Origin of the sequence: Serratia sp. Tan611 (assembly GCF_905188235.1) — a bacterium.
Lineage (GTDB): Bacteria > Pseudomonadota > Gammaproteobacteria > Enterobacterales > Enterobacteriaceae > Serratia_B > Serratia_B rhizosphaerae.
This window is the reverse complement of sequence record NZ_LR994655.1, coordinates 4,240,513-4,693,987: the sequence shown is the minus strand read 5'-3', so window position 1 is coordinate 4,693,987 and position 453,475 is coordinate 4,240,513. Positions and strand designations below refer to the sequence as shown.

The window sequence follows — 453,475 nt, the reverse complement described above, 5'->3', positions numbered from 1 at the left end:
TAAAGGCGAACAGGCGGAGTATACGGTCGAAGCCGGTCGTCGCGTCTGGGTACAGGTGGTGCGCGGTTCCATTACCATTAATGACAACCGGGCAGGCGCCAGCGATGCGCTCGCTATCTGGGATGAAACGGCGCTGTCACTCCACGCCGATGAAGACAGTGAAATTCTGCTGTTTGATTTGCCACCGGTTTAATTTGCTCAGCGTTATCGGGCTCAATCTGACGATTGGGCCCTTTTTACGCCCGTTTGATATCAGCCTGCCGTTTTTTTTGCTAAAATAACCGCCCATTCACGGTTTGTCAGCTCATTGATAATGAAGAAAAAGCGGCCGGTACTTCAAGATGTTGCAGATAGGGTTGGCGTCACCAAGATGACGGTGAGCCGCTATTTGCGCAATCCTGATCAGGTTTCCGCCGCCCTGCGGCAGAAAATCGCGGTCGCGCTGGATGAACTGGGCTACATTCCTAACCGCGCGCCGGATATCCTTTCCAACTCTACCAGCCGCGCTATCGGCGTACTGTTGCCATCGCTGACCAACCAGGTGTTTGCCGAAGTGTTGCGCGGTATTGAAAGCGTGACCGACGCGCACAATTATCAAACCATGCTGGCGCACTATGGTTATCTGCCGGAACGTGAAGAAGAGCGCCTGACCTCGTTGCTCTCGTACAATATTGACGGCCTGATCCTGTCCGAACGCACCCACACCGCCCGTACCCGTAAAATGATTGAGGTTGCCGGCATTCCGGTGGTGGAACTGATGGACTGCGTATCGCCCTGTATTGATATGGCAGTAGGGTTTGATAACCATCAGGCTGCCCGCCAGATGACGCAGCGGATTATCGCCCAGGGTTATCGTCATGTGGTGTACCTTGGTGCGCGTCTTGATGAGCGTACGCTGATTAAGCAGCAAGGCTATGAGCAGGCGATGCGCGAGGCCGGGTTACAGCCATGCAGCATTATGACCAACCGTGCGTCGTCTTACTCCGGCGGTGGTGAAATGCTGCGCCAGGCGCAGCGTGACTACCCGCAAATCGACAGCGTATTTTGCACCAACGATGACCTGGCGATCGGCGCTGCCTTTGAGTGCCAGCGTCAGGGGCTATCCATTCCGCAAGATATGGCAATTGCCGGTTTCCACGGCCATGATATTGGCCAGGTGATGATGCCAAAACTGGCCAGCGTGCTGACGCCGCGTGAAACCATGGGGCAGATCGGCGCGGAGCGGTTACTGGCGCGCCTGCGTGGCGAAACCGTCAGCCCGTCGATGGTTGACGTTGGTTTCACTATTATTCCTGGCGGTAGTATTTAAGCGGTATTGCGTCGTGCCGTTTTTTGATGCCGTACCGATCCTCTCCTTTTTCCTCCCTTGGGTTCAAACGCTGACTATAATTGCTTGCTGGTTGAGATTTGACCGCAGTTAGTTTGACCGCCTTCACAGTTACGGGATGTCATTTCGCCGGTTTGTTGCTTAATTCCAGCGCGACAAAGACAATGTTACCGATAACCTGTTACCAGTAACATTTGGCACCTGGGACCCTTGAGAGCACAAAAATTATGAATAATTCACAACACCACGTTTTCATCCTGATGGGCGTCTCCGGCAGCGGGAAATCTGCCGTAGCAAGCGCCGTAGCGCATGAACTCAATGCCGCCATGCTGGATGGCGATTATCTGCACCCCCGCAGCAACATCAATAAAATGGCCGGCGGTGATGCGCTGAACGATGACGATCGGGCGCCGTGGCTGGCGGCACTGAACGACGCGATTTTTGCCATGCAGCGTACCAATGACGTTGCGCTGCTGGTGTGTTCCGCGCTGAAAAAGCGCTATCGCGATCGCCTGCGCGCAGGCAACAACAACCTGCACTTTATCTATCTGGAAGGTGAAAAAGACGTGATTGAAGCGCGTCTGAAGCAGCGTAAAGGGCATTTCTTCAAGCCGCAGATGCTGGTTTCCCAATTTGAAGCGTTGGAAGTGCCGCAGGCGGATGAGTCCGACGTGCAGGCGATTGACATCGACCAGCCGCTGGATAACGTGGTGGCCGACGTCGTCTCCTATATTCAATCCGTAACGAACCAAGGGTAAAACGATAATGGATACATTAACGCTGGTATTGACCGCCGTAGGTTCGGTACTGCTGCTGTTGTTCCTGGTGATGAAAGCGCGGATGCACGCGTTTATCGCCCTGATGCTGGTGTCGATGGGCGCCGGCCTGTTCTCCGGTATGTCGCTGGAGAAGATCACCGATACCATGCAAAAAGGCATGGGCGGCACGCTGGGCTTCCTGGCGATTGTGGTGGCGCTGGGCGCGATGTTCGGCAAAATTTTGCATGAAACGGGCGCGCTGGATCAGATCGCCGTCAAAATGTTGAAAGGCTTTGGCGAAAAGCGCGCGCACTACGCGCTGGGGATTGCCGGCCTGGTTTGCGCCTTGCCGCTGTTCTTTGATGTGGCGATCGTGCTGCTGATTGGCGTGGCCTTCGCCGTGGCGCGTCGCACCGGCGGTAATCTGGTGAAGCAGGTGATCCCGCTGTTTGCCGGCGTAGCCGCGGCGGCGGCCTTCCTGCTGCCGGGGCCGACCCCGATGCTGCTGGCGTCGCAGATGAATGCAGATTTTGGCTGGATGATCCTGATCGGCCTGGCGGCGGCGATTCCGGGCATGCTGCTGGCCGGCCCGCTGTTCGGTTCGTTTATCAGCAAGCACGTCACGCTGGAACTGCCGAAAGATATCGAAGAGCCAAGTATCGACAAGAGCAAGCTGCCTTCGTTCGGCTTTAGCCTGGCGCTGGTGCTGTTCCCGTTAGTGCTGGTGGGGCTGAAAACCATCGGCGCGCGCTTTACCGAGGAAGGCAGCTCGCTGTATCAGTGGCTGCAGTTTATCGGCCATCCGTTCACCGCGATTCTGATTGCCTGCCTGGTGGCGATTTATGGTCTGGCTATCCGCCGTGGGATGAGCAAAGATAAGGTGATGGAAGTCTGTTCGGCGGCGATCCAGCCGGCGGGGATTATCTTGCTGGTAACCGGCGCAGGCGGCGTATTCAAGCAGGTGCTGGTCGATTCCGGCGTTGGCCCGGCGTTGGGCAACGCGCTGATCGGCGCCGGCCTGCCGATTGCTGTCGCCTGTTTTGTGCTGTCGGCGGCGGTGCGGGTGATTCAGGGTTCGGCGACCGTGGCCTGTCTGACCGCTGTCGGCCTGGTGATGCCGGTGATTGGCGAGCTGGGCTACTCCGGCGCGCAGATGGCGGCGCTGTCGGTATGTATTGCCGGCGGTTCCATCGTACTGAGCCACGTCAACGACTCCGGCTTCTGGCTGTTCGGTAAATTTACCGGCGCCACCGAAGCGCAGACGCTGAAAACCTGGTCGATAATGGAAACCATCCTCGGCACCACCGGTGCGGTGGTGGGGATGATCGCCTTTACGCTGCTGTAATCATTCTGAGCTTATTAAGGCGCCTACGGGCGCCTTTTTTTATCGCGTCCGGCAGCAGCAAGCGCCGCGTGATCCGCCTTTATAAGCAGGATTGCTAACAATTGCGCTGGCATCGAATAAATTCACTTTTCGCCCGCGCTGACATTTTGTAAGGTGTGAGGATAATTGCTCATCAATGACTCAATAAGTCGTATCCTCCAAGGCAGGACAGTTTTATGAAAAACGTTGGTTTAGTCGGTTGGCGCGGTATGGTCGGCTCGGTGCTCATGCAACGCATGACGGAAGAGCGCGATTTCGACGCCATTCGTCCGGTATTCTTCTCCACCTCACAGCACGGTGCGCCTGCGCCGGCTATCGGCGGTCAGCAGCAGGGGACGCTGCAGGACGCCTACGATATTGACGCGCTGAGCGCGCTGGATATCATTATCACCTGTCAGGGCGGCGATTATACCAATGAGGTTTACCCGAAGCTGCGTGCCAGCGGCTGGCAGGGCTACTGGATTGATGCCGCGTCCTCCCTGCGGATGGACGATGAGGCGATCATCATTCTGGATCCGGTTAACCGCGCGGTCATTCAGCAGGGTCTGGATAAAGGCATCAAAACCTTTGTCGGCGGTAACTGCACCGTCAGCCTGATGCTGATGTCGCTGGGCGGCCTGTTCGCCAACGATCTGGTGGAGTGGGCGTCTGTGGCTACCTATCAGGCTGCTTCCGGTGGCGGCGCGCGGCATATGCGCGAACTGCTGACGCAGATGGGCATGCTGCACGCCGATGTGGCGAAAGAGCTGCAGGACCCGGCGTCCGCCATTCTGGATATTGAACGCAAGGTGACCGAGGCGACCCGCTCCGGCAAACTGCCGACCGATAACTTTGGCGTACCGCTGGCCGGCAGCCTGATTCCGTGGATTGACAAGCAGCTTGATAACGGCCAGAGCCGTGAAGAGTGGAAAGGCCAGGCGGAAACCAACAAGATTCTTGCCAGCTCCAGCCTGATTCCGGTCGACGGCCTGTGCGTGCGCGTTGGCGCGCTGCGTTGCCATAGCCAGGCGTTTACCCTGAAGCTGAAAAAAGACGTGTCGCTGCCGGAGATCGAACAGATGCTGGCGACGCACAACGACTGGGTGCGGGTGATCCCGAACGACCGCGAGCTGACCATGCGCGAGCTGACGCCGGCGGCCGTGACCGGCACGCTGAATACGCCGGTCGGGCGTCTGCGCAAGCTGAACATGGGGCCGGAATACCTGTCCGCGTTTACCGTCGGCGATCAGCTGCTGTGGGGCGCCGCAGAGCCGCTGCGCCGTATGCTGCGGATTCTGCTGTAATACGTTAGCGCCCTATTTCATGGCGTAATTATTTAAGCCCGCTAATTAGCGGGCTTTTTTATTTTAGCTGTTTATATTAATCACTCATGTTATTTAAATAAATAAGTCGTTATTTTTTATAGGAAATAATACTACGCCAGTGTTTACATTTTATTCGTCACGGGATTATTATGCCGGCGGAAAGATCATAATGGACGATCGCACAAGGAATGTATCACTATGTCGGCATTACAATTCCCCTGCACTATATTTAAAACCAAAAATATAATGGATGATTATGGTGCATATGATATGCGCTGCGGAGATTTATCCGCAGCGCAATTAAAAACACACTTTCATTTAGGCGATGTCTCCACGCGGGTTAATCCCTATACTCTGACGCAGCTCACGCCGTTTAACCAGCCGCATTCGCGCTTTTATGGCATGCGCGGGCAGGGGACTACGCTCACCCGGCAGGAGTGCGCCAGAATTCTCTTTGATGAATTCCGCCAGTTATCCCGCCTCTTTGCACTCTATGGCCCCTATAAACACCTGATTGAACAGATGATCAGCCATATGCAGCACGGCAACGGCACGCCGTTTAGCAGCCCACATCTGAATACCGCGTTAAAGGAGCAGATTTTGGGGGATAAGGATAAAGAAAATAGTACGCGTTTACTCTTGGAGGATGTGTTTAACCAACATATAAATTGGAGAGATAAATGTTATCCGTTAAAACATAAGAGTGAACTCGGTGGAGCTATCCTTGGTAGTAAACTTCCTAAATTTGATCGGTTTCAGGATAACTTTAATGGTATGGGGATCACTGTACATGATACCTGGTCTACGCATATCACGGTAAAATCACTGCAGGTTGATAGCGAGAGTTACCGCGCACTGGTGCACTATCGGGTACAGGATCATTTTGGTCTGGATGATGACGATATCAGGAAGGTTAAGTTTAACCAGTTTCGTTTCTTCCGTATCTGGTTTGTACTCCAGCGCTACAACCAGTTTGGTTTTCGGCCATTTATGACTAATATGGAAGCAACGATAGAGATTTCGGGGAGACGTAATGAAAAAAGGTAAAAATATTCTGTATGCACTGATATTGATGGGTGCCATACTATCAAGTTATATATTCTGGCTAACATTAAATCCAGTGGAAATTGTTGCTGTTCATCAGAGAGGTAACTATAGTGACGTACTGACGAAAAATTTCCCCTTTACTGATAAAGGGAAAATAAAATGGTGGCTAAAAAATAAAGAAAAAATGAAAGAAAATTATGATATTCCACAGCCTGCATCCTATGGATTTTTCACAATTATCTTTTGGGATTTTGGTGATGGTTATAAAGAAGCAGGGAAATATGACAGAATGTGTTTTGATGATATGAAAGATAAAGCGAACTGCATCGATAAAAACAAGATATTCACTGTTAAAAATGATAGGAACGGTGATGTTATATTTGCCTTTGGCGATGGACGCTACCGTATGGGAAAAGATGGTGAAATCGTTAAGCTCAGGCGTGAATGAAAATTAATGAACGGATCATCAGAGAAGAGATAGGGAAATATTATGAGGGTAAATAGATTATCTCTACCACTGATGTTATTGGCTTTTTTAATGTCAATGTTAGCTTTTTGGTGGAGCCTACGTTCGGTAGAAATTGTTGCTGTTCATCATAAAAATGAATTTAGTGCGGTTTTAGTTCACCATTTCCCCATTACGGATAAAGGTAAAATAGACTGGTGGATAAAAAATAAAGATAGATTAAAGAATGAGTATAAGATACCTAACCCTGCATCAGATGGTTTCTTTTCTATTACCTTTTGGGATTTTGGTGATGGTTATAAAGAAGCTGGAAAGTATGATCGGCGTTGCTTTGACGATATGCCAACCAAGAAAAAATGTATAGAAAAAACAAGGAATTTATTGTGTCAAATGAAAGAAATGGTGATACATCATTTATAACTAATGGTGATGAGTATCACATGAAGAGTAATGGTGACATTATAAAAGTCGGCGTTGATTGATAAAGTAATGAAAAATATTTTTATTGATTGGTTTTATATTCGCGATAAGGTTTATTTCGGGCGGGGTAGTCATTTTATACGCGTTATGATATATGCCGCCATGGCACTTTGTGGTTTTTTTCTTTGGTGCTATCTACAGCCGGTAGAGATTATTGCTATTCACCAGAGGGAGAACTATAGCGATGTGTTGGTGAAAAATTTTCCTTTTACAGATAAAGGAAAAATAAATTGGTGGTTAGATAATAAAAATAACCTAAAAGAAAAATATGGCATCCCTAAACCAGATTCGGATGGATTCTTTACTATTATATTTTGGGACTTTGGTGAGGGTTACAAAGAGGCGGGGAAGTATGACCGAATGTGTTTTGAGGACATGAAGGAAAAATCAAACTGCATAGATAAAAACAAAGAATTAACGGTTGAAAATGACAGGCATCACGATATTTTATTTACTGTAAGTAGTGGTATGTATCGTATGAAAAAGAATGGTGATATTACAAGGTATTATCTTGATTGACTTATATTAAAGTCTAATGGTGGTTTAATTAACAGTACAGCTATGGACAGATTTTTGTGCGCATCTATTTTATTTTTCAGTTATATATTCTGGCGTTCTCTACAACCGGTGGATATCGTTGCCGTTCATCAAAGGAACAATTTCAGCGATGTGCTGGTGAATAATTTCCCCTTTACGGATAAAAGAAAGGTCAATTGGTGGCTGGATAATAAAGATAAATTAAAAGAAAAATATGACATCCCTAACCCCGCTTCCTATGGACTTTTTACTATTGTTATCTGGAAATTTGGTGAGGGTTACAAAGAGGCGGGGAAGTATGACCGAATGTGTTTTGAAGATATGAAAGAAAAGAGAAACTGTATTGATAAAAATGTGTTGTTCATCATTTCTAATGACAGGAATAACGATATGTTATTTGTAGGGGATAATGGAACCTATCGCCTAAACAAAAACGGTGAAATAACCAAACTCAAACGCGAGTCGGATTAATTCACCGTTGATATCAGCGAGACGGCTATTGGCCGCGTATCACAGCCAATCTTGCCCCCGGCCTTTATCGGCTTAGGAAGCCAGCGACAGCGCTTTGGCTTTTGCGCGTTCCGCCAGCCACTCGCTGACGCGCGCCTGTTGCGCTTCGTCCAGCCACATACCGAGCTTGGTACGGCGCCAGATAGCGTCTTTCAGCTCCACCACCCACTCTTTCTCCACCAGGTAGCGCAGCTCCGCCTCGTACAGGCCGTGGCCGAAGTCTTCGCCCAGCTCCGCCAGGCTGTTGGCGCCGGACAGAATCAGTTCGCTGTGGCTGCCGTAGGTACGGGCATAGCGGCGCGCCAGCGCTTCCGGCAACCAGCCGTGTTCACGGCGCAGTTTGGCTGCGTAGCTGTCGCGGTCGCCGCCGATGTCGCCACCCGGCAGGGTGCCGTTCTTGGTCCAGGCCGGGCCGGCTTCCGGATAATAGTGCGCCAGTTTTTCCATCGCGTGTTCTGCCAGCTTGCGATAGGTGGTCAGCTTACCGCCGAAGACCGACAGCAGCGGCGCCTGGCCGTTATCGTCATGCACGTCCAACGTGTAATCACGGGTGATGGCCTGCGGTGAATCGGACTCATCGTCGCACAGCGGACGTACGCCGGAGTAGGTCCAGACGATATCGTCACGGCCGTACTGTTTCTTAAAGTGGTCGTTATACACTTTCAGCAGGTAGTTGATTTCGTTATCGTCAATCTTCACGTCTTTCGGATCGCCGTGATATTCCACATCGGTGGTGCCGATAATCGAGAACTCATCCATCCACGGGATCACAAAGACGATACGGTTGTCTTCGTTCTGCAGAATGTAGGACTGCGGCTGGTTATGCGCCTTCGGCACCACGATATGGCTGCCTTTGATCAGGCGGATGCCATAGGGTGATTTCAGCTTGAGGCCGTCGTCGAAGAAGTTTTTCACCCACGGGCCGGTAGCGTTAACCAGGCCTTTGGCGCGCCAGGTGAAGGTTTTACCGCTGTCGATATCGGTCGCTTCCACCATCCACATGCCGTTCTCACGCCATGCGCGGGTCACTTTGGTGCGGGTACGCACTTCGCCGCCGCGTTCCACCACTTCCTGCGCGTTCAATACCACCAGACGCGCATCGTCGACCCAGCAGTCGGAATATTCGAAACCGCGCTTCAGTTCCGGCTTCAGTACGGATTCTGGGCCAAAACGCAAACTCTTGCTGCCCGGCAGGCTGGTGCGTTTACCCAGGTGATCGTACAGGAACAGGCCGGTACGGATCATCCAGGCCGGACGCAGGTGTGGCTGGTGCGGCAGGCGGAAGCGCATTGGGAAGGCGATATGCGGCGCCAGTTTCAGCAGCACCTCACGTTCAGCCAGCGCTTCGCTCACCAGACGGAATTCATAGTGTTCCAGGTAGCGCAGGCCGCCGTGGATCAGTTTGGAACTGGCGGAAGACGTAGCACAGGCCAAGTCTTGCGCTTCCAGTAGCAGTACGGACAGGCCGCGCCCGGCAGCATCCGCCGCGATGCCGGCACCGTTGATGCCGCCACCGATAACGATCAAGTCTTTGGTTTCCACGTCATCTTCCTCCAGATGTTCGAAATAGCTCTTTTATGTTCGTTTTCGCTCATCATTGTAATCAAAAACCAACAAACAAGCCAAGAGTTAACCAAACAAAAACATTCACGCGTGATAAAGATAACAGTTTAGCGACTATAGACACACAAAGTGAGTGGCTTTTCCCACAGAATAAGGCGCCGGCAAACGGGCGACGGGAGGATAACGGGAGGGCGTTGTTCAGCCCCCTTCCGGGCGGAAGGGGGAATCAGAGCTGAGTGAGGAGACTCAGCACAGTTCCAGCTGTACGTCGTACTGCTCGATGATTTTCATGACGCCGGGCGGCGGCAGCTGGTCGGTAAACAGATAGTCGATCAGATTCATATTGCCCAGGTTGACCATCGCGTTGCGGCCGAACTTGGAGTGGTCGGTAACCAGCATGACGCAGCGCGAGTTTTCAATAATGGCGCGCTTGGTGCGCACTTCATGGTAGTCGAATTCGAGCAGTGAGCCGTCCATATCAATGCCGCTGATGCCGAGGATGCCGTAATCGAGGCGGAACTGTGAGATAAAGTCCAGCGTCGCTTCACCCATAATGCCGCCGTCGCGGGTACGCACTTCGCCGCCGGCCAGGATCAGGCGAAAATCCTCTTTGGCGGTGAGCAGGGTGGCGACGTTCAGGTTGTTGGTGACGACGCGCAGGTTCTTATGGTTCATCAGCGCGTGCGCCACGGCTTCCGGCGTGGTGCCGATATCGATAAACAGAGTGGCGCCGTCCGGGATCTGGCTGGCGACGCGCTGGGCGATGCGGTCTTTTTCCTCTGACCACATCACCTTACGGTCATGGTAGGCGGTGTTCACGGAGCTGGACGGCAGTGCGGCGCCGCCGTGGTGGCGCTGAATTTTATTTTGATCGGCCAGGTCGTTCAGATCGCGGCGAATCGTCTGTGGGCTGACGTCAAAATGCTCCACCAGTTCTTCAGTGCTGACGTAACCTTGCAGACGGACCAGCTCGATAATTGCGTCGTGACGCTGTGTTTGTTTCACGGTAATCCCCTAATACGCCGATATACCCGTCGGGTGAAGTTTGCCGAATTTTTTACCCGTAATCTTTTGATAGGTAAAGGTATAGTGTTATTGAGCGTTATTGTTCGTTGTGCGCGCGATGACGCGTGTCCCAAAATGCCATCAGCAACCCTAACACTAAACCGGCCACGTGTGCCGCGTTGGCGATCGACATTCCTAAAATATCGAAGTAGCCGGCGACCAGCCACAGTACGGAAAATATCATCAGGCCGCGCGGCAGCATCAGCCCGCGCTCCGGCGCCCGTTCGCCGCTGAGCCAGCTGTAGCCCATCAGCGCATAGACTACGCCGGACAGGCCGCCAAACAGCGCCCCGCTGAACAGCGATTGCGCCCAGCCGCTGAAGAAGGCCGACACCACGGCCAGCACAAACAGTTTACCGGCGCCGAGGCGTTTTTCCATCGGCCCGCCGAGGTACCACCACCAGAGCAGGTTAAAGGCGATGTGCAGCAGTGAGAAGTGAAGAAACGCATGGCTGATCCAGCGCCACAGCTGCGTATATTGCTCGCTGTTCTGCGGCCAGGAGAGCCAGTACATCACGCTGTCGTCGCCCACTACCTGCATCAGCACATACACCAGAATACACAGCGCCATCACGCTCAGGGTCAGCGGGCCGGCCTTGCTGCGGATAATCTGCAGGTAGGAGTCGTGCGGATAGTGCAGCTCGGCGGCGGTGCCGCCGGTTTGCCAGCTGGCGGCCTGATAGCGGCGGTTGAGCGGGTCGCGCATAAACTGCTGCAGTTCGTGTTGCACCTGTTCCAGCCGCGGTTCATCCGCCAGCCAGATCTCTGCGCTGTCCTGGCCGTGGCGCAGTTCCAGCGTAATGCCCTGCGTCGCCATATAGTCGACAAACGCCAGTGCCAGGCGGGGATTGGATACGGCGATCACTCTAATCATAAGTAGGGAGTTTCCGTCTTGCGTCGATGCGTTGTGGCCGTTGCAGATACCGGCGATGGCTGATTATAACGTTGAAACCCGATGTCGCAGCACCGACCTGTGGAAAATCGTGCAGGCAGGGGGAAGAACAGGGCGCTGGCGCGCCCTGATGATTATTCGGCGGAGGTTTCCACATCCTGCGGGTATTGACGCAGCCAGGCCTCAAAGCCGCCGTCGATGCTGTACACCGCATCAAAACCCTGATTCAGCAGATACTGCGCAGCGCCGCGGCTGCTGTTGCCGTGGTAGCACATCACCATCACCGGACGATCGAAATCGTTTTGCTGCATAAAGGTTTGCAGCGTGGCGTTGGTGAGATGAAATGCGCCCGGCGTATGCCCGGCGGCGAAACTCTGCGGATCGCGGATATCGACCAACGCCGCGCTGCCGTCTTGCCAGCGGCCGTGCGCCTGCTCAACATTGATCGCTTCAAACTGTTCCATGACTTCCAATTGCCTCGTAATTAGGGGACGCCGGCATTGTAACCAATTCCGCGCGCATAAAGACCAGACTAACACTGCGCCTTTATGCGCCGTATCCCATCATCTGCAGCAGCCGCTGCGCCTGCTGCACCGCTTCCTGCCGGTGGGCGACCCCCAGTTTCTGATACAGATTGCGGATATGCGTTTTGATGGTGGTGGCCGCCACCGCCAGCTCGCCGGCGATTTGGTCGTTGCTGTAACCGGAATAAATCAGCCCGAGCACCTGCCATTCGCGCTGGGTGAGCGGGCTGGTGCGGATAAGCTCAGGCACCTGCGGGTGCGTCAGCAGCTTATCGACGAAATTCTCGTCAAAATGCGCGAATTTATGCCGGTGATGCTGGTTGATATCGCGCAGAATGCGCTGGGCGCGGTGCTGTTCCAGCTCCGGCAGCGTATTGAGCTGGATCAGCTGGCGCAGCTGCTGCGCCATGGCTTCGCCCTCAATCACAAAGTGGCTGATAAAGCCGGTGCGGTTGGCCAGCGTCAGCGCTTCGATCAGGGCGCGCTGGGCGTCGCTTTTACGCTCGGTCTGCCAGTAAAGCTGGTTGCTCAGCAGCAGGTTACGGTTGAGATCGCTGATCAGCCGCAGCCGGCGGGCGTTATCGTTCAGTTCGTCCAGCACCACTTCGGCCTCCTGATAGCGGCCAAGCAGAATCTGCACCCGGGCGATATTGCGCCACTGTCCCTGGGTGAAATGGTTGTCCGCCATGGCGGGCTTTTCGCACTGGCTCAGCCAGCGCGCGGCGGCGGCGGTGTCGCCGGTCATCTGCCAGTGGATGATGCGCGGTTTATCGGCATTGGTCAGCCAGTCGCGGTGATACTGCGCACCGTGCTGCAGGGTTTCGCAGCGCTGCAGATAGGCATGGGCGTTATCCAGATCGCCGCGCGCCAGCGAGCATTTCGCCAGCATGGCAAGGCACTGCAGCTGTTGCTGGGGCTGGTAGTTGGCCAGCACCGTCAGGCCCAGCCGGGCGGTGTCCTCCGCCTCATCCAGCCGCGACCATGACCACAGGATCTGCGCGCGGATGCGCAGCAGAAATTCATGCATCGGCAGCTGTTCCAGATGCTGCTCGCGGATCAGTTCGAACGCTTTATCCTGAGTTTCGTATGCCGCCTGCAGGAACCCCTGGGCGATAAGAATTTCGCTCTGCTGCAGCAGCGCCCACAGCGCGTAGTGATAGGTCTGATGGCGGCGGGCCATCTGCTCGGTCTGCTGCATCATCGGCAGGGCGCGCGTCAGCTCGCCTTTGCAGTGGTGAATCTCGCCGGTGACCGAAGTGGCGACGATGCGGCTGTAGTAACTGGATAGCGGCAGGTGCTTCAGCGCCTGCGTCGCTAACCGTTCCGCTTCTTCCGGCTTGCCGGCGTTGATCGCTACCTGCGCCCGCAGCGCGTCGAATTCGGCACGCAGCGTCGCGTCGACGGCGATCTGCTGCTCGCGCATTGCCTGCTCGGCCCGCTCCAACTGGGTGTTGACCTCAATATAGCGGTGCTGGCTCTGCGCCAGCCAGGCCTGCAGCAACGCCAGTTTGGGGTTCTGGATCAGGCGCTCGTAAGGCAGGGCGTTCAGGCACTCCTCCAGCAGCGCCAGTTCGCTGTGGTGGAACAGCGACCAGGCGTGCTGCAGCAGAATATCGCGCAGCATGCTGATGTCGTTGGCCGCCAGCGCATGGTGAATGGCTTCGGCCGGGTAGCCGAGCGCCAGCCAGCCTTCGGCGGCGGCGCGGTGCAGCCCCGGCAGCTCCAGTGCCAGCTCCCACTGGCAGCGTTGGCGCAGGAAGGAGGCAAACAGCGGGTGGAAGTTAAACCATTCGCCGGTATCGTCCATGCGGTGGATAAACATGCCCTGCCGCTCCAGCTCCTCCAGCCGCTGCTGACCGTTGTCCTCGCCGGTCAGGCGCACAATCAGCGCGTCGTTCATCGAACGCAGCACCGAGCAGCGCAGCAGGAAGGCGCGCGCGCTGGCGTCGACGTGATCCAGCACCTCATCCACCAGATAATCGGCCAGATGGCTGGCGTTCAGCCCGGCCAGTCGTTTCGCCGACTGCTGCGCCGAGGCGCTGGACTGCCGGGCCGACAGGGCAATCAGCTGCAGCGCGGTGGCCCAGCCGGCGACCTCATCGCACAGGCGGCTGCTGTCCTGCTGCGCCAGCGGCGCGGGCAGCCGGCAGTCGAAAAACTGTTTGGCTTCCAGATGGTTAAACGCCAGTTGCTGACTGCCCAGCTCCAGCAGCTGATCGCGCACCCGCAGGTTGGCGATCCCCAGCGGCGGCAGCGTGCGGGACAGCAGAATCAGGGTCAGATTTTCAGGCTGATGGCGCAGGAAAAAGCGCATGGCTTCATGAATGACGTCGTTGGTGATCAGGTGGTAATCATCAATCACCAGATACAGCGGCTGATGCCAGTCCGCCAGTTCGATAAACAGCTGGCCAAACAGCGCGGACAGGCTGGCGTACTGATGCTTTTGGCTGAGTGCCTCGCTTTTGACGCATTGCCCGCCGGTCGCCTGCTGCAGCGCGGCGATCAGGTAGCTGGCGAAGCGCTCCGGCTGGTTATCGCTCTCATCCAGCGAATACCAGCCCAGCTCGCCCTTGGCCGCCGCCCACTGGGCGATCAGGGTGGTTTTCCCGTAGCCGGCCGGGCTGTTGACCAGCGTCAGGCGATAGTTGGCCGCGCCGGCCAGTTTCGCCAGCAGGCGATCGCGTACCACGGTATTTTGCAGCCGTACCGGGCGGCTCAGTTTTGATGGGATCAGCATAGTCGTCCAGATATAAAGCGCGGTTCCTGCCGCCGAAATCTGCCCGCAGGGGTCGTTGAAACGCGTTTTTGCCCGCCGGGATTGGAGAGACGATTAATTATTTTATAGCGCGTAATTAATCACCTTGTTTAACTTCTGCCAACGTTAAGCGTAATGCAACAAGCTTCCGTTTTGGCTTGGCGGGAAGTTGCAGTCGATCACACTTTTTTACATCTCGGCGTCAGCGTTTTTCATCGCGCCCGGTGGCTGGCACAGTGCCGCAGATCACACTTTCAGCTACGCCCCAATCCTCCTCCCCAGCTAATCCCCGGGCGGGAGGATGTTCCGTTTTTCTCCGCCCGGCAGGATAGCCGACATTGACTTACTTATCGGATAGAGAGCCTCCTATGTCACAGCCTACGCTTAAAAAGGACGTTTTTCTGGCGGCACTGACCCGCCAGTGGCAGCACCTCGGACTGCGTTCCGCCCAGCAGATGACGCCGCACCAGTGGTGGCAGGCGGTCAGCGGCGCGCTGGCCGAACAGCTGGCGGCGCAGCCTGCCCCCGTGCGGCAGGACAGCGCGCAGCGCCATGTGAACTATATTTCGATGGAATTTCTGATTGGCCGCCTGACGGCCAATAACCTGATCAATCTGGGCTGGTATGACACGGTGGCGGCGGCGCTGGAGGAGCAGGGGATTCAACTGGCGGACGTGCTGGAGCAGGAAACCGATCCGGCGCTGGGCAACGGCGGGCTGGGGCGGCTGGCCGCCTGTTTCCTCGATTCGATGGCGACGGTGGGACAGCCGGCGACCGGCTACGGGCTGAACTACCAGTACGGGCTGTTCCGCCAGTCGTTCAGCGGCGGGCAACAGCAGGAAGCGCCGGACGACTGGCAGCGCGAGAGTTACCCGTGGTTCCGTCACAATGCCGCGCTGGCGGTGGATGTCGGCATCGGCGGTGAGCTGGAAACCCTGGCGGACGGCCGCGAACTGTGGCGACCGGCGCAGGTGCTGCGCGGCGAAGCCTGGGATCTGCCGGTGGTGGGCTACCGCAACGGCGTCAGCCAGCCGCTGCGCCTGTGGCAGGCCACGCATGCGCAGCCGTTTGATCTGGGCGCGTTTAACGACGGTGACTTCCTGCTGGCGGAGCAACAGGGCGTTGACGCCGCCAGCCTGACCAAGGTGCTGTACCCGAATGATAACCATCAGGCGGGCAAACGCCTGCGCCTGATGCAGCAGTACTTCCAGTGCGCCTGCTCGGTGGCGGATATTCTGCGTAAACACCATCAGGCCGGGCGACGCATTGAAGAGCTGGCGGACTATGAAGTGATTCAGCTCAATGACACCCACCCGACCATCGCCATCCCGGAAATGCTGCGCATTCTGCTGGATGAACACCAGCTGGCCTGGGATGATGCCTGGCGCATCACCAGCCGCACTTTCGCCTATACCAACCATACGCTGATGCCGGAGGCGCTGGAGTGCTGGGATGAAGAGCTGGTGTGCAGCCTGCTGCCGCGCCACTTCTCGATAATCAAACAGATTAACGCCAACTTCCGCCAACGGGTGGAGCAGCAGTGGCCGCAGAACGAGGCGGTATGGGCCAAACTGGCGGTGCACTATGACAAGCAGGTGCGCATGGCCAACCTGTGCGTGGTCAGCGGCTTTGCGGTCAACGGCGTGGCGCAGCTGCATTCGGATCTGGTAGTCAAGGATCTGTTCCCGGAGTATCACCAGCTGTGGCCGCAGAAATTCCATAACGTCACCAACGGCATTACGCCGCGCCGCTGGCTGAAGCAGTGTAATCCGGCGCTGTCGGCGCTGATCGACAGCCGGCTGCAGAGAGAGTGGGCGAGCGATCTCGACGCGCTGCAGGGGCTGGAGCAGTACGCCGACGATGCCTCCTTCCGCCAGCAGTACCGGCAGATAAAGCGCGACAACAAGGTGGCGCTGGCCAACTATGTGCACGGCGTGATGGGGCTGAAACTGGATCCGGACGCGATTTTCGACGTACAGATCAAGCGCCTGCATGAATATAAGCGCCAGCATCTGAACCTGCTGCATATTCTGTCGCTGTATCGCCAGCTGCGCGATAACCCGAACCTGGAAATGGCGCCGCGGGTGTTCCTGTTCGGCGCCAAGGCCGCGCCGGGCTACTACCTGGCGAAGAACATCATCTATGCGATCAATCAGGCGGCGGAGAAGATCAATAACGATCCGCAGGTGAAGGATCGTTTGAAAGTGGCGTTTATCCCGGACTATCGCGTCTCCGTGGCGGAGCTGATGATCCCGGCGGCGGATCTGTCCGAACAGATCTCCACCGCGGGCAAAGAGGCCTCCGGCACCGGCAATATGAAGCTGGCGCTGAATGGCGCGCTGACCATCGGCACGCTGGACGGCGCCAACGTGGAGATTGCCGAGCAGGTTGGCGCGGACAATATCTTTATCTTCGGTAACACCGTGGAACAGGTGAAGGCGTTGCAGGCCGGCGGTTACGATCCGCTGCGTTACCGGCAGCAAGATGCGCAGCTGGATGCGATTCTCACCGAGCTGGAAAGCGGCGCATTGAGTCACGGTGATAAGCAGGCGTTTGAAATGATGCTGCACAGCCTGCAGGCCGGCGGCGATCCTTATCTGGTGCTGGCGGACTTTGCCGACTATTGCCAGGCGCAGCAGCGGGCCGACCGGCTGTATCGCGATACGCAGGCGTGGACGCGCAGCGCCATTCTCAATACGGCGCGCGTCGGTATGTTCAGTTCGGATCGGTCGATTCGCGATTATCAGCAGCGCATCTGGCAAACCCGGCGTTAAGGAGAGTGAATGGATCGTAACAGCATCGACCGGGCGGCGGCGCAGGCGGGCATTATGGCCGACTATGTCAATGCCCACGGCCAGCAGCAGGCCATCACGCCGGAAAGCAAGCGCGCTTTGCTGGCGGCGATGAACAGCAAGGCGGCGTCGGCCGGCGAAGCGCCGCTGCCGCCGGTAAAAGTGTTTTTCCAGCGTCAGCCGATCGTGCTGCCGCTGGCGGGCAGCGGCGAATATGGCTGGGAGCTGATCCGCGAAGACGGCGTCCAGCTGCAGGGGCGCGCCGGCGCTGGCAAGACGTTTACCCTGCCTGCCGGGGAACTGCCGCTCGGCTATCATCAGCTGCGTTTAACGCAGCAACAGCAGAGCTGGCAGTGCCGGTTGATTATCGCCCCCAGACGCTGTTATGAACCGGACGCGCTGCTGACCGGTAAAAAACTGTGGGGCGCCTGTGTGCAGCTGTATACGCTGCGTTCCGACAGCAACTGGGGTATCGGCGATTTCGGCGATCTGCGGCGGATGGTGACGGAGGTGGGCGAGCGCGGCGGCGCGTTCGTCGGGCTGAACCCGATTCATGCCCTCTATCCGGCAGATCCAAACAGCGCCAGCCCGTACAGTCCGTCATCGCGGCGTTGGCTGAACGTGGTGTATATCGACGTCAACGCGGTGGAGGACTTCCAGCTCAGCGCTGCGGCGCAACGCTGGTGGCGTCAGGCGGCGACTCGTAAACAGCTGGCGGCGGCGCGTGACAGCGAATGGGTCGACTATGCGGCGGTGACCACTCTGAAGCTGACGGCGCTGCGGCTGGCCTTCAGCCAGTTCCAGACGCGGGCGGCCGATGACCCACAGCGCCAGGCGCTGCGTCTGTTTGTCGCCGAGGGCGGCGACAGCCTTTATCAGCAGGCGGTGTTCGATGCCCTGCATGCCCACCTGTGCGCACAGGATCCGACGCTGTGGGGCTGGCCGGTGTGGCCGTCGGCGTACCGTCAGAGCAACGGCGAGGCGACGGCGGCGTTTTGCCGCGACAATCAGGAGGAGGTGGCGTTCTACCTGTGGCTGCAGTGGCTGGCCGCGGCGCAGTTTGCCGACTGTTTCGCCTGCTGCCGGCAGCAGCAGATGCCGATCGGCCTGTATCGCGACCTGGCGGTCGGCGTGGCGCAGGGCGGAGCGGAAACCTGGTGCGACCGCGAGCTGTATTGCCTGCAGGCGTCGGTGGGGGCGCCGCCGGATATTCTCGGCCCGCTGGGGCAAAACTGGGGTCTGCCGCCGATGGATCCGCACGTGATGGCGGCGCGCGGCTATCAGCCGTTTATCGACCTGCTGCGCGCCAACATGGCCGACTGCGGCGCGTTGCGCATCGACCACGTCATGGCGCTGCTGCGCCTGTGGTGGATACCCGCTGGCGCCACCGCCGACCAGGGCGCCTATGTCAAATATCCGCTGGACGATTTACTGGCGGTGCTGGCGTTGGAGAGCCAGCGTCAGCGCTGTATGGTGATCGGTGAAGATTTGGGGACGGTGCCGGTGGAAATTGTCGGCAAGCTGCGCGACAGCGGCGTCTATTCCTACAAGGTGCTGTATTTCGAGCGGGACGACGAAAACCGCTTCCGCGCGCCGCAGGCCTATCCGGTGCAGGCGATGGCGACTGTCACCACCCATGATTTACCGACGCTGCGCGGCTACTGGCAGGGCGATGACCTGCGGCTGGGCGCTTCGCTCGGCCTGTACCCGGACGCTGGGGTGCTGGCGGGGCTGTACGCCGACCGCGAACGGGCCAAACAAGGATTGCTGGACGGCTTGCACCACTATGGCTGCGTGCCGCAGAAGGTGGGCGGCAAGGCGGCGCGGCTGGCGATGAGCCCGTTGCTGAACCGGGGGCTGCAGCGCTATGTGGCGGACAGCGCCAGCGCGTTGCTCGGGCTGCAGCCGGAAGACTGGCTGGATATGGCGGCGCCGGTGAATGTGCCGGGCACCAGTACGGAGTATCCTAACTGGCGGCGTAAGCTGTCGCAGACGCTCGAAACGATGTTTGCCGATCGGCGGATTGCGTTGCTGCTGAAAGATGTAGACCGCCGGCGGCGCAACGGTTCGGTGGGGTAGGCAGTCGGCACCATGCCGCCGTGACGGCATGGTGTCCGTGGCGGCACGCTTAGTAGTAAGAGTGCTCGCCGCGCTGGTGTTCGGTCAGATCGCGCACGCCCTTCAGTTCCGGGAACTTCTGCAGCAGCTCTTTTTCGATCCCTTCTTTCAGCGTAACGTCGACCATGGAGCAACCGTTGCAGCCGCCGCCGAACTGCAGAATGGCGAAGCCTTCATCGGTGATCTCCATCAGCGTCACGCGGCCGCCGTGGCCGGCCAGCTGCGGGTTGATTTGCGATTGCAGGACGTACTCGACGCGCTCCAGCAGCGGCGCATCGTCGTCTACTTTACGCATTTTGGCGTTCGGCGCCTTCAGCGTTAACTGCGAGCCCAACTGGTCAGTAACGAAGTCGATTTCGGCGTCTTCCAGAAACGGCGCGCTGATCTCATCAACGTAGGCCGACAGTTTGTCGAACTTCAGTTCGGTGTCCGTCGCTTCTACCGCGTCAGGCGGGCAATAAGACACGCCGCACTCGGCCGTCGGCGTACCCGGATTGATCACGAACACGCGGATCTGGGTGCCTTCCTCTTGATTTGCCAGCAGTTTGGTAAAATGTTCCTGTGCAGCATCTGTTATACGAATCATAGCATTAGCTCAATAGTTGACTTCTATAGTAGGTTATAATACGCCCATTATTCCGGCACTACAATGTGCGGCAAATACACCATATCTGTAATGAGGCGACGCCCTGCGCCTGCAGCAGCGCGGCGATTTCCGCCGCCGTACTGCCGGTGGTTACCACATCATCCAGCAGGACGACGTGCCGCCCGGCCAGATTATCCTCACAGCGAAAGGCGCCGCGCAGATTGCGTTTGCGCTGTCGTGCCGTCAGGCGCTGCTGTGCGGCGGTGGCGCGTATGCGCCGCAGCGCCTGCGGGCGATATTCACAGCCCAGCCAGCGGGCCAGCGGCGCCGCCAACAGTTCGCTCTGATTATAGCCGCGTCGCCAGCGGCGCATTTTCTGTAAGGGTACCGTTAAAATCATCTCGGGTCTGTTCAGATATTGCTCTCGGCGCAGGTGCAGCCAGCGCAGTAGCAACAGCCTGGCCAGCAGCGGCGCCAGCTCCGGACGGCGTTGAAACTTGAGCTGCTTAATCAGTCGGCTCAGCGGGCTGACATAGTCGGCGACGAACACCAGCCGCTGCCAGGGCGGCGTTTTTTGCAGGCAGCGGCCGCAGGGGTAACGGGTGTCGCCGGCAGGCAGGCCGCAGCACGGACAGCAGGGCGGCGGCATGGGCAGCTGGCGCAGGCAGTAGCTGCAGATACCGTGTTGCGCCAGGCGCAAAGGCTGCCGGCATAGCCAACAGCGGCTGCGGATTGTTAGCATAGCGTCCTCCGTGACGAGTCAAACAAGGACAATAACTGATGACAGCGCTGTACTGGCAAACAATGGGTGAAGGCGATCGCGATCTTGTGCTGTTGCACGGCTGGGGGCTGAACGCCGAGGTCTGGGGTTGCGCGCTGACGCGACTGGCGCCGCATTTCCGGCTGCACCTGGTGGATCTGCCCGGCTATGGGCACAGTCAGGGCTTTGGGGCGTTGACGCTGGCGCAGATGGCGGACGTTGTGCTGGCGCAGGCGCCGCAGCAGGCCTGGTGGCTGGGCTGGTCGCTCGGCGGGCTGGTTGCCAGCCAGGTCGCCCTGACGCAGCCGCAGCGGGTCAACGGTCTGATTACCGTGGCGTCGTCGCCGTGTTTCTCCGCCCGCGACGACTGGCCGGGGATTCGTCCCGAAATATTAAGTGGTTTCCAGCATCAGCTGAGCGAGGATTTTCAGCGCACGGTGGAGCGCTTCCTGGCGCTGCAGACGCTGGGTACCGAGAGCGCCCGCCAGGACGCCCGTACGCTGAAATCGGTGGTGCTGAATCAGCCGATGCCGAGCGTGGAGGTATTGAACGGCGGGCTGGATATTCTGCGCACCGCCGATTTGCGCCGTCAGTTGGCCGATGTGCGCTGCCCGCTGCTGCGTATTTACGGTTATCTGGACGGTTTGGTGCCGCGCAAAGTGGCGGCGCTGGTGGATGAGCTGGCACCGGACTCCCGCTCGGTGGTGGTCGCCAAGGCGGCGCATGCGCCGTTTATCTCGCATCCCGATGAGTTTGCCGACCTGATCCTGCGCTTTGTCGGCGACGGCGCACTTTGATCCAGCGCAACGCCCGACTAAAAATATCGGCGATAACTGGCTAAAAAACCAAGCTGTCCGATACTGAATAAGTCAATGTGTTGGCTGCAAATGAAAGCGCTCTGTAGCCGCTCTTTTATATCGGCGCTCAGTCTCTGGGTGAGGGGGAACGTCAGGGAAATGGCGAACCTCCGGGCGTCGCGGCAGCCTGTTGTCACAAGGTGTTTATTTTTGACGACCTGAATAACGTATAAATTATCCATTGAGAGGTAGAGTTATGAAATCATTGAAGATGATCGTTGCTGCTCTGGTTGTGGGTTCCGTGTCTTTCAGCACCATGGCGGCCACGCTGCTGACGCAAGAAGATCTGGATAAGAATCCGGGAAAATACGAGAAGATCGGTACGGTGAGCACCACGGCGGAAACCACTTCGCCGATGGACGCGAAAGAGAAGCTGTCCAAACTGGCCGATGAGAAGGGCGGGCAGTATTACGTGGTGATCGCGGGCCGCGAGCACGGCAAATTCAGCGCCATCGCCGATGTGTATAAAGACAAACAGTAATTGCTGATTAACCGGGGGCGCATGGCCGCGCCCCTGGCTCACGCCTTCAGCCGATAGACCCGCGTCGTACAGGCTTTCCCTTCCGGACAATGTTTGCAGGCGCCGCTCAGACAGCCGCCGTCATCCATAACGCGGCATTCTGCTTTACCCAACGCAATTAAGCGATCGAGCATGGCCTGCACCAGCGGCAACGGCGCGTTCAACTGCCGGCTGAGCTGCTGTGCCTGAGCGCTGCCGCAGATCGCCAGCGCATCGCGCACCTGCAGCAGGCTGGCCATCAGTGACACGCCTTCTGTGAGGATTGGCAGCAGTCGCCGCCCGTTGTGGCGACGCTGCGCAGCCTGACGGTGACGCGGCTGCGGGCTTTACGCAGGCCGAACAGCACCAGCAGGTTGACCACCACCACCGCAGCCAGACAGAGCAGGCTGTACTGAGGATGCTGGCTGAAGGTGGCAATCTGGTAAAACAGCGTCGCCAGCGAATAGGCGATGTTCAGCCCCCACAGAATGGAGAAGGTCATCCAGCCGCGGCTGGATTCGCGGGCGATGGCCCCCATAACCGAGACGCACGGCACGTACAGCAGCACGAAGATCAGGTAGCTGTAGGCGGAAACCGGCGTGCCGAATTTGCTGCTCATGGTGCCCATCGAACTGACGCCCATTTCGCCGTCGCCTTTACTGGCTTCGATCGGGTTGGACAGGACGCTGAGGCTGAAAGTGTCTTTCAGCCCCTGCCAGGTTTCCTGCAGCGCCGCGTGCAGCTCATCCAGCAGGTTGAAGTTTTCGGCATCAAACGCTTCGTGAGTGATGTGTTCAGCGGTGTACAGCGTGTTCAGCGTGCCCACCACCACTTCTTTCGCCATCGCGCCGGTCACCAACCCGACGGTAGCCTGCCAGTTATCGCCGTGCACGCCCATTGGCTGCAGCAGCGGCGTCAGCACTTTGGAGACCGAGGCCAGCGCGGAATCATTGATGCTGTCCACCGGCTTGCCGCTGAAGGAGAAGCTGTTCAGGCCGCCGATAAAAATGCTGGCGATGACGATCACCTTGCCGGCGCGCAGCACGAAGCCTTTCAGCCGTTGCCAGGTTTGCAGCAGCAGGCTTTTCAGGTGCGGCACGTGATACACCGGCAGTTCCATCACAAACGGCGAGGCTTCGCCGCGCATAATGGTGTATTTCAGCACCAGACCGGTCAGGATCGCCACCAGAATGCCCAGCAGATACAGCGAGAACACCACGCCGGCGCCGTGCTGGCCGAAAAAGGCTGCGGCGAACACGGCGAAAATCGCCAGTCGGGCGCCGCAGGACATAAACGGCGCCATCATGATGGTGATCAGCCGTTCGCGCTGCGCATCCAACGTGCGGGTGCCCATAATTGACGGCACGTTGCAGCCAAAGCCGACAATCAGCGGCACAAAGGATTTGCCCGGCAGGCCCAGCGCCTGCATCAGCCGGTCCATCACGAACGCGGCGCGCGCCATGTAGCCTGAATCCTCAAGGAATGACAGGAACAGGTACATCATGCCGATTTGCGGCACCAGCGGCAGCACGGTGTTGATGCCGCCGCCGACGCCCTGCGCCAGGAAGATCGTCAGCCATTCCGGGGCATGCAGGGTATAACCGAGCCATTGAATCCCCTGAATAAACAGGGCGGCCGAGCCAAGATCGAAAATCGGCTGCAACGCGCCGCCGATATTGATGGCCAGCAGGAACATCAGGTACATCACCAGCAGGAAGATCGGTACGCCCAGCCAGCGGTTGAGGATCACGCTATCCAGCATGTCGGTCAGCCGGTTCGGCCGCGCCTGCTGTGCATCGCTGACGCTGTCGCAGATGGCGGCGATGGACTGGTAGCGCGCATCGGCAATCACCAGCGCCGGATCCTCCTGTTGCTGTTGCTCCAGCGACTGTCGGGCCGCCGGCAGCAGCGCGGCGGCGTCGCCCGCCAACTGGTGACTGTAAATATCGCCTTCGAGCATCTGCAACGCCAGCCAGCGGCGCTGCCCGTTCGGCAGCGTCTCGGGCATGGCGGCGCTGAGGGCGTCGACTTCCTGCAGCAGCAGCGGCGGGTAGCTGACCAGCGCGGTGAGCTGGTTGAACTGGTGGTTATCGATGATCTGTTTGAGCACGCCGATGCCGTCGGCCTTGGTGGAAATCATCGGCACCACCGGGCAGCCGAGCCGTGCCGACAGGGCGGCGACATCAATATGGATATGCTGGCTGCGGGCGATATCCAGCATGTTCAGCGCCAGAATGCAGGGGATACCCAGCTCCAGCAGCTGCAGCGTCAGATAAAGATTGCGTTCAAGGTTGGAGGCGTCGACCACGTTGATCAGTAAGTCGGCGTCGCCGCTGAGGATGTAATGGCAGGCAATTTGCTCATCCAGCGAGGTTTGTTCGGAGATGGTGGTCAGTGAATAGGTGCCGGGCAGATCAACCAGCGTGACCCGCGATTGTGGCGTAGTGAACTGACCCTCTTTGCGTTCTACCGTCACCCCTGCCCAGTTGCCGACCCGTTGACGGGCGCCGGTGAGCTGGTTGAACAGCGTGGTTTTCCCTGAATTCGGATTGCCGATTAAACCAATGGTGAGTGTTTTCATCATTATTTTTCATGCCGCATGAGAGTGTCGACGACGGCCCGGCGTTACGGTTGCGCTTCAAGCGCCAGCAGGGCGAGATCTTTTTTACGTAATACCAGGCTGACGCGTCGGGTTTTTATTTCTATCGGGTCACCGAGCGGGGCAACGCGAATCACGTCGAATAATGAACCGGGCAACATGCCGAGCGATAAAAGTTTTTGTCGATAGGCCGGGCTGATTTCAGGCGAAAAACCGGCGATCTTATAAGAGCGTTTGGGCTGTAGATGCATATGACCTGCTTGATTTTTCTGGGCGCGCTGAGCGTTTACGCCAACGCGTCGAGCATTGAATACGGCGGCCGCCGACACCGCTTCAGGTCGCTGCCGATAAGAGATAAACACGTACAAGAATAATAGTGAGAACGATTATCCAATTCAATACGGATAGTGTGGCTATTGGTAACGATTCGTTATCGACTGCATGCGGTATGCCGTTACTTGTATCACCTGGCTGACGGCGCGGCAAATGAGGTAAATGCGTTAAATTTATTAAAAATTCACATCCACTTTTTCTTATTTGAGCGTGGTGTGAACTTGGCGTGAGGATATGATGCTGCTTTGCTACATCGGTGAAATTATCATTAACAGGGCCTGGTGCTGCCAATGGCGTTAACGCATTGTGTTATGGCAGAAATAAGCGCCATGAAAGCGGAATGTTAATGAAAATGTGAATGAGAACGTGTTTGACCGTGCGCATAGGGTGAAGAGAGAGACCGGTAACGGGAGGTAAAAAAATAGCGCCGGAGTTGCGGCAGGTCAAAAAAATGCGGGTTTTATCTAAAACAGGCGGAGCCGGACGGCCCCGCCTGAGACGCTGCGGCGGTTAACGCTTTTTGCCGAACGCCGCCGCCAGCGCATCGCCCATGGCGCTGTTGCTGGCCGGGGCGTTGTTGCGCGCTTTTGGCCGCTGGGCCTGCTGGCGCGATGCGCTATCGCGATCGCGCGCCGGCGCGGAACCGCCGCGTCGCGGCGAACCTTCGCCCGGCTGCTCGTCCAGGCGCATGCTCAGCGCGATGCGCTTACGCTGCAGATCCACTTCCATCACCTTCACCTTGACGATGTCGCCGGCTTTCACCACGGTGTGCGGATCTTCGACGAACTTGTCGGCCAGTGAAGAGATGTGCACCAAACCATCCTGATGGACGCCGATATCGACGAAAGCGCCGAAGTTGGTCACGTTGGTCACCGACCCTTCCAGGATCATGCCCGGCTGCAGGTCGTTCAGCGTTTCCACACCGTCGGCAAAGGTAGCGGTTTTGAACTCAGGGCGCGGGTCGCGGCCCGGTTTTTCCAGCTCCTTCAGGATATCGGTCACGGTCGGCACGCCGAACTGCTCGTCGGTGAAGTCGCTGGCCTTCAGGCCGCGCACCGTGCTCGGGTTGCCCATCAGATCCTGCAGCGCCTGCTGGGTGGCGGCCAGAATACGCTCCACCACCGGGTAGGTTTCCGGGTGCACGGTCGAGGCGTCCAGCGGGTTGTCGCCGTGGTTAATGCGCAGGAAGCCGGCGCACTGTTCAAAGGCCTTCGGCCCCAGGCGGCTGACTTTCAGCAACTGTGCGCGGTTGTTGAAGCGGCCGTTCTCGTCGCGCCAGCTGACGATGTTCTGCGCCATGATGCGCGTCAGACCGGCAACGCGGGTCAGCAGCGGCACCGACGCGGTGTTCAGGTCGACGCCGACGGCGTTTACGCAGTCCTCAACGACGGAGTCCAGCTTTTTCGCCAGCTGGCTTTGGCTGACGTCGTGCTGATATTGACCGACGCCGATGGATTTCGGCTCGATTTTCACCAGCTCCGCCAGCGGATCCTGCAGACGGCGGGCGATGGACACCGCGCCGCGCAGCGACACATCGAGGTTCGGGAATTCCAGCGCCGCCAGCTCCGAGGCGGAGTAGACCGAAGCGCCGGCTTCGCTGACGATCACTTTCTGCGCCTTGACCGCCGGGAACTGCTTTTGCAGCTCGGCAAAGAAGCGCTCGGTTTCACGAGAGGCGGTGCCGTTGCCGATCGCCACCAGTTCGACGTTATGTTTGGTGCACAGCGCGGCGACCGCGGCAGCGGCTTTGGCGGCCTGGCCGGTGTGTGGATAAACGGTATCGGTCGCCACCAGTTTGCCGGTGGCGTCGACCACCGCCACTTTGACCCCGGTGCGCAGGCCCGGATCGAGACCCATGGTGGCGCGCATGCCGGCCGGCGCCGCCATCAGCAGGTCATGCAGGTTGCGGGCAAAGACGTTGATGGCTTCATCTTCGGCGCGCTCGCGCACCGTGCCCATCAGTTCGGTTTCCAGGTGCAGCAGCACCTTGATGCGCCAGGTCCAGTTGACTACCGCCTTGCGCCAGGCGTCCGCCGGCGCGTTGTTCAGCCGCAGATCCAGATGGCTGATGATGATCTGCTCCGCCTGGCTTTCACGCGGCGCTTCGTCGAACTGCGGGTCGGCATTCAGCGACAGCTGCAGAATGCCTTCGTTGCGGCCGCGGAACATTGCCAGCGCGCGGTGCGAAGGCACCTGGGCGATTGGTTCGTGATGGTCGAAGTAGTCGCGGAATTTCGCGCCTTCCTCTTCTTTACCTTCCACTACCTTGGCGACCAGATGGGCGTTCTTCCACAGGTAGTTACGCACTTTGGCCAGCAGCGCGGCGTCTTCAGCGAAGCGTTCCATCAGGATATAGCGTGCGCCGTCCAGCGCCGCTTTCACATCCGCCACGCCTTTGTCGGCGTCGACAAACCGTTCCGCCAACTGTTCCGGCTGCTGTTGCGGATCCTGCCACAGCGTATCGGCCAGCGGCTCCAGACCGGCCTCAATGGCGATCTGGCCGCGGGTGCGGCGTTTCGGTTTGTAGGGCAGGTACAGGTCTTCGAGTTCGGTTTTGCTCAGCGTGGCGTTAATCGCGCCCGCCAGTTCGTCGCTCAGCTTGCCCTGATCGTCAATGGATTTGAGGATGGTCTGGCGGCGATCTTCCAGTTCACGCAGATAACCCAGGCGGGTTTCCAGCTGGCGCAGTTGGGTGTCGTCCAGGCCCCCGGTGACTTCCTTACGATAGCGTGCGATAAACGGCACGGTATTACCTTCATCCAGCAGGCGGATTGCGGAGTCGACTTGCTCCGGACGCGCCTGCAGCTCTGTTGCAATAATGCGGCTCAGTGGCTCATTCATAAGTCTGGTATCTGTTAAGAACGGTGAATAAACAGGGGACAGTTATACGTACTGCCGGTGAAAAATGCCAGCGTGCCTGGCCGGCGCCGCACGGCCGCTGCGCCGGCAGCGCAGGGCGGTGCTGGCGTGAGGCAAGGTTCGGAATAGGCTGAAATTTATTTAACGTATTCAATCTGATTGACGTACCACAGCGCTTCGCCGAGCGGCGTGTTGACGGTAACGGCGTCGCCGACCTCTTTTTTCAGCAGGGCACGTGCCATCGGCGCGTCGATGGAGATGTAATCTTTGCGGCCGAAAATCTCGTCGTAGCCGACGATGCGAAAGCGTTTTAGGTCGCCGTCGTCGTTTTCCACCTCAACCCAGGCGCCGAAGAAGACTTTGCCTTCCTGCTGCGGCGAGTAGTCGACGATTTTCAGCTGTTCCAGGCATTTGGTCAGATAGCGCACCCGGCGGTCGATCTCCCGCAGGCGCTTTTTGTTGTACTGGTAGTCGGCGTTTTCGCTGCGATCGCCGAGGCTGGCCGCCCAGGTGACCTTTTTCGTCACCTCCGGCCGTTCTTCGCGCCACAGGTAATCCAGCTCTTGTTTAAGTTTGTTATAACCTTCGCGGGTTATTAATTGAGTTCTCATCGTTACCCACCTTAATGGAACGGCCATGGGATTTTATCACGCAGATTTTCGCATAACCTGGTGTATGACGGGCATTTTATCGCAATGTGATATGCTGCGCAGCAGCGTGAATAATGACGGGGAACCCTCCGTCCGGGTGACGAAAACAGTTGATAAATAAGCTTTGTAACAATTTCGGCTAGAATATATACCATTAATCGCTGTCCGATATGACAGGGTTTTTTAACAATATTCGCATCAGGCAATACAGCCTTTGGGAGTAATACAATGCAAGAGAATCATAAGATTCTGGTCGTTGATGACGACATGCGTCTGCGTGCGCTATTGGAACGCTATTTAACCGAGCAGGGTTTTCAGGTGCGCAGCGTGGCGAACGCCGAACAAATGGACCGCCTGCTGACGCGGGAGTCGTTCCACCTGATGGTGCTGGACCTGATGCTGCCGGGGGAAGACGGTTTGTCTATCTGCCGCCGCCTGCGTAGTCAGAGCAACCCGATGCCGATCATCATGGTTACCGCCAAGGGTGAAGAAGTGGATCGTATCGTCGGGCTGGAAATCGGCGCCGATGATTACATTCCGAAACCGTTCAACCCGCGCGAACTGCTGGCGCGTATCCGCGCGGTACTGCGCCGCCAGGCCAATGAGCTGCCGGGCGCACCATCGCAGGAAGAGGCGGTGATCGCCTTCGGCAAATTCAAGCTGAACCTCGGCACCCGTGAAATGTTCCGCGAAGACGAGCCGATGCCGCTGACCAGCGGCGAGTTTGCGGTGCTGAAAGCGCTGGTGAGCCACCCGCGCGAGCCGCTGTCGCGCGATAAGTTGATGAACCTGGCGCGCGGCCGCGAATACAGCGCCATGGAGCGCTCGATCGACGTGCAGATCTCTCGCCTGCGCCGTATGGTGGAGGAAGATCCCGCCCATCCTCGCTATATTCAGACCGTTTGGGGCCTGGGCTATGTCTTTGTACCGGACGGCAGTAAGGCATGAGGCGATTGCGCTTTTCACCGCGTAGCTCGTTTGCCCGAACCCTGTTGTTGATCGTCACTTTGCTGTTCGTCAGCCTGGTGACGACCTATCTGGTGGTGCTGAACTTCGCCATCCTTCCCAGCCTGCAGCAGTTTAATAAGGTCCTGGCGTACGAAGTGCGTATGCTGATGACCGATCGGCTGCAGCTGGAAGACGGCACGTTGCTGGAGGTGCCGCCGGCGTTCCGTCGGGAAATCTATCGTGAGCTGGGGATCTCGCTGTATACCAATGCCGCCGCAGAAGAGAGCGGCCTGCGTTGGGCGCAGCACTATGAGTTCCTCAGCCAGCAGATGGCGCGCCAGCTTGGCGGCCCGACCGATGTGCGCGTCGAGGTCAACAAAAATACGCCGGTGGTCTGGCTGAAAACCTGGCTGTCGCCGGATATCTGGGTGCGCGTGCCGCTGACCGAGATTCATCAGGGCGACTTCTCACCGCTGTTCCGCTATACGCTGGCGATTATGCTGCTGGCGATCGGCGGCGCCTGGCTGTTTATCCGTATTCAGAACCGACCGCTGGTGGAGTTGGAACACGCGGCGCTACAGGTCGGCAAAGGCAATATTCCGCCGCCGCTGCGTGAATATGGCGCGTCGGAAGTGCGTTCGGTAACGCGCGCGTTTAACCAGATGACCTCCGGCGTGAAGCAACTGTCGGACGACCGCACCCTGCTGATGGCCGGCGTCAGCCACGATCTGCGCACCCCGCTGACGCGTATCCGCCTGGCGACGGAAATGATGGGCGCTGAGGACGGCTATCTGGCGGAGTCGATCAATAAAGATATCGAAGAATGTAACGACATTATCGAACAGTTTATCGACTACCTGCGCACCGGTCAGGAGATGCAGACGGAGCTGTGCGATCTCAACGCTATTTTGGGTGAGGTGATCGCGGCGGAAAGCGGCTACGAGCGGGAAATTGACGCCAGCCTGGCGCCAGGCGAGCTGATGATGAATGTGCATCCGCTGTCGATCAAGCGAGCGGTGGTCAACATGGTGGTCAACGCGGCGCGTTACGGCAACGGTTGGATCAAGGTCAGCAGCGGCAGCGAGCTGCAGCGCGGCTGGTTCCAGGTGGAAGATGACGGCCCGGGCATCAAACCGGAAGAGCTGAAGCACCTGCTGCAGCCGTTTGTACGCGGCGACAGCGCGCGCAGCACCAGCGGCACCGGTCTGGGCCTGGCGATTGTGCAGCGTATTATCGATGGCCACGCCGGCGCGCTGGAGTTTGGCGTCAGCGAACGCGGCGGTTTGCGGATGCGCGCCTATATTCCGTTACCGATGGCTACCCGCGATGCGCTCAACGGTAATAACGGCCAGCCGAAAGAGAAGGCCTGACCCTCCTGCTGAAGGGCGCCGCCAGGCGCCCTTCAGGATTTACGGCTCATCACATAGTATTCGGCGGCGTCTTCATGCAGGCGCTGCCCCGCCGGCACCTGCCAGGGGTCGATCAGCTTAATGCCGCAGTGGAGAAAACTTTTGCTGTTGCGCGTGGCAAGCGTAGCGCCATGCTGCAGGCAGGTGGCGGCGATCTGCGCATCGGGCATGCTCATCGGCGTGCCCTGCCTTTGGTTACTGTCCATCAGCTCCGCATACTGCATGGCGCATAGGGCATCAAACGGCAAAATCTGCTCATCAAATTTAATCTGAATCGCCTCCGCCAGCCGGAGCCTGAGCGCCCGTTGGCGTTTGCCGTCCGGCATGCCGGTCACGCTGCTGAATAGCTCGGCGACAACGATGGCGCTTAAATACAGCTCACTATTATCTTTTTCGTTCAGCCAGCTGATCACGTTGTAATGCGGATTGGGGCGCAGCGTTTCTGCGATCACGCTGGTGTCGAGAATAATCATGCTTGCTCATCATCATCGAAGGTTGCGCGGCGCGGCGGCACGGCATCGCGCGGCGGGATCGCCAGCTCTACGCCGCCGAATTCGGCAAAATGCTGATGCATCCAGGTACCCAGCCCGTAACGCGCCGGCTTTTTCGTCAGCGCCTGTTTTAAAATCATACGCGCTTCTTCCTCCATGGAGTGACCATTTTTGGCGGCTGAAATGCGCAGCAGCTCTTTGATCTCATCATCGAGATTTCTGACGGTTATGGTAGCCATTGAACCCTCCATTGATGTCAATGATTGCAATGCCGTCATTATCTCACCCGGTTGTTTATTAAACAATGCGGGGGCGTAAAAAAGGCGCGGAAGCCGCGCCTTGAGTGAAGAGCTGAGAGAGGGTTACAACTTTGGACCGGCGCTGACCAGGGCTGCCCCGGCCGGCGTATCGGTGTATTTATCGAAGTTGGTGATAAAGCGTTGCGCCAGATCCTGCGCTTTCTCTTCCCACTGCGCTTCGCTCTGGTAGGTGGCGCGCGGGTCAAGGATCGCGGGGTCGACGCCAGGCAGCGCCGTCGGCACCGCCAGATCGAAGATCGGCAGGGTGATGGTTTCCGCCTGGTCGATTTCGCCGCTGAGAATGGCATCGATAATGCCGCGCGTATCTTTGATTGAGATACGTTTGCCGGTACCGTTCCAGCCGGTGTTCACCAGGTAGGCCTGCGCACCGGCGGCCTGCATGCGTTTAACCAGCACTTCAGCGTATTGCGTCGGGTGCAGCGACAGGAAGGCGGCGCCGAAGCAGGAAGAGAAGGTCGGCGTTGGTTCGGTAATACCGCGCTCGGTGCCTGCCAGTTTGGCGGTAAAGCCGGACAGGAAGTGGTACTGAGTCTGGTCAGCGGTCAGGCGCGAAACCGGCGGCAGCACGCCAAAAGCGTCAGCGGTCAGGAAGATCACCTTGGTGGCGTGGCCGGCCTTGGAAACCGGTTTGACGATGTTCTGGATATGGTAAATCGGGTAGGAAACGCGTGTGTTCTCGGTTTTCGAACCGTCATTGAAATCGATGCTGCCGTCGGCCAGTACGGTGACGTTTTCCAGCAGCGCATCGCGCTTGATGGCGTGGTAAATATCCGGTTCGGCTTCTTCGGAGAGCTTGATGGTTTTGGCGTAGCAGCCGCCTTCGAAGTTGAACACGCCGTCGTCGTCCCAGCCGTGCTCATCGTCGCCGATCAGTTGGCGCTTCGGATCGGTGGACAGCGTGGTCTTACCGGTGCCGGACAGGCCGAAGAACACCGCCACGTCACCCTGTTCGCCGACGTTGGCCGAGCAGTGCATGGAAGCGATGCCCTTCAGCGGCAGCAGGTAGTTCATCATGGAGAACATACCCTTTTTCATTTCGCCGCCGTACCAGGTACCGCCGATCAGCTGCATGCGCTCCGTCAGGTTGAAGGCGACGAAGTTTTCCGAGTTCAGCCCCTGCTGCTGCCAGTTTGGATTGGTGCATTTGGCGCCGTTCATCACCACGAAGTCCGGCTCAAAGTCTGCCAGCTCTTCGTCGCTCGGGCGGATGAACATGTTTTTCACGAAGTGCGCCTGCCAGGCGACCTCGGTGATAAAGCGTACTTTCAGGCGGGAGTCGGCATTGGCGCCGCAAAAGGTATCAACCACGAACAGGCGTTTACCGGAGAGTTGCTGAGTCACCAGCTGCTTCAGCTCGCCCCAGACTTCCGGGCTGAGCGGTTTGTTGTCATTTTTGCCTTTCCCCTGATCGGCCCACCACACGGTATCGCGGGTCACGTCATCGCGGACAATGTATTTGTCCTTCGGGGAACGGCCGGTAAAGATCCCGGTATCGACGGCTACCGCACCCAGGTTGGTCACCACGCCGCGCTCGTAGCCCGTTAAGGAAGGGTCGGTTTCTTCTTTAAACAGGAGGTCATAGCTTGGGTTGTAGACGATCTCGCCGGCGTTGTGGATCCCGTAGGCGGCAAGATCCTGGGGGGTTATACCTTTAGCACACATGTCACTACTCCTTGGTCACAGAATTTCTGCGGCCAATTGTAGGTATTTAATAGTGCGTAACCGCGATAGGTATCAAATATTTAACGTTTTAAACTAAATTTAGTTACGAAGTGAGAGATAGCACACGGAAAAAAGCAAACGTGCAAACGGAAAGGGCTGACGGGGCGCGCTTCGGCCCCGTCAGTATGGGGTGCAACTTAGTGTAACTGGTCGCTTTCGCCGGTGTTACCTGCGTATAGCGCGGCGACGTCCATCGCATCAAACACGTAATGGTTGCCGCAATAGTCGCAGTGCATATCGATGTTGCCGTCCTGCTCCAGCATATCGGCCACCTCATCGGTGGGCAGCGTCAGCAGCGCGTCGGCGCAGCGCTGGCGCGAGCAGGTGCAGCGGAATATGACCGGCTGCGGTTCATACAGCGTCACCTCTTCCTGGTGGTACAGGCGGTACAGCACCTCATTGGCCGGCAGAGTGAACAGCTCTTCGTTCTTGATGGTGGCGGTCAGCTGCACCAGGTGATCGAAGTCGTCAGCGTTTTGTTCGTCCTGCGCCGGCAGAACCTGCAGCAGCATGCCGCCGGCGGCCGGCTGGCCGTCAGCCTCGCCGGTGCGAATAAACAGACGGGTCGGCAGCTGTTCCGACTGGCGGAAATAGTTCTCCAGGCACTCGGCCAGGGTTTCGCCTTCCAGCGCCACTACGCCCTGATAGCGCTCGCCCTCGGCCGGGGTAATGGTAATGACCATCACGCCGTTGCCGATCATCTGCTGCAGCGTGCTGCCGTCGGCGATATCGCCCTGCAGGCGCGCCACACCGCGCATTTCCTGCTGGTTGTTGCCATTGATCACCGCCAGCTTCAGCGGGCCGTCGCCCTGCAGCTGTACGGTAATATCGCCGTCGAATTTCAGGGTTGCCGTCAGCAGGCTGGTTGCCACCAGCATTTCACCCAGCAGCGCCTGCACCGGGGCAGGGTAGTCGTGGTTTTCCAGAATGTGCCGATAGGTGTCGCTGAGGGTAACCAGCTCACCGCGCACCGCGTAGTTCTCGAACAGGTAACGGTGTAATTGGTCATGATTAGACATAGTTTTCTCTCTGTGAGGCGAGGGATTATTCCGACTCGCCAAATTTAAATTTAATCAGGGTGCGCCGTTCCTTCTTGTCCGGACGGCGGTCCGGATGCGGCATGCTCAGGGCGTTCAGCTTGCGTGCCTGCGCCATCTTTTCCCGGTTGGCGATGCTGGCTGCGGTTTCCTCATACATCAGCTGCGCTTCGCCGGCGCCGCGCCGCTGGCCGTTGAGCGCCAGCACGATTACCGTGCGTTCCTCATTTCCCTGACGCAGCTTGATCTCCGCGTTCAGCTCGACGTTCTTGCTGGGCTTGCTGCGCTGGCCGTTATAGTGCACTTTGCCGCCGTCGATCATCTCGCGCGCCAGCGAACGGGTTTTGTAAAACCGTGCGGCCCACAGCCACTTGTCTAAACGGACGGCATCATCGCTCGTCGTTTTTGCTTTCATTTTGGCTCCCGTGCCAGCGCCGGTATCAACTGACGGTAATCGCGCATGGACGGATGACGCTGGAAAGTTTTTTCCGCCATGCTGGAATCCGGATTTTGTACGCCGAGACAATAGCGAATGCCAAACCGGTGCGCGGCGTCCAGAATCGGTTCGCCGTCATCCACGAACAGCGTGCGCTGCGGGTCGAAGCCGATGCGTTGCTGCACCGCCTGCCACAGGCGCTGATCTTCCTTCGGATATCCAAATGTGTGGGTGGAAAGTAATAAATCAAGGTGCCGATCGAGGCCGGTATGCGCAATTTTTACCGCCAGACTGTGCGGGTGCGCATTGGTCAGCAAAATGGCCTGGCGGCCGGAGTCGCGCAGCGCCTGCAGAAACGGCGCGGTATCATCGCGCAGGCGGGCGCGGGAGCCGGCTTCGCTGGTCATGGCGTAAATATCCAGATCCAGTCGCGAGCTCCAGTAATCAAAGCAGTACCAGTTCATGGTGTGCTGTACTGCGGCATACTCGGCGTCAATCATTTGACGGGCCTGCTCAAACGAGATGTCGCGCTGGGCGCTCAGCGCCTGCGGCACCCGCTGCAGCCAAAAGTGGCTGTCGAACTCCAGATCGAGCAGGGTGCCGTCCATGTCCAGCAAAACGGTATCTATATTGCGCCAATCAAATTCAGGAACCATGAATACTCCAGCGGCAGGCCTGGTCGCCCATTGTGAAAACGGTGTTTCCGCCCGTCGTCGTACCGGCGGGAAGGGCGGAGAATATAGGGTTAGGGTAGCATAAGCAGATGACAATACGTGAGAACGGGCCGGCGCCGCCGGCCCGTCAGGACTTAGTCCCTGGAATGCAGTGAGACAGGCGTCAGCTGCGGGTTAAAGCAGCTTTCATAATAGCTCTGAATGTCAGCCAGCCGGCGGCGGTTCATCCGCTGACGCTGGATCAAGCGGAACGTATTGTAACCGAGGCCGAACGTCACTCCGATCAGCAACAGGCTGGTGCCGAGGTAGCGCCACAGCGTGATGATATCCGGCTCGCTGTGCAGCGCGATATGGCGGGTTCCGTTGGCGTCGGTGCTGAGGCTGGTGATAACGCCCTGCGCTTCAAACGGCGTATGCAGCAGAACGCTGGTCATTCGCTTCAGCGCATTCCACTGCTCCAGCGCATTGTCTTCATTCGGCGATGCGGCCGGCTGCAGCGTATGGTTCACCAGCTGTTTGCCTTCATCGCTGGAGATCAGGAAACCGCCCGGCGGCGGGCTGTTCAGCGCCGCTGCCGCCTGACGGGTTTCCTGATACACGAAGGAGGAGGTGGCCGATTTGGTCAGCCGTTCCAGAGATTCGGCACTGACCGGCCGCAGCAGGACGTTGACGCCGTCCAGCGAGCCGGAACGTGCGCGTTTTACCAGGCTGTTCCAGTCTTTGGCGTTGCCAAGGTTCACCAGAGCGTTTTTCAGCCGCACGCAGTCGTTGCTTTCCCCGCACAGGTCACGGGTCTTCAGCACAATATCAGAAAAATCATCCAGCAGAATCATGCCGGATTTTTCGATGGCGCTGGCCAGCTGCGGGTTGATTTTCTGGTCGCTGCCGCTGGGATGCAGCTGGCTGTTGACCGTGGTGAGCAGCGCCGAGGCCTTATCGATAATGTCCGACTCCGGCTGTGGCAGCGGCGCGGCGGTGTTCCAGTAAATGCCCGAGCAGTCGAACGGCATAAAGCCGGCCGCCGAGGCATTGACCGGCGTCGGCGGTACATAGCACATGCCGCTGCCCTGAATTTTCAGGCTGTCGCCGACGTGCAGAGGAATGGTTTCCAGCGCCTGTACGCTGCTGACTTCGGTGCGCTGTGCACCCTGCAGCCAGGCGACGCTCAGTTTCAGCGGCAGGCCCAGCGGGATATAACTCAGCAGTAAAATCAGCACCAGCAGCGAGCTGGCGATCAGCGCGGCGTTCTTCCCCCAGTGCTGCAGCGGGAAGTGCTTCATTTCATCATGCAGCGACAGGTAACGCCCCTGGCGCACCACCTGGCGGTTGAGATAGATATCGACGTCGGTAGGCTTGCCCAGATCTGCGCTGACGAACGACTGCCAGTGCGTGGGATACGCCAGGTCGACGGTGCCGAGCGAGATGTTGCTGATCTGCCCCTGACCGGACTCGCCGAACAGCCCCCAGCGCTTCGGCGTGCCGCGCAGGCAATGAATCTCTTTCAGTTCATGATCGGCCGGGCGGCGGAACAGGTTCCAGCACCCCCAGGCGATCATCAGCACCGCGACGAAAATCATCCACGGCACCACCAGAACGGGGCTGATCAGGCTGAAGAACAGCAGCAGCAGGGCGGCGGAAATAATGCCGGCTTCCTTCAGGCCGCTGGGCCTGCTGAGCATATGTTCTTCCGGCGTTTCCTTACGGATATTCAGCAGCTCGACATGTTCGCTTTCTTCCTTGCGGATGGAAGCGTTGCGCGCCGGTTCGGCGCTGACGACCGGCGGCAGCGGGCGATCGTTGATATGGTCGGTGAGCGAGTGGCCGTTGAGGGAGATCACCAGCGGCAGCGTTTGCGTTTTGATGATTTCCACGTGGTTGTCGGCGCTGATGTACTGTTCCCAGAACGGCGGCAGATGCACCTCTTCGGAGTCCAGATAGTAGCGCCATTTGTTCGGCTCATCGCTGGCGAGGCCGTAACGGGTAATCGCGTGGGTAACCGGGTAGACGTTGTCGCTTTGCGGGGTCAGCGCCAGCTTACTGGCGGACAGGGGCGAGCTGCTGGGCAGCAGTTTATTGCCCAGCCGGTTTTGCTGACCGAGGTAGTGCTCGACTGCTGCTCGCTCTTCCGACGTCAGCTTGCGGTGCGTCGGCTTGAGAAAGGGCAATGAACGGGCCAATACCGGCCGGTTGCGAGCTTTAAACCAAAAATACAGGCCAGCAATTATCAGACAGGCAAGCACTAAGGCTAATATCAACACTATTGTGCTCATGCTATCCCCATATTACGCCATGACTCCCGTCAACCTGATGATAAAGTTGCCTATTATATGCAGTAAATCAGAATGAGGCAGCTGCGGCGCCGGTAAAAATGAAAAAACGCACGGTTAAACAAACCCCAATCCTGCACGATGATAACAAGCGGCGACCACTGCTAATATCGGCATTGTCCTATTTTAACACGATTTATTTGCTGAATTAGCGGAGAAAAAAGGCATCTGCTGGCCGGAGTTGTTAAAAAAAAGTAAATTAGAGGCTGTATGCGTTGCGACCAAGGTTCCCATTAACGCACAATGTGATCAAGATCGACAATGGTCAGCGTCTCATCATGTCGTTAACGGCATGCTGCGCCAATCATTATTCCGGTTACCCTATCCTCGGCACCATACTTGGGAGGCGCAGGGCGGTAACGCATTTTGAGGCAATCATGGATAAACACCTGCAAAAACCTAAAATCCTGAAGGTAGAAACCATCGCACGTTCGCGCTTGTTTAACGTTGAATCTGTCGATCTGGAGTTCAGCAACGGTGTGCGGCGAGTATACGAACGTATGCGGCCTTCCGACCGTGAAGCGGTGATGATTGTGCCGGTAATTGGCGACGACCTGCTGTTGATTCGCGAGTATGCGGTCGGCACGGAATCCTATGAGCTGGGGTTCCCGAAGGGGCTGATCGACCCGGGTGAAGAGGTGCTGGAAGCCGCCAACCGCGAATTGATGGAAGAGGTGGGTTTCGGAGCGGAGCGCTTTGATTTCCTCAGCAAGTTAACCATGGCACCGTCCTATTTCTCCAGCAAGATGAATATCGTGCTGGCACACGATCTGTACCCGCAAAAGCTGGAAGGGGACGAGCCGGAGCCGCTGCCGCAGGTGCGCTGGCCCATTGCCAATATGATGGCGCTGTTGGCGGAACCGGATTTTCGCGAGGCGCGTAACGTCAGCGCGTTGTTCCTGGCCGAGGCCTTCCTGCGCGGCGGCCGTTAAACGGCCGCACGCGATGTTTATCGCCTGACACAGCGCAAATAAAAAGGGCCAGATTTCTCTGGCCCTTGTTTATGGTTAGAACAGTTCGTGGCTTTCGCCGCCGGAATCCATCAGGGTGGTGCCGGCATCGTAGGTCGGGTACTCCGTTGGCTGCGTGCCTTCGATAAAGTACTCGGAACGGCTGCCGGCGCCGCCTTTCGACAGTTTGCCGGTGCTCTTGTCGATAATAACGCTGATAATGCCCTGCGGCGGCGTGGCTTTCTGCTCCGGAATGCCTTCCAGCGCAATCTTCATAAACTCATCCCACGCCGGCTGCGCGCTCTTCGCACCGCCTTCGCCGCCGGAAATCTGGTCCGGAATGGCGCCGGAGGCCGTTGAGCGACCCAGGGTGCGGCGGTGGTCATCAAAGCCGATCCAGACGGTGGTGACCGTATCCGGGCCATAGCCGGAGAACCAGGCGTCTTTCGAGCTGTTGGTGGTGCCGGTTTTGCCGCCGATATCACGACGTTTCAGATCGCGGCCGGCGCGCCAGCCGGTGCCCATCCAGCCCGGTTCGCCGTAGATGTTGCTGTTCAGCGCATCGTGGATCAGGAATGACAGCGGCGTGTTGATCACGTGCGGCGCATACTGCTGATCGCCGTCCTGCAGCACCTGGGCCGGGGTAACCTGCTCCAGCTTCGGCATTGGCACGCCGGCGTTGTTGTTGTCTTCCTGTGAGACCGCCACGTTTTCCACGTTATCGTCCGACAGCACCGCCGAACGGTGGGTGTCGCCGTAAATCACCGGCAGGTTACAGCTGTTGCAGACCACTTTCGGCTTGGCTTCAAAAATGGTGTTGCCGGTTTCATCTTCGATATGCGTGATGAAGTACGGATCCACCAGATAACCGCCGTTCGCCAGCACGGCGTAGCCGCGCACCAACTGCATCGGGGTGAAGGAGGCGGAACCCAGCGCCAGTGACTCTGAATGCACGATGTTTTGCGCCGGGAAGCCGAAACGCTGCAGGTATTCAGCCGCGTAGTCGACGCCCATCGCACGCATGGCGCGCACCATCACCACGTTCTTCGACTGCCCCAGACCCTGACGCAGACGGATTGGACCGACGTAGGTAGGCGGCGAGTTCTTCGGCCGCCATTCGGTGCCGGAGCCGGCATCCCAGCGGGTGACCGGCAGGTCGTTCAGGATCGTGGCCAGCGTTAAGCCTTTATCCATCGCTGCGGTATACAGGAACGGCTTGATATTGGAGCCGACCTGACGCAGCGCCTGGGTGACGCGGTTGAACTTGCTCTGGTTGAAGTCGAAACCGCCGACCAGCGCTTTCACGGCGCCGTCATGCGGATTCAGCGATATCAGCGCGGAGTTGACGTCCGGCACCTGCGACAGCCACCAGGCATCGTTAACCTTACGCACCCAGACCTGCTGGCCAACCTGCACCACATCGGTCACGCGCTTCGGCGTCGGGCCTTGCAGCGTGTCGGATTTGTAAGGGCGCGCCCAGCGCATGCCCGCCATCGGCAGAGCGATGCTGCTGCCGTCCGCCAGCATGGCGGTTGCCTGCTCGGCATTGGCGGCGGTGATCACCGCCGGCGCCAGCGGGCCGTAGTTTGGCAGGCCTTTGAGCGAGGTGGTGATTTGCTTCTGATCCCAGGCAGCTTCGCCGACTTTCCACAGCACATTGGACGGGCCGCGGTAGCCGTGGCGCATATCGTACGCCAGCACGTTGTCGCGTACCGACTGCTGTGCCGCCAGCTGCAGCTTCTTGGTGACGGTGGTATAGACCTTGTAGCCGTCGGTGTAGGCGTTTTCACCGTAACGCTTGATCATCTCCTGGCGCACCATCTCGGCGAGATAGGGGGCGGAGAAGCTGATCTGCGGCGCGTGGTAGTTGGCTACCAGCGGCTCGTTACGCGCTTCGTCGTATTGCGCCTGGTTGATGTAGTGTTCACCCAGCATACGGGCCAGCACCACGTTACGGCGCGCCACGGCGCGATCGTGCGAATAGAGCGGGTTAAAGGTGGACGGCGCCTTCGGCAGGCCGGCGATGGTGGCGATTTCGCTCAGGGTCAGCTGACTGACGTCTTTGCCGAAATAGACCTGCGCCGCGGCGCCGACGCCGTAGGAGCGGTAACCCAGATAAATTTTGTTCAGATACAGCTCAAGAATTTCATCTTTCGTCAGCATCTGCTCAATACGCACCGCCAAAAACGCTTCCTTAATCTTACGCATCAGCGTGCGTTCCGGACTCAGGAAGAAGTTTCTGGCGAGCTGTTGGGTGATGGTACTTGCCCCCTGGGACGCGTGGCCGGAGACCATCGCCACCGACGCGGCGCGGAAGATACCGATCGGGTCAACGCCGTGGTGCTCATAGAACCGGCTGTCCTCGGTGGCGATAAAGGCGCGCACCATCACCGGCGGAATTTGATCCAGTTTGAGCGGAATACGGCGTTTTTCGCCGTATTGGGCGATCAGTTCGCCATCGGCACTGTAAACCTGCATCGGGATTTGCAGTCGGACATCTTTCAGCGTTGCGACGTCGGGCAGCTGTGGCTCGACATATTTGTACAAGCCAAAAACCGAGGCTGCTCCCAGCACGATGCAACATACTGCAAGGATTAGAAAATACTTTACGAACTTCACCTGAGATTTCCCATTTTCATGTCATTTGGGCAGTTTATAAACAACCGCGCGGTAGTATAAAGGTAAGGCTTCGCCATGGATATGTTCTTTTATCATCTCATCTTAAGGAGGCGGGTCAAAATATGTTCCCGAACACATGGAATGTGGGGCTCGACATACAGAGCAACAGCCTGCGTGCAATCGCGGCACAACAGCGTCGCGGCGGTTGGCAGCTGCGGCACTGGTGGCAACAAAACTTGCCGTATGCCGTATTGCGCGACGGTTATCTGGATCAATCCGAAAGTTTAATTCCGCTGTTGCGGCAATGGCGAATCCGCTTGCCGAGACATATTTCCTTACGCATTGCCTTACCTGTGCAACGGGTTTTACAACATGTCATACCGGCGCCGGATGCTCGGCTGCAGGAGCCGGCGCGCGATCGCTATATCACCGCGCAGGGGGCGAAGCAGTTCCCGCTCGACAGCCAGACGCTGGCGCTGGACTACCGTCCGCCGCAGGAACGGGCGGCGCAACTGTTGCTCACCGCCGCCCGCCAGCAGGAACTGCAGATGTGGCTGCGCTGCCTGCAGCAGGCCGATCTCTCACCGCAGGTGGTGGATATCACGCCCTGCGCGTTGTTGGCCATGGGGGAGGCGGCCGGGCTGCCGGCCGATGCCGTTTTGCTGCATCGGCTGGACGATCACTGGCTGTGGGCGGCGCCGCGCAGTGCTGCTTTTGCCTGCGGCGTGCTGCGCGAGTCGGAGATGGACGGTGCCGATCGGGCGTTAGCGGCGGTGTTGGCCGCCAACGCCGGAGCGGAGACGCTGTATTACAGCAGCGTACTGGACGAACCCGCACCGGAGGGGGCACGGCTATGGTCGCCGCTTGACGCTTTCCCTTACCGGCAGGCGCCGCTGCCGGCAAAGCCGGGGGCCTTTGTGCTGGCCGGCGGGCTGGCGCTGCGTCAGGAGGACTGCTGATGTATCAGGTGAATTTATTGCCCTGGCGCCAGCGGGCGCAGCGTCGACGCGCACGCTTCTGGCTACGTTTGCTGACGCTGCAGCTGGCATTGGCGCTGACGATCGCCGCCGTGATGTTGGCAGGCGTGCGCCATCGGCAGCAGCAACAGCGCAGCCTGCTGCAGCAATACACGCAGCAGAACGAGGCGTTGCAGCAGCAGTATCGGCTGATTCAAGCGGCGACGGGGGAACTAACGCGGCTGAGTGAACGCCAGGCGCAGCATCGCCGCAATCAGGCCCATAATCTGCAGTATGCGCGGTTTTTGCCGCAGTTGGCGGCGGCGCTGCCGGCCAGCGTATGGCTGCTCTCGCTGGATACACAGGCGCATACCCTGCGGGTGCGTGGGCTGAGTCAGGGGTATCCGGCATTGGCCCGGCTGACGCACCGTTTGACGACGCAGGCGTTGTTGCCCGGTCATCGGTTGACGGACGTCGCGCAACGTTCGGACGGCCTGTTCTCTTTTACCCTGACGGCGCCCTGGAGGCATGATGAGTAGGCCGTTGCCTGATGGGCTTATCCTTTGGCTGCAACGACCAGGGTGGCAAGTGTTGGCCTGGCAGTGGCTGCTGCTTGGCGTCTTGCTGGCGCTACCCGGCATGTTGCTGATCCGTGGCGAGTGGCGGCAGTCGGCTCGCTTAAGTGATGACGTCCGACAGCAGGCGCAACGCGTGGAGCAGTTGCAGCTGCAGTTGGCATCGCTGCCGTCACTGGCGACGTTGGAGCAACAGATAGCGCAGCAGCGGGAACGGCGGCCGGCCGAACCGGAACTGGCGGAGGTGCTGCAGCGGACCGGCGTCAGGCTGTTGCGTTGGCAGCGGCAGGAACAGCCGGCGCAGCAACGGCTGCGGTTACGCAGCGACTACTTCTCTTTGCTGCAGCTGCTGGAAAGTTTGCCGGGCACGGTGCGCATCAGTCAGTTATCCCTGGAGATGCAGCCGGAAGGATTGAGTGCGGAATGGCTGTTGCAATAAGGCATTGCGGCTGGTTGGCGCTGGCGTTGGTGCCTGCGCTGTGGGCGGCGCAGCCGCGCGATCCTTTCCAACCGCCTGCCGTATCCTGTCCCGGCACCGGCGTGTCGCCCGAACGATGGCGGCTGACGGGCATCATCGGGCAGGCGGATCGCCGTATGGGCTGGGTCATCACGCCGGAAAAGCGCTGGTTGCGGCTGCAGCTCCGGCAAGAGGTGCTGAACGGGCGCTGGCAGGTGACGCATATTGGCGTACAGACGCTGAGGCTGCAGGCCGTGGTGACCGATGCGCTCTGTCCGCCGACAGCCGGCGATGTCACGCTGGTTTTGGGGAGTAATAAGGAAGCAATATGAAAGGATGCAAAAGTTTGGCGGGGCTGCTGTGCGCGTTATCGTTCGCCGTTATGGCGGCACAACAGGATGATGCGCCGGTTTCTCTGACGTTTCATGATGCGCCGATCGTTCTGGTGCTGCAGGCGCTGGCAGATTATCAGCAGCTGAATCTGGTGACGGCGGAGACGGTGAGCGGCACCCTGACGCTGCGGCTGGAAGAGGTGCCGTGGCGGCAGGCGCTGGCGGTGATTTTGCGGATGGGGAAGCTGAACATGACGCTCGACGGCAAGGTGATGACGGTCTTTCCGGCCGAGAAGATGCCGCCGCCGCTGCAGACGCTGACGCAGCGGCTGCATCACGCAGAGGCGGCGGCGATCTCGCAGAGCTTACAGGCGCAGCGCGGCGCGCTGTTGAGCGAGCGCGGCAGTGTCGTGGTGGATCAGCGTACCAACACCCTGATGATTCGCGACGAGGCACCGGCGCTGAAGGTGCTGGCAGACTGGCTGCAGCAGATGGATCGGCCACTGGAGCAGGTGCAGCTGGCGGCGCATATCGTTACTATCGGCAGTGAGGATTTACGCGAGCTGGGCGTCAGTTGGGGGCTGGCGGACGAAGAACTGCCGGCGAAAGCGCTGCGGCTCGACAACTTTAGCGTTGGTTTGCCCCTGGAGCGCAGTGCGATAAGCGCGGGGTTTCACTTGGCGCGCATCAGCGGACGCATCCTGGATCTGGAACTGACGGCGCTGGAACAGGAAAATGCGCTGGAGATTATCGCCAGCCCGCGTCTGGTCACCGCTAACCAGCAGACCGCCAGTATCAAGCAAGGGACGGAAATTCCGTATGAAGTGTCCAGCGGCGCCAGCGGTGCGACGTCGGTTGAATTTAAAGAGGCGGTGCTGGGGATGGAGGTCACGCCGAAGATTTTACCTAACGGCCGTATTGCGTTGCAGTTGCAGATCAGCCAAAACATGCCCGGCCGCGCGATCAAGCAGGGGGAGGGCGAAGCCCTGGCGATCGACAAGCAGGAGATAAAAACGCAGGTCACGGTAAAAAACGGCGAAACCATCGTTTTGGGCGGCATATTCCAGCGGCAAAGCAGCCGCAGCGCCGACAAGGTGCCGGGATTGGGCGATGTACCGCTGCTGGGTTCGCTGTTTAAACGCAGCGGCACACAGTATAAAAAGCGGGAACTGGTGATTTTCATCACGCCAACCCTGGTCAAAGGTTGAGCACTCAGCGGCCTCTCCGACGAAAATTTGCAGAAGTTGATGAGCAGATGCACTTTTTTCTCGCCACAGAGACATCTGAGTTTGACGCTGCGGCCGATTTAGCTTACAAGGGTTACCGAATTGAGCTCCGAGGTTTTTTTGTTAACGCTCAGACGCCGTTAAAAACATATGGTTTCCCTCCCGCGGCGTGGATAGCGATTTATTCGGTTGCCAAACTACCAAGAGTGTTGAGATAATTTTTCGTCTGATCTCGCACTATCGCTCATGAGGTTTCAGTTTAGGTCCCGCCGCTGATTTGATTGGCGGGGCGGGTTATCATTAACGAATTGTCTTAGTAATACCGAAAAACATGGCAGAGAAACGCAATATCTTTCTGGTTGGGCCTATGGGTGCCGGCAAAAGCACTATTGGCCGTCAGTTAGCTCAGCAACTCAATATGGAGTTCTTCGACTCCGATCAAGAAATTGAGCGACGTACCGGAGCTGACGTGGGCTGGGTATTCGACGTGGAAGGCGAAGAAGGTTTCCGCGATCGTGAAGAAAAAGTCATTAATGAACTGACGGAAAAGCAAGGGATTGTGCTGGCGACCGGCGGTGGTTCGGTGAAATCGCGTGAGACGCGTAACCGTCTGTCGGCGCGAGGTGTCGTTGTTTATTTAGAAACCACCATCGAAAAACAGTTGGCTCGTACCCAGCGTGATAAAAAGCGTCCGCTGCTGCAGGTTGATGAGCCGCCGCGTGAGGTGTTGGAGGCGCTGGCAAAGGAACGCAATCCGTTGTACGAAGAAATCGCCGATGTCACTATCCGTACCGACGATCAAAGCGCTAAGGTAGTTGCCAACCAGATTATCAATATGCTGGAAAACAACTGATTGCGTTCCCCGCGCCGCGATGCGGGGAGTAACCACATTGGGGAACTGGGCGCGATATGGAAAGAGTTACCGTAACGCTTGGGGAGCGTAGCTACCCGATTACCATTGCTGCCGGATTGTTTAACGATCCGGCTTCTTTTATGCCGCTGCAGGCGGGCGATCAGGTGATGCTGGTCACTAACCAGACGCTGGCGCCGCTGTATCTGGAACAGGTGCGTAAGGTGCTTGAACAGAGCGGCGTGGTGGTTGATCAGGTGATTCTGCCGGATGGCGAACAGTATAAATCCCTTGCAGTGCTGGAACAGGTGTTCTCGGCGTTGCTGGCCAAGCCCCATGGCCGCGACACCACCCTGGTCGCCCTTGGCGGCGGCGTTATCGGCGACCTGACCGGGTTTGCCGCGGCGTGCTACCAGCGCGGCGTCCGTTTTATTCAGGTGCCGACCACGCTGCTGTCGCAGGTGGACTCCTCCGTTGGCGGGAAAACCGCCGTCAATCATCCGCTCGGTAAAAACATGATCGGCGCGTTCTATCAGCCGGCTTCGGTCGTGGTTGATCTGGACTGTCTGAAGACGTTACCGGCGCGCGAGCTTTCATCCGGTCTGGCGGAAGTGATCAAGTATGGGATTATTCTTGATGCCGATTTCTTCCGTTGGCTGGAAAATAATATCGATGCGTTGGTCGCGCTGGATATGCAGGCGCTGGCATACTGCATTCGTCGCTGCTGCGAACTGAAAGCGCAGGTGGTTGCCGCCGATGAGCGTGAAAGCGGCCTGCGCGCCCTGCTGAATCTGGGCCATACCTACGGCCACGCGATTGAGGCGGAGCTGGGTTACGGCGTCTGGCTGCACGGCGAAGCCGTGGCGGCCGGCATGATGATGGCGGCGCACACTGCACGTCGGCTGGGACAGTTTTCCGAGCAGGATATTGCGCGCGTCAGCAACTTGCTGCAGCGTGCGGGCCTGCCGGTGACCGGGCCGCAGGAAATGGCGCCGGCGGCGTACCTGCCGCATATGATGCGCGACAAGAAGGTGCTGGCCGGTGAACTGCGCCTGGTGCTGCCGACGGCGATCGGCGCAGCGGAGGTTCGCAGCGGCGTAGCGCATGATACGGTATTGGCGTCGATTGAAGATTGCCTGCCGCAGTAAGTGACTTGCGCGCTCTCTGATAAATCGTCGTGTTTTGGCGGTGTTGTCAAAAGAAGAGGGCAATAACAGTGGCTTAGCCGCGGTTTGCATCTATATTATTAATCATGCGAATGGGTTTTGCCCGATTATCATGATTTGGGTTAATCGGCTGTATCGCCGTCGCTTTACCGTGATACGCCCCAGGTGGCTGGTGCTACGCAAGGCGGCCAGCCTGCGGGGTAACAGCCTTTACCTCTCAGTTGGAGGGTTTTAGATGGATGAATTTAAACCGGAAGACGATCTCCGACCCGATAGCAGCGATCGTCCTTCCTCACGGTCGCGTAAAGCGGCCCCCGGCCCGCGTTTAGCCGTTTCACGTCAGCATCTGATGATCGGCATCGGCATCCTGGTGCTGTTGCTGCTGATTATCGGGATCGGCTCTGCGCTGAAAGCGCCGACCAAACACGAATCCGCGCAGCAGCAGGGCAATCAGTCCGGTTCGGCGCGCGACATCAATCTGTCCGGCTCCTCATCGTTGACCACGACGAATAATGGCGTTCCGGGCGGCACCACCGATGCCAATGACGCCAACGGCGTGAATACGACCCAGCCGCAGCAGCCGCAAGAGATCAGCGTACCGCCGATTTCCGGCACGCCGACCGAGGCGCAGCCACAGCCGCAACAGGGCGGCGCGCAGCAACGCGTGGATCTGCCGGGCAATATGAACGATGCACTCTCTGCGCAGCAAGGGCAGGTCGATGCCGCTACGCAAGGCATGACGGGCGGCAATTCAACGCTGCCGACGGCGCCGGCGACGGTGATGGGCGGTTCGAATACGCCGCGTGAAACCACGCGCCCGGTGCAGAGCCATACCGCGCAGCCGCATAAAACGCCGGCGAAGAGCGCCAGCAAGCCGACCGCCTCGACGCATAAATCAAGCAGCAGCAAAGCCTCAGCCTCCTCCGGGAAATCCGCTGCGGTCAGCGGCAGCGGCGGCGCTATCCAGTCTGCCCCGGCCAGCCGCTTCACGCTGCAGCTGAGCAGCGCGTCCCGCTCCGATACCTTGAACGCTTTTGCCAAACAGCAGAAGCTGCCGAACTATTCCGTGTATCAAACCACGCGCAACGGTAAACCGTGGTTCGTACTGGTGAGCGGCGTTTACGCCTCTTCCGGTGAAGCGAAGCGCGCCATTGCGTCGTTGCCGGCGGATGTGCAGGCGAAAAAACCGTGGGTTCGTTCTGTACGTCAGGTACAGCAGGACCAGAAAAAGTAATCTGACAGCTTTCAGGCCGCCCTCCTGCGCCATGCGACGACCTCAGGTCCGAGCCATGGCCAGGCGGCGGCCTGCAGGATGAAGGGTATCAATCATTTTAATTTGTGCGCTGATGTGCTGTCTGAAACAGAGTACAATCCGCCGCTCTGAATTGTATAAGTAGCTAACTGACGGCATGAAGAAAAACCGCGCTTTTTTAAAATGGGCTGGTGGAAAATACCCGCTGGTAGATGAGATTCGTCGTCATCTGCCGGAAGGGGACTGCTTAATCGAGCCCTTCGTAGGTGCGGGGTCGGTGTTCTTGAATACCGATTACGATGCCTATATTCTCGCCGATATCAACAGCGATCTTATCAACCTGTATAATATTGTGAAGCTGCGTACGGATGATTTCGTGCGCGATGCCCGCATTCTGTTCGCCGATGAATTCAATAACTCGGATCAGTTTTACCTGCTGCGCGAAGAGTTTAATACTAGTCAGGACGCGTACCGCCGGGCGTTATTGTTCCTGTATCTGAACCGCCATTGTTACAACGGCCTGTGCCGTTATAACCTGCGCGGCGAATTCAACGTGCCGTTTGGCCGTTACAAAAAGCCTTACTTCCCTGAGGAAGAGCTGTACTGGTTTGCGGAAAAATCGCGCAATGCCACCTTTGTCTGTGAGCATTACCGCGATACCATGCTGAAGGCGACCGCCGGTGCGGTGGTGTATTGCGATCCGCCGTATGCGCCGCTGTCGGCGACGGCGAATTTTACCGCCTATCACACCAACAGCTTCAGCCTGGACGATCAACAGGGGCTGGCGCAGATTGCGCATCAGCTGTCGGTTGAGCATCAGGTGCCGGTATTGATCTCTAACCACGATACCGAACTGACGCGCGACTGGTACCAGCATGCTGCGCTGTATGTGGTGAAAGCCCGCCGCACCATCAGCCGTAATATTCTGGGCCGCAGCAAGGTGAACGAGCTTTTGGCGCTGTATCGCTAAGCCGGAAAGATGCAGGCGCCCGGCGTATCATAACTACCCCTACGTTTGGAGAAGCGGATGAAAAAGAGTTTGATTGCCCCGTCCATTCTGTCGGCAGATTTTGCCCGCCTGGGCGAGGACACGGCGAATGTCTTGGCCGCCGGTGCCGATGTGGTGCATTTTGACGTGATGGATAACCATTACGTACCGAACCTGACCATCGGCCCGATGGTGTGCCAGGCGCTGCGCAACTACGGTATCACCGCGCCGATTGACGTTCATCTGATGGTGAAGCCGGTCGATCGTCTTATTCCGGACTTCGCCAAGGCCGGCGCCAGCTATATCTCTTTCCATCCTGAAGCTTCCGAGCATGTCGATCGCACCATCCAACTGATCAAAGAGCACGGCTGTAAGGCCGGGCTGGTGTTCAACCCGGCTACGCCGCTGAGCTATCTCGACTACGTGATGGATAAGCTTGACGTGATTTTGCTGATGTCGGTCAACCCGGGCTTTGGCGGCCAGTCATTTATCCACGGTACGCTGGATAAGCTGCGTCAGGTGCGCAAGCTGATCGATGACAGCGGCTACGATATCCGTCTGGAAGTGGACGGCGGGGTGAAGGTCGATAATATTGCCGAAATCGCCGCTGCGGGTGCCGATATGTTCGTCGCCGGTTCCGCCATCTTCGGCCAGCCGGACTATCGCACGGTGATCGACGCCATGCGTAGCGAACTGGCGAAAGTCACCCATGGCTGATTTCAACGCCATCCGCGCTCTGGCATTTGACCTGGACGGCACGCTGGTTGACAGTGCGCCGGGCCTGGCCGCGGCGATGGACCAGGCGCTGGCGGAGATGAACCTGCCGCAGCCGGGTATTGAACGGGTCAGCACCTGGATCGGCAACGGCGCCGACGTGCTGGTGCAGCGGGCGCTGCGCTGGGCCGAGGTCGAAGAGACGCCGGAACAGTGCCGACAACTGCGTGAACGTTTCGACCGCTGCTATGCCGACACGGTTGCCGACGGCAGCCGCCTGTTCCCGCAGGTGCGGCAGACGCTGGCGCAGCTGGCGGAGTACGGCATGCCGATGGCGCTGGTGACCAACAAGCCGACGCCGTTTGTCGCGCCGCTGCTGCGTTCGCTGGGGATTGCCGACTACTTTTCGCTGATTATCGGCGGCGATGACGTGATTGAGAAAAAGCCGCATCCGGCGCCGCTGTACCTGGTGCTCGGCAAGCTGGGGCTGCGGGCCGGCGAGCTGTTGTTCGTCGGCGACTCGCGCAATGATATTCAGGCGGCGCAGGCGGCGGGGTGCCTGAGCGTCGGCCTGACGTATGGTTATAACTACGGTGAAGCGATAGCCCTAAGCCATCCCGACCGCGTGTTGGAACGCTTCGCCGATCTGTTGCCCGTTCTTGGGCGGTCATCTTTAGAGAATCAGGAAATTTAAACATGAGTAAGCCCATCGTATTTAGCGGCGCGCAGCCGTCCGGCGAATTGACCATTGGCAACTACATGGGTGCGCTGCGTCAGTGGGTTCATATGCAGGATGATTACGACTGCATCTACTGCATCGTCGACCTGCATGCGATTACCGTACGTCAGGACGCGGCAAAGCTGCGTGAAGCGACGCTGAATACGCTGGCGCTGTATCTGGCCTGCGGCATCGATCCGAACAAAAGCACCATCTTTGTTCAGTCGCACGTACCGGAGCATACGCAGCTGAGCTGGGCGCTGAACTGCTACACCTATTTCGGCGAACTGAGCCGCATGACCCAGTTCAAGGATAAATCCAGCCGCTATGCGGAAAACATCAACGCCGGCCTGTTCGACTATCCGGTGCTGATGGCGGCAGACATTCTGCTGTATCAGACCAACCAGGTGCCGGTAGGCGAAGACCAGAAACAGCACCTGGAGCTGAGCCGCGATGTGGCGTCGCGCTTTAACGCGCTGTATGGCGATATCTTCAAGGTGCCGGAGCCGTTTATCCCGAAATCCGGCGCGCGCGTGATGTCGCTGCAGGAGCCGACCAAGAAGATGTCCAAGTCGGACGATAACCGCAACAACGTTATCGGTCTGCTGGAAGATCCGAAAGCGGTCACCAAAAAAATCAAACGGGCGATGACCGACTCCGATGAGCCGCCGGTCATTCGTTACGACGTGGCCAATAAGGCAGGGGTCTCCAATCTGTTGGATATCCTGTCCGGCGTGACCGGCAAGTCAATTGCCGAGCTGGAAGCCGAGTTCGAAGGCCAGATGTACGGCCACCTGAAAGGCGCGGTTGCCGAGGCGGTGTCCGGCATGCTGGGCGAGCTGCAGGAGCGTTACCACCGTTTCCGCAACGATGAGGCCTATCTGCAGCAGGTGATGCGTGACGGCGCAGCCAAAGCGCGCGCACGTGCACAGGAAACGCTGAATAAAGTCTATGAAGCGATCGGCTTTGTGGCGCACCCGTAAACTCAGGGCGTCAGACAGCAAAAAGGCCGGGCATTTGCCCGGCCTTTGTCATTTTTAACCCGTTGTCAGGCCATTTTCGCCAGCTCCGGCGCGGCTTCGCGGCTGGCGAACCAGTTCAGTTGACTGCGCAGGCTGACGACGCTGCCGACAATAATCAGGCTCGGGCTGGCCGCCTGCTGCGCCAGCGCCGGCAACTGCCGCAGTTCGCCTTCAAGCACTCGCTGACGACGGCTGGTGCCGTTCTCCACCAGTGCTACCGGCGTATCGGCGGCCATACCGTGCGCGATCAGCTGCCTCTGAATCTCTCCCGCCTGCGACAGACCCATATAGAACACCAGCGTCTGCTGGCCGGCGGCCAGCGTGGCCCAGTCGAGATCGCCGTCGCTTTTGGCATGGCCGGTGACCAGACGGACGCTTTGCGCATGGTCGCGGTGGGTCAGGGGAATACCGCTGTAAGCTGAGCAGCCGGAGGCGGCGGTGATGCCCGGCACCACGGAAAACGGAATGCCGCCCGCCGCCAGCGTCTCCAGCTCTTCGCCGCCGCGGCCGAAGATAAACGGGTCGCCGCCTTTCAGACGCACCACGCGTTTACCGCTTTGCGCCTGCTCCAGCAGAATCTGGTTAATCTGCGCCTGCGGCACACAGTGATCGCCGGCGCGCTTGCCGACAAAAATGCGTTCGGCGTCGCGGCGCACCAGCGCCATTACGTCATCAGAAACCAGACGGTCGTAAACCACCACATCGGCCTGCTGTATCTGCTGCAGGCCTTTCAGCGTCAGCAGACCGGCATCGCCCGGCCCGGCGCCCACCAGCACCACTTCACCGCCGGCGTGAGTCTGGCTGGCGAACAGCGCTTCGGTCTGGCTGGTGACCATGGCGTCATCGTTATTGGCCAGCGACTGCGCCAGCCGGTCGTGGGCAAACAGCCGCTCCCAGAAACGACGGCGGTCTTCAGGCCGTGCAAAGCGCTGTTTTACGCGCTGGCGCAGCGTACCGCCCCACTGCGCCAGACGGCCGAGGTGCTGCGGCAGCGTGGCCTCCAGTTTTTCACGCAGCAGACGCGCCAGCACCGGCGCTTTCCCGCCGGACGAAACGGCGACCATGATTGGCGAGCGGTCGATAATCGACGGCATGATAAAGCTGGCGCGTTTAGGATCGTCCACCACGTTGCAAAACACCCGTTGCTGATTGGCGCACTGATACACCAGCGCGTTGACCTCCACCCGGTCGGTGGCGGCAATCACCAGCCACTGTTCCGCCAGCAGTTCGGCACGGAAGTCGCCGCCGATCAGCGTGACCTGTCCCTGTTCGGCCCAGCGCTGAAACTGTTCGTTGAACGTCGGTGCGTTGACCGTCAGCTGTGCGCCGGCATCCAGCAGCAACCGCGCCTTGCGCTCGGCGACGTCACCGCCGCCGACCAGCAGGCAGGCTTTATGTTGCAGTTGGCAGAAAATGGGTAGGTAATCCATCAGCAATTCCTCTGGGCGGGGCCAGGGGCGCCGCGTACGGCGCCCGGGATAAGTCGGTAATTATGCGGTCTGACGTGCGCGCTTGCTATCCCCCTGCGGGCGCTGCGCGCGTGGGGTGGCGTACCAGTAGCCAAGCCCCATCAGAATCATGCCGGAAACCATATTGCCCAGCGTGACCCACAGCAGGTTATGGCCGATGCCGCCGAGCGTATAGGCTTCGCCGTGCTGGCCGAACCAGGAGAGCGCGAACAGCGTCATATTGGCGACCGAGTGCTCGTAGCCGGAAGCGATAAACGCCAGCAGACACCACCAGATGGCGATAAATTTCGCCGCGCCCTCAACGCGCAGCGCCATCCAGATCGCCAGGCAGACCAGCCAGTTGCACAGGATACCCTTGAAGAACAGCACGTCCGCCGGCGCGGTGGTTTTCGCCAGCGCCACGCTGTGCACCAGACTGGTGTCTACCGGCAGCAGGCTGCCGCCGCCATAATAGTACATCAAGGCGACCAGCACCGACCCCAGCAGGTTACCGAGCCAGGTCTGCGGCAGCACCGTCCACATCTGCCCCTGTGAGATGGCGCCGGCTTTGACGCCGAGCGTCAGGAACATGGTGTGGCCGGTAAACAGTTCGGAACCGGCGATAATCACCAGCGTCAGCGCGATGCCGAAGGTGGCGCCCATCACCAGCGGGCGCACGGACGGATCCACCAGATTGCCGAGGGTGAAAATCAGGATGATGCCAAGGCCCACATATGCGCCGGCCATGGCGGAGGCGATCCAAAAGCCGAGCGGGCTCTCCTTCGCCAGTTTGACGATGCGCGCCGCGTTGGCGGCGCATTTGTTGATGGTGTCGGTAAACATAGGCTGTTCCCAGAAGGTTAGAATATTGTTATGCCGCCGCCACCTGCACCACGCCGTCGACCACCCGGCTGGCGAAGTGCGCCACTGAATGTGCCTCATCCTCCATACAGCGGCCGTCGTGCAGGCGGAAACGCTGTTTTTTCAGCGGACTGGCGACCCACAGCTCGCCCTGATGTTCGGCGATCAGGCCGCGCGACAGCACGCTGGCCTGGGCGAAGGGGTCGATATTGCTGATGGCGAACACCTGTTCATCGGCGTAGGGGCGGAAGACCGCCACCTGCTGTTCGCCAATCAGGGCGCAGACGCCGGTGCCGGGCAGGATATCGGCGACGGGACAGACGGTGATCCACGGGCTCATGCGTTGTTCTCCTCGGTTTCCAGTACGGTGACGGGGATGCGCTCGTCCGGACGGGCCGGGCGGTGCTGGTCACGTTCGGCGACCATCTGAACGTTCGGGTCGCGCAGGCTGCTGTTGATAAAGTGGGCGAAGCGCACCTGCAGCTCCGGATGCGCAACGGTTTCGCTCCATTCGCAGACCACCGCGTCGCGCAGGCGCAGAATTTCCGCTTCCAGCTGCGCGTTGATGCCCAGTTTGTCGTCGATAATCACCTGGCGCAGGTAGTCGATGCCGCCTTCCAGGCTTTCCAGCCACAGCGAGGTACGCTGCAGTTTGTCGGCGGTGCGGATGTAGAACATCATAAAGCGGTCCAGATAGCGCACCAGCGTATCGCGGTCGAGGTCGGCCGCCAGCAGGTCGGCGTGGCGCGGCTTCATGCCGCCGTTGCCGCAGACATACAGGTTCCAGCCGTTTTCGGTGGCGATAATGCCGACGTCCTTACCCTGCGCTTCGGCGCATTCGCGGGTACAGCCGGAGACGCCGAACTTCATTTTGTGCGGCGTGCGGATGCCTTTGTAGCGGTTTTCCAGCTCGACGCCGAAGCCGACGCTGTCGCCGACGCCGTAGCGGCACCAGGTGCTGCCGACGCAGGTTTTCGCCATGCGCAGCGCCTTGGCGTAGGCGTGACCGGTTTCGAAGCCGGCGGCGATCAGTTTCTCCCAGATGGCCGGCAGATCGTTTTTCTGCGCGCCGAACATGCCGATACGCTGCGAACCGGTGATCTTGGTGTAGAGGTTGTACTCGCCGGCGATCTCACCGATGGCCCGCAGGCCTTCCGGCGTAATCTCGCCACCGGCGGAGCGCGGGATCACCGAGTAGGTGCCGTCTTTCTGGATGTTGCCGAGGAAGTTGTCGTTGGTATCCTGCAGCGGGGTGTGTTGCGGTTTGAGGACGTACTCATTCCAGCAGGAGGCCAGTAGCGAACCGACGGTCGGCTTGCACACTTCGCAGCCGTAGCCTTTGCCGTATTTCGCCAGCAGCTCATCAAAGGATTTGATGTCTTCAACGCGGATCAGGTGGTACAGCTCCTGGCGCGAGTAGGCGAAGTGTTCGCACAGGTGGTGGTTAACCTCGATGCCCTGTTTGCTGAGCTCGGCGTTCAGCACCTGGGTAATCAGCGGAATACAGCCGCCGCAGCCGGTGCCAGCCTTGGTTTCCGCCTTGATGGCGGCGACGGTATGGCATCCCATGCTTACTGCTTTGATGATATCGCCTTTGCTGACGTCAAAGCAGGAGCAGATTTGTGCGCTTTCCGGCAGGGCGTCCACGCCGATGGCCGGTTTGCTGCCGGCGTGCGCCGGCAGGATCAGGCTGTCCGGGTTCTCCGGCAGTTCGATGCCGTTCAGCGCCAGCTGCAGCAGATTGCCGTAATCGCTGGTGTCGCCGACCAGTACTGCGCCCAGCAGGGTTTTATTATCGGCGCTGACCACCAGGCGTTTATACACCTCTTTGCTTTCGTCCAGATATACGTAGCTGCGGGCGCCTTCTGTGCGGGCGTGTGCATCGCCGATGCCGCCCACGTCCACCCCCAGCAGTTTCAGCTTGGCGCTCATATCCGCGCCGAGGAAGGTGTTGTCGCGCCCCAGCAGATGGTCGGCGGTTACCTGTGCCATTTTGTAGCCCGGTGCCACCAGGCCAAAGGTGCGCTCCTGCCAGGAGGCGCATTCGCCGATGGCGTAGACATCCGGGTCGGACGTCTGGCATTGATCGTTGATCACGATGCCGCCGCGGCGCGCGGTAGCCAGCCCGCACTGGTGCGCCAGCTTGTCCTGTGCGCGGATGCCGGTGGAGAAGACGATAAAGTCGACTTCCAGCTCGCTGCCGTCGGCAAACTGCATGGTTTTACGCGCCTGCTGACCGCCGTTGACGATCTCGCGGGTGTTTTTGCCGGTGTGCACCTGTACACCCATGCGTTCGATCTTGCGGCGCAGTTGATCGCCGCCCATCGGATCGAGCTGTTCGGCCATCAGCACCGGCGCGAATTCGATCACATGGGTTTCGATGCCCAGGCTTTTCAGCGCGCCGGCGGCTTCCAGCCCCAGCAGACCGCCGCCGACTACCGCGCCGCGCTTGCTGCGGCGGGCGCAGGCTTCAATCGCGTTGAGGTCTTCGATGGTGCGGTAAACGAAGCAATCCTGGCTTTCCGCGCCCTTGATGGGGGGGATCCACGGGTAGGAGCCGGTGGCCATGATCAGTTTGTCGTAAAACACCGTGCGGCCGGTGTTGGAGTGAATCACCTTCTCGCTGCGGTTGATGGTAATGGCGCGTTCGCCGACCAGCACCTTGACGCCGGATTTCTCGTAAAAACCTTCGCGTACCAGCGACAGCTCTTCGGCGGTATGGTGGGAAAAGTAGGAAGAAAGGTGTACGCGGTCGTAAGCGATACGCGGTTCTTCGCAAAAAACGGTGATGTCGAACTGGTCGGGGTCTGCCTTTTCCAGCAGATCTTCGATAAAGCGGTGGCCGACCATGCCGTTACCGATGACAGCGAGTTTGACTCTGCTCATGATTGCCTCAAAAATTCTGGTTTCCTGCGCTTACCTTATTCCTCCCGCCGTACGGCTTATTGATGTAAATCAAGTCTACTCCCATATACCTCTAAGGTGTTATATTCCTGATTTTTATCGTTATTTGATAAGTTGCGGTTTTCATTCAACTTTAGCTGAATCGAGCCAGTTTGATGGTTGTCGCACTATTTTTCGCCATTTACGCCATTTTGGCTGATGACTGTTTTTGTCAGCCTGCGCGCGTGCCAGTATGATGAAAAAATCAGCCGGTCAACGGGAGGGGAAGTGTGGCAAAGCAAAGGTTGAAGTTTATCGACAATCTGCGTCTCAGCGGGCATGAAGGACTGTGGCAACTGAGCATCGAACAGGGGCGTATCGCCCATCTGATCCCGCAGCCGGCCGGCCAGGCGTGGCGTAGCGACGCGCTGGATGCCGAGGGCGGCCTGGCGCTGCCGGCGTTTGTCGAGCCGCATATTCATCTGGATACCACCCAGACCGCCGGTCAGCCGGCCTGGAACCAGTCCGGCACGCTGTTTGAGGGGATTGAACGCTGGGCGGAGCGTAAGGCGCTGCTGAGCCACGAGGATGTGAAGCAGCGCGCCTGGCAAACGCTGAAGTGGCAGATCGCCAATGGCATTCAGTACGTGCGTACCCATGTGGACGTGTCGGATCCGTCGCTGACCGCGCTGCGCGCCATGCTGGAGGTGAAGCAGGAGGCGGCGCCCTGGGTGACGCTGCAGATCGTTGCATTTCCGCAGGAGGGCATCCTCTCTTATCCCAATGGTGAAGCCCTGCTGGAGGAGGCGCTGCGCCTGGGGGCCGATGTGGTGGGTGCAATTCCGCACTTTGAATTTACCCGCGAGTACGGCGTAGAGTCGCTGCACAAGGCTTTCGCGCTGGCGCAAAAATATGACCGGCTGGTGGATGTGCACTGCGATGAGATTGATGACGAGCAGTCGCGCTTTGTCGAAACCGTCGCAGCGCTGGCGCTCAAGCTGGAGATGGGCGCGCGGGTGACCGCCAGCCATACTACGGCGATGCATTCCTACAACGGCGCTTATACCTCGCGGCTGTTCCGCCTGTTGAAACTGTCCGGCATCAACTTTGTCGCCAACCCGCTGGTGAATATTCATCTGCAAGGGCGCTTTGACGACTATCCGAAGCGGCGCGGCATCACGCGGGTGAAAGAGATGCTGGCGGCGGATCTCAACGTCTGTTTCGGCCACGACGACGTCTTCGACCCGTGGTATCCGCTCGGCACCGCCAATATGCTGCAGGTATTGCATATGGGTCTGCACGTCTGTCAGCTGATGGGCTACGGCCAGATTAACGACGGCCTGGAACTGATCACCACGCGCAGCGCCCGCACGTTGCAGCTGCAGGATTACGGGCTGGCGGCAGGCAACAGCGCCAACCTGGTGATTCTGCCGGCGGAAAACGGCTTTGACGCGGTGCGGCGCCAGACGCCGGTGCGCTACTCCATTCGTCAGGGAGACGTGATCGCCGCCACCCGGCCGGCGGAAACGACGATTTACCTGGATGATGAGGAGCTGGTCGATTTTCGCCGCTAGGATGCAGGGATAAAAAAGCACCGTCGCCGGTGGCGAACGGTGCTTTTTTTATGGGAGGCAGCGACGGTTAGTGGGTCACGTGGCCGTGGCTGCGGTGCTTGGTGACAAAGCCCAGCAGCAGACACATCACGAATACCGCCAGGTACAGGCCGTTGGCGGTGGTCAGCGCCGCGTGCGCGCCGCCTTTGGCGACAATCGGGCCGGTGACCACGAAGGTCAGCATGGTGCCGATGGTGCCGCAGGTCAGGATGAAGTTCACCAGCTTCGGCGAAGAGACCTTGGTCTGCAGCGAACCGAGGGTAATCAGCGTGGTGTAGATGGCGCTGGAAACAAAGCCCAGGGCCATAATGTAGTAGCCCAGCAGCTGCGGCTCGTCGCTGCTGACGAACATATACATCGCGCCGGTCGCCAGCGCCGCCAGCACGGTGACGATGCGCTGCAGGTCGAAGAAGCGCAGCACAAAGCTGAATACCCACATCCCCACCATGTAGGAGGTCCAGAAATCGCTGACCAGTTTACCGGCCTGGCTAATGTTCATCCCCAGAGATTTGGTGGCGTACTCCGGCACCCACTGGATGAAGCCCAACTGGCCGAGGATGTAGCACAGCGCGGCGATCGACAGGAACAGCACGCCGATACCCCATTTTTCTTTGGCGACCGCTTCGCCGTCGGCATTGCCTTTATTACCCAGCACCGGGAACTCGGAACACAGGGCCAGCACGAAAATTGCCAGATACAGCACGCCGATGCAGGCGTAAACCCAGTACCAGCCGATATGGCGCGCCAGCAGCGTGGCGGCGACGATCGGGAAGATCATCCCGGCCATGCTGAAGAACGAATCGGTAAACAGCAGGCGCGAACCGCGCTGGCGACCGGAATACATATGGGTGATCAGGAAAGTGCCGATCGACATGGTAATGCCGCTCACTATCCCGAGGATAAACATGCAGATGGAGAACAGCGTCAGGGTTTTGCCGACCATCAGGCCAACCACCGCCAGCACCATCAGCAGAAAACCGAACACCAGTTGGCGTTTCAGCGGGATAATTTCCATCAGCCAGGCATTGAGGAAGATCGAAATCAGAATGCCGGCATTCAGGAAGGTAAAGGTGTTGCTCATGCTGGAAACCGGCAGATTAAAGTACTCTGCAATGTTTCCCATCACCATCCCTGTGACGATCACTAAGGCACCGGTCAGCGCATAGGAAAAGAAGCTGATCCATGTAAGCCGGATGCGGTTGTTGTTATTCATTGAATAAGCCCGATTGGTCTGTTGGATTTGAGATGCCGGTGGCGGGATCTGACGTCGCTTGCCAAAAAAGAAAACGGTCCGCTGACCACCTGGGGGCGGATCCTAGCATAGCTATCGGGATATTTTATGATTGCTGACTAATTTTTGATGCAATCAATGAAAACTAATTAATCAATTAGTGATCCGTGTCTAGTTTGGCGATCGAATCGCGCCTGATGATCTGCGGCGCGAAGGTCACGGGCGGCGTTGCAGGATCGATCAGCAGGCGTGCGGCCTGCTGGGCCATCTCCACGATCGGGAAGTGCACGCTGGTCAGCGCCGGACGGACAAACGGCGCGCGTTCGCCGCTGTCGTAACAGACCAGCGAAATATCCTGCGGGACGCGCAGGCGGCGTTCGTTGATCGCCAGCAGAGCGCCGATCGCCATCTCTTCGTTACAACAATAGATGGCGCTGGGCAGCATAGGGCGCTGCAGCAGGCGTTCGGCACACTGATAGCCGCTTTCCAGGTCGTAAGCCCCTTCCAGGCAGCCCAACGGTTCCAGACGCGCTGCACGCATGGCGTCCTCAAAGCCCCGGATGCGCAGCCGGCTGGAGGCGCGCTGGCGCGGCCCGCTGATGCAGGCGATGCGGCGGTGGCCGGCGTCGATCAACTGCTGGGTTGCCAGGCGGCTGGCCTGCGGATGATCGAAGGTGACACAGCGATCCTCCAGCCCCGGCACCAGACGATCGAGCAGCACAAAGCGGCGCTGTTCCGCCGCCAGTTGACGCAGCCGATCGTCGCTCAAGTAGCGGACGTGCAGGATCACCCCGTCGCAGCGCAGGTTGAACAGCCGCTGGATCGCCGCCAGTTCATTGTCGGCGCTGTTACGCCCCTGGGTGACCAGCAGCTGTTTGCCGTGCGACTCCGCCTCGGTCTGCACAAAATCCATCAACGCGCCGAAAAAACCGCCGCGGTATGAGGTGGTCACCAGGCCCAGCGTGTTGCTTTGGCTGGAGGCCAGCGCGCGCGCCGCCGGATTGGGGGTATAGCCCAGCAGGGCGATGGCCCGCTCCACTTTCTCGCGGGTGGGCGCTTTGACATTGCTGTCGCCGTTCACCACGCGCGACACCGTGGCGCGCGATACGCCCGCTTCAGCGGCTACATCTTCCAGTGTCACCATCATGTCCTTCGACCTGCCTCATTGCCGTTTCGTGATTATCAGAGCGTAAACTGCGGTAAGTATGCGCTATTGGCCTGCAGTACGTCTTCCAGCAGCGGCCCGGCAATTTTCGCGCTGGCGACCAGCGGGTTGGTAACCAGCGCCAGCAGCGCGCTGCGGCGATCGCCGTGTACGGCGGCCTCGATGGTCAGGCGCTCATAGGCCTTCACCTGTTGGGTCAGCGCATGCATGGATTCCGGCAACCGGCCGAAAGCCAGCGGATGGGCGCCCTGCGCATCGACGATACAGTTGGTTTCTATCACAGCATCGTCGGCGAGGCCATGAATAGCGCCGCGGTTTGCGGTGTTTACCACTAATTGCGTGCCGAGATCGTTGTGAATTGCCCGGATCAGCTCCAGCGCCACCTGCGAATAGAACGAGCCGCCGCGGAAGCTGAGCTGCTGCGGTTTGCTGTCCAGATGCGGGTCGGCATACAGCTCGAACAGCTCTTTTTCCACCTGCATCACCTGTTCGGCGCGGGTGCCGCGTTCGGCGGCGGCGGCCATCTCTTCCGCCAGCATCTCCTGCGTCTGGTAGAAGTAACGGTGATAAGGGCAGGGGATGGCGCCGACGGCGCGCAGGAACGCCGGCGGCCACGGCTCTTCCTTGATATTGTTCATGGTCAGCATCGCGCCGTCGCACAGCCTGTCGATCACCTCGGCGGTGACGTCCCGGCCGCTGTGCAGCACCTGGTGCACCCAGACCATATGGTTGAGCCCGGCGAAGCGCAGCCGGACAGCGTCAAACGGCGCTTCCAGCATGTTGGCGATCATATGGTGCATGCTGATCGGCACATTGCACAGGCCGATAATTTTCGCCTTGGTGTAGCGGGAGATCGCTTCGGTCACGATGCCGGCCGGGTTGGTGAAGTTGATGATCCAGGCGTCCGGCGCCAGCCGTTCGACCTTGCGCGCGATATCCAGCATCACCGGAATGGTGCGCAGCGCCTTGGCAAAACCGCCGACGCCGGTGGTCTCCTGGCCAATCAGGCGATACTTCAGCCCCAGACGTTCGTCGGCGGCGCGGGCCGGCAGTTGCCCGACCCGCAGCTGCGTCAGGACAAACTGTGCGCCGCGGATGGCGTCGTCCAGTGCAAAATGCACGCTGACCGTGACCCGTTCCAGCCCGTGTCGCGCCAACATACGTTGGGTCAGCGCGGCGATAATCTCGACTTTCTCGCGGCCGGCCTCGACGTCGACCAATGCCAGTTCGCTGACCGGCAGCTCCTCAATGCGTTCAATCAGGCCTTCGACCAGTTCCGGCGTATAGCTGCTGCCGCCGCCGATAATGGCGATTTTCAGGGTATTCATCCGCGCGCCTCCGTTTGTGCCTGCCGGCGATAAAGTTCAATCATGTCGTCTGCCAGATCCTGAATCACCATCGCGTTCATCAGGTGGTCCTGGGCGTGGACAGTGATCAGGTTGATGGCCAGCTTGCCGCAGCCTTCGTCCAGGCCGATCAGCCGGGTTTGAATCTGGTGCGCCTGCGTCACGGCCTGCTTTGATTCGGCCATATGGGCGGCGGAGGCGTCAAAGTCGCCCGTCCGCGCCTGCTGCAACGCCATCAGCGCGCTGCTGCGGGCGCTGCCGGCGAACACCAGCAGTTCCATAATGGTGCTTTCGAAATCCTGACTGACGTCAGTAGCTAATTCACTCACGGTTACGCTCCTGTCGCCGCAGATGCAGCGCGTTCGGCGTCGGCCTGCTGCATTTCCTGCGTGATTAATTGTTTTTCATACACTTTGAAGAACGGCAGCCAGATGGCGAAATCAAGCGCCATCAGCAGCAAGACCAGTACCGCGGCGCGAATATCCCAGGAAGCGGAGAGCAGCGCGCCGAGCGGGGCCGGTGCGGTCCAGGGCGCCATGGCGACCATCTTTTCCACAAAATCCCAGTGCAGGGCGAAATAGGCCAGTACGGCATTGACCATCGGCGCCAGCAGCAGCGGAATAAACAGCGTTGGGTTCATCACCACCGGCGAGCCGAACAGCAGCGGTTCGTTGATGTTGAACACCGAGGGCACCACGCTCAGCCTGCCGATGGTGCGCAGATGGACCGAGCGGCTGCGCAGGTATAACAGCGCCAGCACCAGCGTGGAGCCGGAGCCGCCGATGCAGACATAGAACGACCAGAACGGCGCGGTCAGCGTCTGGGTCGTGGCCGCGCCCTGCGCCACCAGCGCGGCGTTGGCCGCCAGATTGGTCATAAAAATCGGGTTGAGCAGGCCGGTAACGATATTGTCGCCGTGAATACCGGCAAACCACAGCAGGTTGGCGATCAGCACCATCAGCAGAATGGCGGGCAGGGTATCGCCGACGCCGATCAGCGGCTGGAACAGGTGCATAATGGCGGCCGGCAGCAGCAGGTGAAACTCGCTCTGCAGCAGAATGCTGAGCGGATAGACCGTCAGTAAAATGCCGATGACCGGATACAGCAGCTCAAATGAGCGGGCGATGGCGGGCGGCACCTGCTCGGGCAGACGCAGCGTGATGTTGTACTTTTTCAGCAGGCGGATCAGCTCCACCGACCAGATGGCGCAGATCAGCGCGGTGAACACCCCCTGACCCCCGAGAAAATCGAGCGACATTTTGTTATCGGCCTGCGGCGCGGCCGCCAGCAGAAATGCCATCAGCGACAGCAGTCCGGCGGTCAGCGCGTCCAGACCATAGTGCTTGGCCAGGCTGTAGGCGGTGCCGATAGCCACGAACACGCTCATCAGCCCCATGGTCATAAAGAACGGCATGGTGATGGTGTTCCAGTGCGTTTTGGCGAAGCTCAGCCAGGCGCGGCCAAAGCCGGAGGTGGTGTCGGCATCGAACGGCGGATTGGCGACGATCAGCATGATACTGCCGACGATTAAAAACGGCATGGCGCAGATAAAGCCGTCGCGGATGGCAATAATGTGGCGTTGGCTGCCGATACGACCGGCCAGCGGCGCGATGTGGTTTTCCACGACGCGCATCAGAGAAGCGTACAGGCTCATGGGCATCTCCGCCGGTTCAGGCCATCAGGGCGAGGGCGTGATCCAGCACCTTATCGCCGCGCAGCGTGCCGTAATCCATCATGTCGATGACCGCGACGGGCTTGCCGAGCGGCGCGGCGATGCGGCTAAAGCGCGCCAGTTCATATTTCACCTGCGGCCCCAGCAGCACGACGTCGGCATCGGCCAGCGCGCTTTCAAATTCAGCGGCGGGTACGGCGACAATCTCCAGCGTCAGCGCCCGTTTTTCCGTTTCAGCCTGCATCCGTTTGACCAGCATGCTGGTGGACATGCCGGCGGCGCAGCACAGTACGATCTTTTTCATCATTGCTCTCCTGTGGTTTCCCGTATCTGGCGCGCCGCGTCGCTGCCGGCCGGTGGTTTTCCGGGGTGCAGCGTGGGATTGCCGTCGGTTTTTTTTTTTAACGCTCAAATGAGAGCGCTCTCATTTGCTAGCCTAACGGGAGCACAGAAACAAAACGGGAGGCAGGTCGCAAAAAATGCCAAATGGCCGATTGGTACAAATAATGCGTGATCGGCTTTGCAAAAATCTGCATGGCGATCATACTCTTGTCAGGAAAATTCGGGAGTTCGTCTGCAAAAAACGGGGGTTGCCCGGATGAGGCGGCGTTGTTTTGAGAACTTTCCCGCAATAGCGTAAATATAAGTAAATGGCTGGCGCTCACCAGAATGGCTCTTTAGAATCAAGGCGCTTTCCGTTGTTTGTCTCCCAGAGAAAGGACCCGCTCATGTTCAAACGTACCTTAACCACCCTTGTCGCCCTGTGTTCCCTGACGGCAATGGCGCCGGCCGCACTGGCCGCAGGCGAAACCCACGTCATGCTGACCACCTCCGCCGGGAATATCGAGCTGGCGCTGGATGGTCAAAAAGCGCCGGTATCAACGAAAAACTTTGTTGACTACGTGAACAGCGGTTTCTATAACAACACCGTGTTCCACCGCGTGATCCCCGGTTTTATGGTTCAGGGCGGCGGCTTCACGGCGGATATGCAGCAAAAGAGCACCAAAGCGCCGATCAAGAATGAGGCGGATAACGGCCTGCGCAACCTGCGGGGCACCATTTCCATGGCGCGTACTGCCGATAAGGACAGCGCCACCAGCCAGTTCTTCCTGAACGTAGCGGACAACGCCTTCCTGGACCACGGCCAGCGCGACTTTGGCTATGCGGTGTTCGGTAAAGTGGTGAAGGGCATGGAAGTGGTCGACAAGATTTCTCAGGTACCGACCGGCAACGTCGGTCCTTATCAAAATGTACCAAGCAAGCCGATTGTGATTCTGTCGGCGAAGGTGATGCCTTAATCGCCCCGGCCGGCCCCGCACGGGGCCGGTTTCTGTTTGTCGCCCTCTGAAGCCTCGCCTGCATCACTGTTTTCCTGCCCTGCTCATGGTGTAATCAACGCAGATAATCAGACCGGATAGCCGGCGTTTTGATGTTCCTCTCGTTCAGGGTGCGTTGTTGTGATGTACGAATTTGATCAGGTGCTGTTGCTGTTGCAGCAGATGTGCGTCTATCTGGTGATCGCCTATCTGTTGAGTAAAACCCCGCTGTTTATTCCGCTGATGCAGGTCACCATCCGCTTGCCGCACAAGCTGCTGTGTTACGTGATTTTTTCGGTATTCTGCATTATGGGCACCTATTTCGGCCTGCATATTCAGGACTCGATCGCCAACACGCGCGCTATCGGCGCGGTGCTGGGCGGCCTGCTGGGCGGGCCATCGGTCGGGTTTCTGGTCGGGCTGACCGGGGGGATGCATCGCTATACCCTCGGCGGCATGACCGACGTGGCCTGCGCGGTGTCCACCGTGGCAGAAGGCCTGGTCGGCGGGCTGGTGCACAGCCTGGCGCTGCGGCGCGGCCGTCTCGACCTGCTGTTTAATCCGCTGTTTGTCGCCGGCGTCACTCTGGTTGCCGAAATCCTGCAGATGGGCATTATTCTCGCCATCGCCCGTCCGTTTGACGAGGCGCTGCGTCTGGTGGGCTATATCGTGTTGCCGATGCTGGTTGCCAACACCGTGGGCGCGGCGATGTTTATGCAGATCCTGCGCGACCGGCGGGCGATGTTTGAAAAGTACACCAGCGCGTTTTCCTCCAAAGCCCTGAAGCTGGCCGAGCGCACCGAAGGCATTTTGCGTCAGGGGTTCGACCGGGAAAACAGCATGAAGGCGGCGCGGGTGATTTATCAGGAGCTGGGTATCGGCGCGGTGGCGATCACCGATCGCGACAAACTGCTGGCGTTTATCGGCATCGGCGACGATCATCATCTGCCGGGCACGCCGATCTCGTCGGCCCATACCCGCTGCGCCATCGATAATAACGAAGTGGTGTATGCCGACGGCAATGAACTCTCCTACAGCTGTTCGATCAGCGGCAACTGCAAGCTGGGGTCGACGCTGGTCATTCCGCTGCGTGGCGAAAATCAGCGGGTGATCGGCACCATCAAGCTGTATGAGCCGAAAAGCAAGCTGTTCAGCACCATCAACCGCACCCTGGGCGAAGGCATCGCCAGCCTGCTGTCGGCGCAGATTATGGCCGGCCAGTATGAACGGCACAAACAACTGCTGGCACAGTCGGAAATCAAGCTGCTGCATGCGCAGGTAAACCCGCATTTCCTGTTTAACGCGCTAAATACGCTGGTGGCGGTGATTCGCCGCGACGGTGAGCGCGCCTGCGAACTGGTGCAGTATCTGTCGACCTTCTTCCGTAAGAATCTCAAGCGTTCGGATGACGAAGTCAGCCTGGCGGACGAGATCGAACACGTTAACGCCTATCTGCAAATTGAACAGGCGCGCTTTGCCGATCGGCTGGAGATCGTGGTGTCGTTGCCGGACAGCCTGCTGGCGGTGCGTCTGCCGGCGTTTTCCCTGCAGCCGATTGTGGAAAACGCCATCAAGCACGGCACCTCGCAGCTGCTGGGTACCGGGCGCATCACCATTGACGCCCGTAGCGAGGGCGGGCGCCTGTTGCTGCAGGTCACGGACAATGCCGGCCTGTATCAGGAAAAAACGCCGGGCGACGGGCTGGGCATGAGCCTGGTGGACCGGCGTATCCGCGTGCGCTACGGAGAAGAGTATGGCGTGCGGGTCAGCTGTGAACCGGAGGCGTTCACCCGCATTACACTGCATGTTCCACTGGAGGGCGCCGCCTGATGCTGAATATATTAATTGTTGATGATGAGCCGTCGGCACGCGACAACCTGCGTCATCTGCTGGCCGCCGAGCCGGAGGTGTGCATTATCGGCGAATGTGCAAATGCGATTGAGGCCATCAGCCAGATCCATCGGCTGCAGCCGGACGTGGTGTTTTTGGATATCCAGATGCCGCGCATCAGCGGCCTGGAGATGGTCGGCATGCTCGATCCCAACCGGATGCCGCATATTGTATTCCTCACCGCGTACGATGAGTATGCGCTGCAGGCGTTTGAGGAGCACGCCTTTGACTACCTGCTGAAGCCAGCGGAGCCGCAGCGGCTGCAGAAGACCCTGCAGCGTCTGCAGCAGCGTCATACGGCGCAGGATGTTGCCGCGCTGCCGGAAAGCGCCGGCTATTTGAAATATATCCCCTGCGCCGGCCACAGCCGGATTTATCTGCTGCGTTTTGACGAGGTGATCGCCATCCGCTCGCGCGCCAGCGGCGTGTATGTGGTGCGTAACGACGGCATGGAGTGCTTTACCGAACTGACGCTGCGCACGCTGGAGAGCCGCACGCCGCTGGTGCGCTGCCACCGCCAGTATCTGGTGAATCTGGAGCAGGTGCGGGAAATTCGTTTTGAAGAAGGCGGTGCCGCGGAGATGATTATGCCGGTCGGCGATGCGGTGCCGGTCAGCCGCCGCTACCTGAAATCGCTGAAAGAACAGCTGGGGCTGCGCGGCTAAGCGCTTGACGGGCTTCCGTCGCGCTTATAGCTTTATGGCATCACAGGCGCATCTGCGCCGCGTTAGCGTCATCAAAGGAACAGCAAATGAGTGAAGCACGGATTATCGCCAAGGCGATGAAAGACGGTAAACCCGTTCAGGATCTGGCGATTCTGCCCGCCCTGGCCAACCGCCACGGCCTGATTACCGGTGCGACCGGTACCGGTAAGACCGTGACGTTGCAAAAAATGGCCGAACAGTTCTCACGCATCGGCGTGCCGGTGTTTTTATCGGACGTGAAGGGCGACCTGTCGGGGATTGGCACCGAGGCGGTGCCGAATGAAAAACTGCAGGCACGGCTGACGGCGATTGGCGTGACCGACTGGCAGCCGCAGGCCAGCACCATTATCCCGTGGGATATTTACGGCGAGAAGGGGCATCCGATCCGCGCCACGGTGTCCGATCTCGGCCCGCTGCTGCTGGCGCGCCTGCTGGATCTGAACGAGGTGCAAAGCGGCGTGCTGCAGCTGGTGTTTAAAATTGCTGACGACAATGCGCTGCTGCTGCTGGATATGAAAGATCTGCGCGCGATGGTGCAGTACGTCGGCGACAACGCCAAACAGTTCAAAACCCAGTACGGCAATATCTCCAGTGCGTCGGTCGGCGCCATCCAGCGCGGCCTGCTGACGCTGGAGGAGCAGGGCGCCAACCTGTTCTTCGGCGAGCCGATGCTCGACATCAACGATCTGATGAAGACCGATGCCAACGGCCATGGCATGATCAATCTGCTGGCGGCCGATAAGCTGATTAACCAGCCGAAACTCTATTCGGTATTTCTGCTGTGGCTGCTGGCGGAGCTGTTTGAGCAACTGCCGGAAGTGGGCGACCCGGAACAGCCGAAACTGGTGTTCTTCTTTGACGAGGCGCACCTGTTGTTCAACGATGCGCCGCCGGCGCTGCTGACCAAAATTGAGCAGGTGGTGCGCCTGATCCGTTCCAAAGGCGTCGGCGTCTATTTTGTGACGCAAAACCCGCTGGATATTCCGGACAGCGTGCTTGGCCAACTGGGCAACCGCGTTCAGCATGCGCTGCGCGCCTTTACGCCGCGCGACCAGAAGGCGGTGAAGGCCGCGGCGCAGACCATGCGCGCCAACCCGGATTTTGATGCGGAAACGGTGATTGGCGAGCTGGGCGTCGGGGAGGCGCTGGTGTCGTTCCTCGATGAGAAAGGACGGCCCAACGTGGTGGAGCGTGCGATGGTGATCGCGCCGGAGTCCAAAATGGGCATGCTGGGGGCGGAAGGGCTGAACAGCGCCATCAATAAATCGCCGCTGTACGGCCGCTATGAAGAGATGGTGGACCGCGAATCGGCCTATGAGAAGCTGTCGTCCGAAGGCTTCGCCACCGTGGGCGAGGATGCGCAAGCGGTGGATAAAGCCACGCCGCAGGCCGGCCAGCAACAAAGCGGCGGCGGCCTGATGGGCAGCCTGAATGAGCTGCTGTTCGGTTCCACCGGCCCGCGCGGCGGCAAGCGCGACGGCATTGTACAAACCGCCGCCAAGAGCATGGCACGTGATTTGAGCAAGCAGATCCTGCGCGGCGTGCTGGGTTCGATTATGGGCGGCCGTAAAAAGTAATCTTTTCTTCGCGTAATGCATCGGCAACCGCCTTCACCCCGGCGGCTTACTGCGGTAAGCTCCCGGGCTGAGGCGGTTGCCGTCTTGTTGTACCAGGAAATTACTCCCCAAATCATAGGCCGTTGAACCGCCATGCTGCTGCTGATCGATAACTACGACTCTTTTACCTACAACCTTTATCAATACTTTTGCGAGCTTGGCGCCGAGGTGCTGGTAAAGCGCAATGATGAACTGCAACTGGCCGATATTGACAGGCTGGCGCCGCAGCATCTGGTGATCTCCCCCGGCCCCTGCACGCCGAACGAGGCCGGTATTTCGCTGGCGGCCATTACGCATTTTGCCGGTAAGCTGCCGATTCTCGGTGTCTGTCTGGGGCATCAGGCATTGGGGCAGGCATTCGGCGCCGATGTGGTGCGCGCGCGCGAAGTGATGCACGGTAAAACCTCGGCGATTCGCCATACGGACCGCGGCGTCTTTCGCGGGCTGAATAATCCGCTGACGGTAACGCGCTACCATTCGCTGGTGCTGGACGCAGCAACGCTGCCGGACTGTTTTGAGGTTACCGCCTGGAGCGAGCGTGACGGCGTACGCGATGAGATTATGGGGATTCGCCACCGCACGCTGGCGCTGGAAGGGGTGCAGTTCCATCCGGAGAGCATCCTTAGCGAACAGGGGCACGTGCTGCTGAGTAATTTCCTTAAAAGTTAATCGGTTATAAATTTTTCGTCATGATTGGCGATTTTGGTTTGCCCCCAATTGGTTTTTTATGCATATTTTGTGATTATATTGTCACTTTGCTGGCGCTATTAAAAAACCAATCTCTTGAGGTGGAACCCAATAATGACGGAAAAATACGCGGTGAACCGCAGCACGTTCGATAAGGTGATTTTGCCGGTTTATGCACCGGCGCAGTTTGTACCGGTCAAAGGATTGGGCAGCCGCGTGTGGGACAGCGAAGGGAAGGAGTATATCGACTTCTCCGGCGGCATCGCCGTGACCGCGTTGGGCCACTGCCACCCGGCGTTGGTGGCGGCGCTGCAGCAGCAGAGTGAAACCCTGTGGCATACCAGCAATGTGTTCGCCAATGAGCCGGCGCTGCGTCTGGCCAGCAAACTGATTGATGCCACCTTTGCCGATCGGGTCTTTTTCGCCAACTCCGGCGCGGAGGCCAACGAAGCGGCCTTCAAACTGGCGCGCCACTATGCCATTACCCGTCACAGCCCGTACAAAACCAAAATTATCGCCTTCTATAACGCCTTCCACGGGCGGACGCTGTTTACCGTCTCGGTCGGCGGGCAGGCAAAGTATTCTGACGGCTTCGGGCCAAAACCGGCCGATATCGTGCATGTGCCGTACAACGATCTGGCGGCGGTCAAGGCGGTGATGGATGACAGCACTTGCGCGGTAGTGATGGAGCCGATTCAGGGCGAGGGCGGCATTACGCCGGTGGACGCCGAGTTCCTACAGGGCGTGCGCGCGCTGTGCGATAAGCACCAGGCGCTGCTGGTGTTTGATGAGGTGCAGAGCGGCATGGGGCGTACCGGCAAGCTGTTCGCCTATATGCATTACGGCGTGACGCCGGATATTCTGACCACCGCTAAAGCGCTGGGCGGCGGCTTCCCGGTCAGCGCGATGCTAACCAGCGAGGAGATTGCCTCTGCCATGCAGGTCGGCACGCACGGCACCACCTACGGCGGCAACCCGCTGGCCTGCGCGGTGGCCGAGGCGGCGCTGGACGTGATCAACACGCCGCAGGTGCTGGACGGTATCGCGCAGCGTCATGCGCTCTACGTGGCGAAATTGCAGCAACTGGCCGACAAGTACGGTATTTTCAGCGATATTCGCGGTATGGGGCTGTTGATCGGCGCTGAGCTGAGTGCGGCTTACCAGAATAAGGCGCGGGATTTCCTGGCCGCCGCCGCCGCGCATGGCGTGATGATTCTGAACGCCGGGCCTAACGTTATCCGCTTTGCGCCGTCATTGGTGGTAGAGCTGCAGGATATTGAAGAGGGGATGGCGCGTTTTGAACGTGCGGTGCAGGATGTGGTGAATGCGGTATAAGCGGGCTATTGCTCAGTAGGCGTTGTATTACCTGTTGTGGGAACTACGTATGGCCCCGGTCGATGACCGGGGCTGATAACCGGAAGGGGATATGCGTGAAGTTGCCCATCATTCGGTTGATGTTATGACTTGCAGCTTGCCGTTTTTATCTTGCCCGAGACGGAAAGATGCTCTGATTATGCGCGCATCGACGACTTTTCCCTGAGCATTCCGCCGCTCTGTGTTCACGAAGATGCCATAATTGTGCCCGGCCTGAAAGCGATATCCAAACAGGGGGGTACATGCGGTTGATGAGAGGAATATCGGGGGCGTGAAGTGTTTGCGCAGATTTTTTTCGGGCTCCACGGTGCGAATTTCTAACGCTGACATGGATTCGCCATCTGCCACCGGAGCGAGTAGACAAATGTTGTTATTCACAACCTTTATTTCCGCCATCGGTGAAATTTTAGGCCCCGGATCGCCGAGCGTACATCCCGTCAGCAGCATGGCTGGAGCGAGCAAAAATCGATATTTCATATTATCCCCTTCCGGCAAGCGCACGAGAAACCATCTTTTGATATACAAGGAAAATATTTCTGCTGTTGTCCTTACCACGATAGTTCACGATACGGCCCGGTACAGCCTGACGCTGGTATAGCCACATGTTGTAACCGTGTTTACGCCAAAGCCAATAGTCCGCAATGATGCAGGCCTGTTGTTCCATTGCATAATCTTTGAGTTTCTTATTGGCGTGCAGAGTGTATGTGTAGTCGCTGGCCCAGCTAAATAACCCTCTTGTTCTGACCCACATCCCCCGTTGATGCTGCCAGACATGAACCATTTCATGGATATAGAGATGTTTTGATTCTGTTGGCACGGCGATTTCTGAGAAGTCTTCTTCATAAAGATTTTTTCTAAAATACAGTTCACCGTTAGGGGCCATACCGTAATTTTGCGCCTGTAAACCGAAGGGGAGGTAGCTATCGCAATGAACCCATACCCTGTTATAAGCGATAGCTCCGCCGAACATTTCATGAGCGAGGGTAATCTCCCCTTGGGTCAGCAGACGGAGCGTACCTTCTCGTTTCTCTCTGACTTCCTGAAGTCCTTTCATAGGATGCGTCCTTTTTATCCAACCAAGGGATAAATAAGCACTTTTTTTCTTTGCGGTCAATTATTGTTCGACCGAGGGGGCGGTAACGGGAAGCAGGGATGGTTATTGGAGTGATAAGAACGGTGGCATGTAGGGAATAGGGCATAAAAAACGGCGCGAATGCGCCGTTTTCTGATTAATTAACGCGTGCCATAAACAACAATGGTTTTGCCGTGCGCGGAGATCAGGTTTTGATCTTCCAGCATTTTCAGGATACGGCCGACCGTTTCGCGTGAACAACCGACGATTTGACCAATTTCCTGACGCGTGATTTTAATTTGCATACCGTCAGGGTGGGTCATGGCGTCCGGTTGTTTCGCCAGGTTCAGCAGGGTTTGCGCAATGCGGCCGGTAACGTCAAGGAAGGCGAGGTTCCCCACTTTCTCTGAGGTGACCTGCAGGCGGCTGGCCATTTGCGCGGAAAGACGCATCAGAATATCCGGGTTGACCTGGATCAGCTGACGGAATTTCTTATAGGAAATTTCAGCTACTTCACAGGCGGTTTTCGCTCTCACCCAGGCGCTGCGCTCCTGGCCTTCTTCAAATAATCCAAGCTCGCCGATGAAATCCCCCTGGTTGAGATAGGACAGGATCATCTCTTTGCCTTCTTCATCTTTAATCAGCACCGCAACGGAGCCTTTCACGATGTAGTAGAGCGTTTCAGCCTTTTCACCTTGGTGAATCAGCGTACTTTTGGATGGATATTTGTGGATATGGCAATGAGACAGGAACCATTCGAGAGTCGGGTCTGTTTGCGGTTTGCCGAGAACCATTCGCTATTATCCTCTGTTGTAATCGCTGCCTTTGTAACACAGGGATCGGAGCTCCCTGTTAAACGCGTTGATAACCGGTAATGCATGCGGGCTATAAACAGGTTTTGAGGCGTGCCGTAAAATACGCTATTGCCCTAGCATATTAACTTGCCGTCAGTGCTGCAAGCTACATTCTGTTAACATCTCATTTAAGATGCTTTCCTTGGGCAGATCCCTGAAAGTCGGTGTCCAAAAAGAATTATTGCGGTTTGTTTGTAGCATAGAGTGAGGCGAGTGTCTTCTGTTGTCTCGCTTCAGCATGACCGGCATCAGGTTCCGTTGCCAGTTTCAGCGCGAAAGCGTAGTCTGATTTTAAGAAATTAACCGGAGTGAGCAGTATGCAGGCAAGAGTGAAATGGGTGGAAGGATTGACCTTCCTCGGTGAGTCCGCGTCAGGCCATCAGGTGTTAATGGACGGTAGCGCCGGAGAAAAGGCGCCGAGTCCGATGGAGATGGTGCTGATGTCGGTGGGCGGTTGCAGCGCGATCGATGTGGTGTCGATTCTGCAAAAGGGCCGCAATGACGTGCGCGACTGTGAGGTGAAACTCAGCTCGCAGCGGCGGGATGAGCCGCCGCGCACTTTTACCGCGATCAATCTGCACTTTATCGTCAGCGGTAAAGGGCTGAGTGACAAGGTGGTGGAGCGTGCGGTCAACCTGTCCGCTGAAAAGTACTGCTCGGTATCGCTGATGCTGAGCCAGGCGGCAACGGTGACCCACAGTTTCGAAATCCGTGCGGTGGAATAAGTTTACCAGGCGTAGCGCTGACACTGGCCGTGCAGCAAATCCAGCAAACGCCGCCCCGTTACGGTTGGCGGCGATCTCTGCGAATAGAGCACCTGCGGCAGGGTATCAATCGGCTGCGTGACCCGCTGTTCCTGCACGGGCTGTTTTCTGTTTATCGGCAGCGGCAACGACAAGATCGGCGCGACCTATGGGGTGCATAACCCGCGCTTTAAACTGGATGAGGAAGTATTGCAGATCGGTGTGAAGCTCATGTCGGCTTTATCCGGCGCTTGCTGATGGCATAGGCGCCGTTATTCGATCTTTTTCCCTTCCAGCAGGCGCTGCACCAGCGGCGCCATAATCAGCTCCATCGCCAGCCCCATTTTGCCGCCTGGTACCACCAACGTATTGATATGCGAGATAAATGAACCCTGCAGCATCGCCAGCAGATAGGGGAAGTCGATCTGATCCAACCCACGGAAATGAATGACTACAAAACTTTCATCCAGCGAAGGAATAGCTTTGGCGGCGAACGGGTTGGAGGTGTCGACCGTAGGCACCCGCTGGAAGTTGATATGGGTGCGGGAAAACTGCGGCGTGATGTAGTTGATATAGTCTTCCATCGAGCGCACCACCGAATCCATCACCGCTTCGCGCGAATGGCCGCGCTCGCCGGTATCGCGGATTAATTTTTGGATCCACTCCAGGTTAACGATGGGCACCACCCCGACCAGCAGATCGACATGACGCGCCACGTCATGCTGATCGGTCACTACGCCGCCGTGCAGGCCTTCATAGAACAGCACGTCGGTCGGCGACGGCAGCGGTTCCCACGGGGTGAAGGTGCCGGGCACCTGATTGTAGGGCACCGCTTCGTCATAGGTATGCAGGTATTTGCGCGAGCGGCCGCTGCCGTTTTTACCGTATTCGGTAAAGCTTTGTTCCAACAGGCCGAAGTCGTTGGCCTCCGGACCGAAGTAGCTGATATGGCGGCCGAGATCGCGCGCTTTACGGATAGCGGCGTCCATTTCCGGCCGGGTGTAGCGGTGGAAGCTGTCGCCTTCCAGCTGCGCGGCGCGGATATCCAGCTGCTGGAATATTTTGCGGAACGCCACGCTGGTGGTGGTGGTGCCGGCGCCGCTGGAGCCGGTCACCGCGATAACGGGATGTTTGGCGGACATACTTGGGTTACTCCGTAGTAAAAAGCGCGCGTATCAGAGAATAATTTTTAGTGTGGTTGATACGTTTTTGCCAGCGGCAAGCTGCGCGAGTTGGTTTGCAAGATGTCCATTGTTACCTGATTTTTGCCGTCAGTCATAGGGCGCAGACGCGATTACCTCTCCTGATAACCGGCACGCAGCTGCCCGCGCGGCATGATATTGACGGTCTCGTGCAGCTCAGACCACACCAGCACCACCTCGCCGCTTTGCAGCTGGCGGCGCACGTCGGCCACTTTCTGCTCCAGCGAACGTTCATGTTCGCCGTAGTCGGTGCCTTCGCGCAGTACGAAGGCTTCAATCAGGTTATTCAGCGTGTCGCCATCCAGTTCTTTCCAGGGAATAATCACGTTATTTATCCAGATAAGGGGTAAGCCAGGCGGGAATCCGCTGTTCCAGCCACATTTGCGGTTTGTGCAGCGTGCCGCCGACAAAGCCGACGTGGCCGCCGCGCTCGGTCAGCTGATACTCGATGTTGGGCGGCAGAGCGCTCAGATCGGGGATCACCGCGTCGGTCATAAACGGATCGTCTTTGGCGTGGATGATCAGCAGCGGCGTTTGAATCTCGGGCAGCAGCGGCAGCGCGCTGCAGCGCCGATAGTAGTCGGTGGCGTCGCGGAAGCCGTGAATGCGTGCGGTAATGGCGTCGTCAAAGTCGCGCATGCGGCGCAGCCCTTTGAGCTGCGGCAGCTTCAGCGGCAGTGACGCCGGGTCGCGCAGCAGCTTGCGGGTGGCGTTCTGCTTGAGCTGGCCGAGCAGGTAATGCTGATAAACGCGCGAGAACCCCTGTTCCATGCGTAACGAGCAAGGCTCCAGCATCAGCGGCGCGCTGACCACCACGGCGGCGTCCAGCAGGCTCTCCCGCCGCTGCTGCGCCAGATAGCAGGCCAGCATATTGCCGCCGAGGGAAATGCCGACCGCAGCGGTAGGCGCTGCGCCATGGGTATCCCGCAGCCAGCGCAGGAAAAAGCGCGCGTCTTCCGTTTCACCGGAGTGATAAATGCGCTGTTTGCGGTTGGGCACGCCGCTGCAGCCGCGAAAGTGCATCACCACGCCCAGCCAGCCTTTTTCCCGCCAGGCGTGCAGCAGGCCATGGGCGTAGGGGCTGTAGAAGCTGCCTTCCAGGCCGTGGAACAGCACCACCCGGGGCTTATCGCCTGCGCTAGCGGGGTCTTCGCTCCAGGCCAGATCGACGAAATCGCCGTCGGGCAGTTCCAGCCGCTGCCAGTGCGGTTGCAGCAGTACGCGGCGGCGCACCAGCCGCGGCAATAAGGTTTGCAGATGCGGGTTGCCGGCACCGCTCAGGGGACGAAAGGTTTCATGCATAAGGTGAATAAAAATCTTGTTGGCGACTATTGTGTGATCAATAGCGCACTGTTAGCTTCAATGTCATCTGTTAACCATCATACTGCAAAAATCGCGCATGGGTGAGGAGCGCCCGTTTCATGGAATTAAGTTTGTTTCTTTCGCTGCTGGGTTTCCTGTGGGTGGCCGCGATCACCCCTGGCCCGAATAACATGCTGCTCACCACCTCCGGCGCCAATTTTGGCTTTATGCGCTCGCTGTGGCTGATGATTGGCATCATGCTCGGCATGCAGAGCATTTTGCTGCTGGTGGCGTTCGGCGTCGGCAGCCTGATCCTGGTCTACCCTTCATTACACCTTATCCTGAAAATACTCGGCACCGTCTACCTGCTGTGGCTGGCGTGGAAAGTGGCGACCGCCGCTTATGAAAAGCTGGAGACCGATATCGCGCCGCCCAAGCCGGTGCGGCTGTACCAGGGCTGGCTGCTGCAGTTTCTCAACCCTAAAGCCTGGCTGATGGCGCTGGGCGCGGTGGCCAGCTTCAGCCTGGAAGGGGAGCGCTATAACGCGTCGATTCTGGCCATTGCGGTGGGTATTTTTGTGGTGAATATCATTGCCGGCGTCATCTGGCTCGGATTCGGCACCGTTATCGGTCGCCTGCTGCGCAGTAAGAAAGCCTGGGTGATCTTCAACGTTTCCATGGGGTTACTGACGGCGGCCTGTGCGCTGCTGATCTGGCATTAAGGAATAAGCGATGAGCGAAAACTATTTTCACGTTGACGCCTTTACCGGCGCCGGGCTGCGCGGTAACCCGGCGGGGGTGTATCTGTTGAAACAGCCATTGGAGACGGCGCAGCTGCAGGCGATCGCCAATGAGCTGAATCTGCCGGAGACCAGCTTTGTCTGGGACGACGGCGATGTGCTGAGCATCCGCTGGTTTACGCCGCAGCGCGAGGTGGACTTGTGCGGTCACGGCACGCTGGCGGCGGCGCACGTGATGTTTAACGTGGTGAATCCGGGGCTGAACGACGTGCGTTTCCGCTCCGCCAGCGGTGAACTGTACGTCAGACGCGACAGTGAAGACGGCGAACGACTGATTCTGGATTTTCCCAGCCGGGCGCCGCAGCGCATTGCGCCGGTGGAAGCGGTGGCGCAGTTGCTGGGCGTTACGCCACAGGAGAGCTGGCAGGCTACGGCGCTGCTGATGGTGCTGGAGAATGAGGCGCAGGTGAGGGCGTTGCAGCCGGATATCCCGGCGCTGATTGCCGCCGCCGGCCGGGCGGTGATCGTCACCGCGCCGGGTGAGGAGGTGGATTTTGTTTCCCGTTACTTCACGCTGGATGGCGGAGAAGACCCGGTGACCGGCTCCGCCCACTGTACGCTGATGCCGTATTGGGTCGCGCGTCTGGGCCGTCATACGCTGCAGGCCCGGCAGATTTCCGCCCGCGGCGGCGAGCTGTTTTGCCGGCAGCAGGGTGAACGCACCCTGCTCGGCGGCTACGCCCGGATTTTTTTACGCGGGGAAATTACCGGTTGATTATGCACCTTATATCGCCATAAGTAATAAAGAAGTTTTTTTTATTCTTTCATTGCTCGCCAGTGCTCGGATAAAACTGTTGGTAACTGAACAGATGGTTATCAACGGAGCAGATCATGGCGGGCAAACTCTTTTCTCTACGCGGCGCGGCGTTGCTGGCGTTGTCGCTGACGGCGGCCAGCGCACAGGCGGTCGACGTGACCGTCGCCTACCAAACCTCAGCGGAGCCCGCCAAAATAGCGCAGGCGGAAAACAGTTTTGCCAAACAGTCCGGCGCCAAGGTCGACTGGCGTAAGTTTGACAGCGGTTCCGGCGTGCTGCGCGCGCTGGCCTCCGGCGATGTGCAAATCGGTAATATCGGCTCCAGCCCGCTGGCGGTGGCCGCCAGCCAAAAACTGCCGATTGAGGTGTTTCTGATCGCCTCGCAGCTGGGCAGCTCGGAAGCGCTGGTGGTGAAGAACACCATCACGTCGCCTAAAGCTCTGATCGGCAAACGCATTGCGGTGCCGTTTATCTCAACCACCCATTACAGCCTGCTGGCCTCGCTGAAGCACTGGGGCATCAAGCCCGAACAGGTAAAAATCCTCAATCTGCAGCCGCCGGCCATTGCCGCCGCCTGGCAGCGCGGTGATATCGACGGCGCATACGTCTGGGCGCCGGTGGTGAACGAGCTGGCGAAAGAAGGCAAGGTGCTGGCCGATTCGGCGCAGGTGGGCGAGTGGGGCGCGCCGACGCTGGACGTCTGGGTGGTGCGTAAGGATTTCGCCCAGCAGCATCCGGAGGTGGTGACCGCGTTTGCCGCCAGTTCGCTGGCGGCGCAAAAGGCCTACCTGAACGATCCTGCCGCCTGGCTGGGAGATAACAATCACCTCGCTACGCTGGCGCGGCTGAGCGGGGTGCCGGAAGCGCAGGTGCCGGCATTGGTGCAGGGCAACCGCTATCTGCCGGCGGCGGAGCAGGTGAGCCAACTGGGCCAGCCGGTCAGCAAGGCGATTCACGATACCGCGGAGTTCCTGAAACAGCAGGGCAAAATTCCGCAGGTTGATGCGGATTACAGCGCCTATGTCACCGACCGTTTCGTCAAGCAGCTGCAGGCTGCGCCACAGCCGTAAGGGGGAGACATGTTAAACGTCAGCCATTTGTCGGCGGAGTATCAGGGGCGCCCGGCGCTGCGCGATGTGTCGTTCCAGATCGACAGCGGCGAGCTGGTGGTGGTGCTGGGCCCGTCGGGCTGCGGCAAAACGACCTTACTGAATCTGATTGCCGGCTTTATGACGCCGGCGGCGGGCAGCATTACGCTGGACGGGCAGCCGGTCCGCGGCCCCGGCGCCGAGCGCGGCGTGGTGTTCCAGCATGAGGGCCTGCTGCCGTGGCGCAACGTGGCGGATAACGTCGAGTTTGGTCTGCAACTGGCGGGCGTCGGCAAGGCGCAGCGCCGGGCGGTGGCGCAAGATATGCTGCGGCGCGTCGGTCTGGCCGGCTATGAGCAACATTTTATCTGGCAGTTGTCCGGCGGGATGCGTCAGCGTGTAGGCATCGCCCGCGCCCTAGCGGCGGACCCGCGCCTGCTGCTGCTGGATGAGCCGTTCGGCGCGCTGGATGCCTTTACCCGCGAACAGATGCAGGAACTGCTGCTGACCATCTGGCGCGATACCGGCAAACAGGTGTTGCTGATTACGCACGATATTGAAGAGGCGGTTTTTTTAGCCAGCGAGCTGTTGCTGCTGTCGCCGGGGCCGGGACAGGTGGTTGAACGCCTGTCGCTGGATTTCGGCCGCCGCTATGCCGCCGGCGAGGCGTGCCGTTCGATCAAATCGGACCCGGCGTTTATCGCCCGGCGCGAATATGTGCTCGGCAAGGTCTTCCAACAGCGCGAGGCATTGCTATGAGCCTGCACTCCACCTTAAAAGCCACCGCGACGTCGGCATCGCCGCGCCGTTTTACACTGCCGCGCCGCGTCTGGCTCAGCGCTTCAACGCTGCTGGCACTACTGGCGCTGTGGTGGGCGGTGACGGCGCTGGGGCTTATCAGCCCGCTGTTTCTGCCGGCGCCGCAGCAGGTGCTGCGCCAGTTGATCACCATCGCCAGCCCGCAAGGGTTTATGGACGCCACGCTGTGGCAGCATCTGGCCGCCAGTCTGGGGCGCATTCTGCTGGCGTTGTTGGCGGCGGTGCTGATCGGTGTTCCGGTCGGTATTGCGATGGGGCTGAACGATACGGTGCGCGGTATTCTCGACCCGTTGATTGAAATCTACCGTCCGGTGCCGCCGCTGGCCTATTTGCCGCTGATGGTGATTTGGTTCGGCATTGGCGAAACGTCGAAAATCCTGCTGATTTACCTGGCGATTTTCGCCCCGGTCGCGCTATCGACCGTGGCCGGCGTGCGCAGCGTGGCGCAGGTGCGGGTGCGGGCGGCTCGCGCACTGGGCGCCAACCGTTGGCAGGTGCTGCGTTTTGTGGTGCTGCCGAGCGCGTTGCCGGAAATTCTGACCGGCATCCGCATCGGGCTGGGCGTAGGCTGGTCGACGCTGGTGGCGGCGGAGCTGATCGCCGCAACGCGCGGTTTAGGTTTTATGGTGCAATCCGCCGGTGAATTTCTGGCGACCGATGTGGTGCTGGCCGGCATCGGCGTGATTGCGATAATTGCATTCGGCTTAGAGCTGGGACTGCGTGCCCTGCAGCGCCGTCTGACCCCGTGGCATGGAGTACAACAATGAACGAACGTCTGGTGATTACCCCGTTAGGGCCGTATATCGGCGCGCTGGTGGAAAATGTGCAGCTGGCGCGGCCGCTGGGTGACGGACAGTTTGAGCAGCTGTATCACGCGCTGCTGAAACATCAGGTGCTGTTTTTCCGCAATCAGCCGATTACGCCGCTGCAGCAGCGCGATTTGGCGGGACGTTTCGGCGACCTGCATATTCACCCGGTGTATCCGCACGCCAGCGACGTGGAGGAAATTATCGTGCTGGATACCCACGATAATAATCCGCCGGACAACGATAACTGGCACACCGATGTCACCTTTATCGAAAATCCGCCGCTGGGAGCGATCCTGGCGGCGAAAACGCTGCCGGCCACCGGCGGCGATACCCTGTGGGCCAGCGGCATTGCCGCCTATGAGGCGCTGTCGGCACCGTTCAAGCAACTGCTGAGCGGTCTGCAGGCGGAGCACGACTTCACCAAGTCATTCCCGGAATATAAACATCGCGGCAGCGAGGAGGAACACCAGCGCTGGCGACAGGCGGTGCAGAAAAATCCGCCTCTGCTGCATCCGGTGATCCGTACCCACCCGGTAAGCGGCCGGCAGGCGCTGTTCGTCAATGAAGGCTTTACCACGCGGATTGTCGATGTGTCGCCGAAAGAGAGCGAGGCGCTGCTGGGCTTCCTGTTTGCTCATATCACCAAACCGGAGTTCCAGGTGCGCTGGCGCTGGCAGGAAAATGATATTGCCATCTGGGACAACCGCGTGACGCAGCATTACGCCAACGCGGATTATTTGCCGCAGCGCCGTATTATGCACCGGGCGACGATGTTGGGTGATAAGCCGTTTTACCGCGCCTGACGGTTAATCCACCATCAGATTGCGGGAAAAATTGTGCATATCGACCCCCGCCTTTTTACGATACAGGCGCGCCTTGCGCGCGCCTGTCGCCATCATCTTGCCGGTATCCTCAAACATCTCCGCGGCGTCAAAGCGCCGCATCAGGCTCTTGCGCTGTACCGGCTGCGCCAAAATGATTTCCATCACTTCCTGTAATTGCGACAGCGTAAACTCCGCCGGCAGGCAGTAGACCGGCAGCATGGAGTAGGCGGTTTTCTGGCGCAGGCGCTGCAGCGCCGCATCGATAATCGCCAGATGGTCGAACGCCAGCGTCTGTTTACGCAGCGTTGTCAGCGGCAGCCATGCGGCGTCATCCACGTCGGCAATATGGGCCTGGCAGTCGGCGTGGGCGATCAGGGCAAAATAGACCGTGGTCAGGCTCCAGCCGCGCGGGTCGCGCCCAGGGCCGGAAAAGCTCTCCAACTGCGCCAGATACGGCGGGGCGACGCCGGTTTTCTCCATCAGTTTGCGCTGGGCGGTGGCGCCGGTGGAAGCATCGCGCTGCAGATCGATAAAACCGCCCGGCAATCCCCATAATCCCTGATACGGGTGGTTGGCGCGTTTGACCATCAGGACGCACAGCTCTCCCTGATGAACGGTAAACAGCACGCTGTCCACTGTAACAATCGGGGAAGGGAAACGGCTGGCGTCGTAGTGTTGCAGATAGTCGGTTTCCGTGGACATTGCGCGGGGTCTCGCTGAAAGGGTCTTTGGGACACTATAGCGAGCGCGCCGGTGTTCAGCAAGCGGGGCTGTTTCGTTTCTTTTTATTATCAGTTGGTTATATTTTTATCTCTGCGTAGGCGGATTTTTTACTTGCCAATTATTGTCCCTTAGACAATTATATAAATGTCTTACAGACACTAATTGTTGAATCACGGGAGGCGGGCATGCATACAACACTGCAGTTATTTCTGGATGGAGAGGAAGTTCAGGTCATCAGCGGTCAGTTTCCTGATGGCGCCGTGTATGCCCGCTTCGCCGTGCCGGCGGCGGCGGGCGTCGCGCAAATGCGTATCCGGGCCGCCGCGATGCGCAGCATGGATGATTTTATGGCGCTGGCGCAGTTGGTGGATGCGGTGCGTCACCACTACCCCATCCGCGAGAGCCTGCTTGAGCTGCCTTATCTGCCGTTCGCCCGTCAGGATCGCCATATGGGCGCCGGCGACAGCTTTGCGCTGAAGGTGTTCGGCCAACTGCTGAATACGCTGAAGTTTGATCGGGTGACGGTGCTGGACCCGCACAGCGACGTGGCGGCGGCGGCGATTGACCGTTTCCACGCGGTTGCTCAGCAGCACTGTATGCAGCACAGCGCCAGGCTGACGCAGCTGCTGTCGCAGCAGGCTTTACTGCCTATCGCGCCGGACGCCGGGGCGCTGAAAAAAATCCACGCCGTTGCAGAACATTTTGCGCTTAACGAGTACGGCATCATGACCAAACACCGTGACGTGCAGAGCGGCCAACTGACCGGGTTTGCGCTGCTGGCCGGTGACGTGCGCGGCAGAGACGTGCTGATCGTGGACGATTTGTGCGATGCCGGCGGCACCTTCATCGGCGCGGCGCAGGTGCTGCGCCAGCACGGCGCGCGCAGCGTCAGCCTGTACGTCACGCACGGCATCTTTTCCAAAGGCGTTGAGCATCTGCTGGCTCAGGGCATCGACAACATTTATACCACCACCTCATATGCGCCGGCGGATATCGCCGGAGCCCGCGTTGAACTGATTGATATTGCGCGTATCTACGCCCATTAAGGAGAGCATCATGCTGACTAACCCTATTCTGGCGATTGACGGGTATAAAGTCTCCCACCGTGAGCAGTACCCGCAGGGGACGACGCGGGTCTATTCCAACTTTACGCCGCGCAGCGATCGCTTCTTCAGTTCGCCGCTGCCTGACGGGCAACTGGTATTTTTTGGCCTGCAGGGATTCCTGCAGTGGTTTATGGTGGATTTGTTCAACCAGCAGTTTTTCGCCCAGCCGGAAGAGCAGGTGATCGGGGAATATAAAGCGCTGATGGACAGTTACATCGGCCAGGATCGGGTGTCCGTCGAGCATATCCGTGCGCTGCATCGGTTGGGCTATCTGCCGCTGCATATCAAAGGGCTGGATGAAGGCAGCAAGGTCAATATGAAGGTGCCGGTGCTGACCATCACCAACACGCGGGATGAGTTCTTCTGGCTGGTGAACTACCTGGAGACGGTCATTTCCGCAGAGCTGTGGAAGTCCTCCACCAACGCCACCATCGCCCATCACTACCGCAAAATTTGCCAGATGTGGGCGGCGCGCACCTGTGACGATACGGCGCACCTGGATTTCCAGTGCCACGACTTCTCATTCCGCGGTATGTCGGGCATGCATGATGTGGCGCAGGCCGGCGCCGGCCATCTGCTCAGTTTTAAAGGCACCGATAATATCCCGTCCATTCTGTACGCGCAGCGCTACTATCCGACCGCTGCCGACTACTTTGTGGCCGGTAGCATCCCGGCGACCGAGCACAGCGTGATGTGCATGGGGGAGCAGGATGCGGAGATTGAAACCTTCCGCCGCCTGATTGAGGATCTGTATCCGCAGGGGCTGGTGTCCATCGTGTCGGATACCTGGGATTACTGGCGGGTGCTGACCGAATTCACCCGCGAGCTGAAAGCAAAAATCATGGCGCGCGACGGCCGGGTGGTGTTTCGTCCGGACAGCGGCGACCCGGTCGCCATCCTGTGCGGCAGCGGTGCGGATGACGATCGCCGCCCGACGCGCAGCGCGGAAGAAAAAGGCTCGGTGGAAGTGTTGTGGGAGATTTTTGGCGGTACGGTAAACAGTAAGGGTTACAAGGTGCTGGATCCTCACGCCGGGCTGATTTACGGCGACTCCATTACGCTGGATCGCGCGCAAGAAATTCTGCGTCGTCTGGAGGCGAAAGGGTTCGCCAGTTCCAACGTGGTGTTTGGCGTGGGTTCTTTTACCTATCAATACCATACCCGCGACACCTTCGGCTTTGCGATGAAGGCGACCTATGGCGAGGTGCAGGGCGTCGGTCGGCCGATTTTCAAGCAGCCGAAAACCGACGGCGGTTTGAAGCAGTCGGCGCGCGGCCTGCTGCGGGTGATCAGGGATGAGCATGGCGACTACCAACTGCGGGATAACCAAAGCTGGCAGCAGGAGCAGCAGGGGGAACTGAAAACCCGTTTCCTGGACGGTAAGCTGTTCCACCAGGAGTCGTTGGAGCAGATCCGCCAGCGGCTGAGTGCGACGCTGGCGGAGTGATATCACGGCGCTCCCCGCCCGGGCGGGGCAGCGCTTAACTTTCGGTGTCGAACGCCTGGGTCAGCTGCTCCAGCTGTTCCTGCGCCTCCAGCCAGGTCATCTCCGTCTCTTCCAACGCGGATTTGGCCTGGCTTTGCCGTTGCAGGCAGTCGGTCAGTTCGGCCTTGCGGCTGATGTCATACAGCGCGGAATCCGCCAGTTGTTCTTCCACCTGCGCCAGCTCGGCGCCCAGCGTTTCCATTTGCTGTTCCAGTTTGGCGATCTGCTTGCGCAGCGGCTGGGTTTGCGTGCGGAATTCGGCGGCGCGGCGCTTCTGATCCTTACGCGCCTGCGCGCTGTTGCCGCTGTCCTGCTTCGGTGCGGCGTCCTGCTGCGCCTGCTGTTTTTGCAGGTCGCTGAGCCACTGCTGGTAATCCTCCAGATCGCCGGCGAACGGTTCAACCTGGCCGTCGTGCACCAGATACAGATCGTCGGTGGTTGAGCGCAGCAGGTGACGGTCGTGCGATACCACCACCAATGCGCCTTCGAAGTCGATCAGCGCTTCGGTCAGCGCCTGGCGCATATCCAGATCCAGGTGGTTGGTCGGTTCATCGAGCAGCAGCAGGTTAGGGCGCTGCCAGACAATCAGCGCCAGCACCAGGCGGGCCTTTTCCCCGCCGGAGAAACGGCCGGTTGCCTCGCTCACCTTGTCGCCCTGGAAGCCGAAGCCGCCGAGGTAGTCGCGCAGCTGCTGTTCCAGTACGCGTGGCGCAATGCGGCTCAGGTGCTGCAGCGGCGATTCGTCGGCACGCAGGAATTCCAGCTGATGCTGGGCGAAGTAGCCCAGCTTGATGCCTTTCGCCAGGCCAATTTCGCCGCTGAGCGGTGCCAGTTCGTCGGCCAGCAGTTTAATCAGGGTGGATTTCCCGGCGCCGTTGCGCCCCAGCAGGCCGATGCGCGAACCGGGCACCAGATTGAGTTTGATCGACTGCAGGATCACCTTATCGCCATAGCCGGCGCTGACTTTTTCCATCCGCAGCAGCGGGTTGGGCAGGCTTTCCGGCTGGCGGAAGCTGAAGCTGAACGGGTTGTCGACGTGCGCCGGCGCGATCAGCTCCATGCGTTCGAGCATTTTGATACGGCTCTGCGCCTGCTTGGCTTTGGTGGCCTTGGCGCGGAACCGTTCGATATAGCTCTGCAGATGCGCCACCTTTTCCTGCTGCGTCTGGTACAGCGACTGCTGCTGCGCCAGCTTGGTGGCGCGCTGACGTTCGAACGAGGAGTAGTTGCCGGTGTATTCGTTGATGGTCTGCTGTTCGATGTGCAGGATTTTATCGACGATCGGATCGAGGAAGTCGCGGTCGTGAGAAATCAGCACCAGCGTGCCGGGGTAGCTTTTCAGCCAGCGCTCCAGCCAGATGACCGCGTCCAGATCCAGGTGGTTGGTTGGTTCATCGAGCAGCAGCAGGTCGGAACGGCACAGCAGCGCCTGCGCCAGGTTGAGGCGCATGCGCCAGCCGCCGGAGAAAGCGCGCACCGGGCTTTGCAGTTGCTCGTTGGAAAAGCCGAGGCCGTGCAGCAGGCTGGCGGCGCGGGCGCGGATGGTCCAGGCGTCGATGGCGTCCAGCTTGCCGTGCAGCGTGGCGATGGCGTTGCCGTCGTTACGCTCGTTGGCCAGCTGCAAGTCTGCTTCCAACTGGCGGAATTCGCGGTCGCCGTCGATCACATACTCCAGCGCCGGCGTATCCAGCGCCGGCGTTTCCTGGTTCACCCAGGCCAGCGCCCAACTGCCGGGGAAAGTGTAGCTGCCGCCGTCGGCGGAGAGTTCGCCCTTCAGCAGCGACAACAGGGTGGACTTGCCGCAGCCGTTTTTGCCCACCAGGCCCACTTTCTGCCCGGGGTTAACCGTTGCCGTCGCGTTGTCCAGCAAGACGCGGGTGCCGCGTCGGATTTGTAACGATGAGAATACAATCATAAAGCGCCGTTCTCTGTGTAGTCCCTTTACTTCGAATGATTGCCGCGTCGATGCGACTCGAATAATGTAGGAGATATGTTAAATTATCATCAGGGTAACAGACCGCAGCGAGCGTGCTGTTTTAAACTATGCGCAGCATGGTAACGGAAAACCGTTGCTCTGACGACGCTATTGGAGGGGAACGATGTTGCAGCCGGCCAAGGTTTTGCTGCTGTATGCCCATCCGGAATCTCATGACTCGGTGGCTAACCGGGTTTTGCTCAGGCCGGCGCAGCAGATGGATAACGTCACCGTACATGATTTGTATGCGCACTACCCCGACTTCTTTATTGATATTCATCATGAGCAGCAGCTGCTGCGTGAACACCAGATCATTGTTTTCCAACACCCTTTATACACCTACAGTTGCCCGGCGTTGCTGAAGGAGTGGCTGGATCGGGTGCTGTCTCGCGGCTTCGCCAGCGGCGTGGGAGGCAACGCGCTGGCGGGTAAGTACTGGCGCTCGGTGATCACCACCGGTGAACCGGAAGGGGCGTATCGTCTGGGCGGTTACAACCGTTACCCGATCGAAGATATTTTACGTCCCTTCGAGCTGACCGCTGCGATGTGTCATATGCACTGGCTGACGCCGATCGTCGTTTACTGGGCGCGCCGGCAAAAGCCGGAGGTGCTGGCCAGCCATGCTGCCGCCTACGGTGAGTGGCTGCGTAACCCTTTGCCGCAACGGAGGCCCTGATCATGGAAGGTTCCGCATTACTGACTGCCGGGCTGCTGTTTCTGTTCGCCGCGGTGGTAACGGTGCCGATCGCCCGCCGTCTGGGGATTGGCGCGGTGCTGGGCTATCTGATTGCCGGTATCGCCATCGGCCCCTGGGGGCTGGGCTTTATCCGCGACGTCGACGAGATTCTGCACTTCTCTGAGCTGGGCGTGGTATTCCTGATGTTTATCATCGGTCTGGAACTGAACCCGTCCAAACTGTGGGCGCTGCGGCGCTCGATTTTCGGCGTGGGCGCCGGCCAGGTGGCGATCAGCGCCGCCATTTTGGGAGCGCTGCTGTACTTCAGCCACTTCGCCTGGCAGGCGGCGGTGATCGGCGGCATCGGCCTGGCGATGTCTTCAACGGCGATGGCGCTGCAGCTGATGCGTGAAAAGGGCATGAATCGCCATGAAGGCGGCCAGCTGGGGTTTTCGGTGCTGCTGTTCCAGGATATGGCGGTGATCCCGGCGCTGGCGCTGATCCCTATTCTGGCAGGCGGCAGCGGCAGCGACGACTGGGCCAGAATCGCTATCAAGGTGGCGGCGTTCGGCGGGATGCTGCTGGGCGGTCGTTACCTGCTGCGGCCGCTGTTCCGCTATATTGCGGCCTCCGGCGTGCGGGAAATCTTTACCGCCGCCGCCCTGCTGGTGGTGTTGGGGGCGGCGCTGTTCATGGATGCGCTGGGGCTGTCGATGGCGCTCGGCACCTTTATCGCCGGCGTGCTGCTGGCGGAAAGTGAATATCGCCATGAGCTGGAGATCGCCATCGAGCCGTTTAAAGGGCTGCTGCTGGGGCTGTTCTTTATTTCCGTCGGCATGGCGTTGAATATCGGCGTACTCTATACCCATCTGGTTGAGGTGATTGTCGGCGTGCTGCTGCTGGTGGCGGTGAAATACGGCGTGCTGTACGCGCTGGCGCGCATCTTTGGCCTGCGCCGTTCGGTGCGGCTGCAATTTTCCGGCGTGCTGAGCCAGGGCGGCGAATTTGCGTTCGTGCTGTTTTCGGCGGCGGCGACGCAAAAGGTGCTGCAGAGCGACCAGCTGGCGCTGCTGCTGGTGATCGTCACGCTGTCGATGATGACTACGCCGCTGCTGATGCAGGCTATCGACCGCATTTTGGCCCGCCGCTATAACGCCCGTGACGACGTTGAGGAGACGCCGTACGTCGAAGATGATGAACCGCAGGTGATTATCGCCGGATTCGGACGCTTTGGGCAGGTAATCGGCCGCTTGCTGATGGCCAATAAAATGCGGATTACCGTGCTGGAGCGTGATGTCAGCGCCGTTAGCATGCTGCGCCGCTATGGCTACAAAGTGTATTTCGGTGACGCCACCGAGCTGGAGCTGCTGCGCGCCGCCGGCGCGGAGAAGGCGAAATCGATCGTCATCGCCTGCAGCGATCCGGAAGATACCTTGGCGATTGTGCACCTTTGCCAGCAGCACTTTCCTAACCTGTCGATACTGGCACGCGCCCGTGGCCGCGTGGAGGCGCATGAGCTGCTGCAGGCCGGCGTGCAGTATTTCAGCCGCGAGACCTTCTCCAGCGCCCTGGAACTGGGGCGAAAAACGCTGATGACGCTGGGGATGCACCCGCATCAGGCGTTTCGCGCCCAGCAGCACTTCCGCCGGCTGGATATGCGTATGCTGCGCGAATTGATGCCGCCGCATCAGGGGGATGTGACGCAGATTTCCCGCATGAAAGAGGCGCGGCGCGAGCTGGAAGAGCTGTTCCACCGCGAGATGCAAAAAGAGAGCCGCCAGTTTGACGGCTGGGATGAATATGAATAAGTGGGAGCAATAAGCATGTCTGTAACACGTAAGCGTTTTATCGCCGGTGCGGTTTGCCCGAGCTGTAATGCGATGGATACGCTGGCCGTCTGGCGCGAAGATCAGGTTGAGGTGGTGGAGTGCGTGAAGTGCGGCCATCATCAGCGTCAGACGGAACAACAGGTGGAAAAACACGTGCGTCCGCAGGAGCAGGTGATCGGTATTTTCCATCCGGAATAGCGTTGTTTGCCGCGATTTTTTATGCTGAAGGGTACAGCGGAGTAGATTTCCGTTACAATCTACCCGTTAGAGTTGCTGTCGGCCCAGGCTGGCGCAGCTGAAAGTATCCAACGGTAGGAGATATCATGAAAGTAGCAAAAGACTCGGTAGTCAGCCTGGCTTACCAAGTACGTACAGAAGACGGTGTTTTGGTTGATGAGTCTCCGGTGAGTGCACCGCTGGACTATCTGCACGGGCATGGTTCTCTGATTGCAGGTCTGGAAAAAGCGCTCGAAGGCCATGCGGTGGGCGATCGTTTCGACGTTCACGTTGGCGCTAACGAAGCCTACGGCAACTATGATGAAAACCTGGTGCAGCGCGTACCAAAAGACGTTTTCATGGGCGTTGACGAACTGCAGGTTGGCATGCGTTTCCTGGCTGATACCGATCAGGGCCCGGTTCCGGTTGAAATTACCGAAGTGGACGGCGACCACGTGGTGGTTGACGGCAACCACATGCTGGCGGGCCAGAACCTGAACTTCAACGTTGAAGTGGTGGCTATCCGTGAAGCAACGCCGGAAGAACTGGCTCACGGCCACGTTCACGGTGAGCACGATCATCACCACGAGCACGGCGACGGCTGCTGCGGCGGTCACGACCATGGTCACGATCACGCTGAAGAGAAAAAAGGCGGCTGTGGCAACGGCGGTTGCGGCTGCCACTAAGCGCAGCACGCTGCAGGAAAAGGTCGCTTCGGCGGCCTTTTTTTATGCTCCTGCGGCGCAGCGGTTAATAGTGGGGAGGCGGCGTTTCTTCCGATTGCGAGGCGATCATGGAAGGCTGCGCGGCGCGCAGTTTATCGGTGAGCAGATGCAGGTGCTCACGCATTTTCAGCAGCTCCAACTGCTGTTGAACAACCGTCTGGTTCAATTCTTCGATGGTGACTTCCTGAAAAGCCTGACGGCTTTCCAACTCTTCCAGCCGTTGTAACAGGCTTTCATTGCCGGCGTTGTGCATGGCGTGACCTCTGACACTGTTAAATCTTGATTGCTGGCGTTATGGTAACAGCTGCAGCGCGTTTTGCGCTGTGCTATTTACCTGAGGCGGGGGGTAAAAGCGTACATGGCGGGGCGGCTTTATGCCATGGCGCCGCAGCGGGTCAAGAAAAGTCTGATTTATCATGCGGGTAAAAATGAGAGGAAACTTCTCTTTGAATACGAAGTCACACTTTGACTCGATTGGTTACCTGTGCGACTGTCTTGTTTTCTTGCAGCCCGCTATAGTAGCCCGGTTATCTTACTTAATGATTGTTTGGGGCACCGCTTCAGACACTGGAGAAATGGATGAAATCTTTGTTTAAAGTCACGCTTCTGGCAACCACCATGGCTTTTGCTTTGAATGCGACTCAGGCTATGGCCGCCGATGCGGCAAAACCTGCTGATGCCGCCGCGGCGCCAAGCACCGGCAAATTCAAGAACGATGACGAACAAGCGGCTTACGCGCTGGGCGCGTCCCTGGGCCGTTACATGGACAACTCTCTCAAAGAGCAAGAGAAACTGGGTATCAAACTGGATAAAGACCAGCTGATCGCCGGCGTTCAGGACGCTTTCGCCAACAAGAGCAAGCTGAATGACGCGGATATTGAGAAAACCCTGCAGGGCTTTGAAGCGCGCGTGAAGTCTTCCGCTCAGGCGAAGATGGAGCAGGACGCGAAAGAAAACGAAGAGAAAGGCGCGAAATACCGTGACACCTTCGCCAAAGAAAAAGGCGTGAAGAAAACGGAATCCGGCCTGCTGTATCAGGTAGAGAAACCAGGTACCGGCAATGCGCCAAAAGACAGCGACACCGTGGTGGTGAACTACAAGGGCACCCTGATCGACGGTAAAGAGTTTGATAACTCTTACACCCGCGGCGAGCCGCTGTCGTTCCGTCTGGACGGCGTTATCCCTGGCTGGACCGAAGGTCTGAAGCACATCAAGAAGGGCGGTAAAATCAAGCTGGTTATCCCACCGGCGCTGGCTTACGGTAAAACCGGCGTTCCTGGCATCCCGGCTAACTCCACCCTGGTGTTCGACGTTGAGCTGCTGGACGTGAAAGCCACGCCGAAAGCTGACGCCAAAGCAGAAAAACCTGCCGCTGCGGACGCTAAAGCGAAAGCTAAATAAGCGAATCCTGTGCGCCACCGCCGCGATGATGTCGCGGCGGTTTTCGTTTACTTCCCCGCCATCCTTGCCAATCTTGCCACAACTTTATCTTCCTCCTCGGCCTGATCACTTGACGCCTGCCGGGCATGAGCTTAACGTCAATACCACGCGAAAATGAAAGGGTTTGGTTTCGGTCGTGCCGACCGGGATCGGATTCAGACAATTATGTCATGCGTCTGCCCCTTAGGGCGTGTATCTAAAACTGTTTTCGATCAATACGAGCTGTTTTAGCTGCGCCCCCTGGCACAGACGATTTATGAGGGTGGTATCTTCGATGTCTAATTCGCTTTTATCCAGCGAAGCCGGCGAGCTTGATTTGCTCAATGAGCGTCCGTTTAACCAGACGGATTATGAAATCCTGAAATCTTATGAGGCGGTGGTCGATGGTCTGGCGATGCTGATCGGCTCGCACTGCGAGATCGTGCTGCACTCGCTGGAAGATTTGAAATGCTCTGCGGTGCGTATCGCCAACGGTGAGCATACCGGCCGGCAGATTGGTTCGCCGATTACTGATTTGGCGCTGCGTATGCTGCACGATATGGCTGGCGACGACAGCAGCGTGTCCAAGGCCTATTTCACCCGCGCCAAAAGCGGCGTGCTGATGAAATCCGTCACCATCGCCATTCGCAATCGCGAGCAGCGCGTGATCGGCCTGCTGTGCATCAATATGAACCTTGACGTGCCGTTCTCTCAGGTGATGCAAAGCTTTATGCCGCCGGAAACCCAGGAAATCGCCTCGTCGGTGAACTTCGCCTCGTCGGTGGACGATCTGGTGGCGCAGACGCTGGAGTTCACCATTGAAGAGGTGAACGCCGACCGCAACGTGTCAAACAACGTCAAAAACCGGCAGGTGGTATTGAACCTGTACGAGAAGGGGATTTTTGATATCAAGGACGCCATCAACCAGGTGGCTGACCGGCTGAATATCTCCAAACACACCGTGTATTTGTATATCCGCCAGTTTAAAAGCGGCGACCTGCTGGGTAATGAACGGTGATGCTGAATTACTGCCTGTTAGTCACCGGGCCTGCCTACGGTACGCAGCAGGCCAGCAGCGCCTATCAGTTCGCGCTGGCGCTGATTGAGGCCGGACACCGGCTGAACAGCGTGTTTTTCTACCGCGAAGGGGTGCTGAATGCCAACCGGCTGACGTCGCCGGCCAGTGATGAGTTCGATCTGGTGCGCGCCTGGGCCGAGCTGGCGCAGCAGCATAACGTCGTGCTGAACGTCTGCGTGGCGGCGGCGTTGCGCCGTGGCGTTACCGACGAACATGAGGCGCGTGAGCAGGGACTGGCGGCGGCGAATCTGCAGCCTGGCTTTACGCTCAGCGGGCTGGGCGCGCTGGCGGAAGCCGCGCTTGGCTGCGACCGCATGGTACAGTTTTAAGAGATGACGATGAAACGAGTGGCCTTTGTTTTTACCCAGGCCCCGCACGGTAGCGCCTCCGGGCGGGAAGGGCTTGATGCCTTGCTCGCCACGTCGGCGCTGAGCGAAGATCTGGGCGTGTTTTTTATCGGCGACGGCGTGCTGCAGCTGCTGCCGGGCCAGCAGCCGGAAACGGTGCTGGGGCGCAACTACATCGCAACGTTCGGCGTTTTGCCGTTGTATGACGTTGAGCAATGTTATCTGTGTGAGGCGTCGCTGCAGGCGCGCGGTCTGGCACAGGTGGAAAATTGGGTGCTGGAGGCCGAAGTGCTGGCGCCTGAAGCCCTGCGACAAAAACTGGCCGCCTTCGACGTGGTGATGACTTTTTAGGAATGTCCCGATGCTGTTTACCCTGAGCCGTTCCCCTGCGCAGTGCGATCTGCCGACGCTGCTGCGTCAGGCGTCGCCCGGCGATGCGCTGCTGCTGCTGCAGGACGGCGTGCTGGCCGCGCTGGCCGGCGCTCACCTTGATTTACTGCTTGCCGCCCCCATCTCTCTTTATGCGCTGCGCAATGACCTGGAGGCGCGGGGGCTGGGTGGTCATATTTCACACAAAGTCACCGTCATTGACTATAATCACTTCGTTGAATTAACCACAATGCATCGCAGCCAAATGGCGTGGTAATGACGACGATGCTGTATATTTCTTGACACCTCTTCGGGTCGGCAATAAAATTCTGCGTCCTCGTACTTTGCCAATAGTGCATACGAGGGGATTTATCACATGTTTACGAAGCTAGTACGAAGCAAAAACCAGGAGCTTTTTTAATGGCAACAATTAACCAGCTGGTTCGCAAACCACGCTCTGTGAAGGCTGCTAAAAGCAACGTTCCAGCGTTGGAAGCCTGCCCGCAAAAACGTGGCGTATGTACCCGCGTATATACCACCACACCTAAAAAACCAAACTCCGCACTGCGTAAAGTATGCCGTGTGCGTTTGACCAACGGTTTCGAAGTGACTTCCTACATCGGTGGTGAAGGTCACAACTTGCAGGAGCACTCCGTGATCCTGATCCGCGGCGGTCGTGTTAAAGACTTGCCAGGTGTGCGTTACCACACCGTTCGCGGCGCACTTGACTGCTCCGGTGTTAAAGACCGTAAGCAAGCTCGTTCCAAGTACGGCGTGAAGAAGCCAAAGGCTTAATGGTTCTCCGTTAAGTAAGGCCAAACGTTTTAACTTTAATGTCAAAATAAACTCGTAGAGTTTTGGACAATCCTGAATTAACAACGGAGTATTTCCATGCCACGTCGTCGCGTAATCGGCCAACGTAAAATTCTGCCAGATCCTAAGTTCGGATCTGAGCTGCTGGCCAAATTTGTAAATATCCTGATGGTAGACGGTAAAAAATCTACCGCAGAAGCAATCGTCTATACCGCGCTGGAGACCCTGGCTCAGCGTTCTGGTAAAGATCACCTGGAAGCTTTTGAAGTAGCTCTGGACAACGTTCGCCCGACTGTCGAAGTTAAGTCGCGCCGCGTTGGTGGTTCTACTTACCAAGTACCAGTTGAAGTTCGTCCGGTTCGTCGCAATGCTCTGGCAATGCGCTGGATCGTTGATGCTGCTCGTAAACGCGGTGATAAATCCATGGCTCTGCGCCTGGCGAATGAACTGTCTGACGCAGCAGAGAACAAAGGTTCTGCTGTTAAGAAGCGTGAAGACGTTCACCGCATGGCCGAAGCCAACAAGGCGTTCGCGCACTACCGCTGGTAATCACCACGCTGTAGTTATGCTAACCAAGCGGGCGCTTCAAGAGGCTCACCCGCTTGGGTTAACTGAACTTGAACGCCTAAGGCAATAGAGGAATCAAATGGCTCGTACAACACCTATTGCACGCTACCGCAACATCGGTATCAGTGCACACATCGACGCCGGTAAAACCACCACTACCGAACGTATCCTGTTCTACACCGGTGTAAACCATAAACTCGGTGAAGTTCATGACGGCGCTGCCACCATGGACTGGATGGAACAGGAGCAGGAGCGTGGTATTACCATCACTTCTGCAGCGACCACTGCTTTCTGGTCTGGTATGGCCAAGCAGTACGAACCGCACCGCGTAAACATCATCGATACCCCAGGGCACGTTGACTTCACCATCGAAGTAGAACGTTCCATGCGTGTGTTGGATGGCGCAGTGATGGTTTACTGTGCTGTTGGTGGTGTTCAGCCACAGTCTGAAACCGTATGGCGTCAGGCTAACAAATATAAAGTTCCACGTATCGCGTTCGTTAACAAAATGGACCGTATGGGTGCGAACTTCCTGAAAGTTGTTGACCAGATCAAAACTCGTCTGGGCGCAACTCCAGTTCCACTGCAGCTGGCTATCGGTGCTGAAGAAGCATTCACCGGCGTTGTTGACCTGGTGAAAATGAAAGCCATCAACTGGAGCGACGCTGACGCGGGCGTAACCTTCGAATACGAAGATATCCCTGCCGATATGGTCGAACTGGCTAACGAATGGCACCAGAACCTGATCGAATCCGCAGCTGAAGCATCTGAAGAGCTGATGGAAAAATACCTGGGCGGCGACGAGCTGACCGAGGAAGAGATCAAGTCTGCACTGCGTCAGCGCGTGCTGAACAACGAAATCATCCTGGTAACCTGTGGTTCTGCATTTAAGAACAAAGGTGTTCAGGCGATGCTGGATGCGGTGGTCGATTACCTGCCGTCTCCAATCGATGTTCCTGCGATCAACGGTATGCTGGACGACGGTAAAGATACCCCGGCTGAGCGTCACGCTGATGACAACGAGCCGTTTGCTGCTCTGGCGTTCAAAATCGCTACCGACCCGTTCGTGGGTAACCTGACATTCTTCCGCGTTTACTCCGGTGTGGTTAACTCCGGCGATACCGTGCTGAACTCCGTGAAAGCTGCACGTGAGCGTTTCGGCCGTATCGTACAGATGCACTCCAACAAACGTGAAGAGATCAAAGAAGTTCGCGCGGGCGACATCGCCGCGGCTATCGGTCTGAAAGACGTAACTACTGGTGATACCCTGTGTGATCCAGATGCGCCGATCATTCTGGAGCGTATGGAATTCCCTGAGCCGGTAATCTCCATCGCCGTTGAACCGAAAACCAAGTCTGACCAGGAAAAAATGGGTCTGGCTCTGGGCCGTCTGGCTAAAGAAGACCCGTCATTCCGCGTATGGACTGATGAAGAATCTAACCAGACCATCATCGCTGGTATGGGCGAGCTGCACCTCGACATCATCGTTGACCGTATGAAGCGTGAGTTCAACGTTGAAGCGAACGTCGGTAAACCACAGGTTGCTTATCGTGAAGCGATTCGCGCCAAAGTTACCGATATCGAAGGTAAGCACGCCAAGCAGTCTGGTGGTCGTGGTCAGTACGGTCACGTTGTGTTCGACATGTACCCGCTGGAGCCGGGCTCTAACCCGAAAGGTTACGAGTTCATCAACGACATCAAAGGTGGTGTAATTCCGACCGAATACATCCCTGCCGTTGATAAAGGCATCCAGGAGCAGCTGAAAGCTGGTCCGCTGGCTGGTTACCCAGTAGTAGATCTCGGCGTGCGTCTGCACTTCGGTTCTTACCACGACGTTGACTCCTCTGAACTGGCGTTTAAACTGGCCGCTTCCATTGCCTTTAAAGATGGCTTTAAGAAAGCAAGCCCAGTTCTGCTTGAGCCTATCATGAAGGTTGAAGTGGAAACGCCTGAAGAGAACACTGGTGACGTCATCGGTGACCTGAGCCGTCGTCGTGGTATGCTGCGCGGTCAGGAATCTGAAGCAACTGGCGTTAAGATCCACGCTGAAGTACCGCTGTCCGAAATGTTCGGATATGCAACTCAGCTGCGTTCTCTGACCAAAGGTCGTGCATCATACAGCATGGAATTCCTGAAGTATGATGATGCGCCGAACAACGTTGCTCAGGCCGTTATTGAAGCCCGTGGTAAATAAGCCTTAGGGTTAAAACCAAAGTCCCGTGCTCTCTCCTGATGGGGGAGAGCGCTATAGTAAGGAATATAGCCGTGTCTAAAGAAAAATTTGAACGTACAAAACCGCACGTTAACGTTGGTACTATCGGCCACGTTGACCACGGTAAAACTACCCTGACTGCTGCAATCACTACCGTACTGTCTAAAACCTACGGCGGTGCTGCTCGCGCTTTCGACCAGATCGATAACGCGCCAGAAGAAAAAGCTCGTGGTATCACCATCAACACTTCTCACGTTGAGTATGACACCCCGACTCGTCACTACGCGCACGTTGACTGCCCAGGGCACGCCGACTACGTGAAAAACATGATCACCGGTGCAGCGCAGATGGACGGCGCAATCCTGGTAGTAGCAGCGACTGACGGCCCAATGCCTCAGACCCGTGAGCACATCCTGCTGGGTCGCCAGGTAGGCGTACCTTACATCATCGTATTCATGAACAAATGCGACATGGTAGATGATGAAGAGCTGCTGGAACTGGTAGAGATGGAAGTTCGCGAACTGCTGTCTGCTTACGATTTCCCTGGCGACGACCTGCCGGTAATCCGTGGTTCCGCGCTGAAAGCGCTGGAAGGCGAAGCCGAGTGGGAAGCGAAGATTGTTGAGCTGGCAGAAGCGCTGGACAGCTACATCCCAGAGCCAGAGCGTGCTGTAGACAAGCCGTTCCTGCTGCCAATCGAAGACGTCTTCTCCATCTCCGGTCGTGGTACCGTTGTTACCGGTCGTGTAGAGCGCGGTATCATCAAAGTAGGTGAAGAAGTTGAAATCGTTGGTATCAAAGACACCGTTAAGTCTACCTGTACTGGCGTAGAAATGTTCCGCAAACTGCTGGACGAAGGCCGTGCTGGTGAGAACGTAGGTGTTCTGCTGCGTGGTATCAAGCGTGAAGAAATCGAACGTGGTCAGGTACTGGCGAAGCCAGGTTCAATCAAGCCACACACCCAGTTCGAATCTGAAGTGTACATTCTGTCCAAAGACGAAGGCGGCCGTCATACTCCGTTCTTCAAAGGCTACCGTCCACAGTTCTACTTCCGTACAACTGACGTGACCGGTACCATCGAACTGCCAGAAGGCGTAGAGATGGTAATGCCAGGCGACAACGTGAACATGGTAGTAACCCTGATTCACCCAATCGCGATGGACGACGGTCTGCGTTTCGCAATCCGTGAAGGCGGCCGTACCGTAGGCGCGGGTGTTGTTGCTAAAGTTATCGCTTAATCGCTGATAATTTATCAACACAATAAAGAGGGCACTTCGGTGCCCTTTTTTTATACAATTTGTGCAAATCTTAATTGAAATAAAAAGCATTCTTATTTAGACTTACTCAAAGGTTAAGAAGTGAGTCTCCTATGTACGTATGTCTGTGTAATGCCGTGACTGACAAAGCGATTCGTAAAGCGGTACGTCAGCACAACCCCCATACCATGAAGCAGCTGCGAGACCTTGTGCCGATTGGTAGTGATTGCGGGAAATGCATTCGTCAGGCACGCCAGATTATGGTGGAGGAACGCGCAGCCATTATTCATATGCATGAAGTTGCCTAACAGAAGGTAAGGTCATTTTTTGACTCTTGACGCACAGGTTCTACACTTTTAGAACTGGTCAGGAGGAATACCTTATGAAAGGCGATAAAAAGATCATTGCGCATCTCAATAAACTGCTCGGCAACGAGTTGGTTGCCATCAATCAATACTTCCTACACGCCCGCATGTTCAAGAATTGGGGTTTAATGCGCCTCAATGACAAGGAATATCACGAGTCCATCGATGAAATGAAGCACGCCGATCGCTATATCGAGCGTATTCTGTTTCTGGAAGGCATCCCGAATTTACAAGATCTCGGCAAGCTCAATATCGGCGAAGATATTGAGGAGATGCTGCGATCGGACTTGGCCTTGGAACTGGATGGCGCCAAGAATTTGCGTGAGGGTATCGCTTACGCCGACTCCATCCATGACTACGTCAGTCGCGATCTGATGATCGAGATTTTGGCGGATGAAGAAGAACATATCGACTGGCTGGAAACCGAGCTGGACCTTATCCAGCGTCTGGGCATTCAGAATTACGCGCAGGCTCAGGTGCTGGAGCGTAAAGACTGACGTGATTCACCGCTTCTTACTGAACCGCCGGCAGCCTGGTTGCCGGCAGGGCAGGGGAGTCCTCGCCACGTTGTTTCCGCTTATATCAATCCCTGCCTCATGATATGAAAGCGCCGATATTCTGCGCATATTTTCATCTGCGTCTTGCTTTAGCGCCCATTTTGCGTATAATGCGCGGGCTTACCTAATCTTGGTAGCCTGATTTTAGCGAATCAGTCGATCGGCAGCCTTTTGTGCCTTTCGAACAATACTCCCGATATGGGAGTTATATGTTGACGATTACACTCCCCCATCAATCGAAATGGGTGTGAGGAGTAATTATTTACGTTTATAAAATAATTGGAGCTCTGGTCTCATGCAGAACCAAAGAATCCGTATCCGCCTGAAAGCGTTTGATCATCGTCTGATCGATCAATCAACCGCGGAAATCGTCGAGACTGCTAAGCGCACTGGTGCGCAAGTCCGTGGTCCGATCCCGCTGCCGACCCGCAAAGAGCGTTTTACCGTTCTGATCTCTCCGCACGTCAACAAAGATGCGCGCGATCAGTACGAAATCCGTACTCACAAGCGTCTGGTTGACATCGTTGAGCCAACCGAGAAAACCGTTGATGCTCTGATGCGTCTGGATCTGGCTGCCGGTGTAGACGTGCAGATCAGCCTGGGTTAATCAGGTCATTGAGCGATTGAGAGGTTGAAACAATGATTGGTTTAGTCGGTAAAAAAGTGGGCATGACTCGCATCTTCACTGAAGAAGGCGTTTCCATCCCAGTAACCGTAATCGAAATTGAAGCGAACCGCGTAACTCAGGTTAAGAGCCTGGATAACGACGGATACAGTGCCATTCAGGTCACCACCGGTAGCAAAAAAGCGAACCGTGTGACCAAGCCTGAAGCTGGCCATTTCGCTAAAGCTGGCGTTGAAGCTGGCCGTGGTCTGTGGGAATTCCGCCTGGAAGAAGGTCAGGAATACACTGCAGGTCAGGAAATTAGCGTAGAAATCTTCGCTGATGTTAAAAAAGTTGACGTAACCGGTACTTCTAAAGGTAAAGGTTTTGCTGGCACTGTTAAGCGCTGGAACTTCCGTACCCAAGACGCTACCCACGGCAACTCCTTGTCTCACCGCGTTCCGGGTTCTATCGGTCAGAACCAGACTCCGGGCAAAGTGTTCAAAGGCAAGAAAATGGCAGGCCACCTGGGTGACGAACGCGTAACCGTTCAGAGCCTGGACGTAGTACGTGTTGACGCTGAGCGCAACCTGCTGCTGGTAAAAGGTGCTGTTCCGGGTGCAACCGGTGGCAACCTGATCGTTAAACCAGCTGTGAAGGCGTAAGGGGATAGCAATGGAATTAGTATTGAAAGACGCGCAAAGCGCGCTGACTGTTTCCGAAACTACCTTCGGTCGTGATTTCAACGAAGCGCTGGTACACCAGGTTGTTGTTGCTTATGCAGCAGGTGCCCGTCAAGGTACCCGTGCTCAGAAGACCCGTGCTGAAGTGACCGGTTCCGGTAAGAAACCGTGGCGCCAGAAAGGTACTGGCCGTGCGCGTTCAGGTTCTGTTAAGAGCCCGATCTGGCGTTCCGGTGGTGTGACCTTCGCTGCGAAGCCACAAGACCACAGTCAGAAAGTTAACAAAAAGATGTACCGCGGCGCGCTGAAAAGCATCCTGTCCGAACTGGTACGTCAAGATCGTCTGATCGTTGTCGAAAAGTTCTCTGTTGAAGCGCCTAAAACTAAGCTGCTGGCACAGAAACTGAAAGATATGGCCCTGGAAGACGTGCTGATTGTAACCGGCGAAGTCGATGAAAATCTGTTCCTGGCTGCTCGTAACCTGTACAAGGTTGACGTGCGCGATGTAGCAGGTATCGATCCAGTTAGCCTGATCGCCTTCGACAAAGTGGTTATGACTGCTGATGCTGTGAAGCAAGTTGAGGAGATGCTGGCATGATCCGTGAAGAACGTTTGCTGAAAGTGCTGCGTGCACCGCACGTATCTGAGAAAGCATCTGCAGCGATGGAAAAATCAAACACCATCGTACTCAAAGTTGCCAAAGACGCGACCAAAGCAGAAATCAAAGCTGCAGTGCAGAAACTGTTTGAAGTCGAAGTCAAAGACGTGAGCACCCTGGTAGTTAAAGGGAAAGTGAAGCGTCACGGTCAGCGTATCGGTCGTCGTAGCGACTGGAAAAAAGCTTACGTCACCCTGAAAGAAGGCCAGAATCTGGACTTCATCAGCGGCGCAGAGTAAGTCGGAGGAGTAAGAACAATGGCAATTGTTAAATGTAAACCTACATCTCCGGGTCGTCGCCACGTTGTTAAAGTGGTTAACCCTGAGCTGCACAAGGGTAAACCTTATGCCCCGCTGCTGGAAAAACTGAGCAAAAGCGGTGGTCGTAACAACAATGGCCGTATCACCACCCGTCATATCGGTGGTGGCCACAAGCAACACTATCGTCTGGTTGACTTCAAACGCAACAAAGACGGCGTGTCTGCAGTGGTTGAGCGTCTGGAGTACGATCCGAACCGTTCCGCGAACATCGCGCTGGTTCTGTACAAAGACGGCGAACGCCGTTACATCCTGGCGCCGAAAGGCCTGAAAGCTGGTGACCAGATCCAATCTGGTGTTGATGCTGCGATCAAAGTGGGCAACGCCCTGCCAATGCGCAACATCCCAGTTGGTTCAACGGTTCACAACGTAGAAATGAAACCAGGTAAAGGCGGCCAGATGGCGCGTTCTGCCGGTGCCTACGTTCAGATCGTTGCTCGTGATGGTTCCTACGTAACTCTGCGTCTGCGCTCTGGCGAAATGCGTAAAGTTCCTGCAGATTGCCGCGCCACCCTGGGTGAAGTCGGTAACTCAGAACACATGCTGCGCGTCCTGGGTAAAGCAGGTGCTGCACGTTGGCGTGGTGTTCGTCCTACCGTTCGCGGTACGGCGATGAACCCGGTAGATCACCCGCACGGTGGTGGTGAAGGTCGTAACTTTGGTAAGCACCCGGTTTCCCCGTGGGGCGTTCAGACCAAAGGTAAGAAGACCCGTAGCAACAAGCGTACTGATAAGTTCATCGTACGTCGCCGTAGCAAAAAATAATTAGAGGATAAGCCATGCCACGTTCTCTCAAGAAAGGTCCTTTTATTGACCTGCACTTGCTGAAGAAGGTAGAGAAAGCGGTGGAAAGCGGTGACAAGAAGCCTTTGCGCACTTGGTCCCGTCGTTCAACGATCTTTCCTAACATGATCGGTTTGACCATCGCTGTCCATAATGGTCGTCAGCACGTACCAGTATTCGTTTCCGATGAAATGGTCGGTCACAAACTGGGTGAATTCGCGCCGACTCGTACTTATCGCGGCCATGCGGCTGATAAAAAAGCTAAAAAGCGCTAAGGTAGGAGGAAGAGATGGAAACTATCGCTAAACATCGCCACGCTCGTTCTTCTGCTCAGAAGGTTCGCCTTGTTGCTGACCTGATCCGCGGTAAGAAAGTGTCGCAAGCTCTGGAAACTTTGACCTACACCAACAAGAAAGCTGCTGGTCTGGTTAAAAAAGTACTGGAGTCTGCCATTGCTAACGCAGAACACAACGATGGCGCTGACATCGATGATCTGAAAGTTACGAAAATCTTCGTAGATGAAGGCCCAAGCATGAAGCGCATTATGCCGCGTGCGAAAGGTCGTGCAGATCGCATCCTGAAGCGCACCAGCCACATTACTGTGGTTGTGTCCGATCGCTGAGACTCTGGAGACTAGCAATGGGTCAGAAAGTACATCCTAATGGTATTCGCCTGGGTATTGTCAAACCTTGGAACTCTACCTGGTATGCGAATACCAAAGAATTCGCTGACAACCTGGACAGCGACTTTAAAGTTCGCCAATTCCTGACTAAGGAACTGGCTAAAGCGTCCGTATCTCGTATCGTTATCGAGCGTCCGGCTAAAAGCATTCGTGTAACCATTCACACTGCTCGCCCGGGTATCGTTATCGGTAAGAAAGGTGAAGACGTAGAAAAACTGCGCAAGGTCGTAGCGGACATCGCTGGCGTTCCTGCACAGATCAACATCGCCGAAGTCCGTAAACCGGAACTGGACGCTAAATTGGTTGCTGACAGCATCACTTCTCAGCTGGAACGTCGCGTGATGTTCCGTCGTGCTATGAAGCGTGCTGTACAGAACGCAATGCGTCTGGGCGCTAAAGGCATCAAAGTTGAAGTAAGCGGCCGTCTTGGCGGTGCTGAAATCGCACGTACCGAATGGTACCGCGAAGGTCGTGTTCCATTGCACACTCTGCGTGCGGACATCGACTACAACACGTCCGAAGCGCACACCACTTACGGTGTAATTGGCGTTAAGGTATGGATCTTCAAAGGTGAGATCCTGGGTGGTATGGCTGCAGTTGAACAACCGGAACCGGCTGCTCAACCTAAAAAGCAGCAGCGTAAAGGCCGCAAGTAAGGAGAGTCGCTGATGTTACAACCAAAGCGTACAAAATTCCGTAAGGTGCACAAGGGCCGCAACCGTGGTCTGGCGCAAGGTACGGATGTTAGCTTCGGCACTTTCGGTCTGAAAGCTGTTGGCCGTGGCCGTCTGACTGCTCGTCAAATCGAAGCAGCACGTCGTGCAATGACTCGTGCAGTTAAGCGTCAAGGTAAAATCTGGATCCGTGTATTCCCGGACAAACCAATTACCGAGAAGCCGCTGGAAGTCCGTATGGGTAAAGGTAAGGGTAACGTAGAGTACTGGGTTGCTCTGATCCAACCTGGTAAAGTCCTGTACGAGATGGACGGTGTGCCTGAAGAGCTGGCCCGTGAGGCATTCAAGCTGGCAGCAGCGAAACTGCCGATCAAAACCACCTTTGTAACCAAGACGGTGATGTAATGAAAGCACAAGAGCTGCGTGAAAAAAGCGTTGAAGAGCTGAACACTGAGCTGCTCAACCTGCTGCGTGAGCAATTCAACTTGCGCATGCAAGCGGCGAGTGGCCAGCTGCAACAAACTCACCTGTTGAAACAAGTGCGTCGTGATGTCGCACGCGTTAAGACTTTACTGACTGAGAAGGCGGGTGCGTAATGACCGATAAAATCCGTACTCTGCAGGGTCGTGTTGTTAGCGATAAAATGGAGAAATCCATCGTTGTTGCTATCGAACGTTTCGTGAAGCACCCAATCTACGGGAAATTCATCAAGCGTACGACTAAATTGCACGTACATGACGAGAACAACGAATGTGGCGCTGGCGACGTGGTAGAAATCCGCGAATGCCGCCCACTGTCTAAGACTAAGTCCTGGACGTTGGTTCGCGTTGTAGAGAAAGCGATTCTGTAATAGAGTAGCTGGCTCTCACTTGATAAACGGCTCAGAAAATGAGCCGTTTATTTTTTCTACCCATCCTAAGGAAGCGGTGTTATAATGCTGCGCCCTCAGTTATGGGGCTTTTCAACGACCTAAATTTCTTAGGTCTTTAAAGTAGTAGTTGACATTAGCGGAGCACTAAAATGATCCAAGAACAGACTATGCTGAACGTCGCCGATAACTCCGGTGCTCGTCGCGTAATGTGTATCAAGGTTCTAGGTGGCTCGCACCGTCGCTACGCAGGCGTCGGCGATATCATCAAGATTACCATCAAGGAAGCAATTCCACGTGGTAAGGTGAAGAAAGGCGATGTGCTGAAGGCGGTAGTGGTGCGCACCAAGAAGGGTGTACGTCGCCCGGACGGTTCTGTCATTCGCTTCGATGGAAATGCATGCGTTATTTTGAACAATAACAGCGAGCAACCTATCGGTACGCGTATTTTTGGGCCGGTAACTCGTGAACTGCGTAATGAGAAGTTCATGAAAATTATCTCTCTGGCACCAGAAGTACTCTAAGGAGCGAACCATGGCAGCGAAAATCCGTCGTGATGACGAAGTTATCGTGCTTACCGGGAAAGACAAAGGTAAACGCGGTAAAGTAAAAAATGTCCTGTCTGCTGGTAAGGTCATTGTTGAAGGTATCAACCTGGTTAAGAAACACCAGAAGCCGGTTCCGGCTCTGAACCAACCAGGCGGCATCGTTGAAAAAGAAGCTGCAATTCAGGTTTCTAACGTTGCTATCTTCAACGCGGCAACCGGTAAGGCTGACCGTGTAGGCTTTAGATTCGAAGACGGCAAAAAAGTCCGTTTCTTCAAGTCTAACAGCGAAACTATCAAGTAATTTGGAGTAATACGATGGCGAAACTGCATGATTACTACAAAGACGAGGTAGTTAAACAACTGATGTCTCAGTTTAACTACAATTCTGTCATGCAAGTCCCTCGGGTCGAGAAGATCACCCTGAACATGGGTGTTGGTGAAGCGATCGCTGACAAGAAACTGCTGGACAACGCAGCAGCTGACCTGACAGCAATCTCCGGCCAAAAGCCGTTGATCACCAAAGCTCGCAAATCTGTTGCAGGCTTCAAAATCCGTCAGGGCTATCCAATCGGCTGCAAAGTAACTCTGCGTGGCGAACGCATGTGGGAGTTCTTTGAGCGTCTGATTTCCATTGCTGTTCCACGTATCCGTGACTTCCGTGGCCTGTCCGCCAAGTCATTCGATGGCCGTGGCAACTACAGCATGGGTGTGCGTGAGCAAATCATCTTCCCAGAGATCGACTACGATAAAGTCGATCGCGTACGTGGTCTGGATATTACCATCACCACGACTGCGAACTCTGATGATGAAGGCCGCGCACTGTTGGCTGCTTTTAACTTCCCGTTCCGCAAGTAAGGCAGGGTTGACTTATGGCTAAGCAATCAATGAAAGCACGCGAAGTAAAGCGCGTGAAATTAGCTGACAAGTTCTTTGCTAAACGCGCTGAACTGAAAGCTATCATCTCTGATGTGAACGCGTCCGATGAAGATCGTTGGAACGCTGTTCTCAAGCTGCAAACTCTGCCGCGTGATTCCAGCCCGTCTCGTCAGCGTAACCGCTGCCGCCAAACTGGCCGTCCACATGGTTATGTGGGCAAATTCGGGTTGAGCCGTATTAAGCTGCGTGAAGCCGCCATGCGCGGTGAAGTACCAGGCTTGAAAAAGGCTAGCTGGTAATTGTCACCAATTGAATCACGGGAGTAAAGACAGATGAGCATGCAAGATCCGATCGCGGATATGCTGACCCGTATCCGTAACGGTCAAGCCGCGAACAAAGTTGCGGTCACCATGCCTTCCTCCAAGCTGAAAGTGGCAATTGCCAACGTGCTGAAGGAAGAAGGTTTTATTGAAGATTTCAAAATCGAAGGCGACGCCAAGCCTGTTCTGGAACTGGTACTGAAGTACTTCCAGGGCAAAGCTGTGGTAGAAAGCATTCAGCGTATCAGCCGTCCAGGTCTGCGCATCTATAAGAAAAAAGATGAGCTGCCAAAAGTTATGGCCGGTTTGGGTATCGCTGTCGTTTCTACCTCTAAAGGTGTTATGACCGATCGTGCAGCTCGCCAGGCTGGTCTGGGTGGCGAGATTATCTGCTACGTAGCTTAATTCGGGAGGAAAGAATGTCTCGTGTTGCAAAAGCACCCGTCGTCATTCCTGCCGGCGTAGAGGTAAAACTCAACGGTCAGGTTATTTCGATTAAGGGTAAAAACGGCGAGCTGACTCGTACAGTCCACGATGCCGTTATCGTTAAGCAAGAAGAAAACGCACTGACTTTCGCTCCGCGCGAAGGTTTTGCGAACGCTTGGGCCCAGGCGGGCACCACGCGCGCTCTGCTGAACGCAATGGTTATCGGTGTTACCGAAGGCTTCACCAAGAAGCTTCAACTGGTAGGTGTTGGTTATCGCGCAGCGGTTAAAGGCAATGTTATTAACCTGTCATTAGGTTTCTCACATCCGGTTGACCATCAGCTGCCAGCAGGTATTACTGCTGAATGCCCAAGCCAAACTGAAATCGTGCTGAAAGGCGCTGATAAGCAGGTAATTGGCCAGGTTGCTGCAGAGCTGCGTGCCTACCGTCGTCCTGAGCCTTACAAAGGCAAGGGTGTCCGTTACGCCGACGAAGTCGTGCGTACCAAAGAGGCTAAGAAGAAGTAAGGTAACACTATGGATAAGAAATCTGCTCGTATCCGTCGTGCGACCCGCGCACGCCGCAAGCTCAAAGAACTGGGTGCAACTCGCCTGGTGGTACATCGTACCCCGCGTCACATTTACGCACAGGTCATTGCATCAAACGGTTCTGAAGTTCTGGTAGCCGCTTCTACTGTAGAAAAAGCTATCACTGAGCAACTGAAGTATTCCGGTAACAAAGACGCAGCAGCAGCAGTAGGTAAAGCTATCGCTGAGCGCGCGTTGGAAAAAGGCATCAAAGATGTTTCCTTTGACCGTTCCGGTTTCCAATATCATGGTCGAGTCCAGGCACTGGCAGATGCTGCCCGTGAAGCTGGCCTTCAGTTCTAAGGAAGAGGTTTAAGATGGCTCACATCGAAAAACAAGCTGGCGAACTGCAGGAAAAGCTGATCGCGGTAAACCGCGTATCTAAAACCGTAAAAGGTGGCCGTATTTTCAGCTTTACCGCACTGACTGTCGTTGGTGATGGTAACGGTCGCGTTGGTTTTGGCTACGGCAAAGCACGCGAAGTTCCGGCAGCGATCCAGAAAGCGATGGAAAAAGCCCGTCGCAACATGATGAATGTCGCGCTGAACAGCGGCACCCTGCAGCACCCTGTTAAAGGTGTTCACACGGGTTCTCGTGTGTTCATGCAGCCGGCTTCAGAAGGTACCGGTATCATCGCCGGTGGTGCAATGCGCGCCGTTCTGGAAGTCGCAGGGGTACACAACGTATTGGCTAAAGCTTATGGTTCCACCAACCCGATCAACGTGGTTCGTGCAACTATTGATGCTCTGGCAAATATGAAGTCTCCTGAAATGGTCGCTGCCAAGCGTGGTAAATCCGTTGCAGACATTCTGGGGTAATTGACCATGGCTAAGACTATTAAAGTTACACAAATTCGCAGCGCCATTGGCCGTCTGCCGAAGCATAAAGCTACTCTGCTGGGCTTGGGTCTGCGTCGTATTGGTCACACCGTAGAGCGCGAGGATACTCCTGCTGTACGCGGTATGATCAACCTGGTTTCCTACATGGTTAAAGTTGAGGAGTAACAGATGCGTTTAAATACTCTGTCTCCGGCTGAAGGTGCCAAGCATGCGCCGAAGCGTGTAGGTCGTGGTATTGGTTCTGGCCTGGGTAAAACCGGCGGCCGTGGTCACAAAGGTCAGAAGTCTCGTTCTGGCGGTGGCGTACGTCGTGGTTTCGAAGGTGGTCAGATGCCTCTGTACCGTCGTTTGCCGAAATTCGGCTTCACTTCACGCAAAGCGATGATCACGGCAGAAGTACGTCTGTCTGAACTGGCTCTGATTGAAGGCGATGTCATCGACCTGAACACGCTGAAAGCCGCTAACGTTGTTGGTACCCAGATCGAATTCGTGAAAGTTATGCTTTCTGGCGAAATCGCTCGTCCGGTTACCCTGCGTGGTCTGCGTGTCACCAAAGGCGCTCGTGCTGCTATCGAGGCTGCTGGCGGTAAAATTGAGGAATAAGTGAGCTGATGGCTAAGCAACCAGGATTAGATTTTCAAAGTGCTAAAGGTGGGCTCGGCGAGCTGAAGCGCAGACTTTTGTTTGTTATCGGCGCGCTGATTGTCTTCCGTATCGGCTCTTTCATTCCGATTCCTGGTATCGATGCCACTGTGCTTGCCAAATTGCTCGAACAGCAGAGAGGCACTATCATTGAAATGTTTAACATGTTCTCTGGTGGTGCCCTCAGCCGTGCTTCTATCTTTGCGCTGGGGATCATGCCGTATATTTCGGCGTCGATCATTATCCAGCTGTTGACGGTGGTTCATCCGGCGTTGGCAGAAATAAAGAAAGAAGGGGAGGCTGGCCGTCGCAAGATTAGCCAGTATACCCGCTACGGCACGCTGGTATTGGCCATATTCCAGTCGATCGGTATTGCTACCGGTCTACCGAATATGCCTGGTATGCAAGGCCTGGTGATTAATCCAGGCTTTGCGTTCTACTTTACTGCGGTTGTGAGCCTGGTGACCGGGACGATGTTCCTGATGTGGCTGGGTGAGCAGATTACTGAACGCGGTATCGGCAACGGTATCTCGATCATTATCTTCGCGGGTATTGTAGCGGGCTTACCGCCGGCAATTGGTCATACTATCGAGCAAGCCCGGCAAGGCGACCTGCACTTCCTCCTGTTGCTGCTGGTTGCAGTATTGGTGTTTGCAGTGACCTTCTTTGTCGTTTTCATGGAGCGTGGTCAACGTCGTATCGTCGTTAACTATGCGAAGCGTCAACAGGGTCGTCGCGTTTATGCAGCACAGAGTACACACTTACCGTTGAAAGTGAACATGGCGGGTGTTATCCCGGCGATCTTCGCTTCCAGCATTATCCTGTTCCCGGCCACGATTGCATCCTGGTTCGGGGGTGGTACCGGTTGGAACTGGCTGACAACAATTTCGATGTATTTGCAGCCTGGACAGCCGCTTTATGTGTTACTCTATGCGTCTGCAATCATCTTCTTCTGTTTCTTCTACACGGCGTTGGTTTTCAACCCGCGTGAAACAGCAGATAACCTGAAGAAGTCCGGTGCCTTCGTACCAGGAATTCGTCCGGGAGAGCAAACGGCGAAGTACATCGATAAAGTAATGACGCGTTTAACCCTGGTGGGCGCGATGTACATTACTTTCATCTGCCTGATCCCGGAGTTCATGCGTGATGCAATGAAAGTACCATTCTACTTTGGTGGTACCTCGCTACTGATCGTGGTTGTCGTCATCATGGACTTTATGGCTCAAGTGCAAACTCTGATGATGTCAAGTCAGTACGAGTCTGCATTGAAGAAAGCAAACCTGAAAGGCTATAACCGCTAGTCGGGTTTTGTTTGAGAAGTTACGGAGAGTAAAAATGAAAGTTCGTGCTTCCGTCAAGAAATTATGTCGTAACTGCAAAATCGTTAAGCGTAACGGTGTCGTTCGTGTGATTTGCAGCGCCGAGCCGAAGCATAAACAGCGTCAAGGCTGATTATCTCGCATATTTTTCTTGCAAAGTTGGGTTGAGCTGGCTAGATTAGCCAGCCAATCTTTTGTATGTAACTGCAACATTATTTGAGTATCCTGAAAACGGGCTTTTCAGAATGGTGTTGCCGTAAAAATAAGTAGGAGTGCATAGTGGCCCGTATAGCAGGCATTAACATTCCTGATCATAAACATACCGTAATCGCCTTAACGTCGATCTTCGGTATCGGCAAAACCCGCTCACAGGCTATCTGTGCTGCGACTGGTATTGCTGAAAATGTTAAGATCAGTGAGCTGTCTGAAGAGCAGATTGAACAGCTGCGTGAAGCTGTCGCCAAATACACTGTTGAAGGTGATCTGCGCCGTGAAGTTACCCTGAGCATCAAGCGTCTGATGGATCTTGGTACATATCGTGGTTTGCGCCATCGTCGTGGTCTGCCAGTTCGCGGTCAGCGTACTAAGACCAACGCACGTACCCGTAAGGGTCCGCGTAAACCGATCAAGAAATAATCGGGGTGATTGAATAATGGCAAAGGCACCTGTTCGTACACGTAAGCGTGTAAGAAAGCAAGTCTCTGACGGCGTGGCTCATATCCATGCTTCTTTCAACAACACCATCGTTACCATTACTGATCGTCAGGGTAATGCTTTGGGTTGGGCAACTGCCGGTGGTTCCGGTTTCCGTGGTTCTCGTAAGTCCACTCCGTTCGCAGCACAGGTTGCCGCTGAACGTTGTGCAGACGCAGTAAAAGAATACGGTATCAAGAACCTGGAAGTTATGGTTAAAGGACCTGGTCCTGGTCGTGAGTCTACTATCCGCGCTCTGAACGCGGCTGGTTTCCGCATCACTAACATTACTGATGTGACTCCGATCCCTCATAACGGTTGTCGTCCGCCGAAAAAGCGCCGCGTATAACGCAGCTTTTAGGTTTGTTGGAGAAAGAAAATGGCAAGATATTTGGGTCCTAAGCTCAAGCTGAGCCGTCGTGAGGGCACAGACCTGTTCCTTAAGTCTGGCGTTCGCGCGATCGATTCAAAATGCAAAATTGAACAACCGCCTGGTCAGCACGGTGCGCGTAAACCGCGTCTGTCTGATTACGGTGTGCAGTTGCGTGAGAAGCAGAAAGTTCGCCGTATCTACGGTGTTCTGGAGCGTCAATTCCGCAACTATTACAAAGAAGCAGCACGTCTGAAAGGCAACACCGGTGAAAACCTGTTGCAACTGCTGGAAGGTCGTCTGGACAACGTCGTTTACCGCATGGGCTTCGGCGCCACGCGTGCAGAAGCACGTCAGCTGGTTAGCCACAAAGCTATCATGGTAAATGGTCGCGTTGTTAACATCGCTTCTTATCAGGTATCTCCGAATGACGTAGTCAGCATCCGCGAGAAAGCGAAAAAGCAGTCTCGTGTTAAGGCCGCTTTGGAGCTGGCTGAGCAGCGTGAAAAGCCGACTTGGCTGGAAGTTGATGCTGCCAAGATGGAAGGCGTGTTCAAGCGTATGCCTGAACGTACCGATCTGTCTGCGGACATTAACGAACACCTGATCGTCGAGCTTTACTCCAAGTAAAGCTTAGTACCAAAGAGAGGACACAATGCAGGGTTCTGTGACAGAGTTTCTAAAACCGCGCCTGGTAGATATCGAGCAAGTCAGTTCGACGCACGCCAAGGTGACCCTTGAGCCTTTAGAGCGTGGCTTTGGCCATACTCTTGGCAACGCACTGCGCCGTATTCTGCTTTCATCTATGCCGGGTTGCGCGGTGACCGAGGTTGAGATTGATGGTGTACTGCATGAGTACAGCACCAAAGAAGGCGTACAGGAAGACATCCTGGAGATCCTGCTCAACCTGAAAGGGCTGGCGGTGAGAGTTCAAGGCAAAGATGAAGTTATTCTTACCCTGAATAAATCTGGCATTGGCCCTGTGACCGCTGCCGACATTACCCATGATGGTGATGTCGAAATCGTCAAGCCGCAGCACGTTATCTGCCACCTGACCGATGAGAACGCGGCTATCAGCATGCGTATCAAAGTTCAGCGCGGTCGTGGTTATGTGCCGGCTTCTGCCCGAATTCATTCGGAAGAAGATGAGCGCCCAATCGGTCGTCTGTTGGCCGACGCCTGCTACAGCCCTGTAGAGCGTATTGCCTACAATGTTGAAGCTGCGCGTGTAGAACAGCGTACTGACTTGGATAAGCTGGTCATCGAAATGGAAACCAATGGCACGATCGATCCTGAAGAGGCGATCCGCCGTGCGGCAACCATTCTGGCTGAACAACTGGAAGCTTTCGTTGACTTACGTGATGTACGTCAGCCGGAAGTGAAAGAAGAGAAACCAGAATTCGATCCGATCTTGCTGCGCCCTGTTGACGATCTGGAATTGACTGTCCGCTCTGCTAACTGCCTCAAGGCAGAAGCTATCCACTACATCGGTGATCTGGTACAGCGTACCGAGGTTGAGTTGCTGAAAACGCCGAACCTGGGTAAAAAATCTCTTACCGAGATTAAAGACGTGCTGGCCTCACGTGGTCTGTCTCTGGGCATGCGCCTGGAAAACTGGCCGCCGGCAAGCATTGCTGACGAGTAACCGGATCACAGGTTAAGGTTTTACTGAGAAGGATAAGGTCATGCGCCATCGTAAGAGTGGTCGTCAACTGAACCGTAACAGCAGCCACCGCCAGGCTATGTTCCGTAACATGGCCGGCTCTTTGGTTCGTCATGAGATCATCAAGACGACCCTGCCAAAAGCGAAAGAGCTGCGTCGCGTTGTTGAGCCGCTGATTACTCTTGCCAAGACCGACAGCGTAGCTAATCGTCGTCTGGCATTCGCCCGTACTCGTGATAACGAGATCGTGGCAAAACTGTTTAACGAGCTGGGCCCGCGTTTCGCGAGCCGTGCCGGTGGTTACACTCGCATTCTGAAGTGTGGCTTCCGCGCAGGCGACAACGCGCCGATGGCATACATCGAGCTGGTTGATCGTGCTGAGTCTCAAGCAGAAGTAGCAACTGCAGAGTAATCTGTAGAAGCGTAAAAAAACCGGGCTTGCCCGGTTTTTTTACGTCTATCTGCAGCCAATTGTGCTTTCCCCTGTCATATGCCTTAAGATCCCCCGCCCTATCCGCTATGCTAGCGACAGAGATTGCATGCTGAGGAATCATACAATGTGGTTACTCGATGAATGGGCCGAACGCCATATTCGTAACGCACAGGATAGTGGTGAGTTTGAGAATTTGCCGGGCCAAGGTAAGCCGCTGGAGCTCGATGACGACAGTGCGGTGCCGGCCGAATTGCGCTCAGGCTTCCGTCTGTTAAAAAATGCCGGCTATCTGCCACCGGAATTGGAGGCGCGTAAAGAAGCGTTGACCATAGCCGCCTTGCTACAGGAAATTAACAGTGAGCACCCTGACTATATCGCTTTAAATAAACGCATGGCGCTGCTGGAATACCGTCTGCAGCAAGCTGGAATGAGTACCGATTTCCTGCACGGTGAATATCATCAGGTGATTAATGGCAAATTAGGGCCGGAGGAGCGCTAATGTTTAAAATTGGTCAGCTTGCCAAGCTTGCAGGAGTAACGTCGGATACCGTGCGTTATTATGAAAAGCAGGGCATGATGGAGCACAATGTGCGGACCGAAGGGGGTTACCGCCTGTATAGCGAGCAGGATTTACAGCGGCTGCGCTTTATTCGCTATGCCAAGCAACTGGGTTTTACCCTGGAAACCATCGCCGAGCTGTTGTCGATCCGCGTCGATCCAGAACATCACACCTGCCAGGAGTCAAAATCCATTGTTGATGCGCGTTTGCAGGAAGTGGAACAAAAACTGCTGGAGCTGACGCGTATGCGCGAATCCTTACGGCGTTTGAGCGATGCCTGCTGCGGCAGTGCGCATACCAGCACCTACTGTTCGATTCTTGAGGCATTAGAACAGGGGGCCAGCGACGGCAGAGATAAAAAAACAGATCATCACTGCTGAGCATCTGTTATTTTTCCCGATTCGGCGCTATTATCTGCCCGATTTATATCCATAGTAATATCAGGAGAAATACCATGACGAAGTACCGTCACACGAAAGGTAAGATACAAGACAACGCTATTGAAGCGTTATTGCACGATCCTTTATTCCGTCAGCGGGTGGAGAAGAACAGCAAAGGGAAAGGCAGCTATCGGCGTAAAGAAAAACATGGCAAAGGGGCAAACTGGGAGGCCAGTGGTAAGCAATCAAACGATTATTTACCACTGGCCTTCTGGTTTTAAGACGTAAAAAAGCCCTCATCAGCGAGGGCTTTTTGATCTATAACAGACGTGAGCTTAGGCTTTTGGCTGATCTTTAGCTAACAGATCGCGAATTTCCGTCAACAGTTTCTCTTCTGCGCTTGGCGCCGGCGGAGCCGCTGGTTTTTCTTCTTGTTTACGGCGCGCTTTGTTCATTAGCTTAATTGCCAGGAAAATAGCGAATGCCACAATCACAAAGTCAAAGACCGTTTGAATAAAGTTACCGTAGTTCATGATGACCGCCGGGATTTCACCCTGCGCTTCACGTAATACCAAGTGGAACTGTTTGAAATCGACACCGCCGATCAGTAAACCCAGCGGTGGCATGATGATATCGGCAACGAATGACGATACGATCTTACCGAACGCCGCACCAATAATGACACCAACAGCCAGGTCAACAACATTGCCACGCATGGCAAACTCGCGGAACTCTTTCAACATACTCATAGAACACCCCTCGCAAAATTAATAACTCAAGTTTAACAAAGCAACTTCCCTTTGCCACAAATCGCAGAGAAAAGTTTGTATCTTGTCTCTTACGTTTCTTAAACGGCTTAAAAAAGCCTACAGGAAGAATGGACTTGGCTGGAATAAACGCTCGACGTCCGGTACAAATTTCTTATCGGTGATAAACATAATGACGTGGTCACCCTGTTCAATTTTACTATTACCGCTGGCGATAATGACATCGTCACCACGCACGATGGCGCCAATGGTGGTTCCCGGCGGCAATTTAATCTCTTCTACGCTGCGACCGACCACCTTGGAGGTGCTTTCATCTCCGTGTGCAATGGCTTCAATAGCCTCCGCAACGCCGCGGCGCAGCGAGGAAACGCTGACGATATCCGCTTTACGCACGTGGCCCAGCAAGGCGGAAATGGTGGCCTGCTGCGGTGAAATGGCAATATCGATCACGCTGCCTTGTACCAGGTCGACATAGGCGCGACGCTGTATCAGCACCATGACCTTTTTGGCCCCCAGACGCTTGGCCAACATAGCGGACATAATATTCGCTTCGTCGTCGTTGGTAATGGCGATAAATACGTCGACCTGATCGACATGCTCTTCTGCCAGCAGTTCTTGGTCTGATGCGTCGCCATAAAAGACGATGGTATCGTGCAGTTGCTCTGCCAATTCCGCCGCCCGCTGTTGGTTACGTTCGATCAGCTTGACGTTGTAATCCTTTTCCAACTTGGCTGCCAGGCCCGCGCCGACGTTGCCGCCGCCGACGATCATAATACGCTTGTAAGGTTTCTCTAGACGCTGTAGCTCACTCATTACCGCACGAATATGCTGCGATGCTGCGACGAAGAACACCTCGTCACCGGCTTCGATAATTGTCGAACCTTGCGGACGGATAGGGCGGTCCTGACGAAAAATAGCGGCGACGCGCGTATCGATATGCGGCATATGCTCGCGCATGGAGGACAGCGCATTGCCCACCAACGGGCCACCGTAATAGGCTTTTACCGCAGCAATGCTGACTTTGCCCTCGGCAAAATTGACCACCTGCAGCGCGCCGGGGTACTCAATCAGCTTGTAGATATAATCGATAACCAGCTGTTCCGGCGAGATCAAATGATCGATCGGTACCGCTTCCGGCAGGAAGAGCTTCTCCGACTCACGGATATATTCCGAAGCGCGGATACGGGCGATGCGGTTCGGCGTATTAAACAGCGAATAGGCGATCTGGCAGGCCACCATATTGGTTTCATCCGAATTGGTGACGGCAACCAGCATGTCTGCGTCTTCCGCGCCGGCTTCACGTAGCACGCGCGGGTAGGAACCGTGTCCCTGCACGACGCGCAGATCGAATTTGTCCTGCAGCTGGCGCAGGCGGTTCGTATCGGTATCCACCACGGTGATATCGTTATTTTCACCGACCAGGTTTTCCGCCAGTGTCCCGCCAACCTGGCCTGCGCCAAGAATAATTATTTTCATCGTGTTCTCTGCTTCACACAGCAAGGCTGAGGGCGTAATGCTACGCCCGGAGAGTTACATTTTAATCAGCTTAGCGTAAAAGAAGCCATCGCCATCTTCAGGGTGAGGAAGGTTTTGCCGTTCGGTGCCGGCCAGCCGGGCGTCGCCATGGCGCAATAGGAAGGCTTGCAACTGTTGGCTATTCTCTTGCGGTAAAATCGAACAGGTGGCATAAACCATTACGCCGCCTGCTTTAAGGTGTGGCCAGATGGCATCGAGAATTTCCGCCTGCAGGCCGGCCAGTTCGGCAATGTCGCTATCGCGGCGCAGCCATTTGATATCCGGATGACGACGAATCACGCCGGTGGCGGAACAAGGCGCGTCCAGCAGAATTCGGTCAAACTGTTTGTCACCGCACCACTGTTGTGGCGTACGGCCATCGCCCTGTTTCACCTCGGCGTGGCAATGTAAACGTTGCAGGTTTTCTTTTACCCGGCTCAGACGTTGCTCATCAATATCCACGGCCATAACATGAGCCTGTGGGGCCGCTTCAAGGATATGGGTGGTTTTGCCGCCGGGAGCGGCGCACAGATCGAGGATCTGCTCGCCGTCTTGCGGATCCAGCAGATCGACGCAGCCTTGTGCGGATGCATCCTGCACCGTGGCCCAGCCGTCGGCGAATCCCGGTAAGTTGTTTACCGCGCACGGCGTGAGTAAGCGCACTGCGTCGGGGTATTCCTCGTGCGCGACGGCATCAATGCCGGCCTGCGTGAGCAGGTGCAGATAGTCATCACGGCTGTGATGGCGGCGGTTAACCCGCAGCCACATGGGTGGCTTTTGATTATTGGCGTCGACGATCTGCTGCCACTGTTCAGGATAAGCCTGTTGGATACGCTTCAGCAGCCAGCTTGGGTGCAGGTAGCGGCTGTCATGATTCGCCGCGCGTTGCATCAACGCTTCCTGTTGGCGCTGGAACTGACGCAGTACGCCATTGACCAATCCTTTAAGCTGCGGGCGCTTTAGCGCGACTGCGCCATTAACCGTTTCCGCCAGGGCGGCATGGGCCGGGATGCGGGTATACAGCAATTGGTACATGCCGACCATCAGCAGATAGTGCAACGTACGCTGCTTGCCCACCATCGGTTTTGCCATCAGTTGTTGGATACACCATTCAAGCTGCGGCAGCACGCGCAGCGTGCCGAAGCACAGTTCCTGCAGCAGGGCGCGGTCCTTATCGGAAATTTTGTTATTCAGTGCCGGCAGTAGGGTGCTGAGCGATTGCCCCTGATCCAACACCTGGCCGATGGTTTGAGCAGCGATGCTGCGGAGGTTGTAGTTATTTTTCATAGGCTAAAGCTGGATGACATCGGCTTGAGGAAAATAAACGGCCCGGCGCTGTCTGCCGGGCTGTGAAGGTGGTTACAGACGGTTACCTGGCGCAAACCATTCGCGGCGTGAATTTAACAAATCTTGAGCCGACATCGGTTTCTTGCCCGCAGGCTGCAGCTGCGTCAGGCATAAAATACCTTCGGCGGTGGCGACCTGGATACCGTGCTTGTCCGCCTGCAGGATAGTACCGGGTTCCGCATCGCTGTTACCAGCCAGCGCCTGGGCTTGCCATACTTTCACCGGCTGTTCATCAACGGTGAAATAGCTGATCGGCCACGGGTTGAAGGCGCGTACGCAGCGCTCCAGCTGCACGGCGGAAAGGCGCCAGTCCAAACGTGCTTCTTCCTTGCTCAGTTTCTCGGCATAGGTCACCAGCGCTTCGTCCTGAACTTCGCATTGCGCCGTACCGTCCGCCAGCTGCTGCAGCGTGGTCAGCAGCCCTTGCGGGCCAAGCTCGGCCAATTTGTCATACAGGCTGGCGCTGGTATCCGTTGCTTCTATCGGACAGGCAATTTTGTGCATCATATCACCGGTATCCAGACCGACATCCATCTGCATGATGGTCACGCCGGTTTCCCGATCGCCCGCCCACAGCGCACGTTGAATTGGAGCGGCGCCACGCCAGCGCGGCAGCAGTGAGCCATGTACGTTGATACAGCCAAGGCGCGGCATATCCAGCACCGCCTTTGGCAGGATCAGGCCATAAGCCACCACGACCATCACGTCTGCATTAAGATCGGCGACCAGATGCTGGTTCTCTTCCGGACGCAGTGATTTGGGCTGAAACACGGGCAGCTGATGCTGCTGCGCCAGCACTTTCACCGGGCTTGGCGTCAGCTTGTTGCCACGGCCAGCCGGTCGATCGGGTTGGGTGAAGACGCCGACGACCTGATGCCCAGAAGACAACAGCGCGTCGAGGTGACGCGCTGCGAAGTCTGGTGTGCCGGCAAAGATAATCCGTAAAGAATCAGACACGATGTTTCCCTGCTTGGTTAGGCGCGCGCTTGCTGTTTGGCCAGCTTATCCAGTTTTTCCACTTTCTGACGGATACGCTGACGCTTCAGCGGCGACAGATAATCGACAAACAGTTTGCCGATCAGGTGGTCCATCTCGTGCTGAATGCAGATGGCCAGCAGATCGTCGGCTTCCAATTCGAATGCTTTGCCGTTGTAATCCAACGCGCGGATTTTCACCTTCTCGGCACGCGGCACCAGAGCGCGTTGCTCAGGGATGGACAGACAACCTTCTTCGATACCGGTTTCACCGCTCTTTTCCAACAGCTCCGGGTTGATCAGCACCAGGCGCTGATCGCGGGTTTCGGAAACGTCAATGACGATAATACGTTGATGGATGTCCACCTGAGTCGCAGCCAGACCAATGCCTTCCTCTGCGTACATGGTTTCAAACATATCATCCACGATGCGCTGGATATCTGCATTGACTTCTTTTACCGGGGCCGCAACTTTGCGCAGCCGCTCGTCTGGGAAATGTAATACCTGCAAGACTGACATATATCTTTAGATCTGTATCCGAGTAATAAAGGGGGTATAGCTTCTATTCTAGACATTTCCAGCTCCGATTGACAGCATCGTCTACCAATTGCACGGATTGGCGATACCGCCAGGAACAGCGAGGGAATGCGCGATGACGCCTGAAGAAATAGGGTTGAGATTATCTTGGGTGAGTGGGCTGGGCGCATCGCTGGCCAGCGAACTGCAGCAGCAGTTGATTGACGCCGGCGGTGAGCCGTCTCACCATTTACGCTCCTTGGGGCTGAACGCCAGGCAACGTCGGCAGTTCAATCAGGCCGATCCGGCGGCGCTGGCTGCGACCTTGGCCTGGCTGGAGGCGCCGGGCCGCCATATGCTGACCTACGGTTCACCGCATTATCCCCCGCATTTACATGCATTAGTCGATGCGCCATTCCTGCTGCTGGTTGAAGGCTGTCTTGAGGCGCTACAACAGCCACAGATCGCCATGGTCGGCAGCCGGAACGCCAGCCATTACGGCGCACGTTGGGGGCATGAATTCGCCGTGGGCTTGGTTCAGCAGGGCTATGCCGTGATCAGCGGACTGGCCCTGGGTGTGGATGGTATTTGCCATCGCGGCGCGTTGGCCGCGCAGGGTACAACGCTGGCGGTGCTGGGCAGCGGGTTGGCGAACATCTACCCGAGCCGCCACCGTAAGTTGGCTGCGCAGATCGTGGCGCAGGGCGGGGCGCTGATCTCCGAATACCTGGTGACGGCAATACCGTTGCCGGCGCATTTCCCTCGCCGGAACCGTATCATCAGCGGCCTGAGCCTGGGGGTGTTGGTGGTAGAAGCGGCGGTACGCAGCGGTTCGTTGATTACCGCACGCCTGGCGTTGGATCAAGGGCGTGACGTTTTTGCCTTGCCCGGCGCATTAGGCAACCCGATGAGCGCTGGCCCACACTGGCTGATCCAGCAAGGTGCCCACTTGGTGACACAGCCGCAGGAGATTGCACAATTGTTGGGAAGCGGGCTGAACTGGCTGCCCATGGATGAAAAAACAACTATTTCTGCATCAGACGTCGAAGTTGAATTGCCATTTGCTGATGTGTTGGCTAACGTAGGAGATGAGGTGACACCTGTTGACGTCGTCGCTGAACGTGCCGGCCAACCTGTGCCAGAGGTGGTAATGCAATTACTCGAACTGGAGTTAGCAGGATGGATCGCAGCTGTACCCGGCGGCTATGTCCGAATAAGGAGGGCAAGCCATGTTCGACGTACTCATGTACTTATTTGAAACTTATATCCACAATGAACCAGAGATGCGCGTCGATCAGGATAAACTGACGAACGATCTCGCTGAGGCGGGATTTCATCGTGAGGATATCTACAACGCTTTGAATTGGCTTGAAAAACTTGCAGATCTGCAAGAAGGTGAAAATGCGCCGTACTTTATGAGTGCCGATCCGCTCGCCATGCGGTTCTACACGGAAGAAGAAAGTATGCGTCTTGACGCCGGTTGCCGTGGTTTTCTCCTTTTCCTTGAACAGATTCAGGTATTGAACCTCGAAACCCGAGAAATGGTTATCGACCGTGTTATGGCTTTGGATAATACGGAATTCGATCTCGAAGATCTGAAATGGGTCGTGCTGATGGTGCTGTTTAATATCCCCGGATATGAAAGCGCCTACCAGCAGATGGAAGAACTGCTGTTTGAAGTCAACGAAGGTTATCTGCACTGAGCCGATGCCACGCGTATGCCCGTTATACTTCAAGCTGCAGGCTTATCGGCTTTCCTTGGTCATATACGCTCCGTATGTGGCCTGGGATTCGCTTGTGGCCGTCTTCCTGCAACGTGAATTATTTAGGGCATAAAAGAAGTTATGACAAAAGCAGCGATTTTTGCCGCCAGGCAAAATGAACCCTGTCCGGAATGCGGGGCTGAACTGGTGATCCGCAGCGGTCGCCACGGTCCTTTCCTTGGCTGTTCCCAATATCCAGACTGCCAGTATATTCGTCCGCTGAAGGCGCAGGCTGATGGACATATCGTGAAGGTACTAGAGGGGCAAGAGTGCCCGAAGTGCCAGGCGACCCTGGTATTACGACAGGGGCGCTACGGCATGTTTATTGGCTGTAGCCACTATCCTGAATGCGATCACACCGAGGTGATCGATAAACCGGACGAAACCTCTATTACCTGTCCACAATGCGGGCAGGGCAAATTGCTGCAGCGTAAATCACGCTATGGCAAAGTTTTTCACTCTTGCGATCGCTATCCAGAATGCCAGTTTGCTCTTAACAACAAGCCTGTCGCCGGGGAATGCGCCTACTGTCATTATCCGCTACTGATGGAAAAACGTACTGCAAAAGGCCCGCTCCTTTGCTGTGCCAGCAAACTGTGTGGGAAGCCCGTCGCAATCACAGAATAACAACACTATGAGCTCAGAATTCACCGCCATTATTAATGCACTGAACAATCAACAGGTCATCGCCTATCCGACCGAGGCCGTGTTTGGCTTAGGTTGCGATCCCGATAGCGAACAGGCGCTGCATAAGCTGTTGGACTTAAAACAGCGCCCGTGGGAAAAGGGACTGATCCTGATTGCCGCCGATTACCAGCAGCTGTTGCCTTATATCGACGACAGTCGGCTTACGCCATCGCAACGCGAAACGATGTTTGCCAGTTGGCCAGGCCCGGTAACGTGGGTTATCCCGGCCAAACCGACTACGCCGCGTCTGCTTACCGGGCGTTTCGACTCACTGGCGGTGCGCGTCAGCGACCATCCGCTGGTGCAGCAGCTATGCCGCGAGTTTGGTAAACCGCTGGTATCAACCAGCGCCAATCTCAGTGGTCAGCCGCCGTGCCGTCAGGCTGCAGAGGTTCTGCTGCAGTTTGGCGAAGGTTTCCCGGTGCTGCCGGGTAACGTGGGGGGACGTCAGAACCCGTCGGAAATCAGAGATGCGTTGACCGGTGAACAGATCCGGCAGGGCTAAGGGGAAGCAATGGAGCCGTTTGCGGTTTTTGGTAATCCCATCGCGCACAGCAAGTCACCACGCATTCATGCCCTGTTTGCGGAACAAACCGGCATAGAGCATCCCTACGGTACCGTTTTAGCGCCGTTGGATGGTTTTGCGGATAGTCTGCAGACATTTATCGATGCAGGCGGCAGAGGTGCGAACGTTACAGTTCCTTTTAAAGAGCAGGCTTACCGGCTGGCTAATGAGTTGACGGAACGCGCGCAGATGGCCGGGGCGGTTAATACGCTTAAGATTCAGTCAGGTGGTCAGCTGCTGGGCGACAATACCGATGGTATCGGCCTGCTGAGCGATCTGGAGCGCCAGCGCTTGATCAAACCCGGCGATCGTATTTTGCTGGTGGGCGCCGGCGGCGCTGCGCGCGGGGCGATTCTGCCACTCCTGTCTTTTGGCTGCTCGGTGGTGATTACCAACCGTACGTTCAGCCGGGCACAAGAACTGGCACAGGCGTTCCGGCATTTGGGCGAGATCGCGGCGTTGTCGTTGGATCAATGCGATCAGGCCGAGTATGAGCTGGTGATCAATGCAACGGCTTCCGGCCTGGGTGGTGAAGTGCCGGCTCTGCCGGTGAAGGTGCTTGGAGCGCAAACCCGTTGCTATGACATGTTTTATCAACGCGGTCTGACGCCTTTCCTCGACTGGACGAGCCAACAAGGCGTCACGCGATATGCCGATGGTTTAGGCATGCTGGTGGGTCAGGCGGCCCATGCGTTTTTGCTATGGCATGGTGTGATGCCGGAGATTGAGCCGGTGCTGCAGCAGCTTCGCCAGGAAGCTGCCCTGTAATCCAGCCCCCGTTCCCGTTAGAGAGCGGGGGTTATTTCAAATATCTTCCGACAGATAGTCGTTTTTCCAGTCAACGTAGTTATTTGACGAGTAACGCAACCCTTCTAATTCAGCGGGCGTCAATGGGCGTACCTGGCGAGCCGGGCTGCCCATATATAAGTAGCCGCTGGCTAAACGCTTGCCAGGCGCGACCAAACTGCCGGCACCGATCATCACGTCATCTTCTATAATGGCGCCATCCAGCAGGATCGAACCCATCCCGACTAATACGCGGTTGCCGATGGCACAGCCATGCAACATCGCCTTATGTCCGACGGTAACGTCTTCGCCGATCAGCAGCGGGTAGCCTTCGGGGTTATGAGCGGATTTATGGGTGACGTGCAGCACACTGCCATCCTGTATATTGCTGCGGGCGCCAATCTTCACCGCATTCACATCACCGCGAATGGCGACCAGCGGCCAGATACTGACATCATCGGCCAGTTCAACATTGCCGATCACCACGCTGGAAGGATCGATCATCACGCGTTGACCGATTTGCGGAGTGTAATGAAGATAAGAACGAACTGCTTCAGACATGGTAAAGCCTCACGCCGGGATCATATTTACCGGCAATACTAGACGCTGGCGATGGAATTACAACCAATCCCACGCGGCGATCCTGCTAAAAACGGCTCCGATCGCATAAGATCCACACGAAAGGGCGGAAAAGTGCGCAAACGATAAGAAAAGATCAAAAAAGGGGTTGTGCAAAAAACTCGGATCCCTATAATGCGCCTCCATCGACACGGCGCAAGTGATTCACTTCACACAGCGACCGAGACGAAAGAGAAAAAATCCTGAAAAAACGGGTTGACTCTGAAAGAGGAAAGCGTAATATACGCCACCTCGAGTTAGCAAGCGAAAGCGCGTAACTCACTGCTCTTTAACAATTTATCAGACAATCTGTGTGGGCACTCACAAGACGATATCCAGCATCTTCGGATGCAAAAAAATATCAAGTCTTGAAGAGTGACTAACTGAAGTAAAATTCATGCAGTAAATCTTTGAGCAACAGCTATTAACTTAGCGAATCAAGCTTTTAATTGAAGAGTTTGATCATGGCTCAGATTGAACGCTGGCGGCAGGCCTAACACATGCAAGTCGAGCGGCAGCGGAAAGTAGCTTGCTACTTTGCCGGCGAGCGGCGGACGGGTGAGTAATGTCTGGGAAACTGCCCGATGGAGGGGGATAACCACTGGAAACGGTGGCTAATACCGCATAACGTCTTCGGACCAAAGTGGGGGACCTTCGGGCCTCACACCATCGGATGTGCCCAGATGGGATTAGCTAGTAGGTGGGGTAATGGCTCACCTAGGCGACGATCCCTAGCTGGTCTGAGAGGATGACCAGCCACACTGGAACTGAGACACGGTCCAGACTCCTACGGGAGGCAGCAGTGGGGAATATTGCACAATGGGCGCAAGCCTGATGCAGCCATGCCGCGTGTGTGAAGAAGGCCTTCGGGTTGTAAAGCACTTTCAGCGAGGAGGAAGGGTAGTGTCTTAATACGGCATTACATTGACGTTACTCGCAGAAGAAGCACCGGCTAACTCCGTGCCAGCAGCCGCGGTAATACGGAGGGTGCAAGCGTTAATCGGAATTACTGGGCGTAAAGCGCACGCAGGCGGTTTGTTAAGTCAGATGTGAAATCCCCGAGCTTAACTTGGGAACTGCATTTGAAACTGGCAGACTAGAGTCTCGTAGAGGGGGGTAGAATTCCAGGTGTAGCGGTGAAATGCGTAGAGATCTGGAGGAATACCGGTGGCGAAGGCGGCCCCCTGGACGAAGACTGACGCTCAGGTGCGAAAGCGTGGGGAGCAAACAGGATTAGATACCCTGGTAGTCCACGCCGTAAACGATGTCGATTTGGAGGTTGTGCCCTTGAGGCGTGGCTTCCGGAGCTAACGCGTTAAATCGACCGCCTGGGGAGTACGGCCGCAAGGTTAAAACTCAAATGAATTGACGGGGGCCCGCACAAGCGGTGGAGCATGTGGTTTAATTCGATGCAACGCGAAGAACCTTACCTACTCTTGACATCCAGAGAACTTTCCAGAGATGGATTGGTGCCTTCGGGAACTCTGAGACAGGTGCTGCATGGCTGTCGTCAGCTCGTGTTGTGAAATGTTGGGTTAAGTCCCGCAACGAGCGCAACCCTTATCCTTTGTTGCCAGCGGTTCGGCCGGGAACTCAAAGGAGACTGCCAGTGATAAACTGGAGGAAGGTGGGGATGACGTCAAGTCATCATGGCCCTTACGAGTAGGGCTACACACGTGCTACAATGGCGTATACAAAGAGAAGCGAACCTGCGAAGGCAAGCGGACCTCATAAAGTACGTCGTAGTCCGGATTGGAGTCTGCAACTCGACTCCATGAAGTCGGAATCGCTAGTAATCGTAGATCAGAATGCTACGGTGAATACGTTCCCGGGCCTTGTACACACCGCCCGTCACACCATGGGAGTGGGTTGCAAAAGAAGTAGGTAGCTTAACCTTCGGGAGGGCGCTTACCACTTTGTGATTCATGACTGGGGTGAAGTCGTAACAAGGTAACCGTAGGGGAACCTGCGGTTGGATCACCTCCTTACCTAAAGATATCCTGACTGTGCAGTGTCCACACAGATTGTCTGATGAAAAGAACGAGCAAAGCGTCTGCGAAGCCGACATATATCGTGTCCCCTTCGTCTAGAGGCCTAGGACACCGCCCTTTCACGGCGGTAACAGGGGTTCGAATCCCCTAGGGGACGCCACTTGCTGATATCGGGTGAAAGACGGTATCAAACGATATCTCAAAACTGGCTTGCGAGTCATGTTTGAGATATTTGCTCTTTAACAATCTGGAACAAGCTGAAAATTGAAACATGGCAGCTGAAACTTGTCCCCCGTAGACGTTTGGGATGAGGAGTAACCTGTCATAGAGTCTCTCAAATGTAGCAACGCGACGATGTCGGAAGACACCTTCGGGTTGTGAGGTTAAGTGACTAAGCGTACACGGTGGATGCCTAGGCAGTCAGAGGCGATGAAGGGCGTGCTAATCTGCGAAAAGCGTCGGTAAGGTGATATGAACCGTTATAACCGACGATACCCGAATGGGGAAACCCAGTGTGTTTCGACACATTATCATGTCATGAATACATAGTGGCATGAGGCGAACCGGGGGAACTGAAACATCTAAGTACCCCGAGGAAAAGAAATCAACCGAGATTCCCCCAGTAGCGGCGAGCGAACGGGGAAGAGCCCAGAACCTGAATCGGCTTGTGTGTCAGTGGAAGCGTCTGGAAAGTCGCACAGTAAAGGGTGATAGTCCCGTACACGAAGATGCACAGGTCGTGAGTTCGATGAGTAGGGCGGGACACGTGTTATCCTGTCTGAATATGGGGGGACCATCCTCCAAGGCTAAATACTCCTGACTGACCGATAGTGAACCAGTACCGTGAGGGAAAGGCGAAAAGAACCCCGGCGAGGGGAGTGAAATAGAACCTGAAACCGTGTACGTACAAGCAGTGGGAGCACCTTCGTGGTGTGACTGCGTACCTTTTGTATAATGGGTCAGCGACTTATATTTTGTAGCAAGGTTAACCGAATAGGGGAGCCGTAGGGAAACCGAGTCTTAACTGGGCGTCTAGTTGCAAGGTATAGACCCGAAACCCGGTGATCTAGCCATGGGCAGGTTGAAGGTTGGGTAACACTAACTGGAGGACCGAACCGACTAATGTTGAAAAATTAGCGGATGACTTGTGGCTGGGGGTGAAAGGCCAATCAAACCGGGAGATAGCTGGTTCTCCCCGAAAGCTATTTAGGTAGCGCCTCGTGAACTCATCTTCGGGGGTAGAGCACTGTTTCGGCTAGGGGGCCATCCCGGCTTACCAAACCGATGCAAACTCCGAATACCGAAGAATGTTATCACGGGAGACACACGGCGGGTGCTAACGTCCGTCGTGAAGAGGGAAACAACCCAGACCGCCAGCTAAGGTCCCAAAGTCATGGTTAAGTGGGAAACGATGTGGGAAGGCACAGACAGCCAGGATGTTGGCTTAGAAGCAGCCATCATTTAAAGAAAGCGTAATAGCTCACTGGTCGAGTCGGCCTGCGCGGAAGATGTAACGGGGCTAAACCATGCACCGAAGCTGCGGCAGCGACACTTAGGTGTTGTTGGGTAGGGGAGCGTTCTGTAAGCCGTTGAAGGTGTGCTGCGAGGCATGCTGGAGGTATCAGAAGTGCGAATGCTGACATAAGTAACGATAATGCGGGTGAAAAACCCGCACGCCGGAAGACCAAGGGTTCCTGTCCAACGTTAATCGGGGCAGGGTGAGTCGACCCCTAAGGCGAGGCTGAAAAGCGTAGTCGATGGGAAACAGGTTAATATTCCTGTACTTGGTGTTACTGCGAAGGGGGGACGGAGAAGGCTAGGCTAGCCGAGCGACGGTTGTCTCGGTTTAAGCGTGTAGGGGGAGTGACCTGGTAAATCCGGTTACTTGTTAACCCTGAGGCGTGATGACGATGCACTACGGTGCAGAAGTAGTTGATGCCAAGCTTCCAGGAAAAGCCTCTAAGCTCCAGGTAACACGAAATCGTACCCCAAACCGACACAGGTGGTCAGGTAGAGAATACCCAGGCGCTTGAGAGAACTCGGGTGAAGGAACTAGGCAAAATGGTGCCGTAACTTCGGGAGAAGGCACGCTGGCGCGTAGGTGAAGTCCCTCGCGGATGGAGCTGAAGCCAGTCGCAGATACCAGCTGGCTGCAACTGTTTAATAAAAACACAGCACTGTGCAAACACGAAAGTGGACGTATACGGTGTGACGCCTGCCCGGTGCCGGAAGGTTAATTGATGGGGTTATGGGTAACCAGAAGCTCTTGATCGAAGCCCCGGTAAACGGCGGCCGTAACTATAACGGTCCTAAGGTAGCGAAATTCCTTGTCGGGTAAGTTCCGACCTGCACGAATGGCGTAATGATGGCCAGGCTGTCTCCACCCGAGACTCAGTGAAATTGAACTCGCTGTGAAGATGCAGTGTACCCGCGGCAAGACGGAAAGACCCCGTGAACCTTTACTATAGCTTGACACTGAACATTGAGCCTTGATGTGTAGGATAGGTGGGAGGCTTTGAAGTGTGGACGCCAGTCTGCATGGAGCCAACCTTGAAATACCACCCTTTAATGTTTGATGTTCTAACTCGGCCCCCTAATCGGGGGTGAGGACAGTGTCTGGTGGGTAGTTTGACTGGGGCGGTCTCCTCCCAAAGAGTAACGGAGGAGCACGAAGGTTAGCTAATCACGGTCGGACATCGTGAGGTTAGTGCAAAGGCATAAGCTAGCTTGACTGCGAGAGTGACGGCTCGAGCAGGTGCGAAAGCAGGTCTTAGTGATCCGGTGGTTCTGAATGGAAGGGCCATCGCTCAACGGATAAAAGGTACTCCGGGGATAACAGGCTGATACCGCCCAAGAGTTCATATCGACGGCGGTGTTTGGCACCTCGATGTCGGCTCATCACATCCTGGGGCTGAAGTAGGTCCCAAGGGTATGGCTGTTCGCCATTTAAAGTGGTACGCGAGCTGGGTTTAGAACGTCGTGAGACAGTTCGGTCCCTATCTGCCGTGGGCGTTGGAAGATTGAGAGGGGTTGCTCCTAGTACGAGAGGACCGGAGTGAACGCACCACTGGTGTTCGGGTTGTCATGCCAATGGCATTGCCCGGTAGCTAAGTGCGGAAAAGATAAGCGCTGAAAGCATCTAAGCGCGAAACTTGCCTCAAGATGAGTCTTCCCTGGGCCTTTAAGGCCCCTGAAGGAACGTTTAAGACTAAGACGTTGATAGGCTGGGTGTGTAAGTGCAGCGATGCATTGAGCTAACCAGTACTAATGAACCGTGAGGCTTAACCTTACAACACCGAAGGTGTTTTAGAGACGTGATTTGATTTTCAGTGAAGTTCCGAGATTGGATTGACTGGCGACGTGGAAGCGTTGCGGGTTGATTAAAACAGAATTTGCCTGGCGGCAATAGCGCGGTGGTCCCACCTGACCCCATGCCGAACTCAGAAGTGAAACGCCGTAGCGCCGATGGTAGTGTGGGGTCTCCCCATGCGAGAGTAGGACACTGCCAGGCATCAAATTTGTGTGCTGATATGGCTCAGTTGGTAGAGCGCACCCTTGGTAAGGGTGAGGTCCCCAGTTCGACTCTGGGTATCAGCACCACTTTATTCAAAGTGGGTTGAGAAGTTCGGCAGAAAAAGAATTTGCTTGGCGGCAATAGCGCGGTGGTCCCACCTGACCCCATGCCGAACTCAGAAGTGAAACGCCGTAGCGCCGATGGTAGTGTGGGGTCTCCCCATGCGAGAGTAGGACACTGCCAAGCATCAAATAAAACAAAAAGCCCTGTGCTGACGCACAGGGCTTTTTGTTTTGCCCATTATTCAAAGTACGTTTCCTGTCAAATCTACCTCTTGGCGTTCCTAAAAGGGTGATGGTTAATTAAAATTAGCCAATCTGCCTATGTTCACAGGAGTGAACCCATGAAAATACGTCCTCTCTTCACTATCTGCATGCTTCTCTCTGCCACGATTTACGTGCCGTCCGCTGCCGCTGAGTCCGGGCTGTTTTGCCACGGCATGCAAGATGAGCAGCCGCAAGATCGTGCGCAACTGGCTGAAATTACTGCCAAGAGTTATTTCTTCGACTACCGCTATCCGGATGACTGGAACGAGAATCCAAAACTGGAAAACGGCCATCTGCAGCAAGGGCGTAGCTATCTGATTGCCGGCGATCGCCTGGTGGTTGGGCCGGAACAGAGAGGTTACCGTTGCAGTTATTACATTAATGGCAAAGGTACCCAAACAGCTAACTGGTTAAAAGCGGATACGCTGCGGGTACTGCCCGATGTCACCCCGGCCGATTGGCGCGGCGTCTGGGTGAGCAGTGACAGCCACCGCCAACTGAAGATAACAAGTCGGCAGGCGGTGTATCAGTTTATTGGAGGCGGCAGCGATCCTGGCCGTATCAGCACGGTGTTCCCGTTTACCATGCCGGTGAATCAACAAGATGCGCAGTTGATTGCGCCGCAGCCGACAGATGCGCCCTGTGAACTGAAGCTGCATCGTTTAGGAGAATACTTAATCATCACTAATGGCGAGAGCTGCGGTCTGATGAACGCCAACCCGGATGGCGTACTGCGTAAACGCTGATTGTTACCGCAGGAACGCGGCCAGAAATGAAACATTTTCACCTTCCGGCTGAATGCTCGACATTGGATTTAAAAAACGCTATCGTCGGGCATCTAGAAGTCTAAACGTATAAACGGATGTGTGAGGATTAAGTAATGCCGATTCGTGTTCCTGATGAGTTACCTGCGGTCTGTTTCTTGCGTAATGAGAATGTCTTCGTGATGACATCCTCACGGGCAAAAACGCAGGAAATCAGGCCGTTAAAGGTGCTGATCCTTAACCTGATGCCAAAAAAAATAGAGACGGAAAATCAGTTCCTGCGTTTACTGTCCAACTCACCGCTGCAGATTGATATTCAACTGCTGCGTATCGACAGCCGTGAATCTAAGAACACGCCGGCCGAACACCTGAATAACTTCTACTGTAACTTTGAAGATATTCAGCATGACAATTACGATGGTCTGATCGTCACCGGTGCCCCGCTGGGATTAGTCGACTTTTGTGATGTTGCCTATTGGCCGCAGATCGAACGCGTTATCGATTGGGCTAAGGAGCACGTAACCTCCACGCTATTTGTCTGCTGGGCGGTGCAGGCGGCGTTGAATATCCTGTATGGCATCCCGAAGATGACGCTTGAAGAGAAGCTGTCAGGGGTTTATCAACACCAGACGCTGCAGCAGCATGCGTTGCTGACCCGCGGCTTTGATGAAACCTTTCTGGCACCGCATTCACGCTATGCGGATTTCCCGACGGAGATAATCCGTCGATATACTGACCTTGATATCCTGGCTGAATCTGAGCAGGCAGGCGCCTACCTGTTTGCCAGCAAGGACAAGCGTTTGGCCTTTGTTACGGGCCACCCGGAGTACGATGCGCTGACGTTAGCGGGAGAGTATTGTCGTGATTACGATGCCGGCCTCAACCCCACCGTACCGCTCAATTACTTCCCCGATGACAACCCAGATTTACCCCCTAAAGCCTCCTGGCGCAGTCATGGACACCTGCTGTTCTCCAATTGGCTGAACTATTACGTCTACCAGATCACACCGTTTGATCTGCGCCACATGAATCCTACTCTCGAATAGTCATTTTCATTTTTTCCTGGCGGCTGAATCGAGGCCGCCGTCATCCCCTCTCTCTTTTTATTTCTCCTTTCTTTCTATACAACGCCCTGTAACTCCTTTATTTACAGTCAGTTATTCTTCCGTTTTTTAATTATTGGAATTACTTTCCTGTAGCTATTGTTTGTTAAATTTCCGTAATTAACTGATAACAAAAGGTTAAAATATAAATTAAATTAAAAATGGAAATGGTTTTTGATTTTTATTATTTGTTGGTTATTCTTAAAGCATGCAGGGTGAGATCTGACCAGTTTACGGTCGTTTTATCCCTCCTGAACCCGCGCAATATTTGATGAGCAGAGCGCCCCGGCTAGCGGCCATGGGCGGGAAAGATGGGAAGGAGCATGACAATGACGCAACAGACAGTAGGGACGGAGTTAACGTTTACTCAGGGATTGAGTGCGGCAGCCCGACTGATACTGACCGATGGTGCGGTCGAGTTTCTGGCCGAACTGGTCAGCAAGTTCACACCGCAGCGTAATGAATTGCTGGCTGCGCGCGTTGACGTACAGGCAGCGATCGATCGCGGTGGGCTGCCTGGTTTTATTTCGGAAACGGCTTCCATTCGTGAAAGTGACTGGAAAATACGCGGTATCCCTGAGGACCTGCGCGATCGCCGCGTGGAGATCACCGGGCCGGTTGAACGCAAGATGGTGATCAATGCGCTGAACGCCAATGTGAAAGTATTTATGGCGGACTTTGAAGACTCGCTGGCGCCCAGCTGGGACAAGGTGATCGACGGCCAAATCAACCTGCGCGATGCGGTGAACGGCACCATCTCCCATACCAACGAAGCCGGTAAAATTTACCAGTTGAAGCCGGATCCGGCGGTATTGATTGCCCGCGTGCGTGGCCTGCACCTGCCGGAAAAACATGTGCAGTGGCGGGGCGAAGCTATTCCGGGCGGCCTGTTCGATTTTGCGTTGTATTTTTTCCATAACTATCGCCAACTGCTGGAAAATGGCAGCGGCCCCTATTTCTATCTGCCGAAAACTCAGTCGTGGCAGGAGGCGGCCTGGTGGGGCGAGGTGTTCAGCTTTACCGAAGATCGTTTCGACCTGCCGCGGGGCACCATCAAAGCGACCCTGCTGATTGAAACGTTGCCGGCGGTGTTCCAGATGGATGAGATCCTGTATCACCTGCGCGACCATATCGTCGGCCTGAACTGCGGCCGCTGGGATTATATTTTCAGCTATATCAAAACGCTGAAGAATCACGCCGATCGCGTATTGCCGGATCGCCAGTCGGTCACCATGGATAAGCCCTTCCTGAGCGCCTACTCCCGCCTACTGATTAAAACCTGTCACCGGCGCGGTGCCTTTGCCATGGGCGGCATGGCGGCGTTTATACCGAGTAAAGATGCGGAAAAAAATGCCTGGGTGCTGGACAAGGTGCGGGCAGACAAACAGTTGGAGGCGGACAACGGCCATGATGGCACCTGGGTGGCGCATCCGGGGCTGGCCGATACCGTGATGGCGGTGTTTGACCAAGTGCTGGGCGAGCGTCGTAACCAGTTGGAGGTGATGCGGGAACAGGATGCGCCGATTACTGCCGAGCAACTGCTGGAGCCATGCGAGGGCGAACGTACCGAAGCCGGTATGCGCGCCAACATCCGGGTGGCGGTGCAGTACATCGAAGCGTGGATTTCGGGCAACGGCTGCGTACCGATCTACGGACTGATGGAAGATGCCGCCACGGCGGAAATCTCACGTACTTCCATCTGGCAGTGGATCCATCATGAAAAATCTCTCAGCGACGGACAACTGGTCACCAAGGCGCTGTTTCGTCAAATGCTGAACGAAGAGATGTTGGTCATTCGTCAGGAAGTGGGAGAAGCGCGCTTTAACGCCGGCCGGTTCGACGAGGCGGCGCGCCTGATGGAACGCATCACCACGCAAGATGAACTGATCGATTTTCTGACCCTGCCGGGTTATGAGCTCTTGGCCTGAACCATTCCTCACCCTACAACGCAAGGATAACAATTATGACGACTTCTCGTAGCCAACAGATCCAACAGCTGGAACAGGAATGGAAATCCGCACGTTGGGAAGGCATCACCCGCCCGTACAGCGCGGAAGATGTGATCAACCTGCGCGGTTCGGTCAACCCGGTCTGCACGCTGGCGCAAAACGGCGCCGCCAAACTGTGGGAGCTGCTGCACGGCGGCGCGCGTAAAGGCTATGTCAACTGTCTGGGGGCGCTGACCGGCGGGCAGGCGCTGCAGCAGGCCAAAGCCGGCGTGGAAGCCGTATATCTGTCGGGCTGGCAGGTGGCGGCGGATGCCAACACCGCCTCCGCCATGTATCCGGACCAGTCGCTGTACCCGGTTGATTCCGTGCCGGCGGTAGTGGAACGGATTAACAATACGTTCCGACGCGCCGATCAGATCCAGTGGGCGAATAACATTGAGCCGGGCAGCCAGGGCTATGTCGATTACTTCCTGCCGATCGTCGCCGATGCGGAAGCGGGCTTTGGCGGGGTGCTGAACGCCTTTGAGCTGATGAAGGCGATGATAGAGGCCGGCGCCGCCGGCGTGCACTTTGAAGACCAGCTGGCGGCGGTGAAGAAGTGCGGTCATATGGGGGGGAAAGTGCTGGTGCCGACGCAGGAAGCGATTCAGAAGCTGGTAGCGGCGCGGTTGGCGGCTGACGTGCTGGGCGTGCCGACGCTGCTGATTGCCCGCACCGATGCCGATGCGGCCGACCTGCTGACTTCAGACTGTGACCCTTACGACCGCGAGTTCGTGACCGGCGATCGCACCGTGGAAGGTTTCTTCCGCACTCAGGCTGGGATTGAACAGGCGATCAGCCGCGGGCTGGCCTATGCGCCTTATGCCGACCTGGTGTGGTGTGAAACCTCTACGCCGGATCTGGCGGCCGCCAGACGCTTTGCCGAAGCGATCCACGCTAAGTTCCCCGGCAAGCTGCTGGCCTATAACTGCTCGCCGTCGTTCAACTGGAAAAAGAACCTCGACGACCAGACCATTGCCCGCTTCCAGGAGGAACTGTCGGCGATGGGCTACAAATACCAGTTTATTACCCTGGCCGGCATCCACAGCATGTGGTTCAACATGTTCGACCTGGCCCATGCGTACGCGCAGGGCGAGGGCATGAAACACTACGTGGAAAAAGTGCAGCAGCCGGAGTTTGACGCCAGCAGCCGCGGCTATACCTTCGCGTCGCACCAGCAGGAGGTGGGAACCGGCTATTTCGATCGGGTAACCACGGTGATTCAGGGCGGCGCCTCCTCGGTAACCGCGCTGACCGGCTCCACCGAAGAGCAGCAGTTCTAGCCGTTTCGACGTTGGCTTGCGCAGGGCCGGGCGTCAGCCCGGCCCGACAGGCATGGTGGGAGGATCTCGATGGCAGCAAAAATGGAGTTGTTGATCGCGCAGACTATCCTGCAGGGCTTTGATGCGCAGTACGGGCGCTTTCTGGAGGTCACCGCCGGGGCGCAGCAGCGTTTTGAACGTGCAGACTGGCCTGCGGTGCAGCAGGCGATGAAAAAGCGTATCCACCTGTATGACCACCACGTTGGTCTGGTGGTGGAACAGCTGAAATGTATTACCGGCAAGCAAGATTTTGATGCGGACTTTCCCTGTCGGGTCAAAGCGGTATACACCGAACTGCTACCGGAGTATCCGCGCTTTGAGATCGCCGAGAGTTTTTTTAACTCGGTCTACTGCCGGCTGTTTAAGCATCGTGATTTAACGCCGGAAAAGCTGTTTGTCTTCAGCTCGCAGCCGGAACGGCGCTTTCGCGACATTCCCCGTCCGCTGGCGCGCGACGTGGTGCCAAACGGCGATCTGTCCGCCATGCTGCACACCCTGCTGACCGATTTGCCGCTGCGCCTGCCCTGGGAGGATCTGGCGCGTGATATCCGCTATGTCACGGCGGCGCTGCGGCAGGCATTTGCACCGGCGCAGCTGGCCGACGGCACCTTTCAAATCGCCAACGAACTGTTTTATCGCAATAAGGCCGCCTGGCTGGTGGGTAAATTGCGCACCACAGGCGGCGTATTCCCTTTTCTGTTGCCGATTCACCACAGCGAATCCGGCGCGCTGTTTATCGATACCTGCCTGACCAGCAAAGAGGAGGCCAGCATCGTCTTTGGCTTCGCCCGCTCTTATTTTATGGTGTATGCACCGCTGCCGGCGGCGATGGTCGAATGGCTGCGGGAAATCTTACCGGGTAAAACCACCGCCGAATTGTATATGGCGATTGGCTGCCAGAAGCACGGTAAAACCGAATGCTATCGCGAATACCTGACGTTTATGGCCCGCTCGCAGGAGCAATTTATTATTGCGCCGGGGGTGAAGGGCATGGTGATGCTGGTGTTTACCCTGCCGTCGTTCGATCGGGTCTTCAAAGTGATTAAGGACCGTTTTGCGCCGCAGAAAGAGGTGACGCCGGCGCAGGTGATGGCCTGCTACCAACTGGTAAAGGAGCATGACCGGGTCGGGCGGATGGCCGATACTCAGGAGTATGAGAACTTTGTCATCGACAAGGCGCGCATCAGCCCGGAACTGCTGGCGGAATTGCAGCGTGAGGTGCCGGAAAAGCTGGAGGATCTGGGCGACCGCATCATTATCCGCCACCTGTATATGGAGCGTCGCATGACGCCACTGAATCTGTACCTGGAGCAGGCCGACGAGCAGCAGACGCATGACGCGATTGAAGAGTACGGCAACGCCATCAAACAGCTGGCGGCGGCGAATATTTTCCCGGGGGATATGCTGTTTAAAAACTTTGGCGTGACGCGCCACGGGCGGGTGGTGTTCTACGATTACGATGAAATCTGCTATATGACCGAGGTGAACTTCCGCGATATTCCGCCGCCGCGCTATCCGGAAGACGAATTGGCCAGCGAGCCGTGGTACAGCATCGCGCCCAACGACGTGTTCCCCGAGGAGTTTCGCCATTTTCTGTGCAGCGATCCGCGTATCCGCCAGGTTTTCGAGGCGTTGCACGGCGATCTGTTTGAGGCGGAGTATTGGCGGGGCCTGCAGCAGCGTATCCGCCAGGGGCATGTAGAAGACGTCTTCGCCTACCGCAAAAGGCGGCGCTTTAGCCAGCGCGGCGCAGCGCCGCTGTCGGCCACGGCGTAGGGCGCAGTCTGGCTGCGCCCGCTACGATTATGCGTTGGCGCCGGCCACGGCCGCACGCGCCAGCTCGGTAATGCGCCCGTAGTCGCCGTTTTCCAGCGCGTCCGCTGGCACCAGCCAGGAGCCGCCGATGCACAGCACGCTTTTCAGCGCCAGATAGTCGCGATAGTTGTTCGGCGAAATGCCGCCGGTCGGGCAGAAACGCACCTGCGGGAACGGGCCGCCGATCGCCTGCAGGGCCTTCACGCCGCCGTTGGCTTCGGCCGGGAAGAATTTAAACTCGCGCAGGCCGTAATCCATACCCAGCATCAGTTCTGAGACGCTGCTGATGCCCGGAATCAGCGGAATGCTGCCGGCGGTAGCGGCCTGCAGCAGGGAGTCGGTCAGGCCGGGGCTGATGGCGAACTGCGCGCCGGCGTCGGTGACTGCCTGCAACTGCTGGGCGTTAATCACGGTGCCCGCGCCGATAATGGCTTCAGGCACCTCATTGGCGATGGCGCGGATGGCGTCCAGCGCGCAGTCGGTGCGCAGCGTCACTTCCAGCACGCGCACGCCGCCGGCAACCAATGCTTTCGCCAGCGGCACCGCATGCTCCAGTTTATTGATGACGATGACCGGGACGACCGGGCCGGACGTCAGGATCTGCTCAGCGCTTGTTTTCCAGTTATTCATAGACGGTTCCTCTCCAGAATAGACCTCAGGCGGCAGGCGGCTGATGGTTGACGCCCCCAGCCGCACGCCGCTTGCGGTTAAAATGTAATGCAGCAGGCGCCCTGTTCGGCACCGGACAGCTGGCTGCGTAATGCGCCGAACAGCTCGCGGCCGCAGCCGACGTGTTCTGCGCTCAGATCGGGTTGATAAGCCTCGCGCGCCGCCAGTTCGGCCTCATCGACCAGCAGCGTCAGCTCGCCGCTGCGGCCGTTAACGCGGATCATATCGCCGTTGCGCACTTTCGCCAGCGCGCTGCCGGCGTAGGCTTCCGGCGTCACGTGGATGGCGGAAGGCACCTTGCCGGAGGCGCCGGACAGGCGGCCGTCGGTAACCAGCGCTACCTTGAAGCCGCGGTCCATCAGCACGCCCAGCGGCGGCATCAGTTTGTGCAGTTCCGGCATGCCGTTGGCCTGTGGTCCCTGGAAGCGCACCACGACCACGCAATCTTTGTCCAGCTGGCCGGCTTCAAACGCCGGTACGATATCGTGCTGGCTTTCAAACACCACCGCCGGCGCCTCGATAATCTGGTTGTCCGCCGGTACGGCGGAGGTTTTCATCACCGCACGGCCAAGGTTGCCGGACATCACCTTGGTACCGCCGTGGTGTTCAAACGGCTGGGCGATGCTGGCAATCACGCCGGCGTCGAGCGAGCTGTCTGCGCCGTCGCGCCAGGCCAACTGGCCGTTGTCCAGCCACGGCTCTTGGGTATAGCGCTCCAGGCCGAAGCCGGCGACGGTATGCACATCCTGATGCAGCAGGCCATGCTGCAGCAGTTTCCGTACCACCAGCTGTACGCCGCCGGCGGCCTGGAACTGGTTGATGTCCGCCGGGCCGTTCGGGTAAATCCGGCACAGCAGCGGTACCGCTTCCGACAGTTCGGAGAAGTCATCCCAGTTGATGATAATGCCTGCCGCACGGGCCATTGCCACCATATGCATGGTCAGGTTGGTGGAGCCGCCGGTCGCCAGCAGCGAGACGATGCCGTTAACCACCACCTTCTCATCCACCAGGCGCCCGATGGGCAGATAGTTGCCGGCGGTTTCGGTCAGACGCGTCACCTGACGCGCCGCCGCATCGTTCAGCGCGTCGCGCAGCGGGGTGTCCGGATGCACGAAAGAGGCGCCCGGCAGGTGCAGGCCCATCACTTCCATGATCATCTGGTTGGTGTTGGCGGTGCCGTAAAAGGTGCAGGTGCCGATGCTGTGATAAGAGGCCGCTTCGGCTTCCAGCAGCGCCTGACGATCGGCCTTGCCTTCGGCATACAGCTGGCGCACGCGCACTTTTTCTTTATTCGGCAGTCCGCTGGTCATCGGCCCGGCGGGGACGAACAGCGCCGGCAGATGGCCGAAAGAGAGGGCCGACATCACCAGCCCCGGCACGATCTTGTCGCAGATGCCGAGGAACAGCGCGCCGTCGAACATGTTATGCGACAGGCCGACCGCTGCGGACATGGCAATCACATCGCGGCTCATCAGCGACAGCTCCATACCGTCCTGGCCCTGGGTAACGCCGTCGCACATTGCGGGTACGCCGCCGGCCACCTGACCGACCGCGCCCACGGCGTTCAGCGCCTTTTTCAGTCGCTGCGGGTAGTCTTCATAGGGCTGGTGGGCGGACAGCATATCGTTGTAGGCGGTGATAATGGCGATATCGCTGCGCACCATATTCTTCAGCGCGGTTTTATCATCCGGCTGGCAGGCGGCGAAGCCGTGCGCCAGGTTGCCGCAGGCCAGTTGGGAGCGGTGCACAGTTTTACAGCGGGCTGCCTCAATGCGCGCCAGATAGGCGGTGCGGGTCGGTTTGGAGCGTTCAATAATGCGTTGCGTTACACGGGATAGGGTTGAGTTAATCATACCTTCCTCACATTTTTTCGTTATAGGCCCGCCGGATGGCGGGGCCCTCGGATGCGGCTGGTGTCCCAGAGGGGGCGGCATGCCGAGGGCCGTTACTGGTGTTGTTATCGGTGTGTCAAATCAGAACAGGGTGAAGGCGAGCATGCCGACCACCCCGCCGGTGGTGCCGAGGATGGTTTCCATTACCGTCCAGGTTTTCAGCGTTTGCATCTCGTTGGCGCCGGTAAACTTGCCGAACAGCCAGAAACCGGCGTCATTAACGTGGCTCAACACGATAGAGCCGCCGGCGATACAGATGGCCAGTGCCGCCAGCTGGCCGCCGCCGAGTCCCAACTGGCTGGTGATTGGCAGCACCAGGCCGACGGTGGTCAGACAGGCGACCGTTGCCGAACCCTGCAGCACGCGCACCAGCGCGGAAAGGGCGAAGCAGGCGACGGCAATGGGCAGGCCCGCGCCGATCATGGCGTCGCCCAGCGCCGGGCCTACGCCGGAATCCACCAGAATCTGCTTGAAGACGCCGCCGGCGCCGGTCATCAGCAAAATAATCCCGGCCGGCTGTACCGCGGCGGAGCAGATGGCCAGCGTCTGTTCATTGGTCATGCCGCGCGGTTTCGCCAGGCCGTAAATCACGATTAGGCAGGCGATCAGGATGGCGGTGAACGGGTGGCCGATAAACTCCAGCCAGTCGTGCAGCGGCGTGCCCGGCGTCACCAGACGGGCGCCGATGGTTTTCATCCCGACCAGCACCAGCGGGCACAGCACCAGCGCCAGGCTGAAGCCGAAGGAGGGCATGGTGCCCTTCAGTTTGACCGGTTCGGCTTCGTCAGCCGGCATCTGCCAGTTCACAAAGCGGCTGATAAAGCTGCCGTACAGCGGCCCGGCGATTAGCATACCGAGCACCGCCGCCACCAGACCGATGGCGATCATCCAGCCGAAGTCGGCTTTCATCTGGGCGGCCAGCAGCATCGGCACCGGCCCCGGCAGCAGGAAGGACGCGGCGGCGGCCACGCCGGCAAACAGCGGGATAGCCAGTTTGACGATATTGCCGTCGGTGCGGCGCGCCACGGCGAACACAATGCCGATCAGCAGCACGATGGCGACGTCGAAGAACAGCGGCAACGCACACACCAGACCGGCGATGCCCAGCGCATAATGCGCCTTGTTTTCACCAAAGCGTTTCAGCAGGTAGGAGGCAATCTGATCCAGCGCCCCGACCTCATGCAGGATTTTGCCGAACATCGCCCCCAGCGCCACAACGATCGCCAGAAAGCCCAGCGTATCGCCCATGCCTTTTTGCATGGTATCGGCGATGGTGGTCAGCGGCATGCCGGAGAAAATACCGGCGGCAATGGAAACCAACATCAGGGCGACGAAGGCGTGCATGCGCGCCTTCATCACCAGAAACAGCAGCAACAGAACCGAGCCGACGGCGGTACCCACTAATGTCAGGGTACTCACGCGCACGCCTCCTGCGGCATAAAGCTGCGGATATGCTGCAGCGTATCGGCGATCACCGCCTCAAGCGGCTGGTTGATGTCCACGGCCATCACGTCGCTTTCGTCGGCGCCGGGTTGCTCCAGCGCGTCAAACTGTGAGACCAGCATCTGCGGCTTGAAGAAGTGGCCTTTACGCGCGGCCATGCGCGCTTCGATCACCGGGAAATCGCCATGCAGATAGATAAACGACAGGTTGGCGTTGCCGGCGCGCAGGCGGTCACGATAATGCTTTTTCAGCGCCGAACAGACGATGATGGAGACGTTGTTGGTGCGCTGCATGGCGAAGGCGGCGTCGTTGAGCGCGGCCAGCCAGGGGGCGCGGTCGTCATCATTCAGCGCAACGCCTTCGGCCATTTTCGTAATGTTGCTGCGGGGATGCAGGAAATCCCCGTCGAGGAAACCGGCAGACAATTGGCGGGCTGCCGCGGCGGCAACGGCGGATTTCCCGCTGCCGGAAACGCCCATGATGACGTAAATACGGTTTTGATTATTGGTCATGGTGTAGCTCCCAAACCTGAAATTGGCGTTACCGCCTTCTGTTACCGGTAACATGTTATCGGTAACATTTTCGAGGCAAGCTGTATAGGAGGCAAACGGCTTTACCTTTGACGATCGTTAACTGTGATCGGCTTCAAGCTTTTACTTAGCAGGGAAACAATTTGGCAGCTTAATTTTACACATGGTTAACATGTGTACGCCCAGACGGGGAATCAGCAGAAAAGCGCGGAAACCCTCTCCCGGCAGAGAGGGTTGGGGGAATCAGCGGACGCCGCCGTAAGCCAGGCTGATCTCTTTGGCGGCATGGATCACCAGCGCGCCCAGTTCGATCACCCGGTCGTCGGTAATGCGCGACACCGGGCCGGAAATGGAGATGGCGGCAAAGGCTTCGCGGTGCTCGTCGAAAATACAGGCCGCAACGCAGCGCAGCCCCAGCGCGTGCTCTTCATCATCAAAAGAAAAGCCCTGTTTGCGGATCTGCGCCAGCCCTTCCTTCAGGTTATGCGGCGTCAGGGTGCGCGGCGTGTAAGTATGCATACCCTTCTGATGCAGCAATTTGGTGACCTGCTCATCGGCCAGCGCGGCCAGAAATGCTTTGCCGGCGCCGGATGCGTGCATCGGCAGCTTGCCGCCGATTGGCGCCGACATGCGCATCAGCGCGTTGCACTGCACCTGATCGATAATAATCGCCTGATATTCGGCCTTGTCCATCACCGCCAGATTGACGGTTTCGCCGGACTCTTCCATCAGCCGGCGCAGTGTCGGATGCACCATGGCCAGCAGGTTGCGGCTTTGCAGAAAACTGCTGCCGACCACAAAGGCGTGGGAACCGATGGTCCACAGGCCGAGATCGCCGACCTGACGGACAAAGCCCTGCTGCTGCATGGTGGTCAGTAAACGGTGAGTGGTGGAATTGGGCAGGCCGGCCTGCTGCGCCAGATCGGTCAGCGCGACATTGCCTTGTGCTTCGGCAATATATTCCAGCAGTTTCAGGCCGCGGGTCAGCGACTGCACCTGGCCGGTGGTGCTGCCGGTAGCGGGTGCGGCGCTGCGGGGCTTCTTGCCGCGTTTGGCGGGAACGGGTGTCGCCATGGTTACGCTTCCTTTTTCCGTATCATGGAATTTATTTTCGTTTTTTAAGTATGGATTGCAAGCGGCGTTTGCGCTCATCGGATGTGTTAGCGCGCAACCTGAAAAACTCTCAACCAGCGCCCGGCGCTCTGTGGTGGTTTACTGTGCTAGGATGAATCGATTTTCGAGCGATTGGGTGATGGCAATATCTGCCCGACACCTGCCGGCAGGCTGCTGTTTGTCGCCGGAGAAGGTCGGGGAATTAAGGGGTTACAGTGACGAATCGAGTGGAACAACTGCGCCGGCAGCTTGAACAGCGTATTTTGGTGTTGGACGGCGGTATGGGCACCATGATCCAGAGCTATAAGCTGGAAGAACAGGATTACCGCGGCGCGCGCTTTGCCGATTGGCAGAGCGATCTGAAAGGCAATAACGATCTGCTGGTGCTGACCCAGCCGGAAATTATCAGCGCGATCCACCACGGCTACCTGGAAGCGGGCGCGGATATCCTCGAAACCAACACCTTTAACGCCACCCCCATCGCGATGGCCGACTACCATATGGAATCGCTGTCGGCCGAGATCAACCGTGAGGCCGCCCGTCTGGCGCGCCGCTGCGCCGATGAATGGACGGCGCGCACGCCGGACAAGCCGCGCTACGTGGCCGGCGTACTCGGCCCGACCAACCGCACCGCCTCGATCTCGCCGGATGTTAACGACCCGGCGTTCCGCAATATCTCCTTCAACCAGTTGGTGGAAGCGTACCGCGAATCGACCCGCGCGCTGGTGGAGGGAGGCGTCGATCTGATTATGATCGAAACTATCTTCGATACGCTGAACGCCAAAGCCGCCGCGTTTGCGGTGGAAAGCGAGTTTGAGGCGCTGGGCGTCACGCTGCCGATCATGATCTCCGGCACCATTACCGATGCCTCCGGCCGCACCCTGTCCGGGCAGACCACCGAAGCGTTTTACAACTCGCTGCGCCACGTCAGGCCGCTGACCTTCGGCCTTAACTGCGCGCTGGGGCCGGATGAGCTGCGCCAGTATGTGGCGGAGCTGTCGCGCATCTGTGAAGGCTACGTCACCGCACACCCGAACGCCGGCCTGCCCAACGCCTTCGGCGAATACGATCTCGATGCGCAAGAGATGGCGAGCCAGGTGGGCGAGTGGGCGCAGTCTGGTTTTCTGAACATTATCGGCGGCTGCTGCGGTACCACGCCGGAACATATTGCCGCGATGGCCAAAGCGGTTGAGGGCGTGCCGCCGCGTCAGCTGCCGCAGCTGCCGGTGGCCTGCCGCCTGTCTGGCCTGGAGCCGCTGAATATCGACGCCGACACGCTGTTCGTCAACGTGGGCGAGCGCACCAACGTCACCGGTTCGGCCCGTTTCAAGCGGCTGATCAAAGAGGATAAATACGCCGAGGCGCTGGAGGTGGCGCTGCAGCAGGTGGAAAGCGGCGCGCAGATTATCGATATCAATATGGATGAGGGGATGCTCGACGCGGAAGCGGCGATGGTGCGCTTCCTTAACCTGATCGCCGGCGAACCGGATATCGCCCGCGTGCCGATCATGATCGACTCCTCGAAATGGGAGGTGATCGAGAAAGGGCTGCAGTGTATCCAGGGCAAGGGCATCGTTAACTCAATCTCGATGAAAGAAGGGGAAGAGGCCTTTATTCACCACGCCAAACTGGTGCGCCGTTACGGCGCGGCGGTGGTGGTGATGGCATTCGACGAAGTCGGCCAGGCGGACACCCGCGAGCGCAAATTTGACATCTGCCGCCGTGCCTACCAGATCCTGACCGAAAAGGTCGGTTTCCCGCCGGAAGACATCATTTTCGACCCGAATATCTTCGCTGTGGCGACCGGCATCGACGAGCATAACAACTATGCCGTCGACTTTATCGAAGCCTGCGGCGACATCAAAACCCATCTGCCGCACGCGATGATCTCCGGTGGCGTCTCCAACGTTTCATTCTCCTTCCGCGGCAACGATCCGGTGCGCGAAGCGATCCACGCGGTGTTTCTCTACCATGCGATCCGCAACGGCATGGATATGGGCATCGTCAACGCCGGACAGCTGGCGATTTATGACGATCTCTCCGACGAACTGCGCGAGGCGGTTGAGGATGTGATCCTCAACCGGCGCGACGACGGCACCGAGCGGCTGCTGGCGCTGGCGGAAAAATACCGCGGCAGCAAAGATAAAGAGGCCGATATTCAGCAGGCGGAGTGGCGCGGTTGGCCGGTGGTGAAGCGGCTGGAATATGCGCTGGTGAAGGGCATTACCGAATTTATCGAGCAGGATACCGAAGAGGCGCGCCAACAGGCGGAGCGGCCAATCGAAGTGATTGAAGGGCCGCTGATGGCCGGTATGAACGTGGTGGGCGATCTGTTTGGCGAGGGCAAAATGTTCCTGCCGCAGGTGGTGAAGTCGGCGCGCGTGATGAAACAGGCGGTCGCCTATCTTGAACCTTATATTCAGGCCAGCAAGCAGCAGGGCACCACTGCGGGCAAAGTGCTGCTGGCGACGGTGAAGGGCGATGTGCATGACATCGGCAAAAATATCGTCGGCGTGGTGCTGCAGTGCAACAACTACGAGATTATCGACCTCGGCGTGATGGTGCCGACCGACAAGATCCTGAAAACCGCGCGCGAAGAGAACGTCGATATTATTGGTCTCTCCGGCCTGATCACCCCGTCGCTGGATGAGATGGTCAACGTGGCTAAAGAGATGGAGCGCCAGGGCTTTACCCTGCCGCTGCTGATCGGCGGCGCCACCACCTCCAAAGCGCATACCGCGGTGAAGATTGAGCAGAACTACAGCGGGCCGACCACCTATGTGCAGAACGCCTCGCGTACCGTCGGGGTGGTGGCGGCGCTGCTGTCGGCGACGCAGCGCGACGAATTCGTCGCCCGCACGCGCAAAGAGTATGAAACCGTGCGTATTCAGCACGCGCGTAAAAAACCGCGCACGCCGCCGGTCAGCCTGCAGCAGGCACGCGACAACGCTACCCGGCTGGAGTGGGAAAGCTACACGCCGCCGGTGCCGCAGCAACTGGGCGTTTTCCCGGTGCAGGCGGATATCGCCGCCCTACGCCCTTATATCGACTGGACGCCGTTCTTTATGACCTGGTCGCTGGCGGGCAAATACCCGCGTATTCTGCAAGATGAGGTGGTGGGGGACGAGGCCAAACGACTGTTCCATGACGCCAACCAGATGCTCGACGTGCTGGCGGCTTCCGGCAGTCTCAATCCGCGCGGCGTGTACGGCTTGTTCCCGGCCAACCGCGTCGGTGACGACATCGAAATCTACCGCGACGAGCAGCGTGATACGCTGCTGGCGGTCAGCCGTCATCTGCGTCAGCAGACCGAGAAAAGCGACTTTGCCAACTATTGCCTGGCGGACTTTATCGCGCCGAAAAGCAGCGGCAAGGCGGACTACTTCGGCGCGTTTGCCGTCACCGGCGGGCTGGAGGAGGACGCGCTGGCGGCGGCCTACGACGCACAGCACGATGATTACAATAAAATCATGGTGAAGGCGCTGTCGGACCGCCTGGCGGAGGCGTTCGCCGAATATCTGCACGAACAGGTGCGCAAGCTGCACTGGGGCTACGCTGCGGATGAAAGCCTGAGCAACGAAGAGCTGATTCGCGAGAACTATCAGGGGATTCGCCCGGCGCCGGGCTACCCGGCCTGCCCGGAACATACCGAGAAAGCGCAGATCTGGCAGTTGCTGGACGTGGAGCGCCATACCGGCATGCAACTGACCGAATCGTTCGCCATGTGGCCGGGGGCATCGGTCTCCGGCTGGTACTTCAGCCATCCGCAGAGCAAGTATTTCGCGGTGGCGCAAATCCAGCGCGATCAGGTGGAAGACTACGCGGCGCGTAAAGGCATGAGCATCAGCGAGGTAGAGCGCTGGCTGGCGCCGAACCTGGGGTACGACGCTGACTAAGCGTGCCGGGCTATTGCGCGGTGTAGCCGCCGTCAATCACCAGTTCTGTGCCGGTGGCGAATGCCGATTCGTCGCTGGCCAGAAACAACGCCGCGTTGGCGATATCCCGCGCCTCGCCCAGATGGCCGATCGGGTGCAGCGCCGTTAACTGCCGCAGCATTTCCGGGTCATTGCCGATCATCGGCGTATGAATATAACCGGGGTGAATGCTGTTAATGCGGATGCCGTAGCGGCTGCGGGCGGCATGCAGCGCAGCGGACTTGGTCAGCAGGCGCACGCCGCCTTTGGCGGCGTTGTAGGCCGGCAGGTTCGGGTCGCCCACCAGTCCCTCAATCGAGCTGATATTGATAATGCTGCCGCCGTGCGCCTTCATCGCCATAATGCCCTGTCGGGTGCCGAGGAACACGCCGTCCAGATTGACCGCCAGCATCTTTTTCCACTCCCGGTAGGAGGTCTGCTCGATATTTTTGTACAGGCTGATGCCGGCGTTATTGACCAGAATATCCAGGCGCGGCGCCCAGTGGCGCAGCTGTTCGAATACCGTCTGCCACTCCTTCTCGCTGGTGACGTCGTGGGGCAGATAGCGGATTTTCCCGCCGTAGGCGGCAAGCTGCGTCAGCGCCTGCTGCCCGCGACGCGGGGCGATATCGGTGATGATCACCTGCGCCTGCTCTTCCAGAAAGCGTTGGGCGATAGCCAGGCCGATGCCCGATGCGCCGCCGGTGATCAGCGCGGTTTTATTCTCCAGTCTGCTCATCTTTCATCCTTGTTTTTCGTAGCCGTTGCTCTTCATGAGCGCGTCTTTATCCTGCCCGATAGTAAGGGCTTGCCGCCGGCTGCGCCAGCGCAATCGTGCCGCCTGCCGTTGAAGGGCGGTTAATTGATCTGCACGTCGAATCTGTTACATTACGGTAAGTTGCAGCATTTTTTCCGGGCCAGGGAAGCCGGCGCTGAGCGCCTGGCGGATGTGGCCCGTCGCCGTTTTGCTGTCCTGCCTTTTTCACGCCCGGCAGGCAGGATGGCCCAGCTTGCCGGACGTTAAGGGAGCGTTCCTTCCGTGTTGACCCTTCTTCACCTGCTTTCCGCCGTGGCGCTGCTGGTGTGGGGCACCCACATCGTGCGCACCGGAATTATGCGGGTTTACGGCGCCAATCTGCGCCGCATCTTGAGCGACAGCGTGGAGAAAAAACCGCTGGCGTTCGCTTCCGGCATCGGCGTCACCGCGCTGGTGCAGAGCAGCAACGCCACCGCGCTGCTGGTCACTTCCTTTGTCGCCCAGGGGCTGGTGGGGCTGGCGCCTGCGCTGGTGATCATGCTGGGCGCCGACGTCGGCACCGCACTGATGGCGCGGGTGCTGACCTTCGATCTCTCCTGGCTGTCGCCGCTGCTGATTTTCGTCGGCGTCATTTTATTCCTCAGCCGCAAACAGACGCGCGTGGGGCAGGTGGGGCGGGTATTTATCGGCCTTGGCCTGATCGTGCTGGCGCTGGAGCTGATTGTGGCGGCGGCGACGCCGATCACCCAGGCGGCCGGCGTCAAAGTGCTGTTTTCCTCCCTGACCGGCGATGTGATGCTGGACGCGCTGACCGGCGCGCTGTTTGCCATCATCAGCTATTCGAGCCTGGCGGCGGTGCTGCTGACCGCGACGCTGACCGCCTCCGGCGTGATTTCGCTGAAGGTGGCGCTGTGTCTGGTGATCGGCGCCAACCTCGGCAGCGGCCTGCTGGCGAGCATCAACAGCAGCGGGCAGAACGCGGCCGGACGGCGCGTGGCGCTGGGCAGTCTGCTGTTCAAGCTGCTGGGCAGCGCGCTGTTGCTGCCGTTTGTCTCCTATCTCGCGGACTGGATGGCCAGGCTGCCGGTGCAGGGCGAAGAGCTGGTGATCTATTTCCACGTGTTCTACAACCTGATCCGCTGCCTGCTGTTTATTCCGCTGGCCGACCCGATGGCGCGGCTGTGCCGCATGTTGATCGCCGATGCGCCGGAAGAAGACCCGCGCCTGCGTCCGCGCCACCTCGACAGCAGCGCGCTGGATACGCCGTCGCTGGCGCTGGCCAATGCGGCGCGCGAAACGCTGCGCATGGGCGACGTGGTGGAGCATATGCTGATCCTGCAGCACGAAGTGCTGCATGGCAAACTGGGGCAGGACAAAGAGGTGCGCCGGCTGGATGACGATGTCGACGTGCTGTACACCGCGATAAAACTCTACCTGGCGCAAATTCAGAAAGAGGATCTGGGCGAGGAAGACTCGCGCCGCTGGGCGGAGATTATCGAGATGGCGCTGAACCTGGAGCAGGCCGGGGACATCATCGAACGGATGACGGGCGATGTCGCGGCCAAGTCCCACGCGGCGCGGCGTGGGTTCTCGCCGGAGGGGCTGGCGGAGCTGGACGCGCTGCATGAGCGGCTGGTGGCCAACCTGCGCCTGAGCCTGTCGGTGTTCCTGTCGGCGGATCTCACCAGCGCCAAACGCCTGCGCCGTTCCAAACACCGCTTCCGCATTCTGGACCGGCGTTATGCTCACGCGCACGTCGATCGTCTGCACCAACAGAACGTGCAGAGTATTGAGACCAGTTCGTTGCATCTGGGGTTGCTGGGGGATATGAAGCGTCTGAACTCACTGTTCTGCGCGGTGGCGTACAACGTGCTGGATCAGGATGAGCGTGATGATGAGCGCGACTGGGAGGATACGCCGAGAACGCTGTAGCGGCAAAAAAACGGGGCGCACTGGCGCCCCTGCTTGTTATCAACGTGATGCCGGCGTTTGCGCCGGCATTATTTTTTCGCCGGCTTAATCGGCCGCCCGGACCAATAACCCGCCAGCAGCGAGCCGGAGAGGTTGTGCCATACCGAGAACAGCGCGCCCGGCAGGGCGGCCAGCGGCGTAAAGTAGATTTTGCCCAGCGTCGCCGCCAGCCCTGAGTTCTGCATGCCGACCTCAATCGCCAGCGTGCGGCAGGTGGACTCGTCAAAGCCGAACAGTTTGCCGCCCCAGTAGCCGCTCAGCAGGCCGATGGCGTTATGCAGAATCACCGCGATAATCACCACCAGACCGACGGAGGCGATATGGCTTTGGCTGCCGGCCACCACGGCGCTGATGATCGCCAGAATACACACCATCGACAGCGGCGGCAGCAGCGGCTCAAGCCGTTTGACCGCTTTGCCGAACAGATGATGGACAATCAGGCCGAGGCCGATCGGGATCACCACGATCTGCAGAATGCTCAGCAGCATGCCGACGATATCGACGCTGATGTCGGCGTCGACGTACAGGCGCGTCAGCAGCGGCGTGGCGAACACGCCAACCAGGGTGGAAACGGCGGAGATGGTTACCGACAGCGCCACGTCCCCCTTGGCCAGATAGATCATCACGTTGGAGGCGGTGCCGCTGGCGACGCTGCCGACCAGCACCATCCCGGCGGACAGGTCCGGCGGCATATGAAACAGCATCGCCAACAGCCAGGCCGCCAGCGGCATAATCAGATAGTGCAGAAAGATGCCGGCCGCCACCGGGCCGGGGCGTGCCAGCACGCGTTTAAAATCGTCCAGCCGCAGCGTGACGCCCATGGCGAACATAATCAGCATCAGCAACGGGCTGACGTAAGGACTGATGCCGGTAAAGGTGGCGGGCGTGTAGTAGGCGGCGACGGAGAGCAGCACCGCCCACAGCGGGAATAATCGGGTGAAGGTTGCCAACATGATTCGGGTTTTCCTTGGGCCAAATAACGCGGATGGTTGTTGTGTTGTGTTGTGTTGTGTTGTGTTGTGTTGTGTTGTGTTGTGTTGTGTTGTGTTGTGTTGTGTTTTTTTTAGTCAGAATGCGGCAGGCAGGGTTATCAGGCGGTGGGCGCAGCCTGCCGCGCCCACCGCCTGTCAGTATGGCTTATTCGAACAGATTATGGTGCAGGGTGCGTACCACCTGCTCGGCATCGCTGCCCGGCACCAGGAAGCACAGGTTGTAGTTGCTGGCGCCGTAGCAAATCATGCGGATATTGAACGGATCCATCACGCCGAACACCTCTTTGCCGACGCCGCAGGCGCGCGACAGCTTATTGCCGATCAGCGCGATCAGAGCCAGGTCTTCTTCCACTTCCACCCGGCACAGCGAGGAGAGTTCGGTCAGCAGCGCGGTGGTCAGCAGGCTGCTGCCGCTGGAGGTGGAGCCGGTGGTGTCCATGGTCAGCGCGATGCTGACTTCAGAGGTGGTGATCAGATCCACCGAGATATTGTGGCGTGCCAGAATGCTGAACACTTCCGCCAGGAAGCCGCGGGCGTGCAGCATATTCAGGCTGTGCAGCGTCAGCAGCGTTTGTTTGCGGCGCAGCGCCAGCGCGCGGAACAGCGGTGGGTTTTCGGTGGTGTTGCACACCAGCGTGCCGCCGGCGGCCGGATCCTTGCTGGAGCCGACAAATACCGGAATATCGCTGCGCACCGCCGGCAGCAGGGTGGCCGGATGCAGCACTTTGGCGCCGAAGGTGGCCATCTCCGCCGCCTCTTCAAAGGCGATTTTATCGATACGTTTGGCGGCCGGCACCACGCGCGGGTCGGTGGTGTAAATGCCGGGTACGTCGGTCCAGATATCCACCCGGCTGAGGTTCAGCGCTTCGCCCAGCAGCGCGGCGGTATAGTCGCTGCCGCCGCGGCCCAGCGTGGTGGTGCGGCCTTTCGCTTCGCTGCCGATAAAGCCCTGGGTGACCACCAGCGACGTTTGCAGGCGCGGCTGCAGCAGTGTCTGCGCCAGCTCTTTCAGCACCGCGCCGTCCGGCGTCGCCCGGCCGAAGTGGTCATCGGTATGCATCACCTTGCGCACGTCGAACCATTCGGCCTGCGCCTGGCGCTGGCGCAGAATCTCTACAAACAGCAGGGTGGACATCAGTTCGCCGTGGCTGACCAGCTCATCGGTCAGTGCGCTGGAGGTGGCCAGCGCGGCCGCGTCCGACAGCATGGCGATATTTTCCAGCATGCGGTCGATCTCCTCGCGGACGACGGCGGGGTTGTCCAGGCGATCGAGAATGGCGTATTGGATACGGCGGATTTCGTCGAGCTGATAGCTGCGCTGCTCGCTTTCGCTGCCGGCGGCCAGCGCCACCAGCAGATTGGTGACGCCCGCGGAGGCGGAAAGCACCACCAGTCGTACGTCAGGATTACCCAGAACCACGTCGGCGCTGCGGTTCATGGCCTCAAAATCGGCGACGCTGGTGCCGCCGAACTTGGCCACCACGGGGGAAGATTGGGGTGCTGCTTGATTCATGTAAAAAAACCTCGTGTCAGGGATATCGTATCTGACGACTCTATCGCTAATAAGCCTTGGCACGGGGGAGAGCGGTAAACAGGGAGCAGACGTAGGGGTTGCTACGATACACCCAGAAGCGCCCCACCTTGCCGACCGTCCGCCATGGACAGTCCTGGTGACAACCCAGGGGATTCAGCCCCTGTAGCCGACACGCCGCTTAGCCGAATGGGCGGCGTACCTCGGCGTCGCTCCCCCTCCAGTGCCGTCATGGGATAACGGCTCCTCCGACACTGTACCTGGGCGACGCGCCTCTTCTGGCTTGCGCACGGGTGCGCAAGTAGGCTGATAGGAATAGCCGGTTTAACCGCTGCTGTCAACGGCCGGGCGTTGAGGGTTTTTCATCTTGCACCAGCGCAATCAGCGTGCAGGGCATAGTTGGCGTTGAACCCGCGCCGATCGGTTGCAAACTGCCGTCTTCTCGCTGATAAAAAAGCGGGATGACGCCGCGGTTTTTCTCCAGATATTCCGGCCAGCCAAAGTTGTCGTTGAGGCGGGTCACCTTGATGACGGCGCCTTTGGCGATCAGGCTGCTCAGGCGGGCGTAGGTCGCCTCGTGATTGAACAGGATCTCATGGCGGCGGAAGCGGGAACTTTCCGTGCTGTTGGCGCGTCCCTTCAGCGGCGCGCCGGAGCGGATGGCGAACACGTGATCGTCGCCGAAAATATGGCCGAAGTGGTACACCGCCAGCGCGTTTTGGTGGCGGTTGGGCGACAACGCCAGCACCTGGGCGGTGTCGCTCAGATCGAGGGTGTTGTCGGCGTGTTCCGAGTAGGCATGGCCGTAATAGGCGGGAATGCCCTCCATCCGCGCCTGGCGGTAATACTCCCAGCTACTGTCGGTGACCATCACCGGCACGTTCATTTTCATCAGCGCCTGCGCCAGCGTGCGCGCCACGCCGTTGGCGCCGACGATCAGCACGCCGCGCGGTTTCTGCTGCTGTACCCGCAGCCAGCGGGCGATAATGCCGCTGGTCAGGCTTTGCAGCACCACGGTGCCGATAATAATAGCGAACACCACCGTCACCAGCCGGTCTGCGCCAGCATAACCGTTGCGCTGCAGGGTCAGGGCAAACAGCGAACTGACCGCCGCCGCCACGATGCCGCGCGGCGCGATCCAGCACAGCAGCAGGCGGTCGCGCCAGTGCAGGCTGGAGCGCCAGGTTGACAGCGCAATGCACAGCGGGCGGGCGATAAACTGCACCACCAGCAGCAAAACCAACAGCGGCCAGCCCATCTGCCACAGCGCGTTGATATCCAGCCGGGCGGCCAGAATAATAAACAGCGCCGAAATCAGAATCGCCGACAGCTCTTCCTTAAAGGCCAGAATATCGCTGGTGTCCACGTCGCGCATATTGGCCAGCCAAATGCCCATCACCGTCACGGTCAGCAGGCCGGATTCGTCAGCCAGCGCGTTGGACAGGCCAAAGGCGGTGAGCATAATCGCCAGCACCGCCAGGTTCTGCAGATAGCGCGGCAGCCAGACGCGGCGCAGCGCAATGCCCAGCAGGTAGCCGAACAGCGCGCCGGCAATCAGCCCGACGGCGGCGGTGACGCCGAGCGTCCAGAACAGATGGGTATAGGATTCGGCGTTCTGCTGCAGCACGATAAATTCAAACACCAGCAGGGTGAAGATGGCGCCGACCGGATCGATCACAATCCCTTCCCAGCGCAGCACCTGGTTAATCCTGGCGTTCGGCCGCACCACGCGCATCAGCGGGGCGATCACCGTCGGGCCGGTAACCACCGTCACCGCGCCGATCAGCGCTGCCAGTTCCGGCGGAAAGTCCAGCAGCCACCAGCAGGCGACGCCGATGGTCATAAAGGTCGCCAACATGCCGACGGTGACCAGATTGCGCACCACGCCGCCCAGCCCGCGGATCTCCTCCACCCGCAGCGTCAGCGCGCCTTCAAACAGGATGATCGCCACCGACAGCGACACCAGCGGAAACAGCAGATCGCCGAATAGCCCGTCCGGCTGCACCAGATGCACCACCGGGCCTAAAATAATGCCGAACAGCAACAGCGGCAGTATTGCCGGCAGGCGTAATAACCAGGCGAGCCACTGCGCCAGCAGCGAGCTTAAGCCGATAACCACCAACATCAACGGGGCGGAGAGTTCCATGAGAGCGATCCCTTTCAACAACGATATGGTCAACAATGACACAATTTGATGACAACCAGATCGGCCTGATAACAGGCCGTTAGCTCAATTATAGGGAAAAAGCTGAAACGATGCGGCTACGCATTGACAGTTAGCGCCTATCGCAAGAAAAGAGATCATAATCACGCTCTAACAGGCTACAATCGGACAATTACGTCATATTCATTCTCAAGCATAAGAGCGTTGCTATGAAAAATATCAATCCTAGTCAAACCGCTGCTTGGCAAGCCCTGCAGCAACATTTTGAACAAATGAAAGACGTACAGATCGGCGATCTGTTTGCCCAGGATAGCGAGCGTTTCTCCAAGTTCTCCGCCACCTTCGACGACCAGATGCTGGTGGATTACTCCAAAAACCGCATTACCGCGGAGACGCTGACCAAGCTGCAGGCGCTGGCGCAAGAGACGGATTTGCAGGGCGCGATCAAAGCCATGTTCTCCGGCGAAAAAATCAACCGCACCGAAGACCGCGCGGTGCTGCACGTGGCGCTGCGCAACCGCAGCAACACGCCGATTATCGTTGACGGCAAAGACGTGATGCCGGAAGTGAACGCGGTGCTGGCGAAGATGAAGCAGTTCTGCGAACGCGTGATCGGCGGCGCGTGGACCGGCTATACCGGTAAAGCGATCACCGACGTGGTCAACATCGGTATCGGCGGCTCCGACCTGGGCCCTTACATGGTGACCGAGGCGCTGCGCCCGTATAAAAACCACCTGAACATGCACTTTGTCTCCAACGTTGACGGCACCCATATCGCCGAAACGCTGAAGCCGCTGAACCCGGAAACGACCCTGTTCCTGGTGGCCTCCAAAACCTTCACCACTCAGGAAACCATGACCAACGCCCACAGCGCGCGCGATTGGTTCCTGCAGACGGCGGGCGATCGGCAGCACGTGGCCAAACACTTCGCCGCGCTGTCGACCAACGCCAAAGCGGTCGGCGAGTTCGGCATCGACACCGACAACATGTTCGAATTCTGGGACTGGGTCGGCGGCCGTTATTCCCTGTGGTCCGCCATCGGCCTGTCGATTGCGCTGTCCATCGGCTTTGACAACTTCGAACAGCTGCTGAGCGGCGCGCATGCGATGGATAAACACTTCGCGCAGACGCCGGCGGAGCAGAACCTGCCGGTACTGCTGGCGCTGATCGGCATCTGGTACAACAACTTCTTCGGCGCTGAAACCGAAGCCATTCTGCCGTATGACCAGTATATGCACCGTTTTGCCGCGTACTTCCAGCAGGGCAATATGGAATCCAACGGCAAGTATGTCGATCGCAACGGCAATCCGGTGGACTACCAGACCGGCCCAATCATCTGGGGCGAGCCGGGCACCAACGGTCAGCATGCGTTCTACCAGCTGATTCACCAGGGCACCAAACTGGTTCCTTGCGACTTTATCGCGCCGGCGGTCAGCCATAACCCGCTGAGCGACCATCACGCCAAGCTGCTGTCCAACTTCTTCGCCCAGACCGAAGCGCTGGCGTTCGGCAAATCGCTGGAGACCGTTGAGGCGGAATTTGCCGCGCAGGGCAAAAAGCCGGAAGAGGTGCAGCATGTGGCGCCGTTCAAAGTGTTCGAGGGCAACCGTCCGACCAACTCCATCCTGCTGCGTGAGATCACGCCGTTCAGCCTGGGCAGCCTGATTGCGCTGTATGAGCACAAGATCTTCACCCAGGGCGCGATCCTGAATATCTTCACCTTCGACCAATGGGGCGTGGAGCTGGGCAAACAGCTGGCTAACCGCATCCTGCCGGAACTGGCGGGCGGTGAGCAGATCGGCAGCCACGACAGCTCCACCAACGGCCTGATCAACCGCTTTAAAGCGTGGCGCTAAGGCTTGAACCGCGTCCGTGAATAACAAAAAACCCGCCGCGGCGGGTTTTTTTATTGCCGGTTGGCTGCCGGAGTTCAGCGGGACAGGAAGTCGATCACCATGCGGCCTTTGATCTTGCCCTGTTCCATTTCCTGGAAAATGGCGTTGATATCCTCCACCGGACGTTTGGTAACGGTGGGCACCACCTTGCCTTCGGCGGCGAACTGAAACGCCTCTTTTAAATCTTCACGGGTGCCGACCAGCGAACCGACCACCTGAATGCCGTCCAGCACCAGCCGCGGGATATTCAGGCTCATCGACTCCGGCGGCAGGCCGACGGCAACGATGCGGCCACCGGCGCGCATGGCGTCCACCGCCGAGTTGAATGCCGCCTTGGCTACCGCAGTCACTACCGCGGCGTGCGCGCCCTGGACTTTATCCTGGATAATCTGCGCCGCGTCTTCCGTACGGGAGTTAATCACCAAATCGGCGCCCATTTCGCTGGCGAATTTCAGCTGTGCGTCATTGACGTCGATGGCGATCACCTTGGCGTTAAAGACGTTTTTCGCATACTGCAGCGCCAGGTTGCCGAGGCCGCCCAGGCCGTAAATGGCAATCCACTGGCCGGGGGCAATGCCCGATATTTTCACCGCCTTGTAGGTGGTGACGCCGGCGCAGGTGATGCTGCTGGCGGCCGCCGAATCCAGCCCGTCCGGCACTTTTACCGCGTAGTCGGCCACCACGATGCACTCTTCAGCCATCCCGCCGTCCACGCTGTAGCCGGCGTTCTTCACCTCGCGGCACAGGGTTTCGTTGCCGCTGTTACAGTATTCGCAGTGTCCGCAGCCCTGGTAGAACCAGGCGACGCTGGCGCGGTCGCCAACTTTCAGCGAGCTGACGCCGGGGCCGATCGCCTTCACCACGCCGATGCCTTCATGGCCGAGGATGACGCCGGTCTTATCACCGAAATCACCGTTTTTGACGTGCAGATCGGTATGGCAGACGCCGCAGCACTCCATACTGAGCAGCGCTTCGCCGTGTTCCAGCGGGCGCAGCTGTTTATCCACGATGCCGACCGAGTGATCCTGATTAACAACTGCAGCTTTCATTATGAGTCTCCTGAACGATCGCAAACTTAAAAGATAGCGCAGAATCGGCGTGGCGATGGGGGGCTGGGCAAAAGAAAGCGGGGCAAAGAAAAATGCCGGTCGGTGAGGCACCGGCCGGCATGGTAACGAGGATAGGATCAGCGATTACAGATTGATTGGCACTTCCAGGCTGATGCCGGCGCCAACGTCGTCTGCGGTGCTGTTGTTGTTATCGGTGTACCACAGGCTGGTATCGAATTTCACCTGCGAATCGAAGTCGTAGCCCCAACCCAGTTGAATGCCTTTCAGCGTATCCGAGCGCGGGAAGGCCTGGTTGATCGCCATATTACGTGGGTTCACCTTGGCGTATACCATCCGGGTGCTCCAGCGCTGACCGTCGTCCAGCACCAGCTCTACCCGACCGGACAGCATCTGGCCGTCGCCGCCCATCGCGTGGCCCAGCGGGTAACCCTGCTGGTAGTAACCGCCTTTATAGGTGTAGTGATTATACACATAGCCTTCACGATCGCGGTCTGCGCGGGTATCAGCGCCTTCGATATACCAGTTGATGGTGTTCGGGCCCCACTCAGGGTGGCCTTCCAGGCCCAGCAGGTAGGTATTTTTCGACGGCAGCAGGCCAGCTTCATCTTCACCGATCAACTGACCGTACAGGCTGACCGGCAGGCCGATCAACGGCTGCATCTTCAGCTTGAAGTCAAAGCCCGCCAGCTGGTTGCCCGGATCGTTACCCTGGCCGGAGTCATCGTTATCCTTGCCGGTAAAGCCGTCCCAGAACGAGCTCCAGGACTCCGGACGCCCTTGGCCGCCCCATTGCATGATGCGGGATGCGCCCAGTTCGATAAAGTCGGTCGGCATCATGGTGAAACGGCCGCCAATCAGCTTGGTGTGCGGTATGGAGGTATATTGGGAGAGCTGGCCGGCGGTAATCTGGTACTGCCAGCGGCCGATCCAGGAGAGCCATGGGGTTTCAAACGGCGACTGGTCGGCGCGCTGCATCATAAAGCCGGTAACCGGACGCGCGGCGTCAGAGCGGATCAGGCTGCCATCATAGCCCGGGCCCCACCACTGAGAGACTTCACCGAAGGAGATCCACTGGTTCCAGACTTTTAGCGCGCCGTAGGAACCTTGCATATTAAACTTGGAACCGTCGCTGACGCGCTGGTCGCCTTCCACTGAACCTTGCAGGCGCACATCCCAGTATTCGCCGCTGCCGCCGACGCCGACGGTCAGACGATCGTCAGCATACTCATTTTGGCCGAAGCCTTGCGGGGTGCCGGGTTTATCGGTGGAGGCATAGCCGCTGATGCGGATATTGGATTTCAGTTCGCCAACGCGGCGCTGAACGCGGTCAATCACGTTCTTTTCGGTATTGGTGACCGGTTTAGCCTGCGACAGTACGGAGTTAATCTCTTCCTGGCTGAGCGGCCAGGTGGACAGACTGACGTTGATCACGCCGCGATCGGACAGCCAGGCCAGATCGTTGCGCAGATCGTTATCAGGAGTGACCAGACCGCTGGCGTGGCTGGTCAAGGCACAGGTAAACAAGCCTGCGGCGACCAGTCCATTGAGTTTAGCGCGCATAAAAATTTCCTTTCCTGAGTCAGGGAATTGTAGATTTTATGTAAAGTTCTGTGCCCCATAATAGATGACATTTCAATTTGCTACAAATATATCCAATGATGAATGCTTTCTATAAGTTATTGTTATTATGGTGATTATATTGTGTGGTAGCGTTAGCGTGATTTTTAAGATAATACCTATAGTTAGGTGCAGTTCATTCTTTTGAGGTTCGGATTGGAGAGAAACATGGCAAAGACGTCGCGGTCGATAGCAATTGCTAAAGGCTTACAGCGGGTACTGAACGTCGGGCTGCTGCTGCTGGCGGCGATCCTGGTGGTATTCCTGGTGAAGGAAACCATCCATCTGGCGAAGGTGTTATTTATCAATAACGAGGAGTCTTCATCGTATCTGCTGATTGAAGGCATCGTGATCTACTTCCTGTACTTTGAGTTTATTGCTTTGATTGTTAAGTACTTTGAGTCGGGTTACCACTTTCCGCTGCGCTACTTTATCTATATCGGCATTACCGCGATTATCCGGCTGATCATCGTCGATCATAAGAATCCCTTTGATACGCTGATTTACGCCGGGGCGATCATGCTGCTGGTGGCGACGCTGTATCTGGCCAATACCGATCGGCTCAAGCGCGAATAGTGGCCTAAAAAAGGCGTCCCGCCCGGGACGCCAAAGACACAGGCACAGTGTGAAACCCCTCGTGATTTTCTTACATTACCCTTTAACCCCGCCGGCGGTCAGGCCGCCCACCAGCCAGCGCTGCGCCAGCAGGAAGACGGCGGTAATCGGAATGGCCGACAGCACCGCCGCGGCGGCGAAGTCTCCCCACAGATAGTTCTGCGGATTCAGGTATTGCTGCATCCCCACCGCCAGCGTGTAACTGTTCACGTCGCGTAACAACAGTGAGGCGACCGGCACCTCGGTGATGGCGGCGATAAACGACAGAATAAATACCACCGCCAGGATCGGCACCGACAGCGGCAGCAGCACCAGGCGGAAGGCCTGCCACGGCGTGGCGCCGTCCAGCGCCGCCGCTTCCTCCAGCGAATTGTCGATGGTTTCGAAGTAGCCCTTGATGGTCCAGACGTGCAGGGCAATGCCGCCCATATAGGCGAAAATCACCCCGCCGTGGGTATTGAGGCCGATAAACGGCAGGTATTGGCCCAGACGATCAAACAGCGCGTACAGGGCGACCAGCGACAGCACCGCCGGGAACATCTGAAAAATCAGCATGCTTTTCAGCAGGGCGCTTTTACCGCGAAAGCGCAGGCGCGCAAAGGCATAGGCGCAGGTGGTCGACAGCGTGACGATGCCGATGGCGGTGATCGCCGCTACCTTCACCGAATTCCACAGCCACAGCAGCACCGGGAAGGGCGGCGGCGTTACGCTGCCGTCGGCGTGGGTAACGCTCAGGCCCAGCGCCAGCCGCCAGTGGTCGAAGGAGACCTGATCCGGGATCAGACTGCCGGTGGCGAAGTTGCCGGCGCGCAGCGAAATCGCCACCACCATCAGCAGCGGAAACATGATCAGGGCGATAAAGCTCAGCATTGCCAGATGGGTCAGCCACAGACGCAGGCGCTGGGATTTTGGTTGGACCATAGCCATGGGTGTTCTCCCTAATCAAAGTTCATTTTGCTGGCTTTCAGATTCAGAATCGCCAGCGCGCCGACCAGCAGGAAAATCAGCGTGGCGATGGCGGCCGCCAGCCCGAAGTCCTGTCCGCCGCCGCCCTCAAAGGCGATGCGGTAGGTGTAGCTGACCAGCAGATCGGTATAGCCTGCCGGCGTGGTGGTGCCGATCATATCTGGACCGCCGTTGGTCAGCAGTTGGATCAGCACGAAGTTATTAAAGTTAAAGGCAAAACTGGCGATCATCAGCGGCGTCAGCGGCTTGATCAGCAGCGGGAAAGTGATGCGGAAGAAGTTCTGCAGGGGCCCGGCGCCGTCGAGGGCCGAGGCTTCATACAGATCCTCCGGGATCGCTTTGAGCAGGCCCATGCACAGGATCATCATGTAGGGGTAGCCCAGCCAGGTATTGACGATCAGGATCATGCTCTTGGCGGTCAGCGGATCGCTGAACCAGGCCGGCTTAATGCCGAACAGCGCGCTGAGCATCATATTGATTTCGCCGAAGCTTTGGTTGAACAGCCCTTTGAAGATCAGGATGGAAATAAACGACGGCACGGCGTAGGGCAGGATCAGCAGTACGCGGTAGGCGGCTTTGCCCTTCAGCGCTTCCCACTGCACCACGCAGGCCAGCACCATGCCTACCGCGACGGTCAGCACCACCGACAGCAGTGAAAACACCAGCGTCCAGATAAAGATCGAAATAAACGGCTGCTTGATGCCCTCATCCTGCGCCACCCGCAGGAAGTTCTTCCAGCCGCTGACGACGGTATAGCCAGGGCTGAGGGTTTCCTGTCCCCACTGCCCGTCGGCATTCACCGCCTGGTAGAAGCCGGTGTCGTCGTTTGGCCGGTACTGCACCTGAGTCTGGTTATTGGTCAGCGTTTTGCCGTCGTCGGCCAGCGTGTACAGCGGGCCGGTGCCGGAGAACTGGCGCAGCGAGCTCATCCGCAGCACGCCGCCGTCCGGCAGTTGGGCAGACAGTTGACCCAACGCCTGACGGTGCTGGGTAATCACGCGCAAGGTGGCGCGTTCGCCGGCGGGCGCGGCGTCGGAGACGGTCAGCGTCACCTGCTGCGGCGCATTGGCGTTATTCAGGCTGAACGGTGTGGAAAGCAGCGATTCACCGCTGTCGGGGTGCGTCAGCAGCAGCTGCCACTGCCGATCGGCCGTCGGGTAGAGGCCGAAGGTAAAGGTCTTGCCGGTTTGCAACTGACGCTGCATCAGCACCGACTGCGCACGCTCGAAGGTGAGCTGGTTGCTGCTGCTGTAGTTGGTAAAGGCGATGGCGATGGTGCAAATCAGCGGGAACAGGACGAACAGCCCCATGCCGGCCACGCCGGGGTAGACGTAGCGCCAGGCATAAGCGCGGCGGTTGGCGAAAATATACAGGCCGGCGCTGACCAGGATCAGCGTCATGATGGCGAAAAGATATTCCCCCCGTGCATACATCAACACAATCAGATAACAGGTAACCAGACTGAACAGGCCAATCGTCAGCCATTTCAGTCCGTCATGCTGCCACCACTTCGATTTTTGGCGCGTCGGCAAGCCGGCGTGGGCGAATTGCATAGGGTGTTCCCTCTGTCTACGTAACCCGCTCCCCCCTCCCGTGCGGGAAGGGGGAGGGCCGGGCTTATTTATTGATGCGGGTCTGGGCGTCTTTCAGCGCGGCGTCCACCGTCTGGCGGCCGCTGATGGTGTTGAGTACGGCGCTGCGCATCGCATACCAGAACGCGCTCATCTGCGGAATATTCGGCATGATTTCGCCGTGTTGCGAGTTCTGCATAGTGGCAGCGATCTTTTCATCCTGCGCCAGCTGCTGCTGGAAGGACTTCAGCGCTACCGCGCCCAGCGGCTTGTCTTTGTTGACATCCGCCAGCCCTTGGTCGGTCAGCAGGTAGTTTTCCAGGAACTCGGTCGCCAGTTCTTTATTCGGGCTGGCGGCGTTAATACCGGCGGTCAGTACGCCGACGAACGCTTTCGACGGCTTGCCTTTGAAGGTTGGCAGCACTGCGACGCCGTAGTTGATTTTGCTCTGGTCGATATTGCCCCAGGCCCATGGCCCGTTGATGGTCATCGCGGTCTGCCCTTTGTTAAAGGCGGCTTCGGCGATCGAATAATCGGTGTCGGCGTTGATATGCTTATTTTTCACCAGATCGACGATAAACTGCAGGCCGGCGCGTGAACCGGCGTTATCGACGCCGACGTCTTTCACGTCGTAGCTGCCGTTGGCCTGCTTAAAGGCGTAGCCGCCGTCGGCGGCGATGATTGGCCAGGTGAAGTAGGGCTCCTGCAGGTTCCACATGATGGCACTTTTGCCTTTGGCGCGCAGCTGCTTATCCAGCGCCGGGATCTCTTCCCAGGTTTTCGGCGGCTGTTTGATCAGATCCTTGTTATAAATCAGCGACAGCGCCTCTACGGCAATCGGGTAGCCGATCAGTTTGCCGTCGTAGCGCACCGCATCCCAGGTGAACGGGAAAATCTTGTCCTGCAGCGCTTTGGACGGGTGGATCTCCGCCAGCAGGCCGGACTGCGCGTAGCCGCCGAAGCGGTCGTGCGCCCAGAAGATAATGTCCGGGCCGTCGCCGGTTGCGGCTACCTGCGGATATTTCTCTTCCAGTTTATCGGGGTGCTCGACGGTCACCTTGATGCCGGTGTCCTGCTCAAATTTTTTGCCGACCTCGGCCAGGCCGTTATAGCCTTTATCGCCGTTGATCCAGATGACCAGCTTGCCTTCTTCGATTTTGGCAAAGGCCGAGGATGAAAGCGCCAACGTCGTCAGCGCCGACAGCACCAGCGTGCGGGCGGCGGTAGTCATAGTACGAGTCATAGTCCAATCCTTCTGTGGGCACTGCGGTAAGTTGGCAAATAGTGGGCCACAACCGGCGTGCCGCTCATCCTCCTATGCTCTACGCCCCATCGCTGAGTTATGTGATCCAGTTAACACTCCGTTCCATTCTGTGGCCTTCGGCACAAAAAATGCCGGCCGTTTTTGCCAAACGGATCACAGATTTGTCTGACGTGCGTCGCCGCTCCTCCCCGCGCTGCTTTCCTCATCCTCCCGTCTCCTCCCCCATGAAAAATCCGGCTGCGGATGATTACCCGCGGCGGCGATTCGCCCACCATCGGCCCATGACTTTGATTACCCGGGAGCATCCCGCAGAGCGCGGGGTTGGACGGAGAGCGCTTCGTCCCTTTCACCCGGCACTGTAACTGCGAAAGCAGGGGAGTTACGCATGGCTAGCGTCACACTGCGCAGCGTTTATAAGGCCTTTGGCGAGGCCGTGATTTCCAGGGACGTCAACCTGACCATCGACGACGGCGAATTTGTGGTGTTTGTCGGGCCGTCGGGCTGCGGTAAATCGACGCTGCTGCGCATGATTGCCGGGCTGGAGGACATTACCTCCGGCGATCTGTTGATCGGCGAGCGGCGGATGAACGAGGTGCCGCCGTCGGAGCGCGGCATCGGCATGGTGTTTCAGTCTTACGCGCTGTATCCCCACCTGTCGGTGGCCGACAACATGTCGTTCGGCCTGAAGCTGTCCGGCGCCAGCAAAGCGCAGATTGGCCAGCGGGTAAACCAGGTATCAGAAGTGCTGCAGCTGGCGCATCTGCTGGACCGGCGGCCGAAGGCGCTGTCCGGGGGGCAGCGTCAGCGGGTGGCGATTGGCCGCACGCTGGTGGCGGAGCCGGAGGTATTCCTGCTTGATGAGCCGCTGTCCAACCTCGACGCCGCGCTGCGGGTGCAGATGCGCATTGAGATCTCCCGTCTGCACAAGCGCCTGCGGCGCACCATGATTTACGTCACCCACGATCAGGTCGAGGCGATGACGCTGGCGGACAAAATCGTGGTGCTGGATGCCGGGCGCGTGGCGCAGGTCGGCAGGCCGCTGGAGCTATATCACTACCCGGCCAACCGCTTCGTCGCCGGTTTTATCGGTTCGCCGAAGATGAATTTTCTGCCGGTGAAGGTAACGGCGGTAGAGCCGCAGCAGGTGCAGGTTGAACTGCCCAACCGGCAGTGGGTCTGGCTGCCGGTGGACGGCGAGCGGGTGGAGGTCGGCGCCAATATGTCGCTCGGCATTCGCCCGGAACACCTGCTGCCGAGCGGCGAGAGCGATGTGCAGCTCAGCGGCGAGGTACAGGTGGTGGAGCAGCTTGGCCACGAAACGCAGATTCATATCCAAATCCCGGCAATTCGTCAGAACCTGGTTTACCGCCAGAACGACGTGGTGCTGGTAGAAGAAGGCGCCACATTCGCCATCGGCTTGCCGTTACAGCGCTGCCACCTGTTCCGTGAAGACGGAACCGCCTGCCAGCGCCGCTATCGCGAGCCGGGCGTTTAAAGCGCCACGCACCCCGGCCTGTTCCGCGCGTGGTCGCTGCGGGCGCGCCGTGGGGAACGGTCTGTATAACAGGAGAATAATGATGACTACTCTGCGCAAACTTCCTCTGGCGTTGGCAGTCGCCGCCGGCGTGCTGACCACGCAGGCGATGGCGGTCGATTTTAAAGGCTATGCCCGTTCCGGCATCGGCTGGAGCGGCAGCGGCGGGGAGCAGCAATGCTTCCAGGCCACCGGCGCCGGCAGTAAATACCGTCTCGGCAACGAGTGTGAAACCTACGCCGAGCTGAAGCTGGGCCAGGAAGTGTGGAAAGACGGTGATAAAAGCTTCTACTTCGACACCAATCTGGCCTACTCGGTATCGCAGCGCAGCGACTGGGAAGACACCACGCCGGGCTTTCGTGAAGTGAACGTGCAGGGTAAAAACCTGATCGAATGGCTGCCTGGCTCCACCCTGTGGGCCGGTAAGCGTTTCTATCAGCGTCACGATGTTCATATGATCGACTTCTACTACTGGGATATCTCCGGCCCGGGCGCCGGTCTGGAAAATGTCGATCTGGGCTTTGGCAAACTGTCGATGGCGGTGACCCGCAACGGCGAATCCGGCGGCTCTTACGGCTATCTGTACAACGAGTGGGACGAGCGTCCGACGGTCAACGATGTGTTTGACGTGCGGCTGGCCGGGCTGGAAACCAACCCCGGCGGTACGCTGGAGTTAGGGGTGGACTACGGCCGCGCCAACGTGCAGGACGGTTACCACCTGGCGGACGGCGCGTCGAAGGACGGCTGGATGTTTACCGCCGAGCATACCCAGAGCATCCTGAACGGCTACAACAAGTTCGTCATGCAGTACGCGTCGGACGCCATGAGCTCGCAGAACAACGGCCGCAACGAAGGCTCCTCGGTCAACAATAACGGCAATATGTTCCGCGTGCTGGATCACGGCGCCATCGACTTTAATGACAAGTGGGCGCTGATGTATGTGGCGATGTATCAGGATGTCGACCGCGATAATGACAACGGCAGCACCTGGTACACCGTGGGCGTACGCCCGATGTACAAATGGACGCCGATTATGAGCACCCTGCTGGAAGCGGGCTACGACAACGTGAAATCCCAGCGCACCGGTGACCGCAACAGCCAGTACAAAATCACCCTGGCGCAGCAGTGGCAGGCAGGCGACAGCATCTGGTCGCGTCCGGCGATCCGTCTGTTCGCCACCTACGCCAAGTGGGATGAAAAATGGGGCTACGCCACCGACGATTCCGGCGCGGCCTACGCTTCCGGCACCGCCTACCGCGACAGCAGCGCGCACACCTTCAGCCGTGGCGACGATGATGAAGTCACCTTCGGCGCGCAGATGGAAATCTGGTGGTAACGACCGCACGCAGGGAAGGGGCCGGTGCCTCTTTCCCTCTCTGATTACCGGCGGCGCGGCGCTTGCCTGCCGACCGCCGGAAGGTATGGGGATATAACAATGAACAAAACTCTGTTGTCGTTTTATCTGTCCGCTGCGCTGGCCGTCAGCCTGTCGCCGGCCGCCAATGCCGCGACGCCAGCCGATGTCGCCGTTGCGCCGGCCATCAGCGCCGCCGCGCTGCAAAACCTGCCCTGGCAGCCGCTGGTGCCGCCGGTGAAACAGGACGTGACGCTGAACGACGCCAGCCCGCAGATTCGTCAGGGCGATATTCAGGGCGCGGTAGCGGCGTATACGCTGCCGGCCGACCGTGGCTCACTGGAGATCACCCTGAGCAGCATCGCCAGGGATAATGCGCTGTATGCGCCGAGCGTACTGGTGCTGGATGAGCAGCGGCGCCCGGCGGCCTACTATCCCAGCAGCTATTTTCCGTACCAGCCGCCGGGCGTGATGTCGGCAGACCGGCTGGAGGGCACCATGAAGCTGACGCCGGCGCTGGGGCAAAAGCAGATTTACCTGCTGGTGTACACCACGCGGCAGGATCTGGCTAAAACCACACGGCTGACCAATCCGGCGAAAGCCTATGCGCGCGGCGTCGGCAACGCGGTGCCGGATATTCCCGATCCCATTGCCCGCCACGCCGGCGGCGGCCTGCTGAAGCTGAAGGTCAGCGCCGAGCAGGGCAGCGGCAATATCATGATCGGCATGCTGCCTGCGGCGTCGAGCACGCCGCCGGTCACGGTCGGTGCCACGGCGCAGCCGGCCAGGGCGACGGCGTCCGCACCGGCGGAACCGATGCTGAATGACACCGAAAGCTACTTCAATAACGGCATCAGACAGGCGGTGAAGGCGGGAGATATCGACAAAGCGCTGAAGCTGATGAATGAAGCGGAAAAATTGGGTTCCACCACTGCGCGTAACACCTTTATCAGCAGTGTGAAAGGCAAGGGGTAATCCCCACGCTGCCGATGCTGGCTCGATGATTGGTGCGCTATGGCGCACCTTTTTTCGTTTGGCGGCCGTGCTTTTTCCTGCCGGCGGGATACCACGAATCATTCTGCCGCTTTTAATTTTCTGCGTTACAATGGCCGCCTGTTAACCGTTTGTAGTGTCGATGATGTACGTTGTTGACGTATGTTGCCGACCGTTGGAGTAGAACAATGCCAGGCAATAGCGAATCCATTTTGCCCCCGCTGGAATGGCTCACCGAGCAGCATTCTCCCGTGCCCGCCGCGATCAATGACTGGCTGATGGAGCTGGGATCGATGACGCAGCGCTTCGAGAAACACTGTCGCTGCGTGCGGGTTGAGCCGCAGCGCGAGGGCTTTGTCAGCCGCGAGGAGCTGGGAGAAGAGGCGGAACATCTGCCGGACAGCCCGCGTTACTGGCTGCGCGAAATCGTCCTGCTGGGTGACGACCGGCCCTGGCTGCTTGGCAGAACGGTGATCCCGCTGGAAACGCTGACCGGCCCCGATCAGGCGCTGGTTGATTTGGGCACCGTGCCGCTGGGGCGTTACCTGTTCAGCAGCGATGCGCTGACCCGCGACTATATTTTGGTCGGCAGGCAGGATCGGTTGTGGGCGCGGCGTTCCCGCCTGCGGCTGGCGGGCAAACCGCTGTTGCTGACCGAACTGTTTTTACCTGACGCACCGCTGTATGAAGCGGACGGCAGCGAACCGGCCTAAGGGGGAACGAGATCTTGGAAGGAAGCATTAGCCAAAGTAAATGGCGGGCCTATTGCCACCTGATGCGCATTGATAAACCGATCGGCACGCTGCTGCTGCTGTGGCCGACGCTGTGGGCGCTGTGGCTGGCGGGCGAGGGCGTACCGTCGTTCCCCATTTTGCTGGTATTTGTACTGGGCGTATTTTTAATGCGCGCGGCGGGCTGCGTGGTGAATGATTTTGCCGATCGCGCCTTTGACGGACACGTGAAACGCACTGCCAACCGTCCGCTGCCCAGCGGCCGGGTTACGGAGAAAGAAGCGAAAATTTTGTTTGTGGTGCTGGTGCTGATCTCCTTCGCGCTGGTGCTGACGCTCAATACCATGACTATCGCCCTGTCGCTGGCCGGGTTGGCGCTGGCGTGGATCTATCCGTTTATGAAGCGGGTGACCAATCTGCCGCAGCTGGTGCTGGGCGCAGCCTTCGGCTGGGGCATCCCGATGGCCTATGCTGCGGTGAGCGAATCGCTGCCGCTGAGCTGCTGGCTGTTGCTGCTGGCGAATATCTGCTGGACGGTGGCTTACGATACGCTGTACGCGATGGTGGACCGCGACGACGATCTGAAGATCGGCGTGAAATCCACCGCGGTGCTGTTCGGCCGTTTCGACAAACTGATTGTCGGCCTGCTGCAGTTCGCTACGCTGCTGCTGCTGTTGTGGATTGGTTACCTGTCGCAGCTGGGCGGAGCGTTTTACTGGTCGCTGCTGCTGGCGGGCGCGCTGTTTATTCATCAGCAACAGCAGATCGCCGGCCGCGACCGTGACGCCTGTTTCCGCGCTTTCCTGCACAACAACTACGTCGGGCTGGTGGTGTTTATCGGCGTGGTGCTGAGCTTTATCTGACGATACTGACGCCATGCGCTGATAAAAAAAGGCACCCGATTGATGGGTGCCTTTTTCGTTATGGCCGCGTCGGTTTATTCGGCGCTCTTGGCGTCCGTTTCGGCCGGCAGCGCTTCAGGTTCCGGCGGCGTGCTGACGCTTTCAATCGTCAGTTTGATCTCCGGGGTGATCAGGTCGCTCAGCATGGTGTAAACCTCCATGGTGTGCTCACGGATCGCATCGCCGATATCGTTGATGTAGCCTTCTTCGCGCAGCGTCGCCACCAGGGTGGAGAACACCGCCTTATCGAAGAACTCCGGCGCGTTGATGCCGTGCAGCACCGATAGACGCTGAGCCATAATGCGGCTCTCTTTTTCCAGCGCGCCGCGGTTGATGCTCGGGTTGGCGCTGAGGATCGACATGGTGATGGCGTAGCGCTGCAGCGTTTCACGCACGCCGGCCGCCAGCAGCTGCAGCGGACGGATGCGCGCGGCGTTGAGCGACAGCTCGTCGCCGTTGACGCAAATCAGCGACTGACGCGCCATTTCGTCGGTCAGCGTTTGCAGCACTTCCGGCAGCTGTTCCTTATCGTAATGCAGGAACAGTTCGGCCTTCAGCATCGGATAAATCAGGCCGATCTGGCGCAGCAGTTCGGCGCGCGAGACGTGGCGGTGATGCATCACAATGCTGGCGATCAGCGACGGCAGCACCAGCAGGTGGTGAATATTATTACGGTAATAGGTCATCAACACCGCCTGCTCACGCGGCAGGATGATGATATCGCCGATATTGTCCTGCTCCACCTCGAACTTGTTCATGTTGAGCGCGTGGTCCAGCAGCTCGGCCGGCGAATGGTCCGGCACCGTCACGTCGTCGGCGTACGGCGCATTGCGCATCAGCTGCAGATAGCAGTCCAACTGCTCGATCAGCTGTTCACGGGTCAGTGAACGCTGGCGCGAGGCCAGCAGCGCGGTCGAACACAGGTTCATGGCGTTGGCGGCGGCGGCGTTGTTGATACGCACCATGATTTTCGCCGCCAGATCGTTCACCGTCGGCGTCAGCCAGCTCGGGCGCTGCGCTTCGATCGGGTCGATGGAGTCGCGCCACTGCGGCACGTTCTGGTTCAGGTAGGGGGTCAGCGGCAGCGGTTCGCCGAAGTTGACGTAGCCCTGGCCCAGATTGCGCAGCTTACGCAGGCCGCGCAGCATCTGCAGCAGGCTCTCTTTCTCTTTGGTTGCGCCGCGCAGCTCCTTGGCGTAGGTGCCCACTTCCATCACGTGCTCGTAGCCGATGTAGATCGGCACCAGGGTGATCGGCCGGGTGCCGCCGCGCAGCATCGCCTGAATGGTCATCGACAGGGTGCCGGTCTTCGGCTCCAGCAGACGGCCGGTGCGGGAACGGCCGCCTTCGACGAAGTATTCCACCGAGTAGCCGCGGGTAAACAGCTCGCCGAGGTATTCGCGGAACACCGTCGAATAGAGCTTGTTGCCTTTGAAGGTGCGGCGGATAAAGAACGCCCCCAGCCGGCGGAAAATCGGCCCGGCCGGCCAGAAGTTCAGGTTGATGCCGGCGGCGATATGCGGCGGCACCAGCCCCTGGTGATACAGCACGTAGGACAGCAGCAGATAGTCCATATGGCTGCGGTGGCAGGGCACGTAGACGATTTCGTGGCCGTCCTGCGCCAGCTGACGCACGCGCTCGGCGTTGGTGACGTTGATGCCCTGATACAGCCGGTTCCAGGTCCAGCTCAGCACGCGGTCCGACAGACGTACGGTTTCATAGGAGAAGTCGGCGGCGATCTCCTCCATCAGCGCGATGGCGTTTTGCTGCGCCTTCTCGTGGGAGATCTTTTTGCTGCGCGCTTCGTCTTCCACAGCTTTTTCAATCGCCTTGGAGGCCAGCAGCTTGTTGAACAGATCCTGCCGCGCCGGCAGGCTCGGCCCTACCGCCGCCAGACGCTGACGTGAGAAGTGCATACGCGCGACGCGCGCCAGCTTCTGCGCGATAATTTTATCGGTGCCGTGTTCGGTCGCCATCTTGCGCAGTGACACGGTATTGGAGAAGCGCACGAAGCTGTCGCGGCCCAGCCATAAAATGGCGAAGAATTTCTGCACGCCGTTCAGCAGGCGCAGATGTGGGGTGCCCTGGCCTTCGCGCCCCGGAGAGCGGCCGAACATCACCGATGCCGGCAGCATCTGAATATCCAGCCCCGGGTTGTTGCGGTGCAGGTCCAGATAGTCGTGGAACAGTTTTACCGACTCTTCCTTCGGCGTGTAGTAGCGGAAGACGCGCGGGCCGTCGTGGATAAACACGTAGCTGGGCAGCACCGCGCCGTCGATCTCCAGCGGTTCGAGCGGATCGGGCAGATCCTGCGCCAGGCACTGGGCGCGCAGCGTCAGCAGATCAGCCTTGGAGTGGTAAGGTAAAACGTACAGAATCGGTCGTGAGGGATCGAGCCCCAGCTCCGTGACCGGATCCGCAGGGATAACTTTGCTTCTTACCAGCAGTTTGAGTGGTAGATTCAATAATTTATAATAAATTTTACGCCAACCTGACATAACTATGTGAAGCCTCTTGTTAGCAATGCGCCGCAAGCATACCAGAAAGCGGGTAACAGATCTGTGGTGTTAAAGAACCCCGAACCGTTAAAATTATGACTGACCTCTTGTAAAAGGCACACAGCAAAATGGCAAATCAAACAACCGGCTTGACCCGTATCATTAAAGCAGCGGGTTACTCGTATCAAGGATTAACGGCGGCCTGGCGCAATGAGGCGGCGTTTCGCCAGGAGGCGGTGGCGGTGGTTATCGCCGTGATTGTGGCGCTGTGGCTGGATATCGACGCCGTGGCGCGTATTCTGCTGATCGGCTCGGTGCTGCTGGTGCTGATCGTAGAGGTGCTCAACAGCGCTATTGAGGCGATCGTCGACCGCGTCGGCACCGACTACCATGAGCTGTCCGGCCGCGCCAAGGATATGGGATCGGCGGCGGTGTCGCTGAGTATTATCCTGGCGCTGTTCGTCTGGGTAACGCTGCTGTGGCGGCATTTCGCCTGATTTGCGAAGCGGTGCGCTAATCCCTGATTTTTATTCATTCTCCGGTTCCCAATCCGCGTTCACCTGTATATACTCACAGCAAGACTGTATAAACAAACAGGGGGCGGAATGAAAGCACTAACTACCAGGCAGCAAGAGGTCTACGATCTGATTCGCGAGCATATCTCGCAAACCGGCATGCCGCCAACGCGTGCCGAGATCGCGCTGCGTCTGGGGTTCCGCTCGCCTAATGCCGCCGAAGAGCACCTGAAGGCGCTGGCCCGCAAGGGCGTGATCGAGATCGTTTCCGGCGCCTCGCGCGGCATCCGCCTGCTGATGGAAGATGAAGACGGCCTGCCGCTGATCGGTCGTGTCGCCGCCGGCGAACCGCTGCTGGCGCAACAGCATATCGAAGGGCACTACAAGGTGGATCCGTCGCTGTTCAAGCCGAACGCGGATTTCCTGCTGCGGGTTAACGGCATGTCGATGCGTGATATCGGCATTCTGGACGGCGACCTGCTGGCGGTGCATAAAACGCAGGACGTACGCAACGGCCAGGTGGTGGTGGCGCGCATCGAAGACGAAGTGACGGTGAAGCGCTTAAAACGCAGCGGCAATCTGGTCGAGCTGCTGCCGGAAAACAGCGAGTTCACGCCGATCAAGGTTGACCTGCGCGAACAGAATTTCACCATCGAAGGTCTGGCCGTCGGCGTCATCCGCAACGGTGACTGGATCTAAAGCGCATCCCCCGCGTTTAATCGCCCCGGCCACGTCCGGGGCGATGTTATTTCTTATCTGACCCATCCTTTCTGCTACGGGAACATGTGACTATGCGCCTGCTTGCCTCCTTGACCAGCGACACGGACAAAGCCCTGTGGCGTTTGGCGCTGCCGATGATCTTCTCCAACATTACCGTGCCGCTGCTGGGGCTGGTGGATACCGCGGTGATCGGCCACCTCGACAGCCCGGTCTATCTGGGCGGCGTGGCGGTGGGGGCGATGGTCACCAGCTTCCTGTTTATGCTGCTGCTGTTTTTGCGCATGAGTACCACTGGACTGACGGCGCAGGCGCTGGGGGCGCAAAACCCGCAGGCGCTGGCGCGCGCTTTTATGCAGCCGCTGCTGCTGGCGCTGCTGGCCGGGCTGGCGATTGTGCTGCTGCGCCACCCGCTGATCGATCTCGCACTGCAGATCGTCGGCGGTGACGGCGAGGTGCTGACGCAGGCGCGCGCGTTCTTGGAGATCCGCTGGCTCAGCGCGCCGGCGGCGCTGGCGAACATGGTGCTGCTGGGCTGGCTGCTGGGCGTCCAGTACGTGCGCGCGCCGGTGATCCTGCTGATTGTCGGCAACCTGCTGAATATCGTGCTGGACCTGTGGCTGGTGATGGGGCTGGGCTGGAATGTGCAGGGTGCGGCCACGGCCACCGCGGTATCTGAATACGCCACCCTGCTGCTCGGGCTGTGGCTCAGCTGGCGCGTGATGCGCATGCGCGGCATTTCGCCGTCGATGCTGCGGCACGCCTGGCGCGGCAACGTGCGCCGTTTGCTGGCGCTCAACCGCGATATCATGCTGCGTTCCCTGCTGCTGCAGCTGTGCTTCGCTTCGCTGACCATTTTCGCCGCCCGCCTGGGCAGCGAGGTGGTGGCGGTCAACGCGGTGCTGATGAACCTGCTGACCTTTACCGCCTACGCGTTGGACGGCTTCGCCTATGCGGTTGAGGCGCACTCCGGGCACGCCTACGGCGCGCGTGACGACAGCCAGCTGCGTCTGGTCTGGCGCGCCGCCTGTCGTCAGTCCTGCCTGGTGGCGCTGGGCTTTGCGCTGGTGTACGCCTGCGCGGGGCAGCATATCGTCAATATGCTGACGTCGCTGCCGGAGCTGCGCGCACTGGCGGCCCACTATCTGCCGTGGCAGATGGTGCTGCCGCTGATTGGGGTATGGTGTTATCTGTTGGACGGCATGTTTATCGGCGCGACGCGCGGCGCAGAGATGCGCAACAGCATGGCGGTGGCGGCGGCGGGCTATGGCCTGACGCTGCTGAGTTTGCCGCTGTTGGGCAACCACGGGCTGTGGCTGGCACTGTGCGTCTTTCTGGGGCTGCGCGGCGCGGCGCTCGGTTGGATTTGGCACCGGCACCGCGTCAACGGCACCTGGTTTGCGCAGGGGAAGGCGGCTTAGCGTTATGCGCAGTAAGCCGCTTGGCGGGTTACTTCTTCTTCACCACGATGCTGTGGTCGTGATCGCAGTCATGCTGGCTGTCGCAGGCTTCCACCTCAACGCAGCCGGCGCACAGGCCGTGAGCTTCCACCACGCTGTGACGCAGCACAAAGCCGGATTCCTGCGCCAGCTTTTGCAGCGTCTCTTCCACGCCCTCCGTCGGGCGCTCGGTGACCTGGCCGCAGCGGTCGCAGATAAACAGCGCCGAGGTATGCATCGGTTCTTCGAAGTGGTGGCACAGCACGTAGCTGTTGGCCGACTCGACGCGGTGGATAAATCCCTGTTCCAGCAGAAAATCCAGCGCGCGGTATACCGTCGGCGGCTTGGCCTGCGGTTCCACGACGCGCAGCAGGTCGAGCAGATCGTAGGCGCTGATCGCACCGGGCTGCTGCGCCATCAGGCGTAACACTTCCAGCCGTTGTGGCGTCAGGCGCACATTGCGTTGCTGGCAGAGTCGTTCTGCCTGCGCGAGCAGCTTTTCCTGGTTGGTTGGGGTCATGGCGAATATCCCGGTACGTTAAAAATGCGATTTTACCATGCCTGCGGCAAATCACCGATAGCCGGTGGTTTTTCTTGTCGCTTCGACCACAAAAATAACCAATTTTCAGCAGGATAATGCCGCGCGCCGCGCCGGTTTCGCCTCGGCGACGGTTTACGTTATAATCAGCGATTACTTTTTTGTCCGCCTGATGCTGAATAGATACCGTAATGACCGATTCGTTAACACCAGAACACTCTCCGCTTGCCGACTCAAACGGCACTGAACGGCCGTTTAGCGCGAGCCGCTTTTCCATCGCGCCTATGCTCGATTGGACCGACCGTCATTGCCGTTATTTCCACCGCCTGCTGAGCAAAGAGACGCTGCTGTATACCGAAATGGTGACCACCGGCGCGATCATTCACGGCAAAGGGGATTATCTGGCGTACAGCGACGAGGAACACCCGCTGGCGCTGCAATTGGGCGGCAGCGATCCGGCGGCGCTGGCGCACTGCGCCAGACTGGCGGAACAGCGCGGCTATGATGAGATCAACCTGAACGTCGGCTGCCCGTCCGACCGGGTACAGAACGGTATGTTCGGCGCCTGCCTGATGGGGCAGGCCGCGCTGGTGGCGGACTGCGTTAAAGCGATGCGCGACGTGGTGTCGATTCCGGTAACGGTGAAAACCCGTATCGGCATTGACGATCAGGATAGCTACGCCTTCCTGTGCGATTTTATCGACACCGTCTCCGGCCGCGGCGAGTGCGAGACGTTTATCATCCATGCGCGTAAAGCCTGGTTGTCGGGCCTGAGCCCGAAAGAGAACCGCGAAGTGCCGCCGCTGGACTATCCGCGCGTTTATCAGCTCAAGCGCGACTTCCCGGCGCTGACCATCGCCATTAACGGCGGCGTCAAGTCGCTGGCCGAGGCGCAGCAGCACCTGCAGCACGTCGATGGCGTGATGATGGGACGCGAAGCCTACCAGAACCCGGGCATTCTGGCGCAGGTGGATCGCGAACTGTTTGGCTCGCAGGCGGCGGTGCGCGACAGCGTAGAGGTGGTGGAGGCGCTGTATCCGTACATCGAGCGCGAACTGGCGAACGGCACCTATCTGGGCCATATCACCCGCCATATTCTGGGCCTGTTCCAAGGGATTCCGGGGGCGCGCCAGTGGCGGCGCCACCTGAGTGAGAATGCCCATAAGGCGGGGGCCGACGTGCGCGTGGTGGAGCAGGCGCTCAGTCTGGTGCGTCAGCCGCGCAGTGAGGTGGCGTAATTCGCCGCTTATTACGCTAACTGTTGGTTATTTTCACCAGCTGCGTCGCGTCCTGCGGCGCAGCTTTCATTGCATTTCAACGGGTTGCCGATAGCATCAGGGTTGGCACGCTTCTTGTAATAACGTTGGCAGATGCCAGTTTTGCCAAGGAGCTTCCTTATCATGCTAGAAATTTTCTTTTTTATCGGCTTCGTGCTGATGCTGCTGGTCACCGGCGTTTCGCTGCTGGGTGTGTTGGCCGCGCTGCTGGTGGCCTCGGCCTTTATGCTGCTGGGCGGCCTGTTTGCGATGGTGATTAAGCTGTTGCCGTGGCTGATTCTGGCGGTGGTCGGCGTGTGGATTTATCGCTCGTTGCAAAAGCCGCAGATACGGCGCTATTGATTTTTGCTGATTTATCAGTCAGTCATGATGAAAACAACGTAATAAGTCAGAGAGGGAATGCGGCAGAGATCACACCTTAAGGGATAAAACGCCGTTGCGATGCGTTTAACGTTCTTTTTGCGTTTAGCGGCTGTTAGGATGTGCGCCATAGCAGTGAAGTGATGCTGACAATTTCATCACCGTGCGAGGCAGCCCTAATAATAATCGTGTTGCAACAGCAACCTCTGTCTCATGCGGACTCTGCTCTACCCTACAAAACGCAGTATCAGAAAGGGCTCCTGAGGGAGCCCTTTTCTGTTATCAGCCTGGAATCAGCAGGCTGGAGCCGCTGGTCTGACGGCTTTCCAACAGCTGGTGCGCGCGCTGCGCGTCGCCCAATGCGAATTTTTGCTCGTCGCTCACTTCAACCTTGATGGCGCCGCTGCCAATCAGCGCAAACAGCTCATTGCTGGCATATTCCAGTTCCGCACGGTTGGTGATGTAACCGTTAAGGGAAGGGCGGGTGACGTACAGCGAACCTTTCTGATTCAGCAGCGCCAGATCGACGCCGGTTACCGGCCCGGAGGCGTTGCCGAAGCTGACCATCAGGCCACGGCGCTTCAGGCTGTTGAGCGAAGCCTGCCAGGTGCTTTTGCCGACCGAATCATACACTACGCCGACTTTTTCGCCGTTGGTTAGTGCCGCCACGCGTTCGGCAATATCTTCCTGCTGATAGTTGATGGTAGCCCAGGCGCCGGCCTGCTGCGCCAGCGCCGCTTTTTCCGCCGAACCGACGCTGCCGATCAGCTTGGCGCCCAGCGCCTTCGCCCACTGACAGGCGATCAGCCCGACGCCGCCGGCGGCCGCGTGGAACAGGAAAGTTTCCCCCGGTTGCAGGTTATAGGTCTGCCGCAGCAGATAGTGCACGGTCAGGCCCTTGAGGAAGGAGGCCGCGCCCTGTTCAAAACTGATGTTGTCGGGCAGCAGCGCCACTTTTTCTTCCGGCACGTTGTGCACGTCGCTGTAGGCGCCCAGCGCCGCCTGCGCATACACCACACGGTCACCCGGCTTCAGCGCGCTGACGCCGGCGCCCACTTTGGTCACCACGCCGGCCGCTTCGGTGCCCAGACCGCTCGGCAGCGATGGCGGCGCGTATAAACCGCTGCGCACATAGGTATCGATGTAGTTGATACCTATGGCCCGGTTTTCAATCTGTACCTCGCCGGCGACCGGATCGAGCGGTGTAAAATCAACGTATTGCAAGACTTCCGGTCCGCCGGTGGCGGAAAACTGAATGCGCTTGGCCATGGCTCCTCCTCAGTGTGCGCTGTCGCCGTTAGATCCTAATGTTAGGACATAGCGATGGGTCATTAATGTATACCCGTCATACTGCAAGTTACAGCGGTGTCGGCTGCGCTCAGTCCCCGAATCACCGATCTGAGTCAGCGCATCGGGATTGCTTCCCTTGCCGCTTGCCTGTAACTGGAATTATTTAGGGTATATACTGCCGCGTTGTCACTTCATAACAGGTAATGCGTCCCCACTATGGCAGGAAAGAAACCCACCAACAAATCTAACGAGGCTCAGGCACCGCGCGATCGCCAAATGGAAGGGCTGAAGATGCCGCCGCATTCGCTGGAGGCGGAACAGTCCGTGTTGGGCGGTTTAATGCTGGATAACGAACGCTGGGACAACGTGGCGGAACGCGTGGTCGCCAACGACTTCTTCAGCCGTCCGCACCGCCTGATCTTTACCGAGATGCAGCGCCTGCTTGAAATGAGCAAGCCGATTGACCTTATCACCCTGTCCGAATCGCTGGAACAGCGGGGCGATCTGGATTCCGTCGGCGGCTTCGCCTATCTGGCCGAGCTGGCGAAAAACACCCCGAGCGCCGCCAACATCGGCGCCTATGCCGATATCGTGCGCGAGCGCGCGGTGGTGCGCGAGATGATCGCGGTGGCCAATGAGATCGCCGACGCCGGCTACGATCCGCAGGGGCGCACCAGCGAAGATCTACTCGATCTGGCTGAATCGCGGGTATTCCAGATTGCGGAAAACCGCGCCAGTAAGGACGAAGGGCCGAAAAGCGTCGATCAGATCCTGGAAGCCACCGTTTCCCGTATCGAATCGCTGTACCAGACGCCGCATGACGGCGTCACCGGGGTGGATACCGGCTATCAGGATCTGAATAAGAAAACCGCCGGCCTGCAGCGTTCGGATCTGATCATCGTGGCGGCGCGTCCGTCGATGGGTAAAACCACCTTTGCGATGAACCTGTGCGAAAACGCCGCAATGCTGCAGGACAAGCCGGTGCTGATCTTCAGCCTGGAGATGCCCGGCGAGCAGATCATGATGCGTATGCTGGCCTCGCTGTCGCGCGTCGATCAGACCCGTATCCGTACCGGCCAGTTGGACGATGAGGACTGGGCGCGCATTTCCAGCACCATGGGCATCCTGCTGGAGAAGCGCAATATGTATATCGACGACTCTTCCGGCCTGACGCCGACCGAGGTGCGCTCGCGCGCCCGCCGTATTTTCCGTGAAAACGACGGCCTGAGCCTGATCATGATCGACTACCTGCAGCTGATGCGCGTACCGTCGCTGTCGGACAACCGAACGTTGGAAATCGCCGAAATCTCGCGCTCGCTGAAGGCGCTGGCGAAGGAGCTGCAGGTGCCGGTGGTGGCGCTGTCGCAGCTGAACCGCTCCCTTGAGCAGCGCGCCGACAAACGCCCGGTCAACTCCGACCTGCGTGAATCCGGCTCCATCGAGCAGGATGCCGACCTTATCATGTTCATCTACCGTGATGAGGTGTATCACGAGAACAGCGATCTGAAAGGGATCGCCGAAATCATTATTGGTAAGCAGCGTAACGGCCCGATTGGCACCGTACGTCTGACCTTTAACGGCCAGTGGTCGCGCTTTGACAACTATGCCGGCCCGCAATATGACGATGAATAATTAATCCTCAGCTAAGGAACGGAAATGAAAGCGGCAACCGCTGTAATCGACCGCCGCGCTCTGCGACACAACCTGCAACAGGTACGCCGTCAGGCGCCGAACAGCCGCCTGATCGCGGTTGTGAAAGCAAACGCTTATGGACATGGCCTGCTGGAAACGGCCCACACCCTGCAAGACGCTGACAGCTACGGCGTCGCGCGCATCGGCGAAGCGCTGATGCTGCGCTCCGGCGGCATCGTCAAACCGATCCTGCTGCTGGAAGGCTTCTTCTGCGCGGACGATTTGCCCGTTCTGGCGGCAAATCATATCGAAACCGCGGTACACAGCATCGAACAGCTTGAGGCGCTGGAGCAGGCAACCCTGCCGCACCCGGTGACGGTATGGATGAAGCTGGATACCGGCATGCACCGGCTGGGCGTGCGCCCGGAGCAGGCGGAAGCGTTTTATCAGCGCCTGTGCGCCTGCCGTAACGTGGCGCAGCCGGTGAATATCATGAGCCATTTCAGCCGGGCGGATGAGCCGGAATCTGACGCGACGCTGCGGCAAATCGCCTGTTTTGAACAGTTTGCCCGCGGCAAGCCGGGGCAGCGCTCCATCGCCGCCTCCGGCGGCACGCTGCTGTGGCCGGATGCACATAACGAATGGGTGCGGCCGGGAATTATTTTGTACGGCGTCTCGCCGCTGGAAAGCGGCGACGGCAGCGCCTTCGACCTGCAGCCGGCAATGACGCTGAAATCCAGCCTGATCGCAGTGCGCGAGCATCGGGCCGGCGAGCCGGTCGGCTACGGCGGCAGTTGGGTCAGCGAGCGTGATACCCGCCTGGGCGTGGTGGCGATAGGGTACGGCGACGGCTACCCGCGCAGCGCGCCGAGCGGCACGCCGATCTGGCTGAACGGCCGCGAAGTGCCGATCGTCGGCCGGGTGTCGATGGATATGATCTCCGTCGATCTGGGGCCGAACGCCGGGGATAAAGTGGGTGATGAGGCGATACTGTGGGGCGCCGCACTGCCGGTGGAGCGCGTCGCCGCCGCGACCGGCATCAGCGCCTATGAGCTGATCACTAAACTGACCCAGCGCGTGGCGATGGAGTATATCGGCGACTGAGCCTGCCTATGCTGTCCCGCTCAGGGGAACTGAGCGGGATGGGGTCATACCATCAGCTCCACCGGGATCTCTGTCAGCGCCGTGCCGCTGATGCCGCTTTCCACCTGACGGAACACTTCCGTCATCATCGCGCCGACGTCCTGTTTCACCATCATGATATCGTCCCCCAGCATGGCGACGAACGGATCCCAGTCAAAACAGCCCATTGCCCGCCGCGGCTCGCCGCGCAGCATGCCCTGGCCGCTGAGAAAGCGAACCACGCCTTCCAGCGAAATGGTGGAGTTAACGAAAAACCCGCTCTGGGCGTCGCGGTGGCCGTGAAAATAGTTCTCCAGCGCCGCTTCCGCTTTTTCCGCCCGATAGCCGCACAGCAAAATATGCGTCTCGGGCACCGTCAGGCCGGCTTCCTGATGCGCGGCCAGAAAGCCTCGCAGGCGTTCCCGGGTATTGTGATCGCCGCCGCGGCCGCCGATAAACAGCAGCGGGGCATTTGCCGGACTGTGTTGCAGCAGCCGGCGGGTCAGCGCGCGGGCACCGTCGAAGTTGGCGGAAATCACCGACGGCGCGCGGCTGCCGGGCAGATCCAGATTCAGCGTGGGCACGCCGGCATTGGCGCAGATCTCGGCGATTCTGTCCGGATCGGTGGCGCCGGTGACGATCATGCAGTCAACCTGCCAGGAGAGCATGGTTTTGGCGGCTTCCGCCTCCAGCGCCGGATCGCGCCGGGTGCAGGTAATCACCGGGAACAGGCCGCGTTCGCGCGCCATCTCCTCGAATTTCTCGACAATCGAGCCGAAATAGCGGTTATCGTACTTCGGTACGATCATGCCGATGGTTTTGGAGCGCGCGCTGCGCAGCAGGCTGGCCTGTCGGTTGACCGCATAGCCTTGCTCCTCGGCAATCCGCGTCACCTTTTCCGCCAGGTTGGCGCTGATACGGCGTTTTTTCCAGCTGCCGTTCAGGATCGCGCTGACCGCGCTGGCGGATACGCCGCTGAGCGCAGCCAGATCGTAGATGGTGGTTTTCTTGTTTTTGCCGATCTCGCTCACAGATCCCAATCCTCTAATCACATTTCTTTTGCTGATTGCCGCCGATGATGATAATTAAGCTTCATCGATTGAGCAATGTGTTGCGCATCGTGCGCCAGATAGTCCGCCACGGTGGTATTGCGGCGGCACATCAGGGTAAATCGTTACCGGCTCAACAGTAAACATCAATATTTTCACTGTGTTAAATACGTCCTGCGCGCAGATGTCGCGCGCTCTGCGACCTGACAACGGTATAAGGATTATAAGATGAACGCTTCTGTCTTCTCTATGAATACTTCCCTGGCGGGCAAAGTCGCCGCCGTCACAGGCGCTGCGTCCGGTATCGGGCTGGAGTGCGCCAAAATCATGCTGCAGGCCGGCGCCAAAGTGGTGCTGATCGATCGCGATGCGGACAAACTGCACGAGGTGGTCGGCGAGCTGGGCGAGCAGGCGCTGCCGCTGCAGGTTGACCTGATGGACGGAGCCCAGGTGGACGGCATTCTGGCGCAGATCCTCAAACTGGCCGGCCGGCTGGACATTTTCCACGCCAACGCCGGCGCCTATATCGGCGGCGCGGTGGAAGAGGGCGACCCGGACGTGTGGGAGCGGGTGCTTAAGCTCAACACCAGCGCGGCGTTTCGCAGCGTGCGCGCCGTGCTGCCGCACCTGATCGCGCAGAAGTCCGGCGACATTATTTTTACCAGTTCCATCGCCGGCGTGGTGCCGGTGGTGTGGGAACCCATCTATACTGCTTCTAAATTCGCCGTGCAGGCGTTCGTCCACTCGACCCGCCGGCAGGTGGCGCAGCACGGCGTGCGCGTCGGCGCGGTGCTGCCCGGCCCGGTGGTGACCTCGCTGCTGGATGACTGGCCCAAAGAGAAAATGGAAGAAGCGCTGGCGAACGGCAGCCTGATGCAGCCGATTGAGGTCGCCGAGTCGGTGCTGTTTATGGTGACGCGCTCGCCGAACGTGACGGTGCGCGACCTGGTCATTCTGCCGAACAGCGTCGATCTCTGAGCCACTATTTAGCGAAAGGTAACCAGATATGAGCAGTAAAGCCAGATACCTGATTGGCGTTGACGTCGGTTCCGCCAGCGCGCGGGCGGGAGTGTTTGATGCAGACGGTAATCTGCTCGCCTCCGCCAAAAAGAACATTGCCACCTTTCACGCCAGCGGCCACCGGGTTGAACAGTCCGGCAATGATATCTGGCGCGCGGTGTGCCACTGTGTCAGGCGCGCGGTGACGCAGTCCGGCATTGAGCCGGCCGCGGTGGCGGGCATCGGCTTTGACGCCACCTGTTCGCTGGTGGTGGTCGGTGAGGAGGGCGTGCCGCTGGCGGTCAGCCCGGGTGGTGAGGCGGAGCGCAATATCATCGTCTGGATGGATCACCGCGCCGCACAACAGGCGGACGCCATCAACGCTACGGCGCATCCGGTGCTGAAATACGTCGGCGGGCGCATCTCGCCGGAAATGGAAATACCTAAGCTGCTGTGGCTGAAGCAGCATCACCCGGAAACCTTCACGCAGGCCTGGCAGTTCTTCGATCTGACGGACTATCTGACCTGGCGCTCTACCGGCGATCTGGCGCGTTCGCAGTGTACGGTCACCTGCAAGTGGAACTATCTGGCTCATGAAAACCGCTGGGATGCCGACTATTTCCATACCGTCGGCCTGCCCGAACTGGCGGAGGCGTCGTTCGGCCGCATCGGCCAGCTCATCGTGGAGCCGGGAACGCCGTGCGGGCAGGGGCTGTCGGCCCAGGCGGCCGAGGATATGGGGCTGCCGCAACATACGCCGGTGGCGGCCGGTATGATCGACGCGCACGCCGGCGGCATCGGCACGCTGGGGGTGGACGGCTCGCCGGAAGAGAAGCTGGCCTATGTGTTCGGCACCTCCTCCTGCACCATGACCTCCACCCGCACGCCGGCCTTCGTGCCGGGCGTCTGGGGGCCGTATTATGCGGCGATGGTGCCGGGCTTCTGGTTGAGCGAGGGCGGGCAGAGCGCGGCGGGCGCGGCGATTGATCGCCTGCTGGAGCTGCATCCGGCGTCGGCGCAGGTGAAGGGGCAGGCCGAGGCGGAAGGGTTGCCGCTGCCGGTTTATCTGGCGGATCTGGCGATGAACAGGTTCGATGCGCTGTCCGACGCGGTGCAGTGCGCCCGTGAGATGCACGTGGTGCCGGAGTTTGCCGGCAACCGGGCGCCGCTGGCGGATCCTTATGCTCGCGCGCTGATCTACGGCCTGGATATGGATCGCGATCTGGACAGTTTGATTGCGCTGTATATCGCCGGCGTGTGCAGCCTGGGCTACGGGCTGCGGCAGATCATCGATGCACAGCGTGAGAACGGCATTGCAACGCGTGATATCGTTATCAGCGGCGGCGCCGGCCAGCATCCGCTGGTGCGTCAGCTAATTGCCGACGCCTGCGGCTGCTCGGTGCTGGCGACCAAATCGGAGGAGCCGGTGCTGCTGGGCTCCGCTATTCTGGCCGCGGTTGCCGGCGGGCTGCGTGCCTCGGTGAGCGACGCCATGCAGGCGATGACCGCCCGCGAGTGCGAATATTCACCCAACGCGGCGTATGCGGCGCTGCATCGCCGCCGCTATCAGGCGTTCCAGCTGCTGCAGCAGACGGCGAAAAATATCCGCGAAGATCGCTACTAATACGCCGTCTTGCACATGGGCGGTGGGGACGTTATTTCTTCACCGCCAGCCACTTATCAATAATTTTCTGGTACTCGCCGCTGGCTTTGGTCAGGTGCAGCCACTGGTCGACGTACAGCTTCCAGCTTAAGTCGTCACGCGGCAGCATGTAGGCCTTCTCGCCGTACTGCATGGGCTTTTTCGGGTTAACGGCGCACAGCTTCGGGTAGCGCTTTTGCTGATACAGCGCTTCGGAGGCGTCGGTGATCATCACGTCGGCCTTGCGATCGACCAGCTGCTGGAAGATCCCCATATTGTCGTGCGACAGCGTCAGCTTCGCTTTCGGCAGGTGCGCGCGGGCGAAGGCCTCATTGGTGCCGCCGGCCGGTTCGATCACCCGCACCGACGGTTTGTTGATCTGGGCGATGGTGCGGTATTTCTTCACGTCGCTGCAGCGCACCAGCGGGATCTTGCCGTCGGTATCCAGTTTTTCCGCGAAGAAGGCCTGTTTTTGCCGCTCCAGCGTAACGGAGATACCGCCCATCGCGATATCGCACTTGCCGGCGTTAAAGTCCTGCATCAGGGTTTTCCAACTGGTTTTGACCCACTTCACCTCGGCACCGAGGCTTTTGGCCAGCGACTGGGCCATCTCGATATCGATGCCTTCATAGCCGCCTTTTTCCGGCAGAAAGGTGTAGGGCTTGTAATCGCCGGTGGTGCACACTTCCAGCTGCTTTTGCTGTGTCACCTTATCCAGGTGCGACTGGGCGCTGGCGCCGCCGGCGGCGAGCAGTAAGGCGAGAGGCGCTAATTTTTTCATCATTTTCCCTTTCTTATACATTCGTGGCTTTATGCGTCGGTTAGCCGTGGGTTGTGGTTGGTTTGCGTGAATTATCCGTTTTTTATGCCGCCGATAAACGGCGTCAGTCTGATTTGCTGCTACGCAACGCGCATTCTCTGACGCGGAACGATAACAACACGAAAAAAACTGATAGTCTGAACGTCAATATTTCTTAACACAGTTTACAGGTGGCTATGTACAACATTGACGATTTTGATATGAAAATCCTGACGCTGCTACAAGCCAACGGCCGACTGACCAACCAGGAACTGAGTGAGCTGGTGGGGCTGTCCGCGTCGCAGTGTTCCCGGCGGCGCATCAGCCTGGAGCAGGCGCAGCTGATCCGCGGCTACCATGCGCGGCTGGCCCCCGAGGCGGTGGGGTTGGGCATGGTCGGGCTGATTGAGGTGAGCCTGACCAACCACGGACCGGAACAGGTGGACAGTTTTCATTACATGCTGGAGCATACGGAAGCGGTGCTCGACGCCTATAAGACCACCGGCGACGCCGACTATCTGCTGAAAGTGGCCGTCGCCGATCTGGCCGCGCTGAGCGAGTTTATCAGCCAGACGCTACTGACCCACCACAGCGTGGCGCACGTCAAGACGGCGGTGGTGCTGAACCGCATTAAAGAAAACGGCCTGCTGCCGGTGGCGCGTTAAGCCCCCTGTTGCTGAGCATTTTTTACCGCGGTGGCCTGGCAAGGTAACCACACTTTTTATGGTGGATATTTCCCCGCGGATAGCGTCTATATTAGGTGCATTGGCGTGTGCGCATGCTGTCGGCGCGCCGGTCTCTGTACCTTAAAAATAACTAAAGCAAGGAGAACAACACCGTGTTCCAGAACGTTGATGCCTATGCCGGCGACCCGATACTGTCGCTGATGGAGAAGTTCAAACAGGATCCGCGCGAGCATAAGGTAAACCTGAGCATCGGCCTGTATTACAACGAGCAGGCGATTATCCCGCAGTTGCAGGCGGTCGCCGCCGCCGAGGCGCAGCTGAGCAGCGCCGATCACGGCGCCTCGCTGTATCTGCCGATGGAAGGCCTGCAGCCTTACCGCAGCGCTATCCAGCAGCTGCTGTTCGGCGCCGATCACCCGATGCTGCAGCAGGAGCGCATTGCAACGGTGCAGACCGTCGGCGGCTCCGGCGCGCTGAAGGTGGGGGCCGATTTCCTGCATTACTATTTCCCGAATTCGCAGGTGTGGGTCAGCGATCCGACCTGGGAAAACCACGTGGCGATTTTCAGCGGCGCCGGCTTCAAGGTGAATACCTACCCGTACTTCGACAGCGAAAGCCTGGGCGTACGTTTCGACGCTATGCTGAGCACGCTGAAAACGCTGCCGGCGCAGGGCATCGTGCTGCTGCACCCGTGCTGCCATAACCCGACCGGCTCCGATCTGACGCCGGCGCAGTGGGACGAGGTGGTGAAGGTGCTGGCCGAGCGCGAGCTGATCCCATTCCTCGACATCGCCTATCAGGGCTTCGGCGCCGGTATGGAGCAGGACGCCTACGCCATTCGCGCCATTGCCGCCGCAGGGCTGCCGTGCCTGGTGAGCAACTCGTTCTCGAAAATCTTCTCGCTGTACGGCGAGCGAGTGGGCGGGCTGTCCGTGGTGTGTGAGAGCAGCGAAGCCGCCGGCCGCGTGCTGGGCCAGCTGAAGGCGACCGTACGTCGCAACTACTCCAGCCCGCCGAACTTCGGCGCGCAGGTGGTGGCCAAGGTGCTGAACGACGCGCAGCTGAAGCAGCAGTGGCTGGATGAAGTAGAAAGCATGCGCGCCCGCATTCTGGAGATGCGACAGACGCTGGTGAATGCGCTGAAGAGCGCGCTGCCGCAGCGTAATTTCGATTACCTGCTGCAACAGCGCGGCATGTTCAGCTACACCGGCTTAAACGCGCAGCAGGTCGACCGCCTGCGTGAAGAGTTCGGCGTGTACCTGATCCACAGCGGCCGCATGTGCGTCGCCGGTCTGAACCACCGCAACGTGCATCAGGTGGCGGAAGCAATCGCCGCCGTGCAGTAAGTCATAAAATAGAACGGGGGCGATATCGCTATCGCCCCCGTCCCGTCAGCCGCGCCGCTATTTGTCGGCGCTGCCTTGCGCCATCTGCGGCGGCAGCTGCAGCAGGCTGCGTTTCTCCGCGACCTCATCCTTCGTTATGGCCGGCGCCGCATTGCCCCAGCTATTGCGGATGTAAGTCGTCACCGACGCCACCTGTTCGTCCGACAGCTTCCAGGCAAAGCTCGGCATCGCGCCGCTGGTGGGATTGCCCACGGTCACCGCGCCACGGCCGCCCTGCAGAACGGTGGTCACCAGCGATGCGGCGTCCGGCGCCATAATCGCCGGGTTGCCGGCCAGGCTGGTGGCCAGGTTCGGGATGCCTTTGCCGTCGCTGTTATGGCAGGCGGTACAGTTAGCGGCATAGACGTTGGCGCCCATCTTCATCTGTGCGCTGTCTGCGGCCAGCGGTGCCGGTTTTTGCCGATCCGATCCCGGCTGGGATTTAAGATACACGGCGATGGCGCGCAGGTCCTGCTCCGTCAGGTGCTGGGTAGAGTTGCTGACCGCCTCCGCCATCGGGCCGGAGGCGACGGCGACGTGGTTGCTGCCCAGCCTGAGGTAGTCCACCACCTGATCTTCCGTCCACTCGCCGATGCCGGTGTAGCGGTTGCCGGTGATTTCCGGCGCGTACCACTCGCCCAGATTGCCGCCCTGCAGATAGGCGGAGGTATCCCCGCCGATGAGGTTCTTCGGCGTGTGGCAGGCCGCGCAGTGCTCCAGTCCCTGCACCAGATAGGCGCCGCGGTTCCACTGTGCCGACTGGCCGGCATCCGGCGTAAAGCCGCTGTTGTCGAAGAACAACAGGTTCCAGCCCATCATCGCCAGACGAATGTTGTACGGGAACGGCAGCCGGGTTTCCGGCACCTTGTTTTTCACCGGCTTGACCGAACGCATATACAGCCACAGGTCGTGCATATCGGCGTCGCTGACTTTGATATAGGCGTTGTACGGCATCGCCGGGTAGAGGTTTTCCCCCTGTTTGCCCTTGCCGTGGCGCACCGCGCGGAAAAAGTCGCGTTCGCTCCAACTGCCGATACCGTCTTCAACGTCCGGGGTGATGTTGCTGGCGTAAATACCGCCGAAAGGCGTGTCGATCCGATAGCCGCCGGAGAACGGCTGCTTGCTGCCCGGCGCGGTATGGCAGGCCACGCAGTCGCCGGCAATTGCCACGTATTTGCCGCGTATAACCGCCTGCGCATCCGCCGCGGACGGCGGCTGGCTGGTCAGCGTCCGGTCGTCCGCCACGTTATCGGCGCTGGCATCGCCGTTTTTCCACAGTAGCCCAACCACCACGGCGGCGGCGACCACGGCGATCCCGCCTGCAATTTTGATTTTTTTCATCTCACACCTTTACCAGCGGGCCGGGGTTTTTGACGTACTGTTCGATAATCGCTTTCGCCGTCCACAGGCTCAGCGCGCCGATGGTGCCCGTCGGGTTGTAACCGGCGTTGTTAGGGAAGGAGGAAGCGCCCAGCACGAACAGGTTATGCATGTCCCAGCACTGCTGATAGCGGTTCAGCACGCTGGTTTTCGGATCGCTTCCCATTACCGCGCCGCCGATGGTGTGATCGCTGGCGAGGTTGTACGGCGAGTAACGGCCGGAGGCAGAGTTGGTGCCGATGACGATCTTGGCGCCCATCGCCTTGCCCAGCTCCACACTTTTCTCTTCGATAAAGCGGGCGGTGCGGCGGTCGTTTTCGTTGTAGTCAAAGGTGACGCGCAGCAGCGGGTTGCCGTTATCGTCCGTGTATTCCGGATCCAGATCGAGGTAGTAATCTTCGTGCGAGTAGCTGGTGCCCTGGCCGAAGATAAAGGAGCCGTTCTGGAAGGCGTGGGTGTAAGCTTTTTTCCATGCCTTGCCCCAGCGTGGCGTGCCGGGCGGCAGCGCGTCGGCATTGCCGATCGGGCGTGCGCCGCGGGCGACCACCAACAGGCCGGCGCCGCCGATAAAGCCCAGTCCGCTGTGGTCGAAATTATCGCCGTTATAGTCATCCACCTGCTGCGACAGCGCGCCGGCGCCGATAAACGGGTTAAGGTTTTCGTCTTCGAAGAACAAATTGGCGCCGGCCACCGTCTGGAAGCTGTAGGCGCGGCCGACCACGCCGGTTTTACTGACGGGATCGTAAGGCTGGCCGATTTTCGACAGCAGCAGCAGGCGCACGTTCTGCATCTGGAACGCCGACAGCACTACGATATCGGCTGGCTGTTCCCACTCTTTTTTATTGCGGTCCAGATAGGTGACGCCGGTGGCGGTTTTGCCGTCAGCGGCCTTGTTGACCCGCACCACCGCCGAGTCGGTAAGCACGGTAAAGTTCTCGCGCTGCATCAGGGCCGGCACCACGCAGGCGTTGGGGCTGGATTTGGAGAAGTTGCCGCAGCCGTAGTACAGGCAGTAGCCGCAGTAGGTGCAGGGACCCATGCGTACCCCCAGCGGGTTGACGTAGGCGCGGGAGGTCTGGCCCGCCGGCACCATAAACGGGTTCAGCCCCAGCGACGTGGCCGCATCGCGGAACAGGTCGGTCAGGCGCAGTCCTTCCAGCGGCGGCAGCGGGTATTCGCTGCTGCGGTTGCCTTCAAACGGGTTGCCGCCCGGGATAATTTCGCCGTTCAGCTTGCCGGCCTTGCCGGAGACGCCGGCGATCTTCTCGAAGCGGTCGTAGAACGGCTCCAGCTCGTCATAGGTAACGCCCCAGTCCTGCAGAATCAGACCGTCGGCGATCTGCTGTTTGCCGTAGCGCTCGACGGTCTGGGTGTACGGCTGCAGGTCGAACGGCGTAAAGCGCCAGGCCATGCCCGCCCAGTGGGTGCCTGAACCGCCCACGTTATACCCCAGCTCGTTCAGGTTCCAGTCGCGGGTCGGCAGCGCTTTTTCGCTGCGGTGGTTGCGGAAGGTGGTGGTTTCCACCGCAGGCGGCAGCAGCATGCTGCGGCGGGTATCCCAGCGCAGTTCATCGGTATCGATGGAGGGTGGAAAATCGGTGGCGGTTTCAAACCAGGGGCCGCGTTCGATGGCGACGACGTTTAATCCGGCGCGGGTCAGCTCTTCGGCGATCAAAGAACCGCACCATCCCAGGCCGACGATAACCACATCGGCTTTTGGACGTACATTTTTCATAGTTGGACTCACAATTGCTCGGCGCGACAGCGGCGCGGGATCAAAGCGTGTTATCGATTAAACTGGTGGGGATGATGTTCAGCTTTTGCCCTTTCTTACCGAGCAGATCGCGGAAGTCATAGCGCGCGCCCGGGAAACCAATCATTTTCCAGCTGGTCATGTCTTTATTGCCGCCGTAAATCGGATCGGCCAGGAAGCCTTCGCGTACGTTTTGCAGCAGCAGCTCAAACAGCACCTTGGTTTCCACCTGCGGGCCGAGATCGTAGCGGTCGGCCTCCATGGCGTGCAGGATGCGCTCCTGCTGCTGTTGGTCGAGGGCGATAAAGTCCTTACCGAACTGCGCCCGGGTGGCGCTATCCAGCGCCGCCAGGCCCTGGCGGTAACGCTGTGCCGGCGTCAGCGGCGACTGCGGCCCCTGCTGCGGGGTGCCTTTGACAAAACGTCCCAGCCGGTAGAGAGCGACGGCGTTGCCGTAGTCGCCCGCCAGCTGACGGTCGATAAAGGTGGCGCAGCCGGCCTCTTTGCCGCCGAGGCTCAGTTCATCGGCCGGAATAAAGCGCTCGGCGATGATGGCGACGGTATCGAATTCATGCTGCGTGAAGTACTGCAGGCCGCCTTGGCGCGGCGGCGCTGGTGGCGTGTTGATGTCGCCGGGGTTCCAGGGTTGCCCGCCGTTGATGACGTCGGCCTGTGCCGTAGGCAACGACGAAGCCACCCCCAGCGCGACCACTGAGGTGAGAAATTCTCTGCGTTTCATAAATTCCCTGCCGATTAATTGCTCAAAAACTATTTTTTTATTTTTTTCACGTTTCACGTCCGCGCCATGAACGGGGGACGCGCCCAGCGCTGTTTTTTACATGCGAATAAAGAAATTAATAAAGTGTTAACAACGCGGCGAGAATAATTTCTTCCGTGTCGGCAGGGAAGGTTTTCGTTGATGGTTTTCCATCATCGGCCCGGTTTCTTTCCCGCTTTTGGCTTCCTATAGTGAGTTCACGTTGTCCTGACAGCACGCCGTCCCGCTCATCAAACACACGAGGAGAGCCTTATGTTTCCCACCGCCTTACCTCAGCCGACGCGGCTGGCGCCTGAAAGCATTCCCGTTCTGCGCTGGGGGATTATCGGCCCCGGCTGGATTGCCGACCATTTCGCTGCGGCGCTGCGCGGCCAGACCCGGCAGCAGCTGGTGGCCGTGGCGGGACGCAGCGCCGAGAAAACGGCGGCGTTCGCCGCGCGCTGGGATATTCCCCAGACCTGTCAGAGCCTTGGCGAGATGCTGGCGCTGAACCAGCTGGATGTGGTTTACGTCGCCACGCCGCACAACCATCACTTTCCTGACGCCATGCGGGTGCTGCAGGCCGGTAAACACGCGCTGATTGAAAAGCCGCTGGCGCTTAACGCCCGTGAGGGGCGGGCGCTGCGGGATGAAGCGCGGGCGCGTGGCCTTTTCTGTCTGGAGGGGATGTGGTGCGACTTTACGCCGAAATATGATGTGCTGCGCCAGCTGCTGGCCAACGGCGATCTGGGGGAGCTGCACACCCTGATTGCCGATCACGGCGAGTTCTTCACCCCGGAACACCGTATTTTTAATGCCGACCTGGCCGGTGGTCCGATGCTGGATCTGGGCAGTTACCTGATATCATTCAGCATCGGCATTGCCGGCGATGTGCCGGAGGCGATCGTCGCGTACGGGCAGCCCGCGCCGGGCGGGGTAAACGGCCAGGCGTCAATGCTGTTTAACCACGGCAACGGCATGCAGGCGGTGCTGAATACCACGCTGTTCAGCCATACCTCCGGCGCGGCGACGATCGCCGGGCGCGACGCCACGCTGTATCTGGACGGGCAGTTTTACGCACCCGGCGACTTCACACTGCAGTCCAGCCAGGGCAACCGACGGCTGCATTGGCAGGACCGGGGCGGACGCTATGTACAACTGAGTTATGAAATTGAGCACGCGGCATGGTGCATCGGACAGGGGCTGACGGAGTCGCCGGTGCGCCCGCTGGATACCTCGCTGATGACGCTGCGCACGATGGATGAAGTGCGCCGCCAGCTGGGTATCGTCTTTAACGAAGAGCGCGCGGCGGCACGGCTGGCTTAGCCCGCCGCGCGGGGAGCAGAGATGAAGAAGTTAACCATCGGCAGGCTGGCGCAGCTGGCCGGCGTCGGCGTGGCGACGGTGGATCGGGTGCTGAATGAACGCGGCGGCGTAGCGCCGGAGACGGCGCGCAAGGTATTGCTGGCCGCGCGCGAGCACGGTTTTAACCGGGTATTGCCCGAGGCGTACCAGCACCCCTGGCGCATCGAGGTGATTCTGAGCGGCAACGGCTCATTTTTTTTCAAAAAACTCGATAACAGTTTCAGCGAACTGGCCGGCGCGCTCGGCTACCGCCGGGTGACGCTGCACCGGACGTTTATCTCTGAATCCCACCCGGTCAGGCTGGCCGAGCATATCATGGCGTGCAGCCGTCAACGGGACGGCATTATCGTGTTTGCGCACGACCACCCTGCGGTCTATGCGGCGCTGGCCGACTGCCGGGCGCGGGATATTCCGGTGATCACCATCGTGACCGATCTGCCGCATGCCGAGCGCCTGTGCCACGTCGGCGTCAATCAGCTGCAGGCGGGCCGCACCGCCGGTTTGCTGATGGGGCGCACCCTGAAGGCGCCGGGCGAGGTGGTGATGGTCAGCGGCCGCAGCGACTACAGCGCGCACCGCCAGCGCATTGAGGGCTTCCGGGCGGTGCTGCGCCAGCGCTTCCCGCAGATTGACCTGAAAGAGGTGCTGGTGGGGCGTGACGAACGCCATACCATCCGGCGTCTGCTGACGGAAACGCTGAACAAAAACGGCCATATCGTCGGGCTGTATAACACCGGTTCCGGCAACACTGAAATCAGCGCCGAGCTGGCGAAGCACCGGCTGCTGGGAGAGTGCGTCTATATCACCCATGAGCTGTACAGCCTGACGCGCCGGCTGTTGGATAACGACAGCCTGTCTTATGTGATCGACCAGGATGCCCGCCAGCATGCGCAGCTGGCGATCGACCTGATGCTGGGCCAGCTGGGAGGCGGCGACGCCGTCGACATGTACCAGAGCGGCAAGGTAGATTTTAAAATCTTCACCGCAGAAAATTGCGAGTAGGGCGTACGTCCCCGGCGTGAAAAGCGTGGTATCTCCCTCAATTCCTTCTATGCTCAAAATGTAGCCAGTATTCTTGACGGCGGCTGCGCCGCTTCGCCACGGACGCGCGGCGCAGCACGCCGGACGACGGACATTTATCGAGGGACTAACTCCATGAATTCTTCAGCATTATTGCAATATTGCATGGCGAAACCGGGCGCGCAGCAGAGCGACCAGAATCAGTGGCAGGCCAGCCAGGTGAAGGTCGGCGAGGTGATGTTCGCCATGGTGTGGGAGATTGAGGGCCGCCCGGCGCTGGCGGTGAAATCCAGCCCGGAGCAGGCGGAAAATCTGCGTGAGCTGCATCCGGAAATTGTCCCCTGCGAGCATCTGAACAAGGCGCACTGGAATGCGGTCTATCTGGACGGCGGCCTGCCGGACTCGCAGTTTTATACCCTGATTGACGGTTCGTACCAGCTGGTGCTGTCGGGGCTGCCAGAGCAGGTGCGCCAGGGGCTGCAGGCCTGACTACGGCCATTTTCCCATGTACGCCTCTTCAACGGCCTTCAGGCGAAGGTGTGATCGTTAACACACATTGGGAACGTTCCCTTTCTCATCATCGACGCAAGCGTCTAGGCTGATGGCCGTAGAGCGAATCGCAAAAGGGAGCGTCTGATGGCTACAAGTGAAGAAAAATGCAAGATGATCGCCGGTGAACTGTATGACGCCGGCGATGAGCTGCTGCGCAGTGAACGCCTGCGGGCGCGCCAACTGCTGCATCAGTACAACCATTGCGCACCTCAGGAGGGCGAGCAGCGCAGGCAGTGGCTGACGCAGCTGCTGGGGCAGTATCAGGGCGGCACCATCGAACCCAGCTTCCGCTGCGACTATGGTTACAACATCTATCTGGGAAAAAATTTTTACGCCAACTTCGACTGCGTGATGCTGGACGTCTGCGAGGTGCGCATCGGCGATAACTGCATGTTGGCGCCGGGCGTGCACATCTATACCGCGACGCACCCGCTGGATGCGGCAAGCCGCGTCGGCGGCGCCGAGTACGGCAAACCGGTGACCATCGGTGATAACGTGTGGATCGGCGGACGGGCGGTGATCAACCCCGGTGTGGCCATCGGCGATAATGCGGTGATTGCCTCAGGCGCGGTGGTGACCAAAGACGTGCCGGCCAACTGCGTGGTGGGCGGTAATCCGGCGCGTATCCTGAAGCGGCTGTAAAAGTCGGGCGCCGCAGCGGGCGCCCGTGGTGCGCTTAGGCGCGCAGCGAGTCGATGTCCACCACAAAGCGGTATTTCACATCGCTTTTCAGCATGCGCTCATAGGCTTGGTTGATCTGCTGCATCGGAATCAGCTCGATATCCGAGGTGATGCCGTGCTGACCGCAGAAATCCAGCATCTCCTGAGTTTCCGCAATGCCGCCGATCAGCGAGCCGGCGATGCGGCGGCGCTTCAGAATCAGGTTAAACACCTGCGGTGACGGATGATCGTGTTCCGGCGCGCCGACCAGCGTCAGCGTGCCGTCGCGGCGCAGCAGGTCGAGGAACGGGTTCAGATCGTGCTGAGCCGCCACCGTATTGAGGATAAAGTCGAAGCTGTTGGTATGCTGCGCCATCTCCTCCGGGTTGCGGGAAATCACCACTTCATGAGCTCCCAGGCGTTTGGCGTCTTCGATTTTCGACGGCGAGGTGGTGAACAGCACCACATGCGCGCCCATGGCCCGCGCCAGTTTCACCCCCATATGCCCCAGCCCGCCGAGACCGACGATGCCGACCTTTTTACCCGGGCCGACGCCCCACTGGCGCAGCGGCGAATAGGTGGTGATACCGGCGCACAGCAGCGGCGCGACGCCGGCCGGATCGAGGTTGTCCGGCACCCGCAGCACAAAGTCCTGATCCACCACCATATCGGTGGAGTAGCCGCCGTAGGTGACGGCGCCGGTCTGGCGATCCTGGCCGTTATAGGTGCCGGTAAAACCGTTTTCGCAATACTGCTCCAGCCCTTCCTCGCAGCTTGGACAGCTGCGGCAGGAGTCGACCATGCAGCCGACGCCGACCAGATCGCCGATCTGATAGGTGGTCACGCCGCTGCCGACGGCGCTGACGCGGCCGACGACCTCATGGCCCGGCACCACCGGATAGAGGGTGTTATTCCATTCGTTGCGCGCCTGGTGCAGATCGGAATGGCAGACGCCGCAAAACAGCACCTTGATTTGGACATCGTGTTCGCGCAGCGTGCGCGGTGAGTAATCGAAAGGCACGAGCGCAGACTGCGCGTCATGCGCGGCATAGGCATGCGTAATATTCATGGTTACTCCAGTTATCAATCAGTGCAAAAGGTGTTTTTTCCGGCAGCAGAATGCCGGTGAGGTGCGGCCTGAGTGATGAGGCGGCCGCTGAGGGAAGGTTGATAATAAGTGCTGCGCCGGGGGAGGTAAATGCCTGATAGTGTTGGAATCTTGCCTGTTTCTGTTCAATGTTCGTACGGCGGGCGGTCTGCGTGACCACCCGCCGTGCGCATCAGGCGTCAGCGTTTCAGCAGCGGCTTGAGGAAGCGCGCGGTGTGTGATTCCCGGCATTCCGCCACGGTTTCCGGCGTGCCGGACACCAGGATCTCGCCGCCGCCGCTGCCGCCTTCCGGCCCCAGATCGACAATCCAGTCGGCGGTTTTGATCACGTCGAGGTTGTGCTCAATCACCACGATAGTATTGCCCTGATCGCGCAGCTGGTGCAGCACTGCCAGCAGCTGCTGGATGTCGGCAAAGTGCAGGCCGGTGGTCGGTTCATCCAGGATATACAGCGTCTGGCCGGTGCCGCGCTTGGACAGCTCGCGCGCCAGCTTGACGCGCTGTGCTTCACCGCCGGACAGCGTGGTCGCCGACTGGCCGAGACGGATATAGGACAGGCCGACATCCATCAGGGTTTGCAGCTTGCGCGCCAGCGCCGGCACCGCGTCGAAGAACCCGCGGGCTTCTTCGATGGTCATCTCCAGCACTTCGTGAATGCTTTTGCCCTTGTATTTGATCTCCAGCGTTTCACGGTTGTAGCGCTTGCCTTTGCACTGGTCGCAGGGCACATAAATGTCCGGCAGGAAGTGCATTTCCACCTTGATTACGCCGTCGCCCTGGCAGGCTTCGCAGCGGCCGCCTTTCACGTTAAAGCTGAAGCGGCCCGGGGTATAACCGCGGCTGCGTGATTCCGGCACGCCGGCGAACAGTTCGCGCACCGGGGTGAAAATGCCGGTGTAGGTAGCCGGGTTGGAACGCGGCGTACGGCCGATCGGGCTTTGATCGATGTCGATCACCTTGTCGAAGTGTTCAAGGCCGGCAACCTCGCGGAACGGCGCCGGTTCGGCGAGGGTGGCGCCGTTCAGCTGGCGCTGGGCGATCGGGAACAGCGTATCGTTGATCAGCGTCGATTTGCCGGAGCCGGACACCCCGGTGATGCAGGTGAACAGCCCCACCGGCAGCGTCAGCGTCACGTCCTTCAGGTTGTTGCCGCGCGCGCCGCTCAGTTTCAGCACCTTGTTCGGGTCTGCCGCCACGCGCTCCTGCGGAATGGCGATTTCGCGCTTGCCGCTGAGGAACTGGCCGGTCAGCGAGTCCGGCTTGGCCATGATGTCTTCCACGCTGCCTTCGGCGACGATCTGGCCGCCGTGTACGCCGGCGCCGGGGCCGATATCGATCACGTGGTCGGCGGCGCGGATGGCGTCTTCGTCATGCTCCACCACGATCACCGTGTTGCCCAGGTTGCGCAGGTGGATCAGCGTTTCCAGCAGGCGTTCGTTGTCGCGCTGGTGCAGGCCGATGGACGGCTCGTCCAGTACGTACATCACGCCCACCAGGCCGGCGCCGATCTGGCTCGCCAGGCGGATGCGCTGGGCCTCGCCGCCGGACAGGGTTTCCGCCGAGCGCGACAGCGACAGGTAGTTAAGGCCGACGTTAACCAGAAACTTCAGGCGGTCGCCGATCTCTTTCAGCACTTTCTCGGCGATTTTGGCGCGTTGGCCACTCAGCTTGATGTTCTGGAAGAAGGTCATCGCGTGGCCGATGCTGAGATCCGAAATCTCCGGCAGCGTGGTGTCTTCGACAAACACGTTGCGCGCTTCTTCGCGCAGGCGGGTGCCGTGGCAGGAGGTGCACGGACGGTTGCTGATAAATTTGGCCAGATCCTCGCGCACCGCGCTGGATTCGGTCTCTTTATAGCGGCGCTCCATATTGTGCAGCACGCCTTCAAACGGATGGCGGCGCACGGTGGTGTCGCCGCGATCGTTGATGTATTTAAACTCGATCGACTCTTTGCCGGAACCGTTCAGCACTGCTTTTTGCACGCTGGCGCTCAGGCTGTTGAACGGCGCTTCGACGTCGAACTGATAATGCTCCGCCAGCGAGCGCAGCATCTGGAAATAGTAGAAATTACGGCGATCCCAGCCGCGGATGGCGCCGCCGGCCAGCGACAGCTCCGGGTTCTGCACTACGCGATCCGGGTCGAAGAACTGCTGCACGCCCAGGCCGTCGCAGGTCGGGCAGGCGCCGGCCGGGTTGTTGAACGAGAACAGGCGCGGCTCCAGCTCGCGCATGCTGTAACCGCAGATCGGACAGGCGAAGTTGGCGGAGAACAGCAGCTCTTCCGCTTTGTCATCGTCCATATCGGCCACCACCGCGGTGCCGCCGGACAGTTCCAGCGCGGTTTCAAACGACTCCGCCAGCCGCTGCGCCAGGTCTTCGCGTACTTTAAAGCGGTCGACCACCACCTCGATGGTGTGCTTCTTCTGCAGCTCCAGCTTCGGCGGATCGGACAGATCGCACACTTCGCCGTCGATGCGCGCGCGGATATAGCCCTGCGTCGCCAGGTTCTCCAGCGTTTTGGTGTGTTCGCCTTTGCGATCTTTGACGATCGGCGCCAGCAGCATCAGGCGTTTGCCTTCCGGCTGGGTGAGCACGTTGTCGACCATCTGGCTGACGGTCTGCGCCGCCAGCGGCACGTGGTGGTCCGGGCAGCGCGGCTCGCCGACGCGGGCGAACAGCAGGCGCAGATAGTCATGAATTTCGGTGATGGTGCCGACGGTGGAACGCGGGTTGTGCGAGGTCGATTTCTGTTCGATGGAGATCGCCGGCGACAGCCCTTCAATATGGTCGACGTCCGGTTTTTCCATCAGCGACAGGAACTGGCGGGCGTAGGCGGAGAGCGATTCGACGTAGCGGCGCTGCCCCTCGGCATACAGCGTATCAAAGGCCAGCGAGGACTTGCCGGAGCCGGACAGCCCGGTGACCACAATCAGTTTGTCGCGCGGGATGATCAGGTTGATGTTTTTGAGATTATGGGTTCGAGCACCACGAACTTCGATATTGTCCATTTACACTTCCCGTCTTGGTGATACGCCGTGCGGCTTTACGGTTGGTTTTGTGACCAGGTGCGCAAAAAAACGCCACAGCCAGTACGAAACGCATAATTATGACACAAAAAAGCCTGAATGAATATCCAGTGTTCGTATGAAACGTTGTCGATCGTGATGACAATTTTGGAATACAATGCGCAGTTATCAAGGCGGGTGTGGTTTCAGCTTTCGCGTGGTAAACTGACTCGTTTATACTGTGTAAAAATCATTCTTCAGGAGAGAGTTCATGGCCAGCAGAGGCGTAAACAAAGTAATTCTGGTCGGGAATCTGGGCCAAGACCCCGAAGTCCGTTACATGCCGAATGGTGGCGCGGTCGCCAACATGACCCTGGCTACCTCCGAAAGCTGGCGCGATAAAGCGACCGGCGAGCAGAAAGAAAAGACCGAGTGGCACCGCGTTGTGCTGTTCGGCAAGCTGGCGGAAGTGGCCGGCGAATATCTGCGTAAAGGCTCGCAGGTGTATATCGAAGGTTCCCTGCAGACCCGCAAATGGACCGATCAGAGCGGTCAGGACCGTTACACCACCGAAGTGGTGGTAAACGTCGGCGGTTCCATGCAGATGCTGGGCGGCCGTCAGGGCGGCGGCGGTGCACCGGCAGGCGGTGGTCAGGGCGGCCAGGGCGGTTGGGGCCAGCCTCAGCAGCCGCAGGGCGGCAACCAGTTCAGCGGCGGCCAGCAACAGCAGTCGCGCCCAGCGCCAAGCAGCGCGCCGGCGGCCAGCAGCAACGAACCGCCAATGGATTTTGACGACGATATCCCGTTCTAAAAAATACCTCAGACATTTCTGCCAATGTCCGCGCCAGAAGCCCCGATACACGGGGCTTTTTTTATGTCTGCAAAGGAAGAGTTTGACTGGGTGCTTTTGGGTTATCGGTTAGGTCGGAGAAGGTAAAAAAACCGTGACCGGTTTAACCGTCAGACCTGCAGTTCAGTCGATTGTACGCGCTGAATGGTAAACCGGACGGTATCAAGATCGTGCCGCTGTCCGAGGTCGCCACCAAAGACGATTTTTCAACATCAAGAACGTCAGTCGTGATGACCTGTTGAGCGCCCACCGCCGCAAATTATGGGGATTATCTCCAGCAATACCGGCGGTTTCGGCGACGTCAAAAAAGCCGCTCAGGTATTTTTTCGTAACGAGTTAATCCCACTGCAGGAACGCATCAAAGAGGTGAACGACTGGTTAGGGGAAGAGGTGATCAACTTCAAAGATTATGAGTTGCCCTCTGAATGACAGGAGCCGCCTCTCGGCGGCTTTATTTTCATATGCAATATTTTTCAGGCTCAACTACAAGCCATGACGTTTTTTTAACCTTTCCATTTGAACTATAATCAAATCACTTAACGTATCACAGGAATCATAAACATAATCGACCGCTATACGGTCTCGAGCTTCCCATTTTTTATTTTCAGTATTAAAAACGAAAGTATCAGTATCATTTGAGCCAATAACAATAAATCCGTCCAGGGCTTCATTATAAAAACCTTTTTCCTCAGACAAAATATCATTATTCAAGAAAATATTATTCTCGTCTTCTTTGCTCAAAGGGTGAAAGATTATCCCATCAAAATCAATCCCATCACTGATACGGACAAAATCGCCGTATTGCTTCCAAAACTCCGGCTGTTCGTCTTCAATACCCCGGCTAAAGTGATAATTATTAACTTCGCCTTGGTAAGGCGGGTTAGGCTCCCCTCCTAGTTGCTGGCAAACCCCATTAAATAAATTTACTGCTTTATTAATTTCTGTCATACGTCCCCCTTAAGGATAGACTATACCCTTTGGAACAGGCCATAAAATCGATTTGCTTTCTGATGTACCAAGAGCCTTTGTTACTCTTATTTGCGCAGTCGTAAACACCGCATGTTCATGCGCCCTATTAATCAACACAAGATTATCAAAGTTATTTGTCCCACTATCATCCAACGGTAGTTTATGATGAACCTGATAGCCTTTTGGAACAATGCCTTTTAGCATATTAGATCTAAAATCATTATCGAACCTAGAAATAACATCAGGACTGTCGGCAATGCTCTTTATAAATTTACCTCTTACTTTATTATCAAATTCAGAGCGTAACGCCACTAACTCACCTCTCGGCCTCTGAATATAATCCATTTTAATAACATCAATATTGTTGAGTAATTTTTTATCGCCCTTGTAAGTCCCTAGAAAATGCTGAAGTTCTTCTAACGACTTCATGTTGGCAATGTTGCCGCCGGGCATACGAGTAACAGCAGCTATTGAAGATAGTGCAACCAGCGAACCTATTGACTGAGGGTTAGCCACCTGGGTAAAACCTTCGGCCGCATCGCCGCCAAGCTGCTTAGCCGTCTGTGCGAAACCTTCCACGTTCTGATTGTATATCCCCCCGGCAGCCAGCAACCGCCCAACGGCTTTACTGTTCAACGTGCTAAGCTGCTTTTTTGCTGCTTGAGCGTACTGGAGGGGCGTGTAATATTCCGCAGGCTTTACCGTTGGCAAAGGTCGCGAGCGTTCTCCCCTGTGCCTTATCGCCTGTTCGTAGTAGTCAGTGATGCGGTTACCACCGCCCAACATGAATGAATTAGCCCCACCACAACCTACCAAACGACCATTATCATTGATATAAAAAGCAAAACGGGTGCTGCTCCACATTTCTTTATCATCAATGTAAACAATATTGCCGCACTCTATATCGCCCTTTAACTTATTGGCGTATCTACCGGTTTCAATCACTGTCTGGGTGTCCCACGGGGAGCGGGGCTGTATGTCATCCCCGAACATGTTAAACCCGCCGGAGCTGCCAGAATCCAACACATAATGTCGGCATACCTCGCGCCATGCTTCACGGGGGGTGATGATCCTGTCATAGCGTTCGGGCGGTAACTCGTCATAAAACAGGTGATACAGATTGCCGGGTAATTTCTTCATGATATGAGCAACTCCCTTGCGGTAAAAAACGTCATTTCCGTGACATAGCTAACCCTTATAGCAGTTTCAATCTACGACCAGCAACCCTAAGCGCTTTAGACGCCCACTACGGCGTTTTAACCCCACAGATCGCAACGATACCCCACTAACAAAAAGCGCCCTCAGGGGCGCTGTGCTCTTAGAAAAAGGTATTGATAACACCGCTTGTGCGCAATGCTATTCCCGCCTCTTTTTGAAGCATGGATAAAATATCAGCGGCAATTCCGCTCCTGTAAGCTTCAGCTCTGCTTTGAGTTGGATTAATGCTCCTCCTGCAGGGGCGTGTTTATCATGCCGGAATTCTGTTTCTGAATGGAGTAGTTGGGGTAGGGTCAGTGCTTTTGGGTTATCGGTTAGGTCGGAGAAGGTAAAAAACCGTGACCGGTTTAGCCGTCAGACCTGCAGTTCAGCCGCTTATGGCGGTTTTGTGCCAGAAGCGGAGGGCAAGGCGCGTTTTAGCCTCATAGACAGCATGAAGTTTGGTCACCCTTAATTAATAGACTTGAAAGTCTGATAAATATTAGTAGACTCATAAGTCTACTTAATGGCTGTTGTGGAAACCCTGATGACTAACTCGAAGTCCTTTTTGCTAACGCTCTGCTTATCCCGTGTTTTATTGACTTTTTTCTTCTGGATGGCCGGTGTTTTTGGCGTATTCAATTTTGGGGTGATCGTCCAGGAAATGGCGACGGTGGGTCTTCCCTGGCCGGTTCTCTTCGCGGTTGCCACCATCCTGTGCCAGCTCTGTGGTTCCGCACTGATAATTTTTAATTGTGCAGGCTATGGCTGGATTGGATCGGTAATGCTGATTGTGTTTACACTGCTGACTATCCCGGTGGGACATCCATTCTGGACATTCAGTGAGCCAGAACGTACGCAGGAGTTCCATATTGCTCTTGAACACATTACCGTTATCGGGGGGTTAATCATGAGCGCCCTCCTTTCAGGCCATAAACGATGAACGAAAAAAACCGCCAAAAAGGTCGCCCTAAAGATCCGCTCAAAGAACGCGCGATACTTCAGGCTGCGCGAAAATTATTTCTGGAAAAAGGACTGGACGTCACCACGGAGGAAATTGCCCGTGTCGCTGGCGTGGCAAAGGCCACCCTGTACGCAAACTTTGCCGACAAAGACATCCTCATTGAAGCGGTATTACGGCAGGAATCAGATTTAACAATCAGTGATGAAGATTTTTCAAAACGGCATAACCATTCATTGACGGATACGCTGACCGCATTTGGAAACCGATTCGTCCGTTTTATAAATCAGCGTGAGCTGACCGGATGGGATCGGCTGATTGCCTCTGCTGCCATTCGTCATCCGGATTTACCACGGCGATTTTACGTCGCAGGCCCCGGCAGGGCGCAGCAGATGTTGGAATCTATTATTGCTGAAGCCGTTGACGAAGGCGTGCTGATATCATGTAACCCGCGCGAAGCCGCTGATGATTTAGCCGGATTATGGTTGGGCATGACGAGTCTGGAGATAAAGCTCGGCGCGAGAAAGACACTGTCTGATGAGGAAATTAAGCATCGGGTGTCGCATGCGCTCGGTGTTTTTATGCGCTTTTATTCAGTCAAATAGCGCTTACGAGCGGCTATGTGCTGAAAGCCGGCGAATAGCCATGCTTGATTACGAAAAGTATCCAATTCTTTCGAGCTGACTAAGTTAAAAGGTTTGTATGCCGTATGAGCGCTGGCAGGTGGTCTGAAGTATGCTAATTGCATCACTTTTTAGATGGTGAAGAAAGTGAAACCCTGCTTCGGCAGGGTTTTTTATGTGTTGCACTATCTATTTTGGGTGGTTCTCAATGTGCTTTTGATAATAATTGACTGCGTTTGTTTAAGTAAATACAGATAGAAAGAGCAATCAGAGGTAGGATGGATGATGCAATAAATGCATGCGATTCGCTAATGTTCAGGCCGTTCGAAATACTAGAATCGGTCATTAAAGAATAAAATGCCACCCCGACAGCAAAACCCATTTGGCGTAATGTACTTGTTATCGCGGCAGCAAGGCCTGAGTTCTCTGGCGCGACATTATCCATCACTACTCGTGCCATAATCGGATTCAATATGGCTGCCCCACACCCCATAATGAAAAGAGTGATATCCAATAGTAACCCCTGGTGTTTCACATTGGTATTGAAAAGGTATGCCAATGCCAGCAAACCGAGAGCGATGAAAACAAACCCACTCATGGCATTTAGTTTTAGTTTATCTTGCAGTGTAAAAACAGGGATGAGTGTTAAAGGAATGGAAAGACATAGCATAGACGTCATGACTATCATCGGGGAATAATTAAATTTCACCGTGATGTATCCGGGGAGAGTCACGAAAAGACTCCAGTAAGAGATAGAAAAGAAAATAGGGAGCAATAAAGAAATAAGAAAATTTCCGTTCTTCAGTTCAGGCAGTCGAGTAAAACTCTTTGAAGAAAATAGATGTAATGATCCAAGTGCAATAAGGCAAGCTATGATTATAGCGTAAAAAAGATGCCGGCCAAGGCCGGAGAATGTCTGATTGAAATACGGATTCATGGTGATGGACAGAAGGATAATCGTCGCAGGAAGCGTGCTCGTTAACGATACCTGACCAAGAGCCCCTTTTTTTAACGTCTCCATGGCAGTACTGCCAACAAATGGGAACAGTACTACCAAGCTCAGCGGGATGTTGATAAGCATAATCCATCCCCATGAAAGGTAGGAGACAATCAGGCTGCCTAAAATAGGCCCAAGAGCAAAACTTAAGCCAAGAAACATTGACCATTTTTTAAATGCACCTGCCCGGTTACGGGGGCCGACAACGGGATACAGTACGTTAAGTAGTGCCATTGCTGAAGTATTCAGGAATGCTGCAGAAATTCCTTGAATCAATCTTATGGTGGTGAATTCCGTGAGGGTTTCACAATACGTTGAATAAACGGATGAAAGCACAAAAACAGATAATGAAGATAACAAGGTTAAACGGTAGCCAGTCTTATCGGTAATAATTCCTGCTGGCAATAGAAAGGCGGCAAAACCTGCCGTATATGAAATGCTTAACCAGGTGCCTTCCTTTATGCCAAAACCTAATCTGACGGCAATGTCAGGAATGGCGACGCCTAAACCGGTGGTATCGAAACCGATCATGAATGTCACAATCATGACGGATAAAAAAAATAGATCTTCCTTTTTTCGTAACATGCGACCTTCTTTATTATGCATAACAATAAAGAGCAAAGAGGCTCTCTTTGCTCATGGCGTTTAGCCGGTAATCAGCAAAGAATACTGCCATCAAGGAAGCGAGAGACATTTCTGTCAATCAGACAGGCGCAACGATCCCCCATTACGCCTAATGCCGTCAACCACATCTCCTCCAGTCTGGCTCTTGCCATATCAGGGCCTTTTTCATGTGCCAGTAATGACAGCATATATGTTGTTCCTGAAACTGTGTATCCGGCAAGCTGCAATCGTTCACATTTTTCAGATAATATGGCAGGGTTGGCTGTCATTTCTTTTATCGTTTCTTGAATGAACCGATGGCGAGATGCGATGGCGCTAACTTGTTCAGAATTAAGGAAAAGTGAGCGTGCCGTTTCATCACTGATGAAGTGCTTTAATGAACTCATCAAGTGATAGCTCTCCATGGGTTTTATGACCGAAACATCAGCACCATGCCATATATCCATCAGGGCCCATAAGTCCATTTCGATGATGTTTCCAGGTAGAATCTTTTGTCCCGTATTATGACCGACGCTATCAAGGTATACATAGGCTGTACTCGTCTCACTATTTTGTGAGAATGAGTAAATTTTCGTGTTTCCGCCTCCTGAAACAATTCCTTTTTTTGTCATCTTGACTTCTTCAGGAATCCGTCCAAGTGTAACGACACCATGAATCTTATTGATGGAAAGGATGTATCCGACTCTTTCCAGAAGCTCATACGTTCTCTCTTTATCAAACTCTCCCTGTGAATTTTGAACGCCCCATTGGCCGTCCTGCGTTAACGCAAGACCAAAAGGATCAACGATCAGGTTTATGTCCAACCCCACCAGTTCGCGTAGAATAAGAGAAATCAGCGTTTCGAACTCCGATAACCCGGCATTAATATCATCATGTTTTGATGCGTTAGAGACAAAGCGAAGTGAAATGTTTTTCACCCCCATAGCATGTGTTTTTATAATTTCCTCTGCTGCTCTCTTCCAGCCATACGTGAAATATCCCGGGAGGCCTTTTGCTGGTTTTTGTGCATTTTTATCTACATGCGAACTTACATCAACGGCCTGCGAGAGTATTGAAGGGGAAATCACCACGCTGGATTGAGTAATGACACGGCGGGTGAAGGTCGGCTTTAAAATCTCATATTCAATATTACTCATAACATACATCCCTTATATTTATGTGATTTGAGAACGGCACATATTTTTTAGTTGTGTTTTTATTTTTCCGCCCTTCCAATGTGTAAATAAATTTTTGTTTATTTATGGCCGAGCATTGACATTAATTCATTGCGAACTTGAATTAATCTCATGTTTGTGCCTGGATGGATATATGATTAATAATCACAGGTTGAAATATCTATCAGATGTTTCAATCAATGATGGTTGCTTATCTAGGATGAACGGTTGATAATGATGACGTATTGAGGGCTTTATACTGCCATATTGTTTTATAGGATTTTAGTAAAATATTATTACGGTTACGGATGGATAGCCTATTTTGTTTGCTTATTTTATTCTGAGAAAAATCAAAATGCAGGTATGGCCGTGGTTCGGTCGGAAAATTCTTTTTTATTCTGATTTTTTACTCGTCATATCTCTATAGCAGTAAAAAACTATTGTATTGATGTCTTTTGGTTCGCATTTTCACAATTTTTGAAACGTTTTGATATAGGTTTCGGTGGGCAGTTTTTTAATTAATATTTATATTTTTTAGTATGTTATGTTGATTGTTCTGTCTGGTGGCGTACTGAATCCTCAATAGGAAGTTTTAGGCGTGCATATTAATGTTCTAAAAGAATTGTTATCGCCACACGTTGCATAGCCTCTAAAATCACAAAAGCCCCGGCAGGGGCTTCTGGCTTCTTGTCGCTGTGCAGACGGCTTAGTTAAAGATCTCTGCGGTGCCGTGCAATTTATTCTGACCGCCGGCGGAGGTGATGCGATAGCTGCTGGCGCCGGCCGCGGCGGCTTTACTGGCCAGTGCGTCTTCCAGCGCGCTCAGGCTGGCGGCGCCGCTGACGGAAATCACGCCCATTTTCTGCGCGTTAGCGGCAGGCTGTGCAGCAGGTTGTTCGGCAGCCGTTGCGGTAAAGGCTGCGCCGGTCAGCAGTAAAGCAGTAGCAAATTTTTTGATGTTTTTCATGATGCAATCCTCAGAGTATTTTTTATGTGAGTCGCCGTTGCGTCTCGATGTGTTAAATATTAACCAGGTGGTGGCGAAGTTAAAATCAGAGAGTTTTGAGTATCTCTGTCAAAAAAATTGATTTCCATACGTGGAGGCTGGCTGGCGGAGCAAATCATTCACCACTACCTTTAAATAAAGTGGGTTGGTGGAGGGTGAGTGATGACGACAAATGCATTTGTTGGCAGTTGGTCACTGGTGTCTTCGGTATTTAAGAGTGAAGCAGGCACGCTAAGCTATCCGCTCGGCGCGCAGGTGGTGGGCCGCATCAACTACGAAGCCAACGGCGCCATGGCGGCGCAGCTGTATAGCGCGGTGCGTCCGCGTTTTGCCTCGGAAGATCTGGCGCAGGGCAGCGACCAGGAGCTACGGGCGGCGTTTATCAATATGATTTGCTACTTTGGCCGCTACCAGATTGATGAGCCGGATCAGCGGGTGATCCACCAGGTCGAAGGTTGTTCGTTTCCCAACTGGGTGGGCAGCCGTCAGGTGCGCTTTTATACCTTTGCCGGCGATAAGCTGACGCTGCGCACCGCGCCGCTGCAGATCGGTAATGGCGTGCAGATTGGCGAGCTGGTCTGGCAACGCATCGGGGACGCCGGATGATTACCGTTCACCACCTGAATAACTCACGCTCGCAGCCTATTTTGTGGTTTTTAGAAGAGCTGGCGCAGCCCTATCAGGTGCAGCGTTATCAGCGTGAGGCGGGAAGCCTGCTGGCGCCGCCGGCGTTAAAGAAAATCCATCCGCTGGGTAAGTCGCCGGTGATTGTCGACGGCGATCTGACGCTGGCCGAGTCCGGCGCAATCATCGAATATCTGCAGGAAGCCTACGATGCGCAGGGGCAGTTTATGCCCACCGACTTTCATGCGCGTCAGCAGTACCGCTATTGGCTGCACTATGCGGAAGGGTCGCTGATGCCGCTGCTGGTGATGAAACTGGTGTTTGGCCGCCTCGGTCAGCCGCCGGTGCCGCTGCTGCTGCGCAAGCTGGCCGGTGCCATCGGTAAAGGGGTGCAGCGCAACTATCTCGATAGGCAGATCGCCGTGCACCGTGACTATCTGGAACGGCACCTGCGCGCTAACACCTGGTTTGCCGGCCATGACTTCAGCGCCGCTGATATCAAAATGAGTTTTCCGCTGGAGGCAATGGCCGCGCGCGGCGGGTTGGACGGCTGTCCACAGCTGCGTGATTTTCTGCGGCGCATTCATCAGCGCCCGGCTTATCAGCGGGCGCTGGAGCAGGGCGGCCCTTATCATCTGCTGCTTTAACCGTCTGGACTATACTCGATAGGTCACTGCTTCTCGGAGATGGCCCATGACGACTCAAATCTTTGTGAATTTGCCGGTCAGCGATTTGCCCGCCTCGATGGATTTCTTTGGTCAGCTGGGTTTTGCATTCAATCAGCAGTTCACCGACGACAGCGCCGCCTGCATGGTGGTGAGCGACACCATTTATGTGATGCTGTTAACCCACGATAAATTCAAAATGTTTACCCCCAACCCGATCGGCGATGCCAAACGGGCCACGGAGGTGCTGCTTTGTCTGTCGCGGCCCAGCCGTGCGGCGGTGGACGATCTGGTTCGCAAGGCAATCGCCGCCGGCGGCAACACCTATAACCAGCCGCAGGACCATGGTTTTATGTACGGCCACGGCTTTCAGGATCTGGACGGCCATATTTGGGAGCTGATGTTTATGGATCCGCAGGCCATGCCGTCCTGAACACGGGAGTCTCATCATGCGGCGGCCGAGTCCGCCGCGCTCTGCGCCAGACGTTAAAATCGCCGGATCGACGACTTTCTGCTTTGCTCGTCGCGATCTTTAGTTGATCGGACGGTATAGAAGGCTGGATAATCGTTTGCTTCAGTAAAAACACTATAAATTCACCCGTACCTCATGCCGAGAGTTAATCGTTTGCCTTGTGCGCGGCCGCTATCTGCCGCGCGGTGCAAGGAATTGGGAGCAAACGTGACGGAAACGATTCCGTCCTGTCGGCTGCGGACGTTAAAAACACCTTCTGCAACAGACGAGCAGTGATTACAGGGGACAGCAACATGTCGAATTCTCAAGCGAATAACGCCGCAACAGCAAAAGGCGGGCTTGATGGTTATTTTAAAATTTCGCAGCGCGGCAGCAGCGTGCGGCAGGAAGTGGTGGCGGGCCTGACCACCTTTTTGGCGATGGTCTATTCGGTGATTGTGGTGCCGAGCATGCTGGGCAAGGCCGGTTTCCCGCCGACCGCGGTGTTCGTCGCCACCTGTCTGGTTGCCGGCTTCGGGTCGCTGCTGATGGGGCTGTGGGCTAACCTGCCGATGGCGATCGGCTGCGCTATCTCTTTGACGGCGTTTACCGCCTTCAGCCTGGTGCTGGGCCAGCAGATCAGCATTCCGGTGGCGTTGGGAGCGGTATGCCTGATGGGGCTGTTGTTTACCGTGATCTCGGTGACCGGCATCCGCTCATGGATCCTGCGTAACCTGCCGATGGGCGTGGCGCACGGCACCGGCATCGGTATCGGCCTGTTCCTGCTGCTGATCGCCGCCAACGGCGTCGGCCTGGTGGTGAAAAATCCGCTGGACGGGCTGCCGGTGGCGCTGGGTGCCTTTACCTCCTTCCCGGTGGTAATGACGCTGCTCGGGCTGGCGGTGATTTTCGGTCTGGAGAAGTTGCGGGTGCCGGGCGGCATTCTGCTGGTGATTATCGCCATCTCCGTTATCGGCCTGATTTTCGACCCGGCGGTGAAGTATCAGGGGCTGTTCGCCATGCCGAGTCTGGCCGACGATCAGGGCAACTCGCTGATTTTCAGCCTGGATATCATGGGGGCGCTGCAGCCGGTGGTGCTGCCGAGCGTGTTGGCGTTGGTAATGACCGCGGTATTTGACGCTACCGGCACCATCCGCGCGGTGGCCGGGCAGGCGAACCTGCTGGATAAAGACGGCCAGATCGTCAACGGCGGCAAGGCGCTGACCTCTGACTCGGTCAGCAGCATTTTCTCGGCGCTGGTGGGCGCGGCGCCGGCGGCGGTGTATATCGAATCGGCGGCGGGCACCGCAGCCGGCGGTAAAACCGGCCTGACCGCTACCGTGGTGGGCCTGCTGTTCCTGCTGATTCTGTTCCTGTCGCCGCTCTCCTATCTGGTGCCAGTGTATGCGACGGCGCCGGCGCTGATGTACGTCGGCCTGCTGATGCTCAGCAACGTCACCAAGCTGGATTTTGACGACTTTGTCGACGCGATGTCCGGCCTGCTGTGCGCGGTGTTTATCGTGCTGACCTGCAACATCGTTACCGGCATTATGCTGGGTTTCAGCGCGCTGGTTATCGGCCGCGTTTTCTCCGGTGAATGGCGTAAGCTGAATATCGGCACCGTCGTCATTGCCGTAGCGCTGGTGGTGTTTTACGCCGGTGGCTGGGCCATCTAAATCCTCAGCCGGGGCGCGGTTGGCGCGCCCCGGTTTCAGATTACTCTCCTTAATCTATTTCGCCGTTTTGAAAGGCACAACAAGCTTTCACCGACGTAAAAAAAGTGATCTACTATTTGGCACATACTCTGGCAATACGCCTTTGAGGTCGAAACCGTAGAGTCTAAGGAAAGCATGGAAATCTTTTTTACAATCCTCATTTTGATCCTGGTGGTCTCCCTGTCCGGGGTGGTGACGCGTATGTTGCCGTTCCAGGTGCCGCTCCCCTTAATGCAAATCGCCATCGGTGCGCTGTTGGCCTGGCCGCATTTCGGGCTGCACGTGGACTTCGATCCGGAACTGTTTTTAGTGTTGTTTATCCCGCCGCTGCTGTTTGCCGACGGCTGGAAAACGCCGATGCGCGAGTTTATTCACCACGGCCGCGAGGTGCTCGGGCTGGCGCTGGTGCTGGTGCTGATCACCGTGGTCGGCGTCGGCTATCTGATCTACCTGATGGTGCCGGGTATTCCGCTGGTGGCGGCGTTCGCGCTGGCGGCGGTGCTGTCGCCGACCGATGCCGTGGCGCTGTCCGGCATCGTCGGCAAAGGGCGCATCCCTAAACCGATTATGGGCGTGCTGGAGGGCGAGGCGCTGATGAACGACGCCTCAGGCCTGGTGTCGCTTAAGTTTGCCATCGCGGTGGCGATGGGCACCATGGTGTTCACCGTGGGCGGCGCGACGCTGGAGTTCCTCAAAGTGGCGATCGGCGGCCTGCTGGCCGGCGTGGCGGTCACCTGGACCTACAGTAAGTCGCTGCGCGTGATGAGCCGCTGGAGCGGCGACGACCCAGCGACGCAAATCGTCTTTTTACTGCTGCTGCCGTTCGCCTCCTATCTGATTGCCGAACATATCGGCGTATCGGGGATTCTGGCGGCGGTCGCCGCGGGGATGACCATCAGTCAGTCCGGCGTGATCCGCAATGCGCCGCTGGCGATGCGTCTGCGCGCCAACAGCGTCTGGGCGATGTTGGAATTCGTGTTTAACGGCATGGTGTTTATCATGTTGGGTCTGCAACTGCCGGGAATTCTGGAAACCTCGATTCTGCAGGCGGAGCTGGATCCGACGATTCAGACCTGGTACCTGTTCGCCGACGTGGCGATTATCTATGCCGCGCTGCTGCTGCTGCGCTTTACCTGGCTGTGGCTGATGAAGGGCGCCAGCAAACGGCTGCTGAAAAAGCGTCCGCTGCAGTTTGGCAACTACACCACGCGTGAGCTGTGGGTGGCGTCGTTCGCCGGGGTGCGCGGGGCAATTACGCTGGCCGGTGTGCTGTCGATTCCGCTGCTGCTCAGCGACGGCAGCGCCTTCCCGGCGCGTTATCAGTTGGTGTTTATCGCCGCCGGGGTGATCCTGTTGTCGTTGATTGTCGGCGTTATTGCCCTGCCGCTGTTGCTGCGCGGCGTACAGGTGGCGGACCCGAGCGTCAGTAAGGGCGAAGAGCGGATGGCGATTGCGATGGCGGCGGAAGTGGCGATCGAGAGCATCAACAAAATGGAAGAGCGGCTGACGGCGGATACCGAGGAAAATATCGATCCGCAGGTGCTGAAAGAGGTCAGCTCGCGCGTGGTCGGCATGCTGCGCCGCCGGGTTGCCAGCAAAGACGATATTGAAAACGCGCTGGAGCTGGAAAACCTGGAGCGACGCTTCCGCCTGACCGCGCTGCGCGCCGAACGCGGTGAGCTGTACCATCTGCGCGCGACGCAGAAAATCAGCAATGAGACGCTGCAAAAGCTGCTGCACGATCTCGACCTGCTGGAGGCGCTGCTGGTGGAGCGCGAGGGGTAAACCGGCGCGTGCCGGACTAAGCAGAAGGGGCTGAAGATATTCAGCCCTTTTTTATTTCATTGTCGACAGATGGTCGCGGCAGCAGGCGATCCAGGCCTGAGCGCTGTGGGACAGGTAACTGTCCTGACGCCAGATCAGCCCGACCTTCCACTCCATCAGCGGTTCCAGCGGCAGCCAGAGCAGGCTTTCCTCATCCAGCCACTGACAGACCGGCTCCGGCAGGGCGGCGATGCCGACGCCGGCCTGCACCATTGAGGCCAGAAAATCCCACTGGCCGCTGCGCACCGCGATGCGCGGCTCCAGTTCGGCGCGACGAAAGGCCGCCATCAGCATCTTATACAGCGCAAAATCTTCGTTATAAATCAGTATCGGCCATTCGGCCAGCTCATGAATGCTGATGTGGCTCCGCTGTTGCCAGTGCGTATTGCGCGGCACCACAACGGACATCGGGTGGGTCAGCAGCGGCAGAAAGGTCAACTGCCGGTCGGTATCGGGCGAGTAGACCGTCATTGCCAAGTCCAGTTCGCCCGCCAGCACCCGCTGTTCACCGGACAGGCCGCCCAGCTCGGAGATGCGCAGTTCAATGCCGGGATAGGCGTGGCGAAAGTGGCGGATGAGATCGGCGATTTGCCGGCCGACCATCGGCGGGATGCCCAGCCGCAGCACGCCTTTTCTTACCGCGCTGATGTCTTCCAGCTCGGCCTCCAACTGGCGGAATTCGTCGAGGATCGCCACGCCGCGCTGATAGACCGCCTGGCCGCTGTCCGTCAGGTGCAGCTTGCGCCCCTCGCGGATCAGCAGGGTGCACTCCAGTTCATCCTCCAGATGGCGCAGCATCTTGCTGATGGTCGGCTGGGTGACGAACAGTTTTTCCGCCGCGCGGGTAAAGCTTTGCTGACGCACGACTTCGACAAAGTAGCGTAGGGTACGAACATCCACAATTCGTTCTCCGATGGGCAATACCGGCGGGAAACTATTCCCTTAAGGCATGAAGTGGATAATTTTAATTCATTTCAGTACGGGTTTCCCGGCTGCGTATACTGTAATCCGTCATTTTTTTGCTTGAGGCCGCTCTCCATGTCCCTGGCGTTACGTCGTGCTGCGCCATCCCTGCTGACTCGCCTGCAGGTTCCCGTTCAGGTTGTTTTGTATGCGCTGCTGTTTTTGCTTGCCGAGCAGTTGGTGGCGCATTTCCATCTACCGTTGCCTGCCAATATTGTCGGCATGCTGATGCTGCTGGCGTTGATCGTGCTGCGCGTGCTGCCGCTGCGTTGGGTACAGGCCGGCGCGCGCTGGCTGCTGGCGGAGATGCTGCTGTTTTTCGTCCCGGCGGTGGTGGCAGTGGTCAACTACGCGCAGTTGCTGATGGTGGAAGGCTGGAAGATTTTTCTGGTGATCGCCGTCAGCACTATGCTGACGCTGGGGGCCACCGGGCTGGTGGTGGACCGCGTCTATCGCTTCGAACTCTGGCTGCAGCGGCGCAAACGTCATGAATGATTTTATCCTCAGCCTGCTCTGTCTGGCCGCTACGCTGGCGCTCTATTTTGCCAATAAGCGGCTCTATCGCCGCCGTCGCAGTCTGCTGCTGATGCCGCTGGTGCTGACACCGATGATTCTGGTGCTGTTGCTGGTGGTGACGCATATCTCCTATCGGGACTATATGGGGGAGACTCACTGGCTGCTGTGGCTGCTCGGGCCGGCGACCATTGCCTTTGCGGTGCCGGTGTATGAGAACCTGCATATTATCCGCCGTCACTGGCTGTCGCTCAGCGCCGGAGTGGCCACTGCAGTATGTGTGGCGGTGTACAGCTCGGTCTGGCTGGCGCGGCTGCTGACGCTGCCGGAAGAGGTACAGCGCAGCCTGGCGGTGCGTTCGATCACCACGCCGTTCGCGCTGGAGGCGGCGAAGCAGATGGGCGGCCAGCCGGATCTGGTGGCGCTGTTTGTGGTGATCACCGGGGTGTTCGGCATGGCGGTGGGGGATATTCTGTTTTTGCGGCTGTCGGTGCGCAGCCGTCTGGCGAAGGGGGCCGGCCTGGGGGCGTCGTCGCACGGCGCTGGCACCGCGCGCGCCTATGAAATGGGGCAGGAAGAGGGCGTGGTGTCCAGTCTGGTGATGATGCTGGCCGGCATTATCACCGTGCTGGCCGCGCCGCTGATTGGCCTGTGGATGTGCTAATACGCATCAGATAAACGCCGGGATAATCCGGCGTTGAACGTTTAGCTGCGGGCTGTATCGATCAGCTCGACCACCAACGGCGAGTGCGCACCACGCAGGGCGGCGCGTTCAGACTGGAACAGTGTGGCAACGTAAAAGCGGTGCGTCGGCAGCTCGATGGCGCGCACGTCGCCTTCGCTGTCGTGTGCGCTGACGATCAGCGGGAACTGTTGCAGCTGGCCGACAAAGTCCGGGTTGACGCCGAAGTTGCAGTGATAGCCTTCATGGGTTTCAAGAGCGCCGTACGCCTGCGCAATGCGGGTGTTTGGCTGCAGCAGCACGGTGCCGGTTTTTTCCACCAGTGAGCAGCTCAACGGGGTGATAACCAATCGCCCCGTGCTGTCGGTCTCTGCGTGGGTCGCATCATGCCAGCCCATAACGTTGCGGGCATACTCCACCACCGCGTACTGAAAACCGCCGCAGGAGCCGAGGAAAGGGACGTCATGCTCACGGGCGTAGCGGATGGCGGTAAACGCTCCGGCATCATGACGGTACGGGCTGCCGGGCACCACCCAGATCGCATCATAGTCTTGCAACACGGCGCTGTCGGTAATGGTCTCGGTGGGGATCCAGCGGGACTGAACGTCAATATCAAGGTGGGAAGCGGCAAGCGTGAGCGCGGTGGGAATCGCCTGGTGGGCGACGGCTTCGGGGCGATAGTCGCCGACCAGTGCAATGCGAACCTGAGATTTCATCACTTTCTCCTGCGTGGGTAAAAAGAGATGTTAGAGCAAAGTTAACAATTCGTCTGCTGCGTTAAAGGAGATGCGCACGTTTTGCCGGCGGGGGCATTTGCCCCCTGATACAGCATGTTAGTACAGCGAAGGCGCGCCGGCCGGGCGGGTCTTAAAGCGGCGGTGCAGCCACATATACTGCTCCGGCGCGCGCATAATCTCTTTTTCCACCACCTTGTTCATATAGGCGGCAGCGGCCATTTCGTCGGTAAGCGGGTAGTTTTCCAGCGCCGGCTGGATCAGCAGATCGTAACCGGCGCCGTTTTCACGGCGAATCAGCACCACCGGCACCAGCGCCGGCTGTGCCATACGCGCCAGCATAAAGGTGCCGCTGGTGGTTGCCGCCTGATCGACGGCGAACAGCGGCGCAAACACGCTGCCGCGCGGGCCGTAATCCTGATCGGGCGCGAACCACACCGCTTCGCCGCCTTTCAGCGCCTGCACCATGCCGCGCAGGTTCTTACGGTCGAGCATCGCCTTATTGGAGCGCATACGGCCTTTGGTCTGCGCCCACTCCATCGCCTTGTTGTTGTGCGGGCGGTACATCGCCATCATCGGCTGGCACAGGCCCATCGCCCGGCCGCCCAGTTCCAGCGACATAAAGTGCACGCCAATCACCAGCACGCCGCGGCCGTTCTGCTGCGCCATCTTCAGGTGATTGATGCCGGAGACGTTAAACCAGCGCTTGACGCGTTTATCCGACCAGAACCAGGCGATGCCGGTTTCCAGCAGCCCCATACCGAGGGATTCAAAATTGCTGACCACCTTGCGCTCGCGTTGGGCGGCATCCATATCCGGGAAGCACAGTTCCAGGTTGCGGCGGGTGATGGTGACGCGGCGCTTCAAAAAGCGCATCGAGGTGCGGCCCATCCACACGCCGAGCTTATGCAGCAGCGGGTAGGGCAGCTGTACCAGCAGAAACAGCACTGCCAGGCCAAACCAGGTCAGCCAGTAGCGGGGGTGCAGCAGGGCACGTTGGAATTCTTGCGGACGTTTCATAGTCACTCATTTATGCATTAAGGGTAAAAAACCTGTAACGCATAAAGAAGCCACTCAATAGCGATACAATGACTCAGACACTGGGTCGTGGTTATCGTTTAGTCGGATCGTGAAATTGACTAAAACTTTACATTCGAAGGGCAAATCGCGCTGCGCATCGGTCGGGAAAGGCGCGACCGCGGCAATCTGAGGGGCTCTAGGAACGTTTATTGTACCATACCCTACGACAGTAAACAGAGAAGGAGGATGCGAAAAATCTTATTTAGCCGGCGTTCTGCGTGCGCATCTTGACCGAGATTATATCCCCGCTAGCCACCCGCATTTTAGAGGCGGAACCATGAAAATGAGGGGCAACTTTCCAGACAACCCTTGATCGCAGATAGATAACCCGACCGCAGATATCGTTGAGTTGGAAGCGGATTATCCGGATACGCTCAATGCGGAATTTGGCGCTCGTCGGGGGGATGACATTACGTTGGAAGAATGGGGAACGCCAACAAAGGATTTTTTGGCGCAGACCGGGCTATTAGCGACAAACCATCTGAGGCAGGAGGTCGAATCATTGATCCGCGTATCGCCAGAAAAGAAAAAGGCGCTTATCAAATGAGATAAAGCGCCTTTTTTCAACACGTTAACTGACTAGTATCAGTTCATGCCGTATTTTTTCAGTTTCTTGCGCAGCGTACCGCGGTTGATGCCCATCATCAGGGCTGCGCGGGTCTGGTTGCCACGGGTGTATTGCATCACCATGTCCAACAGTGGCTGTTCAACTTCAGCCAGTACCAGCTCATACAGGTCATTCACATCTTGACCGTTCAGTTGAGCAAAATAGTTCTTCAGTGCTTGTTTAACCGAGTCACGCAGAGGCTTTTGAGTCACTTGATCCTGTGAGTTTACGGTAGAAACGGTCAGTACGTCAGAATTTACGCGTTGTTCGAACATAGTTCTGTCAGCTCTTTTTTTACGCTAGATTTTCGAAATATGCCTCCAACGCCTCCAGCTGTTCGCTGGCATCCTCTATGGCGTTGAATGTGCGCCGAAACTGGTCATTCGGGGCATGCTCCTGGAGATACCAGGATACGTGCTTACGAGCAATCCGGAATCCCTTGCCTTGGCCGTAAAAGCCGTGCAATTCCCGAATATGCCCGATCAACAAGCGCTTCACCTCGCCAAGCGGCAACGGCGGCAGCAGCTCCCCTGTGTCCAGATAATGCTGGATTTCCCGGAAGATCCAGGGTCTCCCCTGAGCAGCGCGGCCTATCATCAGGGCGTCGGCCCCGGTGTAGTCAAGCACTGCTCTGGCTTTATGCGGGTCAGTAATATCCCCATTCGCAATAATCGGAATGGAAACGTTCTGCTTAACTGCCCGAATGCTGTCGTATTCCGCGTCGCCGTTAAACAGGCAGGCGCGGGTTCGGCCATGAATCGTCAGGGCCTGAATACCACAGTCTTCGGCCAATTGGGCAATCTCTACACAGTTACGGTGTTCCGGCGCCCAGCCGGTACGGATTTTCAGCGTTACCGGCACATCCACGGCGTTAACCACCGCCAGGAGGATCTGTTTCACCAGATCCGGGTGCTGCAACAAGGCAGACCCTGCAAGTTTCCGGTTCACCTTTTTAGCCGGGCAACCCATATTGATGTCGATGATCTGTGCACCGCCGGCGACGTTAATCTGCGCGGCGGCAGCCATATCATCCGGAACGCTGCCGGCGATTTGCACGGAGCGAATCCCAGGTTCATCGCTATGAACCATGCGCAGACGCGACTTATCCGTCCGCCACACCTCCGGATTGGAGGAAAGCATTTCGGATACAGCCATCCCAGCCCCCATTGCATGACACAAGGTTCTGAATGGGCGATCTGTAATGCCGGCCATCGGGGCCGCAATCAGGCAATTTGTTAACTGGTGGTGTCCAATGCGCATAGACAAAGAATGACCGTACTGTGTCCGCAAGGGCGCGTATATTACGCATTTTTTCGCCGAGATGAAAGGCCAAACTTTGACCAATTTGCGGCAATCGATAGCTGAAAATGCGCACCCCGACGACGGATGAAAATATTATATATAATTAACAATAACTTGACTGATTGTGCTGCTTTTGTGTTCAGGCAAATAATCAGCGGGTGACAGGATATTATCTCTAAATGAGACGTATTTTTACCGCGATCGGCTGGCGTTACCGCGCCCTGTACGCGCATTATCGCGATTTTCGGCTGAAAAATCATCAGCAGACCAATAGGATGCACGGGCGTGTATAACGCGCCTGCGCGGCTTATTTTGCGCCGATAAGGAGAATGTTAAGGGGATGCTGCCCAAACGCTTTAGCGCTCGCTGACGGCGGTGTGAGGCGCTGATAGCGACAGCGTCGTGCCGATGCCCGGTGGCAATAAAAAACCCGCCGGTGGCCGGCGGGCTTTCAGAGAGGGCTAGCGGCGGCGGCCGGTAATGCGGCACCACTCTTCCCGTTCGGCGACCGGATCCAGCACGAAGAGCTCCTGATAGGCTTCCGCCACGCTCTCCGCCTGGGTAGCCAGCACGCCGGACAGGCCGAGGTCACCGCCGGATTTCGGCAGGCAGCTAATCAACGGCGCCAGTTCGCGCAGCGGGCCGGCCAGAATATTGGCGACCACCACGTCGGCCTGCAGCCCGGCCGGCTGGTCCTGCGGCAGATACAGTTCCAGACGCTCAGAGACGCCGTTGCGCTCCGCGTTGTCGCGGCTGGCCTGGATCGCCTGCGGGTCGATATCGATGCCGATGGCGCGCGCCGCGCCGAGTTTTAATGCGGCAATCGCCAGAATGCCGGAGCCGCAGCCGAAATCAATCACGGTTTTGCCGGCCAGATCGAGGCCGTCGAGCCATTGCAGACACAGTGAAGTGGTCGGGTGCGTGCCGGTGCCGAAGGCCAGGCCCGGGTCCAGCATCACGTTGACCGCGTCCGGGTCGGGCACGTCGCGCCAGCTTGGGCAGATCCACAGGCGCTCGCCGAAACGCATCGGGTGGAAGTTATCCATCCATTCGCGTTCCCAGTCTTTATCTTCCAACTGTTCGATTTTGTGACGAAAACCGGCGCCCAGCAGCGGATGCTGTTCCAGCATGGCCACTACCTCGGCCATATCGGTTTCCGCATCGTACAGGCCGATAACGTCGGTATCGCCCCACAGCAGGGTTTCACCGGGCAGCGGCTCGAACACCGGGTTGTCGTGGGTGTCCTGAAAGGTCACCGAGACCGCACCGCTTTCAACCAGCGCATCGCTCAGCGCTTCCGCCTGGTTGCCGGTGGTGTTCAGTTTTAGTTGGATCCAAGGCATAACAATTCTCTTTAAGAAGATAAAGATGACGCCGGGCGGCGTTTTTCGCCGACCAGGTTACCGATGTAAAACGCCAGCAGGCTGACCAGCAGCGCGGGCACGATAGGATGCAGCCCCGCGAGCTGCAGATTGAAGCTGGCTAATAGCGTATAGCATACCGCACCTGCCGCCATTGAGCTAAGGGCGCCCTGCGCATTAGCGCGCTGCCAGTAGAGGCCCAGCACCAGCGGCCACAGGAATACCGCCTCCAGACCGCCAAAGGCCAGCAGGTTCAGCCAGATGATCATTTCCGGCGGCCGCCAGGCGGCCAGCAGCACCAGCAGCCCAAGCACCAGCGTGGTCAGGCTGGAGAAGCGCTTGATCAGCTTCTCGTTCTGCTGCTGTTGCGGGCGGACGCCAAGATACAGGTCCTTGATGATGGTGGCGGACGACTGCAACAGCTGCGCGTTGATGGTCGACATAATGGCCGCCATCGGCGCGGCTAGGAAGATGCCGGCGGCGTACGGCGGCAAGACGGTAACCATCAGCGTCGGGATCACCTGATCGGGCACCTGGAGATCCGGCAGCACGGCGCGTCCCAGCGCACCGGCCAGGTGCATGCCGAACATCAGCAGCGCCACGACGATGGTGCCGAGCACGATGCCGCGGTGCACCGCTTTGCTGTCCTTATAGGAGATGCAGCGCACGGCGGTGTGCGGCAGGCCGATGACGCCGAAGCAGACCAGGATCCAGAACGAGGCCATAAAGGGCAGGCTGAGGATCTGCTCGCCGCCCTGCGGCGATACCAGTGCCGGATCGATTCGCTGCAGCGTATCGACGGCGCCGTGCAGGCCACCGGCGGCATGGATCACGCCGACCAGCAGCAGCGCGGTGCCCAGCAGCATCACCAGCCCTTGCATGGCATCATTCAGCACGCTGGCGCGGAAACCGCCGAAGGCGGTATACAGCGCGATGCTGACGCCGAAGATCAGCAGTCCGCTGTCGTACGGAATGCCCGCCGCGGTTTCCAGCAGGCGGGCGCCGCCGATAAACTGTACCGTCATGGCGCCGAGGAAGGCGACCAGCAGGCTCAGGCTGGCCAGCCACACCAGCAGGCGGCTTTGGTAGCGGGCGAACAGCATATCGTTGAGGGTGATGGCGTTGTAGCGCCGTGCCAGAATGGCGAATTTTTTACCGAGCACGCCGAGCGACAGCCATACCGCCGGCAGCTGGATCATCGCCAGCAGCACCCAGCCGAGGCCGTATTTGTAGGCGGCGCCGGGGCCGCCGATAAACGAGCTGGCGCTGATGTAGGTGGCGGTCAGGGTCATCGCCAGCACAAAGCCGCCCATCGAACGGTTGCCGAGAAAATATTCGCTGAGGAAGTTACCGCTCTGCCGGCGGCGATAGGCGTATATCGACAGGCCGAATACCAGCAGCAGGTAGGCGACCAGCGGCACGATCACTTCAGTTTTCATCGCGGTCCTCCAGCGGAATATCGCGGAAGATGACGCGCACCATCAGCCAGCACAGGATAATGAACAGCAGCGGAACCAGCAGACAGGCCATTTCGAACCAGTGCGGCAGGCCGGTGACGCCGATTTGGCTGTCCGGCAGATAGGCGGCCAGCGCCCAGGCCAGCACGTAGAAGAGGGTCAGACCCAGCGCCCAGCGCGCTTCGCGGTGAGCCTGAATAAAGCGTTTTTCCATCCGTTTCTCCCCCTCTTACCCATGAATTGCAGCGTGTAACGCCGGCGTGAAATGCATCGGGCAGAGGCTTATGGCTATGGATTTACCAGAGGAAGGGGATTGTACGACAAGCACGGCGTTTGCCAAGCGCTTCAGTCGTAAAGAAAAGGGCCGGTGGAACACCGGCCCTGGTCAGATGACGTAAGAGGCTAAAGCGTGCGTTACTGCAGGCCGAGCTTCTTCTCCAGATAGTGGATGTTGGTGCCACCGTGCTGGAAGTTTTCGTCATTCATGATTTTTTGCTGCAGTTCAACGTTGGTTTTAATCCCGTCGATGATCAGTTCAGCCAGCGCATTTTTCATGCGGGCAATCGCCACGTCACGGTTTTCACCGTAGGTGATCAGTTTGCCAATCATGGAGTCATAGTACGGCGGCACGGTATAGCCGGCGTAAATGTGTGACTCCCAACGTACGCCGAAACCGCCCGGCGCGTGGAAACGGGTGATCTTGCCCGGGCTTGGCAGGAAGGTGTTTGGATCTTCGGCGTTGATACGGCATTCCACCGCGTGGCCCTGGACCTTCACCTCTTCCTGTTTGATCGACAGCGGCTGACCGGCAGCGATGCGCAGCTGCTCTTTGATCAGATCCACACCGGTGATCATTTCGGTAACCGGGTGTTCCACCTGAATACGGGTGTTCATTTCAATGAAATAGAACTCGCCGTTTTCGAACAGGAACTCGAACGTACCTGCGCCGCGGTAGCCGATATCCACACAGGCTTTGGAGCAGCGTTCGCCGATATAGCGACGCAGTTCCGGCGTGATGCCCGGTGCCGGCGCTTCTTCCACTACTTTCTGGTGACGGCGCTGCATGGAGCAGTCGCGTTCCGCCAGATAGATGGCGTTGCCCTGGCCGTCGGCCAATACCTGGATCTCGATATGGCGTGGATTTTCCAGGTATTTTTCCATGTACACCATGTCGTTGTTGAAAGCCGCTTTGGCTTCCGCTTTCGTCATGTTGATGGACTGTTCGAGCTCTTTGTCGCTGCGCACAACGCGCATGCCGCGACCGCCGCCGCCGCCGGACGCCTTGATAATGACCGGATAGCCGATGCGTTTGGCAAAGGCGCGGTTCTTATCCATATCGTCGGTCAGCGGGCCGTCAGAGCCGGGTACGCAAGGTACGCCGGCTTTCTTCATGGCGTTGATGGCGGAGACTTTGTCGCCCATCAGGCGAATGGTGTCTGCTTTCGGGCCGATGAAGATAAAGCCGGAGCGCTCAACCTGCTCGGCGAAGTCGGCGTTTTCCGACAGGAAGCCGTAACCAGGGTGGATGGCTACCGCGCCGGTGATTTCCGCCGCAGAGACGATCGCCGGGATGTTCAGGTAGCTTTTGACTGATGGCGCAGGACCGATGCACACGGTCTCGTCGGCCAGCAGTACGTGTTTCAGATCGCGATCCGCCGCCGAGTGTACGGCGACGGTCTTGATGCCCAGTTCTTTACAGGCACGCAGGATACGAAGCGCGATCTCGCCGCGGTTGGCGATAACAATTTTATCAAGCATGGTGCGCCTCGTTATTCGATGACGACCAGTGGCTCGTCATATTCAACCGGTTGACCGTTTTCCACCAGAATGGCTTTCACCACGCCGGATTTGTCGGCTTCGATCTGGTTCATCATTTTCATCGCTTCAACGATGCACAGCGTGTCGCCGGCGTTGACTTTCTGGCCCACTTCCACGAAGGCTTTCGCGTCCGGGCTTGGGGTGCGGTAGAAGGTGCCTACCATTGGGGAACGAACGACATGGCCACTCACGGCTGCGGCAGCGGCAGGCGCTTCGGCTTCGGCGGCAGCGACGGCGGTGGCCAGCGCTGGAGCCGGCTGTGCCGGTGCGGCATAGGCCTGCTGCATGACTGGGTAAGCCTGCGCCGGCGCGGCGCGACTGATGCGAACTGACTCTTCGCCCTCAGCGATTTCCAGTTCAGAAATACCTGATTCTTCAACCAGTTCGATCAGTTTCTTGATTTTACGAATATCCATGAGTGTGATTCCGTACTCTTTTTGTGGAGCAATTAGTGGGTTTTTGACAGACGGTTAACCGCTGCCTGTAAAGCAAATGTGTAACCTTCCGCGCCGAGCCCGCAAATCACGCCCACGGCTATATCAGACAGGTAGGAGTGATGGCGGAAAGGCTCGCGGGCATGCACGTTGGACAGGTGGATCTCAATAAACGGGATTTGCACCGCCAACAGCGCATCGCGCAGCGCCACGCTGGTGTGGGTGAACGCCGCCGGGTTAATCAGAATGAAATCTGTATTGCCGCGCGCCTGATGAATGCGGTCGATCAGCGCGTGTTCGGCATTGGACTGCAGATGGCTTAGGGCAACGCCCAGTGCGGAGGCCTGATTCTCTAATCCGTTAACGATCTCTGCCAGCGTCGTGCTGCCGTACTTTTCCGGCTCACGGGTGCCCAGCAGGTTCAGATTAGGGCCATTCAGAAGCAAAATGTGAGACTTGTCCGCCATTGTGCTGGTATCTCCGGCAATAAAACCATCATCGTTCAACATAACCCGATGTTACCGATTTGTCACCTTTTTCGGGGAAAAATCACGCTGTCCTTCTGGACAAGGTCGGGCATTATAACGATATCGTAGCAATTCGCAGCTAAATACTGGTCTTATCAGCGAAGATATTCAACCCCTAATTGGCCGGGGTTACCCGGTTATGTGAGATCGCGCGTCGTGGAAGATGACGCTTTCTAACGCCACCAGGCGCGGAATTTCGGGTAACGCCACGCTAACAACAGCAATGCCAGCAGCGCGTAGATCAGCGGCTGAGGGGAAATGATTTTTACCGACCAAAGGTAGTGTATCGGCGTCAGAATCGCCACCAGATAGACGAAATTGTGCAGCCGCTGCCAGTTTTTGCCCAGGCTGCGCATCGCCCGTTGGGTCGAGGTCGCCGCCAGCGCCAGCAACAGCAGCCAGCTGACGATGCCGAGCGTCAGGTAGGGGCGTTCTATCAGCTCCTGTCCGAGCAGCGCAATATTATTCAGCCCCAGTTCCAGCGTGGCGTAGCTTAACAGGTGCAGCGTCGCCCAGGCAAAACACCACAGCCCCAGCAGCCGGCGGCAGCGCATCAGCATCGCCTGGCGGCTGTAGCGCGCCAGCGGGGCGACCAGCAGGGTGACCAGCAGCAGTTTCAGCGCCATACGCCCGGTAAAATGCTGGATGTCCTTGGCCGGATCGGCGCTCAGCCAGCCCTGATCGACCGCCAGCACCAGCCACGCCAGTGGCAGGAAGGCGGCCAGATGAATCGCGGCTTTCAGCCATTTGATATGCACAGGTTTTAAACGCACTCAAAAATTCTCCCGCAGGTTCATGCCGCGATACAGCGAAGCGACCCGATCGCCATAGCCGTTAAACAGCAGCGTAGGCTGACGTTTCACATCCAGAATGCCGCCAGCGCCGATAAAGCGCTCGCTGGCCTGCGACCAGCGCGGGTGACTGACCTGAGGATTGACGTTGGCGTAAAAACCGTACTCATTCGGCGCCGACAGGTTCCAGGTGGTCGGTGGCTGGTCGCGGGTCAGACGGATATGCACGATGGACTTGATGCCCTTGAAGCCGTATTTCCAGGGGGTAATCAGCCGCAGCGGCGCGCCGTTCTGCGGCGGCAGCGTTTTGCCGTACACGCCCACCGTCAGCAGCGCCAGCGGGTGCATGGCCTCGTCCAGACGTAAGCCTTCTACGTACGGATACTGCAGGCCGCCGCCGATAAAGCGGTCTTTCTGCCCCGGCATCTGCTCCGGATCGTAGAGCGTCTGAAAGGCGACGAAGCGCGCGTTGCTGTTCGGCTCGGCCAGCTTCAGCAGTTTGCCCAGCTCAAAGCCGATCCACGGCACCACCATCGACCAGGCTTCCACACAGCGCATCCGGTAGATCCGTTGCTCCAGCGGGAAGCGTTTCATCAGATCGTCGATATCGAGCGTCAGCGGTTTGGCCACCTCGCCGTCGATACGCACTTTCCAGCCTTCGGTCTTCAAGCCGCCGGCGTTGGCGGCCGGGTCGGCTTTATCCAGCCCGAACTCGTAGAAATTGTTGTAACCGGTGACTTTATCTTCCGGCGTCATTGCCAGCTTGTCCTGCCATTGCGGCGGCCGGCTGAACGCCAGCGTTTTGCCCGGCGGCGCTTTGGGGCGATCGTTACCTTTAAACCAGGACAGCAGATCGGCCTGGGCGCTGAGCGGCAGCGTCAGCGACGCGGCGCCTATCCCCAATGCCTGCAGCACTTTTCTGCGCTGATGGAACACGCTTTCCGGCGTGACGTCAGCCTCGGTTAATTGATGTACCTTTTTCATTAGCCCGTCCTCCACGGTGATGCCTTAAGCATGGCGCGAAAGCAGGCCGGAGGCGAGATGCGGCGGGAAAATATGAAATTTCGTAGAAGCAGGGTGCGGGGACGTCAGCCCGCACCCGCAGACGGCATCAGCGGATTTTTACCAGCGTGCGCCCGGTGACTTTATTGTCGAGCAGGTCGCGGGCGGCGGCGGGCGCCTGCTCCAGGGCGATCTCCTGCGTGGCCTGCTGGTAAAAGCTGTCCGGCAGGATGCCGGCCAGGCGTTCCCAGGCGGTCTGGCGCTGATGCAGCGGCGTATGTACGGAGTCTATCCCCTGCAGGCGTACGTTGCGCAGGATAAACGGCATTACGGTGGTCGGCAGCTGGTAACCGCCGGCCAGCCCGCAGGCGGCGACGGTGCCGTTATAGTTCATCTGCGCCAGCACGCCGGCCAGCAATTTATCGCCGACGGTATCGACGGCGCCGGCCCAGCGCTGTTTCTCCAGCGGACGCGGTGCCTCGATGTAGTCGCTGCGCGGCAGCACCTCTTTGGCGCCCAGCGCCTTCAGGTAGTCGGTATTGCTGTCGCGGCCGCTGATGGCGGTCACCCGGTAGCCGAGCGCCGACAGCACGGCGATGGCGGTGCTGCCGACGCCGCCGCTGGCGCCGGTCACCAGCACCTCGCCGTCATCCGGGCGCACGCCGCCGTCCTCCAGCGCCATCACGCACAGCATGGCGGTCAGGCCGGCGGTGCCGATAATCATCGCCTGGCGTTCATCCAGCCCTTTCGGCAGGGGCACCAGCCATTCGCCGGCGACGCGCGCCTGCTCTGCCAGGCCGCCCCAATGGTTTTCCCCGACGCCCCAGCCTGTCAGCACCACGCTGTCTCCCTCGCTAAAGCGCGGATCTTTGCTGCTGCGTACCGTACCGGCGAAATCAATCCCCGGCACCATAGGAAAGTGGCGGACGATTTTGCCTTTGCCGGTGATGGCCAGCGCATCTTTATAGTTGAGGCTGGACCAGTTCACATCGACCGTTACGTCGCCTTCCGGCAAGCGGTCATCGTCGATATCCTGCACCTGGCTGATGATTTGCTCGCCGTGTTGTTCCAGTAATAATGCGCGCATGTCACTGTCCTCTTGTTTATCTCGGTTTGCTGGCATGTTGCCGAGTCATGACCTCAGTCATAAAGATCGCGAGAATAATTCATTAAAATGATGCTTTAATCCAACTCATTTGACTATATGCATAATAGGTAAGTGATGCTCTGATAAAGAACAAAAAATTACCGTTTAAAGGTTCCTTTCCGCGGCGAGGCTTGTTAGCTTGGATGCGCTTTAACCCGGCCGTAATGTTCCTGGCGGTATTCTGAAAAAACAGACAGTTAACCATAAAGTCGGGTTATGCTGTTGCACCTTTATCAGTTGGCTGGCACCTTTTTATTTCAATGGGTGCATACTCACTTAACCATAGCGGACAAGGCACAGGGATGCGATTTACCACCAAACTCTCTGCACTGATCACCCTGCTCGTTGCGCTGGCCATGTTTTTTATGCTGATGGGGTGCTCATACAGTTTTTTTTATGTCACTCAGGAGCGCATGGAGCGCCGCTTCGATGCGCTGGTCACTTCGCTTGACCAGTCGATGCTGCATAGCTCGCTGCAGGCGCAGACGCAGTGGCTGCCGCTGGTGATGAGGCCGCTCGGCATTGTGGAACTGCGCGTTGAAAGCGCCAGCGGCATTCTGTTCAACTATGAACTGCCCGTGTTAACGGACGAGCCAAGAGCCGCGCCCAGCAGCCATCGCTATGCCTCTTTGCCGCTGATGCAACACCCCGGCAGTACGCTGAATATCACCTATCTCGATCCGTTCGCCAGCGATGGCTATTCGCTGCGTTCGACCCTGGCCGTCACGCTGGCGATTGTCGTCATGCTGGTGGTGCTGCTGTTCAGCCTGCGCTGGCTGCGTGAGCAGGCCGCCGGCGAGGATCGTCTGGCCTGGCGGGCGCGACGCATTCTAAACGGCGAGCGTGAAGAGGTGATGCAGGGTGATATGCGGGAGTGGCCGCCGAGCGTCAGCAGCGCGCTGGATCGCCTGCTGGCGGATCTGGCCGAGGCGCGTGAGGAGCGGACGCGGGTGGATACGCTGATCCGCGCTTTTGCCGCTCAGGATGCGAAAACCGGTCTGAATAACCGCCTGTTTTTCGACAACCAACTGACCACGCAACTGGAAGAAGAAGGGTCGCACGGCATTGTGATGATGGTGCGCCTGCCGGATTTTGAAACGCTGCGCGAAACCCATGGCGCCGCGATGGTGCAGGAGCTGATGTATTCGCTGGTCAATCTGCTGTCTACTTTTGTGCTGCGCTATCCTTCGGCGCTGCTGGCGCGCTATTTCCACAGCGATTTTACCGTGCTGCTGCCGCACCGCACGCTGAAAGAGGCGGACGGCATCGCCGCGCAGTTAGTGAATGCTATCGATGCGTTGCCTGCGACGCCGCTGATTGAACGGGAAGCCTTTTTGCATATCGGCATTGTCGCCTACCGCAGCGGCCAGACGACCGAGCAGGTGATCGACCGTGCCGAACAGGCGACGCGTCACGCCACGCTGCAGGGCGAAAACGGCTGGTATGTGTACGACAGTCAGGTACCGGAGAAGGGGCGCGGCAGCGTGAAATGGCGTACCTTGCTGGAACAAATGCTGGAGCGCGGCGGCCCGCGGCTGTATCAGAAGCCGGCGGTGACGGTGAAAGGCGAGGTACACCATCGGGAAATAATGAGTCGTGTTTATGATGGCTCTCAAGAGCTGCTTCCAGCTGAATATATTCCGCTGGTAAAACAGTTCGGGCTGGCGGAGCGCTACGATCGTCTGCAGGTGAGCCGAATCATACCGCTGCTGGCGCTGTGGCCGGAGGAGACGCTGGCGTTTCCGCTGTGCGTTGACTCATTATTACAGCGCTCGTTTCAATACTGGCTGCGCGATACGTTATTACAGTGTGAAAAAAGTCACCGGCGACGTATTCTGATTGAACTTGCAGAGGCGGATGTGTGTCAACATATCGACCGTTTACGTCCGGTGCTGCGTCTGATTGCCGGGCTGGGCTGCCGCCTGGCGGTGTCGCAGGCGGGGTTAACCGTGGTCAGTACCGCGTATATCAAATCGCTGCAGGTGGAGATCGTTAAACTGCATCCCGGTTTGGTGCGCAGTATTGATAAACGCGACGAGAATCAGCTGTTTGTTCAGAGCCTGTCCAGCGCGTGCGAAGGCACCAGCGCGCAGCTGTTTGCTGCCAGCGTACGCACGCGCGGCGAATGGCAGACGTTAAAAGAGCGTGGGATCCACGGCGGGCAGGGCGACTTTTTTGCCCCGCCGGAGCCTATTGAAGTCGGGCGCAAAAAATATTCGCATCGTTATCGCGTTTAACCTGAATATTTGCGCATTTTTCACGTAGAATAACCCGTCTTTTCCCGTCGGACGTTGGTAGGTGCTTACCACCAGTGATAATCAGGGAAAATGTTAGTTTTTATGAGCTGTGTTACGCCGATTTGCGCGTTGACAGGGGTGGTAAACTGAACCTTGGTTCAGGGAATTCAGGCCTCATCCAATTTCCGTGCATTCGAGCAGTAATAATGCAGATTATTTTCACCGAAGTAGAACGTTTTTGCGCCTTGTCGCTGCTTCGTGTGGTTGGTAAAGTAGGCGGATTTTATTTTTCGCCCCCAGCTTGCAGGATTATCCTTTAGTTATGTTTAAGAAATTTCGTGGCATGTTTTCCAATGACTTGTCCATCGATTTGGGTACCGCCAATACCCTTATTTATGTTAAAGGGCAAGGCATTGTACTGAATGAACCGTCGGTGGTTGCCATTCGCCAGGATCGTGCCGGCTCACCCAAGAGCGTAGCGGCTGTGGGCCATGACGCTAAACAGATGCTGGGACGTACTCCCGGCAATATCGCAGCCATTCGTCCGATGAAAGACGGCGTTATCGCCGACTTCTTCGTGACCGAGAAAATGCTGCAACACTTTATCAAGCAGGTGCACAGCAACAGCTTTATGCGCCCAAGCCCGCGCGTGCTGGTGTGTGTGCCGGTCGGCGCCACGCAGGTTGAACGTCGCGCCATCCGCGAATCGGCGCAGGGCGCCGGCGCGCGTGAAGTGTTCCTGATTGAAGAGCCGATGGCGGCCGCCATCGGCGCCGGCCTGCCGGTTTCCGAAGCAACCGGTTCCATGGTGGTGGATATCGGCGGCGGTACCACGGAAGTGGCGGTGATCTCACTGAACGGCGTGGTGTACTCCTCGTCGGTACGCATCGGCGGCGACCGCTTCGATGAAGCGATCATTAACTACGTGCGCCGCAACTACGGCTCGCTGATCGGTGAAGCTACCGCAGAACGCATCAAGCATGAGATCGGCTCGGCCTATCCGGGTGATGAAGTGCGTGAGATCGAAGTACGTGGCCGTAACCTGGCCGAAGGCGTACCGCGCGGCTTTACCCTGAACTCCAATGAAATCCTCGAAGCCCTGCAAGAGCCTCTGACCGGCATCGTCAGCGCGGTGATGGTGGCGCTGGAGCAGTGTCCGCCGGAGCTGGCTTCCGATATTTCGGAACGCGGCATGGTGCTGACCGGCGGCGGCGCGTTGCTGCGCAATCTGGATCGCCTGCTGATGGAAGAAACCGGGATTCCGGTCGTTGTGGCTGAAGATCCGCTGACCTGCGTGGCGCGTGGCGGCGGCAAAGCGTTGGAAATGATCGACATGCACGGCGGCGATTTGTTCAGCGAAGAATAGTCAGCCCCAAGAAGGAGGTATCGTCTAAGATCAATGCATCTTGTACGTTGCCTCCTTCTGTTGTCGAGGAACTCGCATAATTTATGAAGCCGATTTTTAGCAGGGGACCTTCCCTGCAACTGCGACTTTTTTTGGCGGTGATCGTGGCGATTGGCCTGATCGTTGCCGACAGCCGGCTCGGTACGTTCGTAAAAATACGAAACTACATGGATACCGCAGTCAGCCCTTTCTACTTTTTGGCCAACGGGCCGCGTAAGGTTTTGGACAGCGTCTCGGATACGCTGGCTACTCGCCAACAGTTGGAACTCGAAAATCGCGCTTTGCGGCAGGAACTGCTGCTGAAAGGCAGCGATACCCTTCTTCTCGGCCAATTCAAGCAGGAAAATGCCCGCTTGCGTGAACTGCTCGGCTCGCCGCTGCGCCAGGACGAACAAAAAATGGTCACGCAGGTGATCTCGGCCGGCTCCGATCCGTACAGCGATCAGGTGGTGATCGACAAAGGCTCCGATAACGGCGTCTACGAGGGCCAGCCGGTGATCAGCGATAAAGGGGTGGTCGGTCAGGTGGTGGCGGTGGCCAAATACACCAGCCGCGTGCTGCTGATTTGCGATGCCTCCCACGCGCTGCCGATTCAGGTACTGCGCAACGATATTCGCGTGATCGCCGCCGGCAGCGGCTGCGCCGACGATCTGCAGCTGGAGCATCTGCCGGGCAACACCGATATCCGCGTGGGCGACGTGCTGGTGACCTCGGGCCTGGGCGGGCGTTTCCCGGAAGGCTATCCGGTGGCGGTGGTCTCCTCGGTGAAAGTGGATAATCAGCGCGCCTATACGGTGATTCAGGCGCGTCCGACCGCCGGCCTGCAGCGTCTGCGTTACCTGCTGTTGCTGTGGGGTGCTGACCGCAACGGCGATATGCCGCGTCAGCCGGAGGAAGTGCACCGCGTTGCCAACGAACGTCTGATGCAGATGATGCCGCAGGTGTTGCCGTCGGCTGACTCGATGGGGCCGCCGGCGCCGTTGCCTGCGCCCGCTACCGGCGCCGTGACGCAGCCGTCGGCCGCCGCGACGCCGCCCGCCGCGGCAGGAGCGCGCTGATGAACCGTTACCGTAGCCACGGACGCTGGATCATTTGGCTCTCTTTCCTGATTGCGCTGGTGCTGCAGATTATGCCGTGGCCGGAGCAGATTTATATGTTCCGCCCTTCGTGGGTCGCGCTGATTCTGATCTATTGGGTGATGGCGCTGCCGCATCGGGTCAACGTCGGCACCGGCTTTGTGCTGGGGTTGATCGTGGATCTGATCCTGGGCTCGACCCTGGGCGTGCGCGCGCTGGCGTTGGGGATTATCGCCTATCTGGTGGCGTTCAAATTCCAGCTGTTCCGTAATATGGCGCTGTGGCAGCAGGCGTTGATCGTGATGCTGCTGTCGCTGGCGATGGATGTGGTGGTGTTCTGGGTGGAGTTTTTAGTGATCAACGTCTCTTTCCGCCCGGAAGTGTTCTGGAGTAGTGTGGTTAACGGTATTTTATGGCCGTGGCTATTCCTGCTGATGCGTAAGATTCGCCGTCAGTTCGCCGTACAATAACGACGTAACAAGGGGAGTTTAATGACTTCGCTCTATTTGGCTTCAGGTTCCCCCCGTCGGCGTGAATTGCTGACGCTGCTTGGCGTACAGTTCGACATTATTCTGACCCATACCGAAGAACTGCGGCAGCCGGGGGAAAGCGCGGAGGCCTATGTACGCCGGCTGGCGCAGGATAAAGCGCGGGCGGGCGTGGCATTGGCTGAGGAAGATCGGCCGGTGCTCGGCGCCGACACCATCGTGGTGCTGAACGGAAGAGTGCTGGAAAAGCCGCGCGACGCGGCGCATGCCGCAGAGATGCTGAGCCTGCTGTCCGGTAAACAGCATCAGGTGATCACCGCGGTGGCGATTGCCGACCGTCAGGACCTGCTGTGTCAGCAGGTGCTCACCGATGTGACCTTCCGCACGCTGTCGCAGCAGGATATCGCCGATTATATTGCAACGGGCGAACCGATGGATAAAGCGGGCGCCTATGGGATTCAGGGAAAGGGTGGTTGTTTCGTCAGAACCCTCACCGGCAGTTATCACGCCGTGATGGGATTACCGCTGGTCGAAACACATGAGCTGCTCAGTAATTTTGTCGCATTACGAGATGTAAGAACCGGTTGAGGGCGGCGGCATGCGCTCGCGACCGGCTCTGAGGAGAAGACATGACAGCTGAGCTACTGGTAAATATCACACCGTCTGAAACGCGGGTTGCCTATATTGACGGCGGCATCCTGCAAGAGATCCACATCGAACGCGAATCCAAGCGCGGCATCGTCGGCAATATCTACAAAGGCCGGGTGAGCCGGGTGCTGCCGGGCATGCAGGCGGCCTTTGTCGATATCGGCCTGGAGAAGGCGGCGTTTCTGCACGCCTCCGATATTATGCCGCACACCGAGTGCGTGGCGGGCGACGAACGGAAAAACTTCCACGTGCGCGATATCGCCGAACTGGTGCGCCAGGGGCAGGATCTGGTGGTGCAGGTGGTGAAAGATCCGCTGGGCACCAAAGGTGCGCGCCTGACCACCGACATCACGCTGCCTTCCCGCTATCTGGTATTTATGCCGGGCGCGGCGCACGTCGGCGTTTCGCAGCGTATTGAAAGCGAGGCCGAGCGCGAACGGCTGAAAAAAATCGTCGCCGATTACTGCGACGAGCTGGGCGGCTTTATCATCCGCACCGCGGCAGAAGGCATTGGTGATGAGGAACTGGCGCAGGACGCCGCGTTCCTCAAGCGCCTGTGGACCAAGGTAATGGAGCGTAAAAAGCGCAACCAGACCAAATATATGCTGTACGGCGAACTGGCGCTGGCGCAGCGTATCCTGCGTGATTTCGCCGGCGCGGCGCTCGATCGCATCCGCGTGGACTCGCGCCTGACGCACGATTTGCTGGTGGAGTTCACCGGCGAATATATCCCGGACATCAGCGGCAAGCTGGAGTTATATACCGGCAGCCAGCCGATCTTCGATCTGTACGACGTGGAGAACGAAATCCAGCGTGCGCTGGAGCGTAAGGTGGAGCTGAAGTCCGGCGGTTATCTGATCATCGATCAGACCGAGGCGATGACCACCATCGATATCAACACCGGCGCCTTTGTTGGCCACCGTAACCTCGACGAAACCATTTTCAATACCAATATTGAAGCGACGCAGGCTATCGCCCGCCAGCTGCGGCTGCGTAATCTTGGCGGCATTATTATCATCGATTTTATTGATATGAATAATGATGAACACCGCCGGCGGGTGCTGCACTCGCTGGAGCAGGCGCTGAGCAAGGATCGGGTCAAAACCACCATCAACGGTTTTTCACAGCTTGGGCTGGTGGAAATGACGCGTAAACGCACGCGTGAAAGTATTGAACATGTGCTGTGCAACGACTGTCCTACCTGTAACGGGCGCGGCACGGTCAAGACGGTTGAGACGGTATGCTATGAAATCTTGCGCGAAATCGTCCGCGTGCACCATGCTTATGATACCGACCGTTTTCTGGTTTACGCCTCGGCCGCGGTAGGCGAAGCGCTGAAAAGCGAGGAGTCGCACGCGCTGGCGGAGGTGGAAATCTTTGTCGGCAAGCAGGTTAAAGTACAGATTGAACCGTTATACAGCCAGGAGCAGTTTGACGTCGTTATGATGTAAGTCAGCTGTGATTGGCAGGGTCCGCATGCGGAACCCATTCATTCCCGTTGCCGGGCAGCGGAAGCAAGGAGATAGAGTGAAGCGACTGCCTGGGATTTTGTTGGCAACAGGCGCCACGTTAATTGTCGCCGTGGCGTTGCTGGTCAGTGGGCTGCGCCTGGCGCTGCCGGAACTGAACAGCTATCGCCCACAGTTGCTGGCGAAAATTTCGGCGCTCTCCGGCGTGCCGGTGCAGGCCGATTTTATTCAGGGCAGTTGGGAGAGCTTCGGCCCGCGGCTGGAGGTGCGCAATCTGCGCGCCGCGATGACCAAAAGTGACCTGCATATCGATCGGGTTACGCTGGCGCTCGACGTCTGGCAGTCGCTATTACACTGGCGCTGGCAATTCCGCGATCTCACCTTTTATCAGCTGCAGCTGGATATCAATACCACGCTGGGCGGCGATAAAAACAAGGGCAGCACCGTTCAGCCCGGCACCGTCAGCGATCTGCTGCTGTATCAGTTTGACCACTTCGACCTGCGCGACAGCCGCGTCTCTTTCCTGACGCCGTCCGGCCCGCGCGCCGAGGTTGCCATTCCGCAGCTGACCTGGCTGAACAGCGATCAGCGTCACCGTGCCGAGGGGCAAATCAGCCTGTCGACGTTTAACGGCCAGCACGGCGCGGTGCAGGTGCGGATGGATCTGCATGATAACAAAGGGCTGCTGAATACCGGCACGGTGTACCTGCAGGCCGATGATATCGATATGAAGCCGTGGTTCAGCCGTTGGCTCAAGTCCAATACCGGTCTGGAAAGCGCTGACTTCAGCCTGGCCGCCTGGCTGCAGGTGCAGCAGGGTGAAATTTATGGCGGCAACGCTTTGCTGAAACAGGGCGCAGCCCGCTGGACGGTCGGCGGCGACGCGCACCGGCTGGAGGTCGATAATTTAGCGCTGGCGGTAAAACGTCAGGGCGGCGGCTGGCAGCTGGATGTGCCGCAGCTGAATATTAAAACCGACGGTCAGGCCTGGCCGCAGGGGATGTTGTCCGGGCTGTGGCTACCGGAAAACAGCCGGTTTATCGGGCCGGAACAGCAGGAAGAGCTGCGTATCCGCGCTACCGACATCCAGCTGGAGCGGCTGTCGTCGCTGCTGCCGACGTTCTCGTTCCTCAGCCCGGATATGCTGGAGCGCTGGCAAGATATCCGGCCGCAGGGGCGGGTGGACGCGCTGGCGCTGGATATTCCGCTGAAACAGCCGGAGAGAAGCCGGTTTCAGGCGCGCTGGCGCGACCTGAGCTGGCAGCACTGGCAGCTGTTGCCGGGGGTAAACCACTTCAGCGGCGCGCTCAGCGGCGGGGTGGAAAACGGCAGGCTGGATCTCGACCTGAAAAACAGCACGTTGCCGTATGGCGATATGTTCCGGGCGCCGCTGGAAATCAGCAGCGCCAGCGGGGCGCTGAACTGGCGCTATGGCGCGCAGGGCTGGGAGCTTTCCAGCCAGAATCTGGATGTGAAAGCCAAATCGCTGTGGGCAAATGGTGACTTCCGCTATCGGCAGCCGGCCAAGGGCGAGCCTTGGCTGAGTATTCTGGCGGGCATTCGTCTGTCCGACGGCGCCGACGCCTGGCGCTACTTCCCGGAGCCGTTGATGGGCACTCACCTGGTCGATTACCTGAGCGGCGCCATTCAGGGCGGGCAAGTGGATAACGCCTCGCTGATCTATGCCGGCAACCCGCATCAGTTCCCCTATAAGCATAATGAGGGGCACTTTGAGGTGTATGTGCCGCTGCGCCACTCAACCTTCCAGTTCCAGCCGGGCTGGCCGGCGCTGAAAGATCTGGCCATCGATCTGGATTTCCGCAACGACGGCCTGTGGATGCAGGCGCCGGCCACCAGGCTGGGCAAGGTGGACGGCAAAAACGTCCGCGCGGTCATCCCGGACTACAGTAAACAGCGTCTGCTGATTGACGCCGACGTGGCGGGCGCCGGGCCGGATGTGCGGGACTACTTTATGCAAACGCCGCTGCATGATTCCATCGGCGGCGCGCTGGAACAGCTGCAGGTCGGTGGGGATGTCAGTGGGCGCTTACATCTTGATATCCCGTTGAACGGCAAGCTGGTGGCGGCTAAAGGTGAGGTCACGCTGAACAATAACTCGCTGTTGGTGAAACCGCTGGACAGCACGTTGGAAAAGGTCAGCGGCAAATTTACCTTCGATAACGGCAACCTGGCCAGTAACACCCTGACGGCGAACTGGTTTGGTCAGCCGATGGCGGTGAACTTCACCACCGAAGAAGGGGCAAAGGATTATAAGGTCAATGTCGGCCTGAAGGGCGACTGGCAGCCGGGCAAGATCCCGGAGGTGCCGCCGGAGGTGGCGAAAGCGCTGTCCGGCAGCGCGCCGTGGAACGGCAAGGTGGCGATTACCCTGCCGCACGGCGGGGCGGCCAGTTACGATATCGGTCTTAACGCTGACCTGAAGAGTGTGAGCAGTCACTTACCTCCACCGCTAGATAAACCGGCGGGTGAACCGTTGCCGGTGAACGTCAAGGTACAGGGCGGCCTTAACGGTTTCAAACTGAACGGCAGCGCCGGTAAACAAAACTACTTCAACAGCGCCTGGTCCTTCGGCCGGCAGCAGGTTTCGCTGGACCGCGCCGCGTGGCGCACCGGCGGCGGCGTGCCGCCGCTGCCGCAAAGCCCGTCGCTGACGCTTAACCTGCCGCCACTGGACGGTGAAAAATGGCTGGCGCTGCTGTCGCCTGCGCTGAAGCAGTCCGGCGGCGCTCAGGGCAAGGTCGGCAGCTTCCGCTTCCCGACCACGGTGGCGTTGAGCACCCCGCAGCTGCTGCTGGGCGGCCAGGCCTGGCATCAGCTGGAGCTGGCGGCGCGCCAGCAGTTTGGCGGCGTCAGCGTCAGTGCCAAAGGTAAGGAGATCGACGGCAGCGTATTGATCGCCGATAAAGGCCCGTGGCGCGCCGATATCAATTACCTGTATTACAACCCGCAGTTTGCCGACGACAAGCCGGCACCGCTCGCGGCGCAGCCGTCAGCGCCGGCGCAGCGCATCTCCTTCCGCGGCTGGCCGTCCGTGATGCTGCGCTGCCAGAGCTGTTGGCTCCTCGGACAGAAGCTGGGCAAGGTCGAGGCCGATGTGAAAAACGCCGGCGATACGCTGACGCTGGAGCACGGGCTGATCGATACCGGTAAGGGACGGGTCAGCGCCACCGGCCTGTGGAAGCAGAATGCGCAGGAAGAGCGCACCGCGCTGAAGGGGAAACTGCTGGGGCGCAAAATTGACGATACCGCCAGTTTCCTCGGCATCACCACGCCGCTGAAAGACGCGCCCTATGATGTGGACTTCGACCTGCACTGGCGCGGGCAGCCGTGGAAGCCGAAGCTGAACACCTTCAACGGCACCATGAAGCTGGCGATGGGCAAGGGGGAGATCGACAGCATCGGCGGCGGCCGGGCCGGGCAGCTATTGCGCCTGGTAAGTTTCGATGCGCTGCTGCGTAAGCTACAGTTTGATTTCAGCGACACGTTCGGCAACGGGTTCTACTTTGATTCCATCCGCAGCACCATCTGGATGAAAGATGGCATAATGCATACCGACAACCTGCTGGTTGACGGGCTGGCGGCGGATATCGCCATGAGCGGCCAGGTCGATCTGGTGCAGCGCCGGCTTGATATGCAGGCGGTGGTGGCGCCGGAGATTTCAGCGACGGTCGGGGTGGCGACAGCGTTTGTCATCAACCCAATCGTCGGCGCCGCGGTATTCGCCGCGTCGAAGGCGCTGGGGCCGCTGTGGAACAAGATTTCGCTGATTCGCTACCATATCGGCGGCAGCCTGGATCAGCCGACCATCAATGAGGTGTTGCGTAAGCCAAAAGAGGATAAGGCGTCATGAAAAATGCCAATATTGCGTTGTTACAACTGTGCAGCGGCGATCGCGTCCGGGATAACCTGGCGCAGATTGAGCAGCAGATCAAGCAGCTCAATACCGGTGTGAAACTGGTGATGACGCCGGAAAATGCCTTGCTGTTCGCCGACGCCGAGGCGTATCGTCAGCATGCCGAGCAGGAAGGCGATGGTCCGCTGCAGCAGGCGGTGCGCGATCTGGCGCGCCGCTACGGCGTCTGGTTGCTGATCGGCTCGATGCCGTTAATCAGCCGTGAAGATCCGCAGCGCATCACTACCAGCAGCCTGCTGTTCGACGAACAGGGCGAGCTGCGCGGGCGTTACGATAAGCTGCATATGTTCGATGTCGATATCAACGACGTACATGCGCACTATCGCGAATCAGATACCTATCAGCATGGCCGGCAACTGACGGTGGTGGATACGCCGGTCGGCCGCCTCGGGATGACTATCTGTTATGATCTGCGTTTTCCCGGGCTGTATCAGGCGCTGCGCGATCAGGGGGCAGAGCTGATTTCCGTACCTTCCGCCTTTACCCGCGTTACCGGCGAGGCGCACTGGGAGATTCTGCTGCGTGCCCGGGCGATTGAGAACCAGTGCGTGATCCTGGCGCCCGCGCAGGTTGGCCGCCATGGCCAGACGCGCCGTACCTGGGGACATACCATGGCGGTGGACGGCTGGGGGAATATTATGAAAGAGAACCCCGACGCCGTGTCCGCCATTAAAGTGCGCGTCGACACCGAGGTGCTGAAGACCATGCGCGCCCAGATGCCGGTGCGGCAGCACAACAGATTCCAGACGTCGCTGCAGGCGCCGTCTGAACATAAATCCTCCAATCAAGAGTGAAAAAATTATGAGCCTGACGCTTGTCAGTGAGCAGTTACTTACTGCCAATAAGCTGAGTCATCAAGACCTGCATTCGGTATTGGGGCAACTGTCCGAACGCCGACTCGACTATGCCGATCTCTATTTCCAGTCCAGCTACCACGAAGCCTGGGTGATTGAAGACGGCATCATTAAAGACGGCTCTTACAATATCGATCAGGGCGTCGGCGTGCGCGCCGTCAGCGGCGAGAAAACCGGTTTCGCCTATGCCGACCAGATTACCCTTAACGCGCTGAACCAGAGCGCCCAGGCCGCGCGCAGCATCGTGCGCGAACAGGGAGACGGCAAGGCGCATACGCTGGGCGAAATTCGTCACCAGGCGCTGTATCCGCTGCTCGATCCGCTGCAAAGCCTGCCGCGTGAAGAGAAAATCGCCCTGCTGCACCGGGTGGACAAGGTTGCCCGCGCCGCCGATAAGCGGGTGCAGGAAGTGACGGCCAGCGTGACCGGCGTTTATGAGCAGGTACTGGTGGCGGCCACCGACGGCACGCTGGCGGCGGATGTGCGTCCGCTGGTGCGTCTTTCCGTCAGCGTGCTGGTGGAAGAAGACGGCAAGCGTGAGCGGGGTTCCAGCGGCGGTGGCGGCCGTTTCGGCTATGACTATTTCCTGGAAACGGTGGACGGCGAAGTACGCGCCGACGCTTTCGCCAAAGAGGCGGTGCGCATGGCGCTGGTTAACCTGTCGGCGGTTGCCGCGCCGGCGGGCGGTATGCCGGTGGTGCTGGGCGCAGGCTGGCCAGGCGTGCTGCTGCATGAAGCGGTCGGCCACGGCCTGGAGGGGGACTTCAACCGCCGCGGCTCGTCGGTCTTCAGCGGACAGATGGGGCAGTTGGTGGCGTCGGAACTTTGCACCGTGGTGGATGACGGCACCATGCAGGGACGTCGCGGTTCGCTGGCTATCGATGACGAAGGCGTGCCCGGCCAGTATAACGTGCTGATCGAAAACGGCGTGCTGAAGGGCTATATGCAGGACAAACTGAATGCGCGCCTGATGGGCGTAGCGCCGACCGGCAACGGCCGCCGCGAATCTTATGCGCACCTGCCGATGCCGCGGATGACCAACACCTACATGCTGGCGGGCCAGTCGACGCCGGAAGAGATTATCGCCAGCGTAGAGTACGGCCTGTATGCGCCGAACTTTGGCGGCGGACAGGTGGACATCACCTCCGGCAAGTTCGTCTTCTCCACCTCCGAGGCCTACCTGATCGAGAAAGGGCGCATCACCAAACCGGTGAAAGGCGCGACGCTGATCGGCTCCGGCATTGAGGCGATGCAGCAGATCTCGATGGTTGGCAACGATCTGGCGCTGGATAAAGGCGTCGGCGTCTGCGGTAAAGAGGGGCAGAGCGTGCCGGTGGGCGTCGGCCAGCCGACGCTGAAGCTGGATAACCTGACGGTGGGCGGCACGGCGTAAGCGCTCAGACCGCCGTTTGGTCCGTCAGATATGCCGGTCGGCTCACCCCGACCGGTATTTTTTTGTCTTTTATTACCGGCGTGTCAGCGGTAGCCCTGATAAAGCTCGCCGACCTTTTGGAAGTATTCGGTCAGGTAGTTGATACAGACCTGCACTTTCAGCGGCAGTTTGTCCTTTTCGGTATACAGCGCATACACCGGGCGCGGATCGGAATGGTAGCGTTTGAACAGAATCTCCACTTCGCCGCGTTTGATTTCGTCGATCACCCACATCAACGGCGCATAGGCGATGCCGGCGCCGGCTTTCAGCCAGCGGATCATGGTTTGTGAATCGTTGGTGACAAAGCGCCCCTGCGGCGAAATGCGCGTGCTGATGCCCTCCGGGGCAATCAGTTCAAACTCGCTGTCCGGCCGCACGCTGTACTCCAGCCAGGAAAAATTCACCATATCGCTGGGAGTGCGCGGCGTGCCGTGCGCGGCCAGGTAACTTTTGGCGGCGCATACCACCATCGGCATCGAGCCCAGCCGCTTGGAGAACAGGCTGGAATCCTGCAGCGCGCCGACGCGGATCACCACGTCCAGCCCGTCGGCGATCAGATCGGGCGCCGGAATACCGGTGACCAGATTCACCTTCAGGCCGGGATACTCTTTCAGCATATCGGCGGTCATGGTGGCCAGTACGTTTTGCGCCATGGTTGAAGAGCTGCCGATGCGTAAGTTGCCGGTCGGGGTATTATTAAAGGCGTACAGCTGCTCGTGGACTTCGTTGGCTTCCAGCAGCATGCGGCGGCAGCCCTGATAATAGATTTTACCCGCTTCCGTCAGGCCGATGCTGCGCGTGCTGCGGTTGAGCAGCTTGACCTGCAAATCATTTTCCAGTTTGGACACGGTCTGGCTGATGGAGGATACGCTCATGCCTAACTGGCGCGCGGCGGCGGTAAATGAACCGCACTCAACCACTTTGGCGTATACCGACATCCGTTTTAGTCTTTCCATTATTCACTCTGGCTTAAAAGTGATTTAGATCACAGATTGTTGATGACTTGATAGTAAGCAGGCTAATATAACCAGTGCCGGGTGTAAAACTTGTGCGCAGAAGCGCGGTATTCAGATGCTGCGCGATGTGCCCGTTGCAGCGCGACCCGGTTGCCCTCGCACTTTCTTATCGCGGATGTATGCCTTGAGTTTAACCTTTTTTCAGGTTTATAGCCTGGACAACCTGTCTGGGCATAGGGTGTGGCGCGCATTCGCTAAAATGTAAATATAATGTGAATTAATATGAGTAAGACGTGTCTTCCCCGGCGTAGTAAACAATAAGGAAAAAATGATGAGTTTGCTTCCGGTGATGGTTATCTTCGGACTGTCGTTTCCCCCGGTATTTTTCGAGCTGATCGTGTCGCTGGCGCTGTTTTTTGTGCTGCGTCGACTGCTACAGCCGACCGGTATTTATGATTTTGTCTGGCATCCGGCGCTGTTCAATACTGCGCTGTATTGCTGCCTGTTTTATCTGATTTCGTGTCTTTTTGTTTGAGGTCGCTGTGAAAACATTTTCAATAAAAATAGCCAGAATCGCGATCACTCTGATCCTTGTCCTGCTGGGGATTATCGCCGTCTTCAAGGCCTGGGTGTTTTATACCGAATCGCCGTGGACGCGTGACGCCAAATTTACCGCCGATGTGGTGGCGATCGCGCCGGACGTCAGCGGTCTGCTGAGCGATGTGTTGGTGACAGATAACCAACTGGTGAAAAAGGGCCAGGTGCTGTTTGTGGTCGATCAGCCGCGCTATCAGCAGGCGTTGGCGGAAGCCGGCGCCGACGTGGCGTATTACCAGGCGCTGGCCGCAGAGAAAAAGCGTGAGGCGAGCCGCCGCGTGCGTCTGGGCGTTGACGCCATGTCGCGCGAAGAGATTGAACAGGCCAGCAACGCGCTGGAAACCGTACAGCACCAGCTGGCGAAGGCGATCGCGGTGCGCGATCAGGCCAAGCTCGATCTGGAGCGTACCACGGTGCGTGCGCCGGCGGACGGTTGGATAACCAACCTGACCGTGCACGCCGGCGATTTTATCACCCGCGGTTCCACCGCGGTGGCGCTGGTGAAAAAGAACACCTTCTATATTCTGGCCTATATGGAAGAGACCAAGCTGCACGGCCTGAACCGCGGCGATCGCGCAGAGATTACTCCGCTCGGCAGCAACCGTATTATGCACGGTACGGTGGACAGCGTGGCGGCGGCGGTGAACAACAGCAGCAGCAGCAATGACAGCAAAGGCCTGGCTGCCATCGACAGCAACCTGGAGTGGGTGCGTCTGGCGCAGCGCGTGCCGGTAAAAATCATGCTGGATGCGAAAGACCAGCAGCATCCATACCCTGCCGGCACGACGGCCACCGTGGTGATCACCGGCCAGAACGACCGCGATAGCGACCGTGAGTCGCCGTTCGTCAAGCTGATGCACCGGCTGCGTGAGTTCGGTTAATGAATAACCCAACCTTTATCCGCTTGAGATTTGCGTTCAAACTGAGTTTTGCGATCGTCTTCGCACTGTTTGTCGGCTTTCATCTCAACCTGGAAACGCCGCGCTGGTCGGCAATGACCGCCGCCATCGTCGCCGCCGGACCGGCCTTTGCCGCCGGCGGCGAGCCGTTTTCCGGCGCTATCCGCTACCGCGGCTGGCTGCGTATTATCGGTACGTTTATCGGCTGCTTTGTCGGCCTGTTGATTATCGTCACCACCGCGCGTGCGCCGGTGGTGATGCTGCTGCTGTGCTGCATCTGGGCCGGCGTCTGCACCTGGATCTCATCGCTGATCAAGGTGGAAAACTCTTACGCCTGGGGGCTGGCAGGCTATACCGCGCTGATCATTATCGTGACGGTGGCCACCAGCGAGTCGCACCTGCTGGAGGCGCCGCAGTTCGCCGTGGAGCGCTGCAGCGAGATCGTGCTGGGGATCGTCAGCGCGGTGCTGGCGGATCTCTTGTTCTCCCCGCGCTCGATCAAACAGGATATCGACCGGGCGGTGGATAACCTGCTGGTGCAGCAGTATAAACTGCTGCAGATGTGTATCAGTAATGCGGACAAGGAAGAGATCGACCGCGCCTGGGGCAACCTGGTGAAAGGCACCACCGCGCTGAACGGCATGCGCGCCAACCTGATGATGGAGTCCTCGCACTGGCAGAAGGTCAACCGCCGCGCGCGTGCGTTGCATACGCTGTCGCTGACGCTGATTACCCAGGCCTGCGAAACCTACCTGATTCTGCTCAACCATCCGGACGCGCTGAGCGAAAATCTGCGCGAACTGCTGATGGAGCCGGCGGAGACGCCGCAGGATATTCACCGTCGCATGAAAGTGATGCGTCAGGTGCTGACGGTGCATCGCACCGATGACACGCTGTTGACGGTATCCAGCTGGGTCGGCGCGGCGACCCGTTACCTGCTGCTGGCAAAAGGCGTGCACACCAACAGCAGCATCAGCGGCGTGGAGGAGGATATCCTCAGCGCAGAAGTCGAAATCAAACCGGCTTCGGCAGAGGGACACCACGCGATGATTAACGGCCTACGCACTTTTACCGCCACCGCGCTGGGCTGCCTGCTGTGGCTGTGGACCGGCTGGACCTCCGGCAGCGGCTTTATGGTGATTATCGCCGTTATCACCTCGCTGGCGATGCGCACGCCGAACCCGCGCATGGTGGCGATGGACTTTGTACTGGGCATGCTGGTGGCGATACCGCTGGGGGCACTGTACTTTATGGTGATCATCCCGGCGACGCAGCAAAGCATTCTGCTGCTCTGTCTCAGCCTGGGATTACTGGCGTTTATTATCGGCATTGAGGTACAGAAGCGGCGGCTTGGCTCGCTGGGGACGCTGGCCGGCACCATCAATATTCTGGTGCTCAGCAACCCGATGGAGTTCAACGTTACGCAGTTCCTTGATGCCTCTATCGGCCAGTTCCTCGGCAGCTGCGTCGGTTTGATGGTGCTGCTGCTGATTCGCGATAACTCGCGTGAGCGCACCGGCCGTACGTTGCTGAACAGCTTCGTCAGCAGCGCGGTATCGGCCCTGACCACCAAGGCGGCCAAGCGGCGGGAGAACCACCTGCCGGCGCTGTATCAGCAGCTGAACCAGCTGTTGATGATGTTCCCCAACGATATTGCCAAATACCGTCTGGCGCTGAACCTGATTATTGCGCACCAGCGGATGCAGCGCGCCGAGATCCCCGCCAGCGAAGAGCTGTCGGTGTTCCACCGCCAGATTCGCCGCACCGCCGACCGCGTGGTGAGCGCCAAAAACGAGGTGAAGCGGGCGTATTACTACGATCGTCTGCTCAGCGAAATGAATGAATATCAGCAGAAGCTGGTGGATAACCATGCGCCGCTCAGCGTTACCGGTCCGGTACGTCGTCTGGCGGATATGCTGCATCGTTATCGCCACGCGTTAATTGATTAATCCTGCGCTTTAGCACGCCGCCGGCGGTAATCGGGCCGGGGCGTGCTGTCTTGCCGTTCCTCTGAGACTATACTGAAAAAAGATGCGTTTTTCTGTCGTGGCTGCCGCTGGCGGGGCGGTTACGCGTGTCAGCGACGCCGTAAAATGGCATGATAACAGGCGGCGTCGGGCGTTGCGGCGCGGTGGTTGTGCTGCATCAGGCGCCGGTTCGGCGCGTAATGACTCCGATGGGAAAGGTTACGCGACGTTCATCTTTCATTCATAATATTCATTTATATAACACAGGGGCGTACAGGCCCGGATGTCAGGGAAAGTCATGAACAAGCGGATTCTCGTGGCGATAGCGATCGCCGTGGCGGTGGCCGGGTTTAACATGCTGCGCGATACCGGCGATCGGGCGATTTCCAACGTACCGGCGGTGGCCGAGAAGGCGTCGGCAAGTATCGACCAGCTGACGCAGCAGCAGCGGGTAGTCAGTTATTTGCAGCGGCATCAGCGTTTGCCGGACTATTACATCAGCAAGAGACAGGCGCGGGAGCAGGGCTGGGACGCACGCAGCGGCAATCTGTGCAGCGTGCTGCCGGGCAAGGCGATTGGCGGCGATCGCTTCTCGAACCGGGAAGGACGGCTGCCGAGCGCCCACAAACGGGTATGGCGTGAAGCGGATATCAATTACCGCTGCGGTCGCCGCGGCGCCGATCGGCTGTTGTATTCCAGCGACGGCCTGATATTCGTTACGCGCGATCACTACAAAAACTTCATTCGGGTGGAGTGAGTTTGATGGGGAAAGTAGAGTTTGATTTCAGCCAGATCCCTGACCTGCCGGCGTTTTATCGCGATTTTGCCGATAAGTTTGCGCTGGGGGACGGTTTCGGCGCCAATCTGGATGCGTTGTGGGACGTGGTGACCGGGGAGATCGGTCTGCCGGTCGAGATTGAGTTCACCAATCTTGATAACCGTCGCAAACGTCGTTTTGGCGCGATCATTCTGCTGTTTGAGGAGGCGGAAGAAGAGCTGGAAGGCAGTCTGTATTTCAATATGCGTGAAGCCGACGGCGTCGCCGCCGCGCATCATCGGGGATGAACGTGTGATTCATCCCATGATGCCGGCGACGCCGTAATGCATTACTCGGCGGCTTCAGCCAGGTCGCGCAGATACTGAAAGATCTGACGGGCAGCCTTGGGCGTTTTGTTGGCGGCTTTCTCTTTCTGCGCGTTGCGCACCAGCGAGCGCAGCTGCTGGCGATCGGCTTGCGGATACAGCTCCAGCACCGCCGGGATCGCCTCATCCCCTTCCTCTACCAGACGATCGCGCAGCGACTCCAGTTTATGGAACAGTGAAACCTGCTGGTTATGGCGGTTTTTCAGCTTGTCCAGCGCGGTCTGAATCGGCTCGACGTCACGGGCGCGCAGCAGTTTGCCGATCAGCTGGATCTGGCGGCGGCGGCCTTCTTTCTTGATCTTCTGCGCCAGTTCGACGGCGGCGCGCAGATCGTCATCCAGCGGGATGCGTTCCAGCGCGTTTTTCCCTAAATCAACCAGCTCGCTGCCCAGGTCTTTTAACGCTTCGGCGTCACGTTTAATTTCACTTTTGCTGACCCAGATAATCTCGTCATCGTCCTCGTTTTCATTGTCCGGGACATCGTCGAGCCAGTCTTCAGGTTGTTTTTTCATGGTAGGCTCCGTTAAAAAGAGGCTAATCCTAACAGGTTGCCGCGGCGAACCCCAAAATAATTGGCATGGCGGCGATCGCGCGCAGATTCGCGTGCGAAATACTGCCGCCGGAGATGCGAAATTCTACGCGCTTCCTGTTAGACTCAAGGCTATGGATTTCTAAATTATGGCAGATTGATGAAAGTAGTCACTCAGGTTGCACAGCAGCGCAAGACGCTGGAAAACGCGGTTTCCCAGGCGCTGGATCTGGCGGCGGTCGGTTGCGATGCGGCAGAGGTCGCCGTGACGAAAACCACCGGCATCAGCGTCAGCACCCGCTTTGGCGAGGTTGAAAACGTCGAGTTCAACAGCGACGGCGCGCTGGGTATTACCGTCTATTATCAGCAGCGCAAAGGCAGCGCGTCGTCGACGGATCTCAGCCCGGACGCTATTGCGCGCACCGTACAGGCAGCGCTGGATATTGCCCGCTACACCTCACCAGATCCTTATGCCGGCCCGGCGGAAAAGGATCTGCTGGCGTTTGAAGCGCCGGATCTCGATCTCTTCCACCCGGCGGAACTGGATGCGGAACGCGGCATTGAACTGGCGGCGCGTGCCGAACAGGCGTCGCTTGGTGCCGATTCGCGCATCACCAATACCGAAGGCGGCAGCTTTAACAGCCACTACGGCATTAAGGTGTTCGGCAACAGCCACGGTATGCTGCAAAGCTACTGTTCCAGCCGCCATTCGCTGTCCAGCTGCGTGATCGCCGAGCATCAGGGCGATATGGAGCGGGATTACGCTTATACCATCGGCCGCGATCTGAACGATCTGGCCAGCCCGGAGTGGGTGGGCGAGGAGTGCGCACGCCGCACCCTGTCGCGTCTGGCGCCGCGCAAGCTGGCAACCATGAAGGCGCCGGTGCTGTTTGCCTCGGAAGTGGCGACCGGGCTGTTCGGCCATCTGGTCGGCGCCATCAGCGGCAGCAGCGTCTACCGTAAATCCACCTTCCTGCTGGACGCGCTCGGCACGCAAATTCTGCCGGAGTGGCTGACCATTGAAGAGCATCCGCATCTGCTGAAGGGGCTGGCCTCGACGCCGTTCGACAGCGAAGGCGTGCGCACCCAGCGTCGCGATATCGTGAAGGATGGCGTGCTGCAAACCTGGCTGCTGACCAGCTACGCGGCGCGCAAGCTGGGTCTGCACAGCACCGGCCACGCCGGCGGCATCCATAACTGGCGTATTGCCGGCCAGGGTAATGACTTTGCCGGCATGCTCAAGCAACTGGGCACCGGCCTGGTGGTAACCGAACTGATGGGCCAGGGCGTCAGCGGCGTGACCGGCGACTATTCGCGCGGCGCGGCGGGCTTCTGGGTGGAGAACGGCGAAATCCAGTATCCGGTCAGCGAGATCACCATTGCCGGCAACCTGAAAGATATGCTGCGTAATATCGTCAGCGTCGGCAGTGATATCGAAACCCGCAGCAATATCCAGTGCGGCTCGGTGCTGCTGCCGGAAATGAAAATCGCCGGTCAGTAATCACGGCGCGATGGCCGGCGCTGCGCCGGCCAGAATTTCTCTCTCCCCAGCCTTTAACCTTCCTTACAAATCTCTGGTTTCGCTTTTTCCGCATGCCGCCTATGTTAACCAGCGGTTAATTAAAACAATAACGGAAGGTGAGCATGAACAATACACTGAAAGCGCTGGCGGCGTTGGCACTGCTGGGCGTCAGTTCTCTGGCAACGGCGGCCGATCTTGATGAAAATATGGATATCATCGCCGGCAACTATAAAACCGCGTTAAAAACCGATTCCGCCGACAGTTTCAAACAAAGCCTGCAAAATATGCGCGCGGCCGCGCAGGACGCCAAGCAGGGCACGCCGCCCAAGCTGGAGGATAAAGCGCCGGACAGCCCGGAAATGAAGGGCTTCCGTCACGGTCTGGATACGCTGATCGGCCAGATTGACGCCTCGCTGGCGCTGGCGAATCAGGGCAAATTGGCCGAGGCGAAAAAGCAGGCGGAAGCCTTTAAAACCACCCGCGACACCTATCATCAAAAATATCGCTAAGCGCCGTGGCGGCGGTCTTCCCGCCGCTTATCGCTCCGCCGTGCCGCCCTGCAGAAAGCTGGAGGGCGTCTGCCCCAGCACCCGGCGGAACATGGCGGAAAACGCCGCGCTATTCTCATAACCCAGATCCAGCGCTATCTGCGTCACGCTGTCGCCGGCGGCCAGCCGCGCCAGTGCCAGCACCACCGCCGCCCGCTGCCGCCATTGTGAAAATGACATGCCGGTTTGCCGCTGAAAGAAACGGCTGAAGCTGCGCAGGCTCATATATAGCCGTTCGGCCCACTGCTGCGGCGGCAGATGAATATCCGGCCGTTGTAAAAACGCGTGGCACAGCGCATGCAGCCGCGCATCGGCCGGTAGCGGAATGTGCAGCGGCAATGCCGGCATGCGCACGATTTCATGCAGCAGCAGGGCGATCAGCGCGCCGTCGCGGCCGTGCTGCGCGTATTCAAGCGGCATCTCCACGGCGGCCATCAGCAACTGGCGCATCAGCGGTGAGATGCTGACCACCCGACAGGGCGCCGCACGCACCGTCTCCGGCAGGGCTGCCGGCTCGAGATACAGACTGTGGGTCGTCACGCCGATCATCGTCACCTGATGCGGCATGCCCGGCGGCAGCCATACCGCCCGCTGCGGCGGCACCAGCCAGTTGCCCTGCCGCGTCGTGACGTGCATGACGCCGGTGGCGCCGTACAGCAGCTGGGCGCGGCGGTGGCTGTGCATCGGCAGCAGATAGCCGGACGGATAATTTCTGGCGAGGGCGATAACCGGACGCGCCAGGTGATCGACTTCGTCGATCGGGACATTGTGCATCGGAGTTGCCGGGAAAGTTGACCGAAATGCAATGATAGATGGCATAACGGCGTATGCAAGCCAGAGACGATCGCTTTTATCCTGTCGCATTCTTTTCTGGGCAGGACATGGGTTATGACGGACGCTGTTATTCTGCTGGCCGCCGGTTTTCTGACCGGCATCAGCACCATTTTGTTTGGCTTCGGCGGTGGATTTGTGGTGGTACCGCTGGTCTACCATCTGATCGCCGGCGAGCAGCACGCACTGGCGATGCATATCGCCGTCGCGACTTCGACCACGCTGATGATTCTCAACGCCGGCTACGCCAGCTATAGCCAATGGCGTCGCGGGGCTTTACGGCGGGAAACGGTAATACCGCTGTTTTACGCGCTGGCGGGCGGTGCGCTGATCGGCGCGTTGATCGCCACGCGGCTGACGGACGGCCTGATCCGCCTGCTGTTTATCCTTTATATGCTGGTGACCATCATCGATTGCGTATGGCGTAAAGGTTTCCTGCAGAAAACCGCGCGACGTCCGTTGTCCGCCGCGACGTTATGGCTGGGCGGGCCGGCTATCGGCGTGATTGCCGCCATGCTCGGCGTTGGCGGCAGCGTGATGACGGTACCGCTGCTGCGGCGGCATGGTTATGAGATGAAATACTGCGTCAGCGCGGCCAATCCGCTGTCTATCGCCATCGCGGTGATGGGCGCCGGCATGTACGGCTGGCTGGGATACGGCAAGGTCGCCGGCGTGGGCTATCTGGGCTATGTCAATCTGGGGATGCTGGCCTGGCTGGCGCTGTCCGGCATGCTGGGGATGGTATTTGCCCGTTATGCGCTGCCGAAAATGCACGATGGGCTGCATGCGCGGGTATATGTATGGCTGCTGGTTCTGGTGCTGGTATCGATGCTGTTGTAACTGTACGGGCGGCGGAGGGCCGCCCGTCGTGCCGCTTAGCGGTGATATTCGCCAGCGGCTTCCGGTTGGTACAGCAGTTCCAACACTTCAATATCCGCCTGCTCGCCGTTCGGCAGCGTCCAGGTAATCTGCTTGCCGACGTGCATACCCAGCAGTGCCGCACCCAGCGGCGCCATCACGGACAGCTGTTCGTTGCTGTCCTTGAGCGAGGCGGGGTACACCAGGGTGCGCACGTGCTCCTCGTTGGTGTGCAGATCGCGAAAACGAACGATGCTGTTCATCGTCACCACATTGGCCGGGATTTGCGCCGGCGGCAAGATCTCGGCGCGATCCAGCTCATCGTTGAGTGCGGCGGCAATGTCGGTATGGGCGAAAGCCGGCTGTTCCAATAACGCATCCAGGCGTTCCGCATCCAGCTCATTAATCGTAATGATTGGTTTGGTCATTCCACTCTCCCGTTGTCCCCGGTGCCTGCAAGCGCCGGAGCTACATCAAAACACGCCGTGGGGGCGTTTTTTCCAAATAGTAAAAAGGCGGCATAAAGCAACACCCCGCGCCTGAAGGTGCGGGGTGTTGGCAATGTCGATGTGTCTTGCCGATAGTAGGCGCTTGGCCGCAGAAAAGAAAGAGATCTCGATCACGAACTTTTCTTCCACATTTTCGCCCAGGCGTGTGCGAGCGGTGCGTTATCCCATTGTATTTCCATTAACTTATCGCTAAATAATGCATTTTGAGAAACCGATCCCCATCCGTCACCTAATTTCCACTTTGAACTGGAAAAAAACGCGCTACACAAGCCATGTCGTCGGGGTTAGGGTAAAGCCATCAGATAAAGCGGTTTATTCAGCGCCGCTTTGTCACTCAATAATTAACGTCTGTATCCATGGGGTGACTGAAAAGTGAATGCAGGAGCAACTTCGGTAAAAACTGAACAGGCTGATATTGCGCAGGCGGCGGAAATAACCACCCAGCTGCTGGCGGATATTACTGAAATGTTAAACGCAGAGAACATTTATACCAACGAGGTGCAACAGCAAATGCTGGAATCACACGTACGCGCGATGGTATTACGCTCTATTACCGGCGAACCGCTGCCGGAAGTGGATAAATCTCTGTTTGATGAAATTTCGCAGCACTCGATGCAGCTGGCGCAGCGGGTGGTCGATCAATTAAAAACCTTGCCCATCGAGGAAGCCTATTTGCTTTCTGTGCATTTCGAAGTGGCAAAAGATAATAACCAATAATTAATTATCAATTATTATAAATCAGGAGAATATTTCATGAGTCAAATTACCGTAGTTATCGGCGATCGTCTGGGAAAAGGGCAGAAAGTGGGCCAGGGCGTTGAAAATGCCGGCGGAAAAGCAGTGGTCATCCCTGGCGTGGCGGCGGATATGAAGCTTGGCGATGTGATGAAGGCGGAAAATGCACAGCTGGGCATCTCGTTTTGCGGCAGCGGCGGCGCCGGTGCAATTACGGCGCAGACCAAGCATGGTTATAAAGCGAAATACGGCATGCGTTCCATTGACGAAGGCGTTACGGCGATTAATGAAGGCTGCAACGTATTAGGCTTCGGCTTTATGGATAAAGAAGAACTAGGTCAGAAATTGGTGGAAGCCTATATCAAAAAACACGGCGCGGCATAATGAAGGAACAATATACCACCTCAGTCACCGTTGCGGGCAAAGGCGATACGAAGGCCAAAGCCTTTGCCTCCGCATTGGCAAGCGTACAGGGCGCGGTATTAAAGTCCACCAGTAATATTCTGCTGCGTATCGAACCGCAGGACGTCAGCGTATTAAGTGCGGAAGAAAAAATAACAAAAGAAAGGTTTCTCTTTTTCTTCCTGCCGCGGGAAAGAAAAAGCTATGCAGTTTCATTGGAAGTAACCATAAATGTGACGGTCATCAACACTGAAAAGGTGGTCTTCACTACAAGATAAAAAACTGACAGATACCCGGAATTATTCATGTTACGGCGTTGTTGGCTTTAATTTGCAATTAATCGGGTATACGTGGAGAGATAAACAGATGTTTCTCATAATCTTATTTAAGTCGATTATTATCGGCGGGCTGGTAGGCGTTGGCGTCGGTGCTGGCGCCGCGCGTATGTTCCATGCCCCGACGACTCAGGGAATGGGGGCTTTCCGTACGTTAGGCGAGCTGAACTCTTGCGAGGGCGACCCGGCTTCGCACTTCTCATTTGGTCTGGGCTTCTTCTTTAACGCCTGGGCTTCCTCCGTAGCGGCCGGCGCCTTCACGCAGGATGTCGACCACCGCATTATTCCCAACTGGGGCGCTGCGGCGCTGATGATCAAAAACCGCAACGTGGCGCAAACGCTGCACGATCCGAAGAAAATGGCGATCGCCTGCGGCATCATCGGCATGATCGTGGTGGCCTTCCTTAACTCTACCGCCTCTGCGGTGCCGGCGGCACTGCAGGTGACGGCGATCAAGGTGCTGGTGCCGGCGGCCAACCTGCTGGTCAACACCGTGATGCCGGTGATCTTCTGGCTGGCGGCGATCGACGCGGGTAAACGTTCCGGCTTCTGGGGCACCATTTTCGGCGGCTTGGCGCAGCTGATCATGGGCAACGCCGTACCGGGCCTGGTGCTGGGGATCCTGATCGGCAAGGGCGTGGAAGAGAGCGGCTGGAACAAAGTCACCAAAATCATGATGGCGACCATCGTGCTGCTGTTCGTGCTGAGCGGCTTCTTCCGCGGTTTCGATATGGAACTGCTCAAATCTTTCAGCCTGGGCGTACCCGGCTGGCTGGATGCGATTCACAACGGCCTGAGCGGTAAATAAGGAGAGCGATGATGGAAGAACAAGTCCAACAAAAAGGCTTCTGGTATGCCGACTGGTCGTTCCCGATTTTTGTCGGCCTGCTGTCCGCCGGCGTGTTTGCCGGGACGCATATGTATTACCTGTACGGCATCGGCGCGTTTAACGAAGTGGCGTTTGTCTCAATGCTGCGCGCCGGCATGGATACCGGCGTCTATGGCGCGGTGGCGGCGTTCGGCGCCAGCTTCCTGTTTGCGCGCATTATCGAAGGCTCTCTGGTGGGGATCCTCGATATCGGCGGCGCCATTCAGACCGGGGTAGGGCTGGGCGTGCCGGCGCTGCTGCTGGGGGCCGGGTTCGTCTTCCCGGTGGCCAACTTCGCCGCATCGCTGGCGACCGGCCTGGTGATTGGCCTGGCGATTGGTTATCTGATCATTCTGGCGCGTAAATTCACCATCAATCAGAGCAACTCCACCTACGGCGCTGACGTGATGATGGGGGCGGGCAACTCCTCCGGCCGTTTCCTCGGGCCGTTGATTATTCTGTCCGCCATGACCGCGTCGATTCCTATCGGCATCGGTTCTCTGCTTGGCGCTTTACTGTTCTACATCTGGGGTAAACCAATCACCGGCGGCGCGATCCTGGGCGCCATGGTGCTGGGGGCGATTTTCCCGGTCGCCATTGCTTGACGTCCGGCTGTTCCCGCAGCAAGACAACTAATGTATACCCGGGCTTCACGCTGCGTACAGCGGCGTGAAGCCGGCGGGGTATAAGGAGTAATGAAGTATGTATGACTTGATAATCCGCCGCGCCCGACTGGCGGACGATACCCTGACGGACGTGGCGATCGCCGACGGTAAAATCGCCGCGGTCGGCCAGCTGTCGGCGGAAATGTCCGCCAAGCGCCAGTGGGATTTGGCGGGCAACTATCGTCTGAGCGCCGGCTGGATCGACGCCCATGTGCACTGCTACCCCTCTTCGCCTATTTATCACGATGAACCGGATCGCGTCGGCATCCATAGCGGCGTCACCTCGGTGGTGGACGCCGGCAGCACCGGCAGCGACGACATTGATGAGTTCTATACGCTGACGCGTAACACCAAAACCAACGTTTTCGCCTTCCTGAATATTTCGCGCATCGGTCTGCTGCGGCAGAACGAACTGGCCGATCTGAGCGATATCAACAAGCAAGGGGTGAAGAGCGCCATCGAGCGTCACAGCGGCTTTGTGATCGGCATTAAGGCGCGGATGAGCAGCAGCGTGGTAGGGCCAAACGGCATTAAGCCGTTGGTGCTGGCGAAAGAGATTCAGCAGGAAAATCAGCAGCTGCCGTTGATGGTGCACGTTGGCAACAACCCGCCGGATCTGGATGAGATTGCCGATTTGCTGACGCGCGGCGACATCATTACCCACTGTTATAACGGCAAGCCGAACCGCATTCTGACGCCTGCGGGCACGCTGCGTGAGTCGGTTCAGCGCGCGCTGAAGCGCGGCGTGCTGCTGGATGTCGGCCACGGCACCGCCAGCTTCAGCTTTGAGGTGGCGCGCCAGGCGATCGCGCTGGGCGTGCTGCCGCATACCATCAGTTCGGATATCTATTGCCGCAACCGCATCTCCGGCCCGGTACACAGTCTGGCGACGGTGATGTCCAAATTCTTCACTCTGGGCATGACGCTGCCGCAGGTGATTAATTGCGTGACGGAAAACGCCGCCTCGGCGCTGCGTCTGCCGAGCAAGGGGCAACTCAAGCCGGGCTTCGATGCCGATTTAACCCTGTTTGAGGTGCGTCAGGGGCCGCAGGTGTTTGCCGATTCCGAAGGGCAGTCCGCCACGGGCGAGCAACTGCTGGTTCCGCTGGCCGCAGTGGTGGCCGGGGAAGTCTTATTAACCGATGAAGGGAAGGCCGATCATGTCTTCGATCTATGAAAAATATAATTTAAAACAGGTGATTAACACCTCCGGCCGCATGACGATTCTCGGCGTTTCCACGCCGAGCCAGACGGTGATTGATGCGGTGGATTACGGCCTGAACCATTACTTTGAAATCAAAGATCTGGTGGATAAAACCGGCGCGTACATCGCCAGGCTGCTGAATGCGGAAGACGCGGTGGTGGTGTCCTGCGCTTCGGCGGGCATTGCCCAGTCGGTGGCGGCGGTGATCGTGCGCGACAACGCCAACCTGCTGGTGAACCTGCATTCGGCGCCGGTCAATGAACCGCGTGAGATCGTTCTGCCGCGCGGCCACAACGTTAATTTCGGCGCACCGGTCGACACCATGGTCGCCCTGGGCGGCGGCAAGGTGGTGGAAGCCGGTTACGCCAATGAGTGCTCGCCGCAGCAGCTTGCGGCCTGCATTACGCCGCAGACGGCGGCAATCCTGTACGTCAAATCACACCACTGCGTGCAGAAAAGCATGCTGTCGGTCGAGCAGGCCGCCGAGGTGGCGCGTCAGCATAATCTGCCGCTGATCGTCGACGCCGCCGCCGAAGAAGATCTGACGAGTTACTACCAGATGGGCGCGGACCTGGTGATCTACAGCGGCGCGAAGGCGATCGAAGGGCCGACCAGCGGGCTGGTGCTTGGCAAGAAACAGTACGTTTCCTGGGTGAAACAGCAGTCCGGCGGTATCGGTCGCGCGATGAAGGTCGGCAAAGAGGGCATCCTGGGCCTGACGCAGGCGATTGAAAGCTACCTGACGCAGGAAAAAACCAGCGGTGCGCAGATGGTCGAGCGTATGTCGGCGTTTATCGCCAATCTGAATACGCTGCACGGCGTCAGCGCGCAGACCGTCTGGGACAGCGCCGGGCGGGATATCGCCCGTGCGGAAATTACCTTTGACGAAGCCGCGATCGGCATCTCGACCTCGGAACTGGTGCAGGCGCTGAAGAACGGCGAAATCGCCATTTATTTCCGCGGTTACAAGGCCAACGAAGGCAAGATTGAAGTGGACGTGCGCAGCGTTGATGAAGCGCAGCTGATGACCGTATTTACCTGTATTAAACATTTATTGGAGAAACAAGCATGAAGCTGAAGCCAAACTATTACCGTGACCGCGTTTGTCTCAACGTATTGGCGGGGTCGAAAGACAACGCGCAGGAGATTTACGACGCGGCGGAAGGTCACGTGCTGGTCGGCGTGCTCTCCAAGAACTATCCGGACGTCGCCAGCGCGGTGGCGGATATGCAGCGCTATGCGCGCCTGATCGACAATGCGCTGTCGGTGGGGCTGGGGGCGGGCGATCCTAAACAGTCGGCGATGGTCAGCCTGATTGCGCAGCAGGTGCAGCCGCAGCACGTCAACCAGGTGTTTACCGGCGTCGGCGCCAGCCGGGCGCTGCTGGGGCAAAATGACAGCGTGGTGAACGGCCTGGTGTCGCCGACCGGCCGCGTCGGCCAGGTGAAGATCTCTACCGGGCCGTTGAGCGCCGACGCACCGGACGGCATCGTGCCGGTGGAGACCGCCATTGCGCTGCTGAAAGACATGGGCGGCAGCTCCATCAAGTATTTCCCGATGGGCGGCCTGAAGTGCAAGGACGAGTATCAGTATGTGGCGCAGGCCTGTGCCGAGCATGACTTCATGCTGGAGCCGACCGGCGGTATCGATCTGCAGAACTTCGAAGAGATCGTCGAGATTGCGCTGCGCGCCGGCGTGAAGCAGGTGATCCCGCACATTTACAGTTCGATCATTGACTCCGCCACCGGCAATACCCGTCCGCAGGATGTGAAAACGCTGCTGGCAATGACCAAAAAGCTGGTGGGCTGAACCCCGGCGTAAAAGACGGCGCCGCGTAGTGCGGCGCCCCGTTTTAATGGGCGTGGTCGGTTGTGCCCCTACCTCTATCAAGGATAAATATGCGAAACTGGGTTACCCTGCGAAGCGCTCCGTTATTGGGCGCAGTATCCCTGGCGCTGCTGGCGATGGCCAGCCCGGCGCTGCAAGCTGAGGACGCCATGACGACCACCTCATCCCGTTTTGCCTACATCGGCACCTACAATCCCAACGGCGAAGGCGTGTACCGATTACGCGTTGACGCCGCCAGCGGCGCGCTGAGCGATAAAACGCTGGTCAGCACGCTGGTCAATCCTGCCCAACTGACGGTCGATGCCCGCGGCAGAACGCTGTACGTCGCCAGCGAAGTCGGCACGGCGGATGACGGTAAGCACGGCACGATTGCCGCGCTGCGCATTAATGGCGAGGACGGCAGCCTGACGCCGCTCAATCAGGTGGATTCACAGGGCGCAGGCCCGGTATATCTTTCGCTGACGCCGAACGGCCGCCATCTGCTGGTAGCCAACTACCAGAGCGGCAGCGTGGCTGTCTTCCCGGTGGATGAGGAAGGCAAACTGGCGGCGGCCAGCTCGGTGCGGCAGCAGCAAGGCCCGGCCGGCGCGGCAAGGCCGGCGGCGGCGGTAGCCGGCAGCTTTGCCGTCAGCGATCATAACGGACCGCATGCGCATATGATCGCCAGCGATCCGAGCGGTAAGTTCGTGTTCTCGACCGATCTGGGACTGGATCGGATCTATCAGTGGCGTTTTGACGATGCCAGCGGTCAACTGACGCCGAACGATCCGCCGTGGATCGCCGCGTCGTCGGCGGGCGCGGGACCGCGTCATTTCGTCTTCCATCCTGACGGTAAAACGCTGCTGCTGGTGAATGAAGAGGCGTCCACGCTCACCAGCTATCGTTTTGACACGCAGCGGGGCACGCTGAGCCAGCTGCACGCGGCATCGACGCTGCCGGCGGATTATCAGGGCACCAGCTTCGCCGCCGGGCTGGCGCTGAGCCGGGATGGTAACAACCTGTACGTCGCCAATCGGTTGCACAACAGCATCGCACAATTTAGCGTCGGCAAGGCGGGCGAGCTGACGCCGGTGGCGGAAACCTGGACGCGGGGTGATTACCCGCGCACTATCACTCTGGATCCCAGCGGGCGCTATCTGTATGCGCTCAATCAGCGCAGCGACAACGTGACGCGTTTCGCCGTGGATCCACACAGCGGCAAGCTCAGTTTTATTGCAGGATATACGCCGGTGGGCAGCCCATCGCAGATGGTCTTTGCGCCGGCGACGCAGTAACTCTCTGGTCGGTTTAGCGCAGCCCGCCTCGCGCTGAGGCGGGCGCTTAACATTGGAATGACAATGGTGAGATTTCCTTATCCTCGTTTAGCTTATCTGTTTGATGCGTTGCAATCGGAAACCCTGCCACAGGATGAACTGGCGAAACGCCTGGCGGTTTCCACCCGTACGGTGCGTGCGGATATCACCGCACTGAATGATATTTTGGAAAAATACGGGGCGCGCTTTGTTCATAGCCGTGGCGCAGGCTATCGGCTGCAGGTGGATGACGCCAAGTTGTTCAATGCGCTGCAGCTGCAGGAACGCAGAAAGCATGCCACGCCGCGCAGCGCGCAGGAGCGCGTGCACGCCTTACTGGTGCGTTTTCTGACCTCAGCGTTTTCTCTGAAGCTGGAAGATCTGGCCGATGAATGGTTTGTCAGCCGCGGGACCTTGCAGAACGATATGGCTGAGGTGAGGGAGCGGCTGGCGGGCTACCAGCTGACCATTGAAACCAAACCGCGTTATGGCATGAAGCTGTTCGGCGCCGAAATGGCGATTCGCGCCTGCCTGACCGATTTACTGTTCCAGCTGCACTTGGCGAATGCGGAAAATCCGCTTCTGAATAACGATATCCTGCTGCAGCCGCAGGTGACGACCTTTGCCGGCCTGCTGCATCCGCTACTGTCGCAATACAATATTCGTCTGACCGATGAAGGCGAGCAGTATCTGATCTTTTACTGCGCCGTAGCGCTCAAGCGCATCAGCGACGGCTATCCGCTGCCGGAATTTGATGTGGAAGACGGCGACGAGGCGGTGCGCAAGGCGTCGACCTGGCTGGCGGGCGAGCTGAGCAAAGCCGCCGGCAAAGAGGTATCGGCGGCCGAAGAGGCCTATCTGCGGGTGAATATCGCCGCACGGCGGGTGCAGGAGGTGCGTCCGACCGAAATCAACGCCGACGATGAAGAAGCGCTGGTGGATTACATCCTTTCCTATATCAATACCCACTATAACTACAATCTGCAGGGCGACAAGCAGCTGCGCGCCGACCTGCTCACCCACATCAAAACCATGATTACCCGGGTGAAATACCAGATCAATATTCCCAACCCGCTGCTGACCAATATCAAACAGCACTACCCGATGGCCTATGACGTTACGCTGGCGGCGGTTTCCAGCTGGGGCAAATATACCCCTTACACGCTGAGCGAGAACGAAATCGGCTATCTGGTGCTGCATATCGGCGTCGGGCTGGAGCGGCATTACAACATCGGCTATGAGCGCCATCCGCAGGTGATGCTGGTATGCGACACCGGCAACTCGACGGTGCGCATGATCCAGGCGCAAATCGCCCGCAAATATCCGCAGCTGGTGATGACGCGCACCGTTTCACTGCGTGATTACGAAGTGCTGACGCATATCGACGAAGACTTTGTGATTTCCAACGCCCGCGTCAGCGAGAAGAACAAGCCGGTGGTGGTGATGTCGCCGTTCCCGACCGAATATCAGCTGGAGCAGTTGGGCAAGCTGGTGCTGGTGGACCGCACCAAGCCGTATATGCTGGAAAAGTTCTTCGATGCCAACCACTTTATGGTGGTCAATGAGCCGCTGACCCAGGAGCAGCTATTCCGCAAGGTGTGTGCGCAGCTGGAGCAGGAAGGCTATGTCGGCGAGGATTTTTATCCTTCGGTGGTGGAGCGCGAAGCCATCGTTTCCACCCTGCTCGGGGAAGGCATCGCCTTGCCGCACTCGCTGGGGCTGCTGGCGAAGAAAACCGTGGTGGTGACGCTGCTGGCGCCGCAGGGCATCGACTGGGGCGACGGCGAAATGGCGCACGTAATCTTCCTGCTGGCGATCAGTAAAAGCGACTATGAAGAGGCGATGGCGATTTACGAACTGTTTGTGACGTTTGTCCGTGAACGCTCGATGAGCCGGCTGCTGGGCAGCAATGATTTTGCCAGTTTTAAAGCGGTGGCGCTGGATTGCCTGAGCCGGATATAAACCGGTTATTTCTGAGTGTCCGGCTTCACGAATGCGCCGTCTTTGCATTGACCATTATTTATTTTATCTTAAAAATCAAAGGCTCTCTTTGCTGACAGGAGTCACAAGATGGCCACGTTTCCCCGCCGACCCGTAGAACCCGGCTACTGCGTTGTTGAAACGCCGGGTTCTTTAGCCTTTCAAGGAAGTACGCTGTTCGCCAATCCACGCAGTACTGCGGCCCGCTATTTTATGCAGATCAATGCGGATACGCCGTGGCTGAAGCCCGGGCAGATAGTGATTGTTGCCGATCCCGAACATTCACGTCAGGATGCGTTGCTACGGCAGTTATACCAGGCTAAGCGGGCGGTTAACCGGGCCATGGAGCCGGTTAACGTTGAGCAGGCGAACTTCCTCCAGCGCCACTATGCCGCTATTGCGACCATCCTTAACGGTACCAGCCGAGGGCTGGGGATGGTCAGCGATGCCGGCAAGCAGTACTTTATGCGCATCGACACGATTCTTAAGCAGATTGAGGCCAGCTATCAAAACCAGTTCCGCACTCAGGGAACGCTGATCGGCCAGCAGTTTTTTGTGGAAAGACAGCGGTTGTTTAACGAGTTGAAAGCATTGTTGGATAAACCGATCTTCAGTCGGCTCACGCGTAACCTCCTTAACCTGCACCCTTATGAGAGCATCAAACGAGCGCTGAACCTCTCCAGCTGTTCCATTGTGCATGAGTGGTCAACGGCGGGCGTCGGGGCGATAAAGGCCTATGCGAGCTACCTGGAGGGCACCGGCAAGGCGGTGAAGTTTATGAAAGGCGCGGGCTGGATTGGTATTGCGACCGCCGGGGCCAGCGCGACCAATGATATTTATCATGCCTGCACCCTTGGCCGAGAGAAGGAATGTACGCGGGTGGCGTTAAAAGGGTATGGTGCTTTTGGTGGCGGAGTATGGCTTGGTGCCGTTGGCGGTACTTGGGGAGCAGCAGCCGGAGGTGGGATTTGCCTGGCATTAGGCATTATCAGTGCCCCAACGGCAGGTGCCGCGGGTTTGGCCTGCGGACTTATAGGCACGGCCGCAGGAGGATTGGCCGGGGGATATGCGGGAGAAAAGTTGGGAGAATACGGTGGTAATAAGATGGCTGATTTACTACTGAAATAAGGGGCAGGGGAGATTTGCGATGTATACCTTTATTACTACGATATTCTTGGTCCTTTTTTTCGGTGGTATCGTGCTTGGCTTCGCCAGTATGGTGTATTTTGCGTTTATCCGCCGGCGCTATGAGCAGTTGATTTCCCTGTATCAACAGCAAGGTTTTTTTATGCCCAGCTACCATGCTTTTATGGTGCATTTGGGCTATTTCGGTAGTTTTTATCCCGTACGCTTTTTTTATCATTTACTGACAGGTAAAAAGATTAAAACGGGCCGCAACAGCTATCTCTCCAACGAGCCTTATGTTTTTTTAAGCTCACGCCCTGCGGCGGAGGTTGGCTGGGTAAAAGGCTACTATTATTTTTCGTTGGCCTGGCTGGTTTCTGTCACGATAGGCGCGGTGTTTGGGGGGATTGATATGCTATTGAGTCATATGTCGCCATAGAACGCTTGATGAGCCGACTTCAAATCGGTTGTGGGGGGATGCGGTCTTAAGCGCCGTCCGGCTCTTAATCTTCGTCGAAGCCGGAATTAAACAGCGCTATCACCGCGTCCAGCGCTTGCTGCGCCTGCGGGCCGCTGGCCTCGACCTCAATATGCCGGCCTTGGGCGGAGTCCAGCATCAGCAGCGCAATCACGCTGCTGGCTTCGGCTTCGGTACCGCTGTCGTTACGCAGAATCACCTCGGCGTCAAAACTCTGCACCAGTTCAAACAGCTTCATCGCCGGGCGGGCATGCATGCCCAGCCGGTTCTTGATTTCGACCGTTTGTTTGATGGTCATTGCTTGCGTTTTTCCAGCGTACGGTGGCGCGACTGCACGTTCTTGCCGCGCGAGCGGAAGTAGTCCGCCAGCTGTTCGGCCACGTACACCGAACGGTGCTTACCGCCGGTACAGCCGATGGCGACCGTCAGATAGCTGCGGTTGTTGGTTTCCAGCATCGGCAGCCATTGTTCAAGGTAGCTGCGCGTCTGGTAGATAAAATTATGCACTTCGGTATGGCGGTCCAGGAACGACGCTACCGGCTTGTCCAGACCGGTCATCGGCCGCAGCTTAGGATCCCAGTGCGGGTTCGGCAGGAAGCGGACGTCAAACACGTAGTCGGCATCGATAGGGATGCCGTGCTTGAAGCCGAAGGACTCGAACACCATGGTCAGTTCGCGTTCGCGTTTGCCCAGCAGGCGGGTGCGCAGCATCTCCGCCAGTTCATGGACCGACATTTCAGAGGTGTCGATGATCAGATCGGCGCGCGAGCGCAGCGGCTCCAGCAGGTCGCTCTCTTCATCGATGGCGCTTTCCAGCGACAGGTTTTTGCTGGACAGCGGATGCAGGCGGCGGGTGTCGCTGTAACGACGGATCAGCGTATTGCGGTCGGCGTCCAGGAACAGCAGTTGCGGGGAGAAGCTGTCCGGCAGTTGCGTCATCGCATATTCGAACACTTCCGGTGACTCCGGCATATTACGCACGTCGATGCTGACCGCAGCGGAGCTGTTGCGTTCCGCCAGCGTTTTGGCCAGCTCCGGCAGCAGCACCACGGGCAGGTTATCAACGCAGTAAAAACCCATATCTTCCAGCGCCCGCAAGGCGACGGATTTCCCTGAACCGGAACGGCCGCTGACAATCATCAGCACCATGTGGCAACTCCCCCTGGCATCTCGGCGGCGCTTCTGCCGCCGTTGGAAATATGAGCCCGGCGACGGCCGGGATCCGTGACAGACAAACAGTATCGTTATCGCCGGCGGAAGTCACGCCGGCAACCGGTTATTCCGTAATGATCTGATAAAGCTCTTCGTCGCTCTGCGCGGCGCGCAGGCGGCGGCAGACGGTTTTATCGGCCAGACGCTTGGCGACCAGCGACAGCGTATGCAAATGGGTCTTGCACTGATCGGCCGGTACCAGCAGGGCGAACAGCAGATCGACCGGCTGGTTGTCGATGGCGTCGAAGGCGATAGGTTGGTCGAGACGGATAAACACGCCAACGGCCCGCAGTGTGTCCTCTTCCAGCTTGCCATGAGGGATAGCGATACCGTTGCCGATACCGGTACTTCCCATGCGTTCACGGGTGAGAACCGCGTCAAACACTACCTGTGGCGACAGGTTGAGCTGTTTGGCTGCCAGTTCGCTGATAATTTCCAGAGCGCGTTTCTTGCTGTTGCAGTGTACCGAGCTTCTGGTGCACTCGATGTTGAGCACCGAGCTTAATTGCATTATTTCGTCGTTCATCTCATCTTCACTTAAAATCACACGCTTAAGCTTGCTTAGCGCTGGTTTGGCGGTGCCAAACGCTCTGCGACGTCGTTGCTTAACGAGGCGATTTTTCGTCTGTTAAACCCTGATGGCTTATCGGCGCGTTATTCTGCTGAATAACGCGCCGATGGCAGCCCGGTAGCACGAAGGCTACGTTCAGGCCGCTGCCGCGGACGGTAGCGGCCCAGATTGTCAGTGTTGCTTCAATTTGTCTTTATGTTTGTTCAATTGCCGCGCCAGTTTATCAATCAGGCAGTCAATTGCAGCATACATATCTTCTTTTTCCGAGGTGGCGTGCAACTCGCCTCCATTCACGTGCACCGTTGCTTCCGCAATCTGCTGCACTTTTTCCACGGTGAGCACGACATAAACCTGATTAATGCGGTCGAAATACTGTTCGAGCTTGGCGAACTTGGTATTCACGAACTCGCGTAACGGCTCGGTGATGTCGATGTGGTGTCCGGTAATGTTGAGCTGCATAATGTCTTCCTTCTCTATTGAGGTCAAACCAACTGTTTACGTTGGTTCGACGGCGGGATGGACAAAGACTCTCGGTACTTGGCGACGGTGCGCCGCGCCACCATGATGCCCTGATCGGCAAGCAGGGTGGCCAGTTTACTGTCGCTAAGCGGTTTGGCGGGGTTTTCCGCCGCGATCAATTTCTTCACCAGCGCGCGGATCGCCGTGGAGGATGCCTCGCCGCCGCTGTCGGTGTTGACGTGGCTGGAGAAGAAATATTTCAGTTCGAAGATTCCGCGCGGGCTGTGCAGGAACTTCTGCGTGGTCACGCGTGAAATCGTCGATTCATGCATCTCCACGGCCTGGGCGATATCCGCCAGCACCATGGGCTTCATAAACTCCTCGCCTTGTTCAAAGAACGCCTCCTGCTGCTCGACGATACAGCGCGTCACCTTCAGCAGCGTATCGTTACGGCTTTCCAGGCTTTTGATCAGCCATTTCGCTTCCTGCAGGTTACTGCGGATAAACTGGCCATCGGCTTCATTACGCGAGCTGTTGCCCAGTGCGGCGTAGTGTTGGTTGATCTTCAGACGCGGAATGCTGTCGGCATTCAGCTCGACCGTCCAGCGGTTGTGCACCTTGCGTACCAGCACGTCGGGAATGACATATTCCGACTCGCCGGTATTGATCGATTGCCCCGGGCGCGGGTCGAGCGACTGAATCAGCAGCATCGCTTCTTTCAGTGTATCTTCTTTTAGCCGGGTTGATCGCATCAGGCTGCGAAAGTCGTGATTGGCCAGCAGATCCAGGTGTTCGCTGATGATCAGCCGGGCTTCGGTGAGGAAAGGCGTCTCTTTGGCGTATTGAGAAAGCTGAACCAGCAGACAGTCGCGCAGGTCGCGCGCCGCGACGCCGATCGGGTCGAAACGCTGCACCCGTTTGAGTACCGCTTCCACCTCATCAAGCGTGACGTCTTCCGCGCCGACGCTTTCCAGAATCTCTTCCAGCGAGACGGTGAGATAGCCGGTATCGTCGACGGCGTCGACGATCGAGGTGGCGATAGCGGCGTCGGTATCGGAGAACGGGGTCAGATCCACCTGCCACATCAGGTAGTCCTGCAGCGTCTGGGTGGTTTCCCCCTGATAGACCGGCAGCTCATCGTCGCGGTAATCGGTGCCGGTGCCCGATGGCGTGCCGGCGGTATAGATTTCGTCCCAGGTGGCGTCCAGCGGCAGCTCGTCCGGCATCTCCTTTTGCTCCAGCGCCTCGCGGGTATCCAGACCTTCGGTGTCGTTGCCCTCTTCCGCGTCGATCTCATCGTGCGGGTCGGTTTGCTCAAGCAGCGGGTTGCTCTCTAACGCCAGTTGGATCTCTTGCTGGAGCTCAAGCGTAGACAGCTGCAGCAGACGAATGGCCTGTTGCAGCTGGGGAGTCATCGCCAATTGTTGGCTGAGCCTGAGTTGCAAACCTTGCTTCATAATGTTCTTTCTATTTTTCCGTTAACCGTCGCGTATCGCTGACGCAAGGCATTACAGGCGGAATTCTTCGCCCAGATAAACGCGTTTCACCTGCTCATCGCTCAGAATCGCTTCCGGCGTGCCGTGGGCGATCAGCTGGCCCTGGCTGACGATATAGGCGCGTTCGCAGACGTCCAGCGTCTCACGCACGTTATGGTCGGTGATCAGCACGCCCAGCCCGCTGTCGCGCAGGTGTTCGATGATTTTTTTAATATCGATAACGGAAATCGGGTCTACCCCGGCAAACGGTTCGTCCAGCAGGATGAATTTCGGGTTGGCGGCCAGCGCGCGGGCGATTTCGACACGGCGGCGTTCACCGCCGGACAGCGCCTGCCCCAGGCTGTCGCGCAGATGGGTGATATGAAACTCCTCCATCAGCTCGTTGGCCCGATCGGCGCGCTGCTCGCTGCTCAGATCGTCACGGATTTCCAGCACCGCCATCAGGTTGTCATAGACGCTCAGGCGGCGGAAGATCGAGGCTTCCTGCGGCAGATAGCCGATGCCGCGACGCGCACGGGCGTGCAGCGGCAGGATGCTGATGTCTTCATCATCAATGATGATGCGTCCGGCGTCGCGCTGTACGATGCCGACCACCATGTAAAAGGTGGTGGTTTTACCCGCGCCGTTCGGCCCCAGCAACCCGACGATTTCGCCGGAGTTCACTTTCAGGCTGACGTCTTCAACGACTTTGCGGCCCTTGTAGGCTTTCGCCAGATTTTCTGCGATGAGTGTTGCCATAAGTGATTAGTTACTCTTCTGACCGTTTTTATCCTGCAACTGCGACGGCACCAGCACGGTCTTCACGCGTTTGCCCTTGTCGCCGTATGCCTGCATTTGCTGCTGCTGCACCAGATAGGTGATGCGCTCGCCCTTCACGTTGCTGTCGAGCTGCTCCAGATAGGCATTGCCGGTCAGGGTCACCAGCTGCGGCGCCACGTCGTAGCGCACTTTCAGCGAGTGTCCTTTCACCGGTTTGCCGTTGTCCTGCATCTGGTAGAAGGTTACCGGCTTGCCGAAGGCTTCGATATAGGTTTTGTTCTGATCGCCGCCCGGACGGGTGACCACCACTTTATCGGCTTTAATCTCAATGGTGCCCTGCTTGATCACCACGTTGCCGGTAAAGGTGCTGACGTTGCTCTGCATATCCAGAGACTGGTTCAGCGAGTCAATGCTCACCGGCTGGTTGGCGTCGGACTTCAGCGCCAGAGCAGGGGCGCTGGCGGCCAAAACTAAGCTGCCGATCAACAGACTACGGAGTGGTTTTTTGAGTTTGAATTTCATAGTTGGTCTTAACCTTATCAATCAGCTCAGCGGTTTTGTCCCGCAGATTTCCGCGCATTTTCATGCCATTGGAATTAAAATTCGCGCCGTAAAGCGTAACTTCGTCATCGGAGGACACATCCTGGGTCACCAGATTTACCTGAGCATTGTCCGTTTTAATTTTTTCCAGCTGCGAGGTGGTGGTCAGGCTGTTCACCTCGACATGGCCGTACAGGTACAGCATACGGTCTTTGGTCAGTTTGGCGCGGTCGGCGCGTACCGACCAGGTGGCGACGGCGTTTTCGTCAAACAGCGTCATCACCGGCTGGGTGAACCAGCTCAGCTCTTCGGCGGTATAGTACTTGGCGCTCTCCGCCACCAGCTTATAATTTAATTTACCGGCCGGGTTGTAGACGACGGTGACCGTTTGCTGGCTCTGGTAGGTCGGATCTTCCGAGTTTACCGGCCCGGCCGTGGGTTCGTCATCGTAATCCGCCATATTCCAGCCGATCAGGGCCAGAACGATCAGCGCCAGTATAATGGTGATCCAGCGTTTGGTTTTGCTCATATCGACAGCCCTTTGGCGTCCTCCAGCTTGTTCTGAGCCAAAAGAATAATGTCGCACAGTTCACGCACCGCGCCGCGTCCGCCGGCGATGCGGGTGACGTAGTGGGCGCGCGGCGTCAGCAGCGGGTGGGCGTCTGCCACCGCCACGGCCAGGCCTACCTGCGCCATCACCGGCCAGTCGATCAGATCGTCGCCGATATAGGCTACCTGATCCGCCGACAGCGACAGTGTATCCAACAGTTCCCGGAAGGCCAAAAGCTTATCGGACTGCCCCTGGTACAGATAGCTGATGCCCAGCGTTTTTGCCCGGTCTTCCAGGAGCTTGGCAGAACGCCCGGTGATGATGCCGACTTCGATGTCTGAGGTTTTCAGACAGCGGATGCCGTAACCGTCGCGCACGTTGAACGCCTTCAGTTCTTCACCGTTGTTGCCCATATAAATCAGGCCGTCCGACAGGACGCCGTCGACGTCGCAGATCAGCAGACGGATTTTCCCGGCACGCGCCATCACGTCTTGCGTTACCGGCCCGTAGCAGGTTTCAACCATACTCATTGATTTTCCTAGTTATTCTATCAATAGGGCCGCGTTTAGGCGCCCCGTCGCCTGTAAAAACTTAAACAACGCCGGCGCGCAGCATGTCATGCATATGTACCACACCCAGCAGCCGGTCGCCATCGGCAACCAGCAGCGCGGTAATATGGCGCTGCTGCATCAGGTTCAGCGCGTCCACCGCCAGCGTGTGCGGCCGCACGCGTACGCCGCCGCGCGTCATGACATCGGCAATTTTGGCGCTGTTCAGGTCTATGCCCAGATCGAAGATGCGGCGCAGGTCGCCATCGGTGAAAATGCCGGCAATGTTCATCTGGTCGTCGCAGATGACCGTCATCCCCAGGTTTTTGCGGGTGATCTCCAGCAGCGCGTCGCGCAGCGTGGCGTCGGTGCCGACGTGCGGAATCTCGTCGCCGCCGTGCATGATGTCGCTGACGCGCAGCAGCAGGCGGCGCCCCAGTGCGCCGCCGGGGTGGGACAGCGCGAAATCTTCCGGCGTAAAACCGCGCGCCTTCAGCAGCGCCACCGCCAGCGCGTCGCCCATCACCAATGTTGCCGTGGTGCTGGTGGTCGGCGCCAGGCCCAGCGGACAGGCTTCCTGCGGCACTTTAATACACAGGTGGATATCCGCCGCCTTGCCCATTGAGCTTTCCGGGTTGTTGGTCATGCAGATCATCGGGATTTGCTGACGTTTCAGCACCGGAATCAGCGCCTGAATTTCACTGGATTCGCCGGAGTTGGAAATGGCAAGCACAATGTCCTGCGGCGTGACCATGCCAAGATCGCCATGGCTGGCCTCTGCCGGATGCACGAAGAATGAAGGGGTGCCGGTGCTGGCGAAGGTGGCAGCAATCTTACAGCCGATATGGCCGGATTTACCCATCCCCATCACCACCACTTTACCGCTGCAGGCGGCGATTTTTTCGCAGGCGCGGGTAAAGTCGTCATTGATGTAACTGTCGAGCTGCGCCAGCCCGTCACGTTCGATCTGGAGCACTTCTTTACCGGCCTGCTGAAAATCGAAGCCAGGTTGCAACTCAATATTCGACATGCTTTTTCTCGTATTCTTAGCCAAAGGTAACGAATGGGTTGAAAAACAGCAGCGCAAGATACGCAATAAAACCACATAATAACAGAGCGCCCGCCAGATGGCCGATGCGATGTTTACGCCCGATGCACAGCGCGCTGAGCGCGATGATGGCCGCCAGCATCACCCAGTAGTCGCGCTGGAAGGCGGCCGGGTCGAGCCGGCTGGGCGACAGCAGGGCGGGCACGCCGAGTACGATCGCCATATTGAAAATATTCGAACCGATAATATTGCCGATCGCCATATCGCCTTCGCCTTTCAGCGCGCCGGCTATCGACGTGGCGAGCTCGGGCAGGCTGGTGCCGACGGCGATCATCGTCAGACCGACCGCCAGCTCGCTCATGCCGAAATAGTGAGCGATAACCGTGGCGTTATCGACCACCATCCGCGAAGCGAGCGGCAGGATAATAAACGCCAGCACCAGCCACAGCGTGGCGACGGTGGCGCTGCCGCTTTGCGGCAGCTCGGCCATCTGCTCCCTGGTCAGGCTGTCATTGCCTTCGCGCTGGGCCAGCCGCGCGATCTTCAGCATCAGAGTGATAAAGCCAGCGGCGGCGACCAACAGCAGCGCACCGTCCAGCCGGCTGAGCTGGCTGTTCATCAACACCAGGCCGCATAATACTGTGACCGCCAACATCAGCGGCAGTTCGCGCCGCAGTATCTCTGAGCGGACCGCCAGCGGGTGAATCACCGCGGCAACGCCTAAAATCAACAGGATATTGGTAATATTGGAGCCGAGAACGTTGCCGACCGCCATATCGCTCTGGCCGTTCAGCGCTGCGGTGACGGACACGAACAGCTCCGGCAGCGAGGTGCCGATGCCGACGATCGTCATGCCGATGATCAGCGGCGGCACGCCCAGCGAACGGGAAATCACCGCCGCGCCATAAACCAGGCGGTCGGCGCCATATACCAGTAAAAACAAGCCAACGATAAATAATGCTATTGCGAGAAACATGCGTGTCCTTTGCGGGCATTATTCCCTGGGATTTGCCACTGCCGATCGCCGCCCTTCGGCGCTGTTGGGCGCGCGGGGCGTATGGCGATGACGTGAAACCGACAGGGAGCCCGATTCGTTGGTCAAACATAGCCCGGCGGCTATTTTTTCTGCCCACCATTACCGGCTTGCGCCGGGGGATGGGCGCCATCGCCATCTGTGTCGTTATTTTTCGTGATGTGACTAATTTTGACCCTGCGCAGCGTAAAAGTAAAACTAATGGCATCATTGGTAGCGAAATGGCGGTAAGTTTTTGTAAAAATGCGCCGTATTGCGCCCGGTAGATTATTATCAGCGGGTGATATAGCCAACTGAAGCCGTACAAGGATCCAAAAACATGTACCAGCAGGCAGATAATCTGGTCGAAGTGCGCGGTATGACGTTCTCCCGCGGCGATCGGCTGATATTTGAAGACATCAACCTGACGGTTCCCCGTGGTAAAGTGACGGCGATTATGGGGCCGTCCGGCATCGGCAAGACCACCTTGCTGCGCCTGATCGGCGGGCAACTGGCACCGGATAGCGGTGAAATCTGGTTCGACGGGGACAATATTCCCGCGCTGTCGCGGCATAAACTGTACGACGCGCGCAAAAAGATGAGCATGCTGTTCCAGTCAGGGGCGCTGTTCACCGATTTAACCGTATTTGAGAACGTGGCTTTCCCGCTGCGCGAACACAGCCAACTGCCGGAGGCGCTGATTCGCACCACGGTGCTGATGAAGCTTGAGGCGGTGGGGCTGCGCGGCGCGGCGGATCTGATGCCGAACGAGCTGTCCGGCGGCATGGCGCGGCGTGCGGCGCTGGCGCGGGCCATTGCGCTCGACCCGCAGCTGATCATGTTTGATGAGCCGTTTGTCGGTCAGGATCCGATCACCATGGGCGTACTGGTTAAATTGATTGATGAACTGAACCATGCGCTGGGGATCACCTGTATCGTGGTGTCACACGACGTGCCGGAAGTGCTGAGCATTGCCGACTACGCTTATATCGTAGCGGAACACCATGTGATAGCCGAAGGAACCGCACAGCAGTTACAGAACAATCCTGATGCACGCGTGCGCCAGTTCCTGGATGGTATTGCCGACGGGCCGGTGCCGTTCCGTTATCCGGCCGGTGATTACCAGGCCGAATTGTTAGGGTAAGGGAGTAGATATCCTCATGTTATTACAGGCGTTAGCGTCTCTTGGACGCCGTGGCATCAATATCAGCACCGCCTTCGGGCGCGCCGGTCTGATGCTGTGGGGCGCGCTGATCGGGCGGCCTGAACCGCGCAGGCAATGGCCGCTGCTGATCAAGCAGCTGCACAGCGTCGGCGTACAGTCGCTGTTGATTATTATGGTTTCCGGGCTGTTTATCGGCATGGTGCTGGGGCTGCAGGGGTATCTGGTGCTGACCACCTACAGCGCCGAGGCGAGTCTGGGCATGATGGTGGCGCTGTCGCTGCTGCGCGAACTAGGGCCGGTGGTGACCGCGCTGCTGTTTGCCGGCCGTGCAGGCTCCGCACTGACCGCAGAAATCGGCCTGATGAAAGCCACCGAACAGATTTCCAGCCTGGAGATGATGGCGGTCGATCCGCTGCGGCGCATCGTAGCGCCGCGTTTCTGGGCCGGGATGATCAGCATGCCGTTGCTGACCCTGATCTTCGTTGCCGTTGGTATCTGGGGCGGCTCGATAGTCGGCGTGGATTGGAAAGGCATCGACAGCGGCTTCTTCTGGTCGGCGATGCAGGGCGCCGTCGAATGGCGTCAGGATCTGCTGAACTGCGTGATCAAGAGCGTGGTATTCGCGATAACCGTGACCTGGATTGCTATCTTTAACGGTTATGATGCGGTGCCGACCTCTGAAGGGATTAGCCGGGCAACGACCAGAACGGTGGTACATTCGTCTCTGGCGGTGTTGGGATTGGATTTTGTGCTGACAGCACTGATGTTTGGGAATTGAGTCGATGCAAACGAAGAAGAGTGAAATCTGGGTTGGGGTATTTATGCTGATCGCGCTGGCCGCCATCATCTTTATCTGCCTGCAGGTTGCCAATGTGAAATCCATCGGCAACGAACCGACCTACCGTATCTATGCCACCTTCGATAACATTGGTGGCCTGAAAGCGCGTTCGCCGGTGAAGATTGGCGGGGTGGTGATCGGCCGCGTGGCGGATATTGAACTGGATCCGAAAACGTATTCGCCGCGCGTTGCGCTGGATATTCAGGATAAGTACAACCAGATCCCGGATACCAGTTCCCTGGCAATCCGCACGTCGGGCCTGCTGGGGGAACAGTTTCTTGCCCTGAACGTCGGCTTTGAAGACCCGGAAATGGGGACTGCTATTCTCAAGGATGGCGGCACCATTCAGGACACGAAATCAGCAATGGTGCTGGAAGATTTGATCGGCCAGTTCCTGTATAAAAGCGGCGGTCAGGATGAAGCCAAGCCGGATGCTGCGGGTGCAGCGCCGGCAGCCGCCCCGAGTCATTAAAAGAGGAAACCTGCATGTTTAAACGTTTATTGATGGTTGCCCTGTTGGTGGTTGCACCGCTGGCAAGCGCGGCGGACCAAACCAACCCATACAGCATGATGCAAGAAGCGGCGGAGAAGACCTTTACCCGCCTCAAAACCGAGCAGCCGAAAATCAAGCAGGATCCGAACTCGCTGCGTTCCATCGTGCATGAAGAGCTGATGCCGTACGTTCAGGTGAAATACGCCGGCGCGCTGGTGCTGGGCCGTTATTACAAAGAAGCGACGCCGGCGCAGCGTGAAGCGTACTTCACCGCGTTCCAGGCCTATCTGGAGCAGGCATACGGCCAGGCGCTGGCGCTGTATCACGGCCAGACCTATCAGATTGCGCCGCAGCAGCCGCTGGGGGACGCCAATATCGTGGCGATTCGCGTCACCATTATCGACACCAACGGCCGTCCGCCGGTGCGTCTTGATTTCCAATGGCGTAAAAACAGCAAGACCGGCCACTGGCAGGCATATGACATGATCGCCGAAGGCGTCAGCATGATCACCACCAAGCAGAATGAGTGGGCGTCAACGCTGCGTACCAAAGGCATCGACGGCCTGACTCAGCAACTGCAGGCGGCGGCCAAGCAGCCGATCACGCTGGACCAGAAAAAGTAATGGCTGAGTCTCTGCGTTTCGATGACCAGCAGCAGACGCTGGTGCTGCACGGCGACCTGGACCGGGAAACGCTGCTGCCGCTGTGGCGGCAGCGCGCTAAGCTGCTGAAAGGCAAAACGGCGATTGACGTGGCGCAGCTGCGCCGCGTGGACTCTTCCGGTTTGGCGCTGCTGGTGCATCTGCGTGCCGAACAGCTGCGCAACGGCGTGGAATTGAAAATTTCCGGCGCCACCGACCGTTTGAGAACGCTGATCGCTTTGTACAATCTGCAGGAGATAATGCCTGTCGAGACACGGAGTTAGGCGCGGTTTATCGGCGCGGCGGTAAGTACATGATCGAAAGCCCCTGTTATGCAGGGGCTTTTTCTTTAGTTTAAGAAAGCGCCGTATTCCTCTAAGATATCAGGCTGATTATGATCCTTTGTAGCAGAACGGGATACCATGGAAAATAGCGAAATTAAAGACGTGCTGATGAATGCATTGGCGCTGGAAGAAGTGCAGGTGACGGGCGACGGCAGCCACTTTCAGGTGATTGCGGTCGGTGAACTGTTTGGCGCCATGAGCCGCGTCAAACAGCAGCAGGCGATCTATGCGCCGCTGATGGAATACATTGCCGACAACCGCATTCATGCCCTGTCGATCAAGGCATACACCCCTGAAGAGTGGAAGCGGGATCGCAAACTCAACGGATTTTAAGGCTGCGGGCCTTTCGGGCCGGCAGCGTTGATACCCGGTTGACCGACGGCGCAGGCAAGGGAGCACAGCGGCGCGCTTGCGGGCGGCCAGTGTGCGGCGGCGTGGGTTGGCGGGTATTGTGGACGAGACAACAGAGAGTCATTAGATGGATAAATTTCGAGTGCAGGGCCGTACCCGCCTGAGCGGGGAAGTGGCTATTTCCGGGGCGAAAAACGCCGCCCTGCCGATTCTGTTTGCCGCGTTGTTGGCAGAAGAGCCGGTCGAGTTACAGAATGTTCCCAAACTGAAAGACATCGATACCACCATCAAGCTGTTGAGCCAGCTGGGTGCGAAAGTTGAACGTAATGGTTCGGTGTTTATGGACGCCAGCGGTGTGAACGAACTCTGCGCGCCTTACGATCTGGTGAAAACCATGCGCGCTTCCATCTGGGCGCTGGGTCCGCTGGTCGCCCGTTTCGGCTATGGCCAGGTTTCTCTGCCGGGCGGCTGCGCCATCGGCGCGCGTCCGGTCGATCTGCATATCACCGGTCTGGAACAGCTGGGTGCCGAGATCAAACTGGAAGAAGGCTATGTGAAGGCATCCGTCGATGGCCGTCTGAAGGGCGCGCATATCGTGATGGACAAGGTGAGCGTGGGCGCTACCGTCACCATTATGAGCGCCGCGACGCTGGCGACGGGCACCACCGTGATTGAAAACGCCGCACGCGAGCCGGAAATTGTCGATACCGCCGAATTCCTGAATACGCTGGGTGCAAAAATCAGCGGCGCCGGCAGCGACAAGATCACCATTGAAGGCGTTGAGCGTCTGGGCGGCGGCGTGTACCGTGTTCTGCCTGACCGTATTGAAACCGGCACCTTCCTGGTGGCGGCGGCGATCTCCGGCGGCAAGGTGCTGTGTCGTGATACTCGTCCTGACACGTTGGATGCGGTGCTGGCCAAGCTGCGTGAAGCCGGTGCGGATATTGAAGTCGGTGAGGACTGGATCAGTCTGGATATGCACGGTCAGCGGCCAAAGGCCATTACCATTCGCACCGCGCCGCACCCGGGCTTCCCGACCGATATGCAGGCGCAGTTCAGCCTGTTGAACCTGGTGGCTGAAGGTACCGGCGTTATCACCGAAACCATCTTCGAAAACCGCTTCATGCACGTACCGGAGCTGATCCGCATGGGCGCACATGCGGAAATCGAAAGCAACACGGTAATCTGCCATGGCGTTGAGCAACTGTCCGGTGCGCAGGTGATGGCGACCGATCTGCGCGCTTCCGCCAGCCTGGTGCTGGCCGGCTGTATCGCCGATGGCGTGACCATCGTTGACCGTATTTATCATATCGATCGCGGCTATGAGCGTATCGAAGATAAGCTGCGTGCGTTGGGCGCGAATATCGAGCGCGTAAAAGGCGAGTAAATAAAAAATGCATTACGTCCCCCGCAGGACGTAATGCATAGTTATTGAATCACTCTGTAAAAATGCATCTGATTAGGTGCATTTTTTATTCATCAGCATGGATAACTGAATTATTTACCCATCGTTTCGCGATAGCGCTGAGCATATTCGGCGACGGTATCGCGATCGGTCATCAGGCCAATAACACCACCGACGAAACCGCCGATGATTGGAGCAATGACGACGCCAACCAGCTGGGCAAAGGCACCAAACATGATGCTGCCGCCGGTAGCGAATTTCGCCATGCCGGCGCCGCTGGCGATGCCATCCATGATACCCCAAAGCATACCATCGAAAGTACCGCCGCTAACGGTGGTCAGTTCTTTATTGTTTAATTCACGCATGTAATGTCCTTATATATAAATTAAAATAAATATATTTTTTATATGAATGCAGATTTTCAAGAGAAATAAAATAATATTGCTCTGGAAATCGCGTGGTTAAAAGTACAAGAGATTAAGAATTAAATAAACAGTTTAATATGGAAATGATGATTTATTTTTTATAACTACAAACTAAATGAATGGATGTATATTTTAATATCTATTTTATTTATTAAATTTAATTATATGTTTAATGCATGATTATTATTTTGGCGTGGCTTGTCGGTAGAATATGGGGCGAAGAAAAGAGGGGGGGGCTGACGTATCAACAAACGCATACGGAGATGCCTTCGCCGATACGTCTCGTATGACGCTAGTTGTTATCTTCCGGGAACTCACCCACCGTCATTTGCAGCGTGATGCGTTTGCCGTCGCGCAGTACTATCACCGGAATTGTGGTGCCAGGGCGGATTTCCGCAACTTGGTCCATGGTTTCCAGTACGGAGATCGCCGGTTTATGGTTGACGTTGATGATAATATCGTTGATATGGAAATTGGCGTTAGCCGCCGGGCCGTTCGGCGTAATTTCGGTCACGATAATCCCCTGCAGGCGATCGATGCCGCTGTTGGAGGTGCGCAGCGGGATAATCTCTTTGCCCTGGATGCCGAAGTAGCCGCGAATAACGCGACCATCACGAATCAGCTTTTCCATAATCTTGCTGGCCAGCTCGGTAGGAATGGCAAAGCCCAGCCCCTCCGGGGTTTCGCCGTTGGTGACTTTGTCATAAGTCAGCGTATTGATCCCCATCAGCTCGCCCAGCGAGTTCACCAGCGCGCCGCCGGAGTTGCCGCGGTTGATTGACGCATCGGTCTGCAGGAAGGTCTGGCGGCCGGTGGTGCTCAGACTGATGCGTCCGGTGGCGCTGATAATCCCCTGGGTAACGGTCTGACCAAGGTTATAGGGGTTGCCGATCGCCAGAACCACGTCGCCGATATGTGCCATACGTTTGGTATTGATGGGAATAACCGGCAGATTGCCCGGATCGATCTTGAGCACCGCCAGATCGGTCAGGCTGTCGGAACCGACCAGCAGCGCTTCGTAGCGGCGGCCGTCCTGCAGCACCACGGTAATCTGCTGCGCATCCTTGATTACGTGGCGGTTGGTCAGGATATAGCCGTGATCGTTCATAATGACGCCGGAACCGAGCGACAGCACGTTGGGGGCGCCGCTCATGTTGCGGTTGTAGATATTTACCACTGCGGGCGCGGCGCGGCGCACCGCTTTGTTATAACCGGCCGGGGTTTCGTCGGCGGTACTCTCCATTTTCTCTGCAAACAGTTGATTGGAATAACGCAGCACGGGAAGCGCTGCCAATAGCAGGCCGGCAACGATTAAACCAATAACAGTGGAACGCAAGAGCTTAGCAAACATGGAGTTTTAACAGATAAAATAAAGGATGAACGGAGAATAACACGAGTTAACCGGGTGCAGTATGCTACCGCACCCGGTTTTTGTACAAATTAACGCATTAACAGGTAAATGGTTTCGCCGCCACGGACGATATTCAGCGCCATCACTGGCGGTTTCGCCGCCAGGACTTTGCGCAGTGTGGTGATGCTTTCAACGCGCTGACGGTTGATGCCGATAATCACATCGCCTTTTTGCAGGCCCATCTGCGCCGCCGGCGTACCTTTGCCGACGTTGTCGATCTTCACGCCTTTCTCGCCGCCCGGCAGCGCGCCGTTGCTCAGTGAAGCGCCCTGCAAGGCCGGGGACAGGGTTTCCGCGCTGGTGGAAGCGGTTTCGCTGTTATCCAGCGTGACGGAGACCTCTTGCTGCTTACCGTCGCGCAACAGGCCGATCTTGATGGTTTTGCCCGGCGCGGTGGTGCCGACCTTGGCGCGCAGTTCAGCGAAGCTGCCGATTGGCTTGCCGTCGACGGAAACCAGAATATCGCCGGCTTTGATACCGGCCTTGGCCGCAGCGGATTTTGGCAGCACTTCGCTGACAAAGGCGCCGCGCTGCGCGTCGGTATTAAAGGCCTTGGCGATATCGGCGGTCATCTCGCTGCCTTTGATGCCCAGCAGGCCGCGCTTCACTTCGCCGAACTCGATCAGCTGCTGGCTCAGGTTCTGCGCCATATTGCTGGGGATGGCGAAGCCGATGCCGATATTGCCGCCGCCCGGCGCCAGAATAGCGGTGTTGATACCGATCAGTTCGCCGTTCAGATTCACCAGCGCGCCGCCGGAGTTGCCGCGGTTAATTGAGGCATCGGTCTGGATAAAGTTCTCCAGGCCCTCCAGGTTGAGGCCGCTGCGCCCCAGCGCGGAGATAATGCCGGAGGTGGCGGTTTGCCCCAGGCCGAACGGGTTGCCGACGGCGACGGCAAAGTCGCCGACGCGCAGTTTATCGGAATCGGCCATTTTCACCGCGGTCAGGTTCTTGGCGGTGATCTGCAGCAGCGCGATGTCGGTCTGTTCGTCGCGGCCAAGCAGCTTGGCGTCGAACTCGCGGCCGTCATTCAGCTGCACTTTGATTTTGTCAGCGTTGGCGATGACGTGGTTGTTGGTAAGAATATAGCCTTTGGCTGCGTCAATAATCACGCCTGAACCGAGGCCTTCAAACGGACGAGAACTTTGCTTCTGTGTAGGGAAATTAGGGCCGAAGAAATATTTGAACTCTTCCGGCAAACGTTGGCGCTGCACCTGAGTCCCTTCAATATGCACACTGACCACGGCGGGTAAGACTTTTTCCAGCATCGGCGCCAGGCTTGGCAACTGCTGCCCCTGGACGGCGAGTGGCAAGGCCGCATTGGCCACCGGTACGGAGGTAAGCGTCAGGCCAATACTCATTGCTAATGCACTAAGAATTAACGACTTTTTTTTCATTGATAATAACTCTCTCATTACCTGCCGGTGAAATTAATTAACCACTAAAGGTAAGGTTAAGACCGTGAATTTGCGTCATAAGTTCACCGCCAACATCCATTTAAGGCTTTAGGATAGCGCAGGAATCGCATCGGGGGGAGGGGGAAAGTACAAAAGCCCGCGCAAAATTTACGCGGGCTGAAAACGGCGGTCAGTCGCGACGCGGCGCACCACGCAGCAGGCCGGAAGCGCCTTCGGAGTAGTCGCGCGGCATTTCAACCGGCGCCTGATCGTTATCCGCTTCGGATTCGCTCAGGCGATAACGGAACGGGTTTTCCTGCATCGGCAGGTCCGGCAGCAGGTTATTGGAGCTTTTCGCCATATGTTGATAGAGCTGGCGATAGTCGCGCGCCATGTTGTCCAGCAGTTCCGCACTGCGGGCAAAATGGCCGACCAGTTCCTGACGGTACTCTTCCAGCTCGGTTTTGCTTTTATCCAGTTCGTTTTGCAAAACCTGTTGTTGACGTAGTTTACGGTTACCAAAGCGCATCGCTACCGCACCGATGACGATACCGACCACCAAACCAATCAGCGCATACTCCCAGGTCATGATGACTCCTATTGTGACTTCGTTGTTCCGCAGGGATTTTTCACTTAATAATATCCACTATAACCGTTAACCTTGTCCGAGTGGAATCCTGAAGCGCTGTTACCTTGGCTTTTCCGGGTTTTTGAGTGGGCCGCAATGCGGGGAAATGTGGCGATAACCGGAAATATGACCGGTAACGCGCGGCTAAAATGGGCTAAATAAATTCTTTATCCGCGCTGTGCGCCAGCGGGCGCGGGCGGAGCGATTGCAGGGAACATTAGGCAACATGTATTCACCATCACCGTTAACACGCTACCAGCAGGCGCTGGACGCCGGCGACTATCAGGCCGATGAGGTGCAGCGCCGGGCGGTCAGCCAGTTAGATTCCATTTATCAGCAGTTGATACAACAAACGCCCGACGCGCCGCCAGAGGCCGGCGGTCTGCGCGGCAAGCTCAGCCGCTGGCTGGGAAAAGGCGGCCGTCCGGCGGCGCAGCGCCCGGTGCAGGGGCTGTATATGTGGGGCGGCGTCGGGCGCGGCAAAACCTGGCTGATGGATATGTTCTTCCACAGCCTGCCGGGGGAGCGCAAACTGCGGCTGCATTTTCACCGCTTTATGCTGCGGGTGCACGAAGAGCTGGCGCAGCTGCAGGGGCAGGAAAACCCGTTGGAGGTTGTCGCCGACGGCTTTAAGGCGCAGGCGGACGTCTTATGCTTTGACGAGTTCTTTGTCTCCGACATCACCGACGCCATGCTGCTGGCGACGCTGCTGCAGGCGCTGTTCGCCCGCGGCATTACCCTGGTGGCCACCTCGAACATCCCGCCGGACGAGCTGTATCGCAACGGCCTGCAGCGCGCACGCTTCCTGCCGGCCATCGATCTGATCAACGAGTACTGCGACGTGATGAACGTGGACGCCGGCATTGACTATCGCTTGCGCACCCTGACTCAGGCGCATCTCTACCTGACGCCGCTGAATGCGCAGACTCAACAGGCGCTGGACGATATCTTCAGCAAACTGGCGGGCAAGGGCGGCGACGAATCGCCGCTGCTGGAGATCAACCACCGGCCGCTGCAGGCGCTGCGCGCGGCGGACGGCGTGCTGGCGGTGGATTTTCATACGCTGTGCGAAGAGGCGCGCAGTCAGCTGGATTACATCGCGCTGTCGCGCCTGTATCACAGCGTTATCCTGCATAACGTGCGGGTGATGGGGCCGCTGAAGGAGAGCACCGCGCGCCGTTTCCTGGCGCTGGTGGATGAGTTCTACGAGCGTCACGTCAAACTGGTGATCGCCGCCGAGGCGCCGATGTTCGACATTTACCAGGGCGAGCGGCTGAAGTTTGAATACCAGCGTTGCCTGTCGCGCCTGCAGGAGATGCAGAGCGAAGAATATCTGAAGCTGCCGCATCTGCCGTGATATCATACGGGCCTCCACGCATCGAGGCCCGCCTGATGCCGCTAAAATGCATTTTTCCTGCAAAAACTGTTCGATCTTTGCGGGTGACTTCTCTATAATCTTGCGACCCCACGTTACAACAAAGTTTTTTTCCCAAAAACTTTATAGTGCCGGCAATGGCTATTCGAAGGGGTAGGTTTGCTGGACTTGATGGTCGTGTGAGCCTCAACTGTTTTCGAGCGTTTGGGTGTTCACCAACGTGTAACTAATTATTGGGTAAGCTTTTAATGAAAACTTTTACAGCTAAACCAGAGACCGTAAAACGCGACTGGTACGTTGTTGATGCGAACGGTAAAACTTTAGGCCGTCTCGCTACTGAACTGGCTCGTCGTCTGCGCGGCAAGCATAAAGCGGAATACACCCCGCACGTTGATACCGGTGATTACATCATCGTTCTGAACGCTGACAAAGTTGCTGTAACCGGCAACAAGCGTAACGACAAGATGTACTACCACCACACCGGCCACATCGGTGGTATCAAAGAAGCGACCTTTGAAGAGATGATTGCCCGCCGTCCTGAGCGTGTGATTGAAATCGCGGTTAAAGGCATGCTGCCAAAGGGTCCGTTGGGTCGTGCAATGTTCCGTAAACTGAAAGTTTACGCGGGCACCGAGCACAATCACGCGGCACAGCAACCGCAAGTTCTGGACATTTAATCGGGATTAATGGCAATGGCTGAAAATCAATACTACGGCACTGGTCGCCGCAAAAGCTCCGCCGCTCGCGTCTTTATCAAGCCGGGCAACGGTAACATCGTTATCAACCAGCGCAGCCTGGAACAGTACTTCGGTCGCGAAACTGCCCGCATGGTAGTTCGTCAGCCGCTGGAACTGGTCGACATGGTTGGCAAACTGGATCTGTACATCACTGTTAAAGGTGGCGGCATCTCCGGTCAAGCTGGCGCTATCCGCCACGGTATCACCCGTGCGCTGATGGAATACGACGAGACTCTGCGTTCTGAACTGCGTAAAGCTGGCTTCGTCACTCGTGACGCTCGTCAGGTTGAACGTAAGAAAGTCGGCCTGCGTAAAGCACGTCGTCGTCCGCAGTTCTCCAAGCGTTAATTTATTCTGCTGCGGCAGAACGAATTATGCGAAAAACCCGGTGTTGCACCGGGTTTTTTTATGTCTGAAATTCCCCCCCACCGGTGAAAAATCTGCGCGTCGCCAGACAAATAGTGATGAAATCGCCGCCCGCTCCCCACAAAACGGGCAAAATCTGGTAAACTATCATCCACTTTTGCGCCTGTTCGCCGAGCAGTTGCCGCCAGTTACCTCCGAGGCCGCTTTCCAGACCTAAGGTTACCTGCGTGCTGCTGGCCTGCGGTCAAGATCATTCAGGATAGCAGCCGGATATTCCCATGCGTTTTCACTTTGCCATGGGCAAGGTGCAAGCTTCGGGGCTAAGTTGGCTATTCGCAGTATTTTCTAGATAAAACTTGGAGGTTTTCATGGCTGTCGCTGCCAACAAACGTTCGGTAATGACGCTGTTTTCTGGCCCGACCGACATTTTTAGCCATCAAGTACGTATCGTACTGGCGGAAAAAGGTGTCAGCGTCGAGATTGAGCAGGTTGAACCGGATAACCTGCCACAGGATCTGATCGACCTCAATCCTTACCAAACGGTGCCGACGCTGGTCGATCGCGAGCTGACGCTGTATGAGTCCCGTATTATCATGGAATACCTGGACGAGCGCTTCCCGCACCCGCCGCTGATGCCGGTTTATCCGGTAGCGCGTGGCGAAAGCCGCCTGATGATGCTGCGCATCGAAAAGAACTGGTATTCGCTGATGTACAAGATCGAGCAGAGCAGCGGTCAGGAAGCCGAATCTGCCCGCCGTCAGCTGCGTGAAGAACTGCTGGCCATTGCGCCGATCTTTGCTCAGGCGCCATATTTCATGAGCGAAGAGTTCAGCCTGGTGGATTGCTACCTGGCGCCGCTGCTGTGGCGTCTGCCGCAGCTGGGCATTGAACTGAACGGCGCCGGTTCCAAAGAGCTGAAAGGCTATATGACCCGCGTCTTTGAACGTGATGCGTTCCTGGCCTCACTGACCGAAGCCGAGCGCGAAATGCGCCTGCATACTCGGGGTTAATCATGGATATGTCGCAGATGACGCCGCGCCGCCCTTATCTGCTGCGGGCGTTTTATGACTGGCTGCTGGACAACCAGCTGACGCCGCATCTGGTGGTCGACGTAACACGCCCGGACGTTCAGGTGCCGATGGAGTTCGCGCGCGATGGTCAGATCGTTCTGAACATTGCGCCGCGTGCGGTCGGCAACCTGCAGCTGGGCGACAACGAAGTGAGCTTTAACGCCCGCTTCGGCGGCGTACCGCGTCAGGTGCTGGTGCCCCTGGCCGCGGTGCTGGCGATTTACGCCCGTGAGAACGGCGCGGGAACCATGTTCGAACCGGAAGCCGCTTACGATGAAGGCGAAGGTGCTTTCGACGAGCTGGAGACGGTGCCTTCTGAAAGCCTGATGTCGGTTATCGACGGCGATCGTCCTGACAACGGTGACGATAACGATCCGGATGATGAACCGCCACAGCCGCCACGCGGCGGGCGCCCGGCGTTGCGCGTGGTTAAGTAAGCGCAACTTCCGTTTGATTGAAAAGGTACAGCATGCTGTACCTTTTTTTATTGGCAGAATCCGGGACAGAACACCGTGTTAATGTCCGAAGGCCTCTGCCGTAAAACGCCATAAAAAAACGGCCTCCCGTCGGGGAAGCCGTTTGGCACAGTCATTTAAGCCGCGTGGCGAGGTTACACTTCCAGATAGTTCAGGATGCCGTCGGCGGCTTTACGCCCCTCGGCAATCGCCGTCACCACCAGGTCAGAGCCGCGCACCGCATCGCCGCCGGCGAAGATTTTCGGGTTGCTGGTCTGGAACGCGTTGTCGCTGCCTTCCGGTGCCACAATACGCCCCTGCTTGTCGAGCTGGACGTCATGCGCCGCCAGCCAGTTCATCGCATGCGGACGGAAACCGAAGGCCATCACCACCGCGTCGGCATCCAGCACGTGCTCGGAACCCGGCACCGGCTCTGCCGCCTGACGGCCGTTGGCATCCGGCTCGCCCAGCTGAGTGCGCACCATTTTCACCCCGGCTACGCGCCCGGCGGCGTTCAGCTCGATGCTGAGCGGCTGCAGGTTGAACTGGAACTCGACGCCTTCCTCCCGCGCGTTGGTCACTTCGCGTTTGGAGCCAGGCATATTCGCCTCATCGCGACGGTAGGCGCAGGTCACCTGCGTGGCGCCCTGACGGATGGAGGTGCGTACGCAGTCCATCGCGGTATCGCCGCCGCCCAGCACCACCACGCGCTTGCCTTCCATGCTGACATACGGCTCCTGCTCACTGCTCTGGTAGCCCATCAGCTGCTTGGTGTTGGCGATCAGGAACGGCAGGGCATCGTAGACGCCCGGCGCACCTTCATTCTCCAGGCCGCCGCGCATCGACTGATAGGTGCCGACGCCGAGGAACACCGCGTCGTACTCGTCAATCAGCGCGTCCAGCGCGACGTCTTTGCCGATTTCAGTATTGAGCTGGAATTCGATGCCCATCTCGCTGAAGATTTCACGGCGCTTGATCATCACCTCTTTCTCCAGCTTGAACGCCGGAATGCCGAAGGTCAGCAGGCCGCCGATCTCCGGGTGACGATCGTAGACCACGGCTTTGACGCCGTTGCGGGTCAGCACGTCGGCACAGGCCAGACCGGCCGGGCCGGCGCCGACGATCGCCACGCGTTTGCCGGTCGGCTGGACGTGCGACATATCCGGTTTCCAACCCATTTCGATGGCTTTATCGTTGATATAACGTTCGATATTGCCGATGGTTACCGCGCCGAACTCATCGTTCAGCGTACAGGAGCCTTCACACAGGCGATCCTGCGGACAGACGCGGCCGCACACTTCCGGCAGGCTGTTGGTCTGGTGCGCCAGATCCGCCGCCTCCATGATACGCCCCTCATTGGCCAGCTTCAGCCAGTTCGGGATGTAGTTGTGCACCGGGCACTTCCACTCGCAATACGGGTTGCCGCAGGACAGACAGCGGTCCGCCTGCGCTTCGGCCTGCGAATCCGAAAACGGCTCGTAGATTTCCACGAAATCGATTTTACGGATCTTCAGCGGTTTCTTCGGCGGATCAACGCGCTGCAGGTCGATAAATTGATAAACATTCTGACTCATTATGACCTACCTCTTACTGCGCCTGAACCCGCAGCTCGGCTGCGGAACGACTACGGTGACCCAACAACGCCTTCACATCGCTGGACTTTGGCTTGACCAGCGCGAATTTCGGCACCCAGGTCGGCCAGTTGGCCAGAATCTCTTCCGCACGGGAAGAGCCGGTCGCCTGTACGTGCTCGGTGATCAGGCCGCGCAGGTGTTCTTCGTGAATCGCCAGCTGATCGAGTTCCAGCACTTCCACCAGCTCCGGGTTGACGCGTTTACGGAATTCGCCGTCTTCATCCAGCACGTAGGCGAAGCCGCCCGTCATACCGGCGCCGAAGTTGATGCCGGTTTTACCCAGCACGCAGACGATACCGCCGGTCATATATTCACACCCGTTGTCGCCGATGCCTTCCACCACGGTGATGGCGCCGGAGTTACGCACGGCGAAACGCTCGCCGGCGCGGCCCGCGGCGAACAGCTTGCCGCCGGTGGCGCCGTACAGGCAGGTGTTGCCGATAATGCTGGCCTCATGGCTGCGGAAGGCGGAGCCGAGCGGCGGCCGCACCGCGATACTGCCGCCGGCCATGCCTTTACCGACATAGTCGTTGGCATCGCCGGTCAGGGTCAGCTCTACGCCGCCGGCGTTCCAGACGCCGAAGCTCTGGCCGGCAGTGCCGGAGAAGTGCGCCCTGATCGGATCGGCCGCCATGCCCTGATCGCCGTGCACGCTGGCGATCGCCCCGGACAGGCTGGCGCCGACGGAACGGTCGGTGTTACGGATATCGAAGTAGAACGCTTTGCTGCGTTTTTCTTCGATGTAGGGCTGCGCCTGCGCCAGCAGCTCTTTGTTCAGCAATCCGTGGTCGAACGGCGGGTTGCTGCCTTCGGTGCAGTACTGCGCCTTGCCCGGATGCGGCGTGGCGGTCTGCAGCAGCGGCGACAGGTCCAGTTTGTTCTGCTTGGCGGAAATACCGTCCAGTTCGCTGAGGAACTCGGTGCGGCCAATCAGATCCACCAGTTGGCTGACGCCCAGCTGCGCCATAATCTCGCGGGTTTCACGCGCGATGAAATGGAAGTAGTTGGTGACGCGTTCCGGCAGGCCGTGATAGTGATCGCGGCGCAGTTTTTCATCCTGAGTGGCGACGCCGGTCGCGCAGTTGTTCAGGTGGCAAATACGCAGGTATTTGCAGCCCAGCGCCACCATAGGCCCGGTACCGAAGCCGAAGCTTTCCGCGCCGAGAATCGCCGCCTTGACGATATCGACGCCGGTTTTCAGGCCGCCGTCCACCTGCAGGCGGATTTTATGGCGCAGGCCGTTGGCCACCAGCGCCTGTTGCGTTTCCACCAGGCCCAGCTCCCACGGACAGCCGGCATATTTCACTGAGGTCAGCGGGCTGGCGCCGGTGCCGCCGTCGTAGCCGGCGATGGTGATCAGGTCGGCATAGGCTTTGGCGACGCCGGTGGCGATGGTACCCACGCCCGGTTCGGAAACCAGCTTCACCGAGATCACCGCTTTCGGGTTCACCTGTTTCAGGTCGAAAATCAGCTGCGCCAAATCTTCAATGGAATAGATATCGTGATGCGGCGGCGGCGAAATCAGCGTCACTCCCGGCACCGAATAGCGCAGCTTGGCAATGTACGGCGTGACTTTATCACCCGGCAGCTGGCCGCCTTCACCCGGCTTGGCGCCCTGGGCGACTTTAATCTGAATCACATCGGCATTCACCAGGTAGGCCGGCGTAACGCCGAAGCGCCCGGAAGCCACCTGCTTGATGCGCGATACCTTGTTGGTGCCATAACGTGCCGGATCCTCGCCGCCTTCGCCGGAGTTGGAGAAGCCGCCGAGGCCGTTCATGGCTACCGCCAGCGATTCGTGTGCTTCCGGGCTCAGAGCGCCGATCGACATCGCCGCGGTGTCGAAGCGGGTAAACAGCGCTTCGGCCGGCTCCACCTGATCGACCGGGATCGGCTCGCCCTGCGGTTTAATCGCCAGCAGGTCGCGCAGCGTGGCGACCGGGCGTTCGTTAACCAGACTGGCGTAGCGCTGGTAGTCGGCGTAGTCGCCGCTGTGCACCGCCTGTTGCAGGCTGTTAACCACGTCCGGATTGTAAGCGTGGTATTCGCCGCCGTGGACGAATTTCAGCAGGCCGCCCTGATCCAGCGGCTTACGCTTCAGCCAGGCGCGTTTGGACAGGTTCTGCAGATCCTGCTGGAAGTCGCTGAAGCTGGCGCCGTTGATGCGGCTGACCACGCCCTGGAAACAGAGGTCGGACAGATCGCGGTGCAGGCCGACGGCCTCGAACAGTTTGGAGCAGCGGTAAGAGGCAATGGTCGAGATGCCCATTTTGGACATGATCTTGTACAGCCCCTTGTTGATGCCGTTACGGTAGTTCAGCATCACATCGCGGTATTTCTTGTCGATGGTCTGGTTGTCCACCAGCTTGGCCAGGGTTTCATAGGCCAGATACGGGTAGATGGCGGTGGCGCCGAAGCCCAGCAGTACGGCGAAGTGGTGCGGATCGCGCGCGCTGGCCGTTTCCACGATGATGTTGGCGTCGCAGCGCAGGTTTTTATCCACCAGACGCGTCTGCACCGCGCCGACCGCCATCGGCGCCGGTAGCGGCAGGCGGTTCGGGGCGATAGCGCGGTCGGACAGAACCAGCAGCACGGCGCCGTCGCGTACTTTCTGTTCCGCTTCGTCGCACAGCGTGCGGATTTTCTGCTCCAGATCCTGTTCACCCGGGTCAAAGGTCAGGTCGAGCGTATCGGTGCGGTAGTATTCGCCTTCCAGCGTGGTGAGCTGTTTGAAGTCGGAATACAGCAGAATCGGCGATTTGAAGCTCAGGCGGTGCGCCTGACCTTCCGCTTCGCTAAAAACGTTCATCTCGCGGCCGATATTGGTGGCCAGCGACATCACGTGAGCCTCACGCAGCGGATCGATCGGCGGGTTGGTGACCTGCGCGAACTGCTGGCGGAAATAGTCGTAGATAATGCGCGGGCGGCTGGAGAGCACGGCGAACGGCGTATCGTCCCCCATGGAGCCGGTCGCTTCCTGGCCTATCTCCCCCAGAACGCGGATCACCTGATCCAGTTCTTCGCTGCTGTAGCCGAATTGCTTCTGATAGGTCTCCAGCTGTACGTCGTCCAGCTGACGGCTGCCCACCTGGTCTTCCGGCAGGTCTTCGAACGGCACCAGGCGCTTGACGTTCTTTTCCATCCACTCTTTATACGGATGGCGACTTTTCAGATCGTTATCGGTCTCGGCCGAGTGCAGGATGCGGCCGCTGCGGGTGTCGATGACCATCAGTTCGCCCGGACCGACGCGGCCTTTTTCCACCACTTCGTCCGGCTGATAGTCCCAGATGCCGACTTCGGAGGCGCAGGTGATCAGCTTATCCTTGGTGATGACATAGCGCGCCGGACGCAGGCCATTACGGTCGAGGTTACAGGCAGCGTAGCGGCCGTCGGACATGACGATGCCCGCCGGGCCGTCCCACGGCTCCATATGCATGGAGTTAAAGTCGAAGAAGGCGCGCAGATCGCCGTCCATCTCCGGGTTATTCTGCCAGGCTGGCGGCACCAGCAGGCGCATGGCGCGGATAATATCCATACCGCCTGCCAGCAGCAGCTCCAGCATATTGTCCATGGAGCTGGAATCAGAGCCGGTTTCGTTAATGAACGGCGCGGCGGAGTGCAGATCCGGAATCAGCGGCGTCTGGAATTTATAGGTTCGCGCGCGCGCCCACTGGCGGTTGCCGGTAATGGTGTTGATCTCGCCGTTGTGCGCCAGGTAGCGAAACGGTTGCGCCAGCGGCCAGCGCGGCACGGTATTGGTGGAGAAGCGTTGGTGGAACAGACAAATGGCGGATTCCAGACGCAGATCGGCCAGATCGAGATAAAAACGCGGCAGATCTGCCGGCATGCACAGGCCTTTGTAGATCGTCACCAGATTAGAGAAACTGCAGACGTAGAAGCTATCGTCCTGAATGCGTTTTTCAATGCGGCGACGGGCAACGAACAGGCGGCGCTCCAGATCGCGCGGACGCCAGCCGGCCGGAGCGTTGACAAAGACCTGTTCGATGCGCGGCAGCGACGACAGGGCGATCTCGCCCAGCACGTCCGGGTTGGTGGGCACTTCGCGCCAGCCGACGACCGACAGCGTTTCGTTTTGCAGTTCTTCTTCAACAATGCGGCGGCTGGCGCGGGCTTCCTCGTCATTCTGACTGAGGAACATCATGCCGACGGCATAGTTTTTGGCTAAACGCCAGCCGCGCTCTTCCGCAACCATACGGAAAAAGCGATCGGGCTTTTGCAATAACAGGCCACAGCCGTCGCCGGTCTTGCCGTCGGCAAGGATGGCGCCACGGTGTTGCATACGGGCCAGTGCGTGGATCGCGGTACGCACTACCTTGTGGCTAGGTTCGCCTTCTATGTGGGCGATCAGGCCGAAACCACAGTTGTCCCTCTCTTGGGATTTATCGTACAACATATCAGTGAACCTCCCCAGGCTCTGCATGACTCTCACAACCTACTGCGAGGGGGCTTCCCAACATCAGGCGAACGCCGACGGCTTATCCCCCCATGAAAAGCATCATGATGGTGAATAATCCAGTCTGCTTTTGCGCCCTCTGTTAATGGCCTCTCGTGACGGTTATCACAAGTGGTGACTACTTGTTTTAAGAGGGAGTCTTTAAATACTGCATAAATATGACGAGTCGTTTGCCCGTCCAGAAAGCTTCCAGCGGACTTCCAACTTAATCCAGAAAGAATACGCAGGTCAAATATGGGCTTAAACCGCGTTTACATTCGGTTAATGTGATTTATCTATATGAAATATTTATATTTTTGTGGGGATTTGCCGGCGTGGAGGCGCACCGTCGCCCCGGAAGAAATGTGAGCTGTCTCACTATAGTGCAAGGTTTGAATCTCTGCACCATGCTAGTGCGGGCGGTAATATCAGAGTATTGTTCTGATGTATAAGAGTATTCCAATGTTTATCACTATTTTTCATCGTCTTGTCATATAGCGATAAATAACTGCTACGGAATTAGAAAAATTCATCGCGGGCTGGGTGATTTTATTTGCGTTTATAATGAATAGTTATGCCAAGGCGAGCCTTTAAGAAAAAGCGTTGATCTCTGTCATCGTGGGAAAAGCCGTTTCTTATTAGCATCGGCGGCTTTGAACACAGAGAACCATCCAGAATATGCAGTTGCCGCAATTAGTCAATATGTTTGGCGCTGACCTCCAGCGCCGCTACGGGGAGAAGATCCATAAACTGACGCTGCACGGCGGCTTCAGCTGCCCGAACCGTGACGGTTCGCTGGGGCGCGGCGGCTGCACATTTTGCAACGTGGCGTCTTTTGCCGATGAGCAGATGCAGCGGCAGAGCATTGCCGAACAGCTGGCGGCGCAGGCGCATAAAACGCAGCGCGCCAGGCGTTATCTGGCGTATTTTCAAGCCTATACCAGCACCTATGGCGAAGTGGAGCGGCTGCAGACGCTCTACGGCCAGGCGCTGGCGCAGAGCGAGATGGTGGGGCTGTGCGTCGGCACCCGGCCGGACTGCGTGCCCGCTGCGGCGCTCGATCTGCTGGCTGGCTACCGCGAGGCCGGCTATGAAGTCTGGCTGGAGCTGGGGCTGCAGAGCGCGCACGATAAAACGCTGAAACGCATCAACCGGGGCCATGATTTCTGCTGTTATCAGCAAACCGTCAGACTGGCGCGGCAGCGGGGGCTGAAAGTATGCTGTCACCTGATTGTCGGCCTGCCGGGCGAGGCGCCGGCCGACCATCTGGATACGCTGCGGGCGGTGGTCGACAGCGGCGTGGACGGCATCAAACTGCATCCGCTGCATATCGTCAGCGGCAGTATTATGGCCCGCGCCTGGCAGGCCGGCCGGCTGACGACGCTGACGCTGGACGAGTACGCCGCCAGCGCCGGTGAACTGATCCGCCATACGCCGCGCGAGGTGGTGTTCCACCGTATTTCGGCCAGCGCGCGACGCCCGACGCTGCTGGCACCATTATGGTGCGAAAACCGCTGGAGCGGCATGCAGGCGGTCGGCGGCTATCTGCAGCAGCATGGCGGCCAGGGCTCGGCGCTGAGCCCCACCTGCCGTTACCGCCCCTGAGCGCCGTTTTGCCGCCTTTTCCACACTTCCGCCGACGTAATCTCTGTTACGGGACGATTTGCGGTATGATTTAAGCCATATGTCTGTAGGGAGCCGTTCATGAAGCAAATCCGGGTGTTGGCCCAGTACTACGTTGATTTAATGGTGAAGCTGGGGCTGGTGCGCTTTTCGCTGCTGCTGGCTTCGGCACTGGTGGTGCTGGCGATGGTGGTGCAGATGGCCGTGACCATGCTGCTGCGTGGCGAGGTCGAGAGCATCGACGTGGTGCGCTCTATCTTCTTTGGCCTGCTGATCACCCCGTGGGCGGTTTATTTCCTGTCGGTGGTGGTGGAGCAGCTGGAGGAGTCGCGTCAGCGGCTGGCGCGGCTGGTCGACAAACTGGAGGAGATGCGCCACCGTGACCTGAAGCTGAACCAGCAGTTGAAGGACAACATCAGCCAGCTCAACCAGGAAATCGCCGACCGTATCAAGGCGGAAGAGGCGCGTCTGCAGGTGATGGATAAGCTGAAAGAGGAAATGGAACAGCGTGAACTGGCGCAGATAGAGCTGGGCCAGCAGTCCGCGTTGCTGCGTTCATTCCTCGATGCTTCGCCGGATTTGGTGTATTACCGCAATGAAGACAAAGAATTTTCCGGCTGCAACCGGGCGATGGAGCTGCTGACCGGCAAAAGCGAAAAACAGCTGATCGGTCTGACGCCGAATGACGTCTATGAGCAGGATATTGCGGATAAAGTGATTGAAACCGACGAGAAAGTATTCCGTCACAACGTTTCGCTGACCTATGAGCAGTGGCTGGTATACCCGGACGGCCGCAAGGCCTGTTTTGAGCTGCGCAAGGTGCCGTTTTACGATCGGGTGGGCAAGCGCCACGGGCTGATGGGCTTCGGACGCGATATTACCGAGCGTAAGCGCTATCAGGACGCGCTGGAGAACGCCAGCAGGGATAAGACCACCTTTATCTCAACCATCAGCCACGAGCTGCGTACGCCGCTTAACGGCATCGTCGGTCTCAGTCGTATCCTGCTGGATACCGAACTGAACGACGAACAGCTGAACTACCTGAAAACCATCCACGTCAGCGCGATTACCCTCGGCAACATTTTCAACGACATTATCGAGATGGATAAAATCGAGCGGCGCAAGGTGCAGCTGGACAACCAGCCGGTTGATTTCACCGGTTTCCTGGCGGATCTGGAAAACCTCTCCGGCCTGCTGGCGCAGCCGAAGGGGCTGCGCTTCGTGTTGGAGCCGCATGCGCCGCTGCCGCAAAAAATCATTACCGACGGTACGCGCCTGCGTCAGATTCTGTGGAATCTGATCGGTAATGCGGTGAAGTTTACCCAGCAGGGAAACATCACGGTGCGGGTGCGACGGGAAGGGCAGGAAAAACTGGTGTTCGACGTAGCGGATTCCGGCATGGGCATCCCGCAGGACGAGCAGGACAAAATCTTCGCCATGTATTATCAGGTCAAGGACCAGCGCGGCGGGCGGCCGGCAACCGGTACCGGCATTGGTCTGGCGGTGTCCAAACGTCTGGCGCAGAGCATGGGCGGCGACATCACCGTCAGCAGCCAGCCGGGACATGGCTCCTGCTTTACGCTGACCATCAAGGCGCCGGCGCTGGAGGAAGAAGTGACGGAAGCGGAGAGCGAAGAGGCGCTGCCGCTGCCGGCGCTGCATATTTTGCTGGTGGAAGATATTGAGCTGAACGTGATCGTGGCGCGTTCGGTGCTGGAAAAACTGGGCAACAGCGTAGAGGTGGCGATGAACGGCCATGATGCGCTGGCCATGTTCGATCCGGATGAATTCGACCTGGTGCTGCTGGATATCCAACTGCCGGATATGTCTGGACTGGATATCGCCCGTGAGCTGCGCGAACGCTACGCCGGGCAGATGCTGCCGCCGCTGATTGCGCTGACCGCCAACGTCCTGAAAGATAAAAAAGAGTATCTTGAAGCGGGCATGGACGATGTATTGAGCAAACCGCTCTCGGTACCGGCGTTGACCAAAATGATTCAGCACTATTGGGATCATCAACCTACTCATGCCACAAAGAAAACGGAGCACAACGCGATGCAGATTAACGAGTCGTTATTGGATACCGCCATGCTGGAGCAGTATATGGAGCTGGTGGGGCCACAGCTGATTCACCAGAGTCTGGAGATGTTTGAGCAGATGATGCCAGGCTATCTGGCGGTGCTGGATTCCAACATGACGGCGCGTGACCAGAAGGGCATCGCCGAGGAAGGGCATAAAATCAAAGGTGCGGCTGGCTCGGTCGGCCTGCGTCATCTGCAACAGCTGGCGCAGCAGATTCAGACGCCAACGCTGCCGGCGTGGTGGGATAACGTACAGGACTGGGTGGATGAACTGAAGCAGGAGTGGCAGAACGACGTCGCGATGCTGCGCGCCTGGGTGAAGAATGCTGAAAAAAAATGACCCCGACCTAGGCCGGGGTGCGCGAATATTGCGCCAACACCAGGGAAAACGTGAACCTGCGTATTGGTTTTAAGTTTCTGCTTGCGCAGGTTGTAGAAAATTCTGAAACCTCCGAGGAGGATTCCTATACATCATACAGCCAACAACATACCAAATGTAAGCGCTCTTGTTAGAAGATTCATTAAAATGTGTGATGTAGATTAGTGTTTGTCAACTTGGCGCACTAAGTCATTGACAATATTAGCGAGGAGAACGGCGATGAAACAGGTTGGGGTAGTACTCAGCGGCTGTGGGGTTTATGACGGTACAGAGATTCATGAGGCGGTGCTGACGCTGCTGGCTCTGGATCGCGCCGGGGCGCAGGCGGTATGTTTTGCGCCGGATCGTCCCCAACTGCATGTAATTAATCATTTATCTGGGGAAGAGACCGGCGAGCAGCGTAATGTTCTGGCGGAGTCGGCGCGGATAACCAGAGGCCATGTGCAACCGCTTTCTGCCGCGCGCGCCGAGCTGTTGGATGCGTTGATCGTGCCGGGCGGTTTCGGCGCAGCCAAGAATCTGAGCAGCTTTGCGGCGCAGGGCACCGAGTGCGAGGTGGATGAGGATTTGGCAATATTGACCCGCGAAATGCATAAGGCACATAAACCAATTGGTTTTATGTGTATTGCGCCCGCGCTGTTGCCGAAGCTGCTCGACCAGCAGGTCAGGCTGACCATTGGTAACGATCCCGATCTCGGGGAAGTGATTGATACCATGGGCGGAGAACCGGTGATTTGTCCGGTTGACGATATTGTGGTCGACGGCGAAAACAAAGTGGTGACGACGCCGGCGTATATGCTGGCGCAGTCGATCGGCGAAGCGGCCAGCGGAATTGATAAGCTGGTGTCACGCGTACTGGATCTGACCGAATGAGAAGAAAGGCGGCGCGCAGATCGCTGTTATCTCTTCCCTGGCGCTGGCTGAAACGCGGGGTACTGACGCTGCTCGGCCTGTGGCTGGCCGGCATTGTGCTGTTTGCGTTCCTGCCGGTGCCGTTTTCCGCCGTGATGCTGGAACGGCAGGCCAGCGCCTGGCTGCGCGGCGATTTTGGCTATGTGGCGCACTCAGACTGGGTGGCGATGAGTGAGATATCGCCCAATATGGCGTTGGCGGTGATGGCCGCCGAGGATCAAAAATTCCCGCAGCACTGGGGGTTTGACGTCGCCGCCATTGAGAAGGCGCTGGACCATAACGAGCGGCGTCCGGCGCGCATCCGCGGCGCATCGACCCTGTCGCAGCAGACGGCGAAAAATCTGTTCCTGTGGGACGGGCGCAGCTGGCTGCGCAAAGGGCTGGAAGCCGGGCTGACCGGCGGCATTGAGCTGGTGTGGAGCAAACGACGCATTCTGACGGTGTACCTCAACATTGTAGAGTTGGGCGACGGCGTGTTTGGCGTTGAAGAGGCGTCACAGCGCTATTTCAATAAGCCGGCCCGGCGTCTCAGCGCGTCCGAAGCGGCGTTGCTGGCGGCGGTATTGCCGAACCCGCACCGTTTCAAGGCCGATGCGCCGTCGGCGTACGTGATACAGCGTCAGCAGTGGATTTTGCGCCAGATGCGACAGCTGGGCGGCGAGAGCTTCCTGCGGGCCAATAAGCTGGATTAAAAAGAGAAAAGACGGGGCGAGGCGGGCGCCTCACCCCGTGGAGCATTACTTCACATAGGTAAAGGCGGTGGTGACGTGTTTGACGCCGCTCACCTGGCTGGCGATCTGCGCCGCCGATTGCCCTTCCTGTTCGGTCACCAGGCCGAGCAGGAACACTTCGCCGTTCTCGGTAGTCACTTTCACGTTAGAGGATTTCACCGTGTCGCTGGTCAGGATCTGCGAGCGAACCTTCGTGGTGATCCAGGTATCCGCTGAGGCGGTGCTCAGGCTGACCGGCGTGCCCTGACGGATTTCGTTATACACCTCGGTGGCGCCTTCCACGCCCATGGCGATCTGTTTGGCGCGGGCGGACAGGTCAGAATTTGGCGCCTGGCCGGTCAGCAGCACTTTGCCCTGATAGGCGGTAGCCACCACGCGGGCGTCTTTCTTCAGTTGCTGGTCTTTACTCATTGCGTTTTCGACCCGCGCTTCCAGCGTGCCGTCGTCAACCTGTGTGCCGATAGTGCGCGGATCGGTCGCGGTTTTAGTCGCCACCGCCGCGCTGCCGACCACCACTGCCGGCACGCAGCCTTGCAGCATCAGAGCGCCTAGCAGCACGGCGTAAACAGTATGAAGCTTCATTCGAACTCCTTAATCAATCGTCCTGGTGGGGAAACAGCGTATTATCAATCAGGTCGCATAGGCAGTTTACCGTCAGCATATGCATTTCCTGAATTCGTGAACTGCGGTGTGACGGAATGCGGATTTCTACGTCCTGCTGACCCAGCAAACCGGCCAGCTCCCCGCCGTCGTACCCTGTCAGCGCCACGATGGTCATATCGCGGGTGACGGCGGCTTCAACGGCCTTCACAATATCACGGCTATTGCCGCGGGTGGAAATAGCCAGCAGCACGTCGCCGGTCTGTCCGAGCGCGCGCACCTGCTTGGCATACACTTCATCATGCAACCGATCGTTGGTGATGGCGGTCAGCACCACATTGTCCGCGTTCAGGGCGATCGCCGGCAGGCTGGGCCGTTCGGTTTCGAAGCGATTAATCATGCTCGCCGCAAAATGCTGGGCATTGGCGGCGGAGGTGCCGTTGCCGCAGCACAGGATCTTATTGCCGTTGAGCAGCGACTGCACCAGCGTCATCGCCGCCCGGGAAATGGCGTCCGGCAGCGCTTCCGCCGCCGCGATCTGGGTCTGAATGCTTTCGGTAAAACAGGTTTTGATTCTTTCTAACACGTTGTCATTATCCAGGCCGGCTGCACCGGCAACGTAGAACTTATCTCATCGGCTATGCCCTGCGGCAGACGCTTAATCCGCATTGAAGGCATTGGGTATCCATTCTAACTGGCTGCCGGTGAAGGCCAAAACGTCAAAACGGCAAGGCGATGTGTCGAAACTGGCGCCTCGCCCCGCCAGCCAGACGGCGGCGGCGCGCAGCAGGCGCTGTTGTTTGCGATAGGTGACGCTGGCGGCGGCATCGCCAAAGGTGGCGTTGCGCCGGTAGCGGACCTCCACGAACACCCAGGTCTGGCCGTCGCGCATAATCAGATCGAGCTCGCCGCCGCGCACCGCCACGTTGGCGGCGACGAAGGCGAGCCCGGCGCGTTCCAGGTAGCGGCGGGCCTGTACTTCATAGCCCGCCCCCTTGGTGCGTTGGCTCAGGAGGCCGGAACGATCTGACCCTGACGATATTGCAGCCAAGGCAGCTTCCTGTTGATCACGCAGTTAGACGATGCGGTCAGCGCGCCGGTGGCGCCGGACAGCTGGAACCCCGGCAGCTGACGCATTTCGGAGAAGTGGTTCGCCAGTTGCCAGGCGTCCACGCCCATGGCGTACAGACGCATCAGGGAGTAGTCGTTGCGGAACTTGGCGGCGGCCTGTCGCATCAGCTGCGGGTTGGCGCCGGCCAGCATCGGGATATCGCTGAACTGCAGGCCTTCCATTTCCAGACGGAAGTCCGGGCCGGAACCGGCCTGATAGCTGCGTGAGCTGGCGTACAGCGTCGGCTTGCCGCGACCGCTGATATTCATATCGATCATTGGCTTGATCAGCGTCAGCTGCGAGCGGTTGGCGACGATATAAACCGCGTCGACTCGGCCGCCGGTGGCGGCCGGGATATCGCTCGGCGGCGCCGGGATGGTCAGGCCGGCAACGGTGACCGACTGCTGCGCCGGAGCGCTGGCGGCCACCGGGGTGCCGGACAGGCGGATGCCGGAGCGCACCGACTGACGCAGTTCATTCACGGAGCCGATGTTCTGCTGCAGCACGGTGCCGCCGCCCTGTTTCTGCCACTCTTCGGCAAAGGCTTTGGCGACGCGGCTGCCGAACGAACCGTGCGGAACCAGCAGCAGCGGCTGACGCTTCTGCTGCGTCCAGATATGGCGGGCGGCGTCGCGCGCCTCATCTTCCGGCGACAGGGCGAAGTAGCAGACGTTCGGGCTGTCCTGCGGCGTTTCCGGCTGGTTGAGCGCCAGCACGTTCAGCGAAGTGCTGGTGCTGGCCAACTGATCGACGTTGTTCTTCAGCAGCGGGCCGACCACCAGGGTCGCGCCGTCCTGCTGCGCCTGCGTCAGCAGGGCGGACAGCGGCTGGCTGGAGGTGTCATACACTTTAATCTGCGCGTTGCTCATCTGCGGCTGTGCCGGCGCCGGCGTTGCGGCCGGGGCGCTTGGCTGCGCGGCGCTGATTGGCGCGGCGGCGGCGGCTTCTTCCGCCGGCGCGGAGGTGCTCACCGCGCCGTTGGCGTTAAGATCGCCGGACTGCGCGTCAGGCGCCGTCACCGGCTGCTCTGCGCTGCCACCGGCCGGCTGCGCTTGCGGCTGTGGCTGCGCTGGAGCCGGGGCGCCGGCGGTGCCGTTCTTCGCCGCTTCAAAGCCTTGCTGGATGGCGTCGGCAAATACCTTCGCCTGGCCGTTCATCGGCAACAGCAGGGCGATGTTGGAGGTGGACGCCTGGGTAAGGTTCAGCGCCTGGTTCAGTTGGGTCGGCAGCGACTTGGCGGCCGGGTTTTGCGGATAGCGGTTCTGCCAGTCCTTGATGCCGGCTTTCAGCATCTCCGGATCCTGACGGTTCTCCTGATAGACGCGCAGCAAATCCAGCCAGCCCTGCAGCACGTTTTCGTCGGCGTTGATCACCAGGCTGTTCATATCCTGCGGCGTCAGGCCCAGTAGAGTCTTCCAGGTCTGGTCCAGGTTATCCTGGTGCGCCTTGTCGTTCAGCAGCGGCTCCTGCGCGATATAGGCGCGGATCAGCGGCAGTGAGGCCTTGCCCTGGTTGGCGGCGATCTGCGCCTGATAGAAGCGTACGCGCTGGTTCGGCGACAGCGTGTTGTTGTCGATGCCGTTCAGCGTGTTGCGTGCGGCGCTGAGGTTTTTGCCCGCGATTTGCAGCTCGGCGTTCAGCAACTGGCGCTCCGTCTGCCGTTCGCCGCTCAGGTTCTGTGGCAGCGCGCTCAGCTGTTGGTTAGCCTGCGGCAGCTTCCCTTCGCGCAACAATGCGCGAATAGCAAGTAATTGCCAGTCAGCCTTGTTATTATCGCTGCTCTGCTGCATTTGCTGCAGATAGTAATCGGAGCTGGCGCTCGCCTCGTCCTGAATATTGGCGGGCGGAGTCTGCGGAGCCTGGCCTGGGCAGCCTGCAAGCAGCAGGGTGGCCACGATAACAGGCATAAAACGCCCTGCTTTGGTACGAACGAATTTTGAGGAAAGCATACTGTATCCAGTGATGTTTTTTTCAAGATGCTCAATATTAAATCGGCAATCCGGATGAAACAATGAATCAACACCAACAATCAGTCATTTCTGCATCAACGCTGTACGTGGTGCCCACCCCGATCGGCAATTTGGGGGATATCACCCAACGCGCGTTAGCGGTGCTGGAAAGCGTTGATCTGATCGCGGCGGAAGACACGCGCCATACCGGATTGCTGCTGCAACACTTCGCGATTAACGCGCGGTTGTTTGCCCTGCACGACCATAATGAACAGCAAAAAGCTGACCAACTGCTGGCGAAGCTGCAGGAAGGTCAAAGTATAGCCCTGGTTTCCGATGCCGGGACGCCGCTGATCAACGATCCCGGCTATCACCTGGTGCGGCGCTGCCGCGAAGCGGGCATCCGCGTGGTGCCGCTGCCGGGCGCCTGCGCCGCCACGACCGCGCTGTGCGCCGCCGGCGTCGCTTCAGACCGTTTCTGTTACGAAGGCTTCCTGCCGGCGAAAACCAAGGGACGTAAGGATACGCTGCTCGCGCTGGCAGAGGAACCTCGCACGCTGATTTTCTATGAATCCACCCACCGCCTGCTGGACAGCCTGCAGGATATGGTGACGGTGTGGGGGCCGGATCGCTACGTGGTGCTGGCGCGTGAACTGACCAAAACCTGGGAGTCGATTTACGGCGCGCCGGTCGGCGAGCTGCTGGCCTGGGTGCAGGAAGACGAGGTGCGCCGGCGCGGTGAGATGGTGCTGATCGTCGAAGGGCATAAGGCGCAGGACGATGCGCTGCCGCCGGAGGCGCTGCGTACGCTGGCGCTGCTGCACAAGGAGCTGCCGCTGAAGAAAGCGGCGGCGCTGGCGGCGGAAATCCACGGCGTGAAGAAGAATGCGTTGTATAAATACGCGCTCGAGCAACAGGAAGGGTGACAAATCGGTCAGGAACCGATTTGAACGCTGCTTGCAGCGGCCCCGAAGGGGCGAGGCCCTGTGATGGGCCGAATATAAGAAGGTTTACACTGTTGTGCCTTGAGGCGTATACTCCGCGCCGGAGTTGACCAGACAGTCGCCGCTTCACTGCCGTCCTCATTGGGGAGACAGGTGGAGGGGAGGAAAGTCCGGGCTCCATAGGGCAGGGTGCCAGGTAACGCCTGGGGGGCGCAAGCCTACGACTAGTGCAACAGAGAGCAAACCGCCGATGGCCCGCGCAAGCGGGATCAGGTAAGGGTGAAAGGGTGCGGTAAGAGCGCACCGCGCGGCTGGCAACAGTTCGTGGCACGGTAAACTCCACCCGGAGCAAGGCCAAATAGGGGTTCACATGGTACGGCCCGTACTGAACCCGGGTAGGCTGCTTGAGCCAGTGAGCGATTGCTGGCCTAGAGGAATGACTGTCCACGACAGAACCCGGCTTACCGGTCAACTCCACTCCTCTTCAAACAAACGGGCTGGCGCATTGCGTCAGCCCGTTTGCTTTTGTCACGCCGCCGGCGCTAGCGGCGCGAGCGCACCACCTGATAGCGGCGGGTGAAGTACTCCACCGGCGCACTCCAGACGTGCACCAGACGGGTGAACGGAAACAGCAGAAAGATGGTCATGCCGAGCACCAGATGGATGCGGAAGATCGGCGCGACGCCGTCCAGATGCGCCGAGGCGCCGCCCTGGAAGGTGACCACCGCCTGCGCCCAGCCCACCAGCTTCAGCATTTCGCTGCCGTCCATATGCTGGGCGGAGAAGGGAATGGTGGACAATCCCAGCAGGCACTGAATCAGCAGAATGCTGAGGATCAGAATATCGGCGGTGCTGGAGGTGGCGCGGATGCGCGGATTAAACAGCCGGCGCACCAGCAGCATCATGCCGCCGACCAGCGTCAATACGCCACACACGCCGCCCAGCACCATCGCCAGCTGCTGTTTGACGGCGATCGGCAGGAACCAGGCGTACATCCAGTGCGGCGTCAGCATGCCGAACAGGTGGCCGAAAAAAATCCCCAGAATGCCGATATGAAACAGATTGGAGGCCAGACGCATACCGCGTTTGTCCAGCATCTGGCTGGAGCCGGCGCGCCAGGTGTATTGCCCGTAGTCGTAACGCAGCCAGCTGCCGAGCAAAAAGACCGTACCGCACAGGTAGGGGTAGATATCGTAAAAGAAGACGTTCAGAAACGGGATCATTTCGGGCCTCCTGAACCGACGTCGACATACTGCGGCGCGACGTCCTGGCTAAAGCGCCGCTGGTAACTCTGCTGCGGCGAACTGTCGCAGGCGGCGCTGTTGTCGTCGATAAATTTCACCTGTTCTTCCTCCCACACGGCGTCCATCGCCTGCGGCGTGTCGTCGCGCGTTTCCGCTGCCGCCTGTCGGCTGGCGTTATCGCTGCGCAGCGGACTGTCGGCCAGGGTCAGCAGCGCGTCAAACAGCGGCTGCCACGCCGCGCCGCGCTGCTTCAGCCGGGCGCCGAGCAGCGCCAGAATCGGCGCTACGTTCTGCAACCCTTCCCGCGCCTGCGCGGGGGGCAGAATGCTGAGGTATTCCAGGTAGAGAGGCAGATAGTCCGGCAGTTCCCGGCAGGCCAGCTGCAGACCCTGCTGCTGATACTGCCCCATCAGTTCCACCATCGCCTGGCCGCGGTCGCGGGACTCGGCGTGCACGTGCTCAAACAGCAGCAGCGAGGTGGCGCGCCCGCGGTCGAAAATCTCGCACCATTCCGCCTGCCGGTCCAGCAGCGGGGCGCTAAACAGCGTGCGGGTAAACGGCAGCAGTTCGGGCGCCTGTTGCTCGACCAGCGGCAGCACCTCGTCGGCGCAGGCCCACAGATCGTCGTCCGGGTAGTCGATCAGCAGGCCAATGACTTTCAGGATTTGCATCACTTGCCCTCCGCCTTGTCCTGCACTTCGGTGATGTTGATGGCGTCAATGCGGCTGCTGTTGAACAGGTTGAACTTGGTGTCGGAGCCGTGGCAGCCGTCGCCGAAGGTAAAGCCGCAGCCGTTGCGTTCCGGGAAGGCGTCTTCGGCCATTTCCCGGTGGCTGGTGGGGATCACAAAGCGATCCTCATAGTTGGCGATCGCCAGATAGCGGTACATCTCCTCCACCTGTTCGACGCTGAGGCCGACCTCTTCCAGCGCGCGGGTGTCCGTCACGCCTTCCACGGTTTGCGAGCGTTTGTAGTGGCGCATCGCCATCATGCGCTTCAGCGCACGCAGCACCGGGCCGGTATCACCGGCGCTGAGCAGGTTGGCCAGATACTGCACCGGGATGCGCAGGCTTTCTACCGCCGGCAAAATATTGCCGTTGTGCGGCAGCGCGCCGGCGTCGGCCACTGACTGAATCGGCGACAGCGGCGGCACGTACCACACCATCGGCAGCGTGCGGTACTCCGGGTGCAGCGGCAGCGCCAGTTTCCAGTCCATCGCCATTTTGTACACCGGCGATTTTTGCGCCGCCTCGATGACGTTTTGCGGGATCCCCTGTTTCAGCGCCTCTTCGATCACCGCCGGATCGTGCGGATCGAGAAATACCTCACACTGGCGCTCATACAGATCGGTTTCATGTTCGGTGCTGGCGGCCTCCTCGATACGGTCCGCGTCATACAGCAGCACGCCCAGATAGCGGATGCGGCCGACGCAGGTTTCCGAACAGACGGTCGGCTGGCCGGACTCAATGCGCGGATAGCAGAAGATGCACTTCTCCGATTTGCCGCTTTTCCAGTTGAAGTAGATTTTCTTGTACGGACAGCCGCTGATGCACAGCCGCCAGCCGCGGCACTTATCCTGGTCGATCAGGACGATGCCGTCCTCTTCCCGCTTGTAGATCGCGCCGCTCGGGCAGGTGGCGACGCAGCTGGGGTTGAGGCAGTGCTCGCACAGGCGCGGCAGGTACATCATGAAGGTGTTTTCAAACTCGCCGTACATCTCCTTCTGCATTGCTTCAAAGTTTTTATCGCGGGCTCGTTTCTCAAACTCGCCGCCGAGCAGCTCCTCCCAGTTGGGGCCCCACTCGATTTTGTCCATGCGCTGGCCGCTGATCAGGGAACGCGGCCGGGCGGTGGGCTGATGCTTGCTTTCCGGCGCGCTGTGTAGATGTTGATAGTCGTAGGTGAAAGGTTCGTAATAGTCGTCGATGCCGGGCAGGTTAGGGTTGGCGAAGATCTTGGACAGCACGCCGACGCGGCTGCCGAGGCGCGGCTCCAGTTTGCCGTTGATCTTGCGGATCCAGCCGCCTTGCCAGGTGTCCTGATCCTCCCAGTTTTTCGGGTAGCCGATGCCCGGCTTGGTCTCCACATTGTTGAACCACGCGTACTCCATCCCTTCGCGCCCGGTCCAGACGTTTTTACAGGTGACCGAACAGGTATGGCAGCCGATGCATTTATCGAGGTTGAGCACCATGCCCACTTGCGAACGTATTTTCATTTTTTCGGCTCCTGTACCTGATCGTGACCTTCATCATCCAGCCAGTTAACGTTTTTCATCTTGCGGATCATGATGAATTCGTCGCGGTTCGAGCCGACGGTGCCGTAGTAGTTAAAGCCGTAGGCCAACTGGGCGTAGCCGCCGATCATATGGGTGGGTTTGGGGCAGACGCGGGTGACGGAGTTGTGGATGCCGCCGCGCATGCCGGTTACCTCGGAGCCGGGGATATTCATGATGCGCTCCTGGGCGTGGTACATCATGGTCATGCCGGGCGGCACGCGCTGGCTGACCACCGCGCGGGCGGTCAGTGCGCCGTTGGCGTTGAAGGCCTCGATCCAGTCGTTATCCTCTATGCCCAGCTCGCGGGCGTCGGCTTCGCTCAGCCAGACGATCGGCCCGCCGCGCGACAGCGTCAGCATCAGCAGGTTTTCACTGTAGGTGGAGTGGATGCCCCATTTCTGGTGCGGCGTCAGGAAGTTCAGCGCTTTTTCCGGGAAGCCGTTGGGCGGCACGGCGCGCATTTTGCTGACGCTCCGGGTATCGATCGGCGGACGGTAGGCCACCAGGCTTTCGCCGAAGGCGCGCATCCACGGATGATCCTGATACAGCTGCTGGCGGCCGGACAGCGTGCGCCACGGGATCAGCTCATGGACGTTGGTATAGCCGGCGTTATACGAAACGTGTTCGCTCTCCAGCCCTGACCAGGTCGGGCTGGAGATGATTTTGCGCGGCTGCGCCTGAATATCGCGAAAGCGGATCTTCTCCTCTTCCTTATTGCGCGCCAGGTGGGTGTGGTCGCGGCCGGTAAACTCGCCGAGCGCCTGCCAGGCTTTCACCGCCACCTGGCCGTTGGTTTCCGGCGCCAGCGTCAGGATCACCTCTGAGGCGTCGAGCGCGCTGTCGATCAGCGGTCGCCCCTTGGCCGGCCCGGTAGTTTTGGTGTAATTGAGCTTGCCGAGGAACGCCACCTCGTTCTGCGTTTCCCAACTGATGCCCTTGCCGCCGTTGCCCAGCTTATCCATCAGCGGGCCGAGGGAGGTAAAGCGCTCATAGGTGGCGGGGTAGTCGCGTTCTACCGCTACGATATTCGGCGCGGTTTTGCCGGGGATCAAATCGCACTCATGGTGGCGCCAGTCCTGGATGTCGAACGGCTGCGCCAGCTCCGCCGGCGAGTCGTGCTGCAGCGGCTGCAGCACCACATCGGTTTCCTGTCCCAGGTGACCGACGCAGGTCTCGGAAAACGCCTTGGCGATGCCCTTATAAATTTCCCAGTCGCTTTTTGATTCCCAGGCGGGGTCGACCGCGGCGGACAGCGGGTGAATAAACGGATGCATATCCGAGGTATTCATATCGTCCTTTTCATACCAGGTGGCGGTCGGCAGCACAATATCGGAGAACAGACAGGTGCTGGACATGCGGAAATCGAGGGTGACCAGCAGATCCAGCTTGCCTTCAATGGCCGCCTGCTGCCACTCGACCTCTTCCGGCTTCACCTCGTCCGTTTCACCCAGCGCCTCGCCCTGAATGCCGCTGTCGGTGCCGAGCAGGTACTTCAGCATATATTCATGGCCCTTGCCGGAGGAGCCCAGCAGGTTGGAGCGCCAGACAAACAGGTTGCGCGGGTGATTGCCGCCGCTGTCCGGTTGTTCACAGGCGAAACGGATATCGCCGGTTTTCAGCGCCTGCACGGTGTAATCGATCGGGGAAATGCCTGCGGCGTCGGCCTGCGCCCTGATGCGCAGCGGGTTCAGGTTGAGCTGCGGGGAGGAGGGCAGCCAGCCCATGCGCTCGGCGCGCACGTTAAAGTCAATCAGGTGGCCGCTGAAGCGGCCGGCATCGGCCAGCGGGGAGAGCAGCTCCTGGGCGGTGAGTTTTTCGTAGCGCCACTGGCTGGCGTGGTTGTAGAAGAAGGAAGTGCTGTTCATCTGCCGCGGCGGGCGGTTCCAGTCCAGCGCGAACGCCAGCGGCAGCCAGCCGGTCTGCGGCCGCAGCTTCTCCTGGCCGACATAGTGCGCCCAGCCGCCGCCGCTTTGTCCCACACAGCCGCAGAACACCAGCATATTGATCATGCCGCGGTAGTTCATGTCCATGTGGTACCAGTGATTGACCCCGGCGCCGAGAATAATCATCGAGCGGCCGTGGGTTTTATGCGCGTTATCGGCGAACTCCCGGGCGATACGCTCAATATGCTGCTGCGGCACGCCGGTGATCTGCTCGGCCCAGGCCGGGGTATAGGCTTTGATCTCTGAGAAATCCTGCGCGCAGTGGGGGTCGTCCAGTCCGCGGTCCAGGCCGTAGTTGGCCAGCAGCAGATCGTACACGCAGGCGACCCGCGCTTCGCCGCCATCGGCCAGCGTCAGGCGTTTGACCGGCAGCTGATGCACCAGCACCGGCGTCTGCGGCACGCTGCGAAAGTGCGGGTTCTCATTGCCGCCGAAGTAAGGGAAGGCGACGCCGGCCACCTCATCGTGCTCGCCCAGCAGGGAAAGCCGCAGCTCCGTTTCTGCGCCGGCCGCCAGCGGTTCCAGGTTCCATTTGCCTTTTTCGCCCCAGCGGAAACCGATGGAACCATTGGGCGCCACCGGTTCGCCCGTCTGGCTGAACGCCACCGTTTTCCATTCCGGGTTGTTGCTTTCCCCCAGGTTGCCGACCAGATCGGCGGCGCGCAGCATGCGGCCCGGCACGTAGCTGCCGTCTTCGCGCGCTTCCAGTATCACCAGCATCGGCATATCGGTGTAGCGCCGGCAGTAGTTGAGGAAATAGTCGCTGGGGTTATCCAGGTGGAAGGCTTTTAAAATCACGTGTCCCATCGCCATGGCGAGCGCGCTGTCGGTGCCCTGCTTGGGCGACAGCCACTGGTCGCACAGCTTCGCCACTTCGGAGTAGTCGGGCGTGATGGCAATGGTTTTGGCGCCTTTGTAACGTACTTCGGTAAAGAAGTGCGCGTCCGGCGTGCGGGTCTGCGGTACGTTCGAGCCCCAGGCGATCAGGTAGCTGGAATTGTACCAGTCGGCGGATTCCGGCACGTCGGTCTGTTCGCCCCAGGTCATCGGCGAGGCCGGCGGCAGGTCGCAGTACCAGTCGTAAAAACTCAGGCAGGTGCCGCCGATCAGCGACAGATAGCGGGTGCCAGCGGCGTAGGAGACCATCGACATCGCCGGGATCGGCGAGAAGCCGGCCACGCGATCCGGGCCGTAGTGTTTGATGGTCCAGACGTTGGCCGCGGCAATCAGCTGATTCAGCTCGCGCCAGTTGGAACGTACAAAACCGCCGTGGCCGCGTACCTGTTTGTAGCCGGCGGTTTTTTGCGGATCGCTCTGGATGGCATCCCAGGCGGCGACCGGATCGCCGTGCTGCTGCAGGGCTTCACGCCACAGTTCAATCAGGCGCTTGCGCACCAGCGGATACTTCAGGCGGTTAGCGCTGTAGAGATACCAGGAGTAACTGGCGCCGCGCGGGCAGCCGCGTGGTTCGTGGTTGGGCATATCGGGGCGGGTGCGCGGGTAATCGGTCTGCTGGGTTTCCCAGGTAACCAGGCCGTTTTTGACATAGATCTTCCAGCTGCAGGAGCCGGTGCAGTTGACCCCGTGGGTAGAGCGGACGATTTTATCGAATTGCCAGCGCTGCCGGTAACTGTCTTCCCAGTCGCGGTTGCTGTCCATCACCTGGCCGTGGCCGTCCGCAAACGTGTCGCCTTTTTGCTTAAAGTAGCGAAAGCGATCGAGTAGCTTACTCATGACATTTCTCCTGACAGGGCTGCTCACACCCTGTGGTTACACTGCTCACAGATTGCTGATTGGGCCCGCTGCAACGGGTCGATTATTTCTTGGCAGGCGTGCGGCGACCGTAAACCAACCAGGTCACCAGTACGCAAACGACGTAAAACACGAGAAAGACCTTCATCGCGCCGACCGGCGAGCCGGTCATCGCCAGTGAGGTGCCGAAGGCTTTGGGAATAAAGAAGCCGCCGACGGCGCCGATGGCGGAGATAAAGCCCAGCGCGGCGGCGGTATCGGTCACCGCTTCGTGCTGCGCCTGTTCATCGCTGCCGCCGCGCGCCTTCACCCTGTCGATGGTGATGCGGCGGAAGATCACGGCGATCATCTGGAAGGTGGAACCGCTGCCCAGCCCGGCGGTGAGAAACAGCCCCATAAACACCAGATAGAACGCCAGGAAACTGCCGGAGCCGCTGCCGGGCAGGGTCAGGAACAGCAGGGCGGTAAACAGCGCCATAAACACGAAGTTGATCAGGGTGACGCGCACGCCGCCCAGCTTGTCGGAGATCACGCCGCCCATCGAACGCGCCAGCGCGCCGATAAACGGGCCGAAAAACGCCAGCTGCAGAATATCTACCTCGGGAAACTGCGTCTGGGCCAGCATGGCGAAGCCGGCGGAAAAACCGATAAACGAACCGAAGGTGGCCAGATACAGCAGCCCTAACAGCCATAGGTGCAGGCGCTTTAGCACCGGCAGCTGTTCGGCGATCGAAGCTTTCGAGCTGGCGATATCGTTCATGCCGACCCAGGCGGCCAGAGTGGCCACCAGCAGCAGCGGCACCCAGATCCAGGCGGCGTTGGCCAGCCACAGCGTGGCGCCGTCTTCCTGAGCGACGCCCGGTACGCCGAGCAAGGTAAACAGCGGCAGCAGGATCACCAGCGGCGCGATCATCTGCATCACGCTGACGCCCAGATTGCCGAGGCCGCCGTTAATCCCCAGCGCGCTGCCCTGCCGGGCCTTCGGGAAGAAAAAGCTGATATTGCCCATGCTGGAGGCAAAGTTGGCGCCGGCAAAGCCACACAGCAGGGCGATAACGATAAACACCCAGTAAGGCGTGGCAGGGTGCTGAATGGCGATGCCGAGCGCCACGCAGGGGATCACCAAAATCACGGTGCTGATCACCGTCCAGTGGCGGCCGCCGAACATCGGCACCATAAACGAGTAGGGCACGCGCAGCAGCGCGCCGGAGAGCGAGGGCAGTGCGGTCAGTAAAAACAGCTGGTCGGTGGTGAAGTGAAACCCCACCTTGTTGAGGTTAACGGCCACGGCGCTGAACAGCATCCAGACGCAGAACGCCAGCAGCAGACAAAAAACGGAAATCACCAGATTACGACGCGCGATGCCTTTACCTTTATTGTTCCAGAAGGCCTCGTTCTCCGGCCGCCAGTCACGCAAAAGATAGGGATTATCTTTCTCAGTTTGTTGCGACATATGCCCTCACTAAATGGCTAACCTAATGAAAACACGATTGAATATTATAATTGCCCGGCGGGTTATTTTTTAACCTGTCGAACGGGTTTTAGATTGAAGCGTAGATGAAGAATGCCGCTTATGTGATATATCGACTTATTCTGTGGGGTTATGTATGTAACTTTTTGTGTCTGAAGGTGAGGGAGTATATCGTTGGCGAGATTAAGCCGGCGGCGTTGGCGCGTGACGAATCAGGCCTGTTGCACCGCCGCCGGCGTTGGGTTGTTACCTTACTACTGTCGATGGCCGCAGCTTGCCTGGGACACGTTCAGAAACCACAGTCGCTCAGTCCCGGATGATCGTCCGGGCGTCTGCCCAGCGGCCAGTGGAAACGGCGTTCGGCCTCGGCAATCGGACAGTCGTTGATACAGGCGAAGCGGGTGGTCATTAGCCCCTGCGCATTAAATTCCCAGTTCTCGTTGCCGTAGCTGCGGTACCAATTACCGGAATCGTCATGCCACTCATAGGCGAAGCGCACCGCGATTCTGTGTGCGTCAAACGCCCATAACTCTTTGATCAGGCGGTAATCCAGCTCCTTCTGCCACTTGCGCTGTAAAAACTGCACCACTTCATCACGTCCGTTAACGAACTCGGCGCGGTTGCGCCACCGGGTGTCCGGCGCGTAGACCTGCGCTACACGTTGTGGATCGCGACTGTTCCAGGCGTCTTCGGCCAGACGGACTTTTTGCCGGGCGCTGTCCGGCATAAAGGGCGGCAGCGGGGAACGGGTTTCCATGATACTTTCCTCTTGGTATGTAGACAGAGTTGTCTACATGTGCAGGTTATCTTGTGTAGACAGACTTGTCTACATGCTGCGATAATCTCTGCCAGGAGGCATTCATGACCACAGCCGATTCACGCAGCGCGCGCGAGCGCATTATTGATACCGCCCACCGTCTGTTTTACCAAGATGGCATCCGTGCCACCGGTATCGACCGTATTATCAAACAGGCCGGGGTGACCAAGGTGACCTTTTATCGCCACTTTCCCGCCAAAAACGATCTGATTCTGGCGTTTTTACGCTATCGGCATGAACGCTGGATCGCCTGGTTCCGCGAGACGCTGGCGCGGGAGATGGCCAACGGCGGCACGCTGCCGCAGGCGTTGCCCGCCACGCTGGCACAGTGGTTCGCCACGGCGGATTTTCGCGGCTGCGCGTTTATCAATACGGCAGTGGAAATGGCCGACAGTCTGCCGGAAACGCTGGTGCAGGCGCGTGAGCACAAGCAGGATATGATGCGGGAGATCGCCGCTTTCCTGCCGGATGACCGGCAAGGGGCGCGCGAGGCGCATAAGCTGGCGTTATTGGTCGACGGGGCGATCGTGATGGCGCAGCGTGGGGAAAAGGGGGCTGAGGTGCTTTCGTTACTGCGCGAATGCGTGGCGGATAGCCTGAAACGCTAGGCGCAGGCGTCCGGCGACCTGCGCATTGAGGCGTTTACTCCGGGAGATCGATCAGCAACGCGCGCAGCGGCGTTTCAGCCCGCAGCGTAAGCAGAGTTTCGTTATGCACGAAAGCGCCGTCGCCGCAGGTCAGGTGCTGCGGCGCATGGTGCTCGCCGTGGGCGGAACAGGCGCCGTGGATCGATTGCAGATAGGCCCGCGGGCCGTGCAGCGGCAACGTCAGTGCTTCCCCGGGCGCTAAATCCAGGTGGTGAATCCACACCTGCTGGCGTAAATGCAGACTGCCCTGTGCGCCGTCCGGCGAGGCCAGCAACTGGTGGGACTGCGGTTGCAGCGCCAGGCGCTGAATACGCTCGTTGGCGCGTTCCGGGCAGGCGTCCAGCCACAGCTGCATACGCGTCAGCGGCGTGTCGGCACTGAGGTTTTGCTCGCCGTAGCTGACGCCATTATGCGCCGCCAGCAGCAGGGCTTCGCCGGCGGCGGCGCGGACGCTGTTGCCGTCGTTATCACGGTACTCTGCTTCCCCCTGCAGGATCAGGTTGATGATGTCGACATTGGGGTAGGCGCGCGGCTGCAGAGCAGCGCCCGGCGCCAGCACTTCCTGGTTCAGCACCCGCAGCGAGGCGTAGCCCATCAGTTTGGGATCGAAGTAGTGTCCGAAAGAAAAGGTGTAGCGAGCCTGCAGCCAACCAAAGTCAGCTTGCCCGCATTGTTCTGCTGTTCTGCATGTGATCATGGCAATGGGCTCTCTAATTTCAATCTGTATATCCTAAATAATTCGAGTTGCAGGAAGGCGGCAAGAGAAGGAATCCCGATGAGCTGACTCGGGTCAGTGATTCGGGTGACTGAGCGCAGCCAACGCACCTGCAGCTTGAAGTATGATGGGTATAAATGGTAAGCATCTGGACGGCAGATTGTTAGCCAGTTAATCTGGTTGCCATATTCAAATTTCCTGACAGAGAGATGCAATGGCCAGAGATCGGGCGTTAACGCTTGAAGCGTTAAGGGTGATGGATGCCATCGATCGCCGCGGCAGTTTTGCCGCAGCGGCAGATGAGCTGGGCCGGGTGCCGTCGGCGCTCAGCTACACCATGCAAAAACTGGAAGAAGAGCTGGACGTGGTGCTGTTTGACCGTTCCGGCCACCGCACTAAATTCACCAACGTCGGCCGTATGCTGCTGGAACGCGGCAGGGTACTGCTGGAAGCGGCCGATAAGCTGACCACCGACGCTGAAGCGCTGGCGCGCGGCTGGGAAACGCACATCACCATCGTCAGCGAGGCTCTGTCGCCGCCCAGTTTGCTGTTTCCGCTGGTCGACAAGCTGGCGCTGAAGGCCAATACCCAGGTGTCGATTTTGAGCGAAGTGCTGGCCGGCGCCTGGGAGCGTCTGGAACAGGGGCGGGCCGATATTGTGATCGCGCCGGATATGCATTTTCGCGCCTCGTCGGAAATTAATACCCGCAAACTGTATAAAGTGATGAGCGTCTATGTGGCTGCGCCGGATCACCCGATTCACCAGGAGCCGGAACCGCTGTCGGAAGCCACCCGGGTGAAATACCGCGCCATTGCGGTGGCGGACACCGCGCGTGAACGCCCGGTAATTACCGTCCAACTGCTGGATAAGCAGCAGCGGCTGACCGTCAGCACCATCGAAGACAAGCGTCTGGCGCTGTTGGCCGGCCTGGGCGTGGCGACCATGCCGTATTCCATGGTGGAAAAAGATATCGAAGAGGGGCGGCTGCGTGTCGTGGGGCCGGAATACAGCCGTGAGGCGGACATTATCATGGCCTGGCGGCGCGACAGTATGGGCGAGGCGAAAGCCTGGTTCCTGCGTGAGATCCCGCGGCTGTTCGCCCAGAAATAATTAAAACCTCGCCGAATGGCGAGGTTTTTTTATTAGCGGAAACGCTGGTCGCGGCCGTGCGGCTCATTCAAATCCTGCGCCGGGCCGATGGAGATAATGCCGTACGGATTGATGGTGGCGTGACTGCGGTAGTAGTGATGGCGGATATGCGCCATATCGACCGTCTCATCGACGCCCGGCAGCTGATAAATATCGCGCAGAAAACCGTACAGATTCAGGTAGTCGCTGATGCGCCGCTTGTCGCATTTAAAGTGGGTGACATACACCGGATCGAAGCGCACCAGCGTGGTCCACAGGCGTAAATCCGCCTCGGTCAGCCGATCGCCGGTCAGATAACGGTGCTGGCCGAGGATCTGCTCCAGCCGCTCCAGCGAAGTGAACACGCCGTTCACCGCTTCATCGTACGCTTCCTGACTGGTGGCAAAACCGGCTTTGTAGACGCCGTTATTGACCGTGTCATAAATCCAGCCGTTCAGCCGATCAATTTTTTCGCGCAACTCGGCCGGGTAATAATCGCCGGCGCGTGCGCCCACGCCGTCAAAGGCGCTGTTGAACATGCGCAGGATATCGGCGGATTCGTTGCTGACGATGGTCTGCCGCTGCTTATCCCACAGCACCGGCACGGTCACGCGGCCGCTGTAGTGCGGATCGGCGCGCAGGTAGAGCTGGTAAAGAAAATCGGCGTGGTACAGCGGGTCGCCGCTGGCGCCGGGAAAATCGTCAGCGAAGGTCCAGCCGTTTTCCAGCATCAGCGGATGCACCACGGAAACCGGAATAATCTGCTCCAGCCCTTTCAGTTTACGCATCAGCAGCGTGCGGTGCGCCCACGGGCAGGCGAGGGAAACGTACAGGTGATAGCGATCTTTTTCCGCGACAAACCCGCCGTCGCCGTGCTCGCCGGGCTGTCCATCGGCGGTGATCCAGTTGCGGAACTGGGAGGTAGAACGCTTGAAGCGGCCACCGGTGGATTTGGTGTCGTACCAGACGTCTTGCCAAACGCCGTCAACGAGTTGTCCCATGGGTGTCTCCTTCGTCTTGTATGACAGAACGGGAGTCAGGCATGCCTGACTCCCCTAAGATTAGTTTACCACTTCTTGTTCAGCAGGCGGTCGATGCTGAATGCGCCCGGACCGGCGATGGCCAGCACGATATAACCGCCGGCGATGGTCAGGTTTTTCATAAACATCAGCTGGTTAACACCATCTGCAAAGTTAGTGTGGAACAGCAGCGCGGTCAGAATGGTGAAGCCGGCGGTAAACAGCGCCGTGGTGCGCGTCAGGAAGCCGAACAGAATCGCCAGGCCGCCGCCGAACTCCAGCAGGATGGTCAACGGCAGCAGGAAGCCCGGTACGCCCATCGATTGCATGTACTGCTGAGTGCCGGCGTAAGCGTCGCCCATTTTGCCGTAGCCGGCGACGATAAACAGGATTGGCATCAGAATACGCGCCACCAACAAACCGGTATCTTCTAATTTTTTCATCATTCACTCCAAAAGTTTTTTGCGCCACGCTGGCTGTGTTATGTCATCTGGCGGCGCGCAGAGCGTTGTTCTGCCGTGCCGTCCGTTTCGATGGAATGAATGTTAATCGGGAAGCGTACACTTTGTTAGCAAGTAAAATTGCTATAATCTTTCAAAAATCATGAATATTTAGCTGGCTAACATTTGTGGCGTAAATATAAAGAGTCACGGCGCACGACGTACGCCGTGGTCAGAGCCACGGAATAAGGCAGAAAAGGGCAAGGGAGAAGGGTTAGCGGGAGAGGGTTTTGCGCAGCAGGCGCACGGTGCCCCAGGCGCTGAAGGCCCGGCGCGACCAGCGAATCAGCTTGCTGGGGTGGCGCATGCCGTACAGGGCGACCACGCCGGAGCCGAGCAGCAGGTACTTGCGCATGCCGAACAGGGCTTGATAACCGCGGTCAATGTGTTCGGTTTTGTCCAGCCACTGTGCTTTATTGTCGCCCAGGTCGGCGCGCTGCTGCTCGATCCGGCTAATCAACTGCTGTTTTCTGACGGCCAGCGCCCGGCGGCGGCTCATTTTTTCCCCTCCAGCGCGGCGCGGTCCAGCTCCAGCTGTTTGCGCGTTTCGGCCAGCAGCGTGGTGCGTTTCACTTTCACCAGCGTCCAGATCACGCCCACCACGGCCAGAAACAGCAGCACGCCGGTCGTAGTGCCCAGCGCCATCACGCGGTAGGCCGGGTCGATCGCCCAAAACAGCAGGATCAGCAGGCTCATCAGGCCGAAAGCGGTAAACAGCAGAGTAATGCCGACCAGCAGCATCAGCTGAATCAGGTTGGCTTTTTCCTCTTCCAGTTCAACGACCGCCAGCTTAAGCCGTGATTCCACCATGCCGACCAGGATGGTGATAATACGCTGGCCGATGTCCAGGACCCCTTTGGCGGGGCCCTGCGCACGGGATTGCTCGTGCTCGTTCATGATTAACGACGCGCCAGCAGAACGCCCAGCACGACGCCGACTGCTGCGCCGATACCGATGCCGGTCCATGGATTGTCGCGCACATAGTCGTCAGCCTGGCCGGCGATCTGTTTGGTCTGGTTAGCCAGTTTGTCGCCGGCGTCGCCCAGACGGGCGCGGGTGTCTTTCAGCGCGCCCTGCGCTTTGGAACGCAGCTTTTCCAGTTCGGCCTTCGGCTTATCGGTGGAAGAGTTCAGCACCTCTTCCAGGGTGTCGGCTAAGGACTTCAGTTCAGCGCGTAAGTTTTCTGCATTTGCATCTTTTGCCATTTCTCTAACTCCTTAACGTTAACTCCAAGAGAATTCCAACATAGCGGATTTTTTTACGGCAGCAAAGCACTCAGATGGCGAATATCACTGCGGAAACGATTATTTTCCTATGAATATTCCGAATGCCGGGCGCTGTGCTCCGCTGGCCGTCTATTCCGCCTGTGCCTGTTTCAATTCGGCTTCGGCTTCCGCCAGCTTCTGCTGCTTTTTGGTGATTTTATCCAGTTTGCCGGTTTGCTGGGCTTCTTTCAGCTCCTGGCGGCGTTCCGACACTTTATGCTGTTTCTCTTCAATTTTTTTCTGCCGCTCGGCCTGCAGACCCGCATCGGTGCAATGGGCCTGCACTTCACCCAGCGCCGTTTTCAGCCCGGCGACGCGTTGGCTGTTGCCGTGCTGGGTGGCGTAATCAATCTGCTGCTGAATTTCCTGCTCTTTGGTGGCACAGCCGCCCTCGGCCGCTATCGAAAAAGAGGCGAAGGTGGATAAAAAGAGGGCCAAAGGGGCGGTATAGCGTAACTTCATCTGTCGGTTCCTTGTTAATGGGATGCATGGGGATGTATCCGTTTTCCTGCTGGGCGATGGGGAATTACGCACTGACATCGCCGTTATTCAGCATAGTCACTAAATCGCTCGGATAGCAAAGATCCGTGCCGAAAAGCCAAACGACTGTTTATAAAATGAGCGCTTCGCGACCTATCCCAGATCTTGCGGCGTGCTGCTGACCAGCTTACGTATCCAGTGGCTGGGGGCGGGGAGCTCGCTCAGCGCGATGGTATAGCCGGGAGGCAGAATGGCCTGCAGCGTTTCCCGCGCCAGTAACTGTTGCTGGGGGGAGTCCAGGCGGATGACCAGGCCATCTCCTTCCGGCGTAATGCTTTTAATACGGATGCCGCGTGCATCCAGACGTTGGTAAACGTAGAAACCGTCCGGCAGCGACAGGCCTTGTTGGGTCGAGCGGATGCGCAGTTCGGTTTCAGTGCGCACCATGGCGGGCAGAAAAAACACCGAAAGCGCCAGCAGGGCCAGCGCGATAATCAGTGCATACTGCCAGCGGGAGCGCGGCGTGGTCACGCGCCGTTGCCCGTATTTTGGCTGGCGCGCTTTTTGCGCCACAGCACGATCAACGACCCGACCAGGCCGACCACCAGCAGCACCAGCGGCAGCATCATCAGGCAGAACATCAGCTGATCTTCGTATTTGCGGAACACCGGCGTTTTACCGAGCGCAAAGCCCAGGCTGGTCAGGATCACCACCCACAGCAGGCCACTCATCCAGTTGAAGAACTGGAAGCGAGCGTTGCTCAGGCCAGACAGGCCGGCGATGGTAGGCAGCAGCGTGCGTACAAAGGCCAGAAAACGGCCGACCAGCAGCGCCGACAGGCCGTGGCGGTGGAACAGTTGGTGTGCGCGCTGGTGGTAGTGGGCGGGCAGGTGCGACAGCCAGCTCTGCACCGTGCGGGTATTGCCCAGCCATTTGCCCTGTATATAACTGACCCAGCACCCCAGACTGGCGCCGACGGTCAAAATAAAGATGGTGAGCGGGAAATTCATGGTGCCTTTGGCGATCAGCACGCCGACCAGAATCAGCAGACTGTCGCCGGGCAGGAAAGCGGCGGGCAGCAGGCCGTTTTCCAGAAACAGAATCATAAACAGCAGCACATACAGCGTCCACACCAGCGAAGGGTTCGCCAGCGTTTCGAAGTCCTGCTGCCATAAGGCATCCAACAGTTGCTTAATGATATCCATCCAGTGTTCCTAAAACGTCTTTGCCTGATTTCTCTTGGCGGCCTGGTTGCCGGTATGCTGGCGCCGCGGGTGAACGGTGAGGTGTTTTTACTTGTGAGTGGTAACCCATGCCGATCATGAATGGTAAGTCAGCGTACCTCGGTACAGCATGTTGCTCGCTTTCCAGCCGCCGACCCGGCTTTGCTGGTGGGATGTGCGGAGCATCCAGTTAACCTGGTCAAGACGGTTGGACGCCGGCGCCGCCTGGCGCGGATAGCGGCTCTCTCGCCGCGCCTCTGTTAAAGCATAGGCGGGGATGGGGGAAACGGCAGAGAGCGGGGCGCTATGGCAGGGAGGATTGCGCGACAGCAGCAGCGGCCATTTTTTCCCCGGCGTTTTGCTGCGCAGGTCGGCCGGCGGGCGTAGCGCCTGCAGATAGTCGTTCTGGGCAGCTGTCGCGTCGTTCGGCTGGGCGTTTTGCAGCGCAGAAGATGCCGGTTGCATGGTATAGAGCTGGTGGCCGGAGACCGCGCCGGTCCAGCACAAAAGAGCAATCAGCATGGCAAACAACCAGCGCATGAATTCGCGTTCCGCCCCCGCAGTAATAAGGCTAAAAAAAGTGGTCTGATTTTAGCAAAGCCGCCCGATCGGCAACAGAGAAATCTCTACTGCCGCCGGTGAATTATTACACGGGAAACGGCGCTGACCGCATTGATTCAGCGTATTTTACAATACCTGACATAAGGTAAGATTATTTGACCGCCATCGACTATTTGTTGCTGCCGGCTGCGCTGTCCAGATGCGGCAGCGGATTCTCGGCGAACAGGTAACGGTCAACGTTATATTCGAAATCGTCGGTGGTGGCGTTGAACAGCATCTGCTTGGTGTTTTCCAGGTGTTGCCACATCGCCAGCTTGGCGGCGGCGGGGTCTTTGCGCATCAACGCCTTGAGAATCTGGTCATGGTCATCGCACCAGCTGTCGATCGAGCGATCGTCAATATGCTCGTGCAGTTTAATCCAGTAAGGGTTGTGCACCCGCTGGCTCCACATTTTTTCGACGATGGTCGCCATTGCGGTATTCTGCGTCGCAAGCGCGATCTGCACGTGGAACTTCAGATCCCACTGTGAATCGCGGAAGCGATCCTCCCGGCGGGCGTTTTCCTGAATCTCCATCAGCTGCACGATGTCCTGTTTGGTGACCTGCGTGGCGGCGAACTCGGCGATATTGCTCTCAATCAGCTGGCGCGCCTGCAGCAGCTCGAACGGCCCGACGCTGGCGAATTCGATGCTGTCGCCCGGCACCACCAGGTGTTTTTGCTGGTTGGAGATCACGTGGATCCCGGAGCCCTTGCGCACTTCGACGTAGCCTTCCACTTCCAGCATGATAATCGCCTCGCGCACCACGGTGCGGCTGACGTTCATCTCTTCGGCGATATAGCGTTCCGCCGGCAGTTTGTCGCCAACCGGATAAACGCCGCCTTCAATGCGTTGTTTCAGTTCGGCGGCCAGTTGCTGATATAAGCGTCTGCTTTCGGTGAATTCCATAATGAGTGCTCTGCGCTAGGAAAGGCGGGTTGCCAACAGATTTGTTATACCACTTATCCGGTTTTGCCGCCAGTGAATGGCGGCGGCGCAACCCGGCACATACGCCGGGCTGAGCGGGGGATTAACCGCCTGCGGCGGCGGTTTGCAGCGCTTCCTTTTCCCCGGCGGCGGCCGGACGATTTTGCAGCACCGTCCAGATCACGATGGCGCCCAAAATATCGAATACCGACAGGGCGGCGAACAGCGGGCTGAAGCCGAGCGTATCCGCCAGCGCGCCGACCACCAGGGCGAACAGCGTGCTGGCGGTCCAGGCCGCCATGCCGGTCAGGCCGTTGGCGGTCGCCACTTCGTTGCGGCCGAACACGTCGGAAGAGAGCGTAATCAGCGCGCCGGACAGCGCCTGATGCGCGAAGCCGCCGACGCACAGCAGCGCAATGGCGATATAGGGGCTGGAAAACAGGCCGATCATGCCGGGGCCGATCATCAGCACCGCGCCAAGCGTCACCACCAGCTTGCGGGATACGATCAGGTTAACCTTGAAATATTTCTGGAACAGCGGCGGCAGATAACCGCCGACGATACAGCCCAGATCGGCGAACAGCATCGGCATCCAGGCGAACATGGCGATCTCTTTCAGGTTAAAGCCGTAGGCCTTAAACATAAACAGCGGGATCCAGGCGTTAAAGGTGCCCCAGGCCGGTTCTGCCAGAAAGCGCGGCAGCGCAATGCCCCAAAACTGACGGTTGCGGACGATCTGCCAGGCGGACATTTTCTTGGCGTTGCTGGTCTGATGCTGGGCTTCCTGGCCGTCGAGGATATAGCTGCGCTCCTCGGCGCTGAGCTTCTTTTGGTCTTTCGGATGCTTATAGAAAATCAGCCAGCAGATGGCCCAGATCAGGCTCAGGGCGCCGGTGATGATAAAGGCCATTTCCCAGCTGTGGGCGACGATCGCCCACACCACCAGCGGCGGCGCGATCATGCCGCCGATTGACGATCCGACGTTAAAATAACCCACCGCGATCGAGCGCTCTTTGGCCGGAAACCATTCGCTGCTGGCCTTCAGTCCGGCGGGAATCATCGCCGCCTCCGCCATGCCGACCGCGCCGCGCGCCAGCGCCAGCCCGCCCCAGCTGTTGGCCAGCGCGGTGCCCATACAGAACAGCGCCCATAAAACGGCGAACATCGCATAGCCCACTTTGGTGCCGAGTACGTCGAGCACATAGCCGGCCACCGGCTGCATCACGGTATAGCAGGCGGAGTAGGCGGCGACGATATAAGAATATTGTTGGGTGGTGATATGTAAGGTGTTTTCCAGCGTCGGTGCGGCAACGGCAATCGCATTGCGGGTCAGGTAGCCCAGCACCGTGCCGATGGTCACCAGCCCGATCATGTACCAGCGTAACCCTTTGATCTTGCGCATGAGAAATCTCTCCCCGTCTTTAGCAGTCGTCGCGCTCATGGATGCTGCGCAACGTAGATAATGGTGATTCCCTGTCAGTAATGGTGTAACGCGTGTTCTGTTCGCCGGGGCTTCCCGCAGCGAGGTGAAGAGGCGAGACAATAACTTGTCATACAGATTTAAAAGTTGAGTGACATCACAAAAGTCATTATTCAGTTACGCAATAATATGGAGGCTATGCTTAGGTTTTTGGGTGATGAATTACGCTGTTAATGCCCGTTTAAGCGCCATTTTCACCGTGATAACGACGAAAAAAACCTGGACGCCGCCATTAATTGGTGTGATAACTTTTTAAATGAATGAGGCGACAAAACCCGCTACGCAAGCTGAGGACCTGATATGGCCACGTTTTTAGGCGAAGATTTTTTACTGGATACGGAATTTGCCCGGCGTTTGTACCATGAATATGCGGCGCAGCAGCCGATTTTTGACTATCACTGCCATCTGCCGCCGGAGCAGATCGCCGAGAACTATCGCTTCAAGAATCTGTATGACATCTGGTTGAAAGGCGATCACTACAAATGGCGTGCCATGCGCACCAACGGCGTGGCGGAACGCCTGTGCACCGGTGATGCCGGTGACCGGGAAAAATTCGACGCCTGGGCGGCAACCGTGCCGCACACCATCGGCAACCCGCTCTACCACTGGACGCATCTGGAACTGCGCCGGCCGTTCGGTATTACCGACACCTTGCTGTCGCCGGCGACGGCGGATACCGTCTGGCAACGTACCAATGAGCTGCTGACGCAAGATACGTTCAGCGCGCGCGGGATCATGCAGCAGATGAACGTGAAGATGGTCGGCACCACCGACGATCCGATTGACGATCTGCGCCACCACCGCGCGATTGCGCAGGATGCCGGTTTTAACATCAAGGTGCTGCCGAGCTGGCGGCCGGACAAGGCGTTCAATATTGATGCGCCGACCTTCACCGACTATCTGCAGCGGCTGACGGCCGCGTCCGATGTGGCGATCCGCCGCTTTGATGACCTGCGCCAAGCGCTGAGCAAACGGCTGGACCACTTTGCCGAGCACGGCTGCAAGGTGGCGGACCATGCGCTGGACGTGGTGGTGTACGCCGATGCCGACGAGGCGGCGCTGGATGCGATCCTGAGCCGGCGCCTTGACGGCGCGCTGCCGGACGACACGCAGAGCGCGCAGTTCAAAACCGCCGTGCTGGTGTTCCTGGCGGCAGAATATCAGCGCCGCGGCTGGGTGCAGCAGTATCACATCGGCGCGCTGCGCAATAACAACAGCCTGATGTTTGAGCGTATCGGCCCGGATATCGGCTTTGATTCGATCAACGACCGGCCGCTGGCGCAGCCGCTGTCGCGCTTGCTGGACGCCCAGGCGCGGCAGGGCGGGCTGCCGAAAACCATTCTGTACTGCCTCAACCCGCGCGATAACGAAGTGATCGGCACCATGGTGGGCAACTTCCAGGGCGAAGGGACGCCGGGCAAGATGCAGTTTGGCTCCGGCTGGTGGTTTAACGATCAAAAAGACGGTATGCAACGGCAAATGACCCAGCTGGCGCAGCTTGGTCTGCTGAGCCGCTTTGTCGGCATGCTGACCGACAGCCGCAGCTTCCTGTCTTATACCCGTCATGAATATTTCCGGCGCATTCTGTGCCAGATGATCGGACGCTGGGTTGAAGACGGCGAAGCGCCAGCGGACCTGGCGCTGCTGGGGGAGATGGTGAAAAACATCAGCTTCGACAACGCCAAAAACTATTTCGCCATTGAACTGGCCTAGCCGTCGCCTACAGGTGCCTTATGCAGAGCTTTATTAAGATTCATGCGCAGGACAACGTGGCGGTCGCCCTGCGGGATTTGGCCGCCGGTGAAACCCTGCAGCTGGATGATGCGCTACGCCTGACGCTGCCGCAGCCGGTGGCGCGCGGGCATAAATTCGCGCTGACGCCGATCGCTGCCGGCGGGACGATCGTTAAATACGGTCTGCCGATCGGCCATGGGGTAACGGCGATTGCGCCGGGGGAGCACATCCACGCGCAGAACGCCAAGACCAACCTGAGCGATCTGGACGACTACCAGTACCAGCCGGATTTCCCGGTGGTGCCGCCGCAGGCGGCGGATCGCGAGGTGCAGATCTATCGCCGCGCCAATGGCGAGGTCGGCATCCGCAATGAACTGTGGATCATTCCGACCGTCGGCTGCGTAAACGGCATTGCCCGGCAGATCCAGCGGCGTTTCCTGCAGGAAACCGCCGATGCCCAGGGTATTGACGGCGTGCATTTGTTCAGCCATCCGTTCGGCTGCTCCCAGTTGGGGCAGGATCATGAAAATACCCGCACCATGCTGCAAAACATGGTGCGCCATCCGAACGCCGGCGCGGTGCTGGTGATTGGTCTGGGCTGTGAAAACAATCAGGTCGATGCGTTTCGCGACACGCTGGGCGCCGTAGACGACGCGCGCGTACGTTTCATGGTGTGCCAGCAGCAGGACGATGAAGTGGAGGCCGGCCTGGCGCAGCTGCACGCGCTGTACCAGACAATGCGTGACGACCGCCGCCAACCGGGCCGGCTCAGTGAACTGAAGTTCGGCCTGGAATGCGGAGGGTCTGACGGGCTGTCCGGCATTACCGCCAACCCGCTGCTGGGGCGCTTTTCGGACTATGTGATCGCCAACGGCGGCACCAGCGTGCTGACCGAAGTGCCGGAGATGTTCGGCGCCGAGCGTATTCTGATGAGCCGCTGCCGCGACAGGCAGACTTTCGACAAGACCGTCGCCATGGTCAACGACTTCAAAAAATACTTTATTGCCCACCAGCAGCCGATTTATGAAAATCCGTCGCCGGGCAACAAGGCCGGCGGTATCACCACGCTGGAGGAGAAATCGCTGGGCTGCACCCAGAAAGCGGGGCAGAGCCAGGTGGTGGACGTGCTGAAATATGGCGAGCGTCTGCGTCAGCCGGGGCTGAACCTGCTGAGTGCGCCGGGCAATGATGCGGTGGCGACCAGCGCGCTGGCCGGCGCCGGCTGCCATATGGTGTTGTTCAGCACCGGACGCGGCACGCCGTACGGCGGCTTTGTACCGACGGTGAAGCTGGCGACCAACAGCGAACTGGCGGCGAAAAAACCGCACTGGATTGATTTTGACGCCGGGCGGCTGATTCACGGCATGGCGATGGAGCAGCTGCTGACGCAGTTTATCGATGAAATTGTCGCCATCGCCAACGGTAAGGCGGCGAAAAACGAGCTGAACGATTTCCGCGAGCTGGCGATCTTTAAGAGCGGCGTCACATTGTAAAGCGTCAGCGGCGCGAGTAACATAAAACGGCATTTCATTTTTTGCCGTTTTTCCGCTTCAGGATCTGTTCATGACGTTTTATTGGTTTGCTCAGGCGGTTGGCGTGCTGGCCTTTCTGGTCGGCATTACCAGCTTTTTCAACCGTGACGATCGTCGTTTCAAATTGCAGCTCTCCGGCTACAGCCTGACTATCGGCATTCATTTCTTCCTGATGGGCGCCAACGCCGCCGGCAGCAGCGCATTACTCAGCGCCTGCCGCAACCTGGTGTCCATGCGCACCCGCAGCCTGTGGGTGATGTGGCTCTTTCTCAGCCTGACGTTGGTGATGGGCCTGTCGCGCTACCAGCATTGGGTCGAGCTGTTGCCGATTTTCGGCACCTCGATCAGCACCTGGGCGCTGTTCCGCACCCGCGGCCTTACCACCCGCTGCGTGATGTGGTGTTCCACCGCCTGCTGGGTGACGCATAATATCTGGCTGGGGTCGATCGGCGGCTCGTTGATTGAGGGCAGCTTTCTGCTGATGAACGGCTTTAATATTCTGCGTTTCCGCCGCCTGCAGCGGCGCGGTATCGATCCGTTTGCGGCAGAAAAGCAGGCCGAAAAAAAGGCGTCCGAAGGACGCCTGATGTCAGAACCGCGCGCTTAGCGCATTTTCAGCGGGTCATCGTCCGCCAGCCGTTGATCTTCCGCCATACAGGCGGCGGCGGTGAACAGCACGTCGGTGGAGGAGTTCAGCGCGGTTTCCGAGGAGTCCTGCAGCACGCCGATAATAAAGCCAACCGCAACCACCTGCATGGCGATATCGTTCGGGATGCCGAACATATTGCACGCCAGCGGGATCAGCAGCAGCGAGCCGCCGGCCACGCCGGACGCGCCGCAGGCGCAGACCGCCGCCACCACGCTCAGCAGCAGCGCGGTCGGAATATCCACCGCAATGCCCAGCGTATGCACCGCCGCCAGCGTCAGCACGGTGATGGTGATCGCCGCGCCGGCCATGTTGATGGTGGCGCCGAGCGGAATGGAGACCGAGTAAGTATCCTCATTCAGATTCAGCTTTTTGCACAGCTCCATATTCACCGGGATATTGGCCGCCGAACTGCGGGTAAAGAAGGCGGTGACGCCGCTTTCGCGCAGGCAGGCGAACACCAGCGGATACGGGTTGCGGCGAATTTTCCAGTAGACGATCAGCGGGTTGAGTACCAGCGCCACCAGCAGCATACAGCCAATCAGCACCATCAGCAGCTGGGCGTAGCCCCACAGCGCGTCGAAGCCGGTCTCCGCCAGCGTGGACGCCACCAGCCCGAAGATGCCCAGCGGCGCGCAGCGGATCACCGCACGTACCACCTGCGTGACGGCGTGTGAGGCATCGGTGATCAGCAGTTTGGTGCTGTCTGCGGCGTGGCGCAACGCCAGCCCCAGGCCGATGGCCCAGGCCAGAATGCCGACGTAGTTGGCGTTGATCAGCGCGTCGAACGGATTCGCCACCACGTTCATCAGCAGGCCCTTCAGCACCTCGGTGATACCGCCCGGCGGGCTGATATCGACATTGCCGGTGACCAGCGCCAGGCTGGACGGGAAGGCGAAGCTGAGCAGCACCGCCACCAGCGCTGCGGCGAAGGTGCCCAGCAGATAAAGGAACAGGATCGGACGGATATTGGTCTTCTGCCCCTGCTTATGGTTGGCGATGGACGCCATCACCAAAACCAGCACCAGCACGGGGGCGACCGCCTTCAGCGCGCCGACGAACAGCGCCCCGAGCAGGCCCACGGCCGATGCGGCGGCAGGGGAAATAAATGCCAGCAGGATGCCGGCCACCAGACCGACCAGAATTTGTTTAACCAGGCTGCCCTGTGTAATGCGTGTCAGTATTTTATGCATGATGCTTATGTGCGTTTCCGCTTCCTGATGATGTTGCGTAATGGGTGCTGCGCCTCGGCAGGAACGGCGCCGGGCGAATTTTATGCGCACCTGTAACCAAGTGTGTTTGCTATTTCAGTATTCAGTAAACGCGCGGGGTTGGGAAGTCTCTGATGTGAAATTCTGCGGGCGGATCAACTCTTGATAACATACTGGTTACATTTGTGTGATCGCAATAACATTTGGCGTTTGTCGCGATGAACAAACGATTATGGGGCGGAAAGCCGCCCCGGGTAACAGATTATTGCGCCTTACGCGCCAGCCGGTCATTGCGATGATTGACCCAGGCGTTAATCGCCAGCGTCAGCAGCAGGATACCGGCCACCACGCCTAACGAAATGCCGATCGGAATATGGTAGAAATCGACGATCAGCATTTTGACGCCGATAAACACCAGAATCACCGACAGCCCGTACTTCAGCATCGAGAAGCGCTCGGCCACGTTGGCCAGCAGGAAGTACATGGCGCGCAGGCCCATAATGGCGAACAGGTTAGAGGTAAGGACGATAAACGGATCGGTGGTGACGGCGAAGATGGCCGGAATACTGTCGACCGCGAAGATCACATCGCTCAGTTCCACCAGAATCAGCACCAGCACCAGCGGCGTGGCGAACAGCAGACCGTTGCGGCGCACAAAGAAACGCTCGCCTTCCAGGTTATCGGTCATACGCAGATGGCCGCGCAGCCACTTCACCAGCGGCTTGTCACCGATGGCGCCGTCATCCTCTTTCGCCAGCGCCATTTTGATGCCGGTAAACAGCAGGAAAGCGCCGAACAGGTACAGCAGCCACGAGAACTGGGAAATCAACCAGCTGCCGGCAAAGATCATGATGGTACGCAGCACAATCGCGCCCAGTACGCCGTAAATCAGCACGCGGCGCTGCAGGTTGGCCGGCACGGCAAAGTAGCTGAACAGCATCAGCCAGACGAAGACGTTGTCCACCGCCAGCGCTTTTTCAATCAGATAGCCGGTCAGGAAGGCCAGCGCCTGCGTATCGGCCACGGCGCGGCCGGCGGTTTCGCTCAGGTAGTACCAGAAACCCAGGTTGAACAGCAGAGAGAGGGTGACCCACACCAGCGACCAGCAGGCGGCCTGCTTCATCGACATGGTGTGCGAGCCTTTGCGGCCCTGCAGCAGTAAATCAATGGCGAGCATCACCACGATAACGGCGGCGAAGCTGCCCCATAACCACGGAGTGCCAACGGTATTCATCATTATGTATCCTTCAAAAAACAAAAACGGCCAACGTCGGAAGGACGCCAGCCGCTCTGTGAACGCTGCAAGCAAACCTCGCCTTCCGGCAAGGTCTCACTTACAACGTCGATGAAGGTGTTACACCTTGACCATCGGGTTGCCCGGTAACCGGATGCTTGCGCATCGTAATGACGATTAACCGGCAATGAAGTTACTCCCCTTTGCTGACGTAAAAAGTAATGCAAAATGTGTCAGCGGTCAACGTCTAATCTTCATCCGGCCAATGCCTGCTGCGCGCCGAGGCTGACGACAAACCCCTGCAGCAGCAGCCTGCTGAACGGCGTATCGTCCACCTGCCGTTGTTTTTGCTGGTATTCCGCCTGCTGCTCCGGGTTTAATTCGGCCAGCCAGTGCAGATAGCTGCGCATGGTCGCCGCGTCGAATTCCGGGTGGAACTGGGTGGTCAGCGCATTATCACCATAGCGCAGGATCTGGTAGTCATCCTGCGCCGAGCGGGCCAGCACGTCGGCGCCCGGCGGCGGCGTCAGCACGCTTTGTGAATGGATCAGGTTGGCTTTGAAACGCGGCGGCAGCATCATCAGCCGGCGGTCGCTCGCGCCGGCCGGCAGCAGTTCAATCTCCAGCGTACCGACTTCCATCCCCTGCGGGTGATAGCCCACCTCGCCGCCGAGCGCATGGGCCAGCAACTGATGGCCGTAGCACGCACCGAAGATCGGCAGGCGGAGCGCCATCGCCTGACGCAGCCATTCGGCCGCCTGTTCGCTCCACGGCAGCCGTTCGGTCACCATCGCCGGTGAGCCGGTGATCACCACGCCGCAATAGTCCGCCGGCGCCGCCGGTTGTTCTCCGGCGGGCAGGTGGACGACCTGCACGCGTTCGGCGGCCATGCCGCCTTGTTGCATAAACATCTGTTCGAAATTGCTGTGCGTCTGGCGGATGGCCTCAGGCGCATCGCCGGTTTGCATCAGTAACAGCGGCTTCATTGTCCTTCTCCATCTGCCGGGAAGACGACGCCGGTTTGCCGGCGGATTTCACTTAACAGGGCGGCGACGATACGCGAGTTTTCCAGGCCGGCATGTTCAACCTGATGACGCGTCACCAGATCGGCAAACACCTCGGCCTCATACTGCATGCTATTGCCGTGCTGCGGTTGGCTCAGATCCTGACGGCTGCCGCCGCGTGGCAGCAGCGTCACCCCCTGACACTCGGAAATCTTGTCGATCAGCAGCGCGCCGTCCTCACCCTGAATTTCGCTGGCGAGCGCCGAGTCGCTGACTTTGGAGTGGCCGATCGTCACGTCAAAATCGCCGTAATTGAGGCAGACGGTGCCATGGGCATCCACGCCGGTGTCCAGCAGGGTGGCGCTGGCGATCAGCGATTGCGGCGCGCCGAACAGGGCCACCGCGCTCGCCAGACAGTAATAACCGATGTCCATGATCGAACCGTTGGAGAACTGTGGGTTGAAGGTATTCGGGTTTTCTCCCGCCAGATAGCGTGGATAGCGGGATGAATACTGGCAGTAGTTGAAGAACGCTTTGCGCAGTTTGCCCACTTTAGGCAGCGTTTGCCGCAGGGTGATAAAGTTGGGCAGATGGGCGCTCTTGAAGGCTTCGAACAGCACCACCTGCTGCTCGCGCGCACAGGCCAGCAACAATTCCACTTCCTGCAGATTGGACGCCAGCGGTTTTTCGCAGATCACATGTTTGTGATGGCGCATAAACAGCAATGCTTGCTGGCAGTGCAGCGAGTTCGGGCTGGCGATATACACGGCGTCAATCACATCGGACTGCGCCAGCGCCGTCAGATCGTCAAACAGATGCTCGACCTGATAGGGGGCGCCGAAGCTTCTGGCCTGCTCCAGACGGCGGGAATAGACGGCGTTCAACCGCATTTTTCCGCTTTGATGGGCGGCATCGACAAAGCGTTCGCTGATCCAGTTGGTGCCGACGACGGCAAAACGAATCATAGATAACTCCGGTGGCAGGTACTGATAAATCAGAGTATCACGCCGCCGGCAGAAGGCGAGTTTTTGTTAAAAATACGTTAACTATCAGCGGTCGGCGTACAGCCCGCCGAACAGCGCCAGATGGGTGAGATACAGGCGGGTGTCAAACTCCAACTGGTGATAGTCGGGTTCCATATGGCAGCACAGCTGATAAAACGCCTTGTTGTGGTCTTTCTCTTTCAGGTGCGCCAGCTCATGCACGACGATCATGCGCAGGAAGGCTTCCGGTGCGGTCTTGAACACCGTCGCTACGCGGATTTCCGCCTTGGCCTTCAGCTTACCGCCCTGTACGCGCGAAATGGCGGTATGCAGACCCAGCGCGTGTTTCATCACGTGAATTTTGCCGTCATACGCTACCTTGCTGATCGGCTGGGCGTTGCGTAGATATTGGTTTTTGATCTCGGTGGTGAACTGGTACAGCGCCTTGTCGGTGGTGCAGCTGTGCACCTGCGGATAGCGCTGCAGCAGCACCTCACCCAGGCGCTGTTGCTGGATCAGCTGTTGTACCTGCGTCTGCAGATGGGCGGGGTAGCCTTGCAGATAAGTCAGTTCGGACATGACGCGATAATCTTCAGTAACTATTCAGCCGGTTATTGTATGCGGTTTTTTCGCACAAATCCGGCAAAGGGTGATGAATAGCAAAAAACATTTTACTGACGGCCGTTTTTAGGGGATAAACAGCGCAAATTTATCAGTCAGGAGGGGCAATGAGCCAACTCGATCTGGGAACACAGCAACTTGAGCTGGAGCGTTATCCCCAACAAGAAGGCGCCGCGCCGCTGCAGGCGTGGGAAGCGGCGGATGAATATCTGCTGCAACAGGTGGAAAATCAGGATGTTGCCGGACGCCCGGTGCTGATTTTCAACGACAGCTTCGGCACGCTGACCTGTGCGCTACACGCGCTGCGGCCGTACAGCATCAGCGATTCCTACATGAGCCAGCTGGCGACGCGCCACAATCTGGCGCTCAACGGGCTGGATGCGCAGCAGGTGACGCTGCTCGGCAGCCTGGACGCGCTGCCTGAAGCGCCGGCGCTGGTGCTGATTAAGATCCCGAAGGCGCTGGCGCTGCTGGAACAGCAGCTGCGTGCGCTGCGCAAAGTGGTCGGCCCGGATACCGTGATTATCGGCGGCGCCAAGGCGCGCGATATTCATACCTCGACGCTGCAGCTGTTTGAGCGGGTGCTGGGGCCGACCCGCACCAGCCTGGCGTGGAAAAAGGCGCGTCTGATTTACGGCCAGGTGGCAGACATCACGCCGCCGGCGGCGGCGGAAACCACCGACTGGCAGCTGGACGGCAGCGATATGCTGATCCATAACCATGCCAACGTGTTCTCCCGCAGCGGCCTGGATATCGGCGCACGTCTGTTCCTGGAAAACCTGCCGAGCGATTTGGATGGCGAGATTATCGACCTAGGCTGCGGCAACGGCGTAATCGGCCTGACGGCGCTGGTGCAGAACCCGCAGGCGCAGGTGACCTTTGTCGATGAATCCTATATGGCGGTGGCGTCGAGCGAACTGAACGTGCGCCATAACCTGCCGCAGGACATGGAGCGCTGTCGTTTTGTGGTCAACAATGCGCTGGCCGGAATGGACGGCGGCAGCGCGCAGGCGGTGCTGTGTAACCCGCCGTTCCACCAGCAGCATGCGATTACCGACCAGACCGCCTGGCAGATGTTCCTTGACGCCAAGCGCTGTCTGAAAGTAGGCGGAGAGCTGCTGATCGTCGGCAACCGTCATCTGGATTATTACCAGAAGCTGAAGCGTCTGTTCGGCAACTGCGTTACCGTGGCGTCCAACCAGAAGTTCCTGGTACTGAAATCGGTGAAAACCGGCGCACGGCGCTAAGGCTGAATCAGGGGCGCAGCACTGCGCCCCTTGAAGGTTACAGCGCCATCGCCAGCCGGGTGCCCTGTTCAATGGCCCGGCGCGCGTCCAGTTCAGCGGCCACGTCCGCGCCGCCAATCAGATGGACGCTTTTCCCCATAGCCAGCAGCGGCTGCTGCAGTTCGCGCCGCGGTTCCTGGCCGGCGCAAATCACGATGGTATCCACCGGCAGGCAGCTGGCCTGCTCCTCGCGCATGATATGCAACCCCTCGTCGTCAATCCTCTGATACTGCACGCCATTGAGCATTTTCACCCCGCGCATGCTCAGGCTGGCGCGGTGGATCCAGCCGGTGGTTTTACCCAGCCCTTCGCCCACTTTGCTGGTTTTACGCTGCAGCAGGAAAATCTGGCGCGGGGAGCGGGGGACGTCGGCGCCGTCCGGCGACAGGCCGCCGCGCTGGCGCAGCTGCGTATCGATGCCCCATTCATGAGTAAACGCCTGCGGATGCAGGCTGCTGGATTCGCCGTGCTGGCTCAGGTACTCGGCGGTGTCGAAACCGATGCCGCCGGCGCCGATGATCGCCACCCGCTGGCCGACGGGTTTTTTGTCGCGCAGGACGTCCAGATAGCTCAGCACTTTGGCATTATCGATGCCGGGGATCGCCGGCGTGCGCGGCACGATGCCGCAGGCCAGGATCACTTCGTCAAACTCACGCAGATCCTGCGCCTCAACCTGCTGCCCGAGCCGCAGCGTGACCTCGTGCAGCGCCAGCTGGCGCTGAAAATAGCGCAGGGTTTCATGAAACTCCTCTTTGCCGGGGATCTGTTTGGCGATGTTGAACTGGCCGCCGATGACCGGCGCGGCGTCAAACAGCGTCACCTGATGGCCGCGGCTGGCGGCGGTGACGGCGAACGCCAGACCGGCCGGACCGGCGCCGACCACCGCCAGACGTTTGGGATGCGCCGTCGTCGTCAGCGGCATTTCGCTCTCCCGGCAGGCGCGCGGGTTGACCAGGCAGGAGGCCAGCTTGCCTTCGAAGATCTGATCGAGGCAGGCCTGATTACAGCCGATACAGGTGTTGATCTCGTCGGCGCGTCCTTCGGCGGCCTTGCGGACGAACTCGGCGTCGGCCAGGAACGGCCGCGCCATCGACACCATATCGGCGCAGCCGTCCGCCAGCACCTGCTCTGCCACCGCCGGATCGTTAATGCGGTTGGTGGTGATCAGCGGAATACCGACCTTCCCCATTAATTTACGCGTCACCCAGCTGAAACCGGCGCGCGGCACCATGGTGGCGATGGTCGGGATCCGCGCCTCATGCCAGCCGATCCCGGTGTTGATGATCGTTGCGCCGGCCTGTTCGATCGCCTGCGCCAGCTGTTCGATCTCCTGCCAGTCGGAGCCGTCCTCCACCAGATCGAGCATCGACAGACGGTAGATCAGAATGAATTCGCGCCCCACCGCCTGGCGTACGGCACGCACGCTCTCCACGGCGAAGCGCATGCGGTTGGCGAAGCTGCCGCCCCATTGATCGTCACGCTGATTGGTGCGCGCGACCAGAAATTGGTTGATCAGATAGCCTTCGGATCCCATCACTTCCACGCCGTCATAGCCGGCCTGTTGCGCCAGAACGGCGCAGCGGGCAAAGTCGGCGATGGTCTGTTCGATCTCCTGCGCCGTGAGGGCGCTCGGCGCGAACGGGTTAATCGGCGCCTGCAGCGCGGAAGGCGCAACCGGCTGCGGCTGATAGCTGTAACGCCCGGCGTGCAGGATCTGCAGGGCTATTTTGCCGCCGGCCTGATGCACCGCCTCGGTGATGGGGCGGTGATGTGCCAGCTGCTGCGGTTGGCTCAGCGTTGAGCCGCCGCGGTACACCACGCCTTGGTCATTGGGCGCGATGCCGCCGGTAACGATCAGCGCGACGCCGGCCGCCGCGCGTTCGGCATAAAACGCCGCCATTCTGTGCGGCCCGTCGGGCATCTCTTCCAGACCGGTATGCATCGAGCCCATCAGCACCCGGTTCTTCAGGGTGGTGAAGCCAAGATCCAGCGGCGCCAGCAGGTGTGGGTATAGGTTCATTGCTCTCTCCATTGTTTATCCCCGAATCTTGGGCACGTTCGGTTGTTATTATTTTGTTTGATCGCAAGTGGTCGGATGAGATAAATCTAGCCGCTGTCTTGCCGCTTGGGAATCTGCATTGCGCTGAATGTGATAGCCGTCATGAATCTTGGATAGCGAACAGCGTATCGGTAAGCAGTTTTGCGTTATTTATCCCTAACCACCATGAACGCAGCCCCATGCCGGCTGTCGGAAGTCAAACCCGGCGCTCTGCCGGCTAGTGCGGGCTCTCTAGAATGCAGGCCAGCAGCAGCTCAAACGCGGCGGCCATCTGTTCTTCCGGCACGCAGGCAAAGCCCATCAGCAGGCCGCGACGGCGGCTCGGCAGCATGTAATAGCGCGACAGCGGGCGTACCAGCACGCCGCGGGCGGCGGCAGCGGCGGCAATCGCCACGTCGTCAGCGCTGTCCGGCAGGTTGAGAATCAGATGCAGGCCGGCGTTGTTATTGAATTCGCTCAGCGCCTGTTTGCCCAGGTGCTGTTCGATCAGCGCGGTGAGAAAGGCGCGCCGTCTGGCGTACAGCAGGCGCATACGGCGAATGTGCGCGGTGTAGTGGCCCTCCTGAATAAACTGCGCCAGTGCGGCCTGGATCAGCAGATGGCCGCCGCGGTACAGCTCGGCGTGCGCGGTTTTCAGCGCTGCCGTCAGCGGTTTCGGCAGCACCACATAACCCAGCCGCAGCGCCGGATACAGCGTTTTGCTGAAGGTGCCGATATAGATCACCGGCGCATCGGCCTCCAGCCCCTGCAGCGCGGGGATCGGCTGGCCGGAGAAGCGGAACTCGCTGTCATAGTCATCCTCGACGATCCAGCCGCCGGTGTGACGCGCCAGCGCCAGCAGACGCTGGCGACGCGCCAGACTCAGCACCGATCCCAGCGGATACTGATGCGACGGCGTGACGAACATCAGCCGCGGTGCGCCGCTGACCTGCTCCGGCGGCACCATGCCGGCTTCATCCACCGGCAGCGGCCGGATATCCAGGCTGTTCATGCGCAGGATATTGCGGATGCCCCAGTAGCCCGGCTCCTCAATCCACACCTCATCGCCCGGGTTGCACAGCATGCGGGTGACCAGATCGATCGCCTGGTGAATGCCTTCGGTGATCAGAATTTGTTCCGGCGAGCAGCGCACCGAGCGGGCGACGCGCAGGTAATCCACCAGCGCCTGCTGCAGCTCCGGGCTGCCGCCCTGATTGCTGTAGGTCAGCCGCTGCGGCGCGGGACGGCGGCTGATGCGCGCCTGAATCTTGCTGAACAGCTGATGCGGGAAAGCGTTGACGTCCGGCACGCCGGGGATAAATGCGCCCCACTGCTTGGGGCTGGCGCTGGCGTGCTGCAGCAGCGCGTTGCCACGCTGCGACAGTTCGACCGGGCGCTGTTCGCCGTCACTGCCGATCGGCGTGCTGGCAGCGGATAAACAGCTGTCCGGCACCGTTTCTGCGACGAATGTTCCACTTCCCTGACGGGAAAGCACATATCCTTCTGCGAGGAGTTGTTCGTAAACGGTTAAAACGGTGTTACGTGAGAGGCTAAGTTCCTGTGCCAGGTCGCGCGATGCCGGCAGTCGGCTGGAAGGCGGCAGACTGCCGTCCAGGATACTGGTTCGGATAGCGTTATACAGGCGTTTGTGCAGCTTATCATCGGGCTGTTCGCCGAGACGTTGCAGCAACAGGTCACCGCTGATCGAGCGCAATTGGATCCCTCAATTATTCGTAACTGGCACTCGATTATAGGGCCACATCCTGTGTAAATAAACGTCATTGTTTCAATAATGTGAACAAACAGTTGAACGGCTATTGACCGGAGAGCAACCATGAAAAACGCAGAACTGAACCAACGTCGTCAGCAAGCCACGCCACGCGGGGTGGGAGTTATGTGTGGTTTTTACGCAGAGCGGGCGGAAAACGCCACCCTGTGGGATGTGGAAGGCAATCAAGTTATCGATTTCGCGGCCGGCATCGCCGTGCTGAATACCGGTCACCGTCATCCGAAAGTGGTGGCGGCCATTGAACAACAGCTGCAGGCCTTTACCCATACCGCCTACCAGATTGTGCCGTATGAAAGCTATGTCACATTGGCGGAACGCATCAACCAGCGTGCGCCGATCGACGGGCCGTGTAAAACCGCCTTCTTCACTACCGGCGCCGAGGCGGTAGAGAACGCGGTGAAGATCGCCCGCGCCCATACCGGTCGTCCGGGCATTATCACCTTTGGCGGCGGCTTCCATGGCCGTACCTATATGACCATGGCGCTGACCGGCAAAGTGGCGCCGTACAAACTGGGCTTTGGCCCGTTCCCCGGCTCGGTGTTCCACGGCCAGTACCCGAACGCGTTGCACGGCGTCAGCACGCAGGATGCGATGAACAGCCTGGAGCGCATCTTCAAGGCGGATATCGACCCGAAACAGGTGGCGGCAATCGTGCTGGAACCGGTGCAGGGTGAAGGCGGTTTCAACGTCGCGCCGGCGGAATTTATGCAGGTGCTGCGCACGCTGTGCGATGAACACGGCATCCTGCTGGTGGCTGACGAAGTGCAGACCGGCTTCGCCCGCACCGGCAAGCTGTTCGCCATGGAACATTACGACATCAAACCAGACCTGATCACCATGGCGAAAAGTCTGGCGGGCGGCATGCCGCTGTCGGCGGTGACAGGGCGCGCTGATGTAATGGACGCGCCGGCGCCGGGCGGGCTGGGCGGCACTTACGCCGGCAACCCGCTGGCGGTGGCCGCAGCGCATGCGGTGATGGACGTGATTGACGAAGAGCAGCTGTGCCAGCGCGCGCAGCGTCTGGGCCATCATCTGGTGGAAGTGCTGCAACAGGCGCGGGCCACCTGCCCGGCCATCGCCGAGATCCGCGCGCAGGGATCAATGGTGGCGGTCGAGTTTAACGATCCTGCCAGCGGCCAGCCGTCGGCGGAATTTACCCGCCAGGTACAGCAAAAAGCCCTGCAGGAAGGCCTGCTGCTGCTGAGCTGCGGCGTACACGGCAACGTGATCCGCTTCCTGTACCCGCTGACCATTCCTGAAGAGCAATTCACCGAGGCGCTGGGCATTCTCTCCCGCGCGCTGGGCGAATAAGGAGCGCATGACGATGAAACTGAATAATCCCGAGCTGCTGCGTAGCCAGTGCCTGATCGACGGCGAGTGGTGCGCGGCGCAGAGCGGCAAGCGTGAAGCGGTGATCAACCCGGCGACCGGCGAGGAGCTGGCGTCGATCCCGCTGATCGGCAGCGCAGAGACCGAGCGGGCGATTGACGCCGCCCAGCGCGCCCAGCAGAGCTGGAAGCAGCAGACCGCCAAACAGCGTGCGGCGCTGATGCTGGCCTGGGCGGAGAAAATTATGGCGGCGCAGGAAGATCTGGCGCAGCTGATGACCGCCGAGCAGGGTAAATCGCTGGCGGAAGCGCGCGGCGAAGTGGCCTATGCGGCATCGTTTATCACCTGGTTCGCCGAAGAGGCCAAGCGGGTAGACGGCGCGGTATTGCAGGCGCCGCAGGCGACCCAGCGGCTGGTGGTGATCAAGCAGCCGATCGGCGTGTGCGCGGCCATTACCCCGTGGAATTTCCCGGCGGCAATGATTACCCGTAAGGCGGCGCCGGCGCTGGCGGCCGGCTGCAGCATGATCGTCAAACCGGCGGAGCAAACGCCGCTGACCGCGCTGGCGCTGGGCAAACTGGCGCAGGATGCCGGCATTCCGGCAGGCGTGCTGCAGATCGTCACCGGCGAGGCGGCGCAGGTCGGCAAGGTGCTGTGCGACAGTCCGGTAGTGCGCAAGCTGAGCTTCACCGGTTCGACCGAAGTGGGGCGGATTCTGATGGCGCAGTGCGCGCCGACGATTAAAAAGCTGTCGCTGGAGCTGGGCGGCAACGCGCCGGTGATCGTATTTGACGATGCCGATCTGGATGCGGCAGTGGCCGGCATCATGGCCTCCAAATTCCGCAACAGCGGCCAGACTTGCGTCTGTGCCAACCGCATCTACGTGCAGGCCGGTATTTACGATCGCCTGGCGGAAAAACTGGTGACGGCGGTCGAAGGGCTGCAGGTGGGCGACGGCGCGGCGGAAGGCACCACGCAGGGACCGCTGATCGATAAGGCGGCGGTGGAAAAAGTGCAGAGCCATATCGACGATGCGCTGATCAAGGGGGCGCAAATCGCCACCGGCGGCCAGCCGCATGCGCTGGGCCGCACCTACTTCCAGCCGACGGTGGTGACCGGCGTCACGCAGCAGATGCGTTTTGCCACCGAGGAAACCTTCGGCCCGGTGGCGCCGCTGTTCCGCTTTAAGGATGAGGAGGAGGCGGTCGCGATGGCCAACGATACCGAATTCGGTCTGGCGGCCTATGTCTTTACCCAGAACGCCGCGCGTCAGTGGCGGGTGCCGGAAGCGCTGGAATACGGCATGGTCGGCATCAACACCGGCCTGATCTCCAACGAAGTGGCGCCGTTCGGCGGTGTGAAACAGTCTGGGCTCGGACGCGAAGGATCGCGCTATGGGATTGAGGAATATCTGGAGCTGAAATACCTGTGTATCGACGTGAACGCTTAACCACCGGCGACTTAACCCTGCCCGGCGGCGCCGTTCGCCGGGTTGCAGAGGATGATTTATGCCTGCTGAAAACATCACATTCTCTTCGGCGCTTGCCGCCGGGGAGCGAGCATCTGCACCCGCCAAATCGCTGAGCTTCCTTGAAGGCGTGGCGATGATCGTCGGCACCAATATTGGTGCCGGCGTGCTGTCGATAGCCTATGCCTCCAGCAAGGCGGGGTTCCTGCCGCTGCTGTTCTGGCTGGTGCTGGTCGGCTGTCTGACGACTGTCACCATGCTGTACGTGGCCGAAGCCACGCTGCGCACCCGCGCGCATCTGCAGCTGAGTGGCCTGGCGAAGCGCTATGTCGGCGGCTTCGGTTCCTGGCTGATGTTCGCTTCGGTCTGCGTCAACAGCATCGGCGCGCTGACCGCCTATATGACCGGCAGCGGCAAGCTGCTGCAATCTTTACTGGGGATCTCGCCGGCGATCGGCAGCCTGCTGTTTTTCATCCCGGCCGCCGGGGTGCTGTATCTTGGCCTGAAGGCCATCGGCCGTGGGGAGAAATTTATCAGTATCGGCATGGTGGTGATGCTCAGCGTGCTGGTGATCGCCACGCTGCTGAAAGACACCACCCAGATGGGGCGCCTGCTGGAAGGGGACTGGCGCTTTATGGTGCCGGTATTCAACGTGGTGGTGTTCTGCTTCTCAGCACAGTACATCGTGCCGGAAATGGCGCGCGGCTTTGCCGATAAGCCGGAGCAACTGCCGAAGGCGATTATTGTCGGCATGGCGACCACTTTTGTGCTGCTGGCGGCGGTGCCGCTGTCGGTGATTGCGCTCAGCGGCCTGGATAATATCTCTGACGTGGCCACCATCTCCTGGGGGCAGGCGCTGGGGCAGTGGGCGTTCTTCTCTGCCAATATCTTTGCGCTGTGCGCCATGCTGACTTCCTATTGGGGTCTGGGCGGCAGCTTCCTGACCAATATTTTCGACAAATTCCGCCTGGGCAACGATGAACTGCCGCTGCGCCGCTTTGCTGTGCTGCTGGTGGTGGTGCTGCCGCCGTTCGTACTGGCTTACAGCGGTTTTGTGTCGTTCGTGAATGCGTTGTACTTCGCCGGCGTATTCAGCGGCGTGGTGCTGTCGGTGATGCCGATGCTGATCCTGCGCGGCGCCCGCAAGCACGGCGATATGATGCCGCGCTGGCAGTGTAACTGGATCACCCATCCGCTGCTGCAGGCCAGCATTGTGCTGCTGTATGCGGCCAGCGCGGTGTATGCCATTGCTTCGCTGCTGGGTTATTTGCCGGCGGGTTGGTAACAGACTCCCTCAAGTGGTGTGTTTTCTCTCTGGATTGAGAACGGCGGCGTCGTGGCCGCCGATTTTTTTATGACTTGTTTGCAGACAGCGCCAGCCAGGCCTGCAGCGACGGGCGCAGCCACTGCTGTTGGGCATAGCGTTGCAGCGTTTCCGGCAGCGGATCGCCCTGCATGGCGAGGCGGTTCAGCATCAACGCCAGATCGCTGTCGGCAATGCACCAATCGCCAAACAGATTTTCCTGCCCGTGCGCCAGCAAACCGCCGGCGACGGCGATCAGTTTTTCCGCCGCGGCCTGTCCGTCAGCCGACAGCGCCGGCCGTTTTTCACCGTTAAAAACTACTTCGGTCGGCCGTTCTGCACGCAGCGGCGCCAGATCGCTGCGCAGCCAGGCCTGAACTTCGCGCGCCTGAGCGCGCAGCCTGACGTCGGCCGGATACAGCGGCGGCTGCGGGAATAATTCTTCCAGATATTCATCAATGGCCGATGATTCGCACAGGGTAAAGCCGTTATGCGTCAGCGCCGGTATCCTTTGGATAGGTGAAATATCGGCATAGTCGGCATGCTGATGCTCGCCCCGGGCCAGATCGATCGGCTTGACGGAGAAGGGAATATTTTTCTCACGCAGCGCGATAAATACCGACATGGCGTAAGGGCTGAAAAAGTTGGCGTCGGTATACAGTACGGCGTTGGATTGGCTCATGGTGGGTCCTGTGATGTTGTGAGTCGGAACTGACATAAATGCCGAATAAACCATCATAAATCAACGACAAAAACTAATGAGCCATTAGTTGTATTTATATATATGTCATTGTTACAGCTCAGTATTTTAGGTTGCCTCACAGAATTGGTTAATTTCCCTCATTAATGATTTACCCCCAGCTAAAAGTGCGCTAGAAGTTACGGTAGGTTATTTTTTATTCTGTCATCTTCTTCCTTTGGGTTGTTGCTTATGTTGGATCGAATTCGCGCACACACGCCTCTTGGCCCCAATGAACTGATGTTCTGGTCGCTGCAGGGCAGCGAACAGCTCAGCCGGCCTTATGTTTTCCAGGTTGATCTACTGAGCCAGAACTTCCATATCGACCGGCGCTCGCTGCTTGGACAGACCGTCACGCTGGAAATCCCCACGCAAAATATGCTGACGCCCCGCTATCTGAACGGCAAGGTAACGGCGGCGGCGGTGCGCAGCGAGGAAATCAACGACACGCGCTATGCGGTGTATCAACTGAAGCTGGAGCCGGATATCTGGCCGATGCTGCGCGATCGAAATTTCCGTATTTTCCAGCAGCAGACGGTGCCGGACATCGTCAAAACCCTGCTGGCGGAACAGAACGTCGTCTGTGAGGATCAACTGACCGGCAGCTATCGTCAGTGGGAATACTGCGTGCAGTATCAGGAGAGCAGCTACAACTTTATCAGCCGGCTGATGGAGCTGGAGGGCATCTACTACTTCTGGCGTCATGAGATGGGCAAACAGACGCTGGTGCTGATGGATGCGCCCCAGCAGCATAAGCCGTTTGAAGGCTACGAAAGTATTCCCTACCACGTTACGCCTTCCGGCGGCAGCACCCGCGAAGAGGGCGTCAGCCGCTGGGCGGTCAACGATGTCGTCACGCCGGGGATTTACAGCATTGACGACTACGACTTCCGCAAGCCGAACGCCTGGCTGTTTCAGGCGCGGCAGAACCCCGCTTCGCCGCAGCCGGGGCAGATTGACGTCTATGACTGGCCGGGGCGGTTTGTCGATCATCAGCACGGCGAGTTTTACGCGCGCGTTCGCCAGGAGGCCTGGCAGGCGGAGCACCAGAAAATCAGCGGCACGGCGACGGCATTGGGCATTGCGCCCGGACACACCTTTACCCTGCACAATGCGCCTTACGCCGGTGACAACGGCCAGTATCTGGTGACACAGGCTGAATATCACCTGCGTGAGAACCGTTACGCCAGCGGCGGAGAGAGCAGCGAGCACCGTATCGACTTCAACGTAATGCCGGCGGATGTGCCTTTCCGGCCGGAACAGCTGGCCGAGTGGCCGAAGACCTGCGGGCCGCAGACCGCCAAGGTGGTGGGGCCGAAAGGGGAGTCGATCTGGACTGATAAATATGGCCGCATCAAAGTGAAATTCCACTGGGATCGGCTGGCGGCGGGCGACGACACCAGTTCCTGCTGGGTGCGCGTGTCCAGCGCCTGGGCCGGGCAAGGCTTCGGCGGCGTGCAGATCCCGCGGGTTAACGACGAGGTGGTGATCGACTTCATCAACGGCGATCCCGATCGGCCGATCGTCATCGGCCGCGTGTATAACGAAGCCAGCATGCCGCCGTGGGCGCTGCCGGCCGCCGCTACCCAAATGGGCTTTATGAGCCGCTCCAAAGACGGCACGCCGGACAACGCCAACGCACTGCGTTTTGAAGACAAGGCCGGTTCGGAACAGGTGTGGATCCAGGCCGAACGCAATATGGATACCAACGTTAAAAACGATGAAAGCCACTCCATCGGCAGCAACCGTACCAAAACCGTCGGCGCCGATGAAACCAGCCATATCAAGCAAAACCGCACCAAAAATGTTGACGGTAATGAGACGGTCGCCATCGGCCAGAACCGCACCAAAACCATCAGCGGTAATGAGACCACCACCGTGAAGCAGAACCGCACTGAAACGGTGGAGGGCAGCGAAACCCTGACGGTGCAGCAGAGCCGTAATGAGACCATCACCGGCGATCACTCGGCCACGGTGAAAAGCAACCATACCTCGACGGTGGACGGCAACCAGGTGATGACGGTCAATCAGGATCGCACCCGCACCGTAAACGGCAATGAGAAGGTCAGCGTGGTGAAGAACCGCAACGTGGATGTACAGGGCCACCAGACGCTGGGGATTACCGGTAACCGTACGGCCTCGATCAGCGGTAATGAGAACAAGACTATCACCAAGATGCAGGATGTCAGTATCGGCGAGGGCCGCAAGATCGTGATCGCCGGCGGTGATACGCGTTATACCGACGGTGCGGTAAGCGACAGCGCGTCGCAAAGTTTCAATATCAGCGTGGGTGACTCTGCCGGCATCTCGATTTCGCCCGGCAACATTGAGATTGTCGCCGGCGGCGCCAGCATCACCATCAACGGGAGCGGTGTTATGGTCAACGGCACCAAAATAGAACTCAATGCCTGAGCAGATATCCATGATGCAGAGTCACGCAAGAAACCCCACCGAGCAACTGATGGCCCAGTTGGAAGTGCAGTGGCTGGAGGCCAGTGAGGATCCGGCCGCGCGGCTATTTATCTGGCGGGTCAAGGCCAATGCCGAAAGTATTGTGCATGCATTTATCGCGCTGCAGCAGCAGCCGCCGAGCGACTACAGCGCGCCGGATCTGTTTATCGGCTTTATGGCGCCGTTCGACACCGGTTACGGCTACAGCCGGGCGCTGGCGGATGAGCTGATAGAGCGTTACGAGGCCAGCGAAGACGCGCAGGGCTGGGAGTTTGAGTCCCGTTTGCCGTGCTTTAGCGCCGTGCAGTGGCAAACCCTGCTCGGCGATTTTGCCGGCCATCATCGCGAACAGTTGCGCTATGTGGTGGCGGTGATGACGCCGGAGCATATCAGCGATGAGGCGGCGTTGCAGCGCTGGCTGCAGCAAAACGTCGAGCGCATTGGCACCGGCGTGCGCGTGATGTTGATCGATACGCTGGAGCAGCCGACCTGGCAGGCGCTGCAGCAGGCATTTCCCCAGCGTGTGCGGCTGATAACGCCGGATATCGACGGTATGGCGCTGATGCAGCAAACCGCCAGCCAACTCAGCGATCGTGACGGCGACCGCCTGCGCTGCCGTCAGTTGATGACCGATGCGGTATTGCTGCTTGAACACGGCACGGCGCAGCAGGTTGAGGCGCGTGCCGGCATGGCGCTGGCGATTGCGCGTAAAAAAGGCTGGCTGGAGCAGCAGGTGGTGATGCACAACATCGTCGGCGGCGGCTGGGTAAAGGGCAATGCCGCCGCTAAAGCGGTGGAGGCGTACCGTCAGGCGCAGCAGGTGGCGCAGGGCATCGGCGATCCGCCGCTGCGCGCCACGCTGCAGATGCAGAGCGCCTTCGGCGAAGGCGGCGCCTGGTTCAGCGCCGGCGAATATCAGAAGGCGGCCGGCGCCTATCGGTTGGCCGCAGGGCTGGCGCAAATGGCGGGCAACCGCATGTTGGCTATCGAAGGAATGCGGATGGCGGGGCGCTGCCTGGTGCTGGGCGGCGAGGAGAGCCAGGCGATGGCGGACTATGCGCAGGCGATCCACGCCGCGCGGCCGCTGTCCGCCGAGGAGCGTGCGCAAACCACTTTGCCGCTGGCGCTGCAGGATTTACTGCATATTCAGGATGATAAACGCGCTAAGGCGCTGGAGCACTGTGCAGAAGAGTATCAGCAGCGCAAGCAGCAGCTGATTTTACGCGCGGAAGGCGAGGTGGCGCAGCAGGGGGCGACGCCACAGTCGGTGCTGCTGGCGGAAAGTCGCCTGCAACAGGCGCTGGAGCAGAGTTTCCAGCAGGCGCGCAATCAGCGTGAGCTGCTGATCCTTGAAAGCTACCCCGGTTTTCGTCAGGCGATCGCCATCGGTCGCCAGTATCTGCATCCGCACTGGAACGGCCTGCCGGAGATCGCCCATCCGTTTGATGCGCCGACCGGCGAATGGTCACAAATGCCGCAAAGCATGGCGCTGCCGTCGGAAGATGCCGCCGGTGAGTTTACTCAGCAACACGAAAGCAAGGACAAAGCATGAGGAAGGTGGTGATTATTGTGGCGATCACGCTGTTGGTGATCGGATTTATCAGCCTGTCGAACAGTGAGCTGGCCAGCGAGGCGCGCAATTTCCTGCGTGCCTTGCTGCGGGCGCTGTTCTAACGTCGGAACCAGGGAGGGTATAACCGATGCATTCCAGTTCACACTTTGACCCCCAGCTGGGGATCGATATCCATACCTATCCGTTCGGGCCGCTGCCGACGCCGCATATCGGCCTGGTGTTCGACGTCTTTGACTATATTCCGATTATCGGCACCACGGTGAACGTCAACGGCATCAAGCGCGCCAGCGCCGGTACCGGCGGCATGGCGGTGCATATCCCGATCGGCGGCCCGTGGCTGCCGCCGCTGCGCGTACCGGGCGGCCCGCAGTTGAATGACGACGAGTTGTTTATGGGCAGCCGCACGGTGCGGGTGGACGGCGAGCCTTTCGCACGGATGACCATGCCGGTGCTGAGCTGCAACATGCTCGGTATGATGCCACCGTTCCGTCCGAAGCGCGCCGCCGAGCCCAAACCGCTGTCGCTGACGATGCCGCTGACCCTCAACCTGGCGATCCCCAGCCGGGTGACAGTCGGCGGGCCGTCTACCATCAACGTGACGGCAATGCTGATGCGCGCCGGCCTGTTCGGCCTCGGCAAAGGGCTGAAAAAACTCAAAAAAAGCGCCGGTTACGGCAAGTTTATGAAGAAGTTTCAGGCGCTGCGCCAGAAGCTGTTTAAAAACATGGACCCCGGCTTTCTCAAGTGCAAGGTGCTGCGGGCCGAGCCGGTGGATATCCGCGACGGTAGCGTGGCGTTGGAGCATCAGGACTTCCTGCTGCCGGGGCGGATGCCGCTCTCCTGGGTGCGCAGCTATTCGTCGGCGGATATCGATGAGGCCGGTTATTGCGGCTACGGCTGGGCGACGCCGGCGGATATCAGCCTGACGCGCGATGCCGACGGGCTGATGCTGCTGATCCGACCGGCGGGCATGACCGCCTTTGGTGACCTGCCGACGTTACCGGGGCGCGAGCACGCGGCGGTGGGCCTGCCGGATGGCGGGCGGCTGTGGTGGCAGCAGGAGGAACGGCAGCGACGCTGGATCTACGAAGACAACGACGGCGTGCAGCATCATTTTGACGACGACGACGGTGACGCGATGCCGCTGGCGGCGCTGGGCGACCGCAACGGCAACCGCTGGCAGTTTGTGCGCCGGCAGGGGCAGCTGACTCGGCTGGCGGAGTACGCCGGCGCGGCGACGACCGGGCGCGAGGTGCATGTTACCGTCGAGCGCGGGCGCATCATCGCCATGCGCCTGTATGAGGCGGCCAACGACGCCTACTCGCCGCTGACCCGCTATGAGTATGATGGCGAGGGGCAGTTGGCGGCGCAGATTGATGCGCTGGGGGCGGCGCGGCGTTTCGGCTATCAGCGCCGGCACATGACGCAGCACCAGGACCGCAACGGCCAGCGCTTCTATTATGACTACGATGCCGACTGGCGGGTGGTGCACGCCTGGGGCGACGGCGGGCTGTATGATTATCGCTTTGTCTATCACGATGTGCTCAATGAAGTGGCGGTCACCGACTCGCTCGGCCATACCTCGTATATCCGCTTCGACAGCGGCGGGTTACCGATTAGCGAGATCGACCCACTGGGTGGTAACACGGTGTTTACCTATGACGATCTGGGCCGGCCGCTGAGCGTGACGCAGGCGGACGGGCGACGCTATCAGTGGGAGTACGACCCGCAGGGGCAGATCGCGGCGGAGATCGGGCCGGACGGCAGCCGGTTGAGCCTGGAGTATAACGCACTGGCGCAGCCGGAGACGCTGGTCGACGAGAACGGCGCGCAGTGGCAGATGACGTACGATGCGCGGGGCAACCTGCTGTCGCAGAGCGATCCGACCGGTGTGACCCGGCGTTATCGCTATGATGCGACGGGGCAGCCGGAGGAATATCTGGGGGCCGACGGCGAACGGCAGACGCTGGAGTATGATCGCTACGGCTTCCCGCAGCGGGTGACGAGTAATCAGAGCGGGACGTTGCAGCTGCGCTTTGACGTGCGCGGCAACCTGCGGCTGAAAACCGATGCGCTGGGGCAGCAGACCCGCTATGAGTATGATGCGAAGGATCGGCTGACGGCGCAGCTGTCCGCATCGGACGCACAGGTGGCGATCGACTACGATCGCGAAGATCAGCCGGTATGCTACCGGGATGAGGCGGGTCGTGAGACGCGGCTGCGCTATAACGGCACCGGAATGGTGACGGAGTGTCAGACGGCGGACGGCGAGCGGGTGGCGTACCAGTATGATACCGAGGACCAGCTGACGGCGGTGGTGAACCCGCTGGGGCAGGCGTGGCAGCTGCAGCGTGACGCACTGGGGCGGGTGACGGAGGAGCGTGACTACTGGGGGCAGGCGACCGGCTACCGCTGGGATGCGGTCGGCAGCCTGTTACAGCGCACCGATGCGCTGGGGGGCACGCTGACGTACGCGTACGACCGGGCGGGACGGCTGCAGGAAAAACGCAGCGGCGACACGCTGCTTACGCGCTACCGCTATGCTGCCGACGGGCAGCTGACGCAGTGCGAGAACCGCTGGCGGCAGCTGGCATGGCGCTACGACGCGGCGGGCCGGCTGCTGGCGGAGTCGCAGGACGGCTTTACGCTGCGGCACCACTACAATGACGCCGGGCAGCGTATTCTGCGTGAGAGCGACGGCGGACACCGGGTGGCGTTCAGCTGGAGCACGACGGGGCAGCTGGCGGCGATAGGGCTGAATGACGATGCGCCGGTGGCGCTGGGCTATGACGCGGCGGGCCGGCTGTGCCGGGAGCAGCTCGGGGCAGGGCTGGTGCGCGAGCTGACGTATGACGGCGAGGGGCGGCTAACCGCCCAACGCACGCTGCAGGATGAACTGCCGCTGTTCTCGACCGGCTATCGTTACGACCTGCAGGGCAACATGACGTCGCGGGAGGACAGTGGCTGGGGCGTAGACCGCTACCAGTATGACGCGGTGGGACGGCTGCTGGCGCACGTTGACCCGGCGGAGCGGGTGCGGCGGTTTATGCATGACGCGGCGGGCAACCGGCTGGCGCTGACGGTGCGGGCGGTGAACGAGACGGCGGAAGGGTGGTTCCGCGAGGGCTGGCACAATGATACGCGCTACGTGTTTGACCGTGCGGGCAACCTGCGGCAGCGGCGCTATACTGACGGCAGCCGGCAGGACTTTGTCTGGGATGAGAGCCAGCAATTGGTGGCGGTGCATCAGGGCGAGTCGGTCACGCACTATGCCTACGACGGGCTGGGTCGGCGGATTGGCAAACAGACGGCGACGGAGAGCCGCTGGTTCTACTGGCAGGGCGATGCACTGCTGGCAGAGGTGGCGGAGCCGGGCGGCGAACCGCTGCATCCATTGGCGCTGTACGACGTGGCCGGCCGGCTGCAGCGAGAGAAGCGGCAGGCGGCGCTCTTTAACAATCTGCGGGAATACGTTTACTACCCCGGCAGCTTCCGGCCGTTCGCGCTGCTGACGCAGCAGGACGGGGTACGCAGCAGTTACCACTACCACTGCGATCCGAACGGCGCGCCGGTGCGGCTGACCGACGTACAGGGCGAGCTGGTGTGGTCGGAACAATGCGGGGTTTGGGGTGAGCCGGGGGTGGTGCATGCAGACCGGGTGGCCAACCCGTTGCGCTTCCAGGGGCAGTACTTTGATGTGGAAACGGGGCTGCACTATAACCGCTACCGCTACTACGATCCGCAGACCGGGAGTTATATCAGTCAGGATCCGATTGGGCTGGCGGGTGGGTTAAACCTATATGCTTATGCTCCAAATCCCCTCACATGGATCGATCCATTAGGTCTTGCTAGATGTGAGGCTGGAGTTGCTTCAGGCAAAGGCAGCAACATAAATGGAAAATGGTTAAAGGGCTCTCATGGCAATGCAGGTTTATTCCCATCCTCTGTTGCTGATAAATTACGAGGGCGTCAATTTAAATCTTTTGACGATTTCAGAGAGAGTTTCTGGAAAGAAGTAGCTAATGATACTCATCTTTCTCGACAATTTAGCCCTTCTAATATTTCCAGAATGAAAGGCGGTAAAGCTCCAATAGCACATAATTCTCAGTGGAATGGGAAAAATAGATCTTATGTTCTTCATCACAGAACGCCGATCCAACATGGTGGTGGTGTTTATGATGTTGATAATATATTAATTGTTACTCCAAGATATCATCTTGATATACTAGATCGCACTTACCATTTTTGAGTATTCATATGAAAAGACAAGAGCTTATAGAGTTAATTGAAAAAATTCAGCGTAGCGAAGGCACTGAAGAAGAAGCTGATGATGATATTGACTTACTTTGTAGAAGTGTTGCAGATCCTCAGGCAGTTAATTATATATTTCAAGAGGATCTTAGTGCTGAAGAAATAGCTGATAGGATAATGAATTACAAACCTATCCAGTTATAGACGCAATCCGGGAAGATATTTTTATCTTCCCGGATTTTTATTATTTAACTCTCGTTAAGTACACTAAATACCCCGTCTTTAATTCCCTTAACCACCTGTTTAGCCTGATAAAGCTGCTCGCGCAGCGCCTGCGTCTCGTTATTATCCGCCATCAGCACAATGCACCCCTGTGAAACCTTCACGGTCACGCCGCGCCCGGTCTCAAGGCCCGCCTCTTTCAGCCAGTCGCCTTTAAGGTGCAGACTGGGGTGCTGTGGTCATGTAGGTTTTGCTGTTGTAGTGACGGGCGCTGACGTAGCCGACTTTGTAGTGGTGACGGATTTTGGATATGATATTTTGTGTCTAATATGCTGATTATAAGGCAAAATAAGTCTTGTGCAGATAGCTTGATTTATCAGGGTATGGCGGTAGTGTGTGAACTACGATGCGGTGGTTTCTGGAATGTACGAACAAAATCGATAGTACGATCCACCGATTAGGTAGATTCGCTGTCCTGACCCGATTGGGTTAGAAGGTGGGATAAACCTCTATGCCTATGCGCCGAATCCGCTGGGTTGGATCGACCCTCTTGGTCTAAGTTGTTCTCCTACATTTAACCCTCAAAAGAAATTTAAATATAAAGAGGGATAGATGTCAGTTATGAAGCATATTTTAAGTGGGCATGCTAAAGATGCACTCCAGGAAAGTACAAGTAAATTCTTAACAAATAGTCCAAATAAAATAACTAAATATATCAATGAGGCTTTAGAAAAAGGGACTTTATCTTCTAATGGTAAAGAGTTGATTTATAAATTTTCCAGAGATATAGGAACAAACCTTGATGGCAAGACAACAAAAACAATAAAACTATTTATTGACTCAAAAGGTTGGGTAAGAACAGCATTTCCTTTATGAATGAAATAAAATTAGAGGCGAAACTATGAAAAAAAACACATTAGATGCGTTAACTGAATCAATATCTAACAGTGGAAAAATAATCATCAACAATATTCTGATGGAAGAGAGAAAAGAAATTAGATTAAATCTTGTTTATATTACCTATGATTTCTCATCTAGGTGTGTATTAATAGAATATTATGCTGAGGATAATGAGTATCCAGATGTAGAGATGAAATTTGATGATTTAATTGACTTTGTTAAAAAATAACACTGTGAACCGGAGTCGCTATGTTAATTACTCCGTATTTTTACAAGTTTTATTTTTATTAAACTAGAATCAGCAGTTAGGTAATAAGTTTATTATTTTCAACAGTAATGGTAATACCCTAGCAGCTTCCGCCCGTCTGCACTGCTGACGCAGCAGGACGGGGTACGCAGCAGCTACCACTACCACTGCGACCCGAACGGCGCACCGGTGCGGCTGACTGATGTGTAGAGCGGGCTGGTGTGGTCGGAGCAATGCGGGGTCTGGGGTGAGCCGGGGGTGGTGCATGCAGACCGGGTGGCCAACCCGTTGCGCTTCCAGGGACAGTATGTTGATGCGGAAACGGGGCTGCACTATAACCGTTACCGTTACTACGATCCGCAAACCGGGAGCTATATCAGTCAGGACCCGATAGGGCTGTTGGGCGGGCTGAACCTTTATCAGTATGCGCAGAATCCGCTCATTTGGATAGACCCATTGGGCCTAGATGTCATTCGATTAAGGCACTATACAAGTAATCAAGGGTTTACTGGTATAAAAAACAGCATGATAATCAAGGCTGGGGATCAGAATGCTGTTTTTGCTACAAGAGCCAAAGGTAAGCCTTTAAGCATGGCTGATGCAGCAGAAAAATTTAAAATAAAACAAAATCACGCAAGGAATTATATAGACTTCGATATAGATGAAAGTCGTGTAGAATTCAGGAAAAATAATTTAGGTGTCGAGGAATATAAAATTAAAGGTGATATTGAGTTAGACAAAAAGACCACTAAGTTTAATAAGAGGTGCTGATATTATGAAGAAAAATATACAAAATATAGATGAATTAAAAGAGATCTTGACCTCTATGGAGGAGATTGTTGTTGTAATAGATAAAATCGGGTCTGGATTTGTTGATGAAAATAGAACAGCATCAGCCCTGCTGCTTTTTTTTAATCAATGCAATGTCTTAGATAAATTATCTAAAACCAGAAAATATCTATATCATGAATTAGAGTCAAAAATATCTTCTGAGGAATTTGATGAATGGATAGAAAACGGCTCACCTTTATGGAGACCTCCTTACGATAAAAGTGAGGAGGAGATATTAGAGATGCTAAAAAATAACAAATATTAACCTAATGATGTATGCTGTAATTTTATTTCATTGAGTGATTGACGCAGCAGGAGGGGGTACGCAGCAGCTACCACTAGCACTGTGACCCGAACGGCGCGCCGGTGCGGCTGACCGACGTGCAGGGCGGGCTGGTGTGGTCGGAGCAATGCGGGGTCTGGGGCGAGCCGGGGGTGGTGCATGCAGAGCAGGTGGCCAACCCGCTGCGCTTCCAGGGGCAGTACTTTGATGCGGAAACGGAGCTGCACTATAACCGTTACCGCTACTACGATCCGCAGATCGGGAGCTATATCAGCCAGGATCCGATTGGGTTAGCGGGTGGGATAAACCTCTATGCCTATGCGCCGAATCCGCTGGGTTGGATCGACCCTCTTGGTCTAAGTTGTTCTCCTACATTTAACCCTCAAAAGAAATTTAAATATAAAGAGGGAGAGATGTCAGTTATGAAGCATATTTTAAGTGGGCATGCTAAAGATGCACTCCAGGAAAGTACAAGTAAATTCTTAACAAATAGTCCAAAGAAAATAACTAAATATATCAATGAGGCTTTAGAAAAAGGGACTTTATCTTCTAATGGTAAAGAGCTGATTTATAAATTTTCCAGAGATATAGGAACAAACCTTGATGGCAAGACAACAAAAACAATAAAATTATTTATTGACTCAAAAGGTTGGGTAAGAACAGCATTTCCTTTATGAATGAAATAAAATTAGAGGCGAAACTATGAAAAAACACACATTAGATGCGTTAACTGAATCAATATCTAACAGTGAAAAAATAAAAAAAATAATCATCAACAATATTCTGATGGAAGAGAGTAAAGAAATTAGATTAAATCTTGTTTACATTACTTATGATTTTTCATCTAGGTGTGTATTAATAGAATATTATGCTGAGGATAATGAGTATCCGGATGTAGAGATGAAATTTGATGATTTAATTGACTTTGTTAAAAAATAACACTGTGAACCGGAGTCGCTATATTAATTAATCCGTATTTTTACAAGTTTTCTTTTTATTAAAATAGAATCAGCAGTTAGGTAATAAGTTTATTAGTTTCAACAGTAATGTAATACCCTAGCAGCTTCCGCCCGTCTGCACTGCTGACGCAGCAGGAGGGGGTACGCAGCAGCTACCACTACCACTGTGACCCGAACGGTGCGCCGGTGCGGCTGACCGATGTGCAGGGCGGGCTGGTGTGGTCGGAACAATGCGGGGTCTGGGGTGAGCCGGGGGTGGTGCATGCAGACCGGGTGGCCAACCCGTTGCGCTTCCAGGGGCAGTACTTTGATGTGGAAACGGGGCTGCACTATAACCGCTACCGCTACTACGATCCGCAGACCGGGAGCTATATCAGTCAGGATCCGATTGGTTGTTGGGGAGTGAGCTTGTGGAAGACCCATTAATGTGGTTCTGCTTACCGGGCTTAACCGCTAAAAATACTATCGCCGTTTTATCGCCGCTGTAATGTAAGCAACAAAAAAGCCACCGTGAAAGGTGGCTTAATCGTATGATTCTAAATATAAATTCTGGTGGCCCCTGTTGGGTTTGAACCAACGACCAAGCGATTATGAGTCGCCTGCTCTAACCACTGAGCTAAGGGGCCATGCGGCAAGGATTATACGGTAGGGGATAGCGCAGGTCTACAGGCAGAATGTTGTGTGGTGCTTTTATACACAGCTGTAGCCTGTTGTAATTGCTGACGGATTTTGCGATAACCAACGCTATGACTTGCTAAGGACCGTCGACATTATGGAACTTCTGGCGCCCCATCTGCGGGTGGTGTTTTGTGGCATCAATCCCGGCCTTTCTTCCGCCCACCGCGGCTATCCGTTTGCCAATGCCAGCAACCGTTTCTGGAAGGTGATTCATCTGGCGGGGTTTACCGCCCGCCAGCTGGCGCCGGAGGAGTGGCAGCAGCTGCAGGAATACGGCTGCGGCATTACGGCGCTGGTTGCGCGTCCGACGGTGGCGGCCAGCGAGTTGGCGCGTGAGGAACTGCGCCATGGCGGTGAGGCGTTAAGCGATAAAATTCTGCGCTGTCAGCCGCGCGCACTGGCGATTCTCGGCAAACAGGCGTTCAGCGATGCCTTCGGCATCCGCAAGGTGAGCTGGGGGCGACAGGCGCTGATGATTGGCGATACCGAGGTGTGGGTGCTGCCTAATCCCAGCGGGCTTAACCGTGCGACGCTGGAGTCGCTGACGGACAGCTATCGTCAGCTGGCGTCGGCGTTGGAAAACAGATAATAAAAAACCCCGGCATGCCGGGGTTTTTTTATTTACATGGACAGATTAGTCGTCCAGGAAGCTGCGCAGCACTTCAGAGCGGCTCGGATGGCGCAGCTTACGCAGCGCCTTCGCTTCGATCTGACGGATACGTTCGCGGGTAACGTCGAACTGTTTACCCACTTCTTCCAGCGTGTGGTCGGTGTTCATATCGATACCGAAACGCATACGCAGTACTTTCGCCTCACGCGCGGTCAGGCCGGCCAGCACGTCGTGCGTTGCGGAGCGCAGGCTTTCCGAGGTGGCGGAATCCAGCGGCAGCTCGAGGGTGGTATCCTCGATGAAATCGCCCAGATGTGAATCTTCATCATCACCGATCGGCGTTTCCATGGAGATCGGCTCTTTGGCGATCTTCAGCACTTTGCGGATCTTGTCTTCCGGCATCAGCATGCGTTCAGCCAGCTCTTCCGGCGTCGGCTCGCGGCCCATTTCCTGCAGCATCTGGCGCGAAATACGGTTGAGCTTGTTGATGGTCTCAATCATATGCACCGGAATACGGATGGTGCGCGCCTGGTCGGCGATGGAGCGGGTAATTGCCTGACGGATCCACCAGGTGGCGTAGGTCGAGAACTTATAGCCGCGGCGGTATTCGAACTTGTCTACCGCTTTCATCAGGCCGATGTTGCCTTCCTGAATCAGATCGAGGAACTGCAGACCGCGGTTGGTGTATTTCTTGGCGATAGAAATAACCAGACGCAGGTTGGCCTCAACCATCTCTTTCTTGGCGCGGCGGGCCTTGGCTTCGCCGATGGACATGCGACGGTTGATATCCTTGACCTGCTCGATGGTCAGACCGGTTTCTTCTTCGATCTGGCGCAGTTTCTGCAGGCTGCGCTGCACGTCTTCGGCGACGTCTTTCAGCTTTTCCGACCATGGCTTGGCCATCGCCAGCGCGGCTTCAAACCAGGAATCGCTGGTTTCGTTGCCGGCAAACAGCGTGACGAAGTTTTTCTTCGGCATTTTGCACTGCTCAACACACATCTTCATGATGATGCGTTCCTGGGTGCGTACACGGTCCATCATGGTGCGCATGCTGTTGACCAGGAAGTCGAACTGCTTAGGCACCAGGCGGAACTGTTTGAAGACTTCAGACAGCTTCAGAATCTCTTCTGCAGACTTGGCATGGCTGCGGCCGTTGGCCTTGATCACCTGACGCGTTGCTTCGTACTGCTCGCGCAGTTCGGAGAACTTCTGACGGGCGACTTCCGGATCGATGCTGTTATCGTCTTCGGAATCGTCGTCGTCGTCATCATCGTCGTCGTCATCGTCCTGCTCTTCGGTCGACAGCTCAGAACCGATATGGGTGGCGGTCGGCGCAAGGTCCTCTTCCGCGTTCGGATCGACGAAGCCGGTGATCAGATCGGACAGGCGAGATTCGCCCGCTTCAACGCGATCGTACTGTTCGAGCAGATAGGTGATGGCCTCCGGGTATTCGGCCACCGAGCACTGTACCTGGTTAATACCGTCTTCGATGCGCTTGGCGATGTCGATTTCGCCTTCGCGCGTCAGCAGTTCAACGGTACCCATTTCACGCATGTACATACGTACCGGGTCAGTGGTGCGGCCAATCTCGGACTCAACGCTGGAGAGCACCTGAGCAGCCGCTTCTTCAGCATCCTCATCGGTGTTGTTTGAGTTTTCAGCAAGCAACAGGTCATCGGCGTCCGGCGCTTCTTCCATCACCTGGATGCCCATGTCGTTAATCATCTGGATGATGTCTTCGATCTGATCGGAGTCGACGATATCTTCCGGCAGATGGTCATTGACCTCAGCATAGGTCAGATAGCCTTGCTCCTTACCACGGGTGACAAGTAGCTTAAGCTGTGACTGCGGGTTTTGCTCCATAAGACGGTATCCACACTTCAGAGTATTTGGGTTGGTGTCGGTCGGCGAAACCGCCAACAATAGCATTTGGGGCGTTTTTGTTATTGCCGCGGCCCACTATGGCAGCATATTGCAGGGCTTTGCCCTCGCTTTTAGCGGCACTTAAGCCGTTTGGTATTCAGTTTTTCTTCGCTAACGCCAACTGTAATGACCACAGTTCCTGACGCTCTGCTGTATTCAGGCCGTGGGTTCTGTCACGGGCAATCAGCTCTTCCTGCCGCTGTTCCAGCACTGAGTCGTAAAGATTCGTTAGCGTGTCAATAAAATGTTGTTCAACCATATCCTCAACGATCATATGGTTCCATGTGGCCAGAGTTTCAAGCTGCTGGCTGAATTTGTTGTCGCGATACAGCTCCAGAAGCTGCCCGGTGGTCAATCCCGGCTGCGACAAGCAGGTTTGCACCAGTTCGACAAACAGCGGCAGGCCCGCCTGCTTGGTCTGCTCCAGCCCGTCCAGCGACGGCACCAGCGCGGCGAGCTGCGGATTTTGCACCAATAACCCTATCAGTATACGCATGGTTGTGCGTTTTAGCTGGGGCGCCTGATAAGTATTGGCGTTTTCAGCCTGTTTGGGCATCAATTTGTCGAGCTGGCTGTCATCCAGCAGCCCCAGCTTGTTGCCAAGCTGCTGGCGCAGATAAAGACGCAGCGTTTCGCCGGGAACCTGGCTAATCAGCGGCAGCGCCAGCGCGCTCAGCTTGGCGCGCCCGTCCGGGCTGCTCAGGTCAACCTGCGGCAGCAGAGTTTCGAACAGGAAAGTGGAAAGCGGCTGCGCCTGCTCCATCCGTTGTTCGAAAGCTGCCTTGCCCTCCTGACGCACCAGCGTATCCGGGTCTTCGCCGTCAGGTAAAAACATAAAGCGCAGCTGGCGCCCGTCATTCAGATAGGGCAGCGCGGTTTCCAGCGCGCGCCAGGCTGCCTCGCGGCCGGCCCGGTCGCCGTCATAGCAGCAGACCACGTTGTCGGTGGCGCGGAACATCAGCTGAATGTGTTCCGCCGTGGTCGAGGTGCCGAGCGAGGCGACGGCATAATCGATGCCGAACTGCGCCAGCGCCACCACGTCCATATAGCCTTCCACCACCAGCAAGCGCTGCAGCTGCTTGGGGTGGCTCTGCTGTGCTTCATACAGGCCGTATAACTGTCGGCCTTTATGGAATACTTCGGTTTCCGGCGAGTTCAGGTACTTCGGCATACCGTCGCCGAGTACGCGACCGCCGAAGGCAATCACCCGTCCGCGTTTATCACGGATAGGGAACATGACGCGTTCACGGAAACGGTCGTAAGAACGCCCTTGATCGTTAGTCACCAACATGCCGGCATCGTTCAATGCGGTGCGGCCGTCGCGCTCGCGACCAAAACGTTTTAATGCGTTATCCCAGCCGGCGGGGGCGAAACCGATGGCGAAATGGCGGATAACGTCGTCACTTAAGCCGCGCTGCTGCAGGTAATCACGCGCCTGCTTGCCATTCGGTTGATTCAGTGACTGTTGATAGAACGTGCTGAGCTGTTCCATCAGTTGATAAAGACTTTGCCGCTGATGACGTTCGATCTGGGTTGGCCCGGAGCCTGCCTCATAAGGCACTTCCAGCCCGTGCATGGTCGCCAGTTCCTCGATGGTTTCGACAAACTCAAGCCTGTCGTAATTCATCAGGAAGTCGACGGCGTTACCGTGCGCACCACAACCAAAACAGTGATAAAACTGTTTTTCGCCGTTAACGGTGAACGAAGGCGTTTTCTCGTGGTGGAATGGGCAGCACGCGTGATAGTTTTTGCCCTGCTTCTTCAGCTTCACCCGTGCGTCGATCAGATCGACGATGTCGGTGCGCGCCAGCAAGTCATTGATAAATACACGCGGGATTCGTCCAGCCATAAGCCTCGGTTCGTGCCTATAAACGAGAACAAGCCGCGCATTCCTTTCGGAAAGCACGGCCTTCGTATGCAACTACTCGGTCTGCGTGTTCTTGAGAAAGAAAAAATCACGCGGCGGGGTTACCCCCGAAGGATTAATACAGACGAGTGCGGCGTGCGTTTTCGCGAGCCAGTTTCTTCGCGTGACGTTTCACAGCGGAAGCTTTAGCGCGTTTGCGTTCGGTAGTTGGTTTTTCATAAAACTCACGACGACGAACTTCAGCTAAAACGCCTGCTTTTTCGCATGAACGCTTGAAACGACGCAGAGCAACGTCAAATGGCTCGTTTTCACGTACTTTAATTACCGGCATGTGCCTCTCACCTCAATAGAATTCGGTTTGCTGCTGGCCAAGCGCCAGCCTTTTCAAAATGGTGCGGAATTTTACTCCAATGGATGCTGCTTTGTAAAGCATCAACTCAAAGAGAAAGCCGTCCGCCGGCGGGCGCTATCCGAATCAAGCTGCGCAATTTTGCGTCGGCCGCTGATTATAGACTAATCAGAAAAAAATGCCCGCTTTTAATTGCCGACACATTTTTCGAGAGAATCAGCGACATAGCGTCACGGCGACGGTAAAGCGCCCACGGCTGGCAGAAAATCGCGGCGATTGTGCTAAACTGGCGGCCGCACGTGAATGATGGGAAAGGTAATGCGAGTACTGGGTATAGAAACGTCCTGCGATGAAACCGGAATCGCAGTGTATGACGATCGGGCCGGTTTATTAGCCAATCAATTGTACAGCCAGGTGAAGCTGCATGCCGATTACGGTGGCGTGGTGCCGGAGCTGGCGTCACGCGATCACGTGCGCAAAACCGTGCCGCTGATTCAGGCGGCGTTAAAGGAAGCGAACCTGAGCGCGGCGGATATTGATGGCGTCGCCTATACCGCCGGCCCCGGCCTGGTGGGCGCGCTGCTGGTCGGCGCCACCATCGGGCGTTCGCTGGCGTTCGCCTGGAACGTGCCGGCGGTGCCGGTGCATCATATGGAAGGCCACCTGCTGGCGCCGATGCTGGAAGACAACCCGCCGGCGTTCCCGTTTGTGGCGTTGCTGGTATCGGGCGGTCATACCCAGCTTATCAGCGTGACCGGCATCGGCGAATATACCCTGCTGGGCGAATCGATTGACGATGCGGCGGGTGAAGCGTTTGATAAAACCGCCAAACTGCTGGGGCTGGACTATCCCGGCGGGCCGATGCTGTCGAAAATGGCGCAGCAGGGGCAGGCGGGGCGCTTTACCTTCCCACGGCCGATGACCGATCGTCCGGGACTGGATTTCAGCTTCTCCGGCCTGAAAACCTTTGCCGCCAACACCATTCGCGGCAACGGCGACGATGCGCAAACCCGCGCCGATATCGCCCGCGCGTTTGAGGATGCGGTGGTGGATACGCTGGCGATTAAATGCAAACGCGCGCTGGAGCAAACCGGCTTTAAGCGTCTGGTGATGGCCGGCGGCGTCAGCGCTAACCGCACCCTGCGGGCGAAACTGGCCGAGATGATGCAAAAGCGCGGCGGCGAAGTGTTTTACGCTCGTCCGGAGTTTTGCACCGACAACGGCGCGATGATTGCCTATGCCGGCATGGTGCGGCTGAAAAACGGCGCCAATCCTGAACTGAGCGTATCGGTGCGGCCGCGCTGGCCGCTGGCGGAGCTGCCGGCGGTATAAGCCGCAGGGATGCGTCCCATAATGCCTCTCGTTACGCTAGGCCCGGGTATCTCGGGCCATCAACGACTTTGTTATCAACCTAAACAGGGGCCGGATTATCCGGCCCCTGTTTATTGTGAATCTTCCGGCTTGTCGGCGTCCGCCGCATCATCGCCTTTTTTCTTGCGGAATTTCTTCCATATTTTCCCTTCCTGCCCGCGCCACAGGCGTTGGATATTGTCGTGATGACGCATCAGAATAAGGCACGAGAGCATCGCCACCGGGAAGGTAAACTGCGGTTTGAACCACCAGACATAGAAGGGCGCAATCAGTGCGCTGACGATCGCCCCCAGCGAGGAGTAGCCGCTGAGCAGCACGGTCAGCAGCCAGGTGCCGGTCATCAGCCCGGTCAGGTCCCAGCCGATGGGGGCAATGGCGCCGAAGGCGGTGGCGACGCCCTTGCCGCCGCGGAAATGGAAGAATACCGGATAGATATGGCCCAGGCAGGCGGCAATCGCCGTCAGCCCCAGATAGAGCGGCGGCACGTTGAGTTTATACGCCAGCCATACCGGCAACATCCCTTTCAGAATGTCAAACACCAGCACCGCCGCCGCTGCAACGCGGCCGCCGATACGCAGGACGTTGGTCGCCCCGGGGTTTCCTGAGCCATGCTCGCGCGGATCTGGCAGCCTGGCGATCCGGCAAACCAGGATCGCGCTGGAGATGGAGCCACACAGATACGCGAAGATAATCATGCCAAGCGCGGTAGCACTCATAACGCGGTTCCGTTTAATAATGGTCGTTTTAATCTCAACATCTATGGATAATACGCATATTCCGCTGGAAGTGGTATCCGGCAAGGCCAAAAACAGAGAATGACGTGATGGATATCGTATTTATTGAGGAACTTACCGTAATCGCCACCATTGGCGTTTATGATTGGGAACAAACGATTCGCCAGAAGCTGGTGTTCGATATCGAAATGGGCTGGGATAACCGCAAGGCCGCCGCCAGTGATGACGTCAACGACTGCCTGAGCTATGCCGATATCAGCGAAGCGGTGATCCAACACGTTGAATCCGGGCGTTTTGCGCTGGTGGAACGCGTGGCAGAGGAAATATCCGAAATATTACTCCAGCGCTTTAAATCCCCATGGGTCCGTATTAAGGTCAGCAAGCCGGGCGCGGTGGCGCAGGCCAGCCGGGTTGGCGTTGTGATTGAACGAGGCCAGCGTCCGGCGTGATAAATGTCATGCTGATGCAACGAAAGGCCGCTAACGTGGTCTGAAACGCAGAATTGTTTTAGCGGCAATGTCTTAAGCACTGCCGCTTTTTTATGTTTATAGCGGAAGAATTGTGGGGTAAGCGCGCACATGGCGGACATGCATTCACTGTTTGTGGCATTTGTTCTTGGGGTAGTAGAGGGATTAACGGAATTCCTGCCGGTGTCTTCAACCGGGCACATGATTATCGTGGGCGAGTGGCTGGGCTTTACCGGCGATAAGGCGAAAACCTTCGAGGTTATCATCCAGTTAGGTTCTATCCTGGCGGTGGTGGTGATGTTCTGGCGTCGTCTGTTCGGCCTGATCGGCATTCACTTCGGCGGCAAGCCGGTGGCGCATGAAGGGCATACGCCGGGCCACCTGAAGCTGACTCACATTCTGCTGGCAATGGCGCCGGCGGTAGTGCTGGGGCTGCTGTTCCATGAGGTGATCAAATCACTGTTCGAGCCGAAAAACGTGATGTATGCGTTAGTGGTCGGCGGTGTGCTGCTGCTGACGGCGGAGTGGCTGAAGCCGAAAAAACCGCGCGCGGTCGGGCTGGACGATATCACCCACCGTCAGGCGTTTATGATCGGCTGTTTCCAGTGTCTGGCTCTGTGGCCGGGTTTCTCGCGCTCCGGGGCGACCATCTCCGGCGGCATGCTGGTCGGCGTCAGCCGCTATGCGGCTTCCGAGTTCTCCTTTATCCTCGCCGTGCCGATGATGATCGGCGCCAGCGGTCTGGACCTGTACAAGAGCCTGCACTTCCTGACGCTAGCGGATCTGCCGATGTTTGCCGTCGGCTTTGTCACCGCCTTTGTGGTGGCGCTGGTAGCGATTAAAACCTTCCTGACGCTGATCAAACGTATTTCGTTTGTGCCGTTTGCCATTTACCGCTTTATCGTTGCGGCGGCGGTATACGTGGTGTTTATGTAAACCGCAGGTCGACAGTCGGTAATAAAAAACCCCGCATTGCGGGGTTTTTTTATGGCCGTTACGGCTGGGGCTGCGCCGCTTTCCAGGTTGCCAGCGCCTGCCGGCGGCGGCGCTGCACTTCCTCGCGAATCGCCGGGCCCTGCAGGCCGCTGGCCACCACTTCTTTGACCGATACGTCGTTGGCAACCCGATAGGCTTCCCGCAGGTAGTCACCCTGCGGGTACGGTTGCTCCTCAAAACCGGTGCGGCCGCGCGCATCGGCCTCGCTGGTCAGAATGATTTGCTCCAGCCGCTGCGGTTTACGCCAGACGTCGATGGCGTCAAACAGCTTGAGCAGCGTTTCCGGCCGCAGCTTATTTACCGTATGGATGAGATCGTGATATTCGGCCACCAATTTGGCCAGATCGCGCAGCGGGTTCGGCACTCTCAAGCGCTGACACATGGCCTCGACCAGACGCACGCCGGCCGGGCCGTGGCCGTGATGGTGCGGCCAGTATTCTTTGGGCGTCAGCCCCTTGCCGAGATCGTGACACAGCGCGGCAAAGCGCACGTCAATCTCCGGGCTGAGTCGTGCGGCGAGCGCCAGCGTCATCAGCGTATGGATGCCGGTGTCGATTTCCGGGTGCCACTTCTCCGGCGCGGGGACGCCGAACAGCGCGTCGATTTCCGGAAACAGCACGCCCAGCGCATGGCAGTCGCGCAGCACCTGGAAATAGACCTGCGGGCTGCGGCTTTGTAACGCTTTCTCCGTCTCTTTCCAGACGCGCTCGGCGGTCAGTGACGCCAGCTCGCCGCTGTCGGCCATCTGGCGCATCAGCGCGGCGGTTTCCGGCGCAATGGTGAAGCCGAGATGGGCAAAGCGGGCGGCAAAACGCGCGACGCGCAAGACGCGCAGCGGATCTTCGCCAAATGCCGCCGAAACGTGGCGCAGCACGCGGGCCTTCAGATCGTCAACGCCGTGATAAGGATCGACCAGTTCGCCGTCGGTGGTTTGTGCAATGGCGTTAATGGTCAGATCGCGGCGCAGCAGATCCTCTTCCAGCGTCACATCGGGGGCGGCATGGCAGATAAAGCCGGTATAGCCATGGCCGGATTTACGCTCGGTGCGCGCCAGCGCATATTCCTCATGGGTTTGCGGGTTGAGAAAGACCGGAAAATCTTTACCGACCTGCTGGTAGCCCTGCGCCAGCAACTGTTCCGGCGTTGCGCCGACCACCACCCAGTCGCGGTCGACCACCGGCAGTTCCAGTAGGCTGTCGCGCACCGCGCCGCCAACCAGGTAAATTTTCACTGTCGTACTCCTGCAGTTAACACATTCACTATCAGATTACATGAATTGAGCGCGTGCTGCCGCGCCAATAAAAAAGGCCGCCGTGGCGACCTTTCAGGCTGCGATGAGGCGTTAGTTCATCCAGCGATTGTTATTTTTACGCCGTGGCAGCAGATGTGGCAACAGCAGGCCGAGCAGCAGGCCGATGCCGGCTACGCCGCCGCCGTACATAAACCATTGCAGAATAATGGTGCGCTGCTTGTCGTCAAGCTGCAGATTTACCGCGTTCACCTTCTTCTGGGCCACCTGCAGCTGATTTTTCAGCGCCTGATTCTCTTCCTGCAGACCGCTGATGATGCTGTCGCTGGCGGCAACTTTCTGCTGCATGTCTGCCGTGCGCTGGTTCCAGCTATTATCAATATTGGTCAGCTTGTCCGTTAGGGTCTGCACCTGCTGCTCCAGTTCCGGCACGCGGGTGCGCAGGCTCGGCGTATTACTGAGCTGGTTAAGCGGGATCCATACGGTACGGCCCTTGGCATCACGGATTTGCCCGTATTTGGTGCTGTCATTCACACTGAGCAGCGTGACTTCATCGCCGGTATTCAGCGTGCCGACAATGCGGTATTGGTTGCCCGGGCCGCTGTGTACGTAGGTGTTCAGTTCATCGGAGATATAGCGTTTATCTTCGGCATGTGCGCCCCAAGTGATGCTGAGACTCAGCAGGGCGAGGAAAATTAGGCGTAATGTCTGCATTTTTTTCATCGTTTCTGTAGGGATTTATGGAACGATAGTAGAGATTCCAGTCCGTTGACGCAACGGGAAAACCGGAATGAGCTCGTCCTGAGTACTGCAAATTCCGCGGGTTGCGCATCGTTCTATAACATAACAGGTTTTTTCTGCACTCAACAGGGTTCAGAAGCGGGGAATCGCGGTAAGATAATTATTACCGCACGTCGCCGGACGGAGCAGGTTTAACGCCGCATCCGCCGCGAAGAGCGACGCGAATACCTAACTTATTGGTGTAAAAATCTTATGACCGTTGAAATTGAACTGAAATTTATTGCCACGCCGCAGGCGGTTGCTGCGCTGCCCGCGCAGATGGCGGCCTGGCCGCATCAACACAGCGCGCCGCAGCGGTTAACCAATATTTACTTTGAAACCGCCGATAATTTCCTGCGTCGCCACGATATGGGGCTGCGCATTCGCGGCTTTGACGACCGGTATGAAATGACGCTGAAAACCGCAGGTTCGGTGGTCGGCGGTCTGCACCAGCGCCCGGAGTACAACGTCGCCATCGCTACGCCGGAGTTGGCATTGTCACAGCTGCCGGCGGATATTTGGCCGCAGGGCTGCGACGTCGAGGCGCTGCAGCAGCAGCTGCAACCGCTGTTCCGCACTGATTTTGTCCGTGAAAAGTGGGTGGTTACTTACAACCAAAGCCAGATTGAGGTAGGGCTGGATCAGGGTGAAGTGCGGGCGGGGGAGCTGACTGAAGCCATTTGCGAAATCGAGCTGGAGCTGCAACAGGGCAATACGCAGGACGTTTTGCTGCTGGCGGCCGAGCTGGCGCAACAGGGCGGGCTGCGTCAGGGCAGCCTGAGCAAGGCGGCGCGCGGCTATTACCTGGCGCAGGGCGCAGCGGCGCGTGAGGTTCGTCCTTTGCCGGTATTGCACGTGCCGGCCAAGGCCAGCGTTGAGCAGGGCATGATCGCCGGTTTTGAACTGGCGCTCGACCATTGGCAATATCACGAAGAGCTGTGGCTGCGCGGTGACGCAGCGGCGCGGCAGGCGATTGTGGATGCGCTGGTGCTGATACGCCAGACGCTGGTGGTGTTCGGTGGTTTGGTGCCGCGCAAGGCCAGCGCCGGGTTGCGCAGCCGCCTGTCCGAGCTGGAGCCGCTGCTGGAGGCGCCGGAGGCCGAGGCGCAGGCGCTGTGCTACAGCCCGGTTTACCTACAGTGTAAGTTGGCGCTCACATCGTGGCTGGGCAACGGCGCGTGGCGCGCGTTTATTGATGCCAAGGCGCAGGCAAAGCTGGATGGTTCATTTAAACGCTTTTGCGACATTATGCTGGGGCGCAGCGCCGCCGATCTGAAAGAGGGCTTTAACCGTCCTCTGAGCGACGATGAGTATCAGGAGCAGCTGCCGCGCCTGAAACGGCAGCTGGCGGCCTTGACGCTGCTGTCCGGCGCTTATGCCGATGAGGTGTCCGAACCTTATCTGAACGGCTGGCGCGAGCTGCTGGCGTCGCTGTCCGCGCGCCGTCAGGGCTGGTACGAAAGCTGCCGCAAACAGGCTTTATCTCATGCGCCATTTTGGCTAAACGGCGCGGTTCGTTAATTATTCAGGCCTGTCGCCGGCGGGCCGTTATCAGGGGCATTCAGCATGTCGCCACTTTCAGTCACATTACAGGCGCAGGCAAAGCAGGCTGTGCAGCGCTTTCAGGAAGTTAACGGTAGCGAATGGGTGTTTGACGAGCGGGAGCAACAGGCTCTGGCGTCGAGCGATTTCATCAGCGATACGCTGTTGAATCATCCGGAGTGGCTGACGACGCTGCGTCAGCAGCCGCCGGCGGCGGATGAATGCCAGCATTATGCGGCCTGGCTGCAGGACATGCTGGACGAGGTGAGCGATGAAGCGGCGCTGATGCGCGAGCTGCGTCTGTTCCGGCGGGAAACGCTGGTGCGTATTGCCTGGGCGCAGGCGCTGAATCTTTGCAGTACTGAACAGACCCTGCAGCAGCTGAGCGCGCTGGCGGAAACGCTGATCGTCAGCGCGCGCGACTGGCTGTACCAAACCTGCTGTCGTGAATGGGGCACGCCGTGCAATGCCGACGGCGTTCCGCAGCCGCTGCTGGTGCTGGGCATGGGCAAGCTGGGCGGCGGCGAGCTGAATTTCTCCTCTGATATCGACCTGATTTTCGCCTATCCGGAAAACGGCCAGACCGTGGGCGGCCGCCGCCAGCTGGATAATGCCCAGTTCTTTACCCGCCTTGGGCAGCGGCTGATCAAGGCGCTGGATCAGCACACCATCGACGGTTTTGTCTATCGGGTGGATATGCGCCTGCGCCCGTTCGGCGACAGCGGCCCGCTGGTAATGAGCTTTGCCGCGCTGGAGGATTACTATCAGGAACAGGGGCGCGACTGGGAACGCTACGCGATGGTCAAGGCGCGGCTGATGGGCGGTTTCGACGATCCTTACAGCGCGGAGTTGCGCGGTATGCTGCGGCCGTTTGTATTCCGCCGCTATATCGATTTCAGCGTGATTCAGTCGCTGCGCAATATGAAAAGCATGATTGCCCGTGAGGTGCGGCGGCGCGGGTTAAAAGACAACATCAAACTGGGTGCCGGCGGCATTCGCGAAATCGAGTTTATCACCCAGGTTTTCCAACTGATCCGCGGCGGGCGCGAGCCATCGCTGCAGGGACGCGCGCTGCTGCCGACGCTGCAGGCGATAGGGGAACTGGGGCTGCTGCCGGAAGCGCAGGTCGCGGAGCTTGGCGCCGGCTATCTGTTCTTACGCCGGCTGGAAAATCTGCTGCAGGCCATCGCCGACCAGCAAACCCAGACGCTGCCGCAGGATGCGCTCGATCAGACGCGGCTGGCCTGGGGCATGGGGCTGGCCGACTGGCCGGCGCTGTTGACCCGACTGGACGCGCATATGCGGGCGGTAAGGGCGGTGTTTGACGACCTGATTGGCGATGACGGCCCGGATGCGGAGGACGATCCGCAGTGCCAGCACTTCGCCGGCCTGTGGCTGGATGCGCTGGATGAACAGGAGATCGCGCCGCTGACGCCGCACCTTGGCGAAGAAGAGCGCCGCATGATGCTGCGCACCCTCGCCGATTTCCGTCAGGACGTCGATAAACGCACCATCGGCCCGCGCGGCCGCGAGGTGCTGGATCAACTGATGCCGCGCCTGTTGGCGGAAGTGTGCCCGCGCAGCGATGCGCCGACCGCGCTGGCGCGGCTGACCCAGTTGCTGCTGAGCATCGTGACCCGCACCACCTACCTCGAACTGCTGGTGGAGTATCAGGCGGCCCTGAGCCATCTGATTCGCCTGTGCGCCGCCTCGCCGATGGTGGCCAGCCAGCTGGCGCGCTATCCGCTGCTGCTGGACGAGCTGCTCGATACCAATACGCTGTATCAGCCGGTGGCGCCGGACGCCTACCGCAGCGAGCTGCGGCAGTATCTGCTGCGGGTGCCGGAAGAGGATGAAGAGCAGCGGCTGGAAGCGCTGCGCCAGTTTAAACAGGCGCAGCAGTTGCGTATCGCCGCCGGCGATATTGCCGGTGCGCTGCCGGTAATGAAAGTGAGCGATCACTTAACTTACCTGGCGGAGGCGATTATCGACGCGGTGGTGCAGCAGGCGTGGAATGATATGGTGGCGCGCTATGGCCAGCCGACGCATTTGCATGAGCGCGAAGGGCGCGGCTTTGCCGTGATCGGCTATGGCAAACTGGGCGGCTGGGAGCTGGGCTACAGTTCCGATCTCGATCTGGTGTTCCTGCTGGACTGCCCGCCGGAGGTGATGACCGACGGCGCGCGCAGCATCGACGGCCGCCAGTTTTATCTGCGGCTGGCGCAGCGGGTAATGCATCTGTTCAGCACCCGCACCTCGTCCGGCATTCTGTATGAGGTGGATGCGCGTCTGCGCCCTTCCGGCGCGGCCGGCATGCTGGTCAGCACCATCGACGCCTTCGCCGAGTACCAGCAGCATGAAGCATGGACCTGGGAGCATCAGGCGTTGGTGCGGGCGCGCATCGTGTACGGCGATACGGCGCTGCAGCAGCGTTTTGACGCCATTCGCCGCGATATTCTCTGTCAGCCGCGTGATGCTGACACCCTGCGTCAGGAAGTGCGGGAAATGCGCGAGAAGATGCGCAGCCACCTCGCCAACAAGCGGCGCGAACTGTTTGATATCAAAACCGATGAAGGTGGCATCACCGATATCGAATTTATCGCGCAATATCTGGTCTTACGCTATGCCGCGAATGAAGCGCGCCTGACCCGTTGGTCAGACAACGTGCGGATTTTCGAGCTGATGGCGAATTACGACATCATGGCCGAAGACGAGGCCGCCGCGCTGACGCAGGCCTATGTCGCGATGCGCGATGAGATCCACCATCTGGCGCTGCAGGAACACTCCGGCAAAGTCAGCAGTGAGCAGTTCACCGCTGAGCGGGAGCAGGTGCGTGCCAGTTGGCACCGCTGGCTGGGCCAGCGGTAAAATTACCTTTATGCCGGTATTAGCGAGGTCTGTGATAATATCGGCGCCATTAAATTTATGACCTGTTTGGAGTTATCGGATGAAAGTTACGCTGCCTGATTTTCGCCGCGCCGGTGTGCTGGTGGTTGGCGATGTCATGTTGGATCGCTATTGGTATGGGCCGACCAGCCGTATTTCACCGGAAGCCCCGGTGCCGGTGGTCAAGGTAGATACGATTGAAGAGCGTCCCGGCGGTGCGGCTAACGTTGCGATGAACATCGCCTCGCTCGGCGCCAATTCGCGTCTGGTGGGCCTGACCGGCATCGATGATGCGGCGCGGGCGTTGAACGCCAAACTGGATGAAGTCAACGTGCGCTGTGATTTTGTCTCGGTGCCGACGCATCCGACCATCACTAAACTGCGCATCCTGTCGCGTAACCAGCAGCTGATTCGCCTGGATTTTGAAGAAGGCTTCTCCAATGTGGACCCGCAGCCGATGCTGGAGCGCATTCAGCAGGCGCTGCCGCAGATCGGCGCGCTGGTGCTGTCCGATTACGCCAAGGGCGCGCTCAGTCAGGTGCAGGGGATGATCCAACTGGCGCGGGCGGCCAAAGTGCCGGTGCTGATCGACCCGAAAGGTACGGATTTTGAGCGTTATCGCGGCGCTACGCTGCTGACGCCGAACCTGTCCGAATTTGAAGCGGTGGTGGGCCATTGCAGCAGCGAAGAGCAACTGGTCGAGCGCGGCATGCAGCTGGTGAAGGATTTTGAGCTGTCCGCGCTGCTGGTCACCCGTTCCGAGCACGGCATGACGTTGCTGCAGCCGGGGCGTGAACCGCTGCATCTGCCGACGCAGGCACAGGAAGTGTTTGACGTCACCGGCGCCGGCGACACGGTGATCGGCGTGCTGGCGGCTGCGCTGGCCGCCGGCAATACGCTGGAAGAGTCCTGTTTCCTGGCGAACGCCGCCGCAGGCGTGGTGGTCGGCAAGCTGGGCACCTCGACCGTTGCGCCGATCGAACTGGAAAACGCCATCCGCGGCCGGGCCGACACCGGCTTTGGCGTGATGAACGAAGAACAGTTGAAAAAAGCGGTGGCGCAGGCGCGTCAGCGCGGTGAAAAAGTGGTGATGACCAACGGCATCTTCGACATTCTGCACGCCGGTCACGTCTCCTATCTGGCCAATGCGCGCAAGCTGGGGGATCGCCTGATCGTCGCGGTAAACAGCGACGCCTCCACCAAACGTCTGAAAGGGGAAGCGCGGCCGGTCAATGCGCTGGAAAATCGCATGGTGGTGCTGGGTGCGCTGGAAGCGGTCGACTGGGTGGTGCCGTTTGAAGAAGATACGCCGCAGCGGCTGATTGCCGACGTCCTGCCGGATCTGCTGGTGAAGGGCGGCGACTACAAGCCTGAAGAGATTGCCGGCAGCAAGGAAGTGTGGGCGAACGGCGGTGAGGTGAAGGTGCTGAATTTCGAAGACGGCCTGTCGACCACCAATATCATTAAAGCGATCAAAGACGGACGCGGTTAATTCGCTGCGTAAGCGCGATCTCAGGCGCGCTGCGTATGCGCGCGCCGCTGAATACGGTGGTTGTCAGTGAGTGGACTGAAGCAGGAACTGGGGCTGGTGCAGGGCGTTGGGCTGCTGTCCACCTCGTTATTGGGTACCGGCGTGTTTGCGGTGCCGGCGCTGGCGGCGCAGCTGGCGCAGGGCGACAGCCTGTGGGCCTGGCCGCTGCTGATCGCGCTGGTGTTTCCCATTGCCATCACCTTTGCGGCATTAGGGCGACACTTTCCCAGCGCCGGCGGCGCGGCTCACTTTGTCGGCATGGCGTTCGGCCCCCGTATGGGCAAGGTTACCGCCTGGCTGTTTTTGTCGGTGATCCCGGTCGGCCTGCCGGCCGCTTTACAGATTGCCGCCGGCTTCTGGCAGTCGACGCTGGGTTGGAGCGCCGGTGGCCTGCTGCTGGTCGAGATCGCCACCCTGCTGCTTATCTGGTTGCTCGGCACGCGCAGCGCCGGTTCCAGCGCCAATATTCAGACGCTGATCGCCGTGCTGGTGGTGGCGCTGGTGGCCGCTATCTGGTGGAAAGGCGACATTGAACCGGCTGAGATCCCGTGGCCGGCGCTTGAGGACGTTGCGCCAGGCAATATGTTCCGAGCGCTGGCGGTGATGTTCTGGTGTTTTGTCGGGCTGGAGGCCTTTGCCCATCTGGCGACCGAATTCCGTAACTCGGCGCGCGATTTCCCGCGCGCGCTGCTGCTTGGCATGTTGCTGGCCGGTCTGGTGTATTGGGGCGGCACCGTGGCGGTGCTGCATTTCCATGCCTATGGTGAACATCAGGCGGCTGCGGCTTCGCTGCCGGGCATTGTGGTACAGCTGTTCGGGCAGCATGCGCTGTGGGTCGCCTGTATTATCGGCTATCTGGCCTGTTTCGCCAGCGTGAATATTTACACCCAGAGTTTTGCCAGAATGGTGTGGTCGCAGGCGCAGAGCAAACCGCACAGCGCATTGGCCAGGTTGTCGTCCGCACAGACGCCGCTAAACGCCCTCACGCTGGTGGTGGGCAGCTGTCTGTTATTCACCTTGCTGATTTATATGCTGGGCCTGCCGCTGGATACGCTGCTGGTGTACGCCAACGGTATTTTTGTGCTGATCTATCTGTTGTGCATGCTGGCAGGGTGCCGGCTGTTGTCGGGCCGTTCGCGGCTGATGGCGCTGGTGGGGACGCTGCTGTGCGTGCTGCTGTTGGTGATTATTGGTTGGAAAAGCGTCTATGCGCTGGCGATGTTTGCGCTGATCTGGCTGCTGCCGCCGCGGCGGGCCAGAGTAAGCGCGAAACAATAAGGGGCTGAGCCAAGTCAGCCCGCTCGTGTTCAGGTAAGCGTGGCGGTGGATGATTGCCGCGCCGGGCTTATTCTTCTTCCTGTTTCGGCGCGCCGGCCTGCTTGCCTTCCAGATCGGCGATGCGCTGTTCCAGCAGCGCCAGCTTTTCGCGGGTGCGCAGCAGCACCTGGGTCTGCACGTCGAACTCTTCACGGTTCACCAGGTCCAGACGACCCAGTTGCGCCTGCAGAACCTGACGCACTTTTTTCTCTACGTCTTCCCCGAATTCGCGTACGCCTTTTGGCATGGATTCATGCACCTGACGTGCGATCTGTTCAATTTTTTTCGGGTCAATCATGGCGTATCCCTTTCAGAATGTAATGGCTGTTGTTTAGTGTAATGCGAGTTGCGCGCCGGATAAACCACTACCTGATCTTTACATTGCGTCACTTCACAGCGCTACTGCACATATCTTGAAAGGTGCGGGGGATAGCGTTATAGTCGTTCTGCTTATTCTCAGGGCGGGGTGAAAGTCCCCACCGGCGGTAAATCACCTGTTACGGTGAAAGCCCGCGAGCGCTCAGCCAGCCTGCAAGGCCGGTTAGAGGTCAGCAGATCCGGTGTAATTCCGGGGCCGACGGTTATAGTCCGGATGGGAGAGAGTAACGGTATCTGCCGGGCATGCGCCCGCTTGCGTTATTTTTGGCTATAGCAATAGTCACTCCTCAAGATCGCCCTGATTCTGGTAATCCATAAATTTAATGAGGTTTTTTACCATGAATCAGACGCTACTTTCAGATTTCGGCACGCCGGTAGAACGCGTTGAACGCGCGCTGGACGCACTGCGCAACGGGCGCGGTGTGATGGTGCTTGATGATGAAAATCGTGAAAACGAAGGTGATATGATCTTCGCCGCAGAAACCATGACCGTTGAGCAAATGGCGCTGACCATTCGCCACGGCAGCGGCATTGTTTGCCTGTGTCTTACCGAAGAACGCCGTCAGCAGCTGGATCTGCCGATGATGGTGACCAACAACTCCAGCCAGTTCCAGACCGCGTTCACCGTAACGATTGAAGCGGCGCAGGGCGTGACCACCGGCGTTTCCGCCGCTGACCGCCTGACGACTATCCGCGCGGCGATTGCCGACAACGCCAAGCCGAGCGACCTGAACCGTCCGGGCCACGTGTTCCCGCTGCGCGCGCAGCCGGGTGGCGTATTGACCCGCCGCGGCCATACCGAAGCGACCATCGATATGGTAACGCTGGCCGGCTTCAAGCCTGCAGGCGTGCTGTGTGAGCTGACCAATGATGACGGCAGCATGGCGCATGCGCCGGAAGTGATTGAGTTTGCCAAGCAGCATGAGATGGCAGTGCTGACGATTGAAGATCTGGTGGCTTACCGTCAGATGCAGGAAAAGCAGGCGAGCTGAAGCGCGCTTTAGCGTTACCGATGAAAAAAGGCTGAACTCTGTTCAGCCTTTTTTGTTGTCCGGCGGTTAACCCAGTCCGCCGCTTTGCAGCAGCGTCAGGCTAAAGCCCATTACCGCCATGCCGCACAGCACGCCATAGCTGGGGTTGTTGTGGGGGTCGATCTTTTTCGCCAGCGGCATCAGTTCGTCCACCGACAGCGCTACCATAATGCCGGCCACCGCCGCCATAATCGCGGCCATCATTACCGGCGAAATCAGCGGCCCCAGCAGCACAAAGGCCAGCAGCCCGCCGAGGATCTCCGCCAGGCCGGAAATCCCGGACCACAGCAGCGCCTTGGTTTTTGAACCGGTGGCGGCATAAACCGGCCCGGCGACCGCCAGCCCTTCGGGAATATTGTGAATGGCGACCGCCAGGGCGATGCCCATTCCCAGCTCCAGATCGGCGCTGGCGGTAACAAAGGTGGCGATGCCTTCCGGGAAGTTATGCAGGCTGATGCCCAGCGTCAGCAAAATGGCAGTGCGCTGCAGATTGTGCGGTTTGATGGGGTGCTGCATCAGATCCTGCGGATGCTGATGCGGCAGCATGCGATCGAGGGCAAAGTAGCCCAGCAGGCCCAGCATAAACATGCCGTAGCCGAGCATCGGCGACATACCCGCCGTATGCAGCGCGGCGGGCAGCATTTCCATCAGTGAAATCAGCAGCATAATGCCGGCGGCGAAGCCGAGGGCAAAGGCCAGCAGCCGGTTGGAGGGCTTCTGGCCGATAATGCCGAACAGCGCGCCCACAAAGGTAGCGCCACCGGCCAGCAGAGTCAGAATCAGCGGTACCGACATCAAGCGTCCTCTTTTGTATGCTAATGATAATTATTCATATTCTGATACTAACAGAGTAAAAGCATAAATCGAGCGGATTTACCTGATTGTTAGCATTGTTTTAGCCGTTCAAATTTCTTGAATATCATCATCACGCTTATCCCGCTGTGTCTTGAAGATAAACGGCGTAAGGTGGTCATCAGTAATGTTGATGACTCCGGAAAAGGGGGAAATGATGACGATTTCTCGTATGCCGGCGCTGTTTCTCGGCCATGGCAGCCCGATGAACGTGCTGGAAGAAAACCGCTATACCGAAACCTGGCGCCGGCTGGGGGAAAGTCTGCCTCGGCCGCAGGCGATTGTGGCCGTCTCCGCCCACTGGTATACCCGTGGCACCGCGGTGACAGCGATGGAACAGCCGAAAACCATTCATGATTTTGGCGGCTTCCCGCAGGCGCTGTTTGATACGCAGTATCCGGCACCCGGTTCACCGGAATTGGCGGCTCGTCTGCAGCAGCTGTTGGCGCCGACGCCGGTACTGGCGGATCGTGAGACGTGGGGATTGGATCACGGCAGTTGGGGCGTGTTGATCAAAATGTATCCGCAGGCGGATATTCCGGTGGTGCAACTGAGCATCGACGGCACCCAGCCGGCGCAGTACCACTATGCGCTGGGGCGCAAGCTGGCAGCGCTGCGGGAGCAGGGGGTGATGATCGTCGCCAGCGGCAACGTGGTGCATAACCTGCGTATGGCGCGCTGGCAGGGGGACGGCAGCCCGTATCCGTGGGCCGAGTCGTTTAACCAGTATGTGCGCGACAACCTGCGCTATCAGGGTGAGGACCACCCGCTGGTGAATTTTATGCAGCATGAGGGCGCCGCGTTGTCGAACCCGACGCCGGAGCACTACCTGCCGTTGCTGTATGTACTGGGCGCCTGGGACGGCGAAGAGCCGATAAGCATACCGGTCGACGGCATCGAGATGGGCTCGCTCAGTATGCTGTCGGTACAGGTCGGATAAAGAAAAACGCCAGCATTAGGCTGGCGTTGGCGTGTTCAGAGCAGAGTCGCCGGTTTACGGCGTACGATTTAGCCCCAAATAATATGCGGGTAGAAGCGCGACAGGTCTTGGGTGATCAACTCGCGGTCTTCGCGCAGGCCAATGCCGCCGGCCTGATCGTTGATCAGCCAGCTGCCGATCAGCGTGTAGCTGCCCTCAAACTGCGGCAGCGGGTGGAACTGCTGCACGATCATGCCTTCTTCGCCGTAAGGGCCGTCGACGTTGGCCACTTCCTGACCGTTTTGTACGATGCGGATATTGGCCCCTTCGCGGGAGAACAGCGGCTTGACCACGTAGTGCTCCAGCGGCGGATGCTCATCTTCGGCAAAATAGGCCGGCAGCAGGTTGGGATGATTGGGGAACATTTCCCACAGCATCGGCAGCAGTGCCTTATTGGAAAGAATGCTCTTCCAGGCTGGCTCCAGCCAGCGCACGCCGGCGTCCTCCAGTTTGGTGGAGAACATCTCGCGCAGCATAAACTCCCACGGATACAGCTTGAACAGGTTGCCGATCACCTGGTTTTGCAGGTCGGTAAACTGGCCCTTTTCCCCCAGGCCGATCTCTTCCATAAACAGGAACTCGGTGGGGACGCCAGCCTCCTGCGCGCAATCCTGCAGATACTGCACCGTGCCGCGGTCTTCTTCACTGTCCTGGCAGCAGGCCATATGCAGCAGGCCGAAACCGTGGTGCGCTTTCAGCTCGGCAAAGCGTTCGATAAGCTTTTCCTGCAGGCTGTTGTACTGATCCGCCTGCGGGTCCAGTTTGCCGGCGTTGATCTGATCTTCCAGCCAGATCCATTGGAAGAACGCCGCTTCGTACAGCGAGGTCGGCGTATCGGCGTTGTTTTCCAGCAGCTTGGGCGGGTTCACGCCGTCATAGGCCAGATCGAGACGCGAATAGAGCGACGGCGCGCCGGTGCGCCAGGCGCTGCGCACAAATTCCCAGGTATGCTTCGGAATGCGGAATTTGGCCATCAGTGCATCGCTGGCGACCACTTTTTCCACCACCTGCAGGCACATCTGGTGCAGCTCTTCGGTGACGCTTTCAATTTCTTCAATCTGCGCCAGCGTAAACTGGTAGTAGGCATCCTCACGCCAGTAGGGCTCGCCGTACATGGTGTGAAAATTAAAGCCGAACTCCGCCGCCTTGGCCTGCCAGTCCGGACGCTCTTCAATGGCAATGCGTTTCATCGGTTAGCCACCCATGCTGCGGGAGGAGGTGCCGGATGCCGCGCTGCGCTGCATGCTGGTCTGTTTGGCGACGGTTTCGCCGAAGCCGCCGCGCGTAATGGTGTTGGTGACGGCCGGTTTCGGCGCCATGGCGGTTTTCGGCACCGTCATGGTGCGGCCGCCGGCGGTGGCCGGGCCGTAGCTCTTGCCGGTGGCGTCAACAAACTTACCGTTGGCCGGGCTGGCCGGGTTTTTCGAGGAGAACAGAGGTTGCTGCGCGAAGCCGGAACCACCACCCATCAGGCGGCCCATCATATAACCCGCCATCAGCGGCATCCAGAAGCTGCCGCTGCTTTGCGATTCCGCCGCCATGCCGGCCTGGGCCGGCGCCTGCGTACACTGCGCTTCGCCGAATTCGGCCACGCAGTCTTCACGGCTGGCGTACTTCGGCGCAGTTTTTTCCGCTTCTTTCAGCGCGTTGTTGTAGGCGGTGGTGCACTGTTCGCTCATGGACGGATTGGCGCGCGAGCAGTCGTCGGCATTTTGATACAGCGAGACGGTCTCATCGCTCTTTTCACAGCCGGCAAGCATAAATACGGCGCTGACGGCCAGCGCGACCGGCGCCATACGGTAGCTGCGCCAGGACTTGCGGAACGTCTCTTGGTTGATGTTTTTGGTCCGTTTCATCGTGGTAAATCCCATCTCGTGCGGGCTGTCTCGCCCTTTCCCAGTAGTGGCGTAAGAATAGGGGAAAGCTGGTCAAAATTAAAGCTGAAACGCCGGTTCAAAATGGTATTTACGCAGCTATACACAAAATTGCCGGCTTTGGCGAAGAACCGGGTGCAACGTGCAGAAATGCGCGTCGTTTGTGCCGGTTCGCTCGCGGAAAGTCCGACGCTCTTGTTCCATACTGAAAACTCGGCGGACGCCAAAAGTTGCGTCATTCGGAGGAGGGCAAGGTGAAAAAACTTATCAATCAGGTTGAATCGGTGCTGGAGGAGCAGTTGCTCGGGCTGGGCGAGGCGCATCCGGAGCTGTTGGTGCATCGCGATCCGCTGTTTGTCTGTCGCTCGGCCGGTCCGGCGGCGGGCAAAGTGGCGCTGTTATCCGGCGGAGGCAGCGGCCATGAGCCGATGCACTGCGGCTTTGTCGGCGCAGGGATGCTGGACGGCGCCTGTCCGGGGGAAATTTTTACCTCGCCGACGCCGGATAAAATGTTCGCCTGCGGGCTGGCGATCGACGGCGGCGCCGGCGTGCTGCTGCTGGTCAAGAACTACACCGGCGACGTGCTGAACTTTGAGACCGCCGCCGAACTGTTGCACGACAGCGGCGTGGCGGTGGCGACGGTGCTGGTGGATGACGATGTGGCGGTAAAAGACAGCCTGTTCACCGCCGGACGCCGCGGCGTCGCCAATACCGTGCTGTTGGAAAAATTGCTCGGCGCGGCGGCGGCGCGCGGCGATTCGCTGGATGATCTGGTGACGCTGGGCCACCGTCTGAACAACCAGGGGCACTCCATCGGTATCGCGCTCGGTGCCTGCACCGTGCCGGCTGCCGGCAAACCGTCGTTTACGCTGGCGGATAACGAGATGGAGTTCGGCGTCGGCATTCACGGCGAGCCGGGCATTGCGCGGCGGCCTTTCAGCGGCCTCAATCAGGCGGTGGATGCGATGTTTCATACTTTGCTGGAGCACGGCCACTACCAGCGAACGATCCGCGTCTGGGATCGGGTGCAGGGCGAGTGGCGGGAAGAGCTGCAGACCAAGCGACCGCTGGCGCGCGGCGACCGGGTGATTGCGCTGGTGAATAACCTGGGGGCGACGCCGCTGTCGGAGCTGTACGGCGTCTACCATCGTCTGGCCGAGCGCTGTGCGGAAACCGGGCTGATTGTGGAGCGGAGTCTGGTCGGCGCCTACTGTACCTCGCTGGATATGCAGGGCGTCTCCATCACCCTGCTGAAGGTGGATGACGAGGCGCTGTCACTGTGGGATGCGCCGGTCAATACGCCGGCGCTGCGTTGGGGTTGCTAAGGAGGAAGCATGGCGTTGACGAAACAACAGTTGGTCGACTGGCTGATGCGCTGCGGCGAGGTATTTCGTCGCGAGCGTGATTTTTTGACCGAGTTGGATACGGCGATCGGCGATGCCGATCACGGCCTGAACATGAACCGCGGTTTCGACCAGGTGGCGGCCAAGCTGCCGTCGGTGGCGGAGCAGGACATCGGCGCGATATTGAAAAGCAGCGGCATGACGCTGCTGTCCAGCGTCGGCGGCGCCAGCGGCCCGCTGTTCGGCACCTTCTTTATCCGCGCGGCGCAGGTGACGGCCGGTAAACAGAGTCTGGATCTGGCTGAACTGCAGCAGATGGTGCAGGCCGGTGCGGAGGGCGTGGCGGCACGCGGCAAGGCGCAGCCGGGAGATAAAACCATGTGCGACGTCTGGCAGCCGGTGGCGGACAGCCTGAGCCAGTCGCTGGCACAGGCGCCGGATATCAGGGCGGCGCTGCGGCAGGCCGCCGAACGGGCGCAGCAGGCGGCGGAAAGCACCATCGCCATGCAGGCGCGCAAGGGACGGGCCAGCTATCTGGGTGAGCGCAGTATTGGCCATCAGGATCCCGGTGCGACTTCGGTGATGCTGATGATCCAGGCGCTGTCTGCGGCGGCGGGCTAAGCGGGAGGCGAAATGATCAATATCGTAGTGGTTTCGCACAGCGCACTGCTGGCGCAGGGCGTTGAGGCGCTGGCGCGTCAGATGATGCGCAGCGACGGTTGTCGGCTGGTGCTGGCGGCGGGCGTTGATGATGAGCAGAACCCGATCGGCACCGATGCGATGAAGGTGATGGCGGCGATTGAATCGGTGGCCGACGGTGACGGCATCGTGGTGCTGATGGATCTGGGCAGCGCGTTGCTGAGCGCTGAAACCGCGCTGGAGTTGCTGGAACCTGCACTGGCGGCCAAAGTGACGCTCTGCGCCGCGCCGCTGGTGGAAGGTACGCTGGCGGCGGTGGTGGCTGCCAATTCCGGCGCTGCACTGGAACAGGTGCTGGCCGAGGCGCGGGGGGCGCTGCAGGCCAAGCGGGCGCAGTTGGGGGAGGCGACGGCGGCGCTGAAAACGGTCGATTTGCCGCTGGAGCAGGGCAAAAGCGCCAGCTGGCGGGTGCAGAATGTCCATGGACTGCATGCGCGTCCGGCGGCGCGCCTGGCGGAAACGCTGGCGCATTTTGATGCCGAGCTGGTGCTGGAGAAGAGCGGTCAGTGTATCAACCCGCGCAGTCTGAATCAGCTGGCGCTGCTGCAGGTGGGGCATGGCGACACCATCCGGCTGATCGCCAGCGGCAGGCAGGCCGACGAGGCGCTGGCGGCGTTTAATGCGTTGGCGCAGCAGCACTTCGGGGAGGCGGTTTCTGGTGAACAGCCGCTGTCGTTGCACGGGGTGCCGGTGGCGGAGAGCGTCAGCAGCGGGCCGATTCTGCAATGGCGTAGCGTCTGGCCGACGCTGCCGGCGCGGCATACCGGCGTCGATGATATTTTGCATGAGCAGCAGCGGCTGCGTCAGGCGCTGCAGCAGACGCTCGGCGATCTTAACCGGCTGGCGGAGCGCACCGCGACGCTGATCGGCAAACCCCAGGCGGGAATCTTCGGCGCGCACAGCATGTTGCTGGACGATCCGGACTTACAGCAGTCGGCGTATACGCGCATCGCCCAGCAGTGTTGCAGCGCCGAGCAGGCGTGGCGGCAAGAGATGGAGGCCGTTGCGGCCGATTATCGCGCGCTGGATGACGACTACCTGCGGGCGCGCGAGCTGGACGTGCGCGACATTCTGCGGCGCACCCTCAGTTACCTGCAACAGCAGCCGGTCCCGCCGATTACCCTGTCGGAGCCGGTGATTTTAGTGATGGATGAGCTGATGCCGTCGGAGGTGGTGATGCTGGACCGGCGCATGGTGCTGGGCATCTGTCTGAGCGGCGGCAATGCGCTGTCGCACAGCGCTATTCTGGCCAAGGCGATGGGCATACCAATGGTGGTCGGCATGAGCGATTGTCTGGAAAAGACCCGCAGCGGCCAGACGGCGATGCTGGATGCGGCGCGCGGCGTATTGCAGCTGAGCCATTAGCGCATAAAAAAGGGCGCGGCAGAGGCCGCGCCCGGAGTGCATATTTTACTGCCGCACCTGTCAGTTACGGAACGGGTTGCGCGGCTGGCTGCCGGTTGCCGCCGGTGCGGTAGGCTGCGGCGTCGCGCTGTTGACGCGGTTGGCCGGAGCCGGTGCTGCGACCTGCTGCATCGGTGCATTATCCTGATAACCGTCGGCATAGGCATCCTGGCCGCGGTTCTGCGGCGCGACCGCGTCCGGCGCGGTAGAAACCGGTTGGCCCAGCGCGCCGTTCAGCGTCAGCAGGTCATTCTGGTTCAGGGTGCCGAGCGCCGATTTAATATTCAGCTGGTTGATCAGGTAGGTGTAGCGCGCGTCGGACAGCTGACGTTTGGCGTCATACAGCTGAGTGGTGGCGTCCAGCACGTCGACGATGGTGCGGGTGCCCACCTGGTAGCCGGCTTCCATCGCGTCCAGTGAACTCTGCGCCGAGATCACCGCCTGTTTGTAGGCATTGATGCTGCTGATTGAGGCGTTGACGTTGTTGTACGAGGAGCGCACGGTCTGCACCACGGTGCGGTGCGAGCTTTCCAGCTGTTCGCTGGCGCCGACGAAGCTGTACTGCGCCTGCTTCACCTGCGAATTGGTGGAACCGCCGCTGTAGATCGGCAGGTTCAGGCTGATGCCGACCTTGTTCTGGCCATCGTAATCATTACCCTTACCTGAGTAGCCACTGCCGTGATATTTGTTATTGGTGACGCCGGTGGAGGCACTCATATCGATGGTCGGCATATAGCCGGTTTGCGCATATTTGATCTGCTCACGCGCCAGATCCTGGCTCAGGCGCGCCGAGAGCAGGCTCAGGTTGCGCGCTTCCGCCTCTTTCAGCAGGTTGTTGACCGCTTCCGGACGCGTGGTGGCGAAACGGTTGGTATTCAGCGAAGCCAGTTCCGGGTAGAAGGTGCCGGTCACCTGACGCAGCGTTTCCAGCGCGTTGTCCAACTCGTTGCGGGCGTTGACTTCGCTCGCCAGCACGGTGTCGTAGTTGGAACGGGCGTTCTGCACGTCGGTGATCGCCACCAGGCCGACGTTAAAGCGCTGGGTGGTCTGATCCAGCGTGCGGTACACCGCGTCTTTCTGCGCCTGGGTGTAGGACAGCGTATCGATCGCCTTCAGCACGTTGAAGTAGGCGGTGGCGGTGTCGAGGATCAGCTTCTGCTCTGCGGTCTGGAAAGTCACATCGGAGATGCCGGCGGTCTTTTCCTGCAGCGTCAGCGCGCGCCATTTTGACATGTCAAAAATAGTCTGGGTCAGCGCCAGCGAGCCGCTGGTGGTGTCGGTATCCATGTTTTTGGAATCGCGGTAGCCGCTGCCGTAGGTGTAACCAGCGGTCAGCCCCAATTGCGGCAGCAACGGGCTGCGCGACTCGTTGATTTTTTCGAATGCGGCATCGCGGTCAGCGGCGGATTTGCGCAGATCCGGGTTACTTTCCCTCGCCTGTTTATAAACCTGCAGCAGGTTCTCTGCCTGGCTCATTGCACTGAAGCCGCCCAGGCTCAGTCCGATAAGAAGGGGGAGCAGTTTCTTCATTTGCATTCCTTGTTGTGCAGCAATATTGGTATGTTAGCGCTGACGATAGTCTAAATAGTTGTCAATTCTAGCAGAGTCCGCGCTTGCCATAAGGTGGCTGAACGTGCCATCCGGCGGATCTTTTCGCATCCGGCTTGTCCTGTGAGGCGCTGGCCGTCATGTTCACGTCAGTGACTCCTGTTATCATGGTCAATAATCTACCACAACGCGCGGCGGGAGAAAGTCTCGCCTATTCTGTCATCAAAACTGTTTATTTCACCGGCATACTCACGCAGGAGAACCGTGTTTATGAGCAACTTACGGCCTACGCCCGTTACTTTCGACAAAAATGATGTAGAAATTATTGCACGGGACACGCTGTACCGTGGTTTTTTTTCACTCAATTTATACCGTTTTCGTCATAAATTGTTCAACGGCGGCGTGAGCGAAGAGATTACGCGCGAGATTTTCGAACGCGGCCATGCGGCGGTGCTGCTGCCTTACGATCCGCTGCGCGACGAAGTGGTGCTGATTGAACAACTGCGTATCGCCGCGGTCGATACCTCAGACTCCCCCTGGCTACTGGAAATGGTGGCGGGTATGATCGAGGACGGCGAAAGTGTGGAAGACGTGTGCCGCCGCGAGGCCGAAGAAGAGGCCGGTGTGGCGGTCGGGCGCTGCAAACCGGTGCTGAGCTATCTGGCCAGCCCGGGCGGCACCAGCGAGCGGCTGTCGATTATGGTCGGCGAAGTGGACGCCGCGACCGCCGAAGGCATTCATGGATTGAGTGAAGAAAATGAAGATATTCGAGTCCATGTGGTGAGCCGCGAACAGGCTTACCGCTGGGTGGAAGACGGTACGATTGATAATGCGGCGTCGGTGATTGCCCTGCAGTGGCTGGCGTTGCACCATGAATCGCTCAGAAAAGAGTGGGTCAACCCATGACAAAGCGCTATACCCCTGATTTCCCTGAAATGATGAGAGTGTGTGAAACCAATTTCGCGCAACTGCGGCGTTTGCTGCCGCGCGATGACGAAACGGGGGAAACGGTGACTTATCAGGTGAACGGCGCCCGCTATCGGCTGACGATTGCGGAATCCACGCGTTACACGACGCTGGTGACGATTGAGCAGACCTTCCCGGCGGTCAGCTACTGGAGCCTGCCGGCGATGACGGTGCGGCTCTACCATGACGCGATGGTTGCGGAAGTGTGTGCCAGCCAGCAGATCTCTCGCTTTAAAGCGCGTTATGATTATCCGAATAAAAAGTTGCATCAACGCGACGAAAAGCATCAAATTAACCAGTTTCTTGCTGATTGGCTGCGCTACTGTTTAGCGCATGGTGCGATGGCGGTTCCTGTTGTGTGATACCCGAGCGACGGTAAGCGCGCTTGAAGTATGACGGGTAGAGACAGACTGAGATAACAAAGGACACCATTTGGAAAGCCTGTTTAAACTGCCCGTGGCGAGTGGGGCCAAGGTCAGGATTTTACAAATAACCGATACCCACCTGTTTGCCGGCGAGCACGAGACCTTGCTGGGCATTAACACCTACCGCAGCTACCATGCGGTGCTGGACGCGGTGCGCGCCCAGCAGCGGGAGTTTGACCTGGTTGTCGCTACCGGTGACCTGGCGCAGGATCATACCCCTGAGGCATATCGGCACTTTGCGGACGGCATTTCGCAGCTGCCCGCTCCCTGCGTGTGGCTGCCGGGCAATCATGATTTTCAGCCGGCGATGGTCGACGCGCTGGCCGCCGCGGGCATTACCCCTTCCAAGCACGTGCTGCTGGGTGCGCACTGGCAGGTGATCCTGCTGGACAGCCAGGTGTTCGGCGTGCCGCACGGCGAGCTGAGCGAGTATCAGCTGGAGTGGATGGAGCGCTGTCTGCAGGCCCATCCGGATCGCTACACGCTGCTGCTTTTGCACCATCATCCGCTGCCTTCCGGCTGTACCTGGCTCGACCAGCACAGCCTGCGCAACCCGCATATGCTGGGCGCGATCCTGCTGCGCTACCCGCAGGTGAACACGCTGCTGTGCGGGCACATTCACCAGGAGCTGGATCTGGCCTGGCAGGGGCGGCGTCTGCTGGCCTCGCCGTCCACCTGCGTGCAATTCAAGCCGCACTGTACTAATTTTACCATCGACGATGTTTCTCCGGGCTGGCGTTATCTTGATCTGCTGCCTGACGGACGCGTGGAAACCCAGGTGTGCCGTCTGGACAACGATGATTTCCGCCCCGATATGGATTCGGATGGCTACTGATGTCAACGCTGCTTTATCTGCACGGTTTTAACAGCTCGCCGCAGTCGGCCAAAGCGTCGTCGTTCAAGGCGTGGCTGGCCGACCATCACCCGCAGATCGAGATGCTGGTGCCGCAGCTGCCGCCCTATCCGGCGGATGCGGCCGAGCTGCTGGAGAATCTGGTGATGGAGCGTGCCGGCAGCACGCTGGGCGTGGTTGGCTCCTCACTGGGCGGTTATTACGCCACCTGGCTGTCGCAGTGTTTCGCGCTGCCGACGGTGGTGGTCAATCCGGCGGTGAAACCGTTTGAACTGCTGATTGATTATCTCGGGCAAAACGAGAACCCCTACACCGGTCAGCAATATGTGTTAGAGTCTCGTCACGTTTACGATCTGAAAGTCATGCAGATCGATCCTCTGGAGTCGCCGGATTTAATCTGGCTGCTGCAGCAAACGGGCGATGAAATTCTCGATTACGGGCAGGCTGTCGCCTATTACACTGCCTGTCGGCAGACGGTGGAGTCGGGAGGAAACCACGCCTTCGTCGGTTTCGATCACTACTTCCCCCAGATTGTGGATTTTTTAGGACTCGCCCCAAAATGACAGACGTTGTGGCCAGACGACAAACGTGATGGCTCCAGGCGCGAAGGGAAACATGCGGTCTGAGCAGGCCGTTCGGCGCCTTCCTTTAACCACGAAAACATAATCAACGATGACTCAATCCAGCTATAACGCTGATGCCATTGAAGTACTCAGCGGCCTAGAACCAGTGCGCCGTCGTCCCGGTATGTATACCGACACGCAGCGCCCGAACCACCTCGGCCAGGAGGTGATTGATAACAGCGTCGATGAAGCGTTGGCTGGCCATGCAAAACGCATTGACGTGATCCTGCACGCCGATCAATCGCTGGAGGTGATTGACGACGGCCGCGGTATGCCGGTGGATATCCACCCGGAAGAGGGCGTACCGGCGGTAGAGCTGATCCTGTGCCGGCTGCACGCCGGCGGCAAATTCTCCAGTAAAAACTACCAGTTCTCCGGCGGCCTGCACGGCGTGGGCATCTCGGTGGTCAACGCCCTGTCAAAACGGGTGGAAGTGACCGTCAAACGCGACGGCAACGTGTACGACATGGCGTTTGAAAACGGCGACAAGGTGCAGGACCTGACGGTCAGCGGCACCTGCGGCAAACGCAATACCGGCACCCGCGTCCACTTCTGGCCGGACGAACAGTTTTTCGACAGTCCGCGTTTTTCCGTCTCGCGCCTCAGCCATTTGCTGAAGGCCAAGGCGGTGCTGTGCCCGGGCGTGGAAATCTACTTTACCGACAAGGTTAACAATACCGAACAGCGCTGGTGCTACCAGGACGGCCTGACCGACTACCTGATGGAAGCGGTCAACGGGCTGATTACCCTGCCGGAAGCGCCGTTTGTCGGCACCTTCTCCGGCGACACCGAAGCGGTGGACTGGGCGCTGCTGTGGCTGCCGGAAGGCGGCGAACTGCTGACCGAAAGCTACGTCAACCTGATCCCGACCATGCAGGGCGGCACCCACGTCAACGGGCTGCGTCAGGGGCTGCTGGACGCGATGCGCGAGTTTTGCGAGTTCCGCAATATTCTGCCGCGCGGCGTCAAACTGTCGGCGGAAGATATCTGGGATCGCTGCGCCTACGTGCTGTCGGTGAAAATGCAGGATCCGCAGTTCGCGGGCCAGACCAAAGAGCGCCTGTCATCGCGCCAGTGTGCGGCGTTTGTGTCCGGCGTGGTGAAAGACGCCTTCAGCCTGTGGCTGAACCAGAACGTTCAGGCGGCGGAACAGCTGGCTGAAATGGCGATTTCCAGCGCCCAGCGCCGCCTGCGCGCGGCGAAGAAAGTGGTGCGCAAGAAGCTGACCAGCGGCCCTGCGCTGCCGGGCAAACTGGCGGACTGCACCTCGCAGGACCTGAGCATGACCGAACTGTTCCTGGTGGAAGGGGACTCGGCGGGCGGCTCAGCCAAGCAGGCGCGCGACCGCGAGTATCAGGCGATCATGCCGCTGAAGGGGAAAATCCTCAACACCTGGGAGGTGTCGTCGGACGAAGTGCTGGCGTCGCAGGAAGTGCATGATATTTCGGTGGCGATCGGCATCGATCCCGACAGCGAAGATCTCGGCCAGTTACGTTACGGCAAAATCTGTATTCTGGCGGATGCGGACTCGGACGGCCTGCACATCGCCACGCTGCTGTGCGCGCTGTTCGTGCGCCACTTCCGCTCGCTGGTGCAGGGCGGCCACGTGTATGTGGCCATGCCGCCGTTGTACCGTATCGATCTCGGCAAGGAAGTGTATTACGCGCTGGACGAGGAAGAGAAAGCCGGCGTGCTGGAACAGCTGAAGCGTAAAAAGGGCAAGCCGAACGTCCAGCGCTTTAAAGGTCTGGGCGAGATGAACCCGCTGCAGCTGCGCGAAACCACGCTCGATCCGAATACCCGCCGCCTGGTGCAGCTGACGGTCGACGATAACGACGTGCAGCAGACGCTGGCGGTGATGGATATGCTGCTGGCCAAGAAGCGTTCGGAAGATCGCCGCAACTGGCTGCAGGATAAGGGCGATACCGCCGAACTGTCGGTGTAACAAACAATGTCAGCCATATTGTGAACGGCTGATCTGTTGAGCAAGGATGCTTATGGTTCTGAAAGGTTGACGTTTCGCCTGTTTTTAAATCATGTAATTTGCTGTTCCGCCATTAACCTAGTGGCGGAAAGCTTTCTTCCCCCCAACCTACCCTAAAAAACAAGTAGAACTATAACACCTTGCGGTAGACGTACTGGTTGCATTCACACGCCAATTGCCAACACGAACGCAGAAAAGTCACGCCCTTGCTTACGAAAAAGCCGTCATGTGCTCAGATAGTCAGAACTAGAAATTGCTGTCGTCAGCAATCGGCCAAGACGCTTCCGATTCCTGCACAGAACTTGTGATCAGCCCAGCGAATTATCATCGTTATGACCGATTACTAGACTTCCTGTCTGTATGGTTGCAAATACCCGATGACTGTGTGCACAGGAATTGGTCTATATGTTTCAAAGTTGTAATCTTATGCCCAACCATGTCGTTTATATGTGATTAACCCAATCCAATGGATGGAAATTATATGGCAAAAGAGGAAGGTTTACGGGTCGTGCTTTCGCCGGTTCAACTGGCGGCGATCATGTCAGACAGGAGTGTCACAGAAGGGGAAACCCTAAGCAATCGCCTATTTGGAGGTCTGGGGCTTGCTGGTGGTGTTGTTGAGCTTATTGGTGCTGGTGCGATGTGTTATGTACCAGATCCCACACTTTTAACAAAAATCGGTTGTGTCATTGTTGGCACTCACAGCTTGGACAGTATCAAGGCCGCTTCTAATCAGATCATTACCGGCCAGCCGACCACTACCGATACTTACCAATCAGCTATCGCACTAGCTAAAACTTTGGGTGCGGATGATGATACGGCTTACAATGTGGGGCTTACGGTTGATATTGCTGTTCCGTTAGTGTTTGCGGCAGCGATAGGTGCGGCACGTGTTGCCTCTGTGCGTATGGGCAAGGTAAGGCTGATTGAGCACGAGTCAATGACCGGGGGAAAGCCTGGTGGCCACACAATCGTTCGCCATGTAGGACTATCCAAGGCTGTTTTGCTACAGCGATTGGAGGAGACTAAATTCGGGCGTTTTCCTCCACGTTCTATCAGTTCATTTACGAATCTTGCGATTGCTGAGAGAGCAATCTCAAGCGCTATGAGCGCCAATCACACACTAATAAAAAACTGGGCTAAATACCCATTGCGTAATCTTGTCATAACTCATAGGGCTGTAAATCACGTGGGATACTACATACAGCGAGGAGCTTCTGAGATTGTGAAAACCTCCAACCTTAAGGTTGTCATTGAGCATGGCTCTTTTAACGGAAAGCCTTACTACATACTTACCGCATATCCAATCCCCTAGGAGAGCACAATGAAAGATTACCCATTGCTAGACAACCTTATGGGGGGATACTTTAATCAAGATGCCGATCTGATTACGGGTTCAACAGAACTAGAGGGAATGATTGATTATTACTTACAAGGGGCATCTGCGAATCTGTTGCGAAATTTAATCAATGAAATGGATGATTTTCAAACGGCGCATCCAGACGATCTGGACAAAGCGTTTTGCGAGCGATACCCCGGAGATCTGGACATGTCACCCGTAGGTGAATTTTTTGATATTTTCCGGAAGCGAATCCAAGAAGCGTTAGGGCAACATTAAGGTTCATTGAGTTTATGCGTGAACCATAAAAAGCCCGGCGCAATGGCCGGGCTTGGTGATTACAGCGCTTCTTCCAGCACCTGGATATTCACATCCAGCACGCTGTCCTTGATGGTGGCGCGATGCTGATGCATATGCTCCATCTCAAGGTGTTTTTCCAGATGCGCCACGCTTTCCCATTTTTCCAGCATGAACACCGAATCCGGCAGCGACTGTTTCCATGGTACCTGAGCCTTGATATCGACCAGCGGCTGGTAGGCGCCGCAGCCGTCCTCCGCCAGCACTGACGGGATCAGTTTCTCAATGGCTTTCAGTACCGTCTCACGGTGGCCCGGTTTAACTTTAATTTCTGCGATTACGGTGATCATGACAACCTCATTAACAAACGTGCGAAAGATAAGTTAAGCAAAAGTTTTTGCCAGATGCTCGCGATATCGTGCGATATCATTTTGAATATCCGGCTGTTTAATCACGTCGTTGCAGATAAAGGTCGGCAGCGCTTCCATTCCCAGGAATTCGTTGGCCTTATGGAAATGCAGATAAACGCCGTCCACGCCGATGCCGTGGAAGAACTGATCGGGATCGGTAAAGGCTTCCAGCGGCGCGTTCCAGGTCAGGCTCAGCATATGTTTTTTGCCCTGCAGCAGGCCGCCGGAGCCGTATTTTTTGCTGGCGTCTGAGCGGGTGCGGCCGTCGCTGGCGTACAGCGAGCCGTGGCCGACGGTAAATACTTCGTCGATGTATTTTTTCAGGATCCAGGGCTCACCCATCCACCAGCCGGGCATCTGATAGATCACCGCGTCGGCCCACAGATATTTTTGCACTTCGGCGTCGATATCGTAACCTTGATCGACCACGGTCAGCTGGACTTCATGGCCGGCGTCGCGCAGAAAAGAAGCGGCGACATCGGTCAGGGTGTCGTTCAGCTCACCGTTGGAGTGACCAAATTTTTTACCGGCGTTGATTAGAAGGATATTACTCATCGGGTTTCCTCTTGCGAATAGGCCCTGCATCTTGTTCAAGCGGCGTCAGCGTGCGGCATGAAACCGGTCAGGGGTGATAACATGATGGGAAAGAGTTTACCTGCGCGTGCAGGGGAGAAAAATGCGCGCTGAGTCACATGACTTTTGCTGTTTTAGCAACAATCCGCCGGCTAGCGGCGGTCAACATCGCCCGCAATACCGACAATGCTGTGACAGCATACGGCCAGATAAGGTACTATCGCGGGCAACAAACGACGAGCAATCACGGGCACTGCTTTTTTTTGTGAACGACAGTCCTTTGCCCCAATGTCTAGGGATTGCCATGCCACGGTCTGAGGATAAATGAGTAATGAGTGATCTGACTCATGACGGTGTAGAGCGTTTACCGCTGCACACATTCACTGAAAACGCCTATCTGAACTATTCCATGTACGTCATCATGGATCGGGCGCTACCGTATATTGGCGACGGCCTGAAGCCGGTTCAGCGCCGCATCATCTACGCGATGTCTGAACTGGGCCTGAACAACAGCGCCAAATTCAAGAAATCCGCGCGTACCGTCGGCGATGTGCTGGGTAAATACCACCCGCACGGCGACAGCGCCTGCTATGAGGCGATGGTACTGATGGCGCAGCCTTTCTCCTACCGTTATCCGCTGGTGGACGGCCAGGGGAACTGGGGGGCGCCGGACGATCCGAAATCCTTTGCGGCGATGCGTTATACCGAATCCCGCCTGTCGAAGTACGCCGAAGTGCTGCTGTCCGAGCTGGGACAGGGGACGGTGGACTGGATCCCTAACTTTGACGGTACGCTGCAGGAGCCGAAGATGCTGCCTGCGCGTCTGCCGAACATCCTGCTGAACGGCACCACCGGCATCGCGGTCGGCATGGCGACCGATATCCCGCCGCACAACGTGCGCGAAGTGGCCGCCGCCGCCGTGGCGCTGCTGGAAAAACCGGGCGCCTCGCTGGATGACCTGCTGGAGTTTGTGCAGGGGCCGGACTTCCCGACCGAAGCGGAAATCATTACTCCGCGCGACGAAATTCGCAAAATCTACCAGAACGGCCGCGGTTCGGTGCGGATGCGTGCGGTGTGGAAAAAAGAAGACGGCAGCGCGGTGATCACTGCGCTGCCGCATCAGGTCTCCGGCGCCAAGGTGCTGGAGCAGATCGCCAGCCAGATGCGCGCCAAAAAGCTGCCGATGGTGGAAGACCTGCGCGATGAGTCGGACCATGAGAATCCGACGCGTCTGGTGGTTGTACCGCGCTCTAATCGGGTGGATCTGGAGCAGGTGATGAATCACCTGTTCGCCACCACCGACCTGGAACGCAGCTACCGCGTCAATATGAATATGATCGGCCTGGATAACCGCCCGGCGGTGAAAGGGCTGGTGGAAATCGTCACCGAATGGCTGGCCTACCGCCGTGATACGGTGCGTCGTCGTCTGAATCACCGTCTGGAAAAAGTGCTCAAGCGTCTGCACATTCTGGAAGGTTTACTGGTCGCGTTCCTCAACATCGATGAAGTGATCCACATTATCCGCAGCGAAGATGAGCCGAAGCCGGTGCTGATGCAGCGTTTCGGCATCAGTGAGACGCAGGCGGAAGCGATCCTTGAACTGAAGCTGCGCCATTTGGCGAAGCTGGAAGAGATGAAGATCCGCGGCGAGCAGGACGATCTGGCGAATGAGCGCGATCGGCTGCAGGCGCTGCTGGCGTCAGAGCGCAAGCTGAATACGCTGATCAAAAAAGAAATTCAGGCGGATGCGCAGACTTACGGCGACGATCGCCGTTCGCCGCTGGCCGAGCGCGGCGAAGCCAAGGCGATGAGCGAGCACGATTTCGTGCCGTCCGAGCCGGTGACCATCGTGCTGTCGGAGATGGGCTGGGTGCGCAGCGCCAAGGGCCATGATATCGACCCCGCCGGCATGAACTATAAGGCCGGCGACAGCTTCCGCGCCGCCGCCCGCGGCAAAACCAACCAGCCGGTGGTGTTTATCGACTCCACCGGGCGCAGCTATGCGGTTGATCCGCTGACGCTGCCGTCGGCGCGCGGGCAGGGCGAGCCGCTGACCGGTAAACTGACGCCGCCGCCGGGCGCAACCATCGAACAGGTGCTGATGGCCGCCGACGACCAGAAATTGCTGATGGCCTCCGATGCCGGTTACGGCTTCGTGTGCACCTTCAACGATCTGGTGGCGCGCAACCGCGCCGGCAAGGCGATGATTACCTTGCCGGAGAACGCCAAGGCGTTACCGCCGCTGGAAATTTACGGCGACGACGATATGCTGCTGTCGATTACCCAGGCGGGTCGCATGCTGATGTTCCCGGTGGCCGATCTGCCGCAGCTGTCGAAAGGCAAGGGCAACAAGATCGTCTCTATTCCGTCGGCGCAGGCGGCCGCAGGGGATGACAAGCTGACCTGGCTGTTTGTGCTGCCGCCGCAAACGTCGCTGACGTTGTACGTCGGCAAGCGCAAGCTGACGCTGCGCCCGGAAGATTTGCAGAAATTCCGTGCCGAGCGCGGGCGGAAAGGCACGCTGCTGCCGCGCGGTCTGCAGCGTATCGATCGCGTCGAGGTGGATATGCCGCCGCGCGCGTCGGCCGGGGATAGCGAAGAGTAAGTTCGGCGGGCGTCGTTTCCCAGGCGACGCCCGCGTAATTCACCGCTTTCCGTATTTATTTTCAAATAATTAACATTTCTGCGTATAAATTTATTGTGCGGATGCCCGGCCGGCAGGAAAATAGCAAACAGGCCGGGTATCATCGCCAGCGGGCGTGATGCCCTGCGCGCAAATAAAATGATGGAAGGTATCTGCGCAGCGAATCATGCTGCGTCGGCAGTGTGCTAATGAGGTTGTTATGTTATTAATTTTGCGTGCCGTTTTCGTCACTCTGTTCTGTATTCTGGTGTGCATTTTCGGTTCCATCTACTGTTTGTTCAGCCCGCGCAATCCCCGTCACGTGGCGACGTTTGGCCATCTGTTCGGCCGCCTGTCGACGGTATTCGGCTTAAAGGTAGAAATTCGTAAGCCGGCCGACGCGGCGCAGTACGGCAAGTGCATCTATATCGCCAACCACCAGAACAACTACGATATGGTGACGGCGTCCAATATCGTGCAGCCGCGCACCGTGACGGTGGGGAAAAAAAGTCTGGTGTGGATCCCGTTTTTCGGCCAGCTGTATTGGCTGACCGGCAATCTGCTGATAGATCGGGATAACCGGGCCAAAGCGCACGGCACCATCGCTCAGGTGGTGGAGCAGATTAAGAAAAAAGATATTTCCATCTGGATGTTCCCGGAAGGAACCCGCAGCCGCGGTCGCGGCCTGATGCCGTTCAAGACCGGCGCGTTTCATGCGGCGATCGCCGCCGGCGTGCCGGTTGTGCCGATCTGCGTGTCGAACACCAGCAATAAAATCAACCTGAACCGCCTGAATAACGGCGAAGTGATTGTAGAGATGCTGGAGCCGATCGATACCACGAAGTTTGGTAAAGACCAGGTGCGTGAGCTGGCAACCCATTGCCGCGAGCTGATGGCGGCGAAAATCGCCCAGCTGGACGAAGAGGTGGCGCAGCGCGAGGCCGCCGGAAAATAACTCTCTGCCAATGGCGGCGGTGACTTTTTAACGGCCTGCGGGTCGTTAATGCCCGGCTTCATGCTACGCTTAGTGGCATTATCGGACTCCGGGCTTTTGCATACGGTTTAGTATTTGTTTTCATGGAGAAAATATGTCACTCAGTCGACGTCAGTTCATTCAGGCATCGGGTCTGGCGCTGTGCGCGGGAGCCGTGCCGCTGAGGGCTGAAGCGAGCGGAGCGCAAATCCCGTTACCGGTTCCCCCACTGCTGGAGTCTCGTCGCGGTCAGCCGCTGTTTTTAACCCTGCAGCGCACACATTGGCCGTTTGTTGCCAACCGTAAGGCCAACGCATGGGGCATTAACGGCATGTACCTCGGGCCAACGGTACGGGTACACAGCGGTGACGACGTCAAATTGATTTACAGCAACCGCCTGGCGGAGCCGGTATCCATGACCGTCAGCGGTCTGCAGGTGCCGGGCACTCTGACGGGCGGTGCGGCGCGGCTGATGTCGCCGGGCGTGGACTGGTCGCCGGTGCTGCCGATTCGTCAGGCAGCAGCGACCTGCTGGTATCATGCCAACACGCCGGAGCGCATGGCGCCGCAGGTATATAACGGCCTGGCCGGCATGTGGCTGGTAGAAGATGAAATCAGCAAGTCGCTGCCGCTGCCTAACCACTACGGCGTGGATGATTTCCCGCTGATCGTACAGGACAAGCGGCTGGATAACTTCGGCGCGCCGGAATACAGCCCGCCGTCGCAGGGCGGTTTCGTCGGCGACACGCTGCTGGTGAATGGCGTGCAGAACCCGTACCTTGAGGTTTCTCGTGGTTGGGTGCGCCTGCGTTTGCTGAACGCCTCCAACTCGCGCCGCTATATGCTGCAGCTGAGCGACGGCCGTCCGCTGACGGTGATCGCCAGCGATCAGGGCTTTTTACCTGCTCCGGTCTCGGTGCAGCAGCTTCCTCTGGCGCCCGGTGAACGGCGCGAGGTGCTGATCGATATGTCGAAGGGCGAAGAAGTGACGCTGAACGCCGGGGAGGCCGCAGGCATTATGGACCGCCTGCGCGGGCTGTTTGAACCTTCCAGCCTACTGGTGTCCACCCAGGTGCTGACGCTGAAGCCGACCGGCCTGTTGCCGTTGGTGACGGACAACCTGCCGATGCGTCTGCTTTCGGATCAGCTGCTGGACGGCAGCGTCAGCCGTACGCGGGAGTTCCGGCTGGGTGATGACGTGGCGGGCATTAACGGCGCGGTGCGGGATGTGAACCGCATCGATCTGCAGACCATGCAGGACAGCTGGGAGCGTTGGGTGATCCGCGCCGATACGCCGCAGTCTTTCCATATCGAGGGCGTACAGTTCCTGGTGAAGAGCGTGAACGGCGCTCAGCCGATGGCCGAGGATCGCGGCTGGAAGGACACCGTCTGGGTCGACGGCGAAGTAGAGCTGGTGGTGCACTTTACCCAGCCGTCCTACGATCACTTCCCGTTCCTGTATTACAGCCAGACGCTGGAGATGGCCGATCGCGGCAGCGCCGGGCAGTTTGTGGCGCAACCGACGCAGTAAATTGTCGGTTAACGTTAACCAGTCAATGGCTCTCTAAAGGTATTGTAGTCAGAGATATGGGGAATGTGATTCGTAACTTCTCGTTTAAGACCGCCATTATGGCGGTTCAGACTGCTGATAAAGTCAGTTATTAGGGAGAGCGTGGCGATGGGGTCGTAGCGGCGTAAGCCGCCGGAGTGCCCCTCGTTATGCTAGGCCCGGGTATCTCGGGCCATCAGACGGCTTTGTCATCAACCTCGGACCGCCATTATGGCGGTTTTATTTTGTCTTGAGCTTTTCAGCGTTTTTATTATCGATTAACTAATTTCAATATTATTAGTTGAATAGACCCGGTGATAACAGATTCGGGTGTTGACCTTTAGCGCGCATCACGGGCTGCCGAACAAGGAACCTGAGCCAGGGGCAACCGGACAGGGATGTCCGGTTGAGGCGGCACAGGCAGGGATGCCAGAGCCGACCCGCCCGGCGACGGTGACGCCGTGAGGGTACCCGCGCAGCGGGCAGAACGTGTCTAAGCGCGAGCGCGGGTGCAGGGGCCGCGCCTACGGCCCCTGCAATTGCCGTTCACGGTGGTGACAAAGAAATGCTGTACGTTTACGGCAATTCTTATTACTCATTGCTTATAAATATCGTGCATAAATATCTCCGCAGGCCTGACCGATTTCTATGCCTCCGGGAAGCGCTGGCGCATCTGCGCCCAGTCCGGCGCGGCGTCGGCGCCGCGGCTGGCCACCACGCAGGCGGCGACGCGGTTGGCAAGATCGACGGCCTGCGGCAGCGGCCAGCCGGCGGAAAGGGCGGCGAGCAGGCCGGCGCAGTGGGCGTCGCCGGCGCCGATGGTGTCCACCACCTCAACCGGATAGGCGGCGATATGCTGCGGCGGATGTTTGCCGTCGCAGATCCAGGCGCCGTCGCTGTCAAGGCGGCAAATCAGGGTGAAATTGCGGGCGGCGGCGTAGCGCTGCGCCGCGTCGACGGGGTCGCCGTCGCCGCACAGGATCGCCACTTCGTCGCGGTTAAGCGTCAGCAGGGTATGGCTGTCGCTCAGCATGGCGAAAAATTCCTCGCCGAGCAGGCCGACGCGCGGGCCGGGATCGATCAGCCGGTATTGGTCGAACGGCAGACGGGTCAGCCATTCGCGCAGCGCGGCGCCCGGTTCGCCCACCAACTCATAGCCGTTGGCGTAGACCAGCGTCTCCGGCGTCAGCGGCAGGGTTGCCAGCTGCGCCTTGTTCCACTGCGCTTCACAGCCGCTGACGGTGATAAAGGTTCTTTCGCCGTTCGGCTCGGCCAGCGCCAGGCACCAGCCGTTATCCATCTGTCCGTGCCGCAGCAGAACCGGCAGCCCCAGTTCCTGCATCGCCGCTTCCACGGCGACGCCCCACTCGCCGTTGCCGACCGGCATGCCGTTGACCACCGGCACGTCCAGCCGGCACAGCACGCGGGCGACGTTAAAGGCGCAGCCGCCAATCTGCCGCCCCTGCGGCCGGGCTTCAATATCTTCGCCGCTGACGGGCAGGCGCGGCAGTGTCATAACCAGATCACCGACGGCGCCGCCTAATACTAATACCGGCGTTACTGCAGAAAACTCACTCATTTACTTACGTTCTCCGCCCGCGGCCAAAAACAGGCCGTAGGCGATAAGGCTAACCAGGAAGGAAACAAACAGCCCGAGGCTGGAATCCGCGAACAGGCCTTTGGCCAGCGGCCCGTCGATAAAGCCGCTTTTGGTGACCATCAGCCCGCTGAGGGCGCCGAGGAACCAGCAGCACAGCGGTACCATACGCACGCCGCGATTTTGGCCGTTCAGGCCGTACAGCGCATTGCCGTCGTAACCATGATGACGACGCAGGCGCAGATAGTCGAGGATGAATATCGCTTCCCAGGCGGCAAGGAAGACGCCGCAGAACACCAGGAAGGCGATAAACGGCCCCATAAAATCGCCGGACACGAACAGCACATAGAGGGCGATCGCCAGCACCAGTAGCGCATCGAACGATACCGCCAGCGATTGCTTAACCTTAACGCCGATGGTCAGCAGGTTAAGGCTGGCGGAGTAGAGGCTCAGCACCGCAATGGTGACGATGCCGGCGGTGGCGGTCAGCAGATAAGGGATAGCCATCCAGCTCGGCAGCACCGAGCCAATCAGGGCGATCGGGTTGGCCGCAGAGGCCAGGTCGGGCAACTGCACCGACAGCAGAATACCGGTAAACATCAGCAGCATCAGCGGCAGACAGGCGCCGCCCATCACCGCGGCGAAGATGCTTTTATTGGAACTTTTCGGGCTTTGATAGCGGCTATAGTCCGCGCCGGCAATCGCCCAGCCGATGCCGGTGCCGGCGGCGATAATCGATACCGCCGGCAGGAAGCCGGTCAGCCAGTTGCCGGCGGGCAGCGCCAGCACGCGCTGCCATTCGGTGGTAAAGGCGATATACAGCACCACGACCAGCGTCATGCTGCCGAAGATGCGGCTGAACCAGGTCTGCAGCCAGACTACGGTATTTTGCCCGAGCAGGCTGACGACGATGGTCAGGCCGCCGAACAGCAACAGGCTGACGCCGGTCAGCAGCGGACTTTCCGCCAGCCCCATTGCCTGGAACAGCGCCGCCAGCGTCAGCGTGCCGGTGATGACGTTCACCGCCTCCCAACCCATCAGATTGATCCAACTGAAGGCGGTGGGGGCGATATTGCCTTTTACACCGAAGATGACCCGCGACAGGGTCAGCGTCGAGGTGCGGCCGCGTTTGCCGGCGAAGCTGGTATAGCCGACCAGCGCAAAGCTGGCGACGCCGACCAGCGCGGCGAGAACAGACTGCAGGAATGACAGGCCGAAGCCGACGATCAGCGCCCCGTAAACCACGCCGAGGATGCCGATATTGGCCGCTGACCATACCCAGAACAGCTCGATGGGTTTACCGGTTTGCTCCGCCTCGGGCACCAGATCGATGCCGGTGCTTTCAACTTTCCATGTTTCACTGCGGTTTATTTCACTCATGCTGCAGATTTACCCTTGGTTGCGCAGCGCCCCCAGAGCCGCTGCATATGGTTGAAAATCAATCTGATTCGCCTGGTTCAGTGTTTCAATCCATTGCGCCGGAAATGCCTCAATGCCGCGCAGCGCGCCGCAAACTGCCGTCGCCATCGCGCCGATGGTGTCGGTGTCGCCGCCAAGGTTGGCGGCCAGCAGCGCGCAACGAATCGGATCGCCGTCCGCTAATTCGATCAGCGCCAGCGCGGCGGGAATGGACTCAATGGTATCCATGCCGGCGCCGACGGTGTGGTAGATCTCAGCCAGCGCATCGCTGTCCGTCAGCGGCCGTACGCGTTCGGCCACGTCCAGCGCCCACAGAATGCGGCGGCTCAGCGACGGGCTGAAGGTGGTGATCTGCTGTTGCTGCATCTGTTCCACCAATGACGGCAGCGCCTGTTTAATCGCGCTCCAGTCGTCGCCGTCGATCGCACGGCTGACTGACCAGGCAATAGCGAAGGCGCCGGCAACGGCGATATCAGATTTATGCGTCGGGCTACAGGCCAGGCGCACGGCATCCATAAAGTAGCCTAAATCATTGGTAGATAACAGACATCCCAGCGGCGCGACGCGCATGGCGGCACCGTTGGTTACGCCGTTGGCGTTGATTTCCGAGATGGGCTGGCCGGCGCGGATGGCGTTAAGTGCGGCTTTGGAAGTGGGGCCAAGAATGTTTTTATTGAAGGCGTCGACCCGTTCTGCCCACAGCATGATGTGGTGGGCGATGCGTTCGGGTTCGACCTTACCGTGAGCGGCGAGTAGCGCCTCCATCAGCGCTACTGCCTGCTGCGTGTCGTCGGTATATTCGCCGGCGATAAAACCTGTCGCGGCAATATTCTCGTCCGGGCCAGGCAAGAAGCGATCGATCCAACCAAAATAATCGCGTACCTGCCGTAGCGGCCACAGCTCCGACGGCATCCCCATCGCATCGCCAGCGGCTTGACCATACAGTGCGCCAAGGATGGCGAGGTGGGGATTTTTTCTTATTGTCATGGGTGTTCCCTGGTGTTGGTGCATGTTGAATTAAACACGTCAACGTTACCACCATAGTGGCAAAATGGATCCAATAAAAGTCCATTAGGGCAAAAATGTGATGCCAATCTAGATCCATTGCACAATTCTCCGCACAACTTACCCGTACTGGTATAAATATGATAAAAGCTAACGCCAGAGAGGGGCGCCCAAATTAAAGAGAGCAGTCAGATGAATGACTTTAGCGCGTGGCTGCGCCAGCAGTTGGTTCAGGCCGTTGCGGCACCACGTTATATACAGTTGGCTACAGCGCTGGAGGCGGCGATTAAACAGCGCCGGCTGGCCGCCGGTGATTTTCTGCCGCCTGAGCGCGTGCTGGCCGAACGGTTGGCGGTGTCGCGGGTCACCGTCAGCAAGGCCCTGAAGCTGCTGGAAGAGAAGGCGCTGATTTCACGCCAACAGGGCGTGGGCACCCGGGTAGCGGTGTATATGGATTATTCGCTGTCGCAGGAGCAGGGGGGATTTACCGCCCAGATAACGCGCAGCGGCAGCGCCGCCAGTAACCAGTGGCTACTGCGCACGCGCGTGACGCCGCCGCCGGAGATCGCGCAGGCGTTAAATCTGTCCGAGCATGAGCCGGTGGTGAAGCTGCGTCGCCTGCGTCTGGCGGACGGCAATCCGATTTCGTTGGAAACCACCTATATTCCGCTACGCTTTCTGCCCGATCCCGAGCGGCTGGAGCATTCGCTCTACGCGCTGTGGCAGGAGCGCGGTATCGTGCCGGAGGGCAAGCACTTTCTGTTGAAGGCGATCGCCTGCAGCGATGAAGTTGCCGGCTTGCTGAATGTGTCCTGCGGCGCGCCGCTGTTGCTCGTCACGCAGACCAGCCGCAATGCGCAGGGCGAAGTGCTGGAGATCAGTGAAGTTCAGTGCCGCAGCGACGTGTATGAGTTTGAAGTCAGCAGCTAGCGGAAAGTTCGAATAAATAACCCTGCTCTTTTTGCTGATACTGCGTATAATCGCCGCCCGGCGATTAATTAACCTGCAAAGAGCACTGTCGAATGAGCACCACCAGCCTGATCCAACCGGATCGTGAACTGTTTTCTTATAAGCGTTACTGGGCCGAATGTTACGGCACCGCGCCGTTTTTACCGATGTCGCGTGAAGAGATGGACCAATTGGGCTGGGACAGCTGCGACGTGATTATTATCAGCGGTGATGCTTACGTCGACCACCCCAGCTTCGGCATGGCGATTATCGGTCGCATGCTGGAAGCGCAGGGGTTTCGCGTCGGGATTATCGCCCAGCCGGACTGGGGCAATAAAGAGGACTTTATGCGCCTCGGCAGGCCGAACCTGTTTTTCGGCATCACCGCCGGCAATATGGATTCAATGATCAACCGCTATACCGCCGATCGTAAACTGCGCCACGACGATGCCTACACGCCGGGCAATGTCGGCGGTAAGCGTCCCGACCGCGCCACGCTGGTATATACCCAGCGTTGTAAAGAGGCCTATAAGGACGTGCCGATCGTACTTGGCGGCATTGAGGCCAGCCTGCGCCGCATCGCCCATTATGATTACTGGTCGGATACCGTACGCCGCTCGGTGCTGGTGGACTCCAAGGCCGATATGCTGATCTACGGCAACGGTGAACGTCCGCTGGTGGAGGTGGCGCACCGCCTGGCCGCCGGCGAGAAGATCGCCGATATTCACGATATTCGCAACACCGCGGTGATGCGCAAGGCGCCGCTGCCGGGCTGGAGCGGGGTGGATTCCACCCGTCTGGATAAGCCGGGGCGCATTGAACCGATTCCCAACCCTTACGGTGAGGATCTGCCCTGTGCCGACGGCGCTCAGCCGGAGCCGGAAGCCAAGCCGGTCACCGTGCGCGCCGCTAAGCCGAAGCCGTGGGAAAAAACCTATGTGCTGCTGCCGTCCTTTGAAAAGGTGAAGGCGGATAAAGTTCTGTACGCCCATGCTTCGCGCATTTTGCACCATGAAACCAACCCGGGCTGCGCCCGCGCTCTGATGCAGAAGCACGGCGACCGCTACGTGTGGATCAACCCGCCGGCGATTCCGCTGAAAACCGACGAGATGGACAGCGTGTTCGCGCTGCCGTACCAGCGGGTGCCGCACCCGTCCTACGGCGAGGCGCGCATCCCGGCGTACGACATGATTCGCTTCTCGGTGAATATCATGCGCGGCTGCTACGGCGGCTGTTCGTTCTGCTCGATCACCGAGCACGAAGGGCGGATTATCCAGAGCCGCTCCGAAGATTCGATCATCCGTGAAATTGAGGAAATCCGTGACAAGGTGCCCGGCTTTACCGGCGTGATTTCCGATCTGGGCGGCCCGACCGCCAATATGTATATGCTGCGCTGCACCAACCCGCGCGCCGAACAGACCTGCCGCCGCGCCTCCTGCGTGTATCCGGAAATCTGCACCTATATGGATACCAACCATGAGCCGACCATCAAGCTGTACCGCCGCGCGCGCGAGCTGGAAGGGGTGAAGAAGATCCTGATCGCCTCCGGGGTGCGTTACGATCTGGCGGTGGAAGACCCGCGCTACATCAAAGAGCTGGCGAGCCATCACGTGGGCGGCTATCTGAAGATTGCGCCGGAACATACCGAAACCGGCCCGCTGTCGAAAATGATGAAGCCGGGCATGGGCAGCTACGACCGCTTCAAGCAGCTGTTCGATCATTACTCCAAGCAGGCCGGCAAAGAGCAGTACCTGATCCCGTATTTTATCTCCTCACATCCGGGCACGCGGGATGAGGACATGGTCAATCTGGCGCTGTGGCTGAAGAAAAACCGCTTCCGTCTCGACCAGGTACAGAACTTCTATCCGTCGCCGATGGCGAACTCCACCACCATGTATTACAGCGGCAAGAATCCGCTGGGCAAAGTGGGCTATAAATCGGAAGAGGTCTTTATCCCGCGCGGCGATCGTCAGCGCCGTCTGCACAAGGCGCTGCTGCGCTACCACGATCCGGCCAACTGGCCGCTGATCCGCAGCGCGCTGGAAGAGATGGGGCTGAAGCACCTGATCGGCAGCCGCCGCGACTGCCTGGTGCCCGCGCCGAGCATTGACGAACAGCGCGAGGGCAAGCGTCTGCAGCGCCGCGCGCGTCCGGCGCTGACCAGGCACAGCGATATTCAGCGCCAGCGCTCACCGTCCAACAGGCCGCCGCGCAAGGCGATCTGTAACGGCGGCGCCAAAGGCAAGGCGTAACCGCGGTTCGGGACGGGCTAATCATGCCGGTCGGCGCAGGCTGACCGGCATTTTTTTCGCCGGATTACAGCCGGGCGTAGGCCGCTTCCACCTTCGCCAGATAGCGCGGCGCCTGCGCCGACGGATGATGCTGGCGCACGTGCCACCAGAACGCCTCGGGAGACAGGCTGTTAATCATGCTGACCGCCTGACGGCGGTTGCTGGAGAAGGTGCGCAGCAGCGCGCCGGCGCCGTTGACGTAGGCCACTTCGGTGGCGTAGCGCAGCGTCACCGGGTTATCAATCCCCCGCAGCTGCCGCTGCAGCGAAGCCAGGTAGGCGGCGCCCAGATCGATATTGGTCTCCGGGTCGAGCAGGTCGTCATCGTCCGGGCAGCCGCTTTTCCCTTTAAACTGATAGGCGTCGCAGCCGGCGGTGGAGGCTTTCAGCTGCATCAGGCCGACGGCATTGGAGCGGCTGACCGCTTCCGGGTTAAAGCCGGACTCCACCTGGATCATCGCGGCGATCAGTTTGGCGTCGACGTCGTACTCGTCGGCGGCGTCGGCGATGGCGCTATCAAAACTGTGGCGGTCGTAGCTGACGGATTTGTGCTTGCTGGAACAGCCGGCGAGGATCAGTAGCGCCAGCGGGATGGCCAGACGCGTACAGGCGGCGATCGAAAATTTCATAGTGCTCCGTGCGGTGGAAAAGTGTCAGACATTGATAGTGCCATCATCGCCGGCGGGCAGGCAAAGATTTTGACCAAAAGCCGCATGACGTGCGCGGGGGCGAAAATAGGCCCGCATACAGCGGGCCGAGGAGGGAGGGCGTCTTACAGAGTGGCGGGATCCGGCCCCAGACGTTTGCTGATATCCAGTTTGGCAATCTGGCCCAGCTCGTCCTTATCCAGCTTAAAGTCGAACACCGCAAAGTTTTCGCGGATGCGCGACGGCGTGACCGATTTCGGAATGACGATCAGACCGTTGTCCAGGTGCCAGCGCACCACGATCTGCGCCGGGGTTTTTTCATACTTCTCCGCCAGATGTTTGATCACCGTCTGATCGAACACGCCTTCGCCGCCTTGCGCCAGCGGGCTCCAGGATTCGGTGGCGATGTTGTGCATGGCGTTCCAGGCGTGCAGCTGGCGCTGTTGCAGCAGCGGATGCAGTTCGATCTGGTTGATCACCGGCGTGACGCCGGTTTCATCCTGCAGGCGCTGCAGGTGCGGCACATTGAAGTTACAGACGCCGATACTTTTCGTCAGGCCCTGCTCGCGCAGTTTGATGAGGCTGCGCCAGGCGTCGACATACTGATCCTGCGACGGCCGCGGCCAGTGGATCAGGTACAGGTCGACATAGTCCAGCCCCAGCTTCTTCAGGCTGGTTTCCAGCGCGGCCTGCGGATCGCCCTGATCGTCGTTCCACAGTTTGGTGGTGATAAACAGTTCACTGCGCGGCAACGAGGCTGACTGCAGCGCACTGCCGACGCCTTCCTCGTTTTTGTAAATGGCAGCGGTATCAATGGAGCGATAACCAACCTCCAGCGCTTTCGTCACGGCGTTGGCTGTCTCTTCAATGCTCGCCTGCCAAACGCCGAGACCCAACTGCGGCATCAGATTACCATCGTGGAGTTTGATGATGGGTTGCGTTGTCATGCGTATCTCCTTTTGACCTGATTGCCGACGTTCATTACGTCGGAAAGCTTGCTTTAATTTTAGACCCTGCACGGTTGAAGTTGCAGCGCGTAAACGGCGTGCGGGCCTGACCGCAACGGCAATACGTCGGGGGTCGTTGGCAATTCTCAGAATGGCCGAGGGTTAGCGGTGCGTCGGCGATCCTGCGGAACCTGTTGTCATACGTCTCCTCCGGTAAATAAGCCAAATGGCGAAAATGGGACTGACGGAGGCGCCGTCGGCGCGGGGAAAAGCGCCCGGGATGTCCGGGCGCAGGTAATACGTTATTGTGAGACCGGGCGGCCAACGGCATACGACAACGGCGCAGCAAATTGATCGGCCCGGCCTATAAGCCTAGCAGGAAATCGACGGGGTGCGATTAACGCGCTGCCTGATAGATGCGTTCGCTGACGTCAAGCGTGATGTCCTGATGCTCGCCCAGCGCGGTCATGCCGTGTTCGCGCAGCTTTTCCAACAGCGCGGGAATGCTGCTGCCGTCGAGCTGGTAGTCGGCCATGCGGGTCGGCACGCCCATTTTTTCGAAGAACTCGGCGGTGGCGGCAATGGCGGCTTCGATGCGCTGGTCGTCATCGCCGTCGCGCAGACCCCAGACGCGCTCGGCGTACTGCAGCAGTTTGTCGCGTTTTTGCGCCTTTTTCTCCCGCAGCAGCGACGGCAGGACGATCGCCAGCGTCTGTGCGTGATCCAGGCCGTGCATCGCCGTCAGCTCGTGGCCGAGCATGTGGGTCGCCCAGTCCTGCGGCACGCCGGCGCCGATCAGGCCGTTCAGCGCCATGGTGGCGCTCCACATCACGTTGGCGCGCACCGCATAGTTTTCCGGTTCCGCCAGCGCGCGCGGGCCGTCTTCCAGCAGCGTCAGCAGCAGGCCTTCGGCGAAGCGGTCCTGCACTTTGCCGTCAACCGGGTAGGTCAGATACTGCTCCAGCGTGTGGACAAAGGCGTCCACCACGCCGTTGGCGATCTGCCGCGGCGGCAGCGAGTAGGTGACCTGCGGGTCCAGCACGGCAAACTGCGGCTGTACCAGCGGCGAGAAGAAGTGCTGTTTGTCGCCGCTGCTTTTACGGGTAATCACCGCGCCGCTGTTGGATTCCGAACCGGTGGCCGGCAGGGTCAGCACGCAGCCCATCGGCACCGCGCGGGTAATTTCGCTGCCGACGGTCTGCATGATGTGCCAGGCGTCAGACGAGGCGCTGTAGTCCGCCGCAGCGGCGATAAATTTGGTGCCGTCCACTACGGAACCGCCGCCGACCGCCAGCAGATAATCAATCTTCTCGGCACGCACGACCTCGACCGCTTTCATCAGCGTTTCAAAGGTCGGGTTCGGCTCAATACCGCCGAACTCGGTGACGCTGCGCCCCTGCAGCGCGGCGTGCACCTGATCCAGGACGCCGTTTTTCTTCACGCTGCCGCCGCCGTAGGTAATCAGAATACGGGCGTCGGCCGGGATTTGCTGGCCCAGCTCGGCAATTTGATCTTTACCGAACAGAATTTTGGTTGGGGTGTGGAGAATAAAGTTTTGCATGGTTTATTTGTCCAGTTTAAAGCCTTGTTGCTGAATGGCGGGAAGCACATTCGGGAAATAGATATGCTGGTAATAGCTGGCGGTGTTGCGGCTCCAGTCGTCGCCGTCCGCGCGACCGGTCTGCTGCCAGTAGTCGCTCAGCGTCTGGTTATAGGCCTTGATGGCGTCCGGTAGATTTTCGCGCTGATAGCGTTCTTCATGGCGGAAACTGTCGATCGGCAGGCGCGGTTTCTGCTGTGCGCCCTGATCGACATGGCCGATCACCAGCCCGGCGACCGGGAAGGTCAGCTCCGGCAGCTGCAGCAGTTCAATCAGCGCCTGAGGGTCGCGGCGGATGCCGCCGATCGGCACGATGCCCAGCCCGTGCGAGCGGGCGGCGGTCATCAGCGCGCCCAGCGCGATGCCGACGTCGGTGCTGCCGGAGATCAGGCTCTCAATACTTTGGTGCGCGGTTTGCTGCTGGCCGCCCATGGCGATGCCCAGCCGGGTTTTGTGCATATCCAGCACCACGGTGATAAACACCGGCGCTTTGGCGATCCACGCCTGCCCGCCGGCAATCTCGGCGATGCGCGCACGCTGGGCAGGGTCGCGGGTGACAACCAGCGAAACCTGCTGGGAGTTGACCGACGTCGGCGCCAGATGGGCGGCGGCGATAATGCTGTCGAGCACCTCATCGGCGATCGGCTGGTCGAGATAGCTGCGCTCGCTGCGATGCGACGTCAGCAGGTCAATGGTCTGGTTCATGGTCATGCTGCCTTATCCGGTTTTGCTTCTGGTCAGCATTGCGCCGTCGTCCGTGCCTTAACGGGCCGGAGAAAACGAAGATTGCCGAGAAGAAGAGGGTGCGTTTCAGATTGACGACGAGGCGACGGCTTGCCTAAACCTATAGGGAAGATGGCGCCCGCTAATTTGTAGGGACTATTGTCAGCGACGCCCGGCGGCTTAACAATGCACATTTCTGCCTGGTGTTTGCCTATTTCTACAAAACTCTGTAGAAATAAGCGCTGTTTTATTACTATTTGTGAGGCGTAAATCTTAACCAAATCGGAGGCGGGATGAGCGACATTGACGAGCTTCGGTACCGGATGGCGCAGCAGGCGGCGCGCTTTGCCGTGGGTAACGGCTATACGCCGTCGCCGGTGCCGCAGGTAAACATTCTGTACGCTGACCGGCATTATCCGCGCCAGCCGGTGATGTATGACCCCAGTATTGTCATCATTTTTCAGGGGCACAAGGTCGGCTTCTGCGGCAGCAAGGTGTTCCGTTACGATCCGCGCAACTATCTGCTGATGACGCTGCCGCTGCCGTTTGAGTGCGAAACCTTCGCCAACCCTGAGCAGCCGCTGGTGGGGATCTCGGTGCGCATTGATACCCAGATGCTGCAGGATCTGCTGATCGATATCGGCGATGACGACTATCTGACGGCGCCGCACGGCGAGAGCAGCGGCATCAACTGCGCATCGTTGCATGACGAGATGCTGTGCGCCACCGAGCGGCTGCTGGACGTGATGAGCAAGCCGCTGGATGCGCGGGTGCTGGGGCCGCAGATCGTGCGTGAAATTCTCTATTACGTGCTGTGCGGCCACAGCGGCGCCTCGCTGCAGGAGCTGGTCAGCCGGCATACGCACTTCAGCCAGATCGCCAAGGCGCTGCGGCGTATTGAAAAGCAGTATGCGGAGAGCCTGAGCGTCGAGGCGCTGGCCAGTGAGGTGAATATGAGCGTGTCGGCGTTCCACCATAACTTTAAGGCGGTGACCAACACCTCGCCGCTGCAGTACGTGAAATCCTACCGTCTGCATAAGGCGCGGCTGCTGATGCTGCACGACGGTCTGAAGGCCAGTACGGCGGCGATGCGGGTGGGCTATGAGAGCGCCTCGCAGTTCAGCCGTGAGTTTAAGCGTTTCTTCGGCGTGACGCCGAGCGATGAAGTGGCACGGGTGCGGGATAACTACGCCGCCTGACGGCCGGCTGCGCGGCCGTCAGGCGAGGTTCAGGAGGCCTGACGTTTTTTACGCCAAATCACCAGCATGGCGCCGAGCAGCCCGAACACCAGCAGCGCCAGCGGCAGGATCATCAGGCCGGCCATCACCTGGTCTTCATAGCGTTTGACGAGGGGGATTTGGCTGAAGGCGTAACCTAGGCCGACCACCGACACCACCCACAGCAGGGCGCTCAGCCAGTTGAAAAACTGAAAGCGCATATTGCTCAGGCCGGAGATGCCCGCCATGGTGGGCAGCAGCGTGCGGACAAACGCCAGAAATCGCCCGACCAGCAGCGCCGTCAGACCGTGACGGTGAAACAGCACGTGTGCGCGCTGGTGGTACTGCGCGGGCAGTTGCAGCAGCCATCCCTTGACCAGATTGGTATGCCCCAGCCAGCGCCCCTGCAGATAGCTGAGCCAGCAGCCGAGGCTGGCGGCCAGCGTCAGAATAATCAGGGTCGGTACGAAGGACATCACGCCTTTGGCGACTAAGGCGCCCGCCAGCAGCAGCAGGCTGTCGCCGGGTAGAAAAGACGCCGGCAGCAGTCCGTTTTCCAAAAACAGGGTGATAAAAAGCACCGCATAAACCACCCAAATCACGCTGGGATCGGCCAGAGCCGTAAAATCCTGTTGCCAAAGCGCGTGAACAATCTCTTTCAATACATCCATTTTCTGTCCCGTTGCGCCAGGTTCACCTTACGAAGCAAATATGATGGTGATTAGTGTACCTCTATTAGCGTAACCGGACATTAAATGACGCATAGAAATATGCTTGCGATGGAGAATTTTCCCCATTGTCTGCCCGATTTTTATCGGTTGCCGGTAAATCAGCCGGCCTGCAGGCGCGCAAAACCCGCCGCCAGATCGTCGATCAGGTCCTGTACGTTCTCCAGACCGATATGCAGCCGCACCAGCGTGCCGGAAAAGTCGACGCCGCCGGCCGGACGGATCGCCTCCAGTTCCTCCGGCTGATTCGCCAGGATCAGGGATTCATAGCCGCCCCAGGAGTAGGCCATGGTGAAATGGCTGAAGTGGTCGAGATAGTCGGCCAGCTGCGCCTCGCTCAGGCGCTGTTTCAGGATAAAGGAGAACAGCCCGTTACAGCCGCTGAAATCGCGCTGATAGAATTCATGCCCTTTACATTCAGGCAACGCCGGATGGTTGACGCGGGCGACTTCCGGCCGCTCGGTCAGCCAGCGGGCGACGGCGATGCTGCTCTGTTCATGCTGTTTAAGCCGTACGTTCAGCGTGCGCAGGCCGCGGCCTGCCATATAGGCGGTATCGGCATCCACCATCTGGCCCATCAGGTAGGAGTACTCACGCAGCTGGTCCCAGCAACGGGCGTTGGCAACCGCGGTGCCGAGCATGTAATCGGAGTGGCCGATAATGTATTTGGTGCCGGCCTGAATGGAAATATCAATGTCGAACTCCAGCGCCTTGAACAGCACGCCGGCGGCCCAGGTATTGTCGATCATAATGACAATCTCCGGGTTTACCGCACGCACGGCGCGCACGATGGCCGGAATATCCTGCACTTCCAGCGTGATTGAGCCAGGCGACTCCAGAAACACCACGCGGGTGTTCGGCTGGATCAGCTCGGCGATGGCCTCGCCAATCAGCGGGTCAAAATAGGTGGTGGCGATATTCATCCGGCCCAGAATATGCGTGCAGAAATCCTGCGTCGGCTCATACACGGAACCGGTCATCAGCACGTGGTCGCCAGCGCTGACGAACGACAGGATGGCGTTGGAGACCGCGGCGGCGCCGCAGGGATAAAGAACGCAGCCGGCGCCGCCCTCCAGCTCGGTCATCGCCTCCTGGAAGGAAAAATGGGTCAGGGTGCCGCGGCGGCCGTAAAACAGTTCGCCGTGGGCGCGCTGTGTCGTCGCGTGTTTTTTATCGGCCACGGTGTCGAACACCAGCGAGGAGGCGCGTTGCGTCACCGGGTTGACCGCGCCGTGGGTGTAGCGTTTGCTGCGGCCGGCGCCGATCAGCGCGGTATCGAGATTTTTGGACGTCATACGGCTTACCTGCGGGTTGTTCACTGCGAAAAGTTGATGCGTATTACGGTATCACGTCGCTAAATAGCCATCCAGACGTTTTTACTTCTGTTATTAAAAGTGGCGGTTATTCACTGCCTTCGCGCTACCGCAAGGTGGAATACGCTGTGCTAACGGCGAAAAAAAGCCCGTTTATCGGCAAACGGGCAAACAGGCAACGTGAAAAAGACGGCAGAGACGCAGTTCAGCCGCCCATTACGCCAAACAGATGCGGCAACCACAGCGAAATAGCGGGGATATAGGTAATCAGCAGCAGCACCATAAACAGCACGCAGTAAAACGGCAGCATGGTTTTGACCACCGCCTCAATTTTCTGCTTGCTGACCGCGCTGGCGACGAACAGCACCGAGCCGACCGGCGGAGTGATCAGGCCGATACCCAGGTTCACCATCATGATCATGCCGAAATGCACCGGATCGATGCCCAGCGCGTTGGTCACCGGCAGCAGTACCGGCGTGAGGATCAGAATCAGCGGCGCCATATCCATCAGCGTGCCGAGCGCCAGCAGCATGATGTTGATGCAGATCAGAATGACGTATTTGTTCTGCGAAATGGCGGTGAAGAACTCGGTGATGCGCAGCGGCAGCTGCATATAGGTCATCACCGCGCCGAAGCAGGCGGCGAAGCCGATCAGGATCATCACGATGGTGACGGTCTTGATGGTGCGGTACATCAGGTTGGGCAGTTCGGACCAGCGATAGTCGCGGTAAATAAACATGGTGACGAAGAACGCCCACAGGCAGGCCACCGCCGCAGACTCGGTGGCGGTAAAAATGCCGGACATGATGCCGCCCATGATGATCACCACGGTCATCAGACCCCACAGCGTGTCGAGGCAGATTTTCAGCGCCTGACGCAGCGGTATGACTTCCCCTTTCGGGTAGCCGCGCTTGTGGGCGAAAGCGACGCACATCACCATCAGCGAGACGCACAGCAGCAGCCCCGGCAGGATGCCGGCAACGAACAGTGAGGCGATCGACACCGTACCGCCGGCGGCCAGCGAATAGATCACCGCGTTATGGCTTGGCGGGATCAGAATCGCCTGCACCGAACCGCTGGCAGTGACCGAGGCGGCGTAGTCGCGCGGGTAACCCTTTTTCTCCATTTCCGGCACCATCACCGAGCCTATCGACGCGGTATCCGCCACCGAAGAGCCGGAGATCGCGCCGAAGAAGGTGGAGGCGACGATATTGACCAGCGACAGGCCGCCGCGCACAAAGCCGACGAAGATATAGGCGAAACTGACCAGCCGGCGGGCGATGCCGCCTTCCGCCATAATGGCGCCGGCCAGGATAAAGAACGGGATCGCCAGCAGGGAGAACTTGTTGACGCCGCTGGTCATCTGGATCATCAGCGCTTCCAGCGGCAGGTCGATCCACAGCGCGCCGGCGATGGCGCTCAGCCCCACGGCGTAGGCCACCGGCACGCCGATGGCCAGCAGCAGGGCGAGAGAAGCAAGCAGGATAAAGGCGTCCATAGCACGGGCTCCGTCAGGTATTGCCGAGCATCACCACCGGGCGGTGGTGCTGCGGGCCGAAGAGTAGCCGCTCAATCACGAACAGCAGGGTGACGGCCGAGCCCAGCGGCAGCGGCAGGTAGGCCTGGCCGGCGCTCAGCAGCGGGAATTCCGCCATCGGCTGCTGCCACAGCTGGCTGCACAGGCCGTAGCCGTAATAAAGAATAAACAGGCTAATCACCGTCATCAGCAGGTCCGCCAGCCGGCCACACAGACGCTGCCAGACCGGCGGCAGACGGTCGGTCAGCATATTGACGGCGATATGCGCGCCGGCGCGGTAGCTGACGGCGGCGCCGATAAAGGTAAAGGTCACCATGCACAAGATGGCGATCGGCTCCGGCCAGGCGGCGCCCTCATTGAGCACGTAGCGGCTGAAGATGCCGACCGGTATGACGGCGACCATCACCAGCAGCGCCGCGCCGGCCAGCCACATGGCGATACGGTACAGCAGATCCATTGCCTGATGATAAGCATGTGCCATAACCAACCTCCGAAAAACGGGAAAAAGAGCGGGTTACTGCACCGCGTTGATGCGGTCGATCAGTGCCTGATGCGCCTTGCCGTACTGGTCGCGCACCGGCTGGGTCATCTTATAGAACGCTTCACGATCGATCTCATGGAACTGCACGCCGCCGGCCTTCATTTTTTCCAGCGCCTGCTGGTTATAGGCGGCCCACAGGGTGCGCTGCTCGGCCTGCGCCTCTTTCGCCAGTTTGAGGATTAGCTGCTGGTCTTCCGGGGTCAGCTTGTCCCATTTGACTTTGGAATAGAGAAACAGCTCAGGAATAATAAAGTGGCGGCTCAGGGTGTAGTTTTTGGTTACCGGCAGATAGTTGTGGGCGATAAAGGTCGGCGGGTTGTTTTCCGCGCCGTCGATAACGCCGGTCTGCAGGCCGCTGAACACTTCGCTGACGCCCATACTGACGGCGTTGGCGCCCATGGCTTTCAGCGTTGCCAGCGCGATTGGGCTGCCCTGAACGCGGATTTTCATCCCCTGCAGATCCTGCGGCTTCACCACCGGTTTTTTGGTGATCAGATTGCGGGTGCCGGAATCCATCCAGCCGAGAAACACCAGCCGTGAGGCCGGGTCGTTGGTGATTTTGTCGCCGATCTCCTTGCCGATTTCACCGTCCAGAACCTTATGCAGATGCGACTCGTCGCGGAAGATGTACGGCAGGGTGAACACATCGATCTCCGGTAAAATCGCCGCCACCGGCGCCATGGATACGCGGATAACGTCAATGGCGCCGATCTGCGCCTGCTCGATCATCTGCTTTTCGTCGCCGAGCATGCCGCCGGGGAAGGTTTTCAGCTCCAGGCGGCCCTGCGTGGCGGTTTTCAGCTTGTCTCCCATATGCTGCACCGCCACGACATTGGGGTAACCTTCCGGGTGGACGTCGGCGGCTTTGATTTGTTGCGCCAGTGCGGCCTGGCTGCACAGCAATGTGCAGAGGGAGAGGCACAAACCTGATAGGGCGTGGGGCAGTTTCATCGCGGATCTCCAGAGTGTCGGGCATCGGGGTTATTGTTGTTCATCATCCCAGGCACGCAGCGTGAACAGAAAGGGGCGCGTCAGGCCGGGTTCGCGCTGCGTCAGTACAAAAGATAAACACAGTTGAAACCTGCTTGCTACATAATTGAAAAGCTGTTTTAAAAATAATTGATCGCCATCACTGTGATGACGTAAAAGCCGTCGTGTTTCGTGATGAGGTTAAAAAAACGGCTGAGCGGTGACGGGTTTGTTGGCGTTTGACTGGGTAAATGTTACACAGCGGCGTCTGATAAAGCTGCGGCTGGCGCGGGTTAACGGTTTTTTGGACCAGGGATGCGTTATTGAGTAAATAATAATGATAACTACTATCAATCCGTGATTTGTTTGATATGATCGCACGCTGAATTCTCGTTTAATTTTGATCGGTAATGGTTGGAGGCGCAGCGTGAAAACGGCTGGCAAGACTATGAATCAAAGAGCCCGCGGCGCTGGCCGGGGACAGTGGGGCGCCGTATTCGGGCGCGGTTTGATCGCGTCCATGGTGCTGGTGGCCGGGCTGGCCGGCAGCGCGCAGGCCGCGCCGGAAACTCAGCCGGCCGCTACCGAGAGCGCCTCTGCGCCGGCAACGCCGGCTCCGGCGAGCGCCGCGCCGCAGTCAGTGACGCCGGTCAACCCGGCGCCGACCGTCCAGCCGCCGGAAACGCGCGGTATGGACTTGTCCGTCTGGGGCATGTATCAGCACGCCGATGCGGTGGTGAAAACCGTAATGATTGGCCTGGTGCTGGCATCGATCATCACCTGGACCATTCTGTTTGCCAAAGGCAGCGAACTGACGCGCGCCAAGCGTCGCCTGCGCCGTGAGCATCAGCAGCTGGCCGAGGCCCGCTCGCTGGATGAAGCCAGCCAGATGGCGCAAGGCTTCCAGCCGGAGAGCATCAGCGCCGTACTGCTGAATGACGCGCAGAACGAACTGGAGCTGTCGGCGGAATCCAACGACAACAACGGCATTAAAGAGCGCGCCGGCTTCCGCTTTGAACGCCGGGTGGCGGCCTACGGGCGTCAGCTGGGCAAAGGTAACGGCTTCCTGGCCACCATCGGTGCAATCTCGCCGTTTGTCGGCCTGTTCGGCACCGTTTGGGGCATTATGAACAGCTTTATCGGCATCGCGCACTCGCAGACCACCAACCTGGCGGTGGTCGCGCCGGGCATCGCAGAAGCGCTGCTGGCTACCGCGCTGGGCCTGGTTGCCGCCATCCCGGCGGTGGTGATTTACAACATCTTCGCCCGCGTGATCGGCGGCCACCGTGCGCAGGTTGGCGACGTGGCGGCGCAGGTGCTGCTGCTGCTGAGCCGTGACCTGGATCTGGCGGCGACGGCGGAAGCCAAACGCGCACAGCACGCACACCAGCTGCGGGCGGGGTGATCTATGGCGATGCGCTTAAATGAAGATCTGGACGACAGCGGCGAACTGCACGAAATCAACGTAACGCCGTTTATCGACGTTATGCTGGTGCTGTTGATCATCTTTATGGTGGCGGCGCCTCTGGCTACGGTGGATATCCGTGTCGACTTGCCGGCTTCGACGGCCAAGCCGCAGCCGCGTCCGGAAAAACCGGTATTCCTGTCGGTGAAGGCTGACAAACAGCTGTACGTCGGCGACCAGCCGGTGACGGCGGAGCAGCTGACCTCGGTACTGGACAGCCGCACCCAGTCCAACAAGGAAACCACCATTTTCTTCCAGGCGGACAAGAGTGTGGATTACGCCACGCTGATGAGCGTGATGGATACGCTGCGCAACGCCGGCTACCTGAAGGTGGGGCTGGTGGGGATGGAAGGGGCTGCCAAGTAACTTCCTGAGAAAGCGTAAAAGGCCGGGCATTGCCCGGCCTTTCTTTTATCTGCTATCTGCGGCGCTCAGCCGCGCGCATGCGCCGCCGCGCGGGCGACCTGTTCATCGCTCGGCCGCACGCCGGTGTACAGAACAAACTGCTCCAGCGCCTGCAGCGCAATCACTTCCGCGCCGGTAATCACCGCTTTACCCTGCTGGCGGGCGTGGCGAATCAGCGGTGTTTCCGCCGGTAGCGCCACCACGTCAAATACCCGCTCGGCGGCGGTGATACAATCCGGCTCAAAAGCCAGCTGCTGCGCTTCGGCGCCGCCCGCCATGCCGATCGGCGTGACGTTAATCAGCATCTGCGGCTGCAGACTACCCATCTCTGCTTGCCACTCATAACCGTATTGCTGCGCCAGCGCCCGGCCGGCGGTCTCATTACGCGCGATAATATGTCCGTTACGCAGGCCGGCGTCGCGCAGCGCGGCGGTCACCGCTTTGGCCATGCCGCCGCTGCCGCGCAGGGCGAACGAGGTGTCCGGCGACACCTGGTGCTGCGCCAGCAGTTTGGCGACGGCAATGTAGTCGGTGTTATAGGCACGCAGAAAGCCGCCGTCGTTGACGATGGTGTTGACCGAATCGATGGCCGTGGCGGACAGATCCAGCTCATCCAGGAACGGGATGCAGCTCTCTTTGAACGGCATGGATACCGCGCAGCCGCGGATGCCCAGCGCGCGTACGCCGCCGACCGCCGCCTGAATATCGTTGGTGGTGAACGCCTTGTAGATGAAGTTCAGCCCCAGCGCCTGATACAGGTAATTGTGGAAGCGGGTGCCGAAGTTGCCGGGACGGCCGGCCAGCGACATGCACAGCTGGGTGTCTTTATTAATCTGTTGCGGCATGGAGCGCTCCTTGGTGATTAGCGTTGGCCGAGCAGCGCCAGCGAGCCGGCGTGGCGCCAGTGAATGCTGCCGGGCAGGTAGAGGGCGTTGTGTTCCGGCGGCCGTTCGTCGATCAACTGCGTCACCAGATCAAAACTGTGTTGCGCCAGTCCGCGGCAGTCTTGCGCCACGGTGTCGATTTTCAGCGTCATGCAGTCGAACAGGTAGTGGTCGTCAAAGCTGCACAGGTGGATATCGCTGTCCATCAGCTGATGCTGGGTGAGGTAACGCAGCACCCCCTCCAGCAGGCCACAGGCGGCGGTAAACAGCGCCTTCGGCGGACGGCCGAGGCGTGCGCACAGGCCGGCGATCATCTCATAGCCGGAACTGGGGTGATAGTTGCCGCTGATTATCCACGCGTCCCGGGCGCTGACGCCGGCATTTTCCAGGCCCTGGCGGAAGCCGGCCAGGCGATCGCGCGTCGGCGACAGGCGCGGCTGGCCGCCGAGAAAATAGAACTCGTCGGGATGCTGTCGGGCGACCGTCTCCACCAGCTGCGCGGTTGATGACACCGAGTCGGTGATCACCAGCGGCAGCGACGAGCCGTTAATGACCCGGTCCATCTGCACCACCGGCAGGCTGGTGTTAATCTTCTGGTATTCCGCATCGTTCAACTGGCTGGAGGCGACGATCAGCCCGTCGACCTGGCGCTGTACCAGATTGTTCACCGCCATCATCTCCTGCGCCGGGTTTTCATCCGAGCAGGCAATCAACAGCTGCAAACCGGCTTCGCGGCACAGGGTTTCCAGTTCGCGGGCGATAACCGCAAAGCCGTAGTTGGTCATTTCCGGCACCACCAATCCCAGCGTATGGCTGCGGGTAGAGCGCAGCGAGCGGGCGTGAATGCTGGGTTGGTAGTGGTGCTCGTTAGCCAGCGCCAAAATACGATCGCGGGTATCGTCAGAGACGCGGTATTGCTTGCTGCGGCCATTAAGCACCAGGCTGGCGGTCGATTTCGACACGCCTGCCAGCCCGGCAATATCACTGATGGTTATGCGTTTATTCTTTTTCACTAACGGCATCTATGTTCATCGTAGGATGCCTTATTCTAACATGCATGGCCGCAGCGGCCAGTATTGCAGCGCCAGCGGCGCGTCGCCGTGCAGTTGCAGGATCGGCGGCTCGCCGGGGAAGTAGCGCGAGCTCATCACCGCTTCGCCCTGGTTGATAAAAATCTCCACGCTGGAGCGGTCGAACAGCAATTGCAGTTCCCTGAGTCCGCCGCGCCAGTAGCGGTGTTCCGGCGCGCCGCTGCGCAGGTTATTGCGCGTCAGCGTCAAACGCTCGCCGTCCCACGTCAGCTGCATGGCGTCGCCGAAGCCGGCGCGGAACGGGCCGTGCGGCGTTAGCCGCAGTTCGGCGCTGTCAATCGCCAGCGGCGGCGCATCGTCAGCCGCACCCTGCCAGCGGCTGAGTTCCCCGCGCAGCTGCTGCAGTTCGGCGACCGGCTGCTGATACAGTTTGCCGTCACGCAGCGTAAGCTCGCGCAGGCAGGTCATGGTGTGCAGCCAGCCGTAGCGCGTCGTCGGCTGTTGTTGTTCGTCCTGATCCGGCACGCCCATCCAGCCCACCAGCAGCCGGCGGCCGTCTGCCGCCAGCGTGGTTTGCGGCGCATAAAACTCGAAGCCGGCGTCCAGTTCGTGAAACTCGCCGTGGCTGAAGCGCGCCGTCGAGTAATCCAGCTCGCCGACGAAGTAGCCGGCCTGATAGACGTTCAGATAGCGCTCCTGCTGCGCCGCCAGCCCCTGCGGGCAGCAGATCAGCACGTCGCGCTGGGCAAGAGGGAACAGATCCGGACACTCCCACATATAGCCGAAGTCGCCCAGGCCGTTCAGTTGGGAGCCGGCGATCTCCCCCAGTAGCGTCCACTGACGTAAATCATCGGCACGCAGCAGCAGCACCTTGCCGCGATCCTGCAGATCGCGCGCGCCCAGCACCATGTACCAGTGCTGCCCATGGCGCCAGACCTTCGGGTCGCGCACGTGGCCGCTGTAACCGTCGGGCAGCGGCAGCACCGGGCCGAGCTTACGGTATTCACCGCGCTCATCTTCCTGCGCCAGGCACTGATAGGCGGTGCGCGAACCGTCGGGGAATTTCACATTGCCGGTATAGACCAGCATGATCTTGTCGTCCGTCGCCACCGCCGAGCCGGAGTAGCAGCCGTGGCTGTCGTAACAGGCGTCGGGCAGCAGCGCCACCGGCTGGTGCTGCCAGTGCAGCAGATCGCGGGACTGCCAGTGGCCCCAGCATTTGCGGCTGTGGTCGCAGGCCAGCGGGTTCCACTGATAGAACAGATGGTACACGCCGTTGTGCTGGATAAAGCCGTTGGGGTCGTTGAGCAGCCCGACGCTGGGCGCCAGGTGCCACCGCGGGCGGTGGGGATCCGCGGCGGCGCGCGTCTGGCCCTGCATCAGCGCCAGTGCGGTGTGTTTCATCAGGCTTAACGCGTCCATTATTTATCGTCCGTTTGGTATTTCAGCAGCAGGGAAATGACAAAGGCGCTGCCGAAGGCGATCGCCAGCCCGATGACATAGCTGAGCAGCGCGTTAGCCTGCACGATGGCCATGCCGGGGATGGCGGTCAAACCGACGGCGCTCATGCCGACATGATTGGCGACCACCCAGGCGCCGCCGAGCGCGCCGCCGGCCAGCGCGGCGAGGAAGGGTTTGACAAAGCGCAGGTTGATGCCGAACAGCGCCGCTTCGGTGATGCCGAGCATGGCGGAGAAACCGGAAGGCACGGCGATCGCCTTGATTTTGGCGTCGCGGGTTTTGAAATACACCGCCAGGCAGGCGCCGCCCTGCGCGATATTGGCCATCGACCAGATCGGCAGCAGGAAGTTGACGCCGATATTCGGGTTGCCCAGCAGCCCGGCCTCAATGGCGTGGAAGCTGTGGTGGATGCCGGTGATGACGATCACCGAATACAGACCGCCGAACAGCAGCCCCGCCAGCCAGCCGGCATGGGCGATCAGCGTGCTGAGCAGCAGCGAAATGCCGTCCCCGAGCGCGCGCCCTGCCGGGCCGATAAACAGCATGGCGACAAAACCGGAGATAATCACCGTCAGGAACGGCGTCAGGATCAGGTCGAGTGAGTTGGGGATCACTTTGCGCAGCTGTTTTTCCAGCATGCTCATAAACCACACTGCCAGCAGCACCGGGAATACCGTGCCCTGATAGCCGATCATGGCGATCTCCAGCCCGAAGAAGTTCATGGTGGAGAAGCCTTCGGCCACGCCCCAGGCGTTGGTCAGCGCCGGATGGGTCAGAATACCGCCCAGCGTGGCGCCGAGGTAAGGGTTGCCGCCAAATTCGCGCGCGGCGGTGAAGCCGATCAGGATCGGCAGAATGATAAACGCCGCCGAGCTGAACATATCGAGCATCACAAACAGCGCATTGTCGGGGCTGGCCCAGCCGTAGGTTTTCATCATGCCGAGCAGCCCCATCAGCAGACCGGAGGCGACGATGGCAGGAATGATCGGCACGAAAATATTCGACAGCAGGCGGGCGATGCGCTGCAGCGGGTTAAGTTTTTTCGCCGCGATATCGGCGGCTTCCGCTTTGCTGGATTCATTGACGCCCGCCGCCTTGATAAATTCGGCATGCACCTTGTTCACCAGGCCGGTGCCGAAGATCACCTGAATCTGCCCGGCGTTGCTAAAGCAGCCTTTCACCCCTTCCAGCTGTTCGATGGCGGCTTTATCTATCTTGCTGTCGTCCAGCAGCACCAGGCGCAGACGCGTGGCGCAGTGGGCCGCGCTGGCGATATTGTCTTTGCCGCCGAGTAATGGCAACAGCGCCTGTGCGGTTGCGGTGACGTTCATGTTCTCTCCCGTTTAAATGCTAACAATGCCGGCCGCCGCGCGGCCGGTGGTTCAGAAAAAGTATTTGAATCTGGCGCGCAGGCCGTAGCGTTTGTCGTTATCGCCGTTGGCGATCTTGTTGTCGGCGTCGGCCTCCAGCATGGAGGCATAGGCGCCGAGATACAGATTAAAGTTCGGCATGTTCATGACGTTGGGGATTTGGTACGACGCATGAATGGTGTGAATGTCATAGCGTCCCGGTTCGCTGAGCGGGTTGTCGATCTGCGCCGTCATGCCGTCGGTGGAAAACTCTTTGATATTGTTATGGGCGTAGATATAGCCCAGCTCGAAGCGGCGCCACAGCACGTTGGCGCCGGCGGAGAAGTCCTGCTCGCCGGCCGCATCCAGATAGGCGGTGCTGAGGTTGGCGACGATGCCGTTTTCGGCGTCGTCCGCCAGACTGTTCCAGCTGAGCGTCATGCCGTAGCCGTTACGCTTGGACTGGTCGACCCACTGACCGCGGGCGTTCTGGTAGCCGTAGGCGTTGTTGACCACGTTACTTTCCATCGCCAGCGCGGCGCTGAAGCGATCTTTTTTCCAGGCGATGACCGGGCGCAGATAGGCGACGTTCTTTTTGTTTTCCAGCGTGTTGCCGTGATAGCTGTTTTCCTGGAACAGCGAGGTGCCGTCTTCCACCAGGGTGTTGAGCTCGAAATACCAGTCGCCGGCGTATTTGCTCAGCATCAGGTTGCCGCCGCTGCTGCTGCGGCCGCGCCCCTCTTTCATCATGTAGATATAGCCGAAGCCGTCGGCGTACAGATCGTTGGCGGTGTTGCCGGAATACTCGATAAAGGTGTCCTGGTTGAGCGGGAACATATCGTAGGCTTCAAAACGGCCGACCTTGGCCTGCCAGTCCTGTTCTTTACCGAAGAAGAACGCGGCGTCGTCCAGATTCATTTTGCCGCTCATATCCGCCAGCGGCTGGACGCGGAAGCCGGAGAAGCGGCCGTCCGGGTTGCGGCGGTAGCCGTCCAGCCCGACCAGAATGCGGCCGTTAATATCCCAGCGTTCGTGATCGCCGGGCTTCCAGTTTTTGTTGTCGCGGGTTTTCAGCGAGGTGAGCTGGCCGCTGCGGCTGGCGCCGTCGAGATTGAACTCCACATCGCCGTACAGTTTCAGATCGCTGAAATGGGTGAGCTGGAGGCCGGCGGCCGGCGGCGTAGCGTCCTCCTGCACTGCGGAGCTGCGCTTCGCCAGCTGTGTGCTTTGCTGCTCGACGTGCGCGGTGCGCTGCTCCAGGCTCCGGGCCTGCCGCTCGGCGTGTTCGGTGCGCTGCTCCAGGCTCCGGGCCTGCCGCTCGGCATGTTCGGTGCGCTGCTCCAGGCGCTGGGCTTGCCGCTCGGCGGCGGCGGCGCGTTTTTCGGCCTGCGTAGCCCGCAGTTCCGCCTGTTGCAGGCGCTGCTCCAGTGCGTTGAGGCGGGCCTCAATACTGTCGTTGGCGGCCAGCGCCGGGCCGGCGATGAATAATCCTGTCGTTACAGCCAGATAGCGTAGGTTTTTCATGGGTTCTATCATCCAGAAAGGTCATTATTATTGTTTGCTAAATTGCTAAACCGGTTTTTCTGGCGGAACGATAATCGAGAAGAGGAGAGGATGGCAATGAAGTTGGCTAACCCGATTCAGCTATTGTGATCGAGCGCGCATTTATCACGGGATACGGGGCGGGCGTGTGCCCACCCCGCGATCGTCAGGCGGGGTGCAACAGAAAAGCGGCCAGTTCACCGGCGTGCGGCAGGGCGGTCATTGCCCCTTTAGCGGTGGTCGCCAGCGCGCCGCAGGCCTGCGCCTGGGCAATAACTGCCGGCCATTCGTCTGCCTGCGGCAGGCGGCCGAGCGCGGACAGCGCGGCCAGCAAACCGGCCACGAAGGCGTCGCCGGCGCCGGTGGTGTCCACCGGCACTACCGGCGTAGCGGGGAAGTGGCGCAGTTCACGGCCGTCATGGACGCAAACGCCGTCTCCGCCCTGCGTCACCAACAGCAGACGCAGGGGGAAGTGGGCGAGTATCCAGTCGATGGCCGCATCCATCTCATTGAGATTGCTGATAAAGAACAGCTCGTCCAGCGAGATTTTCACCACGTCGGCCAGCAACAGCGCCTGCATCAGACAGGGGCGTAATTCCTCCGGTTGTCGCCAGACGTCTTCGCGGATATTGGGGTCGAAGCTGACCCAGCCGCCGGCGGCGCGGATGGCGGCCATGGCCGCCAGCGTGGTGCTGCGGCTTGGCTCCTGCGACAGGGCGATCGAGCAGGCGTGCAGCCATTCGCCGGCTTGAAAGGCCGGCAGATCGGCCGGCTGTAAAAACAGGTCGGCGCTGGGGGTGACCATAAAGGTGAAGGAGCGCTCGCCGTCGTTGGTCAGATCCACCACCACGGTTGAGGTATGGTGCTCGGCGTCTGCGAACATCCGGGTGGTATCCACCCCTTCACTGCTCAGCACCTGGCGGAGAAATGCGCCAAAGCTGTCGTCGCCGACGCGGCCGATAAAACCGCTGTCGCCGCCCAGGCGGGCGATGCCGACGGCGACATTGGCCGGTGCGCCGCCGGGGCACTTAAGATAACTGTTTGAATTTTCAGGAACCAGATCGACAACGGCATCTCCCAGAACCCAGACACGGTTTGCCATGTTTTACCCCGTTATTGCTGTGGTTGATGGCGAGCTAAAATAGAAGAACCGGTTTAGCTATGCAACAGAAAAAATCGATGTCGTGCCGGAACGCCCGCTGCAGAGGGAGGTAGCGGGGCAGTGAAAGCGTGTGTGAGAACGACCGGGTGGCGTCAAACCCGTTTGCCGTAAGCCGTAAGGATGAAAATAAAATGTGACGCATCTGTGAGGATAATAAAGAGGTATTTTTAATTTTAAGTGAGAAAAATATAAATTTCCCTGTGATTCATTATTTTTATTTTCTGTTTTTATGCGTTGTTTTGGGTGTTTATCTATTTTGTGTGCTTCTCGTATTTATTTCGTGATGGCTTATAAGTTTTTATCTTTACTGTGACGCGTTTTTTAGACATTGCCTTGTTATTAATCTAAGTGATTTCTTTTTATTTTTCATGAATATTCTCGTTTGTTGCTTTGTCCCTTTCTTTTAGCGTTTACCCGCATGAAATCCGGGCGCTGATTGGCTATCATCCCCTTTGCTGACCCTTCAGGCTGATAGGTATAGGGCGTTTTCGTGCCGTGATGGCCGTTCGCCAACCGCTATTTGTCTGATTGAATGGAAAAATGACATTGGTCAGGTAGCGAATGGTTATTTAAGGATGATGGAATGAAAAAATCAGCATTGCTTGGCGCTATCGTTGTCGCTTTATCTACGCTTATGCCGGCGCAGGCAGAACGTCACACCGTGATTTTTGATTATGCGCGCGCTCAGCTTGATAATTTCAGCGACCTGGACGGCATTAATATTAAATATCGTTACGAGTGGGGGTCCGCCCTGAGCCTGATGAACTCTTTCACCGCGCTGGGCGGCGATAACCACAGCGTGAACGGCGGTAAAACCGAGCTGAATTATTATGCCTACAGCGTAGGGCCGGCCTACTACCTAAACCGTTATATAGTGATGTACGGGCTGGTGGGGCTAAGCCACAGCAATGTGAAAAACTCCGCCGCCTGGGTGGTGGAGCAGAGTAACGGCGGCCGGCGCGGCAGCCGCGGTGCCAGCTCCGGCTCGGCCTTTGCTTACGGCGCCGGCCTGCTGTTTACCCCCAGAGAAAATATCGTGCTGGACGTGGGTTATGAAGGCTCACAGATTGATATCGGCGGCCTGAACCGTGACGTCAATCTGTTTACCGTCGGCGTTGGCTACCGTTTCTGAGCGTGAGCCTGGCGATAAACTAGAAGAAGCAGCGTATCTCAGGGCTGGCCCATCAGCGGATCGCTGATGCTATGTCGGCCATTCTCAAGCCGCCCGGCCAGCCGGCGTAGCCAGCCTTGTTCATCCGTTACGCTAATATCATACCAACCGCCGCTGCGGCTGAGGTCAAGCGACAGCGAGCGCGTTGCGCCGGCCGGCAGCGAGATATGCTGCGCTTCCCGGTGGGTATAGGGGCAGCGCGCCAGCGTCACGTTCTGCGGCTGTGTTCCGGGGTTGAGTAAGACCAGGCGGACGCTCACTGTCTCCGGTACTGCCTCTAGACGCACCTCCGCCTGTGAACGCTGCAGGTTGCCGCGCAGCGCACGGTGAAACCCATTCGGCCCCAGCAACCACAGATCGTAATCCTCCGCAGCGTGCCAGTCGTCGCTCAGCGCTTTGCCCGCCTCGATGGTAAAGCGGCGCGGTATTTCATCCAGACGTTGTCGGTCGTAAACGTGGAGCACCGCCCCCTGACTGCCGTTATTGATCATATTCAGCGTCAGCAACTGCTGGCGGGGATAGCCGCTTGCCTCCACCTGTAGCTGATAGGGCAGCGCGCGTGACGGGCGGGCCTGGCGTTTTTGTTGTGGCTGCTGCTGCTGCTCGGCGGCGGGCAGCGGCACCTGGGGCAGTTTCTCTTGTCGCAGACGCAGCGCGTCGGCAGCATGGCGGGTGGTGGTGTGCAGCGTCGGCAGTTTTTCATTGTTGGGATCGATAAAGTTAAAGGCTGAGGTCAGGTCGCCGCAGACCGCCCGTCGCCAGTCGCTGATATTGGGTTCATGCACCTGGAAGCGTTTTTCCAGAAATTGCAGCACGGAGGTGTGGTCGAAGGCCTGAGAGTTCACCCAGCCGCCGCGGCTCCACGGCGAAAGCACCAGCATCGGCACCCGCGGGCCGGGGCCGTAAATGCCGGCATCCGGCGGTGGCTGATCCGTGCTGCCCGGCGGCGCCGGGTGCTGGAAGATTTCCGTTTCAAAAGGCACGGTGGATTTGCCGGCAAAGCTGCCGTCGCTGCGCAGCGACGGCGCTGACGGGGAAGGCATATGATCGAAAAAGCCGTCGTTTTCATCGTAGGTGACGAACAGCACGGTTTTGCTCCACACCTCCGGCCGTTCGGTTAACGCATTAAGCACTTCCTGAGTAAACCATCCGCCCTGTACCGGGCTGGAAGGGTCGGGATGTTCAGAGTAGGCCGCCGGCGCGATCAGCCAGCTTACCTGCGGCAGTTTGTCCTGCTGTACGTCGTTGCGGAACCCGGCCAGCATCGCCTCCAGATCGCCGCTGCCGCCGGCCGGCAGGGTGTTGCCATTGCCTTTATACAGCGGTGCGACAGCATTGAGTTGTTCACTGTACGGCGCAAAATCCGTGAATTCTTTCGGCGGGTTGGCCGGATTGCCTGCCTTGATGCTGGCAGCACGGTACTGGCGAAAACCGGCCAGCGGGTTATCGCCGAAGTTATCCGGCAGGTATTGATAGACCTTCCAACTGACGCCGCTTTCTTCCAGACGTTCCGGGTAGGTTTTCCAGCGGTAGCCTTTGTCTGCGCTGCCGGGATGATCCCACTCGTTTACCACGACGGCGCTGTTATCCGGGCCGGGGCCGTTGCTGCCGGTCCACAGGAAAAGCCGGTTAGGGTTGGTGCCGGCGTGCATTGAGCAGTGATAGGCATCGCACAGCGTAAAGGCGTTGGCCAGCGCGAACTGAAACGGCAGTTCCGGCTCGCGGTAATAGCCCATTGACGTTGGCGTTTTGTGGCTGGGCCAGGTGCGCATCCGGCCGCTGTCCCAGGCGGCGTGCGCGTCAGGCCAGGTGTGCGGAGTCCCGCTGACGCGCTGGGCGTTGCCGCGTTGTGCATCGAGATGATAAGGCAACACCAGCCGCTCCGTCCCTTGCTGCTGCCACACGCTGCGGCCGTCCGGCAGCGGAATGGTAAAGCGGTCGCTAAAGCCGCGGACGCCGGGCAGCGTACCAAAATAGTGGTCGAAGGCGCGGTTTTCCTGCATCAGAATCACCACGTGCTCCACATCCTGAATGCTGCCGGTGCGGTTATTGGCGGGGATCGCCAGCGCTTTGCGAATCGAGGCCGGCAGCAGCGAAAACGCCGAGCCAACGGCTGCCGCCTGTAACAGTTTTCTGCGCGAAAGGGTGGGCATGCGTCAGTAGACTCCCTGAAAGTGACGGTAAGGCCGGTATTTGCTGGCGGCATGACGGGCTGACGACATCAGCGGCGCCGGCGCTGGGCTATCGGTGGTAAGTTTAGCTTATCTGCTGATTAATAAAGGGAAGTGTTGTTTTTTTGACAAAATTGTGACGGTGCGCGTCGCCGCGCACCGCACAGAGAGGACGGGGGTTAAAACGGCGCCAGCGTTTCCGGGTTGACCGGCTGCGCCTTACCGTCAGACAGCATCACGATGCGCCCGGCGCTGCGGATGGTTTCCGGACGGTGGGCGATGATGATGCGGGTGATCGCCATATTGCGGATGGCGTCGTTGATGCGCATTTCCCTTTCTACATCCAGGTGGCTGGAGGCCTCATCCAGCACCAGTATCGACGGATTACGGTACAGCGCTCGCGCCAGCAGTACGCGCTGGTTTTGCCCGCCGGACAGCGATGAACCCATGTCGCCGACCAGACTTTGATAGGTCATCGGCATTTTCATAATATCATCATGGATTTGCGCAATTTTAGCCGCCTGTTCGATGCGTTCCTGATCGGCTTCCTGACTGAAGAAACAGATATTATCGGCGATCGAACCGGCAAACAGAATGTCATCCTGCATCACGCAGCCGATGCGTTCGCGGTATTGGTACAGCCCGACGTCCTGAATATCGACGCCATCGATCAGAATACGGCCGGAGACCGGCTGGAGCAGCCCCAGCAGCAGCTTGGCCAGCGTGGTTTTACCCTGGCCGGACGGCCCGATCAGCGCGACCGATTCCCCCGATCCGATTTCGAACGAGCAGCTATCCAGAATCATCGGTTCGGTCTCGGCATAGCGGAATGACACGTTATCCAGCGTGATCGTCGGTGGCTGGGGGGAGACGTTGCCAGGACCTTCCGCCTCGTGACGGCCATCTTTTTCCTGTTCGGTCAGCACGATATCCGCCAGACGTTCGCCGTGCAGCCGCAGCATGCGAAAATCGATCCAGGCGTCCACCAGGCCAGAGCCGCGTGAGATGAACTGGTCGGCGAATGACATAAAGCCTATCAGCATACCGGCGGAGAAGTTGCCGTCCAGCACCTGCAGCGCGGCCAGCCAGACCAGCGCGATACGGCCGATGCTGGCGATAATGCCGTGGATGGTGCTGAAGCCGATGCTCAGACGCTGCACGACGATATTCTTGTTGGTGGTTTCTACCAGCGCATTGGCGTAGCTGCTGACGCGGATATCCTGCCGGTTATTCAGCTTCAGGGTTTTGGCACCGCGCACCGATTCCAGCAGGATCGACTGCGCCTTGGCGGCGGTGATGATGTGGTCTTCGTTGGCGTTGCGAAACGGGCGATAGGCAATCCAGCGGATGGCGGCATACAGCAGGAACTGCAGCACCACCACCGCGGTGAGCATTCTGTTATAGGTGAACAACACGCCGAGCGTGACGATCGCCATGATGCCGTCCAGCACCGAGCTGATAAAGCGCGTCGTCAGCGTCTCTTGAATGGTGCTGACCGAGCCGAAGCGGGAGATGATATCGCCCACGTGGCGCGATTCGAAAAACGACAGCGGCAGCCCCAGCAGATGCGAGCAAACGTTGGTGGTCCACTGTACGTTCAGCAGGCTGGAGAACCAGGTCATCACCCAGGAGCGCAGGGCGGTGATCAGGTTTTGGAACAGGAAGACGAAAATAAAGCCGACGCTCAGCAGCGTCAGCAGATCGCGGTCGTCGGAGACCAGCACCTGATCCATCACCCACTGCATATAGAACGGCGTAATCACGCCGAACACCTCCAGCGCCACGGACAGCAGTAATATCTGGGTTAACGCGGCGCCGATGCCGGTGACGCTGCCGATCAGGCGGAACATCGACAGCGACTGTTTCTCCACCGCCGGCTTGAACGATGCGGACGGCAACAGTTCCAGCGCCACGCCGGTGAAGCAGTTGGACACCTCCTTCATTGACACCACGCGCACCCCGCTGGCGGGGTCGTGAATGATGATGGCGTTTTTCTTCACCTTTTTCAGCACCACAAAGTGGTTCAGGTTCCAGTGCAGAATGCAGGGGCGGCGCAGCTTATCCAGCTCTTCGATCTCCAGACGCAGTGCGCGGCCGGCCATGCCCAGGCTGCCGGCAACGCGCATCACGTCGGCCAGCGTGGCGCCTTTCATTGAAGTAGAGAAGCGACGGCGCAGGCTGATCATGTCGATGTTGTATTTATAGTAATTCACCACCATCGCGACGCAGGCCAGGCCGCATTCGGCCGCCTGCGACTGCTGGATCACCGGCAGCCGTCGGCCGAAGCCGAAGTGAAGGTTCTTTAAAAATTCCATTGGAAAAATATGACTCCCTGTTAAAAAGCGCAGTGATTACAAGCGGTGGCCCAAAGCGTAGAGAGGCTCAAATACCCACTCGATGATCCGTCGCTTCTCAATCAAAAAATCTGCCTCCAGCTTGATGCCCGAGCGCAGCGCAACGTCCTTGCCGTACAGGTTGATGGATTGTTTGTCGAGTTCGACCACCACCTGATACAGCCGCTCGTGCACGTTTGAGTCGCCGGTGATGGCCATCACTTCCTGCGGAGAGAGCGCAGCGGTCGACACTTCGAGCACCCGCCCGCGCTGGACGCCGAATTTTTGATAGGGGTAGGCTTCATAGCGCAACATCACCTGTTGCCCCGGATTGATAAAGCCGATGGCGCGGCTACTGACCATGATTCTGGCCTGCAGCCGGCTGCCTTGCGGCAGGATGTAGAGCAGCGGCTGGCCGCTGGCGACCACCTGCCCCTGTTTGACCAGCGTGGCGCCGATGGTGCCGGTTTCCGTCGCCTTGATATAGACGGCGCGATGCGACTCGTTCTCCGCCAGGGCGCGATCCACCTCCGCCTGACTGCGGTCGATTTCATTTTGCCGTTTGGAGAGGGCGAGCGGCAGCTCCCGCAGCTGCTGGCGCAGGGCGATAATCTTCTGTTCCAGATCCATCACCAGCCGGTCGGCGTCCTGCAGCCGGGCACCGACTTCCAGCACGGTGTTCTGCTGTTCATCCACTTGCTGGTTAGAGGCAAAGCCCTGATTGCGCATCTGCTGCAGCTTATGCATCTGGCTGCTGGCCAGGTTCAACTGCTGCCTGCGCTTGGCCTGCTGCTTTTGCAACAGCTCGACCTGCGACTCCAGCGAGCCCAGCTGTTTTTTCAGGCCGCCCATGGTTTCGGCATGCATGCGGTATTCGCTCTCCCGTTCAGACTGCAGCCGTTCATTTTGCAGCGTCAGCTGGTCGTGAACGAACAGGCGGGTCTGCCCCATGGCGGTGGACAGCTCCGAGGAAATGGTCATCAATACGCTGTGTTGGATGACCTCGCTGCCTTTTTCCACCTGCATGTCGGTGATGGTACCGGCAACCGGCGCGGTAATGTTGTAAATACCTTTGCTGGGCAGCAGGCTGCCTATCGCGGTCTCTTTCTTGGTGTAACTGCCGAACACGATAAACAGGACGATCAGGGTAACCAGGCAGCTCGCCAGGGAGATAACCAGCCAGCGGTATGGCGGTGAATAGAGAGAAACGGTCCCCATGACCTTGTTGTTATTGGCATCCAGCGCTTCCTGGCGAAAAAGTGACTGTGTCATCCTGAATCCTGGCGAAAAGTTATTGCGAGCAGCTAATCTGCGCGATGGCGTTATGGCCGAGTTCGCCGGTTGCCCTGGCCTGAGCAACCTTGGCCATCAGCAGTTTGTAACGCGCCTCGGCGTTGTTTTTTACCGCTTCGTAGTAACTTTGGTAGGCGTTCAGTTCATCCATTTTGGTGCGCAGTCCCAGTTTTTTTCCGGTGGCGGTAGAGCGGATTTTGCTCTGTTCCGACTGGATCATCCGCTGGGTAGAGGTCACCAGCGAGCGGCTGTTGGTCACGTTCAACAGGGCGTTGTGCAGCTCTTCCTTCACTTTCTGCTGGGCATCGATCAGGCTGTAGCGCGCCTGCTCGCGGGTATAGACCGCCTCTCGTGATTGCGACATCTGCCGGCCGCCGCTGAAAATCGGCACGGAGACGGAGATACCGAGGTTGGTATTGGTGGTTTTTGAGGTACTGCCGAACATCTCGTCGAGCAGGTTGCTGTCTTCGGCCCGGCTCCAGTTGGTGCCGTAAGAAGCCTGGAAATTGACCGTCGGCATATGGGCGCTGTGCGCCTGATAGACGCCGGTTTTGGCGATTTCCCACTGGGCGCGCGCGCTGCGGATCTGGCTGTTGCGGGCCAGCGCGTGCTGGTAGAGATCCGGCTCTTTCCCCGTCTGCGCACCCTGCAGCAGGCAGGCGGCGCTAATCGGGGCGATGGCGTCGTGCTCCAGGCCGGTCAGTCGTCGGTACTTGGTGGCAGCGGCGCTCAGATTATTGTGCGCCTCAATTTCCTTGGCGCGGAACAGATCGCGGTTAGCCTGCGCTTCATCGGCGTCGACGCGGGTGGCGTTGCCCAGCGATACCGCCAGCGTGGTCTGCTGCAGCTCGTTTTCATACACCTGCGTGGCCGCCCGCGCGGCCTGATAAACCTCGTTCTGATACAGCACGGCGGCATATGCGTCCGCTACGTCATAGGCCAGCGTTTCCTGCGCACGCAGCAGCTCAATATCGGCGCTGTCGGCTATTGCCTTGCCGCGCAGGTAGTCGGCATATTTGGACAGGTCGAACAGCGGCTGATTGAGCGAGATGGCGTAATTATGGCGCGAGACTTTGGCGGCGTAGGTTGCTTTAGGCTGGTCCTGCTGGTTGTAGCCGCCGTCCAGCTGGATGGTCGGCAGCAGGCCGGCCAGGCCCTGGCTGCTTTTTTCATTACCTGCCAGCTGGCGATACATTGCCGCCTGCAGTTCCGGGTTGACGGCGCCGGCGTTGCGGATGGCCTCCAGCAGGGTGGTGGCGCTCACGCCGAAGGGTAATAAAGCGGAAGCCAATAACAGCGGTTTAAGGCGGAACAATCCTTTGATTAAATGCATATCGTAGTCCATGTTAATCGTGCAGTCCGTGCATAGATTTAAGTAATCACCGAAGATATTCATTCGAATGAGATAAATAGAGAAAATAAGCGCGCCGACGTTGCTTTGGTCATGAAATTAACGTCTTGCCAAACGCTTATTAATAACTTGATTGATATTTATCGTGTTATATATAAATATTTTAAATATGTTCAAGCCATGCGAGCATCTCCGCCGTTGATAAAGGCGGCTTGCTGATTTTTGTTTTATTTTCAGTGTGTTCTACTGATTTGTTGCGCAGAGAATAATACTAAAAAAACAACGCTGTCAATAACCTGCACTTTTAACCGTAAAGCTCTTATTTTTCATAAGAAACATCCGTTCTATTTCTGTTTTTATATTTGTTTTGTTTATTGTCACTTACGCGTTGTGATGGGTTGTTTCTGGTTTTAGTGCGTTTTTTATCGGTGAAAAAGAGAAGGGCGGCATGTGATTTATCCATAACGACAGCGCGGTGCGCCAACGCCCCGGATCGTTCATCATGGGCGGTGTTATCCGGCTATAATTTCAGGGGTTGCTTGAAACCTCATCGATAAAAAGGAGTTAGCCTATGTTGAATATAGGAAATAATCATTTATCCGCGCTCGATCCGCTGTTGGTGAAAAAACAGCGCCGGCTGCTGCTGGCGCTCTCGCTGCTGTTGCTGGTGGCGGGGCTGTTCTGTTTGTTCAGTCCTTTCGCGTCTGGTGCGGCGCTCAGCGTGGTGATGGGGGTCTTCTTGCTGCTGAGCGGGATCGGCATGATCGTCGGCATGATTGTTAACCGAGCGCAAAATACCTGGCCGATGATCGGCGGTATTCTATTGGGTATTGCCTATCTGATCATTGGCTACGTGTTTATCACCAGCCCTGCCGTCGGCATCTTTACCATGGCGGTTTATCTGGCGGCGCTGTTTGCATTGGGGGGCGTATTCCGCCTGCTGGCCGGTTATCAGCTGCGTGCGCTTCCGGGCAACGGGATCCAGTACGCGATCGGCGTGTTGGATCTGGCGATCGCCTGGATGTTGCTGAGCGCCGATGCGGCCACCTCGGTGGTGCTGGTGACCACCATTGTCGGGATTGAAATGCTGTTCAGCGCCTTTGGCCTGTTTATGGTCACCCGCCGTTTCAGCGCCAGGTGAGCAAATATCAGCGGTAACAAGAAGCTGCCACAGTGTCTGATAAAAGACCGTAACGAGATGATAATATTATGGAATTCAAGGATTATTATGCCATTTTGGGCGTTAAGCCTGAAGACGATCTCAAGGCGATAAAAACGGCCTATCGCCGCCTGGCGCGCAAATACCATCCTGACGTCAGCAAAGAGCCGGACGCCGAGGCAAAGTTTAAGCAAGTTGCCGAAGCCTATGAGGTGCTGAAGGACGAAGAAAGCCGCGCGGAATACGATCGACTGCGCCAGCACCGCAACGATCCGCATTTCGGCCGGCAGGCGCAGCACAACGACAATTACAACGCAGAAGACTTCTCCGACATCTTCTCCTCAATGTTCGGCGAACGTGCGCGCGCGCGTCAGCAGCGCCAGCACCATGCCATGCGCGGCCAGAATCTGGAGATTGAAGTGGCGGTATTCCTGGAGGATATCTTTGCCGAACAGACACGCACTATCAGCTATCACGTGCCGGTATATAACGTGTTTGGTCTGGTCGAGCAGGAGATCCCGAAAACGCTCAACGTGAAAATACCGGCCGGGGTCAGGGAAGGGGAGCGCATTCGCCTGAAGGGGCAGGGATCGCCGGGGATCGATGGCGGTGCGAGCGGCGATCTCTATCTGATCGTACGTATCGCGCCGCATCCGCGCTTTGATATCGTCGGCGACAATTTGGAAATCGTCTTGCCGCTGTCGCCGTGGGAAGCCGCGTTGGGGGCCAAAGTTTCCGTGCCGACCGTCCAGCAGCAGATTCTGCTGACTATTCCCGCCGGCACGCAGAGCGGGCAGCGTCTGCGCATTAAAGGCAAAGGCCTGCCGGGCAAAGGACAGACGGCGAGCGGCGACCTGTACGCGGTGGTGAAAGTGGTAATGCCGCCGAAGCCGGACGCGCAGAGCGCAGCGCTGTGGCAGCAGTTGGCGGAAGCGCAGTCAGATTTCGATCCGCGTAAAGAGTGGGGTAAGTAATATGACCAAAGTAAATATCACGTTTACGCTGACGGAGTTTTGTCTGCACGCCGGCGTATCGCAGGATGAACTGGTCGAAATCGTCGGGCTGGGGGTGATCGAACCTTGTCAGCCGGCCGACGACGAGTGGCTGTTTGACGATGGCGCGCTGGCGGAATTTCATCGCGCGCAGCGGCTGCATCACGAACTGGCGCTGGACTGGCCGGGGATTGCGGTGGCGCTGACGTTGCTGGATGAAGTCGAACAGCTGCGCAGGGAGAATCTGCAGCTGCGGCAGCGGCTGGCGCGTTTTACGGAAAATGTTTGAATAACCCACCGGCGCGGCACGCCACGCTGGCAGGTTGATAACATGAGTTAGCGGAAAATGGCGCGGCCGATAGCCTGCGCCCTTTCCAGGCAGGCTTCCGGGCTGCCCATTTCCGGCATCAGCAGTACTTCGCGGGTCAGCAGCGGCGCGCCGCAATAATCGAAAATACCGTGGCCTATCTGGGTGTTGAAAGCGTCGGCGTAGCCGCGTTTGACAAAGGTCTGCCGGTTAACCGCCCCCAACGCCACCAGATGCACCGGCAGGTGCGTCAGTTTCTTCACCACGGTGTCGCCGGAGGTGTCGTCATAGGCCCAGCCGTTGGTAAATACGCGATCGATCCAGCCTTTCAGCAGGCCCGGCATCGACCACCAGTAAACGGGGAACACCAGTACCAGCGCATCGGCGCGGTCGATACGCGCCTGTTCGGCGAGCACGTCGGGCGGGACGGCGCCGGTTTGCTGAAACGCCGCCATATCCGCGGCGGAAAACGTCGGGTTGAAGCCTTCCTGCGTCAGGTCGGCGATGTCAACGGTGTGCGCCGGATCGGCCGCGGTGATGCCCTGGGCAATGGCGGCGGCGCTGCCGTGCGTCAGGGAGTGCTGCAAAGGGTGAGAAACGACGATCAGTGCATGCATAGGAAGACTCCTGTTGCCATGAAACGGGAACGGTCGTAGTGTTGAAGTCTCACGGTAACCTACCAATGGTAAGTTACTTTTAGTATATAGTGCCGTCGACAACAGGAGCCACCGTATGGCCACAGAGCCTGCACGCCGGCGTCTATCGCGGGAAGAGCGTCACGCCCAGCTGATAGACGTGGCATGGCGGATTATTCGTGAAGAAGGGACGGCAGCGCTGACCCTCGGTCATCTGGCGCAACAGGCCGGCGTCACCAAGCCGGTGGTCTACGACCATTTTACCAACCGTTCCGGTTTGTTCGCCATGTTGTACAAAGAGTTCGATCGCCGTCAGACGGCGCTGATGGATGATAATATCTGCCGGGCGGCACCGACGCTGGAACCGCGGGCGGCGGTGGTCGCCGCGTCCTATATCGAGTGCGTCCTGCAGCAGGGGCGTGAGATGCCCAGCGTGATGGCGGCGCTGACCGGCACGCCGGAGCTGGCGCAGATCCGGCAGGAATACGCCGCCGGCTTTACGGAAAAATGCCGTGCACTGTTTGCCCCATTCTGTGACGGTCAGCCGCTGCGCGACGCGGCGCTGCGGGGGATGCTCGGCGCTGCGGAAGGGTTGTCCGATGCCGTGGTGAACGGCGTGGTGAGCGAGCAGCAGGCCAAAGATGAGCTGTTTCAGGTGATTATCGCTATGGTGCAGCGTTGCTGCACTCTGGCTGAGGGAGGTGAGCGGGATGAATAAGTCGACAAAAGCTGCACTGGTGTGGGGAGGTCTGTGCGCCATCCTGCTCTATCGCACCTTGCCGGCGGGTGTGATGATGTCGTGGCAGGTTTTCCGGCAGTATGACATTCCGGTGATGCAACTGGTCGTCAGTGTGCTGATGCCGCTGCTGCCCGCGCTGGCGCCGCTGGGCTGCTTTCTCGCATTACGCACGACGGCGGCGGAGCGCTGGCTGGCGGTGGTTATCCTGCCGATGGTCGCCTGGTTGGCCAGCCATGTGATACTGATTGTACTGTTCTATTTTATCGCTGTGAAAAGCGGCAACGTACCGCCGTATTCCGAGGGGCTGTCGGCCATGATGCTGCGCATGCTGAATATCGGCTGGCTGAGCAGCATGCTGGTCGTCGCGTTGACGATTGCAGCCTGCGGCTACGCGTTCTGGCGTGAAAGCCGGCGCTAATCCTGCACCAGGTAACGCCCCGGCGTTTTACCTAACGCTTTTTTAAACATGGTGATAAAGGCGGTGGGGGAGTCGTAACCGAGTTCATAAGCGACGTTCTGTACCGATTCTCCCAGCACCAGCATCCGTACGGCGACCATCAGCTGCAGCTGATGGCGCCACTTGCCGAACGTCATGCCCGTTTCCCGCCGTATAAACCGCTCAAAGCTGCGGTCGCTCATCGCCATCTTCTGCGCCCACTCGTGCAGCGTACTGCGGCTGCCGGGCGCCAGCATGATTTCATCCGCCAGCTGTTTGATCTTGGCATTGCCGCTGATTGGCACATGCAGATGCCCGACCGGCATTTGCGCCAGTTCGTGCATCATCACCGCCGCCAGACGGCCGGTGGGGCTGTCGGTGACGTAGTCCGCCGGTAGTGTGGCGAAGTGTTTGATGATTTCACGCAGCATCGGGCTGATTTGCAGCGTACAGCACTCGTCCGGCATGCCGGGATAGTTTGGCTCGACGAACAGCAGATAAATATCTACATCGCCCATTGCCCGGTTGCTGTGCTCCATCCCGCCAGGGATCCAGACGGCGTGGCCGGTCGGCACCATCCAGTAGGCTTTGGCGACCTCGCACACCAGGCCGCCGCGCAGCGGCAGGATCAACTGGCCCTTGCGGTGATGATGAAACGGCATAGCCCGACGCGTTTCCGTGGCGGAGATGTGGAGCGCCACCGCCTGGCTGGTGTTGGTGTCAGGATCGAACTCTTCGTAGCTTTGCAGTAGCGACATGGTAAATGGCCAAATTTAGAGACTAATTGCAGTTATATAAATATCACCACTCATTATCAAAATTTTATAATACTTCTACTCCAGTTACAGGGCCTGTAATCCTAGCGATGCGTTACGCGAGCAAGACGTCATGCTGGAAATCAACTCAGCGAATAACATTATGAAATTATTATCCTTTCGTGTGAAAAAGTCCCATCTTCTGCTAGTGGGCATACTGCTGGTGGCCGCCAACCTGCGGGCGCCTTTCACCAGCTTGGCGCCGTTGCTGGACGCCATCCGCCTCGATTTTTCCCTGAGTGCGGTACAGGCGGGCTTGATACAAACCCTGCCGCTGCTGGCATTCGCGCTGTTTTCGCCGCTGGCCGGCAGCATTGCCGTTAAGTATGGCATTGAACGGGTGATTTTTGCGGCGCTGCTGCTGATTGCCGTCGGTATCGGTTACCGTTCTTACGGCGGTCTGTTCGGCGTGTATGGCGGCACGGTGCTGATCGGTCTGGGTATCGCCATGGGCAACGTATTGCTGCCCAGCCTGTTAAAACGCGATTTTCCCCAGCGGGTAGCGAGCATGACCGGATTGTACGCCCTGATTATGGGAGTTGGCGCCGCGTTAGGCTCGGCGGCCGTGGTGCCGCTGTCGCAGGTACCGGCGCTGGGCTGGAACGGCGCATTGTTCGCCATGCTGCTGTTCCCGCTGTTGGCGGTGGTGGTCTGGTTTCCTCAGCTTTCCCACGGCGCAGCGCGGCTGGCGCAGAGCGGTGGGGAGCCGCCGCAGCGGTCCGGCGGGGTATGGCGTGCCGCGCTGGCCTGGCAGGTGACGCTGTTCCTGGGGCTTAACTCGCTGATTTATTATGTGGTGGTCGCCTGGCTGCCGTCGATTTTACGTTATCAGGGCTTCAGTGCTGAGCAGGCGGGATCGCTGCACGGTGTCCTGCAGTTGGCGACTGCCGTCCCGGGGCTGTTTACCGGTCATTTGCTGGCGCGGATGAAGGACCAGCGGGCGATTGCCGTCACGGTATCGCTGCTGGCCGCTGCCGGTCTGTTGGGGCTGCTGGCGCTGCCTGCTTTCGCGACGCTGTGGGTGGTGTTATTCGGTATCGGTGCCGGCAGCACCATTATTCTGGGGCTGGCGTTTATCGGTCTGCGTTCCGGCACGCCGGCACAGGCCGCGGCGCTCTCCGGTATGGCGCAGTGCGTCGGTTACCTGCTGGCCGTCGGCGGGCCGCCCGGCGTCGGGCTGCTGTATGACGCCACCCACAGCTGGCATGGCCCGCTGTTGATCTGCGCGGCGCTGGCGCTGGTGATGGCGCTGGTGGGCTACCTGGCCGGGCGCGATCGCTGTTTGGCGCAGGCAGATACCACGGCAACGGCGTCGTTGAACGAAGGCTGTTTATCCGAAGAGGAAAGATAAATCGCGGCCATGACTCGGTGAAATAATATGCGGTGTGCTATGTTGGCAGGGCGGCCGTTGACTGACGCCGCTTAACTTTCTCGGAATACATCAGTCATGGAGGTTGTATGAGGAAATATGTTTTATTGACGTGTGCACTGTTATTACCGTTTTCTTCTCTGGCAATGTCTTCGGCTTCTTCATTGCAAAAAAACAAGGACGCGGCGGCGGCTTATTGCGATGCGCAATTTACAGTGGTAAAGAGTGCCTGGTCGGAGAGCAATGACGATGAAAATATTGCACGCTCTATCGCCCAGCTGGAACAGAAGGGTTATCAGTTAGCGGATTTTGGTATTGATAAGGAAGAATATACGCGTGACGTGAAAACGGCCATTGCCGGCGTGCGTGATAATAAGTCTGCCTATCATAATCAACAGGACGAGTTTAATCGCGCGCTGGTTTCGCAGATTGAAGCCTGTAAAGTACAAGCAGAGCATCGTTTAAACAGTAAATAATATCTTTTGCTTTCTCTGAGCGCGCGATACTATCGGGCGCTTTTTTTTCCTGGTTGTTATGTGTTATTGCACGCCTGTAATTACAGGTGGTATATCAGCTGATATAGATTTATCGGTTCGGTTAGAAAAATCCTTTTTATATTAGGCGCATTTAATATACGCCTATTAGTTCACCTTTTACCGGCAGTTCTTGAACGCCTTTCATTCTTTTGAAAATGTCACTGATATTTTTCAGCCCCAGTTTTGCTAACGCATTAAGTTTATGCGCGCTGATGGTTTTAGATTGAATGCCATAGCGTATTGTCAGCCTGTTACTGGAATCACCGCACAGCACATCAAGCAATATTTGGCTTTCACGGTAAGACAGCGTACCTTTCGGTGGTGATTTCCAGCTCAATTCCTCTTTCAGCGTATTGAAAATATAGTAGCTTAGCTGCTCCAGCGGCTGCCGTTTGCTGATAACCCCTTTGTAGTGTGGGTGGCTGCAGCAAAGTTGATGATAAAAATCAGTAGCTTGCTCCACCATCAGCCAAAGGTCGATGCTCAGCCTGCGGCAATGCTTCAGGCACTCTCTGATCAGGATAAAACTGTCCTGGATATTCGTCTGGCTGCCGACAGGTGAGAGCAGCAGCGTATCGACGTTGGTCGTCGCCAGAATATTTTCCAGTTCTGCTTTATTGCCGGCTTCCAGAATAGATTGCGGTATGGTTCCCTTGGCTAATAATAATTGCCTGACGGCTTGCCGGAAGTAACTGTTCTCATCAAAGATTAAGATCTTCTTCATCGTGGAATTTACTCCATATCATTAATTTAACAAACTGATAAATATGTCACGTCCTGTCTGTGACATACGGGAAACCACGCCGTGGTTTTACCACTGGCGTAGTCCTTTAATTCATGCTTTCCATTTAATCCAGATAGGCGATAATCCAGGCTGTACCTTTTATCGTTCCTTCACCGCTGAGATTGCTCAGTTCACTGGTGATACGGAAAGTTTTACTGGTATCGATATTTGTGGAGATTTCTCTCCCCTGCAATCCGCTGCTGGTATCGCTAATGGTCAATTTGCTGACGGCGCCAACGCTGCCATCTGTATGAAAGAGATTTAAATCTCCGTCGGCATTTTCTTGATAGTTGATGGTTATTGTCGTATTAACCGGGTTTAAGCAGGTATAGGTAAGATCGGCAAACGCTTTATCGTAAGTATTATCCGACGACAACATTCCGTGATCTAATTCTATCGCGTTTGGGTAGGCATTACAATACGCTGGTATGGTAATTTGACCGCCGGTTAATTTTATCGGAATAGTATATTTTGCCGGCTTGTAATTCCCAGGATCGGTGGTGTCAAATCGGCGTGAGTATCCCCCCAATTGAAAGGCTGGTATCGTAATTACCCCGTCAATGGTTTCCCTGTCCAAGTAAAAATCCAGCTTTATTGGAAAAGCATTGGTCAGAGAACTGGCGGGAGCGACATCATTCGGTGAATTCATATCACAAACAGTTGTAAGCCCGTCTCCCCAGTTTGATGTAGGCACGGTGGAGCTTACCTCTACCGAGAGGTTGTTGTTTATTTTGAAGCGCCCGGTCGCGGAGTCTTGCGGTAAGTCGATAAATATCCGTTGTTTGCCAAAGGAGTTATGCAAGTTGCGATCGCCGCAATGCACCGTACCGGTGACAGTCGTCGCATCGATAGTAAAGCTGGCGATATGTCCTAGTGTTACATTGCCCGTCGTGTCAATGGCCACGTTGGATGCAGAGTCAATGGCGGTAACATCGTAGGCGGCGCCGGCGGTGAAGCTGGCACCCAGCAGCAGGACGTGCGCAACGACGGCGCGAGGATTAAACAATGGCATAGATTGGTGACTCCAGCGAATTAACTGATTAGCGCTGCGCTTGTGCGCGGCCGTTACAAATAGTGCAAGATGACGTTGGCCGAGGCCTGAAAATACCCGCCTTCCAGCTCATTTTTATCGCCCTGAGCGACCAGTTGCGCCGTCAGAATCAATTTGGCATCTGCGATTCCATCACCCTGTTGGAGCCATTGGGAAACGGGCACCCATTGGTTCAGCGTGACGGGGTTGCTGTCGACAAGGATGGCGATGCCCAAATTTTCCTTCGAGGTTGCCAGTACATGGCCGCCCAGCGTCGAAATAACGCCATAACTAGTTGGTTTTACATAAATATTTAGTGTTTTGCTCGGGTTGTCTTTGACGCATGTAAACCATAAATTTACGTTTTTTGCCGCATTGGCGGTGCCCAGATCGGCGATAGGCACCTCACCGAAATCGACGGCTAACAGGTCGTCATGCAGTCCCTCTGTCCATTCCCCCATACCTGCCATGATGTAACATGCCGGTTTGACGAGTGTCGCTTTGACCGTAATCGGTACGTCTGCCAGGCAGCCGGCGCACCAGAAAAGCAGCCCGATGCCGTACCACCCGAGAGGATGCCTGATACGAGAATTGTCCTTTCCTGACATGCTGTTGCTCCTTGCCATCATCACAGATAGCTCATTTCAAACGTCACCGTGGCGCTGTAGTCCCCGGGATTGACGGCGTTGCGATCGACGGCCTGCGGGTAGACATCAAACAACAGCTCGTTGGTGCTGCCGATGCCCGTCTGGGTAATAACGCCCGCCTTGAACGGCACTTCCGGCACGATCGGCTGGCCGTCGGCATTATTCAGCCCCAGCACCAGACCGGTGCCGCCGTCGGTGGCGAGCATGGTCAGGCCGTCGATATTCACGGTCTGCGGGCTGTGAAACACCATTTGCACCTGTTTGTTCAGCGTCGCGGCGCTGCAGTCTTTGAAGCGTAGGGCGAAGCGGGTGGCCGGGCCGCGGCCGTAGTGCTGGAAATATTTGATCGACAGCAGCGGCAACTCGACGAGCTGCGCGTCCTCCGCCGAGTCGTGGATACACTGTTTCTCCAGCAGCGTGCCGCTGAATGTCAGATCGATTGGGTTTTTCGCCATTGCGTCCCCCATAGAACCGATAGCAGATAACAGCGCGATACATATTCCCAGATACCGGTTCATGGCCGGTCCTCCTTACACTCTTGCCGGGCGGGGATCCCGCCGCGATCGTTAACTGTTTTTCACCGTGCACTGTGCGGCGCTGCAGCTGAATGTCAGCGTAGGGCGGCCGCCGTAATCGTTGATATAGGTCAGATAAGGCGTGGCGTAGTGCTGGCCGGCGACCTTGACGCTGCTTTTCGGCGCGATCATCACCGATTTGAATTCGCCCTTGACGGACTGTTCTTTAGAGCCGCCCAGGCCGATAACCGTGATGTAGTACGGCGTCGGGTTTTCAACCCGGTAGCCGCCGCTTTCGGCGTGCAGCACCAGTTTTTCCTGCCAGACCGCGTTCGGCGCGGTGATGATCCCCTTCGGGCGGTAGAACAATTTGATCTTCGACTGCAGCGCGATCTGCAATACGTTGGGCTTATCGCTGCGCGGCGGCACTTCACGCAGGTTCACATAGAACAGTGACTCCCGGTCCTGCGGCAGTTGCTGTGCCAATGGCGTGGCGGAGATGCGCAGCATACTTTTGGCGCCCGGCTCCAGCCTTTGTACCGGCGGCGTCATCACCAGCGCGCCGGTGGTCATCTTTTTCTGCTGCTCATCTTCCAGCCAGGCCTGAGCCAGGTAAGGCAGATTTTTGTTTTCATTGCTGATGTTCAGGCTGATGGCCTTTTGATCGCCGTTAAACACCGCCCGGGTTCTGTCCAGAGCGACGGCGGCCTGCGCGTTAGCCGTGGTAAATAAAAGGCCGAGAATCAGGGTGATGCCGGCAACCTGTTTGTTCAGTGTTTGCATATTGACTTCTTTACTCCATGGGTTGACGGTAAAAACCGTAAATAAATTATTTGGTTACAGCGCCAGCGGCGGCAGTCCGCCGACAGGGCAGCAACAGGTTTTGCTCGTTAATGGCAGACGGCAGAACCGCCAGACACTGGACGCTGTCGTTCCAGACCAGGCTCAGCGTCTCTTTCGGCGTAATGCCGCTCAGCCAGGCGATGCCCGCGTCACCGACAATGCCGACTTCCTGGTTTTTGCTATTGCGCACCACGGCGCCAAATGGCGGCGAACCGCCGTCTGCCAGCCGGAAGGTGGCGAACGCCTTGCTGCCTTGCAGCAGGCCAAAGCGCTGGTAGCCGATGGCGCCGTCGGTCAGCGCGGTTTCCACCACGCTTTTCTTCGCTTCGACATCGTCAGCAAGCGTGCTGACATCGATGCGGGTGGTGGTGCGGTAGTAACTGTTGACGTCGCTCACCACGCCGATCCCCCAGGCGTTGCTGACCACGCGACCGCCGTTGATCGGTACGCCGCCGATGCCGTCGGTATCCACCATCAGCCGGGTGCTGCCGTTGTTGCCGCCGGCGTGCATCGCCACGCCGCGCGGCGTGGCGGTGATGCCGCCCGTGGCGCTGAGCCCCAGCGAACGGTACTGCGCGCCGTCGATCGCACCGTTGACGCTCAGCTTGCTGCGCGCGCCGTTATGGGTATACATACCGCTGACCTGGGCGCGTGATTCCTGGTTACCGCCGTGATCGACGCCGGCGTTGATGTTGTAGCTGTCCAGCCCCAGCCGGTCGTAATAGCCGATCCGGTGCCCGTATTGCCCCCGGTTGTAGCTGCTGTTGTAGCTGACGGTGCCGGTGCCCATCGGCAGCGACAGCATCAGGCTGAACCTGTTCTCATCTTGCCCGCGGTATTGACTGCGCATGGCCGTGGCGGTCAGCGAAGCGCTGCGCATTTTCAGCGCCGGCAGATCAAACGTGGTGCCGATATTGGCGCCATACTGTTTGGTGCTGCCGCGATCCCAGTAGGTCTGATGCTCGTAATTCAGCCCCAGAGAGACTTTGTCAAAGCTCTTGTTGACGTTGATCTGGTAGCGCTCTTTTTGGTGGTTAGGGTCGTAATCGAGACGGCGCTGGTCGAGAAACTGCTGCATGCTCATATAGTTCTTTTCCGAGAAGCGGTAGCCGGCGAAGGTGACGTCGGCTTTCATCTCGTCGAAGAATTTGGAGTAGCTCAGACGCCAGGACTTCCCCTGTTTCTTACTGTTATCGCGTACCTTGGCAACGGACTGGGTGACGTCGACGGCCACGGTGCCGAGCCCGAACAGATCGCGCCCGCTGCCCAGCGCCAGCGCTTGATAATCGGCGGAGAGCGTTGAGCCGCCGTACAGCGTCCAGATATTGGACAGCCCCCAGGAGGCTTCGCCCGAGGCAAACAGCTGCCCTTCCAGATCGTGTTCCCAGGTGGTGGGGCGGCCGACGATCGCCTGGTAGCGCAGCTGGCCCGGACGCGTCAGATAAGGCACCGCCGCGGTGGAGAGGCTGAAGGTGTGCTCTTCGCCGTCCTGCTCGGTGACTTTAACGTCCATCGTGCCGCGGATAGCGCTGTCCAGGTTCTGAATGCGGAACGGCCCGGCTGCGACGGTGGTTTCATAGATCACGCGATCCTGCTGCGTAACGGTCACTTTGGCGTTGGTTTTGGCGATGCCAATGATCTCCGGCGCGTAGCCACGCAGTCGCGGCGGCAGCATACGTTCGTCGCTGGCCATGGCGATGCCCGCATAGCGCCAGGAATCGAACATCGGCGAGTTGACGTAGTTTTCACCGATGGTCAGCGTTGAACTCAGGCTGGGAATCGGCCGATACAGATAGACGCGGCTAAAATCGAGGGTATGACGACTTTTTTGCTGCGAGCTGCTACGGCTGAAACGGCCCTGATAATCCCCGCGCAGGCGCCAGGCGCCCAGGTTCATGCCGAGCGTGCCGTTGGCGCTGAGGGTCTGCCGACGCCCCGAGTGACGGTTGCTGGTAAAGGTGCCGGTGATGTTGTAATCCAGCAGAAAACCGGGCAGGCCGTGATCCCAGCGGGAAGGCGGCAGCCAGGACGCGTCGGTATACTCCAGCAGCGCCTGAGGGACGTTGATATTCAGCGCCGCGCTGCCGAGGTTTGGCGTTAACGCCACTCCGGGCAGCGGGCTGAAATCCACGCACTGGCCGTTATGCCAGCGGGCCAGCTGTTGGGCTGCTTTGTCCGTTAATCCCAGGCGGTCGACAACCTCCTGCGGCAGACAGGCTTCAGGCTGTGCGGGGGAGGTGTTATTGTCTGATGGTGCGTAATCGCGTGGATAAAACGGAATATCCCCCTCATAACCGACGCTCTCACCGTTAATTCGCAGCGTCATATGATAAACGCCGGGCATAATATAGCCGGCCTGCGAAAAGCGGGAGAAATCAATATTCGCTCTATCTTCCAGATCTAATACGTCCGTATTAAACTCAACAGCGTTAGCTTCCCAACTTACCAAAACGGCAATGATGGCGGATGCTATGCGACTGATGATAAAACGTTGCTGAGACATAATTAATCATCCTGATTAAAAAGCGAAAATCGCGGGCGTTGTTAGCAGGGGAATAGCGGGATTCCGGTAGGCATTCACGATTTTCTGAAGCGGGCGTCACTCTTCCATTCAGCGCCCGGCCGGCGTTATTCGTAGCGCATGTTCAGCCCCAATATGGCGTAATAGGGTGGCGCTTTCGGCGTCAGTTCTACGCGGTAATCTGCGGTTGCCGGATGGGCACTGTTTTGCTCCGCTTTGCGATAATTGATCGGGTGATCTTCCCCGCTTTTTAGCGTTTTATTGTCCGCATCTTTAATAATAAAAATATTCCCTGATGCTGATTTGTTTTTGAAGTTGATTTTGATTGCTTTATCTTCACCGTACCCACTGTTTTGTCCCGGGAGCGCACAATGATCGAAACGAATAGATAAATGATAAATTAACGATCGTTGGCGGTTGTCTAATGGGCGCGGGTCTAAATCCAGCGATTGGGATGGGGTATCCAATGCAATGGTGCATCCTGCAGCCAATACGGTACCGCTGAGCGTTGCCCGCCCGCGCAGAGGCAGGAGGTAACCGTCATCCTGCCGGCTTAGCGCCAACACATCGGCATAACCGTTGGATGCGGCGAGCAACAGTACAAAACTTCCCAGCCAGCGTTGCATAGGATCCCCCTTTGAGATAGCCAGAGGGGAGACCGAGCCCTCCGGCTATACCTGACTATTATTTGTAGCTAATCAGGAAGTTGGTTGATGCGCTGAAGTCACCCGGGGTAACGTCAGTGGCGATGTCAGCTTTCTGAGCAACCGCGGTGTAAACCAGGGTGTTGTCGCCGTCAACCAGGCCGGCGATAGCCGCTGGGGTGCCGAGGGTAATGTTGTTGATACCGATGGCCAGACCGGTAGCCAGACCGTTGGTTTTCAGCAGGTTTTTACCGGCGATCTGGTCGGCACTGTTGAAGGTAATTTCAGCGGTTTTCTTGGAACCGTCATCGTTCGCCAGGCCGCAGTTCTGCAGTTTGAGTTCAAAAGTCTGAGCGGTGGTTACGTTTTTGTTCAGCTGAGACTGAGACAGCTGGCCGAAATCAACCTTAACGTCCATACCGTCCTGGCCTGGCGCCAGGTTACATGGGGCATCAACGACCTGGCCGTGGAACGTAACTTTACCGGAGTTACCTTCGTAAGAAGCAGCGTTTGCGCCGAAAGACAGGGTTGCTGCAGCCATCAGAGCAGCCAGAGAGACGTGTAATAATTTCATGTTTAACTTCCTTTTCCTTTTTATAAATGTGCTAACCGCGGCGGGTTGGCACTCCCACAGATAAATATCTCGCTGCCGGGCAGCGGCAATAGAGATATTTATTTGTGGCAGCGCATCAGCATGCATTCCTGGCTGATAGGCACAAATTCCCTGCGTCGTTTTTATAAACGCCGTTTTATACATTATCTAATTATCGACCGATGAATTAGATTTCTCCTAGATACCCATATGGTGATAGGGTTTTTTATCGTATTTGTCCTATGACTTATCTATCTTTATGTATTCATGATGTTTATTTATGTTTGTTTTTTGTTTTAATGTTGGGTGTTTTCATGTTTTCCGAATGAGCGAGATTATATTGGCTAAGATTTATCCTTGCAACTTTATGGCTTTTCACCTGTTTTGTTATCTGAACGTTTTTTTTCTTTGTGAAATAATTTTGTTTTTTCATTTTTCCTATATCTATTAGATGGTTGTGTGATCCATTTTTTTGACTTTCCAATATGATTATCCTCTTGGTTATTGTGCTATTTTTTGTATTTCTGCAGGCTTATAATTCTTTAATTTTATTGTTTTGTGGTTTTTTATTCTGCATTGTTGTTGTTTTATGCTTTTATATATTGTTATTTCTTATTTTATTGGTTTTTAAATTCATTATTAAAATAAAAAACATTTAATTTTATTTTGAATGAAATGTGATCTTTTGTTTGGTTATTTCTTAATTTTATTTATCTCATATTTCTATTAAGTATGATGTTTGGGATTCCTTACTCATTAAAAAGGAGTAGTTTGTGTAACGTGTTATTGTTAGTTGTATTATAAATTGGGAATTATCTTGGTTGTTGGATATGAAAGCCGCAGGCAGAGCTGCGGTTTCAGTGTTACGCTGACTTTTACCGATGACATATATTCAAGGATTAACCGCAGCGGTTTTTCTGAATTGGTCATGTTTAAGCACGCGGCCATCAGGGACGAAAAATACGGGCGCCCTACGCCACCTCACCAATGTTTACCACTACTTTACCGAAGGCGCCGCTTTCCACACGCGCCAGCGCCAGAGGCAATGCTTCCAGCGGGTACACGCTGTCGATAACCGGCGTGAGGCCGTTGGCGTCGAAGGCGGCGCACATTTCGCTCAACGCCCGGCGATGGCCGGTGCCGATGCCGTAAATCGCCAGATCCTTAAACAGAATCGGCTCCAGCGGCGACGACACGGTAAAGCCTTCCAGAGCGCCGATCAGATGGATTTTTCCGCCGATGGCGCACATCGCCGCCGCCTGTCCCAGGTGCGCGCCGCCCGCCAGCTCAAGAATGTGATCGACTCCCCGATCGGCGGTCAGTTGCAGGACGGCGTCGACCATGCCCTGCGCGTTACGATCGATAACCGCATCGGCTCCCAGCTGTTTTACCGCCGCCATTTTGCCGGCGCTGGTGGCGACAAGGGTTTTGGCGCCCAGCATGTTGGCGATTTGCAGACCAAACAGCGCTACGCCGCCGCTGCCTTCAATCAGCACGCTGTCTCCCGGCTGCAGGTTGCCGCGCTCCACCAGGGCAAACCAGGCGGTCAGCGCCGCGCAGGGCAGCGTGCTGGCGGCAGCGTGGCTGAGCGAGGCGGGTTTAGCCACCAGCCAGTCTGCTTTCATCGCCACATATTCCGCCAGTACGCCGGGGTAAAAGCCGCCCAGAGTGCGGTAAGCCAGCTCGCGCGCGTTGCCGGGGCGAGCGCCGTCGAGCCACTCCGGGGCAAAGACTGAGATGACCTCATCCCCCGGCGCGAAGCGGCTGACCTGGCTGCCGGCCGCCACCACGCGCCCCGAAAGGTCGGAGCCGGGAGTAAACGGAAAGCGCAGCGGTAAGCCGCGTCCGCTGTCGATCACCCAATTATCGCGGTGATTCAGGGCGACCGACATCACCTGCACCAGCACCTCGTCGTCTGCAGGGCGGGGCACTGCCGCCGTCTGCAGCGTCAGTGACTGGCGCCCGAAGCCGTTCATTTCCCAACGTCGCATAGTGTTCACAAGTTGTTTCCTCCTCTGATGATTGAGGCATTCATTGTGTCGCAGACAGAAAGGTGAATTAATACCCTATAATCCGCATGAACTGATGAATAAGGCACAGCAATATGAAAGGGGCCGATTACGCTGAACTGGCCGTCTTTATGGCGGTGGCTAAAGAGAGGAGTTTCCGTCGGGCGGCACAGCGGCTGGGGCTGTCGCCGTCGGCGGCGAGCCATGCGATCCGCGCGTTGGAACAGCGGCTGCACGTCAGGCTGTTTAACCGCACCACGCGCAGCGTCGCGCTGACGGAGGCCGGTTCACGGCTGATGGCGCAGCTGGAGCCGGCGATGGCGGCGCTGGAAAGTGCGGTGCAGGGGGCGGGAGAGACGCAGCTGACGCCGCGCGGTACGCTGCGCATCAGTATGCCGCGTCTGGCCGGGCATCTGGCGATCGTGCCGGCGATTGAACGCTTTATGGCGCGCTATCCGGATATCCGGCTGGAGATGCTGCTGGATGACAACCTGCAGGATATTGTCGCTGCGGGATTCGATGCCGGCATCCGTTCGGGCGACCGGGTGCCGAGGGATATGATCGCGGTCAGGCTGACGGCGGATCTGCAGATGGTGGTGGTGGCCGCGCCGGGCTGTTTTCAGACCCAGCCGCCGCCGGCGACGCCGGAGGAGATTGTTCGCCACCGCTGCATCAACTACCGCTGGAGTGGCAACGGCGCTCAGTATCGCTGGCGTCTCAGTCGCGCCGGCGAGCACGTCGAGGTGGACATTGACCCCGCCCTGACGGCCAACGATATCGATCTGCTGCTGGCTGCCGCCGAGCAGGGCGCGGGGCTGGCGTTACTGGAGGCGCAGTGCGTGGCGCCGGCGCTGCACCGGGGCACGCTGGTGCGGGTGCTGCCGCAGTGGTGTAAATCGGTCGCGGGGTTTCACCTGTACTACCCGCGTAATGGGTTTATGACGCCGCAGATGCGGGCGTTTGTTGATTTTATGCGGCTGGATACGGCCGCAGAAACGCGGCAAGAGTAATGCGTATCACAAAACAAAAAGACGTAGCGTGGTATATAGAGTGGAAAATCATCGCCTTTCTGAAGGTGGGCATTAACGGAATGTGATGTTGATATAACAACAAGGAGCGTAGTATGAGAACGATAATCAGCGCAGCGGTCGCATTGGGTTTACTCGGCGGCTCACTGCCGGTCTGTGCCGCGCAGACGTTGGAGCAGCAACAGCAGCTGAAAATTATCAGCTATAACGCCTACTGGGGGATGAAGTCCGACACCTCGAAGGGGAAACAGAAGTTTGCCGAATGGGCCAGGCAGCAGGATGCCGATATTATCGCCTGGCAGGAGATGAACCACTTTACCCGCGAGACGCTGGAAGCCTTCGCCCAGAGCTACGGGCACCGCTATGCGGTGCTGCTGAAAGAGCCGAAGGTGGCGGGCGACGATGAATTTTTCCCGACGGCGATCACCGCCAAATACCCGATCGTCAACGTACGCAAGGTGGTGGATAACCTCTGGCACGGCGCGCTGTTTGCTGATGTGGGTCACTATCACTTTGTGGTCACCCATATGAACCCGTTCCGCACCTCACAGCGGATTGATGAGATGAACCTGATTCTGGATTCCATCAAATACGGTGCGGACCCGAACGGAAAGTGGATTATCGCCGGCGACCTCAACGCCTTCTCACCGCTGGATAAAAGCGGCTATAACGAGAGCGAGATGGTGAAGGATTTGCAGGACAAAGAGGCCAAACGGCCGGTGCTGCAAAACCTGGTGAACGGCAAAATGGACTACACCGTGCAGCAAAATATCCTGTCGCGCGGCTTTATTGACGTGCTGAAGCAGAAGTATCCGGATACGTTCATCGCCACCGCGCCGACGAAAATTTTCTATGACCAGGCCAAGACGCCGCTGCGCTATGACTACATTTACGTCTCCCCGGCGTTGAAGAACGACGTGGCGGAGGTAAAAGTGCTGCGCGATGCGTTTACCGACCAATATTCAGATCACTATCCGGTGCAGATGATCATTAACAACCGCTAAGCGGCCTGCCCTGAAACGCCTGAAGAGCGGCGTTTGTAGTGAGCGGGCGAAGTTATCGCCCGCTGTTTGCGTTCTGTATGCCGAATGTATTTATGCCCCGTCGGAATTGGTTTACCCGTCTTGCCGTGCGTCTTCATTATCTCCCCATTCCTGATCTATCCGACGGCGATCTTTCCGTATTTATGGATAGAAGATCGTTAAAGATATAAAAATTACGAATATTCCTAATAAAAGGGTAAAAAACAATCGCTATGCGGTGAGTGTTAATCTAACTAACGGTTTTATTTGATTTTTTGTGAGTTAAAAAATTTGTAGACCCAATGAATTTATTACGCATTTAATTTGGCCTTGATCACATATTTTTAAGAGTCATTTTTTATTTTTTTAATATCCCCTTGGCTTTCAAATGGTTAATGATATTAGATTCCATAAGATTAAACCTGTTGACCTTCCACTAGGGGGAAGGTTTACGTTGGCGCGTAGAAAGGGAAGCTAAAACTTACATTCGCTATGCGATATGTATGTCAATGATATATCTGTCATTTACTATTTGGTATGTGAATGAAAATCATTGTTTTGATATGGATTTTATATTATTCGTCAGCGGCAATATGCTTGCTGTCTCAGGGTTTGTCGTTAAATTTATTAAGGGCAAGGTAATGAAAATGAACGATCTTACATTAAGTGATTTAGAAGATAAGATCCTTGGTGTTATTCATCGTGAAGTTAATCACTATACGCCGAAAATACCGGCATTTTATCTCGAAGGCGGCCATTACGATCCCCGCTACCCTGTTAATGAGTTCGCAAAAAAATCATTGCATCATGCTTTAGATATCGCCAGTAATGCGATCGTCAATCATAAAAAGAATTTGAAGATCTCTCTTGGTATTTTAATCGACGACCTTGGGCTGCAATGCGGCGCCGAGTCATGTGAAATACTCCCGACGCAGTTAAATAATACGGATGATGCGGAGGAAAGCGGGGAGTTACCCAAGGAATTGGACGCTATTTTGGCGCAGTCTAAAATCGTCAAGCGGGAACGGATGATGATACAGGGTGAAAGAACCTGTAAAAACCGCGGCATACAGACGCTAAGGCGTATTCTCGATCTTCATCGAACCACGCCGTTGCCTGAACTGGAGATAGAAGAGGCGGAATCGCTGACGAAAATCTTTTTTGTTAATCAGGAAGGGCAGCGCGTACTGCTTGCCGAGTCGAAATCAAAAGACGTATGGACGGCAAAGTGCCCGGTGATCATGGCCCAGCACTACAGCGACGTTTATGACCGCGTGGCAAAACTGCATCCGCAGGCCCACGCGCTGCATATTATCGATTTTTCGGAAACCGATGACTACAACAAAGTGATCAACGGCGCAGACGTGGCGATGAAGCTGTTTCTGCGTAATGAGCGCATCGGCGACAGAGCGGTGAAAATTACCAACATCTTCCTTTCATCGTTTGATGACGACGATTACATCATCCACTCGACGTCTCACTGCGCCGAACGGCTGGCGGCAGAAGCGTGATCGTTTCACCCGATAATCAATAAAAGGAAACGTCGATGTCTGTAAACAAACCACACCCACAGAATATGCCGCTGTATCTCGATTACAACGCGACCACGCCCTGCGATGAGTTAGTCCTGGCGGAAATGCTGCCGTTTTTTTGTCATCACTTTGGCAACGCCGCCAGTATTTCCAGCCAGCAGGGGTTTAAAGCGCACTTGGCGGTCGAGCGCAGCCGTGAGCAGATTGCGAAATTGCTTCATGCGCGGGCGAACGAGATTATTTTTACCTCCGGCGCCACCGAAAGTAATAATCTGGGGCTGCGCGGCGCGTATGCGGCCTGCAAATCCCGTGGCAATCATATTATTTCCTCCTCGATAGAACATCCTGCAACGCTGGCAACCCTGAAGGATCTGGAGCGTGAAGGCGCCCGGGTGTCTTTAATCAAGCCTTTGCAGGATGGCCGTTTCGACCTCGCTGCGCTCGAGGCATTGATTACGCCGGAAACCATCCTGATCGGCGTGATGTACGCCAATAATGAGCTGGGGGTAATTAACCCGATAGCAGACATTGCCGCCATCGCCGAACGGCACAACATTCTCTTTATGTCAGATGCGACGCAGGCCGCGGGCAAAATCCCGATCGATGTGCAGCAGTGCCCGATCGATATTCTTACCTGTTCCGCGCACAAGATATACGGGCCGAAAGGGATCGGCGCGTTATATCTGCGGCGGAAAAACGGCAAAAAAATTGTCGACCTTCATCCGCAGATTACCGGCGGCAATAGCGAGCAGGGTATTCGGGGCGGCACGCTGAATGTGCCGGGCATCGTCGGGTTTGGCAAGGCGGCGGAACTGGCGGCCGAGCGTCTGCCGCAGGCGATGGCAAAGGCGCAGTCCCAGCGTGACCGGCTGGAAAGGGCGCTGGCGCAGTGGGAGAACGTCCAGATAAACGGGGGAAGCTCTCCCCGTCTGCCCCACGTCTCGAATATCTCTTTCAAACAGGTGGACGGCGCCAGGCTGCTTAATCTTCTGAAAAAGAGCGTTTCGGTCAGTACCGGATCGGCCTGTTCATCCAGCAGCCTGTCACCCAGCCATGTGCTGACCGCGCTGGGGCTGTCAGAAGAGCTGGCTCAGGCTACCCTGCGCTTCAGTCTGGGCTGGCCGACCAGGGACGAGGATATCGACGTCGCTCTGGCGGCGGTTAATCAGGCGCTGCGCATGCTGTCGTCAGCCTATGCCGATTAATTCCACACTCCCGTATCAGGCAATAAGAGTCATTGGTTGTCACGAGTATAAAGGTCATATCTATGAATGAGATATTAAGCCAACCCGCGAATATTGACGATGTCGCCGGCGGGCAGGGGCTGTGCGAAGCGTCCGCCGGGCGCCTGTCGCGTCTGGCGCTGGAGCTGGACTATTCCGGCATTATCAAGCTGGCGTCCTATGTGCAGCGGCAGATTGACGACGGCCGGCCGATCTGCGACCTGATTATCGGCGATTTTGACCCCGCGCGCTTCCCGCTGCCCGGCGTCTTGCGTCAGGCCATTTATCAGGCCTACGCGGATAATCAGCATGATTACCCGCCGTTAGAAGGCGTACTGCCGCTGCGTGAGGCGATCGCCGGCCTGACCAAACGCTGTTTCCAGGTCGATTATGATCCCGACAGTGAAATTATTATTTCCGGCGGCGCGCGTCCTTTACTGTATCTGGCGCTGTTGGCGGTGGCCGATCCCGGCGACACGGTGATTTATCCCGCGCCCTCCTGGAACAATATGTACTATGCGACCCTGTGCGGCGCTCGGGGCGTGGCGGTGGAAACCACGGCGGAAAATCAGTTCCTGCCGACGGCGCAGGATTTTGCGCCCCATATACAGGATGCGCGGGCGATCGCCCTGTGTTCGCCGCAAAACCCGGTGGGGACGATGTTCTCCCGGCAGGCGCTGGAGGAGATTTGCGATCTGGTGGTGGCGGAAAACCGACGGCGCCGCGGCCGGCAGAAGCCGCTGTACATGGTGTTTGACCAGGTCTACTGGATGCTGACCTATCAGACGTTGCCGCATTATCAGCCGGCGCAGCTCAGGCCCGAGTTAAAAGAGTATACGATCGTGGTCGACGGCGGTTCCAAGGCCTTCGCCGCGACGGGGCTGCGCGTGGGGTGGGGAATGGGGCCGGCGGACGTCATTGATAAAATGAAATTAATGATTGAGCATATCGGCGCCATTGCACCAAAGGCGGAACAATTGGCCATGGCGGCATTGTTGCATAATCACGCGCTGTTGCAGGATCACCTGGCAACGTTTAAACCCCGGATATTTAACTCTCTGCAGTTACTGCATGGCGGCATGCAACGGATGAAAGAGGAAGGGCTGCCGGTAGACGCTATGGCGCCGATGGGGGGCATTTATCTGTCGATGCAGTTTAATCTGGCGGGCCGGGTTACGCCTGCAGGTCAGGTACTGCGCACGCCCGAGGATGTGAGCCGGTATCTTATCGACCATGCGGGCCTGGCGGTTGTGCCTTTTAGCTATTTTGGCATGACGCGCGCCGAATGGTGGTTCAGGGCTGCAGTATGCGCCGTGCTGCCGGAACAGATAGAAAACGCTTTGCCCAGAGTCAGAGATGCTATTATTGCCTTGAGAAACGCGCAGTAGCTGCGGGAATAACGCCCGCTGACGTTTAATCCATTCAATAATATGGGCCGCAGTGCAGGAGCACATCGCTGCGGCCGAACAACGGATCGTTTGGTAACGCCACTCTCCCGCGCGGCGCTGATTTCTCTGAGCGCCGCCGCGTCAAATAAAAAAAGAAATACGTTGTAAAAAAGGATTGACCTTGACGTTAGGTCAAGGTTGACGATGGAGATCAACTTACGCAAGGAGCCATTTATGAATCATCTACAGCTGCATATTCCGACGATGAAGTGCGGCGGCTGCGCCGCCTCGATCGCCAAAACCGTCAAAGCGCGGGATCCGCAGGCGCAGGTCGATGCCGATCCGGCGACGAAGCGGGTGATCATTGCAAGCCGCGTTGACGACGCCGAACTGATGGCCGAGCTGGCCGCGGCCGGTTTCCACGCCAGCGTCGAGTCTGACTGAACAGTAAAAGGAGCGCCCTGTGGTATGACAGGGCGCTGTCGCAGGAGGAGTTTTTATGAACACGCATTCGACGGCATCCCAGTCTAAAGCGTCAACGGCAATCAATTTCCCCGTCGTAGGCATGACCTGCGCCTCGTGCGTGGGGCGCGTGGAACGCGCGCTCAAAGCGGTGCCCGGCGTTGCCGATGCCAGCGTCAATCTGGCCACCGAACGCGCATTCGTCACCTTTAACGGCGTGCCCGATGTGGCGGCGGCGGTCAAGGCGGTTAATGACGCGGGCTACACGGTGGAGCTGGAAACCATCAACCTGTCGGTGACCGGCATGACCTGCGCATCGTGTGTAGGCAGGGTTGAACGCGCGCTGGCTGCGGTAGACGGCGTGGAGCAGGCCACGGTCAATCTGGCGACCGAACGGGCGCAGGTGCAGGTGGCCGCCGGGGTGAATCCCGACGACCTGATCGCCGCCGTCGCGCAGGCGGGTTACGAGGCGCAGACGATCGCCGCCGATAAGAGCGATACCGCCGATCAGGCGGTGCGTCAGGCGGCAGAACTGCGCTCGCTGAAAAAGGCGTTGCTGGTGGCCGTCTGTTTCGCGCTGCCGGTTTTCATCCTGGAGATGGGTTCGCATCTGGTGCCGGGCATGCATGCCCTGATCGACCGCACCATCGGCACGCAGAACAGTTGGTACCTGCAGTTTGTGCTGACCACGATCGTGCTGTTCGGCCCCGGCTTACGTTTCTTCCAGAAGGGTATTCCGGCCCTGCTGCGCGGTGCGCCCGACATGAACTCGCTGGTGGCGACCGGGGTCAGCGCCGCTTACGGTTATTCGCTGGTGGCTACCTTTGCGCCGCAGTGGCTGCCGGCCGGCACGGTCAACGTCTACTACGAAGCTGCGGCGGTGATCGTCGCGCTGATTTTACTCGGGCGCTACTTTGAAGCCCGCGCCAAGGGCAATACCTCGGAGGCGATTAAACGGCTGATCGGCCTGCAGGCCAAAACCGCCCGCGTGCTGCGTGACGGTAAGGCGGCGGAGGTGGATATCGCTGAGGTCAAACGTGAGGACATTATTGAAGTCCGTCCCGGCGAACGCATCCCGGTGGATGGCGAAGTGCTGGAGGGCGAAAGCTTTGTCGACGAGTCGATGATCAGCGGCGAACCGGTACCGGTAGAGAAAAAAAGCGGCGCCGAAGTGGTCGGCGGCACCGTCAACCAGAATGGCTCGCTGACGTTTAAGGCGACCAAAGTCGGCAGCGACACCATGCTGGCGCAGATTATCCGCATGGTGGAGCAGGCGCAGGGCGCCAAGCTGCCGATCCAGGCGCTGGTGGATCGCATCACCATGTGGTTTGTGCCGGCGGTGATGACCGTGGCGCTGCTGACGTTTCTGGTCTGGCTGTTCTTCGGGCCGTCGCCAGCGCTGTCGTTTGCGCTGGTGAATGCGGTGGTGGTGCTGATTATTGCCTGTCCGTGCGCCATGGGGCTGGCGACGCCGACTTCCATTATGGTGGGCACCGGGCGTGCCGCACAGCTGGGCGTGCTGTTCCGCAAAGGGGAAGCGCTGCAGTCGCTGCGGGATGCGGCCGTGGTGGCGGTAGATAAAACCGGCACCCTCACCAAAGGGCGCCCGGAGCTGACCGATCTGGTGTTGGCGAACGGCTTTGAGCGCGCACAGGTGCTGGGGCTGGTGGCGACCGTGGAAAACAAATCGGAACACCCTATCGCCCGTGCCATTGTCGATGCCGCACAGCAGGAAAACGTGCCGCTGTCGACCATTACGCGCTTTGAGTCGGTTACCGGTTTTGGCGTGAACGCCGATATCGAGGGAATAACCGTCGCGGTGGGCGCGGATCGCTATATGCAGCAGTTGGGGCTGGACGTGGCGCAGATGGCGGAAGATGCCGCGCGGCTGGGCGATGAGGGCAAAACGCCGCTGTATGTCGCCATCGATGGCCGGCTGGCGGCGATGATCGCGGTGGCTGACCCGATCAAAGACACCACCCTGCCGGCGATTAAGGCGCTGCACGAGCTGGGGCTGAAGGTAGCAATGATCACCGGCGACAACCGCCGCACCGCGCAGGCGATTGCGCGTCAGCTGGGGATTGATGAAGTGGTGGCCGAGGTGCTGCCGGACGGCAAAGTCGCGGCCATTGAGCGCCTTGCCGCCGAGTATGGGCCGGTGGCCTACGTCGGCGACGGCATCAACGATGCGCCGGCTCTGGCCGCCGCGCACGTGGGCATCGCCATCGGCACCGGGACGGATATCGCCATCGAGGCTGCCGACGTGGTGCTGATGTCCGGCGATTTGGGCGGCGTCTCCAGCGCGATTGCGCTGTCGAAAGCCACGCTGGTGAATATCAAACAGAACCTGTTCTGGGCCTTTGCCTATAACGTGGCGTTGATTCCGGTGGCGGCGGGCATACTGTATCCGCTGAACGGCACCCTGCTGTCGCCGGTATTTGCCGCCAGCGCCATGGCGTTATCCAGCGTGTTCGTGGTGAGCAACGCGCTGCGGCTGCGCCGCTTTACGCCGCCGCTGCGTCAGGCGGACGGGCACTGAACCCGGCAATAACGGCAAACAAAAGGCACGCTGGCGACAGCGTGCCTTATTTTTTTCTGCCGCGTCCTACTGCACCAGGTTGTAGCTGATGGCGTATTTGACGATATCGGCATTGGCGGTGAAGCCCATCTTCTTCATCAAGCGCGATTTGTAGGTGCTGACCGTCTTATTGCTGATGGCCAGGGTGTCGGCGATGGCGTTAATTGATTCGCCGTGGGCCAGCATAATCATAATCTGCCGTTCGCGCAGGGTCAGGTTCTCGTGGGGCGCGCTGTTACTCTGATACTGGGCGAATACGATCTTCTGCGCCAGCTCGTGATCGATATAGCGCGCGCCGCTGGCGACGCTGCGGATGGCATTCAGCAGCGCTTCCGGATTGCGATCTTTGGTGATATAGCCCAGAGCACCGTGCTCCAGCATGCGCTGGGCGATCTGCGGCTCATTAAACATACTGAGCACCAGGATCTTCAGCCCGGGATGCTGGCTGCTGATGCGGTTGATCAGATCCTCGCCGCTGATCCCCGGCATGGAGATATCCAGCAGCAGCAGATCGACATCGCCGGCGCGCAGGCGTTCCAGCACCCGACCGCCGTCCGCGGCTTCGGCGACTACCTTGATGCCGGCGTCCAGCAGGAACAGCTGCTTCAGGCCTTCACGCATAATGGCGTGGTCTTCGGCAATCATTAAACGTATTGGCTGGGTCATGTATTTCTCGCTTTATTATTCATTAAAATTTTGCCGGTTGAGCGGGAAGTTGAGCCGTACGCGGGTGCCTTCGCCCGGTTTGCTGTCGATGGTCAGCCAGCCCTGCAGCATTTCCGCACGCTCTTTCATGCCCGGCAGCCCCCAGGCGTTGGAGCGCACGCGCTGCTGATCGAAGCCGCGGCCGTTGTCCACCACTTCGATCTCCAGCTTTTCGCCGCGCTGGCGCACAAAGATATAGACGCTGCTGGCCCTGGCGTGGCGGGTGACGTTGGTCAGCGACTCCTGCACCACGCGGAAGGCGGCGGTGGTGCTGGGGTCATCCAGCTGCAGTTTTTTCTCCGTGGTGGCGATCAGAATGCAGCGGCACTTCTGCTGGCGGTTAAACTCATCGCGCAGCCACTCCAGCGCCGGCAGCAGGCCCATATTGAGCATATTCGGCCGCAGGCGGGTGGAGACGTCGCGCACCACCTGAATGGTGCTGTCCACCAGACGCATCAGATTTTCCACCTGCAGATGCACGGCGGCGTTATTTTCCGGCGACTGCATGCGGATCAGCGACAGCCCGACCCGCAGCGAGGTCAGGTGCTGGCCCAGTTCGTCATGGATTTCGCTGGCCAGATATTTGCGTTCCGCCTCGCGCCGCGCCTCCTGATTGCGCGCCAGCAGGCGCAGCTGCTGGTGTGCGTCGCGCAGCTCTTTCTCCGCCAGCCGGATGCCGGTGATATCGCGGCCGATGGCCAGCACGCTCTCCAGTTCGCCCTCCAGATTAAACTCCGGCACGCTGCGCACGTGCAGCACGCGTTGCTGATTCTGATGCTCTAACGCGATTTCCCCGTCGGTCGGGGTGGAGCTGCTCATGGTGTGGGCGATCAGGCGCAGCAGCTCCATGCCGGCGTTGTGGTGCGGCACGCTTTCGGTCAGCTGCCAGCCGGAAATCTGGCTCTCCGTGCGGTTAAACCACGTCAGCACGCGCGGATTGACGTAAATACAGCGGAAGGAGAGATCGAAGCGCGCCACCATATCCGGCGAGTTCTCGACCAGCGCGCGGAACTGCTTCTCCCGCAGGTGCTGTATCGCCTCCTTCTTCTTCAGTTCGCGGACATCGCTGACGATGCACAGCGCATGCGGGCGGCCGCCGTGCTGATAGCGGCTGGAACTGACCTGGACGGCGATGATTTCGCCGTTGCGATGCCGGTGCTGGGAGGTAAAGGTGATGCCCTCCGGGCGCATCGTCAGTTTCCACCACAGCGCGGCGACGTCTTTATCCGCCAGTTCGGGGGCGATGGCGGCAAAGTTGCTGCTGAGCAGCGCCTTTTTGCTATATCCCATCAGATTGCAGGCACGTTCATTGACGTATTTTACGGTTAAATCCTGATCGAGCAGGTAAATCGCATCGTGAATGCGATTAAGCGCGATGGATGATAAAGACTCCGTTGCCGTCAGCGAGGGATCGAGCCAGTGGAAAAAACGCTGCAATAGATCATCTCCTTGTTATTGCGCCGTTGCCGTAATGACGAAAGCGCGGCGAATGCCGTGTATTAAAACGCAGAGTAACGTAGCAGTTTCTGAAAAAATAGGGTCTGCCGCGCCATACACACCCTTTTAAACCGGCGCGCGGTGGTTATTTATTTTAGTTCGGATTTTCATTATTTTTATTTGAACGTTATTTTCTGCGCCTATTTTCCCTGACGTATCGGCGGCGATCGGTGGAATACCTGGGTTTTCAGCGTTTCTCTGGCGCGCGACAGGCGCGAACGCACGGTGCCGATCGGGATGTTCATCTGCATGGCGATATCCTGATAGCTGCCGTCGTCGCCGATCAAAATCGTCAGCATGCGTTTAATCTCCTCCGGCAGCCTGTCAATTGACGTCAGGGTCAGGTTGAGCAGCCGCTGTTGTTCGGTCAGTTCGCTCGGATCGTCGTCGTGCAGCAGGTTTTCCAGCACCTCGTCGTTCAGCGTATCAAACAGATAACGGTTTTGCTGACGCTTGTAGTGGTTACGGATCAGATTAATGGCGATGCCGAACATCCAGGTTTCGGGCAGCGAGGCGCCGGTAAATTTATGCCGGTTACGCAACACCTCCAGGCAGGTCATTTGCGCGATGTCTTCCACATCCTCCGTGCTGGCGACTCTCCTTCGAATGAAATTAATCAGCTTTTTGTTCG

433 protein-coding genes, 3 tRNA genes, 4 rRNA genes, 1 other RNA gene, 6 pseudogenes and 2 riboswitches (2 of these 449 running past the window's edge) are annotated in these 453,475 nt (G+C 58.2%); of the genes and pseudogenes, 256 read left to right on the top strand and 191 right to left on the bottom strand.

Annotation, left to right across the window (positions count from 1 at the left end; all coding sequences use genetic code 11):
• The 10 genes and pseudogenes from TAN611_RS22205 to TAN611_RS22160 all read left to right on the top strand — a co-directional run.
• Positions 1-193, top strand: partial view of a pirin family protein gene (locus TAN611_RS22205; protein WP_203067006.1) — the 3' end only. The gene continues 503 nt to the left of window position 1, outside the view; only the last 193 of its 696 coding nucleotides appear in the window; its start codon lies off the left edge, out of view; its stop codon occupies positions 191-193.
• 120 nt (positions 194-313) lie between these two features.
• Positions 314-1,309: a gluconate operon transcriptional repressor GntR gene (gntR, locus tag TAN611_RS22200; protein ID WP_105232962.1), complete on the top strand. Its 996-nt coding sequence runs from the start codon at positions 314-316 to the stop codon at positions 1,307-1,309.
• Between the two features lie 245 nt (positions 1,310-1,554).
• Complete coding sequence (gene gntK, locus TAN611_RS22195; protein ID WP_105232961.1) at positions 1,555-2,085, top strand: gluconokinase; 531 nt, start codon at positions 1,555-1,557, stop codon at positions 2,083-2,085.
• 7 nt (positions 2,086-2,092) lie between these two features.
• Positions 2,093-3,430, top strand: a complete 1,338-nt coding sequence (gntU, locus tag TAN611_RS22190; protein ID WP_105232960.1) for a gluconate transporter — start codon at positions 2,093-2,095, stop codon at positions 3,428-3,430.
• Positions 3,431-3,645: 215 nt separating this feature from the next.
• Positions 3,646-4,752: an aspartate-semialdehyde dehydrogenase gene (gene asd / locus TAN611_RS22185; RefSeq protein WP_105232959.1), complete on the top strand. Its 1,107-nt coding sequence runs from the start codon at positions 3,646-3,648 to the stop codon at positions 4,750-4,752.
• A gap of 219 nt (positions 4,753-4,971) precedes the next feature.
• On the top strand, positions 4,972-5,820 hold the full coding sequence (locus TAN611_RS22180) for a YPO3983 family protein (RefSeq protein WP_187043927.1): 849 nt from the start codon (positions 4,972-4,974) through the stop codon (positions 5,818-5,820).
• A complete protein-coding gene (locus tag TAN611_RS22175; RefSeq protein ID WP_187043928.1) occupies positions 5,807-6,268 on the top strand; it encodes a DUF943 family protein in 462 nt (153 codons plus the stop codon). The genes TAN611_RS22180 and TAN611_RS22175 overlap by 14 nt, the downstream gene beginning before the upstream one ends.
• A gap of 72 nt (positions 6,269-6,340) precedes the next feature.
• Positions 6,341-6,768, top strand: a pseudogene (locus tag TAN611_RS22170) (DUF943 family protein).
• Positions 6,769-6,853: 85 nt separating this feature from the next.
• Positions 6,854-7,285: a DUF943 family protein gene (locus TAN611_RS22165; RefSeq protein ID WP_203067805.1), complete on the top strand. Its 432-nt coding sequence runs from the start codon at positions 6,854-6,856 to the stop codon at positions 7,283-7,285.
• A 42-nt stretch (positions 7,286-7,327) separates the two neighbouring features.
• On the top strand, positions 7,328-7,774 hold the full coding sequence (locus tag TAN611_RS22160; protein ID WP_203067005.1) for a DUF943 family protein: 447 nt from the start codon (positions 7,328-7,330) through the stop codon (positions 7,772-7,774).
• A 72-nt stretch (positions 7,775-7,846) separates the two neighbouring features.
• On the opposite strand, the gene glpD is transcribed toward TAN611_RS22160, so the two are convergent.
• From glpD to malT, 5 genes are all read right to left on the bottom strand, one after another.
• Positions 7,847-9,355 carry a glycerol-3-phosphate dehydrogenase gene (glpD, locus tag TAN611_RS22155; RefSeq protein WP_111737914.1) on the bottom strand — a complete coding sequence of 503 codons (1,509 nt, stop codon included), beginning with the start codon at positions 9,353-9,355 and terminating at the stop codon, positions 7,847-7,849.
• Positions 9,356-9,622: 267 nt separating this feature from the next.
• The gene (locus tag TAN611_RS22150) at positions 9,623-10,381 is read right to left on the bottom strand and encodes a DeoR/GlpR family transcriptional regulator (RefSeq protein WP_015962228.1); all 759 of its coding nucleotides are present in this window, start codon (positions 10,379-10,381) and stop codon (positions 9,623-9,625) included.
• 97 nt (positions 10,382-10,478) lie between these two features.
• Positions 10,479-11,315 (bottom strand): rhomboid family intramembrane serine protease GlpG, encoded by an 837-nt coding sequence (gene glpG / locus TAN611_RS22145; RefSeq protein ID WP_105232954.1) that lies wholly within the window; start codon positions 11,313-11,315, stop codon positions 10,479-10,481.
• A 152-nt stretch (positions 11,316-11,467) separates the two neighbouring features.
• A complete protein-coding gene (glpE, locus tag TAN611_RS22140; protein ID WP_111737913.1) occupies positions 11,468-11,797 on the bottom strand; it encodes a thiosulfate sulfurtransferase GlpE in 330 nt (109 codons plus the stop codon).
• Between the two features lie 82 nt (positions 11,798-11,879).
• Positions 11,880-14,594 carry an HTH-type transcriptional regulator MalT gene (gene malT, locus TAN611_RS22135; RefSeq protein ID WP_111737912.1) on the bottom strand — a complete coding sequence of 905 codons (2,715 nt, stop codon included), beginning with the start codon at positions 14,592-14,594 and terminating at the stop codon, positions 11,880-11,882.
• A 386-nt stretch (positions 14,595-14,980) separates the two neighbouring features.
• Between malT and malP the strand changes: the two genes are divergently transcribed.
• Both malP and malQ read left to right on the top strand, forming a co-directional pair.
• Complete coding sequence (gene malP, locus TAN611_RS22130; protein WP_203067004.1) at positions 14,981-17,386, top strand: maltodextrin phosphorylase; 2,406 nt, start codon at positions 14,981-14,983, stop codon at positions 17,384-17,386.
• A gap of 9 nt (positions 17,387-17,395) precedes the next feature.
• Complete coding sequence (gene malQ / locus TAN611_RS22125; protein ID WP_203067003.1) at positions 17,396-19,483, top strand: 4-alpha-glucanotransferase; 2,088 nt, start codon at positions 17,396-17,398, stop codon at positions 19,481-19,483.
• A gap of 49 nt (positions 19,484-19,532) precedes the next feature.
• On the opposite strand, the gene nfuA is transcribed toward malQ, so the two are convergent.
• Together nfuA and gntX are read right to left on the bottom strand one after the other, a co-directional pair.
• Positions 19,533-20,108 (bottom strand): Fe-S biogenesis protein NfuA, encoded by a 576-nt coding sequence (nfuA, locus tag TAN611_RS22120; protein ID WP_015962222.1) that lies wholly within the window; start codon positions 20,106-20,108, stop codon positions 19,533-19,535.
• Positions 20,109-20,166: 58 nt separating this feature from the next.
• Positions 20,167-20,850 carry a DNA utilization protein GntX gene (gene gntX, locus TAN611_RS22115; protein ID WP_111737909.1) on the bottom strand — a complete coding sequence of 228 codons (684 nt, stop codon included), beginning with the start codon at positions 20,848-20,850 and terminating at the stop codon, positions 20,167-20,169.
• A 38-nt stretch (positions 20,851-20,888) separates the two neighbouring features.
• Between gntX and bioH the strand changes: the two genes are divergently transcribed.
• The gene (gene bioH / locus TAN611_RS22110) at positions 20,889-21,665 is read left to right on the top strand and encodes a pimeloyl-ACP methyl ester esterase BioH (protein WP_203067002.1); all 777 of its coding nucleotides are present in this window, start codon (positions 20,889-20,891) and stop codon (positions 21,663-21,665) included.
• Between the two features lie 256 nt (positions 21,666-21,921).
• Positions 21,922-22,206, top strand: a complete 285-nt coding sequence (locus TAN611_RS22105; protein ID WP_015962219.1) for a YdgH/BhsA/McbA-like domain containing protein — start codon at positions 21,922-21,924, stop codon at positions 22,204-22,206.
• Between the two features lie 38 nt (positions 22,207-22,244).
• Here the strand turns inward: TAN611_RS22105 and TAN611_RS22100 are convergent, their stop codons facing one another.
• The 5 genes from TAN611_RS22100 to greB all read right to left on the bottom strand — a co-directional run bounded on the left by TAN611_RS22100 (position 22,245) and on the right by greB (position 28,626).
• Positions 22,245-22,484 (bottom strand): FeoC-like transcriptional regulator, encoded by a 240-nt coding sequence (locus TAN611_RS22100; RefSeq protein ID WP_105232946.1) that lies wholly within the window; start codon positions 22,482-22,484, stop codon positions 22,245-22,247.
• Positions 22,484-24,805 carry a Fe(2+) transporter permease subunit FeoB gene (feoB, locus tag TAN611_RS22095; RefSeq protein WP_105233545.1) on the bottom strand — a complete coding sequence of 774 codons (2,322 nt, stop codon included), beginning with the start codon at positions 24,803-24,805 and terminating at the stop codon, positions 22,484-22,486. The genes TAN611_RS22100 and feoB overlap by 1 nt, the downstream gene beginning before the upstream one ends.
• Positions 24,806-24,849: 44 nt before the next feature.
• Entirely contained in the window at positions 24,850-25,074 is a 225-nt protein-coding gene (feoA, locus tag TAN611_RS22090; protein WP_105232945.1) for a ferrous iron transporter A, read from the bottom strand.
• Positions 25,075-25,666: 592 nt separating this feature from the next.
• A complete protein-coding gene (locus TAN611_RS22085; RefSeq protein ID WP_203067001.1) occupies positions 25,667-27,997 on the bottom strand; it encodes a Tex family protein in 2,331 nt (776 codons plus the stop codon).
• A gap of 155 nt (positions 27,998-28,152) precedes the next feature.
• Entirely contained in the window at positions 28,153-28,626 is a 474-nt protein-coding gene (greB, locus tag TAN611_RS22080) for a transcription elongation factor GreB (protein WP_105232943.1), read from the bottom strand.
• A gap of 267 nt (positions 28,627-28,893) precedes the next feature.
• Between greB and ompR the strand changes: the two genes are divergently transcribed.
• On the top strand, positions 28,894-29,613 hold the full coding sequence (gene ompR, locus TAN611_RS22075) for a two-component system response regulator OmpR (protein ID WP_004709363.1): 720 nt from the start codon (positions 28,894-28,896) through the stop codon (positions 29,611-29,613).
• Positions 29,610-30,983 carry a two-component system sensor histidine kinase EnvZ gene (gene envZ, locus TAN611_RS22070; RefSeq protein ID WP_105232942.1) on the top strand — a complete coding sequence of 458 codons (1,374 nt, stop codon included), beginning with the start codon at positions 29,610-29,612 and terminating at the stop codon, positions 30,981-30,983. Before ompR ends, envZ begins: the two co-directional genes overlap by 4 nt.
• 32 nt (positions 30,984-31,015) lie before the next feature.
• On the opposite strand, the gene TAN611_RS22065 is transcribed toward envZ, so the two are convergent.
• The 7 genes from TAN611_RS22065 to TAN611_RS22035 all read right to left on the bottom strand — a co-directional run bounded on the left by TAN611_RS22065 (position 31,016) and on the right by TAN611_RS22035 (position 37,972).
• Positions 31,016-31,495, bottom strand: a complete 480-nt coding sequence (locus TAN611_RS22065) for a type II toxin-antitoxin system VapC family toxin (RefSeq protein WP_111737906.1) — start codon at positions 31,493-31,495, stop codon at positions 31,016-31,018.
• A complete protein-coding gene (locus tag TAN611_RS22060; protein WP_105232940.1) occupies positions 31,492-31,752 on the bottom strand; it encodes a plasmid stabilization protein in 261 nt (86 codons plus the stop codon). Before TAN611_RS22060 ends, TAN611_RS22065 begins: the two co-directional genes overlap by 4 nt.
• 123 nt (positions 31,753-31,875) lie before the next feature.
• Complete coding sequence (gene pckA / locus TAN611_RS22055) at positions 31,876-33,495, bottom strand: phosphoenolpyruvate carboxykinase (ATP) (protein WP_105232939.1); 1,620 nt, start codon at positions 33,493-33,495, stop codon at positions 31,876-31,878.
• A gap of 197 nt (positions 33,496-33,692) precedes the next feature.
• Positions 33,693-34,574 (bottom strand): Hsp33 family molecular chaperone HslO, encoded by an 882-nt coding sequence (hslO, locus tag TAN611_RS22050; RefSeq protein ID WP_105232938.1) that lies wholly within the window; start codon positions 34,572-34,574, stop codon positions 33,693-33,695.
• A 25-nt stretch (positions 34,575-34,599) separates the two neighbouring features.
• The gene (gene hslR / locus TAN611_RS22045; protein ID WP_105232937.1) at positions 34,600-35,007 is read right to left on the bottom strand and encodes a ribosome-associated heat shock protein Hsp15; all 408 of its coding nucleotides are present in this window, start codon (positions 35,005-35,007) and stop codon (positions 34,600-34,602) included.
• Entirely contained in the window at positions 35,004-35,684 is a 681-nt protein-coding gene (gene yrfG, locus TAN611_RS22040; RefSeq protein WP_105232936.1) for a GMP/IMP nucleotidase, read from the bottom strand. Before yrfG ends, hslR begins: the two co-directional genes overlap by 4 nt.
• Before the next feature lie 152 nt (positions 35,685-35,836).
• A complete protein-coding gene (locus TAN611_RS22035; RefSeq protein ID WP_111737903.1) occupies positions 35,837-37,972 on the bottom strand; it encodes an intracellular growth attenuator family protein in 2,136 nt (711 codons plus the stop codon).
• Between the two features lie 434 nt (positions 37,973-38,406).
• Here TAN611_RS22035 and nudE point away from each other — a divergent pair, with 434 nt between their 5' ends.
• Positions 38,407-38,961: an ADP compounds hydrolase NudE gene (nudE, locus tag TAN611_RS22030; protein ID WP_105232934.1), complete on the top strand. Its 555-nt coding sequence runs from the start codon at positions 38,407-38,409 to the stop codon at positions 38,959-38,961.
• A gap of 75 nt (positions 38,962-39,036) precedes the next feature.
• Here nudE and mrcA read toward each other — a convergent pair whose 3' ends face one another.
• A complete protein-coding gene (gene mrcA, locus TAN611_RS22025; RefSeq protein ID WP_105232933.1) occupies positions 39,037-41,598 on the bottom strand; it encodes a peptidoglycan glycosyltransferase/peptidoglycan DD-transpeptidase MrcA in 2,562 nt (853 codons plus the stop codon).
• Positions 41,599-41,720: 122 nt separating this feature from the next.
• Between mrcA and pilM the strand changes: the two genes are divergently transcribed.
• The 12 genes from pilM (at position 41,721) to trpS (ending at position 51,815) form a co-directional block, all read left to right on the top strand.
• Positions 41,721-42,557 carry a type IV pilus biogenesis protein PilM gene (gene pilM / locus TAN611_RS22020; RefSeq protein WP_203067000.1) on the top strand — a complete coding sequence of 279 codons (837 nt, stop codon included), beginning with the start codon at positions 41,721-41,723 and terminating at the stop codon, positions 42,555-42,557.
• Complete coding sequence (locus tag TAN611_RS22015; RefSeq protein WP_111737902.1) at positions 42,557-43,093, top strand: PilN domain-containing protein; 537 nt, start codon at positions 42,557-42,559, stop codon at positions 43,091-43,093. The genes pilM and TAN611_RS22015 overlap by 1 nt, the downstream gene beginning before the upstream one ends.
• 49 nt (positions 43,094-43,142) lie before the next feature.
• Complete coding sequence (locus tag TAN611_RS22010) at positions 43,143-43,568, top strand: hypothetical protein (protein WP_158684853.1); 426 nt, start codon at positions 43,143-43,145, stop codon at positions 43,566-43,568.
• Positions 43,553-43,918, top strand: a complete 366-nt coding sequence (locus TAN611_RS22005) for a HofP DNA utilization family protein (RefSeq protein ID WP_105232929.1) — start codon at positions 43,553-43,555, stop codon at positions 43,916-43,918. The genes TAN611_RS22010 and TAN611_RS22005 overlap by 16 nt, the downstream gene beginning before the upstream one ends.
• A complete protein-coding gene (hofQ, locus tag TAN611_RS22000; RefSeq protein WP_111737900.1) occupies positions 43,915-45,126 on the top strand; it encodes a DNA uptake porin HofQ in 1,212 nt (403 codons plus the stop codon). Before TAN611_RS22005 ends, hofQ begins: the two co-directional genes overlap by 4 nt.
• Positions 45,127-45,475: 349 nt before the next feature.
• Positions 45,476-45,997 carry a shikimate kinase AroK gene (gene aroK, locus TAN611_RS21995; RefSeq protein ID WP_015962198.1) on the top strand — a complete coding sequence of 174 codons (522 nt, stop codon included), beginning with the start codon at positions 45,476-45,478 and terminating at the stop codon, positions 45,995-45,997.
• A gap of 56 nt (positions 45,998-46,053) precedes the next feature.
• Positions 46,054-47,142, top strand: coding sequence for a 3-dehydroquinate synthase (gene aroB / locus TAN611_RS21990; protein WP_105232927.1), 1,089 nt, complete (start codon positions 46,054-46,056; stop codon positions 47,140-47,142).
• 253 nt (positions 47,143-47,395) lie between these two features.
• Positions 47,396-48,394 carry an SPOR domain-containing protein gene (locus tag TAN611_RS21985; protein WP_105232926.1) on the top strand — a complete coding sequence of 333 codons (999 nt, stop codon included), beginning with the start codon at positions 47,396-47,398 and terminating at the stop codon, positions 48,392-48,394.
• Positions 48,395-48,569: 175 nt separating this feature from the next.
• Positions 48,570-49,382 carry an adenine-specific DNA-methyltransferase gene (gene dam / locus TAN611_RS21980; protein ID WP_015962195.1) on the top strand — a complete coding sequence of 271 codons (813 nt, stop codon included), beginning with the start codon at positions 48,570-48,572 and terminating at the stop codon, positions 49,380-49,382.
• A 57-nt stretch (positions 49,383-49,439) separates the two neighbouring features.
• Positions 49,440-50,117 (top strand): ribulose-phosphate 3-epimerase, encoded by a 678-nt coding sequence (rpe, locus tag TAN611_RS21975; RefSeq protein WP_105232925.1) that lies wholly within the window; start codon positions 49,440-49,442, stop codon positions 50,115-50,117.
• Entirely contained in the window at positions 50,110-50,808 is a 699-nt protein-coding gene (locus TAN611_RS21970; RefSeq protein WP_105232924.1) for a phosphoglycolate phosphatase, read from the top strand. Before rpe ends, TAN611_RS21970 begins: the two co-directional genes overlap by 8 nt.
• 2 nt (positions 50,809-50,810) lie before the next feature.
• Positions 50,811-51,815, top strand: coding sequence for a tryptophan--tRNA ligase (gene trpS, locus TAN611_RS21965; protein ID WP_105232923.1), 1,005 nt, complete (start codon positions 50,811-50,813; stop codon positions 51,813-51,815).
• Positions 51,816-51,880: 65 nt separating this feature from the next.
• On the opposite strand, the gene cysG is transcribed toward trpS, so the two are convergent.
• Genes cysG through nirB form a run of 4 tightly spaced genes read right to left on the bottom strand, consistent with a single transcriptional unit; the run spans position 51,881 to position 57,049 of the window.
• Complete coding sequence (gene cysG / locus TAN611_RS21960; protein ID WP_111737899.1) at positions 51,881-53,284, bottom strand: siroheme synthase CysG; 1,404 nt, start codon at positions 53,282-53,284, stop codon at positions 51,881-51,883.
• 60 nt (positions 53,285-53,344) lie between these two features.
• Positions 53,345-54,145, bottom strand: a complete 801-nt coding sequence (nirC, locus tag TAN611_RS21955) for a nitrite transporter NirC (protein ID WP_105232921.1) — start codon at positions 54,143-54,145, stop codon at positions 53,345-53,347.
• 28 nt (positions 54,146-54,173) lie between these two features.
• Entirely contained in the window at positions 54,174-54,503 is a 330-nt protein-coding gene (nirD, locus tag TAN611_RS21950; RefSeq protein WP_105232920.1) for a nitrite reductase small subunit NirD, read from the bottom strand.
• Positions 54,500-57,049: a nitrite reductase large subunit NirB gene (gene nirB / locus TAN611_RS21945; RefSeq protein ID WP_203066999.1), complete on the bottom strand. Its 2,550-nt coding sequence runs from the start codon at positions 57,047-57,049 to the stop codon at positions 54,500-54,502. The genes nirD and nirB overlap by 4 nt, the downstream gene beginning before the upstream one ends.
• 302 nt (positions 57,050-57,351) lie before the next feature.
• On the opposite strand from nirB, the gene TAN611_RS21940 reads away from it, so the two are divergent.
• Positions 57,352-58,620: a cytosine deaminase gene (locus TAN611_RS21940; RefSeq protein WP_370576266.1), complete on the top strand. Its 1,269-nt coding sequence runs from the start codon at positions 57,352-57,354 to the stop codon at positions 58,618-58,620.
• A 67-nt stretch (positions 58,621-58,687) separates the two neighbouring features.
• Here the strand turns inward: TAN611_RS21940 and tsgA are convergent, their stop codons facing one another.
• From tsgA to TAN611_RS21910, 6 genes are all read right to left on the bottom strand, one after another.
• On the bottom strand, positions 58,688-59,872 hold the full coding sequence (gene tsgA / locus TAN611_RS21935) for an MFS transporter TsgA (RefSeq protein WP_105232917.1): 1,185 nt from the start codon (positions 59,870-59,872) through the stop codon (positions 58,688-58,690).
• Positions 59,873-60,047: 175 nt separating this feature from the next.
• Positions 60,048-61,034 (bottom strand): LacI family DNA-binding transcriptional regulator, encoded by a 987-nt coding sequence (locus TAN611_RS21930; protein WP_105233542.1) that lies wholly within the window; start codon positions 61,032-61,034, stop codon positions 60,048-60,050.
• 38 nt (positions 61,035-61,072) lie between these two features.
• Positions 61,073-62,383 (bottom strand): 6-phospho-beta-glucosidase, encoded by a 1,311-nt coding sequence (locus TAN611_RS21925; RefSeq protein WP_105232916.1) that lies wholly within the window; start codon positions 62,381-62,383, stop codon positions 61,073-61,075.
• The gene (locus TAN611_RS21920; RefSeq protein ID WP_187044679.1) at positions 62,380-62,682 is read right to left on the bottom strand and encodes a PTS lactose/cellobiose transporter subunit IIA; all 303 of its coding nucleotides are present in this window, start codon (positions 62,680-62,682) and stop codon (positions 62,380-62,382) included. The genes TAN611_RS21925 and TAN611_RS21920 overlap by 4 nt, the downstream gene beginning before the upstream one ends.
• A 50-nt stretch (positions 62,683-62,732) precedes the next feature.
• Positions 62,733-64,055: a PTS sugar transporter subunit IIC gene (locus tag TAN611_RS21915; RefSeq protein WP_203066998.1), complete on the bottom strand. Its 1,323-nt coding sequence runs from the start codon at positions 64,053-64,055 to the stop codon at positions 62,733-62,735.
• 16 nt (positions 64,056-64,071) lie between these two features.
• A complete protein-coding gene (locus TAN611_RS21910; RefSeq protein WP_105232914.1) occupies positions 64,072-64,377 on the bottom strand; it encodes a PTS sugar transporter subunit IIB in 306 nt (101 codons plus the stop codon).
• A 424-nt stretch (positions 64,378-64,801) separates the two neighbouring features.
• On the opposite strand from TAN611_RS21910, the gene ppiA reads away from it, so the two are divergent.
• The 6 genes from ppiA to TAN611_RS21880 all read left to right on the top strand — a co-directional run bounded on the left by ppiA (position 64,802) and on the right by TAN611_RS21880 (position 71,621).
• Positions 64,802-65,371, top strand: coding sequence for a peptidylprolyl isomerase A (gene ppiA / locus TAN611_RS21905; RefSeq protein WP_187043944.1), 570 nt, complete (start codon positions 64,802-64,804; stop codon positions 65,369-65,371).
• A 162-nt stretch (positions 65,372-65,533) separates the two neighbouring features.
• The gene (locus TAN611_RS21900) at positions 65,534-67,219 is read left to right on the top strand and encodes a sensor histidine kinase (protein ID WP_105232912.1); all 1,686 of its coding nucleotides are present in this window, start codon (positions 65,534-65,536) and stop codon (positions 67,217-67,219) included.
• Positions 67,219-67,944 (top strand): two-component system response regulator BtsR, encoded by a 726-nt coding sequence (btsR, locus tag TAN611_RS21895; RefSeq protein WP_105232911.1) that lies wholly within the window; start codon positions 67,219-67,221, stop codon positions 67,942-67,944. The genes TAN611_RS21900 and btsR overlap by 1 nt, the downstream gene beginning before the upstream one ends.
• An 86-nt stretch (positions 67,945-68,030) precedes the next feature.
• Positions 68,031-69,560 carry a helicase HerA-like domain-containing protein gene (locus TAN611_RS21890; RefSeq protein ID WP_105232910.1) on the top strand — a complete coding sequence of 510 codons (1,530 nt, stop codon included), beginning with the start codon at positions 68,031-68,033 and terminating at the stop codon, positions 69,558-69,560.
• 132 nt (positions 69,561-69,692) lie between these two features.
• Positions 69,693-70,268 carry an aminodeoxychorismate synthase component II gene (locus TAN611_RS21885; protein WP_105232909.1) on the top strand — a complete coding sequence of 192 codons (576 nt, stop codon included), beginning with the start codon at positions 69,693-69,695 and terminating at the stop codon, positions 70,266-70,268.
• Between the two features lie 132 nt (positions 70,269-70,400).
• Positions 70,401-71,621 carry an aspartate aminotransferase family protein gene (locus tag TAN611_RS21880; RefSeq protein ID WP_197950518.1) on the top strand — a complete coding sequence of 407 codons (1,221 nt, stop codon included), beginning with the start codon at positions 70,401-70,403 and terminating at the stop codon, positions 71,619-71,621.
• A gap of 108 nt (positions 71,622-71,729) precedes the next feature.
• Here TAN611_RS21880 and TAN611_RS21875 read toward each other — a convergent pair whose 3' ends face one another.
• The 3 genes from TAN611_RS21875 to crp all read right to left on the bottom strand — a co-directional run bounded on the left by TAN611_RS21875 (position 71,730) and on the right by crp (position 73,526).
• On the bottom strand, positions 71,730-72,137 hold the full coding sequence (locus TAN611_RS21875) for a putative T6SS immunity periplasmic lipoprotein (protein WP_203066997.1): 408 nt from the start codon (positions 72,135-72,137) through the stop codon (positions 71,730-71,732).
• A 1-nt stretch (position 72,138) separates the two neighbouring features.
• Positions 72,139-72,714 carry a type IV secretion protein Rhs gene (locus TAN611_RS21870; RefSeq protein WP_111737895.1) on the bottom strand — a complete coding sequence of 192 codons (576 nt, stop codon included), beginning with the start codon at positions 72,712-72,714 and terminating at the stop codon, positions 72,139-72,141.
• A 179-nt stretch (positions 72,715-72,893) separates the two neighbouring features.
• Positions 72,894-73,526, bottom strand: coding sequence for a cAMP-activated global transcriptional regulator CRP (gene crp, locus TAN611_RS21865; protein WP_004090925.1), 633 nt, complete (start codon positions 73,524-73,526; stop codon positions 72,894-72,896).
• A gap of 377 nt (positions 73,527-73,903) precedes the next feature.
• On the opposite strand from crp, the gene TAN611_RS21860 reads away from it, so the two are divergent.
• Positions 73,904-74,311 carry an OsmC family protein gene (locus tag TAN611_RS21860; RefSeq protein WP_105232906.1) on the top strand — a complete coding sequence of 136 codons (408 nt, stop codon included), beginning with the start codon at positions 73,904-73,906 and terminating at the stop codon, positions 74,309-74,311.
• A 2-nt stretch (positions 74,312-74,313) separates the two neighbouring features.
• Here the strand turns inward: TAN611_RS21860 and TAN611_RS23640 are convergent, their stop codons facing one another.
• The 4 genes from TAN611_RS23640 to TAN611_RS21845 form a co-directional block, all read right to left on the bottom strand.
• Positions 74,314-74,448, bottom strand: a complete 135-nt coding sequence (locus tag TAN611_RS23640; RefSeq protein ID WP_255520070.1) for a hypothetical protein — start codon at positions 74,446-74,448, stop codon at positions 74,314-74,316.
• A 153-nt stretch (positions 74,449-74,601) separates the two neighbouring features.
• Positions 74,602-75,471, bottom strand: coding sequence for a phosphoribulokinase (locus TAN611_RS21855; protein WP_105232905.1), 870 nt, complete (start codon positions 75,469-75,471; stop codon positions 74,602-74,604).
• 152 nt (positions 75,472-75,623) lie between these two features.
• A complete protein-coding gene (locus TAN611_RS21850; RefSeq protein ID WP_105232904.1) occupies positions 75,624-75,857 on the bottom strand; it encodes a YheU family protein in 234 nt (77 codons plus the stop codon).
• Position 75,858: 1 nt separating this feature from the next.
• Positions 75,859-76,833 (bottom strand): hydrolase, encoded by a 975-nt coding sequence (locus TAN611_RS21845; RefSeq protein ID WP_105232903.1) that lies wholly within the window; start codon positions 76,831-76,833, stop codon positions 75,859-75,861.
• Positions 76,834-76,952: 119 nt separating this feature from the next.
• Here TAN611_RS21845 and TAN611_RS21840 point away from each other — a divergent pair, with 119 nt between their 5' ends.
• The 6 genes from TAN611_RS21840 to tauD all read left to right on the top strand — a co-directional run bounded on the left by TAN611_RS21840 (position 76,953) and on the right by tauD (position 81,909).
• Positions 76,953-77,555: a LysE family translocator gene (locus tag TAN611_RS21840; protein WP_105232902.1), complete on the top strand. Its 603-nt coding sequence runs from the start codon at positions 76,953-76,955 to the stop codon at positions 77,553-77,555.
• A gap of 10 nt (positions 77,556-77,565) precedes the next feature.
• The gene (locus TAN611_RS21835; protein WP_105232901.1) at positions 77,566-78,348 is read left to right on the top strand and encodes a PhzF family phenazine biosynthesis protein; all 783 of its coding nucleotides are present in this window, start codon (positions 77,566-77,568) and stop codon (positions 78,346-78,348) included.
• Positions 78,349-78,464: 116 nt separating this feature from the next.
• Complete coding sequence (gene tauA, locus TAN611_RS21830) at positions 78,465-79,460, top strand: taurine ABC transporter substrate-binding protein (protein WP_203066996.1); 996 nt, start codon at positions 78,465-78,467, stop codon at positions 79,458-79,460.
• A 9-nt stretch (positions 79,461-79,469) separates the two neighbouring features.
• Positions 79,470-80,237 carry a taurine ABC transporter ATP-binding subunit gene (gene tauB, locus TAN611_RS21825; protein ID WP_105232899.1) on the top strand — a complete coding sequence of 256 codons (768 nt, stop codon included), beginning with the start codon at positions 79,470-79,472 and terminating at the stop codon, positions 80,235-80,237.
• Complete coding sequence (tauC, locus tag TAN611_RS21820) at positions 80,234-81,064, top strand: taurine ABC transporter permease TauC (RefSeq protein WP_111737894.1); 831 nt, start codon at positions 80,234-80,236, stop codon at positions 81,062-81,064. The genes tauB and tauC overlap by 4 nt, the downstream gene beginning before the upstream one ends.
• Positions 81,061-81,909 carry a taurine dioxygenase gene (gene tauD / locus TAN611_RS21815; protein ID WP_105232897.1) on the top strand — a complete coding sequence of 283 codons (849 nt, stop codon included), beginning with the start codon at positions 81,061-81,063 and terminating at the stop codon, positions 81,907-81,909. The genes tauC and tauD overlap by 4 nt, the downstream gene beginning before the upstream one ends.
• A 3-nt stretch (positions 81,910-81,912) precedes the next feature.
• On the opposite strand, the gene TAN611_RS21810 is transcribed toward tauD, so the two are convergent.
• Positions 81,913-82,632, bottom strand: a complete 720-nt coding sequence (locus TAN611_RS21810) for an NUDIX domain-containing protein (protein WP_105232896.1) — start codon at positions 82,630-82,632, stop codon at positions 81,913-81,915.
• A gap of 206 nt (positions 82,633-82,838) precedes the next feature.
• Between TAN611_RS21810 and prs the strand changes: the two genes are divergently transcribed.
• Together prs and TAN611_RS21800 are read left to right on the top strand one after the other, a co-directional pair.
• Positions 82,839-83,699, top strand: coding sequence for a ribose-phosphate diphosphokinase (prs, locus tag TAN611_RS21805; protein ID WP_203066995.1), 861 nt, complete (start codon positions 82,839-82,841; stop codon positions 83,697-83,699).
• Positions 83,700-83,709: 10 nt separating this feature from the next.
• Positions 83,710-85,206 (top strand): nicotinate phosphoribosyltransferase, encoded by a 1,497-nt coding sequence (locus TAN611_RS21800; protein WP_203066994.1) that lies wholly within the window; start codon positions 83,710-83,712, stop codon positions 85,204-85,206.
• 34 nt (positions 85,207-85,240) lie between these two features.
• On the opposite strand, the gene TAN611_RS21795 is transcribed toward TAN611_RS21800, so the two are convergent.
• The gene (locus tag TAN611_RS21795; RefSeq protein WP_111737891.1) at positions 85,241-87,160 is read right to left on the bottom strand and encodes an ABC transporter ATP-binding protein; all 1,920 of its coding nucleotides are present in this window, start codon (positions 87,158-87,160) and stop codon (positions 85,241-85,243) included.
• 184 nt (positions 87,161-87,344) lie between these two features.
• On the opposite strand from TAN611_RS21795, the gene kefG reads away from it, so the two are divergent.
• From kefG to slyD, 4 genes are all read left to right on the top strand, one after another.
• The gene (gene kefG, locus TAN611_RS21790; protein ID WP_105232892.1) at positions 87,345-87,896 is read left to right on the top strand and encodes a glutathione-regulated potassium-efflux system ancillary protein KefG; all 552 of its coding nucleotides are present in this window, start codon (positions 87,345-87,347) and stop codon (positions 87,894-87,896) included.
• A 2-nt stretch (positions 87,897-87,898) separates the two neighbouring features.
• Positions 87,899-89,704: a glutathione-regulated potassium-efflux system protein KefB gene (gene kefB / locus TAN611_RS21785; RefSeq protein WP_105232891.1), complete on the top strand. Its 1,806-nt coding sequence runs from the start codon at positions 87,899-87,901 to the stop codon at positions 89,702-89,704.
• Positions 89,705-89,719: 15 nt separating this feature from the next.
• A complete protein-coding gene (locus tag TAN611_RS21780) occupies positions 89,720-89,923 on the top strand; it encodes a YheV family putative zinc ribbon protein (RefSeq protein WP_105232890.1) in 204 nt (67 codons plus the stop codon).
• A gap of 125 nt (positions 89,924-90,048) precedes the next feature.
• Positions 90,049-90,627, top strand: a complete 579-nt coding sequence (slyD, locus tag TAN611_RS21775) for a peptidylprolyl isomerase (RefSeq protein WP_105232889.1) — start codon at positions 90,049-90,051, stop codon at positions 90,625-90,627.
• A 64-nt stretch (positions 90,628-90,691) separates the two neighbouring features.
• On the opposite strand, the gene TAN611_RS21770 is transcribed toward slyD, so the two are convergent.
• Entirely contained in the window at positions 90,692-90,919 is a 228-nt protein-coding gene (locus tag TAN611_RS21770; RefSeq protein WP_015962158.1) for a SlyX family protein, read from the bottom strand.
• A gap of 326 nt (positions 90,920-91,245) precedes the next feature.
• Here TAN611_RS21770 and fkpA point away from each other — a divergent pair, with 326 nt between their 5' ends.
• The 42 genes from fkpA (at position 91,246) to TAN611_RS21560 (ending at position 114,854) form a co-directional block, all read left to right on the top strand.
• Positions 91,246-92,067 carry an FKBP-type peptidyl-prolyl cis-trans isomerase gene (fkpA, locus tag TAN611_RS21765; protein ID WP_015962157.1) on the top strand — a complete coding sequence of 274 codons (822 nt, stop codon included), beginning with the start codon at positions 91,246-91,248 and terminating at the stop codon, positions 92,065-92,067.
• Positions 92,068-92,380: 313 nt separating this feature from the next.
• Positions 92,381-93,103, top strand: coding sequence for a transcriptional regulator (locus TAN611_RS21760; protein WP_172606322.1), 723 nt, complete (start codon positions 92,381-92,383; stop codon positions 93,101-93,103).
• A complete protein-coding gene (gene tusD / locus TAN611_RS21755) occupies positions 93,103-93,492 on the top strand; it encodes a sulfurtransferase complex subunit TusD (protein WP_105232888.1) in 390 nt (129 codons plus the stop codon). The genes TAN611_RS21760 and tusD overlap by 1 nt, the downstream gene beginning before the upstream one ends.
• A gap of 3 nt (positions 93,493-93,495) precedes the next feature.
• Complete coding sequence (tusC, locus tag TAN611_RS21750; RefSeq protein WP_172606321.1) at positions 93,496-93,861, top strand: sulfurtransferase complex subunit TusC; 366 nt, start codon at positions 93,496-93,498, stop codon at positions 93,859-93,861.
• 10 nt (positions 93,862-93,871) lie between these two features.
• A complete protein-coding gene (gene tusB, locus TAN611_RS21745) occupies positions 93,872-94,156 on the top strand; it encodes a sulfurtransferase complex subunit TusB (RefSeq protein WP_105232886.1) in 285 nt (94 codons plus the stop codon).
• Positions 94,157-94,299: 143 nt separating this feature from the next.
• Positions 94,300-94,674, top strand: coding sequence for a 30S ribosomal protein S12 (gene rpsL / locus TAN611_RS21740; RefSeq protein ID WP_004930426.1), 375 nt, complete (start codon positions 94,300-94,302; stop codon positions 94,672-94,674).
• A gap of 96 nt (positions 94,675-94,770) precedes the next feature.
• Complete coding sequence (rpsG, locus tag TAN611_RS21735) at positions 94,771-95,241, top strand: 30S ribosomal protein S7 (RefSeq protein WP_004956203.1); 471 nt, start codon at positions 94,771-94,773, stop codon at positions 95,239-95,241.
• Between the two features lie 97 nt (positions 95,242-95,338).
• Complete coding sequence (fusA, locus tag TAN611_RS21730) at positions 95,339-97,453, top strand: elongation factor G (RefSeq protein WP_105232885.1); 2,115 nt, start codon at positions 95,339-95,341, stop codon at positions 97,451-97,453.
• A 71-nt stretch (positions 97,454-97,524) separates the two neighbouring features.
• The gene (gene tuf / locus TAN611_RS21725; protein WP_105229426.1) at positions 97,525-98,709 is read left to right on the top strand and encodes an elongation factor Tu; all 1,185 of its coding nucleotides are present in this window, start codon (positions 97,525-97,527) and stop codon (positions 98,707-98,709) included.
• Positions 98,710-98,840: 131 nt separating this feature from the next.
• Positions 98,841-99,035, top strand: coding sequence for a bacterioferritin-associated ferredoxin (gene bfd / locus TAN611_RS21720; protein WP_015962151.1), 195 nt, complete (start codon positions 98,841-98,843; stop codon positions 99,033-99,035).
• Between the two features lie 74 nt (positions 99,036-99,109).
• A complete protein-coding gene (gene bfr, locus TAN611_RS21715) occupies positions 99,110-99,589 on the top strand; it encodes a bacterioferritin (RefSeq protein WP_105232884.1) in 480 nt (159 codons plus the stop codon).
• A 355-nt stretch (positions 99,590-99,944) separates the two neighbouring features.
• Positions 99,945-100,256 carry a 30S ribosomal protein S10 gene (gene rpsJ / locus TAN611_RS21710; protein ID WP_001181005.1) on the top strand — a complete coding sequence of 104 codons (312 nt, stop codon included), beginning with the start codon at positions 99,945-99,947 and terminating at the stop codon, positions 100,254-100,256.
• A gap of 32 nt (positions 100,257-100,288) precedes the next feature.
• Entirely contained in the window at positions 100,289-100,918 is a 630-nt protein-coding gene (rplC, locus tag TAN611_RS21705) for a 50S ribosomal protein L3 (RefSeq protein ID WP_015962149.1), read from the top strand.
• A 10-nt stretch (positions 100,919-100,928) separates the two neighbouring features.
• Entirely contained in the window at positions 100,929-101,534 is a 606-nt protein-coding gene (gene rplD / locus TAN611_RS21700) for a 50S ribosomal protein L4 (RefSeq protein ID WP_004956192.1), read from the top strand.
• Complete coding sequence (gene rplW / locus TAN611_RS21695) at positions 101,531-101,833, top strand: 50S ribosomal protein L23 (protein ID WP_015962148.1); 303 nt, start codon at positions 101,531-101,533, stop codon at positions 101,831-101,833. The genes rplD and rplW overlap by 4 nt, the downstream gene beginning before the upstream one ends.
• 18 nt (positions 101,834-101,851) lie before the next feature.
• Positions 101,852-102,676: a 50S ribosomal protein L2 gene (rplB, locus tag TAN611_RS21690; RefSeq protein ID WP_015962147.1), complete on the top strand. Its 825-nt coding sequence runs from the start codon at positions 101,852-101,854 to the stop codon at positions 102,674-102,676.
• Between the two features lie 14 nt (positions 102,677-102,690).
• Positions 102,691-102,969: a 30S ribosomal protein S19 gene (rpsS, locus tag TAN611_RS21685; RefSeq protein ID WP_004929772.1), complete on the top strand. Its 279-nt coding sequence runs from the start codon at positions 102,691-102,693 to the stop codon at positions 102,967-102,969.
• Between the two features lie 14 nt (positions 102,970-102,983).
• The gene (gene rplV / locus TAN611_RS21680; RefSeq protein ID WP_002223844.1) at positions 102,984-103,316 is read left to right on the top strand and encodes a 50S ribosomal protein L22; all 333 of its coding nucleotides are present in this window, start codon (positions 102,984-102,986) and stop codon (positions 103,314-103,316) included.
• Positions 103,317-103,333: 17 nt separating this feature from the next.
• The gene (rpsC, locus tag TAN611_RS21675; protein WP_004956187.1) at positions 103,334-104,032 is read left to right on the top strand and encodes a 30S ribosomal protein S3; all 699 of its coding nucleotides are present in this window, start codon (positions 103,334-103,336) and stop codon (positions 104,030-104,032) included.
• Positions 104,033-104,044: 12 nt separating this feature from the next.
• A complete protein-coding gene (gene rplP / locus TAN611_RS21670; protein WP_002438716.1) occupies positions 104,045-104,455 on the top strand; it encodes a 50S ribosomal protein L16 in 411 nt (136 codons plus the stop codon).
• Positions 104,455-104,646 carry a 50S ribosomal protein L29 gene (gene rpmC / locus TAN611_RS21665; protein WP_015962144.1) on the top strand — a complete coding sequence of 64 codons (192 nt, stop codon included), beginning with the start codon at positions 104,455-104,457 and terminating at the stop codon, positions 104,644-104,646. The genes rplP and rpmC overlap by 1 nt, the downstream gene beginning before the upstream one ends.
• Positions 104,646-104,900 (top strand): 30S ribosomal protein S17, encoded by a 255-nt coding sequence (gene rpsQ, locus TAN611_RS21660; RefSeq protein ID WP_015962143.1) that lies wholly within the window; start codon positions 104,646-104,648, stop codon positions 104,898-104,900. The genes rpmC and rpsQ overlap by 1 nt, the downstream gene beginning before the upstream one ends.
• A 170-nt stretch (positions 104,901-105,070) precedes the next feature.
• Positions 105,071-105,442 (top strand): 50S ribosomal protein L14, encoded by a 372-nt coding sequence (gene rplN / locus TAN611_RS21655; RefSeq protein WP_000613954.1) that lies wholly within the window; start codon positions 105,071-105,073, stop codon positions 105,440-105,442.
• Between the two features lie 10 nt (positions 105,443-105,452).
• Entirely contained in the window at positions 105,453-105,767 is a 315-nt protein-coding gene (gene rplX, locus TAN611_RS21650) for a 50S ribosomal protein L24 (protein WP_015962142.1), read from the top strand.
• A 14-nt stretch (positions 105,768-105,781) separates the two neighbouring features.
• A complete protein-coding gene (gene rplE, locus TAN611_RS21645; RefSeq protein ID WP_105232883.1) occupies positions 105,782-106,321 on the top strand; it encodes a 50S ribosomal protein L5 in 540 nt (179 codons plus the stop codon).
• Positions 106,322-106,335: 14 nt separating this feature from the next.
• A complete protein-coding gene (gene rpsN, locus TAN611_RS21640) occupies positions 106,336-106,641 on the top strand; it encodes a 30S ribosomal protein S14 (protein ID WP_004956173.1) in 306 nt (101 codons plus the stop codon).
• Between the two features lie 33 nt (positions 106,642-106,674).
• Positions 106,675-107,067, top strand: a complete 393-nt coding sequence (rpsH, locus tag TAN611_RS21635) for a 30S ribosomal protein S8 (protein ID WP_004929753.1) — start codon at positions 106,675-106,677, stop codon at positions 107,065-107,067.
• A gap of 14 nt (positions 107,068-107,081) precedes the next feature.
• On the top strand, positions 107,082-107,615 hold the full coding sequence (rplF, locus tag TAN611_RS21630; protein WP_105232882.1) for a 50S ribosomal protein L6: 534 nt from the start codon (positions 107,082-107,084) through the stop codon (positions 107,613-107,615).
• A 9-nt stretch (positions 107,616-107,624) separates the two neighbouring features.
• Positions 107,625-107,978 (top strand): 50S ribosomal protein L18, encoded by a 354-nt coding sequence (gene rplR / locus TAN611_RS21625; RefSeq protein WP_095846806.1) that lies wholly within the window; start codon positions 107,625-107,627, stop codon positions 107,976-107,978.
• Positions 107,979-107,992: 14 nt separating this feature from the next.
• Positions 107,993-108,493 carry a 30S ribosomal protein S5 gene (rpsE, locus tag TAN611_RS21620; protein WP_015962139.1) on the top strand — a complete coding sequence of 167 codons (501 nt, stop codon included), beginning with the start codon at positions 107,993-107,995 and terminating at the stop codon, positions 108,491-108,493.
• A 6-nt stretch (positions 108,494-108,499) separates the two neighbouring features.
• Entirely contained in the window at positions 108,500-108,679 is a 180-nt protein-coding gene (gene rpmD, locus TAN611_RS21615) for a 50S ribosomal protein L30 (protein WP_105232881.1), read from the top strand.
• 3 nt (positions 108,680-108,682) lie between these two features.
• Positions 108,683-109,117: a 50S ribosomal protein L15 gene (rplO, locus tag TAN611_RS21610; protein ID WP_015962138.1), complete on the top strand. Its 435-nt coding sequence runs from the start codon at positions 108,683-108,685 to the stop codon at positions 109,115-109,117.
• Positions 109,118-109,125: 8 nt separating this feature from the next.
• The gene (gene secY / locus TAN611_RS21605) at positions 109,126-110,457 is read left to right on the top strand and encodes a preprotein translocase subunit SecY (RefSeq protein WP_015962137.1); all 1,332 of its coding nucleotides are present in this window, start codon (positions 109,126-109,128) and stop codon (positions 110,455-110,457) included.
• A gap of 34 nt (positions 110,458-110,491) precedes the next feature.
• Entirely contained in the window at positions 110,492-110,608 is a 117-nt protein-coding gene (gene rpmJ, locus TAN611_RS21600) for a 50S ribosomal protein L36 (RefSeq protein WP_002227352.1), read from the top strand.
• A gap of 146 nt (positions 110,609-110,754) precedes the next feature.
• Positions 110,755-111,111, top strand: coding sequence for a 30S ribosomal protein S13 (gene rpsM / locus TAN611_RS21595; RefSeq protein WP_105232880.1), 357 nt, complete (start codon positions 110,755-110,757; stop codon positions 111,109-111,111).
• A 16-nt stretch (positions 111,112-111,127) separates the two neighbouring features.
• Positions 111,128-111,517 (top strand): 30S ribosomal protein S11, encoded by a 390-nt coding sequence (gene rpsK / locus TAN611_RS21590; protein ID WP_004929731.1) that lies wholly within the window; start codon positions 111,128-111,130, stop codon positions 111,515-111,517.
• Positions 111,518-111,547: 30 nt separating this feature from the next.
• The gene (gene rpsD / locus TAN611_RS21585) at positions 111,548-112,168 is read left to right on the top strand and encodes a 30S ribosomal protein S4 (RefSeq protein ID WP_015962134.1); all 621 of its coding nucleotides are present in this window, start codon (positions 111,548-111,550) and stop codon (positions 112,166-112,168) included.
• A gap of 25 nt (positions 112,169-112,193) precedes the next feature.
• Entirely contained in the window at positions 112,194-113,183 is a 990-nt protein-coding gene (gene rpoA / locus TAN611_RS21580) for a DNA-directed RNA polymerase subunit alpha (protein WP_203066993.1), read from the top strand.
• A gap of 40 nt (positions 113,184-113,223) precedes the next feature.
• Positions 113,224-113,613 (top strand): 50S ribosomal protein L17, encoded by a 390-nt coding sequence (gene rplQ / locus TAN611_RS21575; protein ID WP_004929726.1) that lies wholly within the window; start codon positions 113,224-113,226, stop codon positions 113,611-113,613.
• A 145-nt stretch (positions 113,614-113,758) separates the two neighbouring features.
• Positions 113,759-114,133, top strand: coding sequence for a DUF1992 domain-containing protein (locus TAN611_RS21570; RefSeq protein ID WP_111737888.1), 375 nt, complete (start codon positions 113,759-113,761; stop codon positions 114,131-114,133).
• Entirely contained in the window at positions 114,133-114,573 is a 441-nt protein-coding gene (zntR, locus tag TAN611_RS21565) for a Zn(2+)-responsive transcriptional regulator (protein WP_203066992.1), read from the top strand. Before TAN611_RS21570 ends, zntR begins: the two co-directional genes overlap by 1 nt.
• A gap of 74 nt (positions 114,574-114,647) precedes the next feature.
• Positions 114,648-114,854, top strand: coding sequence for an alternative ribosome-rescue factor A (locus TAN611_RS21560; protein ID WP_111737886.1), 207 nt, complete (start codon positions 114,648-114,650; stop codon positions 114,852-114,854).
• A 54-nt stretch (positions 114,855-114,908) separates the two neighbouring features.
• Here the strand turns inward: TAN611_RS21560 and mscL are convergent, their stop codons facing one another.
• The 5 genes from mscL to def all read right to left on the bottom strand — a co-directional run bounded on the left by mscL (position 114,909) and on the right by def (position 119,695).
• Entirely contained in the window at positions 114,909-115,322 is a 414-nt protein-coding gene (gene mscL / locus TAN611_RS21555; RefSeq protein WP_105232876.1) for a large-conductance mechanosensitive channel protein MscL, read from the bottom strand.
• A gap of 117 nt (positions 115,323-115,439) precedes the next feature.
• Positions 115,440-116,816 (bottom strand): Trk system potassium transporter TrkA, encoded by a 1,377-nt coding sequence (gene trkA / locus TAN611_RS21550; RefSeq protein ID WP_105232875.1) that lies wholly within the window; start codon positions 116,814-116,816, stop codon positions 115,440-115,442.
• Positions 116,817-116,870: 54 nt separating this feature from the next.
• On the bottom strand, positions 116,871-118,142 hold the full coding sequence (rsmB, locus tag TAN611_RS21545) for a 16S rRNA (cytosine(967)-C(5))-methyltransferase RsmB (protein WP_111737885.1): 1,272 nt from the start codon (positions 118,140-118,142) through the stop codon (positions 116,871-116,873).
• 72 nt (positions 118,143-118,214) lie between these two features.
• Positions 118,215-119,159 carry a methionyl-tRNA formyltransferase gene (gene fmt / locus TAN611_RS21540; RefSeq protein ID WP_105232873.1) on the bottom strand — a complete coding sequence of 315 codons (945 nt, stop codon included), beginning with the start codon at positions 119,157-119,159 and terminating at the stop codon, positions 118,215-118,217.
• A gap of 17 nt (positions 119,160-119,176) precedes the next feature.
• Complete coding sequence (gene def, locus TAN611_RS21535; protein WP_105232872.1) at positions 119,177-119,695, bottom strand: peptide deformylase; 519 nt, start codon at positions 119,693-119,695, stop codon at positions 119,177-119,179.
• A 133-nt stretch (positions 119,696-119,828) separates the two neighbouring features.
• On the opposite strand from def, the gene dprA reads away from it, so the two are divergent.
• The 5 genes from dprA (at position 119,829) to aroE (ending at position 123,475) form a co-directional block, all read left to right on the top strand.
• Positions 119,829-120,950: a DNA-protecting protein DprA gene (dprA, locus tag TAN611_RS21530; RefSeq protein WP_197950542.1), complete on the top strand. Its 1,122-nt coding sequence runs from the start codon at positions 119,829-119,831 to the stop codon at positions 120,948-120,950.
• On the top strand, positions 120,922-121,395 hold the full coding sequence (smg, locus tag TAN611_RS21525) for a DUF494 family protein Smg (protein WP_015962123.1): 474 nt from the start codon (positions 120,922-120,924) through the stop codon (positions 121,393-121,395). The genes dprA and smg overlap by 29 nt, the downstream gene beginning before the upstream one ends.
• Before the next feature lie 141 nt (positions 121,396-121,536).
• Positions 121,537-122,082 carry a type I DNA topoisomerase gene (locus TAN611_RS21520; protein ID WP_105232870.1) on the top strand — a complete coding sequence of 182 codons (546 nt, stop codon included), beginning with the start codon at positions 121,537-121,539 and terminating at the stop codon, positions 122,080-122,082.
• A gap of 7 nt (positions 122,083-122,089) precedes the next feature.
• Positions 122,090-122,647 (top strand): L-threonylcarbamoyladenylate synthase type 1 TsaC, encoded by a 558-nt coding sequence (gene tsaC, locus TAN611_RS21515; RefSeq protein ID WP_203066991.1) that lies wholly within the window; start codon positions 122,090-122,092, stop codon positions 122,645-122,647.
• A 9-nt stretch (positions 122,648-122,656) separates the two neighbouring features.
• The gene (gene aroE, locus TAN611_RS21510; RefSeq protein WP_203066990.1) at positions 122,657-123,475 is read left to right on the top strand and encodes a shikimate dehydrogenase; all 819 of its coding nucleotides are present in this window, start codon (positions 122,657-122,659) and stop codon (positions 123,473-123,475) included.
• A 36-nt stretch (positions 123,476-123,511) separates the two neighbouring features.
• Here aroE and TAN611_RS21505 read toward each other — a convergent pair whose 3' ends face one another.
• A complete protein-coding gene (locus tag TAN611_RS21505; RefSeq protein WP_105232867.1) occupies positions 123,512-124,054 on the bottom strand; it encodes a gamma carbonic anhydrase family protein in 543 nt (180 codons plus the stop codon).
• 503 nt (positions 124,055-124,557) lie between these two features.
• Between TAN611_RS21505 and TAN611_RS21500 the strand changes: the two genes are divergently transcribed.
• The 11 genes from TAN611_RS21500 to aceK all read left to right on the top strand — a co-directional run bounded on the left by TAN611_RS21500 (position 124,558) and on the right by aceK (position 136,895).
• Positions 124,558-126,099, top strand: a 16S ribosomal RNA gene (locus TAN611_RS21500).
• An 87-nt stretch (positions 126,100-126,186) separates the two neighbouring features.
• Positions 126,187-126,262: transfer RNA gene (locus TAN611_RS21495), tRNA-Glu, on the top strand.
• A gap of 221 nt (positions 126,263-126,483) precedes the next feature.
• A 23S ribosomal RNA gene (locus TAN611_RS21490) occupies positions 126,484-129,391 on the top strand.
• A 106-nt stretch (positions 129,392-129,497) separates the two neighbouring features.
• Positions 129,498-129,613: ribosomal RNA gene (rrf, locus tag TAN611_RS21485) — 5S ribosomal RNA — on the top strand.
• Positions 129,614-129,626: 13 nt separating this feature from the next.
• Positions 129,627-129,702, top strand: a tRNA-Thr gene (locus TAN611_RS21480).
• A gap of 44 nt (positions 129,703-129,746) precedes the next feature.
• Positions 129,747-129,862: ribosomal RNA gene (rrf, locus tag TAN611_RS21475) — 5S ribosomal RNA — on the top strand.
• The 16S, 23S and 5S rRNA genes sit together here with 2 tRNA genes alongside, the layout of an rRNA operon.
• Before the next feature lie 157 nt (positions 129,863-130,019).
• Positions 130,020-130,688, top strand: coding sequence for a hypothetical protein (locus TAN611_RS21470; protein WP_187043952.1), 669 nt, complete (start codon positions 130,020-130,022; stop codon positions 130,686-130,688).
• A 134-nt stretch (positions 130,689-130,822) separates the two neighbouring features.
• Complete coding sequence (gene metA, locus TAN611_RS21465; RefSeq protein WP_105232865.1) at positions 130,823-131,752, top strand: homoserine O-succinyltransferase; 930 nt, start codon at positions 130,823-130,825, stop codon at positions 131,750-131,752.
• Positions 131,753-132,138: 386 nt separating this feature from the next.
• Positions 132,139-133,737 carry a malate synthase A gene (gene aceB / locus TAN611_RS21460; RefSeq protein ID WP_203066989.1) on the top strand — a complete coding sequence of 533 codons (1,599 nt, stop codon included), beginning with the start codon at positions 132,139-132,141 and terminating at the stop codon, positions 133,735-133,737.
• 35 nt (positions 133,738-133,772) lie between these two features.
• Positions 133,773-135,080 carry an isocitrate lyase gene (gene aceA, locus TAN611_RS21455; protein WP_105232863.1) on the top strand — a complete coding sequence of 436 codons (1,308 nt, stop codon included), beginning with the start codon at positions 133,773-133,775 and terminating at the stop codon, positions 135,078-135,080.
• A gap of 69 nt (positions 135,081-135,149) precedes the next feature.
• Positions 135,150-136,895, top strand: a complete 1,746-nt coding sequence (gene aceK, locus TAN611_RS21450) for a bifunctional isocitrate dehydrogenase kinase/phosphatase (RefSeq protein ID WP_105232862.1) — start codon at positions 135,150-135,152, stop codon at positions 136,893-136,895.
• 27 nt (positions 136,896-136,922) lie between these two features.
• Here aceK and TAN611_RS21445 read toward each other — a convergent pair whose 3' ends face one another.
• The 5 genes from TAN611_RS21445 to iclR form a co-directional block, all read right to left on the bottom strand.
• Positions 136,923-137,564, bottom strand: a complete 642-nt coding sequence (locus TAN611_RS21445) for a bifunctional 4-hydroxy-2-oxoglutarate aldolase/2-dehydro-3-deoxy-phosphogluconate aldolase (RefSeq protein WP_203066988.1) — start codon at positions 137,562-137,564, stop codon at positions 136,923-136,925.
• 77 nt (positions 137,565-137,641) lie between these two features.
• Positions 137,642-139,456 carry a phosphogluconate dehydratase gene (gene edd, locus TAN611_RS21440; RefSeq protein WP_203066987.1) on the bottom strand — a complete coding sequence of 605 codons (1,815 nt, stop codon included), beginning with the start codon at positions 139,454-139,456 and terminating at the stop codon, positions 137,642-137,644.
• A gap of 120 nt (positions 139,457-139,576) precedes the next feature.
• Positions 139,577-140,914 carry a gluconate transporter gene (gene gntU / locus TAN611_RS21435; protein ID WP_203066986.1) on the bottom strand — a complete coding sequence of 446 codons (1,338 nt, stop codon included), beginning with the start codon at positions 140,912-140,914 and terminating at the stop codon, positions 139,577-139,579.
• Positions 140,911-141,450: a gluconokinase gene (gene gntK / locus TAN611_RS21430; protein WP_105232858.1), complete on the bottom strand. Its 540-nt coding sequence runs from the start codon at positions 141,448-141,450 to the stop codon at positions 140,911-140,913. The genes gntU (TAN611_RS21435) and gntK (TAN611_RS21430) overlap by 4 nt, the downstream gene beginning before the upstream one ends.
• Positions 141,451-141,711: 261 nt before the next feature.
• Positions 141,712-142,542, bottom strand: coding sequence for a glyoxylate bypass operon transcriptional repressor IclR (gene iclR / locus TAN611_RS21425; RefSeq protein ID WP_105232857.1), 831 nt, complete (start codon positions 142,540-142,542; stop codon positions 141,712-141,714).
• A gap of 254 nt (positions 142,543-142,796) precedes the next feature.
• On the opposite strand from iclR, the gene metH reads away from it, so the two are divergent.
• The gene (metH, locus tag TAN611_RS21420; RefSeq protein WP_203066985.1) at positions 142,797-146,477 is read left to right on the top strand and encodes a methionine synthase; all 3,681 of its coding nucleotides are present in this window, start codon (positions 142,797-142,799) and stop codon (positions 146,475-146,477) included.
• 10 nt (positions 146,478-146,487) lie between these two features.
• Here the strand turns inward: metH and TAN611_RS21415 are convergent, their stop codons facing one another.
• Positions 146,488-147,234: an SDR family oxidoreductase gene (locus TAN611_RS21415; RefSeq protein WP_197950550.1), complete on the bottom strand. Its 747-nt coding sequence runs from the start codon at positions 147,232-147,234 to the stop codon at positions 146,488-146,490.
• Between the two features lie 300 nt (positions 147,235-147,534).
• Here TAN611_RS21415 and TAN611_RS21410 point away from each other — a divergent pair, with 300 nt between their 5' ends.
• Positions 147,535-149,184, top strand: coding sequence for a Na/Pi cotransporter family protein (locus TAN611_RS21410; RefSeq protein ID WP_105232854.1), 1,650 nt, complete (start codon positions 147,535-147,537; stop codon positions 149,182-149,184).
• Positions 149,185-149,252: 68 nt separating this feature from the next.
• Here TAN611_RS21410 and panS read toward each other — a convergent pair whose 3' ends face one another.
• The 3 genes from panS to TAN611_RS21395 all read right to left on the bottom strand — a co-directional run bounded on the left by panS (position 149,253) and on the right by TAN611_RS21395 (position 153,892).
• Positions 149,253-150,176 (bottom strand): ketopantoate/pantoate/pantothenate transporter PanS, encoded by a 924-nt coding sequence (panS, locus tag TAN611_RS21405; protein ID WP_105232853.1) that lies wholly within the window; start codon positions 150,174-150,176, stop codon positions 149,253-149,255.
• A 184-nt stretch (positions 150,177-150,360) separates the two neighbouring features.
• Positions 150,361-151,728: a lysine-sensitive aspartokinase 3 gene (gene lysC, locus TAN611_RS21400; protein ID WP_105232852.1), complete on the bottom strand. Its 1,368-nt coding sequence runs from the start codon at positions 151,726-151,728 to the stop codon at positions 150,361-150,363.
• Positions 151,729-151,836: 108 nt separating this feature from the next.
• Positions 151,837-152,032, bottom strand: a riboswitch (Lysine riboswitch).
• A 51-nt stretch (positions 152,033-152,083) separates the two neighbouring features.
• A complete protein-coding gene (locus tag TAN611_RS21395; protein ID WP_105232851.1) occupies positions 152,084-153,892 on the bottom strand; it encodes a sodium:proton antiporter in 1,809 nt (602 codons plus the stop codon).
• A gap of 227 nt (positions 153,893-154,119) precedes the next feature.
• Between TAN611_RS21395 and pgi the strand changes: the two genes are divergently transcribed.
• Positions 154,120-155,766: a glucose-6-phosphate isomerase gene (gene pgi / locus TAN611_RS21390; protein WP_105232850.1), complete on the top strand. Its 1,647-nt coding sequence runs from the start codon at positions 154,120-154,122 to the stop codon at positions 155,764-155,766.
• A gap of 74 nt (positions 155,767-155,840) precedes the next feature.
• Here the strand turns inward: pgi and adhP are convergent, their stop codons facing one another.
• The gene (gene adhP, locus TAN611_RS21385) at positions 155,841-156,854 is read right to left on the bottom strand and encodes an alcohol dehydrogenase AdhP (RefSeq protein WP_105232849.1); all 1,014 of its coding nucleotides are present in this window, start codon (positions 156,852-156,854) and stop codon (positions 155,841-155,843) included.
• A gap of 144 nt (positions 156,855-156,998) precedes the next feature.
• A complete protein-coding gene (locus TAN611_RS21380) occupies positions 156,999-158,435 on the bottom strand; it encodes a capsule assembly Wzi family protein (RefSeq protein WP_203066984.1) in 1,437 nt (478 codons plus the stop codon).
• Between the two features lie 225 nt (positions 158,436-158,660).
• Here TAN611_RS21380 and psiE point away from each other — a divergent pair, with 225 nt between their 5' ends.
• On the top strand, positions 158,661-159,068 hold the full coding sequence (psiE, locus tag TAN611_RS21375; RefSeq protein ID WP_105232847.1) for a phosphate-starvation-inducible protein PsiE: 408 nt from the start codon (positions 158,661-158,663) through the stop codon (positions 159,066-159,068).
• A gap of 75 nt (positions 159,069-159,143) precedes the next feature.
• Here the strand turns inward: psiE and malG are convergent, their stop codons facing one another.
• From malG to malE, 3 genes are all read right to left on the bottom strand, one after another.
• A complete protein-coding gene (malG, locus tag TAN611_RS21370) occupies positions 159,144-160,034 on the bottom strand; it encodes a maltose ABC transporter permease MalG (protein WP_111736264.1) in 891 nt (296 codons plus the stop codon).
• 11 nt (positions 160,035-160,045) lie between these two features.
• Complete coding sequence (malF, locus tag TAN611_RS21365; protein WP_203066983.1) at positions 160,046-161,626, bottom strand: maltose ABC transporter permease MalF; 1,581 nt, start codon at positions 161,624-161,626, stop codon at positions 160,046-160,048.
• Positions 161,627-161,690: 64 nt separating this feature from the next.
• On the bottom strand, positions 161,691-162,887 hold the full coding sequence (malE, locus tag TAN611_RS21360) for a maltose/maltodextrin ABC transporter substrate-binding protein MalE (RefSeq protein WP_105232844.1): 1,197 nt from the start codon (positions 162,885-162,887) through the stop codon (positions 161,691-161,693).
• Between the two features lie 406 nt (positions 162,888-163,293).
• On the opposite strand from malE, the gene malK reads away from it, so the two are divergent.
• From malK to ubiA, 5 genes are all read left to right on the top strand, one after another.
• A complete protein-coding gene (gene malK / locus TAN611_RS21355; RefSeq protein WP_203066982.1) occupies positions 163,294-164,403 on the top strand; it encodes a maltose/maltodextrin ABC transporter ATP-binding protein MalK in 1,110 nt (369 codons plus the stop codon).
• Positions 164,404-164,485: 82 nt separating this feature from the next.
• Positions 164,486-165,778, top strand: coding sequence for a maltoporin (locus TAN611_RS21350; protein ID WP_304621754.1), 1,293 nt, complete (start codon positions 164,486-164,488; stop codon positions 165,776-165,778).
• Positions 165,779-165,877: 99 nt separating this feature from the next.
• Positions 165,878-166,771, top strand: a complete 894-nt coding sequence (gene malM / locus TAN611_RS21345) for a maltose operon protein MalM (protein ID WP_105232841.1) — start codon at positions 165,878-165,880, stop codon at positions 166,769-166,771.
• Positions 166,772-166,977: 206 nt separating this feature from the next.
• Positions 166,978-167,502, top strand: coding sequence for a chorismate lyase (gene ubiC, locus TAN611_RS21340; protein WP_111736267.1), 525 nt, complete (start codon positions 166,978-166,980; stop codon positions 167,500-167,502).
• 14 nt (positions 167,503-167,516) lie between these two features.
• Entirely contained in the window at positions 167,517-168,383 is an 867-nt protein-coding gene (gene ubiA / locus TAN611_RS21335; protein WP_105232839.1) for a 4-hydroxybenzoate octaprenyltransferase, read from the top strand.
• Between the two features lie 74 nt (positions 168,384-168,457).
• Here ubiA and plsB read toward each other — a convergent pair whose 3' ends face one another.
• Positions 168,458-170,920 (bottom strand): glycerol-3-phosphate 1-O-acyltransferase PlsB, encoded by a 2,463-nt coding sequence (gene plsB, locus TAN611_RS21330; protein WP_187043962.1) that lies wholly within the window; start codon positions 170,918-170,920, stop codon positions 168,458-168,460.
• Positions 170,921-171,048: 128 nt separating this feature from the next.
• On the opposite strand from plsB, the gene TAN611_RS21325 reads away from it, so the two are divergent.
• The 3 genes from TAN611_RS21325 to dinF all read left to right on the top strand — a co-directional run bounded on the left by TAN611_RS21325 (position 171,049) and on the right by dinF (position 173,573).
• Positions 171,049-171,417, top strand: coding sequence for a diacylglycerol kinase (locus TAN611_RS21325; protein WP_105232837.1), 369 nt, complete (start codon positions 171,049-171,051; stop codon positions 171,415-171,417).
• A gap of 108 nt (positions 171,418-171,525) precedes the next feature.
• On the top strand, positions 171,526-172,134 hold the full coding sequence (gene lexA, locus TAN611_RS21320) for a transcriptional repressor LexA (RefSeq protein ID WP_105232836.1): 609 nt from the start codon (positions 171,526-171,528) through the stop codon (positions 172,132-172,134).
• A gap of 92 nt (positions 172,135-172,226) precedes the next feature.
• The gene (gene dinF, locus TAN611_RS21315; protein WP_187043963.1) at positions 172,227-173,573 is read left to right on the top strand and encodes an MATE family efflux transporter DinF; all 1,347 of its coding nucleotides are present in this window, start codon (positions 172,227-172,229) and stop codon (positions 173,571-173,573) included.
• 28 nt (positions 173,574-173,601) lie between these two features.
• Here the strand turns inward: dinF and zur are convergent, their stop codons facing one another.
• A complete protein-coding gene (gene zur, locus TAN611_RS21310) occupies positions 173,602-174,111 on the bottom strand; it encodes a zinc uptake transcriptional repressor Zur (RefSeq protein WP_105232834.1) in 510 nt (169 codons plus the stop codon).
• A 302-nt stretch (positions 174,112-174,413) separates the two neighbouring features.
• Between zur and dusA the strand changes: the two genes are divergently transcribed.
• On the top strand, positions 174,414-175,367 hold the full coding sequence (gene dusA, locus TAN611_RS21305) for a tRNA dihydrouridine(20/20a) synthase DusA (protein WP_232251698.1): 954 nt from the start codon (positions 174,414-174,416) through the stop codon (positions 175,365-175,367).
• A gap of 162 nt (positions 175,368-175,529) precedes the next feature.
• Complete coding sequence (pspG, locus tag TAN611_RS21300) at positions 175,530-175,748, top strand: envelope stress response protein PspG (RefSeq protein ID WP_105232832.1); 219 nt, start codon at positions 175,530-175,532, stop codon at positions 175,746-175,748.
• A gap of 300 nt (positions 175,749-176,048) precedes the next feature.
• On the opposite strand, the gene TAN611_RS21295 is transcribed toward pspG, so the two are convergent.
• Positions 176,049-177,035 (bottom strand): quinone oxidoreductase, encoded by a 987-nt coding sequence (locus TAN611_RS21295; protein ID WP_203066980.1) that lies wholly within the window; start codon positions 177,033-177,035, stop codon positions 176,049-176,051.
• A 237-nt stretch (positions 177,036-177,272) separates the two neighbouring features.
• Between TAN611_RS21295 and dnaB the strand changes: the two genes are divergently transcribed.
• Together dnaB and alr are read left to right on the top strand one after the other, a co-directional pair.
• Positions 177,273-178,688: a replicative DNA helicase gene (gene dnaB, locus TAN611_RS21290; protein ID WP_105232830.1), complete on the top strand. Its 1,416-nt coding sequence runs from the start codon at positions 177,273-177,275 to the stop codon at positions 178,686-178,688.
• A gap of 24 nt (positions 178,689-178,712) precedes the next feature.
• Positions 178,713-179,792, top strand: coding sequence for an alanine racemase (gene alr / locus TAN611_RS21285; RefSeq protein ID WP_105232829.1), 1,080 nt, complete (start codon positions 178,713-178,715; stop codon positions 179,790-179,792).
• Positions 179,793-179,836: 44 nt separating this feature from the next.
• Here the strand turns inward: alr and TAN611_RS21280 are convergent, their stop codons facing one another.
• Entirely contained in the window at positions 179,837-180,841 is a 1,005-nt protein-coding gene (locus TAN611_RS21280; RefSeq protein WP_105232828.1) for a substrate-binding domain-containing protein, read from the bottom strand.
• Between the two features lie 246 nt (positions 180,842-181,087).
• Here TAN611_RS21280 and TAN611_RS21275 point away from each other — a divergent pair, with 246 nt between their 5' ends.
• Both TAN611_RS21275 and TAN611_RS21270 read left to right on the top strand, forming a co-directional pair.
• Positions 181,088-181,837: an SDR family oxidoreductase gene (locus TAN611_RS21275; RefSeq protein WP_172606245.1), complete on the top strand. Its 750-nt coding sequence runs from the start codon at positions 181,088-181,090 to the stop codon at positions 181,835-181,837.
• Between the two features lie 28 nt (positions 181,838-181,865).
• Positions 181,866-183,482, top strand: coding sequence for an FGGY-family carbohydrate kinase (locus TAN611_RS21270; RefSeq protein ID WP_203066979.1), 1,617 nt, complete (start codon positions 181,866-181,868; stop codon positions 183,480-183,482).
• A 31-nt stretch (positions 183,483-183,513) separates the two neighbouring features.
• Here the strand turns inward: TAN611_RS21270 and TAN611_RS21265 are convergent, their stop codons facing one another.
• A complete protein-coding gene (locus TAN611_RS21265; RefSeq protein ID WP_105233535.1) occupies positions 183,514-184,281 on the bottom strand; it encodes a transporter substrate-binding domain-containing protein in 768 nt (255 codons plus the stop codon).
• Positions 184,282-184,496: 215 nt separating this feature from the next.
• On the opposite strand from TAN611_RS21265, the gene TAN611_RS21260 reads away from it, so the two are divergent.
• Positions 184,497-184,964 carry an Lrp/AsnC family transcriptional regulator gene (locus TAN611_RS21260; RefSeq protein WP_015962077.1) on the top strand — a complete coding sequence of 156 codons (468 nt, stop codon included), beginning with the start codon at positions 184,497-184,499 and terminating at the stop codon, positions 184,962-184,964.
• A 173-nt stretch (positions 184,965-185,137) separates the two neighbouring features.
• On the top strand, positions 185,138-186,331 hold the full coding sequence (locus TAN611_RS21255; protein WP_105232825.1) for an amino acid aminotransferase: 1,194 nt from the start codon (positions 185,138-185,140) through the stop codon (positions 186,329-186,331).
• Between the two features lie 57 nt (positions 186,332-186,388).
• Here the strand turns inward: TAN611_RS21255 and TAN611_RS21250 are convergent, their stop codons facing one another.
• The 3 genes from TAN611_RS21250 to TAN611_RS21240 are packed head-to-tail and all read right to left on the bottom strand — an operon-like array spanning position 186,389 to position 190,242.
• Entirely contained in the window at positions 186,389-187,711 is a 1,323-nt protein-coding gene (locus tag TAN611_RS21250) for a c-type cytochrome (protein WP_203066978.1), read from the bottom strand.
• A gap of 1 nt (position 187,712) precedes the next feature.
• Positions 187,713-189,485: a GMC family oxidoreductase gene (locus tag TAN611_RS21245; RefSeq protein ID WP_187043970.1), complete on the bottom strand. Its 1,773-nt coding sequence runs from the start codon at positions 189,483-189,485 to the stop codon at positions 187,713-187,715.
• A 40-nt stretch (positions 189,486-189,525) separates the two neighbouring features.
• Complete coding sequence (locus TAN611_RS21240) at positions 189,526-190,242, bottom strand: gluconate 2-dehydrogenase subunit 3 family protein (RefSeq protein WP_111738006.1); 717 nt, start codon at positions 190,240-190,242, stop codon at positions 189,526-189,528.
• A 291-nt stretch (positions 190,243-190,533) separates the two neighbouring features.
• Here TAN611_RS21240 and TAN611_RS21230 point away from each other — a divergent pair, with 291 nt between their 5' ends.
• The 4 genes from TAN611_RS21230 (at position 190,534) to maa (ending at position 193,839) form a co-directional block, all read left to right on the top strand.
• Positions 190,534-191,586, top strand: a complete 1,053-nt coding sequence (locus TAN611_RS21230; RefSeq protein ID WP_203066977.1) for a Gfo/Idh/MocA family protein — start codon at positions 190,534-190,536, stop codon at positions 191,584-191,586.
• 21 nt (positions 191,587-191,607) lie between these two features.
• Positions 191,608-192,627 (top strand): LacI family DNA-binding transcriptional regulator, encoded by a 1,020-nt coding sequence (locus TAN611_RS21225; RefSeq protein ID WP_203066976.1) that lies wholly within the window; start codon positions 191,608-191,610, stop codon positions 192,625-192,627.
• A gap of 153 nt (positions 192,628-192,780) precedes the next feature.
• Complete coding sequence (locus TAN611_RS21220; RefSeq protein WP_015962070.1) at positions 192,781-193,134, top strand: MmcQ/YjbR family DNA-binding protein; 354 nt, start codon at positions 192,781-192,783, stop codon at positions 193,132-193,134.
• A gap of 147 nt (positions 193,135-193,281) precedes the next feature.
• Positions 193,282-193,839 (top strand): maltose O-acetyltransferase, encoded by a 558-nt coding sequence (gene maa / locus TAN611_RS21215; RefSeq protein WP_105232819.1) that lies wholly within the window; start codon positions 193,282-193,284, stop codon positions 193,837-193,839.
• A gap of 34 nt (positions 193,840-193,873) precedes the next feature.
• Here maa and TAN611_RS21210 read toward each other — a convergent pair whose 3' ends face one another.
• Positions 193,874-194,926: an NAD(P)-dependent alcohol dehydrogenase gene (locus TAN611_RS21210; protein ID WP_111736278.1), complete on the bottom strand. Its 1,053-nt coding sequence runs from the start codon at positions 194,924-194,926 to the stop codon at positions 193,874-193,876.
• Between the two features lie 218 nt (positions 194,927-195,144).
• Positions 195,145-197,973, bottom strand: a complete 2,829-nt coding sequence (gene uvrA, locus TAN611_RS21205; RefSeq protein ID WP_105232817.1) for an excinuclease ABC subunit UvrA — start codon at positions 197,971-197,973, stop codon at positions 195,145-195,147.
• Positions 197,974-198,241: 268 nt separating this feature from the next.
• On the opposite strand from uvrA, the gene ssb1 reads away from it, so the two are divergent.
• Together ssb1 and TAN611_RS23600 are read left to right on the top strand one after the other, a co-directional pair.
• A complete protein-coding gene (gene ssb1, locus TAN611_RS21200) occupies positions 198,242-198,781 on the top strand; it encodes a single-stranded DNA-binding protein SSB1 (protein ID WP_015962066.1) in 540 nt (179 codons plus the stop codon).
• A gap of 173 nt (positions 198,782-198,954) precedes the next feature.
• A pseudogene (locus TAN611_RS23600) lies at positions 198,955-199,249 on the top strand (Presumed portal vertex protein); the annotation flags it as partial.
• A gap of 54 nt (positions 199,250-199,303) precedes the next feature.
• Here TAN611_RS23600 and TAN611_RS21190 read toward each other — a convergent pair.
• Both TAN611_RS21190 and TAN611_RS23595 read right to left on the bottom strand, forming a co-directional pair.
• Entirely contained in the window at positions 199,304-199,768 is a 465-nt protein-coding gene (locus TAN611_RS21190) for a YrhA family protein (RefSeq protein ID WP_187043972.1), read from the bottom strand.
• Positions 199,769-199,777: 9 nt separating this feature from the next.
• A complete protein-coding gene (locus TAN611_RS23595; protein WP_238404485.1) occupies positions 199,778-200,929 on the bottom strand; it encodes an HNH endonuclease signature motif containing protein in 1,152 nt (383 codons plus the stop codon).
• Positions 200,930-201,533: 604 nt separating this feature from the next.
• Here TAN611_RS23595 and TAN611_RS21180 point away from each other — a divergent pair.
• A complete protein-coding gene (locus TAN611_RS21180; RefSeq protein WP_105232814.1) occupies positions 201,534-201,929 on the top strand; it encodes a DoxX family protein in 396 nt (131 codons plus the stop codon).
• Positions 201,926-202,552, top strand: a complete 627-nt coding sequence (locus tag TAN611_RS21175; protein ID WP_111736282.1) for a TetR/AcrR family transcriptional regulator — start codon at positions 201,926-201,928, stop codon at positions 202,550-202,552. Before TAN611_RS21180 ends, TAN611_RS21175 begins: the two co-directional genes overlap by 4 nt.
• Positions 202,553-202,775: 223 nt before the next feature.
• Here TAN611_RS21175 and TAN611_RS21170 read toward each other — a convergent pair whose 3' ends face one another.
• From TAN611_RS21170 to TAN611_RS21160, 3 genes are all read right to left on the bottom strand, one after another.
• Positions 202,776-204,152: an MFS transporter gene (locus tag TAN611_RS21170; protein WP_203066975.1), complete on the bottom strand. Its 1,377-nt coding sequence runs from the start codon at positions 204,150-204,152 to the stop codon at positions 202,776-202,778.
• Between the two features lie 71 nt (positions 204,153-204,223).
• The gene (locus tag TAN611_RS21165; RefSeq protein WP_203066974.1) at positions 204,224-205,327 is read right to left on the bottom strand and encodes a hypothetical protein; all 1,104 of its coding nucleotides are present in this window, start codon (positions 205,325-205,327) and stop codon (positions 204,224-204,226) included.
• Positions 205,328-206,051: 724 nt separating this feature from the next.
• On the bottom strand, positions 206,052-206,312 hold the full coding sequence (locus TAN611_RS21160) for a YdgH/BhsA/McbA-like domain containing protein (protein WP_105232810.1): 261 nt from the start codon (positions 206,310-206,312) through the stop codon (positions 206,052-206,054).
• A gap of 201 nt (positions 206,313-206,513) precedes the next feature.
• Between TAN611_RS21160 and TAN611_RS21155 the strand changes: the two genes are divergently transcribed.
• The 5 genes from TAN611_RS21155 (at position 206,514) to TAN611_RS21135 (ending at position 211,591) form a co-directional block, all read left to right on the top strand.
• Complete coding sequence (locus TAN611_RS21155; protein WP_105232809.1) at positions 206,514-206,957, top strand: lipocalin-like domain-containing protein; 444 nt, start codon at positions 206,514-206,516, stop codon at positions 206,955-206,957.
• Entirely contained in the window at positions 206,954-207,622 is a 669-nt protein-coding gene (locus TAN611_RS21150; RefSeq protein ID WP_105232808.1) for a glutathione S-transferase family protein, read from the top strand. The genes TAN611_RS21155 and TAN611_RS21150 overlap by 4 nt, the downstream gene beginning before the upstream one ends.
• 46 nt (positions 207,623-207,668) lie before the next feature.
• Positions 207,669-208,073: a VOC family protein gene (locus TAN611_RS21145; RefSeq protein ID WP_105232807.1), complete on the top strand. Its 405-nt coding sequence runs from the start codon at positions 207,669-207,671 to the stop codon at positions 208,071-208,073.
• 332 nt (positions 208,074-208,405) lie between these two features.
• Complete coding sequence (locus TAN611_RS21140) at positions 208,406-209,767, top strand: NCS2 family permease (protein WP_105232806.1); 1,362 nt, start codon at positions 208,406-208,408, stop codon at positions 209,765-209,767.
• Positions 209,768-209,941: 174 nt separating this feature from the next.
• Positions 209,942-211,591 (top strand): Na+/H+ antiporter, encoded by a 1,650-nt coding sequence (locus TAN611_RS21135; protein ID WP_015962058.1) that lies wholly within the window; start codon positions 209,942-209,944, stop codon positions 211,589-211,591.
• 51 nt (positions 211,592-211,642) lie between these two features.
• Here TAN611_RS21135 and TAN611_RS21130 read toward each other — a convergent pair whose 3' ends face one another.
• Positions 211,643-212,530 (bottom strand): LysR family transcriptional regulator, encoded by an 888-nt coding sequence (locus tag TAN611_RS21130; protein WP_197950580.1) that lies wholly within the window; start codon positions 212,528-212,530, stop codon positions 211,643-211,645.
• A 138-nt stretch (positions 212,531-212,668) separates the two neighbouring features.
• Here TAN611_RS21130 and TAN611_RS21125 point away from each other — a divergent pair, with 138 nt between their 5' ends.
• Positions 212,669-213,088, top strand: coding sequence for a CidA/LrgA family protein (locus tag TAN611_RS21125; protein ID WP_203066973.1), 420 nt, complete (start codon positions 212,669-212,671; stop codon positions 213,086-213,088).
• Complete coding sequence (locus TAN611_RS21120; protein ID WP_203066972.1) at positions 213,081-213,770, top strand: LrgB family protein; 690 nt, start codon at positions 213,081-213,083, stop codon at positions 213,768-213,770. The genes TAN611_RS21125 and TAN611_RS21120 overlap by 8 nt, the downstream gene beginning before the upstream one ends.
• A 41-nt stretch (positions 213,771-213,811) precedes the next feature.
• On the opposite strand, the gene TAN611_RS21115 is transcribed toward TAN611_RS21120, so the two are convergent.
• Both TAN611_RS21115 and lpxP read right to left on the bottom strand, forming a co-directional pair.
• Positions 213,812-214,504 (bottom strand): CTP synthase, encoded by a 693-nt coding sequence (locus tag TAN611_RS21115; RefSeq protein WP_203066971.1) that lies wholly within the window; start codon positions 214,502-214,504, stop codon positions 213,812-213,814.
• Between the two features lie 117 nt (positions 214,505-214,621).
• Entirely contained in the window at positions 214,622-215,542 is a 921-nt protein-coding gene (gene lpxP / locus TAN611_RS21110; RefSeq protein ID WP_105232801.1) for a kdo(2)-lipid IV(A) palmitoleoyltransferase, read from the bottom strand.
• Positions 215,543-215,951: 409 nt separating this feature from the next.
• Between lpxP and TAN611_RS23590 the strand changes: the two genes are divergently transcribed.
• Complete coding sequence (locus TAN611_RS23590; RefSeq protein WP_232251597.1) at positions 215,952-216,149, top strand: hypothetical protein; 198 nt, start codon at positions 215,952-215,954, stop codon at positions 216,147-216,149.
• A gap of 38 nt (positions 216,150-216,187) precedes the next feature.
• On the opposite strand, the gene fis is transcribed toward TAN611_RS23590, so the two are convergent.
• The 11 genes from fis to TAN611_RS21050 form a co-directional block, all read right to left on the bottom strand.
• The gene (gene fis / locus TAN611_RS21100) at positions 216,188-216,484 is read right to left on the bottom strand and encodes a DNA-binding transcriptional regulator Fis (RefSeq protein ID WP_000462905.1); all 297 of its coding nucleotides are present in this window, start codon (positions 216,482-216,484) and stop codon (positions 216,188-216,190) included.
• Between the two features lie 19 nt (positions 216,485-216,503).
• A complete protein-coding gene (gene dusB, locus TAN611_RS21095; protein WP_099050014.1) occupies positions 216,504-217,469 on the bottom strand; it encodes a tRNA dihydrouridine synthase DusB in 966 nt (321 codons plus the stop codon).
• Positions 217,470-217,972: 503 nt separating this feature from the next.
• Positions 217,973-218,854: a 50S ribosomal protein L11 methyltransferase gene (prmA, locus tag TAN611_RS21090; protein WP_105232800.1), complete on the bottom strand. Its 882-nt coding sequence runs from the start codon at positions 218,852-218,854 to the stop codon at positions 217,973-217,975.
• 11 nt (positions 218,855-218,865) lie between these two features.
• The gene (gene panF, locus TAN611_RS21085; protein ID WP_105232799.1) at positions 218,866-220,311 is read right to left on the bottom strand and encodes a sodium/pantothenate symporter; all 1,446 of its coding nucleotides are present in this window, start codon (positions 220,309-220,311) and stop codon (positions 218,866-218,868) included.
• Entirely contained in the window at positions 220,301-220,543 is a 243-nt protein-coding gene (locus TAN611_RS21080; protein WP_105232798.1) for a YhdT family protein, read from the bottom strand. The genes panF and TAN611_RS21080 overlap by 11 nt, the downstream gene beginning before the upstream one ends.
• Positions 220,544-220,743: 200 nt before the next feature.
• The gene (gene accC, locus TAN611_RS21075; protein ID WP_105232797.1) at positions 220,744-222,087 is read right to left on the bottom strand and encodes an acetyl-CoA carboxylase biotin carboxylase subunit; all 1,344 of its coding nucleotides are present in this window, start codon (positions 222,085-222,087) and stop codon (positions 220,744-220,746) included.
• Positions 222,088-222,098: 11 nt separating this feature from the next.
• Positions 222,099-222,563, bottom strand: a complete 465-nt coding sequence (gene accB / locus TAN611_RS21070) for an acetyl-CoA carboxylase biotin carboxyl carrier protein (RefSeq protein WP_015962048.1) — start codon at positions 222,561-222,563, stop codon at positions 222,099-222,101.
• Between the two features lie 32 nt (positions 222,564-222,595).
• Positions 222,596-223,048: a type II 3-dehydroquinate dehydratase gene (aroQ, locus tag TAN611_RS21065; protein WP_105233533.1), complete on the bottom strand. Its 453-nt coding sequence runs from the start codon at positions 223,046-223,048 to the stop codon at positions 222,596-222,598.
• A 233-nt stretch (positions 223,049-223,281) separates the two neighbouring features.
• Positions 223,282-223,881 (bottom strand): protein-methionine-sulfoxide reductase heme-binding subunit MsrQ, encoded by a 600-nt coding sequence (gene msrQ, locus TAN611_RS21060; protein ID WP_105232796.1) that lies wholly within the window; start codon positions 223,879-223,881, stop codon positions 223,282-223,284.
• Positions 223,882-224,883: a protein-methionine-sulfoxide reductase catalytic subunit MsrP gene (msrP, locus tag TAN611_RS21055; RefSeq protein ID WP_187043978.1), complete on the bottom strand. Its 1,002-nt coding sequence runs from the start codon at positions 224,881-224,883 to the stop codon at positions 223,882-223,884.
• 127 nt (positions 224,884-225,010) lie between these two features.
• Complete coding sequence (locus TAN611_RS21050; protein WP_111736290.1) at positions 225,011-225,988, bottom strand: MDR family oxidoreductase; 978 nt, start codon at positions 225,986-225,988, stop codon at positions 225,011-225,013.
• Positions 225,989-226,350: 362 nt separating this feature from the next.
• Between TAN611_RS21050 and csrD the strand changes: the two genes are divergently transcribed.
• From csrD to tldD, 9 genes are all read left to right on the top strand, one after another.
• Positions 226,351-228,285 carry an RNase E specificity factor CsrD gene (gene csrD, locus TAN611_RS21045; RefSeq protein WP_203066970.1) on the top strand — a complete coding sequence of 645 codons (1,935 nt, stop codon included), beginning with the start codon at positions 226,351-226,353 and terminating at the stop codon, positions 228,283-228,285.
• Between the two features lie 322 nt (positions 228,286-228,607).
• Positions 228,608-229,651, top strand: coding sequence for a rod shape-determining protein MreB (gene mreB / locus TAN611_RS21040; protein WP_003855260.1), 1,044 nt, complete (start codon positions 228,608-228,610; stop codon positions 229,649-229,651).
• Positions 229,652-229,734: 83 nt separating this feature from the next.
• Positions 229,735-230,748: a rod shape-determining protein MreC gene (gene mreC, locus TAN611_RS21035; protein WP_105232792.1), complete on the top strand. Its 1,014-nt coding sequence runs from the start codon at positions 229,735-229,737 to the stop codon at positions 230,746-230,748.
• Positions 230,748-231,236, top strand: a complete 489-nt coding sequence (gene mreD / locus TAN611_RS21030; protein ID WP_105232791.1) for a rod shape-determining protein MreD — start codon at positions 230,748-230,750, stop codon at positions 231,234-231,236. Before mreC ends, mreD begins: the two co-directional genes overlap by 1 nt.
• A gap of 21 nt (positions 231,237-231,257) precedes the next feature.
• On the top strand, positions 231,258-231,842 hold the full coding sequence (locus TAN611_RS21025) for a nucleoside triphosphate pyrophosphatase (protein WP_203066969.1): 585 nt from the start codon (positions 231,258-231,260) through the stop codon (positions 231,840-231,842).
• Between the two features lie 41 nt (positions 231,843-231,883).
• Complete coding sequence (gene rng, locus TAN611_RS21020; RefSeq protein ID WP_105232789.1) at positions 231,884-233,353, top strand: ribonuclease G; 1,470 nt, start codon at positions 231,884-231,886, stop codon at positions 233,351-233,353.
• A gap of 76 nt (positions 233,354-233,429) precedes the next feature.
• Entirely contained in the window at positions 233,430-237,242 is a 3,813-nt protein-coding gene (gene yhdP, locus TAN611_RS21015) for an AsmA2 domain-containing protein YhdP (protein WP_203066968.1), read from the top strand.
• Positions 237,239-238,099 carry a deaminated glutathione amidase gene (gene nit1, locus TAN611_RS21010; RefSeq protein ID WP_105232787.1) on the top strand — a complete coding sequence of 287 codons (861 nt, stop codon included), beginning with the start codon at positions 237,239-237,241 and terminating at the stop codon, positions 238,097-238,099. The genes yhdP and nit1 overlap by 4 nt, the downstream gene beginning before the upstream one ends.
• Before the next feature lie 7 nt (positions 238,100-238,106).
• Entirely contained in the window at positions 238,107-239,552 is a 1,446-nt protein-coding gene (gene tldD, locus TAN611_RS21005) for a metalloprotease TldD (protein WP_105232786.1), read from the top strand.
• 83 nt (positions 239,553-239,635) lie between these two features.
• On the opposite strand, the gene aaeR is transcribed toward tldD, so the two are convergent.
• The gene (gene aaeR / locus TAN611_RS21000; RefSeq protein ID WP_105232785.1) at positions 239,636-240,547 is read right to left on the bottom strand and encodes an HTH-type transcriptional activator AaeR; all 912 of its coding nucleotides are present in this window, start codon (positions 240,545-240,547) and stop codon (positions 239,636-239,638) included.
• Positions 240,548-240,878: 331 nt separating this feature from the next.
• Between aaeR and aaeX the strand changes: the two genes are divergently transcribed.
• The 5 genes from aaeX (at position 240,879) to TAN611_RS20975 (ending at position 245,075) form a co-directional block, all read left to right on the top strand.
• Complete coding sequence (aaeX, locus tag TAN611_RS20995) at positions 240,879-241,082, top strand: p-hydroxybenzoic acid efflux pump operon protein AaeX (RefSeq protein WP_004958078.1); 204 nt, start codon at positions 240,879-240,881, stop codon at positions 241,080-241,082.
• A 7-nt stretch (positions 241,083-241,089) separates the two neighbouring features.
• Entirely contained in the window at positions 241,090-242,025 is a 936-nt protein-coding gene (gene aaeA / locus TAN611_RS20990) for a p-hydroxybenzoic acid efflux pump subunit AaeA (protein WP_105232784.1), read from the top strand.
• Entirely contained in the window at positions 242,025-243,992 is a 1,968-nt protein-coding gene (gene aaeB / locus TAN611_RS20985; RefSeq protein ID WP_105232783.1) for a p-hydroxybenzoic acid efflux pump subunit AaeB, read from the top strand. The genes aaeA and aaeB overlap by 1 nt, the downstream gene beginning before the upstream one ends.
• 316 nt (positions 243,993-244,308) lie before the next feature.
• Complete coding sequence (locus tag TAN611_RS20980; protein WP_105232782.1) at positions 244,309-244,767, top strand: ribonuclease domain-containing protein; 459 nt, start codon at positions 244,309-244,311, stop codon at positions 244,765-244,767.
• Positions 244,768-244,772: 5 nt separating this feature from the next.
• Entirely contained in the window at positions 244,773-245,075 is a 303-nt protein-coding gene (locus tag TAN611_RS20975) for a barstar family protein (RefSeq protein ID WP_105232781.1), read from the top strand.
• A gap of 41 nt (positions 245,076-245,116) precedes the next feature.
• Here TAN611_RS20975 and yjgA read toward each other — a convergent pair whose 3' ends face one another.
• Positions 245,117-245,665: a ribosome biogenesis factor YjgA gene (gene yjgA, locus TAN611_RS20970; RefSeq protein ID WP_105232780.1), complete on the bottom strand. Its 549-nt coding sequence runs from the start codon at positions 245,663-245,665 to the stop codon at positions 245,117-245,119.
• A 177-nt stretch (positions 245,666-245,842) separates the two neighbouring features.
• Between yjgA and pmbA the strand changes: the two genes are divergently transcribed.
• Together pmbA and cybC are read left to right on the top strand one after the other, a co-directional pair.
• Positions 245,843-247,183 carry a metalloprotease PmbA gene (pmbA, locus tag TAN611_RS20965; protein ID WP_105232779.1) on the top strand — a complete coding sequence of 447 codons (1,341 nt, stop codon included), beginning with the start codon at positions 245,843-245,845 and terminating at the stop codon, positions 247,181-247,183.
• A gap of 143 nt (positions 247,184-247,326) precedes the next feature.
• Entirely contained in the window at positions 247,327-247,713 is a 387-nt protein-coding gene (gene cybC, locus TAN611_RS20960; RefSeq protein ID WP_111736296.1) for a cytochrome b562, read from the top strand.
• A 27-nt stretch (positions 247,714-247,740) separates the two neighbouring features.
• On the opposite strand, the gene TAN611_RS20955 is transcribed toward cybC, so the two are convergent.
• On the bottom strand, positions 247,741-248,526 hold the full coding sequence (locus TAN611_RS20955) for a helix-turn-helix domain-containing protein (RefSeq protein ID WP_197950590.1): 786 nt from the start codon (positions 248,524-248,526) through the stop codon (positions 247,741-247,743).
• 114 nt (positions 248,527-248,640) lie between these two features.
• Here TAN611_RS20955 and TAN611_RS20950 point away from each other — a divergent pair, with 114 nt between their 5' ends.
• Complete coding sequence (locus tag TAN611_RS20950) at positions 248,641-249,423, top strand: sulfite exporter TauE/SafE family protein (RefSeq protein ID WP_105232776.1); 783 nt, start codon at positions 248,641-248,643, stop codon at positions 249,421-249,423.
• A gap of 35 nt (positions 249,424-249,458) precedes the next feature.
• On the opposite strand, the gene rnk is transcribed toward TAN611_RS20950, so the two are convergent.
• Positions 249,459-249,869: a nucleoside diphosphate kinase regulator gene (gene rnk, locus TAN611_RS20945; protein ID WP_105232775.1), complete on the bottom strand. Its 411-nt coding sequence runs from the start codon at positions 249,867-249,869 to the stop codon at positions 249,459-249,461.
• A gap of 453 nt (positions 249,870-250,322) precedes the next feature.
• Here rnk and TAN611_RS20940 point away from each other — a divergent pair, with 453 nt between their 5' ends.
• The 12 genes from TAN611_RS20940 to TAN611_RS20885 all read left to right on the top strand — a co-directional run bounded on the left by TAN611_RS20940 (position 250,323) and on the right by TAN611_RS20885 (position 260,843).
• On the top strand, positions 250,323-250,667 hold the full coding sequence (locus TAN611_RS20940) for a glycine dehydrogenase (protein WP_111736298.1): 345 nt from the start codon (positions 250,323-250,325) through the stop codon (positions 250,665-250,667).
• Positions 250,668-250,703: 36 nt separating this feature from the next.
• A complete protein-coding gene (locus TAN611_RS20935; RefSeq protein ID WP_105232773.1) occupies positions 250,704-251,069 on the top strand; it encodes an SFCGS family glycine-rich protein in 366 nt (121 codons plus the stop codon).
• The gene (locus TAN611_RS20930) at positions 251,069-251,365 is read left to right on the top strand and encodes a DUF4312 family protein (RefSeq protein ID WP_105232772.1); all 297 of its coding nucleotides are present in this window, start codon (positions 251,069-251,071) and stop codon (positions 251,363-251,365) included. The genes TAN611_RS20935 and TAN611_RS20930 overlap by 1 nt, the downstream gene beginning before the upstream one ends.
• 88 nt (positions 251,366-251,453) lie before the next feature.
• The gene (locus TAN611_RS20925) at positions 251,454-252,230 is read left to right on the top strand and encodes a DUF4311 domain-containing protein (protein ID WP_105232771.1); all 777 of its coding nucleotides are present in this window, start codon (positions 251,454-251,456) and stop codon (positions 252,228-252,230) included.
• A gap of 11 nt (positions 252,231-252,241) precedes the next feature.
• Positions 252,242-252,895 (top strand): DUF4310 family protein, encoded by a 654-nt coding sequence (locus TAN611_RS20920; protein ID WP_172606327.1) that lies wholly within the window; start codon positions 252,242-252,244, stop codon positions 252,893-252,895.
• A gap of 97 nt (positions 252,896-252,992) precedes the next feature.
• On the top strand, positions 252,993-254,132 hold the full coding sequence (locus TAN611_RS20915) for an amidohydrolase/deacetylase family metallohydrolase (RefSeq protein WP_105232769.1): 1,140 nt from the start codon (positions 252,993-252,995) through the stop codon (positions 254,130-254,132).
• Complete coding sequence (locus TAN611_RS20910; RefSeq protein ID WP_111736300.1) at positions 254,116-255,231, top strand: DgaE family pyridoxal phosphate-dependent ammonia lyase; 1,116 nt, start codon at positions 254,116-254,118, stop codon at positions 255,229-255,231. The genes TAN611_RS20915 and TAN611_RS20910 overlap by 17 nt, the downstream gene beginning before the upstream one ends.
• Entirely contained in the window at positions 255,228-255,968 is a 741-nt protein-coding gene (locus TAN611_RS20905) for a KDGP aldolase family protein (RefSeq protein WP_105232767.1), read from the top strand. The genes TAN611_RS20910 and TAN611_RS20905 overlap by 4 nt, the downstream gene beginning before the upstream one ends.
• An 89-nt stretch (positions 255,969-256,057) precedes the next feature.
• A complete protein-coding gene (locus TAN611_RS20900) occupies positions 256,058-257,281 on the top strand; it encodes a lactonase family protein (RefSeq protein ID WP_203066967.1) in 1,224 nt (407 codons plus the stop codon).
• Between the two features lie 63 nt (positions 257,282-257,344).
• A complete protein-coding gene (locus TAN611_RS20895) occupies positions 257,345-259,261 on the top strand; it encodes a transcription antiterminator (protein WP_105232765.1) in 1,917 nt (638 codons plus the stop codon).
• Between the two features lie 108 nt (positions 259,262-259,369).
• The gene (locus TAN611_RS20890; protein ID WP_203066966.1) at positions 259,370-260,407 is read left to right on the top strand and encodes a hypothetical protein; all 1,038 of its coding nucleotides are present in this window, start codon (positions 259,370-259,372) and stop codon (positions 260,405-260,407) included.
• A gap of 19 nt (positions 260,408-260,426) precedes the next feature.
• Positions 260,427-260,843: a hypothetical protein gene (locus tag TAN611_RS20885; RefSeq protein WP_203066965.1), complete on the top strand. Its 417-nt coding sequence runs from the start codon at positions 260,427-260,429 to the stop codon at positions 260,841-260,843.
• Between the two features lie 64 nt (positions 260,844-260,907).
• Here the strand turns inward: TAN611_RS20885 and npr are convergent, their stop codons facing one another.
• From npr to TAN611_RS20830, 11 genes are all read right to left on the bottom strand, one after another.
• Positions 260,908-261,180 carry a PTS phosphocarrier protein NPr gene (gene npr, locus TAN611_RS20880; RefSeq protein ID WP_015962012.1) on the bottom strand — a complete coding sequence of 91 codons (273 nt, stop codon included), beginning with the start codon at positions 261,178-261,180 and terminating at the stop codon, positions 260,908-260,910.
• On the bottom strand, positions 261,177-262,031 hold the full coding sequence (rapZ, locus tag TAN611_RS20875; RefSeq protein WP_015962011.1) for an RNase adapter RapZ: 855 nt from the start codon (positions 262,029-262,031) through the stop codon (positions 261,177-261,179). Before rapZ ends, npr begins: the two co-directional genes overlap by 4 nt.
• Before the next feature lie 127 nt (positions 262,032-262,158).
• On the bottom strand, positions 262,159-262,620 hold the full coding sequence (gene ptsN / locus TAN611_RS20870) for a PTS IIA-like nitrogen regulatory protein PtsN (RefSeq protein ID WP_105232762.1): 462 nt from the start codon (positions 262,618-262,620) through the stop codon (positions 262,159-262,161).
• A gap of 216 nt (positions 262,621-262,836) precedes the next feature.
• Entirely contained in the window at positions 262,837-263,124 is a 288-nt protein-coding gene (gene hpf, locus TAN611_RS20865; protein ID WP_015962009.1) for a ribosome hibernation promoting factor, read from the bottom strand.
• A 23-nt stretch (positions 263,125-263,147) separates the two neighbouring features.
• Positions 263,148-264,581 (bottom strand): RNA polymerase factor sigma-54, encoded by a 1,434-nt coding sequence (gene rpoN, locus TAN611_RS20860; RefSeq protein WP_105232761.1) that lies wholly within the window; start codon positions 264,579-264,581, stop codon positions 263,148-263,150.
• Positions 264,582-264,632: 51 nt separating this feature from the next.
• On the bottom strand, positions 264,633-265,358 hold the full coding sequence (lptB, locus tag TAN611_RS20855; protein ID WP_105232760.1) for an LPS export ABC transporter ATP-binding protein: 726 nt from the start codon (positions 265,356-265,358) through the stop codon (positions 264,633-264,635).
• Between the two features lie 6 nt (positions 265,359-265,364).
• Positions 265,365-265,901 (bottom strand): lipopolysaccharide ABC transporter substrate-binding protein LptA, encoded by a 537-nt coding sequence (lptA, locus tag TAN611_RS20850; RefSeq protein WP_105232759.1) that lies wholly within the window; start codon positions 265,899-265,901, stop codon positions 265,365-265,367.
• A complete protein-coding gene (gene lptC / locus TAN611_RS20845; RefSeq protein ID WP_105232758.1) occupies positions 265,870-266,448 on the bottom strand; it encodes an LPS export ABC transporter periplasmic protein LptC in 579 nt (192 codons plus the stop codon). Before lptC ends, lptA begins: the two co-directional genes overlap by 32 nt.
• Entirely contained in the window at positions 266,445-266,999 is a 555-nt protein-coding gene (gene kdsC, locus TAN611_RS20840) for a 3-deoxy-manno-octulosonate-8-phosphatase KdsC (RefSeq protein WP_054307545.1), read from the bottom strand. The genes lptC and kdsC overlap by 4 nt, the downstream gene beginning before the upstream one ends.
• Positions 267,000-267,060: 61 nt before the next feature.
• Positions 267,061-268,047: an arabinose-5-phosphate isomerase KdsD gene (kdsD, locus tag TAN611_RS20835; protein WP_105232757.1), complete on the bottom strand. Its 987-nt coding sequence runs from the start codon at positions 268,045-268,047 to the stop codon at positions 267,061-267,063.
• Positions 268,048-268,063: 16 nt separating this feature from the next.
• Positions 268,064-269,041, bottom strand: coding sequence for a calcium/sodium antiporter (locus TAN611_RS20830; protein WP_105232756.1), 978 nt, complete (start codon positions 269,039-269,041; stop codon positions 268,064-268,066).
• A gap of 2 nt (positions 269,042-269,043) precedes the next feature.
• Between TAN611_RS20830 and TAN611_RS20825 the strand changes: the two genes are divergently transcribed.
• From TAN611_RS20825 to murA, 8 genes are all read left to right on the top strand, one after another.
• On the top strand, positions 269,044-269,364 hold the full coding sequence (locus TAN611_RS20825; RefSeq protein WP_105232755.1) for a hypothetical protein: 321 nt from the start codon (positions 269,044-269,046) through the stop codon (positions 269,362-269,364).
• 53 nt (positions 269,365-269,417) lie between these two features.
• Positions 269,418-270,221, top strand: coding sequence for a phospholipid ABC transporter ATP-binding protein MlaF (gene mlaF / locus TAN611_RS20820; RefSeq protein ID WP_105232754.1), 804 nt, complete (start codon positions 269,418-269,420; stop codon positions 270,219-270,221).
• 16 nt (positions 270,222-270,237) lie between these two features.
• On the top strand, positions 270,238-271,020 hold the full coding sequence (gene mlaE / locus TAN611_RS20815; RefSeq protein ID WP_105232753.1) for a lipid asymmetry maintenance ABC transporter permease subunit MlaE: 783 nt from the start codon (positions 270,238-270,240) through the stop codon (positions 271,018-271,020).
• 4 nt (positions 271,021-271,024) lie between these two features.
• Positions 271,025-271,552: an outer membrane lipid asymmetry maintenance protein MlaD gene (mlaD, locus tag TAN611_RS20810; RefSeq protein ID WP_105232752.1), complete on the top strand. Its 528-nt coding sequence runs from the start codon at positions 271,025-271,027 to the stop codon at positions 271,550-271,552.
• A gap of 14 nt (positions 271,553-271,566) precedes the next feature.
• Positions 271,567-272,196 carry a phospholipid-binding protein MlaC gene (mlaC, locus tag TAN611_RS20805; protein ID WP_105232751.1) on the top strand — a complete coding sequence of 210 codons (630 nt, stop codon included), beginning with the start codon at positions 271,567-271,569 and terminating at the stop codon, positions 272,194-272,196.
• Positions 272,196-272,498, top strand: coding sequence for a lipid asymmetry maintenance protein MlaB (gene mlaB, locus TAN611_RS20800; protein ID WP_197950600.1), 303 nt, complete (start codon positions 272,196-272,198; stop codon positions 272,496-272,498). Before mlaC ends, mlaB begins: the two co-directional genes overlap by 1 nt.
• Before the next feature lie 138 nt (positions 272,499-272,636).
• Positions 272,637-272,891 (top strand): BolA family iron metabolism protein IbaG, encoded by a 255-nt coding sequence (ibaG, locus tag TAN611_RS20795; RefSeq protein ID WP_015961996.1) that lies wholly within the window; start codon positions 272,637-272,639, stop codon positions 272,889-272,891.
• A gap of 145 nt (positions 272,892-273,036) precedes the next feature.
• Entirely contained in the window at positions 273,037-274,296 is a 1,260-nt protein-coding gene (gene murA, locus TAN611_RS20790) for a UDP-N-acetylglucosamine 1-carboxyvinyltransferase (protein WP_105232749.1), read from the top strand.
• Positions 274,297-274,406: 110 nt separating this feature from the next.
• On the opposite strand, the gene TAN611_RS20785 is transcribed toward murA, so the two are convergent.
• The 4 genes from TAN611_RS20785 to zapG all read right to left on the bottom strand — a co-directional run bounded on the left by TAN611_RS20785 (position 274,407) and on the right by zapG (position 278,136).
• Entirely contained in the window at positions 274,407-274,679 is a 273-nt protein-coding gene (locus TAN611_RS20785; protein ID WP_105232748.1) for a bacteriocin, read from the bottom strand.
• Positions 274,680-275,031: 352 nt separating this feature from the next.
• Positions 275,032-276,090: an outer membrane-stress sensor serine endopeptidase DegS gene (gene degS, locus TAN611_RS20780; protein WP_105232747.1), complete on the bottom strand. Its 1,059-nt coding sequence runs from the start codon at positions 276,088-276,090 to the stop codon at positions 275,032-275,034.
• Positions 276,091-276,179: 89 nt separating this feature from the next.
• A complete protein-coding gene (degQ, locus tag TAN611_RS20775) occupies positions 276,180-277,547 on the bottom strand; it encodes a serine endoprotease DegQ (RefSeq protein ID WP_105232746.1) in 1,368 nt (455 codons plus the stop codon).
• 190 nt (positions 277,548-277,737) lie between these two features.
• Positions 277,738-278,136, bottom strand: a complete 399-nt coding sequence (gene zapG / locus TAN611_RS20770; RefSeq protein ID WP_015961991.1) for a Z-ring associated protein ZapG — start codon at positions 278,134-278,136, stop codon at positions 277,738-277,740.
• Between the two features lie 265 nt (positions 278,137-278,401).
• Between zapG and zapE the strand changes: the two genes are divergently transcribed.
• From zapE to sspB, 5 genes are all read left to right on the top strand, one after another.
• Entirely contained in the window at positions 278,402-279,532 is a 1,131-nt protein-coding gene (gene zapE / locus TAN611_RS20765; protein ID WP_105232745.1) for a cell division protein ZapE, read from the top strand.
• A 266-nt stretch (positions 279,533-279,798) separates the two neighbouring features.
• Entirely contained in the window at positions 279,799-280,227 is a 429-nt protein-coding gene (rplM, locus tag TAN611_RS20760) for a 50S ribosomal protein L13 (RefSeq protein ID WP_015961989.1), read from the top strand.
• 15 nt (positions 280,228-280,242) lie between these two features.
• Positions 280,243-280,635, top strand: a complete 393-nt coding sequence (gene rpsI / locus TAN611_RS20755; protein WP_004937080.1) for a 30S ribosomal protein S9 — start codon at positions 280,243-280,245, stop codon at positions 280,633-280,635.
• A 386-nt stretch (positions 280,636-281,021) separates the two neighbouring features.
• A complete protein-coding gene (sspA, locus tag TAN611_RS20750) occupies positions 281,022-281,663 on the top strand; it encodes a stringent starvation protein SspA (RefSeq protein ID WP_054307417.1) in 642 nt (213 codons plus the stop codon).
• Positions 281,664-281,665: 2 nt separating this feature from the next.
• Positions 281,666-282,160: a ClpXP protease specificity-enhancing factor gene (gene sspB, locus TAN611_RS20745; protein WP_105232744.1), complete on the top strand. Its 495-nt coding sequence runs from the start codon at positions 281,666-281,668 to the stop codon at positions 282,158-282,160.
• 173 nt (positions 282,161-282,333) lie between these two features.
• Here the strand turns inward: sspB and TAN611_RS20740 are convergent, their stop codons facing one another.
• Together TAN611_RS20740 and gltB are read right to left on the bottom strand one after the other, a co-directional pair.
• Positions 282,334-283,752: a glutamate synthase small subunit gene (locus TAN611_RS20740; protein ID WP_105232743.1), complete on the bottom strand. Its 1,419-nt coding sequence runs from the start codon at positions 283,750-283,752 to the stop codon at positions 282,334-282,336.
• A 13-nt stretch (positions 283,753-283,765) separates the two neighbouring features.
• Positions 283,766-288,226, bottom strand: coding sequence for a glutamate synthase large subunit (gene gltB, locus TAN611_RS20735; RefSeq protein WP_203066964.1), 4,461 nt, complete (start codon positions 288,224-288,226; stop codon positions 283,766-283,768).
• A 717-nt stretch (positions 288,227-288,943) separates the two neighbouring features.
• On the opposite strand from gltB, the gene TAN611_RS20730 reads away from it, so the two are divergent.
• The 4 genes from TAN611_RS20730 (at position 288,944) to mtgA (ending at position 293,952) form a co-directional block, all read left to right on the top strand.
• Entirely contained in the window at positions 288,944-289,870 is a 927-nt protein-coding gene (locus TAN611_RS20730) for a TIGR01212 family radical SAM protein (protein ID WP_111736308.1), read from the top strand.
• A 99-nt stretch (positions 289,871-289,969) separates the two neighbouring features.
• Entirely contained in the window at positions 289,970-292,309 is a 2,340-nt protein-coding gene (arcB, locus tag TAN611_RS20725) for an aerobic respiration two-component sensor histidine kinase ArcB (protein WP_203066963.1), read from the top strand.
• A gap of 258 nt (positions 292,310-292,567) precedes the next feature.
• Positions 292,568-293,221, top strand: a complete 654-nt coding sequence (gene elbB, locus TAN611_RS20720; RefSeq protein ID WP_203066962.1) for an isoprenoid biosynthesis glyoxalase ElbB — start codon at positions 292,568-292,570, stop codon at positions 293,219-293,221.
• Positions 293,218-293,952, top strand: a complete 735-nt coding sequence (mtgA, locus tag TAN611_RS20715; RefSeq protein WP_105232738.1) for a monofunctional biosynthetic peptidoglycan transglycosylase — start codon at positions 293,218-293,220, stop codon at positions 293,950-293,952. Before elbB ends, mtgA begins: the two co-directional genes overlap by 4 nt.
• A gap of 45 nt (positions 293,953-293,997) precedes the next feature.
• Here the strand turns inward: mtgA and dolP are convergent, their stop codons facing one another.
• From dolP to TAN611_RS20695, 4 genes are all read right to left on the bottom strand, one after another.
• The gene (dolP, locus tag TAN611_RS20710; protein ID WP_105232737.1) at positions 293,998-294,573 is read right to left on the bottom strand and encodes a division/outer membrane stress-associated lipid-binding lipoprotein; all 576 of its coding nucleotides are present in this window, start codon (positions 294,571-294,573) and stop codon (positions 293,998-294,000) included.
• Positions 294,574-294,586: 13 nt separating this feature from the next.
• Complete coding sequence (diaA, locus tag TAN611_RS20705; RefSeq protein WP_015961975.1) at positions 294,587-295,177, bottom strand: DnaA initiator-associating protein DiaA; 591 nt, start codon at positions 295,175-295,177, stop codon at positions 294,587-294,589.
• Between the two features lie 72 nt (positions 295,178-295,249).
• The gene (locus TAN611_RS20700; RefSeq protein WP_203067803.1) at positions 295,250-295,603 is read right to left on the bottom strand and encodes a YraN family protein; all 354 of its coding nucleotides are present in this window, start codon (positions 295,601-295,603) and stop codon (positions 295,250-295,252) included.
• On the bottom strand, positions 295,600-297,651 hold the full coding sequence (locus tag TAN611_RS20695; RefSeq protein ID WP_203066961.1) for a penicillin-binding protein activator: 2,052 nt from the start codon (positions 297,649-297,651) through the stop codon (positions 295,600-295,602). Before TAN611_RS20695 ends, TAN611_RS20700 begins: the two co-directional genes overlap by 4 nt.
• Positions 297,652-297,713: 62 nt before the next feature.
• Here TAN611_RS20695 and rsmI point away from each other — a divergent pair, with 62 nt between their 5' ends.
• Together rsmI and rnpB are read left to right on the top strand one after the other, a co-directional pair.
• A complete protein-coding gene (gene rsmI, locus TAN611_RS20690; RefSeq protein ID WP_105232734.1) occupies positions 297,714-298,577 on the top strand; it encodes a 16S rRNA (cytidine(1402)-2'-O)-methyltransferase in 864 nt (287 codons plus the stop codon).
• 120 nt (positions 298,578-298,697) lie between these two features.
• Positions 298,698-299,075: RNase P RNA component class A (gene rnpB / locus TAN611_RS20685), an RNA gene on the top strand.
• A gap of 62 nt (positions 299,076-299,137) precedes the next feature.
• On the opposite strand, the gene narI is transcribed toward rnpB, so the two are convergent.
• From narI to TAN611_RS20655, 6 genes are all read right to left on the bottom strand, one after another.
• The gene (gene narI, locus TAN611_RS20680) at positions 299,138-299,818 is read right to left on the bottom strand and encodes a respiratory nitrate reductase subunit gamma (protein WP_105232733.1); all 681 of its coding nucleotides are present in this window, start codon (positions 299,816-299,818) and stop codon (positions 299,138-299,140) included.
• Positions 299,815-300,510 (bottom strand): nitrate reductase molybdenum cofactor assembly chaperone, encoded by a 696-nt coding sequence (narW, locus tag TAN611_RS20675; protein WP_111736313.1) that lies wholly within the window; start codon positions 300,508-300,510, stop codon positions 299,815-299,817. Before narW ends, narI begins: the two co-directional genes overlap by 4 nt.
• On the bottom strand, positions 300,510-302,054 hold the full coding sequence (gene narH / locus TAN611_RS20670) for a nitrate reductase subunit beta (RefSeq protein ID WP_105232731.1): 1,545 nt from the start codon (positions 302,052-302,054) through the stop codon (positions 300,510-300,512). Before narH ends, narW begins: the two co-directional genes overlap by 1 nt.
• Positions 302,051-305,791, bottom strand: coding sequence for a nitrate reductase subunit alpha (locus TAN611_RS20665; RefSeq protein ID WP_105232730.1), 3,741 nt, complete (start codon positions 305,789-305,791; stop codon positions 302,051-302,053). Before TAN611_RS20665 ends, narH begins: the two co-directional genes overlap by 4 nt.
• Before the next feature lie 82 nt (positions 305,792-305,873).
• Positions 305,874-307,262, bottom strand: coding sequence for a nitrate/nitrite transporter NarU (narU, locus tag TAN611_RS20660; RefSeq protein WP_187043990.1), 1,389 nt, complete (start codon positions 307,260-307,262; stop codon positions 305,874-305,876).
• Between the two features lie 307 nt (positions 307,263-307,569).
• Entirely contained in the window at positions 307,570-308,037 is a 468-nt protein-coding gene (locus TAN611_RS20655) for a nuclear transport factor 2 family protein (RefSeq protein ID WP_187043992.1), read from the bottom strand.
• Between the two features lie 104 nt (positions 308,038-308,141).
• Between TAN611_RS20655 and TAN611_RS20650 the strand changes: the two genes are divergently transcribed.
• Positions 308,142-308,705: a TetR/AcrR family transcriptional regulator gene (locus TAN611_RS20650; protein WP_111736317.1), complete on the top strand. Its 564-nt coding sequence runs from the start codon at positions 308,142-308,144 to the stop codon at positions 308,703-308,705.
• A 34-nt stretch (positions 308,706-308,739) separates the two neighbouring features.
• Here TAN611_RS20650 and TAN611_RS20645 read toward each other — a convergent pair whose 3' ends face one another.
• Positions 308,740-309,441: a pirin family protein gene (locus TAN611_RS20645; protein WP_105232724.1), complete on the bottom strand. Its 702-nt coding sequence runs from the start codon at positions 309,439-309,441 to the stop codon at positions 308,740-308,742.
• A gap of 232 nt (positions 309,442-309,673) precedes the next feature.
• On the opposite strand from TAN611_RS20645, the gene TAN611_RS20640 reads away from it, so the two are divergent.
• Positions 309,674-310,570: a LysR family transcriptional regulator gene (locus TAN611_RS20640; protein WP_105232722.1), complete on the top strand. Its 897-nt coding sequence runs from the start codon at positions 309,674-309,676 to the stop codon at positions 310,568-310,570.
• A 32-nt stretch (positions 310,571-310,602) separates the two neighbouring features.
• Here the strand turns inward: TAN611_RS20640 and TAN611_RS20635 are convergent, their stop codons facing one another.
• From TAN611_RS20635 to TAN611_RS20585, 11 genes are all read right to left on the bottom strand, one after another.
• The gene (locus tag TAN611_RS20635; protein WP_203066960.1) at positions 310,603-311,589 is read right to left on the bottom strand and encodes a glutathione S-transferase family protein; all 987 of its coding nucleotides are present in this window, start codon (positions 311,587-311,589) and stop codon (positions 310,603-310,605) included.
• 65 nt (positions 311,590-311,654) lie between these two features.
• Entirely contained in the window at positions 311,655-312,050 is a 396-nt protein-coding gene (locus TAN611_RS20630; protein ID WP_105232720.1) for a DoxX family protein, read from the bottom strand.
• A 271-nt stretch (positions 312,051-312,321) separates the two neighbouring features.
• On the bottom strand, positions 312,322-312,606 hold the full coding sequence (locus TAN611_RS20625; RefSeq protein WP_105232719.1) for a YqjK-like family protein: 285 nt from the start codon (positions 312,604-312,606) through the stop codon (positions 312,322-312,324).
• The gene (locus TAN611_RS20620) at positions 312,603-313,004 is read right to left on the bottom strand and encodes a phage holin family protein (RefSeq protein ID WP_105232718.1); all 402 of its coding nucleotides are present in this window, start codon (positions 313,002-313,004) and stop codon (positions 312,603-312,605) included. Before TAN611_RS20620 ends, TAN611_RS20625 begins: the two co-directional genes overlap by 4 nt.
• Positions 313,005-313,006: 2 nt before the next feature.
• On the bottom strand, positions 313,007-313,312 hold the full coding sequence (locus TAN611_RS20615; protein WP_105232717.1) for a YqjD family protein: 306 nt from the start codon (positions 313,310-313,312) through the stop codon (positions 313,007-313,009).
• Positions 313,313-313,462: 150 nt separating this feature from the next.
• Complete coding sequence (locus TAN611_RS20610) at positions 313,463-313,834, bottom strand: DUF1090 domain-containing protein (RefSeq protein WP_203066959.1); 372 nt, start codon at positions 313,832-313,834, stop codon at positions 313,463-313,465.
• Positions 313,835-314,005: 171 nt separating this feature from the next.
• A complete protein-coding gene (gene mzrA / locus TAN611_RS20605) occupies positions 314,006-314,383 on the bottom strand; it encodes an EnvZ/OmpR regulon moderator MzrA (protein WP_105232715.1) in 378 nt (125 codons plus the stop codon).
• Entirely contained in the window at positions 314,380-315,057 is a 678-nt protein-coding gene (locus TAN611_RS20600) for a DedA family protein (protein ID WP_105232714.1), read from the bottom strand. Before TAN611_RS20600 ends, mzrA begins: the two co-directional genes overlap by 4 nt.
• 114 nt (positions 315,058-315,171) lie before the next feature.
• Positions 315,172-315,615 carry a hypothetical protein gene (locus tag TAN611_RS20595; protein ID WP_105232713.1) on the bottom strand — a complete coding sequence of 148 codons (444 nt, stop codon included), beginning with the start codon at positions 315,613-315,615 and terminating at the stop codon, positions 315,172-315,174.
• A 190-nt stretch (positions 315,616-315,805) separates the two neighbouring features.
• A complete protein-coding gene (exuR, locus tag TAN611_RS20590; protein WP_105232712.1) occupies positions 315,806-316,582 on the bottom strand; it encodes a transcriptional regulator ExuR in 777 nt (258 codons plus the stop codon).
• 121 nt (positions 316,583-316,703) lie between these two features.
• Positions 316,704-318,002: an MFS transporter gene (locus tag TAN611_RS20585; protein WP_105232711.1), complete on the bottom strand. Its 1,299-nt coding sequence runs from the start codon at positions 318,000-318,002 to the stop codon at positions 316,704-316,706.
• Between the two features lie 378 nt (positions 318,003-318,380).
• Here TAN611_RS20585 and uxaC point away from each other — a divergent pair, with 378 nt between their 5' ends.
• The 3 genes from uxaC (at position 318,381) to TAN611_RS20570 (ending at position 321,953) form a co-directional block, all read left to right on the top strand.
• Complete coding sequence (uxaC, locus tag TAN611_RS20580) at positions 318,381-319,793, top strand: glucuronate isomerase (RefSeq protein WP_111736319.1); 1,413 nt, start codon at positions 318,381-318,383, stop codon at positions 319,791-319,793.
• 20 nt (positions 319,794-319,813) lie between these two features.
• Positions 319,814-321,307 carry a UxaA family hydrolase gene (locus tag TAN611_RS20575; RefSeq protein WP_111736320.1) on the top strand — a complete coding sequence of 498 codons (1,494 nt, stop codon included), beginning with the start codon at positions 319,814-319,816 and terminating at the stop codon, positions 321,305-321,307.
• Positions 321,308-321,377: 70 nt separating this feature from the next.
• On the top strand, positions 321,378-321,953 hold the full coding sequence (locus tag TAN611_RS20570; protein WP_105232708.1) for a YgjV family protein: 576 nt from the start codon (positions 321,378-321,380) through the stop codon (positions 321,951-321,953).
• On the opposite strand, the gene sstT is transcribed toward TAN611_RS20570, so the two are convergent.
• From sstT to TAN611_RS20545, 5 genes are all read right to left on the bottom strand, one after another.
• On the bottom strand, positions 321,950-323,185 hold the full coding sequence (gene sstT, locus TAN611_RS20565) for a serine/threonine transporter SstT (protein WP_105232707.1): 1,236 nt from the start codon (positions 323,183-323,185) through the stop codon (positions 321,950-321,952). The two genes, TAN611_RS20570 and sstT, sit on opposite strands and share 4 nt — an antisense overlap.
• A 280-nt stretch (positions 323,186-323,465) precedes the next feature.
• Entirely contained in the window at positions 323,466-324,440 is a 975-nt protein-coding gene (locus tag TAN611_RS20560; protein ID WP_105232706.1) for a TerC family protein, read from the bottom strand.
• A 251-nt stretch (positions 324,441-324,691) separates the two neighbouring features.
• Positions 324,692-325,423 (bottom strand): glutamine amidotransferase, encoded by a 732-nt coding sequence (locus tag TAN611_RS20555; RefSeq protein WP_105232705.1) that lies wholly within the window; start codon positions 325,421-325,423, stop codon positions 324,692-324,694.
• Positions 325,420-326,406 (bottom strand): Gfo/Idh/MocA family protein, encoded by a 987-nt coding sequence (locus tag TAN611_RS20550; RefSeq protein WP_203066958.1) that lies wholly within the window; start codon positions 326,404-326,406, stop codon positions 325,420-325,422. The genes TAN611_RS20555 and TAN611_RS20550 overlap by 4 nt, the downstream gene beginning before the upstream one ends.
• A gap of 84 nt (positions 326,407-326,490) precedes the next feature.
• On the bottom strand, positions 326,491-327,003 hold the full coding sequence (locus TAN611_RS20545) for a M48 family metallopeptidase (protein WP_105232703.1): 513 nt from the start codon (positions 327,001-327,003) through the stop codon (positions 326,491-326,493).
• Between the two features lie 149 nt (positions 327,004-327,152).
• On the opposite strand from TAN611_RS20545, the gene rlmG reads away from it, so the two are divergent.
• Complete coding sequence (gene rlmG / locus TAN611_RS20540) at positions 327,153-328,292, top strand: 23S rRNA (guanine(1835)-N(2))-methyltransferase RlmG (RefSeq protein WP_111736321.1); 1,140 nt, start codon at positions 327,153-327,155, stop codon at positions 328,290-328,292.
• A 37-nt stretch (positions 328,293-328,329) separates the two neighbouring features.
• Here rlmG and TAN611_RS20535 read toward each other — a convergent pair whose 3' ends face one another.
• Both TAN611_RS20535 and TAN611_RS20530 read right to left on the bottom strand, forming a co-directional pair.
• A complete protein-coding gene (locus tag TAN611_RS20535; RefSeq protein ID WP_203066957.1) occupies positions 328,330-330,351 on the bottom strand; it encodes an FAD-dependent oxidoreductase in 2,022 nt (673 codons plus the stop codon).
• Between the two features lie 256 nt (positions 330,352-330,607).
• Positions 330,608-332,083 carry a PLP-dependent aminotransferase family protein gene (locus TAN611_RS20530; RefSeq protein ID WP_105232700.1) on the bottom strand — a complete coding sequence of 492 codons (1,476 nt, stop codon included), beginning with the start codon at positions 332,081-332,083 and terminating at the stop codon, positions 330,608-330,610.
• Between the two features lie 120 nt (positions 332,084-332,203).
• Here TAN611_RS20530 and TAN611_RS20525 point away from each other — a divergent pair, with 120 nt between their 5' ends.
• Genes TAN611_RS20525 through TAN611_RS20515 form a run of 3 tightly spaced genes read left to right on the top strand, consistent with a single transcriptional unit; the run spans position 332,204 to position 336,240 of the window.
• Positions 332,204-333,469 carry a 4-aminobutyrate--2-oxoglutarate transaminase gene (locus tag TAN611_RS20525; RefSeq protein ID WP_203066956.1) on the top strand — a complete coding sequence of 422 codons (1,266 nt, stop codon included), beginning with the start codon at positions 332,204-332,206 and terminating at the stop codon, positions 333,467-333,469.
• A 13-nt stretch (positions 333,470-333,482) separates the two neighbouring features.
• Positions 333,483-334,937, top strand: a complete 1,455-nt coding sequence (locus TAN611_RS20520; protein ID WP_160029782.1) for an NAD-dependent succinate-semialdehyde dehydrogenase — start codon at positions 333,483-333,485, stop codon at positions 334,935-334,937.
• 58 nt (positions 334,938-334,995) lie between these two features.
• Positions 334,996-336,240 (top strand): amino acid permease, encoded by a 1,245-nt coding sequence (locus TAN611_RS20515; protein WP_105232697.1) that lies wholly within the window; start codon positions 334,996-334,998, stop codon positions 336,238-336,240.
• Between the two features lie 67 nt (positions 336,241-336,307).
• On the opposite strand, the gene yfcF is transcribed toward TAN611_RS20515, so the two are convergent.
• Positions 336,308-336,940, bottom strand: coding sequence for a glutathione transferase (yfcF, locus tag TAN611_RS20510; RefSeq protein ID WP_203066955.1), 633 nt, complete (start codon positions 336,938-336,940; stop codon positions 336,308-336,310).
• A gap of 249 nt (positions 336,941-337,189) precedes the next feature.
• Between yfcF and TAN611_RS20505 the strand changes: the two genes are divergently transcribed.
• The 5 genes from TAN611_RS20505 to TAN611_RS20490 are packed head-to-tail and all read left to right on the top strand — an operon-like array spanning position 337,190 to position 345,476.
• Positions 337,190-339,409 (top strand): type VI secretion system Vgr family protein, encoded by a 2,220-nt coding sequence (locus tag TAN611_RS20505; RefSeq protein WP_111736325.1) that lies wholly within the window; start codon positions 337,190-337,192, stop codon positions 339,407-339,409.
• A 10-nt stretch (positions 339,410-339,419) separates the two neighbouring features.
• Positions 339,420-341,000, top strand: coding sequence for a hypothetical protein (locus TAN611_RS20500; RefSeq protein WP_203066954.1), 1,581 nt, complete (start codon positions 339,420-339,422; stop codon positions 340,998-341,000).
• On the top strand, positions 340,997-341,122 hold the full coding sequence (locus TAN611_RS23635) for a hypothetical protein (RefSeq protein ID WP_255414259.1): 126 nt from the start codon (positions 340,997-340,999) through the stop codon (positions 341,120-341,122). The genes TAN611_RS20500 and TAN611_RS23635 overlap by 4 nt, the downstream gene beginning before the upstream one ends.
• Positions 341,123-341,148: 26 nt before the next feature.
• The gene (locus TAN611_RS20495) at positions 341,149-345,270 is read left to right on the top strand and encodes an RHS repeat-associated core domain-containing protein (RefSeq protein ID WP_238404484.1); all 4,122 of its coding nucleotides are present in this window, start codon (positions 341,149-341,151) and stop codon (positions 345,268-345,270) included.
• An 8-nt stretch (positions 345,271-345,278) separates the two neighbouring features.
• Complete coding sequence (locus tag TAN611_RS20490) at positions 345,279-345,476, top strand: hypothetical protein (protein WP_024143327.1); 198 nt, start codon at positions 345,279-345,281, stop codon at positions 345,474-345,476.
• A gap of 44 nt (positions 345,477-345,520) precedes the next feature.
• On the opposite strand, the pseudogene TAN611_RS20485 reads toward TAN611_RS20490, so the two are convergent.
• Positions 345,521-345,737, bottom strand: a pseudogene (locus TAN611_RS20485) (SymE family type I addiction module toxin).
• 234 nt (positions 345,738-345,971) lie between these two features.
• Between TAN611_RS20485 and TAN611_RS23755 the strand changes: the two are divergent.
• The 8 genes and pseudogenes from TAN611_RS23755 to TAN611_RS23745 all read left to right on the top strand — a co-directional run.
• Positions 345,972-346,064: pseudogene (locus TAN611_RS23755) on the top strand (RHS repeat-associated core domain-containing protein); the annotation flags it as partial.
• Positions 346,065-346,106: 42 nt separating this feature from the next.
• Entirely contained in the window at positions 346,107-346,370 is a 264-nt protein-coding gene (locus tag TAN611_RS20475) for a hypothetical protein (protein WP_203066953.1), read from the top strand.
• Between the two features lie 25 nt (positions 346,371-346,395).
• A complete protein-coding gene (locus TAN611_RS20470; RefSeq protein ID WP_203066952.1) occupies positions 346,396-346,623 on the top strand; it encodes a hypothetical protein in 228 nt (75 codons plus the stop codon).
• A gap of 114 nt (positions 346,624-346,737) precedes the next feature.
• Positions 346,738-347,412, top strand: a pseudogene (locus tag TAN611_RS20465) (RHS repeat-associated core domain-containing protein); the annotation flags it as partial.
• 4 nt (positions 347,413-347,416) lie between these two features.
• Positions 347,417-347,737, top strand: coding sequence for a hypothetical protein (locus TAN611_RS20460; protein WP_203066951.1), 321 nt, complete (start codon positions 347,417-347,419; stop codon positions 347,735-347,737).
• Between the two features lie 101 nt (positions 347,738-347,838).
• A complete protein-coding gene (locus TAN611_RS23750; protein WP_203066950.1) occupies positions 347,839-348,432 on the top strand; it encodes an RHS repeat domain-containing protein in 594 nt (197 codons plus the stop codon).
• Between the two features lie 25 nt (positions 348,433-348,457).
• A complete protein-coding gene (locus TAN611_RS20450; protein ID WP_187044002.1) occupies positions 348,458-348,694 on the top strand; it encodes a hypothetical protein in 237 nt (78 codons plus the stop codon).
• A 113-nt stretch (positions 348,695-348,807) separates the two neighbouring features.
• Positions 348,808-349,116, top strand: a pseudogene (locus TAN611_RS23745) (RHS repeat domain-containing protein); the annotation flags it as partial.
• Positions 349,117-349,264: 148 nt separating this feature from the next.
• On the opposite strand, the gene TAN611_RS20440 reads toward TAN611_RS23745, so the two are convergent.
• Positions 349,265-349,340 (bottom strand) — tRNA-Ile (locus TAN611_RS20440).
• A gap of 146 nt (positions 349,341-349,486) precedes the next feature.
• Here TAN611_RS20440 and mug point away from each other — a divergent pair.
• Positions 349,487-349,981 carry a G/U mismatch-specific DNA glycosylase gene (mug, locus tag TAN611_RS20435; RefSeq protein WP_111736329.1) on the top strand — a complete coding sequence of 165 codons (495 nt, stop codon included), beginning with the start codon at positions 349,487-349,489 and terminating at the stop codon, positions 349,979-349,981.
• Between the two features lie 45 nt (positions 349,982-350,026).
• Here mug and rpoD read toward each other — a convergent pair whose 3' ends face one another.
• From rpoD to rpsU, 3 genes are all read right to left on the bottom strand, one after another.
• Complete coding sequence (gene rpoD / locus TAN611_RS20430; protein ID WP_105232685.1) at positions 350,027-351,865, bottom strand: RNA polymerase sigma factor RpoD; 1,839 nt, start codon at positions 351,863-351,865, stop codon at positions 350,027-350,029.
• A gap of 157 nt (positions 351,866-352,022) precedes the next feature.
• Positions 352,023-353,774 carry a DNA primase gene (gene dnaG / locus TAN611_RS20425; RefSeq protein ID WP_105232684.1) on the bottom strand — a complete coding sequence of 584 codons (1,752 nt, stop codon included), beginning with the start codon at positions 353,772-353,774 and terminating at the stop codon, positions 352,023-352,025.
• 133 nt (positions 353,775-353,907) lie between these two features.
• Positions 353,908-354,123, bottom strand: a complete 216-nt coding sequence (rpsU, locus tag TAN611_RS20420) for a 30S ribosomal protein S21 (RefSeq protein WP_001144069.1) — start codon at positions 354,121-354,123, stop codon at positions 353,908-353,910.
• 336 nt (positions 354,124-354,459) lie between these two features.
• Here rpsU and tsaD point away from each other — a divergent pair, with 336 nt between their 5' ends.
• Positions 354,460-355,473, top strand: coding sequence for a tRNA (adenosine(37)-N6)-threonylcarbamoyltransferase complex transferase subunit TsaD (gene tsaD, locus TAN611_RS20415; RefSeq protein WP_105232683.1), 1,014 nt, complete (start codon positions 354,460-354,462; stop codon positions 355,471-355,473).
• A gap of 110 nt (positions 355,474-355,583) precedes the next feature.
• Here tsaD and plsY read toward each other — a convergent pair whose 3' ends face one another.
• The gene (plsY, locus tag TAN611_RS20410; RefSeq protein WP_145961088.1) at positions 355,584-356,228 is read right to left on the bottom strand and encodes a glycerol-3-phosphate 1-O-acyltransferase PlsY; all 645 of its coding nucleotides are present in this window, start codon (positions 356,226-356,228) and stop codon (positions 355,584-355,586) included.
• Positions 356,229-356,335: 107 nt separating this feature from the next.
• On the opposite strand from plsY, the gene folB reads away from it, so the two are divergent.
• The gene (folB, locus tag TAN611_RS20405; protein ID WP_105232681.1) at positions 356,336-356,695 is read left to right on the top strand and encodes a bifunctional dihydroneopterin aldolase/7,8-dihydroneopterin epimerase; all 360 of its coding nucleotides are present in this window, start codon (positions 356,336-356,338) and stop codon (positions 356,693-356,695) included.
• Positions 356,696-356,824: 129 nt separating this feature from the next.
• Positions 356,825-357,649, top strand: coding sequence for an undecaprenyl-diphosphate phosphatase (gene bacA / locus TAN611_RS20400; RefSeq protein ID WP_105232680.1), 825 nt, complete (start codon positions 356,825-356,827; stop codon positions 357,647-357,649).
• 58 nt (positions 357,650-357,707) lie between these two features.
• Here bacA and TAN611_RS20395 read toward each other — a convergent pair whose 3' ends face one another.
• Both TAN611_RS20395 and TAN611_RS20390 read right to left on the bottom strand, forming a co-directional pair.
• The gene (locus TAN611_RS20395) at positions 357,708-358,940 is read right to left on the bottom strand and encodes a multifunctional CCA addition/repair protein (RefSeq protein WP_105232679.1); all 1,233 of its coding nucleotides are present in this window, start codon (positions 358,938-358,940) and stop codon (positions 357,708-357,710) included.
• Positions 358,941-359,051: 111 nt separating this feature from the next.
• Positions 359,052-359,672, bottom strand: a complete 621-nt coding sequence (locus TAN611_RS20390; protein ID WP_105233531.1) for a TIGR04211 family SH3 domain-containing protein — start codon at positions 359,670-359,672, stop codon at positions 359,052-359,054.
• A 279-nt stretch (positions 359,673-359,951) separates the two neighbouring features.
• On the opposite strand from TAN611_RS20390, the gene TAN611_RS20385 reads away from it, so the two are divergent.
• The 4 genes from TAN611_RS20385 to yjeH all read left to right on the top strand — a co-directional run bounded on the left by TAN611_RS20385 (position 359,952) and on the right by yjeH (position 366,975).
• Positions 359,952-361,259 carry an inorganic triphosphatase gene (locus TAN611_RS20385; RefSeq protein ID WP_203066949.1) on the top strand — a complete coding sequence of 436 codons (1,308 nt, stop codon included), beginning with the start codon at positions 359,952-359,954 and terminating at the stop codon, positions 361,257-361,259.
• 45 nt (positions 361,260-361,304) lie between these two features.
• Positions 361,305-364,148: a bifunctional [glutamate--ammonia ligase]-adenylyl-L-tyrosine phosphorylase/[glutamate--ammonia-ligase] adenylyltransferase gene (gene glnE / locus TAN611_RS20380; RefSeq protein ID WP_203066948.1), complete on the top strand. Its 2,844-nt coding sequence runs from the start codon at positions 361,305-361,307 to the stop codon at positions 364,146-364,148.
• A 79-nt stretch (positions 364,149-364,227) separates the two neighbouring features.
• Entirely contained in the window at positions 364,228-365,658 is a 1,431-nt protein-coding gene (hldE, locus tag TAN611_RS20375) for a bifunctional D-glycero-beta-D-manno-heptose-7-phosphate kinase/D-glycero-beta-D-manno-heptose 1-phosphate adenylyltransferase HldE (protein ID WP_105232676.1), read from the top strand.
• 66 nt (positions 365,659-365,724) lie between these two features.
• Positions 365,725-366,975, top strand: a complete 1,251-nt coding sequence (gene yjeH / locus TAN611_RS20370) for an L-methionine/branched-chain amino acid transporter (protein ID WP_203066947.1) — start codon at positions 365,725-365,727, stop codon at positions 366,973-366,975.
• A gap of 67 nt (positions 366,976-367,042) precedes the next feature.
• On the opposite strand, the gene ubiK is transcribed toward yjeH, so the two are convergent.
• Positions 367,043-367,312: a ubiquinone biosynthesis accessory factor UbiK gene (gene ubiK / locus TAN611_RS20365; protein ID WP_105232675.1), complete on the bottom strand. Its 270-nt coding sequence runs from the start codon at positions 367,310-367,312 to the stop codon at positions 367,043-367,045.
• A gap of 150 nt (positions 367,313-367,462) precedes the next feature.
• A riboswitch (FMN riboswitch) is annotated at positions 367,463-367,622 on the top strand.
• 108 nt (positions 367,623-367,730) lie between these two features.
• On the opposite strand from ubiK, the gene ribB reads away from it, so the two are divergent.
• Positions 367,731-368,384 carry a 3,4-dihydroxy-2-butanone-4-phosphate synthase gene (gene ribB / locus TAN611_RS20360; RefSeq protein ID WP_111736333.1) on the top strand — a complete coding sequence of 218 codons (654 nt, stop codon included), beginning with the start codon at positions 367,731-367,733 and terminating at the stop codon, positions 368,382-368,384.
• Between the two features lie 66 nt (positions 368,385-368,450).
• Here ribB and zupT read toward each other — a convergent pair whose 3' ends face one another.
• Positions 368,451-369,218, bottom strand: a complete 768-nt coding sequence (zupT, locus tag TAN611_RS20355) for a zinc transporter ZupT (RefSeq protein WP_105232673.1) — start codon at positions 369,216-369,218, stop codon at positions 368,451-368,453.
• 214 nt (positions 369,219-369,432) lie between these two features.
• Here zupT and ygiD point away from each other — a divergent pair, with 214 nt between their 5' ends.
• Positions 369,433-370,215, top strand: coding sequence for a 4,5-DOPA dioxygenase extradiol (gene ygiD / locus TAN611_RS20350; RefSeq protein WP_111738008.1), 783 nt, complete (start codon positions 369,433-369,435; stop codon positions 370,213-370,215).
• Positions 370,216-370,283: 68 nt separating this feature from the next.
• On the opposite strand, the gene TAN611_RS20345 is transcribed toward ygiD, so the two are convergent.
• The gene (locus tag TAN611_RS20345) at positions 370,284-371,444 is read right to left on the bottom strand and encodes a glutathionylspermidine synthase family protein (RefSeq protein WP_203066946.1); all 1,161 of its coding nucleotides are present in this window, start codon (positions 371,442-371,444) and stop codon (positions 370,284-370,286) included.
• A gap of 3 nt (positions 371,445-371,447) precedes the next feature.
• Positions 371,448-372,110 carry a DUF1190 family protein gene (locus tag TAN611_RS20340; RefSeq protein WP_105232671.1) on the bottom strand — a complete coding sequence of 221 codons (663 nt, stop codon included), beginning with the start codon at positions 372,108-372,110 and terminating at the stop codon, positions 371,448-371,450.
• Between the two features lie 272 nt (positions 372,111-372,382).
• On the opposite strand from TAN611_RS20340, the gene dhaK reads away from it, so the two are divergent.
• The 3 genes from dhaK to dhaM are packed head-to-tail and all read left to right on the top strand — an operon-like array spanning position 372,383 to position 375,535.
• On the top strand, positions 372,383-373,453 hold the full coding sequence (dhaK, locus tag TAN611_RS20335; protein WP_197950637.1) for a dihydroxyacetone kinase subunit DhaK: 1,071 nt from the start codon (positions 372,383-372,385) through the stop codon (positions 373,451-373,453).
• A 9-nt stretch (positions 373,454-373,462) separates the two neighbouring features.
• Positions 373,463-374,092 carry a dihydroxyacetone kinase subunit DhaL gene (gene dhaL, locus TAN611_RS20330; RefSeq protein ID WP_111736336.1) on the top strand — a complete coding sequence of 210 codons (630 nt, stop codon included), beginning with the start codon at positions 373,463-373,465 and terminating at the stop codon, positions 374,090-374,092.
• A gap of 12 nt (positions 374,093-374,104) precedes the next feature.
• Entirely contained in the window at positions 374,105-375,535 is a 1,431-nt protein-coding gene (gene dhaM, locus TAN611_RS20325) for a dihydroxyacetone kinase phosphoryl donor subunit DhaM (RefSeq protein WP_111736337.1), read from the top strand.
• A 60-nt stretch (positions 375,536-375,595) separates the two neighbouring features.
• Here the strand turns inward: dhaM and tolC are convergent, their stop codons facing one another.
• Positions 375,596-377,104: an outer membrane channel protein TolC gene (gene tolC, locus TAN611_RS20320; protein ID WP_197950639.1), complete on the bottom strand. Its 1,509-nt coding sequence runs from the start codon at positions 377,102-377,104 to the stop codon at positions 375,596-375,598.
• A gap of 288 nt (positions 377,105-377,392) precedes the next feature.
• Between tolC and nudF the strand changes: the two genes are divergently transcribed.
• From nudF to TAN611_RS20285, 7 genes are all read left to right on the top strand, one after another.
• Positions 377,393-378,028, top strand: coding sequence for an ADP-ribose diphosphatase (nudF, locus tag TAN611_RS20315; RefSeq protein WP_105232666.1), 636 nt, complete (start codon positions 377,393-377,395; stop codon positions 378,026-378,028).
• Complete coding sequence (locus tag TAN611_RS20310) at positions 378,025-378,450, top strand: DUF1249 family protein (RefSeq protein ID WP_054306281.1); 426 nt, start codon at positions 378,025-378,027, stop codon at positions 378,448-378,450. The genes nudF and TAN611_RS20310 overlap by 4 nt, the downstream gene beginning before the upstream one ends.
• 70 nt (positions 378,451-378,520) lie before the next feature.
• Positions 378,521-379,348 (top strand): 3',5'-cyclic-AMP phosphodiesterase, encoded by an 828-nt coding sequence (cpdA, locus tag TAN611_RS20305; protein ID WP_105232665.1) that lies wholly within the window; start codon positions 378,521-378,523, stop codon positions 379,346-379,348.
• Positions 379,348-379,929: an esterase YqiA gene (gene yqiA / locus TAN611_RS20300; protein WP_187044010.1), complete on the top strand. Its 582-nt coding sequence runs from the start codon at positions 379,348-379,350 to the stop codon at positions 379,927-379,929. The genes cpdA and yqiA overlap by 1 nt, the downstream gene beginning before the upstream one ends.
• 109 nt (positions 379,930-380,038) lie before the next feature.
• The gene (parE, locus tag TAN611_RS20295; RefSeq protein ID WP_105232663.1) at positions 380,039-381,934 is read left to right on the top strand and encodes a DNA topoisomerase IV subunit B; all 1,896 of its coding nucleotides are present in this window, start codon (positions 380,039-380,041) and stop codon (positions 381,932-381,934) included.
• 520 nt (positions 381,935-382,454) lie between these two features.
• On the top strand, positions 382,455-383,288 hold the full coding sequence (locus TAN611_RS20290) for an RNase A-like domain-containing protein (protein ID WP_105232662.1): 834 nt from the start codon (positions 382,455-382,457) through the stop codon (positions 383,286-383,288).
• Positions 383,289-383,297: 9 nt separating this feature from the next.
• The gene (locus TAN611_RS20285) at positions 383,298-383,591 is read left to right on the top strand and encodes a contact-dependent growth inhibition system immunity protein (protein ID WP_105232661.1); all 294 of its coding nucleotides are present in this window, start codon (positions 383,298-383,300) and stop codon (positions 383,589-383,591) included.
• 59 nt (positions 383,592-383,650) lie between these two features.
• Here TAN611_RS20285 and TAN611_RS20280 read toward each other — a convergent pair whose 3' ends face one another.
• Both TAN611_RS20280 and TAN611_RS20275 read right to left on the bottom strand, forming a co-directional pair.
• Positions 383,651-383,959, bottom strand: a complete 309-nt coding sequence (locus tag TAN611_RS20280; RefSeq protein WP_105232660.1) for a putative quinol monooxygenase — start codon at positions 383,957-383,959, stop codon at positions 383,651-383,653.
• Positions 383,960-383,992: 33 nt separating this feature from the next.
• A complete protein-coding gene (locus TAN611_RS20275) occupies positions 383,993-384,574 on the bottom strand; it encodes an NAD(P)H-dependent oxidoreductase (RefSeq protein ID WP_105232659.1) in 582 nt (193 codons plus the stop codon).
• A gap of 349 nt (positions 384,575-384,923) precedes the next feature.
• Between TAN611_RS20275 and parC the strand changes: the two genes are divergently transcribed.
• From parC to ftsP, 3 genes are all read left to right on the top strand, one after another.
• On the top strand, positions 384,924-387,197 hold the full coding sequence (parC, locus tag TAN611_RS20270) for a DNA topoisomerase IV subunit A (protein WP_111736340.1): 2,274 nt from the start codon (positions 384,924-384,926) through the stop codon (positions 387,195-387,197).
• A 238-nt stretch (positions 387,198-387,435) separates the two neighbouring features.
• A complete protein-coding gene (locus TAN611_RS20265) occupies positions 387,436-388,170 on the top strand; it encodes a 1-acylglycerol-3-phosphate O-acyltransferase (RefSeq protein ID WP_105232657.1) in 735 nt (244 codons plus the stop codon).
• Between the two features lie 133 nt (positions 388,171-388,303).
• Entirely contained in the window at positions 388,304-389,719 is a 1,416-nt protein-coding gene (ftsP, locus tag TAN611_RS20260; RefSeq protein ID WP_105232656.1) for a cell division protein FtsP, read from the top strand.
• A gap of 664 nt (positions 389,720-390,383) precedes the next feature.
• On the opposite strand, the gene TAN611_RS20255 is transcribed toward ftsP, so the two are convergent.
• From TAN611_RS20255 to TAN611_RS20245, 3 genes are read right to left on the bottom strand one after another with little or no spacing between them, the layout of a single operon-like run.
• Positions 390,384-391,316 (bottom strand): PfkB family carbohydrate kinase, encoded by a 933-nt coding sequence (locus tag TAN611_RS20255; protein ID WP_111736341.1) that lies wholly within the window; start codon positions 391,314-391,316, stop codon positions 390,384-390,386.
• Complete coding sequence (locus TAN611_RS20250) at positions 391,317-392,714, bottom strand: cytosine permease (protein ID WP_105232654.1); 1,398 nt, start codon at positions 392,712-392,714, stop codon at positions 391,317-391,319.
• A gap of 9 nt (positions 392,715-392,723) precedes the next feature.
• Positions 392,724-393,740: an ADP-ribosylglycohydrolase family protein gene (locus tag TAN611_RS20245; RefSeq protein ID WP_203066945.1), complete on the bottom strand. Its 1,017-nt coding sequence runs from the start codon at positions 393,738-393,740 to the stop codon at positions 392,724-392,726.
• 210 nt (positions 393,741-393,950) lie between these two features.
• On the opposite strand from TAN611_RS20245, the gene TAN611_RS20240 reads away from it, so the two are divergent.
• Both TAN611_RS20240 and TAN611_RS20235 read left to right on the top strand, forming a co-directional pair.
• Positions 393,951-394,688: a GntR family transcriptional regulator gene (locus TAN611_RS20240; protein ID WP_105232652.1), complete on the top strand. Its 738-nt coding sequence runs from the start codon at positions 393,951-393,953 to the stop codon at positions 394,686-394,688.
• Positions 394,689-394,780: 92 nt separating this feature from the next.
• Entirely contained in the window at positions 394,781-396,958 is a 2,178-nt protein-coding gene (locus tag TAN611_RS20235; protein WP_203066944.1) for a YgiQ family radical SAM protein, read from the top strand.
• A 64-nt stretch (positions 396,959-397,022) separates the two neighbouring features.
• On the opposite strand, the gene TAN611_RS20230 is transcribed toward TAN611_RS20235, so the two are convergent.
• From TAN611_RS20230 to TAN611_RS20215, 4 genes are all read right to left on the bottom strand, one after another.
• On the bottom strand, positions 397,023-397,625 hold the full coding sequence (locus TAN611_RS20230; RefSeq protein ID WP_105232650.1) for a transglycosylase SLT domain-containing protein: 603 nt from the start codon (positions 397,623-397,625) through the stop codon (positions 397,023-397,025).
• 143 nt (positions 397,626-397,768) lie between these two features.
• The gene (gene dkgA / locus TAN611_RS20225; protein WP_105232649.1) at positions 397,769-398,590 is read right to left on the bottom strand and encodes a 2,5-didehydrogluconate reductase DkgA; all 822 of its coding nucleotides are present in this window, start codon (positions 398,588-398,590) and stop codon (positions 397,769-397,771) included.
• Positions 398,591-398,987: 397 nt separating this feature from the next.
• Positions 398,988-400,151: an alcohol dehydrogenase gene (gene yqhD / locus TAN611_RS20220; protein ID WP_105232648.1), complete on the bottom strand. Its 1,164-nt coding sequence runs from the start codon at positions 400,149-400,151 to the stop codon at positions 398,988-398,990.
• Between the two features lie 3 nt (positions 400,152-400,154).
• Complete coding sequence (locus TAN611_RS20215; RefSeq protein ID WP_187044685.1) at positions 400,155-400,895, bottom strand: NADPH-dependent oxidoreductase; 741 nt, start codon at positions 400,893-400,895, stop codon at positions 400,155-400,157.
• Between the two features lie 311 nt (positions 400,896-401,206).
• Between TAN611_RS20215 and TAN611_RS20210 the strand changes: the two genes are divergently transcribed.
• On the top strand, positions 401,207-402,112 hold the full coding sequence (locus TAN611_RS20210) for an AraC family transcriptional regulator (RefSeq protein ID WP_105232646.1): 906 nt from the start codon (positions 401,207-401,209) through the stop codon (positions 402,110-402,112).
• A 29-nt stretch (positions 402,113-402,141) separates the two neighbouring features.
• On the opposite strand, the gene TAN611_RS20205 is transcribed toward TAN611_RS20210, so the two are convergent.
• The 5 genes from TAN611_RS20205 to TAN611_RS20185 form a co-directional block, all read right to left on the bottom strand.
• Positions 402,142-402,801: a DedA family protein gene (locus TAN611_RS20205; protein WP_203066943.1), complete on the bottom strand. Its 660-nt coding sequence runs from the start codon at positions 402,799-402,801 to the stop codon at positions 402,142-402,144.
• Positions 402,802-402,959: 158 nt separating this feature from the next.
• Complete coding sequence (metC, locus tag TAN611_RS20200) at positions 402,960-404,153, bottom strand: cystathionine beta-lyase (protein ID WP_203066942.1); 1,194 nt, start codon at positions 404,151-404,153, stop codon at positions 402,960-402,962.
• A gap of 223 nt (positions 404,154-404,376) precedes the next feature.
• Positions 404,377-405,669 carry a TRAP transporter large permease gene (locus tag TAN611_RS20195; RefSeq protein WP_105232643.1) on the bottom strand — a complete coding sequence of 431 codons (1,293 nt, stop codon included), beginning with the start codon at positions 405,667-405,669 and terminating at the stop codon, positions 404,377-404,379.
• A gap of 13 nt (positions 405,670-405,682) precedes the next feature.
• On the bottom strand, positions 405,683-406,189 hold the full coding sequence (locus TAN611_RS20190; RefSeq protein WP_105232642.1) for a TRAP transporter small permease: 507 nt from the start codon (positions 406,187-406,189) through the stop codon (positions 405,683-405,685).
• A gap of 33 nt (positions 406,190-406,222) precedes the next feature.
• Positions 406,223-407,200, bottom strand: a complete 978-nt coding sequence (locus tag TAN611_RS20185) for a TRAP transporter substrate-binding protein (protein ID WP_197950651.1) — start codon at positions 407,198-407,200, stop codon at positions 406,223-406,225.
• 445 nt (positions 407,201-407,645) lie between these two features.
• On the opposite strand from TAN611_RS20185, the gene exbB reads away from it, so the two are divergent.
• The gene (exbB, locus tag TAN611_RS20180; RefSeq protein ID WP_105232640.1) at positions 407,646-408,623 is read left to right on the top strand and encodes a tol-pal system-associated acyl-CoA thioesterase; all 978 of its coding nucleotides are present in this window, start codon (positions 407,646-407,648) and stop codon (positions 408,621-408,623) included.
• Positions 408,624-408,626: 3 nt separating this feature from the next.
• Positions 408,627-409,049, top strand: a complete 423-nt coding sequence (exbD, locus tag TAN611_RS20175) for a TonB system transport protein ExbD (protein WP_105232639.1) — start codon at positions 408,627-408,629, stop codon at positions 409,047-409,049.
• 65 nt (positions 409,050-409,114) lie between these two features.
• Here the strand turns inward: exbD and TAN611_RS20170 are convergent, their stop codons facing one another.
• The 6 genes from TAN611_RS20170 to TAN611_RS20145 all read right to left on the bottom strand — a co-directional run bounded on the left by TAN611_RS20170 (position 409,115) and on the right by TAN611_RS20145 (position 416,457).
• A complete protein-coding gene (locus tag TAN611_RS20170) occupies positions 409,115-409,933 on the bottom strand; it encodes a shikimate 5-dehydrogenase (RefSeq protein ID WP_203066941.1) in 819 nt (272 codons plus the stop codon).
• Positions 409,934-409,950: 17 nt separating this feature from the next.
• Positions 409,951-410,994, bottom strand: a complete 1,044-nt coding sequence (locus TAN611_RS20165) for a LacI family DNA-binding transcriptional regulator (protein ID WP_203066940.1) — start codon at positions 410,992-410,994, stop codon at positions 409,951-409,953.
• Positions 410,995-411,015: 21 nt separating this feature from the next.
• Positions 411,016-412,425, bottom strand: a complete 1,410-nt coding sequence (locus TAN611_RS20160; protein ID WP_105232636.1) for a sucrose-6-phosphate hydrolase — start codon at positions 412,423-412,425, stop codon at positions 411,016-411,018.
• The gene (locus TAN611_RS20155) at positions 412,425-413,795 is read right to left on the bottom strand and encodes a sucrose-specific PTS transporter subunit IIBC (protein WP_105232635.1); all 1,371 of its coding nucleotides are present in this window, start codon (positions 413,793-413,795) and stop codon (positions 412,425-412,427) included. The genes TAN611_RS20160 and TAN611_RS20155 overlap by 1 nt, the downstream gene beginning before the upstream one ends.
• A 51-nt stretch (positions 413,796-413,846) precedes the next feature.
• The gene (locus TAN611_RS20150) at positions 413,847-415,337 is read right to left on the bottom strand and encodes a carbohydrate porin (protein ID WP_111736350.1); all 1,491 of its coding nucleotides are present in this window, start codon (positions 415,335-415,337) and stop codon (positions 413,847-413,849) included.
• Between the two features lie 184 nt (positions 415,338-415,521).
• Positions 415,522-416,457 carry an aminoimidazole riboside kinase gene (locus TAN611_RS20145; protein ID WP_187044019.1) on the bottom strand — a complete coding sequence of 312 codons (936 nt, stop codon included), beginning with the start codon at positions 416,455-416,457 and terminating at the stop codon, positions 415,522-415,524.
• A 643-nt stretch (positions 416,458-417,100) separates the two neighbouring features.
• Between TAN611_RS20145 and TAN611_RS20140 the strand changes: the two genes are divergently transcribed.
• The gene (locus TAN611_RS20140; RefSeq protein ID WP_105232632.1) at positions 417,101-417,649 is read left to right on the top strand and encodes an Ail/Lom family outer membrane beta-barrel protein; all 549 of its coding nucleotides are present in this window, start codon (positions 417,101-417,103) and stop codon (positions 417,647-417,649) included.
• Between the two features lie 38 nt (positions 417,650-417,687).
• On the opposite strand, the gene TAN611_RS20135 is transcribed toward TAN611_RS20140, so the two are convergent.
• The 4 genes from TAN611_RS20135 to TAN611_RS20120 all read right to left on the bottom strand — a co-directional run bounded on the left by TAN611_RS20135 (position 417,688) and on the right by TAN611_RS20120 (position 424,818).
• Positions 417,688-419,841, bottom strand: coding sequence for a phosphocholine-specific phospholipase C (locus tag TAN611_RS20135; RefSeq protein WP_203066939.1), 2,154 nt, complete (start codon positions 419,839-419,841; stop codon positions 417,688-417,690).
• A 197-nt stretch (positions 419,842-420,038) separates the two neighbouring features.
• On the bottom strand, positions 420,039-422,174 hold the full coding sequence (locus tag TAN611_RS20130) for a peptidase domain-containing ABC transporter (protein WP_187044021.1): 2,136 nt from the start codon (positions 422,172-422,174) through the stop codon (positions 420,039-420,041).
• Between the two features lie 36 nt (positions 422,175-422,210).
• On the bottom strand, positions 422,211-423,464 hold the full coding sequence (locus TAN611_RS20125) for an HlyD family secretion protein (RefSeq protein ID WP_111736354.1): 1,254 nt from the start codon (positions 423,462-423,464) through the stop codon (positions 422,211-422,213).
• A 19-nt stretch (positions 423,465-423,483) separates the two neighbouring features.
• The gene (locus TAN611_RS20120) at positions 423,484-424,818 is read right to left on the bottom strand and encodes a TolC family outer membrane protein (RefSeq protein ID WP_158684851.1); all 1,335 of its coding nucleotides are present in this window, start codon (positions 424,816-424,818) and stop codon (positions 423,484-423,486) included.
• Positions 424,819-425,407: 589 nt separating this feature from the next.
• Here TAN611_RS20120 and TAN611_RS20115 point away from each other — a divergent pair.
• From TAN611_RS20115 to cbpM, 3 genes are all read left to right on the top strand, one after another.
• Positions 425,408-425,977, top strand: coding sequence for an HdeD family acid-resistance protein (locus TAN611_RS20115; RefSeq protein WP_203066938.1), 570 nt, complete (start codon positions 425,408-425,410; stop codon positions 425,975-425,977).
• Between the two features lie 68 nt (positions 425,978-426,045).
• Entirely contained in the window at positions 426,046-426,969 is a 924-nt protein-coding gene (gene cbpA, locus TAN611_RS20110; protein ID WP_105232627.1) for a curved DNA-binding protein, read from the top strand.
• A gap of 1 nt (position 426,970) precedes the next feature.
• On the top strand, positions 426,971-427,276 hold the full coding sequence (gene cbpM, locus TAN611_RS20105; RefSeq protein ID WP_105232626.1) for a chaperone modulator CbpM: 306 nt from the start codon (positions 426,971-426,973) through the stop codon (positions 427,274-427,276).
• 47 nt (positions 427,277-427,323) lie between these two features.
• On the opposite strand, the gene TAN611_RS20100 is transcribed toward cbpM, so the two are convergent.
• Positions 427,324-427,911, bottom strand: coding sequence for an NAD(P)H-dependent oxidoreductase (locus tag TAN611_RS20100; protein WP_105232625.1), 588 nt, complete (start codon positions 427,909-427,911; stop codon positions 427,324-427,326).
• Between the two features lie 115 nt (positions 427,912-428,026).
• Between TAN611_RS20100 and TAN611_RS20095 the strand changes: the two genes are divergently transcribed.
• A complete protein-coding gene (locus TAN611_RS20095) occupies positions 428,027-428,647 on the top strand; it encodes a TetR/AcrR family transcriptional regulator (protein ID WP_105232624.1) in 621 nt (206 codons plus the stop codon).
• Positions 428,640-429,086, top strand: a complete 447-nt coding sequence (locus tag TAN611_RS20090) for a hypothetical protein (RefSeq protein ID WP_145961089.1) — start codon at positions 428,640-428,642, stop codon at positions 429,084-429,086. Before TAN611_RS20095 ends, TAN611_RS20090 begins: the two co-directional genes overlap by 8 nt.
• Here TAN611_RS20090 and TAN611_RS20085 read toward each other — a convergent pair.
• Entirely contained in the window at positions 429,083-429,862 is a 780-nt protein-coding gene (locus tag TAN611_RS20085) for a helix-turn-helix domain-containing protein (RefSeq protein WP_105232622.1), read from the bottom strand. The two genes, TAN611_RS20090 and TAN611_RS20085, sit on opposite strands and share 4 nt — an antisense overlap.
• Positions 429,863-430,022: 160 nt before the next feature.
• On the opposite strand from TAN611_RS20085, the gene TAN611_RS20080 reads away from it, so the two are divergent.
• Together TAN611_RS20080 and TAN611_RS20075 are read left to right on the top strand one after the other, a co-directional pair.
• Positions 430,023-431,270 carry a CynX/NimT family MFS transporter gene (locus TAN611_RS20080; protein WP_238404483.1) on the top strand — a complete coding sequence of 416 codons (1,248 nt, stop codon included), beginning with the start codon at positions 430,023-430,025 and terminating at the stop codon, positions 431,268-431,270.
• Positions 431,271-431,377: 107 nt separating this feature from the next.
• Complete coding sequence (locus TAN611_RS20075; RefSeq protein WP_145961090.1) at positions 431,378-431,764, top strand: hypothetical protein; 387 nt, start codon at positions 431,378-431,380, stop codon at positions 431,762-431,764.
• A 151-nt stretch (positions 431,765-431,915) separates the two neighbouring features.
• Here TAN611_RS20075 and TAN611_RS20070 read toward each other — a convergent pair whose 3' ends face one another.
• The 9 genes from TAN611_RS20070 to TAN611_RS20030 form a co-directional block, all read right to left on the bottom strand.
• The gene (locus tag TAN611_RS20070) at positions 431,916-432,548 is read right to left on the bottom strand and encodes a LuxR C-terminal-related transcriptional regulator (RefSeq protein WP_203066936.1); all 633 of its coding nucleotides are present in this window, start codon (positions 432,546-432,548) and stop codon (positions 431,916-431,918) included.
• 124 nt (positions 432,549-432,672) lie between these two features.
• Complete coding sequence (locus TAN611_RS20065; RefSeq protein ID WP_111736357.1) at positions 432,673-433,620, bottom strand: hypothetical protein; 948 nt, start codon at positions 433,618-433,620, stop codon at positions 432,673-432,675.
• A gap of 53 nt (positions 433,621-433,673) precedes the next feature.
• A complete protein-coding gene (locus TAN611_RS20060) occupies positions 433,674-434,246 on the bottom strand; it encodes a fimbrial protein (protein ID WP_203066935.1) in 573 nt (190 codons plus the stop codon).
• A 20-nt stretch (positions 434,247-434,266) separates the two neighbouring features.
• Positions 434,267-434,740, bottom strand: a complete 474-nt coding sequence (locus tag TAN611_RS20055) for a fimbrial protein (RefSeq protein WP_158684849.1) — start codon at positions 434,738-434,740, stop codon at positions 434,267-434,269.
• Positions 434,741-434,851: 111 nt separating this feature from the next.
• The gene (locus TAN611_RS20050) at positions 434,852-435,583 is read right to left on the bottom strand and encodes a molecular chaperone (protein ID WP_111736359.1); all 732 of its coding nucleotides are present in this window, start codon (positions 435,581-435,583) and stop codon (positions 434,852-434,854) included.
• A gap of 46 nt (positions 435,584-435,629) precedes the next feature.
• Complete coding sequence (locus tag TAN611_RS20045; protein WP_197950665.1) at positions 435,630-438,146, bottom strand: fimbria/pilus outer membrane usher protein; 2,517 nt, start codon at positions 438,144-438,146, stop codon at positions 435,630-435,632.
• Positions 438,147-438,271: 125 nt separating this feature from the next.
• A complete protein-coding gene (locus TAN611_RS20040; RefSeq protein ID WP_105232614.1) occupies positions 438,272-438,790 on the bottom strand; it encodes a hypothetical protein in 519 nt (172 codons plus the stop codon).
• 58 nt (positions 438,791-438,848) lie between these two features.
• On the bottom strand, positions 438,849-439,382 hold the full coding sequence (locus TAN611_RS20035; RefSeq protein ID WP_203066934.1) for a fimbrial protein: 534 nt from the start codon (positions 439,380-439,382) through the stop codon (positions 438,849-438,851).
• Between the two features lie 989 nt (positions 439,383-440,371).
• Positions 440,372-441,400: an NAD(P)-dependent alcohol dehydrogenase gene (locus tag TAN611_RS20030; RefSeq protein WP_111736362.1), complete on the bottom strand. Its 1,029-nt coding sequence runs from the start codon at positions 441,398-441,400 to the stop codon at positions 440,372-440,374.
• A 104-nt stretch (positions 441,401-441,504) separates the two neighbouring features.
• On the opposite strand from TAN611_RS20030, the gene TAN611_RS20025 reads away from it, so the two are divergent.
• The 7 genes from TAN611_RS20025 to TAN611_RS19995 all read left to right on the top strand — a co-directional run bounded on the left by TAN611_RS20025 (position 441,505) and on the right by TAN611_RS19995 (position 450,603).
• Positions 441,505-442,419: a LysR family transcriptional regulator gene (locus tag TAN611_RS20025; protein WP_203066933.1), complete on the top strand. Its 915-nt coding sequence runs from the start codon at positions 441,505-441,507 to the stop codon at positions 442,417-442,419.
• A 113-nt stretch (positions 442,420-442,532) separates the two neighbouring features.
• Positions 442,533-443,441, top strand: coding sequence for an endonuclease/exonuclease/phosphatase family protein (locus TAN611_RS20020; protein ID WP_105232610.1), 909 nt, complete (start codon positions 442,533-442,535; stop codon positions 443,439-443,441).
• Positions 443,442-444,100: 659 nt separating this feature from the next.
• Entirely contained in the window at positions 444,101-444,970 is an 870-nt protein-coding gene (locus TAN611_RS20015; RefSeq protein ID WP_105233523.1) for a hypothetical protein, read from the top strand.
• 35 nt (positions 444,971-445,005) lie between these two features.
• Positions 445,006-446,196, top strand: a complete 1,191-nt coding sequence (locus tag TAN611_RS20010; RefSeq protein ID WP_197950672.1) for a cysteine desulfurase family protein — start codon at positions 445,006-445,008, stop codon at positions 446,194-446,196.
• 62 nt (positions 446,197-446,258) lie between these two features.
• Positions 446,259-447,602: a pyridoxal phosphate-dependent aminotransferase gene (locus tag TAN611_RS20005; protein ID WP_203066932.1), complete on the top strand. Its 1,344-nt coding sequence runs from the start codon at positions 446,259-446,261 to the stop codon at positions 447,600-447,602.
• A gap of 234 nt (positions 447,603-447,836) precedes the next feature.
• Positions 447,837-448,046, top strand: a complete 210-nt coding sequence (locus TAN611_RS20000) for a heavy-metal-associated domain-containing protein (RefSeq protein ID WP_105232607.1) — start codon at positions 447,837-447,839, stop codon at positions 448,044-448,046.
• Between the two features lie 55 nt (positions 448,047-448,101).
• On the top strand, positions 448,102-450,603 hold the full coding sequence (locus TAN611_RS19995; RefSeq protein ID WP_105232606.1) for a heavy metal translocating P-type ATPase: 2,502 nt from the start codon (positions 448,102-448,104) through the stop codon (positions 450,601-450,603).
• Between the two features lie 66 nt (positions 450,604-450,669).
• On the opposite strand, the gene TAN611_RS19990 is transcribed toward TAN611_RS19995, so the two are convergent.
• The 3 genes from TAN611_RS19990 to TAN611_RS19980 all read right to left on the bottom strand — a co-directional run.
• On the bottom strand, positions 450,670-451,308 hold the full coding sequence (locus TAN611_RS19990) for a response regulator transcription factor (RefSeq protein WP_105232605.1): 639 nt from the start codon (positions 451,306-451,308) through the stop codon (positions 450,670-450,672).
• A 15-nt stretch (positions 451,309-451,323) separates the two neighbouring features.
• Complete coding sequence (locus TAN611_RS19985; protein ID WP_105232604.1) at positions 451,324-452,784, bottom strand: PAS domain S-box protein; 1,461 nt, start codon at positions 452,782-452,784, stop codon at positions 451,324-451,326.
• A gap of 200 nt (positions 452,785-452,984) precedes the next feature.
• Positions 452,985-453,475: the 3' portion of an RNA polymerase sigma factor gene (locus TAN611_RS19980; RefSeq protein ID WP_111736365.1), read on the bottom strand. It continues 82 nt past the right edge of the window; 491 of the gene's 573 nt are visible here — the last part of the coding sequence; its start codon lies beyond the right edge, outside the window — the gene reads right to left on this strand; it ends in the stop codon at positions 452,985-452,987.

What these genes read in the sequence shown, in the direction of transcription:
- pckA (WP_105232939.1), bottom strand. Translation starts at nt 33,495, where the DNA reads ATGTGTGCTAAAGGTATAACCCCCCAGGATCTTGCCGCCTACGGGATC.
- TAN611_RS21325 (WP_105232837.1), top strand. Translation starts at nt 171,049, where the DNA reads ATGGCAAATCAAACAACCGGCTTGACCCGTATCATTAAAGCAGCGGGT.
- fis (WP_000462905.1), bottom strand. Translation starts at nt 216,484, where the DNA reads ATGTTCGAACAACGCGTAAATTCTGACGTACTGACCGTTTCTACCGTA.
- rpsJ (WP_001181005.1), top strand. Translation starts at nt 99,945, where the DNA reads ATGCAGAACCAAAGAATCCGTATCCGCCTGAAAGCGTTTGATCATCGT.
- narI (WP_105232733.1), bottom strand. Translation starts at nt 299,818, where the DNA reads ATGATCCCGTTTCTGAACGTCTTCTTTTACGATATCTACCCCTACCTG.
- tusD (WP_105232888.1), top strand. Translation starts at nt 93,103, where the DNA reads ATGCTGAATTACTGCCTGTTAGTCACCGGGCCTGCCTACGGTACGCAG.
- folB (WP_105232681.1), top strand. Translation starts at nt 356,336, where the DNA reads ATGGATATCGTATTTATTGAGGAACTTACCGTAATCGCCACCATTGGC.
- TAN611_RS21135 (WP_015962058.1), top strand. Translation starts at nt 209,942, where the DNA reads ATGGAAATCTTTTTTACAATCCTCATTTTGATCCTGGTGGTCTCCCTG.
- TAN611_RS20075 (WP_145961090.1), top strand. Translation starts at nt 431,378, where the DNA reads ATGAGGAAATATGTTTTATTGACGTGTGCACTGTTATTACCGTTTTCT.
- TAN611_RS21115 (WP_203066971.1), bottom strand. Translation starts at nt 214,504, where the DNA reads ATGAAATCTCAGGTTCGCATTGCACTGGTCGGCGACTATCGCCCCGAA.
- TAN611_RS21175 (WP_111736282.1), top strand. Translation starts at nt 201,926, where the DNA reads ATGAACGAAAAAAACCGCCAAAAAGGTCGCCCTAAAGATCCGCTCAAA.
- slyD (WP_105232889.1), top strand. Translation starts at nt 90,049, where the DNA reads ATGAAAGTAGCAAAAGACTCGGTAGTCAGCCTGGCTTACCAAGTACGT.
- TAN611_RS20345 (WP_203066946.1), bottom strand. Translation starts at nt 371,444, where the DNA reads ATGAAACGCATTGCCATTGAAGAGCGTCCGGACTGGCAGGCCAAGGCG.
- TAN611_RS20505 (WP_111736325.1), top strand. Translation starts at nt 337,190, where the DNA reads ATGTTGGATCGAATTCGCGCACACACGCCTCTTGGCCCCAATGAACTG.
- TAN611_RS20730 (WP_111736308.1), top strand. Translation starts at nt 288,944, where the DNA reads ATGCAGTTGCCGCAATTAGTCAATATGTTTGGCGCTGACCTCCAGCGC.
- lptA (WP_105232759.1), bottom strand. Translation starts at nt 265,901, where the DNA reads ATGAAATTCAAACTCAAAAAACCACTCCGTAGTCTGTTGATCGGCAGC.
- TAN611_RS21560 (WP_111737886.1), top strand. Translation starts at nt 114,648, where the DNA reads ATGACGAAGTACCGTCACACGAAAGGTAAGATACAAGACAACGCTATT.
- rpmD (WP_105232881.1), top strand. Translation starts at nt 108,500, where the DNA reads ATGGCTAAGACTATTAAAGTTACACAAATTCGCAGCGCCATTGGCCGT.
- TAN611_RS22100 (WP_105232946.1), bottom strand. Translation starts at nt 22,484, where the DNA reads ATGGCCAGCCTGCTGCAGGTGCGCGATGCGCTGGCGATCTGCGGCAGC.
- TAN611_RS19995 (WP_105232606.1), top strand. Translation starts at nt 448,102, where the DNA reads ATGAACACGCATTCGACGGCATCCCAGTCTAAAGCGTCAACGGCAATC.
- mscL (WP_105232876.1), bottom strand. Translation starts at nt 115,322, where the DNA reads ATGAGTATGTTGAAAGAGTTCCGCGAGTTTGCCATGCGTGGCAATGTT.
- lptB (WP_105232760.1), bottom strand. Translation starts at nt 265,358, where the DNA reads ATGGCAACACTCATCGCAGAAAATCTGGCGAAAGCCTACAAGGGCCGC.
- gltB (WP_203066964.1), bottom strand. Translation starts at nt 288,226, where the DNA reads ATGTTGTACGATAAATCCCAAGAGAGGGACAACTGTGGTTTCGGCCTG.
- TAN611_RS21165 (WP_203066974.1), bottom strand. Translation starts at nt 205,327, where the DNA reads ATGAGTAATATTGAATATGAGATTTTAAAGCCGACCTTCACCCGCCGT.
- bfd (WP_015962151.1), top strand. Translation starts at nt 98,841, where the DNA reads ATGTACGTATGTCTGTGTAATGCCGTGACTGACAAAGCGATTCGTAAA.
- TAN611_RS22085 (WP_203067001.1), bottom strand. Translation starts at nt 27,997, where the DNA reads ATGAATGAGCCACTGAGCCGCATTATTGCAACAGAGCTGCAGGCGCGT.
- aceA (WP_105232863.1), top strand. Translation starts at nt 133,773, where the DNA reads ATGACGACTTCTCGTAGCCAACAGATCCAACAGCTGGAACAGGAATGG.
- accC (WP_105232797.1), bottom strand. Translation starts at nt 222,087, where the DNA reads ATGCTTGATAAAATTGTTATCGCCAACCGCGGCGAGATCGCGCTTCGT.
- TAN611_RS22065 (WP_111737906.1), bottom strand. Translation starts at nt 31,495, where the DNA reads ATGATTATTCTCGACACCAGCGTGATCGCAGAAACGCTGCGCCCCAAT.
- TAN611_RS21920 (WP_187044679.1), bottom strand. Translation starts at nt 62,682, where the DNA reads ATGGAACTGCTGGTGTTCGCCGGCAGCGCCCGCAGCAGCGCGCTGATG.
- TAN611_RS21880 (WP_197950518.1), top strand. Translation starts at nt 70,401, where the DNA reads ATGACGGAAAAATACGCGGTGAACCGCAGCACGTTCGATAAGGTGATT.
- TAN611_RS20950 (WP_105232776.1), top strand. Translation starts at nt 248,641, where the DNA reads ATGACGGACGCTGTTATTCTGCTGGCCGCCGGTTTTCTGACCGGCATC.
- TAN611_RS22180 (WP_187043927.1), top strand. Translation starts at nt 4,972, where the DNA reads ATGTCGGCATTACAATTCCCCTGCACTATATTTAAAACCAAAAATATA.
- asd (WP_105232959.1), top strand. Translation starts at nt 3,646, where the DNA reads ATGAAAAACGTTGGTTTAGTCGGTTGGCGCGGTATGGTCGGCTCGGTG.
- TAN611_RS20185 (WP_197950651.1), bottom strand. Translation starts at nt 407,200, where the DNA reads ATGAAACTGCCCCACGCCCTATCAGGTTTGTGCCTCTCCCTCTGCACA.
- sspB (WP_105232744.1), top strand. Translation starts at nt 281,666, where the DNA reads ATGGATATGTCGCAGATGACGCCGCGCCGCCCTTATCTGCTGCGGGCG.
- narH (WP_105232731.1), bottom strand. Translation starts at nt 302,054, where the DNA reads ATGAAAATACGTTCGCAAGTGGGCATGGTGCTCAACCTCGATAAATGC.
- glpG (WP_105232954.1), bottom strand. Translation starts at nt 11,315, where the DNA reads ATGATTAGAGTGATCGCCGTATCCAATCCCCGCCTGGCACTGGCGTTT.
- adhP (WP_105232849.1), bottom strand. Translation starts at nt 156,854, where the DNA reads ATGAAAGCTGCAGTTGTTAATCAGGATCACTCGGTCGGCATCGTGGAT.
- TAN611_RS21155 (WP_105232809.1), top strand. Translation starts at nt 206,514, where the DNA reads ATGACGACAAATGCATTTGTTGGCAGTTGGTCACTGGTGTCTTCGGTA.
- bioH (WP_203067002.1), top strand. Translation starts at nt 20,889, where the DNA reads ATGACAGCGCTGTACTGGCAAACAATGGGTGAAGGCGATCGCGATCTT.
- TAN611_RS21470 (WP_187043952.1), top strand. Translation starts at nt 130,020, where the DNA reads ATGAAAATACGTCCTCTCTTCACTATCTGCATGCTTCTCTCTGCCACG.
- malF (WP_203066983.1), bottom strand. Translation starts at nt 161,626, where the DNA reads ATGCAATTCGCCCACGCCGGCTTGCCGACGCGCCAAAAATCGAAGTGG.
- gntK (WP_105232858.1), bottom strand. Translation starts at nt 141,450, where the DNA reads ATGACCAATAATCAAAACCGTATTTACGTCATCATGGGCGTTTCCGGC.
- rng (WP_105232789.1), top strand. Translation starts at nt 231,884, where the DNA reads ATGACAGCTGAGCTACTGGTAAATATCACACCGTCTGAAACGCGGGTT.
- aceK (WP_105232862.1), top strand. Translation starts at nt 135,150, where the DNA reads ATGGCAGCAAAAATGGAGTTGTTGATCGCGCAGACTATCCTGCAGGGC.
- TAN611_RS21900 (WP_105232912.1), top strand. Translation starts at nt 65,534, where the DNA reads ATGTACGAATTTGATCAGGTGCTGTTGCTGTTGCAGCAGATGTGCGTC.
- TAN611_RS20020 (WP_105232610.1), top strand. Translation starts at nt 442,533, where the DNA reads ATGAGAACGATAATCAGCGCAGCGGTCGCATTGGGTTTACTCGGCGGC.
- TAN611_RS20135 (WP_203066939.1), bottom strand. Translation starts at nt 419,841, where the DNA reads ATGCCCACCCTTTCGCGCAGAAAACTGTTACAGGCGGCAGCCGTTGGC.
- TAN611_RS23635 (WP_255414259.1), top strand. Translation starts at nt 340,997, where the DNA reads ATGAGGAAGGTGGTGATTATTGTGGCGATCACGCTGTTGGTGATCGGA.
- TAN611_RS21570 (WP_111737888.1), top strand. Translation starts at nt 113,759, where the DNA reads ATGTGGTTACTCGATGAATGGGCCGAACGCCATATTCGTAACGCACAG.
- TAN611_RS21240 (WP_111738006.1), bottom strand. Translation starts at nt 190,242, where the DNA reads ATGAAACGCAGAGAATTTCTCACCTCAGTGGTCGCGCTGGGGGTGGCT.
- btsR (WP_105232911.1), top strand. Translation starts at nt 67,219, where the DNA reads ATGCTGAATATATTAATTGTTGATGATGAGCCGTCGGCACGCGACAAC.
- TAN611_RS20525 (WP_203066956.1), top strand. Translation starts at nt 332,204, where the DNA reads ATGAAAAACGCAGAACTGAACCAACGTCGTCAGCAAGCCACGCCACGC.
- rplX (WP_015962142.1), top strand. Translation starts at nt 105,453, where the DNA reads ATGGCAGCGAAAATCCGTCGTGATGACGAAGTTATCGTGCTTACCGGG.
- TAN611_RS20560 (WP_105232706.1), bottom strand. Translation starts at nt 324,440, where the DNA reads ATGATGAATACCGTTGGCACTCCGTGGTTATGGGGCAGCTTCGCCGCC.
- rpsE (WP_015962139.1), top strand. Translation starts at nt 107,993, where the DNA reads ATGGCTCACATCGAAAAACAAGCTGGCGAACTGCAGGAAAAGCTGATC.
- lptC (WP_105232758.1), bottom strand. Translation starts at nt 266,448, where the DNA reads ATGAGCAAAACCAAACGCTGGATCACCATTATACTGGCGCTGATCGTT.
- TAN611_RS21170 (WP_203066975.1), bottom strand. Translation starts at nt 204,152, where the DNA reads ATGTTACGAAAAAAGGAAGATCTATTTTTTTTATCCGTCATGATTGTG.
- ubiC (WP_111736267.1), top strand. Translation starts at nt 166,978, where the DNA reads ATGCCAGGCAATAGCGAATCCATTTTGCCCCCGCTGGAATGGCTCACC.
- TAN611_RS21250 (WP_203066978.1), bottom strand. Translation starts at nt 187,711, where the DNA reads ATGAAAAAAATCAAAATTGCAGGCGGGATCGCCGTGGTCGCCGCCGCC.
- elbB (WP_203066962.1), top strand. Translation starts at nt 292,568, where the DNA reads ATGAAACAGGTTGGGGTAGTACTCAGCGGCTGTGGGGTTTATGACGGT.
- msrP (WP_187043978.1), bottom strand. Translation starts at nt 224,883, where the DNA reads ATGAAAAAGGTACATCAATTAACCGAGGCTGACGTCACGCCGGAAAGC.
- dolP (WP_105232737.1), bottom strand. Translation starts at nt 294,573, where the DNA reads ATGAAGCTTCATACTGTTTACGCCGTGCTGCTAGGCGCTCTGATGCTG.
- tolC (WP_197950639.1), bottom strand. Translation starts at nt 377,104, where the DNA reads ATGAAGAAACTGCTCCCCCTTCTTATCGGACTGAGCCTGGGCGGCTTC.
- TAN611_RS21415 (WP_197950550.1), bottom strand. Translation starts at nt 147,234, where the DNA reads ATGAGCAGACTGGAGAATAAAACCGCGCTGATCACCGGCGGCGCATCG.
- rpoN (WP_105232761.1), bottom strand. Translation starts at nt 264,581, where the DNA reads ATGAAGCAAGGTTTGCAACTCAGGCTCAGCCAACAATTGGCGATGACT.
- TAN611_RS21800 (WP_203066994.1), top strand. Translation starts at nt 83,710, where the DNA reads ATGCTGACTAACCCTATTCTGGCGATTGACGGGTATAAAGTCTCCCAC.
- TAN611_RS21265 (WP_105233535.1), bottom strand. Translation starts at nt 184,281, where the DNA reads ATGAAAAAATTAGCGCCTCTCGCCTTACTGCTCGCCGCCGGCGGCGCC.
- hslR (WP_105232937.1), bottom strand. Translation starts at nt 35,007, where the DNA reads ATGAAAGCAAAAACGACGAGCGATGATGCCGTCCGTTTAGACAAGTGG.
- TAN611_RS20015 (WP_105233523.1), top strand. Translation starts at nt 444,101, where the DNA reads ATGAAAATGAACGATCTTACATTAAGTGATTTAGAAGATAAGATCCTT.
- TAN611_RS19990 (WP_105232605.1), bottom strand. Translation starts at nt 451,308, where the DNA reads ATGACCCAGCCAATACGTTTAATGATTGCCGAAGACCACGCCATTATG.
- TAN611_RS21875 (WP_203066997.1), bottom strand. Translation starts at nt 72,137, where the DNA reads ATGAAATATCGATTTTTGCTCGCTCCAGCCATGCTGCTGACGGGATGT.
- TAN611_RS20650 (WP_111736317.1), top strand. Translation starts at nt 308,142, where the DNA reads ATGACCACAGCCGATTCACGCAGCGCGCGCGAGCGCATTATTGATACC.
- maa (WP_105232819.1), top strand. Translation starts at nt 193,282, where the DNA reads ATGGCTACAAGTGAAGAAAAATGCAAGATGATCGCCGGTGAACTGTAT.
- rpsU (WP_001144069.1), bottom strand. Translation starts at nt 354,123, where the DNA reads ATGCCGGTAATTAAAGTACGTGAAAACGAGCCATTTGACGTTGCTCTG.
- rsmI (WP_105232734.1), top strand. Translation starts at nt 297,714, where the DNA reads ATGAATCAACACCAACAATCAGTCATTTCTGCATCAACGCTGTACGTG.
- parE (WP_105232663.1), top strand. Translation starts at nt 380,039, where the DNA reads ATGACTCAATCCAGCTATAACGCTGATGCCATTGAAGTACTCAGCGGC.
- zupT (WP_105232673.1), bottom strand. Translation starts at nt 369,218, where the DNA reads ATGTCGGTACCGCTGATTCTGACTCTGCTGGCCGGTGGCGCTACCTTT.
- dinF (WP_187043963.1), top strand. Translation starts at nt 172,227, where the DNA reads ATGCGCCTGCTTGCCTCCTTGACCAGCGACACGGACAAAGCCCTGTGG.
- arcB (WP_203066963.1), top strand. Translation starts at nt 289,970, where the DNA reads ATGAAGCAAATCCGGGTGTTGGCCCAGTACTACGTTGATTTAATGGTG.
- TAN611_RS22165 (WP_203067805.1), top strand. Translation starts at nt 6,854, where the DNA reads ATGATATATGCCGCCATGGCACTTTGTGGTTTTTTTCTTTGGTGCTAT.
- gntU (WP_105232960.1), top strand. Translation starts at nt 2,093, where the DNA reads ATGGATACATTAACGCTGGTATTGACCGCCGTAGGTTCGGTACTGCTG.
- TAN611_RS20625 (WP_105232719.1), bottom strand. Translation starts at nt 312,606, where the DNA reads ATGAGCCGCCGCCGGGCGCTGGCCGTCAGAAAACAGCAGTTGATTAGC.
- TAN611_RS20490 (WP_024143327.1), top strand. Translation starts at nt 345,279, where the DNA reads ATGAAAAGACAAGAGCTTATAGAGTTAATTGAAAAAATTCAGCGTAGC.
- TAN611_RS21780 (WP_105232890.1), top strand. Translation starts at nt 89,720, where the DNA reads ATGTCTGTAACACGTAAGCGTTTTATCGCCGGTGCGGTTTGCCCGAGC.
- TAN611_RS20500 (WP_203066954.1), top strand. Translation starts at nt 339,420, where the DNA reads ATGATGCAGAGTCACGCAAGAAACCCCACCGAGCAACTGATGGCCCAG.
- TAN611_RS20935 (WP_105232773.1), top strand. Translation starts at nt 250,704, where the DNA reads ATGAGTCAAATTACCGTAGTTATCGGCGATCGTCTGGGAAAAGGGCAG.
- TAN611_RS21890 (WP_105232910.1), top strand. Translation starts at nt 68,031, where the DNA reads ATGAGTGAAGCACGGATTATCGCCAAGGCGATGAAAGACGGTAAACCC.
- pgi (WP_105232850.1), top strand. Translation starts at nt 154,120, where the DNA reads ATGAAAAATATCAATCCTAGTCAAACCGCTGCTTGGCAAGCCCTGCAG.
- ssb1 (WP_015962066.1), top strand. Translation starts at nt 198,242, where the DNA reads ATGGCCAGCAGAGGCGTAAACAAAGTAATTCTGGTCGGGAATCTGGGC.
- TAN611_RS20170 (WP_203066941.1), bottom strand. Translation starts at nt 409,933, where the DNA reads ATGCCGCAACAGATTAATAAAGACACCCAGCTGTGCATGTCGCTGGCC.
- aroB (WP_105232927.1), top strand. Translation starts at nt 46,054, where the DNA reads ATGGAAAGAGTTACCGTAACGCTTGGGGAGCGTAGCTACCCGATTACC.
- csrD (WP_203066970.1), top strand. Translation starts at nt 226,351, where the DNA reads ATGCGATTTACCACCAAACTCTCTGCACTGATCACCCTGCTCGTTGCG.
- TAN611_RS21080 (WP_105232798.1), bottom strand. Translation starts at nt 220,543, where the DNA reads ATGGAAAAACGCTTTATTCAGGCTCACCGCGAAGCGCGCTGGGCGCTG.
- TAN611_RS20740 (WP_105232743.1), bottom strand. Translation starts at nt 283,752, where the DNA reads ATGAGTCAGAATGTTTATCAATTTATCGACCTGCAGCGCGTTGATCCG.
- TAN611_RS21860 (WP_105232906.1), top strand. Translation starts at nt 73,904, where the DNA reads ATGCAGGCAAGAGTGAAATGGGTGGAAGGATTGACCTTCCTCGGTGAG.
- TAN611_RS21160 (WP_105232810.1), bottom strand. Translation starts at nt 206,312, where the DNA reads ATGAAAAACATCAAAAAATTTGCTACTGCTTTACTGCTGACCGGCGCA.
- nfuA (WP_015962222.1), bottom strand. Translation starts at nt 20,108, where the DNA reads ATGATTCGTATAACAGATGCTGCACAGGAACATTTTACCAAACTGCTG.
- malT (WP_111737912.1), bottom strand. Translation starts at nt 14,594, where the DNA reads ATGCTGATCCCATCAAAACTGAGCCGCCCGGTACGGCTGCAAAATACC.
- rplF (WP_105232882.1), top strand. Translation starts at nt 107,082, where the DNA reads ATGTCTCGTGTTGCAAAAGCACCCGTCGTCATTCCTGCCGGCGTAGAG.
- pmbA (WP_105232779.1), top strand. Translation starts at nt 245,843, where the DNA reads ATGAAAGTAGTCACTCAGGTTGCACAGCAGCGCAAGACGCTGGAAAAC.
- TAN611_RS21275 (WP_172606245.1), top strand. Translation starts at nt 181,088, where the DNA reads ATGAACGCTTCTGTCTTCTCTATGAATACTTCCCTGGCGGGCAAAGTC.
- TAN611_RS21810 (WP_105232896.1), bottom strand. Translation starts at nt 82,632, where the DNA reads ATGTCCACGGAAACCGACTATCTGCAACACTACGACGCCAGCCGTTTC.
- feoA (WP_105232945.1), bottom strand. Translation starts at nt 25,074, where the DNA reads ATGCATCTACAGCCCAAACGCTCTTATAAGATCGCCGGTTTTTCGCCT.
- metC (WP_203066942.1), bottom strand. Translation starts at nt 404,153, where the DNA reads ATGACGTCCAAAAATCTCGATACCGCGCTGATCGGCGCCGGCCGCAGC.
- sspA (WP_054307417.1), top strand. Translation starts at nt 281,022, where the DNA reads ATGGCTGTCGCTGCCAACAAACGTTCGGTAATGACGCTGTTTTCTGGC.
- TAN611_RS20235 (WP_203066944.1), top strand. Translation starts at nt 394,781, where the DNA reads ATGAGCACCACCAGCCTGATCCAACCGGATCGTGAACTGTTTTCTTAT.
- TAN611_RS21885 (WP_105232909.1), top strand. Translation starts at nt 69,693, where the DNA reads ATGCTGCTGCTGATCGATAACTACGACTCTTTTACCTACAACCTTTAT.
- TAN611_RS22035 (WP_111737903.1), bottom strand. Translation starts at nt 37,972, where the DNA reads ATGAGCACAATAGTGTTGATATTAGCCTTAGTGCTTGCCTGTCTGATA.
- zntR (WP_203066992.1), top strand. Translation starts at nt 114,133, where the DNA reads ATGTTTAAAATTGGTCAGCTTGCCAAGCTTGCAGGAGTAACGTCGGAT.
- exbD (WP_105232639.1), top strand. Translation starts at nt 408,627, where the DNA reads ATGGCGATGCGCTTAAATGAAGATCTGGACGACAGCGGCGAACTGCAC.
- pspG (WP_105232832.1), top strand. Translation starts at nt 175,530, where the DNA reads ATGCTAGAAATTTTCTTTTTTATCGGCTTCGTGCTGATGCTGCTGGTC.
- TAN611_RS20595 (WP_105232713.1), bottom strand. Translation starts at nt 315,615, where the DNA reads ATGCGCTGGTTGTTTGCCATGCTGATTGCTCTTTTGTGCTGGACCGGC.
- TAN611_RS20535 (WP_203066957.1), bottom strand. Translation starts at nt 330,351, where the DNA reads ATGAACCTATACCCACACCTGCTGGCGCCGCTGGATCTTGGCTTCACC.
- prmA (WP_105232800.1), bottom strand. Translation starts at nt 218,854, where the DNA reads ATGCCTTGGATCCAACTAAAACTGAACACCACCGGCAACCAGGCGGAA.
- TAN611_RS20090 (WP_145961089.1), top strand. Translation starts at nt 428,640, where the DNA reads ATGAATAAGTCGACAAAAGCTGCACTGGTGTGGGGAGGTCTGTGCGCC.
- rpsH (WP_004929753.1), top strand. Translation starts at nt 106,675, where the DNA reads ATGAGCATGCAAGATCCGATCGCGGATATGCTGACCCGTATCCGTAAC.
- TAN611_RS20190 (WP_105232642.1), bottom strand. Translation starts at nt 406,189, where the DNA reads ATGGCACATGCTTATCATCAGGCAATGGATCTGCTGTACCGTATCGCC.
- TAN611_RS21270 (WP_203066979.1), top strand. Translation starts at nt 181,866, where the DNA reads ATGAGCAGTAAAGCCAGATACCTGATTGGCGTTGACGTCGGTTCCGCC.
- TAN611_RS20980 (WP_105232782.1), top strand. Translation starts at nt 244,309, where the DNA reads ATGAACAAGCGGATTCTCGTGGCGATAGCGATCGCCGTGGCGGTGGCC.
- kdsC (WP_054307545.1), bottom strand. Translation starts at nt 266,999, where the DNA reads ATGAGTATGGTTGAAACCTGCTACGGGCCGGTAACGCAAGACGTGATG.
- TAN611_RS20920 (WP_172606327.1), top strand. Translation starts at nt 252,242, where the DNA reads ATGGAAGAACAAGTCCAACAAAAAGGCTTCTGGTATGCCGACTGGTCG.
- tsaC (WP_203066991.1), top strand. Translation starts at nt 122,090, where the DNA reads ATGAGCTCAGAATTCACCGCCATTATTAATGCACTGAACAATCAACAG.
- hpf (WP_015962009.1), bottom strand. Translation starts at nt 263,124, where the DNA reads ATGCAGCTCAACATTACCGGACACCACATCGACATCACCGAGCCGTTA.
- TAN611_RS20035 (WP_203066934.1), bottom strand. Translation starts at nt 439,382, where the DNA reads ATGAAATTATTACACGTCTCTCTGGCTGCTCTGATGGCTGCAGCAACC.
- TAN611_RS21120 (WP_203066972.1), top strand. Translation starts at nt 213,081, where the DNA reads ATGAATGATTTTATCCTCAGCCTGCTCTGTCTGGCCGCTACGCTGGCG.
- TAN611_RS20245 (WP_203066945.1), bottom strand. Translation starts at nt 393,740, where the DNA reads ATGACAATAAGAAAAAATCCCCACCTCGCCATCCTTGGCGCACTGTAT.
- rpsL (WP_004930426.1), top strand. Translation starts at nt 94,300, where the DNA reads ATGGCAACAATTAACCAGCTGGTTCGCAAACCACGCTCTGTGAAGGCT.
- TAN611_RS20155 (WP_105232635.1), bottom strand. Translation starts at nt 413,795, where the DNA reads ATGAACGTCACCGCAACCGCACAGGCGCTGTTGCCATTACTCGGCGGC.
- TAN611_RS21150 (WP_105232808.1), top strand. Translation starts at nt 206,954, where the DNA reads ATGATTACCGTTCACCACCTGAATAACTCACGCTCGCAGCCTATTTTG.
- TAN611_RS20470 (WP_203066952.1), top strand. Translation starts at nt 346,396, where the DNA reads ATGAAAAAAAACACATTAGATGCGTTAACTGAATCAATATCTAACAGT.
- aaeX (WP_004958078.1), top strand. Translation starts at nt 240,879, where the DNA reads ATGAGTTTGCTTCCGGTGATGGTTATCTTCGGACTGTCGTTTCCCCCG.
- TAN611_RS21795 (WP_111737891.1), bottom strand. Translation starts at nt 87,160, where the DNA reads ATGATTGTATTCTCATCGTTACAAATCCGACGCGGCACCCGCGTCTTG.
- TAN611_RS21025 (WP_203066969.1), top strand. Translation starts at nt 231,258, where the DNA reads ATGACTTCGCTCTATTTGGCTTCAGGTTCCCCCCGTCGGCGTGAATTG.
- TAN611_RS21930 (WP_105233542.1), bottom strand. Translation starts at nt 61,034, where the DNA reads ATGGTGACACTGGAAGATGTAGCCGCTGAAGCGGGCGTATCGCGCGCC.
- degQ (WP_105232746.1), bottom strand. Translation starts at nt 277,547, where the DNA reads ATGAAAAAAAAGTCGTTAATTCTTAGTGCATTAGCAATGAGTATTGGC.
- TAN611_RS20125 (WP_111736354.1), bottom strand. Translation starts at nt 423,464, where the DNA reads ATGACACAGTCACTTTTTCGCCAGGAAGCGCTGGATGCCAATAACAAC.
- TAN611_RS20120 (WP_158684851.1), bottom strand. Translation starts at nt 424,818, where the DNA reads ATGCATTTAATCAAAGGATTGTTCCGCCTTAAACCGCTGTTATTGGCT.
- TAN611_RS22060 (WP_105232940.1), bottom strand. Translation starts at nt 31,752, where the DNA reads ATGGCTACCATAACCGTCAGAAATCTCGATGATGAGATCAAAGAGCTG.
- nudF (WP_105232666.1), top strand. Translation starts at nt 377,393, where the DNA reads ATGAGCAACTTACGGCCTACGCCCGTTACTTTCGACAAAAATGATGTA.
- TAN611_RS20085 (WP_105232622.1), bottom strand. Translation starts at nt 429,862, where the DNA reads ATGTCGCTACTGCAAAGCTACGAAGAGTTCGATCCTGACACCAACACC.
- tldD (WP_105232786.1), top strand. Translation starts at nt 238,107, where the DNA reads ATGAGCCTGACGCTTGTCAGTGAGCAGTTACTTACTGCCAATAAGCTG.
- zapE (WP_105232745.1), top strand. Translation starts at nt 278,402, where the DNA reads ATGTATTCACCATCACCGTTAACACGCTACCAGCAGGCGCTGGACGCC.
- rplV (WP_002223844.1), top strand. Translation starts at nt 102,984, where the DNA reads ATGGAAACTATCGCTAAACATCGCCACGCTCGTTCTTCTGCTCAGAAG.
- mlaC (WP_105232751.1), top strand. Translation starts at nt 271,567, where the DNA reads ATGTTTAAACGTTTATTGATGGTTGCCCTGTTGGTGGTTGCACCGCTG.
- TAN611_RS20830 (WP_105232756.1), bottom strand. Translation starts at nt 269,041, where the DNA reads ATGTTTCTCGCAATAGCATTATTTATCGTTGGCTTGTTTTTACTGGTA.
- TAN611_RS22005 (WP_105232929.1), top strand. Translation starts at nt 43,553, where the DNA reads ATGGCTGTTGCAATAAGGCATTGCGGCTGGTTGGCGCTGGCGTTGGTG.
- TAN611_RS20600 (WP_105232714.1), bottom strand. Translation starts at nt 315,057, where the DNA reads ATGGATATCATTAAGCAACTGTTGGATGCCTTATGGCAGCAGGACTTC.
- feoB (WP_105233545.1), bottom strand. Translation starts at nt 24,805, where the DNA reads ATGAAAACACTCACCATTGGTTTAATCGGCAATCCGAATTCAGGGAAA.
- narU (WP_187043990.1), bottom strand. Translation starts at nt 307,262, where the DNA reads ATGTCGCAACAAACTGAGAAAGATAATCCCTATCTTTTGCGTGACTGG.
- rplD (WP_004956192.1), top strand. Translation starts at nt 100,929, where the DNA reads ATGGAATTAGTATTGAAAGACGCGCAAAGCGCGCTGACTGTTTCCGAA.
- rapZ (WP_015962011.1), bottom strand. Translation starts at nt 262,031, where the DNA reads ATGGTGCTGATGATTGTCAGCGGCCGTTCCGGTTCAGGGAAATCCGTC.
- panS (WP_105232853.1), bottom strand. Translation starts at nt 150,176, where the DNA reads ATGTTGGCAACCTTCACCCGATTATTCCCGCTGTGGGCGGTGCTGCTC.
- TAN611_RS21395 (WP_105232851.1), bottom strand. Translation starts at nt 153,892, where the DNA reads ATGGAACTCTCCGCCCCGTTGATGTTGGTGGTTATCGGCTTAAGCTCG.
- rnk (WP_105232775.1), bottom strand. Translation starts at nt 249,869, where the DNA reads ATGACCAAACCAATCATTACGATTAATGAGCTGGATGCGGAACGCCTG.
- rpsQ (WP_015962143.1), top strand. Translation starts at nt 104,646, where the DNA reads ATGACCGATAAAATCCGTACTCTGCAGGGTCGTGTTGTTAGCGATAAA.
- TAN611_RS20005 (WP_203066932.1), top strand. Translation starts at nt 446,259, where the DNA reads ATGAATGAGATATTAAGCCAACCCGCGAATATTGACGATGTCGCCGGC.
- edd (WP_203066987.1), bottom strand. Translation starts at nt 139,456, where the DNA reads ATGATTAACTCAACCCTATCCCGTGTAACGCAACGCATTATTGAACGC.
- mtgA (WP_105232738.1), top strand. Translation starts at nt 293,218, where the DNA reads ATGAGAAGAAAGGCGGCGCGCAGATCGCTGTTATCTCTTCCCTGGCGC.
- prs (WP_203066995.1), top strand. Translation starts at nt 82,839, where the DNA reads ATGCATACAACACTGCAGTTATTTCTGGATGGAGAGGAAGTTCAGGTC.
- mreD (WP_105232791.1), top strand. Translation starts at nt 230,748, where the DNA reads ATGAACCGTTACCGTAGCCACGGACGCTGGATCATTTGGCTCTCTTTC.
- TAN611_RS21770 (WP_015962158.1), bottom strand. Translation starts at nt 90,919, where the DNA reads ATGCACAACGCCGGCAATGAAAGCCTGTTACAACGGCTGGAAGAGTTG.
- sstT (WP_105232707.1), bottom strand. Translation starts at nt 323,185, where the DNA reads ATGCATAAAATACTGACACGCATTACACAGGGCAGCCTGGTTAAACAA.
- TAN611_RS21910 (WP_105232914.1), bottom strand. Translation starts at nt 64,377, where the DNA reads ATGAAAAAGATCGTACTGTGCTGCGCCGCCGGCATGTCCACCAGCATG.
- lexA (WP_105232836.1), top strand. Translation starts at nt 171,526, where the DNA reads ATGAAAGCACTAACTACCAGGCAGCAAGAGGTCTACGATCTGATTCGC.
- TAN611_RS21190 (WP_187043972.1), bottom strand. Translation starts at nt 199,768, where the DNA reads ATGACAGAAATTAATAAAGCAGTAAATTTATTTAATGGGGTTTGCCAG.
- accB (WP_015962048.1), bottom strand. Translation starts at nt 222,563, where the DNA reads ATGGATATTCGTAAAATCAAGAAACTGATCGAACTGGTTGAAGAATCA.
- gntX (WP_111737909.1), bottom strand. Translation starts at nt 20,850, where the DNA reads ATGCTAACAATCCGCAGCCGCTGTTGGCTATGCCGGCAGCCTTTGCGC.
- TAN611_RS20065 (WP_111736357.1), bottom strand. Translation starts at nt 433,620, where the DNA reads ATGCCATTGTTTAATCCTCGCGCCGTCGTTGCGCACGTCCTGCTGCTG.
- aaeR (WP_105232785.1), bottom strand. Translation starts at nt 240,547, where the DNA reads ATGGAAAGACTAAAACGGATGTCGGTATACGCCAAAGTGGTTGAGTGC.
- TAN611_RS21050 (WP_111736290.1), bottom strand. Translation starts at nt 225,988, where the DNA reads ATGCGCGCATTATTACTGGAACAACACGGCGAGCAAATCATCAGCCAG.
- def (WP_105232872.1), bottom strand. Translation starts at nt 119,695, where the DNA reads ATGTCAGTCTTGCAGGTATTACATTTCCCAGACGAGCGGCTGCGCAAA.
- dusB (WP_099050014.1), bottom strand. Translation starts at nt 217,469, where the DNA reads ATGCGCATTGGACACCACCAGTTAACAAATTGCCTGATTGCGGCCCCG.
- TAN611_RS20885 (WP_203066965.1), top strand. Translation starts at nt 260,427, where the DNA reads ATGTATACCTTTATTACTACGATATTCTTGGTCCTTTTTTTCGGTGGT.
- plsB (WP_187043962.1), bottom strand. Translation starts at nt 170,920, where the DNA reads ATGTCAGGTTGGCGTAAAATTTATTATAAATTATTGAATCTACCACTC.
- smg (WP_015962123.1), top strand. Translation starts at nt 120,922, where the DNA reads ATGTTCGACGTACTCATGTACTTATTTGAAACTTATATCCACAATGAA.
- TAN611_RS20385 (WP_203066949.1), top strand. Translation starts at nt 359,952, where the DNA reads ATGACCGTTGAAATTGAACTGAAATTTATTGCCACGCCGCAGGCGGTT.
- TAN611_RS21845 (WP_105232903.1), bottom strand. Translation starts at nt 76,833, where the DNA reads ATGCATGAAACCTTTCGTCCCCTGAGCGGTGCCGGCAACCCGCATCTG.
- zur (WP_105232834.1), bottom strand. Translation starts at nt 174,111, where the DNA reads ATGACCCCAACCAACCAGGAAAAGCTGCTCGCGCAGGCAGAACGACTC.
- TAN611_RS21140 (WP_105232806.1), top strand. Translation starts at nt 208,406, where the DNA reads ATGTCGAATTCTCAAGCGAATAACGCCGCAACAGCAAAAGGCGGGCTT.
- TAN611_RS20265 (WP_105232657.1), top strand. Translation starts at nt 387,436, where the DNA reads ATGTTATTAATTTTGCGTGCCGTTTTCGTCACTCTGTTCTGTATTCTG.
- TAN611_RS21520 (WP_105232870.1), top strand. Translation starts at nt 121,537, where the DNA reads ATGACAAAAGCAGCGATTTTTGCCGCCAGGCAAAATGAACCCTGTCCG.
- TAN611_RS21760 (WP_172606322.1), top strand. Translation starts at nt 92,381, where the DNA reads ATGTCTAATTCGCTTTTATCCAGCGAAGCCGGCGAGCTTGATTTGCTC.
- TAN611_RS20955 (WP_197950590.1), bottom strand. Translation starts at nt 248,526, where the DNA reads ATGCACAATGTCCCGATCGACGAAGTCGATCACCTGGCGCGTCCGGTT.
- rpoD (WP_105232685.1), bottom strand. Translation starts at nt 351,865, where the DNA reads ATGGAGCAAAACCCGCAGTCACAGCTTAAGCTACTTGTCACCCGTGGT.
- bfr (WP_105232884.1), top strand. Translation starts at nt 99,110, where the DNA reads ATGAAAGGCGATAAAAAGATCATTGCGCATCTCAATAAACTGCTCGGC.
- rlmG (WP_111736321.1), top strand. Translation starts at nt 327,153, where the DNA reads ATGAGCCAACTCGATCTGGGAACACAGCAACTTGAGCTGGAGCGTTAT.
- pilM (WP_203067000.1), top strand. Translation starts at nt 41,721, where the DNA reads ATGTTCCCGAACACATGGAATGTGGGGCTCGACATACAGAGCAACAGC.
- dhaM (WP_111736337.1), top strand. Translation starts at nt 374,105, where the DNA reads ATGATCAATATCGTAGTGGTTTCGCACAGCGCACTGCTGGCGCAGGGC.
- TAN611_RS20665 (WP_105232730.1), bottom strand. Translation starts at nt 305,791, where the DNA reads ATGAGTAAGCTACTCGATCGCTTTCGCTACTTTAAGCAAAAAGGCGAC.
- rplW (WP_015962148.1), top strand. Translation starts at nt 101,531, where the DNA reads ATGATCCGTGAAGAACGTTTGCTGAAAGTGCTGCGTGCACCGCACGTA.
- malM (WP_105232841.1), top strand. Translation starts at nt 165,878, where the DNA reads ATGAACAAAACTCTGTTGTCGTTTTATCTGTCCGCTGCGCTGGCCGTC.
- hofQ (WP_111737900.1), top strand. Translation starts at nt 43,915, where the DNA reads ATGAAAGGATGCAAAAGTTTGGCGGGGCTGCTGTGCGCGTTATCGTTC.
- TAN611_RS20640 (WP_105232722.1), top strand. Translation starts at nt 309,674, where the DNA reads ATGGCCAGAGATCGGGCGTTAACGCTTGAAGCGTTAAGGGTGATGGAT.
- TAN611_RS20585 (WP_105232711.1), bottom strand. Translation starts at nt 318,002, where the DNA reads ATGCGCAAGATCAAAGGGTTACGCTGGTACATGATCGGGCTGGTGACC.
- TAN611_RS20475 (WP_203066953.1), top strand. Translation starts at nt 346,107, where the DNA reads ATGTCAGTTATGAAGCATATTTTAAGTGGGCATGCTAAAGATGCACTC.
- aroQ (WP_105233533.1), bottom strand. Translation starts at nt 223,048, where the DNA reads ATGGCGGACAAGTCTCACATTTTGCTTCTGAATGGCCCTAATCTGAAC.
- TAN611_RS22175 (WP_187043928.1), top strand. Translation starts at nt 5,807, where the DNA reads ATGAAAAAAGGTAAAAATATTCTGTATGCACTGATATTGATGGGTGCC.
- iclR (WP_105232857.1), bottom strand. Translation starts at nt 142,542, where the DNA reads ATGGCGACACCCGTTCCCGCCAAACGCGGCAAGAAGCCCCGCAGCGCC.
- TAN611_RS20555 (WP_105232705.1), bottom strand. Translation starts at nt 325,423, where the DNA reads ATGAAGCCGCTGTTACTGATGCAAACCGGCGATGCGCCTGAGGCCATC.
- hslO (WP_105232938.1), bottom strand. Translation starts at nt 34,574, where the DNA reads ATGTCTAATCATGACCAATTACACCGTTACCTGTTCGAGAACTACGCG.
- aaeB (WP_105232783.1), top strand. Translation starts at nt 242,025, where the DNA reads ATGAATAACCCAACCTTTATCCGCTTGAGATTTGCGTTCAAACTGAGT.
- ibaG (WP_015961996.1), top strand. Translation starts at nt 272,637, where the DNA reads ATGGAAAATAGCGAAATTAAAGACGTGCTGATGAATGCATTGGCGCTG.
- aroE (WP_203066990.1), top strand. Translation starts at nt 122,657, where the DNA reads ATGGAGCCGTTTGCGGTTTTTGGTAATCCCATCGCGCACAGCAAGTCA.
- bacA (WP_105232680.1), top strand. Translation starts at nt 356,825, where the DNA reads ATGGCGGACATGCATTCACTGTTTGTGGCATTTGTTCTTGGGGTAGTA.
- TAN611_RS20645 (WP_105232724.1), bottom strand. Translation starts at nt 309,441, where the DNA reads ATGATCACATGCAGAACAGCAGAACAATGCGGGCAAGCTGACTTTGGT.
- TAN611_RS21985 (WP_105232926.1), top strand. Translation starts at nt 47,396, where the DNA reads ATGGATGAATTTAAACCGGAAGACGATCTCCGACCCGATAGCAGCGAT.
- TAN611_RS21380 (WP_203066984.1), bottom strand. Translation starts at nt 158,435, where the DNA reads ATGCGCGCTAAACTCAATGGACTGGTCGCCGCAGGCTTGTTTACCTGT.
- TAN611_RS21970 (WP_105232924.1), top strand. Translation starts at nt 50,110, where the DNA reads ATGGCTGATTTCAACGCCATCCGCGCTCTGGCATTTGACCTGGACGGC.
- TAN611_RS20160 (WP_105232636.1), bottom strand. Translation starts at nt 412,425, where the DNA reads ATGGACGCGTTAAGCCTGATGAAACACACCGCACTGGCGCTGATGCAG.
- dprA (WP_197950542.1), top strand. Translation starts at nt 119,829, where the DNA reads ATGACGCCTGAAGAAATAGGGTTGAGATTATCTTGGGTGAGTGGGCTG.
- rplE (WP_105232883.1), top strand. Translation starts at nt 105,782, where the DNA reads ATGGCGAAACTGCATGATTACTACAAAGACGAGGTAGTTAAACAACTG.
- TAN611_RS20250 (WP_105232654.1), bottom strand. Translation starts at nt 392,714, where the DNA reads ATGAGTGAAATAAACCGCAGTGAAACATGGAAAGTTGAAAGCACCGGC.
- tauA (WP_203066996.1), top strand. Translation starts at nt 78,465, where the DNA reads ATGGCGGGCAAACTCTTTTCTCTACGCGGCGCGGCGTTGCTGGCGTTG.
- aceB (WP_203066989.1), top strand. Translation starts at nt 132,139, where the DNA reads ATGACGCAACAGACAGTAGGGACGGAGTTAACGTTTACTCAGGGATTG.
- tauB (WP_105232899.1), top strand. Translation starts at nt 79,470, where the DNA reads ATGTTAAACGTCAGCCATTTGTCGGCGGAGTATCAGGGGCGCCCGGCG.
- TAN611_RS20195 (WP_105232643.1), bottom strand. Translation starts at nt 405,669, where the DNA reads ATGGACGCCTTTATCCTGCTTGCTTCTCTCGCCCTGCTGCTGGCCATC.
- rpsD (WP_015962134.1), top strand. Translation starts at nt 111,548, where the DNA reads ATGGCAAGATATTTGGGTCCTAAGCTCAAGCTGAGCCGTCGTGAGGGC.
- dkgA (WP_105232649.1), bottom strand. Translation starts at nt 398,590, where the DNA reads ATGACAACGCAACCCATCATCAAACTCCACGATGGTAATCTGATGCCG.
- mlaE (WP_105232753.1), top strand. Translation starts at nt 270,238, where the DNA reads ATGTTATTACAGGCGTTAGCGTCTCTTGGACGCCGTGGCATCAATATC.
- mlaB (WP_197950600.1), top strand. Translation starts at nt 272,196, where the DNA reads ATGGCTGAGTCTCTGCGTTTCGATGACCAGCAGCAGACGCTGGTGCTG.
- TAN611_RS20450 (WP_187044002.1), top strand. Translation starts at nt 348,458, where the DNA reads ATGAAAAAACACACATTAGATGCGTTAACTGAATCAATATCTAACAGT.
- TAN611_RS20390 (WP_105233531.1), bottom strand. Translation starts at nt 359,672, where the DNA reads ATGCAGACATTACGCCTAATTTTCCTCGCCCTGCTGAGTCTCAGCATC.
- TAN611_RS20900 (WP_203066967.1), top strand. Translation starts at nt 256,058, where the DNA reads ATGCGAAACTGGGTTACCCTGCGAAGCGCTCCGTTATTGGGCGCAGTA.
- TAN611_RS20210 (WP_105232646.1), top strand. Translation starts at nt 401,207, where the DNA reads ATGAGCGACATTGACGAGCTTCGGTACCGGATGGCGCAGCAGGCGGCG.
- parC (WP_111736340.1), top strand. Translation starts at nt 384,924, where the DNA reads ATGAGTGATCTGACTCATGACGGTGTAGAGCGTTTACCGCTGCACACA.
- TAN611_RS20310 (WP_054306281.1), top strand. Translation starts at nt 378,025, where the DNA reads ATGACAAAGCGCTATACCCCTGATTTCCCTGAAATGATGAGAGTGTGT.
- malG (WP_111736264.1), bottom strand. Translation starts at nt 160,034, where the DNA reads ATGGCTATGGTCCAACCAAAATCCCAGCGCCTGCGTCTGTGGCTGACC.
- TAN611_RS21295 (WP_203066980.1), bottom strand. Translation starts at nt 177,035, where the DNA reads ATGGCCAAGCGCATTCAGTTTTCCGCCACCGGCGGACCGGAAGTCTTG.
- npr (WP_015962012.1), bottom strand. Translation starts at nt 261,180, where the DNA reads ATGACCATCAAACAAACGGTCGAAATCAAGAACCGGCTGGGCATGCAT.
- nirD (WP_105232920.1), bottom strand. Translation starts at nt 54,503, where the DNA reads ATGAGCCCGTGGATCACCGTCTGTCCCGTCGCCGATATCCTGCCCGGC.
- TAN611_RS20130 (WP_187044021.1), bottom strand. Translation starts at nt 422,174, where the DNA reads ATGGAATTTTTAAAGAACCTTCACTTCGGCTTCGGCCGACGGCTGCCG.
- ptsN (WP_105232762.1), bottom strand. Translation starts at nt 262,620, where the DNA reads ATGAACGACGAAATAATGCAATTAAGCTCGGTGCTCAACATCGAGTGC.
- cbpA (WP_105232627.1), top strand. Translation starts at nt 426,046, where the DNA reads ATGGAATTCAAGGATTATTATGCCATTTTGGGCGTTAAGCCTGAAGAC.
- nirB (WP_203066999.1), bottom strand. Translation starts at nt 57,049, where the DNA reads ATGAGCAGAGTCAAACTCGCTGTCATCGGTAACGGCATGGTCGGCCAC.
- degS (WP_105232747.1), bottom strand. Translation starts at nt 276,090, where the DNA reads ATGTTTGCTAAGCTCTTGCGTTCCACTGTTATTGGTTTAATCGTTGCC.
- TAN611_RS22015 (WP_111737902.1), top strand. Translation starts at nt 42,557, where the DNA reads ATGTATCAGGTGAATTTATTGCCCTGGCGCCAGCGGGCGCAGCGTCGA.
- yfcF (WP_203066955.1), bottom strand. Translation starts at nt 336,940, where the DNA reads ATGAGCCAATCCAACGCCGTACTGTATACCGACGCCAACTTTTTCAGC.
- TAN611_RS20895 (WP_105232765.1), top strand. Translation starts at nt 257,345, where the DNA reads ATGGTGAGATTTCCTTATCCTCGTTTAGCTTATCTGTTTGATGCGTTG.
- ppiA (WP_187043944.1), top strand. Translation starts at nt 64,802, where the DNA reads ATGTTCAAACGTACCTTAACCACCCTTGTCGCCCTGTGTTCCCTGACG.
- uxaC (WP_111736319.1), top strand. Translation starts at nt 318,381, where the DNA reads ATGGCCACGTTTTTAGGCGAAGATTTTTTACTGGATACGGAATTTGCC.
- mlaD (WP_105232752.1), top strand. Translation starts at nt 271,025, where the DNA reads ATGCAAACGAAGAAGAGTGAAATCTGGGTTGGGGTATTTATGCTGATC.
- TAN611_RS20230 (WP_105232650.1), bottom strand. Translation starts at nt 397,625, where the DNA reads ATGAAATTTTCGATCGCCGCCTGTACGCGTCTGGCCATCCCGCTGGCG.
- rplN (WP_000613954.1), top strand. Translation starts at nt 105,071, where the DNA reads ATGATCCAAGAACAGACTATGCTGAACGTCGCCGATAACTCCGGTGCT.
- yqiA (WP_187044010.1), top strand. Translation starts at nt 379,348, where the DNA reads ATGTCAACGCTGCTTTATCTGCACGGTTTTAACAGCTCGCCGCAGTCG.
- TAN611_RS20695 (WP_203066961.1), bottom strand. Translation starts at nt 297,651, where the DNA reads ATGCTTTCCTCAAAATTCGTTCGTACCAAAGCAGGGCGTTTTATGCCT.
- TAN611_RS20655 (WP_187043992.1), bottom strand. Translation starts at nt 308,037, where the DNA reads ATGGAAACCCGTTCCCCGCTGCCGCCCTTTATGCCGGACAGCGCCCGG.
- zapG (WP_015961991.1), bottom strand. Translation starts at nt 278,136, where the DNA reads ATGACCTGGGAGTATGCGCTGATTGGTTTGGTGGTCGGTATCGTCATC.
- TAN611_RS21220 (WP_015962070.1), top strand. Translation starts at nt 192,781, where the DNA reads ATGAATTCTTCAGCATTATTGCAATATTGCATGGCGAAACCGGGCGCG.
- aroK (WP_015962198.1), top strand. Translation starts at nt 45,476, where the DNA reads ATGGCAGAGAAACGCAATATCTTTCTGGTTGGGCCTATGGGTGCCGGC.
- TAN611_RS20150 (WP_111736350.1), bottom strand. Translation starts at nt 415,337, where the DNA reads ATGAAAAACCTACGCTATCTGGCTGTAACGACAGGATTATTCATCGCC.
- envZ (WP_105232942.1), top strand. Translation starts at nt 29,610, where the DNA reads ATGAGGCGATTGCGCTTTTCACCGCGTAGCTCGTTTGCCCGAACCCTG.
- kefB (WP_105232891.1), top strand. Translation starts at nt 87,899, where the DNA reads ATGGAAGGTTCCGCATTACTGACTGCCGGGCTGCTGTTTCTGTTCGCC.
- TAN611_RS23595 (WP_238404485.1), bottom strand. Translation starts at nt 200,929, where the DNA reads ATGAAGAAATTACCCGGCAATCTGTATCACCTGTTTTATGACGAGTTA.
- TAN611_RS21350 (WP_304621754.1), top strand. Translation starts at nt 164,486, where the DNA reads ATGACTACTCTGCGCAAACTTCCTCTGGCGTTGGCAGTCGCCGCCGGC.
- rpmJ (WP_002227352.1), top strand. Translation starts at nt 110,492, where the DNA reads ATGAAAGTTCGTGCTTCCGTCAAGAAATTATGTCGTAACTGCAAAATC.
- psiE (WP_105232847.1), top strand. Translation starts at nt 158,661, where the DNA reads ATGGCAAAGACGTCGCGGTCGATAGCAATTGCTAAAGGCTTACAGCGG.
- TAN611_RS21915 (WP_203066998.1), bottom strand. Translation starts at nt 64,055, where the DNA reads ATGAGCCTGTACGCTTCTCTGATGCGCGTCGTGGAAAACCACATCGCG.
- tusB (WP_105232886.1), top strand. Translation starts at nt 93,872, where the DNA reads ATGCTGTTTACCCTGAGCCGTTCCCCTGCGCAGTGCGATCTGCCGACG.
- TAN611_RS20285 (WP_105232661.1), top strand. Translation starts at nt 383,298, where the DNA reads ATGAAAGATTACCCATTGCTAGACAACCTTATGGGGGGATACTTTAAT.
- TAN611_RS20910 (WP_111736300.1), top strand. Translation starts at nt 254,116, where the DNA reads ATGTCTTCGATCTATGAAAAATATAATTTAAAACAGGTGATTAACACC.
- tusC (WP_172606321.1), top strand. Translation starts at nt 93,496, where the DNA reads ATGACGATGAAACGAGTGGCCTTTGTTTTTACCCAGGCCCCGCACGGT.
- rpsG (WP_004956203.1), top strand. Translation starts at nt 94,771, where the DNA reads ATGCCACGTCGTCGCGTAATCGGCCAACGTAAAATTCTGCCAGATCCT.
- TAN611_RS21925 (WP_105232916.1), bottom strand. Translation starts at nt 62,383, where the DNA reads ATGAATACCCTGAAAATCGCCATTATCGGCGGCGGCAGCAGCTATACG.
- tsgA (WP_105232917.1), bottom strand. Translation starts at nt 59,872, where the DNA reads ATGAATAACAACAACCGCATCCGGCTTACATGGATCAGCTTCTTTTCC.
- rsmB (WP_111737885.1), bottom strand. Translation starts at nt 118,142, where the DNA reads ATGAAAAATAACTACAACCTCCGCAGCATCGCTGCTCAAACCATCGGC.
- TAN611_RS20255 (WP_111736341.1), bottom strand. Translation starts at nt 391,316, where the DNA reads ATGAGTGAGTTTTCTGCAGTAACGCCGGTATTAGTATTAGGCGGCGCC.
- dnaB (WP_105232830.1), top strand. Translation starts at nt 177,273, where the DNA reads ATGGCAGGAAAGAAACCCACCAACAAATCTAACGAGGCTCAGGCACCG.
- TAN611_RS21835 (WP_105232901.1), top strand. Translation starts at nt 77,566, where the DNA reads ATGAGCGAAAACTATTTTCACGTTGACGCCTTTACCGGCGCCGGGCTG.
- TAN611_RS20610 (WP_203066959.1), bottom strand. Translation starts at nt 313,834, where the DNA reads ATGAAGTTACGCTATACCGCCCCTTTGGCCCTCTTTTTATCCACCTTC.
- TAN611_RS21210 (WP_111736278.1), bottom strand. Translation starts at nt 194,926, where the DNA reads ATGAATATTACGCATGCCTATGCCGCGCATGACGCGCAGTCTGCGCTC.
- TAN611_RS20570 (WP_105232708.1), top strand. Translation starts at nt 321,378, where the DNA reads ATGACGTTTTATTGGTTTGCTCAGGCGGTTGGCGTGCTGGCCTTTCTG.
- ftsP (WP_105232656.1), top strand. Translation starts at nt 388,304, where the DNA reads ATGTCACTCAGTCGACGTCAGTTCATTCAGGCATCGGGTCTGGCGCTG.
- alr (WP_105232829.1), top strand. Translation starts at nt 178,713, where the DNA reads ATGAAAGCGGCAACCGCTGTAATCGACCGCCGCGCTCTGCGACACAAC.
- TAN611_RS22105 (WP_015962219.1), top strand. Translation starts at nt 21,922, where the DNA reads ATGAAATCATTGAAGATGATCGTTGCTGCTCTGGTTGTGGGTTCCGTG.
- TAN611_RS20290 (WP_105232662.1), top strand. Translation starts at nt 382,455, where the DNA reads ATGGCAAAAGAGGAAGGTTTACGGGTCGTGCTTTCGCCGGTTCAACTG.
- TAN611_RS20630 (WP_105232720.1), bottom strand. Translation starts at nt 312,050, where the DNA reads ATGAAAAAATTAGAAGATACCGGTTTGTTGGTGGCGCGTATTCTGATG.
- dhaL (WP_111736336.1), top strand. Translation starts at nt 373,463, where the DNA reads ATGGCGTTGACGAAACAACAGTTGGTCGACTGGCTGATGCGCTGCGGC.
- trpS (WP_105232923.1), top strand. Translation starts at nt 50,811, where the DNA reads ATGAGTAAGCCCATCGTATTTAGCGGCGCGCAGCCGTCCGGCGAATTG.
- rpsI (WP_004937080.1), top strand. Translation starts at nt 280,243, where the DNA reads ATGGCTGAAAATCAATACTACGGCACTGGTCGCCGCAAAAGCTCCGCC.
- rplM (WP_015961989.1), top strand. Translation starts at nt 279,799, where the DNA reads ATGAAAACTTTTACAGCTAAACCAGAGACCGTAAAACGCGACTGGTAC.
- greB (WP_105232943.1), bottom strand. Translation starts at nt 28,626, where the DNA reads ATGAGAACTCAATTAATAACCCGCGAAGGTTATAACAAACTTAAACAA.
- hldE (WP_105232676.1), top strand. Translation starts at nt 364,228, where the DNA reads ATGAAAGTTACGCTGCCTGATTTTCGCCGCGCCGGTGTGCTGGTGGTT.
- gntR (WP_105232962.1), top strand. Translation starts at nt 314, where the DNA reads ATGAAGAAAAAGCGGCCGGTACTTCAAGATGTTGCAGATAGGGTTGGC.
- TAN611_RS21445 (WP_203066988.1), bottom strand. Translation starts at nt 137,564, where the DNA reads ATGAATAACTGGAAAACAAGCGCTGAGCAGATCCTGACGTCCGGCCCG.
- dam (WP_015962195.1), top strand. Translation starts at nt 48,570, where the DNA reads ATGAAGAAAAACCGCGCTTTTTTAAAATGGGCTGGTGGAAAATACCCG.
- cysG (WP_111737899.1), bottom strand. Translation starts at nt 53,284, where the DNA reads ATGGATTACCTACCCATTTTCTGCCAACTGCAACATAAAGCCTGCCTG.
- TAN611_RS20205 (WP_203066943.1), bottom strand. Translation starts at nt 402,801, where the DNA reads ATGGATGTATTGAAAGAGATTGTTCACGCGCTTTGGCAACAGGATTTT.
- TAN611_RS20000 (WP_105232607.1), top strand. Translation starts at nt 447,837, where the DNA reads ATGAATCATCTACAGCTGCATATTCCGACGATGAAGTGCGGCGGCTGC.
- kdsD (WP_105232757.1), bottom strand. Translation starts at nt 268,047, where the DNA reads ATGTCGAATATTGAGTTGCAACCTGGCTTCGATTTTCAGCAGGCCGGT.
- cbpM (WP_105232626.1), top strand. Translation starts at nt 426,971, where the DNA reads ATGACCAAAGTAAATATCACGTTTACGCTGACGGAGTTTTGTCTGCAC.
- TAN611_RS20140 (WP_105232632.1), top strand. Translation starts at nt 417,101, where the DNA reads ATGAAAAAATCAGCATTGCTTGGCGCTATCGTTGTCGCTTTATCTACG.
- rpsS (WP_004929772.1), top strand. Translation starts at nt 102,691, where the DNA reads ATGCCACGTTCTCTCAAGAAAGGTCCTTTTATTGACCTGCACTTGCTG.
- TAN611_RS20545 (WP_105232703.1), bottom strand. Translation starts at nt 327,003, where the DNA reads ATGTCCGAACTGACTTATCTGCAAGGCTACCCCGCCCATCTGCAGACG.
- nit1 (WP_105232787.1), top strand. Translation starts at nt 237,239, where the DNA reads ATGAAAAATGCCAATATTGCGTTGTTACAACTGTGCAGCGGCGATCGC.
- TAN611_RS20575 (WP_111736320.1), top strand. Translation starts at nt 319,814, where the DNA reads ATGCAGAGCTTTATTAAGATTCATGCGCAGGACAACGTGGCGGTCGCC.
- rpe (WP_105232925.1), top strand. Translation starts at nt 49,440, where the DNA reads ATGAAAAAGAGTTTGATTGCCCCGTCCATTCTGTCGGCAGATTTTGCC.
- malE (WP_105232844.1), bottom strand. Translation starts at nt 162,887, where the DNA reads ATGACTCGTACTATGACTACCGCCGCCCGCACGCTGGTGCTGTCGGCG.
- TAN611_RS20495 (WP_238404484.1), top strand. Translation starts at nt 341,149, where the DNA reads ATGCATTCCAGTTCACACTTTGACCCCCAGCTGGGGATCGATATCCAT.
- TAN611_RS20890 (WP_203066966.1), top strand. Translation starts at nt 259,370, where the DNA reads ATGGCCACGTTTCCCCGCCGACCCGTAGAACCCGGCTACTGCGTTGTT.
- rplR (WP_095846806.1), top strand. Translation starts at nt 107,625, where the DNA reads ATGGATAAGAAATCTGCTCGTATCCGTCGTGCGACCCGCGCACGCCGC.
- ygiD (WP_111738008.1), top strand. Translation starts at nt 369,433, where the DNA reads ATGACGATTTCTCGTATGCCGGCGCTGTTTCTCGGCCATGGCAGCCCG.
- uvrA (WP_105232817.1), bottom strand. Translation starts at nt 197,973, where the DNA reads ATGGACAATATCGAAGTTCGTGGTGCTCGAACCCATAATCTCAAAAAC.
- panF (WP_105232799.1), bottom strand. Translation starts at nt 220,311, where the DNA reads ATGAAAACTGAAGTGATCGTGCCGCTGGTCGCCTACCTGCTGCTGGTA.
- TAN611_RS20975 (WP_105232781.1), top strand. Translation starts at nt 244,773, where the DNA reads ATGGGGAAAGTAGAGTTTGATTTCAGCCAGATCCCTGACCTGCCGGCG.
- plsY (WP_145961088.1), bottom strand. Translation starts at nt 356,228, where the DNA reads ATGAGTGCTACCGCGCTTGGCATGATTATCTTCGCGTATCTGTGTGGC.
- TAN611_RS20620 (WP_105232718.1), bottom strand. Translation starts at nt 313,004, where the DNA reads ATGAACGAGCACGAGCAATCCCGTGCGCAGGGCCCCGCCAAAGGGGTC.
- rplQ (WP_004929726.1), top strand. Translation starts at nt 113,224, where the DNA reads ATGCGCCATCGTAAGAGTGGTCGTCAACTGAACCGTAACAGCAGCCAC.
- mreC (WP_105232792.1), top strand. Translation starts at nt 229,735, where the DNA reads ATGAAGCCGATTTTTAGCAGGGGACCTTCCCTGCAACTGCGACTTTTT.
- TAN611_RS20280 (WP_105232660.1), bottom strand. Translation starts at nt 383,959, where the DNA reads ATGATCACCGTAATCGCAGAAATTAAAGTTAAACCGGGCCACCGTGAG.
- TAN611_RS21855 (WP_105232905.1), bottom strand. Translation starts at nt 75,471, where the DNA reads ATGTCCGCCAAACATCCCGTTATCGCGGTGACCGGCTCCAGCGGCGCC.
- yjgA (WP_105232780.1), bottom strand. Translation starts at nt 245,665, where the DNA reads ATGAAAAAACAACCTGAAGACTGGCTCGACGATGTCCCGGACAATGAA.
- TAN611_RS21245 (WP_187043970.1), bottom strand. Translation starts at nt 189,485, where the DNA reads ATGAAAAATGTACGTCCAAAAGCCGATGTGGTTATCGTCGGCCTGGGA.
- lysC (WP_105232852.1), bottom strand. Translation starts at nt 151,728, where the DNA reads ATGAATCAAGCAGCACCCCAATCTTCCCCCGTGGTGGCCAAGTTCGGC.
- fusA (WP_105232885.1), top strand. Translation starts at nt 95,339, where the DNA reads ATGGCTCGTACAACACCTATTGCACGCTACCGCAACATCGGTATCAGT.
- rpmC (WP_015962144.1), top strand. Translation starts at nt 104,455, where the DNA reads ATGAAAGCACAAGAGCTGCGTGAAAAAAGCGTTGAAGAGCTGAACACT.
- TAN611_RS20145 (WP_187044019.1), bottom strand. Translation starts at nt 416,457, where the DNA reads ATGGCAAACCGTGTCTGGGTTCTGGGAGATGCCGTTGTCGATCTGGTT.
- TAN611_RS20785 (WP_105232748.1), bottom strand. Translation starts at nt 274,679, where the DNA reads ATGCGTGAATTAAACAATAAAGAACTGACCACCGTTAGCGGCGGTACT.
- mlaF (WP_105232754.1), top strand. Translation starts at nt 269,418, where the DNA reads ATGTACCAGCAGGCAGATAATCTGGTCGAAGTGCGCGGTATGACGTTC.
- TAN611_RS20915 (WP_105232769.1), top strand. Translation starts at nt 252,993, where the DNA reads ATGTATGACTTGATAATCCGCCGCGCCCGACTGGCGGACGATACCCTG.
- lpxP (WP_105232801.1), bottom strand. Translation starts at nt 215,542, where the DNA reads ATGAAACGTCCGCAAGAATTCCAACGTGCCCTGCTGCACCCCCGCTAC.
- malK (WP_203066982.1), top strand. Translation starts at nt 163,294, where the DNA reads ATGGCTAGCGTCACACTGCGCAGCGTTTATAAGGCCTTTGGCGAGGCC.
- TAN611_RS20055 (WP_158684849.1), bottom strand. Translation starts at nt 434,740, where the DNA reads ATGGCGAAAAACCCAATCGATCTGACATTCAGCGGCACGCTGCTGGAG.
- TAN611_RS21125 (WP_203066973.1), top strand. Translation starts at nt 212,669, where the DNA reads ATGTCCCTGGCGTTACGTCGTGCTGCGCCATCCCTGCTGACTCGCCTG.
- tsaD (WP_105232683.1), top strand. Translation starts at nt 354,460, where the DNA reads ATGCGAGTACTGGGTATAGAAACGTCCTGCGATGAAACCGGAATCGCA.
- nudE (WP_105232934.1), top strand. Translation starts at nt 38,407, where the DNA reads ATGGATAAACACCTGCAAAAACCTAAAATCCTGAAGGTAGAAACCATC.
- rpsC (WP_004956187.1), top strand. Translation starts at nt 103,334, where the DNA reads ATGGGTCAGAAAGTACATCCTAATGGTATTCGCCTGGGTATTGTCAAA.
- tauC (WP_111737894.1), top strand. Translation starts at nt 80,234, where the DNA reads ATGAGCCTGCACTCCACCTTAAAAGCCACCGCGACGTCGGCATCGCCG.
- tauD (WP_105232897.1), top strand. Translation starts at nt 81,061, where the DNA reads ATGAACGAACGTCTGGTGATTACCCCGTTAGGGCCGTATATCGGCGCG.
- malQ (WP_203067003.1), top strand. Translation starts at nt 17,396, where the DNA reads ATGGATCGTAACAGCATCGACCGGGCGGCGGCGCAGGCGGGCATTATG.
- rpsN (WP_004956173.1), top strand. Translation starts at nt 106,336, where the DNA reads ATGGCTAAGCAATCAATGAAAGCACGCGAAGTAAAGCGCGTGAAATTA.
- rpoA (WP_203066993.1), top strand. Translation starts at nt 112,194, where the DNA reads ATGCAGGGTTCTGTGACAGAGTTTCTAAAACCGCGCCTGGTAGATATC.
- ompR (WP_004709363.1), top strand. Translation starts at nt 28,894, where the DNA reads ATGCAAGAGAATCATAAGATTCTGGTCGTTGATGACGACATGCGTCTG.
- TAN611_RS20515 (WP_105232697.1), top strand. Translation starts at nt 334,996, where the DNA reads ATGCCTGCTGAAAACATCACATTCTCTTCGGCGCTTGCCGCCGGGGAG.
- rplP (WP_002438716.1), top strand. Translation starts at nt 104,045, where the DNA reads ATGTTACAACCAAAGCGTACAAAATTCCGTAAGGTGCACAAGGGCCGC.
- TAN611_RS21180 (WP_105232814.1), top strand. Translation starts at nt 201,534, where the DNA reads ATGACTAACTCGAAGTCCTTTTTGCTAACGCTCTGCTTATCCCGTGTT.
- TAN611_RS21225 (WP_203066976.1), top strand. Translation starts at nt 191,608, where the DNA reads ATGAAGAAGTTAACCATCGGCAGGCTGGCGCAGCTGGCCGGCGTCGGC.
- TAN611_RS21505 (WP_105232867.1), bottom strand. Translation starts at nt 124,054, where the DNA reads ATGTCTGAAGCAGTTCGTTCTTATCTTCATTACACTCCGCAAATCGGT.
- yrfG (WP_105232936.1), bottom strand. Translation starts at nt 35,684, where the DNA reads ATGGTTCCTGAATTTGATTGGCGCAATATAGATACCGTTTTGCTGGAC.
- mreB (WP_003855260.1), top strand. Translation starts at nt 228,608, where the DNA reads ATGTTTAAGAAATTTCGTGGCATGTTTTCCAATGACTTGTCCATCGAT.
- TAN611_RS20905 (WP_105232767.1), top strand. Translation starts at nt 255,228, where the DNA reads ATGAAGCTGAAGCCAAACTATTACCGTGACCGCGTTTGTCTCAACGTA.
- TAN611_RS21840 (WP_105232902.1), top strand. Translation starts at nt 76,953, where the DNA reads ATGGAATTAAGTTTGTTTCTTTCGCTGCTGGGTTTCCTGTGGGTGGCC.
- secY (WP_015962137.1), top strand. Translation starts at nt 109,126, where the DNA reads ATGGCTAAGCAACCAGGATTAGATTTTCAAAGTGCTAAAGGTGGGCTC.
- TAN611_RS21870 (WP_111737895.1), bottom strand. Translation starts at nt 72,714, where the DNA reads ATGAAAGGACTTCAGGAAGTCAGAGAGAAACGAGAAGGTACGCTCCGT.
- TAN611_RS22160 (WP_203067005.1), top strand. Translation starts at nt 7,328, where the DNA reads ATGGACAGATTTTTGTGCGCATCTATTTTATTTTTCAGTTATATATTC.
- mug (WP_111736329.1), top strand. Translation starts at nt 349,487, where the DNA reads ATGGAACTTCTGGCGCCCCATCTGCGGGTGGTGTTTTGTGGCATCAAT.
- glpE (WP_111737913.1), bottom strand. Translation starts at nt 11,797, where the DNA reads ATGGAACAGTTTGAAGCGATCAATGTTGAGCAGGCGCACGGCCGCTGG.
- fkpA (WP_015962157.1), top strand. Translation starts at nt 91,246, where the DNA reads ATGAAATCTTTGTTTAAAGTCACGCTTCTGGCAACCACCATGGCTTTT.
- TAN611_RS21145 (WP_105232807.1), top strand. Translation starts at nt 207,669, where the DNA reads ATGACGACTCAAATCTTTGTGAATTTGCCGGTCAGCGATTTGCCCGCC.
- TAN611_RS20165 (WP_203066940.1), bottom strand. Translation starts at nt 410,994, where the DNA reads ATGCCGTTAGTGAAAAAGAATAAACGCATAACCATCAGTGATATTGCC.
- TAN611_RS20010 (WP_197950672.1), top strand. Translation starts at nt 445,006, where the DNA reads ATGTCTGTAAACAAACCACACCCACAGAATATGCCGCTGTATCTCGAT.
- gntK (WP_105232961.1), top strand. Translation starts at nt 1,555, where the DNA reads ATGAATAATTCACAACACCACGTTTTCATCCTGATGGGCGTCTCCGGC.
- metA (WP_105232865.1), top strand. Translation starts at nt 130,823, where the DNA reads ATGCCGATTCGTGTTCCTGATGAGTTACCTGCGGTCTGTTTCTTGCGT.
- TAN611_RS20550 (WP_203066958.1), bottom strand. Translation starts at nt 326,406, where the DNA reads ATGATTCGTTTTGCCGTCGTCGGCACCAACTGGATCAGCGAACGCTTT.
- rplB (WP_015962147.1), top strand. Translation starts at nt 101,852, where the DNA reads ATGGCAATTGTTAAATGTAAACCTACATCTCCGGGTCGTCGCCACGTT.
- TAN611_RS20100 (WP_105232625.1), bottom strand. Translation starts at nt 427,911, where the DNA reads ATGCATGCACTGATCGTCGTTTCTCACCCTTTGCAGCACTCCCTGACG.
- dnaG (WP_105232684.1), bottom strand. Translation starts at nt 353,774, where the DNA reads ATGGCTGGACGAATCCCGCGTGTATTTATCAATGACTTGCTGGCGCGC.
- narW (WP_111736313.1), bottom strand. Translation starts at nt 300,510, where the DNA reads ATGCAAATCCTGAAAGTCATTGGCCTGCTGATCGACTACCCGGACGAC.
- TAN611_RS20115 (WP_203066938.1), top strand. Translation starts at nt 425,408, where the DNA reads ATGTTGAATATAGGAAATAATCATTTATCCGCGCTCGATCCGCTGTTG.
- cybC (WP_111736296.1), top strand. Translation starts at nt 247,327, where the DNA reads ATGAACAATACACTGAAAGCGCTGGCGGCGTTGGCACTGCTGGGCGTC.
- murA (WP_105232749.1), top strand. Translation starts at nt 273,037, where the DNA reads ATGGATAAATTTCGAGTGCAGGGCCGTACCCGCCTGAGCGGGGAAGTG.
- TAN611_RS20635 (WP_203066960.1), bottom strand. Translation starts at nt 311,589, where the DNA reads ATGGGACAACTCGTTGACGGCGTTTGGCAAGACGTCTGGTACGACACC.
- malP (WP_203067004.1), top strand. Translation starts at nt 14,981, where the DNA reads ATGTCACAGCCTACGCTTAAAAAGGACGTTTTTCTGGCGGCACTGACC.
- TAN611_RS20025 (WP_203066933.1), top strand. Translation starts at nt 441,505, where the DNA reads ATGAAAGGGGCCGATTACGCTGAACTGGCCGTCTTTATGGCGGTGGCT.
- TAN611_RS20460 (WP_203066951.1), top strand. Translation starts at nt 347,417, where the DNA reads ATGAAGAAAAATATACAAAATATAGATGAATTAAAAGAGATCTTGACC.
- TAN611_RS20045 (WP_197950665.1), bottom strand. Translation starts at nt 438,146, where the DNA reads ATGTCTCAGCAACGTTTTATCATCAGTCGCATAGCATCCGCCATCATT.
- TAN611_RS20080 (WP_238404483.1), top strand. Translation starts at nt 430,023, where the DNA reads ATGAAATTATTATCCTTTCGTGTGAAAAAGTCCCATCTTCTGCTAGTG.
- crp (WP_004090925.1), bottom strand. Translation starts at nt 73,526, where the DNA reads ATGGTTCTCGGCAAACCGCAAACAGACCCGACTCTCGAATGGTTCCTG.
- ribB (WP_111736333.1), top strand. Translation starts at nt 367,731, where the DNA reads ATGAATCAGACGCTACTTTCAGATTTCGGCACGCCGGTAGAACGCGTT.
- TAN611_RS20060 (WP_203066935.1), bottom strand. Translation starts at nt 434,246, where the DNA reads ATGTCAGGAAAGGACAATTCTCGTATCAGGCATCCTCTCGGGTGGTAC.
- kefG (WP_105232892.1), top strand. Translation starts at nt 87,345, where the DNA reads ATGTTGCAGCCGGCCAAGGTTTTGCTGCTGTATGCCCATCCGGAATCT.
- TAN611_RS20070 (WP_203066936.1), bottom strand. Translation starts at nt 432,548, where the DNA reads ATGAAGAAGATCTTAATCTTTGATGAGAACAGTTACTTCCGGCAAGCC.
- exuR (WP_105232712.1), bottom strand. Translation starts at nt 316,582, where the DNA reads ATGGAATTCACCGAAAGCAGACGCTTATATCAGCAACTGGCCGCCGAA.
- TAN611_RS21230 (WP_203066977.1), top strand. Translation starts at nt 190,534, where the DNA reads ATGTTTCCCACCGCCTTACCTCAGCCGACGCGGCTGGCGCCTGAAAGC.
- TAN611_RS20925 (WP_105232771.1), top strand. Translation starts at nt 251,454, where the DNA reads ATGTTTCTCATAATCTTATTTAAGTCGATTATTATCGGCGGGCTGGTA.
- rplO (WP_015962138.1), top strand. Translation starts at nt 108,683, where the DNA reads ATGCGTTTAAATACTCTGTCTCCGGCTGAAGGTGCCAAGCATGCGCCG.
- dusA (WP_232251698.1), top strand. Translation starts at nt 174,414, where the DNA reads ATGCTCGATTGGACCGACCGTCATTGCCGTTATTTCCACCGCCTGCTG.
- rpsK (WP_004929731.1), top strand. Translation starts at nt 111,128, where the DNA reads ATGGCAAAGGCACCTGTTCGTACACGTAAGCGTGTAAGAAAGCAAGTC.
- TAN611_RS20275 (WP_105232659.1), bottom strand. Translation starts at nt 384,574, where the DNA reads ATGAGTAATATCCTTCTAATCAACGCCGGTAAAAAATTTGGTCACTCC.
- TAN611_RS20050 (WP_111736359.1), bottom strand. Translation starts at nt 435,583, where the DNA reads ATGCAAACACTGAACAAACAGGTTGCCGGCATCACCCTGATTCTCGGC.
- TAN611_RS20240 (WP_105232652.1), top strand. Translation starts at nt 393,951, where the DNA reads ATGAATGACTTTAGCGCGTGGCTGCGCCAGCAGTTGGTTCAGGCCGTT.
- TAN611_RS20095 (WP_105232624.1), top strand. Translation starts at nt 428,027, where the DNA reads ATGGCCACAGAGCCTGCACGCCGGCGTCTATCGCGGGAAGAGCGTCAC.
- TAN611_RS20040 (WP_105232614.1), bottom strand. Translation starts at nt 438,790, where the DNA reads ATGCAACGCTGGCTGGGAAGTTTTGTACTGTTGCTCGCCGCATCCAAC.
- TAN611_RS20215 (WP_187044685.1), bottom strand. Translation starts at nt 400,895, where the DNA reads ATGAACCAGACCATTGACCTGCTGACGTCGCATCGCAGCGAGCGCAGC.
- yqhD (WP_105232648.1), bottom strand. Translation starts at nt 400,151, where the DNA reads ATGCAAAACTTTATTCTCCACACCCCAACCAAAATTCTGTTCGGTAAA.
- TAN611_RS20340 (WP_105232671.1), bottom strand. Translation starts at nt 372,110, where the DNA reads ATGAAACGGACCAAAAACATCAACCAAGAGACGTTCCGCAAGTCCTGG.
- glnE (WP_203066948.1), top strand. Translation starts at nt 361,305, where the DNA reads ATGTCGCCACTTTCAGTCACATTACAGGCGCAGGCAAAGCAGGCTGTG.
- trkA (WP_105232875.1), bottom strand. Translation starts at nt 116,816, where the DNA reads ATGAAAATAATTATTCTTGGCGCAGGCCAGGTTGGCGGGACACTGGCG.
- TAN611_RS20615 (WP_105232717.1), bottom strand. Translation starts at nt 313,312, where the DNA reads ATGGCAAAAGATGCAAATGCAGAAAACTTACGCGCTGAACTGAAGTCC.
- rplC (WP_015962149.1), top strand. Translation starts at nt 100,289, where the DNA reads ATGATTGGTTTAGTCGGTAAAAAAGTGGGCATGACTCGCATCTTCACT.
- ubiK (WP_105232675.1), bottom strand. Translation starts at nt 367,312, where the DNA reads ATGATTGACCCGAAAAAAATTGAACAGATCGCACGTCAGGTGCATGAA.
- TAN611_RS20930 (WP_105232772.1), top strand. Translation starts at nt 251,069, where the DNA reads ATGAAGGAACAATATACCACCTCAGTCACCGTTGCGGGCAAAGGCGAT.
- nirC (WP_105232921.1), bottom strand. Translation starts at nt 54,145, where the DNA reads ATGTTTACCGACACCATCAACAAATGCGCCGCCAACGCGGCGCGCATC.
- TAN611_RS20520 (WP_160029782.1), top strand. Translation starts at nt 333,483, where the DNA reads ATGAAACTGAATAATCCCGAGCTGCTGCGTAGCCAGTGCCTGATCGAC.
- TAN611_RS21260 (WP_015962077.1), top strand. Translation starts at nt 184,497, where the DNA reads ATGTACAACATTGACGATTTTGATATGAAAATCCTGACGCTGCTACAA.